This is a genomic window from Nocardia sp. NPDC052566 (genome assembly GCF_044547285.1).
Classification (GTDB): Bacteria; Actinomycetota; Actinomycetes; order Mycobacteriales; family Mycobacteriaceae; genus Nocardia.
The window spans coordinates 284,300-745,672 of record NZ_JBIUAF010000002.1; the positions used below are offsets into that span (position 1 = coordinate 284,300).

Here is a 461,373-nt window from a genome sequence, read left to right on the forward strand (position 1 = left end):
TCGATATCGTCGACGGCGATGACGATCGCCCTTTCCTTGGAAAGTTCGAATAGCTCCCTGTGGACCGTTTCCTTGACATCCCAATCGGTATGTTCCTTGAGTCCGTAGGCCACTCGCTCGCGCACTGCCTGCGGTATCTGATGCGCTTGAAACAATTGCGAAATGATACCCATACGCAATTCTTGCTCGGCTATCGAGCCGGTCGCACGCAGGAGCAGGACATCGCGCAGAATTCTGTTGTCGCAGAAACTGTTCAGTAATGATGTCTTCCCGGACGCCACGTCACCGCTGATGAGTGCGACGCCGCCGCTGCCTTCGCGGGCGCGGTCCAGCAGTATGGATAGTGCTACAAGTTCTCTGTCTCGCTCAACGAGCATCCCCTGTACTCCGATTCCCTACGCTCAGTTGAACGTTTCTCGCCGTGTGGTTGCACTGTCCTCTGGGGAGGTAAGGAGGCTCGGGCATATTATCCGCCATTGTGTAGTATGCTGAAATTCGCGCGCAGGCACCATTGATGCGCATGGTCAACATACTCGATCCGCAAAGGCATTTACAGTCTCCTGGGTCGGGAGAGTGCATCCATTTGGAACTTAGCACCGAGTCTTGCGTGTGGCAAGCCTGCAAATTATCCGGTTCGATCGTGCACGAATGATCGAACGGAATCGATTGTGGACCGTAAACTTTCCATCGGAACACGATCGTGGAATCGTTGGCAACCCCCCGAACGGGGGATTCTAGTCTCGCTCGAAAGTTTACTGATCGATTGCATGACCCGTGCTGTGATCGGGATCACACGTAATTCATTGGCTGGCCGACCCCGTGCTGACTACCTTTGAATATCGGTCAATCGGTAGAACTCGCAAATTCGGCCGCACCGCGGACCTGGGGTTTCGCCGATCCGGCCGGCGGATTGGAGTGGACGTGGACATCGGTGTTCCTGGAGCGCGAGTCGGGCACTGGTCCGATCCGGTGGGGGAGACGGGTTGTACCGTCCTCATAGTCCCGGAGGGCACGATCGCGTCCTGCGAGGTGCGCGGCGGTGCGCCTGCCACCCGCGAACTCTCGGTGCTCGCGCCGGACAAGACCGTCTCGGTGGTGGATGCCGTTGTCCTGACCGGTGGTTCGGCGTTCGGGCTCGCGGTGGCCGACGGTGTCATGCGCTACCTCGAGGAAACCGGCCGCGGGGTACCGACCCCGGGCGGGCGGGTGCCGATCGTGCCGACCTTGGCGCTGTTCGACCTGAGCGCAGGCGATCCCAAAGCGCGTCCGACGGCCGAAAACGGGTACGCCGCAGCCGCGGCGACCACGGGGCCGCAGGCCGTCGACGGCCGGATCGGGGCGGGCACCGGCGCGTACACGGCGCACTGGCGCGGCCCGGAGCAGCGCAAACCCGGCGGCTTGGCATATGCCGAGCGGAGGTTCAACGGGATCGTGGTCGCCGCGCTCGTCGTGGTCAACGCCTTCGGCGACATCGACGACGGCCACAGCGAGATCGCGCTGGACGCGGTCGGATGGTTGAGTCCCCCAGCCGATCTCGCCAATTCCCGGATGCACACGACCATCGGGGTGGTGCTCACCAACGCGCGCATCGACAAGGTCGGCTGCCGGATCGCGGCGGAGGGCGCGCACGACGGCCTCGCCCGCGCGCTCACCCCACCGCACAGCCGATTCGACGGCGACGCGTTCATCGCCCTCGCCACCGGCGAGGTCGACGCGGGCATCGATACCGTTCGTCTGATGGCATTGGCCGCAGTCACCGAAGCGATTCGATCGGTCGCACGATGAGGGCGAAGAAGTCGTTCGGGGTGGCCGGAAATCCCATGCGGCTCACCACAGTAGGCATCGGTTGCTGATTGATCACGTGACGCTCGTTGTAGGCGAACAGCTCCGCGCCGGCGCGGTCGGCCGAGTAGATCGAAACGCTCTTGGTCCAGTGGATCTGCTCGGCGTCGCCGAATCCGTTGCCGCCCTTGCTGTATGGCGGATGCAACGCGGGCTGGAACGCGGTGACCCACCGGCCCCACGTGCTCGGCTGCCCGGCGGGCGCCGGGGTGAGTTCGACAGGGCCGCGCAGACTTTGCGCGAGCGTGCTCTCGGTGTCGATACCGGAATTCCCGACGACGCAGGGGTGCTCCGCGACCGGCCGCTGTATCGTCACCGATTCGCCGTCGAAGCCGACGACGGAGGCGCCACCGTGATCGGCGATCAGCATCTGGAAGGGGTGCACGATCTTCGGCGAACGCGCGAGCGCGGGCAGCAGCCGCTCGGTGAGCAGCGCGACGGCCGCCTCGGCCGATTCGGCGGCCGCGCACGTCAGCGGCAGGTCGCCGTAGGACGGGTATTCGGTGAAGATCCGGCAGTAGACACCGGTCCGGCGATGGAAGGCGAGCCAGGATCCGCCGTCCTCGTCGATGCCGCCGACGATCTCGGCGAACTCGGTGTTGTCAGGGCGGCTGATCAGCCAATGCCGTTGCAGGAGCGCGGGATGGTCGAACCAGTGCGGTCCGTAGGAGTAAGGGTGCTGGACACCGAGTCCGCGCGCCGCCTCGTATCCGTGCGTGCGGTAGGCCGCTTCGTCGCGTGCCTCGATCGCCACGAAGCGCTCGGCGCCGGCATCGATGAGAAACATACAGGTGGACATATTCGCCTGGCCTCCGCTGCTCTTCACTCGTCCATCGAATTCACGCCGAGGGTCACGGCCGCGTTGTCGACCAGCCGGGTATTGCCGACATGGGCCGCGAGCAGCAGCCGCCCCGGCCCCGCTGTGGGCGCCGGGCCCATATCCGGGGCCGTCACCTCGACGTATTCGACCTTCACCCCCTCGGTGGCCGCTAGCACCTCGCGCGCCGCCGCGCACACCGCGTCCGCGCCGCGGCCGCCCGCCCGGCATCCCGCGTTCAGCGCGCGCCACATCGCGACGGCCGTATCCCGTTGCGAGCCGACGAGGTACTGGTTGCGCGAGGACATCGCCAGCCCGTCCGGTTCGCGCACCGTCGGCACGCCGACGACCTCGACATCGAGGAACAGGTCGCGCGCCATCTGGCCGATGAGAACCAGCTGCTGATAGTCCTTCTCGCCGAAGAAGGCCGTCCTCGGCCGGGTGATCCGCAGCAGTTTCGCGACAACGGTCAGTATTCCGCCGAAAAGCGTCGGCCGGGTGGCCCCCTCGCCGACCGATCCGGCCGCGCCGGGTGTGACGACCGTGCGCCAGCCCTCGGGGTACATATCCGCGGCATTCGGTGCGAATACCAGGCGCGCGCCCGTCGCGCGCAACTGCTCGACATCGGAATCGAGGGTGCGCGGATATCGTTCGAAATCCTCACCGGGACCGAACTGGAATGGGTTGACGAAGATGGAGACGATCACCTCGGGATGCCGCTCGAGCGCCTTCTCCACCAACCGCAGGTGACCGGCGTGCAGTGCGCCCATGGTCGGCACGAGCGCGACGTCGCGGCCCGCCGCGCGCAGTGCCTCCGATACGGCCGTCATGGTCGCGGGATCGTGGTGCACGGTCACCGTATCGGGTGCGTAGTTGCCAATGTGCAATATATTCAACGATATTCCTCGCCGTATCCCCGCGTCGTATCCGCAAACGTTGGTCGGCGCCACCGTTCGCACTCCCGAACTCGTTCCAGCCCATACCCCACGGTGCCGGACGAACAGCTCGACAGTACCCGACGCCGATCTGAAAAGCAGCCCCTACACATCCCCCTAAAAGCAAACCCCTAAAACGCGGGGCAACCCCAATCCTACTGTGCCACAAGCATTGCGGCGTCCCACCGGCTCTGTTATCGTCCAATGCAGGCAGCCGGTGCTCAGGGCCGATTCTCGGCAAATTCCTCTCCGGTCATATTCCTGCGAATCTCGGTCATTTCCTGGCGGCCTATCCGGTATGAACTCGCTAGCAGTGTGATCGAGCCGTTCGATGTGGAACCAAGAGGCGGAACCAGTTCGGCGGCAGGGAGTGTGTGACGGGATATGACCGAGCTATCCGAGGCCGACGGCAAAGTTTTTCGCATCGAGGTCGATCCCGGCCTGACGCCCACCGAGATCGAGCACCTGCAGTGGCGGGCGCAGAGCGCGGGCCTGGCCGCCGACTTCTACGCCGTCGCGGTGGCCGATGACGCGGTGTTCGCGGTGCCGTCTCCGCAGGCGTCGCTGTCCAGGCAAATCCTGCTGAACGAGGTGGCTGGCGCACCGCCCATCGAGACGTATCAAATACTCGAGTTCCACGAGCGCGACCTCGGCGCCGATGCGCGCATCGTTTTCTACGAGATGTATCAGAAACGCATCGGGCTCGACGGGATCTACGCGGCGATATCGACCGTGTACGTGCGCCGCGGCGAGCGCTGGCTGATGCTCTACCACCAGCAGACGCCGCTGCGGCGCGGAACAGCGGAGTGAGCGTCGCGTGAACGTCAACCGGGAATTCGATGTCCTGATCCTCGGCTCCGGCCTTTCCGGCAGCACGCTCGCGCTGATCCTGCAGGCCGCGGGTTTGCGCACCTGCCTGATCGACCGCGCGCGCCATCCGCGCTTCGCCATCGGCGAATCCACCATCCCGAACACCTCGAAGACCTACAAGCTCATGAGCATCAAATACGGTGTTCCCGAGCTGGCCGCGCTCTCCTCGTTCGGCAGCCTGATCGACAAGGTCGGCACCACCAACGGGATGAAGGACAACTTCGGTTTCGTCTACCACGAGGCCGACGGCGCGCCCGCGATGCGCGCGCACCAGTTCCCGCTGTCGCAGATCGTGGAGACCGAATCCCACCTGTTCCGTGCGGATGTCGATCACTGGCTCGCGCTGCGTGCGGTGGACTACGGCGCGCAGCTGCTCGAGGGCATCGGGATCCTGGATATCGACATCGACGACGACCGCGGCGTCACCGTCGAATGTGACAACGGCGCAAGGTATTCCGCGCAATACGTGGTCGACGCGAGCGGCCGCGGCTCGCCGCTGGCGCGCAAGCTCGGGCTGCGCACCACCGATCTGCGGACCAGGTCGAAATCGGTGTTCACGCATATGACCGATGTGGCGCCGTTCGACGGCATCACCTCGATCACCGCGCCGAAGCGATGGCACACCGGGACACTGCACCACGTGTTCCCGAACGGCTGGATGTGGGTGATTCCCTTCGACAATCACCCCGGCTCGTCGAGTCCGCTGTGCAGCGTGGGAGTGTGCTGGCGCATCGACGACGGCGACGACGCGCCGTTCGCGGATCCGGCGCACGCGTTCGCGGACTTCCTGACGACCTATCCGGAAATCGGTAAGCAGTTCCAGGACGCGCGCCGCGTCATGGACTGGGTCAGCGCGGGCAGACTGCAATACAACGCGCGCAAGACAACTGGCGACCGCTGGTGCCTGACCTCCAATGCCGCCGGTTTCATCGACCCGCTGTTCTCCCGTGGCATGCAGAACACCGCCGCCGTCACCGACCGCCTGGCCGAGGCGCTCATCAACCAGTTCCACGGCGGCTTCACCCCGAAGACGTTCGACGGCATCGATGCGTTGCAGGACCAGCTGATTCGCGAGAACGACTATCTCGTTGCCAACGCCTACAGCTCGTTCGCCGACTACGATCTCTGGAATGCGTGGTTCCGGGTGTGGCAGGTCAACCAGGTGACCGGGACCATGCGGACCGAACACCGCCTGCGCCAGGTGTCCGGCGCGTGCGGTGGTCCGACGGCGGCCGGTGTGGAAGCGCCGATCGACGGCTTCATCGACGCCTTCTACTCGAAGGCCGACGAGATCATGAACGACTATCGCGCGGGCGGTAGTACCGAGGCGGCGGCCGCGGAGTTCAGGAAGCTGTTCGCCGGTGTGGATTTCATGCCGCCCTCGTTCGGCCTCACCGACCTGTCGCAGCCCTACTTCGACATCGATATGGCGAAGGTGGCGAGCGCGGTGGAGTGGGCGCAGCGGGCCAGGCCGGGCATTCGCGAGCTGTTCCTCGGCGGCCTGCCCGCCGATCTGCGCGCGGCGGACCGGTGAGCGGCGTGCGCGCCTACGAGGGCCGGATCGGCGCCGCGGTGCGCGGTTTCGTGGACGGCCTGCTGCGCTTCGATCGCGCCATCGTGCATTCGCTGAGCGGCCTGGACGCCGAGGAATCGGCGCAACCGATCATCGTCATCCTCCAGGCCTATCAGTCGCTGCTCGGCGGTATGCGCCCGCAGGCGCAGGTGTGTGCCGCCGTGCGGCGGATGGATACCGGCGGGCTCACCGAGCTGGAATCGGCGCACCTCGATGTGGTGCGCGAACTCCTGCACGGCGCCTACGACAGCGCGGGGGAGACCCTGCTGCAGATCTCCAAGCAGTTCCCGGCCGACGAGCTGGCCGTCGCCGCCGGGCACCAGGTCGATTTCCTCCAGGGGGACAACGAGACTCGGCTGCATCGCTTGTCCTCCAGCCCGATGCTGCTCGACCGTGCCGCACCCGGCTATCCCTACCTCCTCGCCATGCTGGCCTTCGCTTACAGCGAGAACCAGGAGCACGGGAAGGCCTACGAGGCGGGCACGCTCGCCCTGTCGCTGGCGCCGCACGACAACCCGTGGGCGGTGCATGCCTGCGCCCATTCGCTCTTCGAAACCAGGGACTACCAAGACGTTTCGCGGCTGCTCTCCTCGACGCAAGGCAACTGGAGCTCGGACGACTGCCTGCTCCGCACCCATTTGAGCTGGCATTTCGCCTTGAACGCCATGGCAACCCACGACGAAGCGGCACTGGCGCGCCTCACCGGCGACCTGACCGCGGTGGTGCGGCAGGAATGTTCGGCCATGCAGTTCTGTGATCTGGTGTCGCTGCTGTGGCGATTGCGCCTCACCGGGCGCGAGGTGGCCGCGGATTTCGACAGCACACTGGACACCGCGATCCGGCTGCAAGGCGTATCGAACTCCGCCTTCGTCGACATGCACATCCTGCTCGCGGTGATCGGCGGCGGCCGCTACGACCTGGCCAGGCAGATGGCCCGCGAGATGTGCGCCGAATCCGCCGACGTCGCACCGCACCTGCGCAGCGTGCGCCGCACCGCGGTGGACGTCGCGGAGAGCTTCCTGCACTACTGCCAGTCCGATCCGGTACAGGCTGTGCGGCAGCTCCTTTCGGTCTACCCGGCACTGATCGCGGTAGGCGGCAGCGAAATCCAGCGCGACCTCGTCCTCGAACTGCTGATCACCTGCGATCTGGACCGAACCGCGGACCCATCCCTGTTCGGCACCGCGGGCCTCGACGCGCGACCGCTGGTCACTCGCCGCATCGCCTGAGCGTCAGAAGGGCAGTGCGGGTACCGATTCGAGCAGTGCCTGAGTGTAGGGGTGCTGTGGGGCATCGAGCACCGTCTCGGTGTCGCCTTCTTCGACCACCTCGCCGTCGCGGAGGACGAGCATGTGGTCGCACAGCTGCTGGACGACGCCGATGTCGTGGGAGACGAGCAGCAGGGTCAGGCCGAATTGGCGTACCAGGTCTCGTAGCAGCTCGATGATCCTGGTGCGCACCGTGGCGTCGAGGGCGGAGAACGGTTCGTCGCCGACGAGGATCTTCGGGTTGGGGGCCAGGGCGCGGGCGATGGCGATGCGCTGGCGCTGGCCGCCGGAGAATTCGTGCGGATACCGCCGTGCCGCATCGGGTTCCAGGCCGACCGCGACGAGCAGCTCCGCCACCCTGGCGTCGTGATCGCCGGGAATGCGCAGGCATTCCAGCGGTTCGGCGATCGAATCGCGCACGAGCATGCGCGGATTGAGCGAGCTCAGCGGATCTTGCAGCACCACTTGGACTTCGCGGCGGAACCAGCGCAGATCCCGGCCGCCGACCGCTCTGTTCTGATACCTGACCTCGCCATGATCGGGCTTTTCGAGCGCGAGCAGCAGCCGAAGCAAAGTGGACTTGCCGGAACCGGATTCGCCGACGATGCCGACATGGCGGCCCGCGTGCACCGTCAGGCTCACGTCGCGCACCGCGTGGCGCAGCTTCGCCGGTTCGAACAGCGAACGGCGCGGGAGCCGGTAGGTGCGGTTCAGCCCGGTGGCCTCGAGTAACGTCACCCGACAACCTCCTCGGTATCGCGGGCGCGGCGGCGGAACGAGCCTGCCCGAGCTTGTTTCAGCAGCTCCCTGGTGTAGGGGTGGTGCGGTGTCCGCGCGATCTCGGCCAGATCGCCCGATTCGACGACGCGCCCGTCACCGAGCACGAGCACCCGCCGGACCAGCTGTGCGAGCACGGCGAGATCGTGGGTGATGAACAGCAGCCCGGTGCCCTGTTCGGCCACCAGATCCTCCAGCAGCGCGAGGATATCCGCCTGCACGGTGACATCGAGCGCGGTGGTCGGCTCGTCGGCGATCAACAGCGCCGGCCGCGACGCCAATGCCATGGCGATGCCGACCCGCTGGCGCTGCCCGCCCGAAAGCTGGTGTGGGAAGGCGCGAATGATGTGTGCGGGATCGGGCAGCCCGACCCGCTCGGCCAGCTCGATGGTCTCGGCACGGGCGGCCTTGCGGCTGTGGCCCAGGTGCAGCCGCAGCGGTTCGGCGATCTGTTTGCCCACGCGCATCAGCGGATTCAGCGCGGACAGCGGCTCCTGGAACACCATGGCCACCCTGACGCCGCGAATCTTCGACATCTCCCGATCGCGGCGGCCGAGCAGTTCGAGGCCGTCGAGCTTGATGCTGCCCTTGGCCCACGCGCCGTCTGGCAGCAATCCGAGAATCGCTGTGGCGGTGAGGGATTTGCCCGAGCCCGACTCGCCGATGAGGCCGAGCCGCTCACCGGCGTCCAGCGTGAAGTCGATCCCGTCCAGCAGGGTCCGCTCGCCGATGCCGACCGTCAGGCCGGTGACTTCCAGTAGCGTCATCGTTTCGGCACCCCGTGTCGCAGCCGCGGGTCGGTGGCGTCGCGCAGTGCGTCACCGAGCAGGTTGAAGCCGAGCACGGTGAGCACGACGGCCAGCCCGGGCCAGATCACCAGCAGCGGCCGCACTCGGATGTAGTTCTGCTGTTCGTGCAGTATGCCGCCCCAGGACGGCGAGGACGGCGAGTTGCCGTAACCGAGGTAGGTCAGCGCCGCGTGGGCGAGTACGGCCAGCGCCATCGCCAGCGACAGCTGCACGATCAGCGTCGGCAGGATGGTCGGCAGCACATGTTTGCGGACGATCCGCGCGGTGGAGGCGCCCGCGGCGCGCGCGGCGAGCACGAAATCGCTGCCGAGCGCCCGCGCCACCTCGGCCCGCTCCACCCGTGCCACCGCGACGCCGTAGGCGATGCCGATGGCGAGCGCCACGGTGGTGAACGAGCCGCCGTATACCGCGGCGAGGATCATCGCGAGCAGCAGCGCGGGAAACGCGATCATGATGTCGATCAGCTGCACTACCACCGCACCGAATCCGTGCGGCGCCAGCTGCGTGCCGAGCGCCAATGTCAGCCCGAGCACACCCGAGATCGCCGCCACCGCGATGGCGACGGTGAAGGTCTGCCACGCACCGGCGAGCAACTGGCTGAACACATCGTGGCCGACCCGGTCGGTGCCGAGCAGGTGCCCGTGCTGGAACGGCAGCAGCCAGGCGCGGCCAGGGTCGGTGCCCTTGGGGTCGTAGGGCGTCCACCAGAGCGACACCAGGCTGGCCAGGATCAGGGTCGCCAGCACGGCCAGCCCGAAAACCCCTGCGGGACGCCGGATCAGCGCGGCGAGCACCACCGAGATCGCCCGCCTGCGGCGGCCCCAGCTGCTCACCGCCGTACTCGCGGTCATACCCGGACCTCCAGCCGCGGATCGATGAGCCGGTGCACGATATCGACGGCGAAGCCGATGACGAGCACCGCGGCCACGATGAGCAACACTTCCCCCTGCACCTTCACCAGATCCCGATTGCCGACGTCGGCGAGCAGCATGCTGCCGACGCCCGGCATGGTGAACACCCGCTCGATCACCACCGCGCCGACGATCGACGTAGCCACCTGCAGACCGAGAATGGCGGTCACCGGCACCGCGGCATTGCGAAAACCGTGCCGCAGCAATGCCTGTGTGCGGGTCAGGCCTTTGGCGCGCGCGGTGCGCAGATAGTCCGAGAACAGCACGCCGAGAATGGCCGAACGGACGAAACGCACCAGCACCGCGCCCTCGGTCAAACCGAGTGCGAGACAGGGCAATACCAGGCTGCGCAGCGCCTCACCCGGTTCGGCCCAGCCGTCGACCGGAAAGCCCTGTGCGGGCAGCCACGGCAGTTGCACCGCGAACAGCAGCACGAGCAGCATGGCCAGCCACAGGCCCGGAATCGCCACGCCCAGTTGAGATACCGCGTTGACCGTGCCGCCGACCCGGCTGCGGTTGCGCAGCGCCGCCCAGGTGCCGAGCGGCACCGCCAAGCAGAGCGCGACCAGCAGCGCGCCGAAAACCAGTGGGCCGGTGACGGTCAGCTTCTGCCCGAGCTCCGCGCCGACCGAGGTGCCGTTCAGCTGCGAATGCCCGAAATCGCCGCGCACGACGCCACCGATCCAGGACAGGTACTGCTCGGGCAGTGACCGGTCCAGGCCGAGATCGGCCCGGATGGCCGCCATCCGTTCGGGTGTCGCGTCGAGACCGCCGATCGTCTCCGCGACATCACCGGGTAGCAACCGCAGCAGCGCGAAGTCGAGCATGCTGGCGACCGCGAGCGCGATCACCAGCAACCCGGCCCGCCGCACCAGGTACCAGAGCACTGCCCCTGGCGTCACTTGGCAACCGCGAGCCTGCTGAGCCGGAATCGGTTACCGGTCTCGTGCTGCGGCACGCCGTAGACGCCCTTGCGGATCACCGTTTGCGCCACACCGTTCATCAGCCAGTCGCACGGGGAATCCTGCGCGATCTGCTTGGCCACCTCGCGCAGCAGCGTGTCGCGCTGTGCGTCGGTCTCCGCGGTCTGCGCCTGCTTGTACTTCTCCTGCACCTGCTTGTTGTCGTAGCCGAAGTAGTAGGTCGGCCTGGTGTAGATGCTCATGTCACGCGCCTCGGCATGGTTGACCACGCTGAGCTGGAAGTCGTGGTTGGTGTACACCTTCGACAACCAGGTCTGGAACTCCAGCTGCCGCACCGTCAGCGTGATGCCGACCGCCTTGAGGTCGGAGACGAGCACATCGCTCTGCGCGGCGGGATGGTGGTTGGGGATGTCCAGGGTGAGCTGCATGCCGTTGCCGAATCCGGCCGCGGCGAGCAGCTTCTTGGCGTTCTCCGGGTTGTAGGCGTCGATGCCGGTCAGGTCCTCGTACCACGGGTCCTGCGGCGGCACCGGGCTGCCGATGACCTGCCCCGCACCGGTGGCCCTGACGAAGTTCGCCTTGTTGATCGCCTGCCTGATGGCATGGCGCACATCGGGATTGGTGAACGGCGCTTGAGTGTTGTTGAACGCCAAGGTGAACTTGTCGGTGCTCGCGCCGCGCAGCACGGTGAACTTGTCGTTGCCCAGGAACTGTTGCAGCAGTGTGGGATCGGTCGCCGCCTCGATATCGGTCTGACCGGTCAGCTGCGCGTTGTTCGCGGAATTGGGTTCGCGGATGATGTGGAACACCACCTTGGCCACCTTGGGCGCCGCGCCCCAGTAGTCATCGGCCCGGGTGAGCGTGATGGTGGAACCGCGATTCCACTGGGTCATCCGGAACGGTCCCGACCCGTTCTCCGCGCCGTCGAGCGTGCTGAAATCGGTGCCCGCCTTGTAGATGATGCCCTGGCGCTGCGCGAGGCTCCACAGCAGCAGCGTGTCCCGGTTCTTCAGCTTGAATTCGACGGTGGTCGGGTTCGGCGCCGTCACCTCGGCCACCGAGGCCAGTTCGGCGGGCCGCAGGCCTTTGCTGCCCGGCGCCAACTGCTGCTGCATCGACCACACCACATCCGCCGAGGTGAGCGGGGCGCCGTCGTGGAATTTCGCGTTCGACACCAGGTGGAAGGTGTAGGTGAGCCCGTCGGGAGACTTCTCCCACGAGGTCGCCAATTCCGGGACGATCTTGTCCTTATCGCTGGTGTCGACGCTGACCAGGCCCTGGTAGACGTTGTCGAGCAGGATCTGATCGAGCGCGACGCCCGCGGCGCTGAAGGTGTTCATGCTGGTGGGTTCCAGCGCGAGCCGCACATTGACGGTGGCGTTCTTGTTCAGTTGATCATCCGGCGGCGTCGGCGCCTGCGTGGTTTGAATGCCTTTGGCCTGCTCACCGCCCGGTGTCTCGGTGCCGGTGCCACAGGCCGCGGCCGTGACCAGTGCGGCCACCGACAGCGCGATGACCAAGGGATTGCCGCGTTTCATACTGCTACCTCCGACTTCGTGCTCCGCTTGGCGACCATCGCCCCTAGCAGCCAAACCACAAGGGACACAGCGGCGATCACCAGCGCGGCCAGGCTGACCGCGCGCCAGCCGTTCGCGCCGTAGAGCGATGCGCCCAATTGGGCGGCGATCGCGCCGCCCGCGAAGCTGGAGACCATGAAGACCGTGTTCACCCGGCTGCGCGCCTGCGGGAACAGGGTGAACACGGTGGTCTGATTCGCGACCTGCACGCCCTGCGCGCCGAGGTTCAGCAGAATGATGCCCGCGATGATCAGGGCCACCTGCGACTGCGCGAAACAGAAGGCGAGCGCGGCAAGCAGCAGGACGCCCAGGTAGATCGGCAGAATAGTGCCCGGTCCGCGCGTGTCGATCAATCGCCCCGCGATCGGCGCACCTGCCGCGCTGATCAGGCCGAACAAGCCGAACAGGCCTGCCGTCGCCACCGAGTACTCGAAGGGTGAGCTGGTCAGGAGGAAGACCAGCGAGGTCCAGATCAGGCTGAACGCACCGAAGGTCAGCACCTGGAGCGCGCACGCCCAGCGCAGGCGAGATTCCTTGGCCAGCAAGGCGAACAGCGAGGCCATGAGCGCCGGGTACGACTGCCGTTCGCGCACCGGTTCGTCGGGCAGTATCCACACGGTGACCGCACCGGCCAGCGCGGTGAGCACCGCGGCGACCAAATACACGTCGCGCCAGCCGAATTGCTGGCCGAGGTTGCCACCGATCACCCGGGAGAGCACGATGCCCGACATCATTCCGGCCTGCACCGCCGAGAGTGCGCGGCCCTGCCGGTCCGGCGGCACCACCTGGGCGATGAACGGAATCAGTACTTGCGGAACGACTGTGAGCAGACCGATCAGCGCGGCCGCGGCGGCCAGGTGTGCCAGGCCGGTGGCCGTCGCGCCGATCACCAGCGCGAGGACGGTGCCGAGCAGCAGTGCGGAGACCAGCCGCCGCCGTCGCACCATGTCGCCGAGCGGGACGAGGAAGAAAAGTCCTGCGGCATAACCGATCTGGCCGCTCGTCGCGACGGCGCCCGCGGCGCCCGGTGTCAGGCCGAAGCTTTCCGCGATCAGCGTGAGCAGCGGCAGCGCGAGGTAGATGTTCGCGACGGTCACCCCGCAGCACACGGCGACGGCGACGACCACCCCGCGACGCTGCGTCGCCCGCGACGGCGTCGGTGATCGGTCCGTAGTCACCACATCAATCACCCTTGCTTTCCGAATTTCTCGGGTCGGCCGGGGTCAAGATTATCCGCCGGATCCCGATGCACACCGGTCGGATGATATTTTTCAGGGGTAATCACAAACCGGGTGGAATGTTTTTCCTAGGGGTTGACACGGTATTCAGGGGTTGACGGCCGGTGCCGAATGCGGTTGCCGCCATAGAGATTCGGGGCTCGGTCGGGCACGGTGATCTGGGGTGCTCCGGTCGGTGGTTAGGGGCTTGTAGGGGTTAACAAGGGGACCCTGTCCATAGAATATTCGATCATGTAATGCGGCCGCGGGCGGATATTTCGGAAATCCGCGCAAGACTTTTTTCGCAGCGATGTCGGCATTGGTTAATTGGGTAGATGGGGTTCAATCGGGTGGATCGGACAAATGGTGAGCCGGATTTCAAAGAACCGATCGCGGTGGTCGGCATCGGATGCCGTTTTCCCGGGGGCGTCCGTGACCTCGACGGACTCGGTCGATTCCTGGAATCCGGCACGACGGTGCGCGAAGAAGTACCCGCGAACCGGTGGGGCCGGGAATTCCATGATCCGCAAGGGCGCGCCGGTACCGCGCTGGTACACGTCGGCGCATTCCTGACCGATATCGATCGATTCGACAGCACCTACTTCGGCGTCTCGCCGCGCGAGGCGCGATTGATCGATCCGCAGCAGCGCCTGCTGCTCGAGGTCGCCTGGGAGGCGATGAGCGATTCGGGCCGCACCCGCGACGCGTGGGCCGGATCGCGCACGGCCGTGTACGTCGGCCTCGTCGCCACGGATTACACACTGCTGCAAGGGAAGACGCAGGGCACCGATGCCGTCGGCGCGCATTACGCCACCGGTGTCGAGGCGAGCTTCACCGCCGGACGCGTCGCGTACGCGTTCGACCTGCACGGCCCGGCCGCGACCATCCACTCCGCGTGCTCCTCGTCCCTGGTCGCGGTGCATCAGGCCTGTAACAGCCTGCGCGCGGGCGATTGTGACGCGGCCATCGCGGGCGGGGTCAGCCTGCTCGTCACCCCAGATCTGAGTGTTTTCATGAGCCGGGTCGGCGCGATCTCGCCGTCGGGTGACTGCAAGCCGTTCGATCAGTCCGCCGACGGCGCGATCCGTGGCGAGGGCTGCGGTGTCGTCGTGCTCAAGCGGCTCTCGGACGCGCTCGCCGACGACGACCGGATCTACGCGGTCATTCGCGGGTCGGCCGTCAACAACGACGGGCGCAGCTTCGGCCTCACCTTCCCGAACGCCGTCGCACAGGCCGACCTGCTCAGCTCGGCACTGCGCCGGGCCGGGCTGCGGGCCGCCGATGTCGACTTCGTCGAAGCACACGGCACCGCAACGCCGCTCGGCGATGTGATGGAACTCCAGACGCTGAGCGAGATCTACGGTGCGGACCGGGATCGGCCGATCCACGTCGGCTCGCACAAGGCGGTCTTCGGGCATATGGACGCCGCAGCCGGAATCGGCGGGCTGCTCAAGACCATCTGGGTGGTGAACTCCGGCCGGACGCCGGGGCAGCCGAACCTGGAAACCCGCAATCCGGCGGTCGATTGGGCCGGCGGCGGCATCACAGTCACCACGGGCAGCGCCGAGCTGGGGGTGACCGATCGGGTCGTGCGCGGCGGTGTCAGCGCCTTCGGCCTCAGCGGCACCAACGCGCACATCATTCTGGAAGCGCCCGTACCGGTTCCGGCCTCGGCCGAGCCGATGACCGCGCCCTATGTGCTGCTCGCCTCGAGCCATCACCGTGCCGCGCTCGCCGAACAGGTCGAGTTGATGAAGCGCGAAATCGCCACGGCCGGAGATGATCTGGCCGACCTGGTGCGTGCCGCGGCGACCCGCCGGACGCACGAGAGCCACCGCTACGCGGCGGTGGCGCTGGACCGCGACGCACTGCTCGCGGCGCTCGACAACCCCGATGATCCGCCGAACGGCGCGTACGCGGGCGTGGCCGAGGAAACACCGGCGCCGATCTTCGTCTTTTCCGGGCAGGGCGGCCAATGGGCGGGCATGGCGATCGAGTTCTACGACGCCGACCCGATCATGCGCGCCACCCTCGACGAGTGCGACGCGATCATCCGGGAGCGCGCCTCCTGGTCCCTGCTCGACGAGCTGCGCCGCGGCAAGGGCGACAGCAGGCTCGATCAGGTCGCGATCGTGCAACCGGCCATCGTCGCCATCCAAATCGGGCTCGCCCGTTGGCTTTCGGCGCGCGGGGTGCGGCCTGCCGCGGTGATCGGGCACAGCCTCGGCGAGATCGCCGCCGCGCATATCGCGGGCGCGCTGACGCTGCCCGACGCGATACGGCTTGTGCTGCACCGCTCTTCGCTGCTGAGCGGTGCCGCCGGCGGTGGGCGGATGACGACGGTCGCCGGTGCACGCGCGGCGATCGAAGCGGTACTCGCCGAGACGGGCTCGCCGGTCTCCGTGGCCAGCGTCAACGGCCCCTCCTCGCTGGTACTGGCGGGGGATCCGGATGATGTCGACGCGATCGAGGCCATCCTGACGGCCAAGGGCTTCCCGTGCAGGCAGCTGCGCTCGACCGGCATCGCGGGCCACAGCCCCGCCGTCCGCCGCATCGCCCCCGAACTCCGTTCCGCCCTGGCCGATCTCGAGCCATCGGCCCCGGCGATCCGCCTGATCTCCACGGTCGACCCGACCATCGACAGCCTCCGCCTGGACGCGGACTACTGGGTACGCAACCTCACCGACCCGGTGTTGTTGTGGCCCGCTGTCGACCGTCTGCTCGCCGAGGACAACCACCCGATCATCGAAATCAGCCCCCACCCGGTGCTGCTGCCTGCGCTGATCGCGGCCACCCGCAAACGTGCACGTCGTTCGCCCGTGGTGACCGTAATGAACAGCAAGGACCCTGGCACTCTCGCTGCCCACAGGGCACTGGCCCACCTCCACGTCATCGGCGTCCCGATCGACTGGACGGCCGTAACCGGGCACCCGGCGCGCTACCGAACCCTGCCGCTGCCCTCGTGGCGCGGCGGCCGATACTGGCTCCCCGGCGTCGAGCGCGGCGTCTATCCCACTGGCCCCCAACAGCTTTCGCCTATCGCCCAAGCGGCTGCGATCGATACCGCGCCCGCGAACGCGACATCTGCGAACTCCGGGTCCGTGCCTGCGAAGCCCCTGGCCGCCGAGCTTGTCAGCGCGGAATCCATTGCGGCTGAACCAGTGGCCGGCGCGCCGGTGGCCGGGCAGCCCACGGCGAGGGAGCTTGTCACAGGCAGGATTGGCAACGCCGAATCCGTCGACGCAGGCACGACATTCGCACTCTCCGAGTCGGTGACCGCTGGGCCGGTGCTCGCTGAGTCTGCGGCCGGTGCGACGGACGAGGCCGGGATCGTTGCGCCGGTGGTTGATGAGTCGGTGCGGCGGCAGCGTGTGAAGGCGGTGCAGGACATCGTCGCAGAGCTGGTGCGGGAGATTCTCGAGCTGGCGGAGAATGACTTCCTGTCGCATCGGCGGGGGCTGTTCGAGCAGGGGGTGGACTCTGCCACCGCGATTCGGTTGCGGCTCCGGTTGATGGAGGAGTTCCGGGTCACCTTGCCCACCACGATCGTGTTCGAGTATCCGACGATTGTCGGTTTGGCCGAACAGGTTTCCGGGCTCGTCGCATTGGCCGTCGACGCGTCGCCGCGGCAAGCGCAGCGCGCCGAGGTGCCCGCCGAGGTGCCCGCCGAGGTGCCCGCCGAGGTGCCCGCCGAGGTGCCCGCCGAGGTGCCCGCCGAGGTGCCCGCCGACGCCAGGGGCATTGCGGTGACCGGTGTGAAGATCACTTCGTCTCGAGAGGGCTCAGCACCTGCGTCGGAATTGGCCGATGTCTCCGCCGCGGTGCCAGTTGCCGATGGGACCGCCGGTGACGGAGCGGTCGCGGTGGCTGGTTCGAGTGGTCCTCTGCCGCAGCCGGATTCGGCGGCGATCCAGGCGCGGGCCGATGTGTACACCGAGTCCGCGGCTCAGCATGCGCACGTCGACGAGGTAGTCGTCGACGACGGAGCCGTCGCGGTGATCGGTGTGAGTTGCCGACTGCCGCAGGCGGATTCGGTGCAGGAATTCTGGAGCATGCTCAGCGAGGGACGGGATGCGGTGAGCGAGCCGCCTGCTGGGCGGCGGGATGATCCGATCTGGGAGCGGGCGGGGGCGTTTCCGGCTCGTGGCGCTTACCTGAGCGATATCGCGGGGTTCGATGCGGCGTTCTTCCGTATCTCGCCGCGCGAGGCGAACTCGCTCGATCCGCAGCAGCGGCTGTTTCTCGAGGTCGCCTGGGAGGCGCTCGACGACGCGGGGGTGCCCGCGCACACGCTGGCGGAGCGGCCGGTCGGCGTTTACGCCGGGCTGTCGATGGCCGACTATCAGCAGTTGCTGGATCGGGATCCGGGCGGCGCCGATCTGTATCACGCGACGGGGACGTCGTTTTCGGCGCTGGCGGGGAGGCTGTCGTACTTCCTCGGGCTGCGTGGACCGAGTATGACCGTGGATACCGCGTGCTCGGCCTCGTTGACCGCGCTGCATCTGGCCTGCCAGGCGGTGCGGACCGGCGATTGCGAGGTGGCGATCGTCGGCGCGGCGAGCACCATCGCGGCGCCGAATCCACAGCTGGCCGCCATGGCGGTGGACGGTGGGCTGGCCCGTGACGGGCGCAGTAAGCCGTTCGACGAGGCGGCCGACGGGTTCGGTTTCGGTGAGGGCGCGGTGGTGATGCTGCTGAAGCCGCTTGCCGCCGCACAGCGCGATGGCGACCGCGTTCACGGGGTGATCCGGGGAACCGCGGTGAATCATGATGGGGCAAGCGGTGGCTTCACCGTGCCGAGCGGGCCCGCGCAGTCCGCTGTCGTCGAGACGGCGCTGAGCAGGGCCGGGTGGGCGCCGAGCGAGGTCGACTATGTGGAGACGCACGGCACCGGTACGCCGCTCGGTGATCCGATCGAGGCGCGTGCGCTCGCCGGATCGCTCGGTTGCGGCCGTGCTACCGGCGATCCGCTGCTGATCGGTTCGGTGAAGGCGAACATCGGGCACCTCGGCGCGGCCGCAGGGCTCGCTGGTCTGCTGAAAGTTCTTCTTGCCCTGCGTCATCAACAGTTGCCGCCGCAGCCGCTCGCCGCGTTGAGCACCCGCATCGACTGGGATCGGTTGCCGGTTTCCGTGGTGACCGAGGCTCGTCCGTGGCCGCGTCGTTCGCGTCCGCGCCGGGCCGGTGTGAGCGCGTTCGGGCTGTCGGGTACCAACGCACACGTCCTCGTCGAAGAGTATGTGCCGTCGAATCCGCAGCCGCTGAGCGCATCTCGCCCGGACGGCCGCCCCTACGTCCTCCCGGTGACCGCCGGCACCAGGTCTGCCCTGCGCGCGGTCGCCGCGAACTTCGCCGAGGTGCTGCGTAAGTCGCCGGAGCAGGTCGACGACGTCGTCTTCACCGCGACCCACCGGCGGTCTTGGCTGGACCACCGGCTCGTGCTGGTCGGCGCGGATGCCGCCGAATTGACCGCTGCCCTCGATGATTTCGCGGCAGGTGGTGTGTCTCATCGGCCGGTCGCGGACGGCTCGGGCGCCGCCGAATCGACCACAACGCCCGCGGACCTCCCGACGGGCAGGTTGTCCGCGGCGGTGCGGGTGGGCCGCGTCGACGCGGGCGAACGGCGCGGACTTGTGCTCACCTACGGCGCCGAGCCGCCCTCGGCCGCCAGCGTGCGCCGCCTCGCCGAGAGCCACGACTACCGACGCGCGTTCGCTACCTGTGCGCGCGAGCTCACCCGATTGACCGGTGCGCCGGTCGAACTCGGCACCGAACCACCGACCGCGCTGCGTGCCGCCTACACCTTCTGCCATCAGGTGGCCGCCACGACCCTGTGGCAGGCTCTCGGCGCGGTGCCGGATGCCGTCGTCGCGCGCACCGGCGGTGCGGTCGCCGCGGCATGGGCGGCGGGGGAGCTGAGCATCGCCGATGCGTTGGGACTACTGGCACTCGACGATGGGGCAACGCGGGCAGGCGGCGGCTGCATCGGGGTGCCCAAAGCCGACGATTCGAGCGATACGCGGAGCATCGGTCGTATTCCGATGCTCGCGGCCGCGGAGGTCGACAGCGCGGACCTGACCATCGATGTCTTCGGTGGAAGCGTCATCTCCGATGAAAGTGCTTCAGGCACACCAGATTCAGTGAATCAGGTGGCACTGGCGGTCGCGAAACTCTTCGCGACCGGCGGACGCCCGACCGCGACGACGGAGCCCACCGGACAATTCCACAGCCTCCCCACCTACCCGTGGGAGCACCAGACCTACTGGTACACAGCCGTTCCCGAGCAACACCGTGCGCAAGCGCATCAACCGGTAGCGCTGAGCCAGCCAGAAGTGCCGAGCCAGTCGGGTGCGCGGAGCGAGGTGGCGGTGCAAGCCCAGCCCGGAGCGCAGGACCAGTCGGTGGCGTCGAGTCAACCGGAAGTGCTGAGCCGATCAGGACTGCCGAGTCGGCCAGGGGTGCTGAGCCAGCTGGGCGTGCCGAGCGAGTCGGGTGTGCCGAGCACGGTGACAAGGCATAGCCATTCGGCGGCAGGGAGCCACGCGGAACCGCTCTCTCGGTCGGATGCGTTGGGGCAGGCCGGGACCAGCGTGGATAACCGCGACGAGGCGGTTGAGTCGCTGGCGCAACGTCTGGCAGCGCTGCCTCAGGTGCAGCGCGACAACGCATTACTCGATCTGGTGTGCGGGGCGGTGGCGTCCGTGCTCCGTTTCCCCGATGCGGCACAGGTCGATCCGGAGCAGCCGTTCCAGGAATTCGGGCTGGACTCCGTCACCGGGATAGAGCTGCGCAACGAGCTGGCCGGGTTGTCCGGTGTGCGGCTCTCACCCGCGGTCATTTTCGATCATCCGACCGCCGCGACGCTCGCCGTATATCTCGGTGAACGTCTTGCGGCGCAAGGAAAGGCAACCCGGCCGGACCGAGATCGCGTGGAGTTCACCCAACTCCGGCGCGAGGTCGAGGTCACGGCGACGACGAACGAGGACGACGAGGAGCGCCTGATCGATTCCCTGGGGATCGAGGATCTGCTGCGGCTCTCGCGCGGCGATCGTTCGCAGGCATGAGCAGGATCTGAGGCTTCGAAAGTATGAGTGTGCATCAAGAAGAGCTGGTTGCTGGGCTGCGCGAGTCGCTGAAGGAGATCGGGCGGCTGCGCAGGCGCAATGCGGAGTTGGAAGGGGCGGCCGCCGAGCCGATCGCGATCGTCGCGATGGCGTGCCGTTTCCCCGGTGGCGTCACCTCGCCCGAGGAGCTGTGGGATCTCGTCGCGGCGGGACGCGATGCCGTCTCGGACTACCCGGACGACCGGGGCTGGCAGGTCGACCTGTTCGACCCCGAGGCGGACGAGCCGAGTAGCTCCTATACCAAAGCGGGCGGATTCATCGAGGGCGCGGGCGATTTCGATCCAGAGCTCTTCGGTATCGCGCCGCGCGAGGCGCTGGCGATGGACCCGCAGCAGCGCCTGCTGCTCGAGACGTCGTGGGAGCTGCTCGAGCGAGCGGGGCTGGACGCGAACGCGATGCGTGGCGCGCCGCTCGGCGTGTATGTCGGCTCGTATCACTCGCAGTACATCCCCGACCTGACCAATGCGCCGGACCGGGTGGCGGGCTACACGCTGAACGGCAATGTCGCCAGCATGCTCGCGGGGCGGATCTCCTACGTCTTCGGCTTCGAGGGTCCCGCCGTCAGCCTGGATACCTCGTGCTCCTCGTCGCTGGTCGCCACCCATCTGGCGATGCAGGCGCTGCGCAACGGCGAGTGTTCCCTCGCCATGGCGGGTGGCGCGACGATCATGGCGCAGCCGACGGCCTTCGTCGAGTTCTCCCGGCAGGGCGGTTTGGCGAAAGACGGCCGGTGCAAGGCTTTTTCGGCGGATGCCGACGGTGCGGGCTGGAGTGAGGGCGTCGGACTGCTACTGCTCGAACGCCTTTCCGACGCGCAACGCAATGGGCACCGGGTGCTCGCGGTGATCCGCGGTTCGGCGACGAATCAGGACGGCGCGACCAACGGCCTCACCGCGCCGAGCGGCCGCGCCCAGGAGCGGGTGATCCGGCAGGCGCTCGCGAGCGCCGGTGTGACCACCGCCGATGTGGACGCGGTGGAGGCGCACGGCACCGGCACCCGGCTGGGTGACCCGATCGAAGCCGAGGCGCTGCTCGCCACCTACGGCAAGAACCGCCCCGCGGACCGACCGCTTCGGCTGGGTTCGGTGAAGTCCAATATCGCGCACGCGCAGGCCGCTTCGGGCATGGGCGGTGTGATGAAGATGGTGATGGCCCTGCGCAACGAGATGCTGCCGAGGACGTTGCACATCGATGAGCCGACACCGTTCGTCGACTGGTCGGGCGGTTCGATCGCGCTGCTGACCGAGCCGGTGCCGTGGCCGAGGTCGGCGCGGGTCCGGCGGGCCGGAATCTCCTCCTTCGGGGCCAGCGGGACGAATGCGCATCTCATTCTGGAGGAAGCGCCCCCGGCAAACCCGGAACCCGTGCACCAGGAGCAGACGGATCTCGGCTGGGTCCTTTCCGCGGCGAGCGAGCGCGGGCTGCGCAGGCAAGCCGAGCAGCTGCGGACATTCGTCGCCGAGCGCGAAGAACTGACACCGGCGGCCATCGCCCGCACGCTGGCCACGCGTGCGGGGCTGCGGCACCGGCTCGCGATTACCGGCACGGATCGCGACGCACTGCTGGCGGGCCTCGACCAATTTGTCGATGGGCCGACCGCCGCGAAGCCGACATCGCTGATCGCCCAGGGGATTACGCGCAGTCGGCCGCGGGTCGCCTTCCTGTTCTCCGGTCAGGGCGCCCAGCGCGCGGGCATGGGACATGAGCTCTATCAGGCCTTTCCAGCTTTCGCCGACGCGCTCGACGCGGCCTGCGCGGAACTGGACCAGCACCTCACGGACATGGGTGAGCTCGAGCCGCACCCGCTGCGCGCGGTGATGTTCGCCGAGCCCGGCACCGCACTCGCCGAGCTGCTCGATCAGACCGTCTACACCCAGCCGGCCCTGTTCGCCTTCCAGGTCGCCCTGTTCCGGCTGCTCGAATCGTGGGGCGTCCGGCCGGACGCACTGCACGGGCATTCGATCGGCGAACTGGCCGCGGCCCATGTCGCCGGCGTGCTCACACTGCCCGACGCGTGCGCACTCGTCGCGCTTCGGGGCAGGCTGATGCAGGCGCTTCCGGAGGGTGGCGCGATGGTGGCGCTGCAAGCCGCCGAGCACGAGGTCGCCGAATCGCTGCGCGGCCACGAGGACGCGGTCGGCATCGCCACGCTCAATGGTCCACGCGCGACGGTCATTTCGGGTGACGTGGCGGCGGTGGAGCGGATCGCCGAGTATTGGTCCGCCCAGGGCAGGCGGACCAAGCGGCTACCGGTATCGCACGCCTTCCACTCGCCACGGATGACGCCGATGCTCGCGGAATTCCGTGCGGCCGCCGACCGGCTGTCCTTCGGCTCGCCGCGAATCCCGCTGGTGTCCAACGTTTCCGGCGCGCTGGCCACGGCCGAGGAGCTGGCCGACGGCGCCTATTGGGCGCGCCACGTGCGCGAGGCGGTGCGATTCGGTGACGGCGTGCGCACCCTGCTCGACGCGGGAGTGAACACCTTCATCGAGCTCGGCCCGACGCCGGTACTGGTGCCCGCCGTGGAGGATTGCCTCGGGGACGACGACTCCGACGACATCGGTGTCCACGCGCTGCTTCGCCGCGGCGCCGCCGAGCCCGTCGCGGTACTGGGCGGTCTCGGCCAGGCATGGGTCCAGGGCGCCGGAATACGCTGGGCCGCGACGGTAGCGGGCCCAGGCGCCGAACTGCCGACCTATGCCTTCGAGCGCCAGCGCTTCTGGCTCGAGGTCGCGCCAGGCGCGACGTTGCCGAAAGCCCCGGCGCTCGAGCGATCGACCACGGAGTCCACCCGAGACGCACTCGCACTACAACTGTTCGAGCGTGACGAGCGCGAACAGCATCGGCTGCTTGCCGAACTCGTGCGCGCCGAGATGGCGGTGGTCCTCGGATACGACAACCACGACGGTATCGACGCCGACCGCCCCTTCGCCGAGGTCGGCTTCGACTCGATGGCCTCGATCGAACTGCGCAACCGGGTCGGTAAGACGACGGGCGTGCGCCTGGCGTCCACCGCGGTTTTCGAACATCCGACCCCGGCCGCCCTCGCCGCCGTCCTGCGCGCCGCGCTGCTGAATGTCGAAACGGCAAGCGCCGAACCGGATGTCGACTACGCGGCCGAGGTGGTGCTCGCCGACGATATCCGGCCCGCCGCCGAGGTCATGAGCATCGTCACCGAACCGGAACACGTCTTCCTCACCGGCGCCACCGGCTTCCTCGGCGCCTTCCTGCTGCGCGATCTCATGCGCTCGACCTCGGCGACGGTGCACTGCCTCGTCCGTGCCGAGGACGAGGCGGGCGCGCTCGACCGGGTGCGTTCGAATATGCGGTGGTACCGGCTCTGGGACGAGGTCGATCCGGCCCGCCTGCGGGTGGTGCTCGGCGATCTCGGCGCGGAACGTCTCGGGCTCGGCGAGGCGGAGTTCGACCGGCTCGCGGGCACCATCGATGCGGCATATCACGCTGCCGCGTCGGTGAATTGGCTGCATTCCTACCGGGAGAGCAAGGCGGCCAACGTGACCGGTACCGAGGAGGTGCTGCGCTTGGCCGCCAGGCACCGCAGCGTGCCGGTCCATTTCGTCTCGACGGTCGGCGTTTTCGCCCGCAGGCCGGGCAACGACGCGCCGTTCAGGGTGGACGATCCGACCGGTCCCGGCGATCGGCTGCCGTTCGGCTATCCACAGAGCAAGTGGGTGGCCGAGCAGATCATCGACATCGCCAGGGAGCGTGGACTTCCGGTCTCCGTCTACCGGGTCGACACTATCTGCGGCGACCAGGTCAACGGCGCCTGCCAGACCCGTGACTTCGTCTGGCTGAGCCTGAAGGGCATGCTGCAGGCGCAGGCGGCACCCGCGAACCTCGCCGGTGCGGTGCACGCCATCCCGGTCGACGTGGTCAGCGCCGCCATCGTCGCGCTGTCCCGCAAGGCGGAGAGCCGGACATTCCACCTGCACAATCCGAACAGCGCGTCGTTCGTCGATTTCGTCGAGCAGCTGCGTGCCTTCGGCTATCCGATCGGCGAGCTGCCGTGGGACGAATGGACCGAGCGGGTGGAGGCCGATCACCAGAACGCGATCAACCCGCTGCTGCACTCGTTCCAGGAGGTGGTCGAGGTGGGCGACTCGTTCTTCCCGACCTTCGATATCAGCGCCACCGAGGAACTGCTCGCGGATACCGGGATCGCCCCGCCGAAGATCACCATGGAGCTGTTCCGCACCTACGTCGACTTCTTCACCAGCGTGGGCTATTTCCCCGCGCTCGAGCTCGATTCGCGACAGGGGTAAGTCATGCCGTCTCCCTCTTTCCTCGCGGCAGTGCGGCGGCACGCGCAGCAGCGTCCAACGGCGCTCGCGCTGATCTCGGATCAACAGAGCGTGACCTATCGCGAATTGTTCTCGCGGGCAACGGCTCTCCGTGTGGAGCTGCACCTCGGCGGTACCGACGTGGTGTGCGTCCGCGCGCACAAATCCGTCACGGCGGTCGCCCTGGTGCTGGCGAACCTGCTGAGCGGGCGTCCGGTGCTGCTCGCCTCGGCCGAGCTCGGCGCGGAGTCGCTGACCGCGCTCGCGACGCGAGCCGGCGCCACTCACATCGTTTCGGTGGCCGAGGACGGCGCGCTCGAGGTCGAGCCGACGGGGGTGGGCATGTCCGACGGTGTGGTCGACGCCGACGTCGGCCTGCTGCTCACCACCTCGGGATCGACCGGGGTGCCGAAGGTGGTGCCGCTGTCCTTCGAGGCGGTGGACCGCTTCATGGAATGGGCCGCAACACGATTCGAGATCGAGTCGGGCGCACGGATTCTCAGCTACGCACCGCTGAACTTCGACCTGTGCCTGCTCGAGCTGTGGGCGACGCTGCGAGCAGGCGCCTGTGCGGTCCTCGTCGATCACGAGCGGGCCGCCGACGGCGCGTATCTGCGCGAGCTGATCACCGCCAACGATGTACACCTGGTCCAGGGCGTGCCGCTGCTGTATCGCCTGCTGCACGACGCGGACGGCGCACCGTGGTCGGCGGACACCAGGCACGTCCTGTTCACCGGCGATGTGCTGCCGGAGAAGCTGCTCGCCGTGCTGCCCGATCTGTTCCCACGCGCCGGGTTGTACAACGTCTACGGCTGCACCGAAACCAACGACAGCTTCCTGCACGAAGTGGACGCACGCGGCGAGCGGACGCCGATTCCGTTGGGGCGGCCCATCTCCGGGGTGCGCGCCTATCTGGCGGGCCAGGACGGCGAGGTGCTGGACGGTCCGGGCACCGGTGAACTGGTGGTGCACACACCGTTCCAGACGCGCGGCTATCTCGACCCGATGGTGGGCGAGGGACGCTTCTTCGTCCGCGCCGACGCGGACGGCCCGCGCACCTACTACCGCAGCGGTGATCTGGTGCGCCGCGATGCCGACGGCACGCTGAACCTCGTCGGCCGCAACGACTTTCAAGTGAAGGTGCGTGGTGTCCGGATCAATGTGCAAGAGGTGGAGGACGTCATCCTCGCCCATCCCGATGTGGCGGAGGCCGCCGTCGTCGCATTACCGGACGAGCTGGCGGGACACCTGCTGTACGCGCTGGTGCGCCGGGCCCCCGGTGTGAAGCTCGGCAGCCTCGCGTTGCGCGCGCACTGTGCCGAGAGGCTGGTGCGCACCGCGATTCCCGCCGAGGTGAAAGTCGTCGATTCCGCGCTGCCCAAGGGGCCGACCGGCAAGGTCGACCGCGGCGCGATCCGCAAGAAGTTCTAACGAGTAAGTGGAAGGTTTGGTCAATGTTCGTGCGCAGTAAGTCGGATGTCCGTGCCGTCGAATGGGGCAACGGGTCGAGCCACCGTCTCCTGGTGGCCGCCGACAATATGGGATTCACGGTGGCGGACACGCTCGTTCGCGCCGGAACGAAATCCCGGCTGCAGTACCGCCGCCACCTCGAGGCGTGCTACTGCATCTCCGGCCACGGCGAGGTGCTCGCGGCCGATGGTTCTGTGGTCTACACGATCGAGCCCGGTGTGCTCTACGCCCTCGATCAGCACGACGCGCACTTCCTGGTCGCCGCACCGCAGGGGGATATGCGGCTGATCAGCATCTTCAACCCGCCGCTCAACGGCGACGAGGTGCACGACCTCGACGGTGACGGCTTCTCGCACTACTAGCGGCGAATCAGGAAGGGGTGCAGCGTGATCCGCTGGACACGGGAGCAGCGCGAGCTGCGCGGCGCACTGCTCGGGATGGAGCAGGCACTCAACGGCGAGGACAAATGGAAGGCCGTCCGCGAGTTGGGCATTTCCGGCCTGCCGTTCGACGATCGCTTCGGCGGACTCGGCCGCGATCTACCCACCACCATGTACGTCCTGGAGGGTCTCGGCTACGTCTGCCGGGACGCGGGTCTGAGCTTCTCGGTGACCACCCACCTGGTGAGCACCGGTGTGCCGCTGCACTTCTTCGGATCGCCGGAACTCCAGGAGCGTTTCCTGCCCGCGGTCTGCGCGGGTGACCGCATCGGCGCGCACGCGATCTCCGAGCCCGAGGCCGGGTCGGACATGCTCGCGATGCGCACGACGGCCAAGGAGGACGGTGACCACCTGATCCTCAACGGCAGCAAGGCATTCGTGAGCAACGGGCCGATCGCGGATCTGTTCGTCGTCTACGCGAAGACGGATCCGAACGCGGGCCCGTTCGGCCTCACCGCCATGGTCGTCGAGCGCGACACCCCCGGCCTGACGGTCGGCAATCCGATCCCGAAGGTCGGGCTCACGTCGTCGCCGCTGGCCGAGCTGTTCTTCGACGACTGCCGGGTACCGCTGGACAACGTTATCGGCACTGTCGGTGCGGGTTTCGCGGTATTCGACCATGTGATGAAGTGGGAGATCGTCTGCTCGTTCATCGTGAATGTCGGTGAGATGCAACGACGTCTGGAGAGCGCCGTCGACTATGCCAAGCGGCGCAAGCAGTTCGGGCAGCCTATCGGCGCGTTCCAGGCGGTGGCGCACCGCATCGTCGACATGCGGATCGCCGTCGACACCGCACGGCGCGCACTGTACGACGCGGCGCTGCGCCTCGACGCGGGTGAGGACTGCACCGTCGACATCGCGATCGCCAAAATCGTTGCCAGCGAGGGCAATCTGAACAGCGCCATCGCGGCGGTGCGCACCTTCGGCGGTTACGGGGTGATGACCGAGTACGGCATCGAGGAGGGTGTGCGCGATGCGCTGGCGGGCACCATCTACTCCGGCACCAGCGATATCCAGCGCAACCGGATCGCCGCCGAGATGGGCCTGTGAACCCCTACGGTCGAGCCCCGATATAGGGGTCATCGGCTGTCGATAGGGGCTGACGAATAAAAATGATCGCATTAGTCTCGGTGACGGGATTCTTTGGACTGGGAGGTCATGATGTTGTCTCCGGACGAGATTTCGGAGCGGATTGTCGCCGACATTCGTGACAAGTATTTGGAAGACGATTCATTGGACGAATTCAGTGCATCGACTCCGCTGATCGAGCTGGGAATTCTGAACTCGCTCAACATGATCAAGCTCCTCGGTTTCATTCGCGATGATATCGGCGTCGCCGTGCCGGCCCGGGAGATCAACGTGAAGAATTTCAAGGATGTGCGCAGTATTACTGCGCTGGTTTGCGGTATCGCAGAGCTTGCCAATTCTGCGAAGTAGGACGAGGAGTACGGGTCGCATGGCGACTGATTTCGATATCGTGGTGGTCGGTGGTGGACCCGGTGGGTCGACCATGGCCGCCTATCTTGCCAAGGCAGGACTTTCTGTCGCGGTACTGGAGAGTGAGAACTTCCCCCGGGAGCACGTAGGGGAGTCGCTCGTACCTGCGACGACCAGGGTCCTGCTCGAAACAGGAGCCATGGCCGAGGTCGAGAAGGCTGATTTTCCCAAGAAGTACGGCGCCGCATGGACTTCCGCCGAGGCGCGGGACGTACCGCGCAACGGGTTCACCGGTTTGTCCTACGACTGGACGGCGCAGGTCAAGTTCAGCGAGCGCCAGCAGCAGGGCGTGGACCGTGAGTACACCTTCCACGTCGACCGCGGCAAGTTCGACCACATCCTGCTGAAGCACGCGGAAAGCCTGGGCGCCAAGGTGTTCCAGGGCGTGCGGGTGCTGAAGGTCGACTTCGAATCCGACGGGGTGACCGTGCACGGGCAGCTCGGCCCTGCGGAGGTCGCCATCACGGCGCGCATGGTCGTCGATGCCTCCGGGCGGCAGACACTGCTCGGCAGGCAGTTTCGTTCGAAGGTGCCCGATCCGGTGTTCGATCAGTACGCGGTGCACACCTGGTTCGAGGATCTCGACCGGGCGGCGCTCGCGGCGAATCCCGATGACATCGACTACATCTTCGTGCACTTCCTGCCGATCGAGGACACCTGGGTCTGGCAGATTCCGATCACCGACCGGATCACCAGCGTCGGCGTCGTCACCCAGAAGCACCGATTCCTCGAAGCCAAGGCGGACCGGGAGGCGTTCTTCTGGCGCTTCGTCGAGACCCGTCCCGAATTGGCCGAGGAGTTGGGGAAAGCGACCAGGCTGCGCCCGTTCAAGGCGGAGGGCGACTACAGCTACGCGATCCAGCAGATCTGCGGCGACCGGTTCGTCATGATCGGCGACGCGGCCAGGTTCGTCGATCCGATCTTCTCCAGCGGTGTCAGCATCGCGCTGAACTCTGCCAGGCTGGCCAGCTACGACATCATCAAAGCCTGTGCGACCGACGACTTCTCGCACGCGGCGTTCGAGCCGTACGAGACGGCGCAGCGCCAAGGCGTCAAGAACTGGTACGAGTTCATCTCGATCTACTACCGCCTGAATATCCTCTTCGCCGCCTTCGTCCAGGATCCGCGTTTCCGCCTCGATGTCCTGCAACTGCTGCAGGGCGACATGTTCGAGGAGGATCCGAAAGCGTTGCGGGAGATGAAGGAGATCGTCGCCGCGGTCGAAGAGGACGCGACCCATCTCTGGTACCCGTACCTGGGAACACTGCGCGCCCCCATGGCGGCGCCCGCGTTCTGAGGGTCGCGGTCATGTGAAAGCTCTAGTGGGAGGCGGTGATTTCCGATGACCCTGGTCGATTACGAACTCGAAACCGAACTCGATACCGACCTGAGGCGATCGATGCTGCGGGCGATGTTGCAGGCCCGCGGTGTCGACGAAGAGGCGACACTGCTGCAGAAACAGGGTGTGGTCGATCTGTGGCTGTCCTGCCGCGGGCAGGAGGCGGCGCAGGTCGCGACGGCGCTCGCCGTCGATCGCGGTGCGATGATCGTGCCGAGCTACCGCGACCACGCGGTGGCGCTCGTGCGCGGCGTGCAGCCGCACGAATTGGTGGCGCAGTGGGCAGGTAAGACCTTCTGCGGCTGGGATCCGCGCGCGGTCAACATGTTTCCGTACACGCTGGTGCTGGCCGCGCAGACGCTGCACGCCGTCGGCTACGCCATCGGCAGGCGGCTGCAGGGTGAACGCGACTACGTCGTCGCGTTCATCGGCGACGGCGCGTCGAGCGAGGGCGATATGTCGGAGGCGCTGAATCTCGCCGCCGTGGAATCCGCGCCGGTGCTGTTCGTCTGCCAGAACAACGGCTGGGCCATCTCCAAGCCGAGCAGCGAGCAGATGGCGACCAGCCTCGCCGAGCGGGCCCGCGGGTTCGGCGTGCGCGCGGTGACCGTCGACGGTCAGGATCCGGAGCACGTCTACCGTGCCGCGACGGCGGCGGTCGACTATATCGAGACCGATCGCGCGCCCTATCTGCTCGAGCTGAAAGTTGCTCGGATGCGCGGTCATTCGACCAATGACGCGCACGAGCTGTATCGCAGTGCCGAGGACATCGCCGACGCCGAGGCCGATGATCCGGTGACGGCGTACGCGCGTGCGCTGACCGAAGACGGTGTGGTGGACGAGGACTGGTTCGCGGCGTTGCGTGCCGAGATCGCCGAGACGCGCAGGCTGCTGGCGAAGTGGTACGAACGGTGACCGCGACGCGGGTGCCCGCCATGGCCGAGGTCATCAATGCCACGCTGGCCGACATGCTCGCCGAGGATCCGCGAATCCTGTTGGCGGGGGAGGATATCGGCCGATTGGGCGGTGTCTTCCGTGTCACGCGCGGACTGCGCGACCGATTCGGTGCCGACCGGGTCCGCGACGCGGTGCTCGCGGAGTCGTCGATCATCGGCAGCGCCATCGGCATGTCGATCGCCGGATTGATCCCCATCTGCGAGATCCAGTTCGACGGCTTTGTCTACCCGGCGACCAACCAGATCGTCACGCAGGCATCGCGCATGGTCGGCCGGTGGAACGGCGATCTGGAACTGCCACTGGTGGTGCGCATTCCGACCGGCGGCGGCGTGCGCGGCGTGGAGCACCACAGCGAATCCAACGAATCGTTGTTCGCGCGGGTGCCCGGCATCTCGGTGGCCTGCCCGTCCACGCCGGAGGATGCGAGCCAGCTGCTGCGGCATTCGATCACGCTGGGGCATCCGGTGGTGTTCTACGAGCCGATCCGCCTCTACTGGCGGCGCAATCTGCCCGCCAGAACCACCGACGTGCCCGCGTCGCCGATGGCGGCGCGGGTGGCGCGCACCGGATCCGACCTCACCGTCGTCACCTTCGGCGCGGTCACCAACGAGGTGCTGACGGCGGCCGAGGCGGTGGCGGGCGAGGTGGATGTCGAGGTGATCGATCTGCGCTGGGTCGCGCCGATCGATACCGCCGCGGTGCTCGAGTCGATCGGGCGCACCGGGCGGCTGCTGATCGTGCACGAGGCGGTCAAATTCGGCGGTATCGGCGCCGAGGTCGCGGCGACCATCGCCGAGGACGGATTCGAATTGTTGCGCACACCGATTCGGCGGCTGGCGCCGGATCGGGTGCACTATCCGCCCGCGGATTTCGAAGAGGGGTATCTGGTCGGCGTCGAGCAGATAGCGCGGGCAATCAGAGGAATGGTGGCATGAGTTCATCGGAAATCGAGGTCGCGGTGCCGAGTTTCGGCCACGGCCTCGACGAGGCGCTGCTCGTCGAATGGAATGTCGACGTCGGGGTCAGGGTCGCGCGCGGCGATGTCGTCGCGACCGTCGAGACGGATAAGGCGAGCGTCGAGGTGGTGGCCGAGCGGGCCGGAATCATCGATGAACGGCTGGCGGCCGAGCGCGCGATCGTGAAGACGGGTGAGCCGCTCTATCGGTTGACCCCAATTGATTGGGAGGAATAATCATGTTGGAGACCGCAACTCGCGTCTCGGAGATCATCGTGGCGAAGCTGCGCGTGCGCACGCCGGACGCCGATACCGATTCGCTGCAGAAGTCCATGGCCGAGCTGGATCTCGATTCGCTCGATATCGTGGAATTGACGCAGACGCTCGAGGTCGAGCTCGAGGTGGAGGCCGATCTGGAGAAGACCTCGAGTTTCGATTATCTGCGCGAGCTGGTCGACTATTTCACGGACCTGGTCGGCGCGAAGTGACCGCGGGCATCGTCGATCTCGCCGCGGCGCGCCCCGGAGAGATCGTCGACAACGGCCATTTCGATTCGATCGGGCTCACCGACGAATGGATCAAGCGGCGCACCGGAATCGCGGCGCGCCACTGGATCGGCGAGAACGACTCGCTGCTCGACACCGCCGCCGAGGTCTGCCGGACCGTCATCGAGCGCACCGAGGATCCGTCCTCGATCGGCGCGCTGGTGCTGGTGACCACCTCGGGCACCGACCGGGTGCCCGGCCTGGCCCAGCGGGTGGCGCAGCGGGCCGGGCTGCCGGAGACGGTGATGGCCTTCGATATGAACGCCGCCTGCTCCGGTTTCGTGTTCGGCCTGATCACCGGGCTTTCGCTGTGCGACGCGGGGCGGCTCGGTTCGGTGCTGCTCTGCAATGCCGAGGCGATGTCGACCATGATCGATAAGACCGACCGCCAGACGGCCGTGCTGTTCGGTGACGGCGTCACCGCGACGCTGCTGGCCGACCGGCCGGAATTCGCGCCGTTCCACGGCGTCGCGGGCGGTGACGGGGGGCGGGCCGATCTCATGCGCGAATTGCCCGGCGGCGGTATCCATTTGGACGGTGTCGCGGTCTACGACCGCGCGGTCCGGCGGATGAGCGAGACGGCGCGGACGCTGTGCGCGGGCGATCCGCCGCCGACCGTGCTGATCGGCCATCAGGCCAACGGACGGATACTCGAGCAGATCCGCACCTTCACCACGGAATTCGGCGTGCCGTTCGTGAACAGGATTGCCGCGTCCGGGAATACGTCGTCGGCGACGATCCCGCTGGCCTTCGCGGACGAGCTCGCCGACGGTGCGCTGCCGGTGAAGGGGCGCCTGGGTGCGGTCGCCTACGGCGCGGGCGAATCGTGGGGCGGCGTCGCGGTGGACTACCAAGTGGATCGGTGATGGGCGATACCGTCCACACCGGTGATCTCGGGGTGATCGATGCCGCGCGGGTCGCCGAATTCCTCCGGATCACCGGTGATCGCCAGTGGATTCATCAACCGCACGAATCCCAGGCCGATTCGCCGTTTCCGGAGCCGGTGGTGCCCGGATTCCTGCTCGTGAGCCTGCTCTCGGCGGTGATCGACGCGGTGTTCGGGCTGGACCGGCCGCATTACGTGATCAACGGCGGACTCGACGCGGTGCGGTTTCCTGCACCGCTCACGATCGGCGGCCGCCTGTCGTACTCGGCCACCCGGACGCCGGGGCGTCCGATGGGCGGGCGGACATTCGTCGAGCTCCGGACCGAGATGTTCGACGCCGAGGCGCGGACGGTGTTCAGCGGGCGCAGCAAGTTGCTGTTGGGTGGACCAGAAAGGTAGCGATGTATTCAACGGACGCATGGGTGCTTCCAGCGGGTTCGGTGGCAGGTGTGTCCGACGGATTCGCGCTGCGGCGCGAACCGTTCGACCTCGGTGCGCTCGGCGACGAGGAGGTGCTCGTCGAGCCGCTGCTCGGGTCGTGGGAGGCCAATATCGATCACGCGCTGGCCAGATCGCCGATCGACGTGTGCAGCAGCAGGCGCGAAAAGAAGGTGGTGCTCGGCAATTTGGGTGTGGTGCGGGTGCTCGAGCCCGGGAGGGCGGTCACCACGCTGCGCGAGGGCGATCTGTGCCTGCTGATGCCGTTCGGCAAATGCGATCGGTACGGATACGCCGAACTCGCCTACGCCTACGACGCGCCGGGCACCATCGGGCTGCTCGCCAAGCGGTCGAAGATTCCGGCGCGGGTGCTGCTGCCGATGCCCGAGGACACACCGTACTCGCTGCGCCAATGGGCCACGTACGGAAGGTATTTCACCGCATGGGACAACTGGCGCAAGGCATTCGGCTGCTGGCGCACCCAGATTCCCGATGACGATCCGGCCGACCATCTCGTCTTCGGCTGGGGCGGTGGCGTTTCCTTCGCCGAACTGCTGCTCGCCAAGGAGGCGGGCTTCAAGGTGGCCATGGCGGTCGGCTCGGACGCGCGGATCGAATTCCTGCGCAAGCACGGTATCGAGCCGGTCGATCGGCGGACGTTTCCCGATCTGGCGGTGCCGGACAAGCGCGATCCGGGGTTCCCGGCGCGGCATCGCGCCTCGATGAGGGAATTCCTCACTCGGATAGGCGAACTCAGCGGCGGTGCGGGCGCGGCGATCATCGTGGACAATATCGGCGCGCCGGTGTTCGCCGCGACGCTGAAGGCCCTAGGGCGGCAGGGGGTGATCGCCACCTGCGGGTGGAAGGCGGGGATGCGGATGACCACCCTGCGCGGCGCCGAATGCATCAGCAGGCATATCCACGTGCACACCCATGTCTGGAATCTCGGTGACTCGCCGCGGATCCGTGACCTCCAGGAAGGCGCGGGCTGGATCCCACCGGAGGACGCGACGGTCGTCTACGACTTCGACGATGTGCCGAACCTCTACGCCGACTACGCCGCCGGGCGCGTCGAGTCCTATTTCCCGCTGTACCAGGTGAATCCGCTCTAGGTATTGCGGCGCACGCCGACCTGTTCCAGGTCGAGCTTGGCGGGGCCGTCGCCGCGCAGCTCGACCCGGACCGGCGTGCCTGTGCTGTGCTCGACGTGCAGTAGCAGCGGATGTCCGTCCTGCAGGTGCTTGTCGCCCCACTGCATCAGGCCGATGACGACGGGCAGCAGGTCACGGCCCATGTCGGTGAGCACGTATTCGTATCGGGTGCGGCTGTCGCCCTCGCGATAGGGCCGCTTGGTGAGCAGGCCCGCCTTGGTCAACCGGCGCAGATGTTCGGCAACGGCCCGGTCGGTGATGCCGATCCGCTCCACGAACGCGCTGAAACGCGTTGTGCCATAGCAGGCTTCACGCAGGATCAGCAGCGTCGACCTGGTGCCGATGACCTCGAGCGCCTTCGCCAGTGAACATTGATCCGGCCGCCACGAGCCGAGGTCGGCCAGCGAGCCTTCCATAACGATTGACATAGAAATGATGGTACCCACTTCTGACTGTAGTGAGGTACAGTCAGCCCAACTTGGCTATACAAATATCAAGTCAGATTGGGAGGGTTGCCGTGACTGAGTCGGTCATCGCGGACACCGGACAGGCGTCCACCACCAGAAACCGAGCGATCATCGTCGTCCTGTGTTCGGCCGCCTTCATGGCCATGCTCGACGTCTTCGTCGTCAACGTGGCCTTCACCGATATCGGCCAGGACTTCTCCGGGTCGTCGCTGGCCGACCTCAGCTGGGTGCTCAACGCCTACACGATCGTCTACGCGGCACTGCTGATTCCGGCGGGACGGCTGGCCGACCGGCACGGCCGCAAAGCCGGATTCCTCGTCGGCCTCACCGTGTTCACGCTGGCCAGCGTCGCGTGCGCGGCGGCGCCCTCGCTGTGGTTCCTCGTCGCGTTCCGCGTACTCCAGGCGGCGGGCGCGGCGGCGCTCACCCCGACCAGCCTCGGGCTGCTGCTCACCTCGCTGCCGCCGGAGAAGCGTGCGGGCGCGGTGAAGGTCTGGGCGACAACGAGTTCCGTCGCCGGTGCGCTCGGCCCCGTCGTCGGCGGCGCGCTGGTGCAGATCTCCTGGCAGTGGGTGTTCCTGATCAACCTGCCGATCGGCGTCGCCGCCCTGGCCGCCGCGTGGCGCATCGTCCCCGATTCGCGTGACGAATCCGTCACCCGCACACCGGATCTGCTCGGCGCCGCGGTGCTCGCCGTCGCGGTCGGCGCCCTCTCGCTCGGTATGGTCAAGGGCAACGAATGGTCGTGGACCGATGCGGTGATCGTCGCCGCCTTCGTGGTCGCCGTGCTCGGGCTCGCGCTGTTCGTGGTGCGGATCTTCACCCACCCCGCGCCGGTCATCAATCCGGCGCTGCTGAAGGTGCCGACCTTCGTCTGGGCCAACATCACCGCGCTGGTGTTCTGCGTCGCCTTCAGCGCGGTCTTCACCAGCGTCGTGCTGTGGCTGGAGAACGTCGCCGACTACAACACGCTCATCACCGGTTTAGCGCTGGTGCCAGGTCCGGCGATGGTGCCGTTCTTCGCCATCGTCGGGCAGAAGCTCGACAAGCTGATCCCCATCAACGCGGTCACCGCCATCGGCAATCTGCTGTTCGCCATCGGCGCGGTGCTGCTCGCCGTCAGCGCGTCCACCGAGGTGAACTACGCGCTGCAGATCCTGCCCGGCTGGGTCATCATCGGCATCGGTATCGGACTCGCGCTGCCGAATATGATCGCCGCGGCGACCGTCGACCTGCCCGCCGCGCAGGCGGCCACCGGCAGTGCGGTGGTCAACACCAGCAGGCAGCTGGGATACGTTCTCGGCCTTGCCATTCTGGTCGTCGTGCTCGGCTCGCTCGATGTCACCCGCGAGCATGCGCTGACGGTCTTCCGGCACGGCTGGTGGGCGATCGCGTTGATCGCCGCGGTGAGCGCGGCGACGGCGCTCGGCATCACCTCACGCACCAACAAGTAGTCGGCTCTGACGCCGGTCTGACTCGGGGCACCCCGAGTTTCAGGCCGGCGTCAGGCATTTTCCACAGACTCTTTCCATGGCACAGATCGATGACACCGATCCGCGGTATCCGAATGTTCTCATCGTCGGGACCGGCCTGGCCGGCCTCGGCATGGCTGTCAACCTGCTCGCCGCGGGTGAGCGCGACTTCGTCGTGCTGGAGAAGGCCGACGGCGTCGGCGGGACCTGGCGCGAGAACACCTATCCCGGCTGCGCCTGCGACGTCATGTCCATGATGTATTCGTATTCGTTCGCGCCCAACACCGGCTGGACCCGGATGTACGCCGGGCAGCCCGAAATCCTCGATTACATCCGGCGCGTCGTCAAGGATTACGAACTCGAGCCCTACATCCGCTTCCGGTCCGAGGCCGTCTCCTACGCGTTCGACGAGGGCACCGACCGCTGGCAGGTGCGCACCGCGGACGGCGACACGTACTACCCCCGCTTCGTTGTCGCCGCGCATGGGGCGCTGCACAATCCGAACATCCCCGACTTCAAGGGCCGGGAGAGCTTCACGGGTCCGGTGTTCCACTCCGCGCAGTGGGACCACTCGGTGGATCTGACCGGCAAGCGGGTCGCGGTGATCGGCACCGGCGCAAGCTCGGCGCAGTTCGTCCCCGAAATCGCGGGCACCGCAGGGCATGTCGAGGTGTTCCAGCGCAACCCGCACTGGGTACTGCCCAAGCCGGACCGCGCGGTCAGCGGCAAGGAGCGCGCGCTGTTCGCGGCCTTCCCCGCGATGATGAAGGTGTACCGCAACATCGCCTTCTGGAGCCATGAGGTGCCGGTGGCGGCCTTCCTGAATCCGCGGCTGCTCCCGGTGGTGAAACTGCTCGCGACGCGCTATCTGCGCAAGGCGGTGCCCGATCCGGAACTGCGCGCGAAGCTCACCCCCGACTACAAGATCGGGTGCAAACGCATCCTGCTGTCCGGCGACTTCTATCCCACGCTGCAGCGGCCCGACGTCAGCCTGGTCACCGACGGCATCGAGGAATTCACCGAGGCCGGGATCCGCACCGAGGACGGTGTGCTGCACGAAGCCGACGTGATCATCCTCGGCACCGGGTTCTCGACCGAAAACCGGTGCGCCAACGAACATATCGTCGGCAAGGGCGGGCTCACCATCCAGGAGGCATGGCAGGACGGCATGGAGTCCTACCTCGGCATGATGGTGGCCGGATTCCCCAACCTGTTCATGATCATGGGCCCGAACTCCGGCGGCGGATCGCAGTCGATCCTGTTCGTCATCGAGGCGCAGGTGCGCTACATCGAACGCTGCCTGCGCATGCTGAAGGCGAAGGGGCGCACCAGGGTCGAGGTCGGCGTCGACGTGCAGCGTGCATTCAACAAACGGCTGCACGCCAAACTCGCCAAGTCGGTGTGGAATTCGGGTGGCTGCCACAGCTGGTTCCTCGATCACACCGGCCGCAACCGCCAGTCGTGGCCGGGCACCGGCACCAGCTACTGGTTCGCCGTGCGCCGCCCGAAAGCCGAAGCGCTGCAACTGACCTCCGCCGGAGCAGGGCGATGACGTCCGGGCTTCCGCGCTCGGTGGTCGTCACCGGTATGGCGGCGATGACCTCCATCGCCGCCGATATCGACATCACCTGGAAGGGCCTGCTCGAAGGGCGCAGCGGCATCGAACTGCTCGACGATCCGTTCTTCGAGGAGCTCGATCTGCCCGTGCGCATCGGCGGCAGGCTCGGCGCCGAGCCGAGCTCACTGGTCACCAGGGTGGAGCGGCGCAGGCTGGCCTACGGCGAACAACTCGCGCTCGCACTAGGCCGCGAGATATGGCATACGGTAGGCAATCCCGATGTCGACCGGGAGCGGCTCGGTGTCGCGATCGGGACCGGACTCGGTGGTGCGGACGCGTACGTGGACGCGAACGATCGGTTGCGCGAGGGCGGGTACCGCAAGGTGTCGCCGTTCGCCGTGCAGATGAGCATGCCCAATGGTCCCGCCGCCACCGTCGGCTTGGAGCTCGGCGCGAAAGCCGGTGTGGTGACCCGGGTTTCCGCGTGCGCCTCCGGTTCCGAGGCCATCGCGACCGCGTGGCAGATGATCGTCATGGGCGATGCCGACGTCGTCGTCACCGGCGGGGTCGAGGGATATATCCACGCGATCCCCACGGCCGCGTTCTCGATCATGCGCGCGATGAGCACGCGCAACGACGACCCCCGCGGCGCCTCACGGCCTTTCGACCGGGACCGCGACGGGTTCGTCTTCGGTGAGGCCGGTGCGCTGCTCGTGCTCGAGAGCGAAGAACACGCCGCCGCACGCGGGGCGCATGTGCACGCCCGCCTGCTCGGTGGTGCGGTCACCTCCGACGGCTATCACCTCGTCGCGCCCGATCCGACCGGTACCCAGGCGGGCAGGGCGATCACCAAGGCCGTGCACCGCGCCGGGCTCAGCGCCGCCGACATCTCGCACATCAACGCGCACGCCACCGGGACACCGCTCGGTGACCTCGCCGAGGCGCGCGCGATCCGGTCCGCCATCGGCGGGCACGCGTCGATCTACGCGCCCAAATCGGCGCTCGGCCACTCCATCGGCGCGGCGGGCGCGCTCGAATCGGTGCTGACCGTGCTGTCCATCGAGAACGAAATCGTGCCGCCGACACTGAATTACGCCACCCCAGATCCGGAGATCGGCGAGCTCGACATCGTCACCGGCGAACCGCGGCGCCAGCGCATCGATTACGCGATCAACAACTCCTTCGGTTTCGGCGGCCACAACGTGGCGCTCGTCTTCGGCAGGCACTGAACGTTTTCGGGAAAGAGGGGCAATGACCAAACACTGCGATGTCGCCGTGGTCGGTGCCGGTGTCGCCGGGCTCGTCGCGGCGCGCGAACTCGTCCGGCGCGGCTATCGCGTACTGGTGACCGAGGCGCGCGATCGAGTCGGCGGACGGCTGCACGGCGTCCCGTTGCCCGGCGGCGGCGAGATCGAAATCGGCGGCCAGTGGCTCGGTCCCGGCCAGGACCGCATCTACGCCCTCGTCGCGGAGCTCGGGCTGTCGACCTTCCGCACCAACGACAAGGGCAGGCGCCTACTGGAATTCGACAAACGGATCGTCGGCTACACGGGGCGGATTCCCCGGCTGAACCCCTTCGTCCTCGCCGATATCGGGCAGGCGCAGCTGCGTCTCGATCTGGCCGCCCGGCGGATCGCGAAAGAGCCGTGGCAGGACAAGGATGCGGCCGCACTGGACCGGCAGAGCTTCGCCGACTGGCTGTATCAGCGGGTGCGGACCCAGGGGGCGCGCGACCTGCTCCGGTTGAGTGTCGAAGCGGTGTTCTCCGCTGAGCCGGAAGAGATTTCGGCGCTGTGGGCGCTGTTCTACTTCGGTTCCGCCGGTGGCGTCGACGCGGTGCTCGAGACCGGCGGTGGGGCACAACAGGATCGGGTGGTCGGTGGTTCGCATCTGGTGCCGCGGGCGCTGGCCGAGGAGCTCGGCGAACGGATCGTGCTGGAGAATCCGGTGACGGCGATCTCGTGGAGCGCGGATTCGGTGCTGCTGCACGGCGCGCACACCGATATCCAGGCCAAGCGGGCCATCGTCGCCGTTCCGCCACCCGTTGGCGCCGCCATCTCGTATGACCCCGTTCTCCCCGCGCGGCGGCGTGAGCTGCTGGCCGGGTTGCCGATGGGGCGGGTCATCAAGTTCAACGCGGTCTACGACGAGCCGTTCTGGCGCAACGAGGGGTTGTCCGGGCAGGCCAACAGCACTACGAGGGCGGCGGGAACGGTGTACGACAACACACCGCCCAGCGGTTCACCCGGTGTCCTCGTCGGATTCCTGGAGGGCCGCCATGCCGACAGAGCCGCCGTGCTGAGCGCCGCCGACCGCCAGCAACTTGTCCTCGATGATCTCGCGGTGTACTTCGGGCCGCGCGTGGCGAAACCGCATACCTACCTCGAATACGACTGGACCGCGGACGAATACGCACGCGGCGGCTACGGCCCGTACGCGGTACCCGGCGTATTGCTGCGCAACGGTCCCGCGCTACGAGAGCCGGTGGGGCCGCTGCACTGGGCCGGTGCGGAGACCGCCGTGAAGTGGGCGGGGTATATCGACGGCGCGGTGGAATCCGGTGTCCGGACCGCCACGGAGGTCTCGTCCGTACTCGGGGAGCTGGAACCAGCTTTGTCGAGCCCCGAGCCCGAATAGGTGCGAGAGCGGTGCGCACTTCTAGGGCTGTCCTTCGAGGTGAGCCCGCCGTTTCGACAGTGGCTGGAGATCAGTATCAGTCGGCCAGCACGATGTTTGCATGATTGCGGTCAGCGAAAGTCCTCGGCGTGGTCTTTTGCCCACTGCGCGAACGTTTGGGCGCGGTGGCCGGTGACCTCCTCGATGGTTGTCGATACCTGCGGGGGTTCGTCCGCTGCTGCTTTCCAGCCGGCCAGAATTGCCTCGGCGACGAACGGTGGTGCGGTCCTTTCCAGGTCCGCGCGTGCCTGGTCGGCCGTGGAAACCTCGACGGTGATGTCACGGCCGATGGCTTCGCCGATGTGGTGGACCTGCTGGCGCATGGACAGTGCCTCGGGGCCGGACACGACGTAAGCGCGGCCGTGGTGGGCCGGTTCGGTCAGTGCCGTCACCGCGAGTGCCGCCATGTCCTTTTCATGGATCGGTGCGGTCCTGGCGTCGGGATACGGGAGGCGGACCGCGCCCTCGTTCCGGATCGAATCCCGCCACCACCACAGCGCGTTCGTGGCGAACATGCCGGGGCGAATGAACGTCCACGCCAAAGTCGATGCCTCGAGGGCGGATTCGACCCGGTGGTGCATCCAGGAGATCGGGTTGGTCATGGGGTCGATCTGGACTACCGCGGCGGAGGAGAGGAGCACAACGTGTTGCACCCCAGCGGATTCGGCCGCCGCCACGAATCCGTCGATCCCCTCGGGCCTGGCATAGAGGAACACCTTCTGCGCACCGTCCAGCGCGGCGGGCAGAGTTTCGGGGCGATCGAGGTCGGCGGTGATCACCTGCGCACCCGCGGGGAACACTGCCGGGTCGGGATTGCGGCTCGTCAAACGAACCTGTGCACCAACAGAATTCAGGGTTTCCGCCACGTGGCGGCCGACGTTTCCACTGGCACCGAATACGACTGTCAACATGGCCGCAGCGTAAGTCGGAAAACTCGCCATTGGTAAGGACCTACCTCTGGGTAAGCTGACGATGTGCCGGTACGCTCGCAGGTCCCGTATCCCGTCGAGCAGGGGACGAGTGACACATTTCACCCGGAATGCTCCTGGCGCGATATCGTCGACCTCACCGCCCGATGGTCCGGCCCGATCCTGCATGCTTTGGAGGAGAAGGCATTACGGTTCTCCGAACTGCAGGGCCGGATCGACGGAGTCAGTGACAAGATGCTGTCGCAAACCCTGCGCGCACTGGTCCGCGACGGACTGGTCACCCGCACCGTAGAGCCCACGATGCCGCCACGTGTGAGCTACGAACTCACCGACCTCGGCCGCGGCCTCGCCGAGTCGCTCCAACCGTTCATGGACTGGATCCGCCGGCACGCGGCCGATGTGCTCGCAGCACGACAGCACCACGACCAACCGGACTGATCGGGCTGTGCGATGATCGAGCACATGACAACCGGAAAGGCCGATGGCCGATAGTCGCGACCTCGCGCTTCACGCAATCCTGCCGGAGCGCTATGCACGATTCGATGTTCTCGCTTCCACGATCGACCACCGTGGCCGACTACTGGCTCTGCTTGTGGATCCTGCCCAGGAGGGTGCGCCTGGGCGGCGGGCGCGGACTCCGCAGATGCCGCGTTACGACGCGATCGTCGTCATCTGCGACAACGAAGATGATCACCAGATATTGCTGCGTGGACTCGATGAATGGTTCTCCGAGATCGATGCCTTCGGTGATGGCGTCATCCTGGGCGCCGCCCGCATGGACGCACGTGAGATTCCGTTGCCCCACAACGTCGTTGCCTTCGGTGACGATGGAGACCGAGTTGGATCCTTCTATGCTGGCGACGGGATCTTGCAGCTGCTGACCGATGCCGGTGGGCGGATCTGGATCAGCTACTTCGACGAAGCCAGCTATGGATTCGCCAAGCCGGATGGCACCTTGGGAGTCAGCTATATGCCAGGCCTGGCTCGCTGGGACGGCATCGGCAGCGACCCTTGGTTCGCGTACAGCGACACCGGCAATCAGGTCGGCTGGTGTGACTGCTACGCGGTCAATGTCGGGCGAACTCTGGTCTACGCCTGTCCCTATGTCGACTTTCCGCTGGTCGAGATCGATGCGAGCGGGGTACGGTCGATCACACCGAATCCGATCACCAGATGTACTGGTCTAGCGGTGTCGAATTCCAGATTCGACTTTTTCGACCACTACCGCCAGAACGACGCGCCGGTGTGGTCGATCCGCAAAGGATTGCGCGAGGGTGGGGTGGTCACCGAGACCGGCAGGGAGATCCTGACTCTGCCCGGTAGCCGGTCGCCGACCGGCTGGGCGCGGGGAAAGATCGGGCGGGACGGCACACTCTGGTTGCACGAGGACGGCAATCCGCGGCAGTGGTATCGATACGAGATCGACAGCTGACGGGATAGCGGAAGGGCGCCGGGCCCCCGCTGGTCTCGGATATGATCATGTCCTCTCACCGGAATGCCCAAGGGCTTTCTAGGGCTTCGGCCTCGCTGACTGGTTTCTCGGCGCCACAGGGCATCGGGGAGGTGGGAGTCGTTTGCGACTCCGGTGAGGTGTGTCTTGATCAATTCCGAATCGTGCCAACGTTTCTCGGCCTCTTCTGGTCGGCGGCGGGTGTATCCCCATGTGCTCGTGATCGGAGCGGGTCTCGGTGGGCTCTGCCTCGTGCAGGGCCTGCGGAGGGCCGGGATCAGTGTCGCTGTCTACGAGCGAGATTCCGCCGCAGGGGTGCGTAGGCAGGGTTACCGGTTGCACATCGATCGACGCGGCAGGGACGCGCTGTCGGTGACCCTGCCGCCGCGGTTGTTCGCGCTCGTAGCGGCTATCGCAGGGCGTCCGGCGGCGAATGTCAACGGTTTCGATCCTGAGCTGCGTTCTACCGGGGTCTTCACCCTGGATGGTCCGGCGCCGAGCGCCGACGGAGGCATCATGCCCGCGCACACCATCATCGATCGTCAGGTGCTGCGTCGAATCCTGCTCAGCGGCCTCGACGACGTCGTGCATTACGGCCATCGCTGCGTCGGGTACGACAGCGATGCGGACGCCGTCACGGCACGGTTCGCTGACGGTAGCATCGCGCGGGGTTCGGTGTTGGTGGCTGCCGATGGCGTCGGGTCGGTGATTCGTGCGCAGCGGCTGCCGCACGCGCGGATCGCCGATTCCCGGACTCGGTTGATCTACGGCCGGGTGCCGTTGACCAGCGAACTGCGGTGTGCGCTACCGCCTGCCATGTTCAGCGTCTTCAATTCTGTTGTCGCTCAGGACCGGCGGTTTCTCGGCATCGCGCCGGTGCAGTATCGCGAAGCGCCGCACACGGCTTCGGCGCGGCTGGCGCCCGAACTGGTGCTCGAGCCGATCGAAGACACCCTCGCCGTGATGTTCGGGCGTCGCCTCGATCGGCTCGGGTTGACCGACCGGGAGCTCCGTGCCGCCTCCGGTCGGGAACTGTGCGAGCTGGTGCTCGAGCAGACCTCCGGTTGGCATCCGCTGGTGACCCGCATCGTCGAGGGATGGACGCCTGCGACCGTCTATCCGATAGCCGTGCGCAGCAGCGTCCCCATCCCGCCGTGGCCGACATCGAACGTGACGTTGCTCGGCGACGCGATCCACGCCATGAGCCCGGCCGCCGGGGCGGGCGCGAATATCGCGCTCCGGGATGCCGCCGCCCTCACCGCCGCACTGACCGAGGTGGTCGCGGGCCGTCCGCTCCTGGACGCGATCCGTGACTACGAGCAGACCATGATCGATGAGGGCTTCCGCATGGTGCGGCTGTCCGCGGCCAACGGGACACGAACACTGGGAGCCGATCCGCTGCCGATCTGAGCCGATGCCACCGTGATTGACTACGGTGGCACCTATCACCGTGCACAGCCGTTGGAAGGCAAGGTAATTGATCAGAGACGCCATCACAGCCTTCTGACACTCTGCTGAGCGCAGTCATATGGCCCTAAGCTACGGCGTGTCACAGGGCCATTCGACTGCGCTCGGCCGTCTGCGGATGGCTGGCGGGTCAGGCGACCAGGGTGGCGGGGAGTTCTCGGTAGCCGTGGAGGTTGACGGTGGCTCGGCGGGGTGGGGTGGTGTCGATTTTGATGTCGGAGAAGCGGTCGTAGAGGGAGCGCAACGCGATCGCGCCTTCGATTCGGGCGAGGTTGGCGCCGAGGCAGGTGTGGATGCCGTTGCCGAAGGAGAGGTGTTCCCTGGCGTTGGCGCGGCGGATGTCGAAGCGGTATGGGTCGGGGAAGACGGTGGGGTCGTGGTTGGCGCCGCCGAGCAGCAGCATGATGACCGTGCCCTTGGCGATATCGTGCCCCTCGACGGTCAAGTCCTCCAACGCCATTCGGGCCGTCACCTGAACCGGGCTGTCGTGCCGCAGGATCTCCTCGATCGCGCCGGGCCACAGCTCCGGATCGGCGCGTAGCAGCTCCAACTGATCAGGATGCTTGTGCAGCAACATGATTCCGTTGCCGAGCAGGTTGACCGTTGTCTCGAAGCCCGCGCCGAGCAACAGTGCGGTATTGGTCAGCAGTTCCCGATGGGTGAGGCCGCCGTCCACGATCAGCTGACTGAGCACGTTGTCCTGCGGCGCTTTCCGCAGCCGGTTGATATGCCCGTCGAAGTACTGCGCGCCCTCGCGCAACCCATCGGCCGCGCCGCGGAACGCGCGCCAACTCGGGCACAGATCGAGCAGCGGCGCACCGCCGACGCCCCATCGGAGCAATCGGGGATGCATCTCCTTGGGCGCGCCGAGGATCGCGCCGATGACCGCGACCGGCAGCTGCGCGCAGAAACTCTCCATCAGATCGGCATTGGGCGAAACCGCCAAAGCGTCGAGCAGCCCATCGGTTTCGGCGATGATCTGATCGCGCAGCTTGCCGATCGCGCGATGGTTGAACGGCTTGGTGACCAGTTTGCGATAGCGGGCGTGGTCCGGCGGATCGACGCGGACCATGGCCGGCGGCTCGACCGGATTGGGCAGGCCCAGTTCGGTTTTGCGCAGCAGCCACTGGACCGGCTTGGAGCGCGCGTCCCGTGGCGGGACGATGGCGCTGAACCGCTTGTGCCGCAGAATGGCCGTCGACAGGCGATGGTCGACGGTGACCGAGAGTCTCTTGCGCCGCACGAGCGGGCCCTGCTCCCGGAGTTCCTCGATGTAGCGGTCGGTATCGGCGCCGCGCTCGGATTCGAGGAGGAACAGCGCCAAGGGGTCTTTGCGGTGCGCCTGCCGAAGGATGAGTGCGCGCGGTAGACCGTAGGATGCGGCCCACCACAGCCATGTTCGCATCTGCACGTCGTTCTCCTAGCTGGGTTGTCCGGAAGTCCATGGTTCATCGGGTTTCTGAAATGGCGATGACTCCGGCGCACCGCTCCGTCAGCCCTATTTCAGGCGAACTGGACATGATGGCGGTCTACGCGCACAGCGATCCGCTGTCGAACCCGCGCGAAAGGCTATGCGATGACCGCACCGTATGAACGACTGCTGGCAACGCCACGGACCGATCCCGTTGCCGAGTCCGACACCTCCGCCGCCAAGGCGGCGAGCGGCTCACCTTTTCCGGCGCTGCAACGCGAGATCAAGGCCGCGGGGCTGATCGATCTGCGTACCCGCTACTACACCGGCAAGATCATGCTGACCATCCTGATGCTCGCCGTCGGCTGGGTCGCGTTCTTCCTGATCGGCTCGTCGTGGTGGCAGCTGCTGGTCGGCGTCTGGCTCGCCTTCTGGTACGTGCAGACCGGCCTGCTCGGCCACGATGTCGGCCACCATCAGGTGGCGCGCACCAAGAAGACCATGGAGTGGCTCGGCTACCTGCACGGCAATCTGCTGCTCGGCGCGAGCTACGAGTGGTGGATCAACCACCACAACCGCCATCACAGCAACCCGAACCACATCCACAAGGACCCGGATCTGGTGCGCCGCAAGGCGATCTTCCTCGCGGAGCAGGCCGATCAGCCGATGTCGCGCGCCCGCGCGTTCATCATCCGGCACCAGGAGAAGATCTTCTTCCCGATGGCGATCCTGGAATCGCTCGGCCTGCGCGTGGTGAGCGCCCGCGCCATCGCGCTGCGCACCGTGCGGCGGCCGGTGCTGGAGGGTTCGATCATCGCACTGCACTTCGTCCTGTACTTCGCCGCGGTGTTCAGCGTGCTCACCATCCCGCAGGCGATCGCGTTCATCGCGGTGCACCACGGGCTGACCGGACTGTACGGCGGCATGATCTTCGCGCCGAATCACAAAGGGATGCCGGTCCGTTCGGAGGAGGAGTCGATGGACTGGATGACGCGCCAGGTGGTGACCGCACGCAATATCCGCGGCAACCCGATCGTCGACTACGTCTACGGCGGGCTCAACTACCAGGTGGAGCATCACCTGTTCCCGTCGATGCCGATGCCGAATCTGGCCAAGGCGGCCCCGATCGTGAAGCGGCACTGCGAGGCGGCGGGGTTGTCGTATCACGAGACATCGATCATCGGCTCCTACACCGAGATCGTGGTCTACCTCTACAAAGTGAGCCGCGAAGCGCGCCCGCGCCTGCTGGCCGGACGTTCGAGATGACGGACTATTTCGCGGGCAGGGTCGCGGTCATCACCGGCGCCGGTTCCGGTATCGGCCGCGCGCTCGCGGTCGACCTCGCCGGGCGCGGCGCGGTGCTCGCCCTCTCCGATATCGACGGTGCAGGCCTGGAACGGACGGCCGCGCTGTGCGAGAAGGGGGAGGGCGCGGTGCTGGCGAGCAGGCTCGATGTCACCGACCGCGCAGCGGTTTTCGAGCACGCCGAGGAGGTCCGCGCCCGGTTCGGCAAGGTCAACCAGGTCTACAACAACGCGGGCATCGCCCGGTACGGCGAGATCGAGCGGGAATCGTTCGAGGCGTTCGAGCGGGTGCTCGAGGTGAACTTCTGGGGCGTGGTCAACGGCACCAAGGCGTTCCTGCCGCACCTGATCGCGTCCGGCGACGGGCACGTCGTCAACGTCTCCAGCCTGTTCGGGCTTGTCGCGTTCCCAGGCCAGAGCGCTTACACGGCCGCGAAATTCGCCGTGCGCGGGTTCACCGAGGCGCTGCGCCAGGAAATGCTCGTCGCCGGACATCCGGTGCGCGTGACCTCCGTGCACCCCGGTGGGATCAAGACCGCGGTGGCGCGCAACGCGACGGTGGTCGACGGCGCGGACCAGCGCTCGTTCGCCGATCTCTTCGACAAGCGCCTGGCGCTGCACAGCCCGGAGATGGCGGCGCGAACCATCGTGGGCGGTGTGCGAAAGCACCACGCGCGCATCGTGATCGGCGCGGAGGCGAGCATGCTCGACCGGTTCGCCCGGCTCACCCCCACCGGGGCGCAGCGACTGGTTGCGCTGCTGTCGCGGTTCGTCGCCGTCGCCCCGTTGCGCGAGCCGGCCGGGTGAGCGATGCCGACTATTCCGCTGCCTGTCGCCCGCGCACTGCTGGTTCCGTACTACCGCTTGACCTTTCACCACCGGATGCCATGGCCGCTACAGCGCGGCCTGCTCGACGCCGGTGCGCGGCTGCTGCCGATGCCGAAGGGTGTGACGATCGATCCGTTGTTTCTCGGCCGGCGGCGCGCGGAGCGAATCACAGTCGGCGCCACGGCGGACGCGGGCGCGGTGCTGTACCTGCACGGCGGCGGATACACCTCCGGGTCGATCCGCAGTCACCGCTCGCTCGCCGCGCATCTGGCGCGGGAGTCGCGCCGTCCGGTCTATCTGCTCGATTACCGTCTCGCGCCGGAACATCCGTATCCGGCCGCCGTGCAGGACACCATCGCGGCGTTCGAGGAGCTGACCGGCGCCATCGGCTACCGCCCCGAATCGATTGCCCTGGGCGGGGATTCGGCGGGCGGCGGCATCGCGCTCGCGGCCACCCAGTCGCTGATCGCCCGGCAGGCGCCGACTCCCGGTGCGCTGGTGCTGCTTTCGCCGTGGACCGATCCCGGGTTCGTACCGCGGCGGCCGCGCGACATGGTCGTCAATATCGCCTGGGGCCTCGCCTGCGCCGCGGCCTACCTCGGTAGCGGCGACCCGGCCGACCCGCGTTACGCGCCCTTGCTCGGCACGCTGTCCGGGCTGCCCAGAACCTACCTGCACATCGGCACCGGGGAAATGCTCTACGAGGAGTGCCGCAGGCTGGTCGAGCGCTTACGGGCCGCCGAAGTCCCGCTGCGCTATGTGGAGAGCCCGGTGCTGTGGCATGCCGCGCAGACGCAGGCGGGCATGGTCAGGGAGGCCGCCGAATCGCTGCGGGATGTCGCGGAGTTCCTTTGCGAAGACCGGCTCCTTTGTGAAGACCGGCTCCTTCGCGAGATCCGGTCCGAACCGAACACAATCGGAGAACACGATGTCGAGAAACATACTGACGCATCCTGATCAGATCGACACGCTGCGGCGCACGGACTACGGTTTCTTCGGCCCGGAGTCGGTCGCGTGGAAGGTGTGGACGCATCCGACGATCCTGCTCGGGCTGCAGCGCGCCGTCGCGCTCCAGTTCCTGAACCCGTATTTCGCCGCCGCGCACGAGGATGCCAAGGGCGTGTACCAGCGCCCGGCGCACTTCTTCGATATGACGCTGTCGTTCCTGCTGAGCGGCATACTCGGGGACAGCCGGACCGCGCTGACCACCTCGGATTTCATCATGGACATCCACACCAGGGTCACCGGGATCGAACCGATCAGCAAGAAGCGCTACAACGCGAACAGCCCTGAGGCGCAACTGTTCACGCATATCGACGGCTGGCAGTCGATGCTGAAGTGCTACGAGGTCTTCGGTCCCGGTGCGTTGCCGGCCGCGGAGGAAACGCAGTACTGGGCCGAATGTGCCGTCGCCGCCGAGCTTTTCACCTGCAAGGCGGAAGACATTCCCCGCAGCAGGGAGGGCGTGCGCGCCTATTACGCGCAGCTGCGGCCGCGGCTGTGCATCTCCGAGCACGCGCTGTCGGGCCTGCGCCAGCAGCTGTACACCTCGGGGCCGTACGCGGATCCGAAGGTGTCGATCATCAGCCGGATCGCCGCACCCGCCACCCTGGCCACCTTCCCGAAATGGATCCGGGTGCTGATCGGGCTCGATCAGCCCGCCGTCGTCGACCGGATCTCGGTGCCGGTGGTCCGCGAGGTCTTCCACGCGGTGGCGCGCTCGCGCCGGGCCAGCTGGACCATGGTCGGCGTCGCCTCGCCGATGGCCGGGCGAATCCTGCGCCAGCACTGGCGATCCGGGGAACCCGCGCGGCCCGAGGTGCTGACCCCCGCGATCGCGCGGCAGGCGAACGGCCGCCCGACCCGGCGCAGCGGCGAGGCGGCGCTGCATGCCACCGACCCGTCCCGGAAGGGGTGACCCGATGGATCACGAGGCGATCATCGTCGGCGCCGGATTCTCCGGCATCGGCGCCGCCCTGCGGCTCGATCGGGCAGGCATCCACGACTACCTGGTGCTCGAGGAGGGTGGCGGCGTCGGCGGTGCGTGGTACTGGAACACCTATCCCGGTATCGCGGTGGACATTCCGTCGTTCAGCTATCAGTTCTCCTTCGAGAAGAACCCCAACTGGTCCCGGGTCTACGCGCCCGGCGCGGAGCTGAAGGACTACGCGGAACACTGCGTCGCGAAATATCGTCTCGCGTCACGGATCCGGCTGAACACCAAGGTGCTCGGCGCGCGCTACGACGATGACCTCGACCTGTGGCGGGTGAACGCGGCGGGGGAGGAGATCACCGCGCGCTACCTGATCTCGGCGACCGGATTGTTGAGCAAGCCGCGCATGCCCGATATCGACGGCATCGGGGACTTCGCGGGCACGGTGATCCACACCGCCCGCTGGGATCACAATGCCGATCTCACCGGCAAGCGGGTGGCGGTCATCGGCACCGGTGCGTCCGGGTTGCAGGTGATCCCCGAAATCGCGGACACGGCAGGGAAGTTGACCGTCTTCCAGCGCACACCGATCTGGTGCCTGCCCAAAATCGATGTGCGACTGCCGGTTCCGCTGCGCTCGCTACTGCGGGTGAAGCCGTTCGCCACGGCCGCCCGGCTCTTCGGTCACGCGATTGCCGAGATCCAGTTCCCGCTGCTGGTGCACTACAACGGTGTCCTGCCGATTTCGACGCTCGGGCAGGCGATTTCGAAGGCACAGCTGCGCTGGCAGGTGCGCGATCCTCGGGTACGCGCCAAGCTGCGGCCCGACTACACCCTCGGCTGCAAACGCCCGAGCATCTCCAACACCTACCTGGCCACGTTCAACCGGCCGAATGTCGCGCTGGAGACCGCACCGATCGAGACGGTCACCGCCCACGGCGTGCGCACCGCCGACGGTGTCTCGCATCCGATCGACATCCTGGTGCTCGCCACCGGTTTCAAGACCTGGGACCCGGAGAACATGCCCGCCTTCCCGGTGCACGGCAGCGACGGTGTCGAGCTCGGCGGCTGGTGGAAGGTGAACCGGCACCAAGCCTACGAGGGTGTCAGCGTGCCGGGCTTCCCGAACTACTTCATGATCTTCGGGCCCTACGGCTACAACGGCACCAGCTACTTCCAGCTCATCGAAACCCAGATGCGCCACATCGTCCGCTGCCTGGCCCGCGCCCGCCGTACCGGCTCGACTCGCATCGAGGTCAAGCCGGAGGCCAACGAGCGCTACTTCCGCACCATGCTGCAACGCCAGGGCAAGCAGGTCTTCCAGCACGGCGACTGCACCGGCGCGCGCTCCTACTACTACGACGCCAACGGCGACATCCCGTTCCGCCCGACGACATCGCTCGAAACAGCCTGGCGCAGCGTCACGTTCGACCTGGACGACTACACCTTCGCCGCACCCGCCTGAGCAGCACACCCTTTGATTCCCGCATACCGCTTCGCAAGGCGATTCGGTGTGCGGGAAGCCGAAGGGTGTGCTGCTGTAGGCGTCAGATGCTGTTGGTCGCGCGGATCAGGCTCCAGATCGCGCGTGGTGTGAGGCTCTTGTAGGCGATGTATTCGGGGATCACCGCGGTGGGGTTCCATTTCAGCTTGTATTCCAGCTGGGTTTTCGCCGGGTAGACGAGTTCGCCCTTGTCCGCGAGCAGGCGGACGATGCGGGAGACCGGCTTGCTCGCGGTCGGCAGTTCATAACTGGGGTCGAGGCTGGTGAAGGGGGTGAAGCCGAAATGCAGCCAGTCGGCGCCGTTGTCCCGGAATTGTTCGATCGCATGGAGATTGATCGCCTCCATGACACCGGGCGGCGCCTCGGGAACGCGGCGGCTCAGATCGTGCAGCCAGCCGCCGTGCGAGCCGTATACGGGCGCGTAGGAGAGATATCCGACGGGAGCGTCGTCGATCGATCCGACGAAGAGCCTGCGATATTTCTGGGCGGGCCCGCCGATCTCACCGATCAGGAATTCCAATTCCTTGACGTGCTTGCCCTTCTCGCGCAGCCAGCGGTGATCGATATCGGCGATCACCTCCGAGTAGCCGTCGGCGAAGGCGGAGGAATAGATCTCGGTGACCTTCAGCCCGGCGCGCTTGGCGCGGGAGATCTTGTTGCGCAGGCTGACGAACTTCTTGCCTTTCAGGCTCATCGTGGCCAGGTCGACGGCGTAGGAGGCGCCTGCCTGGTTGACCCGCATGCCCAGCTCCGCGTAGATCCTGGCGTCGGCCTGCTGCACCTGCACGGCCAGCACGCGGCGGCGTCGCGCGCGCGCCTCGTCGAGGAAGCGCCGCAGCAGGGCGGGCCGGTCGGGTGCGGCGGCGAACGGGCCGCCGAATTGCACCCAGTACTTGCCCACCGCCCGATAGCAGACGAATCCATCGATCTCCGGTGTGGCGAACAACGCATTGCGCTGATTCATGGCCAGAAATGCACTGGGGTTGTCGGTGGAGCGACGCAAAACCTCGACCGCGAGGTCGCAGTCCAATCTTGTTGCCACCTGCGCGGATTTCACGTCCCTGTCCTCCATAACGAAGCAGCGCTAGACCGTGACAAACTTCGCAGACCCCTCTGACGCGGCTCTGACTCGATGGCACGCGCGTATCAGAAGTGCGTCAGTTCGACGGTGGAGACTGTGCCGGTAGCCAAGAAGGTGGGTAGGACTCTATGAAACCGTGGGCAAATGACAACGGCGTGCTGACATACGGCAACTATGTTCAGGGCGAAGACGTCGGCAGCGACAAATGGGTTCACGTCCTGTCGGTGCGTGCCATGCTCGAGGATTCCTTTCAAAGCCTGCGACTCAAGCGCGATCTCGACCGTGGTACCAGGGATCTCGCGACGGTGGAACCGGGGATGGTGGTCGGCCGCGTCGCGGTCGCCGATGAGGACGTCAACCGGCGGGCGCTCGAAGCCGCCGCCGCGGCCGCGATCGAGTGGCGGGCATTCCCGATCGAGGCGAGGCTGGACATCCTCGACCGAGTGCACGCCGCCGTGCGGCAGCAGCGCGATGAGCTGATCAGGATGCTCACGCTGGAAGGGCACCCGCTCGAGCTGGCCAAGTGGGAGTACTCGGGCATGCTCGAGGCGACCGGCCCGGCCGCGCGGGATTTCCTGCGCGAGCAGCTGTGGCGGGAGTACCGCACCGAGGACGGCCGCCGGCGCATTGTGCGCAGGCAGCCCGATGGCGTGGTGTGCGTGAATCCGCCCGCGAACGCGCCGATGTCGAGCGCGCTGCTCGCGGCGTTGAGCATGGCGTCGGGCAACGCGGTGGTGGTGCGCGCGCCGCGCACCGCGCCGATGGGCGTGATGTACGCGATGCGCGAGCTCATCGCACCGCTGCTGGACGACGCGGGTGTGCCGCCGGGCACGCTGAACGTGGTGTGCGGGCATCCCGCGCCGCTGCTGAAGATGTGGCTGGAGTCGCCGCATGTCGACGACATCATGTACTTCGGCAATGTCGAGTCCGGCCTGAAGTTCGAACAAAAGTGCGTCGCGGCGCGCAAGAAGCCGATTCTCGAACTGGCGGGCAATGATTCGGTGCTCGTCTGGGCCGATGCCGACCTCGACCATGCCGCGGACGCGATCGTCGAGGGCTTCTTCGGCTCCGGCCAGCTGTGCATGATCCCGAATCAGGTGCTCGCGCATCCGGCGATCGCCGACGAGCTGATCGAGCGGATGGCGACAAAGGCGCGGGCGATGCGGCCCGGCTATCCGGATACCGAGGGTGTCGTGCTGTCACCGGTGTTGCGGCACGACGGATTTCACGCATTCCTCGACGACGCGGTCACCAAGGGCGCGACGCTGGTCACCGGCGGGCGCGGGATGCATCTGGACGGCACGCCGGGCGATACCGGATTCTTCCTGGAGCCGACGGTGATCCGGGTGGACGGGCTGGCCAAGGCCCGCGAGCTCGACGCCGTGCGCGAGGAGACCTTCTTCCCGCTGATCCCGGTCGTCGTCGCGGACAAGGGCATCGAGAACGCGAAACTGCTCGACGGATTCATCCAGTACATCAACACCAATACCTACGGTCTGCGGAACTCGTTGTGGGCCAAGGACGATGCGGTTATCGATCGCTATGTCACCGAGGTGGTCAACGGCGGCCTGCTGAAGATCAACGAATCGCATATCGCCTTCGCGGCCCCGCTGCCGTCGCACGGCGGTACCGGGGTGACCGGCGGCGTCTTCGGCGAGGCCAACTATCCGGTACTGCGCACCACGCATCTGCAGGGCGTCGCGATCTCCGACGGCAACCGCCCGCCCCGCTATCGCTAGAGGTCAGAGGAGGATCCGATGAGAACACTCGACGATGCGCGCGCGGTGTGCGAGACGCACCTGCCCGGTCTGTACGCCGCGCTGGACGAGGTGCCGCTGCTCGAGCTGGAGCGCCGGGGCAATCCGGGGCTCGAGCTGTTCCGCAAGCACGGCGGTCCCGCCCTGGTCATCCCCAAGGCGTACAGCGGGCTCGGCGCGACGCCGACCGAGGCGGTGCGGGTGATGCGTGCCATCGGCTCGCGCGCACCGTCGCTGTCGGTGGCGACGGCCATGCATCACTTCTCGGTCGCCACCTTGTTCACCCTCGCCGACAGCCTGCGGTCACAGGGCACCGAGTGGGCGATCCTGGAGGGCATCGCGGCCCAGAACCTGTTGGTCGCTTCGGGATTCGCGGAGGGCAGGCCAGGACAGGGCATCCTGTCGCCCGCTGTGCGGGCACAGCGCGCCGAGCGCGGCTATCTCGTCAACGGCGCCAAGAAGCCGTGCAGCATGGCGCATTCGATGGACATGCTCTCGGCGAGCGCGGCGGTGCCGACCGAAGACGGTGGCGTCGAGATGATCCTGCTGCTGATTCCCGGTAAGAGCCAAGGCATTTCGACCCATCCGTTCTGGGCCAGCGATGTGCTCGCCGGTGCGGAGAGCGACGAGGTCAGGCTGGCGGACGTATTCGTCGACGAACGGCTCGCCACCCGTGCCGAAGTCGACGACCAAGGCGTGGTCGACGAGTTGCAGACCGTCGGTTTCATGTGGTTCGAGCTGCTCATCTCGTCCTGCTACCTGGGCATGGCGAGCGGTCTGGTGGAGCGGGCGTTCACGGCGGGCCGCAGCAGCGGGCAGACGCTGGCCGAACTCGGTGTCCGGCTGGAAACCGCCGCGGTGCTGCTGGAATCGGTGGCGCGGCTGCTGGAGGCGGGGGTGAGCGACAACAACGCGCTCGCGACGACATTGATCGCGCGCTACGCCGTCCAGGACGCGGTGAACGACGCGGCGGCCAAGGCGGTCGAGGCGCTCGGTGGCGTCGCGTTCATCTCCGCACCCGAGGTGGCCTATCTGTCCTCGGCGACACGGTGCTTGGCGTTCCATCCGCCGTCGCGTTCGAGCAGCAGTGAGGCACTGGCCCGCAGTCTGGCCGGTGACGTTCTACGACTGAACTGAGAGGCAGGCCATGACGACACAGGATCACGCGATCATCGCCGCTGAGGTGGCGCAGTTGTATCGGGCGCACCTCGGGGTCGGCCGGGCCAGGATCGGCGAAATGGTCGGCGGCCAGGTGGAAGTCGAATCCGAGGGCGCGTGGATCACCACCAGTGACGGCGAAAGGTATTTCAACGCGGGCGGATACGGGGTCTTCATCATGGGCTCCCGCCATCCCCGCGTGCTCGCCGAGGTGGAGCGGCAGCTGCACACCCATCCGGTGGGCAGCCGAATGTTCCTGGAGCCTGCGGCCGCTCGGGCCGCGCAGCTGCTGACTTCGGTGACGCCACCGGGTTTGGACCGGGTGCACTTCAGTGGCTCCGGCGCGGAGGCGACCGAGGCGGCGATCAAGATTGCCCGGCTGTCCGGGCACCATCGCCTCATCTCCATGCACGGCGGATATCACGGCAAGACCATCGGCGCGCTGTCGGTGACCGCGAAAGAGCTGTACCAGAAGCCGTTTCAGCCGCTGCTGCCCGAGGTCACGCACATCCCGTACGACGACACCACCGCGCTGGCCGCCGAATTGGAGCGCTACGGCGAGACCGCATGCGTGATCGTCGAACCCGTGCAGGGCGAGGCCGGGGTGATCATCCCGGCGGGCGGCTACCTGAGCACGGTTCGCGCACTGTGCACCGAATACGGCGCGATGCTCGTGGTCGACGAGATCCAAACGGGCCTCGGCAGACTCGGCGCCTGGTGGGGGTGCGATCAGGAACAGGTGGTGCCCGACATCCTGCTGTCGGGCAAGGCGCTCGGTGGCGGCATCATGCCGGTCGCCGCGACCATCGCGACCAGCGAGTCCTTCGCGCTGCTCGAACGCGATCCGTTCCTGCACACCTCGACGTTCTCCGCCGCGCCGCTGGCCATGGCCGCGGTGAGCGGTGCCATCGCGGCCATCGAAGAAGACGACCTGACCGGCCGCGCCGCGGTGCTCGGCCTCGAGCTCGCCACCGAGATCGAGGCGATCGCGTTCCGGCACTTCGGTTCCCGTGTCCGCGAGGTGCGCGCACGCGGCCTGCTCATCGGCATCGAGCTCACCGAGCCGGGCATGGCGGGCGCACTGCTGATCGACCTGGTGAACAACAACGTGATCGCCAATTTCTCGCTCAACTCGACCACGGTGCTGCGGCTCACCCCGCCCGCCATCATGACCCCCGACGACGTGGAGTTCCTCCTCGACCGGTTCGAACGCGCCGCCAGGACGACCGCCGAATACTTCCTCGAAAGGTGAATCCGCCATGCGAACCGTCACGCTCACCATCGAATCCGCCACCTGCGACGCCGATGAGGCCTACGTGCGCATCAGCAGGTTCGAGCGGTACCCGGACCTGGTCGACGACGTGCGCTCGATCATCGTGCACCAGAGCGAAAGCGGAGTGCTCACCAGCGACTGGGAGGTGTACTTCCGCAACGGCCCGCTGCGCTGGTCGGAGGTGGACTACTTCCAGACCGACCAGCGCCGCATCACCTTCGAGCAGACCGAGGGCGATTTCGAGATGTTCCGCGGCATCTGGGAGGTGGAGCCGACGGGCGCGGGCTGCCGGGTCAAGTTCGAGGTAGTCTTCGATTTCGGCATCCCGAGCCTGGAGGGCGTGCTCGAGCCGATCGCCACCAAGGTGCTCAAGGAAGGGCTCGCCTTCGCGCTGCTGCAGCTGCTCGGCGATGCCGAAGTCGTCGACGATCCAGGCGTCGCGGACGCGCTGACGGCCAAGGCCGCCGCGCTGGCAAGCTGAGAGGTGCCGCTGTGGACCACATCAATCGCTTCGACAGCCGGAATACGCTGTGGCTCATCAGGATCGAGTTCGGGATCGGGCTGGTCGTCGCGCTCGGCCTGTTCGCCTGGCACCTCGGTGAGGTCTACTGGCCTACCGCGGTGCTGCTGTTCGTCTACATCGACGCGATCGGCTACATCCCCGGCCTCATCGCGCACCTGCGCTCGCCCGACGGCGAGGTCCCGCGCGCGTACTACGTCTTCTACAACACCATGCACAGCTTCATCACTCAGGCCGCCGTCATGGCGGTGTGGATCTGGCTGTTCGGATTCGGCTGGGCGCTGCTGGCCATTCCGATCCATTTATGCGGCGACCGTTCGATTTTCGGCAATTTCATGAAGCCGTTCGACGCACCGTTCGAGCCGAAACCGATTCCGGCGTTCGTGGAATTCCAGCGCAGGCTCGGTGAGCGCCGGACCGCGCGCACGAGGACATTGGAGGAATCCCTGTCATGACCGCTGTCGGCGCCGAGCCGGATGTGCAGCACCCCACCGCGACCCTGGCCGCCTGGGCGAGTTCGTTACGCTACCAGGATATTCCGGAGGCAACGGTAGGGTTCGCGAGCAGCCAGGTGATCTCGACCCTCGCCGCGATCCGCGCCTCGCTGGCACATCCGCTCGGCCGCCGGCTGACCACCGCCTTCGGCGCACCGCTGCAGGCGGATCCGAAGCAATCGGCGTATGTCCTTGCCGGACTGGCCAATTGCCTCGACTTCGACGACGTGTCCTATGTCGGGCACCTGTCGGTGTCGTCGGTGACCGCCGCGATCGCCTACTCGGCCGAGTTGCGGCTCACCGGCGCCGACCTGCTCACCGCCGTGATCGCCGGCAACGAATGTGCCGGACGGCTCACGGCTGCAACAATTCTCGGTCCGTTCTTTCGCGGGCAGACCGCTACCCACTGTCATCTGATGGGTGCGGCCGCTGCTGTGCTGCGCGCCCGCGGCGCGGAGGCCGGGGAGTGGATCTCCGCGCTCGGTCTCGCGCTCGGCATGCAGCCGACGCCGCTGCACCGCGCGGTGCTCGGCGGTGAACTGAAGATGCTCACCGCCGGTGCGCCGGTACGTATGGCGCTCGACGCCTGCGACGCGGCGCGCGCCGGGCTGGCGGGCGCGCCGGAAATCCTCGGTGGCGCAGGCGGACTACTCGCGCAGCTGTCCACCATCGAACTACCCGATGCGGTGGTGGCCGGGCTCGGCCGCCGCTGGCACAGCGAGACGCTCACCTTCAAAACCTTTCCGGGCAGCGCGTATTCGATGGCCGCATGGGAATGCGCGCAGCGATTGCACCGCAGGCTCGGCCGCGTCGATCCGGCGGCCGTGCGCAAGGTGACCGTGCACGGCTCGCTACTCACCTGGATGCTCGACCACAAGGTCCGTGAATACCTCTGTGGCGCCGATACTTCGGTGACCGCCGCGACGTTCTCCGTCGGCTACGGCGTCGCCACGCTGCTGCGTACCGGCACGCTGGGACCGGATGATTTCACGCCCGGGGCGCTTGCCGAGGACGCGCGGTGGGAACTGGCCGCCAAGGTCGAGGTCGAACATGATCTCGCCCTGTCGGAGCGGATGGTGCGCGCCACCTCGCCGCTGGGACAGACCATCAGGCAGGCAGGCAGGCGCGCGGCGGCATGGCCTGACCTCGCCGCATGGGCCGGTGACGATATCGTCGCGCGCATCGCCGAACTCGGCCCGCCCGAGGAGACTTTCGAGGCGGCGACCATGGCGATCGGCGCGCGGATGACCGTCGAACTCACCGACGGCAGCGTCCTCGCCGAGGACTGCGAGCAGCCGATCGGCATGTCGGGCCCGGCGACCCGGCGCGACCATCCGGAGATCGTCGGGCGCAAGTTCCTGGCCACCGGCGGCTCGCCCGCCGTGCTCGCCGAGCTGCGGCGGCTGGCGGATCAGGACGGCGAGCGCACGGTCGAGCTGCTGTGCGATGCGCTCAACGATCCGCGGTGAGCCGCTCCGGGATCGGACCCGACAGCGCGATCCGCAGCCGGTCGCCCGGCGCGATGCCGAGTTCGGCGTGATAGAGCAGGTTGGCTTCCCGGAAGGCCTTGCTGGCCTCGGCATAGCGATTCGCCCGGCGCAGCGCGACAATCAGCGATTCCCACAGTTGTTCGTTCAGCGGATCGGCATCGAGAAATCGCCTGGCGTTCAAGATGACTCGCCGATCCTGTCCGGTGTCGAGCCAGGCCGAGAGCAGGATCTCGCGCGCGGTGGCCCGCAGATGGCGCAGCTCCTCGGTCTTACTCGCGACGAACGGTCCGTCGTCGACATCGGCGAGCGCGTCGCCGCGCCACATGGCCAGTGCCTCGGTGAGCATGACCGCGACCACCGACGGCGCGCTCGGGTACAGGGCGAGCGCCTGCTCGACACGATCTTCGAAGATGTAGGCATCGACGGCGCCGCGGTCGATATTGAGCCGGTAGCTGGAATCGACGGATTCCAGAATCCCCGAGTCGACGGACTGCATGCGCAGCCATCGGCGTAACCGGGCGATATGCGCGTGCAGCGAGTTGGACGCGTCGCTCGTTTCGGTCAGCCGAAGTTCTTCGATCAGCTCATCGCGTCGGACCGGCTGTCCCGCGCGTAAGGATAGTACTGCCAATATGCATCGCAGTTTTTGTCCGGTAAGGCAACTCTCCTTGCCATCAACAGCGATGCGCATCGGGCCGAGGATATCGATCTCAGGGGTCGCCACGGCAAATCTCCGCCCGTTCAGTTGTCAGGTGAGAAATTCCACAACCGATCCGATGGGTGCCGTCAGCGTCGACCGTCGCGCCTGTATCAGTAGCGGACAGGCTAGAGTTCTCCTAGCCAATAGGAACGCTATCAAGATCGTGAAGTAGCCGTACACCCGCTCGTTCAGGTAGCCATCGCTCGATCGGGTAGTCGGGTGGTGCGTGGCCGCATGGCGCCGTGTGGTGTAGATGTCACTTGGCGGACTTCTTAGGGGTTGACGTCTCGGAACGGACGGCTTACCCCTAGTAGTAGGGGTCGATCGGCGCGAAACAATCAAAGTCCAAGTTAAAAATACCGACCGGCATGTTCATTATCGTGCGGCCCCGCGCGAGCTGTGGTTTACTGCGAGAGCTACTGCTTGGCCGACGTCAGGGGTGAAATTGATAGAGTCGTCGAAAACCCGAATCAATGTATCAGCAGACTCGGTGAGTAGGGCGACCGGCGCTCCATCCACTATCAGCGACGTCCTCTACCTCATTGCCGCCTATCATTCCGATGTGATCGACGATGCGATAAACAAGAAGCTGAATCAGGCCAAGATCAGCTTTCTGCGCGGGGATATCGACACGTCGCTCGCCGTGGTGGACGAGGTGATTGCCGATCTCGGCGCGAATATCCTGGTCGCCGATTCGATCCGTGGCCTCCGTATATTCCTGGCCTCGCTGATCGACGAGGGTGCGGTCGGTGCGACCGATCTGCTCGGTGATTCGGCGGCCGAGGGCGACGGCGGAATTTCCATGGTTGTCGCGCAATGTGTCATGTCCAGTAATCATTGGTTCCGCGGTGATCTATTGGAAGGGCTGTGGCTGAATCAGCGGGCGATCGAATCCGCGCTCGAATTCAGCCCGACGTGGCAGATGTATGCATCGATGTTACTCGCCAAGAAACTCATCGATATTCATATCTCCGGGCAGGCGCAGAACATCATTTCCGGAATGGACGATCTGATCGGCCGCTCCGGTCTCGAGGTGTGTGCGCCGATACCCGTCGCGTTGCGCGCGAACATACAATTGCAATCCGGCGAATTCGACAAGGCGCTGGAATCGGCCAATACGGTGATGCGGCTCGCGGAGGAGCGGGAGACCACCCTCGCGGTGAAACTCGCGCTTTCGGTCGCGGCGACCGCGTGCGTGCGCCTCGGCGAGACGGCCGCGGCCGCGAGCACGCTGGAGCTGTTCCACACGGTGCAGACCGGGCATGTGCTGTCCGACTCGATCGCGCGGGCCGCCATCGCCGAGACCACCCTGATCGCCGCGGATCACGGCTCGCACGACGCGGTCGAATTCATGCGGGCGAACTGGCAACTGCTCGGCACCGACGCGGGGCACTTCGTCGAGGATGTGCTGCGGCCCGCCTCGCTGATCGCGATCGCGCTCGACGCCGGTGACGCGGAGCTGGCCTCGCAGGTGCTGCGCGCCATCGAGCGGCTGGCACAGCGCAATCCCGGTATGCCCATCCTGCGCACCGCGGTCGACCGTGCCCGAAGAGCCTTCGCGGGCGATGGCACCGTCGCGGCCGCGATCTTCGGCCCGCGCAACGGCATTCGTCCGCTCCCGCGCCGCCAGCCACCCACCGTGGTGCCGCCGTCCGGTATCACCGCGATCCCGTTCGAGGCCGCGCGGCAGGCGCGCGCGGCCGAGGACGCGCTCGCCGCGCGCCGCGCCGAACCGGCGCCGGAGATCGTCTCCGATCTGTCGCTGCTCAGCAGCCGCGAACTCGAGATCGCCAGGCTCGTCGGCCGCGGCATGACGAATCGGCAGGTGGCGACGCGCCTGGGCATCTCGCCGCATACGGTCAACTTCCACCTCAGGAAGATCTTCAAGAAGCTATCGATTTCCACCCGCGTTCAGCTCGGCAGGCTCGTCGCGAAGGCCGATCGCGGCGCTCAGGAACCACAGGAGCCCGCCAAGGACAACTGCGTCACCTACATGCGGTCGGTCACCAGCATTGATTCCGATCCACCTGGACCGAGAAACCTTCGAGCCGAAGGGTATTGGCGCGACGCGTCCGGATAGCACAGGTCAAGGATTTCGGTCCGGTCTGACGCGACTCTGAGATGCGGTCCCGCGCGGTGTCAGTGGCGTTTCAGACCGCCGTGACACTGTTAGCAGCGCTAACGCAGTGGAAGGGTTCCCGGAGTGGCCCAACGGGGGCCGGGTAGCCCGGTCGAGGTAACACTCACGCAGGTTCGAATCCTGCCCCTTCCGCCACGAGGGAAAGCGCAGGGCGGCATGGTCGACGGGGATGTCAGTGCACTGGTGATCGTCAACCCGACGGCGGGCGGTGATCCATCGGGCATCGTCGAAACCCTGAGCAACCGTAAGGGTCTCGCGCTGCGCGTCGTGCAGCCGAGTAGTGCCGCCGACGCCGAGCGGGTTGCCCGCGATATCGACGGCGGCGATCGGCCCGATGTGGTGATCGCCGTCGGCGGCGACGGCACCGCGGGACGGGTGTGCGCGGGGCTCGCCCGCGCGGGGGTGCGGGTACCGCTGCTCGTCGCGCCCGGCGGTACGGGCAATTCGAGCTACCGTGGCCTGTGCGACGATCGCCCGTGGCCTGAAATCGTTGCCGCACTGGCGGATCGGCGGCTGGCGCGCTGTGCCATCGACTTGGCCGCGATCGAGGAGCTCGACCGCACCGTGCTGCTCGGGACGACCACCGGCCTGCTGCCTGCGACCCTCGCTATCGCCAGGGAGCTGCCGGGGTCGGGCCGTGATCTGCTCAGTGCGGCGACGATGGCCGCGCTCGATTCGCACAAGCCCTATCCGGTCCGGGTTTTCGTCGACGAGGTGCTCACCTACGAGGATCACCTGCTCGGCACCTACATCGGCGGTATGCGCCACCGGGGCGGCCGTTTCGAGATGCTGCCGGAATCGCTGCTCGACGACGGCCTGCTCGATATCTGCCTGCTCACCGGCAATTCGGCGCCGCAGTACGCGCGCGGCCGCACGATTCGGGTCGAGCGCACCGATGGCGAGCCGCTGCGCATCGAGTACGACGGCGAGTTGGACTCGCTCGGTGGCTCTTACACGGTGTCCGTTCTCCCCGCCGCGCTGTCCGCACTGGTGCCGACACCGTTGCCGGCGGGGATTCAGGGTTCGGAACTACTCACCACCTGACATTCGGCACTACACGACGGTCAGCGTGCCCGCCTGGTAGTCGTCCCTGACCTCGAACCTGCGGATCTTGCCGCTGGAGGTCAGTGGTATCGATCCCGCGGCGACCAGGACGACATCGTCGAGGCGCAGCCCGTGGTACTCGCCGACGGCGCGGCGAATCGCGGTGGCGATGGCCTCGACGTCGGCCTGGGTCGGTGTCAGGCCGCGCTCCAATTCGCCGACCAGCACGAGCCGGGGGTCGCGCTCGTCGAGGACCTGGAAGACCGCGCAGCGGTCCGGGCGTATTGCCGGATGGCTGTCCATCGCGGTGGCCTCGAGGTCGGTCGGGTAGTGGTTGTATCCGTCGACGATGATGAGATCCTTGCGGCGGCCGGTGACATACAACTGGCCTTCGCTGACGCACCCCAGATCGCCCGTGCGCAGGAAATAGCCGGTGCGGCCGGGGATTTCGACGGAGAACGTGCCGACCGACAGCTCGGGGGCCGCCCAGTACCCGGTGCCGATGCTGCCGCCGCGCAGGCAGATCTCGCCGATCCGCCCGGCGGGTACCGGATCGAGCGTCTCGGAGTCGACGAGGACCAGTTCGTAGCTGTCGTTGAGCGCACCGCTGGCGACCAATTCGCGCCCACCGCTGGCCACCGGCTCGAACCTGCCCTCGCCCAAAGCTTTCGGGTCGACCTGAACCGTGGTGAGTCCGCTGCCGCACGGCCCGCCGGTCACGAAGAGCGTTGCCTCCGCGAGGCCGTAGCAGGGGAACAGCGCGCCCGCGTCGAAGCGGGCGGCGCGGAAGTGCTCGGCGAACGCGGTCATGGTCTCGGTGCGGATGGGCTCGGCGCCGCACAGCGCCACTTTCAGCCGGGAGAGGTCGAATTCGGCCACCTGTTCGGCCGATATCCGCCGGACGGCGAGCCCGAAGGCGAAGTTGGGGGCAACGGTGTGGGTGGCGCCGAAGCGGGACAGCGCGGCGATCCAGCGCTGTGGACGCTGCACGAAGGTCAGCGGTGACATGCCGATCACCGGGCAGTTGCTGTACACGGGCTGGGTGACCATGATCAGCAGGCCCATATCGTGATAGGTGGGCAGCCAGCTCACCCCGATGCTGTCTTCGTCTGCCTCGGCGTGCTCGTGAACCAGGGCGATATTGGTGAGCACGTTGGTGTGGGTGAGCACGACACCCTTGGGCTCACCGGTCGATCCAGACGAGTACTGCAGGTAGGCGATGGTGTCGCCGGTGATCGGTACCGGCTGGTACTGCTCCGCCTCTGCGGCATCGATGCGGTCGGTGGAGATCGGCCGCAGCCCGGAGAACCCGTCGATATGCGCGAGCACGGGAGAGAGCCGCACCTCGATATCGGCGGTGGTGAGCAACAATTCGGCGCCGGAGTTCTGGGTGATCGACGCCAGCCTGGCGAGGCTGGTCTGCAACTTGCTCGGTTGCGGCGGTGCGACCGGTACCGCGATCACGCCCGCGTAGAGGCAGCCGTAGAACGCGGTCACGAAGTCGAGGCCGGGCGCGTAGAGCAGCAGTGCGCGATCGCCGGGGCGGGCGAAGCGGGCGAGGTGGGCCGCCAAGGCTCTGGCCGCATGATCGACCTGTGCGAAAGTCAGTGACGCGGTGGGCTCTTCGCCGTCGACGAGGAAACGGAAGCGCACTTCGTCCGGTGTCGACGCTGCCCGGGAGGTGAGCAGCTCGACGAGAGTGGTCGGTTCGGTCGGGTCGCGGTGGGCGGCCGGGCCGGATCGATCAGGCGATACAGTTGTCATTCTCGTGCTCCTGGTGTGTGGTGGCGGCGAGGCTCATGGGGGCGACATACCCGGCGGGCCGCAGCGTGACGCGGCGCGGGTTCCTGTCGCAGACGAGGGCGCAGGCATACCGGGCGCCCAGGTCGAGACTGTGCACGTTCCTGGTCGGCAGGCGTGCGTCGCCGACGGCCGAGATGACCGGCAGGCCACCGGAATCGGCGCAGAGTTCCAGCGCATCCGGTGCGATCGTCAATCCCGCGCCGAGCCACTTCAGGTAGCTCTCCTTGGCTACCCAGTGCCGCAGGAATCGACGCCGGTCGGTGCCGACCGATGCCGCCTCGCGCGCGGTGAGCACGCGCGCGGTCAGTCCGGCCAGATCCATGGCGGCGTCGACGAATTCGGCGTCGATGCCGACGGATCCGGTTGGCGCGACCGCGACAAGCGCGAGGCCTCGGGTGTGTGTCAGATTGAATGCCACTGTCCGGCAGGTCAATTCCGGTTTGCCGTGGCTGCCGAGCCGGAATGTGAGCTCGGCGGGCGGAGTCCCGGTGTAGGTGGCGAGCACTCGGCGCAGCGTCGCGCGCAGGTGTACGAAATCGGCTGCGGCGCTTGCTGCGTCGAACCGGTCGGCGCGGGCGAGCTCGTCGGCGGCGAGCAGCCGCCGGTCCGCCGGGGCGCAGCCGCCGGTCAGCGGCAACGTCCAGACGTCGACATCGAGCGGGCTCATCGCGGTGGCCCCGTCAGGCAGTCCCTGAGATGGCCGAGCACCTCGTCGCGGTGGGAGGTCACGAAGAAGTGGCCGCCGTCGACCATCCTGATATCGACCGCCCCCGAACTGCATCGGGCCCACTGCTCGAGATCGGTGACGGCGACGTGGGTGTCGGCGCGCCCGGCGAGCACGGTGATCGGTATGTCGAGCGGCGGGCCGGGCCGATGCCCGTAGGACTCGTTGAGCGTCATATCCGCGCGCATCAGCCGCAGCAGGATGCGGCGCCATTCCGCGTCGTCGAGCACCGCCTGCGGTGTGCCGCCGAGCTCGCGAATCAGCTGGAGCAGCAGCGCATCCGAGGACGCGGGGATCGAGGGCAGGCGCGAGGGCCGCTGCGGTGCGCGCCGGGCCGACACGATCAAATGCACAGGGGGACGGCCGAGTTCGGTGAGCGCGCGGGCCAGCTCGTAGGCGACGAGCGCGCCCATGCTGTGCCCGAACAGCGCGAACGGTGCCCGCCACGCGCCGTCCATCGCCGCGAGCAGATCGCCGATCATCGACTCGACCCGGTCATGCGGTTGTTCGCGCATCCGCAGTTCGCGGCCCGGCGGTTGCAGCGGCACCACCTCGATCTCGGGGTGCAGCAGCTTGCGCCACGGCACGAAGGCCGAGGCCCCCGCTCCGGCGTGGGGCAGGCAGTACAGCGTCACGGGCGCGTTGCCGGCCGGTGGGTGCGGCACCCAGCCGCTGCTACGAATCGCGTTGGCGGTCATGATGTTCGCACCGCCTCCATGGTGACGAGGGTGAGATAGGACGGCGGCGGTGGGGCCGGCGTCGGCGGAGCGGCGAGCAGGGTCACTCCGTCTCGCTCGCCGAGCTCCGTGAAGTTGGCGAACCGGTAGGTGATGTACATGATCCGGTTCCGTTCGGTGGGCACGTATTCGGCGATCAGCCGCGCGCCCGCCGCCTGGGCGAGGCGCATCACGTGGTTCAGCAGAACGGTGCCGACCCCGCGCGAGATCACCCGGCACGACATGAGCAGGAGCTTCAGCCGCCACTCCCCGTCGGCGATCTCTACGAGCGCCAGACCGATCTGGCCGTAGGTGCCGTAATTGTCGTCCAGATCCGCCATCAAGAGAAGGTGATCCTCGGATTCGGTGCAGGCGGCCAACTCCTCGGCCGAGTACATGATCCCGGTCGAGTTCAGCTGGTTGGTCCGTACGACAAGTTCCTCGGCGCGGCCGATGTCTTCGCGCCCGGCCGGTCCGATGGTGAACCGCATGCCGAGGGTGGCGAGGAACTGCTCGTTGGTTCCGGCGAACTGTTCCTCGGCCCGCGTCCGCTCGATGCCCGACCGGTACATGTGGCGGCGCCTCCTGGCGTCCGCGGTCACGAATTTCGGCTGGAACTCGGCATGTTCGGGCAGCGTCGCGGCCGCCGTGGCGTCGTAGCAGCGCACCTCGGGATGGGTGAACGCCACCTCGTCGCGCTCCATCGGCTGATCGTCGACGAAGGCGAGTGCGTCGATGCCGATATCGAGGAGTTCGGCGACGGCCGCGATCGAGGCGGACTTGTTCCGCCAGCCGATCTGCGGGTGCAGGAAGTAGTCGGCGATGCCGAGCTCGGTGAGTTTCGCCATGGCGAGGCCGGGATCGTTGCGGCTCGCGATGGAGTGCAGGATGCCGCGTTCGTCCAGTGCGGCAAGCGTTTCGCGGATACCTGGCGCGAGTTCGGTGATCGCGGCGTTCTCCAGCAGGACGCCGTCCCACAGCGTGTGGTCGAGATCCCACACCACACATTTGATGGGCCGCGGATGCTGCGTGGCGGTCTGGTTCATCGGATTCTTCCCACCCTCGTATCGCTCGGTCAATCGATGCGGACGATCCTGGCCTGGTTCAGGCAGGCGTCGTCGGCGATCAGCAGATGCTGCACTTGCGTACTGCCCTCGATGATTTCCATGACCTTGGCGTCGCGCAGGTATCGCCCGACCGGATACCGGTCGGTGCAACCCCGGGCGCCGTGCAACTGCACCGCGTCGTTGGCGGCGGCCACCGCGGCGGTCGCGGCGAACTGCTTGGCGATGCAGGTGGCCATGAGGGTGTCGGGACTGCCCGCGTCCTTGAGTCGCGCGGCCTGCCACACCAGCAGCCTGGCCGCCCTGGTGTTGGTGGCGATCGTCGCGATCAGCTGCTGGACGAGCTGATGCTCGCGCAACAGCCCGCCGCCCTGGCGGCGCGTATTCGCGTAGCTCACACAGGATTCCAGGCATGCCTGCAGAATGCCCACGCAGCCGGCGGCGACGCTGAACCGGCCGATGTCGAGTACGCCCGTTGCGATCGGCAGGCCCATGCCGATGGGCCCGACGAGATCGTCGCCGGTGACCCGGCAGTCCTCGAAAACCAGCTCGGCGAGCTGACTTCCGCGCGTGCCGGTGATCTCGTGCACCGGAATTCGCTGAACGCCAGGTGCGTCGGCGGCGACCAGGAAGGCGGCCGGGCCGGATGCGGTGCGCGCGAAGACAAGCAGCACATCCGCCAGCTGACCGCCGGTGATCCAGAGCTTGTGGCCGTTGATGATCCAGTCGTCGCCGTCGCGTTCGGCGTCGGCTTCCAGTGCGGTGAAATCGCTGCCGGCCGCCGGCTCGGTCAGGCAGAACGCGCCGAGTGCGTTGCCCGCGACCATATCCGCCTTCCAGCGCGCCTTCGCCTTTTCGGTACCCCACCGGTCGAGCGCGTACAGCACCATCGAATGGACGGTCAGCAGGCTGCGCAAAGACGAACAGCCACGGCCGATTTCCTCGTGCAGCTCGGCCAGCGCGGTCATTCCGGTACCGGTGCCGCCCTGTGCCGACGGCAATACCGCGCCCCAGAGCCCGCGTGCCGCGCACGCGGCGAGCACCGCGGGGTCGATGCGGCCGTCTCGGTCGAACTCGCCCGCCCTCGGCGCGACGAATTCGTCGACGAAGCCGCGGATCTCGCGCGGGCCCGCATCCATTACGCCACCTCGGTGGCGCGATCGTCCGGGCCGGTGAGCCTGGCGACCAAGGCGAGCATCGCGTCGACGGTCCGGAAATTGTCCAGGCTCAGTTCGTCGTTCGGGATCCTGGCGCCGACCCGCTGCTCGATGAACATGACCAGTTCCATGGCGAACAGGGAGTTGACGTAGCCGCTGTCGAAGATGTCCTGATCGTCGCGAAGCTGCCCGTCGGGAAATCTCGTGGCGGCGAAGGTACGCAGTTCGGAGCGAGCGTCGGTGAACATGATCTCAATCCTGTTGGTAGGTGAAGAAGCCCTGGCCGGTCTTGCGGCCGTGCAGTCCGGCGTCGACCATCTTTTTCAGCAGGGGAGATGGACGGAATTTGGGATCGGTGTAGAACTCGTGCAGGCCCTCGATGCTGTACAGGATGGTGTCGAGGCCGATCAGGTCCGCCGTCTCCAGCGGCCCCGACGCGTGACCGAAGCACGAGCGGAAGATGTCGTCGATCTCCGCCGCACCCGCGACACCGTCCTGGACCAGGCAGATGGCCTCGTTGACCATCAGCATCAGCACTCGGTTGGAGACGAAGCCCGGCATATCGGTGACGACGATGCCGCGCTTGCCGAGCCCGGTGAGCAGTTCCTGTGCGGTGGCGATGGTTTCGTCGGTGGTGTGCCAGCCGCGGATCACCTCGACGGTGGATTTCATCGGCACCGGATTCATGAAGTGCATGCCGAGCACCAGCTCGGGACGGGTGGTCACCGACGCGATGCGGGTGATCGGGATGCACGAGGTGTTGGCCGCGAGTACCGTCCCGGCCGGGCAGACGCGGTCGAGTTCGGGATAGAGCTCGGCCTTGAGTTGCCAGTTCTCCGTGATGTTCTCGATGACGAACTCCGCCGACCCGAGATCGGCGAGCGCGGTGGTGTAGGTGACGCGCTCGGTCATGTCACCGAACTTCTCGGTGTCGTGCCCGAACAGCCTGCCGGTGCGGTAGTAGCGGTAGACCTCCGCCCGCGCCCGGTCCAGCTGCGTGGTGGAGCGATCGACGAGCACGACGTCGAATCCGTGCGCCGCCAGGTCCTGGGCGAGTCCGGCGCCCATCACGCCGGCACCGACGACCCCGATCTGTTTCATGCGCGCTTGTTCCCTTCGGTGAGCAGAAACTCGGCCATGGCGGCGATGGTCGGCGATTCGAGCAGCGCGATCATCGGGACCACCGTCCTGAACTCGTGCTGGATGGTGTTGATCAGCTGAAGTCCGGCAAGGGAATTGCCGCCGGATTCGAAGAAGTCGTCGTGCGGGCCGACCCGCTCGGTGCCGAGCGCCTCCTGCCACAGCTTGGTGAGCCTGCGGTGGTAGTCCTCCGGCGTGCCGTCGGACGCGGTGCCGGTGCCCGGGTCGCGGTGGCGCAGCGGGTCGGCGCCGGATACCCAGTCCGCGAGGCGATCCGGGAGCCGCCCGGCCGAAACGACCGCGCGCACCGGCCCGTTCACGATGAGCCGGTCCATCGTCGCCAGCGCGTCCGCGGCGTCGAACGAGTAGGTGTCGAGCGTGTCGGCGCCGGTGTGCCCGGTGCCGCGCCAGGTGTCCCAGCACGCGGAGCGCCACGCGGACCCGCCTGGCAGGCCACGCGATTGGACGAACTGATCCTGGAAGGCGTTGGCGGCCGCGTACGCGGTGAAGCCGATACCGCCGAGCACCGCCGACATCGAGGACAGCAGCACCACGAAATCGGGCTGCTCACCGCGCAGCGCTTCGGCCAGCGCGCGGGTGCCGTCGACCTTCGCACGGAAGTGTGGTGCGGCGGTCTCGGGCGTCATGGCGTCGATGGTGGCGAAGGCGTCCGGCGAGAGCACACCGGCGGCGTGGATCACGCCGTCGATGGGGCCGAACCTGGCGCGGGTGTCGGCGATGGCCGTGGCGGCGCTCGCCGGGTCGCCGATATCGCATGGCAGGACGAGCACCTGCGCGCCATCGGCTTCCATGGCCCGGATCGCGGCCAGCTTGTGCTCGTCGAGGTGACGCGGCGGGGTGCGGCCGAGCAGGACCAGTCGCACCTCGGTGGCGGCCGCGGCGAGGTGCGCCGCCGCGCGCAGGCCGATGGTGCCGGTGCCGCCGGTGATGACGTAGACGCCGCGATCGCGCACGTACGGGGTGGTGGATGTTTCGGTGGCGATGCGCCGGAGGCGGCGCACCAGGCGGCGCCGCCCGCGCAGTGCGACGGTGGATGCCGTACCCGGCCAGTGCGTTTCGGTGAGTAGGGCGGTGGCGAGATCGTCGGCCGGTGTGCGGACGTCGAGCGTGCGCACGGCGAGCCCGGGATACTCCTGACCGATCGTCAGGGCGGGACCGGTGAGCGTCGCCTTGCCGGGATGCAGGATGTCCTCGGCATCGACGAGCTGGGCGTGATCGGTGACGACCAGTATCCGGCAGCCGTCGGCGCAGCGGCGGCCGAGCTGCTTTGCCAGCGCGACCAGGCTGTCGTAGCCGCGCGTGCGATATCCGGTATCGGTGCCGATACCGGTATCCGCCGAAGCCTGACCGGTCACCGACCACAGATGAACGACGGTGCGCGGTAACAGATCCCGCTGGCCCAGCGCGTCGAGCAGCCGTGCGTAGTCATCGGGTTCACCGGGGCGGAGGCGATAGCCGTCGTCGGTCGCCTCGAATTCGGTTCCGGGGTGGATGGTTACCGAGTCGGCGCTGTCCAGTGCCTGCGTCAGCAGGCCGGCGAGCTCGCCACCCGGTGTCCCGTGGTCGGCGAAAACCAGATAGGGGCCGTGGCCGGAGGTTCGCGTCGCCGCCTCGGTGACCCAGTGTGGTTCGTAGACCTCGGGACCCGCGCTGTGGATCGGCTCCACCGGACCGGCCTCCGGCCAGAACCGGCGATGTTCGAAGGGATACGTCGGCAGCGACGTCATGGCGCCGCCCGACCCGGCGCGCGACCAATCCACCGGCGCACCGGCGGACCAGATCCGGCCGAGCGTGCGCGCCACCACCAAATCGTCCTGGTCGCGCAGCGTGCTGCCGCGCAGCGTGGGCAGCGCGACGACCTCGCCCGACAACGCTTGGGCGGCAAGACTGCCGAGCTGACCGGAGCCGAGGTCGAGCAACACGCCGCGATCGGCGCCTGCCAGCGCGCGCACACCGTCGGCGAATTGCACTGTGGCGCACATGTGCTCGGCCCAGTAGCGGGGATCGCGCGCCTGCTCGGCGGTGATCCAGTCGCCGGTGACGTTGGAGACGTAGGGGATACGCGGCGCGCGCAGTTCGATGCCGTCGAACAGCGCGATCAGCCTGTCGCGCAACGGGCGGAGCAGCGGCGTGTGCACGGCGCGGGTCGTCTGGATGCGCCGCGAGGCGATGCCGTCGGCGGTCAGCAGTTGTTCGAGATCGCCGATTTCCGCCTCCGGTCCCGCGACCACGACCGTGGTTGGACTGTTCACCGCCGCGAGTGTGCGTGTAGCGGTGAGGTACTCGGCGATCCGGTCGGCGGAGGTCGCGACGGTGAGCATCGCGCTCGGCGCGGAGTCGGCGATGAGCCGCGCGCGCCGGACGACGAGCGGCAGTGCCGCCTCGACGTCGAACACACCGGCCAGGCAGGCGGCGGAGTATTCGCCGAGGCTGTAGCCGAGCAGGCCGGCGGGCTCGATCCCGTAGCGCTGCCACAGCCGCGCCGCCGCGTAGTTGAGCGCGAACACCGACGCGTGTGCCAGTTCGATGCGCGCGAGGAGTTCCGGTACCGGCGCGGCCGCACCGGAGCGCAGTGCCGCGAACGGGTCCGAAACCGCCGGGGCCGCCGCCGGATACAGCGCGGTACGCAGATCGGCGCCGAGTGATTCGGCGGCCGCCGCGGCGCATCGGTCGATCGCGTCCCGGAATTCCGGCACCGAGTCGTACACGTCGCGGCCCATGCCGGGGAAGTGGTCGCCGGTGCCGGGCAGGAGGAAATGCAGGCGGGCAGCGCCGCGCTGCGCTGCCTGAGTGAGCGCTACCTGGGTGATCGGCACCCGTCCGCCGATCTCGTCGAGCGCCGCCGCCGCGTCGGCGGCGCCGCGGAACGCGATCGAGCTTCGGTGCGCCATGGCGTTGCGTCCCGATTGCATGGTGGTGGCGACCGCGGCGGGGTCGGCGTCGGGATGGGCGCGCAGATGGTCGGCGATCGCGCGCGAATAGGTGAGCAGCGCGTCGTCCGAATGTGCGGAGAGGGGAAGCACGTGTGAGCGCTCGGGGCGCTGTGGCGCAAGGCTTTCCGGCTCGCTCGGCGCGGAAAGCACGAGGTGCGCGTTCGTACCCGACCAGCCGAACGAGCTGACGCCCGCGGTCGGCGGGTTGGCGCCGGCGCTCGGCCATTCGATGGTGTCCGCGGGCAACCGCACCGGGCTCTGGTCCCAGGCGATGGCCGGATTCGGCTGCCGCAGGTGCAGATTCGGCGGGATGGCGCGCTCGCGCAGCGCGAGAATGGTCTTGATCAACCCCGCCATGCCCGCGGCGCCGGTCAGGTGGCCGATGTTCGTCTTGACCGCGCCGACGTACAGCGCCCGCCGCGCCGCGCCGAAAACCTCGGTCAGCGCCTTGATTTCGATGGCGTCGCCGAGCTGGGTGCCCGAGCCGTGCGCCTCGACGTAGTCGACGTCCCCGGCGTCGATGCCCGCGCGCCGATGCGCCTGCCTGATCACCGCGACCTGCGCGGCCCTGCTCGGCGCGGTCAATCCGTTGCTGGTGCCGTCCTGGTTCACAGCGGAGCCGCGCAGCACCGCGAGCACCTGGTGTCCGGCCGCGCGCGCGTCGGCGAGCCGTTCGACGACGACCGCGCCGCAGCCCTCACCGAGCAGGAAGCCGTCGGCGGCCGCGTCGAAGGTCTTGCACCGGCCGTCGGGTGCGAGCATCCGCATCTTGCACGCCTGCCGGAAGGTGTCGGGATGCAGGGTCGCGCTCACGCCCGCGACCACCGCGCGATCGCATTCGCCGTCGCGAATGCTGTTCATCGCCAGGTGCAGTGCGACAAGCGACGAGGAGCACGCGGTGTCGACGACCAGGCTCGGCCCGCGCAGATCGAGCAGATAGGACAGCCTGCCCGCCATGACGCTCGGCGCGGTGCCGAGGCCGAGGTACGGATCGTCGAGCTCGCGCTGCCCGCCGCGCTCGGTCAGCACGGTCGCGTACTGATTGCTCGCCATCATGCCGACGAAGACGCCGGTGCGGCTGCCACGCAACTGATCCGCGGCCAGGCCCGCGTCCTCGAGCGCCGACCACGCCACCTCCAGCAGCAGGCGCTGCTGTGGATCCATCCGCACCGCCTCGCGCGGGGAGATGCCGAAGAAGGCCGCGTCGAAACCGGCGATATCGTCGAGGAATCCGCCCCGCGTCGTGTAGGAGGTGCCCGGCCGGTAGGGATCGGGATCGAAGTAGCGGCGGGCGTCCCAGCGATCGAGCGGCACATCGGTGGCCGCGTCGACGCCGGAGATCAGGTTGCGCCAGAACAGGTCCGGCGTCTCGGCCCCGCCGGGGAACCGGCAGGCCATGCCCGCGACGCACAGCGCGGTGTCCTCGTCGTAGCTCGGTGCGGGTTCGTCGAGCACCGGTGCGTCGAGCACGGTCCCGGTCAGTTCCGCACTCAACTGACTTATCGTCGGGAACTCGTAGAGCAGGGTCTCGGACAGCCTCCTGGCGAGCAGTTCCTCCAGCTCACCCGAGAGCCCGACCGCATCGGAGGAGGTCAGGCCGTACTCGGCGAAGCTCAGCGTCCTGTCCACCGCGGCGGGCGCTATTCCGACGATCTGACCGACTTTTTCGGCAAGCCATTCCTCGATCGCCGCCCGGCCGGAAATATCCGCCGCTGCCCGATGTGTATCCACCAATATCGCCCTTCAACTATCAGGCCACGGCCTTGACTATGGAGATGTCGCTACCGCGCGTGATTATTTGTCTGAGGTACGTGTGGCGAGGCATGGGGTGGTATCCCCGTGGCGCGAAACGAATCTAACATCCAGCAATTATTCGTGCAATACGTTTGTCTGCGGCCCTTGCGATTCGATGACATAACAGCAGGTCAACCCCGCTGTTCTAGCCGTTTCAGAATAATTTCAGAGGCGATATATAAAATGCGCATCAGCTGGCGCGGAGAGTTTCGTGTGTGATCAGCGTCACACCTGTTTGATTGGCCCTTCCCCGAGGAGGCAGCTAACTTCGGAGAAGGGGTTTCGGACAGGCGTTGCTTATTCAAGATAACCATAACCGGGGGGCGGAATCGCCCAAAATCGGTCATTTCACATCACCGCGGCTGCGATCTCGGGGAGAAAGCGAAATCCAGTGGAAACTCAGCAGGTCGGCTATCAGGGCAATGGCCTTACCACGACGGTGTCCGAGCTGGCTCGAACGCCCTTCCTGACCACGCTGGACCGGCTACGCGCCGATCCGGAGCTCACCTCGTTCTGGCAGCGCATCTGGGTCGCGCCCGCCACCGCCGCCGAATTCGCCGAGTACGCGGGCCAGCTGCGCGCGTTCGCGGACCGGTCCGGCGGACTGCTCGGGCGCAGCCCCGATTTCCTCGCGGGCATCGTGACCGCGTGGGCCGCGAACGCCGGGCACTTCGGCGAGGGGGCCGACCGGGTGCGCGAGTTCCATCGGGACTGCGCCGCGGCGAATTCGGTGCTGACGCACGCGATCTCCGACATCTCCGAGCGCGGGCGCATTGCCGAGGACCGCGTGCTGCGGGTCGTGCGCCGTGACTCCGAAGGCGTGTATCTGACCGGGTTCAAGCAGTTGGCAACCCTCGCGCCCTACGCCGATGTCCTGCTGATCTACCCGTACCGCCCGCTCACACCCGCCGACGCCGACGCGGCGCTGTGCTTCGCCGTCGCGCCGGACAGTGCGGGCGTGACGGTGCATCAGCGCGCCGGATTCCGCAGGGCGGGTGAGGATCCGGACGAATCCATCGACGCGCTCGACGAGCAGGACGCGATCATCGAGTTCCGCGACGCCTTCATCCCGTATTCGCGGGTGTTCATCGACGGCTCCGTCGAGGCGTGCAACCGGCTGCGTGAGCGTACCGGCATGACCGGGCCCGCCTGGGTGCAGGCGCTGGCAAGGATGGCCGCGAAGGCGCGGATGTATCACACGCTGGCAGAGCGGGTGCTGGAGAGCGGGCAGACCTCGGCCAAGGAACCCGAGGTGATCCTCGCCAAGCTGGCCCGCTTCGCGTCGAGCTGCGAGCGCGATCTCGAACGCGCCATCGAATCGGCGGCCTTCGATCCGCGCTACGGGTTCTGGTCCGCGCAGCGCACGATCCTGTTGCAGGGCATCGGGAATTTCACCGAGCGGATCGAGGGCGCGACGACGCTGCTCGCCCAGATCGCCGGCCTCGACCTGATCTGCCCGAAACCGGGCAGGACCGAGCGGCGCGGACTGCTCGCGGCCGCACCGCAACTGGCGGACTGGACGTTGTTCACCAATCTGGCCGCGGGCGCGTACGGGTTCCGGCAGACCAAATACGAGCTGGCCTTCGTCGGCGACCCCGACCGGCTCGCCGCACACTGAGAGAGGTATCTGACACATGCTCACACGCGAGCGCCTGATCGAAGCCTTGGAGCCGTTCAGCGGATTCGTGCAGTCGGCAGTGCTGTACAACCTGATCGAGCACGGGATTCTGGAACAGGTTGTGGTGGCGGGGATTCCGGTGCGCAAGGCACTGACGGCGGCGGGTATTCCGCCGGAGCGGGTCGAGGCGGTGCGGCTGTTCCTCGATACGGCGGGCTATACCGCCGAGGATCGCGCCACCGACAAACTGGTGCGCATCTGGGAGGCGCGCGGCTGGTATCAGATGATGATCGGCGGCTACGGCAAGACCTTCCTCGGCATCGGCGCCGGTTTCACCGATACCGCGGCGGTGGCGCGCGACGGCAAGATGGTCGGCGTCGGCAGCTGTGAGATCAGCGTGCACGACGCGATTCCGCTCATGTACCGGGTACTCGAGCAGCGCGGCAAGACCTACACCAGCGGCATCGATCTCGGTTGCGGCAGCGGCATTTTCCTGACGACGCTGGCCGAGCGCTATCCCGGGATGCGGCTCACCGGCATCGAGCCGAGCCCCGAGGGCGCCGCCGCCGCGGTGGAATTCGTCGCGGGCTCGCCGCACGCCGATCGCATCGAGATCGCCAACGCCGATGCCATCGGATTCCTCCAGTCCACCGACAAGCACTTCGATTTCGGCATCATCAGCTTCGTCATCCACGAAATCCTGGGCCAGGACGGCGAACCCGGCGTGCGCGCCTTCCTGCGCTCGCTGTTCGACACCAATCCCGGACTCGAACTGCTGGTGATCGATATCGACTACTGCTGGGACGATGCCGCGCGAATGACCGACCGGCACTGTACGAACTACTACAACCACTACTTCCTGCTGCATCCGTTCACCGATCAGCGGCTGGCGCCGAAACAGTACTGGATCGACCTGTACGAGAGCGAGGGGCTCGAGGTCGTCGTCAGCGACGCCGATACCCCTGGTCTCGACGAGACCGGCATCGTGACCGCGATGCTGGTGCGGGCCAAGACCGTTGCCGCCGAGGGCACCGGCGATGACTGACTTCACCGACAGCCAGGCGGTCTCGCGGCTCAGCTCGGGGCCGCGCACCTTCTTCCGGCTCCCGTACCGGCCGGTGGGGGAGCTGACCGCCGAGGACCGCGTCGACGCCGTCATCATGGGCGTGCCGATCGATGGCGCGACGGGCTATCGCAGCGGGGCCAGATTCGGCCCGGAGGCCGTGCGTGCCGCGAGTACCCTCGCCCGATTCGGCAGCAGGGAACGCCGTTTGGTCATCAACGAGGTGCTGTCGGTCGTCGACGGCGGCGACGTGCACGTCGTGCCCGGTTACCACATGCGCACACTCGAGCTGATCGAGCGGGGGGTCGACGCGGTGCACACGGTCGGCGCGCTGCCCATCCTCGTCGGCGGCGACCACAGCCTTGCCATCGCCGAATTGCGCGCGGCCGCACGCCATCACGGGCCGCTGTCGCTGGTCCAGCTCGATGCGCACCGCGATGTGCTCGACGATTACTTCGGCGTCAAGCACTTCCACGGCACGGTGTACCGCAGGGCGGTCGAGGAGGGGCTCATCGACCCGGCGACCAGCATCCAGATCGGTATGCGCGGCAGCGTGCCGAAGGAGGATCTGGCCGAGGACGACCTCGGATTCACCATGATCACCAGCGACGAGGCGGTCGCGCTCGGCTGCACCGAACTCGCGGGGCTCGTCGCGGACCGGGTCGGCGGCACTCCGATCGCGCTCACCTTCGATATCGATTTCGTCGATCCCGCCTACGCGCCGGGCACCGGAACGCCGGAGGTCGGCGGCCCGTCCTCGGCGTTCGCGCTGCGCCTGCTCCGCGAACTCGACCTGCGAAATATTCGCACCGTCTCGCTCGTCGAGATCTCGCCGCCGTACGACACGGCCGACATCACCGCGCATCTGGGCGTCGCGGTGATCTTCGAAATCCTGGCCATGGTGGCCGCATCGAGGAGCGCGCATGCATGACAACAGCACCGATCTGGAGGTCGAGGCCCTCATCGAGGGCGTGAACCTGTCCGACGGGCATCCGCGAATGTCGCTGTCCGCCGGGCAAACCGAGATCGTCGCCGCGTTTCCCGACGTGTTCTGGGAGGCACGCAAGTCACCGGTCGGCGTGGTCGAGCGCGACTCGCGCACCGCGTTTCTCTCCTCGATCGGCCAGTACCGCGCGCTCGCCGACGATATCCACTACCGCAGCTGCTACTCCTCGTCCACCGCCATCGATCTCGTCGGCAAGGCGATCCGCGACGCGGGTAAGTGCGTGACGATGGTCGAGCCGACCTTCGACAACCTGCACGACCTGCTCGCCGGGCACGGCCTGGAATTCCGCTCCGTCGCCGAAACCACCTTGGCGACCGGTGATCTGGAGTCGGTCCCGCCCGCCGACGGCGTGCTGTTCATCGTCACGCCGAACAACCCGACCGGCACCGTGCTCGAGGAGCAGCGGCTGCACCAGATCGCGGCCGCGTGCGCGGAGCGCGGCACGGTGCTCGTCATCGACTCGTGCTTTCGCGCACAGGATCTCCGGGCGCAGTACGACATGTACGCGGTGCTGGAGCACTACGAGCTGAACTGGGTGGTCATCGAGGACACCGGGAAGCTGTGGCCGCTGCAGGAATTGAAGGTCGGGTTCCTGAACTGGAATCGCGCCAATCCGCTGCCGCTGGCACGGATGTACTCCGATCACATGCTGTCGGCCTCACCGTTCATCCTGCGCGTCGTCGAGCTGTTCGCCGAGGACGGGCGCCACGGCGGCTACGACCGGCTGCGCGGCGGGATCCAGCACAACAGGACGCTGGCGCGTGAGCACATCAAACTGACTCCGGCCTACCCGGATTCGCGCATCTCGGTCGATGTGTTCCGGCTGCCCGCGGGCGTGCGGGCGACCGCGCTGTACACGGAGCTGAAGGAGGCGGGTGTGCACGTGCTGCCCGGCGAGCTGTTCTATTGGGAGCGGCCCGAACTCGGCACCGACCTGATTCGCATCTCATTGGCCCGCGATCCGGAATCGGTCATCGTAGGTTGTCAGCATGTCTACCAACAGCTCGAATCGTGGCGACGTGTTGTCATCGGCTGACCGTGCGACGGTGGTGTTGCTCCAGGCCAGGCAGGGGCTGGGCAGCGTCGGCGTCGCCGAGTTCGCCGCCGCCGTCGCGGCCACCGGCGCGGGCCTGCTCGTCCTGCGGACCGGTGAGGTGCCGCTGGTCCGCGACGGCGATGTGGCATTGGACGGGATGTTCGAGGAGCGGATCGCCGAGATCGCCGACTGGTCGTCGCTGATTCCCGCCGCGGCGACGGCGATCGTCACCAACGACGAATACCTGCTCGACGTCGCGCCGCTGCTGTGCGGTGAACGCGGCTTGACCACCACCATTCCGGTATCGCGAGAGCACTACCGGAACAAGGGAATCATGCGGGGGCTGCTCGAATCGGCGGGCATCGCGGTGGCGGAATCGCTCATCGTGACGGCCGAGGGGATCGAAACGGCGGGCGGGTGCACGGGTTTCGGCGACGACGAGCTGGTCGTGGTCAAACCGACCGCCGAGGCGAACCTGCGTGGCATCAGGATCGAGCGGTTCGGCGACGTCGAGGTCGCCGCGCTCGGCGACGGCCTTGTCGAACGGCTGCTGACCGGCCCGCAGTACCACTCCGAGGTGCTGGTGCTGAACGGCGTTGCGACACACCTGTTCTCGGGCCGCTACATCCGCTCGCTGCTCGACCTGACTAAGGGCGGGCCGTCGGGATCGGCGCGCGTCGACGCCGAGACCGAGGAATGGCTTGCCGCCCTCGCCGTCCGTGCCTGCACCGCGCTCGGGCTCGACGGCGCGTTCACGGCGCACGTGGAATACCTGTCCAGCGGTGACGATCCGGCGGACGTCGTGGTCAGCGAGATCTGCGCGCGCGCCTCCGGCGGCGAGGTGCCGTTCCAGTCGCGGGTGATCACCGGCGTCGATCTGGAGCTGCTGAACCTGTCCATCCAGGCCGGGTTCGCCTGGCCGGAGCCGAAGGTCGAGGCCGCGGCGTCGGCGGGCTGGCTGTGGCGGGTCGGGCGGCCGATCGACGGGGCCGAGCGCATCGGCGATCTGGCGGTCGAGGCGAGCTTCGATCGGATCACCCTCGGCGGGCGGGCCAGGGTGCGTGGCGAATCCGCCGATGAGGTCATGGCCGCGCTCGAGGTACTGGCGGGAGCGAACGAGGGGTGATGAATGGCGGATAAGCGAGCGCCCATCGATCGGTCGCGCCGATCGGGCACGCCGGCAACGGGATTCGCGGTGCAGCCGTGGCAGCCGCTGACGCTGCACGAGCCGTGGGAGCTGACACCGGTCACGCCCGGCACGCCGGACGAGATCGATCTGGTGGCGCGGTGGATGGCCGAGCCGCACGTGAAGTTCGCGATGAACAAGGACTGGGGCGGCGACGGCTGGCGCGAGGAGATCGCATTCCAGTTCTCCGACAACAAGACTCGGCCCTTCCTCGTCGGGCAGCACGGACAGCGCGGCGGGTATGTCGAGCTGTACCGTGTCGCACTCGACGTGGTCGCCGACTACTACGACACGCCGGAACGCGATATGGGCATGCACGGCTGCATCGGCGAGGTCGACTATTTCGGGTACGCGCTGCCGTTCTGGGTGGTGATCATCGCGGGCATCTTCGCCACCTATCCGGAATGCACCGGGGTGATCTCGGATCCGACCGCGAGCAACCATCTGGTGCGCACACTCGACCGCAACGTATGCGCGATCGTGGACGGCACCGAGGTCGGCGAGATCGAGCTGCCGCACAAGCGCGCCGCCCTGTTCCGATTCGAGCGGCAGAACTTCTACGCCGCCATGGCTCGACAAGGGGGTGTGGACAGTGTTCTCCGCAAACTCGATGATCACTGACCCACTGCGCTGGTTCCTGCTGCACGGGCCGCTGCGGCTGCTGCCCGCGTCGATGCTCGGCGCGGAGGACGACATCGGCCGCCTGTTCCTGAGACCACCCGAAAAAGGCGCTCCCTACCGGGAGATGCTGACCAAGATCGGCACCGCCGCCGGCATCCACGAGAGCGCGGCGGGGCTGATCATCACCGGATTCGCGGAGAGCGAAGAGATCCTTCGCAGCGGCGACTGGTCCGCGGACCAGCCCGTGGCGATCCCCGCGGCGGCGGGACTGTACCGGTGGCTGACCCGCCGGTCCGTTCCCGTCGCCCTGGACGCGCCCGCCCTGGTGTTCACCGATCCGCCCGAGCACACCCGCCTGCGGAAACTGGTGTTCCCGCTGTTCACCCACCGGGCGGTGCTGAGCTCGAGCGATATCATCGCCGAGCACACCGAGGCGGTGCTCGCGGATCTGGTGGGCCGCACCGATATCGATCTCGTCGAGGACTACGCGCGCAAGATCCCCATCCGTGTGGTCTCGGACTTCCTCGGCTTCCCCGATCTCGGTTTCGAGATGCTCGACGCGCTCGGCGCCAACGGCGCGAAGCTGCTCGACGTCGGCATCACCTTCCCGGAGTATCGGCGCGGCATGAACGCGGCCCGGCGATTCACCGACTTCCTCCTCGATGTCCGCAAGGATCCGGACGTGCTCGGGGACGGGTTCCTGAAGAGCTGTGTGCGCAAGCACCTCGCCGGCGAGCTCACCTTCCCCGAGCTGGTCACGCTGGTCGGCTTCGTCTTCGCGGCGGGCTTCGAGACCACGGTCAGCTTCATCGCGAATTCCATTGTCACCGTGCTGGAACGGGGGCTGGCCGAGGAGGTGCTCACCGACGGGCAGCTGTCCGACGCCTGGTTCGAGGAGCTGCTCAGGTTCGATTCGCCCATCCAGCTGACGCATCGGACCGCACGGGTCGACACCGTGCTCGGCACCCATGCGGTGCGCGCGGGCACCGGGGCGCTGATCTGGGTCGGGGCAACCAATTACGACGCGCGCGCCTACCCGTATCCAGGTGAGCTGAGCGTGGAGAACGTCGCCGAGCGGACCAGCATGAGCTTTTCGACGGGCGTGCACCGCTGCCTCGGCGCCTCGCTCGCCAAGGTGCAGTCCCAGGTCGCGGTAGGCGCGTTCCTCACCGCGTTCCCGGATGCCAGGCTGCGGCCGGGCAGGCAGTGGCGGGACTCGGTGGTGCTGCACGGATATGTCCGCGCGCCGATGACATTGAGCGGAGGCCGGTGATGTGCGCCGTGCGGGTGGACGCCTCGACGCTCTACTGCGTCGGCGCCTCCACCGATCCCGCCGCCGTCGGCGCCGCGCTCGGGGTGCGGGTCGAACGCGCGGTGCCGGGCGCGGCCCTGACCCACAAGATGGTCGCACTCGCCGCGCACGACCTGACCGGTGCCGAGCTCGCCGAAATGACCCGTGCCACCACGCATTCCTGGGTGCATCTGGTGTCCTCCGGATTCGGCTATCCGCACCTGGACACGCTGGCGAAGGCGAACCTGGTGACAAGGAGTGCACGGGCGTACGCCGCGTCGCTGTCGGAGTACGTGGTCACCCGCCACGTAATGCATTGCGCGAGTAAGTCGCCGGGCGATCCGATACCCAAACCCTTCAATCGGCGTGCGGCGCTTGTCGTCGGCTTCGGCGCGTTCGGTCGCACGGTCGCGGGTGCACTCGCCGGACTCGGTGTCACGGTCACCGTGGTCAGGCCGCGCTCGCGGACCGCGCATCCGATCGACTACGCCGCCAAGGCGATACCGATCGAGGAACTGCCGGACGGCCGCGCCGACCTGCTGGTCGTCGCGCTGCCCGGCATGGCCGAACTCACCGGGTTCATCGATGACCGGCTGCTGCGCTGCCTGCGCCCCGACGGGCACGTGATCAACCCGGCGCGGTCCTCGCCGGTGGACTTCGACGCGCTGCTGCGCTGGCTGGCGGCGGGCACCGGCCATCTGAGCGCCGATGTGGAGACAGGGGAGCGGGCGGCGCGGCTTCGCCCGTTCGCCGAACGCGGCCTGGTGACGCTGACACCGCACATCGCGTGGCGGCCGTGGGACGCGGATCCGCTGTACCACCGCGATTGGCTTTCCATCTTCGCCACCGCGAAGCGGATCGCTTCGGCCACACTGGAAACGGCGGTTCGCCTCGACCCACGGGAGATCGCCGTGGACTACCTGATCCCTTGACCCGCACGTCCGGTTTGGAGTCCCGATGCCACTGTGGTTGCTGTCGATCGCCTTCGCCGTCTTCGTCTTCTACACCGACGACTACATGATCGCGGGCGTGCTGCCCGAGATCGCCGACACCTTGAATGTCTCGGAATCCGCGGCGGGACAACTGATCTCGGTCTACTCGCTGGTGCTGGTGATCGGTGCGCCGCTGATCGCCTTCGCCTCGGCGCACCGCAACAGGTTCGTCGTGTTCTCCTGTGCCTCGGCGGTATTCATCGCGGCGAACCTGCTTTCGGCCACCGCCGGATCATTCTGGCTGCTGCTGATCCTGCGCGTGCTCGCGGCCGCGGCCGCGGCGACCTGTGTGCCGTCGATGTTCGCGCTCGTGTCCACCCTGGCGCCGCCGGAGCGGCGCAGCGCCTATATCGGCATCGTGTCCGCGGGCATCGTCGGCGCGCTCGCGCTCGGCGTGCCCATCGGCACGCTCGGTGCGAGCTTCTTCGGCTGGCGTGGCAACTTCGTGCTGTTCGCCGCGCTGAGCGCGGTGTCGACGCTGCTGTTGTTCTGGTGCCGTGCGAGTCTCACGACCAGCGCCGAGCCGGTGTCGGCCCGCGAGAGCCTGGCCGCGCTCTCGCGCAGGCCGGTGCTGATCGTGCTGCTCGGCAATACCGTGCTGATCGGCGGATCGCTGATGATGTTCACCTACTTCGGCCCGTTCGCTGCGGCCTTCGCGGAATCGACGCTGCGCCAACGCGGTGTGCTGTTCGCGGTGGCGGGCGTCGCGGGTCTGGTCGGCTCGGTGATCGGCGGCATCTTCGTGGACAAGAAGGGCGCGTCCAACGGCCTGCGGGTCGGTTTCGGGCTGTTCCTGGCCACCATGATCGCGTTCGCGGCGCTTTCGGCGTTCGCGCCGGTGCCGTGGCTGGTGCTCGTGCCGCTGACCATCGCGTGGGCGCTGTCCATCTACTGGAATGTGCCCGCGGTGCAGACCATGCTGCTCGATCTGGCGCCGGGCTCGGAAACCCAAGTGGTGGCGCTCAATTCGTCGTCGACCTACCTCGGCGTCACGCTCGGCAGCATCGCGGGCGGCGTCGTGCTCTCGCTGTCCGGCCCGTTCGCGATACCGATCAGCGCCGCGATACTCGGCGCGCTCGCATTCCTGATCATCGAGCGCTTCGTCGACCGTTCGACGACCTCGCAGCTCTCCGGAAGGACAACCTCGTGACCGATCGCTATCCACCGGGCCCGCGACTACCCAGGGTGGTGCAGGCCCTGCTGCACACCAAATGGCACGCCTGGTTCATGACCACCCAGGCCAGAAAGTTCGGCGACGTGTTCACCCTGCGGCTGGTGCCGCCGATGCCCGAGCACGTCGTGGTGTTCTCCCGGCCGGAGCACATCAGGGAGATCTTCGCCGCCGATCCGGCGGATCTGCATGCGGGAGAAGGCAATCGGTCGCTGGAGGCGATCATGGGGGAGCATTCGCTGCTGCTGACCGACGAGGCCGAGCACGCGCGCGCCCGCCGCCTGCTGATGCCCGCCTTCACCGGATCCGCGCTCGCCGGCTACCGCGCGCTGGTCGAGGCGATCGCCGAGGCGCACGTCGACACGTGGGCGCCCGGTTCGACGGTCACCACCCTGGACCGGATGGAGGACCTGACACTCGAGGTGATCATGCAGGTCGTCTTCGGGGTCACCGACGAGCGCGGGCGGGCCGAGCTGATGCCGCTACTTCGCCGCATCCTCGATATCAACCCGGTGGTGTTCCTCGGCTTCAAGTGGCCGCGGCTGCAGCGGTTCGGACTGTGGAAGCGGTTCCAGCAGGACAAGGTCGCGCTCGATTCCGTGCTGTACGCCGAAATCGCCAGGCGCCGTGCGCAACCGGAGCAGGACCGGCGCACCGATGTGCTGTCCCGGTTGCTCGCCGTCGGATCCGGTGACGAACCACTCACCGATGCCGAACTACGCGACCAACTTGTCACACTGCTGCTGGCGGGCCACGAGACCACCGCGTCCGCGCTGTCCTGGGCATTGCACGAAATGGCCGCCGCCCCAGCTGTTCAGGAGCGCGCCCGCCAGGCCGCCCACGACGGCGACGACAGGTACCTGGAGGCGGTGCTCAAGGAGGCGATGCGCCGCCGCACCGTCATCGGCGGTGTACCAAGACAACTGACGAGGGATATGACGATCGGCGGCATCCCGCTGCCGCGCGGCACCGTAGTGCACACCTCGATCGTGCTCGCCCATCAAGATCTCGTCAATCATGCTGAGCCGGAGCGCTTCCGGCCCGAGCGATTCCTCGACGGGAGCCTCGCGCCGAACACCTGGCTACCTTTCGGCGGCGGTGTCCGCCGCTGCATCGGCGCGAGCCTTTCGCTGATGGAGGGCACGGTGGTGCTGCGCGAAGTGCTGTCGCGCTACCGGTTCACCGCGGCACAGGGCGAGCGCGGGCGGATCCGCAACATCACCAATGTGCCCGCGCACGGCGCGCGCATGGTGATCACCGCCGCCGCGGCGCCCGCTACGGCCGCCAGGTGATCCGGCCGCCTTGGAACTCCTGCGCCTTGCCGTTCTCGTAGTCGTATTCGTCGCTGGTCGGGAAACCGTAGCTGCCGTTCTCGGCGCCGTGCGCCAGCCACTTGTCCCTGATCGCGCCCCAGACCGGATGCGCGCCGGTGCGGGCGGACCAGTAGATCGCCCCGCTGGGAAAGACGTTGTAGCGGCCGCCCTTGCCCGCGGCGGCCTCGTCGGTGAGCGGGAAGCCGAGCGCACCGTTCTCCCAGCCGTAGGCCGCCCACTTGTCGCGGATCGCGCCGCCGATCTGATGCGCGCCGGTGCCGAGCGACCAGTAGACGGAGCCGCGCTGGAAGTGGTTGAAGGCGCCGGGGTTGTTCGCGGTGCGCTGTTCGCGCGTCACCGGGTACCCGAGCGCGCCGTTCTCCCAGCCGAGTTCGCCCCACTTGTCGCGAATGGCGCCGCCGACCTGGTGCGCGCCGGTATCGGGATGCCAATAGATCGATGAACCACGCTCGAAGGCCTGGAAACGCCCGCCCGCGCCCGCGGGCAGTTCCGGCGTCGCCGGATCACCGAACACGGGGCCGCCACCCGCCTGGTCGTATTCCACTTCGATGGCGCCGCCGACATCGAAGTTCCCGATCGGCCGCGCGGCCGCCACCGCGGGATCGGCGACGGCGATGGCCGCGACGGCGAGCACGGCGGCGCGTAAATATGAAGTCACGAGGTCTCCCAGGGCAGTCGGTGCGCGTGGAACTTCAGATCATCGGATGTATCGGCGCACGCCGCGTGATCGTTAGCGAAACTATTGGTTAACTCGGTCGTTTGACCAGTTTGCCTGCCGGTTTGTTGGCTATGATCCGGCAATCAGTACGCGCCCTCGCCGCCGCCCGATCGGCTGGCACGCCGAGACGGCGCCAACTGTGGTCTCATAGGGGCCGAATATCCCGAAAATCGATCCTCTTTGCCTGGTTCGTGTTTTTCGGTACGACCTGGCGATTTCGACGCGAGAGGAACGTAGTACTCGGATGGATAGGGTTGGGCGCACTGTTCGAGGCCGGTTCCGCCGCAGGGCGAGCGCCCCGCTGTTCGTCCAGCTGCTGACCGCCGCGGTCGAATCCGCGGCAGGCTCGATCGCGATCAGCGACAACCCGACCGGCGAACCCGATGATCGGCGCGAGCTCACCTACTCACAGCTGGACGAGTCCTCGTCGCGGCTGGCGCGGGAACTGATCGACCGCGGCATCGGCCCCGGCGACGTGGTCGCGATCGGGCGCACCAGATCGATCGGCTCGGTGCTCGCCGTCTGGGCCATCGCCAAGGCGGGCGCGGCCTACGTGCCGGTCGACCCCGCCCTGCCGCCGGAGCGCATCGCCTATCTCGTCGCCGACTCCGGCGCCGTACTCGGGCTGACCGATGCCGTGCACCGCGCCCGGTTCGGCAACGGCATCGAGTGGCTCGACCTCGACGATCCCGAACTCCAGGCGCGGATCGCGGCCTGGCCCGCGCACCCCATCTCCTACGTCGACCGCGTGCGCACGCTCACCGAACAGCATCCCGCCTACGTCATCTACACCTCCGGTTCCACCGGCCGCCCGAAGGGCGTCGTGGTGACGCACAGCGGTCTGGCGCAGTTGGTGGCCGCGCAGCGCGAGCGCTACGCGGTGCTCGCCGATTCGCGGGTGCTGCACGTCTGCTCGCCGAACTTCGACGTCTCCGTGCTCGAGCTGCTGCTCGCCTTCAGCTCCGGCGCGACGCTCGTGGTTGCGCCGCCGACGGTGTTCGGCGGCGACGAGCTGGCCGGGCTGCTGCGCCGCGAGCGGGTGACGCACATGCTCATCACCCCTGCGGCGCTGGAATCGGTCGATCCGTCCGGGCTCGACGCGCTGCGGATCGTCGTCGTCGCGGGCGACGCCTTCGGGCCCGCGCTGGTCGAGCGGTGGGCGGCGCCCGGCCGTTCCTTCTACAACGCCTACGGCCCCACCGAGGCCACCGTGCTCGCGACGAGCAGCGCCGAACTGTTGCCTGGACAGCCGATCACCATCGGTGCGGCGCTCGCGGGAATCGGTGCGGTGGTGCTGGATTCGCGATTGCGACCGGTGCCCGCCGAGGTGATCGGCGAGCTGTATCTATCGGGTCCCGCGCTCGCGCAGGGTTATCTGGGCCGCGCGGGAATCACCGCGGATCGGTTCGTGGCCAATCCCTTCGGCGGGGAGGCCACCGGCGTGCGGATGTATCGCACCGGCGATCTGGTGCGCCGCCGCGTCGACGGTACGCTCGAGTACGTCGGCCGCTCGGATTTCCAGGTGAAGATCCGCGGCTTCCGCATCGAGCTCGGCGAGATCGACGCCGCGCTGACGGCGCATCCCGATATCGAATACGCCGCGACGCTCGGCAAGACGGCACCGTCGGGCGCCACGCTGCTGGTTTCGTATGTGCTGCCGCGCAACGGCATTGGTGTCGACACCGCCGAACTCACCGGATTTCTCAGTGCCTCGCTGCCCGGTCACATGGTCCCGTCGGCGATCGTGGTGCTCGACGCGATCCCGTTGACCGCCAACGGAAAACTGGATCGGCAGGCCCTGCCCGAGCCGGTCTTCGCGGCGGCGGCCTCGCGTGCGCCGGTCGGCGCGCTGGAATCCCGGCTCGCCGAACTGTTCGCCCAGGTGCTCGGCATCCAGGTCGGCGCGGACGATTCGTTCTTCGCCGCGGGCGGGGACAGCATCCTGTCGATCCAGCTGGTGTCGCGGGCCCGCGCGGCGGGTATCGCGTTCACCCCCAAGGATGTTTTCGAACATCGCACCGTCGCCGGGCTGGCCCGCGTCGCGGTGACGGGCGCGGATCCGGTGCCCGCGCTGGCCGAGCTGCCGGGTGGTGGTGTCGGCGAGATTCCTTTGACACCGGTGCTTTCCGCTCATCTCGCGGGTGGGCAGGTGTTCGGCCGGTTCACCCAGCAGATGGTGCTCGCGCTGCCCGAGCACATCGACGAGGCGGGTTTGACGGCGGCGCTGACCGCGGTGCTCGACCAGCACGACATGCTGCGCGCGCGGCTGCGGCTCGCCGACGGGCAGTGGCAGCTCACCGCGCTGCCGCCCGGCGCGATCGAGGTGGACGCGCTGCTTACCAGGGTGGACGTGCCCATCGGTGCTCTACTACCTGAAATAGCCGGTGCGGCAATGGATTCCGCGCTGGGCACGCTCGACCCCGCCGCGGCGCGAATGATCGCGTTCACCTGGTTGTCCCGCACCGACGGCAGGGACGCGCTGATCGTCGCCGCGCATCACTCCGTCATCGACGGCGTGTCCTGGCGCATCTTGATCTCGGACCTGATCACCGCGTGGGCACAGCGCGAGGCCGGGCAGCCGATCGCATTGCCCGCCATCGGCACCTCGTTCCGGCGCTGGGCGCACGCGCTGGCCGAGGCGGCGGCCGAGCGCAGCGGTGAGCTGGCGTACTGGCAGCGCGCGCTGAGCGTCGCCGACCCGCTGCTCGGCGCGCGGCCCATCGACCCGGCGATCGACACCGTCGCGACCATGCGGCATTTCACCGTCGCGGTGCCGCCCGAGGTCACCCGTGCCGTCTTGACCGAGCTGCCCGCGCTGTACCGGGGCGGGGTCGACAACGGCCTGCTCGCGGCGCTCGCCCTCGCGGTGCGCGCGTGGCGGGCCAACCGCGGTGTCGAGCTCGCCGCGCTGCGGATCCGGCTGGAGGGGCACGGTCGCGAGGAGCAGGTGGTGCCCGGCGCCGACCTGAACCGCACGGTCGGCTGGTTCACCAGCATGTATCCGGTGGCGCTCGAGCTGTCCGGCATCGACGCCGACGCCGCGTGGAAGGGCGGCGACGCGACCGCCGCGCTGCTCAAGGCGGTGAAGGAACAGCTGATCGCGGTGCCGGACAAGGGCATCGGCTTCGGCATGCTGCGTCATCTCGACGCCGCGACCACGGGTGAACTCGGCGCTGCGCTGGGCCAGATCGGGTTCAACTACCTCGGCCGGGTTTCCACGGGTGACGTGCCCGCTGCGCTCGGGGGCAGCTGGCTGCCGACCGACGAGTGGGGCGCGCCCGCCGCCGAGCAGGATCCGGCGCTGCCCGCGCCCGCCGTGGTGGATATCAACGCGATCGTCACCGACACCGCATCCGGTGCGCGGCTGAGCGCGTCGTTCGCCTATGCGTCCGAGCTGCTCGACGAGAGCGCGGCGCGAGAGCTGGCCGACTACTGGACGGCCGCGCTGGCCGTGCTCGCCGAGCACACTCGCGATCCGGCCGCCGGCGGGCTGACGCCCGCGGATGTGCCGCTGGTGCGGACGACCCAGGGCGAGCTCGACGGCTGGCACCGGGAGCATCCTGGCCTCGTCGATGTGCTGCCGCCCTCGCCGCTCCAGCTCGGATTGCTGTTCCTGCGCCAGCTTTCGGCCGATTCGACCGATCCCTATCTGCTGCAATTGGCGGTGGAGCTGTCCGGTGTGATCGACCTGGATCGGCTGCGGCGGGCCGCGCAGATCCTGATCGACCGGCATGCCATCCTGCGCACCGCGTTCGGCGCGGCGGCCGACGGCACCGCGGTCCAGCTCGTCACCGAGGGCATCGAGGTGCCGTGGCGGGTCGTCGATACCGCGCAGGAGGATCCGGCGGCGCTGCTCACCGCGGAGCAGCGCAGTGGATTCGATCCGGCGCTGGCACCGCTGTTGCGATTCACGGTGTACCGCACCGATTCCGGGCGCACGCATCTGCTGCTGACCGTGCATCACATCCTGCTCGACGGCTGGTCGTTGCCGCTGCTGATGAAGGAACTGCTGATTTCCTATGCGGCGGACGGTGCTTCGGCACTACCACGGGTCCGCCCGTATCGCGACTACCTCGCCTGGCTCGCGCGCTACGACCGCGCCGCCGCGCTGGCGCGCTGGCGCGACGCCCTCGCGGCGCCGACACCGACGAGGCTGGCCGCGGCGCTGCCCGCCGGCGCGCCCGCGACCGGGTACGGCGAGTACACCGGCGATCTGTCGCCCGCCGAGACCTCGGCGCTTGTCGCCTTCGCCGCCGCGCAGGAGGTCACCGTCAATACGGTGGTCCAGGCCGCGTGGGGGCTGGTGCTCGCCTCCTGCACCGGCAGTACCGATCTGGTCTTCGGCGCGGTGGTGTCCGGGCGGCCGCCGCAGCTGGACGGCGTCGACGAGATGGTCGGGCTCTTCGCGAACACCATCCCGGTGCGCGTCCGCTTCGATACCGGCGCAACGGTCCGTCGGCTGCTGAACGAGCTTCAGGCCGAACAGGTTTCGCTGCTCGACGCGCATCATGTCGGGCTGGCCGATATCCAGCGTGCCGCGGGCGCCGGTGAGCTGTTCGACACGCTGCTCGCCTACGAGTCGTATCCGGTCGACGCCGACGGTCTGCGGCAGGCCTACGGCGCCATCGACGGTTTGGAGATCGCGGACCTGCGCGGGGTCAACCTCACCCACTACCCGGTGGCCGTCGAGGTAGCGCTCGGCGCCCGGTTGCGGATCGCCGTGCACCACCGGCGCGACATGATCACCGGGGCCGCCGCGCAGGCGCTGGCGGACCGATTGCGGCTGCTGATCGGCGAATTCGTCGCGGCGCCGGAGCGCACGCCGGCGCAGCTGGACGCGCTGTTCGACGCGCGCGGCGATCTGATCGCCCAGGTGCGGTACTGGCGTGACGCGCTGGCCGGGCTGCCGGACGAGCTGAACCTGCCCGTCGATCGCCCGCGGTCCGCGTCGCCGCGCGCGGCGGCCGAACTCGTCGCGTTCGAGCTCGGCGCGCGCCTGCGGGACCAGGTGGCCGAGCTGGCGCTTGCCCGCGAAACCACGGTATTCACCGTGCTGCACACGGCATTCGCGGTGCTGCTCGCGCGACTGTCCGGTTCCGCCGACATCGCGATCTGCACCGAGCAGTCGCCGAACACGATTGTGCTGCGCACCGCCGTACCGGGAGACGTCAGCTTCGACGAACTGCTGCACCGGGCGAAAGATGTTGCCCGGCAGGGCTTCGCGCGGGCCGATCTGCCCTTCGGCGATCTGGTCGCGCTGCTCGACCCGGCCCGAGTGCACAACCGCCACCCGCTGGCACAGGCGAAGCTGTCGGTCGGGGAGTCGGCGCCCATTCCGGGCGATTTCGATCTGTCACTGCATATTTCGGAGGACGCGGCGCGATTCGCCTTCGCGCCCGAGCTGTTCGACCGGCGCACCGTCGAGGTCTTCGCCGAGCGATTCGTGCGGCTGCTCACCGCCGCGGTGCGTCGGCCCGAGCTGGCGGTCGGCGACCTGCCGCTGCTCGGCGACGGCGAGCTGGCGGTGCTGACCCGGATGGCAGGTGCCGAGGTGACGGCCACCGGGCTGCTGCCCGACCTGCTGACCCGCGGCGTCGCACTCGGCCGCGACCGAATCGCCGTGCGCTACCGTGGCCGGTCGATCAGCTACGGCGAGATCGACGAGCGCAGTTCCCGACTGGCGCGGGTGCTGATCGATCGCGGTGTCGGCCCCGAGGATCTGGTCGCCGTCGCGCTGCCGCGCTCCTACGAGATGGTGCTCGCGGTGCTGGCGATCGCGAAATCCGGTGCGGCGCATGTGCCGATCGATCCGGCGTATCCGGCGGACCGGATGCGCCACATGGTCGCCGACTCGGGTGCGGCGCTCGGCATCACCGGCGCGGAGTACGCGGACGGCCTGCCCGGCGGCACCGACTGGCTGCTGCTCGACGATCCCGCGTGCGACGCGCAGCCGGGCACCCCGGTGACGGACGCGGATCGCCGTGCGCCGCTGCGTATCTCGCATACCGCGTATGTGATCTATACCTCCGGGTCGACCGGCGTGCCGAAGGGTGTCGCGGTGACACACACCGGGCTGCGCGGCCTGGTGGACGAAGCGGTCACCCGCTACCGGCTCGAGCCGCACCACCGGTTCCTGCACATCTGCTCGCCGAGTTTCGATGTGTCGGTACTCGAATGGCTTTCCGCGTTCTCCGTCGGTGCGACGCTGGTCGTCGTTGCGCCCGGCGTGGTCGGCGGCGCCGAGCTCGGCGAGCTGCTGCGCGCCGAAGCGGTCACGCACGTGAGTATTACGCCCGCGGTGCTCGGTACCGTCGATCCCACCGGGCTCGATGCGGTCGAAATGGTCTCCGTCGCAGGCGATGTGACGACACCAGAACTGCTCGGCAGCTGGCAGCCCGGCCGCCGGTACCTCAACGGATACGGGCCGACCGAGGCGACGGTCATCTCGTCGTTCGCGGAATTGACGGTGGGGCAGCGCATTACGATCGGCAGGCCGCTGCGCGGCGTCCGCGCGCTTGTCCTGGACGCGCGGCTGCGTCCGGTGCCGCCGGGCGTCGCCGGTGAGTTGTACCTGGCCGGTGACGGTTTGGCCCGCGGCTACCGCAATCGGTCCGGACTCACCGCGGATCGCTTCATCGCCGATCCGTGGGGCGCGCCGGGCGCGCGGATGTACCGCACCGGTGACGTGGTGCGCTGGTACGCCGTAGCACCCGAGCGGGACGGGAATATCGCTGCGCCGTCGGTGCGATGGCAGCTCGACTACCTCGGCCGTACCGACACCCAGGTCAAGGTGCGCGGCTTCCGCGTCGAACTCGGCGAGATCGACGCGGTGCTCGGCGGGCAGCACGATGTCGGATTCGCGATCACCATGGGCCGCACGTTGCCCTCGGGCGCGACGGCGCTGGTGTCGTATGTACGTCCGGTGCCTGGCCGCGCGATCGACACGGCTCGGCTCACCGACTACGCGGCGGGCATCCTGCCCGCCCACATGGTGCCGTCGGCGATTGTCGTCATCGACGAGGTGCCGCTGACCACCAATGGCAAACTCGATCGAAAAGCCTTGCCGGAACCCGTTTTCGAGACCACGGTCACCCGGGCGCCGCTCGGTCCGGTCGAAGCGCGGCTCGCCGAACTGTTCGCTCAGGTGCTTGGTGTCGCCGACATCGGGGTGCACGATTCGTTCTTCGCGATCGGCGGCGACAGCATCATGTCGATCCAGCTGGTATCGCGGGCCAAGGCGGCAGGCATCGTCTTCACCGCGCGCGACGTCTTCGAGCACAAGACGGTGGCCGGATTGGCGAAGGTCGCGGCCGTCGGCGGCACTGCCGCGCCCGTGGTGCTCGCGGAACTGCCCGGCGGCGGTATCGGCGAGATCGCGCTGACGCCGGTGCTTTCCGAATTCCTGGCCGACGGTTCGTCCGACCGGTTCTCCCAGACCATGGTGCTCGCGCTGCCCGACGGCATCGACCGCGCCGGCCTGGTCGCGACGATAGCCGCCGTACTCGACCGGCACGAGGTGCTGTCCGCTCGGGTGTGGCGGGACGCGCGGCAGTGGCGATTCGAGGCACTGGCCGCGGCCGACGCCGACACACTCGTCGCCGAGATCGACGTGCCCGTTGCGGTCGACGGACCGGAGCTGGCCCGCATCGGCAGCGCCGCTGTGGATTCCGCGCTCGGTGCGCTCGATCCCGCCGGTGCGCGGATGCTCGCCTTCGCGTGGCTGCGCAGGCCGGATGCGCGCGATGTCCTCGTTGTCGCCGCGCATCACTATGTGATCGACGGTGTTTCGTGGCGGATCCTGATTCCCGATCTGGCGCTGGCCTGGGCACAGTACGCGGCCGGACAACCGATCGCGCTGCCGCCGGTCGGCACCTCGTTCCGGCGCTGGGCACACGGTCTGGCCGAGGTGGCCGCCGCACGTAGCGAAGAAGCCGGGTACTGGCGGCGCGTACTGGCCACACCGGATCCGCTGCTCGGCGCGCGCGGGATCGACCACGCCATCGATACCCAAACGACGGCACGGTCTTTCACGATGCAGGTGCCCGTCGAGGTCACCGAGGCGGTGCTGACCACGCTGCCCGCGCGATACCGCGGCGGCGTCAACGACGGACTGCTCGCGGCGCTCGCACTGGCCGTGCGCGCCTGGCGGGCCCGGCGCGGTATCGACGCGCCGGTCACCCGGATCAGGCTCGAGGGCCACGGGCGCGAGGAAACCGTCGTGCCGGGTGCCGATCTGACGCGCACCCTCGGCTGGTTCACCACGGTCTATCCGGTCGCGATCGACCTGTCCGGGCTGGACACCGTCGACAACGCCGCAGGCATCGATGACAACGCCGCAGGCATCGATGACACAGTGCTCGGCGCCGTGCTGAAGTCGGTCAAGGAGCAGCTGATCGCGGTGCCGGACAAGGGCATCGGCTTCGGCATGCTGCGCCATCTCGATCCGGCGACCGCGCCATCGCTCACCGGCGATATCGGGCAGATCGGTTTCAACTATCTGGGCCGCACGGGCGTGCCCGCCGATCTCGCCGACCACAGCTGGCTGCCCACCGCCGACCTGGGTGAGCTCGAGCTCGCACCCGACGATGCCATGCCGCTCAGCGCGGTCATCGATATCAACGCCATCACCACCGACACCGCGGCGGGCGCGCGACTCGACCTGAGCTTCCGGTACGCGAGCGAGATCCTCGACGAGGCGGCGGTGCGGGAGCTGGCCGCCGACTGGTCGGCCGCTCTCGCCGCGATCGCCGACCACGCCACCGGCCCGACGGCGGGCGGTCTCACGCCGTCGGATGTGCCGCTGGTCCATGTCACCCAGGCCGAATTGGATCGGTGGCGGCGCGACTATCCCGCACTGTCCGATGTGCTGCCGCTCTCGCCGCTGCAGGGTTCGCTGCGCGCGCTCATCGAATTGCTCGACGGCTCGGTCGAGGCCTACATCATTCAGCTGGCGGTGCAGCTGTCCGGGGAGCTGGACACCGACCGGCTGCGCCGCGCCGCGCGAACCATGCTCGACCGGCACCCGAATCTGCGCTCCGCCTTCGTTTCCGCGGCCGACGGCAGCGCGGTGCAGCTGATACTCGACGACGTCGAGCCGCCGGTGCGGATCGTCGACGGTGTGGCCGAGGCCGAACTGCCTGCGCTTGTCGCGGCCGAACAGCGCGGCGGCTTCGATCCCGCGGTGGCGCCGCTGCTGCGATTCACGGTGTACCGCACCGATTCTCATCGCAGCCAGCTGGTGCTGACCGGGCATCACATCCTGCTCGACGGTTGGTCGATGCCGCTGCTGATGAAGGAACTGCTCGTGTTGTACGCGACCGGTGGTGACGCCGCGCCGCTGCCGCCGGTCCGCCCGTATCGCGATTATCTGCACTGGCTTTCGCGACAGGACCGCGACGGCGCGGTGCGCGCCTGGTCGGAGCTGCTCGCGGGCGCGCGGGCGACCATGCTCGCGCCCGAGCTGGCCTGGCCCGCGCCCGCGGGCGCCGGATTCGGCCTGTGCGAATTCGAGCTGTCGGCCGAGCGGACCGCGGAGCTGACGGCGTATGCCGCCGCGGCCGAGGTCACTGCGAACACGGTGATCCAGTCGGCGTGGGGCCTGGTGGTCGCCGCCAGTACCGGACGCGACGACGTGCTGTTCGGCGCGACCATCTCGGGCAGGCCTGCCGAACTCGACGGCATCGGCGAGATGATCGGCCTGTTCGTCGACGCCATCCCGGTGCGGATCCGGTTCGACCGCAGCACCACGGTGCGGACCATGGTCGGCGCGCTGCAAGCCGAACAGGCCGCGCTGCTCGACCATCACCACCTCGGCCTCGGCGCCATCCAGCGCGCCACCGGTCAGGGTGAATTGTTCGACACGATGCTGGTTTTCGAGTCCTACCCGGTCGACGTCGATGGCCTGCGACAGGCCAGTGGCGCGCTCGAGGGCCTGCGGATCGACGGGCTGCGCGGCGGCGATTACACGCACTATCCGGTCACCGTGCTCGTCTTCCTCGGCGAGCGCACGCTGGTTCAGGTGAAGTATCGGCTCGATACGGTCGCCGACGCGACGGCGCGGGCCGTGGCCGATCGGTTGCGCCGGGTGCTCGCCGACCTGCTCGCCGCGCCGGAGCGTACGGCGGCCGAGACCGTGCTGCTGCTCGACGCCGAATCCGACGATTCGATTACCAAGGCGCGGTATTGGCGCGCCGAGCTCGCAGGGCTGCCCGACCGGCTCGACCTGCCGGTCGATCGTCCGCGCACCGGATCGGAAGACCGTGGGCGCGTGCGGTTCTCGGTGCCGGAGCAGGTGCACGACGGTCTGCGCGCGCTGGCGCACTCGGCCTGCGTCACCTGGTCCTCGGTGGTGCGCACGGCATTGGCGGCGTTGCTCGCGCGACTATCGGGCTCCGGTGATATCGCCATCGGCGCGGCGGCGGAGGGCGAACGGGCCGAGCTGGTGCTGCGCACCCGTCTCGATCCGGCGACGCGGTTCGGTGACCTGCTGCTCGATGCGCACCGGACGGAGCTGGAAGGCTTCGCGCACGCCGGCATTCCATTCGACGAGCTGGTCGAACTGCTCGGCGTGCGACGGTCGCCGGATCGGCATCCGCTGTTCCAGGTGGCGCTGTCGTTCGAGGGCGCGCCCGCCGGGGGAGCGGAACTGGCGCTTGCCCTCCGTGACGGGACGCACGGCGAAATCGCTTTCGCGCGTGATCGTTTCGACGATGACACGGTGCGGATATTCGCCGAGCGGTTCATCCGGGTGCTCGCGGCGGTCGCGGACCGGCCCGAGATCCGGGTGGACGAGCTGCCGCTGCTGGGCGGCGCGGAGTATCGGCGACTGATCCGGATGGGCGGCGGTATTCCGCCCGCGACCGGACTGCTGCCCGAACTGCTCACGCGCGGAGCCGGTTTCGGGCGGGACCGGATCGCGGTGCGCGCGGCCGGGCGCGAATACGCCTTCGGTGAGCTCGACGAGCTGTCCTCGCGGCTGGCACGGGTGCTGATCGCGCGCGGTGTCGCGCCGGAAACGGTGGTGGCGCTGGCGATGCGGCGCTCCTACGAGATGGTCGCCGCGATCTGGGCGGTGGCCAAGGCCGGTGGCGCGTATCTGCCGGTCGACCCCGGCTATCCGGCGCACCGGATACGGCATATGGTGACCGATTCCGGTGCGGCGGTGGGCATTACCGTCGCCGGGGAGGTGGCCGGACTGGCCGGTGACGTGGATTGGCTGGTACTCGACGATATCGACATGTCCGAGTACTCGGCGGATGCGGTGACCGATGCGGATCGTCTCGCGCCGCTGAGTATCTCGCATCTCGCCTACGTGATCTACACGTCCGGCTCGACGGGTCTGCCCAAGGGCGTCGCCGTCACCCATGCCGGACTCGGCGGGCTCGTCGGCCACTCGGTCGATCTGCTGCGCCTGGAGCCGGAACACCGGATGCTGCACGTGTGTTCGCCGAGCTTCGATCAGTCCCTGGAGGAGATCGCCACCGCCTGCTACACCGGCGCGACCTTGGTGATCGCGCCGCCGGAGCTGCTCGGCGGCGCCGAACTGCATGAGCTGCTGCGCGACGAGCGGGTCACGCACACCATCATCACCCCCGCGCTGCTCGGCACCGTCGATCCGGCGGGCCTGCACGAGCTCGCGGTGGTATCCGCCGGTGGCGAGGCCGTCACGCCCGAGCTGCTCGCCAAGTGGCAGCCGGGCAGGCGTTTCCTCAACGGCTACGGCCCGACCGAGGCGACGATCGGCGCGACCTATACGACACTGCTTGCGGGACAGCGGATCTCGATCGGCCGCCCGGTGCCCGGCGGGTGGGCGCACGTGCTCGACGCCCGGTTGAATCCGGTGCCCGCCGGTGTCACGGGTGAGCTGTATCTGGCGGGTCCGGCACTCGCGCGCGGTTACCACCGGCGCACCGGGGTGAGCGCCGAGCGGTTCGTCGCGAATCCCTGGGGAGCGCCGGGGGAGCGGATGTACCGGACCGGCGATGTCGTCCGCTGGACCGGAGTGCCGGGGGCCGGACCGGTCGGCGGGACGCTGGAGTACCTGGGCCGCACGGACTTCCAGGTGAAGATCCGCGGCTTCCGCATCGAGCTCGGTGAGATCGACGCGGTGCTCGCGGCGCATCCCGCGGTCGACCACGCGATCACCGTCGGACGCGAAAACCCCAGCGGGACCACGGTGCTGGTGTCGTATGTGGTCGGCACGGCGGCCGATCCCGACGAGGTGGTGCGGTGGGCCGCGCAGAACCTGCCGCCGCATATGGTCCCCGCGTCGGTCGTCGTCCTCGACGAACTGCCGCTGACCGCGGTCGGCAAACTCGACCGGAACGCGCTGCCCGCACCGGAATTCGCGATGCGTGCCTACCGCGAACCCGCGACCGAGGCGGAGCGGACCGTCGCCGGGGTCTTCGCCGAGGTACTCGGCCTGGAGCGGATCGGCGCCGACGACGACTTCTTCCGCCTCGGCGGCAATTCGCTGCTCGCGACCCGGGTGACCGCCCGGCTCGGCATGGCGCTCGGCGTCAAGGTGCCCGTGCGTGCGCTGTACGCCGCACCGACCCCCAGTGGCCTCGTCGGGCAGTTGCGGGAGCGCGGCGCCGAAGGAGCGGACGCGTCCTTCGATGTGCTGCTGCCGCTGCGCACCTCCGGCACCGCCGAACCGCTGTTCTGCCTCCATCCGATCGTCGGCATCTCCTGGTCGTTCGCCGGGCTGGCCGCGCATCTCGACCCCGATCGCCCGATCTACGGCCTCCAGTCGCCCGCCCTGAGTTCCGCTGTGCCTCTGCCCGATTCGATCGAGGAGTGGGCGCGTCTCTATATCGAGCGGATTCGGGCGGTGCAACCGGAAGGCCCGTACCACCTGCTCGGCTGGTCGTTCGGCGGCGTGCTCGCGCACGCCATGGCCGTGCGGCTCCAGGACGAGGGCGAAGAGGTGGCGCTACTCGCCGTGCTGGACAGTCACCTGCACAGCGCGGTCATCGATCCCACCGCGACCAGCGTGACGGTGCCGGAACTCCTCGGTGGGCTGCTCGGTGATCAGGCCGCCGCGTTCGGACTGGACGACACCATCGAATTGTCCCAGCTGGCAACCCGATTGAGCGCACTGCCCGAGCCGTTCGCCTCCTTCGGTGCCGCCCGTATCGAGCGAGTCGTCGACGCCGCGGTCGCCTCGTCGGCCCAGATCGCCGCCTATCACCCGCGTCAGTTCGACGGCGATGTTGTCTACTTCACCGCGGCCGACGACGATCCGACCGGCGGCGCGGGTGCCGCGACCTGGACGGCCGCGGTGACCGGCGCCGTGCACAACCATCCGGTGGCCACCACGCACTGGCGGATGACCACCGATGCCGCGCTGCGGCGGATCGCGGCGGTGCTGCACGAGCTCAGGCTCATGGAAGCGGTCAGGCCGCGGTAGCCGGGGCCGGGCCGGTCGGCCGCCAGACCGTGCCGCGGCGTTCGTGCCCGAACAACTGCTCCACCGCGTGCGCGATGCGCGGGCCGAGCTGGCGCTCGACCAGGTAGAGGCCGAGATCGAGTCCGGAGGTGACGCTGCTCGCGGTGATCAGATCGCCGTCGTCGACGATGCGGGCGTCGATCGCCGTGGCGCCGGTGGTGGCGAGCAGGTCGAGCCCGGATCGGTGAGTGGTGGCCGGACGGCCCTTCAGCAGGCCCGTCAGCGCGAGCAGCAGCGAGCCGCCGCATACCGTGGCGACGGTCAGGCCGGGCCGGTCGAGCGCGGTTCTGAGCAGCGCGGGCAGGTCCGTGGCGAGCGCGCGCGTCATGATCGCCTTGATGCCGTCGTCGCGGCCGAAGTCATCCCCCTCCGGTAGACCGGTGGCGCCCGGCAGCACGATCAAATCCGCTCGCTCCGTGGCGAGTCGGCCGGTGGCGTCCAAGGCCACCTCGGCGATCCCGCTCGGTACTCGGCGCGCACCCTCGGCGGTGACCAGCTCCAGCTCCAGGAATCCCTCGGTCATCAGGCGCCCGGCGTGCAGCACCGAATAGGGAGCGATGGTGTCGAGGGGATCGAATCCGTCGAACAACACGAACTGCGCCAGCATCGAGAACTCCTTCGTAGTAGGTGATTCCGACGCTAGGCAGCGCACGCGGACAAGAGAAGTGGCGAGATTGCCAGGCTCCCACGGATTATCGCCAGGTACCGTGGCGTGATGCACACCGTGGCAGTGATCGCCCTCGACGGGGTCGTACCGTTCGATCTGGCCACGCCGATCGAGGTGTTCACCCGAACTCGTTCGGCTGATGGCCGCGCCCCCTACCGCGTCCAGATCTGCAGCGGCACATCGACAGTCGATGCGGGCACGTTCACCATGCAGGCGCCGTGGGGGCTCGAAGCGCTCGCCGAAGCGGACACGATCATCGTGCCCGGCATCGCCGATATCGACCCGCCGATTCCAGCGGAGGTGATCGACGCGCTGCGGGATGCGGCGGCACGCGGCACCCGGATCGCCTCGATCTGCTCGGGCGCCTTCGTCCTGGCCGCCGCCGGACTCCTCGACGGACTGCGCGCCACCACGCACTGGCTCGCGGCCGCGCAACTGGCGCAACGCTATCCGGCGATCGAGGTGGACCCGAACGTCCTCTACATCGACAACGGCCAACTACTCACCTCGGCGGGCGCCGCGGCCGGAATGGACCTGTGCCTGCACCTGATTCGCCGCGACCACGGCTCCGCGGTGGCCGCCGACGCTGCGCGCCTGTCGGTGATGCCGCTGGAACGTGAAGGCGGACAAGCACAATTCATCGTCAACGACCCACCGCCCGCACCGCGCGGTTCGATACTGGAGCCACTCCTGCTGTGGATGGCCGACAACGCCGCACAGGACCTCACCCTCGACGATCTCGCCGCCAAGGCGGGCATGAGCAGCCGCACCCTCAACCGCCGCTTCCGCGAGCACACCGGCACCACCCCCGTCCAATGGCTGCACCGCACCAGAGTCCGCAAGGCGCAGCACCTACTCGAATCCACCACCCACCCGGTCGATTTCATTGCCTCCCAAGTAGGTTTCGGTTCCCCCACCGCCTTCCGTGACCGTTTCAAACGCATAGTCGGCACCACCCCGCAGTCCTACCGAGTGGCTTTCCGCGCCACCGAAGCTACGTCCGACCCGGTGCCGTGATGCCGAGGCCGATGCGTCCGGCCGCCTTATCGGAGGTAGGGGTCGGCGGCGGCGAAGTCCAGGACAGATCGGCCGCCCAGGCCACCGATTGCTATCGGCTAGCGGCGTATCGCCGTACGGACGAGGTCGGCGACGGCTTTGGATCTGCTGTGTGATGGCCAGGCGATGACGGTCGTGACGGCCGGTGCGTCCGGCACGGGCACGATGGCGTACTCGTCGCGCAGCTGGGCTCGCAGCGATTCGGGCATGAGCGCGCAGGCCCGTCCGAGCGTGATCAGCTGGGTCAACTGGGTATGGTCGCGGACCCGCGGGCCGGGCCCGTCGGGATAACTGCCATCCCGTCGGGGCCAGCGTGGCAGTGGCAGGTCCGTCATGGCGTTGACCTCGGCCATCGACATGTGGGGTCGGTCGCCGAGGGGGTGGCCCGCGGGCAGGACCGCGACCTGTTGTTCGGTGTGCAGGTCCTCGGTGTCGAATCCGGCCGTCGAGTCGTAGGGGCGGTGGAGCAGAGCGACGTCGGCACGCCCGGTGCGCAGCAGGCCTTCCGATTCGCCTGGCCCGCACAGCATCACCTCGACCGCGACGGCACCCGGTTCGGCGGCGTAGGCGTCCAGCAGCTTCGACAACAGCTCTCTGGACGCTCCCGCCTTGGTGGCCAGCACCACGCCCGGCCGGTCGGCAGCGGCTCGGCGGGTGCGGCGCTCGGCGGCCTCGACCGCCTCGAGCACCGTCCGGGCCTCCCGCAGCAGCACCGACCCGGCCTCGGTCAAAGTGATTGCGCGAGTGGCGCGGTGCAGTAGAACGACTCCGAGGCGCCGTTCGAGCTGCTGGATCGCCCGCGACAGTGGTGGTTGCGCCATGGCGAGCCGTTGTGCCGCCCGCCCGAAGTGCAACTCCTCGGCGACGGCGACGAAATATCGCATCTCCCGCGTCTCCACCGGGTCATGGTATCCGGCGATGACCACGGCCGATACCCGTGCGGTATTGCCGCCGACCTGATCGGTCTTGGACGCCGCATCCGCGATCGCAGCAGGATCGGCGGTGTGAGTGAACAGACGATCGCGCTGGTGACCGGCGCGAACAAGGGAATCGGATACGAGATCGCCGCCGGTCTGGGCGCGCTCGGCTGGCGAATCGGTGTCGGCGCGCGTGATCGGCAACGCCGCGACACCGCGGTGGCGAAGCTGCGCGCGGCCGGGACCGACGCGTTCGGTGTGCCGCTCGATGTGACCGACGACGAAAGTGTGGCCGCGGCAGCCGAATTGATCGCCGACCAGGCCGGAGGTCTGGACGTCCTGGTCAACAACGCGGCAATCGTCGGCGATCATCCACAGACACCAACCACGGTAGATCCCGCGACCCTGCGCAACGTTGTGGAAACCAACGTGATCGGGGTCATCCGGGTCACCAACGCGATGCTGCCGATGCTGCGCGCCTCGGCCGCACCGCGCATCGTCAACATGTCCAGCAGCGTCGGTTCTCTCACTCTGCAGACCGCGCCCGGTCTGCCCAGTACCGAGGTCGGTTCTTTCGCCATCACCGCGTACATGGCATCGAAGACGTTTCTCAACGCCGTCACGATCCAATACGTCAAAGAGCTGAGCGACACCACTATCTTGATCAACAGCGGTTGCCCGGGTCTCACCGCCACCGACCTCAACGGCTTTCGCGGCGTCCGCACACCGCACCAGGGCGCGGCTATCGCGATTCGCCTCGCGACCCTGCCCGCCGACGGCCCGACCGGCGGATTCTTCGACGACGCGGGAACGGTGCCCTGGTGACGGGCACACCGGTGGCCACCATTCCCGTTCTCGAAGTCAGCCGCGCGTCGCGATCGAGCGGACCGACCTCAGCTGGTGCCGTCCTGCGCCGGATAGTCGATGACGACCACACCGCCGGTGGCGTAGTTGGCGACATCGGCGGCCGCCAGCTGGCCTTGCTGCGATGCCTGTGCCGCGGCCAGGGCGGCGGCGTCGGCAAAGTCGGCTTCGAAGACCGCGAAATACGGCGACTCTCCGTTGTTCGCCGCGACGTCGAAGCTGTAGCGCCACGCAAGCAAGCCGGGCATTTTCGTGGCCAGTGGCAGGTGATTGGCCACGTAGTAGTCGCGGAAGTGGTCAGGGTCGGCGGGCTTGGGATACAGGACTAGCAACCTGTGCATGACTGCCTCCCGGTGTGCGTGAGTGCGGTGTCCAGTTCCGCGGTCGGTGGAATCGTCATATCCGCAGGTTAGGGCTTGATGTGTGGTCGGGGGAAAGACCGGGACGGGATAGACTCAGAACGGATCGTTATCAATCGGCAGGGAGGGCATGTGGCGCCGGATACGGTGAGCCTGCGGTACTTTCTGGTGCTGGCGCAGGAGTTGAACTTCACCCGCGCGGCCGCACGGATCGGTATCGCGCAGCCCGCACTCAGTGCCCGGATGCGCCGATTGGAGGCGGAACTCGGTACGAGCCTGCTGGTTCGTAACACGCGGAGCGTCGAATTGACCACGGCCGGTGCGGCTTTGGCGGAGTCCGCGCCGCCAGCGCTGGCGGCGCTGGACCGGGCGTGGGACACCGCCCGGCGTGCGGGGGCCGGTGAACTGGGCACGCTCCGCATCGGATACAGCCTCAGCACCGGGGCCGAGACGGCTCCGGCACTGGTGGACGAGCTGATTCGCAGCAGTCCGGGACTCGAGGTCGGTGCGGTGCTGATGGCGACGCCGGAGATTTCTTCCGCGGTCGCCGACGGCCGCATCGATGCGGGGATCACCCGCGGTGCACAGCCGGGCCGTGGCGTGCGGCGGTTCCTGCTGCGGCGTCAGCGCGTCGGAGTCCAACTGGCACAACATCATCCGCTGGCCGAACACTCGGAGATCGCGGTCGCCGATGCGGCCGCGTATCCGCTGCGACTGCCCGACCGTGCGGCCAACCCCGTGATCCACGACCAGCTGTCCGCACTGTTCCGCGACATCCGGCCACGTCCGCGATTCCACACGCCCGCAGTCTCTTTCGATATATCTCAGCGCGACCTACGTGACGGGCTCACCCTCGCCCCGGCCGGTGAAGTCGCGATCACGACACAACCGGCCGGTCTCACATGGCGACCGCTGCAGGGCGCACCCACCCTGACGATTCACCTTGTCCTCCCGCGCGAGCAGTCACCACTACACCGCCGCATCCGTACCGTCGCCAAAACCCTTGCACACGAGCTGCGCTGGCTGCCGGACTGACGCGCGGCTCACCGAACCCGGGCGGGCCCGCACGGAGTCGTTACGTCACCCAGCGTTTCATCGCGCAACTCCCGATCGAGCGTAAAAGCGAACTTCGGCTCGGCTATGTCGAGCTCGCGTCCACCATGCTCAACTTGCACATGCCCGACAGAGACGTCGGCGACTGGCCGCCGTGGTCGAGCGTCGGTAGCGCGAGAAATCACCACGGCCGGTTCATCTTCGGCAGTGCCGCGCGGTGGCAGCGGCCGCGCATGAGGGCGACCCGGCTCTTCCGGGAGCGCCCGTTGGCGGTGATGGGCACCGGTGGCCGAGCGCCCTCGAAACCGCGCTGAGACGAGATCGGTGTTATTCGGCGTAGGGCTGGTCGGTTCCCTGGGCGCTGTAGCCGATGCTCCAGACGTAGCCGTCGGGGTCGGCGAAGGTGCCGCCGTATCCGCCCCAGGGCAGTGCGTCTGCGGGCTTGAGGATCGTTGCGCCCGCTTTTTCGGCTTCGGTCATGATCTCGTCGACTCGCGTCTCGCTGCGGACGACGTAGGTCAGTACCAGTCCGCTGAAGCCGCTGCCTTCCGGATCGGTGCCGACCTGTCCGGCCAGGCCCTCGCGGCCGTAGAAGCCGACCGGAGAGGCGCCGTCGGAGGCGAAGAACACCGAGATGCCGAAGTCGTTCTGGATCTTCCAGCCGAGTCCCTCGGTGTAGAACTGCTTGGCGCGCTCCATGTCTCGTACACCGAGCAGGATCGAGCTGACGTGCGCTTTCATGACTTTGACTCCTTGCGTTGTGGATGTAGCGATATTCGTACTGAACGGTCGGTATGTTGCGTGTTTCAGGCCGTAGCTTCCCACACGAACCCATCCGGGTCGGTGAACGGATCGATGCCGCTGTCCATCACGATGCGATGCGATCCGCTGCCCTCCGGGGACATTCCGGCATCCTTCGCTGCGGCTTTGCGCGGGTACATGGCCAGGGTGACCGGCGAACCCGGGTTGGCGAACTCGGCGTACTTGCCGCCGAAGCTCTTCGCGATCGTGAATCCGCGATCGGCATAGAACTGCTTGCTGGCCTTGACATCTACCACGCCGAGCAGCAGCACCAGGTTGTCGATCTCACGGGTGAACGGTCCGACATCCTTCTTGTTGGAGGTGTCGACCTTCCAGATCGTGCCATCCGGTGCCTGCAGGACCGCGCCGTATCCCCACAGGCTCTTCTTCGCCGGTTTGACGATGCTGAACCCGGCCGCGACAGCGGTGGTGACGAGGCTGTCGACGGTGGAGGGCTGCGAGACGACCAGCGACAGCAGGAATCCGCGGAATCCGGTCGACGGTGCCTGCGCGGCGCGGAACCCGATCCGGTCACCCAGCCCGAAGGCGGCGTCGTAGATCGCGGCGGCGGCGTCAGGGTCGGCCACTTCGAGTTCGATGGTGATATCGGTGCTGGTCTTCGTGGTGTTCGTCATGTCAACAACGATAGGAACGGGCCACTCCGATGCCATCCGTGCCGACCACGGAACCCACCACGGAGAACTCACTAGGTGCTGCACCGAACGAAGATGTGCGGCGCTGCGGCTAGTCGGCTGTGATCCGGGCGAGGATTGTTTCGTTGTCTTCGGCATAGAGTTCGCCGCCGACCCTCCAGCTCACGCTGTTGCCGATCGGTGGATGTCCTGGCTGGTCGGTAAATTGCGTTCCATGGAACTCGAGCTACCGCATCCCGATGTGCTGTGGACGCGGCTGGATGGCATGGCCGGGGACTACGCGAATCTCGCTACTGTGTACCGAGATTCGGCTCGTGTACGCGAACAAACCAACACGACGTCGGTGGCGAATCGCGATCGGTGGACCGTCGACGACGGTGCGGGCAACTGGTTCACCCTGATTCGCCTACCTGATGGCCTGGCCATGCTGTTCGGATGGGATGAGTCCAGCGATGTGCGGGCCCATAGCGACGACCCGTGGACGGGAACCCCGAGGTGGGTACAGACCGCGGACAAGACAGTCGACAATCCGCGGATCATCAACAAAGAGCTGGTGTCGTTCGTTCGCTGGTGGGACGGCCGGCGGTGGCAGCGAGTGCAGAAGGACCCAATGCCCGATGATGGACTGTATATGGCATTGCGCGAGCTGGCGGACCCGTGGTTCCCCGCCGATGAACCAGCAATGGACCATGCGGCCGCAGTCGCCGCCGCGCGTGGCTTCGAGCCATCCGAATCGCAGATGCAGTACCGCAAGCTCACGGATCCGGCCGCCGGATTGATCGATCCGGTGCAGACCTTCATCGAAATCGACAGCGACGGTTACGAATCCCGAAAGGTCGAGTACTTCCGCAGCGGTGGTGTCGGGTATGCCGGTGGTTTCACCGAAAGTGCGACAACGCAACTCTGCGACCAGGAACCCGCTGATCCCATCGAGCGGCTCGCCAATCGTACCGGCCTTGTGGCCGAGGAGATTTCGCCCGAGGAGTTCCAGGTCGCATGGCTCATCGCCTCCGGCGCCGAGTGACACGATTCGACGCGATGGACGCTGTGCTCGAAACTGCTCCTTACACAACCGAATGCATCGAATGCGGGTCGCTGATGGAAGCCACGGTCGTCGAGGTGCTCACTGGTGGAACCCACCGGTGGGATCTCGAAGGTGACTGTGGGCTGTGTGGTTGTCGCTGGAACGAATGTGGTTACGAAACACCGCTTGCCGGAATGCGTGCGGCGATCTTGGCCGCGAACGGGCCCACGACTTTGCAACTCGTCGGGGGCGACGTCACGCCCGCAGCAGTAATGCGCGCGCTTCGAACGGTTCGATCCTTGACGGTCGCGGAGGCGCGGGACCTGGCCGAGGTGCTCGGCGGACGGGGGTTGGAAGGGACCCGGGTCGAAATGGAGGTCTTGGCGGTTCCTCTTCGTGCAGTCGGAGCGTCCCTCCGTATCCGGTCCTCCGACACCATGTGAGCTACTCGGTCACCCGGCATGTGCGTGCCCTGCAAGACAAATAGTCCACTCGGGCATTCGAAACTCCGCCACATCGGCATTGGCAATCCCGGCATCGCTCAGAACGTCAAGAGCGCGGTCCGACACCACCAAGAACAGGTCACGGGTGACACCGAAGTCCGATTCACCCCGCCGCCCAACAGGTTTCATCCATCTCCAGGGCGGGAGTTCAGTGTCGATCAGCTCCTCACCTTCGGCGGAGACCGAGACAAGCACGCCGTCGAAGCGTACGCCGGTCAGACCCTCTCGCTCGATACGCTGCGAATGATCCTCGGTGACGAGGAAGTACCCACCAGCTACCCCGGGCTCGATGACATGAAATCGCACCGATGCATCCTAGATTTCATACGCAAGGGACCGTGCGCATCGAAGCACGCTCTTCGCCACTACAGAATGTCCTGCGCGGCAAACGATCTCGCGCTCAACTCGACCGATACGCGGCAGATCGGTGCGTTCGGTCGGCCGCGGCTCGGCCGCTTCTCTCAGCACGGTTAGCGGCATGGGCGTGCAACGCGAATATCGGTACCGCGTCGCTGTGTCGGTGCTACACAATGTCGTTCGTGACGATGTGGGATTACCAACCGAAAAATCTATCCTGGGCCGATGTCGACCCGGCGACCCACACCTTCGACGTCGTCGCGGCGACGGCGCTTGTCAGCTCTCTGCCGCCGCCCCACTATTCGAACCGCGAGCATTGGGTCGTTTCGGTCTCTCGGGCGTTGGGCGAACAGTTCGGCGTCTGGACCTATGGTTGGGCTTGGGGGCGTGACGAGTCGGACTTCGGCGGTGGGCCCGTCTCCGCGTGGTGTTGCGTGGATGATTCGGTAGGTGAGCCGCAGGAGACGGTCGAGCGGACGCTGCGAGCGCTCGTCGAGTGGCGGGCCTGGCTCGAACGGCTCGCCACGCGCTTCGACACGCTGACGCTGCCCGACGGTCCGGCGGAGAAAAGGATCTCGGCGTGGGAGCATGCGGTTCCCGCGCTGGTTAATGAGGTCGTCGCGCAGACCGATGCCGGTGACGCGTGGTATCAGCATGCGGAGCAGGTGCTGGGATGGTTTTTGCAGCGCGCGGGCGTCCCCGCCGATCGGGCCGCTGGGCTGATCGATGAGGCCATCGGCGGACGGTTCCAAAGTTGGATCAGCCCTGCGGAATCGGTCGTGGTGTCGGTTGCCGAAAGATTGGCCGCGGGGCTCGCTGATGCTGGAGCGTGATGATCTGCGGACCTGGCTTGCGATGCGAGCGGCGGTGCCCTGGACCGAGATCGGCGAGCTGGTCGTCTCGCCGGTGACTGGGCGCCGCGACGGTTTCATTTCCTATGTGGACGGCGCAGGCCGGGACTCGTTGCGCACAGCTCGGCTGCGGGTCGCGCTTGCTGCAGCGCGGGCAGATCCGGATCTGACTCTCGACCGGCTCGCGGACTGGCATCGAATTGCTATGGGCGCCAGCCACGCTCAGTCGTTCCGGACAGCCCCCGCTTTCGCCAAAGGCGGCCGGGAACGCTACGGCGTCGATGCGGGTACCGCCGCAGTGTTCGAGAACCACCTGCTCGAGGCCACCGACCCTGCGGTGGCGCTGGCGACTCGCGCGGCCCGCGTCTATTTGGATGTGTGCTTCTTTCACCCGTTTTCCGACGGAAACGCCCGCGCCGCGATGCTGGCGATCTACCACGTGCTCGCTCGCGGCGGGGTGATACTCGACCAGGCCGGGCCGCTTCTCGCGGTGAGCAGGCACGCCGACGACCACACCGTGGCACCAACGCTGGCGCGGCTTGTGGACATGTTGATCGACGCCACCCGGGCTCGCGCGTCCGCGTAGACCGACAGCAAACAAACAGGCGGCTGTATCCGGATATCCTGCGCCACAGTGCCCCCCGCTGCCGGACGCCCTGGGCTGGCCAACGGAGCCACGGGAAGTCCTCGCTGAGGACCGCGGGTCGATCAGGCGTTCCAGGCGATCGAATGGTTGTCGGTGGGGTCTGCCACCATGACCCATATGGCGGCAACCGATCCCCTGACCCCATTTCAGTGGCTCAACGCAGCCGAGAGCCAAGCGGACCCGCTGGGCGAGATCTCCAGCGTCGGCTTCTTCCGAAACCTGGAACCGTCGGAGGTGGTGCGCCGCTGCACCCCCGTGCCGAGAGCCTTCGCCTTGGCGGCGAAGGTCACCGGAGTGTCGTTCACGGCAGACATGCTGGACCGGCCCCTGCTCATCGGACCTATCGCCTACCGATGGTCACCTCCCGACCACACCACCGCTTGACCCGGTGCGCTTGCTGGTACGACCGGTGAAGTCGTAGAACGCATCTCGGTCCGCTCGACATCCACCTCAATGACCATCCGCGCTATGCGGCATGACAGTGCGTTCCCTTCTCAACCGGTCACCTGATCGTTAGGTGCCGCAAGCGCTCGTTCGATGAGGCTCTCAATCAAGGGCCTGCACAGGCTTTTTCGTGCGATATCAGTCCATAGCTAGCTAATTTCATGAACGATGCTGATGTGCAGGACAGGCTCATCGACCGATACGCTGCGGTGGCATGTGTGGCGATCGGCGCTATCTCGGGGGCTGGCGTATCGATGTTGATTCGTGCCCGCAGGTCCAACAGGAGCACCGATGAAAATGACTTGTCTCCTGCCCAGGCCGACCCATCGGCAGACGATCTTGACCGCGAGCAGATCGAGCAGTTGCACCGTGCCACATTAAGTGCGTCAGACTCCTGCTTCGAGCTGAAGAAACTCTGTGCAACGGTGCTGGTGCCAACAGGCACACTGATCGTTCTGCTCAACGATAAGAAGCTCGATGCGTCCGTCTTCGTCGCTGGACTGTTGGTGATCGCCGCCTTCTGGCTCGCAGACGCAGTCGGGTACTACTACCAGAGGAAGCTACGGGTTGCGATGAACTCCATCTGGGTTCGGCGCGCAGCTCGTTGCCCAGAAACCTACAACAACATCCCCTCCGTTTGCCCGGTTGGGCCACTACGCGCAGCGTTCAACTCGTCAATGCTGTACTACTTGATCCTGGCATTGCTAGTTGTCCTCGCCTTCAGCCTCTTTGAGGCAGGTTTGATCGTGTCGGCTCCGGGGATCCACACATGATCGTGTTCGTCAGCTACGCGCGCCGAGACAATGCACAGTCGGACCTACTGCGGATTAGCCAGCAGGTGTCGGAATTTGGTGCACCATACGTAGACGATCTCTACGAGCACGGCGAGACTCCCCGTGGCAGGATCGTTGTTGCAGCCCTACTAGCAGCAGGTTCCTTTGTCGCTGTCCTTACGCCCAACTATTTGCGAACCCCCTGGACGCGAAGCGAATTCGAGGTTGCGGCGTGGCGGGGGATTCCCATCCTCTACTTGGACCCGACAAGCAGCCAGCTTTGCACACGTGGACCGACTGGCGGCCACAAAGACATTCGTGCGACCAGTGGAGCCTGACTCGTTTTCGGAACTTGGCAGGTGTGGCGTTCGTCTCCGGCTTGCGGGTCCAGGACTTCGAGCCAGTGGGATGCACGCTCGTCGGCATTACCGAGCATTCCAATCGAGTGATCGATACTCTGCTTAACCCGGGCATGACCACCGCGCCCGCCGCGAAAACGATCTTCCTGATGCCTGTCACACGCGTCTCCTGACGACTGTGGCCATTATCAGGTGCTTTCCGCGCCGGAAGCTCGAAATCTAGCAGATCCGACGCCGCCACATCCGATCCGCCGCGGTGCCGCCGAACAGCCCGATCCGGCCGTCCTGGAACGATTTTCGAGACCGGCCTGCAAGAGGGGCGGGTGGTGAGATCGGCTGGCCATGGGCATCGGCGGCGGCCGAGGCCCATGGCTGGACGAGCGCTGTGCGGTGGTCGGCTACTCGAGTGGTCCGAAGAAGCCGATGATGCGCTGGATTCGGCCGTCGGGGGTGAATTCGACGAGGTCGAGGCCGTCGGTGGGTGGGGTGCCGTCGGTCGGTGCGGCGCGCCAGGCGAAGCGGGCCAGGTTGTGATGGGTGTCGATGGCGATGGCTGAGAGTCGTTGCAGTGCAGGCGTAGTGCTTCGTTGGTGATTTGGTGCCAGCGGCCAGGGCGGCGGGATCCGGTGGTTCGGCGGTGACGAAGTCGAGCTCAAAACGGTAGGAGAAATCGGTGTACCGCGGCAGTGAGTTGGCGTAGTTGTTCGCCGGCTTCGACCTTGATCGTGGTGGTTGCGGTCCAGGCAGTCTGCTGGCCGGATTGCCGGGTCAATATCCAGTCGAGTCGGATGCGCCGATGCACGTGCTGAGCGTCGATCCGAAGTTCATGGTCAAGGCTTTCCCAGCTTCGAATCCCGTCCCAGCCTGCGAAGTCGTTGACGAGTGAATCCAAGAAATGAGGCAGTGAACGGCCGCCGACCACATCTAGCAGTAGTCCGTTGACAGTGGCGGTCATCCCGTTCGCAGACAGTTCGGCACACATCGCGACGAACGCGTCGTCATGGGGCATGCCGTCGTTGTAGGGCATCGTGCGATGCCACAGACGTACACGACTGCCGAGGTCGCGATCGGATAGCTCGATCGCCTCGTTCCGCTCGATCATCTCCTCGTCGAATTCGCAGATCACCGAGTTGAGGGTAGTCGCGTACGGAATCGGATGATGGTGAGGGCGGACGCGGCTGGATAGCCCTCCGCTGTGCCGAGTCGTACCGATCGGCTCGATGAACCCCGACCCGCGATGACGGCAGAGGTGGTCGAATATTGGTGCTGGCTGGACGATTTCGATCAACACGAACCTCAGGTGCGTCCGTTCCTGTCGGTGACCGCCGTCAGAATGCTCGTACACAGGAAAGAGGTACAGGTTTCGTGAGCTACGACGTCTACGTCTCCTCCAGGAACGGCATCGATTCCATGGGGCGAGACAATGTGCGAGAGATCTTCCACCGCTACGGTTTCGACATCGGAGAGAACGACGAGATCGTATTCCCCGAACCACATGACTCGGAGCTGTACACCGAGATCAGCGGCGTGGGGAAGTGTAAGTTCCTGACGTTCGAGCGCCCTGCGAGCCCCGCGGTATGGAGGGTGATGTTCGACTTGTTGAACGAATGTGGCGCTGTCGCGTTCAACTCGGCTGACGATCACGCTGTCGCATCACCGGAGGCGGCAGTCGCTCTTCGCGCCGAGCTCGAGGCTCAGCTCGAGGGCGAGTGGACCGTGCGGGTTGTGAACAGCTCCAAGGAACTCCACGACGCCATCTGATTCGTGGTCGGATCGACCACCGATCGCCCCCGCCCGCAGTCGGACGCACCGCCGACCCGGGTCGCGTCGGCCGGTGCGGTCAGCGCGACCAGCGGCATTTGAGTGCGTGCTGGGTGTACTTCGGTGCGATGTTCTACCTAGCATTCGACGCGATGGACACTGTGCTCGAAACTGCCGATGTCGGGGGAGCCGAGGGGTGGGTGGATCTGCAGGACCGCGTTGCCCTGGTCTGCCAGCTTGTAGTGATCTGCGTCACGTGATGTCACGGGAATCGGGCACGGGGTGTCTTCAGGCTCGAACATCGAGCAAGGAGAACATCATGAACATCGCACTGTGGATCGTCACCGGGCTGCTGGCTGTCGTCGCGCTCGTCAGCGGCAATATCAAAATGTTCACGCCGAAGCCCGAACTGGCTCAGGCACCGGGCGGGCAGTGGACAGCCACTGCCGGTGCCGGGGTCGTCAAAACCCTTGGGGCTCTGGAGGTTCTGGCCGCTGCCGGATTGATTCTGCCTGCTGTGCTCGACATCGGGCCCACGATGGTCCCTGTCACTGCCGTGTGCTGGTCGATGTTGATGGTTGGGGCGATGATCGTCCACATCCGCGACGGGGAATACAAGGTGATCACGGCGAATGTCGTCTATCTGTTGATGGCGGCCTTCGTGGTGTGGGGCCGGTTCGTGCTCGAACCGTTCGCTGGCTGACCCGGTAGTGTTGCCGGGTATTTGCGGCAAGGCATGAGGAGCGGAATGAGCAGCGCGACGACCAACTCGGCGACCGACACGTTCGTCGCCTACCGCAATCTGCTGTTCACCGTCGCCTACGAGATGCTCGGCTCGGCTGCCGACGCCGAAGACGTACTGCAGGAGACCTGGGTGCGATGGGCGCAGGTCGACATGGAGCAGGTGCAGGATCATCGCGCCTACCTGGTCCGTATCACCACGCGACAGGCGCTGAACCGGCTACGAACCATGAAGCGCCGCAAGGAATCCTACGTCGGTCCCTGGCTTCCGGAACCACTGCTCACCGCACCTGATGTGGCCGAGGACGTCGAGCTTGCGGAGAGTATGTCGATGGCGCTGATGCTCGTGCTGGAGACGTTGTCGCCGACCGAGCGTGCGGTGTTCGTGCTTCGCGAAGTCTTCGACGTCGGCTACGAAGAGATCGCCGCCGCTGTCGACAAGACACCGGTGACGGTTCGCCAGATCGCCCGCCGCGCCCGTCAGCATGTCGAGGCCCGCCGCCCGCGCTCGGTCGTTTCCCCTGATCAGGCGCGAGCGGCTCTGGAATCGTTTCAGATGGCGCTGGAAACCGGTGACCCGCAAGGACTTCTGAACGTGCTCGCCCCGAATGTCGTGCTTCTCACCGACGGCGGCGGCATCAAGACCGCGGCACGGGTGCCGATCATCGGCATCGAGCGGGTGCTGCGGAACCTGCTGGTCGGCTTCGGCAAGATCAGTGCCACGCTCAGCACCGAACCCGCCGTTGTCAACGGCAACCCGGCCCTCGTCCTACGCTGGGACGGCGAAATCGGCATCATGACCTTCCGAATGGACGACACCCGCATCACCGGCCTCTATTTCGTCCGCAACCCGGAAAAGCTGACCCACATCGACTCGCCGACGGCACTCAGCGTGCGGTGAGTACCGGGCTCAACATCCTCAACTCGGCTATTCGAATTCCGCGTGTCAATCAGTGGCCGAGCGGGCGCGAGGACAGGCGGTGGGGGTTCACAATCGAGTTACTGAGCGTTCGGCCCAGACGTTGGGCGCTCCGAGTCACGAACAGCGCATGGGGGAGCTCGACACATGCCAGACTTGATCGTCTATGCCGGACTGGTCCTCAGCATCATCGGTGCGATCATGCTCTGGGTTGCCGTTAGGCTCCGTCGGCAGCGTTCGATGAGCCGACAGCAACGCGCGTCCCGGCTCGTCAAGGGTTTGCGAGCGAGCTCGACCCGGAAGTCCCGGTTCCCGCATGATCCAAATCGCATGGAGCACTGGGCAGGTCCCGAGTAGCCACCCGCCCTCCCGGGGACCGACGGGACGATGTATGACACGCATAGCGATCACCGGGCACCGAGGTCTGCCAGCGCGGACCACCGCACTGGTTGATGCGCAGTTACGCGCTGAGGTCGCGGTGCGCGCCGGTGGGGAGCTGATCGGCATGAGCTGCATTGCGGACGGACCCGACAGCCTGTTCGCACGAGCGGTGCTCGATCTCGGTGGTTGTTTGATCGTTGTCGTACCGGCGCGAAAGTATCGTGACAGCCTGCCCGCTGGGCACTACCCCGTGTATGACGAATTGCGCTCTGCCGCAATGGAGGTGATCGAAATCGATCGGGAAGAGTCCGACTCCGAAGCACATCAGGCGGGCAGCGTGCGCATGCTCGACGACGCCGACGAGTTGATAGCGGTGTGGGACGGAAAACCGGCGCGCGGATATGGTGGTACCGCTGACGTGGTGTCCGTCGCTCGTGAGCGCGGCATACCGGTAACGGTTGTATGGCCGGACGGCGCAAGGCGGGATTGAAATCGAACAGCGCGGCGATGGAAGCCGCGACGACCAGCGCCGGTCACGAGCCGGTTTCCTGATCATTCTGACATGCCGTTTCGAACCATATGTCCGGCACGCCGGTGGCGGCCTCGGCGGCGTTCAGAGCGTCCACGTCGGCCCGCAGTAGTTCGTGTCGGATGGCGCGGGCCACGAATTCGGATTGGTGGCTGGTTCCCGCATGTCGTTTCAGTGGGCCGACCAGGCTGTCAGGGATGGCGAACGTCATCTCCGTGCGCATACAGCCGATCGTATGGCTGGCATGCCTCCAGGTGTGCCGATCGGCCACGGACCGGCTACATGCGATCCGGGGTGGCGATGCCGAGTAGGCCGAGGCCGGTGGACAAGATGCGGGCGGTTAGGTCGGCGAGGGTTAGGCGGGTGGTGCGGGTTGGTTCTTCGGCTTTGAGGATGGGGCAGCGTTCGTAGAAGGCGGTGAATGTGGTGGACAGGGTGTAGAGGTAGTTCGCGAGGCGGTGGAATTCCAGGGTTTCGGCCACTGCGGTGACGACCTCGGGAAATTCCAGGAGTTCGATGGCGAGTGTTCGTTCGGCGGATTCGGTGAGGTGCAACGGGTTTCCGTTGCGGGGCGGGGTGATATCGCCGCGGCGGAAGATCGACTGGATGCGGGCGTGCGCGTATTGCAGATAGGGGGCGGTGTTGCCTTCGAACGCAAGCATTCGGTCGAAATCGAAGCGGTAGTCGCGGTTTCGGTCGGTGGCGAGGTCGGCGTATTTGACCGCGCCGATTCCGACGGCGTGTGCAATCCGCGCGCGGGTCGCCTCGTCGAGGTCCGGGTTCTTGGTCGCGATGGCCGCGGCGGCGCGTTCGACCGCCTCGTCGAGCAGCTCCGAGAGCTTGATGGTGCCGCCCGCGCGGGTGCGCAGCATCTTGCCGTCTGGGCCGAGTACCGACCCGAATCCGATGTGGGTGGCGCGTGCGGGTGCGCTGAGCCAGCCCGCCGCGCATGCGATGGCAAACACCATGGCGAAGTGCTGCTGTTGCGGCAGGCCGACGACATAGAGCAGCCGGGTTGCCTTCAGTGTGCCGACGCGATCGCGCACGGCGGCCAGATCGGTGGCGGCGTAGCCGTATCCGCCGTCGCGCTTGCGCACGATCAGCGGCAGCGGCGCGCCGTCGCGGCCGGTGAATCCCTCGGGGAAGACACATTCGGCGCCGTCGCTGGCGACGAGCAGGCCGAGCCGGTCGAGATCGGCGACCACCCGGTCGAGTTCGCTGTTGTAGCTGCTCTCACCGACGAAATCGGCTTCGATGAGCCGGGATTCGAGCCGTTCGTAGACCGTCATGAAGTATCGCTCGGATTCGGTGACGAGCAGCCGCCACAGCCGCAGCGTCGCTTCGTCACCGCTTTGCAGGAGCACCACCCGGCGGCGGGCGCGGTCCCTGAACTCCTCGGCGGCGTCGAACTTACGGCGCGCCGCGGTGTAGAAGCCGTTCAGGTCGCCGACCGACAGCTCGTCGGCGGCCTCGGCCTCGCCGATATCGAGCAGGTGCTCGATGAGCATGCCGAACGGTGTGCCCCAGTCGCCCAGGTGATTTCGCTTGATGACCCGGTGCCCGAGCCAGTCCAGGGTCCGCACGGCGGCGTCGCCGATGATGGTGCTGCGCAGGTGCCCGACGTGCATTTCCTTGGCGGCGTTGGTCGACGAGTAGTCGATCACCACCGTCTCCGGCTGATCTGTCCGCGGCACACCGAGCCTGGGATCGGCGGTGATCTCGCCGGCCATGCGGCCGAGTACGTCGGGCCGTAGGTTCATGTTGATGAAACCCGGGCCCGAGATCGCCGCGGCGCCGACGAGATCGTCGAGGTCGGCGGCCGCGATGACCCTCGTGGCGATCTCGCGTGGATTCGCGCCGATTCGCTTCGCCAGGCCTAGTGCCGCATTCGACTGGAAGTCGGCGCGCTGCGAGCGCTGGACGACCGGGTCGACGGGTGCGTCGGCCACGGTCTCGAATGCGTGCGAGAGCCGTTCGTGCAGTAGCTGGCTGAGGCTGGCCATGGGCATCGACGCTAGCCGAGGCCCATGGCGGGACGCGCGCTATTTTATGGTCGGTTCGAGTGGTCCGAAGAAGCCGATGATGCGCTGGATTCGGCCGTCGGGGGTGAATTCGACGAGGTCGAGGCCGTCGGTGGGTGGGGTGCCGTCGGTCGGTGCGGCGCGCCAGGCGAAGCGGGCCAGGTTGTGATGGGTGTCGATGGCGCTGGTGCGCAGGATCGCGTCGGTGGGGCGGCGGGTCAGGACGGCGTCGATGTGGGTGAGGAGTTCGTCGATGCCGACGGCGTGGAATGTCGGGTCGGTGTAAGTGGCGCCGTCGGCCCACACCTCGCTGAGTAACTTGCGGCGCTGGGCCGGATCGTGTTCGTTCCATGCCGCGCAGTAGGTGTCGATCACTTGCTCGGTGGCGGAGGCGAATTCAGTCATGGGGCTATTTTCGTCGAGCGGGGTCAGCCGCGGGTCAGCTTGGCGACGGTGTCGACGAGGCGGTCGATGTCCTCGTCGGTGTTGTAGCCGTGCGGCGAGATGCGCAGGCCGCCCGCGCGGGCGGAGACCGCGATGCCCTCGGACTGTAATTGCTTGGCCAGCAAGGGGATCGGCGGACCGTCGACCTGTACCGAGATAATGCCGGAGCGCCCTTCGGTGGAGCGGTCCGACAGGACGGTCGCGCCGAGTGCGGACAGGCCCGAACAGGCCAGATCGCAGAGGCGATCGACATGGGACCAGATCGCCGGAATGCCCGCCGCGAGTAGGAGATCGATCGAGGCGCCGAGTGCCGCGATACCGGTGACATTCGGCATGCCGCCCTCCAATCGCCGTGCGGTGTCGTCGAATACGAGCTCCAGGTTGTCCCAGTCCTCCCGGTGCGCCACCGAATTCCAGCCGGGCTCCAGCGGCCGCAGCAGATCCAGGCGCGCACCGCGGACGTACAGCACGCCGCTGCCCTCGGGACCGAGCAGCCATTTGTGCCCGTCGGCCATCGCGAAATCGACGCCCCAGCGCTCGAGTTCGGCGGGGAGCACGCCGAGTCCCTGGATCACGTCCGCGCACAGCAGCGCGCCGGCTTCGTCGCACGCCCGGCCGAGCGCCGCCAGGTCGACCCGCCAGCCGCGCCCGAACTGCACCCAGCTGGTCACCACCAGCTTCGGCGGCGGCCCGTCGTTGATCCGATCGATGAACGCCTCGACGGTGAGCTTCCCGCCGGGCCCCTCGGGCCGGACCCGGTCGACCAGCACCCCTCGATCGGCGAGCGCGAGCCAGGGGTAGAGCGTCGACGGGAACTCTAGATCGGGCACCACCACCCGGTCGCCCGCCGACCAGTCCAGTCCGTTGGCGATCATGCCGAGCCCGGTGGTGGTGTTCTTGACGAACGCGATATCGGTGGACGGCACGCCCATCAGCCGCGCGGCCGAGGTGCGTACCCGTTCGATCTCGGCACTGTGCGCCGCGTAGGTGAATTCGCCGTCCAGCGACACCTCGGTCGCCCGCCGGTGCATGGCGTTCACCGCGGGCTGCGGCAGTGGGCAGATTCCGGCGTGATTGAGGTAGGCCCACCGCTGTGCGGCCGGAAAGTATTCGCGGGCAAGGGGAGTCGTGGCGCCCATGGCATTCCCTCCAGATCAAGCGGACATTGTGTCCACTTCTAGCTGGCTGAAGACTACGCGTTCGGAGTGGCGCGCGCCACTGAATGGGTTTCGCGGCCTTGCGAGGGTGGTAATCGGAAAGGCGGTGCCGGCTGTTGCTGGACATGAGCTGTGATGAGGTGAGGTATGGGCGCGAGTCTGATGATCGTCGAGGACGGGGCCCGTGCCCGTCCCGATTTGCGGCTCGCGATGGCGGGGGAGGGGTATGAGATCGCGGAGGCGGGCGACGGGGAGGACGCGCTCGACCAGCTGCGGCTGAACGGGCCGCCGGATGTCGTCATGGTGGATCTGGTCCTCGGCGATATGGACGGGTTCAGCTGCATCCGCGAGATCCGCCGCGAGCACGATGTGCCGATCATGGTGGTGACCGACCGCAGCGACACCCACGACGTGGTGGCCGCGCTGGAGGCGGGCGCGGACGACTTCGTCGCCGAACCGTTCGAGATCAAGGAGGTCACCGCGCGGGTGCGGGCGCTGCGCAGGCGCGCCGAGCGGGCGCCGGGACGCGATCCGCGGCGGCAGGTGCTCGACGCCGATCCCGGGCGGGCGCTGGAGCTGGCGCGCGATCGGGGCACGGTGCGCCGCGGCGACGAGGACGTGCATCTGACCCTCACCGAATTCCGGTTGCTGTGTGAGCTGGCCGACGAGGCGGGCCGGGTGGTGAGCCGCGCCGCATTGCTCGACCGTGTCTGGGGTGGCGAGTTCTTCGGCGACGAGCGGATCGTCGACGTGCATGTGCGGCGGCTGCGCAAGAAGATCGAGCGCGATCCGTCGGAGCCGCGGATCGTGGTGACCGTGCGCGGTCTCGGCTACCGGCTCGACCTGCAACAGTAAGACGCTCTGCTACTCGAAGGTGCTCTGCCGGCGGCGGCACCGGCCCGCATTCCGTATGCCCTATTCCCTGACGGGCTCAAACATTTCGTGTCCATGAACACATCGCACCCCTGCTCGGCGCGCTGTTGTCACACGACTGTCATGCTTTCGACCGGATGATCTCAACGTTCATCGGCAAGCCTGGATCCGTCATGCAAAACGAAACAAGCACGACCATCACACCGGTGATCCGGCATCCCGTCGCTTCCGACGGCGCGGCCATGTGGCGAATAGCGCGGGATTCGCGGGTGCTCGATCTGAATTCCAGTTACTCATATTTGTTGTGGTGTCGCGATTTTCGCACCACATCCGTTGTCGCCGAGCTGGCCGGTTCGGTCGCCGGATTCGTCACCGGATACCTGCGGCCCGCGGCCCGCGACACCCTCTTCGTCTGGCAGGTGGCGGTCGATCATCGCTGCCGCGGGCGCGGCATCGGGGTGAACATGCTGGAGCGACTGGTGGACAGCCTTGCCGGACAGGGCATTTCGAAGCTGGAGACGACCGTCTCGCCGGACAACAAGGCATCGATCGCGATGTTCGAATCGCTGGCGCGCCGCCGCGGCGCGCGGATGTCAGGGCATCCGCTGTTCGAATCCACCGACTTTCCCGACCGGCACAGTGCCGAAGATCTCTATCGGATCATGCCGTTGAATCAACAGGAGGTTCGCCGATGACCACCACGGAGACCACTATTTTCGAAGCGCTCGAATCGAATGTGCGCGGATATTGCCGCGCGTGGCCGACCGTATTCGATACGGCCAGTGGTGCGCGCCTGCGTGATATCGATGGCAAGGAATATCTGGATTTCTTCGCCGGCGCCGGCGCGCTGAACTACGGCCACAACAACCCGGTCCTCAAAGAGGCGCTGCTGGAATACATCGCACGCGACGGCATCACGCACGGTCTCGATATGTCCACCGTCGCCAAGCGCGACCTGCTGCACGCCGTACAGGATCTGATCCTGGCGCCGCGCGGCCTGGACTACAAGGTGCAATTCCCCGGGCCGACCGGTGCGAACGCGGTGGAGGCCGCGCTGAAGCTGGCACGCAAGGTCACCGGACGCACCGATATCATCCACTTCACCAACGCTTTTCACGGTATGACGCTCGGCGCGCTCTCGGTCACCGGCAATGCCGCCAAGCGCGCGGGCGCCGGTGTGCCGCTGGTGCATGCGACGCCGATGCCCTATGACGGGTATTTCGATACCGGCGATACCGATATGGCCTGGATCGAGCGGGTGCTCGACGACACCTCCTCGGGTATCGACACCCCGGCCGCGGTGATCGTGGAAAGTGTGCAGGGTGAGGGCGGGGTGAACCTGGCTCGCCCGGAGTGGCTGCGCCATCTCGCCCAATTGTGCTCCGCCCGTGGCATTCTGCTCATCGTCGACGATGTGCAGATGGGCTGCGGCCGCACCGGGCCGTTCTTCTCCTTCGAGTCCGCGGGCATCGTGCCGGATATCGTCACGCTGTCGAAATCGATCGGTGGCTACGGCCTGCCGATGGCGCTGGTGCTGATGAAGCCCGAACTCGACCAGTGGGCGCCGGGTGAGCACAACGGCACCTTCCGCGGCAACAACCCGGCCTTCGTCACCGCGCGGACCGCGCTGGAGCACTACTGGGCCGACAACATGCTCGAGCTGTCCACGCTGCGCAAGGGTGCGCTGGTGCGCGAGGCGCTGCTGCGTATCGATGCCGAGGTCGACGGAATCTCCACGCGCGGACGCGGTTTGGTGCACGGTATCGCCTTCGACGACGCCTCGCTGGCGGGCAAGGTGTGCCAGTGGGCCTTCGAGAACGGCCTACTGCTGGAGACCTCGGGACCGTGCGACGAAGTGGTGAAACTGCTTCCACCGCTGACGATTACCGACGCCGAGCTCATCGAGGGGCTCGACATCCTGACCGCCGCGGTGACCGCCGTCGGAACGGGGGAGTGACATGATCGTGCGCAGCACCGACGAGATCACCGGCACCGAGCGCGATGTCGCCGGCGCCGGCTGGCGAAGCAAGCGCATTGTGCTCGGCGGCGACGGCGTCGGATTCTCCTTCCACGAGACCACGATCGACGCGGGCACCGTGCACGAATTCCACTATCGCCACCACGTGGAGGCGGTGTGGCTGGTGGAAGGCGAAGGGACGCTGACCGATCTCGACAACGGCACCGGCTACGAATTGCGGCCCGGTTCGATGTATCTGCTCGACGGGCATGAACGGCATCGCCTGGAGGTCAGGGCGCGGATGCGCATGATGTGCGTGTTCAACCCGCCGGTCACCGGGCAGGAGGTACACGACGAACACGGGGTCTACCCGCTGGTCGCCGTCGGTAGCTAGGAAGGAGCAAAGCTGAATGTCCGCGCGTGACAAGGTATTCGCCGATGTCGATGAGGTGGTCGGCGACCGATACCCGACGCGCACCGCCGATCGGGCCGCCGCTGTCGAGCGGCCCGATCCCGCGGTGTGGGGCACGGTGGAATCCCCGGCGCTGGCCGGCTTCGACGCCGACGGTTTCGCGATACTCGACGGCCTGCTGAGCCCGGCCGAGGTCGACCGGGTATCCGCCGAAATCGACCGGCTCGCCCGCGATCCCGCGCTGCGCGGGGACGATCGGGTGATCACCGAGAAGTCCGCCGACGAGGTGCGCTCGATCTTCGAGGTGCACCGGCTCAGCCCGCTGATCGCCGATCTGGTGCGCAGGCCCGGAATCGTCGGTCTGGCAAGGCAGGTGCTCGGCTCGGAGGTGTACATCCATCAGAGCCGGGTCAACTACATGCCTGGTTTCCGCGGCACCGGTTTCTACTGGCACTCCGATTTCGAGACCTGGCACGCCGAGGACGGTATGCCCGCACCGCGGGCGGTGAGCCTGTCGATCGCGTTGAGCGACAACCACCCCTATAACGGCAGCCTCATGGTGATCCCGGGGTCGCACCGCACCTTCATCCCGTGCCAGGGCCACACTCCGGCCGAACACTATCGGGAATCGTTGCGCGAGCAGCAGGCCGGTGTGCCAGCGCCCGCCGACATCGCCGACCTCGCGCACCGGCACGGCATCGCCCAATTCACCGGAAATGCCGGTGCGGCACTGCTGTTCGACTCGAACATCATGCACGGCTCGTCGAACAACATCACCCCGTTCCCGCGCTCGAACCTGTTCCTGGTGTTCAACAGCGTCGAGAACACCCTCGTCGAACCGTTCGCGGCCGCGGCGCCCCGCCCCGCCTACATCGCAGGCCGGGACTTCGCGCCCGTGCGCTGACGGTGACGGCGGACGACCCGGGTAGTTCCGGCGGCGCCCGGCGTTACGCAGGGATGCCAATGGCGTCGCCGCGTTTCGACCCGGCGCCACCGGCGCCGGATTTACTCTGAAAAGCGTTGAGAATACTGGCAACAACCTCTTCGGGGTGCATCATGCCGCATGAAATCCAAGGCAAGCCAACCAATGTCGTCGCCCTTTATCCGCAGGCCGATACCAAACCTTTACCGGCCAATGCGCAAATCGATTACGTGGCACGGGTATTCGTTCGCTCGACGAAAGGCGAATGGACGAATCTTCGCATACTGGACGGTACTTCGGCCAAGATCGAAGGGTGGGTGAAGTCGGCGAGCGTCGATGTCGCCGGGCTGAAGACGGTTGCCAGCGACACGGAATTGAAGCAGCTGTTCGAGGTCATGCGCACGCTCACCTTCGTGGCGCCGAGCAAGGCCGTGCTGCCGATCCCGTTCCGCTATCCGAAGGACGGTTGCTACGCCCGCGCGGAGATCATGGCGAAAACTCTGCTCGACCGCGGTTACACGGTCGACAAGGAATTCGCCATCGGCAAAGGCGGATTGACGGTGCGCACCGCGCACGGCGGCGACTCCGCCGACTGGGGCGAGGCACTGCGCGTCGACTGGTGGTATCACGTCGCGCCCGTGGTGTACGCGGCCGATGCCAAACCGCCGACGCCGTACATCCTCGACCCCTCGGTGGCCGACAAGCCGCTGTCGATCGAGCAGTGGCTGGCCACGATGTCCGACGAGGATTTCCCGGGGGAGGTCAAGTACGACAAACTCAGGTCGGATCTGAGGACTTCGGGGGCCTACCCGACCGACCGGACCGTCATGGTGCGTGCCGGCGCGAGCGTCTACGCGCCGCCCAGCGCGACGGACCCGACCGCCAGCGTGCTGTCCGGCACCCAGGATCCCGCCACGAAACTGGCGGAGGTGGCCTCGCTGGTTCCGGCGCACGATGTCGTCGCACTGCTGGATTCGTTCTTCCGCAAGGCTTTCGCGGCGATCGGGGCCGACGGTGGGAAGATGCGCGATGCCAACGTGCCGTACGGGGATTACGGCAAGGATCTCAGCCTGGTGAAGGGCAAAGTGGGGCTGCTCGACAAGGCGTTGCGGCAGTACATCGTCGGGTCGTTCCCCAAGTTCCTCAAGGACTGGAAGGCGACTTTCCGTGACACCGGCATCGAGGGGACCACGAATCAGGTCTTCGATGGGTTGACGGCGACCTGATCCGCGCGAAAGGTCTTGCCCGGCCTCGTGTTCATGATGGGCACGAGGCCGGCGGATCGATATGACGTTTGCTCCGGTAACGATCCGCGAACCGGATCCGATGTCCAGTTCGCCTCCCGGTCGCACGGGAGCGGGGATGCGGTACGGACGTCGGAGCGTCCGGATGGATGTCATATCGATTTCGAGGGAGGACCTTCATGAAGGCGAAGTCACTGGCTGTCGCCGCGCTGGCGGCGGGCATCGCGCTCGCCACGGGCGGGTGCGGCACAACGTCATCCGATCAGGGCGGAGTCAAAACCACGGTCGCGGCGCCCGCTTCGTCGCAGCCGGGTTCGCAGCCGGGTTCGTCGACGGATCAGGGCGATACGCCTGGCCAGCCGACCACCAAGGCGAAACCGACCGCCGGACAGCAGGATACGGCGCAGGCCGGGAGTGGGCACGGTCTGTGCTTCGACGTGAACTCGGAGCTCGCGAAGTCCGCGATCAACCGGTTGACCCCGCCCGCGGGCGGTGCGTGGCGGCTCGACGAGGCGGGCGAGGATCCGATCTCCGCGGGCTGCGACGGTGTGCTGTCGTGGATGAGCGTGGAATCGGGCAACAATCACCCGTATGTCCACGTGCTGTTCTTCACCGGCGGCAAGTATCTCGGCACCGCGACCGCCAAACCCTATGGCTACACCAAGGTGACCGGTAAGACGCGCAATACCGTTTCGGTGCAGTACAAGTGGTTGAAGCCCAAGGATGCGCTGTGCTGTCCCGAAGGCGGACCCAGCGTGGTGACCTTCACCCTGAAGGGCACCACCGTTCAAGCGAACGGGCAGTTCCCGCCGGACAACTGAGGGCGGGATGCGGGTACGGACGGTCGGCTGCCGGTTGCGGTCAGCCGGTCGCCCGGGGCGGAAGTACAACTCCGGTGGTCGAAAATCGGGCTAATCGTGTACTCATCGGACGAATCGTTTACGCTTTAGAGCGTTGTGAAACTCTCTCTGACAGTCGTGCACCTGGTCGCCAGACTGCATGTGGATCTCGGTCGGCTGGCCGCGCAGCTGTGTCGTTGACACACGCGCACCCTTCTTTCGACAGATCCACCGATTGCCTTGGAGTTGTTCCATGTCCGCACCCACCTCGCGTAGCCGTGCCCTCAATCCGGCGCGCTGGTCATTCGGCATCCAGATCCTGCTAGGCCTGGCGGTAGGCATCGCCGCGGGCTTCCTCGCGCGCACCACCGGCGCCGCGTGGCTCACCAGCACGCTGACCCAGGTCGGCGGCATCTTCGTGCAGCTGCTGAAACTCGCGGTGCCGCCGCTGGTGTTCACCGCGGTACTGGTGAGCGTGGCCAGCCTCGGCCAGGTCACCAATGCGGCGCGACTGGCCGGTCGCACGCTGCTGTGGTTCATGGGCACCTCGCTGATCGCGGTCGCGGTCGGCATCGCGCTCGGGCTGGTCACCAATCCGGGGCGCGGCGTCGACCTGACGCTGGACGGTGCGAAAACGCCGGAGGACCACGGCGGTTGGACCGACTTCCTCACCGGCATCATCCCGAAGAACGTGGTCGGCGCCTTCACCAACGGCAATGTGCTGCAACTGGTCTTCCTCGGCGCGGTGCTCGGCGTGGCGGCGCTGAAGCTCGGTGATGCCGCCAAACCCTTTGTCACGCTGGCCGAGTCGGTGCTGCAGCTGGTGCAGAAGGCGCTGTGGTGGGTGATCCGGCTCGCGCCGATCGGCACCGCCGGGCTGATCGGTAAGGCGATTGCCAGCTACGGCTGGAATCTGCTGCAGCCGTTGGCGACCTTCGCGATCGCGGTGTACGCGGGCTGCCTCATCGTGCTCGTCGTGGTGTACCCGATCCTGCTGCGCACGGTCGGCGGGGTGAACCCGATCCGCTTCTACGCCAAGGCATGGCCCGCGATCGAGCTCGCGTTCGTCTCCCGCTCCTCGATCGGCACGATGCCGCTGACCCAGCGGATGGTCACCGAACGGCTCGGTGTCCCAGGCGAATACGCCTCGTTCGCCGTACCCTTCGGCGCCACCACGAAAATGGACGGTTGCGCGGCGGTCTACCCGGCGCTGGCCGGCATCTTCGTCGCCCAGCTCACCGGAACCCACCTGGGCATCCGCGATTACATCCTGATCGCCTTCGTCTCCGTGGTCGGCTCCGCCGCCACCGCGGGCCTCACCGGCGCCATCGTCATGCTGACCCTCACCCTCTCCACCCTCGGCCTCCCCCTGGCCGGCGCGGGCCTCCTCCTCGCCATCGACCCCATCCTCGACATGATCCGCACCGCCACCAACGTCGCAGGCCAAATGGTCGTCCCGGTCCTGGTTTCCCGCCGCGAAGGCATCCTCGACCAAGAAGCCTTCGACCAGCCCGCCGCACCCCTGACCACCGCCACCCCCATCCCGGACCCGGTCCCCGTAGCCGCATAACAACATTCGTCGAGGCAGCCTCGCGCCCGCCGAAAATAAGGAGCCGCTCCAGGTTGGAGTGCTTATTGTGGAGACCGTGAGCGCTGAGCGCCAAGAGCCGACAGGGACTTGGCCGCCCGAGTGGTTCGGCAGTGCCGAGGGAGACGGGACCGCCTACGGAGCGACGAGTGAGGAACTGCTCGGCGACGACTTCGGTTCAGACCCTTAGCCGCCGGAGTCGAATGATGGCCAGGGTCGGGTGCGGCGCATCGTGTGCGTGCACAGCAAGACGAGGTCGATTCCTTCTCGGATGAGATCGGCTTCGGATCGGCCGGACGCTGCTGCGGCCTGCTTCAGACGTGCCGCTTGCTCGGGCTCGAGATATACGGTCGCCTTGGACTTCACAGGACGCAGGGTACGACGTGCCTAGGCCAGTCGCGGCACAAAGGGATCCAGGTCATCGACCTTCCCGGTCCAGTCGAACTCGGCGGTGAGACGCACGATCCGAACGGCACCGTCAACGTCGGCATGCATCGGCACACGCATCGCAGCGCTGTCAGTCGTCGTCCTCTTCGCGATATTCATCGAGTTCGGCCTGGTATTGGCGGCTGACCAGTTCCAGCACGACGATAGCGTCGCTGGCCGTCAATCGGATGACTATCTTCGGCAGGTCCCACCCGAGCATTGCGTCATCACCTGCTTCGCGGCGTGTCGGCGTGCCGAGGGTGTCGGTCAACGCTTGGCCCAGTTCGACAAAGCAGTCATTCACCTCGCGTTCGACGAGGGTGTACGGTGCCTCGGGATCGGCGAGATCGGTGGCGTAGATCGATACCAGATCGATCTGCCGTTTCATCAGATGGACTGGGGCGACGGGACTGTTGACCGCGAAATCGGTACGGATCCAAGGAGATATGTCCTCTCCCTGGACAAGTTCCCACCCCGCCGCCGCACAAAAGGGTTCCAGGTCATTGACCTTCCCGGTCCAGTCGAACTCGGCGGCGAGACGAGCGATCCGAACCGCACCGTCAATATCGGCATGCATGCGTGTAGGTTGCTTTTCTATTCGGGTCGGCCGAGGCGATGGTTAACCAGGCGAATGTGCTTTGTCGCAGTTTATCTGTCGACCTGCCATCTCCTGTTGGTCAGTCTTCGTCTTCGGGTTCAGGTTCGTCCAGCTCGGCCTGATGTTCGCGGCCGACCAGGTCGATATAAACCGCGCGGAGGCTCCTGACCAATTGAATTACGATCTTGGGTAGGTCCCATCGGAGTGTTTCATCGACGTCGATATCGATGTCGTGACGTGTTGGCGCGCCTAATATTTCGGTCAACGCTCGGCTCAGATCGGTGAAGTGCGCTCGCATTTCAGGTTCGACTTCAAGGGGTATGAGGTCGAGGGGTGCGACGTCGGTGACGTAGATCGACAGGTAGTCCATCCGCTGCTTGCGCTGGTGGATGGTGGCGAGGGGTCGGTTCACGGTGAGGTTGGTCTGGATGACGGGGATCTTGCCCTCTTCGTGGAGGATTTCCCATCCGGCTGTGGCGCAGAATGGTTCGACGTCGTCGATCGTGCCGGTCCAGTTGAACTGCGCGGCGAGACGGGCGATACGGATCGCGCCCTCGGTATCGGCATGCATGCGTGTAGGTTACTTTCTGCTCAGAAGGCCGACGATGTCGGAGTCGGAGATTTCGAGAGAGCCTGGTGTCTATAGGAGGTGGGCTCCGTATCCCGCTACCAGGGCGGCTTCTCGGGCGCTGGGTTGCCCGGTGTCTGCTGCTGGGACATTGATATTGACTACGACCGATTCGTCGAGCTTGTTGCTGTTGCCTGGCGCCCACAACAGGGCGAATGTGCTTGTCGCGGCTGGCCTTTCGATCGCGGGCGTGCGCTTGTCACTCCTCGTCTTCGGGGTCAGGCTCGTCGAGTTCGGCCTGGTATTGGCGGCCTACCAAGTCGATATAGACCGCTCCGATCCCTTTCTTTGATCGAATGACGATCTCGCCCAGGTCCCACCGGAGGACGTTGTCGGCGTTGTCATGCGTCGGTCCGCCTAATGTTTCGGTCAACGCTCGGCCCAGATCGGTGAAGTGACCTCGCAACTCAGATTCGATTTCTAGAGGTATGAAATCGGGGGCGGGGGCGTCGGTGACGTAGATCGACAGGTAATTCATCCGCTGCTTGCGCTGGTGGATGGTGGCGAGGGGTCGGTTCACGGTGAGGTTGGTCTGGATGACGGGGATCTTGCCCTCTTCGTGGAGGATTTCCCATCCGGCTGTGGCGCAGAATGGTTCGACGTCGTCGATCGTGCCGGTCCAGTTGAACTGCGCGGCGAGACGGGCGATACGGATCGCGCCCTCGATGTCGGCATGCATGTGCGTAGGCTACTTTCTGCTCTGGTCGGACGAGACGTGAGACCGGCAGTCTAGGTTGGGCGCTCACCACAGATGGGCTCCATATCCCGTCGTCGCGGCAAGTTCTCGAGCGCTGGGCTGCCCCGGATCCGCTGCTGGGATCCGGATATTTACCACGACCGACTCATCGATCTTGTTGCTGTTCCCCCGTGTCCACAGTGGGATCAGGGGCCCGACGACAGCCGGGATGGCGACCGTTGCCCAGCTGTTGAGGTTGTTCAAGCCCGGCGCAGCCAGATCGCCGATCCACGACAAAGGCGTTGAAATGCTCTGGGCGATTGGCGTCGCTGCGACGGGTGATCCGCTGGCGGACGGTTTAGGTTGTGCGAGGGTGAACTCCTTCGCGGTTTGCGGATCGACTGCGTAGGAGGTGATCTTTCCGGTCCCTGGTTCGGTGTGGACCACCATGTAGTCGAAGTCCTGTGTTCCTTCGCGCAATTGCTTCGCCAGGGCGGGATCATATTTCTCCAGTGCTGCCATGGGACCTGACTCCGGGCGCAGGAACTCATCCTGAGCGTAGGGCAGGGTGCCCTGCTCGAAGTCCAGCTTGTTCCCGCCCCCTATATCGACTTGCCGGGTGCTGAAACTGTTCGGTGCCTTGCCGCCCTTGTACTCCAGCAAGACGATGCGTTTGGTGCCGTCCGGTGCCGTGGCGATGGCGACCCGGTCCGCGGTATATCCTCTCGAACCTCGGTATATGATCTCCATCTTGGCGACATTCTCGACGTAGTAGTCGCCGCCGATCTCGCCCCTGGCCTCAGACAGTGCGGTGATTCTCCCCTTCTCTTCAGTGACATCGCCGGCCAGCTGCTCAAGTCTCGCGGTAGCTACATCATTTGGCGCGAGGCGACCGGAAACCTGCAAGTTCTCAACGGTATCGTCGAGCTTCGACCGTGAGAGGTCTTTGATCTCGACGTCTCGCCATGTGCCGTCAGGCATCTTGAGTTTCAGGTCCCGGGATTTGATCAATGCGTCGAGGTCGGATAGATGCCGATCACGGGCTGCCTTCGCGGCGCCCTGCATTGCGTCCAATTCGCCGAGCCTAGATCGCACTTGGGCAGGTAAATCCGTGACGGTGAGGGCATCAATGGATTCGTCCTTGAGCTTTCCGCGCATGACGACGGCGGAGGACGCGCTGTCCCACTCCGGTTTCGGGACCCGATTGCCTGTTTTCGCGTCTTGCCAGAACACGCGACCTAGGCTGTCGATTCTGCGGTCGATACCCGGGGGCACGGTCTTGCCTGGCGGTAGTGGGGGCAACTCGAACTTGGCGGGCACCGCACCGGTTGCCCCCGGCTCTGCCTGTCCACCGCTGCCGTGCTGGCCGGGTCCGCGCTGTGGGATCTGGTTGCGGGGACGCTGTGGCCCGAGTGGAAAGGGATCTAGGCCGGGACCGAGAACTCCGTCGGGCTGAGGTCGGTTCCACGGGTTGTTGCTGGGTCCCCGGGGTGGTGGCACCTTGACCTGCGGCGCGGTGGGAACCGGTATGCCCTCGCGTGTGTTCCATGGCAGTTCATTGGGTTTGGGGTAGTCGAGGATGGCGGGTGTGCCGCCTTCACCGGTGCGGATGCCTGCGCCAGGTGCGACTTCGTAGGGACGGGCGGGGTTGGGGACGTGGAGGGAGTTTCCGGTGTCCCAGGGGTGGTAGAGGGTGCCAGCGCGCTCGGTGTTGAGTGCGGCGCGCTCGGCGTCGGTGAGTGCGGCGAATTCGGCTTCGCTGAGGGCTTTGTTGCCGACCCAGCGGGCGCCTGTGCCGATGCCTTTGCCGAGGTTGGACAGTATGGCGATGTCGGCGCCGGGGACCAGGGTCACCGTGGCCCACGCCGCGCCCCAGGCGGCTCGGCCGAAGTTGCCGGTCTCGAGTCCTTCGGCGAGGTTGGTGAGGCCGGTCATCTCACCGAGGAAGTTGCGGAAGTCGACTTCGTTGAATTTGTGGTTGGGGTTGATGTAGGGGGAGTTGTCGGTGACAGAGGGGCGTCGTGGGTCGGTGCCGTAGAGCTTCGGGGTGCTGCCGAGGGCTTTGGCCTGGTCCGGTGGCAATAGCGGGGTGCTGCTGCGCTCGAGGCGGTCACGGGCCTCGAAGGCGTTGCGCCACACGACGGTCTGCACTTCGTCGGCGGGAACACCAAGGGCCAGTAGCCGGTTGACTTCGGCTTGGCGGGCCGGATCCTCGTGTGCGGAATACTGCAGGCTGGCCGCGAACTGGTCTTCGTCCTGGTTCTGTTTGGTGTAGGCGTGCAGGCCGAGCCGAGTTTGCGCGTCTTTTCGGAGTTGTTCGCTGCGCTTGTCGAGCGGACCTGTGGTGTTGGCCAGCGACAGGTCGTTGACCAACTGGACCGCGTTGTAGCCCGGCCCCGGCAAGACGGTGGTGCCGTCGGCCAGTCTCGGCAGAGCGCCCTGGTTCCAGTGGCTGTTGAGCCGGTTGGCCGCGTCCGCCTTCGCGCGGGCGAGCGTGTCGGCGCTCTCTATGGTTTGCGAGCCCGAGACGGTCTGATTGACCAGCGCGATATCGCGATCGCGTTGCTCGGGACTGTATTTCGAGTCAGTTGCGAAGTAACCGGCCAACTGCTGAGGGGAATAGGCGACATTCGGCTGCGACCGAGAAGGTTTCGCGCCCGGCACGGTGACGGTGGTTTGCTCGCCGGTCAACCCGTTCGCCAACGGTACCGACTCGTTCTGCATGGTCATACCGCTCGGCAGGGTCAGAGTCTGCCCATCCTTGGCCGGACCGCTGTCGACCAGCGCGACCACATCGGGCAAGCTCGCCGGACCTGGCTTCTGTGGCTGCTGAAGTTGGTTGGGCGGCAACAAACCCAGGCCCTGGGCCATCCGTTGCTGCTCAGGAGTCAGCGCCTTGGGCCCGTCCGGCTTCGTCGGCGCAGGTTCCTGTCGTGGCTTGCCTTGACTTTCAGCGATCGACGGTCCGTAGACGGGGTCTCTGGGGGCCACGATGGATACCTCGATCTTTCGTACAGAAAGCCGCCCTGAGGACGGTCGATGACGGAAACAGCAAGTGCCGCACTCGATCCGGAGGAACGAGTGCGGCACTTGGCTTTTCAGGGGTGGGATGGTCGGTGCCAGCAGGCGACAACAGACCCGCGGCATCCGCCGGACAACCAACGGTGTCGCCGCGACACGATCAGCTGGGGCGAGTGTCTGACCGACGCTGACCCGCTAGTCGTTGACCTTGAAGAGGTTTCGGAGGCGCGTCAGACAGGACGCCACAGGGCGAGGGAACGTCCTGGTGCGCGAACCTTCGTGACCTCGGTCTCGGGGAGTGGCCGAGGCCACGAAACAATGACCTCAAAAGTCCTGCAAATGAGGGGAATCCCGGAGATATCGGGATGAGGGCGCACCTCTGGCGCTGCAGAAAGCTTCACCAAGCGTGGCAGCATGTCAAGCCCTGCATACATGAGCTGGCATCTCTGACGGCTTGTAGCCTATCGCCGAGCACTGTGACAGATTGCGAAGAAGTAGTGAACAGCGCTGGTAGAAGGCCTTTTCGGGTTAGCGGTTCAGCGCATGGTTGCAGGGTGCGGCGCGCTTAGGGGCAGAGGTAGGTTTTGGCGGCGGCGCGGATTTCTATTTGGCCCGCGGGGGTGAGGATGCCGTGGTCGGCCAGGTAGCGCTCGGCTTCGGTGCGGCCGTCTTCGGTGGTGAGGTCGGTGCGCTGGCAGATGGTGCGGCCGAGGGAGAGTAGTTCGGTGTCGGCGATCGCGTTGGTGCCGATGGTGTCGGCGTCGGAACGCTGTTTGAGCGCGTCCACGTAGGAGGCGTCGGGGCCGGAGTGGGCAGGCTCGTCGGCGCGGGTGAGGACGAACGCGGCGATCGAGATCCCGGCCAGTGCGGCGACGGCGACGACGGCCAATACGACGATGCGGGTGCTGCTCGGTTTCGCCACCGGTGATCTTCCTCGAGGTCTTTCCCGGAAATGCCCGGATTAGTCGTGACGGTAGCGATGCGATTGCTTTATTGGCAAACCTGAGCGCTAAACGTGTTGTAAGCCACGATTACCTGGAAAGTCCTGGCCGCGTGCGCATCTCGGAGAAGTTGCTGAAAATTCTGGCGACTATGTGACATCGCCGTGCTCGTGGCTGCTGGGCGCATATGGAATTTCTGTCGTCGAATCCGTTGGTAATACGGCGTAAACCGCATCCTCGACCCGGATCGCCTAGTTGGACAGTGTACGAATGTGCGCTAGTCGCCGTTCGGGTGTGGCGACGCCCGCCGGGCTCGAGGTACCTTTCCTGTACGCGTACGAAAAAGAATCAGGAGAGCGATGAGCACCATCGACCTTGCCGAGGCGGGGGAGCGGTCCGCGCCGCCGAGCGTCACGGCATTGCTGCGCCCCTTCGCCCCGGGCTTCGGCGCCGTTGTCCTGCTGCAGGTCATCGGCGCGCTCGCGGGACTGGCGCCGCTGCTCGCGGTCGTCGAACTGGGGCGAACTCTGTTGTCGCCCAGCCCGATCGATCACGGCCACGTCTGGACGGTGGTGCTGATCGGAGCGATCGGGCTACTGGTGCGGCTGGTGTTCACGGCCGCGTCGTCGGGAGTCGGGCACCTGCTCGACGGCCGAGTGCAGCTGTCGTTCCGCAGACAACTGGCCGCGCGGCTGGGCGGCGCGCCGATCGGCTGGTTCTCCCGGCGGCGGACCGGCGAACTGGCCAAGGTGGTCGGGCAGGACGTGAACACCGTGCATCCGCTCATCGCCCACACCCCGGGCGAACTCGTCGCCGCGTTCGTGGTGCCGCTGGTCTCGCTGGGCTACCTGTTCACCGTCGACTGGCGGCTTGCCCTGATCACCATGATCCCGGTGCTGCTCGCGGTCGCGCTGATCCCGCTGATGATGACACCGAAGCGCAACCGCGAACAGGTGGAGCTGGACGCGGCCATGGAGCGGATCTCCAGCGCCGCAGTGGAATTCGTGCAGGGCATCGCGGTGGTCAAGGCGTTCGGCGGCGGTGACCGCGCCCATCGCGAATTCCGCGCGGCCGCCGACGATTTCACCGACAACTTCCTGCGCTGGGCGATGGGTCTTTCCGGACCGGCCGCGGGCCTCGCGCTGGTGCTGTCACCGCCGTTCGTCCTGGTTGTCGTGCTGATCGGCGGCACGGTCCTGATCACGAACGGTTCGATGGCCGCGGTGGACCTGCTGCCGTTTCTGTTGCTCGGGCTCGGTATCACGGCCCCGGTCGCGGCGCTCGGCCACGGCTTCGACGAGGTGCAGGCCGCCAGGCGCGCGGTCGGCCGGATCAGGGAAGTGCTTGCGGTGCGGCCACTTCCGGAACCGGCGCACCCGGTCCCGGCGCACGGGCATCGGGTCGAGCTACGCGACGTTCGCTTCGGCTACGACGCCGAGCACGAGGTGTTGCGCGGAATCGACCTGGTGCTGGAACCGGGCACGATCACCGCGATCGTCGGGCCCTCCGGCAGCGGAAAGTCCACGCTGGTACAGCTTTTGCCGCGCTTCTTCGATCCGGCCAGCGGCGCGGTCCTGCTCGGCGGTGTCGATCTGCGCGAACTCGGCAGCCGCGAGCTCTACCGCAAGGTCGCCTTCGTCTTCCAGGATGTTCGCCTGCTGCGCGCGTCCGTCGCGGACAATATCGCGCTCGCGGTACCGCACGCCGATCTCGGCGATGTGGTCCGGGTGGCCAGGCTCGCGAATATCCACGATCGGATACTCGAGCTGCCGAACGGCTACGAATCGGTGATCGGGGTGGACGCCGAGCTGTCCGGCGGTGAGGCGCAACGGATCTCGATCGCGCGCGCACTGCTCACCGACGCACCCGTGCTCGTCCTCGACGAGGCGAGCGCCTTCGCCGACCCGCAGACCGAGCGGGCGGTGCGTGTCGCGCTGGCGACGCTGTCGGCGGACCGGACGATCCTGCTCATCGCCCACCGCATGGAGACGATCGCGGACGCCGACACCGTCGTCGTCCTGGAGGACGGGGTGATCGTCGAGCGCGGCAGGCCCGCCGAATTACTCACGCACAACGGAAAGTTCGCCGCCTTCTGGCGGTCGCACCGGACACAGGGAGACGAACTCCGATGATTCGCATGCTGTTACAGGTGCTCGGAAGCGAGTACGCAGGGCCGATCCGCCGCACGGTGACACTGATGACTATCACCGCGATCGCCGAAGGGCTGTCCTACGCGCTGCTGGTTCCGGTGCTGCGCGCGCTGTTCGGGACCACACCCGCCGACGCCTGGCCCGCGCTGCTCGCGTTCTGCGCCGCGTTCGCGGTCTACGCGGTGCTGCGCTACCGCAGCGATCTGTCCGGATTCCGGGACGCGGGTGCGGGATTGCGCGGTCTCTACCACCGGTTGGGTGATCACCTGGCCCGATTGCCGATCGGCTGGTACACCGCAGGCCGGGTCGGGGAGGTATCGGTGCTCGGCAGTCAGGGCGTCCTCCAGGCGATGAGCGTGGTCGCGCACCTGATGGCGCCGCTGATCTTCGCCAGCGTGACACCGCTGACGATCGTCGTCGTCATGCTGGCGTACAACTGGCAGCTGGGGTTGGCCGCCCTGGCCGCTGCGCCGATCGTGGCGGCGATTCAGCTGTGGACCGGCCGTGCGATGGCCGCCACCGACGCGGAGCACAGTGTGCGCAACGACGAGGCCGCCGCGCGAGTCATCGAGTATCTCCAGGTCCAGCCGGTGCTGCGGGTCGGTGGCCGCGGCGCCGAACGCTTCGGGCTGCTCGACGACGCGCTGTCCGGACTCCAGCGCGCGGCGCGGCGTTCGACGCTGTCGTCACTGCCCGGCGTGCTGGGCCTCACGCTCACGGTGCAGGCGATCTTCACCGCGCTGCTGGCACTGGGCGCATACCTCGCGATCGGCGGAAGTGTCGGCGCGGCAGAGGTTTTGGCGATCCTGGTGCTGGCAGCACGGTGCGCCGACCCGCTGCTCTCGCTGTCGGATGTCGGCGGCAAACTGCGCGGCGCCCGCGCCGAGCTGGCCAGGCTCGATACGGTGCTGCGCACCCCGCCGCTGCCGGAGCCGAGCGCACCGATCCGCCCGGACCGCCACGACCTCGCGTTCGAATCCGTCGGCTTCCGGCACGGCGATCGCACGGTGCTCGACCACCTGTCACTATCCGTGCCGCAGGGGCAGCGGCTGGCCGTCGTCGGACCGTCGGGTGCGGGCAAGAGCACCCTGCTGCAGTTGCTCGCCCGGTTCTACGACGTGGACGCGGGCGCGGTGCGGATCGGCGGCGTCGATGTGCGCGCGATCAGTACCGAGGTGCTGATGGCGCAGATCGCCATCGTCTTCCAGCACGTCTATCTCTTCGACGGCACGATCGAGGAGAACGTGCGGCTCGGCCGTCCGGATGCCACCGAGGCCGAAGTGCGCGCGGCGGCGAGCGCGGCGCGGCTGGACGAGGTGATCGCGCGGCTGCCCGGCGGTTGGGCGGCGAAGGTCGGCGAGGGTGGCGCGCTGCTGTCGGGTGGTGAGCGCCAACGGGTTTCGATCGCGCGGGCACTGCTGAAGGACGCGCCCATCGTGCTGCTGGACGAGGTGACCTCGGCGCTCGACCCGGTCAACGAGGCGGCCGTCCACGAGGGCGTCGAGCGCCTGATGGCGGGGCGGACCGTGGTGCTGGTGGCGCATCGGCTGCGGACCGTCCGGCGGGCGGATCACATCGTCTTTCTCGACGGCGGCCGGATCGTCGAGCAGGGCAGCCACGACGAACTGCTGCGCCGTGGCGGCCGCTACACCGATTTCTGGCATCTCGCCATGGCGCCGAGCGAATAGCTATCCGTTCGGGCGCCGGCCGGGATCGTCCCGAATCGCGTCGTTGAACTGGGTGATGGTCATCGTGAGGATACGACTCAGCCGCACGCCCGGACCGATTCCCCCGACATAGTAGGCATCCGGATCGCGTTCGAGCACATAGCGGGCCGAGTCGCTGTCGATCGGTTCGCGGCGCACCCCGTCGGCTACCTCGTTGTACCAGTTCAACAGCGGCGCCATACCGGTGCGGTCGCGGAACATGGTGCCGACGATGAATACGACCGCTTTCACCGCGTCCTCGTAGCGGCTGTAGAACGAAGGCTGTCGATCCCCTTCGCGCGGAACGGATTCGGTAACGGTGTACCCGCCGGGCACCGCCGCAATGGAGTATCCGACCTCACCGTACCGACCGACCACGACACTGCCGTCGTTCCAACGGATCGGCATGAACCAACCGAACTCCAGTGCGCGGGAGGAGTATTCGCTCAGCCAGTAGTCCATGGCCTCGGCCAGGAGTACCACTTGACCGTCGGTCACCGACTCTGGACCGCCCGTACCCGGCTGTGTCATTTCAGAAATCCTATCCTTCTCAATTCTGCGAGCACCGGACCGCTGAAAGTCGATGGCGGAATAATGTATACCTGCAATCCGCCGCCGGCCTGCTCGAAGCCCGGTGCCACCCGACCGAGCTGCAGCGTCCAATCCGCGGGTAACGGCACATTCGTTACCTCGTAGCTATGGTAGGGCTCCTGTAGTGAGTTCGGCGGAAGCGCGCGGTCGCCGAATGGGCTGTCCTTCGGCGCCAGGTACCGGCCGAACTCGTTGCCGAATCTGTCGAACTGGGTGCCGGGCGCGGGCCTGTAGTCCGGATCAATGATGATCGGGTCCCCGCTCGGCGCTAGTTCGAACCCGTTCTTTTCCGGATAGTTCCATGCTCCTGGTCTGTCCGGTGCATATTTGGGGGCTGGAACACTTGGGTCCCAGTATTTCCCGGCGAAGTCTTCCGGTGACAGCGTCCCGTACGGCCGGTAGTCGGAGGGGATCACCCCGGGCGGGACCTTCGGGTCGATGAGGTCCGGTCGCGGCTGAGCGTAGGGGGGTAACGCCTTCGTGTCGGGTAGGTCCGACAGCGTATAGCCGCCGGAAGGTTTCCCGGTTCCGCCGAATTTGCCCGGGATCTTGATCGGTATCTTCGACGTCGCGATGCCTACCGTGGCGTCGAAGGTGAGCTCGCCCGCCATTCCCCATGGGTCGGCTGCCCACCGATTCGGGTCGAGTTGCGGGATGGTCTCGTAGAGATCGGCCTGTGGGTTGTACTGGTAGCCCGTTCCGGTGACCGGGTTGTAGGTCGCGGCGGCGTACGCCGATTCCTGGGCGGCGCGGAACGGGTAGGACAGGATTCGGTAGGTGCCATAGCCGAGCCCCTGCCAGGATTCGGCCACACCGTGGCTGCCCAGCCCGAACAGTGATCCGGCGCTGTCGGCGGCCCGTCCCACACCGTCCGCGAATTTCTTCGGGCCCGAACGAGTATCGGTCGGCCCTGCACCGTCGGTGATACGACCCGAGCGGTCGAAACTCTGCCAGGACCCGTCGTTGCCCGTGGTCTTGCCGGAACCGTCGGCGTTCAGCGTGGTGGTGAAGATCGTCCCGTTGACACTGTCGAAGACCACTTTCCCCGTACCGTCGGGATTACGTGTCGTCCAGGTATCGCCCTGTGCGGTTCGGGTCCACTCGTAAGTGGTTCCGTCCGAACGGTATTCGGTATGTCCGATCCACCGGCCTTCCTTGTCGAAGGCGTTCTCCTGAACGATCCCGTCCTCGAGATACCGGTAGGACTGGTGACCGGTCTTGGGATCGCTGGTGACCATGACGGGGTTGTCGTTCCCATCGGTATACACCTCGACCTTGCGGCCGTCTTCCAATGTGCGCCAACCGGTTCCGTCGTTTTTGACTTGACCGGTCACCGTATTGGTGATGCCGCCTTCGCCGTCCGATCCGCCGTTGAGATAGGTGGTGTTGCCCTGGTTGTCGCGCACCGCGCTGTTCCAGTACCCATCGGAACGCTGGTCGCCGTAGACAACACCGGTCTGGTTGCCGTTGCCGTCGTAGGTGGGTGTCGCGGTGTGCTGGTAGTCGGAACTGGCGCCCCATTCATGACTCGGCGTACCCGAGGTCGAGGCGCCCTTGTCGAACGATTGCCCGTACACCGCGGTGTCGGATGTGTCCTTCGACGAGTAGGACGCGGTCCCCGAGCTGTCATCGTTCCAGCGCTGGTAACCGCCCTGGCCGTTTTCGGTGATGCGGGAATTGGTGAGGCCGCCCTTGCCGTCGGGGATGGTCTGGTCGACGGTTTGGGTGCCGTTGCCCATCGGGATGTGGTTGGTGACCGTGCGGCCATCGGGCAGCTGCGTCGTCCAGGTATCCCCCTCTTGGCGTCCGGTCACGTCCGGTTTGCCGAACGGATCGGTATCCGGGTCGGCGAGGATCGGATAGGCGCTGTCGGCGTCCGGCTCGATGTGTTGCACGAGCGTGTCACCATCGGTCTCGTACCAGGTGCGTACCGGGCGGCCTAGCGCGTCATAGGCCCATGGCGCCTTGGTGTGGGACATGATCTGCCCCTCCGCGTCGAGCACGTCGACCGACCCGTCGGGGTTCTTGCGTAGCTGCCCACCCGGCGGGACCTGTTGCGGGAAGCGGTATGTCCGTGGCGCGGCGGGATCGGTCATCAGGATGAAGGTCTGTTCGCCGCCCCATGGCTTGGTGATCGTCAGTTGGTGGGATGCGGCGGCGTTGCGCGGTCGGAATGCGGGTGCGATGAATGCCGCGGCACCGGCCAGCAGCAGCAACGGGATTCGTTGATCGGGGCCGTCGCTGGGCTCGGCAGCCGTGCTGTGGTCTTTGGATTCGGTCGGAGTCGAGGGTGTGGGCACGGTCGTGGTCGGCACCGGCGGAATTGGTGTTGGTGTGTCCGCTGCTTGCGGTGCGAGTGGCGGGGTCTCGGTTGGCTGCGGAGGTGCGGCTGGGATTGGTTGTGGTGCAACTGTTCCCGGCGCCGGCGCGGCTGGGGGCTGGTTGCCCGGCAGGCCTGGTGTCTCGGCGCCGGGGGCCGGGACGATGGGGGTTCCGTTGCCGGGTGCGATGGGCGGCGGTACCAGTGCTCCGGGGCCGATCCCGCCGCCGTTACCCGGTTGGCCGGGGGTTTGTGACGGTAGTGGCGGTGGGGTGGACAGGGTGGGTGGGCCGCCCGGTGGTGGTTGGGGGGTGTCGATGCAGGGCCAGCCGGGGTGCATGGCCTGCCATTGTTCGCAGGGGATGTAGCCCTGGGCGGTGGCGTGCGGTGTGCCGGTGAGCGCGGCGAAACCGAGGCCGAGGCCGGTGGCGGTGATAGCGAGGGTGAGTGCGGTGCGCCTGGTGAGGTGGGGGTTCATCGGCGGTTCCGGCGGGCCTTGGTTTGGTCGCGCAGGGTGTCGATGCCCCACCAGGTGAGTCGTCCGGCGAGGGACATGAAGAGGAAGAAGGCCAGGTAGACCAGGATCGCGCCGTAGTCGTCGGCCCATCCGGGCATCCGGTTGAGGTTCGCGAACGCCACGATCAACAGCAGCAGACCCAGCGCGGTAGCGCCGATCGCGGCGGTGGTCGGGCTGATCGGTTCGGCGGTGGCGGCGTGCTGGGCGGTGCGGTTGGTCGCGGGGGCGGCGGTCTCGTTCATGGTCGTGCCTCTTCTTTCTGAGCCCTGGCATTCACGCCTGCCGGGGCATGCGGGTGCGAGGGATCAGAGCCAGATGGGGTCGCCGTAGACGGTGATGCTGTTGTCCGCGGTCGGGGTCGAGATCGCGGCGGTGGCGAAGGAGCGGATGGTGACCGGGCCTGCGCAGGCGTCGACCTTGATTTCGACTTGGCCCGCGGCGATCGAACCCTGTGACTCGGCTAGGGGTTTGGAACCGAACGGCACGGTGGCGATGGCGCCGGGTTTGAGGGTGGTGGAGATGTTCGGGTTCACCGATGCCTGCCCACCGATGTTCACGCCAGGGAACTGAGAGATCGTGACGCTGGCGTTCGGGCCGATCGAGAATCCCAGACCAAGGGTGAGGCCGTTGGAAACATCGACCGCGCAACCGATCTGGTATCCGAGGGTGATGGTGCCCGCGGTGACCGGCCGACGGCCGCTGCCGGTGATCTCGGCGAGTGCTTCGAGGCTGACGAAACCCTCACGGCTGACCGGGGAACCGGCCAGATTCGGCCAGCGATCCAGGGTCTCACCGGTCTTGGACACCGACAGGGTCCAGCCATCGCGGGTGACGACCTGGCGATACTTGTCGGCGATCGGATCCGCACCCGCCGATCCCGCAGCCCACACACCCATCAGCAACACCGCAGCCAGCATGCCGATACCGGCGGCGATGGTAGGTCGCGTCGTCATCGCGAAGCCCCCCTCCACATCTAGTTAACTTTCAGCAAACATGATGCAGGTTGGCATGCTTCGGAGTCGGGCGCTAGGTGATCGAGACGCTCATCACTCGAGCGCGCCTGATGTGGCGTGCGTCACGTTCATTGTCACGTCGCGCGAAACCCATTCAGGGACTACCTAATTGGCGTGACGGGCGGGGCGGAAGCAGGCCGTTCACCAGTGCCGCCAAACCGGCGCGATGGGTGTCGCGCGTGGTCAGCTCGGTCCAGCGGTCGGCGATGGCGGCGATGGTGGGGAGGTCGGCGCTGCCGAGGTGGGCCAGGGCGTCGTCCTTGGCGAGCGGTCCCTCGGCGCGTGCCTTGCTGCGTTCCTGGTTCGCGCGGATCACGAGACTGCCCACGATGTAATACCACATGCTGCGGTAGACATCGACGGCCTGTTCGGGGGTGCAACCGCATGAAACCGCCGCCGCCATCACCACTTCCACCATCGGCATGGCGGTCGGCACGATGTGCGCGTCGGAGGCGAGCACTTCGATGATCCAGAGCCGTTCGGACAGACCCTCGTAGAGCGTGCACGCCGCTTCGAACAGCCGCTCGCGCGGGTCGTCCGAGAACACGCGGCGCGGAATATGCCGCGCGTGCGCCTCGAGCACGAGCAGCAAGAGCTCGTCCTTGTCGCGCACATGGTGATACAGCGCCATCGGCGTGCTGCCGAGCTCCTTCGCCAGCCGCCGCATCGACAGCCCGTCCGACCCCTCGGCACGCAACACCCGATCGGCGGCCGCGACGATGGCCTCCTGCGACAACCGCGCGGGCCGCCCGACCTTTCCCTTGCGCACCGCATCTCCGGACATCCGACCATCTTCCCCCACGGCAGGCTCACCACGGACGACGTCATCGACGGCAAGGGCTGTCCAGGCAACTCAGCGGGAGTCGTCGAGCGCGCGGTCCAGGGTCAGAGCGGCATCGATGAGGGAGAGGTGGGTGAAGGCCTGGGGGAAGTTGCCGAGTTGTTCGCCGGTGAGGGCTATTTCCTCGGCGTAGAGGCCTAGGTGGTTGGCGTAGGTCAGCATCTTCTCGAAAACCAGTCTGGCCTGGTGGGTGCGGCCCGCTCGGGTGAGCGCGTCGACGTAGTCGAAGGTGCACAGGGAAAAGGTGCCCTCGCTGCCCTGGAGGCCGTCCGGTGCGGCGTCCGGGTCGTAGCGATAGACCAGGCTGTCGGTGACGAGCTCCTCGGTGATCCGGTCCAGCGTGGACAGCCACATCGGGTCGCGCGGTGCGACGAAGCCGACCTTCACCATCCGCAGCAGCGACGCGTCGAGCACCTCGGAGCCGTACTGCTGAACGAAGGCGCGCCGCACCGGATTCCAGCCGCGCTCCCACAGCTGGCCGTAGATCCGGTCCCGATGCCTGCGCCAGTGCTCGATCGGGCCCGGCAGCGCGTGCGCGGTCGCGAGCCGGATGGCGCGATCGAAGGCGACCCAGCTCATCAGCCTGCCGTAGGTGAAATCGGCACGGCCGCCCCGGGTTTCCCAGATACCCTCCTCGGGCTGATCCCAGTGCGCGGACAGCCAATTGAGCACGCTGGTCAGGTCCTGCCAGCCGCGATGGCCGATCCGGATACCGCACTGGTCGGCGCGATAGACGCTGTCGAGCAGTTCGCCGTAGATATCGAGCTGGAGCTGGCCCGCCGCCTCGTTGCCGATGCGCACCGGACCGGAGCCCCAATATCCCTCCCAGTGCGACAGGATCTGCTCGTGCAGGTCGGTCGATCCGTCGACCCGATACATCAGCTGCAGCGGATCGCCTTGTCCCTGACGCTGATCCCGCAGCCAGTGCGCGAAATCCGCGGCCTCCTCGGTGAATCCGAGCGCGAGCAGCGAATGCACCGTGAACGAGGCGTCCCTGATCCAGGTGTAGCGGTAGTCCCAATTCCGTTCGCCGCCGATTTGTTCGGGCAGTCCGGCGGTGGGCGCCGCGACCATGGCGCCGGTCGGCGCGTAGGTCATCAGCTTGAGCGTGATCGCCGAGCGGTACACCATCTCGCGCCAGCGGCCGCGATAGGTGCAGCGGGCCAGCCACGACTGCCAGAAACGCACTGTGCGACCCAGCATTTCGTCGATCTCGGCGGCTCTGATCGCGTGCGGCGGCCCCGGCGCGGCGGATTCGAGAACGATCCCGCGGGATTGCCCGGCGCCCAGCGTGATCGATCCGTACAGGTGCCCGTTCTCGGCGACCTGCACCTGCGCCAGGCGCGCGTCGTCGGGCTCGCGCACCACGTGCAGGGTGAGCGTGAGGTCACCGCTGTCGAAGACCGCGCCGTGCTCGCTCATCCGCGTGGTGTGCGGGCGGCGGCCGTAATCGAAGCGGGGAATGATGTCCAGGTCGAAGGTCATCCGCCCGCGCACGCAGCGCACAATCCGCACGATCCGATGATTGCCGGTGGCGCCGGGTCCGGGGGTGGGCGGCATGAAATCGACGATCTCGCCGGTGCCCTCGGCGGTCATGAAGCGGGTGACGAGCACGGCGGTGTCGGGCAGATACATCTGCTTGCACCGGTAGGGCCGCGAGGTGGGCTGGATGCGGCAGTGCCCGCCGCGGCGCTCGTCGAGCATCGCGCCGAAGACGCTCGGTGCGTCGAAACGCGGGCAGCAGAACCAATCGATGGTGCCGTCGGTGGCCACCAGTGCGGCGGTCTGGAGATCTCCGATCAGCCCGTGTTCGGCGATCGGCGGATAGGTGGTCATGAGCGCCTCCGATCAGGGCAGCATGGTGTTCTTGATCTGGTCGAACTCGTCCTGGGTGATCGCACCCTGATCGAGTAGCTTTCGCGCCGTGGCGATCTGGGTCGCGGTATCGACCTGCGCGACGTTCCTGATGTACTCGTCCTGGGCGACCTGATAGCGCAACGCCTCCGCCGCCCGCCGATCGGACATGGCCGTGCCGTGCACGATCAGATAGATCAGGGCGGTGATGAAGGGCAGGAATATCAAGCAGACAACCCAGAGCGCCTTGAGCCAACCGGAGGTGTCGTGGTCGTGGAACAGGTCCGCGATGATCGCGAACAGCACGATCAGGTAGGCGATGAACAGGAAGCTCAGCAGGATGTAGCCGATCACGTTCCAAAATGACATGGCGCCAACCCTGCCGCCGACGCCCGTGGTTTTCCTCGCCCGCCGCGGATGAGATCACAGCAGTCCGGTGCGCCGGGCGAGCTGCAGCGTGTCGGCACGGGAACTGGTCCCGAGCTTGGCGTAGATGCCGCGCAGGTGTGTCTTCACGGTGTTGACCGAAACCCCTAGGTCCGCCGCGATCTGCTGGGCCGTGCGCCCGGAGGGGAGCCGGTTGAGCACGGTCAGTTCGGTCGCGGTGAGGCGCGGACCGTTCGCGTGGCGCCGCACGCCCGGATGGTGGCGGATGCTGTCGGCCAGGTCGTTGTGCGGTCCGAAGGTGCCGCAGTGGGTGTCGAGCAGTTCGATCGCGCCGGGCAGATCGAGGAACGGCCGCAGTAGGCGATCGGGGGCGGCCTGTGCGAGCGCCGCGTCCAGCGCGGCCCGTGCCATCGGTGGATTGTCCAGTCCGGCATGGGCATTGGCGGAGAGCAGCCAACCGATGGTGGCGTGCGGCGGTGCGGGCGTCGACTGTTCGAGCAACGGGGCGACCAGATCCAATGTGGCCGAGGGACGATCGACGGCAGCCGCCAGTTCGGCCCGCGACAGCGTGACACCGGAGGTGGCGCCCAATGTCGCCTGCGCCTGTTCGAGAAGTAGCCGGACGGTGCGTATTTCGTGTACCTGCAGCAGCGCGTGCACCACGTGCGGTACCAGCAGATCGGTGACCGCAGGCGGTAGCTGCGGAGTACGCAGCAGCTGAGTCGTACTGGCGCGCAATCGGTCCGACACCGAGCGCTTGTCCTCGGCCGCGTCGAAGACAAGCAGGCATTCGATCAACTCGGCGAACCGGTCGCCGGTGGCCAGCGCCGCGCCGTCCGGGCGGTCGACACCGCGCAGGTAGCCGGCGTAGGCCGAAAGTGCCCGCGCCTGAACGGCATCGGCGCAGCCGTCGAGGTGATGTTCGGCCGCGGTGCGCGCGGCGCGGTCGGCCCGCTCCCACAGCACCGAGACCACACCGCGGATACCGGCGACGAGGGCGAGCCTGGTGGTGGCCCGCAGCACGAGGTGGTGATTACCGCAGCCCTCGGCCAGCGCGAGCCCGCGGTGATACTGCTGCTCACCCCGATCGATATCGCCGTCCGCGACGAGCGCCGCCGCCACCTGGATCGCCACATAGGCATCGATATCGGGCTGCCCGGTCAGCGGAATACGTTCTGGCAGCTGGATTTCGAGCAGTCCGGTGCCGGTGGCGAGCGCGGCACCAACGGTGGCCGCGAGCGCGAGCGGGACGACCCATCCGCGCGGCGCGACGCTGCCGTTGCCCGAGGTGCATTCGTACACCAGGTCCAGATGCGCGATGGCCGCGGTGATGTCGTGGTGCTCCAGCGCGTCGACGGCGCGCAGCGACCACAGGTAGGGATCGTCACCGGCAAGCGAGCCCGCCTGCTCGAGCCGCTGGAACAGGGCGGGGCCGTCGCCGTCGAGCACGATGCGCAACGCGGCCGTGCGCAGGAAGCCCGGCAGCTCGGGCCCGGATCCCGCGAGCACGTGCGGCAGCGCGGACATCGGCATATTCGCGGTGAGATACCACTCGGCGGTGTGCCGGTGCACCGTCGCGTGATCGGCCGCGCGCCGCGCCTCGTCGAGCAGGTGGTTGCGCAGCACCGGGTGGTAGCCGAACCAGAGCTCGCCGTCACGCGCACGGTGGACGAGCGGAAAGTTGATGCGCAGCAGGCCGTCCAGGATCTGATGCGCCTCGAGGCCGGTCAGCCTGGCGGCGAGCGCGGCGGTGAACGCGGTGGGCACGCTGGTGTCGACGAGGAATCGGCGGACGTGTTCGGGCAGCCCGGCGAGGAATTCGGTGGTGAGGAAATCGCTGATCTCCCTCGGGTTCCTGGCCAGTGTCGCCAGCGCGGTCGACCGGTCCCGGTGGCTGCTCAGGTGCTGTGCCGCGATGCGGACCAGCGTCGGCCAGCCGTGGGTCAACTCCATGACGGCGGCGAGCTCGTCGTCGGTGAGCTGACAGCCGTGCTGCTCGCAGAGCTGGGTCGTCCTGGTGTCGCTGAACGCGAGATCGGCGAATTCCAGCCGCGTGGTCCGGCCGGGCAGATCCATGGTGTACCAGCGCAGCGGTGGCGCGAAGCGCGCCGACAGGATCGCGGTGACCGACCGGGGCAGCTGGCCGAGCACGTATTCCACGTAGGCGAGCGCGGGCGGGTCGGTGATCAGATGGGCATTGTCGACGACGAGTACCGCGGGACGCTCGGAGTGTGCTGAGTCCTGTTGTGCCGCTGTGCTATTCGTCTGATCACCGAGGCCGGTCAGATCGTCGAGGCAGGCGCGCAGTGCCGGGCGCAAGGTGGTGGCGCCGGCATTGCCCGCCTGCACCGTGAGCCATCGGACGATCGGGTCGTGGCCGGGCCTGCGGCCGCGTTCGGCGAGCCAATCGGCGAGCAGGACGGTCTTCCCGCTGCCCGCGGGCGCGCTGATCAGCAGCGCACGGCCATCGGGTGTGGCCACTGCGGCATCGAGCCGCTGGAAAAGCTCGGGGCGGGCGATCGGAGTGAACGAAAAAGCGGGTATCGCATTCAGTGGCGTTTCCGTATTCATCGGTCTCCTCGATTACGCGGGGATCGGCGGGCGAGCGGAATTCCGGAACCGCGTCGGCAGCGGCTCCGGAATTCGCTGTTCGCTCAGTCGGTGGCGAGCGGGACGAACGGTCCGTAATCGCGCACGTGGCCCGATGTCCATTCCCACAGGGACCAGACGTCGACGGCGACGCCGTGCTGCAGGCACAGCCGCCAGCCGCATTCGGTCTTCTGCCAGATATCGCCGTCCCGATCGCGGTACAGGCCGCGATCCTGCGGCTCGTCGGTGGTGGGGTGGATGGTGAACGGGCACGTCGACGCGGCTTCGGCCGGATCGGGCCGCCGGTGCGCGGCGGGGATGTCGGCCTCGGGTCCTGAGGTCGATGGTGTAGGCATCTGATGCACTCCCGCGATTCGAAGAAATAGGATTCGGCGATTTTCCGATGCCGTACTTTCGCAGTGCTTCCACCGTGCTTTCGCCTCGATTCACGCCGACTTACCGCCGAATTCGATACCTTTTTGTGATTTGTCTCGGGGTGATTCGTGTGGTTGGAATGAAGACACGGAGGTGATCGAATGAATTGGCAGCGAAAGGCCGCGTGCCTCGGTGCGCCGCCAGGGATATTCCACCCGTCGGTGCCGCCGCGCGGTGACCCGAGACAGGCGCTGGCCTACTGCCGCCGGTGCCCGGTGATCGCCGAGTGCGCCGCCGAGGCGCTGCGGACGCGGCGGGGCAGCGGCATAGTCGCGGGCATATGGCTTTGCGGCGACCGTGCGTGGCCGAAGTTATTGCGGGAGATAGTGTTCGGCCACACCGCGCGGAAGCGGTGTGTGAAGTGCTGGCGGATCATCGAATCGGCATCGTCGCCCGGTACGTGTTCGCTGTGCGGGTTTGCCGAGATTCCGGTCTGATTCCACCGATGATGTTGTCCCCCAAGGGGTTTGCTGGGCTGGGTGGACAACTGATCGGTTTGTGAATTCCGTTGCGCGAAGGTAATTTACCGGACGCTCGTACGAATTAATCGGTAGCACTGGATATCTCGACGGTCAGAGGGGCGTCGTGTCATGACGGAACCACAGGTTCAGGTTTTCGGTCCGCTACAGGTATCTCTTGGCGGACGCACCGCCCGCATCGGCGCGGGCCGCCAGCGCGCGATACTCGGCAGGCTCGTGCTGGCGGGCGGCAAGACCATCGGCGCGGACCGGCTGGTCGAAGATGTTTGGGAGGGCGCGCCACCGTCGCATGCGCCCGCCGTACTCCAGGTGCAGATCCATAATCTGCGGCGGGTGCTCGAACCGGCGCGGCGGCCGAGGACGGCCGCGCGCATCCTGGTGTCGGAGAGCAGCGGATACGCGCTGCGCCTCGGCGTCGCGAGCGTGGACGCCTGGCAGTTCGAGGCGCAGATGCGCGATTACGAACAGCGCGTGCACGATCCGGCCGAGCGGCCGCGGCCCGCCGAGCGGTACCGGATTCTCGACGGGGCGCTGAATTGCTGGCACGGAACGGCATTCGAATCCTTTTCGGATGCGCCGTGGGCCGCCGCGGAAGTGGCGCGGCTCACCGATTTACGGGTCGCGGCGATCGAGATGCGGGCCGAGGCGGCATTGGAACTCGGCAGGCTCGGCGAGGTCGTCACCGAGTTGCGGCGACAGGTCGAGGAATATCCCGGGCGCGAGGAAAGTGTGCGGTTGCTGGCCTCGGCGCAGTATCGGCTCGGGCAGCAGGTGGAGGCGCTGGCGACAATACGGCGCACCCGGGAGTTCTTGCGTGCGGAGTTCGGGATAGATCCCGGCCAGCGTTTGACCGAACTCGAATCCGCGATTCTGAATCAGGCCGTCGATCCGAGCCGGGTCGCCGACCTGCCGACGGGGCCGATCGCCATTTCCGCGCCCGGTGCGCCCGCCGTGGAATTCGGTTCGGGGCCGACGTTCTATCCCAGGCAGCGGGCGACGATCGGTGCGGCGGCGGCCGAGGCCAGGACGTCCGGGCTGCGGCTGACCTGGTTGGTCGGCGCGGCGGGCACGGGGAAGACGACGGTGGTGTCGTCGGTGGTGGCGAGCCTGGCCGCCGAGGGCTGGGGCACCGCGGTCGGGCTGTGCCCCGAGGTGGACGGCGCGCCACCGGCCTGGGCGTGGACCGAGATACTCGGCGGGCTCGGCGGCGAGCCGATGCGCGCCGAACCGCCCGCCGCGGCGGTCGATCCGTTCACGATCGCGCGCGAGGTCGCGGCGCGCTGCCGTGATCTCGCCGAAAAGGCGCCGGTGGCAATAGTTCTGGAGGACGCGCACCGTGCCGACGCGGCGACACTGCAGGTGCTGCGGCAGCTGGCGAACTGGCTGCAGTGGGAGCCGGTCCTCATCGTCGTGACCGCGCGCGGGCCCGAGCTCACCCCCGCGCTGCGCGCCGCCGCCGCGGCGCTGGCCGATCGGATGACCGAGCGGATCGAACTGGCGGGGCTCGATCTGGCGGGCACGCGGGCGATCGCGCGGGAGGCTGGGCTGTCCGGCCTGGACCGTGAGGTGGTGCACGCGCTGCACCGGCGCACCGGCGGCAATCCGCTGTTCGTCCGCGAACTGTCCAAAAGGATTGCTATGCACGGTGATTCGCGGACGCTGCCGGAGCACATCCGTGCGGTGCTCGTGGACAGGATCGAACAGCTGCCCACCGCGGTGATCGCCGTGCTGCAGCACATCGCCGTGTGGGGACGGGCGATCGAGCTCGACGCGCTGGCCGGACTGTCCGGCGTCGCCGCGGAGGAACTGGTCGATCTGATCGACACCGCCGTTGCGGCCGGGCTGGTCGGCTTCGATCGGGGCGACCGGGTGGTGCTGGACCAGGCCATGGTGCGCGACGCCGTCTACAACAGCATCCCGCCGCTGCGGCGCGGCCGAATGCATTGGAACACCATGGAATTCCTGGAGCGGGAGATCGATATCGGCGCGAGCGGCCGGATCGGGATGCTGGCGCACCACGCGGCCAACGGTGCGACCAGGGCCACCGCGGCGCAGGCGCTCGGCTATGTATTGGCCGCGGCCGAGGAGAGCGATATCGACCCGGCGCGGACGGGTGCCGTCGAATTATGGCGCACCGCTGTCGAACTCCACGAACTCGCGGGCCGGACGCAGCCCGGCGCCTTGTTCGAGGCCTGCTGCCGATACGCGGGTGCGCTCGCCGGGGTCGGCAGGCATGCCGCGATGCGGGTGGCGCGGCGCCGGGCGCTGCGGCTGGCCATCGAATGCGGCGATCGCGAGCGAATGGTCACGGCACTCACCTGCGGTGTGGCGCCGACGATTTGGGCGGCGGGCGACCACTGCGGCGTCGACGAGCGGTTCCAGCGGGAACTGGATGCGGCACTCGCCGCGGAGCGCGGTCCGCGGCGCGCCAGATTGCTGATCGCGTCGGTCTTCGAGGACGGTGCCGCCGGTGCGGCGAGTTACCGGCGGGCGCGCGAGGCACTCGACCTCGCGCACGGCAGCGGTGACGCGGCGCTGGTGTGCGCCGCGCTCAACGCGGTCGGGTACGTACTGACCGGTGCCGCCGGGCTCGGCGACCGGCGACCGGTCGCCGGCGAACTGCTGCGCGTCGCGCAGGCGGCAGGGCTGCCCGACTATCAGGCGGTCGCGCACTATCTGCGCTTCCGTGCGGCCTGCCGCGATATCGACCTGCCTGCGGCGGCCAGGCATGCCGCGCTCGCGCTCGAGGCGGCGAGCGCCGGTGCGGCAGGGGTGCTTTCGGATGTGCTGCTGGCCTTCGCCGGGGCGACGGAGGTGCTTCGCGGCGACCCCGATGCCGCCGAGCAGGCGTACCAGCGGTTCGAGGCGCGGATGATCGCCTCGGGCACCGCCGAATTGGAGACGGTCTCGCTGGCCGGGCAGCTCACCGTCGGCTGGGCGCGCGCGGATCTCTCGGGCCTGCTCGACCGCCTCACTTCGCTCTACGCCATCGAACCGGATCGCGTCGCGCAGCTGTACGCGGTCGCCCTGCTGCACGCCGGTGACGAGCAGGGCGCCCGTGCGGTATTCGAACGCCACGACACCCTGCCACGCGAATTCCAGCCCCTGATGGCGGCGCTGCGTGCCCACGTCGCCGTGGCCCTCGGCGCCGTCGACGTGGCCACCGGCCTGCTCGCCGCGCTCGCCCCGCACACCGGCACGCTGATCGGATTCGACAGCGGCGCCGCCGTTCTCGGCCCGATGGACGATATCCTCGGCGATCTGGCCGAGGTCACCGGCGACCCGTCGGCCGCCAAACGCTTCCGCGCCCGAGCCGCCACCCTCCGCCGGCGAGTCGACGAAGGACTGTCCGCACTGCGCTCCGGGGCGGACGCCACCGATGCTGTGCGCGTGGGCAATTGACGCCTCAATTCGGTGAGCTCGCCGATTCCGTGTGGTGGATCGGTCGGACCCAGCGCGCCAGCGCAGCACGGAGTGCTTGTCGCTCCGCCGGTTTCGGCTGCGGCGCCGCAGTGGCCCAGGCGACGTAGCCGTCGGGGCGCAGGAGCAGGGCGGTGGGCGATCCGGATTGCGGGTCCGCGGTGACGATATCGACTTCGCCCCGCCACTCGGGCAGCGCTCGCGCGAGCCGATGATCGTCGGTGCGGTCGAGCAGCAGTGGCCGCGCGGTCCTGGTCAGCTCGGCCAGCCGGACCGCGCCGCGCGCAGTGCGCATGGCTATGTCGGGGGCGAAGCGGCCGATCAGCGGATGCGTGAATTCGCCTATGTCGTAACGGATATCGGCGCCCGCGGTGAGCGCGGCGAGGCGTTCGACCGTATCGCGGTCGCGCAGCAGCTCGGTGAACAGTTCACGCAGCGCGGTGACGTCGCCGCCCGGTGCGCTCAGCGCGGATTGCGCTCGGGCATAGGTGATCATGCGGTCGGCGGCCTGCCTGCGTTCGGTCTCGTAGCTGTCGAGCAGTCCGGTCGGTGCGCCGCCGCGCAGGTCGGCGGCCAGCTTCCAGCCGAGGTTGGCCGCGTCCTGCAGGCCGAGGTTGAGCCCGGGGCCGCCGCCCGCGGTGTAGATGTGGGCGGCATCGCCGACCAGGAAGACGCGGCGATCCCGGAATCGGTCCGCGAGGCGGGTGTTGCCGCCGTTCAGTCGGCGTAGTACGTGCGGGCCTGGTCCGGCGGGCGGACCGAGCGGCAGGTCGGCGGCGAGTACCCGGGCGACGCTGGCCCGCAGCTCCGCGATGCTCATCGGCTCCGCAGTGCTCATCGGCCCCGCGGTCTCGGGCTGATCCCACTCGACGCTGCTGATCAGCGGCGGCAGGCCGGGGAACGGCGCGTAGGAGAATCCGCCGCGCTCGGTGCGCAGCGGCAGGAAGGGCTGGACGGTGCCGTAGCCGGGCACGGTCAGCGCGCCCGTCGCCGGGTCGACCCAGCCGGGCGGCACGGTGGCGTGCGCCGCCCGGCTGGTCGTGCGGTCGTAGGTGACGCCGGGGAAGCCGATGCCGGACAGCTTGCGGGTGACGCTGTGCGCTCCGTCCGCGCCGACGAGATATCGGGCGCGCAGCCGGTAGGGGCCGTCCGGGCTCGCGACGTCGACGGTGACCGAGTCCTCGTGCTGTGCCAGGCCGACCACCTCGTGCCCGCGCCGGACATCCGCGCCGAGTTCGACGGCGCGCTCTTCCAGCACCCGCGCGATGTGGTGCTGCGGCGCCGCGAGGCTGTAGACCGGACTCTCGTCGAGCAGGCTCAGATCCAAAGCCATTGCGGCGAACATGAAGTAGGCGGAGTTCGGCCGCGGCGGCGCCGAGTCGCCGCTCAGCCGCTCGTACAGTCCGCGCCGGTCGAGCAGTTGCACCACTTGGCCGAGCAAGCCGTTGGCCTTCGGTTCCTCGCTCGGCGCGCCCAGCCGCTCCAGCACGATCGGCTTGATCCCGGCCAGGCCCAGCTCACAGGCCAGCATCAGCCCGTTCGGTCCACCTCCGCTGATCACGACGTCGACGGTCATGGCGACCTCCTTCCCTCGGTGTGAGCGCCAGATTAAGACAAAAGTTGCGTGCACGCAAAATTGCGTGCACGCATCCGAATGTATGCTGGGACGGTGACGACGCGACGGACCGGGCTACGCGAGCAGAAGAAGCAGGCGACGCGAGAGGCGTTGCGCGAGGCGGCACTTCGGCTTGCGCTGGAGCGCGGCCCGGACAACGTGCGCGTCGACGACATCGCCGAGGCCGCGGGCGTCTCGCCGCGGACCTACAACAACTACTTCTCCAGCCGGGAACAGGCGATCGTCGCCGCCGTCACCACCGAGCGGGAAGCGCGGGTCGCCGAGGCGGTGGCCGCGCGGCGGGACGTGCCGCTTGCCGACGCCGTCATCGACGCGATCGTGGAGCAGTACACCGCACATGGCGAATCCGGTAGCGATGCACTGCTGTTGATCACGACGCATCCGGCGCTGCGTGACGCCTTCGTCCATACCGCCGCGACGATCGAGCAGCCGCTCGCCGACGCGATCGCCGGACGGCTCGGCGAGACCGGCCCGCATACCGCCCGCGTGCTCGCGGCGAGTGTGGCCGCCGCGGTGCGTATCGCGCTCGACAGCTGGCTGCGGCCGACGGTGACCGGTGGGCTGGTGGTGCCGTCCGGTGCGCTGCCCGAGCTGCTCCGTGCCGCGCTCGGGCCGCTCGCCCCCGCGCTCGCCGCCGCCGCGAAACGGTGATGGCGCAAGGCTATTCGGCGATACCGGCGAACGGGTCGGATTCGGCAGGCGGCTGAAAACCGGCCATGAACACGCTTGCACCACTACGCTATTCCCGCCTATGCCGCGCACACGGTAGGGGTGCGGTAGGGGGTGCGAAGTATTGATTTACCGCTTCGGCAGGTGTTAAAACGAGATTGGATCCTGGATCCAATCGAGGAAATCGGTTGGGATACAGGGTAATCCGATCATCTCCGTCGCGACGCCGAGCCGGTCTTCGGTGCGTCGCGGCGCGACCGAAGGGGTACCCCGTGGACATCGATGCCTTTCTGTCCGAGCCGGGACGCAGTGATGCGACCAACGATGTTCGTAAGCTGATCGACAAGCTCGATGTGCAGTACATCTACGTGCAGTTCGTGTCGGTGACCGGCCGGGTCGTCGGTAAGGGCATGCCTGCCGCGAGATGGGAAGAGCTGGCGGCCAAGGGCGTTCAGCTGGTGTACGGATCGGTGTCGAACGTCGCCACCGACCGGCGCGGCCGCTACCTCGGCTACGGTCCCGAGGCGTCGGAGCTGATCGCGGTGCCGGAGCCGGAGACCTTCGCCCAGTTGCCGTGGGACGGGCGGGTCGCGCGGGTGTTCGCCCGGCTGTTCCGCAACCGGGAGGAGGCCGAGAATCCCGGCGCCGCACTGACCTCGGACTGCCGGGGCAACCTGGCCACGCTGCACGCCGACTTCGCGCGGCGCCACGATATGCGGCTGCGGGTCGGCACCGAACCCGAGATGATGTGGCTGCGCCGCAACGCCGACAACGAACTGGTCGGGGTGAGCAAGCCGTACTGCTACCACGTCGACCAGCTCGAGGAGCTGCGCGATATCACCATGCGGGTGCTGACCTACGGCCGCGCACTGGGTTTGGACATGATCCAGGGCGATCACGAGGACGCGCCCGGCCAGCTCGAGCTGAACTGGCGCTACGACGATCCGGTGCGCAACGCCGACCGGCTCATCACCTACCGGCAGATCTGCCGCCAGGTGGCCAGGGAATTCGGGGTGATCGCCTGCTTCATGACCAAGCCGTTCGCCGGGCTGTCGGCGTCGGGCTGCCATCACAATCTGTCGCTCTGGCGCGGTGGCGACGACGAGATCGTCCCGATGGACACCGAGACGATCATGCCCGGCGTGCGCAGCTACCGCGGCGGTGGCGTGAACCTGCTGACCGAGGGCAAGGAGCCGGGCGCGAATCCGCGGCAACTCACCGATACCGGCCGGCGCATGCTGGGCGGCATCGTCACCCACCTGCCCGCGCTCACCGCGCTCGGCGCCTCGACGGTGAACTCCTATCGGCGCCTGCTGGATACGGGACTGTGGGCGCCGGTCGCCGCGGGCTGGGGCTATCAGAACCGCACCTGCGCGGTGCGGGTCTCGGCACCCGATCGCGTCGAATACCGCACGGCCGATTCGATGGTCAACCCGTATCTGATGGCCGCGGGCCTGATCGCCGCGATGGATGACGGCCTGCGCGCCGATCTCGACCCCGGCGCGCCGACCTCGGCGAGCACCTACGACAGCACGCCGGACCCGCGGCGCGGCCTGCCGATGAATCTCGGTGCGGCACTGGCGGCACTCGACCGCGACGAGGTGCTGCGCTCGGCGCTGCCCGGCGATATGTACCGCGTCTACACCGCCCAGAAGACCGATGAATGGGAACGATTTCTGGCAACGACCACCGAGTGGGATTTCGACTTCTATCTCGACTACGTGTCGTAACCCGTTGGGAAGAGGAAACAATGACGTCATCTATCACTACCGCACTCTTCGGCGCGCTACCCCTCGACCGCTTCGACAGCGACCCCGTTGTCTTGCTGCCCGGCACGCCGGTGGCGGAACTGTCCTCGGATATCGCCGCCGGATTGCGGGAAATGGCCGACGATTTCGACGATCTGGTCGACGACCGGTGGCTGAAGACGGAATACGTCTTCCGGCAGCGCCGATTCAGCCTGTTCTCGGCGGACACCGTCGAGCGCCGGGTCGAGCAGCTGGAACACCGTGGGTTCTTCCAGGATTCGGAGCTCAATCCGTATGCGGGCGGATTCGAGCGTAAGTTCGAGCCGCTCGCGGACCGGACGATGCGGAATCCCTTTCTGCACCAACTGATCTGGGATGTGCTCGCGGTGCTGCCCGAGGAGCGCGTGCGCGCGGCCAGGCACTGGGAGATCGGGGTGCACCTGATGCGGATCGTGGCGCTGCCGGGCAAGCCCGGATATCCGGCGCCGGAGGGCATGCACCACGACGGGCACGCCTTCACCTCGATCTCGCTGATCAACCGGGCGAACGTCGCGGGCGGGCGCAGCCATTTCGCCGATCTGGACGGTGTGGTGTACCGCAAGATCGAATTGGAGGCGCCGGTCGACACGGTGGTGTTCGAGGATCCGCGCTGCCTGCACGATGTGACACCGGTGACGGTGGCAGCGGACGCGCCACGCGCCGCCCGTGACGTCTGCGGCTTCTCGCTCAACCCGCTACCGAGCGAGGCCTCGTGACCGAAATGGAAATGGCCACCGCTTCGCTGCCACAGCTGCGCGCGGCGGGCACCCATCTGCTCGTCGATCTCATCGGCGCGAGCAAGCTCGACGATCCCGAACTGGTCGAGCAGGTGCTGCGCGACTGCGTGCGCGCCACCGATGCCACGCTGCTCTATATCTATGTCCATCACTTCGGCGGCGCCGGTGGGGTCACCGGCGTCGCGGTGCTCGCGGAATCGCATATCAGCATTCACAGCTGGCCCGAGCACGATTTCGCCGCCGTCGACATTTTCACCTGCGGTGTCACCGACCCGGAAATGGCGATTCCGGTGCTCGAAGCCAACTTCCGGCCGAAACGCGTGACCGTGCAATGGATCAAGCGCGGTCGCGCGGCATTCGTCCCAGGCGCAAACGCTCAGATTCCCGGATGAAGGAGACAGCAATGACGGACACCGGTAGTCGCCGCGACATCATGCGACACGTATACGAGGGGATCTGGATCGGCGAGCTGTGGAACCACGGCGATCCGGCGGGCGGCCGGGTGCTGTCGGAGCGGTTCTTCGACCATCGCCCGATCGATGCGTTCCCGAACACCAAGCCGGGGCACGTGGCCATGGCGCTGGACTGGCATCAGGCCTTTCCCGACTTCAAGTTCGTCATCGAGGACGTACTCATCGATGGCGACAAGCTCGTCGCCCGATACAACTCCTCGGGCACGCACACCGGCGTGCTGTCCGGTGTCGCGGGGACCGGGCGCGTGGTCACGCTGTCCGGCATCGACATCATGCGCTTCGACGCGGACAACCATCTCGCGGAGTGGTGGCACAACGAAGACATCTACGGTCTGATGCAGCAGATCACGGAGTGAGGCATGGCGACCAACGGCGAGCGCCGATACTTCGAACAACTCGATGCCACCGATCCGCTGCGCGAGATCAGGGCGCTGTTCGATCTGCCCGATGATCGCGTCTTCCTCAACGGCAACTCGCTGGGGCCGCCGCCGCGCGAAACCTGGAATCGGCTGCAGGAGGGCATGCTTCGGTGGCGCGACGATATGAACGCCGCCTGGTGGGATCACCAGTGGCTGCAACTGCCGACGGTAATCGGGGATCGCATCGGCGCACTCATCGGCGCGGCTCCCGGCCAGGTCGTCGTCGGCGACTCCACCTCGGTCAACCTGTTCAAGCTGCTGTGTGGCGCCTTGTACGCGCAATCGGCAGGCGGGCGATCGGTGGTCCTCACCGATCGGGACAACTTCCCGAGCGACCTGTACATCGCCGACGGTGTCGCGCGCTATGTCCACCCGGCGGCGACCGTGCGCCGGGTGCCCGCAGGCGAGATCATCGATCACCTCGGCGATGACGTGGCGGTGGTGCTGCTCAGCCACGTGGATTACCGCACCGGGCACCTGCTTCCGATGCGCCGGATCAACGAGCGGGCGCATGCGGCGGGCGCGCTCGTGCTGTGGGATCTGGCGCACAGTGCGGGCGTCGTTCCCATCGATGTGGACGACGCGGGCACCGATCTGGCGGTCGGCTGCGGCTACAAATTCCTCAACGGCGGGCCGGGTGCGCCCGGGTACATGTATGTCGCCGAGCGGCTGTTGCCCGATTTCGAACAGCCGGTCACCGGCTGGCTCGGGCATACGAGGCCGTTCGACTTCACCGCCGACTATCAGCCCGATCCCGGCATCGCCCGGCTGACCACCGGCTGCCCGCCGCTGCTCAGCCTGCTCGCGCTCGACGAGGGCGTCTCGCTCACGGCGCGAGCCGATCTCGCCGCGGTGCGCGCCAAATCCGTTGCGCTCAGCCGGGAATTCATCGCGCTCGCCGAAACCCGGCTCGCCCGTTTCGGTATCGAGGTGACCGGACCGGTCGACGGCGCGCAGCGCGGCAGCCATGTGTCGTTGCGGTACGAATCGGCCGAGCGTCTCGCGGAAGGGTTGGCGGCCACCGGATTCCATCTCGAGCTGCGGCCGCCGGAGTTGCTGCGCTTCGGGCTCGCACCGCTGCACGTCCGCTACGTCGACCTCTTCGACTGCGTCGCCGCGATGGAGAAGCTGCTCGCCGATGCGGACCATGGCGGACTGCCACGGTGACGGTGCCCTCGGAAACGATCCGGCCGCGCGCCGGGGTCGCCGTGCCGACGGGATCCCGGCGCCGGTGGCTCGCGCTCGCGGTGGTGCTGACGGGTCAGTTCATGGCATCGATGGACACCACCGCGGGCAATATCGCGGCGCCGTCGATCCAGCAGGACCTGAGGGTCGAATCGGGTACCGCCGCACTGGCGGTCGCGGCCTACACGCTGATGTACGCGAGCCTGCTGATCACCGGGGCGCGGCTCGGTTCCGACCGGGGCAGGCGGCGCATGTTCCTGATCGGGATCGCGGTGTTCACGGTGAGCTCCGTCGTCATCGGCCTCGCGCCCGACGCCGTGGTACTGATCGGTGCGCGCGCGGTACAGGGAGCGGGGGCGGCAATGGCTGTGCCGCAAGCGATCTCGTTCATCCAGGTGGATTTCACCGGGACCGCGCGCACCCGCGCCATGGCGGCCTACGGTGCGATGATCTCCTTCGGTGCCACCGCGGGACTCGTCCTCGGCGGCGCGCTGATCAGCTCGGATATCTTCGGGCTCGGCTGGCGGATCGTCTTCCTGCTCAACCTGCCGGTGGGGATCGCGGTGCTGGCCGGTGCGGCCCGGCTGCTGCCCGCGATCGAGGTCGCACCGCGCAGGCTCGACCTGATCGGCGTCGGCGTGCTGACCGCGGGCGCCGCCGCGGTCACCGGTCCGCTCGCGCTCGGCCCCGACACCGGGTGGACCGCGCTCGGCTGGGCGATCGCGGCCTGCGGTGCGGCGACGCTGGCAGCGTTCCTCGTCTGGCAGCGAATCCAACAGGGCCGCAACGGTTCCCCGCTGTTCGACCTGCGCATCATGGCGGTGCCCGGCGTGCGGCCCGGACTGATCGCGCTGCTGTTGTCGGGCACCACCTACACCGGTGTCCTGTTCTGCGTCGCCGCCGACCTCCAGGATCAGCACGGACGCAGTGCGGCAGGGGCCGGACTCGCGCTCGTGCCGTTCGCGATCGGCTTCGGTATCGGCTCGGTGCCGGGATCGCTGGTGCCGCACCGGCGGCATCCGGTGCTGACCATCGCGGGGCTCGGCATGCTCGGCGGCTGCCTGATCGCGCTCGGCGCGCTGAACGACGGTCCGCCGACCTGGGCGGACGCGCTGCTGCTCGCGGGCGCCGGATTCGGCTACGGCGCCTGCTTCACCCCGCTGCTCGGGCTCACGGTGGCGCATGTGCGCCCCGGACAAGTACCGGACGCCACCGGGATCGCGACAACCACGTTCCAATTCAGTTTCGTCCTCGGCGTCGCGGTGTTCGGCAGCATCTATACCTCCGCCGACCTCGCGCACGCACTGGTAATAATGGGTGTACTGGCGTGTGCCGCGATCGTTCCGGCGGCGGCGATTCATCCCATAAATAACTCCGGGAGGCAACTCTCCGACGCATGAGGATGCGTAAATGTTGTCAACCGGAGCGCGGAGTGTTAGAAAATAGCTGGATCATGGATCCGACTGCGAAACACTCCGTACAGAGGTAGGCGGCACCGTTCTAATGAGCGCGCGACACCGGCCGATCATGGCCGTACTGGGGCACATTTCGGTGCCGCAGACACATTCCCGATCGATGATCGAATCGACTCTCTCGGAGGCGATTCTGAACGGGACCATTCGACCGGGAACGTCGTTGCGCCAGGAGGAGCTCGCCGAGGTATTCGGCGTGAGCCGCATGCCGGTGCGCGAGGCGCTGATTCAACTGGAGGCGAAAGGGCTGGTCCGGTTGCGCGCGGGAAAGGGCGCGATCGCGGTGAACATCGATTCCGCGGACATAATGGAAACATATGGCGTCCGCCTCATTATCGAACCCGCCGCGCTGCAATCCTCTATACCGAATCTCACCGATGACGATATCGATGAAATTCGCGGTCACCTGCAGCGTATGAATTTCGAGACCGACCCGCACAAACTGGGCCGTCTGAACACGGAATTCCACCTGTCGCTCTGCGGAAAGGCCACCAACCGCCGCCTGCTGAAACTGGTGAAAGCCGCCCTCGAAGAGGAAGAACAGATCATCAGGCTCCACCTCCCCGCCCTCGGCGCGGGCACCCTCGGCCTGCCCGATCACGATGCCCTCGTCGATGCGGCGGCGGCCCGCGACGTCGCCGCGGCCACCACCATCCTGCACACCCACCTCACCCACGCCGCGGAAGCCCTCCGCACCTACCTCGCCATGCGCGAGGCCGAACCCGCACTCCGGTAACCACCGGGCCTGCGGCACGGACCGTTCGCCGAGCGCAGTCGAATGGCCCTCCGACACGCCGTAGTCGGGGGCCATACGACTGCGCTCGGCGGATCTTGGCAGGTGGGCGGTACTTGTCGGTGGTATGGCTTACCTTTGGGGCCGTCGTGATCGAACGGGAGGGAGAACGATGGTCTCGGATTCGAGCGCAGCGCCGGAGGTACCGGAGTGGGAAAGCGCTTCTGTCGTAAGGGTTTTGCCCGCTGTGGCGGCGCGCAAGCTGAACAAGGTGCCGTTCGTGGAGCTGGCGGAAGGGCGTTTGCAGGGCGTGGTGTCCAGCGGCTCCGATATTTCGCGGGTGTACGTGGCCTCGGTGACGGCGGGGACGCACGGGCTGAGCTGTAGTACGAACAACAATCGGCCCTGTGGCGGGTTGTCGGGGAGCTGGACCTGCAAGCATCTGGACTCGCTCATCGACGAGGCGGTGTTGCAGTACGGGCAGGAGCGGGTGGCCCGGTTCCTTCGGGTCGAGGTGCCCGAGGGCGGGCGAATCGGTTCCGCGCTCAACGGAACTCGCGATCCCGCACCGGCCGCTGCGGTATTCAGCCGATTCCTGCGGCATCTGGCCTACCTGGAGCTGCCTGGCAGCGCGACGCCGATACCGGAGCTGCACTGGTTCCCCGCGGGGGTGGGTCGCTGATGCGTGCGGTGGAATTGGCTGCGCTGCTGGAGAATTCGCCCGACGGCGTAACGGCGGCGACGGAGGCGGTCGCCGGTTTCGATACCGCGTTGATCGACGGGTTCGCGCGGGTGTCCGAGCGGCAGAGCGCGGCGTTGTCGGTGCTGGCCGGAGCCGTGGCGGGCTCGCCGCTGGCCGCGCCGGTCGCCGAGGCGGTCGCGAAGGTGAGCACCGGCGCGATCGGGCCGGATCGGCTGTCGGCACTGGCCGCGGCGCGCGCGGCGCTACTCGGCGCGGTGCACGACGCGCTGCTGGAGCAGGTCGATACGGCGTTGGGGCGCACGCGATCCGAGTGGAGCGGGGCAGCAGGCGATACCGCGCCGAGCCCGCTTGCGGTGGGGTCGCGCGCCTGGCTCGGCGAGCTGGCCATCGCGGGCTGGCGCGGGGTGGACCACGACCTGGTGTCGGCCGCGGATCAGACGGTGGAGGCGCTGCTTGCCGAGCCCGCGCTGCGGCGGCTCGCGGTGCTGCTGGACGGTTTCACCGCCGAGCTGAGCGCCTCGTCGCCGATCGCGACGGCGGATCGGCTGCCGGTGCGGCGGTGGGCCGATCTGTGGACGCGTGCGCTGCTGTTGTCCTGGCGCGGTGCGGAATTCACCGACAACGAGCTGGTGTCCGGACGGCTGCTCATCCTCGGGGTGGACGTGCACGAGCACGGCACCGCCGTGCAGGCGCAGGTGCACGGCGTACTGGAAACCGCGGGCGCACCGGCTCGCCGGGTGCGGGTGTCGGTCGCGGCAGCCAAGGTGGACACCATTGTCGGACCGGCGATCTGGCAGCTGCTCGGCGCGCACCGGCAGCTGCTCACCGCCTTGGCCGAGCATCGGGTGCTCGAGCTCACCGAGATGCCGCTCGCGGCGTCGGGCGATCTGGTGTGGCAGGACGAGCGGGCGAAGGCGGGGGAGGCCGCCGATCCGTTCGTGACCGCGACTGTGCTGCTGCCGCAGGCGCAGGCGCCCGCGGTCGCGCCGCTGGACCGCGATCCGGTGCACATCGCCGAGCCGGTCCTGGTCGAGGGCTATCGGATCGTCGATGGTGCACTGGAATTGGACGGACATCGGCTGACCGTCGAGCTGGACGCGTTGCCGTCGAGCGGACCGCTCACCGCGGTGGCCGTGCGCGGCTCCGGCGCCATGATCGGCCTGCTGCGCTGGGATGCGGGCGGCTGGTCGGTGCGGCCGCTTGCCGTGCAACGCAAGGTCAAGGGCACGCTCACCGCCGTGCACGGCGGAGACTGGGCGCTCGGTCCCACCGATCCGAAAGTTGCCAAGGCACAGGCGAAGTCGGGCGATGCGGTGGCGGTGCTTCGCGAACGAGCCGGACGGTTGCTGCGTAAATGACTACTGCATCACGAAGCGATTCCATGGGGGGTGGCGCTCAGGTGACGGACGGGCGTAATCACGAAACTCGGCGCCAGATCCTGTACTGGCGTCTACTGGCCGGTGTCTTCAGCGCGGATCAGCAACCCGCCCTGGAGTCCGCGAGCGCGGGCATCGTGGCTGATCTCGGACTGCCGCTCGCCGTGCTCGATCCCGGCATATCCATAGACACGGTGGTGCAACGGTTTCCGGAGATGCAGGCGGAGTTCGACGGGCTCGACTTCGCTGAAACCGACACCGAATCCGAAACAGGCACCGACGACTCCGGTCACGCCATCGGTGCGGACGATGTGCGTACCGCCGCACTGGTATCCAAGCTGCTGCTCAACGTCTTCGCCACCGGCTCCGGCGCGGTCAGCGCCGGTCAGCTCTCCGGCTGGCAGTCCGATGCCAACTGGCTGCGCCGCACGCTCGGCCACGAGCAGGCCGGTGCGGTGGGCGGCGTACTCGCCGAGCTGGAATCGGAGATGGTCGGCCGCATGCGATTGCGCGAGGTGCTCGCCGATCCACATCTGGCGGCTCAGCTCACGCCGAGCATGTCGCTGATCGAACAGCTGCTGCGGGACAAGCACAATCTGTCCGGTGTCGCGCTGGCCAACGCCAAATCGCTCATCCGGCGGTACATCGACCAGGTGGCCGAGGTGCTGCGCACCCAGGTGCAGCAGACCAGTGTCGGCACCGTCGACCGTTCGGTGCCGCCCAAGCGCATCCTGCGCAATCTGGATGTGGACCGCACCATCTGGAAGAACCTGCCGAACTGGAATCCGCGGGACGAGCGGCTGTACGTGGATCGGCTGTACTACCGGCAAACCGCCAAGCGCACCGTGCCCGCCCGGATGATCGTGGTGGTCGACCAATCCGGTTCGATGGTCGACTCCATGGTGAACTGCACGATTCTGGCCTCCATCTTCGCCGGGCTGCCCAAGGTCGACGTGCATCTCATCGCCTACGACACCCGCGCACTCGACCTCACCCCGTGGGTGCACGATCCGTTCGAGGTGCTGCTGCGCACCGATCTCGGCGGCGGCAACGACGGCCCGGTCGCCATGGCCATGGCCCAGCCCAAGATCACCGATCCGAAAAACACCGTGCTGGTGTGGATTTCGGATTTCTACGAATTCGATCGTTCGCAGCCGCTGTTCGAGGCGATGGAGTCGGTACACCGCTCGGGGGTGAAGCTCATCCCCGTCGGCTCGGTGAACAGTTCCGGCCACCAGAGCGTCAACCCGTGGTTCCGTGAGCGCTTCAAAAACCTCGGCACCCCGGTCATTTCGGGACGCATCCAGAAGCTCGTGCACGAGCTCAAGAACTTCATCGACTAGGAGAACGACCATGAACGACGTCTTGCGCGCCCCCGCCGAGATCAAGTACGCCGAGGAACTGGATTGGCTGGAGTCCATCGACGACGGTCCCAAGCCGTACTCGTGGCGGCTGAGCCCGAAGATGATCCGCCTGTTCATTCTCGGCTCCGAACGCGCCGACGGCCTCGACCGCGAGGTCGAGCAGAAGTGGTTCGGCGACCGGAGTTTCGTCGAGCGCAGCATCGTCACCCTGGCCTCGGATCGCGGCCTGCTGCTCATCGGCGATCCGGGCACCGGCAAGAGCTGGCTGGCCGAGCTGCTCTCGGCGGCCATCAGCCGCAATTCCACGCTGGTTGTGCAGGGCACCGCGGGCACCACCGAGGATCACATCAAGTACTCGTGGAATATCTCCATGGTCATCGCCAAGGGACAGTCGCGGGAGTCGATGATCCCCTCGCCGATCATGACCGCCATGGAGCAGGGCGTGATCGGGCGTTTCGAGGAGCTCACCCGCTCCACCAGCGATGTGCAGGACGCGCTGATCTCGATCCTGTCCGAGAAGTACGTGTCCATCCCCGAACTCGACGACGACAACGTGGTGTTCGCCCAGCCGGGCTTCTCCATCATCGCCACCGCCAACAGCCGCGATCGCGGCGTGAACGATCTGTCCTCGGCGCTCAAGCGCCGCTTCAACTTCGTGCGCATCCCGATCGTGGCGAACAAGCGCAGCGAGGCCGAGATCGTGCGCTTCCGCACCACGGAACTCCTGCGCCGCCACCAGATCGAACTGGAGCTGCCGCCGACGCTGCTCGACATCCTGCTCGACAGCTTCGCCGATCTGCGCGCCGCCGCGTCGGCGGCCACCAGCGACGACGACAAGCTGGAATCGGCGCTGTCGACGGCCGAGCAGATCGGGGTGCTCGAGGACGCCATCCTGCACAGCCAGTTCTTCGGCGAGCGCGAACTCAAGGCGGAGACACTGGCGGGCTCGCTGGTCGGGTCGCTGGCCCGGCGCACGCCGGAGGATCTCGCCATCCTGAACAAGTACCTGCACGGTGTGGTCGAGCCGCGCAGCAAAGATCAGGGCGGCGCCTGGAATGAGTTCCTGGAGGGCGGCCGGGCGGCGATCGCGAGGCTCTCGTGACCACCTTCACCGCGCTGCGGGATCAACTGCTGGACGCGGCCGCGACTTTCGCGGGCGCGCCCGGCGCGGCGGGCGACATTCTGGCGGGCATGGTCGACGATGTCGACCGGGCGCTGTCGGAGCGGCTGGAAATCTTTCCGGTGTGCCATCATTCGCCCGCCTCCGGGCTGGCCATGGTGCGCAGGCTGCGCGAAAAGCAGCCCGCCGTCATCTATCTGGAGCTGTGCGAGGACCTGCGTCCGCTGCTCGACGAGCTCCGCAACTGCAGGCTGCCGGTGGCGCTGCAGGCCTTCGCCACCGATATCGCCGGTTTCCCGGCCGAATGGGCGCCGCTATCGATCGTCGCGCCGATCACCGAATCCTCGGCGGAGTATCAGGCCATCGCCTACGCACTGGAGACGCCAGGGGTGGAGCTGGTGCTGGTCGATCGCTCGACCGATCACGTATTCCAGTGGGCGCCGAAGGAAAACACCGAATCCGATGCGGCGGGCCCGACCGGCGACGGTCTGCACGGTGACGCGGTCGGCATCGAAATCGGGGATCTGCGGCCACGTTTCGCCGAGCTGGAAGAATATCTGCTGCATCACGGCAAGGTCAGGCACTGGTCGGAGTGGTGGGACCAGTACGTCGAACAGCCGCTGGCCGATGCCGATTACGACACCTACCGCCAGGTCATGGTGATGATCGGCAGCCTGTTCCGCAGGTTGCGGCGCGGTAGCACCACGGAGGACGAGGACCGCGAGCGGTACATGTGGACGCGCATGCGCGAGCACCTGGCCGCCACCGGCGCCGATCCGGCACGCGCGCTGTATGTGTGCGGCGCGGCGCATGCCGCGAGCCGGGTCGAGCAGTTCGGGCTGGCCGGTGCCGTGCCGTTCGAGATCACGCCGCGTTCGGCGACGACGTGGCAGTACGGGCTGATCCCGTCCAGTCATTCGGCCATCGAGGCGCAGTTCGGGCTGGCTGGCGGCGCGGTATCCATCGCCGCGGCCACCTGGGCGAAAGGCTTGCGGCGGAGCAAGATTCAGCCGTTCCAGCTGGCCGGGCAGAAAGGCGCGAAGACCCGCGCCAAGAAGGCGCTCGCCGCGGTCCGCCCGGAACAGGAGGTCACTGACCGGCTCTCCGGCTTCCTGTCCCGGCCGCCGGTGCTCGACCCGCTCGATGAGGCCGAACTCCTGGAATGGTCGGTCGACATCGTCCGGCTCGCCCGGCGCAACGGCTATCTGGCCAGCACCGCCGACGCCATCGCCGTCTTCGAACATTCGATCCTGCTCGCCGGCCTGCGCAATCGGGCGCGGCCGACACCGTACGACTTCCAGGACGCCGCGGTCACCTGCATCGAGAAGGACAAGGTGCCGGGCCGGCGCGATGTGCGGCGGCTGTGCGAGATCCTGCTCGGCGGTGACCGGATCGGGCAGGTCGGCTACGAGGCGCTACCGCCGCTGGCCCGCGACGTGCTCGATCGGTTGCAGCCACTCGGCCTGGATCTGACCAAACGGACACTGCAGCGCGCGCTGCTGGATTTGACGGCGAATCCGGAGCTGCGGCCGTGCTCCGAGCTGCTGTGGCTGCTGCGTAAGTTGTTGCCGCAGGATGCGATTCGACCCATCATGGGGTCGCGCGGGCTCGGCGAATCCTCCATTCAGGAGAGCTGGGATCTCGGGCTCGGCAAGTATCAGCGGTCGCTGGTCGAGCTCGGCTACGAGGGTGTTTCGGTGGAGCAGGTGCTCGAACAGCGCCTGCGCCGGGCGGTGCACGCACCGGACGCCACCGCCGCCGTCGCGCTGAGCGCGGTCGAGGACGCGCTGGTGTATCTGGGCTCGGTCCGGCTCGCCGACGAACTCGGCCGGCGCGCGGTCGAACTGCTCGCCGCCGAGCGCACGGTGGACGACGCGCCCGCCGTCCTGCGGCGAATCAGGGTGCTGCTCAACTATTTCCGCTCCACCGAGGCCGGACTGCCGTCGTGGTGCGGGCGATTCGTGACGGCCGGGTACGCGCACTACTGCACCCTGCTACCCACCGCCTTCACCGACGAGGAGACCGGCCCGGCGCAGGTCGCGGCCATGCTCGGCTTCCTGTTCGGCATGGAGAACCTCGCGCTCTCGCTCGGCTGTGATCACACCCAGCTGGAATTGGCTGTGCTGCAATCACATCCGGAGGCGCCCGCGAAGGTGGCGCTGCTGTGGGCCGCTCGGTTCCAGCTCGGCGCCCTGACCATGGGCGAGCTCAGGCAGCGCTGCGACGACATGCTCGCCAACCCGCTGATCCTGCCGACGGTCCCGCAGTACGTCAGCGGCTTCGTACAAGCCATCGACCCGGCTCCGGCACTGAAACCATTTGTGGTGGAGCTACTCTCGAAAGCCTTCGGCACTCTGCCGGACGCGGTCCTGCTGCCGTGGCTACCGAAACTCATCACCACCCTGCGCGACCAGGCGGGCGATCTGATCCCCGGTCTGGTCCGCGAGGCGGGCCGCACGTTCCCCGGCACCCTCCCCGCCGTGGACGCCTTCGTCCCACCCTGGTCGGCCGAAATCGCCACCCCCGCACCACCGCTGAGCTCGGTCCCCCGGGGCCCGGCTACCGACCTGCTGGCCACCCACCCCGCCGCCTGCGATGCGCTCGCCACCCTGCTCGGCGTCGAGGGCGCCTGGCAGGAAGGGCAGGTGCCCGGCGATCGCGAGGTGGCCGCCCTGCTCGACCGGTACCCGATCACCGCAGCGGCCCTGGCCGCCCAGCTCGGGCAGGCGGTCGTGCCGGGCCGATAACGAAGCCACGGTGCCCCGCCCTCGCCCGTACGAACTCGCCGGGCGAAGGCCACCGTGGCCACATCGCCTTTTCCACCAGCGGGAAATGCGGCCGCGGTCGTTACGGTTCAGCCATCCCGCCGGAGCGGCCCCGCTGATCTCGTACCCGATGTAGTCACAAAGTAGGACGACGGGGCGCGGGTGGGCGGCAGACCATGGTCGGTATCACGGTCTGAACGAAAGGAACTGGTGCTGTGCAGATCTCATCGGATTCCCCGGCTCGTCGACAGGTGCGGTGCTCGCGATGATGGTGACGATCATTCTGATCTGCGAGGCGGCCTTCTGGCTCGTCGCCGGTTCGGGTCTGCTGCTGCGGTATGTCGCGCGGCTGCGGCAGGCGAGTTCTGTGGTGCTCGCGATGGTTCCGCTGATCGACGTGGCGCTGGTGATCGCGGTGGCCATCGATGTGTACCAGGGGGCGGAGGTCACCGGGGTCCATCGGCTCGCCGGGATCTATCTGGGCTGGACGGTGGTCTTCGGCAAGTCGACCGTCGCCTGGCTCGACGGCTGGTTCGCCTATCGGTTCGCCGGCGCGCCGCGGCCGGAGAAACGTCCCAAACACGGGCCGGAGGCCGTGCGGGCCGAGACGAAGTCGTTCGTCAAATGGCTTGGCGCGGCCGCGATCGCGCTCGCGGTGTGTTTCGGGCTTTCGGTGACGGTGGCCGACGCGCAGCAGGCCGAGGCGCTGCGCGGCGTGGTGCAGCCGCTCGCGCTCATCACCGTCATCTGGTTCCTCACCGGTCCGGCGTGGGTAAAAGGCAGTACCGAGGCGCGGCGATAAAGGAATTCGGGTGACTGGTCTGCGAACTCGATCATTCCCTTGTCGATCAACGCATTCCGGAACCTGAGCCCGGTGAGGGGACTACTTCAGGTACCAGGTGACCAGGCGCTCCACCAGGCCGAGGTCGCAGACCGCGTCCGGGACCCGCAGCGCCGATTCCAGGTTGCGCCGGTCGAATTCGATCTTCTCCATCAGGTATTTGCCGGTGTAGGTGAGGCGTTGGGCCACCGCCCGGTCGAGGGTGGTCAGCCCGCGCTCGTCCCAATCCTCGGTGCGCACGGGGGACAGAGTCATGCCGAGTCCGTTGCCGACGAGCCGGATCGTCTCCGCCGCGGACACTCCGGCCCGATCGGTCAGGTTGACGATCCGGGGGAGGTCGTCGACCTCGGCGAGCGCGAGCAGCCACGCCACGCACGTATCGATCGGTACCAGGTTGAGCGTCGCGCCCTCGGCCACCTGTACGGCCGCGGCGCCGCCGGGAAAGTGGTTCGCGACGCGCCGCATCGCCGACATGAAGTTGTAGATGCCGAAATTCGTTGTGGTGTGGGCGGTTCTGGACGAGCCGACCACCTGTCCGAGCCGGAACACGGCGCCGTCGACGCCGTGGTCGCGCACGAAATCGCGGAAGATCAGCTCACCCGCGCACTTGGTCGCCTCGTAGACGGTCCGGAACCGCGAGGCGTCGGTGACGGGCTGCCAGTCCTCCGCGGTGGGCGTATCCGAGATGCCGCCGACGTAGGCGGTGCTGATGAGGAAGAAGCGGGAGCCGGGGCGGCTGTGCTCAGCGAACAGCCGCAATGCGCGCTCGGTCCCTCGGACGTTCACCTCCTCGAGGAGGGCGGGCCGGTTGGGGGACAGGTCGACCGCCGCGGCGAAATGCCAGAAATCGCAAGGCTCCGCGAAGATTTCGGCGGCCACGCCGTCGTCGATCCCCAGCCGGTCCTCGGTCAGTTCGCAGTCGTATGTCTCGAGGTTCGCGGTGTCGGGTGGTGCCTGCCCGTCGTTGACGGTCGCCGCCGCGATCGCGTCCGCTACCCTGGCCGGCGCGCCGCGGGCGAGCGCCTTCACCCGGATGCCGCGCGCGAGCATCTCCCAAATCGTATTGCTGGCAACGTATCCGTTCGCGCCGTCTACGACGGCCACTGTCGAATAACCCATCACACGCTCCAAAGGGTGCTGTCGAAGCGGCCATCGATGGTTTCGGTGAGCCGCCGCAACTCGACGCCGGGATTCCGGGCGGCCGCCAGGCAGATGTCGACGACCGCCGCGCATATGGCGGAAGCCAGCTCGTCGTTCCAAAGCCGCTGTGCGGCATTGAAAGTCATGGCCATGCCCTCCTGGGTGCCCTTGACGGTGAGCATGCCGTCGATCGGGAGCACATTGCCCACCGACGTCCGGTGCAGTGCATAGTCCGCGGTGACGCAGCCGGGACCGAATAGCGCCGAACCGCTCGGGGCCTTGGGAATATTCAACATCTGCACCGGGAAAAGCGCGCTCTCTGGTTCGATCAGCGAAACCGAAAGTTCCGGGCAGATCTCGAGCACCTCGATGAAGGGGTACCACTGGTGCGGATAGGCCATCAGGCAGCTCTGCTTGAACGCGGCGACGAGCTCCGCGAACGACATGCGCGGCGACCAGCGGAACGTGATCAGGAAGGGGTTGAACAGCATGGCCACCGCCTGGTGCAGCCGCGGATCCCGGCGGCCGTGGCCGAAGGTGGGCATGAGGTAGGCCTCGCGACCGCAGAGGTGGCCGACGAGCAGGCCGTAGGCCGCGGCGATCAGCATGAACGGCGTCGCGCGGAGCTTGCCCGCCAGCGCGCGCACCGCGGCGCTTTCCGTTGCCGTCACGCTGCGATCGCCACGGGAGGTGATGGCCCGGTCCTGCCACTGCGCCGCGTATTTGCCCGGCATCCGCAGTATTTCGACCTCACCCAGGTATTCCGGCCAGAAGGCGCGTGCCGCGTCCGCGCGGGGCGATTCCAGCGCGGCCAGCTCGTCGAGGACGATCTGTTCGTAACGTACTTCGGGCGGCGTCGGTGTCGGCGCCGACCCGGCGGCCGCGCGATAGTGCTGCCCGATATCGTTTTTCAGCACCTCCAGCGACCACGCGTCGGCGACGCTGTGATGGACGGTTACCTGAAGCAGTCGCCGCTCGTCCGATTCGTCCTCGAGCAGCAGCACGCGCACCAGCGGTGGCCGCGTGAGATCGAAGGGTGCGTTGTTGTGCGTGACCAGCATCCGTTCGATAGCCAGCTGTTCGGTGGCCCAGCTCCCCGGTGGCGCGCGCTCCACGATCGTCTCGGGCGCCACGCCGGAACCGATGACCTGCTCGGCCATACCGCGCCCGCGGACCAGCGCGGTGCGCAGCGCGTCGTGTCGCTCGATGCTCGCGGCGATGGCGTCGAACAGCCGATTCCGGTCGAGCGGTCCATCGACGGTGAGCCGGAAGGAGATGTTGAATGCCGCCGCCGCACCGCCGGGCCGGATCGATTCCAGGAAGTCCAGCAGATGCTGTCCCGGGGTCAACGGCAGTCTGATCTCGGTCACCGCTGCGCCCTGATCCACGACATCGCCTGCCGCAGCCCGACGACCTCGCCCGCTCGCGCGACGAAGCCGGTGCCGAAGCTACCGTTGTCGATTCGGCCGAGCGCGGCCAGCCGCCGCCGCACCTCGGCCGCCTCCACCGCGCCCGCGCCGCCGTCCTCGAGCCACTGGTCCAGCGGCCGATAGCTGGTGGTCCGGTGGCATTCGACCACGTCGAGCGCGTTGTCGCACAGCAGATCGATGATCTGGTGCTCCGACAGCGTGGACGCGTGCCCCGGATCGCGGACGCGCTGGATCTCCTCGACTCGCTCGTGCGTGTCGCCGGAGAATCCGGTGACGTTGTCCGCGACGATGATGTGCCCGCCCGGCCGCACCACCCGCGCCATTTCGGCGACGGCGAGATCGGGCCGCTTGACGTGATGCAATGCGCGCGTGCACAGCACGAGGTCGAACGCGCCGTCCGCGAACGGCAGTTCCTCGATCAGGGCGACGATCAGCCGCACCGAACCGACGCCGTCGTTGGCGCGCGCCTGTTCGAGCATCGCCGCCGACGAGTCGACGCCGACGATCCGCGTGCACCCGCTCACCTTCGCGGCCACCGCCGCCGCGGCCGCGGTGCCGGTGGCGACATCGAGGACGTGCTCGACCGTGAGCGGGCGGATCATCTCGGCGAGCAGTTCGACATCGAGGCGCCTGCCCTGCCCCTCGGCATAGGACCGGGCGATGGTCGCGAACCTCGACCGGTTCCTGGCGACCTGATCGCGGAAGCCATCTCCGGACACATTCATGAACCGGCCTCCGGAAGTTCGTGCACCACTGGGAAGTTCGTGCACGAATGGTGGGACAACGAGCTCTGATAGTAGCCGAGCCTGAGGTACCGTGTAGTCAACCTGGCGGCAACGGTCCGTTCACCGGACCTCGTCATTCGATGGAGGCAGGTGGTCGATGGGCACTGCCGATGGCCGGGTCGGTACCTTGCTTCTCGACTCGCCTCGCACGATTGCCGGCGTGCGGGCCGCCGAGGTCGTCACCGAGCTGGTGGCCGCCGCGGCGGGCACGGCCGGGCCATCCAGTCGTGCACTGCGCCCACGCGTGATCATGGTGGTAGGCAACGGCTTCGAGCTCCGTAGCTGGTCCGAACCGCTGCTTGCGGCACTGGGATCGTTCCCGCTGCACGTGGTGCGGCAGCCGGGACTGCCGACGCCCGAGTCCGTGGCCCGGCTCGCACACGAGGTGCGGGCCCATCGCGCCGATGTGGTCGTCGCGGTCGGCGGCGGCAGCGTGATGGACACGGGCAAAGCCGCCGCGGCACTGTCCCTCCGCGCCGATCCCACACCGGAGACGGTGGTGCGCGCGTGCGAGGACGAGGCCGAAACCTCCGCCGCGCCACCGATCATCGCGCTGCCGACGACGCCGGGCACCGGCGCCGAAGCGACACCGTTCGCCACGATCTGGCATCGGGAGCACGGTCGCAAGCTTTCCCTGCGCGGGCCCGGCCTGCGGCCGGTGACGGCGGTGCTCGATCCCGATCTGCTCATCGGACTGCCCGAGGCCCACTTCGTCAGCTGCCTGCTGGACACTCTCGCACAGGGTTTGGAGGGCGCGTGGTCGGTCCGCGCGGACGAGCGGTCCGAATGGCTCGGCGCGACCGCGCTCGCCGAATCGGCCGAGTTGCTCGATCGGCGCCAGGTCGGCCTCGGATCGGCGCAGCGCCATGCGGCGCTGCTCGCCGGGCATCTCGCCGGGCGCGCCATCGCCATCGCGGGAACCACCGTGTGCCACGCGATGTCGTACTCGCTGACCCTGCGCCACGGCCTGACGCACGGCCACGCGTGCGGTCTCACGCTGGCGTCGGTGCTGCGCTACAACGCCGGTGTCGGTGACGACTGCGCCGACGCGCGCGGTGCGCCCCGGGTGCGCGACGCCATCGCGCGGGCGGTGCGTGCGGCGGGCGCGGACAGCGTCGAGGCGCTGGCAGGCAGGATCGAGGCGCTCGCGAGATCGCCCGCGCTGCCGCCGATTCCGGATATCCGCCACGACGCGCCGCGGATCGCCGCCGAAGCGCTCACCTACGACCGCGCGGGCAACAACCCGCGCCGAATGACCGTCGACATCCTGACCCGCCTGCTGACCGGGATCACGGAGAGAGATTATGCGCGTTGACAATTACAAGGTCGTGCACTGGCTGAACATCAGGAAGATGACGCCGGGACAGCTGGCCGAAGCCATCGGCTCCGATCCGGAGCAGCTCGGAAAGTTGTTGTCGCCCAGTGTCGATGAGTGGCCGGAGGAGATCGCGGGTGCGGTGGCCAGTGCCTTGCAGGTCACGCCGGAAAATCTCGGCGCGAGCGGCCGCGGCGATCTGACCGTGCTCATCCGCACCGCCGAGCAGCTGCGCGAGACGCGGCGCGCCATCCAGCGCGATGGCATCCACTTCTACAACTACTACACCATGGCGGCGCCGCCGGGCGCGGTCGCTCCGGTCATCCTCGACATCCTCTGTCCCGCGGATCGCGTGCCCGCGTTGAACAACGGTCATCTGGAGCCCGCGATCACCATCAATCTCGGCCCCGGCGATATCCACGGGCGATGGGGTGAAGAACTCGGCGAGGCCACCTGGCAGGTGATCGCGACCAACGCCGGTGCGGACGACTGGATCGTCGGCGACTCCTATGTCGAGCCGTCCTACTGCCCGCACAGCTACTCGCTCGCCGGTGCCGATCCGGCCCGAATCGTCTCCTACACAGGCCAATCCGCGCTGGCCGGGCTGCTGGAGGAGGTCAACGACTGGTCGGATCCCGCCGCGCGGGCGCTGCTGGATTGGCTCGACGCGAGCCCGAGCCCGCGGCAGGTCGCCGCCCAGCTGCTCGCCCGTCGCGGGCACACCATCGGCTCGGCCGCGGTGACCCTCGGCGTGCGCGCGGACGATCTCGTCGCGGCCATCGAGCTCGGCGCCGTCGAGCGATTGCGTGCGCTCGGCACGACGCTCGGCTTCGACTACCGGCTGCTGCTGCCCCCCGCCGCCAGGCACGACGCCGTCGGCAAGACCTTCAAGGACGTCGAAGGCTGTCGTCGCGAGATTCGGGACTTCCGTGGGTATCGGGTCACGTCGCTGGCCAGCGCGCCGCACCTGCCCGATCTCACCGGGCTGTTCCTGCGTGTGGCCGGTGATGGCGGTGAAAGTCTGTGCGAGCCCGCCGAATCGCACTATCTGGTGACCGCCGGGTCACCGACGCTGCGCTGGACCGGTGCCGACGGCCGCGAGGAACAGGCCGAGCTCGCGGTCGACGCGTCGGCCTGGGTGGCGCCGTTCGTGACGCACCGGTGGTCCGGCGACGGCGCGTTGATCAAGCTGGGGTCGGGCCGGCATCTGGGTTATCTCGACCTGTACGAGCTGACCAACACCTACGCCGCGATGGCAACGGTGGGGCGCGGCCGCCGCGACAGCCGCGGCTGGGGATACGACTCGTGAGGCGCGTCGTCTACACCGATCCGGCCTGGGCATTGAACGACCGGGGGCACCCGGATCTCGCGCTCGCCGATATCGAGCGCGCCGCCTTCGGTAATGATATCGAGCTACGGCTCGGGCTGTTCGATGGCCGATATATGGTGCAGGGCAGGGAGTTTCACGAGTACGTGCGCGGCGCCGACGCCGTGGTGATCTATCGCTGCCAGGTCACCCCTGAGCTGCTGGAGGCGATCGGGCCGACCTGCCGGGTCGTCGCCCGCAGCGGTGTCGGCATCGACAACCTGAACGCCCCGCTGCTCGCCGCGGCGGGCATCGCCTCGTTCAACATTCCCGACTACTGCGTCGACGAGGTCAGCACGCATACCCTCGCCATGCTGCTCGCGCTGGAACGCAAGGTCTGTACCCAGGATCGCCTGGTCAAGGCCGACCAGTGGAATATCCACGCGGGCGGGGTGCCGCGGCGGGTCGGCGCGTGTACCGCGGGAATCATCGGATTCGGCCGGATCGGCCGGGCGACCGCGCGCAAACTCCAGGCGTTCTACGGCCGGATCATCGCCTATGACCCCTATGTGTCGGCGGACCTCATGGCGGGCTACGGCGTCACCGCCGCAACGGAATTGACCGAACTGTTCGCTACCGCGGACGCGGTGGTGATCCACGCGGCGCTGACCGCGGAGACCGATCGGCTCGTCGATGCCGCCGCACTGTCCGCGGCCAGACCCGGTGCGCTGCTGGTCAACACGGCCAGGGGGCGGCTGGTCGATCCGGCCGCCGTGCTCGAAGCGCTCGAGGCGGGGCGGCTCGGCGGTTTCGCCTCGGACGTTTTCACGCCGGAGGATCCCAATGCCGATCCGACGGCGCGAAAGTTGGTGCCGCGCGAGGACGTTGTCGTCTCGTCGCATCGCGCGTTCCTCTCGGTGGAGTCCGAACGCAGCTGCCGTCGCCGGATCGCCGAGGGTGTCGCCGGCGTGCTGGCCGGTGGCCCGCCGCCCGCCGAGGGGCGAGTGACCTGATCCGAAGAGAGGCAATGCGCGTGCGAGAGAACCTCCCCGTCCGAACGAGATCATCGGCCGAGCCCGCCGGTGCGCGGCTGCGCGAGCTGCTGGCCGAGCCCGAGCCGTCCTACCTGATGGGCGCGCACGACGGCCTGAGTGCCAGGATCGCGGCCGAGGCCGGATTCGCCGGGATTTGGGCGTCCGGATTATGCATGTCGACCGTGCTCGGCGGCCGCGACAGCGACGAGGTGTCCTGGGGCGAACTGCTCGACCTCGCCGCCAGGGTGGTCGAGGCCGGTGATATTCCCGTCCTCGTCGACGCCGACACCGGCTACGGCAATTTCAATACCGCACGGCGCTTCGCCGCACGGGCCGAGCGCATCGGCGCGGCGGGAATGTGCGTGGAGGACAAGGTCTTTCCCAAGATGAACTCCTACTTCGGCGACCGGCACCCGCTGGCGCCGATCGGCGAGATGTGCGCCAAGGTCGCGGCCTGCCGCGACACGGTCGGCGCCGACTTCGTCATCGTCGCGCGGGTCGAGGCGCTGATCGCGGGCGCCGGAATGGCCGAGGCTCTGCGCCGTGGCGAGGCATACCGGCAGGCGGGCGCCGACGCGATCTTCATCCACTCGCGCAGGCAGACCATCGACGAGATCGCCGCGTTCACTGTCGAATGGGGTGACCGGCTGCCGCTGGTGATCGCGCCGACCACCTATCACACGGTGCCGCGGGAAAGATTCGCCGAACTCGGTATCGGCGCGGTGATCTGGGCCAACCACGCCATGCGTGCGGCGGTGGCGGCGATGCGGCAGGCCTGCCGCGCACTGCGCGCCGACGGCGCGGCCGCCGTGGAGCCGACCATCGCCTCGCTCGCGGAGTTGTTCGCGCTCATGGGTTATCCGGCGCTGGAGGCCGACGAGGCGCACTACGTCGAGCTGGCGAAGAAGTGGGTGGATTCGTGATCGGCGCGGGCGAACTGGTCGGCGGGCTCGTTGCCCGCGGCGTCGTCGACGTCATCGGTGTGCCGTGCTCCTACCTGACCCCGCTGATCAACCGGGTGGCGTCGGGCTCGGCCGCGCGCTATCTCCCGGTGACCCACGAGGGCGAGGCCGTGGCGATCGCCGCCGGCTGCTGGCTGGCCGGTGCGACCGCGTGCGTGATCGGGCAGAACTCCGGCCTCGGCAATATGGTGAATCCGCTGACCTCGCTGACCGATCCGAGTCGCATTCCGGTGCCGCTGATCGTCAGCAGGCGCGGGGAACCGGGATTCCCGGACGAGCCGCAGCACGAGCTGATGGGCGCGATCACCCCGGAACTGCTCGCGCTCATGCGGGTCGGCCACGCGGTGATACCCGCCGACGCCGCCGGGCTCGACGCGTGCCTCGACCGCGGCTGGGCCGAAATGGACCGCGAGCAACGGCCTTTCGCGTTCGTGCTGCGGCACGGCGTGCTGGCCGCCGAAGGGCTCGACGAGCCGCCGTTCGCGGGCTCGCCCATGTCGACGGTCACCGACGCACGCAAGGACCGGGACGCGCCCACCCGCATGGCGGCGCTGGAATGCCTGGTCGGCTCCCTCGACGACGCGGCCGCCGTGGTCTCCACCACGGGGAAGACCAGCCGCGAGCTCTACACGATCGCCGACCGGCCGCAGCACTTCTACCTCGTCGGCGCGATGGGGTCGGCCAGTGCCGTCGGGCTCGGCGTCGCGCGGCACACCCACCGTCCCGTCGTCGTGATCGACGGCGACGGCGCCGCGCTCATGCGGCTCGGCACGCTGGCCACCGTCGGCGCGCACGCCGGGCCCAACCTGGTACATGTGTTGCTGGACAACAGGGTTCACGATTCGACGGGCGGACAGCAGAGCCTGGCGGCGCAGGTCGACTTCCCGGCCCTCGCGCATGCCTGCGGATATGCCCGCGTCCACGACTGTGCCGATCTCGACGAATTCGCCGAGGCGCTCCAGCTCGCACAGGCCGGGTACGGGCCGACGTTCATCTACCTGATGATCCGCCCCGGCTCGATCCCCGAGCTCGGGCGGCCGACGGTGCGTCCGCCGGAGGTGGCGCGGCGGTTCAAGGCCTTCGTGACAGGACCGAATCATGTTTCGTGACGGCGTATTACAGCCCGCCTTCGATCAGTTCGCCGTGCGCAATCCGTGGACCGGGGAGAATATCGACCTCGCCGCCTCCGATACCGCCGCCGAGGTGGACGAGGCGGTGCGCGCGGTGCGCGCCGCCTGGCGACCGCTGCGACCGGACCGGCGGGCGGCGATCCTGCTCGGTGCCGCGCGCCTGATCCGCGAACGCGCCGGGGAACTGGCCGAATTGATCTCGCGGGAATCCGGCGTGTGCATCGCCGAGACCCGCAAGGAGACCGAACGGGCCGCGACCAATCTGGTCGTCGCCGCGACCGAGGCCGAGCGGCTGCGCGGCGAGAGCATTCCGGTGCCAGGACAGGATCGGCTGGCGCTCACCATATTCGAGCCGATCGGGATCGTCGCGGCGATCACGCCGTTCAACCGGCCGCTCAACCAGGTGGTGGTGAAGGTGGCGCCCGCGGTGGCCGCGGGCTGTGCGGTCGTCGTGAAACCTTCGGAGCAGACGCCACTGACGGCGCTTGCCTTCGCCGAGATGCTGATCGAGGCGGGGTTGCCACCCGAGCACCTGGTCGTCACCACGGGTGAGCCCGGGGTCATCGGTCCGGCGCTGGCCGGTCACCCTGACATCGACATGGTCACGTTCACCGGCTCGGTGCGCACGGGACGCGAGGTCGCCGGTATCGCCGCGGGTAAGAAGGTGCTGCTGGAGCTGGGCGGCAACGATCCGCTCATCGTGCTGCCCGACGCCGATCTCGGGCTCGCGGTGCGCCTGGCGGGCCAGGGCGCCTTCGCCACCGCGGGACAATCCTGCCGGGGCATCAAGCGGGTGATCGCCGTCGGTGCGGTGGCCGACGAGCTGGCCGCCGGGCTGGTCGAGGCGGCCGCGGGCAAACGGGCGGGGGATCCGCTCGATCCGGCGACCGATGTCGGGCCGCTCGTCAGCGTGGCGGCGGCGATCACCGTGGAGCGGCGCATCGCCGACGCGGTCTCCGCGGGCGCGAAACTGCTGTACGGCGGGGAGCGGCGGCGCGGTTCGCTCGTCGCGCCCGCGGTGCTCGATCATGTGCCCGCCGACGCGGAGCTGGTGGTCGAGGAGACGTTCGGTCCGGTCGCGCCGGTAATCCGGGTCGCCGATACCGATGAGGCGATCAGGGTCGCCAACGGGACCAGGTACGGATTGCAGGCAGGCGTGGTCACCAGGAATGTGGCCGAGTTCTCCAGGATCGCCGAGGCGCTGCGGGTCGGCGCCGTAAACCTCGATGCCGGACCGCATTTCGATTCGCCGCACATCCCGTTCGGCGGCGTGAAGTCCAGCGGTATCGGCCGCGAGGGCATTCCCTATTCGATCAGGGAGATGAGCACCGTCAAGACGGTCACGCTGCCCTATCCGCTGTAATCCGCTCCGCTAGTGAAGGTTAGGACGAATCCATGACTGCCGAACCCGACGTCAACTCCGCCGCGCTCGACTATCGGGCGCTGTTCCGGCTCGACGGCAAGCGCGCCATCGTGATCGGCGGTGGCAGCGGTATCGGCCGCGAGTCGGCGCTCGCGCTCGGCGCGCTCGGCGCGGAGGTGGTGTGCGCGGATATCGACATCGCGAAGGCCGAGGAGACCGCGGAGCTCACCGGTCCGACCGCCGCGGCCATCCGGCTGGACGTGCTCGATCCCGATGCCATCGAGGTGGCCGCCGCCGCGCTGCCGGAGCTGGACGTGCTGGTCTTCACCACGGGGAGAAACGTCCGCAAGCGCGTCTTCGACTACGCGACAGAAGAATTCGACGCCGTGCTCGGCCTGAACCTGCGCGCGGGCTTTCACATCATCCGCGCCTTCGGCAAGGGGATGGTCGCCAGAGGGGGCGGTTCGATCGTCGGCATGTCGTCCATCCGGGCGATCACCGTGGAACCGGGGCAGGCCGTGTACGCGGCATCGAAGGCGGCACTGGTGCAGCTGATCCGCGGTGCCGCGGCGGAATTCGGCCCGGCCGGGGTCCGGGTGAACGCGGTCGCGCCCGGCGTCGTGCGCACGCCGCTGACCGACTCCATCTTCGAGGTGCCGGAGTGGCGGGCGGCCTATGCGTCCAAGAGCGCGCTCGGGCGGTGGGCGCGGCCGAGCGAAATCGCCGGGGCGGTGGCGTTTCTGGCGTCCGACGCGGCCAGCTTCGTCACCGGGACGATGCTGTGCGTCGACGGCGGCTGGACCGCCGTCGACGGGCGTTACGACCCGCCGTGCTGATCGACCAGCGGCACCGCGTCGTCGACGAAGGAACCCATATCGGGCGCCTCGAAGAGCAGGTTCATCGCGACCTCGACGCCGAACTCCGCGCGCAGCGCGGACATCAGCTCACCGGCGAGCAGCGAATCGCCGCCGAGTTCGTAGAAGTTCGCGGCCGGTTCGGTGTAGGCGGCACCGCACACGCGCCCGACAATGGCCCACACCCGTTGCTCCACAACGCATCTCCTAGTCCGTGCGCCGCAGCTTGCCCGCCGCGGTGCGGCGCACATCGTCGACGATCTCGATCACCCGTGGTGTCTGGGCCCTGGTGAGCTCGTCACGGCAGCTGCGCCGCAGCTCGGCCAGGACCTGCTCCGCATCCGCGTCGTGCAGGCTGACCTGGGCATGGACCACCTCGCCCAGCCGCAGATCGGGCATGGTGCGCACCCGGACATCGCGGACGGCGTCGTGGCGTTCCAGTACCCGCTCGATATCGCGCGGAAAGACCTTCACGCCACCCACATTGATGGCGTCGTCCTTGCGGCCCGCCACGGTCACGTAGCCCGCGCTGTCCATCCACGCGAGATCGCCCACGCTGTAATGCCCGTCCACCTCGGCGAGTTTCGGCCCCGCGCCGATGTACATCGGCTGCCCGGCATGTGCGTCGGTCATGAACAGCTCACCGGTCCTCCCGGCGGCGACCTCCCGATGGGACTCGTCGAGGATCCGGACCGAGCAGTGCCGTGGCCGCCCGACGGACCCGGGATGCTCGAGCCACTCGTCGCCGCGGATGCTGAGCACGCCGATCCGCTCCACGCTGCCGTACTCCTCGTACACCGCGGTCGGCTCGATCAGTTCCAGCCAGCGGCGTTTCACCGCGTCCGGGCAGCGCGCCGCGGTGTGCACGACCAATCGCAGCGAGGAGAACCAGCGGCGATCCATGCCGGACGCCTCGATCAGCGTGCTCATCTGCGCGGGCACGGTCCGCAGTACCTGCACCGCCTCGGACCTGAGCAGCTCCAGGAACAGCTTGGGCGAGGCATTACCGGGGATGACGATGCGATGGCCGAGCGCGAGCCCGTGGTACAGGGCGCCGAAACCCGCGTGGTAGAGCGGAAGTCCGACGATCTGGGTCTGACCGTAGGCCATGCCACGCTCGATGTCCTTGCCGCTCAGCGGTTCCGACGCCGAATACGCCCACGGCCGGTTGCGGAGCAGCAGTTTGGCGACGCCGGTGGTGCCGCCGGACAGCGACACCGAGCGCGGCATGCCGTCCGCCGTCAGCTCGGCGAGGCCGGGAATCGGGGCGTGGCGGTGGTGATACGACGTCAGGTCCAGCTCGTTGCCCTCGACCACCCAGCCGCGCGAATACCGCCCGGTGACAGCGGATTTCGCCGCCGCCGACCATCGGTGGTCCACCGGGACGACGGCCGCGCCGACCGCCCACAGTGCCAATGTCGCGACCACGTGGCCGATGCCGGGCGCGACCGCGACCGCGGCGATATCGCCCGCGTGCAGACCGGTGCGCCGGAACGCTTCGGCCCGCTCGCGCACCCTGGTCACGAGATCACGCCAGGTGATCTCGTGACTGGTGGCGGCGGTGAAGCCGCGGACTTCGACGGCGCGTTCCCGCGGCCGCTCCGCCGCCGTCTGCTCGATCAACGCACAGATCGAGACCTGTTCTGTCATAGGTGTTCTCATCCGTCGGTGCCGACGTATTCGTCGGCGATGGACAGTGTTTCGTCCAGCAGGGCCAGTCCCTCCCTGAGCTCGGCCTCGTCGATGACCAGCGGCGGGCACACCAGAATGATGTTCCAGTGGGTGAGCAGGTACAGGCCCTTGCGGAACGCCTCGGCGGTCAGCCTGGCCATCGGCTCGGCGGCCGCCGTATCGGGGTTATACGGAACGAGCGGCGCTTTGGTTTCCCGATCGGTGACCAGTTCGAGGCCCCAGAAGCAGCCGCTGCCACGGATATCCCCGATCGACGGATGCCGCTCGGCCAGCTCGCGCAGCCCCGCCTCGAGCAGCGGGCCGAGCCGCCGCGCGCGTTCGACGAGCCGCTCCTTCTGGAGTACACCCAGCACGGCGACCGCCGCGGCGCAGGCCACCGGGTGGGCGCTGTAGGTCAGCCCGTACGGGAACATCGTCTCCTGGAGCCAGGGGGAGAGCCGGTCGCTCACGGCCACCGCGGCCAGCGGCAGGTAGCCGGCGGTCAATCCCTTCGCGCAGGTGATCATGTCGGGGACGACGCCCCACCGGTCGCAGGCGAACCAGCTGCCCGTGCGCCCGAATCCGGTCATGACCTCGTCGAGGATCAGCATGATCCCGTGCTCGGTGCACACGTCGCGGATCGCCTGGAGATAACCGTCGGGCGGGACGATCACGCCGTTGATGCCGGTGATGGGTTCGATGATCACGGCGGCCACGTTCTCCGCGCCCTCGTACCGCAGCAGTTCCCGCAGATGCGGTGCGCCCGAGCACACCGGGCACGGTGTCGGATGTCCGGCGGGGCAGCGATATGTGTAGGGGTCGAGCATGCGTACTACGCCGGGCATACCCGGTTCACCGACCCAGCGGCGCGGTTCACCGGTCAGCGTCAGCGCACCCGCCGTACTGCCGTGGTACGAGCGGTATCTGGCGATCACCTTGCTGCGGCCGGTGTAGGCCCGCGCCAGCCGGATGGCGGCCTCGTTCGCCTCGGTGCCGCTGCACGCGAAGAAGAACGAGTTGAGGTCGCCGGGGGTGACCTCGGCCAGGCGATCCGCCAGTTCGTCGACGATATCGACGCTCCACGGACGGCCGATCGATGCCATGGTGGCGACCTGCTTCTGAATCGCCTCCTGCACCTCCGTACGGCCGTGTCCCAGATTGGCATTGACGAGCTGGGAGCCGAAATCCAGATAGGACCGGCCTTCGGCGTCGAAGAACCGGCAGCCGTCACCGCCGACGATGCGCGGCGGCGCCGCCACCCCCTGCCGCGACCACGACTGGATGACCCGTCCTCGAGCTGACGCTGACTCTTCCATTTCGATGAACCTCTCGATTAGATGCGGACCGGGATGGTTCCGCTCTCAGCGAATGGCGACGCGACGTCGGCTGCCCGGATCGAAAGCGACTGCCGCGATGAGGGATAGGACGCAGGCCCAGCCGGCGAGCACGGCGAGGTGTGGCGCGATGTCCACCAGCCCACCACGTTCCGCGAGCACCTGCCGCATGCCGTCCATCGCCCAGTACTGCGGGGTCAGCGGTGCGAGCGGGCGGCACCACGGCGGCATCAGGCGCACCGGAACGACGGCGCCGCCGACGGCGCCCATGCCGAGCACGACGAGCTGGCACAGATTCTGCATGGCCGAGACATTGCGCGTGACCGAAATCAGCGCCAGACCAAGGGCGATCGCGGCCCAGGCGATGGTGAGAACGAGGACGGCGACCGCGAGCGGCGAGCCGTTGATCGTGCCGCCGAACAGCATTCGCCCGATGAGGATCAGCAGCGTCATCTGCGCCGCCGAGAGCACGAAGTAGGGGATCGCGAGCTGGACCGCCATCATCGCCTTGGACAGGCCGCTGGTGCGCACCAGAGCCCATGCGCCCGAAGCATGTTCGCGATAGTGCGAGGTACCCATGAACATCATCACGTAGAAGCCGAACATGATCGTGAAGCCGGGCACGGTCTGTTGTGCCCCAGCGCTTTCGGTGATCCGGGAGAAGGCGTCGCTGAGCAGTGCCTGCATCAGCAGCGGTGCGGCGAACAGGAAGACGAACAGGGTGGGATCCTGGCGCCAGGTGGCGAGTTCTTTCCGGAAGAAGGCCGCGGTAATCGTCATGGCTGCCCGATCGTTCGCAGGAACGCGTTTTCCAGCGAGACCGGGACCGAGCGCACATCCTTGACGGGAAGGTGGCTCGCGCCGAGGACTCGCACGACCGTGGTGACGGTCTCGGCTTGTTCGGTCGCCACGCGAATCCGCCTGTCGCGCACCGTGATCGCCGTGTCGGGTAGCGCATCGCGCAGCAGGGCCGCCACGGCCGCCGCCTCGTCGCTGACGATCTCGCAGTACGGGCTGGCGTAGTCGGCCACAAAGCTTTTCATGTCGGCGGTGACGAGGATCGTGCCGTGATCGAGCACCGCGATCCGATCGCAGAAGGTTTCGGCCTCCTCCAGATGGTGTGTCGTGTAGAGGATGGTCGAGCCTTCGCCGCGCAGTTCCCTGAGCAGGTGGTGGATGGCGTGGCGGGAATCGATGTCGACGCCGGTGCTCGGTTCGTCCAGGACCATCAGCGGCGGCGCATGCATGATGCCCATGCCGATCGTGAGCCTGCGCCGTTCGCCACCCGAGAGTTTCGCGCCGCCGCGGTCGGCGATCGGGCCCAGGCCGAGCCTTTCCATCACCTCGGCCGCTCGCTGTCGCGCGCCGCGGCGCGACATACCGCGCACGATCGCGGCGAAGCGCAGGTTCTGCCGGACGGTCATCGCGAGGTAGACCGTATTGTCCTGGGGCACATAGCCGATGCGTCGTCGTACGCTGCGGCCGTTGCGCCGTACGTCGGTGCCGAACACGCGCACTCGCCCCGCGGTGGGCTCGACGAGTCCGCAGATGATGTCCAGCGCAGTGGATTTCCCGGCGCCGTTGCGGCCGAGCAGCCCGAAGATCTCGCCGCGGCCGATGGCCAGGTCGACTCCGTTCAGGGCTCGGACCGAGCCGTAGGTCTTGCGCAAGCCGTCCACCAGGACCGCCGGTTCGTCGGTTACGTCCATGACGAGGCCTGGTGCCGCGCCACGATCGAGCGGACCTGATCCCGGTGGTGCACCGCTTTCCCGTAGCGCTGGGTCATCAGTACCGCGCCGACCCCGCTGGGAATGTCGTGGACGAAGGAGGTCGCGGCGCGGCCGAGCCAGCCCACGGTGTGCGCGTGCCGATTTCGCGCCGCCCAGGCCGGATGGCTGCTCGGCACGTGGAGTCCGTAGGAGAAGCCGTAGCCGCTGCCGGGAATGTAGTCCGGACCGCTGCCCGCCAGCGCTCCGATCTGATCGACGAACAACTCCCGGGTGATCGGGCCGAATACCGGGATGTGCAGCCTGCCTGCGTGATCGGGCGCGATCGCGCACAGCAGTTTCGCGAAGTCGGCGGCGGTCGAATAGCCGCCCGATCCGGCCGACAGCCATGCCGGTCTTTCCTGGTGCGTCACAAGCCCATTCGGTGTGGCGGGTGCGTCGGGGAACGGGCGGGCGACGCGGTCCAGGTCCGCGGTCCGAACGTGGAAGCCGGTGTTGTGCAAGCCGAGTGGGCGGCAGACCCGGCGAGCGATGATCTCGTCGAGCGGCCGGTGATCGGCCACCTCGAGTACGCGCCCGAGGACATCCATGGCCATGCCGTATTCCCAGACGGTTCCGGGATCGGCGGCAAGTGGCTGCCGCGCCAGTTTGCGCACCGTATCGTCCAGCGTGTGTGGCTCGGGCCGGTGCTCGTACTTCCGTACATCCGCTTCGTCGTAGTACGGCTTGATATTCGGCGAGGTGTGGGAGCCGCCGCCGATGCCTGCGGTCTGCCGCATCAGGTCCTCGAGCACCGGCGGGCGGCTCGGCGGCCGCAGCGCACCGGCCGCTTCGACGCGGAGGTTCGCGAAGTACGGCAGCCACTCGGCGACCGGGTCCGACAGGCGAATGCGGTTCTCCGCCACCATGGTCAGCGTGGCCAGCGCGGTGAGCACCTTCGTCATGGAGTAGATGGGAAAGATGGCGTCGTCCGGCATCGGGTGCGTACCGTCCGGGTCGATCGCGCCGACCGCTCGGAGGTCGATCAGCGACCCCTGTGCCGTGACCGCGATGACCGCGCCGGGAATCCGGCGCGCGTCCACGTCGGCCGATACGGCCTCCAGGAGTTCCGCCATCACGTCCATCGTCGCCTCCCACGACCCGAAGCCGAGGACTTACACCGCCATGTTGTCGATCAGCCGGGTCTTGCCGACCCACGCGGCCGCCACCAGCCGATTGCCCGCGGTGGCCGTACGGACCGGGTCGAGCGTTTCGCTGTCGACCAGTTCCAGGTAGTCGATGCGGTGCAGGCCCGCGCGGGTCAGTTCCTGGCGGCCCTCCGCGAGTACCTCGGCGACCGGCTCGGCGTTCGCGCGCAGGCGCGCGATGAGCTCCGACAGGATGCGGAACAGCGCTGCGGCATCCTGCCTTTCGGCCTCGGCGAGGTAGGCGTTCCTGGAGGAGAGGGCGAGCCCGTCCGGCTCACGCACGGTGGGCACGCCCCGGACCTCGACCGGCAACCCGAGGTCACGGACGACGGCCCGCATCACCACCAACTGCTGAAAATCCTTCTCCCCGAGGTACACCGCGATCGGCCCGAGCAGAATCAATATCTTCGTCATCTCGGTGGTGACACCGGCGAAATGGGTGGGCCTGGTCTCCCCGCACAGCACGGCCGAAAGTCGCGGCACCGCGACCGTCACCTCGAACCCGGGCGGAAACAGCTCCCGCGCCGAAGGCAACCAGGCGATATCCGCCTCCGCCTTCTCGCAGAGCGCCAAATCCCGCTGCTCGTCGCGCGGATACGCCTCGAAGTCCTCGTTCGGCCCGAACTGCAACGGATTCACGAACACCGAGGCCACCACCACGTCGTCGCGTCGTCGCGCCTCCCGCACCAGCGCGAGATGCCCCTCGTGCAGCGCCCCCATAGTGGGCACATAGCCGATGCTCTGTCCCCGCCCCCGGGCCTCCGCCAGCACTCGCCGCAATTCCGCCGTATTCCTGACAACGATCATCGCGTCGATTCCCTCAGCGGTAGCCGCACCCGTAGATGACGGCGATCCTAACAGCCCAACCCGCACCGATCCCCGAATCCGCCCCACCCCGAACACTTTTCGTAATCCACGAGTCCGCCCACCGGACCCTGGCCGCCGGTACCGCGTGAACTCGTTCGCCGAGCGCAGTCGAATGACCCCGCGACACGCCGTATTCGAGGGCCATTCGACTGCGCTCGACGGATCCGGATCGCCGAGATAGTGCGCCGGCAGAATGGCCAGTAGGAAGGTCGGTCAGCGGGTTTCGGGGTGGACGTGGGCGCGGGTGCCGTGGGGGCCGAAGAGGATCAGTAGTTCGACCGTCTTGGTGTCGGCGCTGCCGAGCCAGTGAGGTTGGGAGGTGTCGAATTCGGCGGCCTCGCCCGCGGGCAGGATGAGGTCGCGGTCGCCGAGGAGCAGGCGTAGGCGGCCGTTGAGGACGTAGAGCCATTCGAAACCGTCGTGGGTCTGCGGTGTCGGCTCTGCGGGTTTCTTCTGGGCCGGAATGATCATTTTGAATGCTTGTATGCCGCCCGGGCGGCGGGACAGCGGCACGAAGATCATGCCGGATCGGTGGATCGGTTTCAGGTGGATGCGGGGGTCGCCGGTGCGCGGGGCGCCGACCAGGTCGTCCAGCGGGATGTCGTAGGTGCGGGCGAGGGGGAGTAGCAGTTCCAGGGTGGCCCGGCGCTGGCCGCTCTCCAGCCGGGACAGGGTGCTTTCGGATACGCCGGTGCGCGTCGCGAGGTCGGCGAGGGTGATGCGGCGGTCGCGGCGCAGGGCGCGCAGCCTCGGTCCTACCGCGTCGAGGACGTCTTCGGTTTCGCGGTCCATGTGGCCATCTTGCCGGAACAGCAAGATCGCGTGCCAGATCGCGGTGCGTCCGATGAGACTGGCGGTCCCGACCGAAGGGAGACCACCGTGCCGACCACAACGCGCCGCAAGGACACCTCGCCGCCCCGGACCGGAAACAGCGAGGCCGAAACCCTGCGCGGATTCCTCGACTATCTGCGCGCCTCGATCGCCACGAAGGTCGACGGCGCACCCGAACCGCAGGTGCGCACAGCCGCGGTGCCGTCGGGCACCAACCTGATCGGCCTGCTGAATCATCTGACCTTCGTCGAGCGCTCGATGTTCCTAGGGGACACCGTGTCCGATTGGCAGGCGACCTTCCATGCGGCATCGGCGGACAGTGTGGCCGATGTCGTCGCCCGCTATCGAGACACGGTCGAGCGCGCGAATGTCGTTCTCGACCGGTGCGTCGATCTCGGCGCACCGGTCCCGGGCCGCGCCGCACCAAGTGTCCGCTGGGCGCTCACACACATGATCGAGGAGACCGGCCGCCATGCGGGCCACGCGGACATTCTCCGCGAGCTGATCGACGACACGACCGGGCGGTGACTTCGATCGGCCTGTCCAGGAAGGGAATACATGAGAATCGCAACCATACGGCCGTCGCGCACGCGCACGCAGGCGACCACTGCGCTGGCCCATCTGCGCACGATCGGCACCGCGACCCGCTCGACGCCGATCACCCGCGACCTAGCTCCCTACGCTGCCGCCACCGGACCGTCGCGTATGTGCACGTTGGCGACCGTCGCGCTCACCCTGCTGCTCACGCTCAGCGCTGCGGCGTGCTCGACACCTACCGCCGCCGACCCACCTCCCTACGCGGCCGCCACCCAGGGAGATCCTCAGTTCGACAAGACCTTTCGACACGAGTTCGCCGATATCGACGGCGTCCGTATGCATTATGTGAAGGGCGGCAGCGGCACGCCGGTGGTGCTCATCCACGGCTGGCCGCAGACCTGGTACGGCTGGTGGCCGATCATGCCCGCACTCGCCGAACACCACACCGTCTACGCCCTCGACCTTCCCGGCCTCGGCGACAGCACCGGCGCACCGACCGGCTACGACAAGGCCACCCTCGCGCGGTACGTGCACACCCTGATCGCCGACCGGCTCGGCGTACGTGCCGCTCGCGTCGTCGGCCATGATTTCGGCGCGGCGGTGGCATTCCAGTACGCTGCCCAATTCCCCACCGACACAGCGGGTCTCGGCTATCTCGACCTGCCGCTTCCCGGTCCCGCGATCGACGCGCCGACCTACCGCTCACTGAGCTGGCACATCGCCTTCCACTCCCAGCGCAGGGTCCCCGAAGCGGTCGTCGGCGACAACGTCCGCGACTATCTGGCCCTGTTCTACCCTCAGGTCGCGTTCGGCGGCACAGCTTTCGGTGGCACCTCGGACCGATCCCCGTTCACCGCCGCCGAAATCGACGAATACGCACGCACCTACCGCCGCCCCGAAGCGCTGTCCGGCGGCTTCGAGCTCTACCGCGCACTCGATAGGGATGTCCGCGACACCACAGCGGCGCCACCCACCTCAGTCCCGACCCTGCTCATGACCGCGCAAGGCCAACTCGACCCGATCCGCGCAACCGCCGCCCTCCGCATGACCAATATCGTCCGCGCGGTGGACGTACCGAACGCGGGCCACTGGCTCGTCGAGGAGAACCCTCGGTTCGTCACCGCGGAGCTGTTGCGCTTCTTGGGCGAATGAGCCGTCCCGGCTCTCTGACCGTCCCGGTCTCGCAGCGCGAGCGTATGTGTACACATTTGGGCACACTCTTTATATGCTGATCGAGACGCTTTCAGTGCGTGAGGCACGTGAGCAGCTCCCAGGGGTGCTGGAGCGCTTCCGCAGGGGCGACCGCACGCCGGTCGGTGTGGGTTCTCACCGTAAGACCGAGGCAGTGATGGTACCGGTGGCGGTGTTCGAAGAGCTGACCGCGGAACGTGCGCGTTCGGTGTCGCAGGCATCGGCTTCGGTGCAGGCGGAAGGGCTGGCGCCCAGCCCGGATGCCGAGGCGATCCTCGAACGGTGGACCCGAGGTGAGATCAGCACCACACAGATGCGTGAACTTGTTCGGCGCTTGCATGATGTCAAGTGAGCGCTGACCCGTATCTCGACCCCGGGTCCGGGGTGTTGCGGAACCTGCTGGGAATCGTCGATGCCCAACTCTTACGTCGAGTGGAAGCGGATCTGACATTCGCGGCGTGACTTCCGACTATGTGGAAGAAGCTGTTTCGGTATCCGTAGACAGGAGGCTGGGGTGGTGGAGGCGACGGTGGCTGAGGTAATGGCCGAGCTTGCCGCGCTGGAGGACCCGAAGGCGCGCGCGGTGAACGAGAAGCACGGTGACGATCACGGGGTGAACCTCGGCAAGCTGCGCGTACTCGCCAAGCGGCTGAAAACACAGCAGGATCTCGCGCGCGAGCTCTGGGCGAGCGGGGACACCGCCGCGCGACTGCTGGCCACCCTGATCTGCCGCCCGAAGGCCTTCGAGCGCCAGGAACTGGACGTCATGGTGCGCGCGGCGGGCACACCCAAGGTGCACGACTGGCTCGTCAACTACGTCGTGAAGAAGAACCCGCACGCCGAAGACCTGCGCCTGGCCTGGCTCGCCGACCCGGATCCCGTGGTCGCGAGCGCGGGCTGGGCGTTGACCACCGAGCGCGTGGCGAAGAAACCCGAGGGCCTCGACCTCTCAGGACTGCTCGACGTCATCGAGGCGCGGATGAAAAACGCCCAGGAACGCCTCCAGTGGGCGATGAATCACTGCCTCGCCCAGATCGGCATCGAGCACCCCGAATACCGTGCCCGCGCTGTCGACATCGGCGAGCGCCTCGAGGTACTGAAGGACTACCCGACCCCACCCAACTGCACATCCCCGTTCGCCCCCATCTGGATCGCCGAGATGGTGCGCCGCGGACCCGAAGGCCGACACCGCTAGCGCCGAGTTGGTCACCACGGAGTCGTTGCGCATCTTCGGCGAATGGACGGCTCGGTGGCCGGGAGCAGGAACCGTTCACCGAACAGATGCAGCCAGAGTCGTTCCAGCACATAGCCGTAGCAGTCCGTGCCGGTGGCCGCGGTGTGCATCGCGTGCAGGGCGCGGCTCGGCAGATCGGCGATCAGCTTGTTGCGCACCGCGAAGATCGCGCCATAGGCGAACCGGCCCACAAGGTGTCGTTCCGCCGCCGCCGCGAGATCCGGCAGCCCACACAGGGAGAAGAAGTGGGCCGCGATGTTGGTTCCATCGGGTAGTCCGTGGAGCGCCCGATAGTGGATGCCGGTCCGTGCGGCTCCGTCGTCGGTGAATTGGACCGGATTCCATGTCGCCAACGAGAACAGTTCCGGTCGAACTCGCGGGGAGTCTGCCTCGGTCTCGAGCAATACGGTGGGCGGGATGTTCTCCACCTGTTTCCAGCACCAGGTCAGTGGCTGGATAGCCGCCCAGTCTTCGGGCGTTTCGAGGAGATCGAGAAAGTCCGGGCTGTGTTCGAACGGATCGCCCTGGGAGAACACGGTGAACGCGCCCTGGCCGGGACCATGCTCGATCATGTGCGCGAGGTAGGTTTCCGACTCGCGCCCAGCATTCGGCCGGTCGACGATCGTTGCCGCTCGCGCCCGGAGGGCGGCGGAGCCGATCGGCGCGCCCTTGTTGTAGATGTGGATGCGAAAAGTACTCGGTACCAGCATGATCCAGTCGAGTTCCTCGGTATACCGAGCAATCACGAGATCGTTCACCCACACTCCACACGGTCAGCGGCGTTCGCGCGCGGCGGGCGATGCCGCGTGCGCTAACGATGGCACCGATGCTCGGATACCTCGTGCGGGGCCATCCGATGGTTAACCGCAGGTGTCCGGTTGGTGGTGCGGTTCGCGCTCGGCCGGACGTATCCGCGCCCTCGTGCTTGGGTGTCGGCAGGAGTGGTTGAGCGGGTAGGAGCGGGATGGCGTCGGGTGGGCCTGGTCTGGATCAGACCGATTGGTCTGGTTTGTTGAAGGGCGCGCGGGACGGCAAGTTGACGTTGGGTGTGGATGTCGCGAAGTTGAAGGTATTGATCGATGCGTGTGAGGTATTCGTGGCGGATATCTCGGGGTTGGTGAACGCGGCAGGCAGTGACAGGTTTCCGAAGACCGAGTGGGTGTACGACAATCGTGCGGCCGATGCGCCCGCGACGGCGCGGGAGGTTGTTCCGGCGCGTGTGACGACATTGGGCAGCATGGAGCAGTTGTTCGTGGAGTTCGATCGTAAGCGGACGGTCGAGCTGGTGGATGTTCTGAAGAATCATCAGGCGATTGTCACGGTGATGGCGAATACGTTCACTGCGGCGTGTAAGTCGTATAGTAAGACCGATGGTGACAATGCGGGGATGTTCAGTCCGCGATCGCCGACGGATCATTGGCCGGAGATTTTCAAGCATCATGCGACGCCGACCGCGGATTGGAAGTCGGGGCCGGGGTTGCCGACGACAGCCGGTTCGGGGGTGAGTTTCGATCCGAAGGCGAAGGGCAGTATCGAGAACGCTATCGAAACCGGCTACAACCTGGAGATTCTTGATTTCGCGAACATCGCGGAGATGTTCGTGAAGAACGACGGCAATATCTTCTGGATCGCGGGTGAGTGGCAGGCGCTGGCCGATATTTGGCGAAGTTCGGTGCGCACGTTTGTGAATCAGGTCGAGGGTGTTTTCCGGGCGGGGGCGTGGGAGGGTGTCGGCGCGGATCGTGCGGTGGCGTTTCTGGAGAAGTATTTACAGTCGACGGATACGTTGCAGCGCGGCATGGTTTCGATGTCGAATGTCATCGGTAATACTGCCAACTTCAATTCTTTCATGTGGTCGCGGCTTGCGCACTATTCGTTCATTCATCTGAATGCCGACAAGACGATCAAAGATGTCGATGGCGCGGATGCTGCCGACTATTTATCTCGTCAGCATGCGTTGTGGGACAAGGGTGATTCGGGAACCAATCAGAAGAGTTACGTGGGCGGTATCAAGCAGTTGGCCGGTCTTGTACCGGTATTTACTGATCCGAACAAGCTCGCTGGCTCCGATGGCGGTCTGCCCGGCACGTACAACTATAAGAAGCCTACCGGCGACGACAACGGCAACAAAGACAAGAGCGGTGGCGGTGGGGGAACCGGTGGCGGCGGTGACAAGTCCGGTGGCGGCAAGTCCGGTGGCGCTACGGGCGATGGCGGCAGCAAAGGCGGCGGCGAAGGCGCGGGCAGCGGCGGAGGTAAATCCGGCAAGTCCAGCGGTAAACCTCCCGGCTCCGGTGGCGCACCCCAATCATCGTCTCGCACGCCATCATCCGGGTCGGCCAACGCTGGTCCCGGTGGCGCGACCGGCCCGACCGGCGGTGCGACCGGACCGCTGTCTGCGCTCTCGAAGGCATTGCAGCAGTTGGCATCCGGGATGATGTCCGGTCCGTTGGCCTCCGGCCCGTGGGGCGTCTCCGGGCCGACCGGCGCCTCCGGGCCGTTCGGCTTCGACATCAAGCCGGCTGGCGCGGGCGGCGGTTCGGCGGGTGGTGGGGCGGCGCCGGGCAAACCCGCGAATCCGCTGGAGGACAAACTCTTTCCCCGAGCGGGTGCGACGGGCAACACCACCGAGTCGGTTGCCGCGCGTGCCGGCATCGCCCCGTCGGCGGCCATGCCTTACGGCGGTGGCTATCCGATGGGTGGCGGCATGGGTGGCGCTCCCGGCGGGCAGCAACAGCAGCAGCAACAGCGCAAGCGCGCGGCCTACCTCGACAGCACCGAGCACCTGGAGGAGGCCGTCGGCGAGGACCCACTCTCGGTCCGACCCGTCATCGACCGCTGACCTGCCACCCTCCGAGCCGAAACGTGAGTCCAGCCATGCGTTTTCATGTCGTCAACTTCCCCAATACACAGACCACCAAGCACTATCAGCCGTGCGCCTATACCCAGAAGATCCGGCGTTTCGCCGGGATGATGACGGATCTGGGCCACGAGGTGTTCCTGTACGGCGGCGAGGAGAACGACGCTGCCTGCACCGAATTCGTCACCATCGTGTCGAAGGCGGAGCAGGCCGAATGGTTCGGCGGCAACGATCTGTACCGGGAACTCAACAACCTCACCTGGAATCCCTTCGATCCGCACTGGACCACCACCAACGAGCGTGCCATCACCGAGATCGCCAAGCGCAGGCAGGACCGCGATTTCATCTGTGTGCTCGGCGGCACCTGCCAGCAGCCGATCGCGGAGACCTTCCCGGAGCTGATGACCGTCGAGTTCGGGATCGGCTACAGCGGGGTGTTCGCGAACTATCGGGTGTTCGAGAGCTACGCGTGGATGCACGCCGTCTACGGTTCGCGCACCACGGTGCCGGGCGTGATGAGCGCCCGCGGCCAGTTCTACGATGCGGTGATCCCGAATTACTATGAGGTGCAGGACTTTCCGTTCTCCGAGGAGAAGGACGACTACTTCCTCTTCATGGGCCGCCTTGTCGAGGCGAAAGGGATCCAGATCGCCGTCGACACGTGTCAGCGGCTAGGGGTGAAGCTCGTCGTCGCGGGCGCGGGTGCGACGCCGCCCGCCGAGGTCGCCGAGTACGTCGGCGTGGTCGACCATGTGCGCCGGGGTGAGCTGATGAGCAGGGCCCGTGGGGTTTTCGTGCCCTCGCTGTATCTGGAGCCGTTCGGTGGCGTGCACGCCGAGGCGATGCTCTGCGGGACGCCGGTGATCACCACCGACTGGGGCGTGTTCACCGAGACGGTGCAGCACGGTGTGCACGGGTTTCGCTGCCGCACACTGCGCGACTTCTGCGAGGCCGCCGACGCCGTCGACAAGCTCGACTACCGGGGGATCCGGGATTACGCGGTGTCCAAGTTCTCCACCGAGGTCGTCGCCCCGCAGTACGAGGCGTATTTCGAACGTCTCGGCACCCTCTGGGGCGAGGGCTGGTACGCCGCATGAGGAGGTCACGATGACAGTAGCGATTCGGCAGCGGCCCAGCGCATTCCGGGCTCGTCGGCGACGCAGGAACCTGGTGGTGCTGCGGGCGGGCGACGCCTCGCTGCACGAGCAGTGGCTCGCCGGGCCGATGCCGCGCACCTGGGACCTGGTCGTCAGCTATTTCGGCGACGACCCGCATCGGTTTCGCGCCGACGACGTGCTGCGGCTGGACCGCAAAGGACCCAAATGGCCTGCGCTGCACCATGTGCTGACGGTCGACCTGGCCGATTCTATCGACGACTACGATTACATCTGGCTACCCGACGACGATCTGGCCACCGATACCGCGACCGTCAACGAACTGTTCGAATACGCAGCGCGGTACCGGCTTCCGCTGGCACAGCCCGCGCTCACCGAGGACAGCTACTACACCCACGAGATCACGCTGGTCGATCGCAGGTTCGAGCTCAGGTACACCAATTTCGTCGAGATCATGGCGCCGTGCTTCCGCCAGGACTTCCTGCGCCGCTGCCTGCCGACGTTCGATGCCACGCAGACCGGGTGGGGTCTGGACTTCCACTGGCCGAGATTTGTCGGTGACACCTCATCGATCGCGATCGTCGACGCGGTCACCGTCCGGCATACGCGGCCGGTCGGCGGTCCGAACCTCACGGCGGCGCGTGCGGCAGGGGTGAACCCGTGGACCGAGTACCACGACTATCTGGCGCGGCACGGGATCGACGATCTGCGCACGCGGGTGTACCGGGGCATCGGCGCGGGGCGCCCGCGGCCGGCCGACGACCCGACCGCGATCTGCGTCACCGTCGATCGGCCGCAGTCGTGGCTGCGTGCCTGGTTCGATCACCACGCGGCCCACGCGGATCTCATCATCGTCTATTCCGACGATCCCGCGGTGCGCGCCTTCGCGGCGGGCCGTGAGCACCCGGTACTGGTGTGCGACAACGTTGTTCCCGCGGCCGATCCGGTCGAGCGTGAGGTGGCCAATATTCACGCTGCCGTGGCGACCGCCCGCGCCGCGGGCATGGCATGGCTGCTCCCGCTCGGCCCGCGGGAGCTGTTCCACGACGACGGCAGACGCCGCTGGCAGATCCCAGGGGCGGGCCAGGTCTCCTTCATCGCCCACGAGGCCGTGCCGCGGCCGCATCCGGTCGAGGATCCGTTCCACGAGTGCACCGTATTCCGGGTCAGCGGTCTGTCCCCATTTCTCGACGCGCCCGCGAACCGCAGTGCCGTCCGGCTCGATGCCGAGATCGCCCCGGTCGATAGGCACGGCTTCACCGGATTCACCGCCGCGAGTGGCACCGTCACGGCGCCGATGATCTTGCATTATCCGTACCCGAGCTTCGAGAGCTGGCTGGACCGGGCGGCGGAGGCCGCGAGCAACGGCGGCGCCATGGCGCGCGATTTCGCGCACTTCTCCCGCGACCTGTTGCAGGTGGCGGTGGCGCACGGCCGCCTCGACGGCGCTCGCGCCTGCTTCCTCGCCGAAATCCCCTGTGCGGGAATGGTCGATCGCATGGTGCGCGACGGTGAGTTGATGCGTGTGGTCCCCGGGTTGGTGAACGGACGGTGTACGGACCGGGCCGCGGTTGCCGCACGGCAGGACCGGCCGAATATTCGGTGCTAGAAACGCAGGGCTGAGGCAGTGGAGTCGATGGTAGGAGCGGGATGGCGTCGGGTGGGCCTGGTATCGATCAGACCGAGTGGTCTGGGTTGTTGAAGGGCGCGCGCGACGGCAAGTTGACGTTGGGTGTGGATGTCGCGAAGTTGAAAGAGCTCGTCGAGGCGTGCGAGGTGTTCGTCGCGGATATCTCAGGATTGGTCGATGCGACGGGTAGCGCTAATTTCCCGAAGACCGAGTGGGTGTTCGACAACAGCGTGATCACGGTGGGTGGGGTGGCGGGCAAGTATCCGAATCGTGTGACGACATTGGGCAGTATGGAGCAGTTGTTCGTGGTGTTCGATCGTAAGCGGACGGTCGAGCTGGTGGATGTTCTGAAGAATCATCAGGCGATTGTCACGGTGATGGCGAATACGTTCACTGCGGCGTGTAAGTCGTATAGTAAGACCGATGGTGACAATGCGGGGATGTTCAGTCCGCGATCGCCGACGGATCATTGGCCGGAGATTTTCAAGCATCATGCGACGCCGACCGCGGATTGGAAGTCGGGGCCGGGGTTGCCGACGACGGCCGGTTCGGGGGTGAGTTTCGATCCGAAGGCGAAGGGCAGTATCGAGAACGCTATCGAGACCGGTTACAATCTGGAGATTCTTGATTTCGCGAATATTGCGGAGATGTTCGTGAAGAACGACGGCAATATTTTCTGGATCGCTGGTGAGTGGCAGGCGCTGGCCGACATTTGGCGAAAGTCGGTGCGCACATTCGTCGACAAGGTTGACGGCGTTTTCAAGGCCGGTGCCTGGGAGGGTGTCGGCGCGGATCGTGCGGTCGCGTTCCTGGAGAAATACCTGCAGTCGACGGATACGCTGCAGCGTGGCATGGTTTCGATGTCGAATGTCATCGGCAATACCGCCAATTTCAATTCTTTCATGTGGTCACGCCTGGCGCATTATTCGTTCATCCATTTGAACACCGACGGCACGATCAAAGATGTGGATGGCGCGGATACCGCCGACTATTTGTCTCGTCAGCACACGTTGTGGGACAAGGGGGATTCGGGGACCAATCAGAAGAGTTATGTGGGGGGCATCAAGCAGCTGGCCGGTCTTGTGCCGGAGTTCACCGATCCGAACAAGCTCGCCGGTGCCGGTGGTGATCTACCGGGCACGTACAACTACAAGAAGCCCACCGGCAACGACAACAACGACAAGGGTGGCGGCGACGGTGGCGGCGGGGGAACCGGTGGCGGCGGCAAAGGTGGCGGCAAGTCGGGTGGCGGCACGGGGAGCGGTGAAAGCAAGGGCGGCGGCGAAGGCGCGGGCAGTGGCGGCGGCAAGTCCGGTGGTGGTACCGGCAGCGGTGGCGGCAAAGGCAGTGGTGGCGGTAAAGGCGATGGCGGAACCGGTTCCGGCGGCTCGAATCCCACGGGCAACCCGGGCCAGGGTGGCGGCCCGGCGGGTCCGAGCGGTCCGCTCGGCGGCACCGGGGCGGGTGGTAAGTCCGGCGCGGACATGATGAGCCTGTTTTCCGAAGCGCTGCAACTCATCGCCTCGGCCATCCCGACGCTGGTGCAGCTCGGCAATCAGCTCGCCGCCCAGCTCGGCCCCGCGCTCCAGCAGCTGGCGAAGGCCGTGGAGAACGGCAGCATGACGGTGAAGCAGGCGCTGGACGAGGCGTCGGAGCGGATCGGGCGGCAGGTGCACGACCTCGAGGAGCAGCTGTTCCCGCCGGGGGCGACGGGGCCGGCCGGGGTGTCCTTCGCGCTGTTCCCCGGTGGCGGCGCACCAGAGGTGCGGCTCGAATTCCCCGGCCGGGCCGCGGGCCGCCAGCCGGAGGTCATCCAGGACTTCACGGCCACCAGGTCGACCACCGAGGTGGCAGGCGAAACGGCGACGACCGGGGATCCCGGCAGCACGGTGGAGGAACGACAGTAATGGAACGCACCTGGCGTCTGAGCGGCCTCGAATATCTGGTGCTGCGTGAACGACTCGTCGACCGCTGGCACAACTGGCCGTTCACCTACATCACCGATATCCGCGGCTACTACGACTTTCAGTTCGCCAAGGCGCGGGTCTGGGGTGAACTGCAGGCCGCGTGGGATCCGGAGCTGGCCGACGTGCTGGTCAAGTCGTTGCGTGCCGATATCCGGATGGTCGTTCAAGCCGAGGATCGCAGCGCCGCGCGTCCACTGGACGGGCGAATCGTCATGTCGGGCAAGAAGTTCGGTGACCGTGCGGTGCTGATCCAAGGTTTCGGCTCGAGAACAGCGCAAAGTCAGGACGAACTGGAGATCATCGAATGTGATGCGGCGTCGCTGACCCGCCTGCTGGTGGACAGGCTGCCGCCGATGGCGCCAGGCAGCCTGCCCCGGGTGGAGTTGCTCGAATCCGGCAGGGACGAGGCCGGTTTCGATCATTGGCACGGTCGCAGCTCGCTCTACGACGAGGGCGACCACGACGTGGACGCGCGGTGCAGACAGTGGCAGGCGGCGCCGAAGTCGACCGTCGGCCGGATCTTGATCACCCAGGGCCACTCGAACTTCGGCCCGCGCGGTCAGGTGACGAAATGGCTTGTCTGGGAAGACCATCCGGGTGACGGCCGCTACGTGATCGGCATGGAACCACCCGCCGCCGCGGTCGCGGCCGATGCCGCGGGGCTGTGCGCGCTGATCGACCGGCACTGCGACGAACTGATGCTGGTCAGCGACGACGAGTCCCGGCGCGGTCTGGTCAGGGCAAGCGTCTATGACGGTGGCCGATGAGGGAGCTGCCATGTGAGGGGAGGCATCGTGCACGGTCCGAATGATCGGCTGAAAAGTGAAGTGGCCCAGGTGATCGACGACGTGCACCGGCTCATCACCGGGTTCGCCGAAGCCAAGCGCCTGCACCAGGCGGTGACCGCGTCGGTGACCGCCGAGCGGGAGCGGATCGTCGTGGTGGCGGACGTGTCCGGTGCCGTGACGGAGGTGTATTTCGAGGACGGCATCGAGGATCTCGGCTATCACCAGATCGCCCGCGGCGTCGTCCAGGCCGCGCAGCGGGCGGCCGCCGAGGTGAAAAGCAAAGCCGACGAGATCCTTTCGCCCCAGCGGTCGGCGCTGCTGCGACTGCCGAAGCTGTCGGATCTGGTGGACTGGTTGCCCGACGAGGAGTCGATACCGACGCCGCCTCCGGCGCTGCTGACCCCGCCCGCCGAGCGTGAACCCGTCGCCGATATCGGCGACGGGGCCGACCTCACCGTCCGGCAAGAGCGCAGGGCCCGGCTCTTCGCCACCGCATCCGCCGCGGGGCGCAGGGTGAGTGTCACGGTGAATTCCGACGGCGTGCTGATCGACCTCCAATTCTCCGGCGCCATCGCCGATCTCGACTATGCGGAGATCGCCGACGCCATCGCCGCATCGTCCCGCGCGGCGGTGGCGGCGGTCGCACGTAAGGTCGCCGACCTCTACGCGCCGACCGTCGAGGACGACCGGCCACCCTTCCCCGGACCGGATGCCGTACTGGCAGGCATCGAGCGTCTTCGCGACCAACTGCGGTGAACGGAGAGAGAACACATGGCACCTGAACCGGAAGTTTCCGAGGGCACGCTCTGGGCGAGCCTGCTCGCCTCGTCGAAGGACGGGCATCTGAAACTCGAGCCCGGCACGGCGGAACAGTGCGCCGAGCATGTCGAGAGCATGCTCGAAGTCGTTGTCGGCGTGCAGAACTGGATGAATCAGAACACCGCGGCGGCCAGTCCGGAGATCGCCGCTTCGGTGTCGGGCAGGCTGCTCTGGACGGTGTTCAACCTGAAGTTCGGTACCGAGTTGCGCCAGCGTATCGACCGGCACCGCGAGATCTTGGTCGACATGGGCAACACCTTCGTCACCGCGGGTAAGCGGTATGCCCGCACCGAGGACGAGTCGGCCGCGAGCTTCGAGAACATCTCCTTCACCCCGTCCGGCACACCGCCCAGCGGTGCACCGCCGAAGGGCGTCGTCCCCAGCAGCCCGCGTAAACCCGGCGCGGGGACGAAATACGATTCGTACGGATTCGGCCCCGAGATGGGCCGCCAGCTGGGCTGGGAAATGTTGTACATCATCTGCAATTCGATGAACCCACAGGCGGTCGCCGACGCGGGGGGAGTCTGGTACTGGCTCTCCTCGACCCTGGAGACCGGTTTCACCACGCTGCGCACGACGATCGCGTCGACCTCGGATCGGTGGCAGGGCATCGGCGCGCAGACGGCCATCGCGGCGACGAACGATTACACCACTGCTTCCAAGCAGCTCACCGGCGATATGAAGCTCCTGGGCGACACGCTGGTCTACACCTCGGGCTGGTTGCAGCAGACCAAGCAGAACGCGATGCCGCCGACACCGCAGCCGCCACCGGGGGACAGCATTTCCCAGAACATGGCGAACGAGGTGAACCTGATCCGGTATCAGGAGAACTTCCAGCTCTACTACTCCGACAACTACACGCAGACGACCGCCCGTATCGTGACGCTGCCGACGCCGGATCCGGTGACAACCCCCGGCGTGGACGTCGGCGACAATCCGGCCGGGACACCGATGACCGAGCCGGTGCCGCCGAAAGACGATGAATCGGACGGCGATTCCGGTGAGAAGCCACCCGGCGACGGCGGTGACGGCGAGGGTGGCGGCGAGGGTGGCGGCGGCGAAGGCGGCGGCACCGGCGGCGGCGGATCGGGCGGAGCCAAGCCGCCGCATACCGGCGACCCGGGAACGAAACCGCCGACCACCACCCCGGGGAAAACGCCGAAGCCGCTCGAGGGCATCGGCCCGAATCCGCTGGCGGCGTTGAACAAACCACCCGGCAGCCTGTCCTCCGACCCGTCGAAGAACCCAGGAGTTCTCGCGAGCACGGTGCCGCCGGTCGGCGCGAACACCGGAACTCCGACCATCAAGGGCGGCAGCGGAATCGGCAGCAAGGGCGTGGTCGGCCGCGCGCCCGTTGCCCTCGGCGCTTCGACGAACCAGTTGTTCCCGCGCGCCGTCGTGCCCGCGGAAGCGCGGGTGATCGGCCGGGCCGGACCGGCCGGTGGGCTACCCGGTGCGCCCTACGGCGGCGCACCCGGCCGCCCGAATCCGAACGAGGAGCGGGACAAGAAGCGTTCGGAATACCTGAATTCCACCGACCACCTCGACGAGGCGCTCGGCGAGCACGGGCGCGGCATCCGGCCGGTGCTCGACCGGTGAGCCGCACCTGGCGGCTCACCGATGTGCAGCTGATCGACCTGTGGGACAGCATGTTTCAGGATCGGTTGCCCGCTCCGCTTTTCGCGCTGTACCGCGGCGAGAATGCCGAGGAGTGGGCGCGGTTGCGTGCCGAGGCCAGGGCGGGCATGGCCGATGAGGACGAGGGCGGCCTGCGCGCCGCGCTCACGCGGGTCGCTCACGCCGATGTCCTGGTGTCGGCCAAGGGCTTCGATCCACGGCGTCAGGACCGCCCCGACGGCCTGGTGCGTGTACTCGGTGCGCGGCAGGGTGCGGCGGCGACGCTGATCGGCCAGATGCCCGGCGAAAGTGTTTGGCACAGTGGCGGTTACGTGATCACGGCGGGTCATGCCGATCGGCTCGCCGGTGCGATCGCCGGTGCGTTGCCTGACCGCGCCGCGGGGCGGCTGCCCGATACGCCGCTGGTGACCGCGCCGGGCGAGGAGGGTGCCGACTACTACTACGGCCGGTCGAAGGTGCAGGAAAGCTATTCCGATGTCGACCGGCGCAGCGCGGAATGGCTCGCGATGCGGGCCGAGTTCCTCGGTGTCATCGAAATACGTTTGGGCAGTTCGATCTTCGGACCGCGCGGCATCACCCGCCATTGCATCGAGTGGCGTGATCTGGTGGACGACGGCCGCTACGCCGTCACCGAAACGGCCGGACTCGTCGCAACGGCCGTCGACCGGCCCCGGCTGGCGACCATGATCGCCGCCCACATCACCACCGTGTTGCAGACCCTGGAGGACGAGCGCCGTGCCTGAACAATCCCGAACGTTCCGGTCGGCCGTACACGACAACCCGGTGTACGAAGGCGCCGATCCCGAAGCGGTCGTCGAGCCGGACCCACCCGGATCGACGGCCTTCGAAACCTGTACGACCGGCGAAGCGTCCGTACGCGGCGGCGCGATCGTGGTCACCGCAACGGATTCCGGACTGCCGACCGCGGTCCGTGTCACGCCGGACCAATTGCGCTGCGATCCGCGCGAACTCGCCGACGAGATCCTGCGGCTGTGCCGCCTCGCCGCCGACCGGGCGGGACTGCGCCGTCGCGAATACCTGACCGGTCTCGGCGTCGGTGAGGACGCGCTGAACCTCCTCGGTCTGCCTACGAAGCAGGCGCTCGAGCGGTCCGAACTCGCCGACGAGGCCGAGCACGAATACGAGCCGCGCAGCTGGCTCGAGCAGGACGGCGGCAGATGGTGACCGAATTCGCGGACTTCAACGATTAGGTGAACAACCGACCGCAAGGTGAACAGTAGGACCTGCGCCCCGCGCTGAGATTGCGAAAGGGCATGTGCTCGTTAGATTTCCGGATGAACCGCTCAGGTATCGAGTTCACGGATCAGCCCAGGAGAGTACCGCGATGAATGTTGTCAGTGTGCAGCCGCAGACCTTCCGTCACTATGCCGATATTTCCGAGGGCATGGCCGCGACGGTCGCCGTCGCGGGCGCTGTCGATCAGGCCGCGGTCGTTTCCGCCGCCGTCCCGGTATTCGGACTGATCGGGCAGGACTTCCTGCTCAGTTTCGCCTACGCGCAGGCCAATCACTTCACCGCGGTGGGTGAACTGGTGGCCAACTACGCCGGGACCGCCCATACCGCGCGCGCGGCCGCCCGGTCCTATGAGCTGACCGACCAGACCAGTGCGGAGTCCTTCGTTCCACCCACGTCGGCATGACGGCCCAGAACCTCGCGGCGCCACTGTCTCTCGCGCCGCCACAGTCTGCTGGAGCGCCACTGCCGCCGACCGTGCTCGACGCGATCCGCGAGACGCCGGTCGCACCCCTTCTCGACCGGTCCACCGAGCAGGTGCTCGCGCAGATAGGACTGCCGTCGCTGCCGCAGCTGCCTGCACTGCCGCCGCTACCCGGCCTGCCGCCGTTGCCGACGATCGATCCACTGGCACTGATGAAGCCGGTCACCGACCTGTTCAGCGGTTTCGGGAACGGCGATCTCGGCGCCAACGGCTCGCTCGATCCGAAGACCGTGCTGCGGCAGGTCACGCAATCCATCGGTACCGCACTGCAATTGGCGACGGCGGGTATTCAGCTGTTGCAGTCGATGCAGAGCGCGGGCAGCCGGGCCGCCACCTCGGCCGCGGTGGAGACAGTCGGCAGCTCGACCGCGGTCGCGGGGCAGGCGGCGAACATGAACGCGATCACCGCGGGCGCCGCCGGAACGGTGGCCACCGGATATCTGCAAATGGCCGCGGTGGCAACCAAATTCGCGCTGACCACGGCCGCGCTCGGACCGACCCTGGTGACCCCGGCCGGGCAGGCCGCCATGCTGGCCACGGCGGTCGAAGCGGGCACCGAGGCGATCGCGATCACCGCGCACACCAAGGCGCAGCTGGCCGGGCAGTCCGCCCAGATGAGCAAGGCGGGGACGCCGGTGCAGGTGCGCAAGCCGACTGCTCCGAAGCTCGGCGCCCTGGGCAAGTCACCGCAGGCACTGGCCAAGAATGTGCAGGTGGGCCGACCGGCCCCTGGCTCGGTGCAGACCCCGGGCGGGCTGAAGCCGAGATCCAAGTCCGCCGCCGTGACGAGTTCCACCGACTCGACCAACCAGGTCATCCAGCAATTGGTGCAGCTCGTGCAGCCGCTCATCACGGCGGCGCGCCAGGCCGGCCATGACGTCGCGGTGCCGAAGACGGTCAGGCCGGAGACGGAAGCTGTTGCGCCGGTGCCGATCCCGACCCCGACCCCGACCGGTGGTGTGGCGAGCATCCCGGGCGTGCCAACGGTCGGTATCGCTCCGGTGGCCAGTGCGGCGTCGCCGCTGGGTGGCTGGCAGGCGGAGACCGTCGGCGCCACCATGCCGGGCACGTCATCGGGTCCGACCACGGTGACCACCACCAGATTCGCGGGCGAGATGCTGCCGCCTCTCGCGCCCGGCATGGGTGGGCTCGCCGCCGCGAGTGAGCGGTCGAGACCGGTCGACGGGACCGTGGACGCGATGGTCGATGCCCGCCATGTCGACGAGCTCGTCGGTGGCCCTGCCGCCGAGATCGCCGCTCCGGTCATCGGCGCGGCGCCGCCGAGCCCGGCAGATAACCCATACAGCTTGTAGCAGAGGAGATTTCGATGAGTCAGATCGCATTCGACGGTGAACTCGCCCGCCTGGCGGCGGGCCGCCTCGACACCTTGGCCGACGGTCTGGAGGGCGCGATGCATCGGCGTGGCGACGCGCTCAGCCCGGTCGCGGCGGCGCTGGACCCCGTATCGCGGCAGACCGCGCAGACCATCGGCGCGGTCGGCGGATCGTTCCAGGATTCGTACCGCAGCGGGGTCGGCGAACTGCGCAAGATCGCCGCCAACCTGCGCGCGCACGCCGACCTGACCGCCGTGGCCGACGGCGATGTGGTCGACTCGTTCAAGCCGCTGATGTAGCGCGATGGTCGAGCCACCGCAGGCCGGGTTCACCGGCACGAACTGGGCGGCCGTGCCCGCCGAGCAGTTGGCGCACGAGCTGACCACCGGTCCCGGTGCGGCCCCGATGGCCGACACCGGGTTGGCCTACGCCGAATTCGCCGCCGGACTCGGCGAGGCAGGCACGGAATTTCGCGCCATCCTCTCGGTCGTCGGCGGCGCCTGGGGATCGGATTCCAGCGAGGACGGCCTGGCACAGCTGGCCGGATTGTCGACCTGGTTCGACGTCATCACCGCCGCGGCGACCGGCAACGCCGCGACCGCCGCGCAGCAGGCGGCGTCATACGAGCTGGCGAAGCTCGGTATGCCGCCCGTCGCTGAGCTGGGCGCGGCCGTGCGTTCGGCAGAGGACATGCTGCGCGGCAGCCTGCTCGGCGCGCCGCTGGCCGGGCTGCTCGATCTGGCCGAACGCCAGGTCGATTCGCTGCGCGAGCAAGCCGCCCAGGTGATGCGCTCCTATGAGGCGGCCGGGGAGAAGCTGGCGGTGCCGTGGGAGCAGGCGCTGGCGCCCGCGGTATCGGCGGGCACCAACCTGCTCGCCGAAAAGGCTCGGGGCCATGGCAATTCACCCGCCACGCCGGAGCAGCTCGCACCGACGTCAGTACCGGCCGAGGTCGTGCACGCACCCGCGATGACGGTCGATCTGTCCGCACTGCACGTGGCCCCGCCACCGACGGTGCCGGTCGGCGTCGAGTCGCTGGTGCTCACCCCGCTACCGCAGCCGGGGGCGATCATCGGACCGGTGTCCGCGCCGGGGACGATGCCCGTCACCACGGCCCAGACGGTCACGGCGCCACCGCCGGTCGTGCCGCCCGCCGCGGCGCGGGCCACCTCGCCTGTGCCGCAGACCGGAGCGCGCGCCGGTGCCGCCGATCCGGGCGACATCACCGAACGGATCATTGTCGACGCGGGATTCGCTACCGCGCCAGCGGTATTGGGTGCAGCCCCTGAGGTGCCGGGCGGCACGGCGCACGGCAGGCGCGTGGAGTCCGCTCCGCAGGAGGTGTCGTCATGATGCGCACCAGCGGCGGCTGTGCCGAACCCCTGTGGTGGCGCACCTCATCCGCGAGTTCGAAACAGGACTCGGGTACGGAGGAGCAATGGTGTCGTTGACCACCGATGGTGCGCTCGCCGTCGCCGAAGCGTTGGGCGTGCAGACCCTCCCCGCGGTGCTCGCGCTGCGGTCCCGCCATGCCGACCACGCGGACGCGGCCGTGGCTCGCGAGGCCGCGGTGGCGGCCCTACGCGACCGCGGTGTGCTCGACCACGAAGGGGACGTCCGCGACGACGAACTCGCCACCGCGCTGTTCGCGCTCGCCCGTCCGGAACGCGAACTGGTGCTGCGGATCCGGCGCGGCGCGGAACTACACCGTGTGTGCCTGGTCCGGCGCGGGCTCGACCATGCCGTCGCGGTCCGTCTCGGTGACGAACTCGACATCCGGCCCGTGTGGGGTGACGAGGATCCGGAGCTGCTGGCCCGCCCGCTGCTCGACGCGCTCGGACCGGCGCAACCCGCGGATATCCCGGCCTTTCGCGCCCCCACCGACGAGTTACGCGAGCGACTCGACGAGGCGGGCAGCAGCGCGACGAACGCCGTCTATCAGCTCGGTATGCCGGAGGCTGAGGCGATCTCGCTGGGACTCGCACTGCGACAATGGACTTCGCTCGCCGAGCTGGTCTGTTACGCGCACGCCGACGGTGCCGCCGCGCGTTCGCCCGCCACCGCCGCCGTGTACGACACACCGGCGGGCCGCATCATCGGCGGCGGCAGTATCGCCGCCGACGGACGGGCGTGGACCACCCTCGGCCCCGGCAGCGACCGCAGGCTCGCCCAGGTGATCGCCGCCCAGATCGAGGCGCTGCCGCAGGGCCGCTGGATGCCGTAACACCGATTTCCGATCGTCCGGAGCGATCGCTCCGGCAGTTTCACAGATCCATTCCCTCGAGAGGACATCTCATGGCCGGTGCACTCCACCTTGATTTCCCTACATTCCAGAAATACGCGAACGAATACGCCGCGACGATTCCTCCTATCGACAAGACCGTCGACAAGCTGGGCGACGCGGTGCAAGCCGCGAAGAGTGGCTGGGAAGGCGACGCGAACGCCGCATTCAATCGGTTCGCCGACGAACTTCAGAAAAAAATTCTGGCGGTGAACAAGGATCTGGGCCTGGTTTCCGATGCACTGAACACCGGTGAGAAGAAAGTCGCATCGGCCGAGGACGAGAGCATGTCCGGATTCACCTCGCTGAACACCAACTACCTCTGATCACACCGAATACCACCACCGAGAACGGGATCCGACGACCATGCTGTACAACCCCACGACAATCAACGCGCTGATCGACGACCTGGAACGCTACAGAGGTAATATCACCGCGGAAAAGACCACCGCCGAAGAGGCGGCGAAGAAGCTGCTGAGCCAGGGGTGGCAGAGCGGCGACGCGGGGGCTTCCGCGGCCTTCCAGCAGAAGCACAACACCCTGATGACCGATATGGACGAGCTGCTCGGCGTCCTCGGCCACGGCATCAGCAATGTCCGGGACGCGCTGGCCAAGGCACAGGCCACCGACCAGAACGTCGCCGACGACTTCGTCTGGTAGACAGCTGAAACCGGGAAAGGGGCCCGCCGCGATGGCGACGGGCCCCTTTCTCATGCCGTCGGAACCAGCGCCCGCGTCTCTGTCGCGGTGGCGCCGAGATATTCGAACTCCTCGGGGATGGACACCAGCCGGACGGCCAGGTCATCGCCGGTGGTGCGCAGCACCACTCGGCCAGGGGTGTCGGCGGATTCGATCAGCACCACGTCGGCATCGCATGCCGCGGCCTGGGCTTCTTCCGGCGCGCGGACATAGACGGCGGTGGCCTCCGACACCTGCCCGGTGGCGGTGACGCCGTCGTAGACGATCATCGTGGCGGCGGCCGCATGATGCGAGCCACCCGCCGACGACACCGCGAGCGCCGCAAGGGCGCCGACCTCGCCGACCAGATGTTCCCATGCCTCGGGCCGGACGCTGTGCACGATCACCTTGGCGCCGACCGCCACCGAGCGCAGCACCATCAGCTGGGTGAGCCGCAGCGAGCCGACGATCTCCACCCGCCGGACCGAGGGCCCGAACAGCGGAACCGCCACGCCCGACCCGTCTTCGGTCGCGCCGATCACCTGACCGCACCCGCCGACCGGCACGGTGAACCGGGCCATCGCCGCCGGCGGACCGCTCAGCGCGGCGGACGCATCGAGGTGTCCACCGTCGAGCAGCAATCGCCGCTGGTCGCCCGGCAGCGCGCGCAGCCCGAGATCCTCGGCGGCCGAGCCGGATTCGGTGTCCGTTCCGGTGGTGTCGTGCCGGACCAGTGCGGTCATGGTCACGGTGGTACCGCGGTGGGTCTTCGGTTCCGGCGTCAGCCGCAGCCGGGTGAGCACGGACCTCCCCGGCAGCGTCCAGACCGCCGACAGCACACCCGAGTCGAGCCGGGCCGGTGGAATCACATAGCCGGCCAGCTCGATGCTGTTGTTGCGCAGCACATGCCAGCTCTCGGACCACTGCGCCACCTCGGTGTCGTGCAACGCGGCCGCCTCCGCCGCGGCCAGCTCCTGGGCGGTCAGTACCGCGGCGCGAACCCCACGGGTGGTGAGACGGCTCGCGACGCGGCGGGTGGCGACCAGCGCGGTCCGGATCATGCCCTCCTGGCCGCCGCCCCGATTCTCGATGGCGCCCGCGTTGTCCAGCGGATCGAAGCGCAGCACCAGCCAGACCGAGCGCGACGCCGCGGCGGGCAGCGGGCCGAGCAGCTTCCGATACAGGTCCGCCACATTGTGCGGGCCGTGGGTGCGGCCCCCGAGGGCGAGCACGTCCACGGACGCGAGCCTGATGTCGAACTGGGCGACGCAGCGCGCCACATCGGCAAGGGAGACAACGGAGTTGGAGTGTATGTCGGCGGCGCCGAGCAGGGTCGGCGTCACCGCCGCCCGATCGAGCGCGAGCATGGTGATGAGATGGCCGCCGTCCCAGCGCATTCCGCAGTGGTCGCCACCGGATTCCGGCACCGGCACATCGAACGGGTCGGTGTGCGACGGGGCGGCACCCTCACCGCGATTGCGCAACCACAGCGCGGCGCGCATCGTCAGAATTCGCCAGATGTTCGTCTTCCGCACCCGGGCCGCGCCGAGGACGGAAACGGCGAAACCCGCGCCTGCCACGGCCCACGGCGGTGCGTCGAGCGCGATTGCCGAGGTAGCGGCCGCGGTGCCTGCCGCGGCGCACGGCAAAACGGTGGTCAGCGGCAGCACGTCGAATACCGTGCGCCGCCGTGGTCCTGGTGCCGGAATGACATCCGGATCCGATTGCGTATTTCCGGGAATTTGTTCGGTATTCACTCGGCCCGTCTCCGTTCGGCACAAACCCTGCATTGTGCGTTAGCGTCTCACATGCCAGCCGAAATTGCGTAAGGAGTTGTGGTGCCTGCCCAGTTGACTACCCGCGCGCAGGTGAATGGATATCGATTTCTGCTGCAGCGATACGGGCATGCGATGGTGCGGCGCGATGTGCGAATGTTGCACGATCCCATGCGTATCCAATTCCGGTCGCTGATCACCGGTATCGTGCTCGCGGTATTGTTCACCGCAGGCTGCGCGATATTGTCGTTTCTGCGGCCGCAGGGGCAGGTCGGCGATGCCAAGATCGTGATGGGTTCCGGCAGTGGCGCACTGTACGCGGTGGTGGACGGAACACTGCATCCCGCACTCAATCTCGCGTCGGCGCGGCTCATCACCGGCAGCGGCGAATCGCCGACCTCGGTCAAGGACGGGAAGTTGTCGTCGCTGCCGCGCGGGCCGCTGCTCGGCATTCCCGGCGCACCGGCGGCGCTGCCCGGCCCGGCCGACAGCGCCCGCTCGGAGTGGACGCTGTGCGAGGACGCGACCGCAGGGCTGCGCAGCACGGTGCTGGCCGGTGCGCCGCGGCTCGGCGCGCAGGTGCGCGCGGCGGCGCCGGGTGAGGCAGTGCTCGTCACCAATGACGGTGTGACCTACCTGATCTACGACGGCAAGCACGCGCGGGTGGACAAGAGCAACGAGGCGATCGTATCGGCGCTGCCGCAGCTGCGGGCCCTGCGCCCGCGACCGATCGGGACGGGCCTGCTCAATGCCAGTGTGGCCGTGCCCGATCTCGCGGTGCCGATGATTCCGGGGGCGGGTGCACCGAGCGCGGTGCGCGGTGGCGAGTTCCCCGTCGGCTCGGTGATCAGAGTCCAGGGCGTCGACGGCCCGACCGTGTACGTGGTGCTCGCCGACGGCGTGCAGCAGATCTCGGAGTTCACCGCGCGGGTGCTGCGCACCTCGAATTCGATGGGGCTCACCGCGATTCCGAAGCTCTCGCCGGATGCGATCCGCGGTATCCCGGTGGTCGACAGCTTGCCGGTGCACCAGTTTCCGAGCAGCGATCTGACCGTCGTCTCCGCCGATACCGATCCGGTGGCATGTCTTTCGTGGTCGCGCGGGGACGGTGATCCGGTCGCGCGCCTGCGGGTGCTGCTCGGCGGCAGTCTGCCGCTGGCCGACGGGATCGCGCCGATGACGTTCGTGGCGAGCAAGGGCGCGAGCGCCGCCTACCTTCCGGCCGCCACCGGTGAATTCATTCAGGTGACCGGGATAGAGCCGGACAGCACCCGTCGCGATGCGCTGTTCTACGTCACCGACACCGGGGTCCGGTTCGGTATTCCGGACGTGGCGACGGCCGCCGTGCTCGGGCTGACCAAGCCGAAATCGGCGCCGTGGCAGATCGTCGGTCAGTTGCCGGGTGGGCCGATGCTCGACCGGCAGTCGGCCTTGATCGCCCGAGACATCGTCGCCACCGGGCGATAGCGGTACGAAAGATAAGGAGTGCTGATGCCACGGATTGTGGGCAACTACGCCGATGGTGCGCTGGTGGTCGCGGTCGGCGGCGCCTGCGTGGTCGTCGGGCCGGACGCGGTCGACGATGCGGGCCACTGTCTGACCGCCCCAGCGGAATTGGGGGTGACCCTGGTGAGCGTCGCCGCGGCCGATGCCGGATTCGTTTCCGCCGACGAGCCGATGCCGGACGGGCTGCTTTCGGCGGACCAGATCGCGGCGGTGCTCGACTGGGAGGTCGGGTACGTCGAAGGCGTGCCGGGCGATGACAACCGGCCGGGTCTCAGCGGTGCCGAGGTCGATCTGTATCTGCGGTATCGGCCCGATACCGGTGACGTCTATCCCGACGGCGCCGCCCCTGCCATCGATCGGCTGTTCCCGCTGGACGGCCTTACCATCGATCTGCCCGAACTCGATGCCGAGATGGGCAGTGCGACAGCGGAGTTCGACGGCGATTTCGCCGAGCCGGAGCTGGTGGTCCAGCTGTGCGCGTCGATGGTGCACGTGGATGATTTGAACGGTGCGGAGATCGTCGCCGACGCGGCGACGGATCTGATCGACCGGATCAGCTACGTCGCGCCGGTGGAGGAGTTCTATCCGGCGCTGGCACAGGTGGTTTCGGCGGGAGCGGTGCCCGAGCTCGCGGTCGAACTCGCCGGCGGGTTCACCGAGGAGCAGATCCTGGACTTCCTGGGGCGCCTGGTCGCCGAGCTCGATCGGCGCAGGCCGTGGCCGGAACCCGCACTGGTGCCGGTGGATCCGCAGACCTGGCCGTCGATCGGGTCGAGTGTGCCGATCGGCTGGGTGGACATGGCCATCAGCGATCTGGAGTGGGCGGTCAAGGCGGGCTTCGCCGACGTGGCGGAGGGGGACAACCCGCTGCTGGTGCTGCGGATGCGCGGCGGGCAACTTGTCGCCCTGGTCGGCGACGAGGAACCGAATCCCTTCCGTTTCCTGGTGTTGCTGCCGGATGCGGAAAATCAGCATGACCCGGCGGAGGTAGCCGCCTACTTGGAGCGCTACGCGGGATTGCGCGTGGAATCGGAAGGGTTGGCGGACGCGATGGCGGAGGCGAGGCAGGCATGATCCGGCCGGAGAACCAGCGCGCGGCGGGCGAAGCCGCCGATCTGATCGACGCCGTCGCCGGCGCGCTCGATACGTTGGCCGAGATGCGCGCCGGCCGTGATGCGTTGACCGCGTCGGCGACGGTGGAATACGGCCGTATCACCGTGGTGGTCAACGCCTCCGGCTCCATCGTCCGGACGGTGTACGCCGAGGGCATCGACGAACTCGGCTACGGGCAGATCGCCCGCGCCACCGTGCAGGCCGCGCAGGCGGCGGCCGCGGAGGTCGAGCGGAAGAAGAAGGAACTGCTGGGGCCGCTCGCGGCCATGCGGTTCGGCATGCCTGCGGCGCAGGACCTACCCGAGGAACTCGCCGCTCTGCGCGCCCAACTGCCCGAACCGACCAGGGCATCACTGGAACCACCCGCGGAGCGCGCCGCGGGCAAGCCGCGCGGCGGCAGCAACCGAATCATGGACCGTTGAACAACGCACCGGCCGCGCACGGAAGGAACAGCTCCGATGGATGACGAATTCGCCAGTGCCGTAGTCGAATTCCAGGCGAAGATGGCGCAGGTGGCGCAGATCCAGGCCGAATGCGCACAGCTCGTCGCCACCGGCTGGGCGCAACGCCGCCGCGTCCGCGTGACGGTGAACGCCGACGGCATCGCCATCGACATCACCTTCGGCGCGGGCGTGCGCGACCTGAGCTACGACGAGATCGCGGCCGCCGTCACCGAGGCATCACAACAGGCCGTACGCGAAATCGCGGAAAAGACACAGGAATTGATGGCGCCCATCGCGATCGATCAGACCGAGGCACCTGATCTGGGCAGCATGCTCGGCGCGATCGGTTCGCTCCGCGAGCACCTGCGCTGATGTGCGGGGAGATAGTCACCTGCGCCGTCGCCTGACCGGCTGGCTCATCCGCCGAGCACAGTCAAATGGCCCTTCGACACGCCGCGATTGGGGGCCATTCGACTGCGCTCGACGGATCAGGCATCTCTGGATGCGATGCCCCGCGGGGGAGTCGGGGTCAGCGGGTGAGACCGGCCAGCGCCAGTTGGGACCATGCGCCGGGTATGTCGGTGTCCTCGTTCGTTGTGAAGGCCGCGGCAGCTAGATCGGTTGTCACCGAACCGGATTCGGCGGCAGTGACCAGATCCTCGAGCGCGGAACGGGAGGCTGTGGGGCCGAGCACACCACACATGATGTCGACCGCCGTCGGCGGTGTCCACAGGCCGGGGATCGCCGCGCCGATGGTGGTCGGGGCCGGTGACTGCCCGCTCGACCAGCCCGTGCCGTCCCACCAATAGCAGAACGACAGCTCCGCCGTGAACGCGCGGTGGTTCAGCACCGAGCCGTCGAGCCAGTCCGGGACACCCGCGTAGTACTCCGGGACCTGCGCGCCGTCGTTGTACGCCGCGTCCAGTTCGGGCGCATTCCACACACCGCCGGACAGCACCGCCCGCCCACGGGGGAGCAGGTGCAGCGTCGACCCGCTGCCGTTGGTCCCCTCGAAAACCGCGGTGGCCCCGACGATCCGAGGCCCCCACCCGGTGCCTACCGCCACCGCCGCGGCCGCCACCGTCGCCCACCGCGCCCACACCGTCTGTGCCGCGAGAAACCGGACCGAGGTCGCGGGCGCTCGCTCGAGCCGGGCCCGGTTCAGCACCTGCGGCATGTGCTGCGCACCATCGTCGACACGCAACCGCCCAGCCAGCCACACCGGCAGCCGCTCGCGCGGAAACTCCTCGAGATCCGCTCGATACGCCGCGGTAGGGAGCAGCCGGTCGACCGGAAACGGATCATCGCCGTACCCGAATTCGCAACTGGCCGAACCGGTCCGACCACACACCAGCGTGACCTGCCACCAAGCCCGCGCACCCGCCCGCACCGTCACCATCCGCAACGCCTGAACCAGCTCCACCGCCTCCATCGGCACCTCGATGCCGACAGCCTCGCTATCGACCACAAACACCGCATCCCCCGACACCGCCCCCACCGTCACCGAAAAGCCCACCCGCAACTGCTCCCACCCCGGCGGTCCCGCAGGCAACAGCAGATCAGTAATGGCAGTGACGAGCTTGCTTGCGGACCACCGCATTTCAACGGCATCGTCCTCAGATACAGAACCTTCGACCGCATATCCCTCGGCCGCGTGATCGTCGGCCGCGTGGTCCTCGCTCGCTGCCAGGGGCGCGGCAGCGGAGGTGGGTTCGGATGCCAGTGGCGCCGTGGCGGGTTCGAGTGCGGCAGGCATAGCCGAAGCAGCTGCCGTCCGGGGCGCGAGTACGGGGACAGGTGTGGATGCCGTTGGTGCCGTGGCGGATCCGGGGGCAGTGGTCATGCTCGTAGCGGTAGGTATCGGGGTGGCGATCGCGGGTTCGTTCGTGGACCGGTGCACATCGGTGGTGCCGTGGGCGACTGCTGCCGGTGGTGCGGGAATAGTCGAGTCGGCCGGGTCTGTAGACGCGGTGGGTTCGGTGGTCATGGCCGACGGGGGCGTGAATGGTGTCGACAGGGTCGTGCCGGCGCCGAATTCGGTGGTCAGGGTGAAAGCCAGGTCGGGGCTGGTGAGGTCAGGTTCTTCTGGCGTCGTCGGGGTCGCAGGGTTCTTCGGGGTCGGGTTAGCCGGGATCATTTGGTCCATGGGGCTTTTCGGGTTCGGGTGCTCGTTGCTCATGTGTTCCCCCTGACAGCCAGAAGTCGTAGGCGGGCGGTAGCAGGGCGGTGAACGGGTCCGGCATGCCGTGGGCGAGTGGGAGTTTCCTGGATTTCGGTTTTCCGCTCATGTAGCCGCCGTCCAGCATCGTTCGTTCGGTGCGGATGCTGGTCTCGAAGTCGGCGAGCTGGCGCTCCAGACGGCGCTCGGCCGCACCGGATGCCCGCTCGAGCTCATCGTGGTCGGTTCGCGAGAGCTCGATCTCGGTGCGGCGCTGATCGACCTCGCGCTGTAGTTGCTCCTCGTGGGCGAACGGGTGAGTTGTTGCGAGTCGGCCTGGGTGTGCGGCGCTCGCCGCCGCTGCCGCGCGCCCGGCGTCCTCGAGTTCGGTCATCGCCCTGCGCACATCGGCCATCGCGGTGTTACGGCGACCGATCGCCGCGTCGAGATCGGCGCCGTTCCTGGTGAGCTGCCGGTCGAGGACGGCCAGCCGCGCGGTCTGGTCCTCGATCGCGCGGTCCTGTGTCTTCAGCGTGCTCTCGAGCTCGGTGATCCGTTGCCGCATGGCGGATTGTTGTTCGGGGGAAGCGTTGTCATGATCGGCGCGCGCCTGGTCGAGGTCGCTCTTCGTCGCCGCCCTCGCTGTCTTGGTTTCGGCCAGGGTGTCCCGATGCGTGCCGCGTTGCTCGACGAGATCGTTGAGCCCCCGCCCGACCGCGCGCTTGTATGCCCTGTCGACCTGTATATCCGTGTCCCGCAGCGCGGCGATGCGCACGTCGGCCGCCGCCAGCCTGCTCCGCAGCGTTGTCACCGTCGGATCCTCGGCGTGCGATGCGGGACCGGGACCGTGTTCATTGCCGTTGTGCGAGGCCACATTATCGGCCGCGTCACCGTTCGAAGGCCTGCGTTCGTGCCCGGATCCGCTGGGTGATGCCGGACCGATCTCGGATTCCTCGCCCCGCGCACTCGAGTTCGGCCGTTGGCTCCCCGTCGAGTTGCCGCCGCCGAGGTGCCCGGCAGAGTTCGTGCCGTCGCTGTCCACTTGGCCACGGACCGAAGCGCTCGCCCCACCGTCTTCGGCCGAACTGTGAGGCCCTGCTTCGGAATTCGCGGAGTTGTGGTCGTCGCCGATGTTCGCCTTGCTGTTGGCCGGGCTGCCCTTGGCGTTCTCGTCGACCGAACTGCGCCGTGCCGCTCCGGAATTCGCCGAGTTGTCGGCATCGGGGTGCGGTAGTGGTGGCAATGGTTTGTCGAGATCCGGGGGCGGTCGCGGTGGTGGTGTGGTTGCGGGCACGTCGATTTGGCGGTCGACCGCCTCCAGTCGACTTTGGATATGTGCCCGGGTCGCCGTGTCCGCATCGATGGCCTCGTTGAGCCGTTGCCGGGTCTGGGCAACCCCATCCAGTGCGGCCGGATCGTCGGGTGCTGCCGCCGCGCGATCGCGTGCCCGCACGTTCGCGAGTTCCGCGTCGAGCACCGCCCGCCGCGCATCGGCGAGTTCCTTGATCTGGCTGCGCTGTTCGCTGACGTGCGCGTCGCGGTTCGCGCGACGGTTGACCGGTCCGCTGTCCGGTGTGCGGTCGGCCTCGCGGACCGCCGCACGGTCCTGGGCGCGCGCCGCCTGGTGCCGCTGATCGTCGCGTGCCCGGATTTCCGAGATCAGTTCGCTGGACGACTCGAGCGGTTGGCTGGTAGCCGGGGCGTCGGCGTCCGCACGTACCGAATTGTGCTGTGCCGCACCACCGGCCCTGGTCGCCTCTGGTTCCTGCCCACGCATGCCGATATATCCGCGTGGCGTACCGATCAGCGAGTTGCTCGCCACCGCGCCGATGAGACCGATGGTCGGATTGAAGGTACCGGTGAACCCCATGGCGATGCCGCCGCCGACCAGGGTGGAGACGACCGTCGGCACCGTGCCGGACAGCATGCCGAGCCCGGCGCCCCATACCCCCGCCGTCGGGTCCTTGCCCCTGCTGGTCAAGAACCGGGCGCCGTACTTGCTGAGGTTGGTCGCGACGAGCGCGCCCGCGTACCAGCCGCCGGTCGACGCGGCGACCGACATCCCGAACTGGGTGGCGTCGAAGGAGTCGCGGTGGCCCTTCGAGATCTGGATGCCCTGGATCGTGGCATCGAGCCCGCCGGCCCAGATGAGGTTGTTCACCGCCTTCGAGATGAGGAATTGCACGGTGTCGGCGGGGAGTTCGGCGAGCGTGCGCGCGGTGGTCGCGCGGAATCCGGCGTCGAGGAATGTGCGGAAGAGCCCGGGTGCCGCCTTCGAGGTGAGCGCCGTCGGGTATTTCGCGACCAGCCCGGCGATGCGTCCCGGTTCGTCGGTGAGCCGAGGTAGGTACCTGAGCGTCTTCACCAGGTATTCACCGACGTGCGGGATGTCGCCGAGCGCGGCGAGCGCGCGATTGCTCACCCGGTAGAGCGTGGCGCGGGTGGCGCCGATCGCCGCGGCCTCGACGGCGGGCGCGGTCGGCGGCCAGAGCCATGCGCCCGCGATCTGCGCGGCCAGCATCGTGGTCGCGAAGATGGTCATCAGCTTGGTGGCTTCGAGCGTGGTCGCCGCGTTGCGGGTGGAGCCGCCGACCTGCCGGAAATCCTCGACCAGCCGTTCCACCGAATGGTCGCCCGTCTGGAGCTGGTGCAGCGCCGAGGCGATCCGCGCGCGGCCCGCGCCGGATTCGTAGCCGCTCAGCGCACGGTCCTGCGCCGAGCGGATCACCGGAAGCACCTGCTGCTCCAGGTCCTCGGCGGCGGTCAGCCAGGCTTGGGCCATGGCGAACATACGGTCCTCGTCGCCGTCGGGCCACACCTGGCCGACCACGTAGGTCAGGAAGCGCAGTTCCTCCGGCCAGTGCAGAGACATCGGCGGCCGTCAGAACGCACGGGAACTGCCGAGATCGGCGGCATCGGCGGAGTGCGCGGCCTGAAGCAGTCCGTCGCCGAAATCTTCGACGGTGCCCACCATTTCCCGGCCGCCGCGCAGCAGGTTGCCGCGGGAACTGCGGTAGCCTTTCTCGCCGTCGGCGAACTCCTTGCCGTAGGAATCCCTTCCCCACGTTTCCGCACCGTATGAGCCGACGCTTTCCGACAGGGTGGTGATCGCGGTGTCGAATGCCGCCTTCGCCGTGAGCAATTCCGTGGCGCCGGCGCGCACATTCGCGGGATCGATGATGATTGTTTCCGCCAACGTGCTCGCCTCACCTTCGTCGCGCTCGGGTTCGGCGAAATGCCTACGCCTGCAAGCGGTTCCACAGTAGGTACCACAATCCCGCAGTACCGGCCAGAGATTCGGCGCAAGGTGAACGGCTCATGTCGCGGCGGGAAACGCGTCGGGGAGCTCTCTGGTAACCACCGAGCCGATATAGCGTTCGACGAATCGGCCGACCACGGTCGCGGTGATCGCGCCGGGCCGGGTACGCGCCGAGTTCAGCTGCGCCGTAAGCACTTCCACATCCCGTGCGCCCCGATCGGAGCGCCGGAACTCGCGCACCGCCGTGCGCACGAAGATGTCGGTGAACTGTCGCGCGATGTGATCGCAGTCGGCGCGTAGCTGATCGACCTCGTCGAGCGCGCGATCGGTGCTCATCCCGGCGTCGAGCAGCTGCTCGAAGACCTCGATGAGGGCGGGCTCGGCCGCTCGGTAGGTCGCCGGGTCGACCGGTTCGTACAGCCCGGCCGCCACCGCCCTGGCCAGCCCGTCCGGCGCGCCGCCGAACCGGTCGGCGAGGTCGGCGGCGGTGACGAGTCCGTCCGATGGGGTGTCCTGAGCCCGCGGGGCGGGCGCCGCGGCGACGCCGAGCACGTCGGCGAGATCCTCGCCGCGGTCCCAGGCCTCCAGCAGCCCGCGCACCCCGTTCAGGGTGATGCCGCGCTCGAGCAGCCGCTCGACGATCCGGACCCGGTTGAGGTGCTCTTCGCTGTAGAAGCCGGTGCGTCCCTTCATCTTCGGCGGAGGCAGCAGGCCGCGCTCGTTGTAGTCGCGCAGTGTCCGCACCGTCATCCCCGACCGTTCAGCCAGATCGCTGATCGTCAACTCCGCCTCCATCGCCATGCCTCCAGGAAACCACAGGTGAACAACGCGTCCATCGGACATCAATAGCCCATCATCGGCTCTTGTATGCGCCATCACATGACGGTATGTTCCATCGAACACTGGCATGATTGATGGACAAGAAAGGCCGAATCATGACAACCGTTAGGCCACATGACATTTCGATGACGCAGGAAGGACCGGAAGATGAGGACGCCGGCTATCACAAGGCGTTGCGTCCGCGTCAGCTGCAGATGATCGCCATCGGCGGCGCTATCGGCACCGGTCTTTTCCTGGGTGCGGGCGGCAGGTTGAAGGACGCCGGCGCCGGCCTGTTCATCGTCTACGCGGTCTGCGGCGTCTTCGTCTTCTTCATCCTGCGCGCACTCGGCGAGCTGGTGTTACATCGTCCGTCGTCCGGGTCGTTCGTCTCCTACGCGCGTGAGTTCTACGGGGAGAAACTGGCTTTCGGCGTCGGCTGGATGTACTTCTTCCACTGGTGTATGACCGGCATCGTCGACATCACGGCGATCGCCACCTATGTGCACTATTGGGGCGCGACCAAGGTTATCCCGCAGTGGACGATCGCGCTCGTCGCGCTCGTGATCGTGGTATTGATCAATATGGTGTCGGTGAAATGGTTCGGTGAGATGGAGTTCTGGGCGGCGTTGATCAAGGTGGTCGCGCTGGTCGGCTTCCTGGTCATCGGCATGGTGTTCCTGGCGGGCCGTTTCACCATTCAGGGTTTCGAGACCGGGCCGAGCGTCATCACCAACAGTGGCGGCCTCTTCCCGAACGGTGTGCTGCCGCTGGTGATCACCATTACCGGTGTCGTCTTCGCCTATGCTGCGGTGGAACTCGTCGGCACCGCCGCCGGTGAGGCGGAGCATCCGGAGAAGATCATGCCCCGTGCGATCAATTCCGTGATCGCCCGCATCGCCCTGTTCTACGTGGGCTCGCTGGTGCTGCTCGCCCTCCTGTTGCCCTACAACGCCTTCCAGAAGGGCACCAGCCCGTTCGTGACCTTCTTCGCCAAGCTCGGTGTCGACGGCGCCGGTACGGTGATGAACCTGATCGTGCTCACCGCGGCATTCTCCAGCCTCAACGCGGGCCTGTACTCGACCGGGCGCATCCTGCGCTCGATGTCGGTGAACGGCAGCGCGCCCGCCATCGCGGCGCGCATGTCCAAGAACGGCGTGCCCTACGTCGGTATCCTCGCCACCGCCGTGGTCGCCCTCGCCGGTGTCGGTCTCAACGCGGCCGTCCCTGAGCAGGCCTTCGAGATCGTGCTGAACATGTCCGCGCTCGGCACCATCGCCGCCTGGGCCGCCATCCTGATGTGCCAGCTGAAGCTGTGGCACTGGGCACGCCAAGGCCTGGTCGAGCGGCCCGCGTTCCGCCTGATCGGCGCGCCGTACACGAGCATCGCGGCGCTGGTGTTCCTGGCGGGGGTCGTCGCGGTCATGCTCTTCGGTCCCGATCCGCTGCAGCGCGGCGCGGTCATCGCGATGGGTGTCGTCGTGCTGCCGCTGATGTGCGGCGGCTGGCTGCTGGTCCGCAAGCGCGTCTCGGTCATCGCCGCGCTGCGCGACGGGCATACCGGGCAGTTCCCGGTGCTGGCCGAGCGACCGATGGAACACCGCGGCAACTAGCCATGACGAACGACGCGCAGGGCGGGACAGCGACACGGCCGGGCACACCGGACGTGCCGGTACTCGAGATCCGGGAAGTGCCGGAGGACAAGCGTTTCTGCTGGAAATGCCGGTGCCCGGTCGGCCGCCGCGATGAGTACGGACCCGGCTCGCTGAAAGGGACGTGCGGCAAGTGCGGCGCACCGTTCAGCTTCTGTCCCGCCCTGCGCGAAGGCGACGTGGTCGCCGATCAGTACGAGATCAAGGGCTGCCTCGCCTACGGCGGGGTCGGCTGGGTGTTCCTGGCCAGGGACCGGCGCGTCGGCGGGCGCTGGGTGGTGCTGAAGGGCCTGCAGAATCCGCAGGACCTCGACGCCCATGTGACCGCGCTCGCGGAACGGCAGTTCCTGTCCGAGCTCAGCCATCCCAGCATCGTCGAGATCTACAACTTCGTCACCCATCGCGGCGGTGACGGCGGCGGCGCGGGCTACATCGTCATGGAGTACGTCGGCGGCCGGTCGCTGGACGCGGTACTGGAACAGCAGGCGCCCGAACCGCTTCCGGTCGCCGATGCGATCACCTATGTGCTGGAGATTCTGCCCGCGCTCGGCTACATCCACTCGCTCGGACTCGCCTACAACGACCTCAAACCGGCGAACATCATGCTCGATCAGGAGCAGGTGCGACTGATCGATCTCGGCGCGGTGTCCGCGCTGAACTCCAGCGGCAGCCTGTACGGCACCCCCGGATATCAGGCGCCGGAGGTGACGAAGACCGGGCCGACGGTGGCGTCCGATATCTACACCGTCGGCCGGACGCTCGCCGCGCTCACCCTGCCGGGCCGACCGGCCGACCCGCTACCCGAGGACGCGCCGATCCTGGTGCGCCACCCGGCTTTCGCGAAGCTGGTCGACCGGGCGACCGCCGCGGACCCCGCCCGGCGTTTCCCCTCGGCGGCGGCGCTGGCCGATCAGCTGGGCGGTGTCTTGCGGATGGTGCGCGCCCGCGACGGCGGTGGCGACGATCCGCAGGCCTCGGCCGTCTTCGGACCGTTATCCGGCGACTGGGGCACCGACGATCATTTCACGGCGGGCGATCTCGCGGCCGCGCTGCCGATCCCGCTGGGCGGCGCTGACGATGCGGGCTGGCAGATCGACTGGTACGACGGGATCGCGGCGCTGACCACCGGCAGGCTCGCACGAGCGTACGTGCGGTTCGACGATGTGAGCGCCATGGTGCCCGGCGAACTCGCGCCGCTGCTCGCGCTCGCGGCGACGGCGGAACTGCAAGCGGACACCGTGCCCGATCAACGGCTGCGCGGGCACTGGCACGGGCGCGCCACCGCCCACTACCGCACGGTGTGGCAGACCGATCACACCGTCGTCGCCGCGGCGTTCGGACTGGCCAGACAGCACCTGCGCGGCGGCGACGCGCCGGCGGCGATCGGCCTCGTGCGTCAGGTACGCACTGCGGTGCCGGACAACATCATCGCGCGCCGCACATTCGGTCAACTGCTCGCCGCACTGCCGCTCGCCGAGCTCACCCAGGAACTGCTGGACGAGGCGGCGGCCGGGCTCGCGGCGCTGCCCGCCGAACGGCGCGTGCTGGAACTGCGGGCCATGGTCATGCAGAGCGCGCTCACCTGGTTGCGCGAGGGCGGCGAGCCGAACTCCCGTGCCGACACGATCTTCGGCCATCCCTACACCGAGCGCGGTCTGCGCGACGGACTCGAAGTGGCCCTGCGTCAGGTCGCCCTCGCGACGCCGGACCGGCTGACCCGGTTCGCGGTGGTCGACCGGGCCAACGCCGTGCGCGTCCGCTCCTGGTGGTGAATCCCGATGATGAACAGCAAGAACAACTATGGAGGACTCTGATGTCTGTCGAAACGCGCGTCGAGAAGGACTCGCTCGGCGAGCTGGCCGTGCCCGCCGCCGCGTATTACGGTGTGCACACCGCACGGGCGATGGCGAACTTCCGGGTCACCGGATCCGCGATGAGCACCTATCCCGCGCTGATCGCCGCGCTGGCCACCGTGAAACAAGCCGCGTGCCAGGCCAATCGGGATCTCGGCCTGCTCGACGAGCGCCGTGCCGACGCGATCGTGGCCGCCTGCGCCGAACTGCGCGACGGTGAACTGCTGCACGAGTTTCCGATCGACCTGCTCCAGGGCGGCGCGGGCACCTCGTCGAATATGAACGCCAATGAGGTGATCGCCAACCGGGCACTGGAAATCCTCGGCTTCGAGCGCGGGACCTACGCCGAGCTCGATCCGCTGACCCATGTGAACCTCGGCCAGTCCACCAACGACGTCTACCCGACCGCGATCAAACTGTGCCTGGTGACCCACATTCGGCTCCTGAGCGTGACACTCGGCGGCCTTGTCGACGAGTTCGACCGCAAAGCAGCCGAATTCGCCGACGTGATCAAGATGGGACGCACCCAGCTGCAGGATGCGGTGCCGATGACCCTCGGCCAGGAGTTCGCCGCCTACGCCACCATGGTGCGTGAGGACCGCGCCAGGCTCGCCGAAGGCGCACTGCTGCTGCTGGAATGCCATCTGGGCGGCACCGCCATCGGCACCGGGATCAACGGGCACCCCGACTATCCCGAGCTGGCTTGCCGCTACTTGGCCGAGCTGTCGGGCGAACCGGTGGTTCCGGCACTGGATCCGATCGAGGCGACCCAGGATTGCGGTGCCTTCGTACAGGTTTCGGGCATTCTCAAGCGGGTCGCGGTGAAGCTGTCCAAGATCTGCAACGATCTACGCCTGGTGTCCTCCGGTCCGGTGGCGGGCCTGCGTGAGATCAATCTGCCTGCCGTGCAGGCTGGTTCGTCGATCATGCCGGGCAAGGTGAATCCGGTGATACCGGAGTTGGTCAATCAGGTCGCGTTCGAGGTGGTCGGCAACGACCTGACCGTCACCATGGCGGCCGAGGCGGGACAGTTGCAGCTCAACGCGTTCGAACCGGTGATCGTCTACAGCATGCTGAAATCGCTGACGCACCTGAGCGCCGCGGTCGACACGCTGGCCACCGACTGCATCGCTGGGATCACCGCCAATCGCGGGCATCTCGCCGACGGTGTGCACAACTCGATCGGTGTGGTCACCGCGCTCGCACCGCGCCTCGGCTACAAGGCGTGTGCGCAGGTGGCCGAAAGGGCCCTCGCGACAGGCGAATCGATCGCCGACATCGTCGTTTCCGAAGGCTTGCTGACCAGGGACCAGGTCGATGAGCTGCTCTCGGTTCGCAAGCTGGCGGGATTGCCGCCGATCGGTGACCGCAATACGCCAGACCGGGTAATTTGATGTCCAGGGTTGGACAGATGTCTGAGGTTGGGCGGATGTCCGGGGATGGACAAAGGGCGCGTGATGACACTCGAGATGGACCCACCCGTGCACGCCGCAGGCAAGGCGAGCACGCGCGGTGAGCCTATGCGCCGCGGTGAGCCGATGCGCCTCGGCCACTGGCGGCGTCGCCTTGTACTACTGACCCTGTGCGGCGCCTCGTTCCTGCTCAGCTGGGACACCGCGATGCACAGCATCGCGGTACAGAGCCTGCTGCGGCAGCTGGGGCACCGGCCCGACCTGACGATATCGCTGTGGCTTCCGACGGCACACGCGGTGGCGTACGTCGCGTTCCTGCTGGTCGGCGGTGCGCTCGCCGACCGGCTCGGCGCCAAGCGGGTGATGGTCGGCGGCTATCTGCTGTACTTCGTCGGCGTAGCAATCCATTTGGCGGCTCCGGAGACCCCGATCGCCTTGCTCATCGGGCGAACGATCATGGGCGCGGGCTCTGCCGCCGTCCTGCCCGCGACGCTGGCAATGGTTGTCCTCGTCTACGGCGAAGGCAGCCGCAGGGCGCGGGCTGTGACGGCATGGGCGGGCTGCTCCGCGGCGGGGGTGATGGCGACCCTGCTGATCACCGCGATCGTGCTGAACCAGGTGTATTGGCCGCGCGTGATGGTGGGGGTGGCGGTCGTCAACCTGGTGGTGCTGATCGGGGTGATCGCGCTCGTCCCTTCCGTTCCTGCCGATCCGGCGAGTCCGGTCGACTGGCCCGCTGTTGTCGCCATGACGCTGTCCGGTGGGTTCCTCGCGCTCGCGCTGTACCAGGCGCCCAAGTGGGGTTGGACGTCTCGGGGATTCGTGATCGCGCTGGTCATCGGGGCGGTTCTCGCGATGGTGGCGGCGAGAATTCGGCGCGGTGGTTCGCTGCCGCACGACTGGCTGGTGCGTGCCGAGCCACGGGTGCGGCTGGTCATGCTCGCGCTCGGGACGGCGATCCTGGCGATGTTCGGCATGGTGTTCCTGGTCATCCAGTACCTCCAGGTGCTCGGGGGCCGGGTTCCGGTGGTCGTTGGCATCGCCCTGTTCCTGCCTGCGTGCCTCGCCACCGCGATCGGTGCGAAAGCCGGTGCGGCACTACAGCGCGCGGGATGCGTCGTGGCCGCGGTGATTATCGGTTCGACCGCGATCATGGACGGGCTCGCCATCGGCCTGACCGCGGGTGAGCCGGGCGATCTGCTCCCGCTGGTCGCCATGGTGACGGTGACAAGCCTGGGTTGTGCTCTCGTGCTCGGCATCGCACTGGAAGTGGTGAGCGCGGTGCATTCGGCGTCGCGCACTGGCATTCCGTGGGGTGGGCAGCTGATGCTCGTGCAGCTCAGCGGCCTGCTCGGAGCCGCGATCGTCGGGGGACTCGTCGATCGCGGCTATCAAGCGCGCTTCGTCGTCCCGGCCGATGTGCTGGCCACGGGCGGCGCGGGCATCGGTCGCGATCCGCTCGGCGATGGGGTGCGGGCGGTCGCCATGGCGGCCGATCGGCTCAGTGCGCCGCTGTCGGTCGCCATCCGCAACGCCTTCGTCTCCGGCTATCGGGACGGACTGCTCGCCACGATCGCGGTCGTCGCCGTCGTCGTGGTCGTCATGCTCGTCGCCAGCGTGCTCGCCCGGAAATCGAACGCGGCACCGCGCAACGATCAGCGTTGACGGGCGAATTCTCGGACGCGGTAGCCGAGGGTAGGAACCCTCTTTTCTAACACGCGTCGATCATGGGTGAATGCTGCGTTAAATAATGTTCAAAATCACCGTTCTCGCCGCGCTGCTTTGTGGTGTTTGCCCAGGTGGGCGGGTAATTCCGGGAGATGTCAAGAAACTGACAACTCCTCAATAGTTTCTAAAGATTCTTCACGAGTACTGTGCGATACCAAATCCGTCGAAATTTCACTGATTGCGGTTTGACGAATTAGGAATTGTGCACATAATAATGATCGGAGACTTACCGAAAGGCCGGGATCTGACCATGCGGAATATCGAACACAGAACTGCCGCACATCGCGCCAACGGCCGTGCGAGCACGGCGCGGCGAACCCCGTCGCGCACGTCGGCGGAGGAAGCGCTTGCCCGATTGCGGGCCGAGCGGGCGCAGCTCGAGCAAGGGCGGCTGTTCCGGGAGACGCTGGTAGAGGAAGCCGAGCGGCTGCACGAGGAACTCGGCCTGCTGCATGAGGAGCTGCGTGAGGTTTACCGGCAGCTGAGCGGCCTGCGCAAGCGCTTCCCCAGCCTGCCACCCGCGCCGCGGCTGCCCGCCTACCCGCCACTGGCCGTCGCGCCGCTGCCCGTCGGCGGCCAGCGGCCCGCCGCGCCGCAGGCCACCGCATGACGCAATCGTGACGTAGGCGTGACGTCACAACCGCGTCATCCTGCCCCTGCGGTAACCTCACCTTCCGGTCATAGGGTTGCGGGAAAGGGCCAGGGCGCTGCGTGTTGTGGTGGTTGAGGACGATGCTGGGATGGCCGAGGCCGTCATCGACGGACTGCGCGAACACGGATTCGGTGCTGTCGACCATCTGTCCCACGGGCTCGATCTGCTGACGTCGTACACCGCCTATGACGCGGTCATCCTCGATCTCGGCCTGCCCGATCTGAACGGCTATCTCGTGCTGCGCCAGCTACGCAAGGTCAGCGACATACCCGTTGTCGTGCTCACCGCCGAGGGCGATGAATCCGCCGTCGTGTCCTGCCTGCGGGCGGGCGCGGACGACTACATGGTCAAACCGCCGCGGATCGGCGAGCTCGCCGCGCGGCTCGAATCGATCACCCGGCGCTGGCGGGCCGCCGAACCCGAACAGGCGGTCGTGGTTTCGGGCGACGTCACGGTGAACCTGACGACGCGCTCCATCGAGGTGGCCGGGGAACCGATCTCGTTGACGCAGAAGGAATTCGCCGTCTGCCGGGTGCTGGTCGAGCATGTCGGCGTTCCGGTGGGGCGCGACAAGATCATCACCGAGGTCTGGGGTGCGAGGACGCCGCCGAACTCGCGTTCACTCGATGTTCACATGGGCGCGCTGCGAGCCAAGCTGAACCGGCCGGGGTTGATCGTCACGATCCACGGTTTCGGCTACCGCTGGTCCCGCTGAGAGGACCGCCGCGTGCGCGCTCGGCTGGTAACCGCGTTCACCGCCTTGGCGGCGCTCTGCATGATCTGCTTCGCCGTCGGCATCGGAAACGAGTTGGCCATGAGCCGAACTCGCGGCCTGGTGATCGAGCGGGTGCAGGACGCCAACCGGTTCGGGGTGCTTGCCGCGACCGCACCGCTGAGCCTGTGTGGTGAGGTGCAGAGTTATCGCGACCGCACCAGCAATGGCGTTCTCGTGCTCGGTGCGGACGGCACGGTGCTGTGTGTCCTCGGGATGGATCGCGCCGAACAGCCGGTGCGCGAGGCGATCCGCGCACGCCACTCCCTCGAGATGCCGCGACCGCTGTATCCGTGGAATACCGAGCCGATGCTGATCGCGCAGCCGATCGCGACGACGCCGCAGGCGGGTGGCGTGGTGGTGATCGCGGTCTCGACCTCGGTGACCCGCACCGAGATCGGGGTCAGGTGGGCACAATTGGCCTGCGGCACCGCGACGGCGCTACTGGTGTTCTCCGGGCTGGCACTGATGGTGTCGGGCTGGATCCTGCGCCCGGTGTCGGTGCTGCTGCACGAGGTCGACGTGCTCACCTCGACCCTGCCCGCGGACGTCGTCCCGCCGCGGCGGACACCCATGCGCGAAGGTCCGCCCGAGATCCTGCGGCTGGCGGCCGGTGTCGAATCGGTGACGCGGGCGGTCGCCGCGCTGGCCGCCGCCGAGCGCAGGCATGTGGTCGACACCGCGCATTCACTGCGCAATCCGCTTGCGGCGCTTGCGGTTCGGCTGGAGTCGCTGCAGCCGGTGCTCACCGCGGCCACCTTCGTGAGCGTGGTGAGCGAGGTGGACCGGCTCACCAGGCTGCTCGACGGATTGCTCACCTCCGCGGTCGCCGACGCCCAGGCGGACAAGCAGGCCCGCCCACCCGCCGCCGGGTGTGACGCGGTCGGTGCGGCCGCGGACCGGGTCGGCGCGTGGCGCGACGCCTTCGTCCGCGCGGATATCACGCTGAGCTTCGAGCCGCTGGTCGAGGCCGCGCCGACGCAGGTGCCGAGCAGTGCGCTCGCCCAGATTCTCGATGTGGCGCTGAGTAATTCGGCGCGCTACGCCGGTGCGGGCGCGAGCACAACGGTCACCGTCGACCAGGAGGCGGAGTCGGTCGTGGTGTCGGTCGCCGACACCGGGGCCGGGGTGTCGCCCGACGAGATCGACATGCTCACCACCAGATTCTTCCGTGGCGCGCAGGCCGAGACCGGTGGATCGGGGATCGGACTGCCGATCGCCGCGACACTGGCGGCGCGGCACGGCGGCCTGCTGTTCGTGGAATCGGCGCAGCCGCACGGACTGGTGGTGACGGTGAGCCTGCCCGTCGTCGCCGACCTTACATCTGGGTGAACTGCTGAAGGGACGGTGAACACTCCCGTTCCGGCACGGTGCCGACCGAGCGTGCGCACCACGATGAGTGGCGTGGCGCGCGGGTCCCCCCTCTCCCTCCCGCGTTGCCACCGCGTCGATCCGCGGGCCACGACGGCAAGTCGTGGCCCGCGGGTGCTGAGCGCCCGCCCGCAGGACAACGAGTAAGGAACCGTGATGGCACCGCAGCCGAACAACGGCAACACGGTTCGTGTCGACCCTGAGGCCCTGATCGATAAGGGCAAGAAGCTGTCGGAGCTGCCGAGCGCGCCGAAAGGGCTGTTCGAGATCCTCGCCAAGTTGAACGACAACCTGAACCGCATCGGGGAGCCGTGGGGCGACGACAAAATGGGCAAGTCGTTCGCCGAAGGCAAAGACGGCTACGTGTCGGCCAAGAACTCGGTGGTCGGCAATGCCAGCACCGGCCCCGACGCATCGGGTGCGGTACCCGTCTACGGGCAGTTGCTGGTGAACTACGGCCGCACGCTCGAGGAGGCGGGCAAGGCGTTCGCGGGCGGTGACGACCTCTTCGCCGAGTGGATGCTGAAGAACTACATCGACGAGGATGCCAAGGGCAATCCGGGACCGTACAAGGGTCCGTACAGCTCCGATCCGAACCGCGGCAAGGACGAGAACGACGAGAAGAAGGGGCCGTCGGGACCGCCGCCGCCGTCCGGTGGGGATCAGGGCTCGGGCGGCGGTGGCGGCGGTCCGGAGATCAAGCCGCCCGGCGGCGGCGATACCGGACTCGGTGCGAACGGGGCCGGCCCCGGCACCGGTGGCCCGAATGCCGGTGGGCCGAACACCGGTGACCTCACCGGTACGCCGCCCGCGAAACTCTCGACCGCGGGCGTACCGGGCCCCAATTCGCCATTGACCCTGGGAACCGATCCGGGGCAGGGCAATTCGCGCGATCCGCTCGACGGCACCGGCCTGTCGTCGGGGTTGAAGGACACCGCGCTGAATCCGGGCTTCCCCGGGGGCGTGCCCGGCCTGCTCGGACCGAATGGATACAAGCCTTCGATCGATCCGGTAACCGGTGCGCCACTGGACAAGTCGGGTGGTGGCGCCGCAGGCGGCAAGGGCGGTGGTCCCGGCGCGACGATGGGTAGCCTGTCGCCGCGGTCCACCTCGGCATTCGACGGTGAGAAGCTGGCGGGTAAGAACGCGCAGGCAGGCGCTCCGGCGCGCGCGGGCATGCCGGGCACCGGGATGCCGCCGGGTATGCCGGGCGGGATGCCGCCCGGTGGTCAACAAGGCGCCGGGGGCGACGGCAAGGAGAAGCGGCGCGAGCGGCGCAAGGTCTCGCCACAGGTGGACGAACAGAGCGACACCGCGGATCCGGGCGATCCGTGGCAGCGCTCCGGCTGGCGCACGGGTGATCGGTAGCGGATGTCGGTTCCCGACGCGATCTCCCAATCCGATATCAAGCTGCCGGAGAAACTGCACTGGCTGAGCTTCGTCGCCGGTGGGGAATGGCCCGAGGGCAGTGAGAACGGCATGTTCGCCCTCGCCGACGCCTGGTCCGATGCCGCAGGCGAACTGTCGGAGCTCGTGACCGGCATCGAGGATGCCATCAAAGACGTTCTCGCGGCGTATCCGTCCGCGGCTGAACTGAATTCATCGATGGTGCAGACGCTGAAGCACCTCACCGATGAGTCGGAGAACGCGTCGATGCAGGCGATCGCGACATCGATGACCCAGCTGTCGAAATCGTGCGACAAGGTCGGCTGCGCGATTCAAGAAAACAAGATCATGATCATCGTCGGCCTCGTGCAGCTGCTGTGGGAGATCTTGCTCGCTTGGCTGTCCCCGGCCACCGCGCCCGCCCAGCAGGTGGTGCTGATCCACTGGTATCAGCTGGTTTTCCGATGGCTCAAGCAAACCATGATGCACATGGTGATCGCCGCCCTCAATGCCATGGGACAGCAGGTGATCCTCAATATCCTGCTGCAACTCGGCCAGATGGCGGCCGGGCACAAGGACGGGTTCGATTGGAAAGCGCTCGGCCAGTACGCGCTCGGTGGCGCGCTCGGTGGTGCGTTCGGTTCGCTGTTCGGCAAGATCGGCGGTGATCTGTTCAAATTCGCGGGCGGCAAGATCACCCGCACGGAATTCGACAAACGATGGCAGCAGGTTCTCACCGGCATGGTGCAGGGTGGCGCCGGTGGTGTCGGCGGTATGGTCGGCGGTGGCGTCGCCAACCAGCTCATCAACGGCGGCCCGTTCGAGCTGGATCCGCGCATGCTCGGCGCGGGTGCGGCAGGCGCGGTCACCGGCGGCGGGCGCGGGTTCCGCAACGCCGGTGCCAAGCCGCACATCGATGTGCCGGAGGCGGGGAAGCTGAACTCGGCGCCACCGCCGCATGCCCCCGCGCCGGGTGCGGGAGATGCGACACCGCCCGTCAAACCGCCTACGTCCGAACCGCATTCAGGTGCGGCGCCCGGCGACGGGCAGTCCGGTGCGGCCCCTGGCGCGAAATCGGGATCGACGGACGGACATTCGGCCGACGCCAACGGATCATCGTCGAGTGCGGGCAATTCCGGGGGCCGGTCGGCCGCGCACGAGGGGTCAGGGCGTGGCGCGGACAGCGATGGCCGGTCCAGTGGATCGCAGGGCAACGACGGGGCGTCGAGTTCGAAATCGGCGTCCGACGACGGGCGTTCGGTCAACGGTGACGAATCGTCCTCGGGTGCCGGTGATTCCGGGAGCCGGTCGGCTGTCGGGGACGGCAGCTCCGTGCCGGCGCCGAAGAACGACGGCGCATCGCATCTGTCCACCGATCGTCCGGAATCGTCGAGTGCGCACCAGACCGCGCAGTCGCCGGGTCCGGCGGTCGCGGCCGCGCAGAACGGAGCGGGGCCGAACGGGGCCGGTGCCAACGGAACTGGTGCGAATGGCGCCGGTGCGAACGGAGCAGGGCAGACCGGAGCCGGTGCGAACGGGGCCGCGCAGAGCGGAGCCACGCAGGGTGGTGCCGGGCAGACCGGGGCCGGGCAGAATGCGGCCGGGCACCAGGGAGCAACACCGAAGACGGATGCAGCGGGCTCGGTCAAGCCGGCGGCGCCGACGCCGCATACCGCACAGTCGTCGTCGGCGACCTCGACCCCGGCACGGTCGAGTGCGTCGCCGGGCAACGGCGATCAGGTCCCCGGTGGCGTGCAGGCGAAGCAATCCAGCACCGCCGCACCGCAACCCGGCCACCGCGCGCCGACATCCGATCAGCAGGTCCACGCCACGGCACAGCCGACCAAGGCCGGTGCACCGGATCCACGGACGACCGCGCCGGAACCGGGCGCCAAGCAACCCACCGGCGACGGCAAGACACCGACGGTCAAGGAATCGGCACGCAACGCGCCCGACCCGCGCAGCAGTGCGACGGGCCGTCGAGACGGTGAGCCGAGTTCATCCACCTCGTCGCGCAGCACCCGCGGCGACGGCGACGGCAATTCGTCGACTCCGCCACGGAGCATCCGCCGGGGCGCAGACGAGAGTTCGTCGACCGCATCGCGCAGCGGACGCCAGAGCGGTGACGACGCCGCGTCGACCACATCGGGCAGCACCCGAAACAGCGATGACACTGCGTCTATCGCGTCCAGCGGCACTCGCAGGGGCAGCGATGACGCCGCATCCATCGCGTCGGGCAGCACGCTCCATGGCGACGACGGTGCGACCACTGGCGGGTCGAAGGAGAAGTCGAGTACTCCCGAACCGGGCGACGCCACTCGGTCCGAACCGCGCTGGCGCCGAGTCGATGCCGATCTGCTCGGACCGGTGTGGCCGGGCGGTAAGTCGTTCCTGCGCCAGATCCTCGGCTTCCAGCAGACGATCGAGTTGTTCAAGGGCGGCAAGTCGCCGCACGAGGGCCGCGAGGTCTTCCGTCAGCCCGAGGGCAACGACCTGCCCCTGCGTGACGGGTACGGGCAGAAGAAGCCGCCCGCAGGCGATCACGACGGCGCCGGAGACGGCAAGCCTGCGCGCGGCCACGACAAGCCGCTGTCGCGCGGCATGTACCGGCTCACCGAGCAGGAACGGACCGAACACCTCTTCAAGCCATCGGAAGACGGCCGCTGGAAGAAGGTTTCGGACGGTTCGTCCACTGAGCCGAACAAGCCGAAAGCCGAATCCGACGACTCGTCGAAGCCGGAATCGAAGTCCGGGTCGAAGGCGAAGTCCGAGTCGGAGACCGCGCAGGGCAAGCCCGCACAGGATGTGGTGCCCGAGAAGGGAACCCCGACCATTCAGGTACCGCGCCGCGGCCCGGTGCTCGAGCGCTGGGCCGAACGCGAGGCGCCCGTGATGCGGACCGTGATCGGCGACCACCACGGCCGCTGGTATGTCAGCGACCTGCCGCACGAGGCATTCCACAACGCCGGCGTCTACGTGGCCTTCAAGGCCAAATTCGACAACGGCCGGATGACCGAGGTCTTCGACTGGGCGGGTTCCTACCACCCGGCCCCGGCCCGCGTGAAGCATGCGCTGGAGACGGCGCTCGGCAAGGAGTTCTATGAGAACCTTCAGCATTTCGACCAGCACGGCCGCAAGCACACGCCGGATGAGCAGGAAGGCTGGCCACCGGCCGCCGAACGGACTCCGGACACGAAAAAGCCTGTCGCTGAGGACGACAGCGAGGCCAGGGCCGCCTACGAGAAGGCGGTGGAGGACGATCAGCGGGTTCGCGACAACGTCGACAAGCTCATCGCCGAGTTCGACAAGGTCGGCGAGGGGACGTGGAATGCGTACGAGGCGAAGGCTTTCGAACACGCGGCCGACAAGCGGTATCAGACCGCGAAGGTAGCGGCCGAGGCGCTGCGGGCGCATTACGAAACCCTGGTGGGGCCGGACCGGGACGGTCCGCTGACCAAGCTCAGCGACGCGGGCCTGGCGGATCTGATCAAGAACGGCTCCGACACCGATTCCCGTGTGGCGCTGATGGAATTGATCCGCCGGGGCACCGACGGCGACGTGCCCGGCGGCAAGGTGCTGCGGTGGACGCAGCTCACCACGGAAATGCTGCTGGAGCGCGGCCCGGCCGAGATGGACACCGGTGAGGGCAAAGAACTTACGGTCATCGCGCGGGCGACGCGTGCCGCACTGAAGAACGACATCGTCCACGTGATGACCAGTAGTGATCCGCTGGTCCTGCAGATGCAGCAGCAGTTCCTGAAGCTGGTCGCCGGTGACCGGCACGGCCTCGATATCGAGGTGCGCCGCATGGATTCCGATGCGCCGTTCGAGGAGCCCGCGAAAGGTAAGAAGCTCATCGTCGTCGGCACCGCGCAGGATTACGGCTTCCGCGTGGTCAAAGAAGCGCAGTCGATGATCGACAAGCTGAAGGCGGCGGGCATGCCGGATGCGCGCATAACGGAACTCAAAGCGGCACTGGAAAAGGCGCCGACACTGCGGGAATACCAGAGATTGATGGAGGATGCGGCGAAGGAAGCGGGAGTCGATCCGCGGTTCGAGCCGTTCCGGCGGGGCGAGGTGATCATCGACGAGATGGATGATCAATTGGTCGACGTGCAATCCCAGTACGTGCTGACGCCCTCGAAGAATGCCGATTCCGTAAACGCTGGATTCCTCGAGTACAAGAAGCAGGCCGAGGATACCTGGAACGACTTCCGGAAAGCCGTGGATGAAAAGGTGCTGCGTCCTGAGCACTTCGGTAAGAATCCGGACCAGCAGGGGATATTCGACTCGCGACTGACCTCCGACGGCAGGGCGGAACTGGAGCGGTATCTGGCAGAGCAGGGCAGGACGCTCGCCGATGGGGAAGAGGTGGAATACGCCCACGCCGCGCAGGCGTGGTGGGGCCCCGAGCGCAATTCCGACTATCACGTCAGCGAGACAGGTGACGGGAAACCCGGCAAGATCAAGATCATCTCGTCCGGGACCAACGATCAGCTGATGGACGACCCGGAGAAGCAGAGCTCCAGCAGATGGGCCGGATTCGCCAAGTATCTGGAGCTGAAGGAAGGCCTGGCGGTCACGGCCGATTCGAGTCATTCGATCAGCGTCACCGGGCGACAGCTCTTCAGTGCTTTCGATCGTCTCACCGGCACCTCGGGCACCCTGCTCACGAAATCCGGGGACAACCCGCGCGGCGTCGAGCAGATCCTGCACGAGGAGTACAACACCGGGCCGATAGCGAGGGTGGACCGATTCTTCAATTCGCAACTGAAGCTGTCCGACGCGCAGTATTTCGGCAGTAGGGACGAAAAGTTCGCGACGATGGCCGAGGATATCCTCGACACGGCATTCGTGAAGAACAACGACGGGCCGGCGAAGCAGGAGGGCCGTCCGCAGCTCGTCGTCGCCATGGACAACGCGGATGCCGCGCGCTTGGCCAAGGCGTTGGACACCGCGGCGGCCGCCCGCGGTATCGAGGTCGCATACGACATGGTCGATGTCGCTTGGGTCGACAGGCACAACGACAAGAGCGCGGCGTACCGGAGCCTGACCGAGATCACCGAGGCGGGCGGCGGGCTCGGCAAGATCATCATCGGCAACAAGCTCCTCGGCCGCGGCACCGATATCACCCCGATCAAGGCGGCCATCGAGAACGGCGGACTCCAGGTCAAGATCAGCGGTGGCCCAGCGTATTCGGACCGCGTGAACCATCAGGTCGAGAACCGCACCGCACGCAGCGGCGATCCGACCAAGGGCTGGGCGGACGGCGGCACACCTGGCGAAGCCAAGCACTACATCTCACCCGAGGACTTCCGCAGCCGAGCGCCGCATCAGGGCGTCAAGGTGATCGTGGAGCGGTACCAGACGGCCTCGAACGAGTACAAAGACGCGGCAACGGCACATGAGAAGAGCCCGACGGGCGAGAACAAGGCGCGGCTCGACAAGGCGGGCAGCGACCTGAAAGCGGCCGAGAACGAGCTGCGGAACGAGGCGACACCGCAACAGAAGGCAGCGGTCGAACAGCACATTCTGAGTTCGCGCAGTCCGGGCGTCTACTCCGCGAACGCGCCGCCGCTGACCGGCAGTGTGCCGCAGCTCGACTCGCCGCCGCCGATACCGGCTCCCAGGGCCGCCGCAAGTTCGAGTTCGACCGAGCACGTGGCTGATTCACCGAATGTGGTGGCCGCAGCGCCGTCGGCAGCGCCGCCGAGTAGATCCTCCGGCCGCGACGACAGCATCCCCGACGTCTCCGGGAAGAACCAGGCAGAACTCACCACGTTGTTCGACGCCGCGGTGCGTGCGCCGGACCCTGCCGCGGATACGCCGCCGGTCGTCGCACCACCGGAGATGCCCGCGACATCGGTGCCGTTCCCGACGGCGAGCGTGCTTGTCAGCGACATCAACGGTCACCTGGTGGCACTCGATACCACGGCGTCGTTGCCGATACTGCCGAACGACCAGCCCGGCATCCGGGTTCAGCTGCCGGACAACGAACAGGTTGTGTTCTCGGATGACCTGGTCGAGTTGGCTTTCCAGCGAGCGTCGCAGCCCGATGGTTCAGAAGTGTTGCGGCCGAACCACTCCGGGGTGTTCGTCACCGACAGCGTGGGGGACGCGGTGATGCTGCTGCCCTCCGGGCACGTGCCGGTCCGGCCGGATCCGGTGAACCCGGCGATGATGAGTCTGCGACCGGCTCCAGGGTTCGAGTGGTTATCGATCGATCCTGCCCAGGTCGGCATCGGTGCTCGCAGGGCGACCGGCCCGCTGTACGGCGGTGTCGATGAGATGCCCGTGCCGGACGATGTCCGTCAGGGTGATGCCGCGACCTGCTATCTGCTGTCGAATCTGCTCGCTCTCGCGGCCCGGAATCCCGGCCTGATCAAAGACATGATCACCACGTCCGAGGAGGCCGGTAGACGCCTGTTCCATGTGCGGTTCTTCGATCCGGAGAAGAAGAGCTGGGTCAGCGTCACCGTGGACGACACCTTCTACACCGATGCCGACGGTGCGATGAAGTACGCGGTGCACGATCCGGCGCAACCGTTGTGGCCCGCGGTGATCGAGAAGGCGTTCGCGCTGTTCCGCGGTGGGGACGAGGGATACTCGGGGATCGACCGAGGCCGGTCGGGCGCGGTCGGTGCGATGGTGCGACCGCCGGAGATGCCCGGCCGCGCCGGTCGGGCGCAGTCGACTCGCGCCGTCGACGCGCCTATTTTCGCGCACCCGTTCGAGGTGGACCGGGACACGCTGGGCAGAGCGGTCGGCAAGCCGGGATTCGCCGGGATGGTGCTCGGCTGGGAGCACAAGTTCTTCGAGAGCGGAGCTGGTAAGGGCGCCGCGTCGTGGACCCATCGGGAATTCACCGGCTTCCTGACCGACGAATTGCACGCCGCGACCGATCGCGTGCGCACAGCCGTCACTCAGAAGCAGCTGACGCCGTCGAAGCTGGTGGCGATGGATCGCGACGAGCTGGCGGCGCTCGTGCGAGACCACGCCGGCGATTCACCGGACGGTGCGGTCGATTCGGGGGTGCACACGGTCGACGCGGTGCGGGAGGTGCTGGCCGACTGGGATGGGGCGGATGATCGAACGGCATTCCTGACCCACCTGGGTGCGCAGTGGCAGGCGTCGGGCGGCGAACTCCAGCGGCAACTGGATGCCTGGAAGTCCGGAACCAGGCTGGCCGACACCACGATCGCGGAGTGGCTCGCCCAGCGGATCCGTCGGCTGATCGAGCACGGCGACTCGGTGATCCTCGGTACCGCACAGGAATTCACCCCCGACGGTGCCGAAATCGAGCGGCGGCATTCCTATGCCGTGATCGGCGTCGAGCCCGCCGGTGCGGCGCGGACAACGCCGACCGCGATCGTGGTCGCCGATCCGGGCAACGGTGGCGAGCGCCTGGAGATACCGCTGGCCGAGCTCAACAAGTTCAGCGTGATCAGCTCGGCGGGCGCCGGTGCGCTTTCCGCGTTCGGCCCGCTGTCCGGTGCGCGGCCGCCCGCGGCGGACCTGTTCGGCTTGCCCCGTGGCGAGCAGCGGCTCCTTGCGGCAGCGGACACCACGCAGTTCACACCCCCGCCCGACCTGCCCTCGGAACTGGAGGTGTCCGGCTTCGTAGCGGACCCGCGCAAGCGAGCCGGGCAGACGGTCCAATGGTGGGCCGAGCACGGCAGGCGATGGTGGGATGCGCTGCGCTTCACCGAATTACCGCAAGCCGCGCAGTATCGACTGGCCACGAAGTATCACCGGCTCCGGAAGCTGGACGGCATTCCCGTCGGCGTCCGCGACACGATGAACCGTGCGTACCTCCATGCCGAGCTGGCGCGGTTCCGTGCGACGAGCACGCTGTCGGCCAGCGAGCAGCGGCTGCTTTCCGTTGTGCAGGAGGTGAATTCGCGCCTCGCCGAAGCCGATGCCATCGCCCGGCTTGCGGCGGACCGCTCGGGGATCGCCCCGCCTCGGGTATACCTGCAGCGGTTCGAACCGGCAGCCTTCGGCGGATCCGGTTCGGTGGTGCTCAGTTTCGGCAACACCGACCGCGCCCGGTCGGTGACCTGGCATGTGCCGGAAGCGAATCAGTCGCCGCTGCAACGCGGCCTGATCACCGGCATGGATCTGTACGCGGCGCTCGAACAGCACGGTGCGGGCGCCGAGTCCGCGACAGTTGTGTGGCTGGCGCACGCCGAGGCATTCGATCCGAGTGCGCACGTCCGTGCGAGCCGCTGGCTGTCCGCGCCGCTGACCAGCGGCAGGCAACGGCTTGCCGACGCGCTCACCGGTTTTCGTGCCGCGCGAGACGCCATGGAGATCCAGGGCATAGCGCATCGTCCCGAGCCGATCGAGGTGGTCGACCACCGGTGGGGCACCGCCGCCGAATCCTCCGGTCGGTCGCATGGCCGTCGCACGAACCAGTTGCTGAATGCCGAACTCGCCCAGCCGCGCGCGGAGATCGGTTCGGCGGCGCCCGCACTCGCGATGGCCACCGGCCCGCTGTTCGCCGCCGATGGTCTTCCCCAGGCGTCGGATGTGGTGTGGGACAACGCCGATATCGATAGCGGTAGCCATCACCTCCATGCCGATCTCCTCGACCTGGTCCGGGAACGGCCGGGCTGGGTGCGCCGGATGGTTCGCGAGCGTGCGGACGGCGCCTTCGAGGTCCGCTTCACCCGTCCCGATGGCGGCGTGGTCCGTGTCGCGGTCGACCGCCATTTCCACGTCTACAACGGCCGCATGGCGTACGGGGCACATGTGCCCGGTCAGCCGCTGTGGCCCGCTGTGCTCGAGAAGGCATGGAAGGTACTGCGGGGCACGGAGATCGGCGATGCCGCGGAGGGCGCCGAGATCGGGGCGGTGCTGCGCGGCGGGACGAACGCGGTGGCCGACGAACTCGTCGGGACGCGGACGCTCGGCCCGGCCGCCGCGCTGCGCCCGGCCGGTGAATGGGCGCCCGCGGGCCGGTGGCGCGCCACCCGGGGGACCGAACATCGAACGGCCGCACACCCGATGAAGATGAGCGAGCGCACGCTGGGGCAGTTGATCGGGGATGCCGCTGCCGCGCGAACCATCCTGGAACAGCGCGACGCTTGGCAGGCCCGGCGGCAAGTGTCGCGCAATCTCGATATCTGGGAGCAAGCGCGGGACCTCCTCGCGGATATGCGCCGTGCGGGTTCGGACACCGGGGGGATCCGGCGGTACTTGCAGTCTCCGCGGATTCGCGACGATTCCGCGTTCGCACAGGTGCTGTGGGCGGCCCTGGGTGATCGCGGCTGGCGCTTCGCCGGTCCACTGCGCCGCTTGCGTGCGCACCTGCTCGAATGCGGCCCGGCCGTCTGGTCCGGCTGGGGCGCGGTGTTCGACGCGATGGTCGAGGCCGACGACGCGCAGCAGTTCGCGGCCTGGATGCGGCGCAACGATGTGCACACCGCGAGCGGCCTGCACGCGTTCCTGCGACAGCAGCTGGGTGCCGACCGATTCGAGTTACTCGCCGAACCGTCGCAACCGCTGTGGAACGCGATGTCGGCGTGGGAATCCGATGCGCCACAGGGGGATACGGTCCTGACCCGTTGGGCGGGCACGAATATCCGGACGCTGTTCGAACACAGCTCGACCCTGATTGTCAGCACCAGGCCGGCGTGGATCACGAGCCCCGCCGACACCGGACTGCTCGGTGATTCCCGCTATGAAGTGTCGGACGTACTGATCGACGACGCGTCCGGCGCGGTGACCGCATTGCGGCTGACCGACGAGGCCAGTCGGCAAATCTACGTTCCCGCACGACATTTCAACCAGTTCGTGGTCTTCTCGGCGTACGGGTCGAGCGGGCGGGCCGTGCGGAGCGGCACGTCGGCGCGGGTGCCGGCGGGTGCGGAGACGCCGATTCCGCTCGCCCCGCTCGGCGCGTGGAGTGACGAGCCCGCGTTGGCGCCCACCCGGCACGGCACCCGGATCGTCCACGGATACCCGACGTTGCGGATCGGCAATCGAGTGCTCGAACCCTTCGACGGTGGCATTCTCACGGTCGATACCAGTGTGGCGCCATTCACCGACGCGGCGGGTGAGTGGGTTGTCACCGTGCGTGGCGTCGATATGACCACCTCGATCACCTCAACGCTGCTGACCCAGGCCGGATATCACTGGGATGTGGTGAACGGGCAGTACGCCAGGGCTGTTTCGCTGCGCAGCGGGGCGCAGCTGTTCGAGTATCAGCCGGTTGTCGTCGACCCGTCGACCGAGCGGCCAGGGGAGGTGCTGCTGCACGTCGGGGATCAGCGGCATTGGATCGCCGAAGACGAGGCACGCGATCTCGGTCTCGTCCGTCCCTCCGGCCTCCGGGTCACCGGCGAGCTGACGACGGCGGACGGCGAAGTGGTGACGTTCGAGCAGCACCAGGTTGCCGTCGACCCGTCGACGGGGCGTCCGGGACAGGTGCTGCTGCACGCGGGCGACCGGCAGTTCTGGGTGACCACCGAGCAGGCCGCCCTGGCCGGGCTGCGGCAGCAACGGCAGCTCGTCGGCCCGGTGTTCGGTGCACGCGGTCCGTTGCTCGAAGACCTTGCGCACCTGCCGGATTGGCCCGCGGTCCGGGAGCTGCGCGAGCTGGTCGCGAGGCCGGAAGGCATCGCGAACATGATGCGCTTTGTCGTTGCTGGGAGCGGGAACGTCACGACGGTTCGCGGCGATGTGATCGGTGCGCCCGGCAATCGCATCGACGCCAACGGAAACCTCGTCCACTACGCCACCGGGGACATCCTCTACGACGGCTATGGAAACATCCGCTATCACGCCGACGGCCGCGTCGCCCGCGACGACAGCGACGCAGTGGTTGTCAGCAACGCGAATGTGATCGGCGTCGATGTGTTGCTGACAGTGGACGGCGAGCCGCGCTGGGTACGCGTCGACAGGTCCACCATGCTGCCGGTCGCGCAGCCGGTCGGCGCACCGGTGTGGCCCCTGCTGTTGCTCGAGGCACTTGCCACGGTGCATACGTATGGACAAGATCGCACCGCTCCCGCGAGTACCCCGCGCCGAACCGGTTGGTACGAGGGCTCGGAATTGCTGCCGTCGCCCCTCGCGCTGGAGCGGCCGGTGGCTCCCGGACACGTCCTGCCTGGTCGTGACCCGGCCGAGTTCCGGGCCGGGCCGATAGTCGAGCGGTGGGGAAACGTCGAGGTCCGGTTCACCGAGTTCGTCGAACTCGACGAACATGTCGTGGCTGAGGCGAGCAGAGTGTGGGGGCCCGCGGGTCCACCGACAGCCACCTTGGCCGATGGCGCCTTCCGTCGAGGCGGGGCGGACGAGACGGTGGTGGTGGGAACGCCGGATGCGCCCGCGGCGACCGTGCCGGGATCGCGGCGCCTCTCGATGGTCGCCGGCCGGCGTGACGACGGCTCGGCCGAGGTGACCGGCGACGGCAGTTCGCGACACGCCACCGACTCCATCCCCGAGAACGAATCCGCCAGCGGGCGAGGGGATATCGATACGGCCGATTCGACACGGCAGGCGAACGACTGTGCGTTTCAGGCATTGCTGCGACTCGTCGAGCTCACCGGCAGCACGAGCGTGCGGCCGCCCGCGCGGCCGATCGGCACCGCCGGAATGTCGCGACAGGAACTGGAGCGGGCAGCGGGCGCCGAGTTGCGGCTTTTCGCCGATCACCGCGATATCGCCGATCAGCTGCTCGGTATCGGCGATGGCGCGATAGCGCTCGTCGTCGATACCTACCGCGGCCCGGCCGACGCCGATGGCATCGGCGCGCACGCTTATCTGCTCCGGGTCGAAAACGGCACGGCCGTCGTGATCGATCCCAGTGTGCAAGGCACTCGCGCACCGGTGATCGCCGAAGACCTGGCAGCTACGCACGCCATCATCTACACCGCGCAGGGCGAGCCGATCGAGCACATCGGCACGGTCGCCGGTCGCACCGCCGGCTCCGATGCGCGGACCGACGCGGTACCCCAGGTCGGCATGACCATGCCCCAGCCGATGCCACCGGATTGGCTGCCGGTGCACAGCGAGTCCGACCCGCTGTGCACCGCACTCGCACAGACCTTCGACCTCGACGGTTCGCACGCCATGCGCACCGCGCTCGCCGCTCAGCTCGAAAAGCACTACGACTACTACCGGTCGCGGTTTGCGCTCGGACACCTGCGGCGCAGGCAGCAGGTCGGCGATCCATTGGAGGGGGTGATCGAGCAACTCAACGATCTCACTATCGATTTCGACGACCTGCTTCCGTCCCTCGGCGGCCTCACGACGCGGGAACTGCTGACACTTACGAGCGATAGATTTCGCGCGAATGTCGTTGTGCACGAGCCGGATGGGTCGGTCATCGGTCCGTTGAAGATGCGCTACGACCAGACCATGCGCCTGCGGCGGTCGTCGGAGGGGCACTACGAGATCGGTATGAACGCCGATGGTTCGCTGTGGGCCGAGGTGCGCCCGATCGAGCCTGCGGCGGCACCGGTTCCGGGGGCGATTCCGCCGGAGCGGATTCCGCCGCCGCTCGACCGGGTGCTGGCGTCGCGGCAGATTCCGCTGCTGGACGGCGCGGTGCTCGGCAGGCACTACACCGGCGAGAACCGGCCACTGCGCGACACGACGCTCGATCTGGCCGGTGACAGCGCGATCGATTACCTCAGAACGCTCGGCCTGACCGAATCGGACGTGCTCGACTTCCTGGGGCGGCTCGGCCCGGAGGAATCGACGGTGCGCGATGTGCCGAGCGAGGTCGGTCCGGTGGTGCCTGCCGCGGTCGATGTTCTGGCGATGCTCAACCGGCCCGAATCGACTGTGCGCGAGGTGCTGAGCAGGCTCGGTCTGGCCGATGCGACTGTGCGTGATGTGCTGGGCAGCCTCGGTCTGGCCGACTCGATGGTGTCCGACTCCCTGAGCAAGCTCGGCCTGTCCGAATCCGCTGGGCTCGACGCTCTGTCCAGGCTGGGCTTGGCGGACGCGCCGGTGGTCGACGTCCTGCGCAGGCTCGACCCGGCCGACTCGACCGTGATCGACCGCGGCAGGCTCGAGATCTGGACGCGGACGTTCGATGTACCGACCCACTACATGACTCCGGCGGAACGCGAACAGCATCGGCTGTTCGTCGGTCCGGACGGCAGGTTGTATCAGGCCCGCGACGGTGCTCCGTTCCACGCTCCGCGCACCAGGTTCGTCATGGACGAATTCGGCAACCTGTACGCGGGCGTCACCTCGGTGATGGGCCGCCACTCTTCCTTCCTCGGGGGCGGAACGGTCACTGCCGCAGGCTATCTCGCGGTACATGACGGCTGGCTCATGGTGATGTCCGACCACAGCGGGCATTACAACCCCAGTCCGCAGATGAACGACTATGCCTTCGATGTCCTTCGCCGCCAGGGGCTGAGGACGCCGGGCAATTTTCAGCGCAGGGCAGCCGATCACTCCGCCGCCCTGACGGGTCTGGGTGGTGTTGTCCGCGAACGAGTCGGCGAACTGGAACGGCAACGTGCCGAAGTCGGCAAGCGGCAGCGGTGGCTGAACGCATGGCGCGCAGTGCTGCTCATGCGCGATTACGGTGCGGATACGGAGGAGGTGCGGCAGCAGGCGCAGGTGTACCACCGCTGGCTGGATGAGCAGGAGCGTGATCTCCGCGAATGGGGGCAGTTGCTCGCATCGGGGCGGGTACGCCCGTCGCACAGAGTGGATCTGTGGGCGCATCCGGATCCGGTCGACGAGAACGACCGGATCGTGCCGCCGGACTTCCCCGCCGAGGCCGATGGCGTCGGCAAGCTGGCGGCGTGGTGGCGCGCGCAGGGGCACCGATGGTGGAGTGCGCTGAACTTCTTTGCGCTCTCGCCGGAGTACCAGCGGCGACTGGTCATCGATTTCCCAGGCCTGCGCAATTCCGGCGAGATCCCCGCCGACGTTCGAAACTCGCTCAACCGGGCATACCTGGATGCGGAATTGCGTGCGCTGACGGTGGAGACCGCCTTGACACCGAGGCAGCGGTACGCGGTGGATGCGTCGCACCTGCTCGCCGCCGCCGAACTCGGGTCCAGGCTCGATGCCGTCCGGACGAGCAGCGCGGCTGCGCCGGTGCATCTGCTGACGTTCGATCCGGTCACCCTCGACCGACCGCGCTTGCGCACCGAGGTGCCCGACGGCAGTTTGCGATACCCCGTCGAGATCCCACGGATCGGCGCCTTGCCGACCGCGCGGGAGCTGTTCGGCCGGTCCGCCCGCGCGAGGCGGCAGGCGGTATCGGACCATTCGCCGGTCCGGGCAGCCGACGCGCCGCCGGTCGCCGGGCAGCAGGTCAGGGCCGGGCGGCTCCGGAATCGTGGCGTGGTCGGCGATTTCGTCAACAGGCTCGGACAGGTGCTGCGGCGACGCCGACGGTCGACGAGCCCCGCGGCCAACCGGCCCGCGGGGTGGTGGCGCAGGCGGATCCTGCGCCGCTTCGGCGGGAACGAGCCTGTCCGCGTCGGCAATCCGATCGTTGCCGAAGACCGCGTCCCCACCCCGGTGAGCGAACGGTCACAGTCCCGGCCCGCGACCGTGCCGGATCAGCCGATCGTCGCGCCTGAAGCCGTGCCGGATCAGCCGGTCGTGGCGCCCGGGATCGTGCTCGATGAGCGAGTTGTGGCGCCGACGGTGGATGAGTCGGTGATGGCGCCCGCTGCGGTCGAGTCGCCTGTGGTGTCTGTCGCGGATGAGCCGCTTGTGGTGCCCGCGGTCGAGTCGGTTGCGGTGCCCGTGGCGCCCGAGCCGGTCGTGATGCTCGAGATCGTGGCGGATGAGCAGCTCGTGGTGTCCACGGCGAGTCCGGCCAGCACCGGTGACGCGGTTCCGTCACCGACGTCGAGTGTGCCGGGCGCGGGGGTGATTTCGGCGCGGTCGGAAGATCCGAGCGCGCTGTCGGTTCCGGCCGAGGACGCGGCGCCCGTCGTGCCGGACGCGGGACCGATTCCACTGGCCCCGCCCGGCCCGGTGACCGAGACACCGGCGATCCAGCTGGCGCGGGCGGAGCGGATCCAGCTGCCGGATCCGGATCTGGTCACCGCCGAGGCACAGCCGATGACGCCGTTCCCCGGCGGCGTGCTGAACTTCGCCAACGACGCCGCCTCGCTTCGCGCCGTGGACGGCTTCGACTATCTGCGGGTGACCGGGGCGAACGGGACCGGTTGGGTGTCGCGGATTCAATTGACGGCCAACGGATTCGAGTACGACGAGAGCGCCGGACGGCTGATCCGGTTCGTCAGCGTGCGCGGTCCGGAAGGCTGGGTGCGGCTCGCCGAGCACGAACAGGTCGAGCGCGGGATCACCGGTTTCGCCCGGGGCAGGCAGTGCGTGCAGCTGGAGCGTCCGATCAGCGGTCCGGTGCTGATATTGGTCAGCGAGCTTACGACGCTCGGGTTGCCCCCACTGCGGAGCCTGACCGGTGCGCTGTGGGCCGAGGAGTCCGGCCCGGTGCCCGAGGATCTGGCGCACCTGCCGGAATCGCCTGCGGTGACCCAGCTTCGGCGACTGGCCGCCGAGGACCCGGACCGGATCCGCGCCATGATCCGAGTGGATCTCGATGGTGTGGCCGAGGTGTGGCTGCCGGTGGGCGGCACGCCGCAGTGGGTGCGGGTGGACGGCCGTACCGCGCTGCCCGGCCCGGCGGCGGATTCGTCCTGGACCGGTCACCCGTCCTGGCCCGCGGTGCTGCTCGAGGCGTACACGGCCGTTCGGTCGCAGCCAGAGCCGGACGTGTTGTCCGAGACGGAAAGTCAGGAGGACGACAACCCGACGGTGCTGCACGGCACCGGAGAGGTGGTGCCCCCGTTCAGCACGGCCGAGCTCGCGTTGCCGCCGGTCCGCGTGCGCGACGGTATCCGTTTCACCAGGCTGCCCGCGGACACGCGGGCCCTGTATCGGATCGTCGTCGGCATGGACGGGCTGCTGTACCACGCGGTCGACGGCGCGCTGCTCGACACCACGTGGGATGCGCCGATGGGTTCGGCCGATCGCAACGGCTCCTGGCAGTGGCATCAGGCACCGTCGAACCGGCGCGCGGTGTTCGTAATGGATGTCTTCGGGAACATGTACGCGATCGCCGAAACGCATCAGAACGGTCCCCGGGTCACCCACGCGACGCTGCTGGATGGCGCGCCCGCCGTCGCGGCGGCGGAAATCGAAGTGCGGCACGGTGTTCTGGCGATCTTGGCCGATCGCGGCGGCGAGTACCCGATCACCACCGCCGTCAACGCGGCGGCACTGGACCACCTGGAATGGGGGCCGCGCCAGCTGACGCTGCACCAAGACTTCCGGCAGCTGACACCGATTCCCGACCGTCCGTGGGAGGACGAGGACGCGGAGGAGGTGGTCCCGAACGGCGACGAGGAGTCCGTCGGGCCGTTGCCGAGCGAGGGACCGATTCCGCTGGTCCCCGCGGGCACGCTGACCTACGGCGCCGCGCTGCGGTTCCCACGGGCCGAGCAGATCCAGCTGCCCGACCCGGGTCTGACGACCGACCGGGGTGCACCGATCGTGCCGATCGCGGGCGGTCTGCTCAACCACGTCGATACCCCGGCGGCGCGGCGCACGGTAGACGGTGTCGACTACCTGTGGGTCACCGGGGCGAATGCCGCCGGCTGGGTGCCTGCGACCGCATTGACCGACGCGGGATTCGAAAGCGACGGGGACGCAGGCCGATTCATGCGGCTCGTCACCGTGGCGGGCCCGGACGGCCCCGTGGAGCTGTTCGGGTACGAACGGGTCGAGCGTCTGGGCGCGCTCGCGAATGCTGTTCTACTGCAACGGCATTCCGTAGGAACCCGGGTGCTGGTGAATGCCGACCAGCTCGATCGGCTTGGCCTTCCCCGGTTGACCGAGCTGACCGGTCCCGTGTGGCCCGAAGGAGAAGGCCCGCTGCTCGCGCACCTGGCGCACCTGGCGGATTCTCCGGCGGTCGTGCATCTGCGGGTCCTGGTGACCGACAGTCCTGACTTGATCCGCGACATGATCCGCATCGATGCCGACGGATCGGCCGAGGTCCACCTCATGGTGGAGGGCAGGCCGCGGTGGATCCGGGTGGACGGCTCGACCGCGCTACCCGGTCCGGCACCGGACCTGTCGTGGCACGGTCATTCGATCTGGCCCGCCGTCGTGCTCGAGGCCTACGCGGCCGCGCAGTACGCCGAGAACGCGGCCAGGGACTTCCTGGCCGTGCACGACGTGGAATTCGACGGGACCGGCGCGCGGGAAACACGGCTGCTCCCCACGGCGGATCAGTTCGAGCGGCTGGCAGGCCGGGTCGAGCGGTGGCAGTCGCAGATCGGTTCGGACCACCCCGGCGATCAGGCGGATCCGACTGCGCGGGCAGAGGAGCCGGAGTATCACGTACCGCTGCAGCGGACGGGCGCGGTCGAGACCGATGCCGACGGCGAGACCTGGTTCACGCTCATCGAGAGCGGCACCGGAGAACAGGTGCGGCGGAGCCGGACCTGGTTGACCGACAACCATTACCTGCACTTCGCGGCGCAGGATGTCTTCCATCGCGTCGCGAGTGGGCCGATCGCCCTGGCGCCCACCGTCGAACCGAGCAACGCCGCGGTGTTGCGGGCCAACCATATCCAGGCGGTGGGCATGCCGGATCCGCATCCACTCGAGGGCGCGGTGTGGCGTGACGGCGGTCCGGCGGCGGACGACCTAGCCGGTCTGCCGAATTCGCCCGCGGTGCGGCAACTGCGCGTACTCGCCCACTGGAATCCCGAACTCGTCGCCTCGCGAATGCGGATGAACCTCGACGGCACGGTCGACGTGCACCTGCTGGTGGCCGGGGTGCCGCGGTGGGTGCGGGTGGATCGGATCTCCAACCAGCAGTGGGGTGCCGACCGGCCGATCTGGCCCGCGCTGATGCTGCGCGCGCACGAGGCCGTCGAGTCGGGAACGACTTTCGAGATGTCCGCGCCCGACGATCGGCCTGCTTCGCGGATGGGCGATACCGCGATGCCGGTGCCCGCGCGCACCATCGAAGAGCTCGATGTGGACTCGGTGGCGCCGGACACCGCGCACCGTGACGTGCTGCCGGACCATGAGATCGAACGGCGGCGGCTCGTCGTCGGCCCGGAGGGGCGTCTGTACCGCGCGAGTGACGGCGGCCTGTTCCACACGGGAACCCAGCGCGCCCTCCTCGTCATGGACCGCAACGGCAATCTCTATGCGGAGCCACGGATCGCGGATCCGTATCAGCGAATCACGCACGCGGCGTTGCTCGGTGGCGGGCCCGCCGCGGTAGCCGCGGAGATCGAGGTGTCGGACGGCATCGTGCGGCTGCTCGCCGATCGCGGTGGCGAGTATCCGATCACCGGCCTGATGAACGACAGGGCGATCGGGCAGCTGATGGCCACCAGCGGCCTGCGGTTGTCTCCGGATATCCGGCTGGTGGCCTTCGACGCCGTGAACGCGCGGGAAGTCGACCGGACCGCCGACAGCCTCGGTGCCCGATTCCAGTTCACGGCACCGGATCTGGTCACCGCCGGTGGCGCGCGGATCACCCCGCAACGCGGCGAATACCTGACCCACGCGGACGATCCGGCCATGCGCCGCAGGCACGGCGCGGACGACTGGCTGTGGGTGACCGGCGCCCACGGACGGGGCTGGGTGCGTGCCGATACCTTGCGCGCGCACGGCTACCGGTGGCAGCGGTCGACCGGCCGGTTGCTCCGAACCATGGAGATCACGGGCGTCGATCCGGACGGCGCGCAGCTGCGGATCACCGTGACCGACACCGACCGCATCGTCGTCGACCCGGATCGCGACGTCGCGGATGACGGGACGCCGCGGTTGCGGCTGCATCACGGCGGCATCGAACTGCTGGTGGCCGAGCACGAGGCGAACCAGCTCGGGCTGGTGCGCGCCGCCGAGTTGCAGGGTGACCTGTGGACCGAGCCGGGTCCGCGAGCCCGGGATCTGGACCACCTTCCCAATACCCAGCGGGTTCAGGCGCTGCGGGACGAGGTCGCGGACGCCGCGGACGACATCATGGGCTGGCTGCACGAAAACGCGGACGGCAGTGTCGATGTCAACCTCAACGTCGGATCCCACCCACAGTGGATACGGTTGCGCCGCCGCACCGAGCTGCCCTGGCTGCCCGGCGGCAGCCAACCGATCTGGCCTGCGCTGATTCTGGCGGCGCACACCGTCGGCGAGGCGGAGATCGCCGCGCGGAATATCGCGTCCGCCGCCGCCGAGCCGCCCGTGGACCTTCCGGCGCCCGATTCGCTTGCCGCGCAGCACATCGAGACGCTGTCGATGGGATCCGTCGATGACGGTCCCGCGGTCTGGGGTATCCCGGGGCTGAATCCGCACACTGTCTCCAGCCGCGCCTCGGTGCACTCGTTGCCCGCCGGCGAGGCGCACCCGGATGTCGTAAATCCCTCGCACACAGCTGGATTCGACGATATGGGGTCGTCGCCGTTCTCCCCGGAGGCACTCGGCGAACTGCGTGACCGGCTCGAGCACGGTGGAACCGGGGTGGGTGCGCAGCCACTCGAGATCTTGTCGATGGGATCCGGCGACGGTCCCGCGACCTGGGGTGTCGCCGCGCTGAATCCGCAGGCTGCCGCCAGTGGCGTTTCGGTGCATTCGCTGCCGGTGAGTGAAACGCCATCGGAGGTCGTGAGCCATTCGGGCACAACGGGGTTCGACGATGGTGGTGCGTCGCAGTTCTCCGAGGAAGCGCCGGAGTCCGTGGCGAACCTCGCCCAGACAGCGGACACGACCGGCAACCAACTGCCACGTGGTCCGATTCCCTTGGCCTCGTTCGTGTCGAGGATGCGCGACGATCCGGTGCTGCCGGCGGAAACCCCTGGTCACATCAGCCTGCCGCAGGTCGAGGTGCGTACCGATCGCGGTCAGCTGATATCGCCGTACGACGACGGCACGCTGCGGTTCCAGAACAGCCCGTGGAACCAGTACACCGGCAGCGAGGGAAACAGGTACCGCGTCATCGGCGCGGACAATGCCGGATGGGTCAGGGAACGGGACCTGCGCTCGGCCGGATTCCTGCTGAGCGAGAACGGCCGGTACTTCCGCCGTACCGCCCTGCTGCCCGGAATCAGCGGCGCCGTAGCGGTTTACGACGACGAACCGGTCGAGGTCGACCCGAGCACCGAGCGGCCGGAAGGATACGACGGGATGATGCTCCTGCGTCTTTCCGATCGGGAGGTGTGGGTCCAGGAGGCCGCGGCGGCCGCCCTCGGACTGTATCGCCCGACTCCGCTGCGCGGCCCGCTCTGGACCGAGGCAGGCCCGCAGGCCGCGGATCTGGTGGGGTTGCGGCCCGGGCCCATCAGCGATCAGTTGCGTCTGCTCGCCGAGCACCACGCCCAATTCCTCCGAGATATGTTCCGCGAGAACGCCGACGGCACCGTCGATGTCCGCCTGCTTGTGGACGAGCGGGCTCGCTGGGTCCGGGTCGAGCGTTCCTTCCGCTGGGAGATCGACTGGGCGGACGATCGCCCGATCTGGCCGCTGCTCATCAACGTGGCGACCGAGCAGGCGGACATGCTCACCGAAGAGGCGGCGGTCGAGCGTGACCGGTATCCGGATCCCGCAGTGGCGGACTGGGGTGGCGAGACACGGGTGATCAACGGCGTCGAGCAATTCCGGATCCGTGTTCCCGGCACGGAGCAGACGTTCCTCTGGCTCAGCGAGGCCGACCTCGACCGGCAGATGTGGACACTTGCCCCCGAACAGCTGCGCCTGCACGCGCTGGTGGACTCGGATCAGTTGCTGGAGGCCGGGCCACCGGTCCACTCGAGCGTCCTGTCCGCCGGTCCGCTGTACCTGACGCCACTTCCCGTGGCGGACGGCGATATTGCCCTGGTCGATACCCAGATCGCTGACCTGGGTGACCGGCCTCCCCGCACACTCGATGGTCGTCTCTGGCCGGAGAGCGGCCCGAATGCCAGCCACCTGCGCGTCTTCGACCGGATGCCGGAGGCGGTGGATCCGCGAGCGATCACCCAACTCCGTGAGCTCGTCACCCGCGACCCCGAAGCCGTCCGGGCCATGGTCAGGACCGCGCCGGACGCGCCAGGCGCGGTCGACGTGCGCCTGGTGGTCGACGGCAGGCCACGGTGGGTGCGGGTCGGCCGCACCGGCGACTGGCACGGGAGGGTGAGCGACAGCGACGCGGTGTGGCCGCACATGATTCTCGCGGCTCAGCGTCAGGCGGTCGCCCATCACGCCCTCCTGGCGGCGGCATACGCCGACGAGGCGGGCGCGGCACGAACGTTCGTCTGGACCGGAGGACGGCGACCGATCGGCGACTCCGATGTCGAGGAGTTCCAGGTGCTGCTCCCCGGCCGGACCTCGCCGGTGTGGCTGAGCGTTACCTGGCTGGAGGCCAACAACATTCAACTCCGGTTGGCGGATCCCCCGCCCCAGCCCTACACCGAGGTACCGGACGCCTTGCCGTTGCGCGGTGCGGGAGTCGACGAATCAGACTCCACCGCAAGGGGTTCGGCTACCGACGTAGAGTCGGGGCGCGCCGCAGGAACCTCGCTCAGGCCGGTGCTCGGGCAGATCGGCGGTATTCGCCCGCCCGGAGTGGACAGCGTGTGGGAGTCGCAGCCAGGGGCCGGAAATTGCCTGTGGGAGGCGCTGGCGCGGGCCCTCGGTGTCGACGTCACCGATCGAGCCGCGCACCGGGACTTCCGCGTCGGTGTCGTGCGAAATATGCTGGCGAACCCGGATTTGTCCGTGGGTGAGTTCAAATCCTCGGATTCCTCGAAGGATTCGGACCAGGAACGTCGTGCCGAGTTCGTGCGCCAGCTGACGGAATTGCTGGAGGAGGGGACATGGAACAGCGCCGCCGCTGATCGTCTGTTGCCGTCGGCGGCCGCCGCGCTGGAATTGAATCTGGACGTGTACCACTCGGGCGGCGGCGTGACGCGTCTGCATTTCGGGTCGCCCGAACAGCAGCTGAACACGTTCATGCTGGACCGATCCGACGGCGGCGCACACTATTGGGTTGCGGTGCACAGACACGGTGGCAGGGTCGTGGACACCGTCGACTTCGAGCATGTGCCCGGCGAATCACAGGTCCGGGCAACGCATTCGACCAGAGGCGGTATGGAAGACCTTGCCTGGCTGGATGAGGCGGATGCTGTTCTCGACGAACAGGAGCTGCGGTCTGTCGTCGCTGACCTCGGACCCGAAGACCTTGCCTGGCTGGATGACCTGAACACGGCTATCGATGACGAGGACCTGCTGTCCACGGCGGCCGCGCCCATGCTGCCCGGCTCGAGCCCGGCCGTCACGCCGCAGCAATTCGATCGGATACGCGAAATGCTGGGTGCCGAGCCGATGCCGATCGCACTCGACGCTGCCGAGGCGCGGTTGCGTGAGTCCGGTGTCGGAGTGGTTTTCCAAGACAGTGACGGTACGTTTGTTCGCGCGAACACGGTAGCCGCGAAAACGGCTTTCATACTGAGTATCAAGCTGCCCAGCGGCAAACGCACATCTTCCACGTTCAGCGCACTCGATGAGCGCCGGGGTGTGCGCCAGATCTGGATTCGCCGGGATTACCTGTACCCAGGTGCGGCGGAGTCGCAGTCCGTGACGCTCGTGTCCGAGATTTCCGATTCGATTCCGGTTGTTGTGCGTTCGCAATTCGATCGGATACGCGACTCGCTGGGCGGCGAGCCCGTGCCGATCGCGCTCGAGGCCGCAGCAACTCAGCTGCGCTGGCCCCGTATCAGGATGGTGTACGTCGATCCTACCGGGCGGTTGTTCCGAAGAATGACATTCAGGCGACATGCCGCGAATATCGCAAAGTCCAACCGCGCCATACTGGTTGATTTCGGATACGTCGACGACGGCGGAAAAATCAAGAGCTCGACTGTCACATTCGACTGGTTCTTGAAGGGACTGGCCGAACGCGGGGTCGGCGAGGTGTGGATCGATGGACGTGGCCTGGATCATCGGCTCGCGGTGGATCCGGCGCTGACGCCGCGAGCGGACGTCGGGCAGCGGGCTCGGTTGTCGCGGGAGGACTTGCAGGAGGTTGTGGTCGAGCCTTCTGGGGACTGCTTGTATGAATCGGTTTTGCGTTCGTCCGGTGTGAGTTTGCTGCCGCTGGAGTGGCGGAGTGTCGTCGACTTGCGCCGCGCGGTCCTGAATTGGATGGTGGCGCAGAAGGTTTGGGACAGTGACGAGTACGGACTGCGCGACTGGTCGTATGAGCGGGTGGAGGATGCTTTGCGGCCGGGACAGTGGGCCAACGCTGCCGCCGACATCGCTCCGATAGCGTTGGGAAGTCTGCTTTCCCGGTATGGGATTTCGTTCCAGGTGGTGTCCGGTTCCGAATTCCGGGCCGGTGGGGATGGGTCGCCCGAGTTCATTCGTGAGGGTACGGTTCAGAGCTTCGGGCCGGCGAACGGCGCACGGCTGACGGTCCTGCATGTCGGGCAGGCGCACTACAGCGCGACTGTTTCCGCGTCGGTCGACGAAGGGCGGGCGGCAGCGGACCTCGAGCCGCATATCGATCAGATTCGTGAATTGCTGGGCGGCGAGCCCGTGCCGGTCGCACGTGAGATCGCCGCGGTTCAACTGCGGCGGCCCAATATTCGGATTGTGTACCGAGATACCGCGGGGCAGTTGGTTCGTGCGAAAACATACGAAAGGACCGAGAATAGAAGACATAGAACGGATGTCGGCGTCGTCAGTATCCTGGCGCATACGACCACCATCGTGGACGGCGTTGTCACGTCCCGCGGAAATGCCGTGTTCGACAGCATTATGCGGCGTCTGGCCGCCGCGGGCGTGAGCAAGATCTGGGTGGCCCAGCATGACCTGGGCCCGGGCGCGGCGCGTCTCGGCGTGCGGTCCGAAGTCGTCGAGCGGCCGGACACCCCGGCGGCTCGGGACGAAATAGTCGAGTGGTCCGAGGAATACGGCCAGTGGTTCGACCTGGAGGGCTCGGTCACCGAGGATCCGTCGGTGGCTACGGAAACCGGCGAACTCGGCCAGGTGCAGACTGCCGCGGTGATCGGACCGGATGCGCGAAACCTGCTCAGCACGTTGGGTTCTCGGCGAGAGCCCGATTCGGACGTGGAATCGGGGGTGTCGCCAGGCCCTGAGCGGGGATGGGCGAGTTCGACCAAGCGGCGGCGCGGAACCGCTGGCACGCGGGCGGCGGTGGGAACATCCGCGGTGTCGGCGCGGCATGGTGCCCAGCCCATGGTGGCGCACGCCGCGCCGCAGAGCGCGGCGGTCGCCGTCCCACCGGCCGACCTGCCCCGCGAACCGCTGCCGCCCGCATCGGTGCGGATCGGCCCTGGTCTTGTGGTCACCGACAGCAACGGCACGTACCTCCCGGTGGAGGGGCCGGTGACGGTGGTCGGTCAGCCGTCCATCGATGCGGCCGGGCGTCGGTGGGCCGAGGTCGATTTCGGAATCGGCTATGTCGGCATGGTGCGCCTGGATGTCTTGGAGTACGGCCTGCGGCCGGCCGGGAACGGTTCGAACCAGTGGCATCCTCGGCGCAGCGGCATCGTTCTGGTCACCGATGACGGTGCACTCGATGTCGTCCGGTTCGCCGAGGGGCATTTCGTCGCGGCCCGGCGCGACCCGAACGGTGGGATCGAGGTGCGTGGACAGGGAAACCCGGGCGCTCCATGGCATTTCATACCGGATGTGTTCGTGCGGGGCGGGATGCTCGGCAGCGCCCCCGCCACCGGACCGTTGTTCGGGCCCGCCGGACCGGTTGTCGAGGATGTTCTGCAAGGCGACGTCGGTACTTGTTTCCTGCTGGCGCCACTGGCGGGTTTGGTTCGGGCCTATCCGCACCTGATCGCCGAGATGATCCAGCCGCTGGACGGCGGAGATTACGCCGTGCGGTTCTTCGAACAGGGGCAACCGGTCTGGGTGCGGGTGGATCGCGAGTTCCACATCGACGCGCAGGGAAGGGCGGCCTACGCGGCCTATCGTCCTGGCGGCCCGTTCTGGGTTGCGCTCATCGAGAAGGCCTACGCGGCGCGCTTCGGTGACGGCAACGGATACGCCGGAATCGATCGGGCGAATGAGAGTATCGGTGCTACCCGGCTGATTCCGCCGTGGTTCCTGGACCGAGCGGGTGTCGTCCGTTCCGGCCGGGTGGTCGACGATCCCGGCTTCGCGCACCCGATGTACTTGCGGCCCGATGTACTTGCCGGACTGGTGAGCGAATCCGATACTGTCGCCGCCTCGTTCGCCGCGGCGGTCCATGATCTGCGCGCCGCGTGGCGGACGGCGATCGACGAGCGCTACGAACAGGTCGAACGCGCGCACAAGCTGGTCGTCGGCCTCGATCCGGCGGGCGCGGCAGCAGCCTCCGCGGACCGCTCGAACCTGCTGCGCAGCACCGACCCGCGCGGCGCGGCCGGGTTCGGGCAGTTCCTCGGAGACGTGATGCCCCAGGCGTTCCGTGCCAGGCACGGAACGGACATCGGCGCTGAACGTCTCGCCCGCATGATCGCCGCTCTGACCGGTCATCTCCAGGCGTGGGAGTCCGGTAGACCACTGCTGGACAGGACGATGGCCGTCGATGTCGCCGTTCGGATCGAGGCCGCTCTGGCCGCGGGGGCGGGCGTCACACTGAGCACCCGCGAGCTGAACGGTCATGACCTGCTTCCGTTCAGCGGGCTGATGGAAGGCCACGTGTACACGGTGATCGGAGTGCGTCGCGACGGGAGTGGTCCCACCCACCTGGTGCTGCGCAATCCCATCGGCGGCACGAGCGGGTACACCGACCTCGCCCACCTGAATCAGTTCGAGGATCTCACCGTATTCGGTCCGGGGGCCGAACTGCTGTATGCCGGGGACACGGTTCCCACTCACCGCTTGTTCCCGATTCCCGACTACCGCGAATCCGACTGGGGTTCGGACGAATCCGGTTCGGACAGCGACTGGCTGGGCGGTTCCGACGCGGAGATGGTCGGCGGTTCCGCGTGGCGCAGGCTGACCGGATCGGCGTCGGATCTGGAGGTCACGGCGGCCGAGTCGACCGCGTACGCGATGCCGGGTGCAGAGCACGAGCCGCCGTCGAACATGCGCACCTCGATGCCGCCCGCCGCGGTGACCATTCCGGATTCCTTTGTGGCGGTGAGCGATACCACCGGGCAGGTGCATCGGTGGGAACCGGGTTCACTCGTCACCGTCCGACCTGACGCGGGTAACTCGGCCGAGCTGGAGATTCTCGTCGAGTCGACCGGTGAATGGTTGCCGATCGGCGATTCGGGGCCGCTGAACATCGGGATCGGGAAGGCGAGCGGGCCGCTTTTCGGTGCCGAGGGCGCCGTGCTGCCGAGCCACGTCGAGCAGGGCGCGGTCGGCGACTGTTATCTGCTGTCCTCGCTGGTGGGGCTGGCGGACAAGAATCCGCAGCTGATCAAGGACATGATTCGTGAATCCGTGATCGACGGAGTGCGCCGGTTCGCGGTGCGGTTCACCGATCCACAGCACGGATCGATATGGGTCCAGGTGGACGACACCTTCTACCTGAACTCCCAGGGGCAGATGAAGTACGCCGCACACGACGCATCGCGGCCGCTGTGGCCCGCGGTGATCGAGAAGGCATGGGCGGCCTTCCACGGCCGCGACCGCGGATACCGCGGCATCGCGCTCGGCATGCCGGGTGCCACCGCGGGTCAGCTGCGTCCACCGACAATGCCGGGCAGTGCAGGCCGGGCACAGCCGACGCGCAGCGTCGACGAGCCGATCTTCGCGCATCCCTTCCAGCTCGACCGCGACCTGCTCGCCGACCTGGTGGACAGTCCGGGCTTCGCCCATCTGCTGCTGGATTGGGAGGATCGATTCGAGTCATCCGGTCGCACAGTGGATTTCGCGACATTCGTCGCCGATGAATCGGCGCGTGCGATCTCCGCCGTGCGACAGGCGCTGGATGAGCACGGGCCGTCGAACCTGCTCGACCTGGATCGGCCACGGCTGGCCGAGGTCATCGGCGGCGATGCCCTCGCCCACGCGATCAGAGAAGCCCTCGACGGCTGGGCAGGCCTCGGCGGTGCTGAGTCTTTCGGCACTTTCCTTGCGGCACACTGGGAGAAGCCCCAGCAGCGGCTCCGAGCACACCTGTCGGCCTGGGCTTCGGATACCGAGCTCGCCGACACCACGGTCGCGGTGTGGATCGCGGAACGAATCGGCTATCTGCTCGATCGCGGTGACACCGTTACCCTCTCGACCAGGCAACAGCTCTCGGACACGTCCAGTGCGCTGCGCCGAGGGCACGCCTATTCCGTAGTCCGGGTAGAACATTCAGCGACGGCGGATACGCCGACCGCGATCGTGGTGCGCGACCCCTACGACACAACCACCGAAATCCCCATTCCCCTGGCGAATCTCAACCGATTCCGCGCCATCAACTCCTCGGGCCCCGGCACCATGTTCGCCTTCGGCGCCGCCCCCACCGCGACCCCCGCCGGCCCGGTGACGATCCGGGAGCCGGATGCGGTGGGCGCGCAGGCTGGTACAGCGGCCGCCGATGGCTTCCTGCTCGGTGACCATCTGGTATCCATGCTGTCGAGCGAACAGGACGGACCCGCAACAGCATTCGAGCGCTCGGCGAGGCCGGCGCCCGCGGGCTCGGCGGTCTTGCCGCCTCCGGATCTGGTGGCCACGATGCCGCCGACTCGATTCAAGCTGTCGAGCGACTACGTGATCGTGACCGATGTGAACGGGAGGTTGGACGCGATCGCCTTGACCGCCACGCTCGCCGAGTCCGGGGTGAGCATCGTCGATGGCGCGGAAGTTCGTGAGGTGCGCAGATCCGACGGTACTTCGCTGAGAATGTTCCTCGCTGTGCTCAACAGGGCCTTCGAATACGACCCGGCTCAGCGCAACTGGCGCCCGCGAACCGCCGGGCTGTTCTCTATCGATGACGCTCAGCAGGTCGTTCAGTGGAGCGGTTCCACCGTCCCCATTCAGGTGGATCAGCACGATCCGAGAAGGATCGCCGTGTTGCGACCGGACGGTGGATGGCTTCGAGCCGTCATATCCAGGGGATCGCAGATCGTCATCGGCAGGGCGACCGGTGAGCTGTATCGGAACGGCGGGCCACGACCGGAAGACGTCGAACAGGGCAGCATCGGGAGCTGCTACCTGTTGTCGAATCTGATCGGGTTGGCCGAGCGCAACCCGGACCTGATCCGCGAGATGATCTACGCGCACGATGTCGTACCCGGGCAGAATCGCGCGTTCAGTGTTCGGTTCTACGATCCGGCGAACAACAGCTGGGTCTGGGTCAAGGTGGACGACACCTTCTACCAGGACGCCGCAGGAAACATGATCTACGCGGTGAACAACCCGTCGCGACCGTTGTGGCCCGCGTTGATCGAGAAGGCGTGGGCGGTATTCCGGGGTGCGGAAAGGGGATACGAGGGCGTCGACGGTGGGATGACCGGGTCGGCAGCCGGGCAGTTGCGTCCCCCGCTGATTCCGGGTTTCGCGGATCGCGTCCAACCGACACGCGATGCCGAGACGGCATTGCTCCTCTTCTCGATCGGGGCGGACCGGGAGGCGCTGACCGGCATGGTCGGCGGCAGTGCCGGTCTCGCGCAGCTGATCGCGGGTCGGCCGGGTCGCGCGGCGTCGGCCGAAATACTGTGGGAAGAACTGGAATTCACCGGTCTCGAGGTCGCTGTGAGCCTGGAGGGCGCGAATCTCAGACCTGCGGATCTGCGAACGATGGACTATGCGGAGCTGGTCGCGGTCGTGGGGGATGAGCATGTGGCGGCGGCGCTCATGGATGTGCTGCCGCAGTGGCCATCCGACGACAGCATCGATGACGACTTCGATGCGTTCACCTTGTTCCTGGTGGACCGGTGGCAGGCGTCGGCGACGGACCTGCACACCCGTCTCACAACGTGGGAAGAGGGTGCCGCGCTGACAGATATCACCGAGGCGACGTGGATGGCCGAACGGATCGACTATCTGCTTCGGCGAGGTGACACCGTCGGCATGCGGACGAGTCGGCATGCCGGAGATCCGCTACCGACCGGCGTCGAATTGCTTCGCGCCCACTCCTATTCGGTTGTCCGCGTGGATCGTCCGAACGCGGAGGACGGGAGACGTAGTGCGCCGACGGCGGTGATTGTGCGGAATCCGCACGGCGGCCCCGAGATCTCCGTACCACTGAACCGACTGAATCAGTTCGACATGATCGGCTCGGCGGGACCCGGCACTCTGGCGATCTACGGCCAGAGGGCCGACACCGATGCCGAGGCGGCGAGCACGGCGGCGCATTCTGCCGCGGCCCGCACCGGCGCCGGGCACACAGCCGAACCGGAGCTTGCCGTGCCGCCGCCGATCCCACACGCCACGCGACCCGATGTTTCGTCGTGGGGTGAGACCGTCGCCGAGGCTCCCGCGATTCCGCGCGCGACTCGGCCGGACGTTCCGCCGCGGTCAGAGTTCATTGCGGCTCAGCCTGTTCCGCGCGTGTCGGGACCCTATGGTGCCGGACCAGCGAGGTTTGTCGATGGGGACGCGGGGTTGCCTGAGGGCTGGGAGTCTTTCCGTGCGCAGTTCACGAAGCCGGTCGCGGGTTCCGTGACGGGGTACGACGGGCGGCCGCTGTTCGCGGGTACCGATATTCCGGTATCGGCGCGCAGGACATCGGCCGAGCCGCTGTCGTTCGACGGCCTGCGTCCGGTCGACGGGAAACCCATGGAGCCCGGCGAGGACTACGAACCGATCTCGATCGTCGATCGCGAGAAGTTCCGGATCGTGGTGGGACCGGATGGGCGGTTGTATTCGGCGGACGGAGCGGTGCTCGACACCACATGGGCCGCCGACCGGGGTTCGGGCACGACGCGCGACTTCGAGGCGTCGCAGAGCACCGCGGATCTGCCGGAACTGCGCGCCGTCATGGTGATGGATGTCTACGGCAATATGTACGCGATCACGAAGGAACAGCAGCGTCGGCTCGGCCCCAGCCGGGATTTCACCCACGCGTCGCTGCTCGGCGGTGCACCCGCGGTCGCCGCGGCGGAGATCGAGGTTCGTGCCGGGGTGCTGAAGGTCATGGTCGATTGGGGTGGGGAATACGACTACGACCTCGAGGATTTCGCACTGGCGGACCTGAATGCGGAAGCGCTGGAGTACCTGCGTGCGCAGACCGTGGGGCTGCGGGTCGCCGCGGACTTCGAGCAGCTGAGTTACGACGAAGCGGCCGCCGCGCTCACTCCGGCTCCGGCTCCGGCCCCGGTGGATGCGGCGCGAGCGAGGGAGCGCATTCCGGCGGCGGCCGTGCGAATCCCGAAGGACGCGACGGTCACGTTCGCGGCGGGTGGAACTACCGTGACATTGGCGGGCGGAACTACGGTCGCGATGCGCGTGGACGAGGCCGACCCCGTTCGGGTTTCGGTGCGAGAACCCGGTGACAGCATTCCATCCGTGTGGCACAGGGTCGACCGCAAGGTGCTGGAAGACGCCGGTATCCAGGTGCCGACCTTGAAGCGCGTAGCCGGTCCGCTGTTCGGGCTCGACGATATGCCCCGTGCCTCCGATGTGAAGCAGGGCGGGGCCGGAACGTGCTATCTGCTCGCCGATCTCATCGGCTTGGCGGCCCGGCATCCGGAGTGGGTGCGTCAGATGATCCGTTCCCGCGCGGATGGTGATCTGGAGGTGCGATTCATCGAGCAGGTCGGTGATGGGCGGGTGACGTCGGCGACCGGCGCGGTGGAGTTCACCCAGCCGACCCGGCGTGAGGTATGGGTTCCGGTGGATCGGCGATTCCACGCCTACGGCGGGAACATGGCGTATGCGGCACACGAGGGTGGTCAGCCGTTGTGGCCCGCGCTGATAGAGAAGGCTTGGGCGCTTTATCGCGGTAGGGAGAAGGGATACGCGGGAATCGAGGGTGGGCTTCCCGGCGAGACGGCGCGTGCACTGTGGCCGGCGGATCCGTCCGGCGTGGCAGGACGGACACTGCCGATCCGTGAGGTGGACGACGCCACGTTCGCTCACCCGATGATGCTGAGTCTGGATGCGTTGGCGCAGTTGGCCGGCGATGACCGTGAGGTCGCGCGTGAGTTGCTGGATCTGGATCACGGCTGGCGTGATTACTTGAACAGCTGGGGCAACGGCCGGACGTGGGACAAGGCACTCGCTGAAGAGCGCAGGATCAGGGGACTCGGCCTGGCCGCTGGTGATGCCACATCGAAAATGGCGCAATGGATGATTGCCCATGATCCGCGCACGGCCGACGGTTTTCGAGCGTTCGTGGAGGAGAAGCTGGGCGCCGAGCGCTGCAGGCAACTGGAACCACAGCTGAAGCTCGTCTACGCGGAGATGGCGCGGTGGGAATCCGTTGCGCCGCTCGATGATTCGGTGTCGACGCGATGGGTGGCCGACCGGATAGCGAATCTGCTGCGACGAGGCGACACGGTGACCATGACCACTCGCCTGCTGCCGGACGGTGTGTCTACCCATCCCGACACCCACCTGTCGCCCAATCACGCATACTTCGTGTCGGCCACGGCAGTCGATGAGGACACGGGCCGCGTGACGGAAATACGGCTGATCGACCCGAATGCGTGGCAGCCCGGCCATCGGTTCCGGGCCGGTGTCGTGATTTCGCCGCGGCACCTCAACCAATTCGCCACGGTGACGTCGGCGGGTCCTGGCACTCGGTCGGCATATGGCTGGGACAACATCGCGCCACCGTTCCGTCCGTATGCATCGGCTCCGGAAGGTCGAACAGAGCAAGCTCCGCCTGCCGACGGCCGAACCGGCGTCGACTTCTTCGATCCCACCGCATTCGGCCGATAGTTTTTCGGCGATGATCGAGATCCCGCAGGATCTGCAATGGCTCGGCTGGCTGGTCGGTGTCGACCTGCCCGAAGGTGACGAGGACTTGCTCTTCGCCATCGGAAACGCCTGGAGCGAAGCCGCGAAAGCGATTGCCGCACAGGTCGATCCGCTGACCCAGGCGCGGCGGAAAGCCAGGGGCGCCTACCGGGACGGCGTGGGCGCCGAGACCATCTCGGCGCTGTTCACCGACCTGCTCGACGGCGATGGTTCGCTGGCCACCTTGGCCGCCGACTACGACGAACTCGGCAGTGCCGCTTTCGATTTCGGCACCACCGTGCAGGCGGCGAAGCTGATGATGATCGTCTCCTACGCCATGCTGGCCGTGGAGATCATCTGGGCGTGGCTGTTCCCGCCGACCGCGCCCGCGGTGGAGGCCGCTGCCATCACCGGAACCAGATCGACGCTGCGGCGGGTCGAAGACCTGGTGATCACCCGGATCGAGCAGGTGATCCTGCGGGCCTTCGGCAGTGTCGGGCAGCAGGCGTGGACGAAGCTGGTGGTCAAGAACCTGGCCACCTATGCGGTGAAGGGTGCGGTATCGGGTGGGCAAGCGGTACTGGTGGACGCGGCCGTCCAGGGCGGGCAGCTGGCCGCGGGTACCCGGCGCCATTTCAACGGCAACGAGGCACTGCTCTCGTTCGGCGCATCCTTTGCGGGCGGACTGTTCGGCCGGGCGGCCGCGCACTGGGGTGGCATCGGTTTCGACGCGTCGATCGGCAGGCTCACCCACCGCCTCGGCCGCGCGGCCGATGTGGGCCGAGGCGCGTCGATCGGCGCGTTCGCCGGTGCGGCAGGCACGGTCGGCGGTGCGATGGCCACCGCGATGAACAGCGGCGACTGGCAGAAGGCTTTCACCGCAGGCGGTTTCGCCCTCGGTGCGTCGGGTGGCGGGTTCCGCGGCGCGGTGGCGGGTGGTTCCCGCGGCCTGTTCCATCTGAATCGAGTACCGCGCAGTGCGGCGCGCACCGGCTTCCTCCGGCACTTCCAGGTCGATGCCGAAGGGAACGTGTACGTCCCGGCGAGCCGGGCCGCCGCGGTCAGCGGATCGGTGACGGGCCAGCCCGTTTCGCGCCCCGCGCCGGCCGCACGGCCTTCGGTCGACCCTGCTGTGGAGTCGACGCCGCGGCATCAGCGCAGGCTGCGTGAACTCGATCGCCAGGACGCGGCCGAAATGCGCGAATACCACCGCCAGGTGCGCGCCGCCCAGCCCCAATTGCGTGCTCAGCCTTCCGAATACGCCGAAAACCGGCCAGGGGCTCGCGAGCGCGGCACCTCGGACGGGCCGGATTACGTCGAGAACAGGCCGCGAGCTCGCGCAGTCGGTACCCCGGAGGGGGTGGAATCGACCGACCGGCAGCCGCGGTGGGGTGCCCGCATGTCCGACCGCGCCCACACCATGCAGAACCGGGCCGATGCGGCCCAGCAAACCGCCGACCGCGCGCAGGCAGGCGCCGACACGGTCCAGCGTCGCGCCACCATGCAACAGACAAGGGCGACAACGGAACACAATGCCGCCGAGCAAGCACGGACGAACATCGGACAAGCACAGCGCCTGCTGCGAACTGCCGAGATTCGCCTGGAAACGCTGCGCGCGACCGGCTCCCGGCATGTCGAGCGGGCCGAACTACAGGTCGCCCGCGCCCGCGCAGAGCTCGCGAGCGCCGAGTTCGAACAGACCGCCGCCCGCCTGCGAGCCGACGCACACCAGCGCCGAGCCGACGAATTCCAGTCTCGCGCAGACGAATCGCAACGCAGAGCCGATCTCACCCAACACCGCGCCGACGACCTGCGCATGGTCCGCGTCCATCCCGACGTGATCAACCGCAGAGCCGACGCCGAAGCCAACCCGACGATCCGCCCGATCAGTGACGAGCACACCTGGTGGCAGCGAGCCCTGCTCCGCAGCGAGCAACTGGGCAAGGAATTCGGCACCGGCGGCCCAGGAACCGACCACTACCAGCCCAAGGCCACCGACCTCCGCGCCAAGACCCGCCCCAAACTCGACCGCTACCACCAGCCGACGATTGAACCGTACACCCCGCCACCGGCCCCCGACCCGAGCGTCTGGGAGCCACCGCCCCACTCCGAAACCCCCACGCCGCCAGCGGATCCCGAGCCACCGGAAGCCCCACACCCCAACCCGCCGGATCACCCCGAGCCTCCGGAAGCCCCAACTCCGGACCGATCCCCACAGCCGAATGACCCCCAGAACCCGGATTGCCCGACCTAGTTGCCGCCAGATGGACGTTGATTCGTCGAGCGCAGTCGTATGGCCCTCAATTACGGAGTGTCGCAGGGCCATTCAACTGCGCTCGACGAATGAGTGAAGTTCGGACCTGTGCCTCGTCACATCACCGACATGGTGTCCAACGCGGAGCCGGAGCAGGTGAGTGCCTGGTCCCATCTGATCCTCACCGCCGACAGCCTCGAAGAGATTTTCGGCGTGTACTGACGGTGGTTGATGCCGCAGTGCTGGAGCTGTTGATCGTTCAGTTCGGTTCCCAGGCCAAGTAGGCCGCCATGCCAACTGCCGGTCGCGCTGAAATCTTACTGGTGCAGCTGTTCACGAAGTTTGGATTGCTGCCCTGCCACATTCAGTCGCGCGACTGCTCGAACACCCTTAGTTCGTACAGTGTTTCGGCCCTCGTCGCGCACAATCTCGGCTTCAGTCGCCCGCCCTGACAAGAGTTGAGCTGTGCAGCAAGGGATTGTCGTCGAGTCGGCCACGGATCTGCATTCCGCCGCGGTGGTGATGGACGGTGCGGCCGAGGCTGTTCGGCGGGCGGTGGCAACTCTCGCGGATACCTTGACCCTGCTCGGTGATCCGATCTCGGTGCGACACAGTGGAAGTGGGCAGGCCGAGGCCGCCGTCACCGCGAGCAGCGGTGACAATCCGCCGTGGGGCACCGACTCCTACGGCACATCGTTCGCCATCGGCGATGCGGGCTACGTGAAGCTCAGTGTCGGCCTGTTGCAGGGCGGATTCGATCTGGCGCACACCCTGTCCGCGTTCGCCGACGGAATGGGCCGGGCCGCAGGAGATCTCGCTATCTCCGAAGCGGACGCCACCACAGCTTTCGCCTGAGTGCCCAGTAGAGCCAGACATCGAGCGCAGTCGGATGGCGGTCGGTTACGGCGTGTCGCACCGCCATTCGACTGCGCTCGGGGAGCTGACGCGTCAGCTCGGTGCGGGGAGGTGGCAGATCTGGATGAGGTCGCGACCCCGGGTGCGCGATACCAAAAGTCCACGGCCGGGTGGGTATTGGGCCGGTCGGACGTCACTGAGGAGCACGCCCTCGTCTTTCGGGGTGCTCATCAGGATGCCGTCGACCGACATGTCCTTCATCGGGCCGAGGACCGGATCGTAGAGTGCGCGCGCCGCGCCGCCGGAGCGGCGGGCGATGATCACGTGCAGGCCGATGTCGCGGGCCTGCGGCAGCAGATCCATCAGCGGCAGTAGCGGATTGTTCGAGGCAACCATGTCGTAGTCGTCGACGATCACGTACACCTCCGGCCCCGTCCACCAGCTGCGCTCACGCAGCTGTGCGGGCGTGATGTCGGCGCCGGGCAGCCGTGCCGACACGAATCCCGAGACCTCCTTCAAGGTGGGCACGGAGGTCTGCGCCGACGTGGAGTACCCGGCCAGGTGCGGTCCGTCGATCGCGCCGAGCATGGTGCGGCGATAGTCGACCAGGATCACCCGCGCCTCGTTCGGATGCGAGTTCTCCACGATGCCCTGCGCGATATTGCGCAGCAGCGTGGTCTTGCCGCAGCCGACGTCGGCGAACACCAGCAGGTGCGGCGATTCTTCGAAGTCGAGCACCACCGGCGCCAGCTCGGATTCGCTCAGCCCGATCAGCACCCGCTTGCTGTCCAGGCGCATGTTCAGCTCCCGCGCGGTGGTCAGTACCTGGTCGCGGTCGATTTCGCCGGGCAGCATCCGCACACCGGGCGCCTTCCGCTCGCCGTACAGCTCGGTGAGCTCGGCCTTCGCGGCCGCGACGCCGTCGGCGAGCGTATCCGGGTTCACGTCGGTGTCCAGACGCGGAAGCGCGATCAGCATGTGCAGCTTGTCGGTGGTCATGCCGCGGCCGGGGCGGTTGATCGGAACATTCACCGCCGCACGGCGATCCATCTCCGAGTCCGACGGGTCGCCGAGGCGCAGCTCGATCCTGGTGCCGATCTGATCCTTCACATTGGGCCGGATCTCCGCCCACCGGTTCGCGCCGAGCATGAGGTGGATGCCGTACGACAGCCCACGGGCCGCGAGCGCGAGTACCTGGCCCTCGATCAGGTCGAAGTCCTCCCGGAAGGCGGCCCAGCCGTCGATCACCAGGAATACGTCACCGAACGCGTCGGCGGCGAGCGGATGCGCGGCCCGCTCCTCGGCGGGCAACTGCGCCAATTCGGCCTTGCGCTTACGGAATTCGCGCATGTTCTCCACGCCGAGCTCCAGGAAGCGGGCCTCGCGCCTGCGCAGCAGCACGCTGAGTTCGGCGACGGTGCGCCGCACCCGGTCGCTTTCCAGCCGCCCGGCCGCCGAGCCGACGTGTGGCAGCCCGGTGAGCGCGGCCAGGGTGCCGCCGCCGAAGTCGAGGCAGTAGAACTGCACCTGTTCCGGGGTGTGGGTGGCGGCGGCCGAAAGAATGATGGTGCGCAGCGTGTTCGACTTGCCCGACTGCGGTCCACCGACCACCGCGACATTGCCCTGTGCCCCGGCCAGATCGACCGCGAGCACCTCCCGTTTCTGTTCGTACGGCTTGTCGACGATGCCGATCGGCAGCCACAGATTGCCGTTCTGGTTGACCTCGGAACGCCAATCCTGGTCCGGCAGCAACATATCCACGGTCGGCGAGATATCAAGCGGCGGCAGCCACACCTGATGTGCCGGCCTGCCGTGCCCGGTCAGCCGGTCGACCACCACTTGGAGCAGCGACCGTTCGGGTTCGGTGGTCGGCGCCTGACCGAGCAGCGCGTTGAGATCGGGCAACTCCACCGGGATCGGTTGCTGCTCTTCCGCATTCGGCTCACGCCCCACAACGGTGGCGGCGGTGAACAGATCGACCACCCCCGTCGCGGCCGTCGGGCCGGTCGTCCGCCCCGCGACCGGCGGCTCGTAAGGTCCCGACACATAGGTGGTGTTGAACCGCAACGGATCCGACGAGTCGCTCTTCAAATAGCCTGCACCGGGCTGAGCGGGCAGATGGTAAGCATCGGTGATGCCGAGCACCTGCCGGGATTCACCAGCCGAGAACGTGCGCAGGCCGATCCGATACGACAGGTGCGAGTCGAGACCGCGCAGCCGATTCTCCTCCAATCGCTGCGAAGCCAGCAGCAGATGCACCCGCAGCGAGCGCCCCAGCCGCCCGATCATCACGAACAACTCCGCGAAGTCCGGTTTCTGCGAGAGCAATTCGGAGAACTCGTCGACGATGATGAACAGCGCGGGCAGCGGATCGAGCGCCGCGCCGCCCGCCCTGGCCTTCTCGTACTCGGTGACATTGGCGAAATTGCCCGCCGCCCGCAGCAATTCCTGCCTGCGGGTCAGTTCACCGGCCAGCGCGTCACGCATGCGGTCCACCATCGAGAGTTCTTCCTCGAGGTTGGTGATCACCGCGGAGACGTGCGGCAGCGGATCGAGCCCGAGAAATGTCGCGCCACCCTTGAAGTCGACCAGCACCAGGTTCAGCAAGTCGGGGGAGTGGGTGGTCACCATCGACAGCACCAGCGTGCGCAGGAACTCCGACTTACCAGAACCCGTTGCGCCGATGCACAACCCGTGCGGGCCCATGCCGTTCTCGGCGGATTCCTTGATGTCGATCTCGACCCGGGTGCCATCGGGAGTGGTGCCGATCGGCACCCGCAGCCGCTCGCGGGATGAGCGCGGCCGCCACACCGCGTCCGCGTCGAGCGTCGCCGCGTCGGTGACGCCGAGCATCGCCATCAGCCCAGGATCGACGTTCACGTCGGCGCCGAGATCGACGACCTGCGCGCTGGTGGCGATCCGGTAGCGCGCCATCCCGCGGCCGAAAGTGGCTGCGACATCCAGGCTTACGCGGTCGGGCCCGGCGAAGTTTTCCACCGAACCGCCGGTTCTCGCGCCGATCACCTCCTCCTCGACCACCAGTTGCAGGCCGCGCCGGACCGCGAGACCGGTCTGCGGCGCGGTCAGATCGAGCACGGTCACCGAGTCGAGTCCGGCATCGCTGATGGTGCGCTCGGACCCGCTGACGTATCCGTCGTCGATCACCACCACCAGGTGCAGCCTGCCCGCGGTTGTCGGTGCGTTGCGCAGGAACCGGCCGCGTTCGAGCAGATCTTCCGATAGCGAGGTCTCCAGCTCCGACAGCGATTCGTAGAGCATGCGTGCCGATCCGATCCGGTCGGTGTCGCGTGGATGTTGCAGGTGCGGAAGCCATTTGGCCCAGCTCCATGCCTCGGCGTCCGGATCGGCGGTGACGATCGCGAAGATCATGCTGTCCGGACCGTGAAAGGTGGCCAGCTCCATCAGCATCGACCGGACCAGCGCGCGGCCGTGCTCACGCGGTCCCTCCACGTTCACCGCGGGGAACGCGCGCAACGAGATCGCGGTGGGCAGGCCGTGCACCACCGAGTGCGTGCGGACGAATCGGCGCAGCGCCACGGTTGCCACCGGTTCCAGGTCCTCCAGCGGAACCGTCTCCGGCCGAACCAGTTTGGTGGCGAGGCGATGGCTGCCGACGCCGATCCGGATATGCCCGAAGTCGGGGTCGCTCGGCCTGCGCTCCCACATCCGGCGGGTGCCGATCAGCGCGTGCAGGTCGATCGGATGCGGATGGCTCCAGAACAGGGCCTCGCGCTGGGCGGTGCCGGTGGTGCGGACATCTTTGCGCAGCTGATCGAGATAGCGGAAGTAGTCCTTGCGTTCCTCGTTGAGTTCGGCGGCCTTCTTCCCGCCGCCGCCGGTGCGGCTGGCGAACATGCCGACCATCGACATCAGCATCATCATCGGGAACATCATGGTGAGCGGGTTGCTGAACATGGAACGGCCGCCCATGGTGAACATCAGCCCCATCATGCCGACCATGGCGACCACCATGACCACCGGAAGCAGCCGCTGCCACAGCGGCGCCGGGATCGGCGCGGTGATCTCCGGCGGCGCGTTGAGAATGACCTCGCCACCCGGCGAGCGCGGCGGCGCGATCCTGGCCAGCCGGATGAAACCCTTTGTGCCCATGGGTAATTCCTTCGGTTAGTCGTCGCCCGGCAGGACGAGGGGCCTGCGCTGTTCGCGCCGGAACGGTAGGGAAAGGGCGAGCACGATCGCCAGTAGCGTCAGGCAGCTCACCGCGCCCGCGATGCCGATGCGGCGCGGCCACGGGCTCACGTAGGCCGGCGCCGTCGGGCCCGCGATCGGAATGCCCTGCGCCGGATCACGATCCGAGGCGGGCGGCACCACCGCGGTGAGCGCGGCAGTCGGGTCGATCAGGCCCGTGCCGGTGCGCGCATCGTGGCCGCTGCCCGGAGCATGGGCGGTGCGGGTGACGCGGTCCATCACCTGCTGGGCGGAGAGTTCGGGAAAGCGCGCGCGCACCAGGGCAACCAGCCCCGAGACATACGCGCTCGCGAAGCTGGTCCCGTTCACCGGCGCCACCTGGCCATCCGCCTGCGGAGTGCCGTTCACCAGTCCGGTGCCGCCCGGCGTGCTGTCCAGCGACATCAAGTTGCTGCCTGGCGCCGCGACGGAAACCCAAGGCCCATAGAGGGTGAAGGCCGACGGCGATCCGTCGAGCTCCATCGAAGCCACCGAAAGCACATACGGCGAGAACCATGCCGGCGTCGCGATGGTGTTGACCGCGTTCCATCCGGCGGTGCCGTTCTGTTCCTTGCACGCACCCTGCTGTTGCAGATTGCCCGCCGCCGCGACCACGACGACATTGCGGTCGTACGCGTACCGAAGCGATGCGCCGAGCGCACCGTCCACCGCGTCCGCGCCGGCGGGCCTGCACGAGACCGCGGAGATATTGATGACCGTCGCGCCACTGTCGACCGCGTGCACCACTGCGCTGGCCAGCGTGTCGACGGTGCCGTACCCGCCCGCCGACATCGCGCCAGGATGGTCGGAGCGGTAGCTGTTCTTGGCCTGGTAGGCCAGGCTGGTCTGGCGAATGCTCAGGATCGAGGCCGCGGGCGCGACGCCGGAGAAGCCGTCACCGCCATCGGGCGCGGGCCGACCGGCGATGATGCCTGCCACCAGCGTGCCGTGCCCATCACAGTCGATTGTGCCGTCGGAATCGGAGACGTAGTCGCCACCGGGCCGCACCGACAGCCGCGGATGCGGGGTGACGCCGGTGTCGATCACCGCGACGGTCTGTCCCTCGCCCCGGCTGAACTGCCACGCGCGCTCGAGCCCGAGCGCCTTCTGTACTGCCGGAACTCCTACCGGCGCGGGTCCGGTCCAGATCGGTTGCGAGCACAGCAACCGCTGCTCCGACGGAATCGGCGGCGCCACAGGGGCATTGGTGATCAACGCCCCCGGATCGACCACGGGTGGCGGTACGGCGAGCGCCGCACCGGGTGCGATGGTCGATGCCATCGCCAAAGCGACGAGGCTCAATCGGGCTACCTCACGCATTGCGGGCAATGGCGTAGATATCGAGGATCCAGAAGACGAGCGGCCCGATCACGCAGATCAGGGCGTATTCGAAGATCTCACCCGCCCGCTGCACGACCGGCGACACCTCCATATTCGGCCCGGCCACCCCGATCAGCATGCCGAGCCCCGCGACGAGCAGCAGCGCACCCGCGGCGGGCAGCGCCAGTTCCGGCATCCGCACACCCCACAGCACGGCGGGCACGATCAGGGCGGCGCAGCCACCGGCCACCAGTACCGCCGCCTGCGTCAGATCCGCGAAAGCCCGTCCGCGCCTGGCGAGTACGACACCGACCGCGGCCGCGAGCGCCGCGCACTGCCAGCGATGTTCGGTAGCCGAGGCGACGGTCACGATCGTCGCGAGCACGGTGACCGCGACGATGCCGAAGATCATCCCGGACTGGAAATCGTTGGCCCGCCTCGACCGTTCGTGGAGTCCGGCCGCCGACGGGATCGCGGTCGCGCCGACCGCGCCGATGCCCTCGATGGTCGGACGCGGTTCGTGGTCGCGCGGGTCGATGGCCCCACCCGCGGTCGGCACCGGCGGTACCGGAAGCCGCGCGGCCGCCACCGCGATCCGCGAGGCGAGGGTGATGCCGAGCAGTGCGACGACGATGATCCCGGCCGAGACCTGCAACGGTGCGACATCCCAGATCGTCACCGTGCCCGCGGCGCCGGTGGCGAACGTCGCGACCGTGATGACACCGGTGCACATCGTCGTGCGCACCGGGATCGCCCGCATCGCGATTACCGCGAGCAGCATGGTGGCCGCGCCACCGAGCAACAGGTGTGGCGCGCCGGGGCGGCCGGGCACGAATGCCGCTGCGCCACTTCCCATCAGCAACAGCCCACACAGCGCGAGCGCAGTGGCGGGCGAGGTCGCCGCGTACTTCCTGGCGACAAGCGCGGCGCCGATCAGGATCACCAGGCCGATGCCGAGGCCCGCGGATCCGGCCGCAATGCCCCAGCCGCGCGCCGCGGCGAACAGCAGCAGAAAACACGTGCCGACCACCGCCGCGATCGCGCCCGCCATCCCGGCTCGGCCCGCCGATTCGCCCGACCAGCCGCGGAACGAATCGTCGGTCAGCCGCGCGACCGCGTCGATCACATCGTCGAACAGCGGTGGCGATTCGACCGAATCCACCGCGCGCAGCACGAGCAGGTCGCCGTCGAACACCTCGGCCTCGAGCAGCGTGCGTTCCGGCTCGATCGCGGTCCGACCGGGCTGAGCCAGGGTCCAGTGCTGGGCGGCGAGCGGCCCGTTCTCCTCGTGCTCGGACAGATCGGGATTGCGAGAAGCGATGAGCGCCACCACATCCGGGATGAAATTCGCGATCGCCACGGTGGCGGGCAGCACCACGTCCACCTGAGTGTTGCCGCCGATCACCGAGACACGGCACAGTTGCGGCTCGATCGCCGTGGACTCCATCACGTTCGGGAAATTAACAACGGTGTAGCGCGGGCGCATCCGCCGAGCGGTGAGTTTCCTCAGTCGTAACCCTGGGCGGGCGGCGACGTGCGGTTCTGCGGCACAAGCGGTTTCGCGTGGTGAACCGACGGTGAATGTCACGTGCGCGTGCGCAGGGTGAATCGTGACGGCGCACCGTATTCCGGTTACGTTGCGCCGCATGTCAGCGATTCGTCAAGCGCAGCAGGTCTTCGACGCCGGTGTGCTGTCGTTGGGTTTGATGGTCGACGGCCAGCAGGCCACCAAGAACCTCGAGTACGCCAAGGTGGCCTTCCGCCGGGCCACCGAGCTCGACCCGGACATGTGCGACGCGTGGCTCGGTCGTCTCGCCGCCGGTGATGCGTCCAACGAGGTACTCCGGCAGCTGCACCGCACCTCGACCACCTCGCTGATGCGCGAACAACGCAGGCTCGGGCTGCCCCCGCGCCAGCTGGCAGGCCGCTTCCAGATCGGCCAGTACATCGACTATCCGGTCGCCGGGCTCACCGAGATCTGGATCGCGCACGCCATGCGCCTGCTGGAGGACAAGCAGTTCGACGAGGCAGAGCGGGTACTCGACGAGCTGGACGAGCGCCGCAAGAAAATCACCGACGATCCGGACCGCGACCTGGACGACCGGGTCTGCGCCTATGCCCGCGGCGTCCTGTACTTCACCGCCCAGCTGTGGCCCGACGTGATGGCGGTGCTGGCCGGATCGGCCGAATGGCAGGACCAGTACATGGCCGTCGGCGCGCACGTCATGGTCGGCACCGCGTGCGCACACCTCGGCCTCTTCGGTGAAGCGACTCGCCGCCTCGAACACGCCGAGCGCGGTCCGATCCCGGCGGCCCGCACCGCGGCCATGTTCTGCCGCGGTCTCGCACTCCGCGAACAGGGCAACGAGGACGAGGCGCGTGCACTGTTCGAGACCGTGTACAGCCAGGTCCCCGGTTTCGCTTCGAACGCGCGCGCCATGAACGATCCCACGTTCCGCATCGTCGTCACCACCCGCGAACAGATCGAATCCCGCACCGACCGTTGGGATCCCGGCACCGCACCGTCCCTCGACGAGGCCGCCGAACAGGAACACCAGGACCGCGCCGAGTCGATCCTGGCCACCGCCCGCGCGGAATTACAGGCCCAGATCGGCCTGGAAGCGGTGAAGGTTCAGGTCGCCAAGCTGCAATCCTCGGCGACCATGGCCAAGATCCGCGCAGAGAAGGGGCTCAACAGCATGCCGCGCGGCCAGCATCTCGCCTTCACCGGACCGCCCGGCACCGGCAAGACCACCATCGCCCGCGTGGTCGCCAAGATCTACTGCGGTCTCGGCTTGCTCAAAACCGACAAGGTGGTCGAGACCAAGCGCTCCGATTTCGTCGGCCAGCACCTCGGCTCCACCGCGATCAAATCCAACGCACTGATCGACTCCGCCATGGACGGTGTGCTTTTCGTCGATGAGGCCTACACCCTTATCCAGCAAGGCCTTTCCGGCGGTGACGCCTTCGGTCGCGAGGCGGTGGACACATTGCTGGCCCGCATGGAGAACGACCGCGACCGCCTGGTCGTCATCATCGCGGGCTACGACGGCGAGATCGACCGCTTCCTGGCCAGCAACGACGGCCTGGCCTCCCGCTTCGCCAAACGCGTGAAATTCGACTCCTACTCACCCGACGAACTCCGTGACATCGGCAAATTCATTGCCCGCACCCGCGATTCCTCCCTCTCCGACGAAGCGGTCACCATCCTCCGCGACGCCTGCGCCGACCTCTACGCCGTCGAACGCACGGATCAAAGCGGCCTCCCGCGCCGCGGCGTCGACATCGCGGGCAACGGCCGCTTCATCCGCAACGTCATCGAAAGCGCCGAGGAAGAACGCGAATACCGCCTGGCCACCGACGAATCCCTGGATCCCCACGCCCTTGACGAGGAAACCCTCATGCGCATCGACGCCGACGACATGCGCAAGGCACTCGACAGTGTCCTCGCCACCCTGACCTGATCAGGGGAATACCCACGGAACAGCTGTCCTCCCGCGAACCCATCCCCACCCGGGCGGTGGGCTCGGTACGGCATGGGGTGTAGCCGATCGGCGGAATGCCTATTGGTGGCTGGTGAATTCGGTTCCGGTGACGATGGCGGGGTGGAGGCGGATGATGCGGTCGGTGGGTTCGGACAGCCCCGCGGGGAGGAGTCGGCGGTAGCGTGCGAGGTCGGCGGTGTCGGTGACGGTGTCGGCGACGCCGGTGACCGTGACACACCATCCGCTGCGGGTGTCGCTGCTGATCAGGTCGGCTTCGTAGGTCACGGCCTGTGACTCGGGGGAGAGGCCGGTGCCCGCGTCGCCGCGGATGATGAGCTGTCCGGCGTCGAGGATGTGGTCGGCCGGGTGTATGGCGGGTAAGGCATAGCGGGAGAACACGATTCGGCCGACTCGGATGCTGGCGAGCAACTCCATGGCCACGGTGGTCGGCAACTGCCGGGTTCCCGGTCCTGGGCTCATGGGGTCCTCCGGTCGGGCGGGTCGAGTGGTTCAGTTGTGTCAGCGGCGTGGTCTTCGCACCACGGTGCTCGGTCGCGCGGGCGGGGACGCGGCGACGCGGTCGCGGGCCAGGGCGAGCATGGCCAGTCCGGCGTCACGGGTGAGCATGTCCAGGTCCTCGAGCACGCCGGCGATGGCGTCGCTGGCGGCGCGGAGGTTCTCCGGTGTCGCGGTGGACTGGTCGAAGACCGCCTGGAGGGTGTGCAGTTGCAGCCCGACGTCGAACAGGTGCCGCACGAGCTGATCGCTGGCGGTGGCGAAGGCCGCCTGCGGGCCGGTGAGATCACGTTCGGGATCGAAGGTGTGCGGTGTCCGCGCCTGCCCATCGGCGCTTCCGGCTTGCTCGGGTGTCGCAGTGGACAATTCGGGCCGGTGCGGGGCGAGCAGCGCCGACACCATCGCGCGGCCTATCGGATCGAAGACACCGTTCCCCCCGCCCATGCTTCGTGCGATCGCCTCGCCCGCGAAGTCGCCGTAGAGCCGCAGCAACCGCAGATCCTCGTCCGACGGGCGGTGTGGTTGCCGGAAGTGGGTGGACACCATGGCGACCACGCGACCGGAATAGTCCAGCAGCGGTGTGGACTGCACGCCACGGAAGCCCGCGGACGCACCGATATCGCGGTGCGGTGCGAATCCCGGGTCCGTGGTGACGTCGAAGATCGCCGTCTGCCCGGTTCTGGCCGCGCGGCCGCAGGCGGAGCCGTCGTCGTCGACGACGGCGAAGTATTCGCAGAACTCGGCGTCGAAACCGGCCTCGGTGGTCAGCAGCAACATACCGGTGGCCGGGTCGAGCAGTTGCACGTCCCCGAAATCCGCGCCGGTCAACGCCATCGCGGCCTCGAGCACGCCGGGCAGCAACGCGTCAACGGTGGATCCGTCGCAGAGTCGGGCGGTCATCTGATGCAGGCGGCGCATGGCCTCGGGCCGCTCGCCCGCGAACCGCACCGCGTCGGCGAAGTGCTCGGCGCGCGCTGTCAGGGTCGCGGTGCCGACCGCCGCACGCGGGTCGGCGGCACGATGGGCGGCGCGGACCTGTTCGAGCGCCGCATCCGGATTCCAACCCGATTTCATGGGCCCGCACCTGTTTTCGGCTTCGGAGGGAAGACCGCCACGACCGTCGTCCTGTGTCCGCTATCTATTCCGACCCGCCCTCAGTGGGTGCTTCTGCAGTGTACGTCGCCCGCCGAGCGCGGGACAGGGCTTGGCAGCGGGGGGTAAACAAGCCCGATTCGCACGCGGCGCGTTCCCGACCGGCCGTGGTCAGTGTCGCGTCGGCTGATCGGCCGGATCGAGGTATTCGATACCGGTGATGACATCGGGGTGGATGCGCAGGATCCGGTCCTGCCCGCCGGGCAGCCGCGAACACAGCGCGGCGCGGTAGCGGGCCAGGTCGAACGGATCGGTGACCGGTTCGGCGACGCCGGTGACGATGACGCACCACCCCTGCTGTGTGTCGTGATCGAGGCAATCGGCCTCGTAGGCGACGACCTGCCGGTACGGCGGTACGCCGAGCCCCGCGCCGGTGGCGACGACGATCGCCTCGCCGTCGACGACGTGGTTGACCGGCCGGATCGCGGGTAATGCGTAGCGGGAGAAGACGATCCGGCCGAACCGCACCCTGGCGAGCAACACTATGCACTCGACATCGGTCAACGCGTGCGCGGTCAGGGTCTCGGTCGCTGTCACATCGCCCCTTCGCACCATCGGGCGGTCATCGGATGCGGGTCCGGATCTGCCTATCATCGCGCGATCGCCTTTCGAAAGCCACGAATTCGGCACTCGAGTGACGATCGGATTCCCAAACGTTGCCGTGACAAACCCCGCCCCGCAACAGAACAGGCGCCGAACGCGCCACCCGGTGTGAGCGCAATCGATGGGTTGGCCGGGCGGTCGTGGGTCTGGCAGGATCGGCTTTCGTATGATCGTGAATTCCCAATCCGCCCGCGACAGCCTCGATGGGCTCTCCGTGGGCGACGCGCTCGGCGCTCAGTTCTTCGTACCCGGTCGGTCGCTGGCCGACCTCATCGACGGCCGGCCACCGGCAGCTCCCTGGCCATGGACCGACGACACCGAGATGGCCTGTTCGGTCTATTCGGAAATCCACACCCGCGGCCACATCGACCGTGACGCGCTCGCCTCGGCCTTCGCCGACCGTTGTGAGCCCTATCGCGGCTACGGCGGCGGCACAGTGGTTGTGCTGCACGAGATTCGGGACGGACGTCCCTGGGCCGAGGCCGCGGGCGCCTCGTTCGGCGGGCGTGGTTCCTGGGGGAACGGGGCGGCGATGCGCGCTGCCCCGCTCGGCGCGTACTTCGCCGGGCGCCCGGACGAGGCGGCCGCGCAAGCCGCCATGTCCGCCGAGGTCACGCATAGTCATCCGGAAGCCATCGTCGGCGCCATGCTCGTCGCCGTCGCGGCGAGCCATGCCGCCGCGACCCGCGAAACATCCTGCACCCCAACCGAACTCCTACAAGCGGTCGACCCGTATCTGATCGACGGCCGCACCGCCACCGGCGTCCGCCGAGCTCGTCGGCTACTGGGCCGATCGATAGCCGAAGCAGCCTACGAACTCGGCAACGGCGCCCAAGTCACCGCCCAGGACACCGTCCCCTTCGCCCTCTGGACGGCCGCCACCTTCCTCACCGACTACCCGCGCGCCATCACCGCCTGCATCGAAGCGGGCGGCGACGTGGACACCACCGCCGCCATCGTCGGCGGTATCGTCGCCGCCCACACCGGCCACCGCCATGGCCCGATCAGGGGAATACCCCCGGCGTGGCTGTCCTCCCGCGAACCCCTCCCCACCTGGGCAGAGGCTGATCACGCCTGGGGTGGAGGGGATTTGCGATAGCGGCCCGGGGTGGTGCCGATGAGGGTGGTGAAGGCGGTGATGAAGCTGCTCGGGTTCGACCAACCGCAGGCGTGGGCGACGTGGGTGGTGTCGTGGCCGTCGGCGAGCAGGACGAGTGCGTGGTAGACGCGTAGCTGGGTGCGCCACTCGTAGAAGGTCATGCCGAGTTCGTTGTGGAACAGCCTGCTCAGCGTGCGCGCGCTGGCTCCGATCCGTTGCCCGAGTCCGGCCAGTGCGGTGTTGTCCGCTGGCTGCTCGTACAGAATCCGCGCGATGGCTCGCAACCGGTCATCGCGCGGCTGCGGCAGTTGCAATGGCTGCTCGTCGGCGATGTGGAGTTCATCGACGAGGACTCGACGCAGGCGGGCGTTCGCGGCGCGATCACGGTCGGGTACGTCGCGGTCGTAATTGCGTGGGCCCGTGAGGGTCAGCAGGATTTCGCGGGCGAGGTCGGAGACCAGGAACACGGCGGGACGGTCCGGTACGAGCCGGGCCGGCGATGCGGGCAGGAACAGGATCCGCATCTCGGTGTCGCCGTGCGTGCGGTGGTAGTGCTCGAACCCGGCCGGGGTCCACGCGACCCGATTCGCGGGAACGATCGATGTGCCGCCTTCGGTGTGTACCGAAAGAACGCCACGGGCCGCGTACACCAGGTGTCCCCGCGGATGGGAATGCGCTGAACTCATTCCCCCCGACGGCCACAGATGTACCCCTCCGGACGGCCACAGACGTGACGTCGAGGCAGATCGAGCAGGTTGGCGGCCAACGGGCATAAGTTGGCAATCTACCGGTGGACGGCCACGTCGTGCCCCGGCGACAGTGGACGTCATGCGCGAGAACATGAGTGCGACAATGCGAGCGGCCGTCTGCGTGCGTCCGGGCGGCCCGGAGGCGCTGGAGATCCGCGAGGTGCCGATCCCCGCGGTTCGGGACGGCTGGAGCCTGGTGCGGATACAGGGCGCGGGCTTGAACCGGTCGGAATTGCGTACCCGTCAAGGTTATTCGCCGAGCGTGACGTTCCCGCGGGTACTCGGGATCGAATGCGTGGGCATCGTGGCGGACTCGACCGATCCCGGTATCCCGGAGGGGACGACCGTCGCCGCGGTGATGGGGGAGATGGGACGGCAGTTCGACGGCGGCTACGCCGAGTACGCGTTGCTGCCGAACGCGCTGCTGATGCCGATCACCACCACGCTGCCCTGGGAGGTCCTGGCCGCACTGCCCGAGACGTACTTGACCGCGCGCGGCGCGCTGGGCACGTTGGGGATCGGGCCGGATGCCAAGGGCCGCTTGCTGATCCGTGGCGGCACCGCGTCGGTGGGGATGGCGGCCGCGTCGATCGCGGCCGGCTACGGCGTCGAGATCGCGGCAACGACCCGGCGGCCGGACAAGCTCGGCGCATTGACCGCCGCCGGTGTCGACCACGCCGTGATCGACGACGGTGCGTCGCTCGCGGCGAGCGTGCACGCGCTGTGGCCCGAAGGGCCGGACTACGTGCTGGATCTCATCGGAGCGGACACGCTGGTGGACTCGCTGCGCCTGGTCCGTCGCGGCGGAGGGGTTTGCATGGCGGGCTCGCTCAGCGGCTGGGTCATCCCGGACTTCGAACCGATCGCGATGATCCCGTCCGGAACCACGCTCACCGCCTTCCACAGCGACGACTGCCAAGGCAGCGCGGGCGCCGCCGTGCTGCAGCGGGTCGTCCACGAGGTCGAGACCGGCGTCTACCGGCCCAACCTGGACCGAATCTTCGGCCTTGACGACATCGCCGCCGCCCACCACTACATGGAAAACAACCGGGCCGCCGGAAAACTCGTCGTGGTGCCGTAGCCAGGCATAGCAACCGTCCCTGATTCGGCTACGTCAGCCGCTCAGCCTATTGCATCTACGTATACATCTACTTATAGTTATCTGTTGCCGGCTTCGGAAATCTCTCGAACATGTACTACCGCAAGGGAAATGGTTATGAGTGAAGCTCTCCATGCCGTGACGACGATGCCTGCGGAGCGTCGGCCCGGCTGTCCGTTCGATCCGCCGGCAGAGTTGATCGAGGCTCGTCGGCACGGTCCGATCAGCCGATACACCTTCCCCGGCGGCGAACCGGGCTGGCTGATTACCGGATACGACCTGGTCAGGTCGATCGTGGCCGATTCACGGTTCAGTTCGCGCAGGGAGCTCATGCTGCACCCGACCATCGACTACTCGGGTTTCGAGACCCCGCCCGCACCGCCCGGCGAGTTCCTCCTCATGGACGAGCCACAGCACGGGCGCTATCGGAAACCGCTGGCGGGCAAGTTCACCGCACGGCGCATGCGACTGCTCACCGAGCGTGTCGAGCAGATCACCGCCGACCACCTCGACGCCATGGAAAAGGCCGGGCCGCCAAGCGATTTGCTGACCGCGTTCGCCAGGCCCATCCCCGCCGTGATGATCTGCGAACTGCTGGGTGTGCCTTACGAGGAGCGAGATTCATTCCAGGACAACGTCGAGTCGTTCATGAACGGCGAGACGAGCGACGAGGACCTGATGGCGGCGGTCACCGCGACCTACGACTACCTCACCGGACTGGTGGCCGCCAAGCGCGCGAACCCCACCGACGACATCCTCAGCGACCTCACCGACAGCGATCTGACCGATGAGGAACTGCGCGGGATGGCATTCCTTCTGCTGGCGGCCGGATTCGACACCACCGCGAACATGCTGGCGCTGGGCACCTTTGCGCTGTTGTGCCATCCCGGGCAGCTTGCCGCCCTGCGCGCGGATCCCGCACTCACCGACCAGGCGGTGGAGGAACTGCTGCGATATCTGAGCGTCGCCAAGACCTTCATGAGAACGGCGCTCGAGGATGTCGAGTTGGCCGGACAGACGATCAAGGCCGGGCAGGTGGTCATCGCGTCATACCACACCGCCAATCGCGACCCCGAGCGTTTCACTGATCCCCACACGCTCGATCTGCACAGGTCGTCCGATGGGCATCTGGCCTTCGGCCACGGCACGCATCTGTGCCTGGGAGCGCAACTGGCCCGCGTCGAGATGCGCGTCGCATTCCCCGCGCTGCTCAACAGGTTCCCCAGCCTGCGCCTAGCCGTACCTGCCGAAGAGGTTCCCGTGCGTCCGGAGGCCGCCGATATCTACGGAGTCAAGAGCCTCCCTGTCACCTGGGACGTATGACGCGAGGTCGTCCACGTCCTCGCCTTGCCCGCGCTCAGCGTTCAGGCCACCTGCGGGGTTCGTGGTGTGCGCCTAGCGGGCCGCGGCCTGGACGCTGGCTTCGATGCCCTCCGGGGTGAGGTTGGTGATCGCGCCGTCGCCTATTCGTACGGCCGGGACGCTCGTCAACTTCGCCTCGGTGGCCTTCTTCGTCTGGTTCGCGACGAACGCGCGGTAGCGCCCCGAGGTGACGCAGTCGGTGAGCTGGGTGCTGGCTGTGATACCTGCCCGGCCGGCCAGGTCGATCAGTTCCCGATCGGTCGGGCCGGGGGAGCCTTGGGCGGGTACCCGGTCGAGGACGGCCCGCCGCCACGCGAGCCACTTGGATTTATCGGCTTCGGCGACGCACGCGCTCGCATTGGCCGCGCGGCTCGAGTACTCGGTGGTGGAGTCGCGATCCCGGATCGCGATCACGCGGTAGGCCACCGCGATCTTCTGCTGGTCGAGCAGGCCGGCGATCGCCGGGCCCGACACCGAATCGAAGCTCCGGCACAGCGGGCACTGCATGTCCTCGGTGATCGTCATGACGGGGTCGGTGTCGCCGAAGCGAACCGTGCCGTCGTCGGCCAGTGCGGCCGGACCGGCGACCGCGGCCGCCGCGGCCGCCGCGGTCCGGTCCCGTTCGTTGATCTGCACGACCAGGCCGATGCCTACCGCCGCGATCAAACCGATCAGCAGAACCGCTGTCCACAGACGACCTGCGGTGCTGATTCGGGCCAGTTGATCGGCGCGGGGGATGCGGCTCATTCGAGGCTTGCGCATGGTGGGTATCTCCGCGAATTCCGGGCCCGTCGGGCCGCTCCTGCTCACTCGGATGAGCCTTCCGGCCAAGTTAGCAAACGACTAGCTACTCGGCAATCCATTCAGGCTGTCAACCCCTGCGCAGTAACATTCATGTAAATACTTTCCGCCGTGGGAACCTTCGAGACTGGGCTTCTACCTGCGGATTCGATTCCATTTGGAAAGAATCGGCGTTGACTTAGCAAACTGAGCACCCGACCATTTCCGGCATGAGCAAATATCCAGTTAAAGCGAGTGGGCGGGGGCGATCACCGGCGCTGGCCCGCACGGCCGCCGCGGTCGGCGCGCTGTCCTTCGGCGTCGCCGCCCTGTCGTTCACCGCGGTGGCTCCCGCGACGGCCGAACCGGTACCCGCCGGGTGCCGCGCCGACACCTCGGTCCGCAATCAGCTGACCGTCGAGTGCGAGCCGGGAGGCGGCGTCGGTCAGCACGCCTACATCCGATGCACCGACGCGGTCGGCCTGAAGCACACCCATATCGGTACGCCGATCGGACAGGAGGGAGGGCGCTCGACCGCGATGTGCGGACCCGACGAGGCGGGTCTCACCTGAGTTCGGACACATCGGGGGCAAATCCAGTTTGGGCACGACGATCGAGAGGCTCGAGGCAGTGGAGAACACAGCTGGTTTTCTGCCCGGACAGCGCGTCCGGGCCACCAAAGCGGCCGGGCGGCACCGGCGTAAGACAAAACAGAACAAGCGCGGCTTCTACGCGGCCGCGGCATTCGCTTCCGTCGCTACCGCAACCCTGGTGGCCGCGCCCGCGGGCGCCGCGCCGACCACGGCCGACGTGAGCCCGATCGACGGCGGCGTGCTGCCCCAGCTCGGATCCTTCATCGGCAACCAACTCGCCCCCGGGGCCAGAGCCGATCTCGAGGCGGCGGTCGGTGCGGTCGGCACCGCGACGCCCGATGCGCCGTGGGCGGATCCGATCAGGTCGTTCGAGAGCGGGGTCCGCTCGACGATCCAGCGGGGCGACGACCCCGCACCTGCACCAGCACTAGCACCCGCACCGGTCTCCGGTGTCGCGGATCGGACCGGAACGACACCGGCCGCCGGGATCGCGAGCAACGGCAATACCGGGCGGGCGCCGTCGGCCGTCGAGGAGATGGCGGCGACCGTCACCCAGATCACCGGATCGGGTCTGAACCTGCAGCAGATCGGAGCCTGGGCCGACCAGGTTCCCGAGGGCCCGCTGCGCCAGCCGGTTCAGGACGTGCTCGCCTTCGTCCGCGATGCCACCGAGATGGCCGGTGCCCAGCGCAAGGATTCCCGCGGTACCGCGATCGATACGCTGATCAATCAGGCTCGCGAAGTCTTCGACTTCCCGCGCGACGGCGGCGACCCGACCAAGGCGCTGCGCGAGCTGCTCACCCCCGTAATCGGTGAGAAGGCCACCGAGTGGGCGCCGGTCATCGACCAGATCGCACCCGCGTTGCGCGATGTCGCGGCAGGCGCCGACCTGAAATCGGTGCTCACCGAACGGCTGACGCCGCTGCTGCAATCCGGTCCGCTCGCCGACGCGGTGCGCCCGGTGATCATGCAGTTCGCGCCGGCACTGCGTGAGGTCGCGCCGACGCTGACCGCCGTCTCCGACGGGTCGCAGCCGGTGACCGCGCTGGTCGGCGCGCTGGAGCAGGTGCTGCGGTCGGGCACGCTCGCCGCGTCGCTCGCGCCGTTCGCGGGCTACCTCACGCCGCTGATCAGCGCTGTCGCCGATCCGGGTTCCGCGCTCGGCGCGGCGCTCGCGCCGATTCGCGACAGCGTGCTCCAGGCCGTGCGCGGGCTGCTGCCGTCGCAGACCCGTGATGTCGCGGGACCACTGACGATGCTGCCGTTCGCGTTGCCGCTGGTGCTGCTGGCGGCGCCCGTACTCCTCGCGATACTCGCCGTGCCGGTGATCGGCGCCGTACTGCTCGGCCTGGCCGCGGTCGCGGTGGTCGGCGCGGTGGTGGTTGCCGGGGTCATCGGCGCCGCACTGCTGATCGGCGCGCTGGTGGTCGGTGCGGTGGTGCTCGCCGCCGTGGCGATTCCGGTGCTGATCGTGCTCGCGATCATCGCCATTCCGGTGCTGCTCGTGGTGATTCCGCTGGGATTCCTCGCATTCCAGGTGCTGGCGCCGGTCATTCTGGCCGGGTTGCTGATCACGATCGCCGCGGTCGTCCTCACCACCATCGCGGTCGCGGCCGGTGCGCTGATCGTTGGTGGCCTGTTCACCGCGATCGGGTTCCTGGTGCTGACGGCGGCGGCGGTGCTGATCACCGGCCTGGTGCCGGTGCTCGGCCTGCTGCTCGGGCCGCTGCTTTTCGGCGGCGCGCTGGTGTTCCTGGTGGTGGCGACGCTGTTCACCGCGGCGATGGTCTTCGGTGCGCTGCTCGTCGGCAGCCTGGTCGCCGCCGCGCTGGCGGTGGTCACCGGCCTGCTTTCGCTGTTGACACCCTTCGGCCTGATTTCGCTGCCGATTCTGCTTGCCCTGGCGCTCGTCGGCGGTGGCCTGCTCATCGCGGCGGCCGTGGTCGCGGCGGCGGCGATCGGTCTGCTGTTCATCGCCGGACTGATCGTGCTCGCGGCCGCGGCCGGTTTCACGGTGACATGGCTGATGTTCCTGAGCCTGGTCGCGGCCGCGCTCATGGCCGCGGGCGGGGTGATCATGTGGATCGGTCTCGCCGCGGCGGCGGTCGCGCTCGGTATCGGCGGTTTGATCATGGCCGCCGGTGGCCTGGTCTTCGGCACCATCGCGGCGGCCGCGCTCACCCTCGGACTACCGATCATCGGTCCGCTGCTCGCGCCGCTGTTCTTCCTGGCACTGGTGGCGATCCCCACCGGTCTCGGGCTCATCATGATGGTCGGTGGCCTGCTGCTCGGCACATTTATCACCGCGCTGTGCTCAGGTCTCGTGCTGCTCGGTATCGCCGGATTCGCCGTTGTCACTCTGCTGGCCTCGGTGATCCTGATGGTGGCCATGCCGTATGCCATCCCGCTCATCCTCCTCGCCGATCTCGCGTTCGCCGCGATCGTCGGCGCGGGGCTCGCGATTCTCGCCGCGGCCGCGATCGTCGCCACGCTGAGCGGGCTCGGCATCGTGATGATCGGCGCGTTCGCGGCGGCGATCATCGGCGCCGCGGGTGTGTTCCTCAGCGGATTCGCGCTGACGATCGTCGCGTTCTTCGGCTTCGTCCTGGGCGCACTCTTCCTGATCGTCATCAACCCGCCGCTCGCGCTGCTCGCCGCGCCGGTGATCTTCGGGGTGATGCTGCTCGGCCTGCTGGCGATGATCGGAACTACGGCACTGGCTGGCAGTGTGATCGTCGGCCTGCTCGTCGGCCTCGCCCTCTTCTCGGGAGCCGTATGGGCGGCGATGAACATCGGGCTCGTCGCGGTCATGCTGATCGTCTCGGCGCTGTTCCCGCCGCTGTGGCTGATCACCATTCCGGCCGCCGTCGTGGCGCTGCTGTGGATGGCCTTCTGGATCCCGGTCGTGGTCGGCGCGGCGGTGCTGCTGTTCGCCGCGGTATTCCTCGCGGGCAACGCGATCGCGGCCGTGCTCGCGCTCGCGGCGGTGGTGGCGACCGGCATCGTCGGCGCCATCGGGGTCGTGCTCGCGGCGATCCTGTCGATTCCGTTCCTGATCGTCGGGCCGTTCGCGCCGATTCTGTCGACGGCGCTGATGCCTTTCATCGCGCTGGCGGTGCTCGCCGTGGCGGCGCCGTTCCTCGCGGTGCTGCTCGCGATCGCGGCCCTGGCCGTGGTGTTGCTCGGGGCGGCGGCACTGCTGGTGCCGATCATCGCGGTCGTGCTCGCCGTCGGTTTGATCGCGCTGGGCAAGGGCATCCTGCTGACGCTGACGCTCATCGGGCTCACCATCAGCTTCGCGACGCCGTTCGCGCTCTTGCTGCTCGCGCTACCGGTTTTGGCGCTGGCGGCGATCGGATTGCTTGCGCTGCTTGCCCTTCCGGTACTGGCGCTGGCCGCCCTGCTCGCGCTGCCGCTGCTCGCCCTCGGGGCACTGGCGTTGCTCGGGATCGGTGGGCTGCTCGGGCTCGCTCTCGGTGCGCTGCTCGCGCTGCCGTTGATCGCGCTCGCCGGTCTGGCCGGTCTCGCTCTCGGCGCGTTGCTCGCGCTGCCGTTGATCGCACTGGCGGGTCTGACCGGTCTGGCGCTCGGTGCGCTGCTTGCCTTGCCATTGGCCGCGCTCGCGGGGCTGGCCGGACTCGTGCTGGGTGGTCTGGCTGGTCTGGCGCTCGGTGCGCTGCTCGCGCTGCCGCTGATCGCCCTGGCCGGGCTCGCCGGTCTGGTGCTCGGCTCACTGGCAACGCTGGCGCTGGGTGCATTGCTCGCGCTTCCACTGCTCGCGCTCGGTGCGCTGCTCGCGCTCCCGTTGCTCGCGCTCGCGGCGCTGGGTGGCCTGACGTTGCTGGCGTTGCCGTTCTTGGCGCTGGCCGCGCTGGTCGGTATCCCGTTGGCCATCCTGGGCGCGTTGACGTTGCTGGCCTTGCCTTTCCTTGCGCTGGCCGCGCTGGTCGGTATCCCGTTGGCGATCCTGGGTGCGTTGACGCTGGGCGCGCTGGCGCTCGGTGCGCTGCTCGCGCTCCCGGCACTGGTGTTGGGTCTTCCGTTGGCGGCCCTCGGTATTCCGGCGCTGGTGCTGATCATTCCGTTGCTGATCATCGCCGCCCTGCCCAACGGCGGTCGCGGCACGCACTCGCATTGGATCGCGGTGATTCGAGCGTTCCTCGACCGTAATACCCCGCGCGACAACGGGTTCGGCATGGCACCGGCCGGATCGCAGTTCCTGGACGACATTCCGGACGACCCGACCACCGCCGAGGTGATCGCGGGCCTGCAACGTGCCCTCGGTCCCCGCTCGAACACCGGCGGGCCCGCCACGCCGGAGACCGCGCCGGTCCCGGCCGTGCCGGACAGCGTTCCGGCACCGGCGCCCCGGCCGACCCCGGTCAGCCTGCCCGCCGTCGGCATCGCCGCCGCCGATGGGCTCACGCAGAGCGGTGCGAACCGCCTGATGTCCGTCTCCCTCTGAGAACACCGAAACACGAAGGAATCGACCATGAACGAGCAAGCCACACTGCACCTGGAATACATCTACGGCCCGAATTGGGCGGACGTCGTCGCGATCGTCGAGCGCGCGGCGCAGCTGACGGCCGAGGAGCGCGAGCGGCTCAATGCCGCCGCGGCCAAGGCCGCCGAGTCCAACCTGCAGAATCTGCAGAACGCGGCCTCGGCCGCGGGCGGCCTGTCCGGTCTGCTGTCCGGCCTCGGGCAGGGGCTCGGCCAGCAGGGCCAGGCGCAACCATTGCAGATCGCCACCAAGGTGGCCAAGGAATTCGGTCGCTCACGTAATGCGCAGATCGCCACTTCGGTAGCGGGCCAGGCGCTTTCGCCGGGCGCAGGCGCGGGCGACTTCGGCGGCATTCTCCAGTCGCTCGGCTCGATCGGTGCGGTAACCGTTGTCGCACAGTCGGTTACGGCCGCCGTGCTCGGCGATCTGATCGGCCGGGGTGAGTTCACCCAGCAGGTGTACGACGAGCTGATGCGACCGTGGCAGGAGAGCCTGCAGGCCTGATCGATCCGACCGCGGGGCGGCTCGCACGCAGCGAGCGGGCCGCCCCGCGGTGGCCGAATTCCGCACGAGCTAAGGACTTTCGACAATGAGCAGCATCAACCAGGCCGGTCAGTTCCCGGTCGCGGACCCGGCGGCGCCGTTCGCCGATATGGCGGCATTGCGCTCCGCTCCGGTGAGTTTCGGGTATTACCAGGAGGATGTCGCGCGGCGGCAGGCCGCGGTCGAGCACAACCGGGCGGTACGCAAAGGCCCCATCGGCTGGTGGAATCGGCATCCGGCCTTGTGCACGGGGGTGAGTTTCGTGGTCGCGTGCAATCTGGGCTTGCTTCCGCTGGTGCAGAGCGCGGTGCTCACGGTGCTCCGAAATGCCTTTTGAGTTCAGCCGCAGGCGGTTTCGGGCGAAGCGGTTCCTGTTCGCCCTGCTCGCGTTGACGGGGCTCGTAGTGGTCGCCGGTTGCGATTCGACCGGCGGTGGCGCCCGCACGGCCGCTACGCGCGATGTCGATGCCGCGGACTGCACGGCGGGCGCGAAAGCCACCAGCAGTCTGCAGCCGGTGTTGCAACGGCTCAGCGACAGCCTGACCGCGGTCGGCCCGGCCGCCGAACGCAACGATCTCGACGACGTGCTCGCGCAGCTCGACGGCGGTCGTGAGGCCGCCGACCGAATCAGTGGAACGCTCGGCGCCGCGGCAACCGGCATGACGGCGTCACCGATACAGGTCGAATTCCGCAGCGCGTCCACCGCGGGCGCCGGTCTACGCGACCTGCTGACAGAGGTGCGCGGCACGCTGGCCAGTGGCAGGGGGAACGGTGATCAGACCCCGCCGCTGCAGAGTTCGGTAACGGCATTCAACACCTCGATCGAGCGGCTGTCCTTGGCCTGCTCCACATATTTCTCCGCGTCCACGGTGGAACCGCCGACCATTACACCCAGCAGAACCCCGAGATAGTCACGCGCCGCGATCCCCAGGTCCTGCTGCCGAAAAGAGAGGGAGCTCAGCAATGTTGGAGTACCACGCGCCGCGCGGTATGGATTCGCCACCGGTGATCAGATCACGCCGCGGGCCGATCGCACCACCGCCGCGAAGGCGCCCGATCGTGCGCATCGTCGCCTGGGTTCTCGGCAGGTTCCTTGCCGTGCCACCGCGCCCGGCCACCGGTGCTGGTCTCCGGTGACCGAGGTCGAGGAGTGCAGTCGAACACTGAGTGGCCGGTTGCGGGAGATGCGATGTGCCGCCGGGTTCAGCGCGACCGCGCTCGCCGCCGTCTGTGGTTGGCAGATCAGCAAGATCAGCAAGATCGAGCACGGCAGGCAGGACCCCACCGAGGACGATATTCGGCGCTGGTGCGAACACTGCGGCGCCGAGTTCGCCGCGACGGACCTGATCGCCACGCTGCGCCGTCTGACTGCGGCACGCATGCAATGGCGGCGGATGAACTCGGCGCGCCGGAGCAGGCACCTGGATGACGTCGAATCGAACGCGAGCCTGATTCGTTGCTACGCACCGGATTTGATCCCGTGCCTACTCCAGACCCCCGCCTACGCGACCGTCGCGTTGACCGAGGATCCCGGCACGCCGAGCAGATACGGCGATGTGCGCGCTGCCGTCGCGGCGCGCGTCAACCATCAGCAGAACCTGCGCTACGGTGTGCGCCGATTCCGGTTCCTCATCGCCGAGCAAGCCCTGTACACCAGTGTCGGAACCGACGATCTGATGCTCGCTCAGCTGCGCAGGCTGATCGACCTGATGTCCGTGCAACGGCTGATGCTCGGCATCATTCCGCGCACCGCGGGATTGCGCTGCAGCGCGAACAACTTCGTCATCTTCAACCGGAGGCTGGTGCGGGTGGAGACGATCACGGCGCGCCTGTCGATCAACCGTCCCGACGAAATCGCGCAGTACGAGTACATGTTTCAGCTGCTGGGCGACCAGGCGGTATACGGCATGCAAGCGCAGCGCCTCATCGTGTCCGCGGCGATCGTTCGCGCGGATCAGCGCGGGCACAGGTCGACATCGGCGTAGGACACTGTCGGATCGGTCGAACCGGGCCGCTCCGAACCGACCTGGGCGGTGCCGCACAACTGATCCGCCACGGCCGCCGGATCGGTGATCCATCGTTCGGACGCCAGATCGGTGACCCCGAACAGTCGTTTGTCGTCGGTCCTGTCGAAGTGCACGAACCACCGTCCGCCGACATCCGAGGAGATCGAACGGCCGAGGGGCGTTGGCCGCGCCGGATCGCCGACATCCCACAGCCGGACCGACTGGTCGACAGCCGCCGTGGCGAGGCGGCGGCCGGTGTGGTCGAGCGACAGATCGGTGATCGACGCGGTGCGCACGGTCGCTTCGTTGGTCCAGTCGCCTTGCTTGCGCAGGTTCCAGGTTCGGAGGGTACCGTCGTCGCCGCCGCTGAACAGGCGCCTGCCGTCGTTCGCGAAAACGAGTGTGGTGATCGGGCCTTCGTGACCGGTCAACCGGGCACGCAGCGCCGGCCGATCGCGATCGGCGATATCCCAGAGATAGATCGCGGCATCGCCGGAGCCGGTGGCGACGGTCTTGCCGTCGCGCGATACCGCGAGCGCCCGGAACGAGCGCTGCGTCTGCGCGGACGCGGTGCCGAGTGGCCGTGGCGCTGCCGGGTCGCCGACATCCCACAGGCGTATCGAATAGTCGTCGTCACCGGTGACGAGTATCTTCCCGTCCGGCGTGAACCCGGTGGCGGTGAAGTACTTGGTCCGGGTCAGGAGCGGAGTGCCGAAGGGGACCGGTCGGTTGGGGTCGGCGAGATCCCAGAGTTGCAGGCTGCCGCCCTCGGTATCGGTGGCCGCGAGTGCTGTGCCGTCCGGCCGAATCTCCACTCGCACACCGTGATACGGCGATGTCACGGCCTGTGCGTCGCCGGCCGGCGTGACCCGGTCCTGCTCGACGAGCCACACCCGGAAATATCCGTCACTGCCCGCGCTGACCAAGCGTGACCCCGCGTCGTCGAGCTCCACCGAGGTGAACGGCGCCTCGGTGGTCACCGGAATATCCGCGGGTGGCCGGGTCCAGATGTGGATCCTGCCGTCACCACCCGCGGAGATGAGCCGCACATTCGCTGTCACGCCCAGGCTCGATATCGCGCCACGATTGCCGCCGATCGGGCGGCCGATCGGTGTGAAACCCGTGGGGGTCAGCTGCCACAGCAGTACGGTCCCGTCGGCGCCGCCCGAAGCCATCAGGCCGAGTGGGCCGAACAGCAGTGCGTCGACGGCGGCGGTGTGCATGGTTCGGGGAGTGCCGAATTCGCGCGGAGCCGCGCGATCGGCCAGTGACCACAGGCGCACCGACCCGTTCTCCGCGCCGATCGCGAGCCGGTCGCCCTCGCCGAACGCGACCGCGCGCACCGCGCTGTTCGCCGTGGTCAACGGCGCACCGATCGGATGCAACCGCTCGGGATCGGTGAAATCCCAGACCCGGACGGTGCGGTCGTCGCTGCCACTGGCGAGCAACGTGCCGTCGGCGCTGGTCGCCAGGCTGCGGATCGCGTCGGCGTGCGCGGACACCTTCTCCCGCAGCCTCGGTGCCGCGGGATCGCCGACATCCACCAGCGACAGTTCACCGTTCTCGCCCGCGACGGCGAGCAGGCGACCGCTGGCCGCGAACGCGACCGCCATTGCCGGTGTCCCGATGTCGAGCAGGCCGAGCGCTCGCGGCCGGGCCGGATCCCGAATGTCCCAGAGCCGAACCGTTCCGTCGTATCCCGCGCTGACGAGCAGTCCGCCGTCCGGCCCGAAGGCGACCGAGGTCACCGCGCGTCGATGTCCCGCGAGGCCGTCGCCGAGCGCGGAGGTCCGGTCTTCGCCGCTGATCGACCAGAGACGGACCTGTGCGTCGTCGCCCGCGCTGGCCAGCAGCCGCTTGGCCGGGTAGTAGGCGAAGCCGTTGATCCGCCCCGCGTGCCGCTGGGCGGAGTCATCGATGACGGGGTAGGCCTGGGTGGCGAGCAGGCGGGCCTGTGCTTCCGGATCGTTCGGTCGAATTCGATAGGCCGCCAAGGCCATTCGCGCCGACTCGGTCGGATCGAAACTCGCTATCCGGCGTGATTCGTTGATCAGGGCGGCGACCTCGGCGTCGGTGCGCTCATGGGAGATCAGGCGATACTGCGAGATCGCCACGGTGGCCGCGAGCAGCGCGACGACCGTGAGCAGAATCGCCGATATACGCAAAGTCCTTCGCCGCGAAGACAATACGCCTTCGCGGCGCTGCGATCGCGCGACGAAGTCCCTGGCCGTCCTGTTGACCGAACCGCCGTTGCCGGTCACCACCTCGACGGCTTCGAGGCGTTTGGCGTCGTACAGCAGATCATCCGGTTTGCCCTGGCCGAGCCAGACGCGCGCATCCTCTTCGATGCGGTGCCGCGCGGGCCCGAATTCCTTTTCCTCCTCGACCCATTCGGCCATGCGCGGCCACACGCGGGGCACGGAGTCGTGCAGCAGCTCGATGTCGCCGTCGTGCACCAGCACGATTCGCGCGTCGACGAGGCGGGCGATCACCTGCTCCGTCATGGCGGGATCGGTGGATTCGTCGATGACGAGCCGGTGCGACAGGCGATTTCGGGTCACCGAGCGCGGACCGATGATGATCAGTGTCATCAGCACCGCGCGCGCGAAACCCTGCTCCACGGACGTGAGCTCGGACCAGGCGTGTTCGGCCGTCGCCGCGACGGAACCCGCCATCTCACCCGCCTTGCGATACGCCTCCAGCGTCAGCGTGCGACCGCGTCGGCGCGACCAGGTCGCGTCGAGCACATGGGACAGCAGCGGCAGCAGCGCGGCTTTACCGTCGCCGGAAGTCGCGGCGTCGAGGTCGCGCAGCACGATGTCGACAAGCGCGGGCTCCACTTTCAGGCCGCAGGCCTGTGCGGGACGGACGATCGCGTCGCGCAGCTCCGCCTCGGTCATCGCACCGACGATCACCGACGCCTGCCGCATCGCCTCGGCCAGGAGCGGGTACTGGATGACATCGTTGAAGAAGTCGGAGCGGATCGCCATCACGGCGGTGATCGCGCGCTCGGCGTCCGGTGCGGTGACGCGTCGAAGCTCCGCGAGGAAGGCCTGGCGAGCGGGCTCCGCGCACCGGGTGAACAACTCCTCGCCCTGGTCGATCAGCAGGAGCGCATCGCCGTCCGCGCCGACCTTGCCCACCGCGGTGCCCAGCGCGGTGACCGGGTCATTTCCCGGAGTCATCAGCACCGGCGTGTGCGCCTCGGGATTCGCCTGCAACCCCGCGGCGAGCAGCGAGGACTTGCCCGCGCCCGAGACGCCGATCACCAGCACCAGCCGCTGCGGTTCACCGTCCTCCTCCACCGCGGTGATGGCGTCCACGATCGCTTCGCGGGCGCTGTCGCGTCCGAAAAAGAGGTCGGAGTCCTCGGCGCGATACGGTGAAAGTCCCCGGTACGGTGGATGATCCGGTTCCCGGACGGTGTCGGCCCGCTTGGCCTGATCGTTCTTCGCCTGCTGCCAGTCGGCCTGCCAGCGCCGCAGATCGAACAGGGTTCGGTCGATGTGCTCGGGCTGCGGCCGCTTCCTCGCATCGTCGATCAGGACGGCGAGGGTCGGCAGCACATACTCGAACGCACCGGGTAGGCGACTGCCACGGCGCCAATCGCTGATCCGCTGGATGGTCACCGGGCCGGTCCCCGGTGATGTGCGCGTATTCGCCCGCCGCGCAACCGATTTGACCGGCGGCGAACCGGCGATCTCGAACAGCGCGGTCAACCGCTCGGCAAATCGCTGACGCGCACCCGCTACTGCCACGCACACTCCCGGACCACTCGACGACAGATTGTCACTGCAACTCTCGTTAGGCGAACCAGGGCTGAACGTAACACTTGGCGCGGTTCAGCAAATCTCCGGCATTTCCGAAGCTCGCGGACGATTCCTACTTGGCGGGCGGGTGGAATGGTGCGTTGATGGTGCTGAAGTACTGGATCGCGGCGCCGATGGCGACCGGGGCGGTGATGAAGATCTGACCCGCGAGGGTGCCGAGCGCGCCGAGGGCGGCGGCGCCGACGAGGCAGCCCACCACGGCCGCCGGTAGGAACGGGCCGAACAAGCCCGCGACGGTGCCCGCGACCACCGTCGCCGACGCGACACCGCCGAGTACGCAGCCGACCGCGCCGCCGCCGATCCCGCCGACCAGCGCGCCGACGGTCGCACCCATTCCGATGGTGCTTGTCATCCGGTTCCACGCGGCCTGTTCCCGGTCGAACTCGGTCTTCCACGGCGCGGTGTCCTCGTACGGCATGCTGACCGGGCGATACTCGGCCTGCGCCATATCCAGCTGCGGCGTCAGGGTCGCGGTCCGGCCGGAGACCGCCGCGGCGATCGGGAACTCGAAATCGTCGACCCGGAACCGCAGCGGCGTGCCCGCGACAACGGTGCCATCCGCCGCCTCGATCTTCAGCGCGTCATCCTCGATCACCAGCGCACCGGAATCGATGGTGATGATCGACCGGCTATCGGTAGCGCGCGCCGTGAAGCCGATAGCCGCGTCCGCAGGCTCGGCGGCGTGCGCCGTGCCCGCGCTGATCACGCCGACCACCAAAGCCGAACCGAGCACAAGTCTCATGACGTTCACGTGCCTGCCCTCCATCAGATCTACTCCGGTCGAGCTTCGGGACGGCCAAACTGTAGATCCTGTCCCCGGGTTGTTCGAGCGCGCCGAGCAAACCTCAGACTTCGAACCAGGTGCCGTATCGCGCCCCACTCTGCTGGCCGGAGCTATTCGACTGCGGGAGCGCCACTTTCACCTCATCCGAGGCCGGCACACGCAGTACCGAGTTTGCTCGATCAGATGTTTCGGCGCTGTTCCGGACAGAGACTTACCCCTCCTGAAGACTGATCTCGAGGCCGTCCGGAAGATCCGGCACGAATCCGGCCGGCTCGGTCTCCGGCAAGGTGTGCGGTGTGGATTTGTCATGTCGTGGCCGGTCCCGGCCAGCGCGATGAAAAGCGTGTCTGCGGTTTCGTGATCGTCGTTAGGCTCGAATCGGCCGGATACCGGGTGATCTGGAAGGTGGGGCCGATGCGGGTTGTGGTTGCGGGGGCGAGCGGGGTCATCGGTCGTCCATTGGTCTCGGCCGTGCGGGAGGCAGGTCACGAGGTGATCGGTCTGGTGCACAGCCGTCGCGGTGGCGAGGCCGCGCGGTCCGCGGGCGCGACGCAGGTGGTGGTCGTGGACGTCCTCGACAGGGAGGCGCTGCTGGGTGCGGTCGGCGGGATGCGCGCGGAGGTCGTGGTACATGAGCTGACCGGATATCGGAATGCTCCGCCGACCCGATATCGGGGTGCGGGTGTTCGCCGCACCAACCTGCTTCGGACGACCGGCACCACACATCTGCTCGACCTTGCCGCGCGGGTCGGTGCCAAGCGTTTCGTGACGCAATCGCTGATACTCGGATATGGCCTCATCAACCATGGGACGGCTCCGATCACCGAGGACCGGCCATTCGGTGTGCTGCGCGGTCATCCATCGGACCCGTCGATCTCGGCGATCAAGCAGGCCGAGGAATTGGCTTTTGCCGCACCGGATCTGGACGCGATCGCGTTGCGGTACGGCATCTTCTACGGGGCCGAAGCCTCCGCTGTGTTCATCGCGATGCTTCGCCGGATGATGCTGCCGCTGCCCCGTGAGGGGACAGGCCAGGTCGGGTGGGTGCATCTCGATGACGCGGTTCGCGCGACGGTCGCGGCGATCGAACACGGCCGCCCCGGACGCGCCTACAACATCGTCGACGACGAACCGGTGGCCTGGGATGTGATGTTGGCGGCGATGGCGGCTGCCGCCGGCGCCCGGCGTCCGGTGCGATTGCCCTCGTGGCTCATCAGATCGGGCGCACCGTTCGCGGCCACGCAGATGCTCGATATGTCGATGCGGGTAGCCAACTCGTCAGCGCGAGAAGACCTCGGCTGGCGACCCGCGATCCCGTCGTATCGGGAAGGCCTCGGCCGTCCCGATGCGGTCGCCGAGTAGCCGGCAACCGTCGCGAGGGCTTCGATGCCGTCGAGGATGTAGTCGAGCCCTTGGCGAAGTGACGTCCCAGTTGCTATCGATCATGTACCGCTGCTCGGCGAGCGTCGGGTAGAGATCGCGTTGGGCGAGCAGTTGCTCGGCCGCGGCAATCGACGCGCTGGAGCGACGGATTGTCGAACATAGGTTCGAGGTGGCATGCTGTGGTCATGCGTGGCGGTGATCATGGTGGTTGGGCCGACGTGTTGCGGTCATGGGGCGATCTGGAGCGGGTGCGAGCGTGTCTGGACGCGGGTGCCGACCCCGATGTCGTCCTGTATGACCTGACGCGACCGTTGGACATGGCTGCCGGGTGGGGATCGACGGAAGTGGTGGCGGAATTGGCGGCGCGGGTGCGTGATGTCGACGCGATGGCGTTGGGCCGCACCGCATTGTGGCGTGCGGTGTACAACAACCGCCCCGACAATGCCCGCGCCCTACTGGCCGCAGGTGCTGATCCGTCGCGACCGATGATGGCGGGCTGGTCGCCGGGAAGGCTGAGCTTGGCCGGTCCGCATCCGTTGATCGCCGGCGCGTTGTCGGCCTCGGAACAAGCTGTGGTCGAGGAAGCGCACCACCTGACCGCGGCACTGGGCAGACTCCAGTACGAGGGGATGAGCCTCGTGTGCGTCGCGGGCATCGACGTCGCCGAGGCCGTCCGCCGCTTGGATGCCGAGGTCGTCCCAGCGGACTCGGTGACCCCGGACGACATGGCGACCTGGCCCATGTCGTCCAACACCGAGTTGACGATGTGGGCGACCGACGTGCCAGGCGGCTGTGTGATCGCCCAGCCCTGGAGCTACATCGCCTCGATGCCCGGCATCTCGACCCGCCTTTCTCCTGGCACGAAGTGCTACGGGATGTACGCCAACCCCAAGGGCGGTGACCAGGGCAGCACCAGTCTCGACGGTGCCCTCACGGGTTCCGACCTCGGCATCGCCATGGACCCGTTCGAGGGCGATGCCGAGGACGTCCTCACCTCGTACCTGTATCGGCACAACACGATCGCGTACTGCTGCGCGTGGGCGGGGTTGCGTCCCGGCGACGCGCGCGCCTTCGTCGGACCGCCGGATATGTGGCTCCGTCTACCCGACGTCGACTACTGACACCGGCCCCTTCGGCTGACGGCCCGGACAGGGCTTGCGCGACAGGCTGTTCCCGTATCACGCACCGAGCAGGTTGCCGGCTCGGCCCAGCAAACATCTCGCCTGTCTCACGTGCGCTGCGGCCGCGGGCGAGGAGGCACTCGCACACGCACAGATGGCGTCGATGACAGGACTGCGTGCTGCGAGGCGCCTCTACGCCTCGAACACCCGAACGTGACATATACGCCACGAATCTGTGCGAGAGAGGGTTGTCGGTCGGCTTGCCGCGGACTTCTTCGTGTTGTTGAAACGCGTTGTTGGGGGTGCCAGATTCGATTGCTGGTGCGGATGGTGTCGGTCGCCGTGTCGGGCGACCGGAATCGTGTTGATTGATGAGGAGTGGCGGGGTTCTCGGGTGAGTGCTGTGCTCTAGTGGTGTGGGAGGGTGCTCGGCACCACCGGGCGGGTGACGGGTACCACGGTGAGCAGTTGCTCCAATCCGTGGAAGTCGTCGGGGTTCGTGGTGAACAAGGGGAGTTGTTCTGCGACAGCGATGGCGGCGATCATCAGGTCGGCGATCCGGCGGCGGGGTTTGCGTCCGGCACTGATCACGCTGGCGCATACCCGGCCGTAGATGCGGGCGGCCTCGGTGTCGAAGGGGATCGGATCGAATTCGTTTTCGGCGCGCTGCAGCACGTCCAGGCGGCGGGCGCGCTCGACGTGCTCGTCGTAGGAGTCCTGTTCGTCGTTGCGGCGTACTTCATGTGGCCCGGCCGACAGTTCGGCCAGGGTAATCGCGCTGATCGCCATCGCCTCGGGCAGTTCCTCCGGGTCGATCCAGCGGCGCAGGATCATGATGTTGGTGTCGAGCAGGCCCTGTGCGTAGTCAGCGGGCATACGGGTCATCCGCGTTGTGATCGGTGGTGGCGTCCTGGTCGGCGCGGAAGGCATCGATCGAGATGTCCGGAGCGCTGCGGGACATCGCCGTGAACTCGGCGCGAGAGACGAATCGCCGGCGTCGGCGTAGCGGGATCAGCTCACCGATCTGGTGTCCATCGCGGGTGACGGTGAAGGACTTCCCCTGCTGGACCGCATCCATGATCTCCTTGGATCGATTGCGCAGGTCACGCTGGGTGATCTCGGGCTGTGCGGACATAGCCCACATTCTAGGCTGGTGTGCTACCTGGTGCCACGGTACGCCGCAATCGGGCTCGCCCCCATCTCTGCAGGCTGCGAGCTGATTCGTGCACGCAGGGTAAGCGTTGTCGGCCTCGGGCGTATCTATTGGAGCGACTGGCAGTCGTACCGCGCTTGACCTGTGCGTAATGGATTTTGTTCTGGCCAGATTTGTCACTGGACGCGGTGTAGTCGCTCGGTTTGCTGCGACTTCTCCGAATGTGTTGCTATGGCGGCAGATTCGACTGTAACGAAGATGGTGCCGGTCGCCCGTGTCGGGCGAGAGTGTGGTGTGTCGTAGCCAGCGGGTGGTGAGGTGTCGGGTTGCGACCCAGGGTAGATGGGTGCCGAGGCGGGGCCAGAGTTGGTCGTATCGACGGCGAGTGATGGGTTTGCCGTTGCGGTAGCGCAGAAGTTGACCGTCGGGCGGGCTGTGGCGTTGTTCTGCGTGGTGCAGCAGATGGTTCATGAGGGTGGGTGAGATGGGTTGCCAGCGGTCGATGCCGTTCTTCTCACGCAGCAGGATCAGGCAGTTGTGCGGGTCGAGGTCGCAGGGGCGCAGGTTCAGTGCGCCGCCGCGTCGGCATGCGGTTTCGATGTGTAGTCGCGGGAGCAGGGTGTCGAGTTCGCGGTCGTTACCGGTGAGGGAGGCGACGTGGCAGATCTCGGCCAGTTGTGGTGAGGGGATGGCTTGGTGGTGTGAGGTGGGCCGGGCAACAGACCCTGGCATGAAATGTATACGGGGACTGGTTGATTCACCTAGCAACCGGCCGTGCTCGGTCAGCCCTCTCAGTGCGGGACCGATGCCGACGGCGGGGCCGTCATGATCCGGTCGATCACAGCGAGGAGCACCGCCGACAGCACGAAGGTCAGGTGCATCGCGATCGGCCACAGGTAGGTTCCCCCGTGCGCGGTGGGATCGGGGTCCTGACTGATGCCGATGAACGTCTTGAGCAGGTGGATCGACGAGATGCCGATAATGGACATCGCCAGTTTCACCTTCAGCACGTTGGCGTTGACGTGGGCCAGCCACTCCGGGTGGTCCGGGTGGTCATCGATCCGCAGCCTGGACACGAAGGTTTCGTAGCCGCCGACAATCACCATGATCAACAGGTTGGAGATCATGACGACGTCGATCAGGCCGAGGACCGAGAGCATGATGGTGGACTCGGTCATGCCGCCTTCACCGAATACTCCGAGTACCAGATGCCACAGCTCGCGCAGAAACTGCAACACGTAGATCGCTTGGGCGACAACGAGTCCGACGTAGAGTGGTAATTGAAGCCAACGGCTGGAAAACATCAGGTAGCCGAGCCGTTGTCTTTGTAGTTCGGTGGCGGGTAATTCCTGAGAGCGTGTGCGTAAATCCATGATTTGCCGACCATACTGCCGGGTTTGGTGTCGTGGGCCAGTGCGGTTGCCATCGATTATCGGACGATGACGAGATCCTTACCCCCCTTGGATACCGTTCAGTATGTGCAGGAAAAAGGGACAAGGAAGAGTCGCCGCGGCGGTGCGCTGTGGTGCGCGCTGTCGGTTGTAGGGCTGATCGTGCTGCTCGCGGCGAGCCTGTCGATGTACGCGCTTGGACGAACGCGGTCGGAGACTGTGCATGCATTCGGCGCCCTCGATACCGTGGACCGGGTCGATCTCAATGTCTGGATCGGCAAGCTGGATCCGAGTATTCAGACAGCCACCGTGGAGCTGGCGGCAATGCCGCAGGGGAGATTCGCGGACGAGTCCGGGGCCTTCAAGTCCGATACTGTGCTCTACGCTTCGGGTTTGAAGGCCGAGCCGATCAAATTCAAAGCGGGCGAGCCGATTTCAGCGGTCGAGGTCAAGGTGCCGATGACCGGCATGTTCACCGACTACCCGTTCGACCGCTATAAGGCGGTGCTCTCCTTCGGTATGTCCAGCGGTGACGCCTCGATCCCGTTGTCCGCGAGCGTTACCAGCGGCGATACCTTCTTCGCTATCGATGAGAGGCTGCGGGCGGGGAGCGACGAGGCTCCGCACAGTATCGATCTGTCGATGGACGCGCGACGCTCCACCCCGTCGCTGGTGTTCGCGCTTTTCGTCATGCTGCTGATGCTCGGTCTGGCACTGGCTGCCGCGATCGCGTGCTTCTATGTGCTCAACGGTCGCCGCGGACTGCTGTTTCCGGCCTGTTCGATGATGGGTGCCCTGTTGTTCGCGCTGGTGCCGCTGCGCAACGCGGTGTCGGGTGGGCCGCCGATCGGCTCCATCATCGACTTCAGTGCATTCTTTCTCGCGGAAGGCATCATCTCGTTCGCGCTGGTTGCCTCGGTCGTGATCGGCTACCGGGTCGAGATCGCGAAGGAACGAGCCGAAAGGCAAAGCGGCGCCGAGACCCCGCAAGAGCCGGTTAGCGCAGTCGTTGGAGTCGAATCACGCCAGCCCGTAGCGTCAGCGCCGCGGCCATAAATGTTGATGCGATAGCCGTCGGGGTGGCGGCTTGCCTGCCGCCCCGTCAGCCTGTGATGCAGCGTGGTCACGGTTATGGCCTCGGCGCAGCTCCGGAGATGCTTGGTTCGGGGGCCAATCCGTGGGCTCGACGTTCCCGGGCTTGATCGACAGGTCTGCGTCCCAGTCGAAGACCGGCGCCCGGTCCCAGCGAAGAGGCTCGGCGAACGTCACTGCGCCCGTTCCGAAGTCCGCTCCGGCGAAGGTACCTCCCGCGAACGCGGCCCGCTCGAAACTGGCGTCGCCGGAAAACGTGGCGAATGGGAACCAGCCGTCTTCAGCAAACGCCGCGTCGCGGAATGTGACGTCGTCAGCGAACGTCGTGTCCTCGAACCTGGCTTCGCCGCAGAACTTCACTCCATCAAAGAGGGCTTTGTCGACGAACATCGCCCTCGTGAACCGCGCATCACCGGTGAACGTCGCGTCCTCGAACCCGACGCGGCCGACGAATATCGCTCCTGCGAATCGGGCATCGCAACAGAATGTGGCGCCGTCGAACTCCGTGTGGCAGAAGAACGTCGCGTCCTCGAACTCGGCCTCGCCGGAGAATTTCGCTCCCGCGAAGCCGGCGTGGCCGAGGAATTTCGCGCCGTTGAAGTTGACGTCCACGAGGTGGGCATCGCGGAGATCGAAGGTGTTGCGGGACCAACTGTGTTCAGCTTCGGGACGGACGTGTGCGGCGATAACACTGGTGATCGTCGCTCGGACTTCTCGGTCGCTCTGCCGGTTGTCGAATTGCTCTTCCGCTTTCCCGATGTCCTCGTACCCGTTGCCTCGCGGGGTGGTGATGACGAGGCTCGTTCGCCCGTTGTCACCATGGTCGGGGCCGTGAGGTCTTCGGAGGTAGCCGCACAGTATGTCGATAGATTGCTGGCGACGCGGTGCCGACGATACATCGGCGAGACCGGCCATGGCGTACACCCCGGCGATCCGCACTGCAGCGTCGGCAGCGCCGATCTGGGCGGCGGCCGCGGCGAAGCGTTCCACGAACCGGCCTTGTTCGAGATTGCGCTGACGCCGGTATACAACGACCAGAGCCACTACACCGCCGACGCCACCAGCCACGGTGAACGCCAGCCTTGCCGCCTCAACCGAGGTCTCTCCGGTTTTGGGGTGAAAGGTGCTGAACAAGATCCACGCGGCGACCGTGACAACGGCCCCTGCGATCGGCACCGCCAAACCTACGGCCGTGGACAACCGTATTCTGCTCAACCACCGCGCCAACACCCCGGACCTCTCCCGAATTCGTGCACCCGTGATGCGTATCGACGCGATCACCCGATGATTCTTTCCCACAGTGACACCGGTCGTCGCATACACCCACCATTCGCACCGCGACATGCACGGCGCCAACATCCGATGACCGGTGTCCTGGTCTTTCCCAATGGATTGGAACCCGCTACGCCACGAGCTTCGGAGGTCGGTGCGGGCGGGTCGGTTATCTACTCGAGGATCGCGCGGCCGATCTCGGTGAGTTCTTCGACGCGTTGGATCGGGTGGCCGACGGTGGCGCCGGGATTGTCCAATAATGCCATTGCCGAGTCGCTGGCCGCCTGCCGATCGTGCTGCGAACAAGCACATCGGCAATATCTTCCCCGAACTCGATCTCTCCCCGTCGGATACGTATCATCGCCGAACACTGGCGTACCGTGCCTCACAGGACGAAGGCTTCCATCAGAGCTGCGGCTTCGCTCGGCCCTTCGACCAGCGAGTAAGCGATGGCCCCGACGACAACGATCACGAACAATATGGTCGCGATGATGCCCAGGATGTAGCCGATCTGTACGTTGGTCCGGCCGCCGATACGACCCCCCGAAGCATCGATTTCCTTCAGCGCACCCTTGCCCATTACCCAGGCGAACGGTCCAAAGATAGGCAGTAGAACAATGCTCAGAATGCCGAGTACCAGAATGGTGGTGGTCTTCGGGTGGTCCTGCTGTTGTGTATTCGTCACATGTAAAACCATAGGGTCGCGACGATAAATGGCCGTCATAGAACTGATAATCGGAGAATCAGGGTTGAATAACCGCGACCCCGTCGAGTATCTGCTTATGCACGGCTGCGGCTGGGGCCCGGCTGCCCATTCAGAACAGTGCCGTTCCGGATTTTCGGCGCCGGTCGGACTGTTCGGCAGCTGCCTCGGCTGGATGAGCTTCACGGTGCAGGATTTCTCGGTTCCGAGCGGACAGCGAATGTCGATATGGTCGGTGACCCAGGTGAAGTCCCGCTTCGCGATGGAACTCCGCCAACTGCGCGACGCAGGGATCGGATCGTTCACGGGTGTGACCGTTGATCCCTCGGTGATGGACATGAGAACACCCCTAGAAGTGGTAGCGGGCGGATTCTAGGGGTGTTCTCTTATTTGTGCTGTTTACTTACTTCTGGACCCTCAGATGTGGTTGCAGCAGCTTGCCCCAGGAGGCGGCGTTGGTGGCGGCTTCGAACTCGCATTTCTCTGCCCGCGCCTGCGGTAACTGGCCCGGTTGGTCGCCGACCAGCGCCGCCGCATGCTTGGCGGGGTTAGCGCCATACACCCAGCATGTGTAATTCAGGGCGCGTTGCGCGTTCACGGGGTGCTCGTCGTACCAGGCGATCTGTTTTATGTCGGTATCGTGCGAGGCCTCGATATGATAGTGCAATGCCACGTTGGCGAGGAGTACGCCGTCTGGTTCGAGCTCGGTCAACATGTAAGCGGACAGGCGATCTGCTGCATCTTCGGCGTTACCTGCGACCGGAAGATCGTAGAGTTGATGTAGGGCGTGCGCTAATTCGTGATAATACGCATCCAATACCAGCGACTCGAGATACGTCTCGAGCTTGTCCGCGCCGTCGTTCGGGAACCACTTCTTGTAGTCCTGCTCCGATTTGGCCAGCAGCTCGTAGCACAGCGACATCTCACTCTTGCCATCCCAGTACGCGTTGGCTACCCCGCATTCCTTCGTGACGAAGGAAATATTGATCGGAAAGACTAATTCTCGATTCACGTACTCCGTTTCGCGGTCGATGAGGCTTTTGGCCTTCAATTCGTTGAGATATTTCTGATGTTCGGGTTTGGTCGGGTTTTCGTAGCGGACAGTAATCTTGTTGCTGTTCGCCGCGGGTGGTGCGGCGTCCTTGGCTGCTTTTGTTTTGCCGCATCCGGTGAGTAGTAGAGCGGCACATGCTACCGCTACGACGACAGTGATTGTTTTACGCACCCTGGATTCCTCCCATGCTTCAGGTGCCCGACCGTGCTGACGTTGAGATGAGCGGTATCTTTGTCTCGTCACAGATGAAACTCGCCCCCCAGTACGTGTGGATTGTACGTGTCGGTGAATGTGTTTTAAGTAGTCTTGATCGCGTCTATGCTGTGTTTCTTCTTGCATGCGAACATGCTCGTGCGATGAGGGTTTACTTTTCGATAGTGGGCTCCGATCGCCGATGAGGCTTGCTTTCCGGGAATGGAGGGAGAAAGCTCCCAGGGCTCGATGAGGGGAGAGTCCTGGGAGCCCTCCTATAAGGGTTAGCCACATCTTGCGAGTCCGGGGAGGGGGTTACCTCACATCGCAAGCTGATTCGGCGGCCAACCGAGACCAACCGTAACCGGTATATCGGGGGACTGGCAATCGATGGCTATCATTATTTGATCATGGGTTGGCGCAGATAGTTCGCGCGTTGGATTGGGTAGTGCGGCCTCAGCGGAATTGTCCGGACGCTCTTCGATTTATTGGGCCGCGGTTATCGGATGCACCTCGAGGCTGCAGGCCACGATCGGGGCCGGGACGGAAAGTACCCAGGCTCCCTGTGGTGGAGTGACCTCTAGCGTCCGATAAACCCGGCACTGGTCACCCTTCGCGTCGCGAGTGGTCGATTCCACAATAGCCTGCGCACGGGCTCCGCCGCCTACTTGGACAGTCGTAACCGCCTCGCCGGAAACCGGATTCGCACGCAACTTCGGCGCACCGAGCGTTCCGACAGTCGGATATCCGGTCAACGTGCACGCGGGTTGATCGGAAATCAAAGAGAAGGTCAGGACCAGTGCTTGATAGTGGTTCAACTGTTTCGCGACGACCATGATGTCCTGATCCCTGCAGGGTGTCAACCCCGTGGTTTCGGCGGACGCTTGCGGCGCCGCCAACTGTATGGAAAGAACAGCGGCCGCCAGCGTGAAGGTGAGATTCTTGAACATGGCGAGAACGGTATTTTTCGCACTATTAGAAAACCATGATTGATGCGTCAACCGACTGGTTGGTTTGCTCGGAATGAGACCAATATAGAAATCGCGGTGCGGCATCACCGCATCTGATGACATTCGCAGAGCCCGGCAACCCATGCTGCTGCGCAATATCTCCCTTGGGCGCATAGAGAACGCAACGGCCGTGGTGGCGGGTAGTCGCGGGAGTTTGCGAGGGGAGTGGAGCTCCTCGACCTGAGTATGGGTGAGCAGTTGGTGATCGACGGCGATATCTCCGACGTTCCGGTCGTGGACGCCGTAGTAGGCGTCGGCCGGGACTGTCGGCCCTTCGATCGACTCGCGCTCGATCCGGGCGTGGCTGCTCATAACACTCTCCGTGGCATTCGGTACCGCAGCACTTGACAAGCGCTGGTGACTCGCCCACTCTAGGTCACCAGTACTCAGAATCCAATATATTGGAGATCACGGAAAAATGATGGCCTGGAGCACGGGGATCCGCCGAGGGTCGGGCGTCTCAGATCACCGCGTCGGTGGTGGAGGCGGTCTTCCCGACTGTGCGATGTCGGTGCTGGTGCACCCGCCGCCAACGTCGACGGCGCTTCGATCGACAGGTTCGCGGTGGTGTATGCCGGGCTGGCGATCGTCCTCGGAGTGCTGTTTCCGCTGATCGCCGCCGTGTGCGGGGTGGCCATCGACGGTGAACTGCGCACCTCGTATCAACCCGTTTGAATCACACTGGGATAGGGCTTACGTGAATGGGCACGCAGGAACACATCATCGGAATACTCGGTGGGATGGGACCGGCCGCAACCGCCGACTTCTACACCAAACTGGTCTCGCTGACCCCTGGGAGCATCGATCAGGAGCATCCGAAGGTTGTGATCTGGGCCGATCCCACCGTCCCGGACCGCACTCTCGCGCTGACCGAGAACGGCCCCGATCCCACTCCATGGCTGTTGCGTGGTGCAGAGGTCTTGCGTGCGGCCGGGGCAACTTTGCTCGCGATCCCCTGCAACACCGCGCACGCCTTCCTGCCGCCTATCGCCTCGCAGCTGGGTATGCCGCTGGTGCACATGATCGATCAGGTCGCGCGGCATATCAGTGAGATGTCGCCGACGGTGTGCACCGTTGGGCTGCTGGCCACCTCCGGAACCGTCCGTGCGCAGTTGTACGAGCAGTGGCTGTCGCGTTATGGCATAGACGTCCTCGCACCGAGCCCGGACGTGCAATCGAACCATGTGATGCCGGCAATCCGTGCGGTCAAAGGCGGGGATCGTGGATCCGGGGTAACCGATCGGCTGGCGGCGGCGGCGAACCATCTGGTGACACGCGGTGCGCAGTTGGTCGTGGCCGGATGCACGGAAATTCCCCTCGGTCTGCCCGCGGCCGCTGCGCCCTGTCCGGTGATCGATCCGGCGACCGTTCTGGTGCGTGCGCTGCTGGCGCAAACCTCCTTGGGTGACAGCCGTGTCCAGTGAACGCAGTGAGATGGTCCCTCGCGGGTTCCGACCATCCGATGTGCAGAGTACTGTATCTAATATGTTACTTGAAGGTAGGCCAATTGAGCGGACCAGGATGAGTGACGTTGCATTCGACCGTATTCGCGTTGCGATTGTGACCGGAGAGCTTGCGCCTGGCACGAAGATCAAAGACAGCGAACTCGCCGAGTATCTCGGCCTGAGCAGGACTCCGGTTCGCGAGGCGCTCGCCCGTCTAGTGGAGACGGGTTTGGTCGAGTCCAAACCCGCCGCATACACACGTATCACCCCCCTCAACCGCAATGACGTCGAGACCACCCTCGCCGTTATCCAAGCGCTCGACCATCTCGCTGTCACCTCCGCGGTTCCGAACTTGACCGACGCGATGATCGAAACAATGCGCGCAGCCAACAAAGACTTCGCCGACGCCGTCCGGAAAGAAGACATCACCGCCGCGCTCAAGGCCGACGACAGGTTGCACGGCGTCATCGTCGATGCCGCCGCCAATCCGTTGCTCAAACGGCTGATCCACCAAGTGCACCCCCAGATTCACCGAATCTACTACCGAAAGTTCTCGAGCCTGCTCGGCGGCCAAGACACCATCGACCACCATGACACGCTGATCGAACTGTGCGCGGCCGGTAACAGCGAGGACGCGGCGAAGCTGTCCGCCAGGCATCAGCGTTACCTCGGTGGCCTTATCGGCGAGTTGTTCGACGCCGACGAGTTCGGCACCACGGCATAACGCCGCCTTAGATAGCGTGAAGTTCTATTGATGCGCGTGGCTGACGTGGCGTCCCAGTCATAAACAATGTCGGTCAACTCGACGCGTCGATGTGAAGGGAAAGATGAACCGTTCCTGGCGCAACATTCGTGCCTCGATGTACTGGTCGGCTTCGACTACGGAGCGCACGCCGTATGGCGACGTCATCAGGGCACGCATGTACTCGGGCGACCGCAACATCGCTGGTGCCGCACCCAAGCCTGGCAGGAGCGCGGATATCGTGCACTTGGTAGCGCATTGAGGGCTGCTCGTGCAGCGTGTCTAATGATGGCCGAGTCCTGCGGTGAACGCGGTGAACAGGTCGCGCCCGTCTTGCCAGATACCGAGGTTGCTGGCGGAATTGATGTGGCCGAGACCGTGAATGGCGGTGTGGTTCAGTCGCCACCCGGCCGCCAGGGCAGATGCTGTGGCTGGGGTGCAGTAGGGGTCGTCGTCACTCGACACCACCACACCGGGCAGCCGCAGCGGCAGGGTTGTGGTCGGCGCGAATCCGCGTGCGGCCGTGGGGAAGTTCGCGCAGCCGCTGTCCGGGGGTGCGACGAGAAATACGCCGATCACCGCTTCACTGCGGGGGCTGCGGCGGATCAGCCATTCGGCGACTGCCAGGCAGCCGAGGCTGTGCGCGACCATCACGGTCTCCCGAGAATCGTTGGCGTCGACGGCGCGGTCGAGCGCATCGAGCCAGTTCTCGAGATCGGGCTCGGTCCACGATGCGGGAGCGATTCGTGATGCCGCAGTGCCCCATTCGGTTTGCCAGTGGCTCTGCCAGTGATCGGCGTCGGAGTCGTCGATGCCGGGAACGATCAATCGGTGCACTATCGTTGCCTTTCATTCCCCGGGTCGGGGTGGGGCGGGCGTTTCGATCGACAACTCTGTGTGATTCATCGGTCGCTGTCACGGCAGACTGATGAATGGAAGGCAGATGAGCGCACACACCATGGTTCCATTGGATGCGACCGACCGGGCGATCCTTGGACTGCTGCAAACCGAGGCCCGCCTGGGGGTCACCGAAATCGGTCGCCGGGTCAATCTGTCCCAGCCCGCGGCCTCGGCCCGGATCAAACGCCTCGAACAATCCGGTGTCATCACCGGCTACCGCGCCGTGGTCGACCCGGCCGCACTGGGATTGAATCTGCACGCTGTCATCCGGCTACGCACCACCCATGCCCACCTAGCCGCCGCCCTGGCCCATTTCGCGGAAGTCCCGGAGATCACGACCGTCTACCGGCTGACCGGAGAGGACTGCTTCTTCATCGACGTGTTCGCCGTCAGTTCTGAGCGTCTCGAGCAGATTGTCGACGCTGTCGCCCGGTACGGTCCAGTCACAACCTCCTTGGTCCTGCGGACCTACGAAACCAAACCTGTATCACCACGGCCGGATACCCCGAACCTCCTCTAGCGCGGCACCCGGCATACGCACTCAATTGCCGCTGACCGGGCTGGCCGAACCAATTGGCCAGCCCAGGGTGTCCGGCAGCGTGAGGCCCGATTGCTTCGTGCGGTTGCCCGCACCGTTCGTGTCACCGCTTCGAGTTCGGTCTTCGATGGCTCATTCAGATGTCTTGGGCCCCATTCGGATTCGAGGCGTTTGAAGTGTGTGTTGTAGGTGCGCAGCGTGCCTCTGCTCAAGGTTGTCCGCACCGTCGGGATCACCTCGGCGAACGTCGGTGCGACGGCACAGACATCAACCAGGTCGGCGGGGGAGATGCCCATCTGCGCCAGCAGCAACCGCGCGGCGGCAATAGTGTCCGCGGTCGCGGTATTCGATGACATAGGAGAATTGGTCATCGCCGTCACCGCTCCAGCAACCGTAGAGTGACATCGAACAGCTCGTCCATCGCGGCAGGCGGATGGATGGCAAGCCGATTCCTGGACCGGCGACCGATGAGCAGCACACGGTCTCCGATGAACAGGCCGACGCGGCGCCGGACGCGGTAGGGGATCCGGAAGAACTCGTCTCTGGTCACGACGGCGACGCCGTCGGGCGCCGGGCCGAGGACGAGGATCCCGTGCTTGTCGCAGCGCATGTCCAGGCGAGTCTCTGGCATCCACCCGAGCCGAGCGAGCAGCTGCCGGTCCAGGATGCGACCGGCCCTCTCCGATGGTCGATATCCCGTAGACGACGTCATCGCTGGCGGTCCGCACCGGGACGGGATGGGAGATAGGGCCGTGGATCAACTCCTGAAGGGAGCTTGAGGCGGAACGATGACTCCGATCACCGCGGCCACCTCCGCCCCTGGAGCGAGGGACCACCCGGCGGCGTCGAATCCGGCGCAGGCGCCGGAAGTTTTCGCAAGGGAGTCGGTATCGCCACAGCTAACCTCTGTGTGTTCGAGTGCACTCGAACACCGGTCCGTCAGATGTGGCGCATACGCCACGAATGTGTGCGCGAGAGGGGACTTGAACCCCTACGTCCGTGGACACCAGAACCTAAATCTGGCGCGTCTGCCAATTTCGCCACTCGCGCTTGATGGTACGACCGTCCAAACTCTACCGGGCTTAACCGACATCGCGAAGCACCGGGCGGGCGTGGCGTACTCGCCAGTAACCCTACCAGGGATTATAACGATTTGATAACTGGCAACATGAGGAGAGCTCATGTTTCTTACGCGTTGGTAACCGAGTGGACCAGCGCGTTCAAACATGAGGAGGGGTCATGTTTCTGGTCATTCTGGTACGCACGTACGTAAATACTCGAGGGTAGCGGTTCGACTGGGGGGCAAACGTGAGGCTTTCCTCATGATTTTGTGCCATCCTCGCCGGTATCGGCCCATAGGGCTGAGGAGCGCCTGCGCCCCGGAGGGAGCGGCGTGTCCCCGCAGGGCATGTCGCCAGGAGAAGGAAGTCGAAGCGTCTTGACGATCAACGAGAGCACCGAAGCCGGTACCGGACGTAGCGCGAAGGTGGTTGGGGCCCAAGGCAGTGGGGTGCGTTCGCCGCTCTTGGATCGTTTGCTGAACGGAACGCCGTATGCGCTCGCGTTCGGCGGCCAGGGTGCGCAGTGGCTGGGTGAGCTGGAAGAGATCGGGCGCGACAGTGCGCTGGAGCCGGAGCTGACCGCGCTGGTCAACGAGGCGGCCGCGCTGCTGGAACCCGTTGCGGCGCAATTGCTGGTGGTCCGACCGGTCGGTTTCGATCCGATCGGGTGGATGCTGGAACAAGAACTTGTCGACACCGAACAGGGGGAGACCTCTGCCGCGCCCTCGGCGCAGGTGCTGCGCTCCGCCGCCGTGTCGATGCCCGGCGTGCTGCTGACCCAGATCGCGGCGATGCGGGCGCTGCGGTTGCAGGGTCTCGATACGACGAAGAACGCACCGGCCGCCGTGATCGGCCATTCCCAGGGCCGCCTGGCCGCGACCGCGGTCGAAGCCGCGGGGCGGCGCGATGCCGAGCTGCTGGCCATCGCTCAATTGATCGGCGCCGCAGCCGGTTTGGTTGCGCGTCGGCGTGGCCTGATGCCGGTGGGCGAGCGCTCGCCGATGGTCGCCGTATCGAACGTCGATCCCGAGCGGCTGCGCGCCGTTGTCGCCGAGGTGTCGGTGGGCGTTGATCCCGCTGCCGCGGCGGTGGTTTCGATCCGCAACGGCCGCAGGCGCGCGGTATTGTCCGGCGCGCCAGCACAATTGGAGCGCGTGCGTCAGCACTGCGCTCAGCTGCACGACGCGCAGACCCGCGAGCGCGACGCGAAGGTGCGCGGCGGCGCGGTATTCGCCCCCGTCTTCGAGGACGTCGCCGTCGATGTGGCGTTCCATCATCCGGCGCTGGCCGATACCGTCGATCTGGTGTCCGGCTGGGCCGCGCAGTGCGGTATCGATGCGGCGCTCGCCGGCGCGCTCGCGCAGGAGATCCTGGTCGACCCGATCGACTGGGTCGAGATCGTCGACGGCACCATCGCCGCGGGCGCGCAATGGATTCTGGACCTCGGCCCCGGTGATCTGCTGAGCCGCCTCACGGCGGGCTCGCTCAAGGGTTCGGGCGTCGGCATCGTCGCGGCCGCCACCCGGGCGGGGCAGCGCAGCCTGCTGACCCCCGGCGCCGCCCCCGAGGTGGCCGCGCCGTGGACGGCGTTCGCGCCGCGCCCGGTCCGCCTGCCGAACGGCCGGATCGTGGTGGAGACGGCGTTCACCAAGCTGACGGGTCGCTCGCCGATCCTGCTCGCCGGTATGACGCCGACCACCGTCGACGCGAAAATCGTTGCGGCGGCCGCGAACGCGGGCCACTGGGCGGAGCTGGCCGGCGGCGGCCAGGTGACCGAGCAGATCTTCGCCGACCGGGTGGCCGAGCTGAAGACGCTGCTGCACCCGGGCCGCGAGGTGCAGTTCAACTCGCTGTTCCTCGACCCGTACCTGTGGAAGCTGCAGCTGGGCGGCAAGCGCCTGGTGCAGCGCGCGCGGACCGCGGGCGCGCCGTTCGACGGCGTTATCGTCACGGCGGGCATTCCGGAGCTGGAGGAGGCCGTCGCGCTGATCGAGGAGCTGACCGAGGTCGGCATCTCGCACGTGGCGTTCAAACCGGGCACGGTGGCCCAGATCCGCGCGGTGCTGCGCATCGCGGACGCGGTGCCGGACTACCCGGTGATCATGCACATCGAAGGCGGCCGGGCCGGCGGGCACCACTCCTGGGAAGACCTGGACGACCTGCTGCTCGAGACCTACGCCGAACTGCGCAACCGCGCCAATGTGGTGGTCTGCGTCGGCGGCGGCATCGGGACCCCCGAGCGCGCGACCGAATACCTCACCGGTGAGTGGGCGACCCCGCACGGCTACCCGGTGATGCCGCTGGACGGCGTGCTGGTCGGCACCGCCGCCATGGCGACGCTCGAGGCCACCACCGCGCCCGAGGTGAAGCAGTTGCTCGTCGACACCCCCGGCACCCCCGACTGGGTCGGCGCGGGCACCGCGAACGGCGGAATGGCCTCGGGCCGTAGCCAATTGGGCGCCGACATCCACGAGATCGACAACGCCGCCTCGCGCACCGGCCGCCTGCTCGACGAGGTCGCCGGTGACGCCGATGCGGTCGCCGCGCGGCGCGCGGAGATCATCGAGGCGCTGAACGCCACCGCCAAGCCGTATTTCGGCGACCTGGTCACCATGACCTACCTGGACTGGCTCGAGCGCTATGTGGAGCTCGCTGTCGGCCTGGAACGCCGCAAGGATTTCGACTGCGGCAGCGATCTCGGCGACGCCTTCCTCGACGCCACCCGCTCGGTGTGGCTCGACATCACCTGGCGCGACCGCTTCGCGGAGATGATGCGCCGCACCGAATCCCGGCTCAACCCGGCCGACCGCGGCGAGATCGCCACGCTGTTCGCCACCGACGAGGCTTTCGAGAACCCGGTCGAGGCGCTCTGCGCGCTGAAGGAGCAGTACCCGGCGGCCGCGCAGACCCTGCTGCACCCGGCGGACGTGCCGTTCTTCGTCGCGCTCTGCAAGACCCCCGGCAAGCCGGTGAACTTCGTGCCCGTCGTCGACGGCGATGTGCGCCGCTGGTGGCGCTCGGATTCGCTGTGGCAGGCCCATGATCCGCGCTACTCGGCCGATCAGGTGTGCGTCATCCCCGGCACGGTGGCCGTCGCCGGCATCACCCGGGTCGACGAGCCCGTCGGTGAGCTGCTCGACCGCTTCGAACAGGACGCCGCCTACTCGCTGGTGCGTGCGGGCGTGGTGCCGGTCGCGATCGACGCGCGCCGCGCCGCGGGCGTGACCACCGGACCGATCGACGCGGTGCTCGCCGCGCCGGACGTCGACTGGGCCGGGCGCACCACCATCAATCCGGTGCACCGCCTCGGCGAGCTGGCCGAGTGGACGGTCGACGGCAAGGGCGCGGTGCACCCGCCGAGCGGTGCGACCCTGGTCGAAACCCAGGGTCCCGAGGCCGATCACGCCTATGTCGAGCTGACCGTTCCGCTGTTGAGCGGCAACGTCGTTCGCATCCGGATCACCGTCCCGGTGTCCACCTACAACGGCGGCGCGCCGGTGATCAGCGAGGCCGACGCCGACGTCGCGATGTCCGCGCTGCTCGCGGTGGCCGCCGGGCAGGCGCTGCCCGAGGTGAAGGGCAGGATCGCCCACCTGAACATCGCCTGGACGCCGGATCTGAGCGCCGACCACGCCGGAGTCACCGGCTCGGGTCTGCCGTCGACACTGAGCACGCTCGGCCGCACCGTGCCCGACGTGCTGGTCGGCGCCTGCTGGCCCGCCGTGTTCGCGGTGCTCGGCGCGGCGCGCAGTGCGCAGGGCCAGAGCGTCATCGAGGGCATGCTCGACCTCGTCCACCTCGATCACCAGATCGAGCTGGCGGGTGAACTTCCCACCGGGGCAAGCGTTCTCGCGGTCCGCGCGGAGGCGGGGGAGACCCTCGACACCGATCTCGGCCGCGTCGTCGAGGTGCGCGTGCGGATCAGCGGCATGCTCGACCGGCCGGAAACCGGGATGTCGATGCCGACCGTCGCCACGCTCACCGAGCGCTTCGCCATCCGCGGCCGCAACGGCGCGGGCGAGCTGACCGATCCGCCGCGCGCGGCCGGTTCGGTCGCGCCGACGGCCACCGACACCCCGCGCCGCCGCCGTCGCGACGTCACGATGACCGCGCCGCGCACCATGAACGCCTTCGCCGCGGTGTCCGGTGATCACAACCCGATCCACACCAGCGACAACGCCGCCAAGCTCGCCGGGCTCGGCAGCCCGATCGTGCACGGCATGTGGCTCTCGGCCGCCGCGCAGCACGCGGTGTCCGCGGTGGATCCCGAAAGCTCCGTCCCCGCACGGACATTGACCGCGTGGACCACCCGGTTCCTCGGCATGGTCCGCCCGGGTGCGCAGGTCGATGTGCGGGTCGAGCGGATCGCCGTCGACGCGGGCAGCGAGATCGTCGAGGTGTCCTGCAGGGTCGGTGGCGACCTGGTGATGACGGCGACCGGCCGCACCGCCGCGCCGAAGACCGTGTACGCCTTCCCCGGTCAGGGCATCCAGCGCAAGGGCATGGGCCTGGACGCGCGGACCCGCTCCAAGGCCGCCAAGGAGATCTGGGATCGCGCCGACAAGCACACCCGCCAGGCGCTCGGCTTCTCCATCCTGGCCGTGGTGCGCGACAACCCCACCTACCTCAAGGCGCGCGGCGTCGAGCACCGGCACCCGGACGGCGTGCTGCACCTGACCCAGTTCACCCAGGTCGCGATGGCGACCCTCGGCGTCGCCCAGATCGCCGAGCTGCGTGAGGCGGGCGCCTTCGTCGAGGGCGCCATGCTGGCCGGGCATTCGGTCGGCGAGTACAACGCGCTGGCCGCCGTGGCCGGTGTGCTGCCGCTGGAGGCCGTGCTCGAGGTCGTGTTCCAGCGCGGCTCCGCCATGCACGAGCTGGTGCCGCGGGATGACAAGGGCCGCAGCGACTACCGGATGGCCGCCATCCGGCCCTCGCAGATCGGCCTGCCCGACGACGAGGTCGTCGACTTCGTCAACGGCGTCGGCGCCCGGGTCGGCGAGTTCCTCGAGGTCGTGAACCTGAACCTGCGCGGCTCGCAGTACGCGATCGCGGGCACGGTCGCCGGGCTGGAGGCGCTGGAGACCGAAATCGACCGCCGCCGTGCCGAATACGGTGGCAAGCGTGCCTTCATCCTGGTGCCCGGCATCGATGTGCCGTTCCATTCGACGGTGCTGCGCAAGGGCGTTCCGGAGTTCCGGCACAAGCTCGAGCAGCTGCTGCCCGAGGATCTGCACCCGGAAGTCCTTGTCGGCCGCTACATTCCGAACCTGGTGCCGAGGCCGTTCTCGCTGGAGCGGGCGTTCGTGCAGGAGATCGCCGATCTCGTGCCGTCCGAACCGCTGCAGGCGGTGCTCGCCGACTTCGACGACTGGGCCGCGCGCCCGACGGAACTGTGCCGGGTGGTGCTGATCGAGCTGCTCGCCTGGCAGTTCGCCAGCCCGGTGCGCTGGATCGAGACCCAGGATCTGCTGTTCACCGACGCCGCGCACGGCGGCCTCGGCGTCGAGCGGTTCATCGAAATCGGTTTGGGTGCGACGCCGACCGTGGCGAACCTGGCCAGCCAGACGTTGAAGCTGCCCGCGTTCGGCACCGCCACCGTCGAGGTGCTCAACATCGAGCGCGAGGCCGCGGTCGTCTACTCGACCGACACCGATCCCGCGCACGCCGACGAGCCCATCGACGAGCCGACGGTCGAAACCCCCGCCGCCGCAGCGGCACCCGCGGTCGCACCGGTCGCCCCATCCGCCCCCACCGGCGGTCCACGCCCGGACGACATCTCCTTCACCGCCGCCGACGCCACCCGCGTGCTCATCGCGCTGTGGACCAAGCTGCGGCTGGACCAGATCGGCCCGGTCGATACCATCGAGGGCCTGTGCGACGGCGTCTCCTCGCGGCGTAACCAGCTGCTCGTCGACCTCGGCTCCGAGCTCTCACTCGGCGCCATCGACGGCGCGGCCGACGCCGATATGGGTGCGCTGTCCGCGACGGTCGAGCGCCTGGCCCGCACCTACAAGCCGTTCGGCTCCGTGCTCTCCGATGCCATCGGCGATCACCTGCGCAAGGTGTTCGGCCCGTCGGGCAAGCGCCCCGCGGCCATCGCCGAGCGGGTGAAGAAGGTGTGGGAGCTCGGCGACGGCTGGGCCAACCACGTGACTGCCGAGGTCTCGCTCGGCACCCGCGAGGGCGCCAGCGTGCGCGGCGGTGATCTCGGCGGGCTGGTCTCCGGCGCGCTGGGCGACGGCGCCTCGGTCGACGCCGCCATCGACGCCGCGGTGCAGTCGGTCGCGGCGCGGCGCGGTATCGCGGTGTCGCTGCCCTCGGCGGGCGGCGGCAACGGCGCCACCGTCGACGCGGCCGCGCTCGGCGAGTTCACCGAGCAGATCACCGGTCGCGACGGCGTGCTCGCCACCGCGGCGCGGGTGGTGCTCGAACAGCTCGGCCTCGCCGAGAAGGTGTCCGCGCCGGAGGCGAGCGAGGATTCGCTGGTCGATCTGGTCTCGGCCGAATTGGGTTCGGACTGGCCGCGTTTGGTCGCGCCCGCGTTCGACGCGCGCAAGGCCGTGCTGATCGACGACCGCTGGGCCACCGCCCGCGAGGATCTGGCCCGCCTGTGGCTCGGCGACGACGCCGAGACCGCGGAGCTGCCGGTCACCGGATATCTCGGCGCGGGCGAAGCCGTTGCCGCGCAGGCGAACTGGTGGCGGGAGCGGGCCAAGCACGAGGCGCGCTCGGTGCTGGCCGGTGTCTTCGCGCGGATCGCCGAGGCGGCGCTGAGCGATGAAGAACCGGGCCAGTGGTCCTCCGATATCGCCGTGATCACCGGCGCCAGTAAGGGTTCCATCGCGGCGTCGGTCACCGGGCGGCTGCTCGGCGGCGGCGCGACCGTGGTCGTCACCACCTCCGGGCTCAACGACGAGCGGCTCGGCTTCTACCGGAAGCTGTACCGCGAGAACGCCCGCCACGGCGCGGCCCTGTGGGTCGTCCCCGCGAACATGGCGTCCTACCAGGATGTCGACGCCGTTATCGACTGGGTCGGCAGCGAGCAGGTCGACAACGCGGGCGGCGCGAAGGTCAAGACCAAGGACGCGATGACGCCGACCCTGCTGTTGCCGTTCGCGGCGCCGCGGGTGGCGGGCGATCTCGCCGACGCGGGCGCACGCGCCGAAATGGAGATGCGGGTACTGCTCTGGTCGGTCGAGCGGCTGATCGGCGGCCTGTCCAAGATCGGCGCCGACCACGACGTCGATGCGAAACTGCATGTGGTGCTGCCGGGTTCGCCCAACCGCGGCATGTTCGGCGGCGACGGCGCCTACGGCGAATCCAAGGCGGCGCTCGACGCGGTCGTCGCCAAGTGGCGGGCCGAGAAATCGTGGTCGACCCGGGTCACCCTGGTGCACGCGCTGATCGGCTGGGTGCGCGGCACCGGGCTGATGGGCCACAACGATCCGATGGTCGCCGCGGTCGAAAAGGCCGGTGTGCACACCTGGTCCACCCTCGAGATGGCCGACGAGCTGCTCAAGTGGTGCACCCTGCGCGCCCGTCAGGTGACCGCGGGCGGCCCGCAGCAGATCGACCTCACCGGCGGACTCGCGCGCGCCAAGCTCGACCTGCCCGCGCTGGCCAAGCAGGCGGCCGAGGCCGCGGATGCCGAGGCCGACGAGACCGAAACGGGCGCGACCATTTCCGCGCTGCCCGCGCCGCCGACCATGACCTCGGCGCTGCCGGTGCCCGAATGGGGCAGTGTCACCGCCGATCTCGCCGACATGGTGGTCATCGTCGGTGCCGGCGAACTCGGCCCGTACGGTTCGGCGCGCACCCGGTTCGAGATGGAGGTCGACGACAAGCTCTCCGCCGCGGGCGTTCTGGAGCTCGCCTGGACCACCGGCCTGGTGCAGTGGGAGAACGACCCCAAGCCCGGCTGGTACGACACCGAATCCGGTGACTACGTACCGGAATCCGAGCTGGCCGAGCGCTATCACGACACCGTGGTCGCCCGCTGCGGCGTGCGCCGCTACGGCGACGACGGCGCCATGACCGACAACACCGCGCCGCTGATGACGTCGGTATTCCTCGATCAGGACCTGTCGTTCACCGTCGGCAGCGAGGCCGAGGCGCGGGCCTTCCACGCCGCCAACCCGGAGCAGACGATCATCACCCCGGTCGCCGATTCCGGTGGGGGCGGTGGGGCGGGAGCTGGCACAGATTGGACCGTGACGCGCAAGGCGGGCACCGAGATTCGGGTGCCGCGCCGGGCCAAGCTGTCGCGCACCGTCGGCGGCCAGATCCCCACCGGCTGGGATCCGACCATCTGGGGCATCTCGGCCGATATGGCCGCCTCGGTGGATCGGGTGGCGCTGTGGAACATCGTCTGCACCGTCGACGCGTTCATCAGCTCCGGGTTCAGCCCGGCCGAACTGATGAGCTGGGTGCACCCCTCGCTGGTGGCCAATACCCAGGGCACCGGCATGGGCGGCATGTCCTCGATGCGCTCGCTCTACATCGACAACCTGCTCGGTGAGCCGCGGCCGAACGACATTCTGCAGGAGGCGCTGCCGAATGTGGCGCTGGCACACGTTGTTCAGTCCTACGTGGGCAGCTACGGCGCGATGGTACACCCGGTGGCGGCCTGCGCCACCGCGGCGGTCTCGGTCGAGGAGGGCGTCGACAAGATCCGGCTCGGCAAGGCCGAACTGGTGGTCGCCGGCGGCTACGACGATCTCGGCATCGAGGGCATCGTCGGCTTCGGTGACATGTCGGCCACCGCGGACTCGGCGGCCATGAGCGCCAAGGGCATCAGCGACCGGTACTTCTCCCGCGCCAACGACCGCCGTCGCGGCGGCTTCGTGGAATCGCAGGGTGGCGGCACCGTGCTGCTCGCCCGCGGTGACGTGGCGCTGGAGATGGGCCTGCCGGTGCTCGGCGTGCTCGCCTTCGCGCAGTCCTTCGCCGACGGCGTGCACACCTCCATCCCGGCGCCCGGCCTCGGCGCGCTCGGCGCGGGCCGTGGCGGGCGCGAATCCCGGTTCGCCGCCGAACTGCGCAAGCTCGGTGTCGGCCCCGATGACATCGCGGTCATCTCCAAGCACGACACCTCCACCGCCGCCAACGATCCCAACGAGTCGGAGCTGCACGAGCGCCTCGCAGGCGCGCTGGGCCGCACGGACGGCAACCCGCTGTTCGTCGTCTCGCAGAAGAGCCTCACCGGGCACGCCAAGGGCGGCGCCGCGGCGTTCCAGCTGATCGGCCTGTGCCAGGTGCTGGAACAGGGCGTGATTCCGCCGAACCGGAGCCTGGACTGCGTCGACGACAAGATGCGGGCCTACCCGCACCTGGTGTGGGCGCGCGAACCCCTGCGGTTCGGAGATCGGTTGCCGCTCAAGGCCGGTCTGCTCACCTCGCTCGGCTTCGGGCACGTCTCCGGTCTGGTCGCGCTGGTCCATCCGCAGGCCTTCCTCGAGGCGATCGACCCGCAGCGGCGCGAGGAGTACCAGCGCAGGGCACAGCAGCGTCAGCTTGCCGGACGGCAGCGTTTCGTCGAGGCCATGTGCGGCGGCGCGCCGCTGTACGAGCGCCCCGCCGATCGCCGCCTCGGTGGAGATGGCACGCCCGCCAAGCAGATTCGGCAACTGGAGGCCGACGTGCTGCTCTCGCCCGACGCACGGCTGGCGGGCAACGGCGCCTACCGCGCCGACGGATGGGGTTGCGGCGCAAGCGCGCAAGACAGGTCGTAGGCTCCCGCCCTATGACGATCCTCGGTATCGGCTTGGACTTGGTGACCATCTCCGAGTTCGCCGAACAGTTGCAACGGGCCGGAACCACCATGCTCCGGGAGAGTTTCACCGCGGGTGAGCGGCGCTACTGCCAGGGCAAGGGAACCGACCCCGCGCGCAGCTACGCGGCGCGGTGGGCGGCGAAGGAGGCGGTGCTCAAGGCGTGGGCATCGTCTCGGTTCGCCCGCAGCCCGCAGATCGGGGACAACCCGTATCCGCTGATCGAGGTGGTCAACGACGCGTGGGGCAGGCCGAGCATCAAGCTGCACGGCCTTGCCGCCGAATTCCTGCCCCGCGCAAGGGTTCACCTGTCGCTGACGCACGATGGCGACACCGCCGCCGCGATGGTGGTGCTGGAAGATCCAGGCGAGCTCGCGGATCTCATCGCAGGCCGCGAAGCGACCAAGTGATTCGTAAGGTCGCCAAGTGATTTCGTAAGAACATGGGTAACTCGTCGGGGACCGGCTGACTCAGCCACGGCAATACCGCCGGTCGCCGACGCTACCTGTGCGGCATCTCGGTCCGGCTCGAATACGCGGAGTGGCGGACAAGCATTACTGCGCCGATTTGCCGCTGGAGCGCGATTCCTTCTCCGCGACAAGCAGATACGCGACCATCAGCCGCTTCAGCTCGGCGACCGCCTCGGCGTTGCTCTGCTCGTCCTGCACCGAGAAGTTCAGCATCGAGTACACGACGTGGACCAGCACCTCGGCCATCATGGTGCGCCGCACCCGCGGCGTCCGAGGCGTGAGCGGGCGCAGCATCTGCGACACCACCTCGGCGAATTCCTTCTCGTGGATCGCGCCGGTGGCCCGCGTGGACGGGGTGGACTGCATGGCGAGCCACACCTCGCGGCGCGACGGGTCGGTCATCCACAGATTGGCCAGGTGGTCGACGAACTGGTTCATGTGGCGCAGCCAGTCCAGCGACGGGATCTCGCCGTGGAAATCGGCCAGCTCCTGGGAGACGGCCACCAGGTCCTGCCGGTTCAGCTCGCAGACGATGACGTACTTGTTGGCGAAGAACTGGTAGAGCGTGCCGATCGGCACTTCGGCGCGTGCCGCGACCTCTTCACAGGTGAACGATTCGAACCCGACCTCGACGAGCAGTTCCCGCGACGATTGCAGCAGCGCGTCGAACTTGCGCTTGCTCCGTTCCTGCGTCGGCCTGCGCCGGGGCATGAGCTCCTGCGGGTCGTCCTGCAACTCCAACGCAGGGTCCAGACGTTGCTTGGACCTGGCCTCTGCGCGTACTTCCACGCATCAAGGCTAACCGTCCGGACACGCGGACGACACGCGCACGTCTTCTGCGTGTCCGCGCTTGTCACTTTTCACGACCCATCCACATCGAATATGGCGCCGAACACATAACCGAATCCGTGTCCTCGGTGACGCGCGTTTCGAGCAGGGGAATCCCATCGGAGCTAACAGCGCCCGGACGGGCACATCCGTCCGTCCGTCGCGCGGAAAGGGCGTGATCCGTGATTGCTCGATCTGTGGTGACTCTCGGTATTTCCACCGAACGCGGCGCCGTGCATGCGGTAGCGCTCGCCGATTCCGGCGAGCGGCTACCGGAGCGCGTGCTGCTCCATCGGGTGGCGAAGACGCGCGGCGACACCAAGGCGGATGTGGCGGCGGCGGTCGAGACGGCGATGGATGAACTAGCCGCCGAGATCGGCCCGGATCGGGAGATCGGGGGCGCCGCGGTCGCGTACCGCGATGCCGCCGAGCGCCGGGCCATCGTGACCAAGCTCGCGTCCGGGCCGTGGCATACCGCCTCGCTGGTGTCGGCCAAGTCCGCGCATCTGCATGTCGCCGGGATGATGACCTGGCTGGACGAATTCGACGATCTGCTGATCTGCGAGGTCGTCCCGGGGCATCAGGCCTTCACCCTCGTCGATCGGGGCAGGCGGCGGGTTCTCGCCGCGATCGGGCAGGCGGGCGGCGCCACGGCGGAGGCGATGGGCGCCGCCGTCACCGCGGCGTGGGACCAGTTCGAGGCGGCCGCGGTGCGACCGGATGCGGTGGTGCTGATCGGTTCCGCCGCACGCGAGCCCGCGGTGCTCGCCGCGGTGGACGGATTCGGCGCGCCGGTGATCCCGTGCAAGATCGCGGCGTCCGCGCCAGCGGTCGGTGCGGCGCTGTCGGCGATGGCCGAGGTGGACGGTCACGTCGAGCCCGCCGAGCGGTTGCGGCGTGGCCGTGGCGTCGCGGCGTTGTTCGCGGCGGCGAGCGTGCTCGCGGGCGGGCTCGTCGTCGGCGGGGTCTACGTGACGAGCGCGTCGTCGCGATCGACCTCGGGTGTGATCGCCGATGCGAAGGTGACCGCCGACTCCAAGGAGGTCGGCGTGATCGAGACCTCCGGCGGGCCGGTGCACGGCAAGACCGACGTGGTGGTGCCGGACGGTCCGGTGGTCGGCGGGCACGGGCCCGCGCCGCTGCCCGTCGCGGAACCGATCGTGGTCGACACGGTGGAACCACCAGGGCCGCAACGGGTCGTCCAGAGATGGGGCAGCAACACGCCGCAACCCCTGCCGCTGCTGCCCGCCGAGCCGCCCAGGGAGCCGGAGCAGGCGGCCGCACCGATGACCACCGGATCCGGCATTCCGTCGGCCACCACGAAGGTGGGCGCACCGAACGGGTCGATGCTGTTCCCGGGGGAGGGTCCGCCGCCCCCGGCGTTCACCCCCGAGTCCTACCACTGGTGGGACAACCACTTCAGATTGATGTTGCAGTGGGCGGCACAGCAGATCATGCAGACCTGATCCACTGAATCCGCCGACGGCCCGGCTCCCGAGGGGAGCCGGGCCTTTCGCTGTTCTGACCGTGGCGTTGACAGCGAGCGGGTTTCAGGTCATGCGATAGCATTCGGGTGGTTTCGAGCTTGGGGAGGGCCGGTGCTGAAGGCCGATATCGATGAATTGGGCAAGTTGGTGACCGTGCTCGACGATGTCGGCCGCGAGATCGACAAACTCGACGTCCGCAGTGTGTCCGATCACTTCGATGATGCCATGGCCGGGACCGAGGTCGGGGCAGCGTGCAGGCAGTTGGGCGAGTTCACCGAAGGCGCCTACTGGCGAGTGACCAACCGTTTGCAGGGGATCGCGAACGCCATCACCACCACCGTGTCGAACCTGCAGGCCACCGATGAGGACTTCGCGCAGGCTATGCATCGGTTCGATGTGCACAGGCTGGAAGGCCAGTGACGATAACCAGAACCCAGGTCGACAGCTGGAAGATCAGCAAGCTGTACGACCTGGCCACCAAGATCGATACCGAGAATCAGCTATTCCTCGATCAGTTGGACAGAACGAAGAAAGTCTTCAGCGACGCCCAGGCCTACTGGGCGGGTATGGCACACGACGCCGCCTACGACCGGGTAGCCCAGGACTATGATCAGGGCTACAAACTCTTCCTCGAGGTACGCGACGCACCGGCTGTGCTGCGTCAGGTCGCGTCCTCGCTCGACGCGGACCGAACCGTCCTGCTCGGCAAGGTCGCCGACGCGACCGCACCCCAAGGCCCCGCCTTGACGGTCGACGACAATTGGAAGGTCTCGGGTTCCGATGCCGAGCAGGTTCGTACCCATCAGGGCTTGATCGACACGGCGTACCGCGCGCTCGAGGCGAGCGCCAAGCTCGCCGTCAGCACCGTGGCCGAGCACGCCGAATACATCCGTGCCGCAGGCGATCTCCTCGGATCGGGGCTCGACGTCTCCGCCGACCGCACCGCGGCTGCCAGCACCCGGCTCGCCGCCGAAGATGGCGCCGCACTCGCCGACGCGCTCCGCCGCGGTGATTACACCGCGGCCGCCGCCGTCATGGCGCACCAGCCCAAAGGGTTGACCGCCCAGGAGATTCAGGACATCGCCGCGGGCAAGAACGTCCCGGGGGTGCCCGCCGACGTACAGCAGTACTACCGGGATTTCAACAAAGCCTTCTACAACGACCCGGGCAATACCGGCAACTACAAGAAGTGGATGGAGAACGCCGAAAAGCGAGGCGTGTCACCGGCGACCATCGTGGATATCGCCCGCACACATGGCATCACCCCGGAAGACTTCAAGGTCCTCGATGGTATGAAGCCGGTCACCGACGACAACGGTAAAACCTATTTCTTGATACCGGACGGCACCAGTGGAAACGACGTGAAAAAGGCGGTGCTCATGACCTACATCCTCAATGCGGGCACCGATTATGATGCAGCGGGCCGAGCGGCGGGCGGTGTCAATGATTTCCGTGAAACACCGTATTCGAGTGCCGAGATACAGCGGATCATCGACCGGCAGAATAAAAACCCCTGGAGCTACAACGAAGACGTCGCATTTGTGAACGGTAACGGTGGACGACTTGCCACCACGCCCAACGGTATGATCATGGGCCTAGGCGGCAACTGGTTGCAAGATTTGTACAGCCAGAAGGGGGGCACCACCTATGGTGACATCTTCATGTTCAACATCGACAACGTCGCCGACCCCGCCGACCAGCTACGCAAGATCGTCGAATCCGGAACAACGTGGTTCGAAAACGATAAGGGGCCATACAAAGGTAACCTGGACCTGGATCGTCTGCTACACCATGAGGAACGGCACTCCCGACAGTGGGCGGACAAGGGGTATTTCGGCATGATTTGGGCTGCGGTAACCGACGGTGACGGCATCGAGAAGGACGCCGGCCTGCGCGACGGGGGATACAAATGATGCGCCGCATCGCAATCCTCGTGGCGGTAGCCGCATTGCTGACTTCCTGCGGTATCTTCAGCCAATACGAACAGGACCGGAGTCCGGGGCTGCCGAGGGCATTGGGCGCGCGTGTCACAGCGGGTGAATTGAGAATCTGGATGGGGGCGCGGTGTTTCGGCAGTACTCACTTGACATTCTTGTTCCACCCGAGCGAGACCTCTGTCCTGCTGGTTGCCGATAATGGCGACGAAACCGAATTCGAATATGTGACACTCGGTTTGAATCCCGGCTGGACGATCTCGAAGCCGCTCCCCGCAGGCTTCGATTGGACGAAGGAGAAAAGGTTCACCTTCTCCGGTTCTGGTCAGGGAGGACATTCGGATATCGAAACCATCATGAAGGACTCCGCCGCACACCCGGACGACACGTACTGGTTCGAGGACGTGGGCTGGCTGAACCCTGTTGATCTTGCCGCGAAAGACGGTAAGACTTTCCTAGCTGCCTGCAGTCCCAACCCCAAACCTTGACAGCACAATCCACAGCGGCCGGTATCGAGTCGGCGTAGTGCCGAGCGGGCCTCGATCTTTCACAACGAAGGTGGGTGTGCCGCACGGGGGGCCGGGCTGTTCCCGGGGGAGGGCCCGCCGCCCCCGGCGTTCACCTCCGAGCCCTAGACCGAAAGGTCGCGGCGCAGCTTCGCGACGTGACCCGTCGCGCGCACGTTGTACTGGGCGACCTCGATCTTGCCCTGTTCGTCCACCAGGAAGGTGGAGCGGATGACGCCGACCACGGTCTTGCCGTACATCGTCTTCTCGCCGAACGCGCCCCACGCGGTCAGCACGGTGCGGTCCGGATCCGACAGCAGCGGGAAGGTGAGCCGCTCGGCGTCGCGGAACTTGGCCAGCTTCGCCGGCTTGTCGGGGGAGATGCCGACTACCTCGATGCCCGCGCCTTCCAGTTCGGCGAGGCTGTCGCGGAAATCGCAGGCCTGCTTGGTGCAGCCGGGGGTGCTCGCGGCGGGGTAGAAGTAGACGATCACCTTGCGGCCGCGGTAGTCGGCGAGCGAGACGTCCTTGCCGTCCGCGTCGGGCAGGGTGAAATCGGGGGCGGGGTCGCCGGGGGCGAGTCGGTTGTCGGTCACGTCCTGCACGGTAATCGAAGGCTCGGACATCGCGCGGCCGGACGCGATGACGCTGTACGGACCGACAGATCGGTCAGGCGCGGGCGCCGGTCGCACTGTGCGGACGCATAGCCCGGATGGCCGGTCCGGCGGGCGGATAGACTCGTCCGCGAGCTGAGGGTGACACAACAGGAGGCCGGAACGTGGCAAGGGATACCGAGCGGATCGAGCGGGAGATCGAGGCCGCGCGCACTCGGCTGGCGAGCACGCTCGACGAGATCGCGGTGCGCGCCGATCCGCAGCGGATCGCGGACGACACCAAGAGCATGGTGCTCGCGAAGCTGAACGAGCCCAAGGTGAAGTACAGCCTGATCGGCGCGGGCGTGGTGGTCGTCGGGCTGGTGCTGATCAAGATCTTCCGCTGAGCGGGCAGAGACACGAAAACCCGGTGTGGCATTGCCGCACCGGGTGTTTCGTTGTGGAGCGAGTATCAGACCGTCGGGCAGGCGAAGCCATCGCCGTCCGGGTCCAGATGCGGCGCGTAGCCGGGTTCCCCGCGAAACAGCGGAGCCCGTCCGGCGCGAATGGCCTCATCGCAGTTGGCGAAGGCGCCACCGGCGGAACCGGTCTGCGACAGGCCCGCCGAGCCGGTCGCGGCGGAGCCGGTGTCCACGGCGGACGAACCGGTTCCCGCGGAACCGGAGGGAGCGGGGCCTGCTAGGGCGGTGGGAGCCGCGAGGAGCGTGAGCCCCGCGGCGGCGGCACTGACGGCGAGCCGGCGAACGTTCATATATTCCTCTGTTATGTGCTGCGGTGGAGTGCGTCCAGAGTGTGACGCCGCATCACACTGTTGTGACGGCTCGCCGACTTGTCAACCGCGCCTACCGAGATTAGGGGATTGCCACAGCCCGCCTCGCCCGCCGTTTCCTGCGCGTTTACGGCCATTCGCGCGGATTGCACAGATTGCCCTATCCGCGAACGAAAAAGGCCCCCAGCGCGGACGCTGGGGGCCTTTTCGGTTGTCGTGTCAGCGGTTGTCGCCCGCGTTGCCGGCCTTCCAGGTCTGCCACGGGATGTTCCAGTCGCCCAAACCGTCTGTGCCGGAGAGGGTTCCGCCCACCGTGTTCTTGACGATGGTGATGTCGCCGCGCTTGGCGTTCTGGAATACCCACTGCGCGTTGGCCGGGCTCAGATTGAGGCAGCCGTGGCTGGTGTTCGAGTAGCCCTGCTGGCCGACCGACCACGGTGCGGAATGGAAGAAGATGCCGCTGTAGGAGATTCGGGTCGCGAAATCGACCGGCGTCTTGTAACCGTCCGGCGCGTTCACCGCGACGCCGTAGGTCGAGGAATCCATGATGATCTTCTCGTGCCGGTCGCTCACGATGTAGATGCCGTTGTCGGTGGGCGTGCTGTTCTTCCCCATCGAGGTCGGCATGGTCCGGACGACCTGACCGTTCTGCTCGACCGTCACCTGCTTGGTGTTGTCGTCCGCGGTGAAGATCGTCGCGTCGCCGATGGTGAAGAACGAGTGGATGTTGTCCTGGCCGAACAGGCCGTTGCCGAGGTCACGCCCGTACACGTTCACATCGATGGTGACCTTGGTCCCCGGCGCCCAGAAATGCTCTGGCCGCCAACGGACCTCGCGGTTGTTCACCCAGTAGAACGCGCCCTCCACCTTGGGCTCGGTGGTGATTTTGATCGCATCCTGCGCGGCCTTGCGATCGGGGATGTTCTCGTCGAACTGCACCGCCACCGGCTGGCCGATGCCGACCACCTCGCCCTCGCCGGGCAGCAGGTACGGCTTGGTCTGGCTGTCCGGTGAGCTGGTGGTGAAGTTCAGCGTCATCGAGCTCGCGCCGCCGAGGCCGATCGCGTCGGCGCGCAGCTTGTAGGCCTTGCCGTAGCCGAGTACCTCGGTGGTCTCCCAGGAGCGGCCGTCGGCGGCCAGCTTGCCGCTCACCGCCTTGTCCTGTGCGTTGACCAGCGTCACGTTGGTGAACTTGCCGTCCTCGACCTTGAACACCATCGGCACACCCGGCGAAACCCCCATCGCGCCGTCCTTCACCGGCGCCATCAGCTTCGGCTTGATGAGCTCGGTGAGTGGGTTCCGGTCGATGGCGACCTGCGAGGTGTCCTTGGAGTCCGAGGACGAACATCCGGAGATCGCGAGCGCTAGGACAGCGAACACGACTAAAGGTCCGGCGAACTTTCGTTTCGACCGCTGCCTACCCTGACCAACGCTCATTCCAACCCCGTTTCAAGTCTCGGCACTCCAGAACGCGCCGATGGCTTCGGATCCGACCGATCTACAAGCTCAACCCACCGTGCCGACGGGGATCGGTCGAGACCACGCCTGCCATTCTGCCAGCCGATCCGGTCCGATCCAACGCGAACACTGCTCCGACGCAGCGAGTTCCAATCGGATAGATCACCGCCGACCCCCTCCGTGTTAACACCCGTCGACACCCCCGCCGTTCGCCCAGGTCAGGGCGCGATTTCACTTCTGCACCCTTCGCCTGTTACTGTTTGTCCCGCACCGGAACGAGGAACACCGAGCGCCGGGGCACGCGCCATTAGCTCAATTGGCAGAGCAGCTGACTCTTAATCAGCGGGTTCGGGGTTCGAGTCCCTGATGGCGCACCATATGACCGTTACTAGAAACATGGCCCGAAAAAACGGCGCAAGCCAGGGCTGTGACCAGCCTCACACACTCGCCACCCGACCGGGTGGCGAGTTGCGTTTCTGGCAGATGAGCTCGTAGGAATCCTTCAACCACTCCTGCTGCTGTCACTTCGTCATGGCCCCGCTCCAGTGCCGCATAACCCGCTTGTATGGCATGCAGCTCAGCGATCACCGGCTGGAACTCATGACCTGTCACCTTCTCCTCGAAAACGTAGAGCCGCTTGAAGATCGCTTGGTTCAGCTGTAGCCGCACCTTGTCACTGGCCCCCTTGTAGAGACGGTATGGGTCGCGAAGCAGCTCCAAGCAAGCGGTCAGGAACTCAGCACTTGCGGATAGATCTAGCTGCACCTTGCCCAGCTCCGCCTGCACCACCTCCCGCTCTCGGGCAATTTCGGTCAACCGTGAGCGGATCTTGGCCTGAGGCAGCTCGCCGTCGGCAGCCAGCTCAATCAGGTTGGTTTCCTTGGTCTCCAGGTCCTTGAGACGGTCCTGCAGTTGCTTCCGGTAGAGCCGGTGCGTCACTTCCGTCTCGTTCAGCATCGCCTCCAGGGCCAACTGCATGGCAGCGATGAACTCCGGCGAGAAGGCGATCGTTTTGTAGTACTCCACCACCGCCTCGTCGACCCGGTCGGCGTTCAGGTGGGGTGAGCGGCACCCAGCGTTCTTTTGGTTGCCGATGCAGAAGAAGTACCAGTAGTCCCCTCCGTGCCGACCGGGTGTGCGCTGGATGATCATGCGCCGGACGATCTCATCGTTCCGGCACCGGCCGCAGAACAGCGTGCCGCAGCGCGGCGTGAAGTGAACGTCTCCCGCTGGCTGGAGGCGTCAGGCGTACCCGCCGTACAGGTTGTTCCGGTGGTCGCCCAGCCGGTGGACGTTGATGGCCGAGCAGTCACCTTCTGGCGCGAGCTCCCGCCGCACCACCACGGCACCCCGACGCAGGTCGCCGCGCTCCTGAAGCAACTGCATCGCCTGCCGCCGCCGGCAGATTTTGATCTCGGCGAAGTTGCGCCGTTTGTGCGACTGGAGGAGCGGATCGAGACCGCGCGCAGCCTGGGTGACGAGGATCGGCAATGGCTGCGCGCACGCCTCGCCGAGCTACAGCAACGGTGGAAGGAACTGCCGGAAGGCTTGCCGCAGTGCGTCATCCACGGAGATGCCTGGGTTGGCAATGTGGCTGCCATGGACGACGGGGAGGCTGCGCTGCTCGATCTGGAACGCACCTCGGTCGGGCCGCCTGAGTGGGATTTGGTGCATACGGCGATCAAGTGGGGATCGTTCAACTGGATCACCGAGGCGCAGTACGTCGAGTTCTGCGAGGTGTACGGGCACGACGTCACTCGGTGGGCAGGCTTCGAACTGCTCCGCGATATCCGGGAGTTCCGGATGACCACGATGGCGGTGCAGGCGGCATCGACGAACCCAGCGTTCGAGGTGCAGGCTCGGCACCGATTGGCTTGTATCCGAGGCGATTACGGGAAGCGGCCGTGGTCGGGGTGGAAGGCGTTGGAGTAACGGCGATGCGCAGACTCCGCAAAGCTGCTGCCTGCCTACAGATGTCGGTGGTTCGGTGTAGCGTCACCTCCCTGTGGCGATAACTGATCGGGATCGGAAGCAGCTCTGGGGTCTCGCGGCGGCAAAGTGCGCAATCTGCCGACACACGCTCGTGGAGCCCGCCAAGGCTGAGGAGGACCGCGATGCCCTCATCGGCGAAGAGGCGCACATTGTCGCGCAATCACCTGGTGGCCCACGCGCTGGCGTACCCCTCAAGGTTGGCGTCGACAGTTACGAAAACCTGATTCTGCTTTGCCGAAATCACCATCGCGTCGTGGACGAGCAGACCGCCAAGTACACCGTCGAGGTCCTGACGGCATTAAAGACGAAGCACGAGAAGTGGGTTCATTCGCGGCTTCACACGGTGCAAACCTACGCTGGACCGACCCGGGTGGTACTGAAGGATCCCGAACGGCCCGTGGTGCTCCCGAGAATTACCACAGGGAAGCAAGCGTGGAACGTTGTTCATAAGTCTCATGGCTACATGCTTGAGAGTCCGGACGAGGATGAGGCTTCCGAAGGAGCCTGCGACAGTGCGGATGTGTTCCTGACTACTGCGCGAGATTGGGGAGAAGTTAGCCTTGAGGTGGAGGATCAAGGGCGCACCGGTATTCGCGAGGCCGAGCGCTCTATGCGCGGACTGCTGGATGAACTCACTAGCCATGATTTGGTCGCCTTCGGCGCACCTGTGGACATGGTTCTCAGAGGTGGCGGAGGGCCGGACAGCGATTGGAAGACTGCGGTTATCGTTGTGCGACCCAAAGAAGCTGTGGGCGATATTGACTCACTGATCGTCATTTTCGGCGATCTGATGGATCTCCCCTCTTTCGAACCTGAATCGGCAGGCGAACCTCAGGCGGAAATGGGCTAGCAGGTCGCGAAATTTCAGTGGCAGAAGACGATTCCAATCGGTAGCGTGTCCATCCAACCAGAAATTGCAGGAACGTGTTTGGGAACCACGGTTGCCGACGAGTCGAAGGATCGCGATGGAATACCCTGATGGCGTCAACGTGCTTGAGCACGGAATCGTCGTACCAAGTAGTGAGGACATCTCCTCCGGCAGCGTCATCGCAACGACGCGCCTTCCAATCTACTCGGGCTTCACCCTCACAGCTGTCGCCCTCGATGGATCCTCCCTCAATGAGCGAACACTGGGAATCGCCCAGATCGACCGTGCTCACACGATTTCAGATTTCTATGAAGAGTACGACCTTCGCTACTCGCTTCATTCGACGCTGTATCACCTGAATCAGCTGATAACTCTCTACACTGGTGGCTGTCAGCTCTTCGAGGAAACCTATCCACACTCCAAGGATGCAGCACAGGGAAACGTCTCCGATCCTCGCATATTCTACGAGATCGACGCACTGCTCGGCTCGGCGCGAAGAGTGTACGAAGTAATTCGGAAGGTCCTGTGGAAGCACCACGGTTCGGGGTCGTCTGGCCGATGGAGATCGATCAGGACGGCGGTGAAATCGCCATTGCTTCCAGCAGAATTCGCGAAAACCCTTGAGAACAGCTGGGATACCCACGGCGAGACTCTTGCCGACTATCGCGACTGCGTCGCGCATTACGATCCACTGACCAATGGCCAAACGACGTGCTGGATGGATCGCTTCGACGGAAGGTGGGGTACGACAGTGAAGCTCCCCGCAAATCCGTCGGAAAAGAGTCGTTTGCGATTCGATTTCGAGTCCGGACCGGATGCCCTTCAATACTGTCACATGATTGCTGCGCACCTCGTAGAGCTCAGCGAGGAAGTGACTGCGCTACCGGCCGTAGCCAAACACCTCAGGGGCACAGAGACCGAAGAGTAGCGTCCCGTGGAGGGCGTTTCTGCCAGTCAGCCACTTCCGGCTCCACCGTTGTCTGTTGAACAACACGAAATCCATTGCCGTACCAAGTAACTCAGCTTGTTGTACGACTGCTGTCCGTTCGTGTCCGATCGCTCATCTGAGCACCCGACTCGTCGCTCGAACGGACGATTGAGCCCAATTCCCGCTCGTCATCAACTGAAGGCGGCTCCACCCGAGCCAGTGCCCCGCGAGGCGGACCAGCTCGATGTCCCCCATCGACTGGCCGCCCGCGGTTGGCCGTCGTCGGTGTCCTGCGGCCGTAACCGTAAGCGCAATCAGCGTTTACCGGCCGCTCGCACCGAGGAGGAGCGATGTCCGAACCGTCGAGCAAGGAAATCACCCTTGCCATCCGAATCGACACCGCCCGGCACGCCCAGCTGACCTGGATCGCCGAACTGCGCGGCAGCAACCTCAAGCAGGAATGTTTCAAGGCGGTTGACGCGTACATCGAAGCCGCGAAACAGGATCCGGAGCTGATTGCCAAGGCCGAGGCCGCCCGTGCGGCGATCGAAGCCGAAGCACGGGCTAGGCAGGAGGCTATCGCCAACCTGTTCACCGGGACCCCGCCGCCACCACCTCCTCAAGAGGACGAAGTGGAGGTCAGCGAGGCAGAGACCCCGGAGGAAAAGTCCGACAGCGGACGCCGACCCCGGCAACGTCGCGGTACGCAGACCGGCGAGTAGCTGGTTGGACAACTGAGCGGCGCTAAACGCCCCGCTCACACGGCCGGCGGGTAGCGAATCGAGGATCCATCCTCTGCGCTATCCGACCGGCCAACTATCAAAGCTAATTTCCCGAGAGGAGATGACCATGAGCGAGAAATACCGTAAGCCACAACCTGATTCAGGCGGGGCGCCTCACGAACGGACTGCGTCGACGCCAACCGAATCCGACAGCAACCACGAGCAACAGCTCATCGGGGAAGTCGGCGAGGCGATGCTGCAAACGATCTACGACGCGGTCGAGCATCCTGTCGATGAGATTCAGCCAGCAGTCGCCGAGCTGGCATTGGCGCTCGTCCAGGTAACGCATTCGTTCGACCTCAACGCCGACACTGGCAAGCAGGCGCTCGCGATGCGAGCCCGCTACGTCACCGACAGGATTGTCGCGCTGGTACGGGCCTACGACGAACTGACCACCAGCGACTTGCAAGGAGCCGTCGACGCCCTGGCCCTACTACTGGTGCGAAACGTGCTGCCAATCGATGAAGCTGGGCAGACCGAAGGTGGTGATCATGAATGAGCGATGCCCAAATAGCAACGCACGCAACGAACACCAGACCGACGACAAATCGGCATCGCCCGAGGTCGAATCGGCCCGCGAGCAGGAGCCGCAGCTCAACCCTCGCATCTACGTCACCCGCGGTCTGCCGCTACGGGCCGAACTCACCGACGGAGCCTGGTTCAACATGGCCCGCGATCCGATCACCATCCGCGCCGAGCTGTACAGCGTCTTCGCCGAGGAGGAAACCTACGACCGTGAGGGACTCTATATCTGGGATCATCAGGACTTCGCCGGCTTCGGCGTGACGACCGGTGCGATCGGGCTCGAAGGGGTTCACAGCATCGAACTGCTGTCGCAGGTAGCACGTGGCGTTGCCGAGTACGGTCCAGCCTTCGCTGCGTGGGCCGACGCCCATGAGGACGATCCGCATCTGTTCGACCGGTTTGCCTCGGCCTATCAAGGCCACTACGACAGTATGGCCGCATACGTTCGGCAGCTGTTCAAGCCGCTTCGCATTGAAGAACTGCTGGCCCAGGCCGCGCCTGAGGGGCTCCAGAACTATGTCCTCCTGGATTACGAGGGTATCGGTGAGGAGATGCTGCAGGAAGGTGATGTCGTCGCATACCCGGCCAACCATGGTGGGGTATGGATTTTCGATGAGCAACCGTAAACCCACCCTGCGGAGCTCCGCAGCGCGTCTGTCGTGGCGCCCTCACCACATCAGGCCAAAACTAGGCGTCCAATATTGCAAGAACTGTTTTATGCGTACACCTGTGCGGCATTGCATTGATCCAGAGCGGGACCAGATACCGACGTGACCGTAGTGGCTCCGGAAGGAAATCCCCCATCTCCTGCCGCGACAGCTCTACGAGCTCCTGCCATGACTGAGTTGCATTCGGAAAGATATCTAGTACGTGACCTCGCTCGCCGATATTCCACAAGAGCAAGTCGTTAGCACTGTCAGCTATAACTTCTTGGTTGGAGATATAGCTAATGAGGAGCCAGTGGTGTTCGAGAAGATCCCGTAGACCACACCGAGCCGCCAGCAGGATTGCGGCCCACAAGCAATGGGCTCGATTCTGAAAGCTCTCGGTTATCGTTTCCTTATCCAACCCAATCAGCCATTCAGCTGTCTGCTGAATTGAATAGTACGGGCTGGGGATACCGGGGCCTTCGTCCGCATAGGTGGACAGTAGACCGTTGATCAGACCAACAACCTCAGCTGCAGAAGCTTGCTCCTGCTCCGACCGGAGCAAAGACGCAATATAGTTGTACAACATAGGCACGGAGGCTTCGCCGACAATAGCCTTATAGCCCGATAGTTGTGCAAATTTATCAGCGAGCTCCACGGGACAATTTGGTGTAACACCGCGGATCCCACAGTAGTTCAGGTACGCAGATATATGGCCGAGAAGTTCAGTGCAGCGGAGCTTGTGTGTGAGCACGCCTTCCGAGAAGAATCCGTACGCGGATTCTACAAAATTTCCCGAGTCTGCAACCATCTCATCGATGAGTGCACCGTATACGACCTCTATCTCGTTCAGAATGGTGGACTCAAGCGACGCGATACGCTGATCCGAAACGTCCCACCTGTGAGCAAAATGAAGGACGGTAACTAGTGTCAATACCCACGCGTTAACTATCTCAACATAGTTCTCGGCTAGATACTTGTTCGCAAGAAGGTAGCTACAAAGAACGCCCGTCGCCTGCAGCGCTTCGATCTTCTTCTGCTTCGACTTTACCGCCGAATACGAGTCGAGCCAATTTTCCAGAAATAGTTTGAACTCCCCTCTGTTTAAGGTGCTGTCACCATTCCGGCAGTACATATTGAGAAAGAGATTGAGGTCTTGAGGGTCAGCCGGGAAAAATGCTCCGTAGCCATCGACGAAGCGTCGGACAAGTTCTTCCTTGTCAATTGTCTCGACAGGCATATGCCGAGCTTGGCGCTGCCTTTTCGAGTAGTCGGAAATGACCTGCGGTACGGTACCTCTGAATTCCCCATTCGTAACCAGATAGCATTTCCACTTCTTCGGCGGCTTAGCGAAAGATGAATGAACTGGCGGCAGCTGCGTCAGGTCATTCACCTGACCGTTGATCTTAGCCCATTCGCTCACATTGATATTGCCACACTTAAGCTGAAAGCAGCAGATCTCACCCTTGCGGTTTATAGCAATTACATCTTTTCCTTGCTCGTTGAGGCCACCTTGGGCACGCAGCACCGTATACCTCTCTTTGATTAGGAGTTGAACGAAGGGAGTCGTGAAGCTGAGTTCCTTGCAGCTAGTCAACCAGTTTTCGACGAGCCTGTTCTGCATCATACTCCCCTCTCTTCTGCGCAAGAATTTCGTTCAATCGCTGCTTGGCATCCTCGTCATTATTCGCTTCCTCAAGCAAAGCTCGATATTTCTCCGCCATGCTCGGATGTATGACAATGGTTGGCATCTGCGGGTTGCCAAACTTGTCAAACGCTATGCTTATCTTGCTGATGGTTTCCAAAAATAGATCGACCGTTAACGGCTTGCCGCTAGCATCTATTACGTTACCTGTCTCTTCGGTAACCTGGTCCAACACTTTGTAGCTATGCTGCGCCTGCTGTGCGCCAAACTCCTTGGCCTTCTCTTCCAGAAGGGCGCGCACGTCCTCCACGGTCATTGCGGCCATTTCCTCGTGTGATATAGCGAACTCAACTGAGCCCGCTTCATAGGCCATATCCCGGAGGTCTTCTTGGTTGTCGAGCGTGTTGTGAACAAGCTTCCGACCTTCGTGCACGGAAAATCTGCGCACATCCCTAAATGGCCCAAGCTCCTCACGAGCCTTCTGCTCGAAGAACTTCAGTAGCATCTTTTCTACTTCGCTCTTAAGTTCGGGATACCGGGGAAATGCCACGACCGCAACCTCCAATCTTCTCCACGCGCAACGCTATGCATACTTTTACTATAAAACAAAGCCCGCTAATTGGACCCTAGGACTTGGCCCGCGTTGTCACATCCTAGGGATTGAGCGTCCGAAAGAAGCTGAGTACCTGATACCGGATAACATCGAATGGGTTCTTGCCATCGTCAACGAGGCGCGCCATTTCGATCAGGTCTTCGTCACTCAGAAATGCGATCAGCTTCCCTTCCTTGACCCAAGCTCGCCGTCGTGCAGCCAAACCTGAATCGTTAGGTCCTTTTCTTGAAACCAAGAGCCCGAACATCCTGAACGCCTTGGACCAAAGGTAGTCTGCAAGTTGATTGACTTGATTCTGACTTACTTCGTCATTGTAGTTTTTGAACTCGGCAACGACGAAATATGTTTGGTAGTCCGCTCGGATCTGCGCCCACGACGATCCTGTTTCTGGAATGTCAAAGATGGCATCCATGATGTCCAAACCATCTTCGGTACGGGTCTGAATCGTGGGCGGATCCAGGTGCTGCACAAATATCTCAGTCAATGACTGCGCTGCCAGCTTTTCAAAAATTGTCCAGCCCGGCTTGCCGAGGGGAACCGATGCAAGTCGTTCAGTAACTTTACGCTCGAATGTCAGTTCAGCTGAACCCTCGGGCTCAGTAAATAGATCGGATAGATCTCGCGCCTCTGCCCGTTTCTCGATCAGCTCAGCAATATCAGGATGGCGATCGAGTAGCACATGCAGATCTGGTCGACCCCACCACCTGATCTTATTCTCATCGAGCAGGTGTTGAGAGCTGCTCCCAATCTCTTGGGAAGCGACGTAGAAAACTCCGTACTCAGGGGACTGAAGACGAAGGCGAGTCGCTACGTCGGCAACATGACGTGCAACCTGGACGGATGCTGCCCTCTTGGCGTACTGCTTAATGATGACGACAGCAGGCGCTCCATCTGGCGCCGTCCCGATGGCGTCGACGCCCCCATCTCCTCCACTACGCCGATCCGGAACCGACAGCTCGAATCCCTCACGCCGAAGCAACAGAACCGCAAGCGCCTCGAAGGTCTGCCAATCGAGAGCATCAAGATCAAGCAACGCTTCCTCCCATAGTGCTGCCAGCGACCGCTGGGCCAAGCATCGACAGCCTATGCCGTCATCCACCCCTTGCATCGGCACCGCGCGGCGAAGTGGTTCACCGCCACAGCGACATTCGGCATTATCGCCTTGCCACCGGCTCCCGCATCCTCACCCCTCGCCGCAGAAGCGCTAACCGCACCGTGCTGGAATCTGCTCCCAAACTCGCTCCGACTTGCTTGAGCGTCAGCCCCTCTGCGTACAGCTGGGCTGCCCGATCGATCTGCTCTTCCTTCAGCCCCCGCTGCCGCATCGGCACGCCCATCTGGCGCAGATGCCTACTGGCCGTTTGACGCTGGATTGAGTACTTCTCGGCCAGCTCGTACACCGTCATCCCGAGGAGGTAGTCCCGTGCCAGCTCCGTCTTCTCCGCTTCTGACAACTTCCGCATGTGTGCGGGCGGGCTCACTTCGGGGCGATCGACGCCCTGCTCAACCTCAGCCTGTGCCTCCACCAACAGGGCGGAAAGCGCCGGACCAGCGGTAGCGAGATTGGAGTGGTGCCTCAGGAAGCGCACATTTTCTCTGCTCATGAGCAGAACAACCGTGTTACGTGCCGTAGTGCACTGGAACACTCTTCGGGTAGCTCTTCTGCCAGTGGGCTCTATTCATCAGGCTTGGTCGGCGCTGTGCCGCCGGTCATTCCTCTTTCATCCCACGGGTCCGGCCGGGCACCGGCGGACAGGCTGCGGGTCGTGGGGTGGGCGGTGCCGTTGGTGGTGTGGCCGTCGCGCTGACCGCCGCCGGACGCGAGCGATACCGGCAACGGCAGCGGAAACTGAACACGGTGCCACTTCGAACCGGCACTCGCCTACGGGCGCATGGCCTCGTCCACGAGGGCTTGCACGATGTCGTCGATGTCCGGACTCGACTCGGCCGGAACCTGATTCAGGATGATCGTCACGGCGCGGTCGCGAGTCGCGCCCCCGGCGGTGTAGAAGCCGGGGATGCTGCCACCGTGACCCCACGTCTGGACACCGGACGCGGTGACGCGGCCGAACAAACCGGATCCCACCTGGGCGGGCGAGTCCGGGTCGGCGACGGTGCGCTGCATCTGCGCGAGCTGATCCAGCGGAACGACCGTGCCCGCCAATAGGGCGATGAAGAAGTGATTCAGATCGCGGCCGGTGGAGATCATCGCACCGTCGGGCAGGCCGCCATTGGGGTCGATATCGGTGATATCGACACGGCCCCCGCCGGATTCGAAGTAGGCGTGCGGGTGCGGACCACGAAATACCTTTTCGATCGGATAGCGCGGCCAGTAGGTGTCGCGCAGCCCCAGCGGGTCGATGATCCGGCGCGTCACCTCGACATCGATCGCACTATCGGTCACCTTCTCGACCAGCTGCCCGGCCAAGAGGTAGTTGGTGTTGGAATACTCGAAACCGGCACCGGGAGCCTGCGCCGCCGGCTGATCGAGACCGAGTCGAATCAGATCCCCGATCGAGTGCTGCCGCGTGAGCGCCTCGACGGAATCGAGATTCACTCTGTTGAGGTAATCCGGAATCCCGCTGGTGTGCTGCAACAGATTCCGCACAGATATCCGATTCCCGTCACCGCCAGGTCCGCTGACGACACCGGGAAGATAGCGCTCCACCGGAGCGTCGAGCTCCACCCGGCCTTCCGCGACCAATTGAAACACGACCGAAGCGACGAAGGTCTTGGTATTGCTCGCGATCCGCGCCTGTGCGCCATCGGGAAAGGCGGCTCCGGTCACTAGATCGGCCACACCACTGGTGATCTGGACATGACGGCCGTCACGGCTGAGCACCAACTGCGCTCCGGGAACCGCAGCTTCGCGCACAAGCTGATCCAGCAGCGTCCGCAGTCGCGTCGACGAGTCCGACGTGCGTCGACACACCCTCCGATCCCGGCGGCCAGCACCAACACCACCACTAGAGCGACTGGCCACCTCGATCTCACAATGCCACCGCGCACGGTGCTGCTCCTCATCCCACGAGCCGACTGACTGCGCTTTGCCGACGCCAGCCGGGGGTTTCGCGCCTCTCGGTGTGCTTTTCGCTATCAAAGCTAGGAAAGCTGTTCCGGCGCACGCGTGAACGATCGCGTCACTCCGGTTGAACGTCCGCGCCACGACCCCGCCAGGGATTGTTCGAGCGGGCGAACTCGACGGGTGTCTGGCCGTAGCGTTTCTTGAAGGCGCGAATGAAGTGGCTGCTGTCGGAGAATTGCCAGTGCGCGGCGATTTCGGAGACCGTCGGCCGTCGGCGCGAGGCGGTCAGGTCCTGCCGAGCCTGTTCCAAGCGGCGGTTGCGGATATAGGTCGTCACCGACTCACCCGCCGCGGTGAACGCTCGTTGCAGAGTTCGCGCGGAGACATGAAGGTCACGGGCCAGCATCGCCGGGCCCAGGTCGGGGTCGGTGAGGTGGCGGTCCGCCAGTACCTTCGCCGCCTGGACGAGTGCGGGCCTGAGTCCGGGCTCGCTATCGTCGAACCGACCCGCCACCACCGCCTTGGCCAGCTCGATCAGAGCGCCGTGTGCCGCGTGCACGCCGGCCGGGCCGAGGTCGGCCACGGTGGTGTGAATCATGTTCGTATGCGCCGCGAGCAGGCGCATTTCGGCCGAGACCGCCGATTCGGTGATGCTGCGGTTTCGCAGCCGCGGCTCGAGCATCGCGGAGGACAGCGTGAGAATCTGCACCGTGGTGTCCGGCGCCGCTCCGAAATGCGATGGCGGTCCGTGCCGCAGCAGGAACTGCCCGGCGCTCACGGTGTATTCGGCGCGATGGGGCGAGTCGCTCAGCATCCAGGTGCCGCGCCGCACCACGTAGATGCGCACCTGATCGTCATAGCCGAGCGGCGTGCCACCCGTGCGAATGAGACTCGCGCTGTCGAGGTCGGTGATCGCCGCGTCGAGCACCTTCGCCACGCGGCTTCTGACCCGGAAATCACCGATCGTGCCGACGCTGAAGGTCGGTAGCGGGAACCCATCGCCGACCTGCGTCTGCCACCCGCGCCGGAACACGTCGAAACCACGCGATCCCGCGCCAGGAACGGTGGAATCCAGCGAGAACCCACCGCGCGCGTCGACGACCTCCGCTGCCGTGTTGTTCATCGTCGACCGATCTACTCCGCGTTCGATTCCGGATCCGCCCACGCCCGTGTGCTCGGCGGGCGGGATCGAGTCTAGCGACGCGGGTGTTCGGGGGAGGCCGGTCACATCCGGGCCCGCGGTGTCGAATGTTCCATTCGTTTGGCGCGCTTGTTCAAGCCCGCGCCGTATCATGCTCGACCCGTCGACCGGACCGGACGCCGTGGCCCGGTTCACCGATGATCTGGAGCAGGCGCTGGATGAAGGTTTCGAATCGGCCTGGCTGCCACACATGTTCGGGATGGATGCGCTGACCGCGCTCGCCGTGGCCGGTCGCCACACCGACGGCACCATCCTGTGGATGACCGGGCCCAAAGCCATCCGCTCACATATCGTGCCGATCCTGTCGGAAGCGGCAACCGCGGCCGGACGGTCTGCACCGCGCGTGATCTGCGTGCTCCCGGTCTGCGTCACCGCCGACGCCGACGCGGCGCGCGAAGCCGCGGCCAGGGCATTCGAGTTCTACGGCACCCTGCCGAACTACCGCGCCATGATGGACCGCGAAGCCGTTGCCGGGCCTGGCGATCTGGCGGTCGTCGGCACGGAGGAGCAGGTGGGGGCACGGATTCGTGAGATCGTCGAGTCGGGCGCGACCGAATTCGTCGGCATGCTGTACACCGGAGGCGAATCCGCGCCGCGGACCCGCACGCTGCTTGCGGACCTGGCCGGTGCGGGCGTGCCGTCGAACAGTTGAGGAGGAATGCACATGAGTGAATACCGGTCCTATGTCGACGAGTCCGAGGAGAGCGCGGTCCGCTTCGATCGCGGTGCGCGAATACTGAAGCAGGTCAACGATGTCGAGACCGAGCGTCTGCTCGCTGCCTTCTCGGATGTGGCGCCTAATCTGGGCCGGTACATCGTCGAGTTCGCCTACGGGGATATCTACAGTCGCCCGGAGCTGGATCCGAGTCGCCGGGAACTGGTCATTCTCGGCGCGTTGACCGCGATGGGACGTGACGCCGAGGTGGAGATCCATCTGCATTCGGCATTGAATGTCGGCCTGACGCCCACGGAAATCGTCGAGGCCCTGGTGCAGGTGCTGCCGTATGCGGGATTCCCGCCTGTGCAGACAGCGGTCATGATCGCCCGCAAGGTTTTCGCCGAGCGCGGGCTGCTGTCCTCCGAGCCGCCGGGAGACTCCCGGCCGTGACGGGGTCTACGTTGTCGAACATTGTGCTTGCCAGGGGGTGAGGTCGAGGTTTGGGTAGCGGAGGGCTGTTCCGTTCAGCGTGACCTCGTCGGAAACAGCGAGTCGAGCTCGCGCACAGCCGATTCCAGCTCGGCAGGGGGAACGAAACCGGGCAGGATGACGAATCCGCCGGTCCGCCAAGCCTTTGCCGCGTCGCTGAGATCCATACCATCAGGACTCGAGGGGCTGCCGTCGGAGACAACTCCTTTATCGATAGCAGGCCTCAGACGTGCGCGAGCTCGGAACCGGATACGGGTGCATGCCCGCCCGCCGCCCGCCGGTGCGGTCGGCAGGTCATCTGTCGCTAACGTGGTTCGGTGACAGCGCGATTCGACCATTCGGTCGCGAGCAGGGCCGGTTGGATCGATTCGGCTTCGCCCCCGCCGAGGACATATAGCGCGGTGGCGCCGCTCAGCAGGATTCCGGCGCCGATCAGAATGGTGGTGATGAAATGCTTCATTGTTCAGCTCCTCGGCTCGCAGGATTCGGCAGAGAAGAAAACGAGCTATGTCGCGGATACGTAGTTCGCCAGCCGGCCCGCGCATCAGGCGGGCGGCTGCGCCAATGATGAAGAGCGGCTTAGCCGTTGCATCGGCAGCATTGCCGGTCAATCGAACGGTAGACCGCCATGGATTCGTCGAACAAGACGAAAGTGTGTGATGGCACACCCCCGCTCGGGTAGTGGCGCGGACCACGTTTCGGAAGGTCGGGGAGCGCGAGCCGGGTGCGCGCGGTGCCGAAGCCGGTGTGCGGCCATCTCGCGACCGAACGCCGCCTCGAGCAGTCCGGCATGCCGAAATCGTTGCACCGGTTGCCTATTCGAGGCCAAGGCCAGGAATCGTTCTACAGGCGCCGACAAATCCTTCGCACGAACCATCAGCACCCTCTTGATCGCGGATCCTCGCGCCGGTCCGATCCGTGTCTTGGCTGGGCGAGTAATTCGGCTGCGCCCAAAAGTATTTCGTGCGCGGGTGCGGATCCGGCCCGATTTCACGGCACTCCGGCCGGAATGAAGTCGCCGCCGAGCTCTCGTCCGGGAATGTTCGTGGCAACGCTCGACATGACCGTCTCGCATTTACTCGCAGTTCGGGAACCGGCTCGGACTGCGGGGCGAACAGCGATGATGATCTCCTCTCGGCGGTAATCGCTCAGGCACCACCGGTCACAATCCGGACGCCGATAAGTCCACTCGGTAGCCGAAATTCGGATTGTTAGCCGAAAACTTCTGTGACCTGCGGCACATCTGGTTTAGGGGCAAACCTCCTGCATGGCTCGCGTGTCTCGGGAGATGCACCTGGCCTCCCAAGATCATCGGCACCGTTCGTTCACTATTCGTTCAGGCTCTGTTAACCCATCGTGACCATTCTGCAATCAGGTCACGAAGCGACCTGAAGTTTGGTTTGACGGAAGAGTTCGAACCTTCCGTCTGATACTTCCCCGTCGAGGACGAGGAGTTCCGTGCGACGCCACGGCCGGGCCCGCCATCGGGCACCGCGCAGACGTAACGCGTCGCGTTCCACGGGGACCTAGGAGTCCCCGACAACCAAACCCCCACAACCGCATATCGCGTGACAGATCGGCGAGCGCCTCGCGGCGCCCGTCGTGGATCAGTGCGGCCTCGTGCCGTCCTGCCCGAAACCAACCGATCAAGGAACCGATTTCGTAATGCCTGACAGACGCTTCTTCTCCCTCAGCCGTGCCTCGCTCCGCGAAGGCGTCACCGCCGTCGTCGCCGCGGCCGGTGTGATCGCCATCGGCGCCTCCTCCGCGGTATCGATGGCCGACGACAGCGTCCCGTCCCGCATCACCATGGTCGCCGAGCAGGCGCCCGCGCCCGCCCCCGCGCCGGTGCTGCCCGCGTTGCCCGCCCTGCCGTTCCCCATCCCCGCGCCGATGCCGTCCCCCGCGCCCGTCTACCCGGACAACCTGGACGGCTGGATCCGCCAGGCGCTCGACGTCATGCGGGTACACAACATCCCGGGCAGCTACGACGGCATCCACCGCAACATCATGCGTGAGTCCACGGGGAACCCCCGCGCCATCAACCTGTGGGACTCCAATGCCGCTGCGGGCATCCCGTCCAAGGGCCTGCTGCAGGTGATCGACCCGACCTTCCAGGCGTACCACATCGAGGGCACCGCCTGGGATATCTACGATCCGGTCGCCAATATCGTGGCCGCCTGCAATTACGCGGCGCACAACTACGGCTCGATGGACAACGTCAATTCGGCGTACTAGCGTTCATCGGCCATGGCCGACTACGCGCACGGCGATTTCGCCACCCGCAGCCGGGCCGAGAAGGCCCGGCGTCTGGCCGCGTTCATCTGGGATCGCGGCATCACCGGCGCGGAGCTGACCGCGATGCCCGCCGCGCAGCGCCGCAAGCTGGCGCGGGCCGCGGACACGAATCCGCCGAGCACCGACGAAACCTGGGTCGCGGTGGCGCGACTGCTGGAGGAGAAGGATGCCTGGGCGGCCAGGCATCCCGATCATCCGGCGGCGCGCCGCGCCCACGGTGGCGACAAGCTGATGTGGGTGAAGCCGCCGATCAAGCCTTGGTCTTGACGTCGAGCGCGGTCGACCGCTCGGCCTCGGGCACCACTTTGTCCGCCAGCGAACGGATCGCCTTCGCCTCGGCCGGGGTCAGCGAGTCGATGAAGATATCGCGGACCAGCTCGACGTGATGCGGCGCCGCGCGTTCCAGCGCCGCCCGCCCTGCCGCGGTGAGCTCGACCAAGATGCCGCGTGCGTCGTCCGCGACCGGCCTCCGGTCGATCAGCCCGCGAGTCGCCATGCGCGACAAGTGCTTCGACAATCTGCTCTTCTCCCAGCAGACCTCGGCGGCGAGATCCTTGGCCCGCAGGCAGTCGTCCGGCGCCGCCGACAGCGCGACGAGCAGCTCGTAATCGGCACTCGACAGCCCGTCGCGCGCCAGTCCCGCCGCGATCGCGGCATCGAGCCGCTGCCGTAGTCGAACAAACGCCTGCCACGTCATCTGCTCGTCGTCGCTCAACCATCGGACCATGGGAACAGAGTCTACCCGCACTTAGTTGACATGGAAACTAGTGCGGCGGGAGGGTCGCGCTCGGGCCTCGCCATCGGACCTGGAGCGCAGCATAATCGGAGGGTGTCCGACACCACAGGGTCCGGCCGTGGTGCGGTCGTCGTTCGGCTCCTGCTCGCGGGTCCGCTCGGTATCGCGGCATGGCTGCTGTTGCGATGGTGGGCATATGTGGCGCATGAGATCCGCTGGGACTGCGACAGCGGGGGATGCGGGACGAACGATCCACGTGCGCTCTTGCTGATCGGCGGAATCGCCGCCGGAGCGGCGCTGGTGGTGGTGCTCTGGTGGATCGTGCGAGTCGTCGGCTTCGGACTCGCGGTCGCCCTCTGCTCGTTCGCGATGGTGCGCGGCTGGCGTGCGGCCGACGGTGGTGCGGCCGGGGCGAACGCCGACGCGATCACGCTCTGGTCGAGCGTCGGTTTGGCAGGCATCTGCCTGCTGGCGCTGGCGCTGGCTTTCGAACTCGCGGCGACCGGCACGGTGGCGCGACTGTGCGGGCAGCTGTCGGCGCCCGCGCGGCTGAGTGATTTCGAGCCGGCGAAGGGGTTGCGTGGCGGCGGTACCGGGCTCATGACGTTCACCGATCGGGACGGACAGGTGCACAGCAGGCGCCTGCGCGCCGACCCGACCTGGTTCCATCTGCCGGTGCGGGCGATCTACCCTCGCGCGGACCCGTCGCGCTCCCGCCTGGCGGCGCCCTGGTACCGGCCATGGGAGAGCGCGACGGACGACTCCGGCGTGACCGGTAAGGCGGAGCTGGTGCAGCAACTCGAGCGGTTGGCCGCGCTGCACCGTGCCGGCGACCTGAGCGACGCCGAATACGAGCGCGCGAAAGCGAAGCTGCTCGGCAGCGCGCCGCAGACGTGACCGGCTACCGGAACGCACACGATCGCTGCCGAGGTAACTCAGTGCCGCACAGTGTCATTCGCTTGTTCGCGCGATGCGGAACAGGTTTTCGGCTTCGGTGATCGCTTGGCGTAGGACCTCGGGTTCCGGTCGGAGGGTGGCGATGATGGCGTCGATATCGCGGAGGCCCGCTCGGCGGAGCAGGCGTTTTTCGTTGGTTACCCATTCGCCGCGGGCGGCGAGGACCGCGTGCGCGGTGTGCATCGCCGCGGTGGCCAGCGCGCCCGCGACCTCGGTGGCCTGACCACGGGTGGCGAAGGCGTCCTCGGCGTAGCGCAGGGTCAGGGTCGCGCGCTCGTCCCAGACCGCCGGGGCGGCCGCGCGGAGCGGCTCCGGGTAGTCAGGGCGGGGGAGGGTGCCGTGCAGGACCTGGTTGATCGCGAGTTCGGCGAGCAGCAGGTAGCTGGGGATGCCCGCGAGGTGGAACATCAGGGGTTCCCAGTGGAAGCGGCCCTGCCCGGCCTCGGCGAGTTCGTGCTCGACCGTGTCGAGGTCGCGGTAGTGGATGTCGACGGCGCGGCCGTCGACGGTGAGCCAGGCGCCGCCGTTGAAGACGCCGCCGCCCCAGTCGCCGAGCTCGGAGACTTCGCCGGGCCAGCCGATCGCGCGCAGGTCGGCCGGGGCGAAATCGCCCCGGTAGTAGAGGGCGAAATCCCAATCGCTGTCCGGGGTGCTGGTGCCTTCGGCTCGCGAGCCACCGAGGGTGACCGCGTGCACGGCAGGCAGGGCGGCCAGGCGGTCGGTGACATGGGTGCGGAACAGAGCGTCGGTCATGGAGTGTCCAATGGTCGAAGTGGATCGGCGGTGGGTGGCAACGCCGACACGCCGCTGGAGCCGGAGCTCATACAGCGGTGGCGGCAGGTGCGCTGTGCATCGCGTCGTCACTTCACGAAGATGATCGTACCGAATCTCGCGGCCGCCCAACGGTCCACGACGGGCGCCAGACCGGCTCGGGAAGCGGTGTGAGACTTGCGAAATGGTCGATGATCGGCCGAAGTCCCGGGTGGGGGTTCGTGGTGGGGAGCATGAGCGAGAGCGGGTAGGCGAGCGTCGGATTCACGATCGGGATGCGGCGCAGGTCGTGGTTGGTCGGCCAGATGTAGCGGTCGCGCGCGCCGACGAGGGTGGCCATATCGGCGGAATCCGCGAGGGTGTCGAGGAGTACCTCGTTGCCGAAATTCGGCCCGGCCGCGTCGATCCGGAGGTCGAAGGCGGTGGTGAGCTGATCGTAGAATTCCGACCACTCGCTGCCCGGGGCGATGCCGGGCACCCAGATTCGCAGCTTGCGCAGCTGATGTGGTGTCACCGTGCGTGCGGCGGCAAGCGGATGCCGCGGTCCGACAAGGAGTTCCAGCGGGGAGTCGAACGCGTGGATCATCCGCACGTCGTGCGGCAGCGTGGCCGGATCGGTGACGCTGCGGAACGAGGCGTCCACATCGCCCGCTCGGACGGCGGCGGCCGCCACGTGCGGGTTGTCGACCTTGAGCGTCACCACGTCGAGCGCGGTTTCGGGATGCGATCGCCAATAGTCGTGCAGGACAACGGCTTGCGCGCTGCGCAGGCCGAGCACATCGATCCGCAGTGCCCGCGCGCCCGGCCGGACCGCGGCGACCGCGCGATCGACGCCCGCGACGATCGATCGCGCGTGGGGGAGCAATGCCTGACCGTCGAGCGTCAGCTCGACCCCGCGGGCGGTGCGGGTGAACAGGCGGACCGCGAGCTCACGCTCCAGCGCGGCGATCCGCTTCGAGACCGCCTGCTGCGTCACGCCCAACTCGTCGGCCGCGTGCTGCAACTGGCCGAGCTCGGCCGCCCGGACGAACGATCGCACTGCCTCGGTATCCATGGGGCCAGCCTATGTGCGCACAACTGATCGTTGTGGCTCGCCGATGGGTGGTTGTTTGATTCCGATGTCGGGTAGCCGATGTGATTCATGGGCCCAAACATTGGTTGTCGCAAAGGAGTCAGATGCGCGGGTCCTCTTTCGGTTGGCTGTGGTCGGCTTACGCCGTCAGCACCTACGGCACCTGGCTCGCCTTCGGCGCGTTCCCCTTGCTCGCGGTGCGCGTGCTGCACTCGTCGGCATTCGCGGTGTCGTTTCTGGAGGCGGCCGGGCTCGCCGCCGCGGCGATCGTCGCGCTACCGCTCGGGCCGTGGGTCGAGCACCGGTCCAAACGTCCGGTGATGATCGCGATGGACCTGGTCCGGTGCGTCGCGATGGTGAGTATTCCGGCCGCGTATGTGCTCGGCGTGCTGTCCTACGTCCAGGTGCTCGTCGTCTCGGTCCTGTCCGGAACCGCGAGCATCGCCTTCGCCGCCGCATCCGGCGCGTACCTGAAATATCTCGTCCCCAGTGCTCAACTCCTCACCGCGAATGGAAGATTCGAGGGCACTAGCTGGGTGGCGACCGCGGCCGGACCGCCACTCGGCGGCGCGCTCATCGGGCTGCTCGGTCCGGTCGTCACCATCATGGCCGACGCGGTCAGCTACCTCCTCTCCGCGCTCGCGGTGCTGCGCATCCGCGGCGGCGACGTCGCGACACCCCGCGACCCGGCCGCCGGGATGCGCGGAGCCGACCTGCTCGTCGGCTGGCGGGTCATTCTGCACGACCCGGCACTGCGCTGCCTGTTCCTCAACTCGATGCTGGTCAACGGCCTGATCATGGCCGCGGCACCGCTCCTGGCCGTCCTCCTGCTCGGCGAATATCAGTTCCCGGCTTGGCAATACGGTCTCGCCTTCGGCCTCCCGGCACTCGGCGGCTTCGTCGGCGCCCGCCTCGCCGCCCGCCTCGTTCATCGCTACGGCCGCTACCGGGTCATGACCGTCTCCGGTTGGCTCCGGTCACTGTTCCCACTCGGACTCGCGTTCGTCCACCCCGGTATCACCGGACTGCTCACCGTGATCACCGTCGAGGCCATGTTGATCACCTGCATGGGCATCTTCAACCCGATCTCCGCAACCGAACGCCTGCAACGGATTCCGGCGGATCACGCCGCCCGGGTCGGCAACGCGTGGAGCATCAGCAGCAAACTCGCCCAGGCCACCGCCATGGTGCTCGGGGGTCTCCTCGCCACTGTCACCAGCCCGCTGACCGCCATCGCCATCTCAGGCATCCTCCTGCTCGCCACCCCGCTCCTGCTGCCCGATCGGGCTCATTGGTCCCACCGTGAATCCGTTCATACGGCCGAAAATTCCTCGGCCGCATGACCTCCTGGCTATGCCGAGAGCGAGGCGATGGCCAGGGTCGGCGAAACCGCCTCGCCGCACTACCTACGTGCGTTCTCGACCAGTAGAGCTAGCCGGTCGCACCCCAGTAGATCGAGAAGTCGCGAAGGATGGTGGCCTCCGCCGTCTGCTCGGCCTCGGTCATGGTTGGCGCCCAGTGTTGCCCGAGGAGGCGGGGGCCGGAGCTGTCCCCTTTCGTGACGGACCAGTCGTAGCCGCCGGACACACGATTGATTTCCACTGCGGCGGAGTAGTTTTCGGCAATGTACAGCTTCGAGGCATTGCCTTCCCATCGCTTCCAGTCGGCCTTGTACGTCAGTTGCATTGTGTCTCCTTGTGATTGGTTGGGTGGCATCGCGCGACGAGGGCCGGTCAGCAGTAGGCCGGTAGTAAAAACCCACGGACAACTCACATGAAAGAGCTTGTCAGGGACAGAATCTCAGCACGATTCCGGATGAAGGCGCACGAATGGCGCTGGCAACAGCGTCACCGAAGGAGCCCGCACTTGTCAACTGGGCCTTCGGGTCCTGCGCCGGCGAGTGTGTATTTCAGGTATGTGCTACTCGGCAGTTGCCGCACGGGCTGCACGGTGGGCGATGGTGGATGTTCGGGCCGACGGCGATCATCGTCTTGCCGTCATCGGGCCCGCCGCGACCTGGATGCCATGGAAGGTTTGGTCGGCGATGACGTAGGCGCCGTTCGCTGAGGGTCTGTTCAGCATGAATGATGTTTCGAAGGGACAAGCCTCAGGAGTTCCGTCCCAGACGAGTTTTCCAGTCACCCGAATATGCGCGGAGGCATCGGTGTCCGCTCGAACGTCGATCGTGTCGACGGTGTATCCGGCCCCTGGGCAGCCGATGCGGTTCCACCGGCGCGCCTCGCGCCGGCAGCGCCGACGCTGGAACCTGACGTTACGTCAGGAGCAAGCCGGAACTTCCCGCTCGATCACGCGACAACAGCGCTGCGCCGATGAATTCTTGGTGGATCCGTCGTCGATACCTCTGGATGCATCGGCAGTGGTGGATCGGGACAGAAGCAAGAGATCCGGGAGGCGCAGTGAGTGGTATCAGAGTATTGGTGGCGGGGGCGAGTATCGCGGGGCCCGCGCTGGCTCATTGGCTGCGCCGGCGTGGGGCCGAGGTGACTGTGGTGGAGCGGGCACCCGAGTTGCGCCCGGGTGGGCAGGCGGTGGACGCGCGCGGGGTGACCAAGGAGGTCATCCGGCGGATGGGGCTGGACCCGGCGGTGCGCGCGGCCTGCACCCAGACCATCGGCGCGCACAGCGTGGACGCGGACGGCACCGTGCTCGAGACCTTCCGCGTGGACGACGACGGCGGCGACGGGTTCATCGCGGAGATCGAGATCCTGCGCGGGGACCTGTCCCAGGTGCTCTACGACGACACCCGCGACGGTGTCGAATACCTCTTCGGTGACCGGATCGCCGAACTCACCCAGGATGCCGACGGGGTCGATGTGGTCTTCGCGGGCGGTGACCGGCGGCGTTTCGAGCTGGTGATCGGGGCGGACGGGGTGCATTCGGCGTTGCGCGCCATGGTTTTCGGGCCGTACGAGCGGTTCGTCCGCCACCTCGGGCACATGCTGGCCTACTACAGCGTGCCCAATGAGTTCGGCCTGGACAAGTGGCTGATCGAGTACCAGGAGTCCGGACGCTCGGCGGGCCTGCGGCCGATCCAGGACGCCACCCGGGCCATGGCCATGTTCTCCTTCCCCGCGGCCGACCTCGACGTCGACTACCGCGACATCGCGGCCCAGAAGCGGCTGCTGCGTGAGCGGATGGCCGGCTTCGGCTGGTTGACCTCGCCCATCCTCGCGCACCTCGACGACACCCCCGACTTCTACCTCGACCAGGTCGCCCAGGTGGTGATGGACCGCTGGTCGAACGGGCGGGTCGGGCTGCTCGGGGACGCGGCGTTCAGCTCGTCCCCGATGTCCGGGCAGGGCACCGGGCTCGCCCTGGTCGGCGCCTACGTGCTGGCCGGAGAGCTGGCCGCCGCCGGGTGGGACCCGGAGGCCGGATTCGCACGCTACGAGGCCCGGATGCGCTCGTTCGTCGAGGCCAACCAGGAGATCGCCCAACTGAACGCCCGCAGCCGCGAGGTCACCGGACCGGAAGAGCCGGGCCCCGATTTCACCGGCGCGTGGTTCGCCGAGCTGGTCGAACGCGCGATCAACGGCGTCGACCTGCCCGACTACGCGGGGGTGCCGGACTCCGGGGCCGCCGAAATTCACAGCACCGCAACGGATCCGGTCTCCGACTGACCGGACCGGTGCGCGAGCTGGACTATGTGGGGTGAATGCGGTCCGCGCCGATGGCTATGCCGACGAGGGTGCACGGCTCGGTGCCGTGGTTGTGCCAGGCGTGGCGGGTGCCGTTCTGGATGACCACGTCGCCTGCTCGCAGGGTTCGCTGTTCGCCGCCGTCCAGTTCCAGGGTGACCTCGCCCGAGACGATCAGGACGTAGTCGATGGTGTCGGTGGTGTGCATGCCCCCGGTGTCGGGCTCTTGGACGGCTGTCACGCCGGGCATCTGGCGTTCCAGCTCTGCCACGGCCGCGGCCACATCGAGGTCCGGAGGTGGGACCAGTTCGCCGGGCGGGATCGTGTTGATCATGAAACGGGATCCGTCGCGGGGTGGGAACCACGCCTTGGCGCTGTCGGGTGAACCGTCGTCCGGGAAGGTGGGGTGCTCGTCGCGGCCCCATAACCAGTAGGCGGCGAAGCCGGGCATGAGCTCGGTGGTGATGGCCTCGACATCGCTGTCGTCGACCACACGGGACTTGCCCGCGGCGTCGTGCCCGGTGACAACTCGGCGAATCTTCTTGTGCTCCATCAGATTGCTCCTTGCTACGCACGGATACTGATGCGGACTCCGCGGCCATGGGCCGCGGTTCTTCTGTTCCACCTCCGACACTAGTAGGCACGCCCCGATTTCGGGGCGAGCGAATCCGAGCCTCCGAATCTCATTGTGGCGGTACGGTACTGGCGGCCCGGATACAGTGGCCGGATGGAACGGGACATGCGGTCGCTTCATGCCTCGTCGTTCGGTGCGGAGGCGGTTGCCTACGCCGAGCATCGACCGGATTACGCGCCTGCCGCGGTGCGCTGGGCGCTGGAGCCCGCGCCCGGCCTTCGGGTGCTGGATCTCGGGGCCGGAACCGGCAAGTTGACCGGCACGCTGATCGCGCTGGGCGCGGACGTCATCGCGGTCGAGCCCGACCCGGCGATGCTGATCGAGCTGCGCCGCGCGCTGCCCGATATCCGTGCGCTGCCGGGGAGTGCCGAGGCGATTCCGCTGCCGGACGGTTCCGTCGATGCCGTACTGGCGGGCAACGCGATGCATTGGTTCGACATGGCCGTCGCGGGGGCCGAGATAGCCAGGGTCCTCGCACCCGGCGGCATCCTGGCCGGACTGTGGAACGTCATGGACGACCGGGTCGACTGGATTGCCGGACTGGAGCGGATCGGCGGAAGAGCGGCCATCGGCCCGCGTGACACGTTCAGCAGTTGGCGCGCCGCGACGGCTGGCCTGCACCTGCCCGCTGCCGGGCTGACCGCCCGGTTCGGCTTGCCGGAACAAGCCGAGTTCCCGCACGGACAGCGCCGCACCGCCGACTCCCTCGTGGCGACAATCGGCACGCGCGCTGGGGTTTTGGTCATGCCCGAACCGGAACGAGCGGCCACCCTCGGCCGGATCCGTGCGTTCCTCTCGAGCGAATCGGCCACCGCCAGTGGCGAATTCACCCTCCCGATGCTGACAGGAGTCCTGCGCGTCCGGCAGCTGTGACAGCTAGGGCGCGGCGTGCGCGGCGATCTGGCGGGGCGTCAGTACGCGGGTGTCCGCCCCGGATGCCGCGACGGTGATCATGGCGCGGCCGATCTCGCGATTGTCGTTGAACGCGTTGGGCGCCAGCCGCTTGAACAGCGGGATCAACGGTCCCGTGATCGCATAGGCGGTCCGATAGAGCCGCGTCTTGGAGACCACGCCGTCCATCGGCTGGACGAATCCGGGCCGGAACATGTACGCCTGGAAGGGAAGTGTGAGCAGATCGTTCTCGGTCTTCCCCTTCACCCGCCGCCACATCGTCCTGCTTCGCTCGGTGCCGTCGGTGCCCTGTCCGGAGACGAAGACGAACGTCAGCTCGGGATTCGCGGCCGCGAGCGGGCGAGCGACTCGCATGGTCAGGTCATAGGTGATCCGCCGGTAGTCCTCCTCCTTCATGCCGACCGAGGAGACGCCGAGGCAGAAGAAGCAGGCGTCGAACTCCGGCAGCTCACCGGCGACCGCGGACAGATCGGCCGGATCGGGCTGGATCAGCTCGCGCAGCTTGGGGTGCTCGATGCCCAGCGGGCTGCGCCCGACGGCGAGGACCTGCGCTACCCGCTCGTCGCGGAGGCACTCGCCGAGAACGCCCTGCCCGATCATGCCGGTCGCGCCGAAGAGGATTACCTTCATGCGAAGGATCTTGCCCCACCGCAAGGCTGATCGAGGGGATCTGCCGCCCTTAAGGTGGACCGATGGCATCGGTCAAAAAGGTTCAGGTCACTTTCGACTGCGCGGAACCCGAGCGCGTCGCACGATTCTGGTGCGAGGTGCTGGGGTACGAGCAGCAGGGTTCGGCAGCTATCGATCCCTCTGGTGTCGGCCCGCGCCTGTACTTCCAGCGCGTTCCCGAAGGGAAGGTCGTCAAGAATCGGGTGCATCTCGATGTGCGGGTCGGCACCGGCCTCGTCGGTGCAGAGCGCGTGGCCACACTCGAGGCGGAATGCACGCGACTGGTCGCCCTCGGCGCGGTACGCGTGCAGCTACTGCTTGCCGACGAGGTCAATGAATCGTGCCTGGTGATGCAGGACATCGAGGGCAACGAGTTCTGTCTCGACTGATCTCCCGCGTCACGCCGACCGATCGCGGAGGGCTTCGGTCAGCTGCTGTATCTCCTTCTGCATCGCCCGCTGGGTCTCCGTGGTGAACTGGCGTGTTTCCATCGCGAGGACGGCCTGTGCCTGCGTTTCGGTGAAGTCGAATCGGGCGATCAAGCTCGCGGTGGCGTCCTGCTGGGACGGTGCGGTGGCGATGAGTTCGATCAGATCACTCCGCCGGTCGATGGCGCTGATCATCGCGGTCAGCGCCGAGATCCGCTCGGTGATGTGGTCTTTCAGTTCCTGCGCTTCTTTGCGGAGTTTCTGCCTGGTGTCTGTGGTGAATTGACGTACTTCCATGCGGAGGACCGCTCGGGCTTGGCTTTCGGTGAAGCCGAACCGTGTGACCAATCCGGTGGCGGCGTCGTGTTCGGATCCTGCGGCCGCGACGAGTTCGACTACGTCGCCGCGATGATCGATAGCGTCGATCATCGCGGCCGCCCACGCGATCCGTTCCGTCGCCGACTCTTTGCCCTGCCCGGACAGCAGCTGAATGACCTGCTGCCGCACCCGATTCAGATCGGCGCCGAGCTTGACGAGCACCTGCGCCGCCACGCCCTCGCCCTCGCGGATGAGGCCGAGCAGGATGTGCTCCGAGCCGATGTAGTTGTGGCTGAGCTGCATCGCCTCGCGCAGGCTCAGCTCCAGCACCTTCTTGGCGCGCGGGGTGAACGGGATGTGGCCGGACGGAGCCTGCTGGCCCTGGCCGATGATCTCCTCCACCTGACCGCGCACGGCCTCCAGCGAAATGCCGAGCGCCTCCAGCGATTTGGCCGCGACACCCTCGCCCTCGTGAATCAGGCCGAGCAGGATGTGCTCGGTGCCGATGTAGTTGTGGTTGAGCATCCTGGCCTCTTCTTGGGCCAGGACAACGATGCGTCTCCCGCGGTCGCTGAATCTTTCGAACATTGTTCTCCCCTCGACCGCGCAAAACCGCCGGTCCGCTGTTATCGACGAAACATGATGCGGCAACCGTGCATACGGCAACCCCCGATAGTCATTATCGCCGCGAAACCATGCGATCGCATGATCTTCGGCAAGCGAGACCGGATGACCGCACCGGCGGCGGCGCGATCAGTGTGGGTGGTCAGGGTGGTAGGGCTCGGTGGCGTACTTGGCCATGATCTCGGCGAGCGCCTGTGGGGTCGCGCCGTCGGGGCCGAGGTCGGCCATGTCGTGGAAGTAGCCGATGAACAGGTCTGGCGTGGTGGTGAACAGGAAGCTGGCCTCGGCGTCGGCATCGGGGTTGGCGAAGCTGTGCGGGAGGCCGATCGGCACGGTGACGAGGGTGCCGGGCATAGCGGTGAGGGTGTCGTCGCCCGTGCCGAAGGTCACCACACCGGAGAGCACGAAGAAGGATTCTTCGTGCTTTCGGTGTACGTGTTCTGGCACGCCGTGAGATCCGGGCTTCAGGTGCACCAGGGCCAGGCCGAGCCGTCGCCGGGTGTGGGTGCCGTCTTCCAAGATGTGTACGCGCAGGCCATCGACCTCTAGATCCAGCTCTTCGCCGCCACCGGGCGGTACGACATTGATCGACATGCCACTCGCCTCGCTCTCCTGTTCGCCTATCTGCTTCGTCTCGACCGACTTGTCTGGTTCGCGGTCATCGTTTTCGGCCGTATGCCCAGCGGTCCATGATCGGCTTGTCGACCCGGTGATAGAGCGCGGCTGCGAAGATGATCGACAGCACGAGGGATGCGACGAGGAACACCAGGGAGCCAACCGGTGAGACGCTCTTTCCGCGGATTACGAGCGACAGGACGGCCATGGTGGGATATTGCGCCAGGTAGAAGGCGAAGGATATGTCGCCGAGCCAAATACCGAGCCGACCGCTGGCAAATCCCGTGATGCCGTTCATATTTCGGACGGCCACGGTAGCGATCAGCGCCGCCAGCGGCGGAACCATGATCAGCGATGTCTTGAATGTTTCCGGGACAACAGAGGTGAGGGTGAGTGCGTAGCAGAGCACGCACGCCAGGAGAGGCCATGTGACGCTGATGTTCTTCCACATTCCCGACATGACCAGCCGGGCGAACATCACACCGACGAAGAATTCGAGCAGGCGAGTGGGCGGGAACATGTACGACAGCCAGAACTGGCTCACCGATCCTCGGGCGGCGTACATACCCGCGAATCCGCTGCCGCCGGGGACGAACATGTAAATGGCGACCTGAATCCCGATGAGTGCGGCCATCAGAATGGCGATCGTCCACCAGACGTATTTGCCTTCGATCTTCTTGATCAAGGGGTACGCCAGCGGAAACGTCGCGTAGAAGAGCATCTCCGAGCAGAGGCTCCAGGACGGGAAGTTGAGTTGCAACAACGTCGACCATGTCGGTGACCAGTCTTTGATGAGTAGGAAGTTGGGTAGGTACGAAATCAGCGCCGACACCGGAACGGCGAGAACGGGAATCATCACCGCAGCGGTGATCAAGTGAGACGGGAAGATCTTGAGCACCCGCCGCCGGTAGAACGCCCGACTGGTGTCGCCGTCCCGTGACGCCCAGGCAATGATGAATCCGGACAGGACGAAGAAGAACGCGACCCCGTGTTCTCCGAGCGGTCCCAAAAGCGTCTCCAGCAGGTGGCTCTGGTGATGAAAATCCCGTGCGACCTGGCCCATGCCGTGCGATACGAATACCGCGAACGCCGCGTACCATCTCAATCCGGTCAGCGAGGAAAGGGACTGAAGCCCACCTTTTTTGGTTCTTACCGGGGTGTACCGGATCATCGTGGTATCGACCGCGGTCATCGACCGCCTCCGGGGTCGCTGTCGGCCGAGCCCTGCGGCGATGCCTTGTTGGGGAGTAAGACGACGACGATGAGCCCGCCGATGAGGAAGATTCCAGCACTCCACCAGAAGGTGGCGGTGTAGCTGTCGATCCTGGACTGCACTTTCGCGGTCGCGCTCGACAAGGACCGAGTTGCTGCCGTTGCCGCGACCGCATTCAACAGCACCGTGCCGATCGAGCCGCCCACCTGCTGCATTGTGTTCACCATCGCCGAGGCCACACCGGAGTCCGCGGCGTCGACTCCCGAGGTCGCATTCTGTATCGCCACCGAGAACGCCACGCCCATGCCGATGCCGAGTAGCAGCAGGCCGGGCAGCACATGGCCGGTGTAGCTGGTGTGCGTCCCGATCCCGGTCAGCAGCATCATTCCTACCGCGGCACTGAGGAACCCACCGCCCATCGTGGCTTTGAGGCCGATCCGCGGCAGCACCAGGGTTGGTGTCAGAGTGGCGGTCGACGTCATCGCGGCCACCATCGGCAGGAACGCGACACCGGTCAGCAGCGGCGAGTAGCCGCACACCAACTGCAGGTAGTAGGTCAGGAACAGAAACAGCGCGAATCCGCCGACCCCGGTGACGAACATCGACAGGTACGCGCCGGCACGGGTGCGGTCGTGCAGGATTCGCAACGGCAGCAGCGGATGCGACACCGTACGCTCCACCAGGACGAATGCGGCCAGCAACACCACGGAGGCGATCAGGAATCCGATGGTGACCGGGTCGGACCAGCCGTGGGATTCGGCGCGAGAGAACCCGTAGACGATGCCGAACAGTGCCGCGGTCACCGTCACGGCGCCGGGAAGGTCGAGAGGCTGGCTGCGTTGTGGCATCGCACGGCCCAGCGCCAGCGCCGCGCCGATCACCGCGACAGCGGCAAAAATCAGGTTCACGTAGAACACCCAGCGCCAGGACGCGAACTCGGTAAGCGTTCCGCCCAGCAGCAGACCGAACGCGCTGCCCGCACCCGCGACGGCACCGTAGACACCGAATGCCTTTGCCCGCTCCGCTTTGTCGGTGAAGATCACCGACAGCAACGACAGCGCCGCGGGTGAGAGCAAGGCGCCGAAGACGCCCTGTACCACCCGAGCGCTCACCATCGTCCCGAAATTCTGTGACATACCGCCGACCACGGATGCCGCCGCGAACCCGACCAGCCCCGTGATGAAGATGACCCGACGGCTGAACATGTCGCCGAACCGGCCCCCGAGCAACAGCAGACTGCCGAACGCCAGCGAGTAGCCGGTGATCACCCACTGCCGACTCGAATCGGAGAATCCGAGATCCCTTTGCGCATCCGGCAGCGCGATATTCACGACCGTCGCGTCGAGCACGACCATCAATTGAGCGAGGGCCAGCACTGCCAGCGCCCACCAGCGCCTGTTGTAGCGGTCCACGGTCGCGGCGGTGCGGTGGACTGTGGCGGGTGCTTCGTGTCCCACTGTCGTCGTCATGGCTCACCTTCGCTGAATTGGTATCGCTCTTCGGCTATTTCCTTACGGGTCCTGTGACGAGCGCTGCGAAGACCCACAGCGTTTCTGGACATTTGCGTTCTGGCGCGGCTAGCGCCGGCGCTCACACAACCCTGATCGCAGGTACATGAATGCCAGACTATGAAAATTTGCCAGATATGGCAAGATTTCCAGTTGTGGCAAACACCTCACTGGGGTCGCCGACGCTCCGGGCGTCGCGACCTTCGTTGCCGGGTGTGCTGCCGGTGAGGGGGTGGTATGCCGATGGGCTGTAGGGCCGGGATGGGCTGCCTATGCTTCGGGTATCCCGGCTCGCAGTTGGGCGAGGGCTTCGAGGACGACGTCGACCGGTGCGGCAGCGCCGGTACGGCCGCTGTTCCACACCCTGTGCCCGGATTTGAGTGCGCCCTGCAGGGCGGTCGCCAACAGGTTCGGATACAGATCGACCTCGGCGTCGGTTCCGGTCCGCGCCGCGATCACCTCGGCGATCTCGCGCTCGAACTCCATATCCCAGGCGAAGTAGTGCGGCAGCAACGACGAGCGTGACCCTATGAGGTGGATCGCCGACGCGACCTGTCTGGTCGCATTTGCGTCGCCCATCGATTCCCTGATCGCGTTCTGCATCGCGGCCCAGATCGGCTCATCGGCCGGACGGTCGCGCAGCAGCGGAATGAGCGATTCGGTCCGTCGGCGGACCGAATGGACAACCGCCTCTTCCTTGCTGGTGAAGTAGTTGCGGAACGTGCGTGGTGACACACCCGCGGCCTCGGCGATCGCGTCCGTGGTGACCGCGTCGGGTCCGAGTTCGAGAACCAATCGCGCCGCGGCCTCGGCAAGGGCGATGCGAGTCGCTTCCTTTTTACGCTCGCGCAACCCCGCCTGTGTCGCCATGGCATCAGGTTACGAAATCGTGCCTATCCCGGCAAGTTTGCTGGGCCTGGAAGAGTTGGGGCAAACGTTCGACGTACGCTCCAGCCCCGGGCCGGGAGCAAGTCGTCTACCACGCCGAGGCCGATTCCCCGAGCAGCGAAGCGCTCACCCTGCTCGGCTCGCTGGCGGCCACCGCCCGCTGACCGTTGCGTCCGAATCGCGGTGAGCGCAACCGGTTTCCGGAGTCGTGTGCCTCGCTAACGTCTGGGAGTTGGACGTTGAGGCGAGGAGTGGGCGTGACTATCGAGTTGGCCAGTGGTGTCGGTACGGCGGTGCATCCGCTCGACGACCCGGTGCGGGCGTCGCTGCGTGGGGAGCATCGGCGGTTCGCTGGTTGGGTGGGGCGGGTCGGGCGGTACGACCCGGATGTCGCGCGGTTCGTCGGGCATCCGCCGGTGCTGGACGAGCAGGATTGGGCCGATCTGGCCGCGCTGCTCGGGCCGGGCGGTGTCACCGGGCTGCGTGGTTCCGGTCATGTGCCACCGGAGGGGTGGACGGTGGTGGACGCAATCGGGTCGGTGCAGATGGACGGGAGTGCGCTGCGCGTGGCCGACGACCCGGAATTCGAGGTGCTCACCGCCGCGGACGTGCCGGAGATTCTGGAACTGATCGCTCGCACCGAACCGGGGCCCTATGCGCCCCGAACCATCGAGATGGGTACCTACCTGGGGCTGCGGGTGGACGGCAGATTGGTGGCGATGGCGGGGGAGCGGCTGCATCCGCCGGGGTGGACCGAGATCAGCGCCGTCTGCACCGACGCCGAATTCCGGGGCCGTGGCATCGCCACCCGGCTGATCCGCGCGGTCGGCGCGGGCATCCGGGCCCGTGGGGAGCGCCCGTTCCTGCATGCCGTCGCCCACAACACCACGGCGATCAGCCTCTACGAAACTCTGGGCTTCACCCTGCGCAAGCGCGGGCAATTGACCATCGTGCAGGCACCGGGCTGATCCGACGGTCAGGTCGATGGGCGGAGGTTGTCCAGGATCAGGCCGAGGGTGAACGTGAAGCGATCGGTGCCGGTGCCTGAGGTGAGTTCGGTGGCGTAGCGGCGGGTTTGGGGGAAGGTGTCGGCGGGGAGGGCGGTGAAGCGGCGGACCAGCTCGTCGCGGCTGAGGACCCATTCCTGGTCTGGGTTCTTGCGGCGTTGCCGGACCAGTGACTGTTCCAGGGCGTAGGCGCTGACGTAGAGGGACATCGCATCCAATGTCCATGCGGCGGTTCGGGGTTCGATTCCGCCCGCGAGCAGGATCGCGAACGATCCCTCCCGGACTCGCAGTGCCTCGAGGTTGGTGGGGACCATGGCCAGTGCGGCGCGCGAGACCCCGGGGTATTTCAGATATTGGTCGCGGATCTGGCCGAACACGTCGAGGAGTTGATCGCGCCAGGTGGCCGGATCCGGTTCGGGCAGCACGATTTCGGCGCTGAGCCTGCCGACCAGGAGATCGTCGATGTCGTCCTTGTTGACGATGTGCGCATACAGCGATGACGGCCCGGTGCCGAGTACCGCGGCGACCCGGCGGATGGTCAGCGCGTCGTACCCCTCGGTGGCGACGACCTCCAGTGCGGCGTCGGTGATCCGAGTGACCGTGATGGGTTCCTTTCGGGGCGAGGACGCCGCGGTGTCGTCGGCGGATCGGGCGTGACGAGCCGCTCGTCGCTGTCGGGGGGCTGCGGGCATGCCGGCAACTATAGCTTGACGCGAACTTAGTTCCTCAAGTAGAACAATGTTCGTTACATTAGAACTTAGTTCGTACGGAGGTGTGTGATGCGAGTTTCCGTGATCGGAGCCGGTCTCGGCGGCCTGTGCCTGGCGCAGGGCCTGCGCGGAGCCGGGATCGAGGCCAAGGTGTTCGAGCGGGATGCGGAGATCACCGCGCGGTTCCAGGGCTACCGGCTGATGCTGAACCCGGTGGGTTTCGACGCGCTGCGCGGCTGTCTGCCGCGGCGCTGGCACCCGCTGCTGGACGCCGTCGTCGGCGACGCCCACGGCGAGCGCCTGATCCTGGACCCGCGGCTCAACCGGATCGGTGAGCTCGAACCCGGCCGCGACGCCATCGTTGTCGACCGCGACGTACTCCGTCACCTGCTGCTCACCGGCCTGACGGTGCACACCGGCGCCGCGCTGACCGGCTACGACGTGCTGGCCGACGGCCGGGTCGAAGCCAGGTTCGCCGGCCGCGACCCGGCCGTCGCGGACCTGCTCGTCGGCGCCGACGGCGTCAACTCCGCGGTCCGATCGGTCCTGTCCCCGCGGACCATCCCGACCGACACCGGCGTCCGGTTCGTCATCGGCCGCACGCCGCTGACCGAGCAGTTCACCGGCCTGTCCCGTGCCTTCGGGTCGAAGATCGCCGGAGACGGCGTGAGTCTCCTGCTCGGCGCGATGCGTTTCCGCACCCCACCGAGGGAGGCCGCCGAGGCGCTGGCCCCCGAGGTGACCCTGCCCGACATCCACGACTACGTGCGCTGGGCCATGATCCTGCCCCCGAACGGCTCACTCGGCACCGAAACCCCGCAGGAGGCCGCGCTGTCGAGAATGCCCGGCTGGCACCCGGACCTGTGCGCCTTGATCGAGCAGTCCGACCCCGACAACAGCACCCTGCTCTCCATCCGAGTGGTCGAACCCGGGCAACGCTGGACCCCCGGTCCGGTCACCCTGCTCGGCGATGCCATCCATGCCACCTCGCCGACCGGCGGCAACGGCGCCAACACCGCACTGCGCGACGCCGACCTCCTCCGCCGCGCCCTCACGACAACCCCCACCCTCGTCGACGCGGTCGACGACTACGAACGCCACATGTTCGACTACGGTGCCGAAGCCGTCCGCCTCAGCCTCGGCGCCCTCCCCGCCTACACCCCCCAGAACCAGCAGTGACTGTCGGCTCCGATCAACTCAGCGGTTGCCGGTGGGCCCCTGCGGCCTATATTGAGATCGGCGAGCCGTTGGCGCTTGCGGTTTTCGTTACGGCACAGAGGTTTTGATGGACGCGAGGTACTCGATACGGTGGGCCGCGGAGCACGGGTTGCCGCGGCTGGGGTTTCTCGCGCTGCGTGGCATGGGTGACCCGTTCGCGCGGCTGATGAGCGGGGACGAGGGCTACGATGACCCGTACTCGCTGATCGATCAGCTGCGCGGCGACGGTGGGGTGCGGGTCACGCGCGCCGGTTACGTCGCCTTCGACTATGAGCTGTGCCGGGAAATCCTGCGCGACAGACGATTCGGCGTGCGGCTGCCGATCGATTCGGCCGTGCCCTTCCCGTTGCGCCGCTACGCCGAACGAGTTGTGGTGCCGCCCAACCCGATCGAAGCGCCATCCATGTTCGCGCAGGACCCGCCGGAGCACGGACGCCTGCGTAAACCCGTCGCCTCCGCCTTCACCCCGCGCGCCGTCGCCCGCCTGGGTGATCGGGTCCGCGAAGTCACCACGGAGCTGCTCGACGCGATGGCCGTGCGCGAATCCGTGGACCTGATCGCGGATTTCGCCGCGCAGGTGCCGATCGCTGTCATCGCGGAAATCATGGGTTTCCCGGCGGCCGATCGCCAGCTGTTCCTGCGCTGGGGGGAAATGACCGCTCCGCTGCTGGATGTTGGAATTTCCTGGCGGACCCACCACCGCGCCATGGCCGCGACCGAGGCGATGCGGGATTACCTCGCCGCCCACATCGAGAAGCTGCGCCGCGAACCCGGGGACGACATCTTCAGCCTGCTGGTCTCCACCAGCGACCTGACCACCGTCGAATTGATGGCCAGCGCCAACGTTCTGATGGGCGCGGGTTTCGAGACCACCATGAACCTGATCGGCAACGCGGTCCCGCTGCTGTTGTCCCACTCCGATCAACTCGACCTGCTGCGCGCCGAGCCCGAGCGCTGGCCGGTCGCGATCGAGGAACTGCTGCGCTTCGACCCGTCGGTCCAGATGACCGCCCGTCGCGTCCTGGAGCCGGTGGAATTCGACGGCGGCGTTCCCCTCGAGCCGGGAAAGTCACTCATCGTCTCCCTGGCCGGCGCCAACCGCGATCCCGTCAAATTCCCCGATCCGCACCGCTTCGACGTCACCCGCTCCAACGCCAAGGAACACCTCTCCTTCGGCACCGGCATCCACGCGTGCATCGGCGCGAGCCTGGCACGACTGGAGGTCCTGCATGCCTTGCCCGCCCTCTTCGAACGCTTCCCCGACATTCGCCTCGACGGCGAGCCGGCCCGCCGCCGTCTGTCCACTCTGCGCGGTTACTCACACATGCCCGCTCGGCTGAAGTCCCGTTGACTACCGGGTGGTAAGTTTCGCTGCATTACCTCCGCTGGAACAAGATTGAGGCAGTACCGGGGTTCGCCCCGCGGCTCGGGAGTTGGTCCTTGAATACTGAAGCGATTGTGCTGGATCCGACGGGCGCCGATGTTCAGGCCGAGAACGAGCGGATACGCCTGCGCGGGCCGGTCTCGTTGGTGGGGTTGCCCGGTGGGGTATCGGCGTGGTCGGTCACCGATGCCGCGGTGCTGAAAGAACTTCTCGCCGATCCCCGAGTGTCCAAGGATCCACGCCGACACTGGACGGCCTATAAGAAGGGCGAGATCGATCAGCGGTGGCCGTTGCACCCGTGGGTGATAGCGGAGAATATGTTCACCGCTTACGGCGACCAGCACCGCCGCCTCCGCAAACTCGTCGCCCCGGCGTTCACCAATCGCCGCACCACCCTGATGCGCCCGGGGATCGAGGCCATCGTCGATGGACTGCTGAAACGGCTGGATGCCATTCCGGCGGGTGAAGTCGTCGACTTGCGGCCCACCTACGCGTACCCGGTGCCGATTCAGGTTATCGGTGAATTGCTCGGCGTACCAAAGCATTTGGACGCCAAGATCAATGCGTGTGTCGACGGGTTCTTCGACACTTCCCTCACGCCGGCGCAGGCGAAGGCCAATGTCCTCAAAATGGTATCGCTCATGGGGCAATTGATCTTCTACCGGCGCGGCCACCCCGGCGACGACATCACCAGTGCGCTGATCTCGGCCGTCGACGAGGACTCCGACCGGCTGACGCAAAAGGAAGTGATCGACACCCTGATCCTGGTGATCAATGCCGGTCACGAGACCACGGTCAACCTGCTCGACCAGGCGATCGTCGCTTTGCTGACCAATACGGAACAGCGGGCCGACGTACTCGCCGGGCGGGTGCCGTGGTCGGAGGTGATCGAGGAAGCGCTGCGATACCAGCCGCCGATCACGCATCTGCCCCTGCGATACGCGGTCGAGGATATCGAGGTCGCCGGTGTTCGGATCGCCGCGGGTGAGGCGATCCTCGCCTCCTACGGGGCCGCGAGCCGGGACCCGGGGATTCACGGTGACACCGCTGGGGATTTCGACGTGCACCGGGAAAACAAGGAGCACATCGCCTTCGGGCACGGTGCGCACCATTGTCTCGGTGCGCCACTGGCCCGGCTCGAGGCGGCGATCGCACTCCCGGCCTTGTTCGAGCGGTTTCCGAATATGCGACTGGCGGTGGACCCCGCCGAACTCCGGCCGCTGGGCAGCTTCGTCTCCAACGGTCACCAGTCGGTTCCCGTCCTGCTGTAGACGCGGTAATCGCCCTGCCCGCAATGAGATTCACCGATTCGCCGAGAGGTCCCATGGGAAACGCCAGCTGGTTGCGTAGCTTGTCCGCCGGATCGGAGGATGGCGCCCATACGCTGATCTGCTTTCCGCACGCCGGCGGATCGGCCATTTCCTTCGGGCCGCTGGCCAGAACGCTGGGATCGCAATTCCGGGTGCTCGGTGTGCAATACCCAGGGCGCCAGGATCGCAGGCACGAACCGTTACTCGGCAGTGTCGCCGACTTGGTCGAGGGTGTGCTGCCGGAAATTCGCGAACTGATTCCGCAGACCGCGGGCTACTCGCTGTTCGGCCACAGTATGGGTGCGGCGGTGGCGTTCGAGACCTGCCGTCGTCTCGAACACGACCAGGCGATGTCGCCGGCCACGTTGTTCGTATCGGGCCGAATCCCACCGGCACGGAAGGACTCTCACTCCGTGCACCGGTACAGCGATCAGGAACTGATCCGGCACCTGCTCGACTTCGGCGGCACTCCCGCGGCGCTGCTGGAGGATCCCGATTTTCGATCGATCATTCTTTCGGTCACGAGAGGTGACTACCGTGTGATCGAAACCTACACGTGCGCGCCGGGCGCCGCGGTCGAGTGTCCGCTCGTGGCGCTGGCCGGCGATCGTGATCCCGTCACCAGCGGTGCCGACCTGAAAGAGTGGCAGACGCATACCACCGGGCCTTTTACGCAGACGTCGTTTCCGGGCGGCCACTTCTACATCGATGCCAACTCACGCGGTGTGGCCGAACTGATCATTGAAGAGTCTCAGCGCGATCAGAGAGAGTGCAACCATGGCTGAAACCGCCGGACCCATTTCGAATGTTTCGGATACCGCCCACTGGGTGGCCGCGTATCGCGCCATCGAATCCGCCCGTTCCGATGCGCTCTTTCACGACCCGCTCGCGGAGCGGCTCGCCGGCGAAACCGGTAAGGCCATCGTCACGGATGAAAAACGGAGCGCGCTGGCGGGCTGGCCCTTGGTCACGAGGACCAGAGTCATCGATGATCTGATCGCCGAAACCCTCGCCGAGGGCTGCGATCTGGTCATCAATATGGCGGCGGGTTTGGATGCGCGGCCGTATCGCCTGGATCTGCCCGCCGATCTCCGCTGGATCGAAGTCGACTTCCCGGATTTGATCGCCGAGAAGAACCGTCTTCTCGACAGCGAGACCCCCCGCTGCGTTCTCACCCGCGCCGCGGTGGATCTCGCGGATCCGACAGCGCGTGACGAATTTCTGGACAAGGCGCTCGAGGGTGCGAAGAAGGCGCTCATCCTGACCGAAGGGCTGGTGTACTACCTGTCCGAGGACGAGGTCTCGGGATTGGCCTCGGCACTGGCTCGGCCCGAAATCGCCTGGTGGATCATGGATGTGAACAACAAGCCCGTGGTCGACCGGTTCAACCGGGTGAACCGGAAGCTGCTCGAGAATTCACCCTGGAAATTCGGGCCGCTCGAACCGCTGCGATTCTTCGCCGACGCGGGCTGGACGGCGGACGAGGTCGTCGGATTGTTCCGCATGGCAGCCCGATTCCGCCGTTTACCGCCGCTGCTGTGGTCGCTCGCTTTCACACCCGTCGGTCCCCGGATGCCTTTGGGAGCCAAGCGGATACCGTGGTATGCGGCGGTTCGGCTCACCTACACCGGCGCATGATCGGCGGCCGGGAGGGCGTTCGCCCTCCCGGCCGCATCGTCACTCCAGCCCTTCGAGCCAATCGTCGACCGCCGCGGCGACCTGATCCGATCCCTCGTGCAGCATGGCGAAGTGGTTGGCATCCACCTGGACCACGCGATGGCTGTCGTCCCACGGCTGGGCTTGCCACGCCATGAAGTCCTCGGGGACTCCGGGGATCCGCTGTGCGCACTGCAGGAACAGGGTGGGCGCGGCGATTTTACCGGGCACGATGCCGCGGAGGACCTGAATGTACTGGCCCATAGCGGTCAACCGGGCGGGGTCGAAGCGATCGAAGGCGGCCTCGTTGGTCACCATGTTCTCGGCGACCGGCTTGAGAATCCACTCACTCGCATCGCCCTCGGCTACCCGGTAGCTGTCCACCAGCACCACTCCCGCCGGCACGGGTCCGCCGAGAGCTTCGAGTTGTTCGGCGACGCTGTAGGCCAGGACCCCGCCGGAGGAGTACCCGAACAGAACGAACGGCTTGCCCTCGGCGGCGTCGAGGATGGGCTGGAGCAACGCCTTGGTGGCCGCGGCATAGTCGGTGGGTAGCGGCTGGCCCGCGTGGGATCCCATCGGCGCGAGGCCGACCACGTCGCGGGCTGTCCGGAGTTTGCTGGCCATTCGGGCGTATTGGCGCACACCGCCCGCCGCCATCGGCGGGGCGATGCAGATGATGCGCGGCGTGGCGGCGCCGTCGGTCAATCGGATGATCTCCGGCTCGACGTCCAGTTCATCTTTGACGGTGAACTGGTCACGTATCTGTGCCGCCAGGTGCAGGAGCAGGAAGGCGACCGAGAACTGCTCCCGCCCCACCGCGGTGCGGAACATTCCGTACAGCGAGTCGTCGGCGACCCCCTCCTGCCGGTCTCGTTCGGCGGCCGCGCTGATCGCGCTCGCGAGGGCGCCCGCGCCTTCCGCCAATCTTTCGTTCAGTTGTTTCGCGAGAATCTGGGGTGTCGGAAAGTCGAAGACCAGGGTGCCGGGCAACTGCACGCCCGTAGCGTCGCGCAGTGCGTTGCGGAATTCGACCGCGGTGAGCGAGTCGAAACCCATTTCGCCGAACACATTGTCGACCGCGATGAGGTCGACATCCGCATAGCCGAGCGTCGCGGCGGCCTGCTTGCGCACGAACTCCACGAGTAGCGGAAGCCGCTCCTCGGACGGCAGGCCGACCAGCTCCAGCAGCGGTGACGCCGTTTCGCGCGGTGCCGATATCGGTACCAGCCCGCGGACCAGGGCGGGTACGTGCTCGGCTCGCGTGCGGAGCACGGCGCGGTCGACAGGCAGCGCGACCAGCTGGGCCACGCCTGCGGTCACGGCGGCATCGAACAGCGCCAGTCCGTCGGATTCGGACAGCGCCGGAAAGCCCTGTCGCCGCATCCGTTCGAAATCCTCGTCCGACAGTTCCGCGCCCAGACCACTCGATCGTTCCCACAGGCCGTAATCGATCGAGGTGGCCGTCCACCCGGCCGCCCGGCGGTAGGTGGCGAGGGCATCGAGGTACACGTTGGCCGCCGCGTAATTGGCCTGCCCGGCGGCCAGCACCAACCCACCGGCGGAGGACACCAGAACGAACAGCGACAGCGGCAGGTCGCTGGTGAGTTCGTGCAGATGCCACGCGGCGTCGGCCTTGGGCGCGAACACGGCGTCGATGCGATGGCTCGTCATCGATTCGATCAGGCCGGTGTCGGCGACGCCCGCCGCGTGCACGACACCCGTCAGCGGATGCTCGGACCCGATCTCGTCGAGCAGTGCTTTCAGCGCGTCTCGATCGGAGACGTCGCAGGCGGCGACAGTCACCTGTGCGCCGAGTTCGGTCAACTGGGCGCACAATTCGTCGGCGCCGGGAGCTTGCGGCCCCCGCCGGGACGTCAGCACCAGCCGCCGCGCACCGTATTCGGTAACCAGGTGCCGTGCGAACAGCGCACCCAGCCCACCGGTGCCGCCGGTGATCAGCACGGTGCCGGTGTCCAACGGCTCGACCGGTTCGCGGTTCGCCTCGGTGAGCTGATGCTGAACCAGCCGCGGCACCAGGAGATTCGCGCCGCGCAGCGCGCCCTCCGGCTCCGCCGCCATGGCCGCGGCGGCGGTGGCGACGGCGGCCGGATCGTGGTCGGCCGAACCATCGAGGTCCAACAGTTGCAACCGGTGCGGATGTTCGGCCTGGGCCGCGCGCACCAAACCCCAGACCGGCGCCTGCGCCGGGCGCACCTGCTCCCACTCGCTGGTGTGTACCGCGTCCCTGGTCAGGATCACCAGGCGGGACTCGGCGAATCGAGGGTCCGCCAACCACTGGTGAACAGTCGCCAGCACGCCGTGCAACGCCGCGCGGGCGGCGTGCGACGACGCGTCGCCGGTGTCGGCGCAATGGAGCAGTACGAGCTCGGGGACGACAGCTTCGTCGGCCGCGTCGAGTGCTTCGACCAGCGTCGTGAGGTCGGGATAGCCGGGTACTTCCGCCGAACTCGGCGCGCCGATGACCGCTGTGCGCGCCGGGGCTGCCGAACCGGTGGCGACCGACGTCGCGGCGATCCAATCCACCGTGAACAAGGCATCGGCCACCCGGTCCGCGCGCAGTCGGTCCGCGGATACCTGACGGGTGTCCAGCGAGGCGACCGACAACACCGGGCTGCCGGTGCCGTCGGCCAGCCACAGCGTGAAACGGTTGTCGTGCACCCGGATTCGGACCCGGGCGGCGCTGCATCCGGCCGCGTGCAGTGCGACGCCACGCCAGCTGAACGGCAGTGCGGGCGCGTCGAGGCCGCCATTGCGCAGTCGATCCACGATGAGGGCATGCATCGCCGCATCGAACAGTGCGGGGTGCAGGCCATACCCTTCGGCGGCCGCCGCATCCGGCAGGGCCACCTCGGCGAACAGCTCGTGACCATCGGTGCCGTGCCCGCCGCGTCGCCACATTGCCCGCATGCCTTGGAAATAGGGGCCGTAGCCGTACCCGGCATCCAGCAGTTCGGTGTACGCGTCGGCGACGTCGATCGCCTCGGCGTCGGCCGGGGGCCAGACGGCGAGATCGAAATCGGGCCGGACGTCCTCGGCGGTGAGGTCACCCTCGGCATGCAACGTCCATGCGACGGCATCCGGTTGGCGCGAGTGAATCGTGATGCGCCGTCGGCCGGAATCATTCGCCGCGCCGACCACCACCTGTACCGAAACTCCGTCGCGGGCGGGCAGTGTCAACGGTGCGTGCAGGATCAGCTCGTCCACTCTCGGATGACCGATCAATCCGCCCACATGGGTCGCCAACTCGACGAAACCGGTTCCCGGCAGCAGTGCCGTACCGAGCACGCTGTGATCGGCCAACCATCCGACCGAGTCCACCGACCATCGGCCGACGAAGCTCACCGCACCCGAATCGGGCTGCGGGACAACCGCTCCCAGTAGGGGGTGGGAGATCGGATCCAATCCCGCGGCATCGGCGCCGGTGGCTGCCGCGCCCAGCCACGTCGTCGACAGATACTGCTTCGCATCGAGCCAGAACCGCTCGCGTTGAAACGCGTAGGTGGGCAGGTCGATCGGTTGCGCGCCGGGATAGAACGCGGGCCAATCCACCTCGGCGCCCGACACGAACAACGTCGCGACCGCGGCCGTCGCCGTAGCGGTCGAGGCCTCGTCACGGCGCGCCACCGCGACCGCGACGGTGCCTTCGGCGTCCACGCTGCCGAGCACCATCGGCGTGAGGACCGCATCCGGCCCGACCTCGGCGAAGCGCACCACACCCGCGTCCGTCATCGTGGTCACCGCGTCGGCGAACCGCACCGTGGCGCGGACCTGACGCACCCAGTACGCCGGGTCCGACATCTCATCGGTGACCCGGGCGCCGGTCACCGTCGATACCAGCGGAATGGCAGGCCGGGCGAAGCTCAAACCCTCGAGCACCGAGGCGAACTCCGTCGACATCGGTTCCATCAGTCCGGAATGGAACGCGTGCGACACCCGCAAACGGCTTGTCCGCCAGGACTTCTCGGCGAACACCTCGGCCAGCGCGTCGACTTCGGTCGCGACGCCGGAGACCACCACCGAGGTGGGGCTGTTCACCGCCGCGATCGATACGCCGTCGGTCAGCAGCGGGGCCACGGCGGATTCCGGCGCTCCCACCGCGACCATCGCTCCACCCGCGGGGAGCGCTTGCATCAACCGGCCGCGCGCGGCCACCAATGTGCAGGCGTCCGAGAGCGACAGCACTCCGGCGATGTGCGCGGCGGCGATTTCGCCGATCGAGTGGCCCGCCACCAGGCCGGGGCGCAGACCCCACGCCTCGAGCAGGCGATACAGTGCGACCTCGAAGGCGAACAGTCCGGCTTGCGCGAAGACCGTCTGGTTGATCAGGTCCGTCGTGGTCAGCGCATCGTCGAGCGAAATCGGCTGGTCGAGAAGCGGATTCAGCTCCGCGACGACCTCGTCGAAGGCCGCCGCGAAAACCGGGTGGGTACGCAGCCGCTCGGCCATACCGGCCCACTGCGCGCCCTGACCCGAGAAGACGAACCCCGTCGCACCCGAAACCACGCGACCCGACACCACACCGGGTATGGCGTCTCCGCGACCCAAGGCCTCGACACCCGACAGCAGTTCGTCGCGATCGGCACCGAGGACCACCGCTCGATGGCCGAGCGTGGCGCGGGTTGCGGCGAGGGAGTATCCGACATCGTGTGCTGCGACGGCGTTTTCGCGGCTGGACTGCTGAAAGATATGCGACCCCAAGCGCACGGCCTGCTCGCCGAGCGCCCGGGAGCCGGCGGCGGACAGCACCCAGGGCATGACCGCCCCGACGGGCTCGGCCGGGGGCGTCACGGCGGCGGGAGCCTCTTCGCGGGTGGCGGGAGCCTGTTCGAGGATGACGTGTGCGTTGGTGCCGCTGATGCCGAATGACGACACGCCCGCGCGGCGTGGGCGATCGAGCGGCGGCCACGGCACCGGTTCGGTCAGCAGCCGCACTTCGCCCGCGGACCAGTCGACCTTGGTCGACGGCCGGTCCACGTGCAGCGTGCGCGGCAGTGTTCCGTGCCGCATCGCCATCACCATCTTGATCACGCCGCCCACGCCCGCGGCGGCCTGTGCGTGTCCGATGTTCGACTTCAGCGACCCGAGCCACAGCGGCCGTTCCGGCCCGTGCGCGCGGCCATAGGTGCCCAGCAAGGCCTGCGCCTCGATCGGATCGCCCAAAGTCGTTCCGGTGCCGTGTCCTTCGACCGCGTCGACGTCGGCGGCGGAGATTCCGGCATTGGCCAGCGCCTGCTCGATGACCCGCCGCTGCGCGGGGCCGTTGGGCGCGGTCAGCCCATTGGAGGCGCCGTCGGAGTTCACCGCCGAACCGGCAACCACGGCGAGAATTCGGTGGCCGTTGCGTTGCGCGTCGGACAGTCGCTCCAGCACCAGCACACCGGCGCCCTCCGCCCAGCCGACGCCGTCGGCGCTGTCGGAGAACGACTTGCATCGGCCGTCGATGGCCAGTCCGCGTTGCCTGCTGAACTCCACCAACGTATCCGGGCCCGCCATCACGGTCACACCGCCCGCCAGCGCCAACTCGCACTCGCCGGAGCGCAGTGCGGCGGCCGCCGAATGGATGGCCACCAGCGAGGACGAGCACGCGGTGTCGACGGTGACCGACGGTCCCTGGAGTCCGAAGGTATAGGAGACCCGGCCCGACGCCAGCGATCCCGCGTTCGCGTTGGCCGGGTAGTCGTGGTACATCATGCCGACCCATACGCCGGTTGCGCTGCCGCGCAGGGTCGCCGGGTCGATTCCGGCGCGTTCGAATGCCTCCCAGGAGGTTTCGAGCAGGAGGAACTGCTGCGGATCCATGGTGGCCGCTTCGTTCGGGCTGATGCCGAAGAACGCGGGATCGAAATCGCCCGCGGTGTGCAGGAATCCGCCCGAGCGGGTGTGGGAGCGGTTGGGTTGCGCACCGGTGGGGTCGTAGATGCGTGCGATATCCCAGCCGCGGTTGGCGGGGAGGTCGGTGGTGGCGTCGACGCCGCCTGCGACCAGTCGCCACAGGTCGTCCGGTGACTCGACGCCGCCGGGGTATCGGCAGGCCATTCCCACGATCGCGATCGGCTCACGCAGGGCCGCGTCGAGCTGGCGATTGCGCGCCCGCAATCGATCGGTTTCCTTCAGTGAGGCCCGGAGCGCAGCGGTGAGTTTTGCGGTGCCTTCAGGCGTTTCGGCGTTCGTCATATCGCTGTCAGTCCTCGGAGTTGTAAGCCAGATTGATCAAGTCGTCGATGTCGAGTTCGTCGATGGACTCGTCCGCACCGTGTTCTGCTGTCTCGATGTGCGCTGCTGTCTCGATGTGCGCCGCTGTCGCGCCGGGGCGTTCCTGCCCGTGCGCGAGTCGCACGAGCGCCTCCAGCAGTCCGGCTTCGCGGAGCTGGGTCAGCGAAATCGTCTGGAGCGCACTGCGAATCTCGTCTTCCGACGCATCTTCCGACGCGTCGTGGTGGTGGTTGCCGGTGAACTCCTCGGCCAGGTATTCGGCCAGCACCTCCGGTGACGGGTAGTCGAAGACCAGCGTCGCGGGCAAGGGCAGGCCGGTGGCGGCTTTGAGGGCGTTGCGGAATTCGATGGCGGTGATCGAATCGAAGCCCAGCTCGTTGAAGGCCCGGTCGGCCGCGATGGCCTTCGCGTTCCGATGCCCCAGCACCGCGGCCACCTGGTCGCGAACCAGATCGCTGAGCACGCCGAGGCGTTCGCCCTCGGGTGTGCCGGCCAGCCGGGCGCGCAGTGCGGCCGGGGCTGCCGATACCGGGCGAGCGGGGACGAGCCCGGACAGCAGGGCCGTCGCGAACCCCGCGTCGCGGAGCCCCGCTCTGTCGAGCCTGGCGAGAACGGGTGCCGCCGTGTCGATTTCGGCGGCGGCGTCGAACAGCGCCAAGCCGTGCTCCGCCGTCAGCGGCAGCATCCCCGAACGGGCCATGCGGCGCCGGTCGAGGTCGCCGAGCTCGGCGCCCATGCCGCCGTCGCCGCTCCACAGCCCCCACGCGAGGGACTGGGCGCGGCGTCCGGATGCCCGGCGGTGCGTCGCCACCGCGTCCAGGCAGGCATTGGCCGCGGCATAGTTGCCCTGCCCGGGACTGCCGAGTGCTCCGGCCGCCGAGCTGAACAGTACGAACGCCTTCAGCGGCAGCTCGGCGGTCAGCTCGTGCAGGTGCAGGGCCGCATCGACCTTGGGCCGCAACACCGTATCCATCCGGGCTGGGGTCAGCGCGGCGACGGCGCCGTCGTCGAGCACACCGGCCGCGTGGAACACGCCGGTGAGCGGACGGCTCGCGGGGATGGCGGCCAGTACCTCGGCGAGCGCGGCACGATCGGCGACATCGCAGGCGGCGAAGTCGATGTCGGCACCACCACCGCGTAGCTCGGCCGCCAGCTCGGCGGCGCCGGGCGCCGACTCGCCACGCCGGCTCAGCAGCAGCAGGTGCCGGACACCGCGGGTGTGCACCAGGTGCCGGGCGAACAATCCGCCCAGGAAGCCACTGGCGCCCGTGATGAGCACGGTCTCGTCCGGACCGAAGGCGACGCTCGGGGCCGACGTGGTCGTCGCCGCGACCAGTCGCGCGCTGTGCACTCGCCCGCCGCGCACGGCCACCTGCGGTTCCCCGGAGGACAGGATCCCGCCCAACGGCCCGTCGACGTCGGAATCGGTGTCCACCAAGACGATTCGACCCGTGCCCTCCGCCTGGGCCGACCGAACCAGGCCAGCCACCGCGGCACCGGCGAGGTTCGTAATGTCCTCCCCGGCAATGGAAACCGCGCCGCTGGTCCGAATCACCAGCGCCGCCCGGCTGGATCGGGGATCGGCGATCCAGGTCTGAAGCACCTGCAGCACAGCGTGAGTCGCGGTGCGAACGGCGTCAGGATCATTCCCGACCGGGACGTCCAGCACCACCGCGGCCGGAACCTCATCCGCCGCCGTGGTGCTGGCCGGGGCTGGAAACGCTTCCGCCGCGACCGGTTCCAGCGATCCCGCCGCCGTCTCGGCATCGAGATCCGCCCACGACACCGTACGGATCTCGCTGTCGGACACCGGCATCGGTGTCCAGTCGACCTGGTACAGCGCGTTGCCGACCGTAGAGGTAAGCGCCGCGAGCCGCGCGGCATCGATCGGCCGGGCGGCCAGTCGGCGCACCGTCGCCACCGGAGCGCCGGTCGGATCCGTGAGATCCACCCGCACCGTGCGGTCGCCGAGGCGGGTCGCGCGAACGCGCAAGGCGTCGGCTCCCGTCGCGTGCACGGTGACCCCGGACCATTCGAACGGCAACGCCGGTCCGGACTCGCCGCCGCGCTCCGAGTCGCCGATGAGCAGGGCGTGCAGGGCGGAGTCGAGCAGCGCGGGATGGAGTCCGTAGTCCGCGGCTTCCCGTGGGTCGGGCAGCGCGACCTCGGCGAACACCTCGTCGCCGCGCTGCCATGCCGCCCGCAAACCCTGGAAGGCGGGCCCGTACTCGTACCCACCGGCGAGCAGGTCGTCGTACACCCCGGCGACCGGCAGCGGCTGCGCTCCGATCGGCGGCCATGCGGTGAGGTCGGCGGCCTCCCGGTGTTCTTCGGGATAGGCAGCCGCGTCACGGGCGGTCAGCGCGCCTTCGGCATGCAGCGTCCACGACGATCCCTGGCCGCTGTCGCCTTCGGGGCAGGAGTAGATCCGCACCGTGCGCCGACCCGTCTCGTCCTCGGCGCCGACGACACCGCGCACCGCGACCCCGCCCGCTTCCGGCAGTACCAGCGGCGCGTGCAGGACGAAGTCCGCCAGCGTCGAAAGGCTCACCTGGCCACCGGCCCACAGGGCGAGTTCGACCAGACCGGCTCCCGGGAACAGCACGGTGCCGAGCACGCCGTGATCGGCCAGCCAGGGGTGCGTCTGGATCGACAGGCGGCCGGTCAGGATCACACCGCCGGTGTCAGGTTGGGCGATCACCGTGGGAACCAGCGGGTGTCCGGTGGTGGCGAGGCCCATCGAGCGGGCATCACCCTTACCGGTGGATCCCTCGGGCATCCAATACCGGTGACGCTGGAAGGCGTAGGTGGGCAGGGGGATTCGCCGGGCTCCGGTGCCGTCGTACCACGCGGCCCAGTCGAGGTCGGCGCCCGAGACGAACAGTCCGGCCGCGCCATGGGACACCGACACGGCGTCGGCTTTGCCGCGACGTGCCAGCGGCACCACCGTGGCGGCCGGGTGCTCACCGTCGAGGGTTTGGACGATCATCGGGGTCAATACCGCGTCGGGGCCGATCTCGGCGAACCTGGATACACCCGAATCCACCATCGCGGCAACAGCATCCGCGAACCGCACCGTCGCCCGAACCTGACCGGCCCAGTACGACGGAGCACACATCTCGTCGCCGACCCGCGTACCCGTCACCGTCGACACCACGGCGATACTCGGTCGCTCGAACGTCACATTCTCGATCGCCGCGGTGAATTCGGCCAGCATCGGTTCCATCAATGCCGAATGGAACGCATGCGATACCCGCAAACGATTAGTCCGCCAGCCCTTCTCGGCGCACACGTCGGCAACGGCCACGACCGCGTCCGCGGCACCGGCGATCACCACCGACGACGGACCGTTCACCGCCGCCACCGACACCTCGCCCGACAGCAACGGCAGCACATCGCCTTCGGCGGCACCGATCGCGACCATCGCCCCACCGGCGGGCAGGGCTTGCATCAACCGGCCCCGCGCGGCCACCAGCACACACGCGTCGGTCAGCGACAACACTCCGGCCACATGTGCCGCGGCGACCTCACCGATGGAGTGACCGGCCACCACATCGGCACGCAGACCCCAGGATTCGAGCAGCCGGAACAGCGCAACCTCGAACGCGAACAACCCCGCCTGCGCGAACACCGTCCGGTCGGCGAGTTCCTCGGACGTCAACGCCGCCGCCAGCGAAACCGGCTGTGCCAGCCTTGGACTCAGTTCGTCCACGATGGCGTCGAAATGGTCCGCGAACACCGGATACGCCTTGCGCAACTCGGTCGCCATCCCAGCCCACTGCGCGCCCTGCCCCGAGAACACCAGCGCCGTCGAGCCCGCGACCGCGCGACCCGACACCACACCGGGTGCGTCCGTCCCCGCCGCCACCGCGTGCACGCCCGCGGTCAGGCCCGCGTGGCCCTCGGCCAGCACGACGGCCCGATGGGTGAACACGCTGCGCGTCGACGCCAGCGAGAAGCCGACATCGATCGGATCATGCTCTGCTACAGGCGATGTCAGAACATCAACCTGCGCGGACAGTCGGGTCGCCTGGCCGACAAGGGCCGCGCCACTGCGCGCCGAAAGCACCCACGGCAGCAGTCCGCCCGCCGGAATCGCCCGCGCCGGGGGCTGTGCCGCCGCGGGTTCGGGCAGCGGAGCCTGTTCGATGATGACGTGCGCATTGGTACCGCTGATACCGAACGATGACACGCCCGCACGCCGCGCCCGGCCGGCCTCCGGCCACGGCACCGCCTCGGTCAGCAACCGCACGTGGCCCTCGGTCCAGTCGACCTTGGTGCTGGGGTGCTCCGCATGCAGCGTCCGCGGCAGCAGCCCGTGCCGCATCGCCATCACCATCTTGATCACACCGCCCACACCCGCCGCGGCCTGAGCGTGACCGATATTCGACTTCAGCGACCCCAACCACAGCGGACGGTCCGCAGCGCGCTCCTGTCCGTAAGTGGCAAGCAGCGCTTGGGCTTCGATCGGATCGCCCAGCGTCGTTCCGGTGCCGTGCGCCTCCACCGCGTCGACGTCGACCGGTGCGAGACCGGCATTGGCCAGGGCCTGGCGGATCACCCGCCGCTGCGACGGACCGTTGGGCGCGGCAAGACCATTCGACGCGCCGTCCTGGTTCACCGCCGAACCGGCGATGACCGCGAGGACCTCATGCCCATTGCGGCGCGCGTCCGACAACCGCTCCAGCACCAGTACGCCGACACCTTCGGCCCAGCCCACCCCATCGGCACTGTCGGAGAACGACTTACACCGCCCGTCCGGCGACAATCCGCGCTGGCGACCGAATTCGAGGAACATATCCGGCGTCCCCATGACCGCGGCACCGCCCGCCAGCGCCAGATCGCACTCGCCCGAGCGCAAGGACTGCCCGGCCAGATGCATGGCCACCAGCGACGACGAGCACGCCGTATCCACGGTGACCGACGGCCCCTCCAGGCCGAACGCATACGACACCCGGCCCGAGACCAGGCTGCCCGCCGAGCCGCTTCCGGTACCGGTGGCCCGGGCGTAGTCGTGATACATCAGACCGGTGAATACGCCGGTCGAGCTGCCACGCAGCGCCGCGGGATCCAGGCCTGCGCGTTCGAAGGCCTCCCAGGAGACCTCGAGCAGTAGCCGCTGCTGTGGGTCCATCATCGTGGCCTCGTTCGGGCTGATCCCGAAGAAGTCGGCATCGAATTCCGCTGCGGAGTACAGGAATCCACCGCTGCGCGTATAGGTCTTGCCCGCCTTGCCCGGTTCGGGATCGTAGATGCCCTCGAGGTCCCAGCCGCGATCCACCGGCATGTCCCCGGTGGTGTCGCCGCCTTCGACGACCAGTTGCCACAGGTCGTCCGGCGACGCGACCCCGCCCGGATAGCGGCAGGCCATCGCTACCACGGCGATCGGCTCGTCGTCGGCCCGGCTGTGTCTCCGAACAGCGCGGCGCACCGCCCGCTCCTCGACAGCGGCAGTGCCGAGGAGTTGTGCGCCGATGAATTCGGCGACGGCCTGCGGGGTCGGGTAATCGAAGATCAGCGTGGCCGGGAGTGGCAGCCCGGTCGCGGTGTTGAGTTGGTTACGGAACTCGATGGCGCTCAACGAGTCGAACCCGAGCTGCTGGAAGGCCTGCTGCGGTGCGACGGCCGCACTGGAGGCGTGGCCGAGGATCCCGGCCGCCACGGTGCGGACGAAATCGACCAGCGCACCGTCGCGATCGGCTGCCGGGAGGTCCGCCAGCCGTTGCAGTAGCGCCTGACCCGCCGGGGTCCGCTCGCGCCGACGCGCCGGTGCCGGGACGAGTCCACGGACCAGGGGTGGGATCTGCTCGCCCCGGGTGCGCAGCACCGCCGGATCGATGCGCAACGCCACCGTTTGCGGATTCTCGGCGGCTACCGCCGCGTCGAACAGTGCCAGACCCTCGGACTCGGTCAGCGGGGGGAAGCCCTGCCTGCGCATCCGGTCGAAGTCGGCCTCGGACAGCTCCGCACCGAGCCCGCTCGACCGCTCCCACATGCCGTAGTCGAGAGCGGTCGCGGGCAATCCCATGGCGTGCCGATGCGCGGCGAGGGCGTCCAGGAAGACGTTCGCCGCGGCATAATTCGCCTGGCCCGCGGCCAGCACCAACCCGCCGGCGGAGGACAACAGCACGAACAACGACAGCGACTTGTCACGCGTGAGCTCGTGCAGATGCCACGCGGCATCCACCTTGGGGCGGAACACGGTGTCGATGCGATCCGCCGACATCGATGCGATCACACCGTTATCGGCGATTCCCGCCGCGTGCACCACACCCACCAGCGGATGCTCCCCGGCGATGTCCGCCAGCAGAGCCGTCAACGCCGACCGATCCGACACGTCGCACGCCGCAACGGTGACCTCGGCACCGAGCTCGGCCAGTTCGTCGCGCAATGCGACGGCACCGGGCGCGTGCAGGCCGCGCCGGGACGTCAAAAGGAGTTGGCGCACACCGTATTCGGTCACCAGATGGCGGGCGATCACCGCACCGAGACCGCCGGTGCCACCGGTCACCAGCACCGTGCCGGGCTCGAGCGGCCCGGCACTCGTGCCCGGTGTCCGGCGGGTCAACCGCGGCACGAGCACGGCCGAGCCGCGCAACGCGGCCTCGGGTTCCCCGGCCAGGACCGCCAAGGTGTCCGCGGCGACAGCGCCGCCACCCTGCTCCACATCCAGTAGCTGGAATCGACCGGGATATTCGGCCTGCGCGGCACGCAGCAGACCCCATACCGGCGCTTGGTCCAGGCCGGGGATTTCCGAATCATCCACCGCCACGGCGTGTTCGGTGAGTACCACCAAACGGGAAGTGGCGAAGCGAGTTTCGGTCACCCACCGCTGCACGGTGTCGAGCACGCCGCGCAGCACCTGCCGCGCCGCGTCTGTCGGCGAGCCGTCGTGGCGCGGGCATGCGAGCAGCACGAGATCGGGAACGACCGGATCCGTGGCCTCGTCCAGATCGGTGGTCAAGGCCGCGAGGTCGCGGTAATGCCGCATCGACCCGGTATCGCCGCGGTCGGCACCGAGAATCGCGATGCGGTCCGGTTCGGCACTGTCCGACGACAACGGCGCCGCAACCCATTCCACGGCGAACAAGGCGTCCGGCACCCGGTCGGTTCTCAGGCGTTCGACCGGCACCGGCCGAGAAACCAACGCGCCCACCGATACGACGGGTCGACCCTGCTCGTCGGCGATCTGTACGGCGAAGTCGTCGCCGACGGGAACACTGCGTACCCGCACGGTGGCAGCTCCTGCCGAGTGCAGCACCACCCGGTTCCAGGCGAACGGCAACACCGCCGTACCGGCCTTGCGGCCGTGCAGGATCCCGGCGTGCAGGGCCGCGTCGAACAGCGCAGGATGGATCCCGAAACCGTCGGCGTCCTGTGGATCCGGCAGCGCGACCTCGGCGAACAGTTCATCGCCGCGTCGCCACGCCGCCCGCAGCCCCTGAAAGAACGGACCGTACCCGTATCCGAGTGCGAGCAGATCGTCATAGGCGCCGTCGACGTCCAGCGGCTGCGCGCCGACCGGAGGCCAGGTGGCCAACTCGAAATCGGCGGCCACGTCCTGGTATCGAGCAGCGTCCATGGCGAGGACGCCCTCGGCGTGCAGCAGCCACGGACCCTCGGCCGCCTGCCGGGAATGCACGCGCAGCCGTCGACGACCGGCGTCGTCCGCGTCGGCCACCACGACCTGCACCGCGACGCTGCCCGCTGCCGGCAGGGTCAGTGGGGTGTGCAGGACGAGTTCGTCGACGACGGCGCAGCCGAGCAGGCCGCCGACGTGGGCGGCCAGCTCGACGAATCCGGTACCCGGCAGCAGCACCGTGCCGTGCACGCTGTGGTCGGCCAGCCATTCCACCGAGTCCAGGGACCACCGGCCGGTGAAGCTCACCTGACCCGAATCCGGATGCGGCACAACAGCACCCAGCAGCGGATGGTCCACCGTCTCGAGCCCGGCGTCGGTCACCCCGCCCAGCTCGGTACCCAGCCACGACTGCGCGAGCAGCTTCCTGGCATCGAGCCAATACCTCTCGTACTGGAAGGCATAGGTGGGCAGGTCGATTCGCCGCGCGGAGGTACCGGCATAGAACTCGGCCCAGTCCACGTCGGCGCCGGACACGAACAATCCGGCCAGTCCGGTCAGTAGGGTGGTGGTATCGGCACGGTCTCGCCGTACCAGCGCCACCGCGCCCTCCGCGATCTGCGCGACCATCGGGGTCAGTACCGCGTCGGGACCGATCTCGGCAAACCTGGACACACCCGAATCCACCATCGCGGCAACGGCATCGGCGAACCGCACCGTATCGCGGACCTGACCCACCCAGTACCGCGGATCGGTCATCTCGCCGGTGACGGCCGCACCGGTCACGGTCGACACCAGTGGAATCATCGGCTCGGCGAAGGTCAAACCCTCGATCGCCGAGGCGAATTCGGCGAGCATGGGCTCCATCAGCGCCGAGTGGAAGGCATGCGAGACTCGCAAACGATGGGTGCGCCAACCACGTTCGACGCATGCCTCGGCCACGGCGAGGACCTTGTCCTCGATACCGGAGAGCACCACCGACGACGGTCCGTTCACCGCCGCGACCGCGATCCCGGCGGCGTCCGCACCCTCAGCACTGACATTGTCGAGTAGCGCACGCACTTCGGCCTCTGAGGCGGCCACCGCCACCATCGCACCCCCCGTGGGCAGCGCCTGCATCAACCGACCACGGGCGGCGACCAGCACACAGGCGTCTGCCTGCGACAGCACTCCGGCCACGTGCGCGGCGGCGACCTCACCAATCGAATGGCCTGCCAGCACATCTGGGCGTACACCCCAGGATGCGAGCAGCCGGAACATCGCCACCTCGAATGCGAACAGACCGGCCTGCGCGAACACCGTCTGATCGACCAGATCCTTCGACGACAGTGCTTCTGTCAGCGAAACCGACTGTCGCAGTAGCGGATCCAACTCGGCGACGATCGCATCGAAGTGCTCGGCGAACACCGGATACGCCCGACGCACCTCGCTCGCCATCCCGGCCCACTGCGCACCCTGACCGGAGAACACCAGCCCGGTCGAACCCGGCACCACGCGACCGGACACCACACCCGCGGACTGCGCGCCCTCGGCGAGCGCCCGTGTCCCCGACAGCAGCGCACTCCGGTTGTCCCCGAGGACAATTGCGCGGTGCTCGAAGACGCCGCGCGTGGAGGTCAGCGAGAAGCCGGCATCCGCCGGATCCAGATCGTGCTCGACCACGGCCGACACCAGCCGTCCGGCCTGATCGGCAAGCGCCGCACCGCCGCGCGCCGAGAGCACCCACGGCAGCACCTCCGCGACCCGGACGGCCTCGCCCGCGTCCGAGGTCCGAACCGGTTGCGCCGCCGCCGCTTCGATGACGACGTGCGCATTGGTGCCGCTGATACCGAAGGACGACACCCCGGCGCGCCGCGGGCGATCCACCTCCGGCCACGCCACCGGCTCGGTCAGCAATTCGACGTGCCCCGCGGACCAATCCACCTTGCTCGACGGCCGATCCACATGCAGCGTCCGCGGCAGTACCCCGTGCCGCATCGCCAGCACCATCTTGATGACGCCACCCACACCCGCCGCGGCCTGCGCGTGCCCGATGTTGGATTTCAACGACCCCAGCCACAACGGCCGGTCCGCGGCGCGCTCCTGACCGTAGGTGTCCAGCAGTGCCTGGGCCTCGATCGGATCACCCAGGGTGGTACCGGTGCCGTGCGCCTCCACCGCGTCGACGTCGCTCGGCGCGAGCCGCGCATTCGCGAGCGCCTGCCGGATCACCCGCCGCTGCGATGGACCGTTCGGCGCCGTCAGGCCATTCGACGCACCATCTTGATTCACCGCCGAACCGGCGATCACCGCGAGCACTTCGTGCCCGTTGCGCCGGGCGTCGGACAATCGCTCCAGCACCAGCACACCGGCGCCCTCGGACCACGCCACACCGTCGGCGGCGTCGGCGAACGACTTGCTCCGGCCGTCCGGGGCCAACCCCCGCTGGCGGCTGAATTCCACGAAGACCTCCGGTGTCGCCATCACGGCCACACCGCCCGCCAGGGCCAGGTCGGACTCGCCCGACCGCAGGGACTGCCCGGCCAGATGCATGGCCACCAGCGACGACGAACACGCCGTGTCCACGGTGACCGACGGCCCTTCCAGCCCGAGCACATACGAAACTCGGCCGGAGGCAATGGATCCCGAATTCGCATTGGCCGGGTAGTCGTGATACATCATGCCCGCGAATACTCCGGTGGCACTGCCCCGCAGCGCGGCCGGATCGATGCCTGCCCGTTCGAGGGCCTCCCACGAGGTCTCGAGCAGCAGGAACTGCTGCGGATCCATCGACGCCGCTTCATTGGGGCTGATCCCGAAGAACGCCGCATCGAATTCGCCTGCGGAGTGCAGGAATCCACCTGCGCGGGTGTAGGTGGTGTGCGGCCGCTCGCCGGTGGGATCGTAGATCCGCTCGGTATCCCACCCGCGATTACCCGGGAACTCGGAGGTCGCGTCGACGCCGTCGAAGACCAGGGTCCAGAGGTCTTCGGGCGAGGTGACGCCACCTGGGTACCGGCACGCCATCCCGACGATCGCGATCGGTTCGTCGGCAACGACTTTCGCGGTGACCGCGCTCTTCCTGGTTTCAGCCTTCGCGGTGCCGGTCAACTCGTCGGCCAGGTGCTCGGCGAGCGCCTGCGGGGTGGGGTAGTCGAAGATGACGGCGGCGGGAAGCGATAGTCCGGTGGCGGTTTTCAGACGATTACGCAGTTCGACGGCGCTCAGGGAGTCGAAACCCAGGTCTTGGAACGTGCGACCGGGCTCGATCGCGGACACACCGTCGTTGCCGCGCACGGCCGCGATATGGGTGCGCACGGCATCGAAGACCAGCTGCCGCTTCCGCTCGCCGTCTGGTCCCGAAAGCCGTTGCCGCAGACCGGAAACCGGCGACGATATCACCGCACGGCGGGCCGCGGGCGCCAGTTCCCGCAGCACGGCGGGTAGCGGCCCGGCTTCGGATCGCACACGGAGCGCGGCGGTGTCGAGGGTCGCGATCACCGTGTACGGCGCGTTCCGTCGCAGTGCCGCGGCCCAACCGCGCAGCGCCTGCTCGTCGGTGAGCGCGGCGAATCCGCTCCGGCTCATCCGCGCCACGTCGGACTCCTGGAGGTGCGCGGTCATGCCGCGCGACCGGGCCCACGGACCCCACGCCAGCGAGTGACCGGCGAGCCCGCGGGCGCGGCGATGGGCCACCAGCGCGTCGAGGAAGGTGTTCGCGGCCGCGTAATTGCCCTGCCCGGGGCCACCGAGGGTGCCCGAGACCGACGAGAACACCACGAACGCAGCGAGATTCAAGTCCGCGGTCGCTTCGTGCAGATACCAGGCGGCGTCGGCCTTCGGCGCAAGCACCGCATGCATCCGCTGCGGGGTCAATGACGCGATGGTCCCGTCGTCGAGCACACCCGCGGCATGGATGACACCGGTCAGGGGCCGCTCGACCGGTACCCCGGTGATCAGCTCGGCTACCGCTGCGGCGTCCGCGACGTCACAGGCCACGACCGTCACCCGGGCGCCCAGCTGCTCCAGTTCGGCGCACAGGGCTGCCGCCCCCTCGGCCCGCGGGCCGCTGCGGCTGGCCAGCAGCAACGACCGCACGCCGTGCTCGACCACCACGTGCCGGGCCAGCACCGCGCCCAAACCGCCGGTGCCGCCGGTGATCAACACGGTCCCCGCGCCGAACGCGGCTATCTCGTCGCCGCTGTTCGTGCGTCTATCCGCGGGTCGGACAAGGCGAGCGGTGTGGGCGACGCCGCCGCGCACGACCACCTGCGGTTCGCCCACCGCAACGACGGCGGACGCGAGTCGCTCGTCGATGCCGGTGTCGGTGTCCACCAGGATAATTCGGCCCGGCTCCTCGGCCTGGGCGGCACGCACCAAGCCCCACGCCGCCGCACCGGGGAGGTCGGCGAGCCCCTCATCGGGCAGGGCGACCGCGCCGCGGGTGGCGATCAGCAGCGTGCTCGCCGCGAACTGTTCCCGGGCCGACCAGTCCTGCAATACCGTGAGGATGCGTGCGATTTCGTCATGGGTGGCGCGCACTACACCGGTGCCGTCGGTGTCGTTCCACCCGGCACCGGCCTCGAGGAGAACCACCGGAGGTATCCGCGCGGCTTCATCCAGCCTGTCCCAGCGCCCGACCTCGACATCGATCGCGGGCTGCCCGGCCGTGGCCGGTGACCACACCAGCTCCAGGACCGGGTCGGCCACGCCACCCGACGTGGCCGCGACGAGCTGCTCGAGCGGCATCGGCCGGGCCGTAACCGATCCCGACAGGACCGGTTGCCCGTATTCGTCGGCCACCCGCACCGACACCGATGATCCGGCCGGGGTCAGCCGCACCCGCAGCACCGCGGCTTCCGAGGCGTGCAGTTCCAGCGAGTCCAACGCGAACGGCAGTGCGACCTGCCCGGCCGTGACCGTGAACGGCGACTCCGGTTGTCCCGCATCGCCTTCGAACGCACCGACCAGGTACCCGGCGTGCAAGGCGGCGTCCAGCAGTGCCGGATGGATTGCGAAACCCTCGACGCGCACCCCGGTGTCCGCATCGGCGGCGATCTCGGCGAACACCTCATCGCCGCGCCGCCACAGCGCCCGCACACCCTGAAAGGCCGGTCCGTAGTCGTAGCCACGGGCGAACAAGCTCGAATACGCTGCGGTGACCTCGATTTCGGTCGCCGCGGGCGGCGGCCACGCCTCGGTCGCGGGTTCGGGGGCGCCGTCGGCGACGGTCAGCGCGCCTCGCGCATGCAGCACCCACTCGTCGTCATCGTCGTGTGCGCCACGGGAATACACGGCAACCGGCCGTTGCCCCTGCTCGGGCCCGCCGACGACGACCTGGATCTGCACGCCGCCCGCCGGGGGCAGCAGCAGCGGAGCCTGCAGGGTCAGCTCCTCGATCACCGGGCAGCCGACCTCGATTCCGGCCCGCAGGACCAGCTCCGCGAAACCGGTTCCCGGAAACAGTGCCGCGCCGCCGATCACGTGATCGGCAAGCCACGGCTGGGCCGCCTGCGACAACCGCCCGGTCAGCAAGACCTCGCCCGACTCCGGTGCCGACAGCACCGCGCCAAGAAGCGGATGCTGGACCGCACCCAAACCTGCGGCTTCGACCCCGGCGTTACCTCCGACCGGGTCGACCCAATAGCGGCGACGCTGGAACGCGTAGGTGGGCAACGGGACCCGCGCGACCGGGCGTCCGGTGAACAGTGCCGTCCACGCGACATCGGCGCCGACGGCATGCGCGTGCGCGAGGCAGGTCACGAACTGCTCGACCTCGGCCCGCCCGCGGCGGGCTCCGGCCAGCAGCGCCGCCTGTGCTTCGACAGTCTCCGGCAGACACTGCCGGGTCATCGCGGTCAGTACCGCGTCGGGGCCGATCTCGAGGAATCGGCGGATGCCCGAAGCCACCAGGGTGTCCACGCCGTGAGCGAACCGAACGGCCTCGCGTACCTGCCGGACCCAGTAGGCGGGCTCGAGAATCTCAGCTCCGGCCATCCCGCCGGAAAGGCCCGATACCAGTGGCATGTTCGGGCGGTGGTAGGTCAACGATCCTGCGACGGTGGCGAATTCGGCCAGCATCGGATCCATCAGGTGGGAATGGAACGCATGCGACACCCGCAGCCGCGAAGTCTGCCAGCCGCGCTCGGCGCACCGCTGCGCGAGTGCGGCCACTGCCTCCTCGTCGCCCGAGATGACCACGGCGACCGGCGAATTCACGGCGGCGACCGCCAATCGCTCCGCCTCGTCGGCGAGCAGCGGGGAGACCTCGCCCTCACCGGCCGCTATCGCGAGCATCGCGCCCCCGGCGGGCAGCCGCCCCATAAGGCGTCCGCGCGCCGCGACAAGGCGGCACGCGTCCGGCAGCGACCACACACCGGCGAGGTACGCGGCGGCCAGCTCGCCGATCGAATGCCCGATCAGCGCGTCCGGCGTCACTCCGAAGGATTCGAGGAGCCGATACAGCGCGACTTCGTACGCGAACAGCGCGGGCTGGGTGAACTCGGTTCGATGCAGCGTCTCCGCATCGCCGGAGCCGTCGCCGACGGCTCGGCCGGTGAACATCAGCTGCCGCAGCGAAGTGCCGAGCAGCGGGTCGAACTGCGCGCAGATCTCGTCCAGCGCGGCCGCGAACACCGGAAACGCCTCGTACAGTTCGCGACCCATACCCGCCCGCTGGGCACCCTGTCCGGTGCACAGGAAGGCGGTCTTGCGCGTCACCGCTCGGCCCGTGGCGACATCGCTCGCCGATCCGTGTTCGGCGAGTTCCGCCAGTCCGGCGAGCATGGTGTCCCGGTCGCTTGCCACCACCGCGGCCCGCCACTCCAATCGGGCGCGGCCGGTGACCAGTGAATAGCCGATATCGCCGACGGTCAGGCCGGGACGTTCGCGCACCCACTCCAGCAGTTTGGCCGCCTGCGCGCGCACACCGTCCTCGGTCTTCGCGGAGAGCGGCAACGCGGTGATCTCGGAGGCGACCGGTGCGATCTCGGGGACGACCGGGGCGGCACCCGCACCAGAATCGTTCGCCGGAGCGGCCGTGGGCTCCACCGGGGCGGGCGCCTCCTCCAAGATCACGTGAGCATTGGTGCCGCTGGCGCCGAAGGACGACACACCGGCACGCCGCACCCGGTCGCCCGCTGCCCACGGCTCGGCCGAGGTCAGCAGTCGCACGGTGCCAGCGGACCAGTCCACGTGTGGTGTCGGGGCATCGACATGCAGTGTCGCGGGCAGTGTTTCGTGCCGCATCGCCTGCACCATCTTGATCACGCCACCGACGCCTGCCGCGGCGGAGGTGTGTCCGATGTTCGATTTGAGCGATCCGATCCACAACGGATCGCCGACGCGATCGCGACCGTAGGTGGCGATCAGCGCCCGCGCCTCGATGGGGTCGCCGAGCTGAGTACCGGTGCCGTGCGCCTCGACCGCGTCGATATCGGCGGGGGTCAGACCGGCATCGGCGAGTGCCTGCGCGATCACCTTTTCCTGCGAGGGGCCGTTCGGTGCGGTCAGGCGACTGCTGGTCCCGTCCTGGTTCACCGCGCTGCCACGCACCACCGCGAGGACGGGGTGGCCGTGGCGGCGCGCGTCCGACAGCCGCTCGACCACGAGCATGCCGAGACCATCGGAGAATCCGGTCCCGTTGGCCGCTGCCCCGAACGCCCGGCATCGGCCGTCCGGGGACAGCGCGCGTTGCCGCGCGAAGCTGATGAGCTGGGCGGGATCCGACATCACGGTGACACCGCCGACCAGGGCGAGCGACGTCTCGCCCTGACGCAGCGCCTGGCAGGCGAGATGCAGGGCGACAAGCGACGACGAGCACGCGGTGTCCACCGACAGCGCCGGACCCTTGAAACCGAGGCTGAACGACACCCGCCCGGACAGGATGCTGGCCGAAACACCCGGGTGGGCATTGCCTTCGGATTCGGCGCTGTGGCCGGGCGCACCGACGCGGCGGCCGTAGTCGAAGTGCATCACGCCCGCGTAGACACCGGTATCGCTGTCCCGCAGCGATTCCGGATCGATGCCCGCGTTTTCCAAAGCCTCCCAGGACGCTTCGAGGAACAGCCGCTGCTGCGGATCCATCGCCTCCGCCGTGCGGGGTCCGATGCCGAAGAATCCGGCATCGAAATCGCCTGCCGCGTCGAGGAATCCACCCTCCCGGGCGTATACGGTCCCTGGCACGTCCGGGTCGGTGTCGAACAGCCGCTCGAGATCCCAGCCGCGGTCGGTGGGGAACGGGCCGATCGCGTCGGTTCCGGAGGCGACCAATTCCCACAGCCGGTCCGGAGTGTCGACGCCGCCCGGGTACCGGCAGCTCATGCCGACGATCGCGAGTGGCTCCCCGGCCTGCTCCTCCAACTGCTGGATTCGCTTGTTGGCCGTGCGAAGATCCCCGGTGACCTTCCGCAGATACCGGCTGAGGCGTTCCTCGTTGCTGCCGCTCGGATTGCTCATGCTGGGCCGAACTCCTCGTCGATCAGGGTAAAAAGTTCATCGTCGGAATGGGACTCGAGGTCCTCGTAGCCCGCGAGGTCCTTGTAGACGCTGTCGGACCACGCGTCGCCCAGATGGGCGTGCAGACGGTCGGTGATGCCCCGCAATGCCGCGATGGTCTCGTCGGTGTTGCCGCCGTCGGCGATGATCCGCTCGATCATGGCCTCGAGCTGTGCGACATCGGGTGGCACCGCCGCGGCCGGCGGTGGGGGTGCGGCCGCCGCCGCGGGCGCCTCCGCCAGGGCCTGCTCCAGCAGGTAGCCCGCCAGATCTCGCGCGGTGGGGTAGTCGAACACCAGGGTCGAGGGCAGCGAGAGCCCCGCCACCTTCGACAGCCGGTTGCGGAACTCCACGCCGCCGAGGGAATCGAAGCCCAGTTCGTCGAAGCCGCGATCGGGACCGATGTCGTCGAGTGACTCGTAACCCAGCACCGTGGCCGCGTGTTCGCGCACCAGGTCGAGGACGACGCCGCGACGCTTCGCTTCCGCCACCCCGTGCAGCCGCTCCCCGAGCGAGGGTCCGTCACTCACCCTCGTGGCCGTTCGGCCGCCCGCGCGAACGAATCCGCGCAGCACCGCCGGAACCGCCCCGGTGTGTGCTTCGACGCGCAGCTTGTCGGTGTCGAGATGCAGCAGCGCGGGCACGGGCTCCGACGTGGTCAGTGCCGCGTCGAACAACCGCAGGCCGTCTTCGTGGTCCAGTGGCGTCAGGCCGAGCCGGTCCAATCGGCTCATGGCCGTGCGGTCCAAGGTGCCGGTCATGCCGAGGTCCTGTCGCCACGGACCCCAGGCGAGCGCGAGTCCAGGCAGCCCTTCGGCCCGGCGGCGCAGCGCGAGTGCGTCCAGGAAGCCGTTGGCGGCAACGTAATTCGCCTGTCCGGCCGAACCGATCATGCCGGCGATCGAGGAGAACATGACGAATGCCGACAGGTTCATCTCCCGGGTGAGCTCGTGCAGGTGCCACGCCGCCTCGGCCTTCGGAGCGAACACCTGGTCGATCCGGTCGGTCGTGAGGCCGTCGAAGGTGCCGTCCGCGAGCACACCGGCCGTGTGCACGACGCCGGTGAGCTGGTGCTCGTCCGGCAGGTCCGCCAGCAGTTCCGCCATGGCGTCGCGGTCGGTGACATCGCAGGCGGCGATGCGCACGTGTGCGCCGTATTCGGACAGTTCCGCGGCGAGTTCCGGCGCGCCGTAGGCACGTTCACCGCGCCGCGAGACCAGCAGCAGCCGATCGACACCGTGCGCGGTGACCAGGTGCCGGGCCAGCAGTGCACCCAATCCGCCGGTTCCGCCCGTGATCAGAACGGTTCCGGTACCGAATGAAATCGGTTCACCCGCGGCGGATGTCAGCGGCTCCAGCCGCGGCGCCAGGACGCTGTCGCCCCGTACCGCCACCTGTGGCTCGCCTACCGCGATGGCTGCTCGTATCAGGTCGGCCGAAAGATGGTGCATGCCAACGGATCGGTCCACGTCGAGCAGTACGATGCGATCCGGATATTCGGCCTGAGCGCTGCGGATCATCCCCGCGACGGCGGCCGCCGCCGGATCGGGTCGCGAATCGGGCACCGTCGCCGCGTCTTCGGTCACGACAGCCAGCCGCGACTGCCCGAACCGTTCGTCGGACAGCCAGCCCCGGACCAGATCCCACGCGGCATGGACACGAGCACGCGCGGACCGCCGCGAGGCATCCTGTGATCCGGCGGCTTCGAGCCAGACCACGACGTCCGGAACGGTCGGGGTGGCGGCCAGCGCCGCCAGATCCGGATACCGCTCCTCGATTCCGGTCACGTCCGCCGCTCCGAGCACGGCCGCGCTTCCGATCGGGGCGAGCGCGTCCGGCACTTCGACTGCCGCCCAGCGCAACCCGTACCGGCCCGCGCCTCCTCCCGACAGCGTGGCGCGGAACTGGTCGACGTCGTAGGAACGCATGACGACCTCGTCGATGGACACCACCGGGTTGCCTGCCTGGTCAACGGCCACCACGGCGATCGCCTCACTGTTGCGCCGTACCGCCATCACCCGCATCGAGGTGACCGGGGAAGTCGTGTGGAATTGCGTTGCACCCCAGCGGAACAGGAGTTTGCCCTCGGCGGGGTTGGGGTCGAGATCCGACCAGATCAAACTGACGAGCCCGGCGTGCATCACCATGTCGAACAGGCCGGGATGCAGTTGGAACCCGTCGCCAGGCACCTCCGGGTTCAGGGTGATCTCGGAGAACGACGTGTCACCGTCGTGCCAGGCGGTGTCGATTCCGCGGAACGAAGGGCCGTACGCCAGTCCGGCGACCCGCGTCGCATGCTCCGGAATCCAGTCGGTATCAACCGGTTCGGCGCCGACCGGCGGCCATGGCGTACTGCGCAGCATCTCCATCAGGCCGAAGTCGATCAGCTGCCGCCCACTCAGGACGCCGCTGGCATTGCGCGCCCACTCGCCGTCGGGGAGGCGGTAGTGGAACGTGAAGGACCGACGTCCCGCGGTATCCGGTTCCCGCACCAGCACTTGGAGTTCGACCTCGCCGTCCGCCGGCGGCAGGATCGGCCGTTCGAGGATGAGTTCGTCGACGACGTCGCAGCCGATGCGCCGACCGGCGACCAGCAGCATCTCCATGAGCGCGGCACTCGGGACGACCACCACACCGTAGGTGGTGTGGTCGGTGATCCACGGGTGAGTGCGCAGCGAGAATCGACCCGTGAACATCCACTCGTCCCGATCGGCCACCCGCACCACGTCGGTGAGCATGGGGTGTTCCGATGCCTCGGAACGCCGCTGTCCGAGGCCGGGCTCGAGCCAATAGCGCTGGTGCTGGAAAGCGTAGGTGGGCAGGGTGATTCGTGATGCCGGGCGATCGCCGAACAACGGCGTCCAGTCGACGGTCACTCCCGCGGTGTGTGCCTGGGCGAGCAGCGTCACGAATTGCTCGACCTCGTCGTGGTCCCGGCGTGCCGCCGCCGCGACCACCGCACGCGACTCGATATCGCTGGGCAGGCTCTGCCGGGTCATCGCCGCCAGGACGGCGTCCGGCCCGATTTCGAGGAAGCGGCGCACGCCCGCGGTCACCAGCGTCTGTATGCCGGGTGCGTAACGCACCGCGGCGCGCACCTGCGCCACCCAGTAGTCCGGTTTCAGGATCTCGTCACCGGCGATCTCGCCGGAGATATTGGATACCAAGGGAATCCGCGGGGCGTGGAAGGTGGCCGCGGCGGCGGCGATCTCGAACTCGCCCAGCATGGGCTCCATCAGGTGCGAATGGAAGGCGTGCGACACCCGCAGCCGGTTCGTCCTGCGGCCCCGCTCGGTGAACTGCCGGTCGAGGGTGTCGACGGCGTCGGCGTCACCGGAGATGACCACGGCGGCAGGTGCGTTCACCGCGGCGATCGAAATCCGTGCACGGTACTCGGCGATCGCGGCGACGACTTCGCCCTCGGATGCGGCGACCGCGAGCATCGCACCGCCCTCGGGCAGCGCCTCCATCAGGCGGCCGCGCGCCGCCACCAGCGCGCAGGCGTCCTCCAGTGACCAGACCCCGGCCAGGTACGCCGCGGTCAGCTCGCCGATCGAATGGCCCACCAGGACATCGGGTGTCACGCCGAAGGACGCCAGCAGCCGGTACAGCGCCACCTCGAACGCGAACAGCGCGGGCTGAGTGAAGCGGGTGCGATCGAGATTCGCCGCTTGTCCGGTGAACATCGTTTGCCGCAGCGAACATTCGAGCAGCGGATCGAACCGCGCGCACACCTCGTCGAGCGCGGCGGCGAACACGGGGAAGGCCGCGGCGAGTCCCGCGCCCATCCCGGCCCGCTGCGCGCCCTGGCCGGTGCACAGGAAGGCGGTCTTCCCGGTGCCCACGGTGCCGGAAACGACTCCGGCAGTGGCGGATCCGGCAGCCAATTGCGCGAGCCGGGCGAGCAGTTCGTCGCGATCGGCGCCCAGGACCGCCGCCCGCGCCTCGTGCTGGGCGCGGGTGGTGGCGAGCGCGTGCGCGACCCGTGTCGGATCGGTGTCGGGGTGGTCGATCAGCCACCGCTGGAGTTTCGCCGCCTGCGCCCGAAGGGCGGTGTCGTTCTTGGCCGACACCAGCAAGGGCACCGTACCGAGCGGGTGGCTACCGTCTTCCGCCGGAATCACAAGGCGGGGTGCCTCTTCGAGGATGGCGTGTGCGTTGGTGCCGCTGACACCGAACGACGACACTCCCACGCGACGCGGCCGGTCACCGGCGGGCCACGGGTGCGGCTCGGTCAGCAGCGCGACGTCTGCGGCGGACCAGTCCACGTGCGGGCTCGGTTCGTCGGCATGCAGTGTCTTGGGCAGGGTTTCGTGCCGCAGCGCCTGCACCATCTTGATGACGCCGCCGACACCCGCGGCGGCGACGGTGTGGCCGATATTCGACTTGAGCGAGCCGATCCGCAGCGGGCGCCCCGCGCGACCCCGACCGTAGACCGCCATCAGCGCCTGCGCCTCGATCGGATCACCCAGTGCGGTGCCGGTGCCGTGCGCTTCGACCGCGTCGATATCCGACGGCGACAGCCCGGCATTCGCCAGCGCCGCGGTGATCACGCGTTCCTGGGACGGACCGTTCGGCGCGGTCAGGCCGTTGCTCGCCCCGTCGGAGTTGATGGCCGTGCCCCGTACGAGGGCAAGGACGTTGTGCCCCAGGCGTTTCGCGTCGGAGAGCAGCTCGAGCACCAGCACCCCGGCGCCCTCGGAGAAGGCGACGCCATCGGCCGCCGCGGAGAACGCCTTGCATCGGCCGTCCGGCGACAGTCCGCGCTGCCGCGCGAAATCGACGGACAGATACGGGCTGGCCGCGACCGTCACGCCGCTCGCAAGCACGAGGGAGCTCTCCCCATTGCGCAGCGCCTGGGCGGCCAGGTGCAGCGAGACCAGCGAGGAGGAGCAGGCGGTGTCCACGGTGAGCGTCGGACCCTCCAACCCCAGCGCGTACGCCACCCGCCCCGACATCACGCTGCTCGTGGTGCCGGTGAGCCGATAGCCCTCCAGGTCACCGCCCACCAGGTCGACGTAACCGGATGCGCCCGCGCCGACGAACACCCCGGTGTCGGTGCCCCGCAACGAGTGGGGGTCGATACCGGCGTCTTCCAGGGCCTCCCAGGAGGTTTCGAGGAGCAGGCGCTGCTGCGGGTCCATCGCGGACGCCTCGCGGGGACCGATCCCGAAGAATCCCGGATCGAAATCACCCGCGCTGTCGAGGAATCCGGCGCGCCGCGCGTAGACGGTCCCGGGCTTGTCCGGATTCGCGTCGAACAGTCGCTCCAGATCCCAGCCTCGATCGGTCGGGAAATCGCCGGTCGCGTCGATCCCGGCGGCAACGAGATCCCATAGCTCATCGGGTGATCGGACGCCGCCGGGAAACCGGCAGGCCATGCCGACGATGGCGATCGGCTCGTCGGCCCGAACGCGGCGTACCGCCTGCTTGACGGGTTCGCCCGCCGTCGGCTCGACGCGGGACAGCACCAGCTTCGCCACCGCCGCCGGGGTCGGGTGATCGAACACCAGCGTCGACGGCAGTGGCAGACCGGTGGCCTTCCCCAGCCGGTTGCGGAACTCCACGCCGCCGAGCGAATCGAAACCGATCTCGTCGAAACGCTGATCCGACCGGATATCGGCCGCGGAGTCGTGACCCAGTACCGCCGCGGCTGCGGACAGCACGGTCTCCAGCACCACTTCGCCGCGCCGTCCTGCCGGTATTTCGGCCAGGCGGGCACCGAGCGTCCCGGCCGCCGCGACGGCGGTCGGCGTGGCGGCACGCGCCCGGCGGGGGAGGAATCCGCGCAGCACCTCGGGCACCTCGGACTCGTCACCGGTGCGCAGCGCACCGGCATCGAACCGGATCGGCGACAGTCGCGCCGTGCCGTGCGCGAGTGCTTCGTCGAACAGGCGCACACCCTCGGCGTCGGCGAGTGGGCTCAGCCCCAGCCGTTCCCAGCGCGCCAGCGCACCACGATCCAGTCCGCCGGTCATACCGCTGGTCTGGTTCCACGGACCCCACGCCAACGAGGTCGCCGCGAGACCGGCGTCGCGGCGGCGCTGGGCCATGGCGTCCAGTGCGGCGTTGGCCGCGGCGTAGTTCGCCTGGCCCGAGGTGCCGAGGACGGCCGCGATCGAGGAGAACACGACGAATGCCCGGACATCTCTGCCCCTGGTCAGTTCGTCCAAATGCCAAGCGCCGTCGACCTTCGGCGCGAGTACGCGGTCGATGTGCGCGTCGGTCAGCGCGGCGACCGTTCCGTCATCGAGCACGCCCGCGGTGTGCACCACCGCGATCGGGGTGTCACCGGAACCGATGTCGTCGAGCAGGGCGCGCACCGCATCGCGATCGGCGACATCGCACGCGACGACCCGGGCCCGCGCCCCCAGCCGGGCCAATTCCGCCACCAGGTCGGCGGCTCCCGCCGCACCCGGGCCACTGCGTGAGGCCAGCACCAGTTCGCGCACACCGTATTCGGCGGCCAGGTGCCGGGCGAACAGCGCACCGAGGCCGCCGGTGCCGCCGGTGATCAGCACGGTCGCCCCGTCGAAGGTCCGGCCACCGGGTTCCGTTGCGGCACCGGATACTTCGGCGACGCGCCGCAGCCTGGGCACCAGAACACGATTGCCGCGCACGGCGACCTGCGGTGCACCCGTAGCCAGCGCGGCGGCGATCCGTTCGGGACCGAGCGCCTGAGTAAAAGCCCCACCCGTGCCGGAATGGCTTAGGGAACTTTCCGCCCGGCGCGTAGCGGGTGCGGCGGGGTCCTCGTCGATCAGGACGAAACGATCGGGATTCTCCGACTGCGCGCTGCGCAGCAGCCCCCATACTGCGGCCGCCGCCGGATCGAGGGCTTCCCCCGGCACTCCGGCCCCACCCGAAGTCACTACAACCAGCCGGGTGTCGGCCAATCGGGGCTGTGCGAGCCACGAGCGCAGTAGCGCCAGGGTCGAGTGCACCCGCGCGCGTATCACGTAGGGCTCGTCGGAATCCTCTGCGGCCGAGGATGAATCGGCACGCCACACCACTGCTCGAGGCAGGTCGGCGGCGGCCGCGAGACCGGCTACCGACGAGTATCGCGTATCGAAATCCATTGCCGTGTCCGGGGAGTCCGCATCGGCGAGCAGTGAGAGGGTGGGCGCGGACCCGGCGAGGGCCGCGCGGGGGGTCGAATCCTCCTCCCAGCGCACCTCGTACAGCGCGGCATCGTCGGCCGACAGTGCACCGCGGAATTCCTGGACGTCGTAGGGTCGCATCGCCACTGCGTCGACCGAGACCACGGGATTGCCGTCCGGGTCGACCGCGGCGACCGCCACAGCTTCCGCACCCTGGGCGACCGCAATGACCCGCAGTGCGGACACCCCGGCGGACCTGGTGCTCGCAGTCGGCGCGGAGTGGAACCGAGCCCCGGCCCAGCGGAAGAGCAGTTTGCCGGTGTTCGGATCGGGGTTGCCGTCACGCCAGATCAGGCGGGAGAAGGCGGCGTGCATGACCATGTCGAGCAGCGCGGGATGCAGGGCGTAGCGTACCGAATTCGCCGTGGTGGCAGTGAGGTCCGCGTTCAGGGCGATCTCGGAGAAGACGGCGTCGTCGCGCTCCCACACCTGCTGGACCCCGAGGAACGCCGGACCGTATTCGAGCCCCGCGTCCTGTGCGATCTGCGCGGGCAGTCCGGCACTGTCGAGGTGTTCCGCGTCGGCGGGCGGCCACGATTCGGTCCGCAACCGGGCGAGCACTTCCGGCTCGCGTCCGGCGGATGTCGCGAGCGAACCCGTCGCGTTGTGGGTCCATTCCTCGGAGGCCGATGTGCGGAAATAGAATTCGAACGGTCGATGGCCGTTGGCATCGGGGGCCTGCACCAGCACCTGGAGTTCGATCTCATCGCCGGGGGTGGGCACGATCGGTGCTTGCAGCGTGAGCTCTTCGACTGCCTCGCAACCGATTCGGCCACCGGCGACCAGCAGGAACTCGATGAGTGTGGCGCTGGGCAAGACCACGACGCCGTACGACATGTGGTCGGCGATCCACGGATGCGTCGCCACCGACAGCCGACCGGTGAAGAGCCACTCGTCCGAACCGGCCAAGCCGAGAACTCCGGTGAGGATCGGATGGTCCGACAGGTCCGCGACCGCACCGTGGTCGGGATTCAGCCAGTAGCGGCGACGCTGAAAGGCGTACTTGGGCAGGCTGACCGGAGCCGCACCATGCTCGGCGAAGGTCGAGCGCCAATCGACGCGCGCGCCCGTGACCTGAAGCTGCGCCAAGGCCGCGACGAACTGCCCGGCTTCTTCGGAGGACCGTCGCGCGAGGGCCACTGTCGCCGGGGCAGCCGCGAGATCGGTGTTCTCACCCAGGCATTCGCGGGTCATGGCGGTCAGCACCGCATCGGGGCCGACTTCGACGAAGCGGCGGACCCCGTCGGCGCGCAGGGTGTCGATCGCGGGCGCGAAGCGCACGGTGGCGCGGACCTGCTGCACCCAGTACTCGGGATCGGTCACCGCGTCACCGGCCGGTTCGCCGGTGACGGTCGAGACGATCGGCAGGTTGGGTGCGTGGTAGGTGAGTTTCTCTGCGACCGTGCGGAACTTGTCGAGCATCGGAGTCATCAGCGCCGAATGGAAGGCATGGCTCACCCGCAGCCGCTTGGTCTGGATGCCCGCCGCGGTGAGTGCGCGCTCCAGGCTCTCGATCGCCTCGGTATCGCCGGACAGAACCGTCGAGGTGGGACCGTTCGCCGCGGCCACCGAGACCCGATCCGACACTGCCGCGACGAGTTCGGAGGCGCGCGCCCCATCGACCGCCACGGCGAGCATCGCGCCGCCTTCGGGCAGTGCGCCCATCAGGCGACCGCGGGCCGCCACGAGCGCGCAGGCGTGCGGCAGCGAAAGCACGCCGGCGACATGTGCCGCCGCCAACTCGCCGATCGAGTGACCGACCAGCACATCCGGTGTGACACCGAAGGATTCCAGCAGCCGGAACAGTGCCACTTCGAAGGCGAACAGCGCGGGCTGAGTCCATTCGGTGCGGTCGAGCAAGCCGTCGGAGTCGGTGAACGTCACCTCACGCAGCGACCGTCCGAGTACCCGATCCAGCACCGCGCACACCTCGTCCAGTGCGGTGGCGAAGGCCGGGTATGCGCTGTAGAGACCCGCGCCCATTCCGACGCGTTGTGCACCCTGACCGGTGAACAAGAACGCGGTGGTTCCGGAATCAGCCTTCGCCGCAACCGTATTCGGCCCGTCCGCGGCGAGATCCGCCAAACCGCCGAGCACCTCGGCGCGGTCGCGCCCGGTGACCGCGCCGCGCCAATCGAGCAGCGCCCGCGAGCTCACCAGGGCACGCGCCACCTCGTGCACATCGACGTCGGGGCGCTCGGTCAGCCACTGCCGCAACCGATCCGCTTGCGCACGCAGCGCGACTTCGGATTTGGCCGATACCACGAGCGCGACGCTGTGCGCACCCGCCCCGTCGGCTCCGCCTCCTGCCGTCCCCCGGTCGGCCGAAACGTGGGGCGAGGCATCCGCTTCGGTCGCAGCCGCCGCCACGGCGGGGGCTTCCTCGAGAATGAGGTGCGCATTGGTGCCACTGGCGCCGAAGGAGGACACGCCCGCCCGGCGCACCCGTTCCCCCTGCGGCCACGGGTGATCGTCCTGAAGCAGGCGGACAGTCCCGGCGGACCAATCCACGTGCGGCGTGGGCTCATCCACGTGCAGCGTTTTCGGCAGCACGCCGTGGCGCATGGCCTGCACCATCTTGATCACGCCGCCGACACCCGCGGCGGCCGAGGTGTGACCGATATTGGATTTCAGCGAGCCCAGCCGCAACGGCTCAGCAGTGTTTTTCCCGCCCCCCTGCCCTTCGGGCCCGCCCCCCTGGCGGCCCGCGCCGTATACGCCGATGAGCGCCTGCGCCTCGATCGGATCGCCGAGCATCGTGCCCGTCCCGTGTGCCTCGACCGCATCGACGTCGGCGGGATCCAGTCCGGCGTTGGCCAGTGCCTGGGCGATGACCCGCTCCTGCGACGGGCCGTTCGGCGCGGTGAGGCCGTTGCTCGCACCGTCCTGATTGACCGCGCTGCCGCGAATGACCGCGAGCACGGTGTGGCCCGCGCGCTGGGCGTCCGAGAGTCGTTCCAGCACCAGCATTCCGAGCCCCTCGGAGAAGCCGGTGCCGTCGGCGGCGGCCGCGAAGGCCTTGCACCGGGCGTTGCTGGACAATGCCCGCTGCCGGGCGAAAGCGATCAACAGCGACGGGTCCGACATCACGGTGACGCCACCGGCCAGAGCAACGTCCGTATCGCCGGAACGCAAAGCCTGGCAGGCCAGATGGATGGCCACCAGCGAGGACGAGCACGCGGTATCGACCGCGATCGCCGGGCCGGTGAAGCCGAAGGTGTAGGCGATCCGTCCAGCCAGGACGCTGTTCGAAACACCCAGGTAGGCATGGCCTTCGGTCTCCGCGCCGATGGTGGCCGAACCGATGCGCGGGCCGTAGTGCTGATGGATGACACCGGCGAAGACACCGGTTTCGCTGCCCCGTAGTGACGTCGGGTCGATTCCCGCGTCCTCGAGCGCTTCCCAGGCGGCCTCCAGCATGAGCCGCTGCTGCGGGTCCATCGCGGCCGCCTCGCGGGGGCCGATGCCGAAGAAGGCGGCATCGAAATCGCCGATGCCGTCGAGGAATCCACCGTCGCGTGTGTAGATGGTGCCCGGCGCATCGGGGTCCGGGTCGAACAGCCGATCGAGGTCCCAGCCGCGATCGGTCGGATAGCCGCCGATAGCGTCGACGCCGTCCGCGGTCAGCTGCCACAGCTGTTCGGGGGAGCGCACGCCGCCCGGGTACCGGCACGCCATACCGACAATGGCGATCGGTTCCCGCATGCGATCGGTGACCGTGCGCAACTGCTGCTTGGTCTCGTACAGCTCCTTGGCGGTCTTCTTGAGGTACCGGCGCAGTTCGTCGTCGTCAGCCATTGGTGAAACTCCTGGTCTATCAGCTCAGAGGCTGTCGATGAAATTGAAAAGCTCGTCGTCGTCGGCGGATTCGAGATCGCCCGCACCATTCACTCCCGGTGAGGGCAGTGGGCTGCGATCGGCCGCTACGTCCTCGAGCTTGCGTAGTAGCGCGGACAACTTCTCGGCCAGGTCGGAACGCTCCGACGAGGTCAATTCCGCTGCGGCGAAACTTCTGGTGAGCGAGTCGACGTCGGCGGCGAGCGCTCGCGCGGCCGCGTCGGCGGGCACCAACTGCCGGCGGAGGAACTCGGCCAGGGCCGCCGGGGTCGGGTGATCGAACATCGCGGTGGCCGACAACTGCACTCCGGCAGCGGATTTCAACCTGTTGCGGAATTCCATCACCCCGAGCGAGTCGAACCCGATCGCGCTGAACGGTCTATCCGGCTCCAAGGCGTCGGTACCGGTGTGCCCGAGCACGGCCGCGGCGTGCACGGCGATCACGCCGAGCAAGACACGCTTCTGCTCCTCGGCCGAACGACCGAGCAGGCGGGTGACCAGCTGGCCGGAATCGGCGGCGGCCTCGGCCGTCGCCGGTTCAGGTACCGGCCCGCGCCGCGCCACCGGCTTGGACAGTGCCCGCATGATCGGGCGGACACCGGCCGGATCGCCGAGCGCGTCGCGGTCTATGCGGACCGCCACGGAGGTGGGACGGCCGGTGGTCGTCGCCGCGTCGAAAAGGTCCATGCCCTCGTCCGCATTCAGCGGTAGCAAGCCTTCTCGTCGCAGCCGCGCCAGATCGGCTTCGGTCAGATCGCCGGTCATACCGCTGCTCTGCCGCCATGGCCCCCAGGCGATGGAGGTAGCGGGGAGTCCCTCGGCGTGCCGCTGGTGCGCCAGTGCGTCGAGGAAGGTGTTGGCGGCGGCGTAGTTGGCCTGGCCCGCCGTACCGAGCACCCCCGCGATCGAGGAGTACAGGACGAAGGCCGAGAGGTCCATGCCCGCCGTGGCTTCGTGCAGATTCCAGGCGGCGTCGACCTTGGGGCGCAGGACCCGGGTGATCTGCTCGTCGGTCATGGTGGCGAGCAGGCCGTCGGCCAGCACACCCGCCGCGTGCACGACCGCGATCAGCGGATGCTGGGCCGGAATAGCGGCGAGCAGCCGGTCGAGCGCCGCCCGATCGGCCGCGTCGCACGCGACGACGTCCACGTGCGCGCCGAGCGCGGTGAGTTCGGCGACCGTCTCCGCCGCACCGGGCGTCTCCGCGCCGCGTCGACTCGCGAGCACGAGCCTGCGCACACCGTGGGCGGTGATGAGGTGGCGGGCGGCCACCACACCCAAACCGCCGGTGCCGCCGGTGATCAGCACGGTCCCATCGGCGCGCAGCGGGGTCGGGACGGTCAGCACGTTCTTGCCGACGCCCCGGGCCTGGCTGAGGTATCGGAAGGCATCGGGCGCGCGCCGTAGATCCCATGCGGTGATCGGATACGGCCGCAGCTCGCCGCGGTCGAACAGTTCCACGAGGGCTGCGAGAATCTCCCGCAGCCGCTCGGGTCCCGCTTCCATCAGCATGAAACTGGCGTAGCGCACGCCGGGGTGCGTCGCGCCGACCTCGACCGGGTCGCGACGGTCGATCATCCCCATCTCGACGAATCGGCCGCCGCGGGGGAGCAGGCGCAGCGAGGCGTCCACGAATTCGCCTGCCAGCGAATCGAGCACGATATCCACGCCCCCGCCGCCGGTGCGCTCCAGGAATTTCCGTTCGAAATCCAGGGTTCGGGAATCGGCGATATCCGAATCGTCGAAACCCATGTCGCGCAGTACGTTCCACTTGGGTGTGCTCGCCGTGGCCAGGACGCGCAGCCCCAGGTGCCTGGCGAGTTGCACCGCCGCCATGCCGACGCCGCCGGTCGCCGCGTGCAGCAGCAGCGTCTCACCGGACCGCGCGTCGGCGAGGTCGACCAGACCGTAGTAGGCGGTCGCGTACACGATCGGAACAGCGGCGGCCTGTGCGAACGACCAGCCCCGTGGCATCGGTGCGAGCAGTCGACGGTCCACCACGACCACCGAGCCCATACCGGGGGTGAAGCCGAAAACGCGGTCACCGACGGCGAATTCGGTGACGTCGGCCGCGACTTCGAGCACGACGCCCGCGCCCTCGCCGCCGATGCGGCCGAGCGGATCCGGATAGGTGCCCAACGCCATGAGCACATCCCGGAAGTTCAGGCCCACCGCCCGCATACTTACCCGGACCTGGCCCGGCGCGAGAGTGGTTGTCGTGCCTGCGGTTTCGTTGATGAACACCGTGTCGAGCCCGAAGTTCTCCGCGGCCAGGGTGCCCTGGTCACGGAGGGTCAGCGCCCAGGCCGCACCGTCGGGGGCGGTCAGCGCGCCGGAGTCGCGGGTGACTCGCGGGACGTACACCGTCGAACCCCGCACGGCCAGCTGGGATTCGCCGGCGATCGCCGCAGCCGACGCCACCCCCGCGCGAGGGGAAAGGTCCTCGCCGACGTCCACAAGCCTGATCCGGTCCGGATTCTCGCTCTGTGCGGTGCGGAGCAGGCCCCACACCGCGGCGCCCGCCGGATCGATGCGCTCGCCGACCTCGGCCGCGACCGCCCGGCGGGTGACCACCACGACGGGATCGTCACCCTCCAGCAGCCGCCGCACTCGCGCGGCGGCGTCGATGACCGCCCCGCGCACCGCATCGGGGAGGCTGAGCGGCTGGGCAGCAGTTCCGTTCGTCATCCCGGCCGAGAGCAAGCCGGAATGACGGAGCGGACTTTCGCGCGGGCGCACAGGCCCGTTCGTCGGTGCGATGCGGACGATCGCATGCCTGCGACCGCCGATCGTGGCGATCTCGTAGTCCGCGTCGGATGCGGTGTCGTCCCAGACGACATCCACTGTGCCGCCGTCCGATTGCGGCGCGGCCACCCAGTCGACGTGGTAACCGAGGCGGTCGCGCTCGGATTCGGTGAGCGCGCCCGTCGCGACGGCGCGCAGGGTCAGTGCCCCCACCTCACCTACGGGCATGCCTGCCTGGTCGGTGAAGGTCATGGAGATTCGATCGGTGCCGGAGTCGGAAACCTTGGCATGCACCCGGAGCGCGTTCGATCCGGTGCGACGCAGGTCGACGTGCTCCCAGGAGAACGGCACGGCGACCGAACCATTCGACGGCGCGGGAATCAGCCCACCCATCAGGATCGCGTGCAGCGCAGCATCCAGGAGGGCGGGGTGCATCCCGAACTCCCCGGCCTGGTCGCGGACCGAATCCGGCAGTGCGATCTCGGCGAACGCCTCACCGGTACGCGTCCACAACGACCGCACACCTCGGAAGGCGGGTCCGTATCGGTAGCCGCGTTCCGCCAGTGCCGCGTAGCCGTCGTCGACGGCGATCGCCGCGGCGTCCGCGGGCGGCCACTCGTGCGAGCCACCCGGATTCGACGGTGTGAACGCGTCGTCGGTGAGGGTCGCGGTGGCGTGGCGCACCCACTGTGATTCGCCGTCGGGTCCGGCGTTCTCGATTCGCGAATAGAACTGTGCCGTAACGCTGTTCGAGTCGTCGGAGGCATCCGCCACCAGGCGCAGCTGAACCCCCGCGTCCGCCGGTATCGGCAGCGGCGCCTCGATCACCAGTTCGGCAAGCCGCGGCCGCCCGGTGACCGCACCGGCATGGAGCGCGAGCTCTGCCAGGGCGGCGCCTGGCAACAGCACCGTGCCCGCGACCGCGTGGTCTTCGAGCCAGGGATGCGTGCTTCGCGACAGCCGGCCGGTGAACACCACCTGCTCCGAGCCCGGTACCCGGACGATCGCGCCGAGCAGCGGATGGTCGGCATCTTCCAGCCCCGAACGCCGGACATCGTTCGCCACCACGGGCCGGGCCCAATAGCGCTGGCGCTGGAATGCGTAGGTGGGCAGTGCGACACGGACAGCGGGCTGGTCGTGACCCTGCGACCAGTCGACGGGGATACCGGCGGCATCCGCCCGCGCCAATGCGGTCACGAACGCGGTCGGCTCGTCCATCGACCGTCGCGATGCCGCCACCGCAAGGGATTTCGGCTCAACCTCGGGGTGCTGCGCCAAACAGGCCGACGTCATGGCGGTGAGCACCGCATCCGGGCCGACCTCGATGAACTTCCGCACACCGCTTTCGATCAGGGTGTCCACGCCCGGCGCGAAACGCACACAGCCACGCACCTGCGCCATCCAATACTCCGGGTCGCGGACGGCGTCGCCCGCCTCGGTGCCGGTGACGTTCGAAACGATCGGCAGCAGCGGCTGCCGATAGCTCAATCCCTCGGCGACAGTGCGGAATTCGGCCAGCATCGGATCCATTCGCGCCGAATGGAACGCATGGCTGACCCGGAGCCGGCTCGTCCGGACAGCGCGCTGCTCGAACAGCCGGTCGACCTCGGCGATGGCGTCCTCATCGCCCGAGAGCACCACCGCGGCAGGCCCATTGACCGCCGCGATCGACAGCCGATCCGAATAGTCGGCCACCACCGCGACCGCCTCCTCCTCGGAGACGGCCACCGCGAGCATGGCGCCGCCTTCGGGCAGGCCACCCATCAACCGTCCGCGCGCCGCCACTAGGGCGCACGCGTCAGACAATGACCACACGCCCGCGACATACGCCGCGGCGAGCTCACCGATGGAATGCCCGGCAACCACGTCCGGTACGACGCCGAAGGACTCCAGCAGCCGGAACAGCGCCACTTCGAAGGCGAACAGCGCGGGCTGCGTGAATTCCGTTCGGTTCAGCCCGCTTTCGGGCGCGTCGAACATCACCGCGCGCAGCGATCCGCCGAGACGGCCGTCGAATTCGGCGCACACTTCGTCGAGGGCGCTCGCGAACGCCGGGTAGTCGCGGTAGAGCCCGGCACCCATGCCGCGGCGCTGCGCACCCTGCCCGGTGAAAAGGAACGCCACGCGCCCCGGTGTCGCCGTGCCCGCGACGGCGGTCGTGGTGGCCTGCCCGGCGGCGAGGGCCGCCAATCCGGCGAGTAGTTCGGCACGGTCGCGGCCGATGGCCCCGCCGCGCCAGTCCAGTCGCGCCCGGGTGCCGACCAGGGCCGAGGCGACATCCCGCGCGGCGAGGGCCGGGCGTTCGATCATCCACTGCCGCAACCGATCCGCCTGCTCGCGCAGCGCCGCCTCGGACCGCCCCGAGATCATCAGGGCGGCGACGTCCGGATTCGCCGGGGCGAGGGCGGGTTCGGCCGCGGCCGCGGGTGGCTCCTCGAGGATGACGTGTGCGTTCGTCCCGCTGATGCCGAACGACGAGACACCGGCGCGGCGTAGCCGGTCACCGCTGGGCCACGGCTCGGCGTCGGTGAGCACTCGCACGGCGCCCGATGACCAATCGACATGCGGGGAAAGCTCTTCCGCGTGCAGCGTGCGCGGCAGCACGCGATGGTGCATGGCCTGCACCATCTTGATGATTCCGCCGACGCCCGCGGCCGCTTGCGCATGCCCGATATTGGATTTGAGCGAGCCGATCCGCAGGGGTTCCCGGTCGCCGCGAGCCTGTCCATAGGTGGCGATCAGCGCTTGCGCCTCGATCGGGTCGCCCAGGGTGGTTCCGGTGCCGTGCGCCTCGACGGCGTCCACCTCGGCGGGTGTCACACCGGCGTCGGCCAGCGCCTCGACGATCACCCGCTCCTGAGCCGGTCCGTTGGGCGCGGTCAGACCATTGCTGGCACCGTCCTGATTGACCGCGCTGCCACGCACGACCGCGAGCACGGTGTGGCCGAGTCGCTGTGCGTCCGAGAGCCGTTCGACGACCAGCACGGCCGCACCCTCCGACCACGCCACGCCGTCGGCGGCCGCGGAGAACGATTTGCAGCGCCCGTCCGAGGCGAGACCGCGCTGCCGGGAGAAGTCGAGGAAGACCGTGGGCGTGGCCATGACCGTGGCCCCGCCGACCAGGGCCAGGGAACTTTCCCCCTGCCGCAGCGCGCGGCACGCCAGATGCAGCGCCACCAGTGAGGACGAGCACGCGGTGTCCACCGTCAGCGCGGGGCCTTCCAGGCCGAGGGCGTAGCCGATACGCCCCGAGACCACGCTGCCCAGCGATCCGGTCAGCGCGTAACCCTCGACCTCCGGACCCGCGTTGCGGGTCAACGATTCGTAGTCCTGGTACATCACGCCCGAATAGACACCGGTGTCGCTGCCGCGCAAGGAGATCGGGTCGATTCCCGCGTGTTCGAGTGCCTCCCAGGACACTTCGAGCAGCAACCGCTGCTGCGGATCCATGGCGACAGCCTCGCGGGGACCGATGCCGAAGAAGCCCGCGTCGAAATCGGCGGCGCCGGTGAGGAATCCGCCGCGACCCGAATAGGTGGTACCCGGGTTGTCGGGGTCCGGGTCGATCAGCCGGTCCAGCTCCCAGCCGCGGTCGGCGGGGAAGTCGCTGGTGGCGTCCGTTCCCGTGACAACCAGATCCCATAGTGCGTCGGGGGATTCGACACCACCCGGGTAGCGGCAGGCCATGCCGACGATCGCGATCGGCTCATCGGTGCGTGCGGGGCTCGACGCCACCGGCTCGACCGCTCGGGCCGCCGTCGGCGCGACTCTCGACTGGACCAGCTTCGCCACCGCCGCGGGCGTCGGATAGTCGAAGACCAGTGTCGAGGGCAGCGAGAGACCGGTCGCCTTACCGAGCCGATTACGGAGATCCACTCCGCCCAGCGAATCGAAACCCAGTTCCCGGAACGGTTTCCCGGCATCGATCGAGTCACCGGAATCGTGTCCGAGTACCGCGGCGACCTGGGCGAGCACCGTCTCGAGGATCAGGTCGGCACTGCGGTCCGAACCTGCCTCGGCCAGCCGCGCGGCCAACGTAGTGCCGGAGGAATATGCTGTCCCGGCCGCCGCACCACCGGATTTCGCGACGTCGGCGGGGCGGCGTCCGTACCCACGCAGTACCGCCGGCAGTGCGCGACTGTCGGATTCGCGACGCAGTGCGGTGGCATCGAAACGAAGCGGAACCAGGCGCGCATCTCGATGCGTGAGCGCGGCACCGAACAGGCGCAAGCCCTCGGTGCGTTCGATCTGTCCGAGTCCGAGGCGATCCCATCGCGCGACGGCGACGTGGTCCAGGTCGCCGGTCATGCCGCCCGCCTCGCCCCACGGCCCCCACGCCAAGGAGGTCGCGGCCAGCCCGGCAGCGCGCCGCCGTTCGGCCAGCGCGTCCAGGAAGCTGTTCGCGGCGGCGTAGTTGCCCTGCCCGGCCGAACCGATCACTCCCGCGACCGAGGAGAACAGCACGAATGCGGAGAGGTCGACACCCTCGGTCGCTTCGTGCAGATGCCACGCGCCCGCGACCTTCGGCGCCAATACCCGGTCGACCTGCTCGGTCGTCAGGGAACCGATGGTGCCGTCGTCGAGGACACCCGCGGCGTGTATCACCGCGCTCAGATCGGCGGTCCCCTCGGTACCGATCAGACCGCTCACCAGCTGTCGCACCGATGCACGGTCGGCGATGTCGCAGGCGATGATCCGAGCCCGGGTACCCAGGCTCGCCAATTCTTCGACCAGAGCCGCCGCACCGGGAGCGTCGGGGCCGCGGCGGGAGGTCAATACCAGGTGCCGGACACCGTATTCGGTCACGAGCTGCCTGGCGAACAACGCGCCCAATCCGCCTGTCCCGCCGGTGATCAGCACCGTTCCGGTGCCGAACGGGGTGGCGTCGACCTCGGCGTCGGCGGTCTGGGCGCGAACCAAGCGCGGTACGAGCACATCGGCACCGCGAATCGCGACCTGCGGTTCATCGGTCCGCATGACGGCGGCGAGCGCTTCGGCATCCAGCGGTGCCGCCGGGTCCTCGTCGACGAGGACGAAACGATCCGGATTCTCCGACTGCGCGGTGCGCACCACACCCCACACCGCTGCCGCGATGAGATCGGGGGTTTCGTCGGCGACCCCCACTCCGCCGGTGGTGATGACGACCAGCCGTGCATCCGCTAGCCGTTCGTCGCGCAGCCACGAATTCAGCAGGGCGAGCGTGTCGTTCACGGCCCGCCGGGTCATCGAAGGGATATCGGCCGGTTCGCCGCTCGGGACCGCCGGACGGTATGCCACCGTGGTCGGAATCCGCTCCGCCTCGGCGATCGCCGCCACCGAGGCGTACGACTCGTCGATGCCGGGCACCGTGGTATCGGCCAGCGCCGCGGGCGATACCGGGTCGCCGATGACCTCGCTGCCCGCGCGCTCCCAGCGCACCCGATACAGATCGGCCGTGTTCTCGGACAGCCCCTCGAAGAACCGTCGCACGTCATACGGGCGCATGACGACGGCATCCACCGAAATAACCGGCTGGCCAACGGAATCGACCGCGGCAACGGAGATGGTCTCCGGCCCCGTCGCGACGGCGGCGACTCGGAGCGAGGTCAGCTGCGCCGATCGTTCGGCCGGCGGCCGGTGGAATCGCGCACCGCCCCAGCGGAACAACAACTTCCCCGAGCCCGGCTCGTGATCCAGTTCGCGCCACAGCAATTCGGCGAGTCCGGCGTGCACCGTCATATCCAGCAGCGTGGGGTGCAGACCGAACGCGCGGGCCGCGTCACCCGCCTCGGTGCGCAGGGAGATCTCGGAGAAGACGGCGTCCCCCCGTCGCCATACGGCGCGGACGCCGCCGAACGCCGGGCCGTATTCGAGCCCGGAGCCCTGTGTCATCAGGCTCGGAATCCGTGTCGCGTCGAGTGCTTCCGCTGCGGCGGGCGGCCACGCCTGGTCCAGCCACCGCAATGCCGCCGGGTCACCCGAATGTTGTTGTGCGAGTGCGCCGGTCGCATTCAGCACCCACGGCGCATCCGCGGACTTCCGGAAGTGGAGGTCGAAAGGCCTGCGCCCGGACTCAGGAGCCCGAACAGCGACCTGGAGCTCGATCTCATCGTCGTCGGCGGGCACGATCGGAACCTGCAACGTGAGCTCATCGAGCACATCGCAGTCGATCCGCATGCCCGCGATGAGCAGGAATTCCACCAGGACCGCACTCGGGACGACCACGACGCCGTGTGCCGCATGGTCGGTGATCCACGGGTGTTCGCGCATGGACAGCCGGCCGGTGAACAACCATTCATCGGTGCCCGCGATACCGACGACACCGGTCAGAATCGGGTGATCATCGGACCTGCCTGCGGTGGGACTCGGGCGCAGCCAGAATCGTTGATGTTGGAATGCATAGGTCGGCAACGAGATTCGTTGATCGGAGGCGGGCAGCAGGGTCCGCCAGTCGACCGGTCCACCGGCGACATGGAGCTGCGCCAAGGCGGAGAGCAGCTGCGGTACTTGATCATTCGACCGCCGCGAGGTGGCCACGACCGAGGCCGACGCCTCGATGGCCGGGTCGGTCGCCAGGTACCGGTTGATCGCCGGGCCGAGAATGACATCCGGACCCACTTCGACGAATCGGCGCACTCCGCTCGCGAGCAGGGTGGCGATCGCGGGTGCGAAGCGGACGGTGTCTCGCACCTGCCGCACCCAGTATTCGGGGGTGGCGACGGTCTCGCCCGGGAGGTCTGCGGTGACGGTGGAAACGATGGGCACCCGGGGCGGGTGGTAGGTGAGGCTCTCCGCGATCTTTCGGAATTCCGCCAGCATCGGATCCATTCGCGCCGAATGGAAAGCGTGGCTGACGCGCAGTCGCGTGGCCTGAATTCCCTCGGCGGCCAGCTCTCGTTCGACGGCGTCGATCGCGTCGGAGTCACCGGAAAGTACCGTCGCGGCCGGGGCATTGACCGCGGCCAGTGAGAGACGGCCATCGTGTCCGGCGATGATGGCGTCGGCTCGAGCCTCGTCGACGGCGACGGCGAGCATTGCCCCGCCCTCGGGAAGTTCGCCCATCAACCGGCCTCGGGCCGCCACGAGTGCGCAGGCGTCGGGCAGCGACAGCACCCCGGCCACGTGTGCGGCCGACAGTTCGCCGATGGAGTGGCCCGCGAGGACGTCCGGTGCCGTTCCGAACGATTCCAGCAGCCGGTACAGCGCGACTTCGAAGGCGAAGAGCGCGGGTTGCGTCCATTCGGTGCGATCGAGCACGCCGGTGGCATCGGTGAACATCACGTCGCGCAGTGTTCTTCCCACCCCCGTGCCCTTCGGGCCCGCCCCCCTTGCCCATCCGAGGAGCGGGTCCAGGTGTGCGCACACCTCGTCCAGCGCGGTCGCGAAGGCCGGGAAGGCGGTATAGAGGTCGGCGCCCATGCCGACTCGCTGGGCACCCTGTCCGGTGAACAGAAACGCGGTCTGGCCCGCGACGAGGGTTCCGGTGACGATGTCGGTTCCGATGTCGGCACCGACGCCGACATCGGCGAGGGCGCGCAACCGTTCGAGCAGCTCGTCCCGGTCGCGTCCGAACACCACCGCACGCGAATCGAGGTGCGCCCGTGTCGAAGTCAGCGCACCGGCAACCTCGGCGACATCCAGCTGCGGACGTTCCGACAACCACGTGCGCAAGCGGGCGGCCTGCGCGCGCAGAGACGCCTCGCTCTGACCGGAGACGACCAGCGGCACCGCGCTCTCGTTCGGGAGATCCGAGCCGCTGCGCGGAGTGTCCGATGCCGCCGTGTCCGATGTCGCCGCGTCGTCGGGCGCTTCCTCGAGGATCACATGGGCGTTCGTTCCGCTGATCCCGAACGACGACACCCCCGCTCGACGCGGCCGATCCCCGCGCTCCCACGGTTCGGCCTCGGTCAGCAGCCGGACCGCACCCGCATGCCAATCCACATGGGGGGACGGCGTTTCCGCGTGCAGTGTGCGCGGCAGTCGTCGATGCCGCATCGATTGGACGGTCTTGATCACACCGGCGACGCCGGCGGCGGCGACGGTATGGCCGATATTCGATTTGAGCGAACCGATACGCAGGGGTTCGCGGTCGCCGCGAGCCTGTCCGTAGACGGCGATCAGCGCCTGTGCCTCGATCGGGTCGCCCAGTCTCGTACCGGTGCCGTGCGCCTCGACGGCGTCCACCTCGGCCGCCGATATTCCGGCGTCGGCGAGGGCCTGTTCGATCACGCGTTGCTGCGACGGCCCATTGGGTGCGGTGAGCCCATTGCTCGCACCGTCCTGGTTGACCGCGCTACCACGCACTACCGCCAGTACGTGGTGTCCGAGTCGTCGAGCATCGGAGAGCCGCTCCAAAACGAGCACCCCCGATCCCTCGGACCAGCCGACACCGTCGGCGGCGGCGGAAAAAGCCTTGCAGCGGCCGTCGCGCGACAGCCCCCGCTGCCGGGCGAAATCGACAAACAGATCGGGGGTCGCGGCGATGGTCACGCCTCCGGCGAGAACCAGAGAGCTCTCGCCCCTGCGCAATGCCTGGCACGCCGAGTGCAGCGCCACCAGCGAGGAGGAGCACGCGGTGTCCACCGTCACCGCCGGACCCTCCAGGCCGAGGACGTAGGCGAGCCGCCCCGAGATGACGCTGTGTGAGGTGCCGGTCAGCCGGAAGCCCTCCAGCTCACCGGTGACGAGACCGGAATACCCTGACGCGCAGGCTCCTACGAACACACCGGTATCACTGCCGCGCAGTGTGGTCGGGTCGATTCCGGCGTCTTCGAGCGCTTCCCATGCGGTTTCGAGGAACACCCGCTGCTGCGGGTCCATCGCCAGCGCCTCACGCGGGCTGATCCCGAAGAAGCCGGGGTCGAAATCACCTGCGCCGCTGAGGAACCCACCCCGGCGCGTATAGACGGTACCCGCCTTGTCGGCGTCGGGATCGTAGAGGCGATCGAGATCCCACCCGCGATCGGCGGGGAAATCACCGATCGCGTCGCGTCCCGCCGCGACCAGGTCCCACAGCTCCTCGGCGGAGGAGATACCGCCCGGGAACCGCGCACCCATGCCGACGATCGCGATCGGCTCGTCCGATGAGGTTCGCCGCGCGACCCGGCCGCGCTTCGCACCGGCCGCGGTGGCGCGCGCTCTCAGCAGGTCGGCCACCGAGGTGGCGGTGGGGTGATCGAAGATGAGCGAGGGCGGCAATTCCACACCCGTCGCCCGGGCCAGGCGCTTTTGCAGTTCCACGCCACTGAGCGAGTCGAACCCGAGATCGGTGAACGGCAGGTCGCCGCGAATCGACTCGGCCGATTCGTATCCGAGGACCGCGGCGGCCTGCTCGCGGACCACGGCGAGAACCGCGGCGCGGTGCTGATATTCGGGCATCGCTCGCAGGTTCTGCGCCAAGATGCCGTCGGACGGTGTGCGATGTTCGGTGTCGTCACCGGCATTGTGCGTCCGGTCCGCAGGGGCGGGCGTTACCGGCGGCGACTCGACGGCCGCGAGGCCTGTGGCGTTCTCCCGGCGACGAAATGCATATGGCGGCAGATCGACTCGGACACCTGATGTGCCCCACGCGGTCGAATCCACCGGCAGTCCAGCGCAATACGCGTGCAGCAGCGACTCCCGGAGCTGCCGACTGCCGTTCGGTAGCGGCTCAACGGCGTTCGCGGCGGTGGTCCCGCCGGTCGTATCGTCGGCGGCCTCACTCGGCGCGAGGGCATTCGAACCACCGCCCTGCTCGGCGAGCGCTCCGAGCGCGGTGCGGATCTGCTCGCGGCTCGACGCGAAAAAGCCTGTACGCCAAGGCATGTGAGCGCGGGCGGTGAGTAGCGAATGCGCTACATCGGCAGGGGCGAGTTCCGGGTGGCGCTCCAACCAGTCGCGGAGCCGAGTCGCTTGCGCGCGCAGGCCGACCTCATCGCGCGCGGAGAGCACGATCGGTACCTCGTCGGCGTCTTCGGGCTCGAAGGCTGTCGCACTGTCCGCGATCGGAGCCTCGTCGAGGATCAGGTGAACGTTCGAACCACCCATGCCGAACGCGGAGACGCCCGCCCGCCGAATGGTGGTCGCAGCCCACCGTTCCGGTGCGCTGACCACCCGCAAGCGCAGGTCATCCAGGGGAATCGCCGGATTGGGCCGTTCGAAGTTGAGGCTGGCCACGAGTTCGCGGTGCCGCAGGCAGAGCGCGGTCTTGATGAGGCCGATGATCCCGGCAGCACCCTCCAGATGGCCGACATTCGTCTTGACCGACCCCACCGCCAGCGGCGCGTTCGGCTCGCGATCGGCGCCATAGGTCGCGCCGAGTGCGGCGGCCTCGACCGGATCGCCCGCCGGCGTTCCCGTGCCGTGCAACTCGACGTACTGCACGGAATCGGCGGGCACATCGGCCGCCGCGAGCGCGGAGCGAATCGCGGCGACCTGCGCTTCGCGACTCGGTGCACTCAACACCCGCCGCTCATTGCCGGTGTTGACCGCACTGCCACGGATTACGGCGTGAATCCGGTCGCCATCGTCGATTGCCTGTGCCAGCGGCTTCAGAACAATCACGCCACCGCCCTCGCCGCGCACGAATCCGTCCGCGCGCGCGTCGAAGGTGTAGCACCGCCCCTGTGCCGAGTGCGCACCGAAGTGTTCGATCCGTTCGCCACTGGTCGGCGAGAGGATCAGATTGACGCCACCGGCCAACGCGATATCGGTTTCGCCCGCCCGCAGGCTCTCGCACGCCAGGTGTACCGCGACGAGTGAGGAGGCCTGAGCGCTGTCGACCAAGAGGCTGGGGCCGGTGAAGCCGAAATAGTTGGAAACCCGGTTGGCGATGATTCCGCGCGTCGCGCCCCACAGGGAGTGGCGCGTGATGCCGGGCCCCTCGGCGGCCGTGACCAGTTCCGCGAAGTCACCGCTGGTGCAACCGAGAAATACTCCGCCCCGGCGCGATTCGCGTGCCGCATCTGCCAGCCCCGCATCTTCGAGTGCCTCCCAGCTCAGCTCCAACGCGAGCAACTGCTGTGGATCGATCGATCGGGCCTCATGGGGGGCGATGCCGAAGAACTCCGCGTCGAAATCGCTCACGGAATCGAGGAAACTCGCGCGTTCGCTGAGATTCGCGCGCGCCGCCGGGGCGGCGGCGACGGTGGCGCGTCCCGCGCCGAGTAGCCGCCAGAAATCGTCGAGATCAGCAACTCCCGGCAGCCGGCACGCCATTCCTACGACAGCTACGGGGAAATCTGATCGGGTCACCACTCGAGAACCTTCCTTACGACGAGCACACGCCTGCGCACTGCGGCACCGCGCAGGTGTGAAATATCTACTACACCAAGAGCTTTAGAGATTGCTCGAGGTTGCCTGACCGGGGAGATGCCGAAGAAGCCGGGATCGAATCCCCAGGAGTCGCAGGTCGGAAGGGCTGCGCTTGGTGTACATGCGGTCCGGCGTCCGCTTGTCAGGATCGTAGTGACGCCGATAGTTCCATCGCTCCGCTGAGATATTCCCAGCGGTGGCAAGGTCAGACACAGAGTCTCCTCGGTAACTCGAATCCCCCCGAGAAGTGATGTGCGGGATCGCACCCCGCGGATTTGCTACGACGTGATGCCCCACATCGATTCGCGCGCAATGACATTCAAGTCCAGTCCGGTGTGGCTCATCGCTATCACGCCGCGCCGCACGGCGACCGGCAACCTCCACCAGCTGATCAACACCTGCACCCTAACCCTGCCTTGCCTCGCCCGACCTGCCCGTCGGACCGTCCATCGAGCCCACGCTGGACCGTAACTTGAATCGACTACTAGCCGGTAGCTTACCTGGGAGTAGACATGGACGCCTGTCTAGTTTTGTGCAGTATCACATTTCGGCTCGCCATTGATTTGCGACAGATCATCACCTATGGTGCCGTCTCGGCGGCCGTTGCCGACACTGGCGCCACTGTCATGGGCCGACCCGGGCCCTCGCCGCGGGGGTCGACTTCGTCGCCGGTGCCGGTGCGGAAGTGGCCGACCGTGACCCGGGGCCGTGGCCAGGTCGCGACGCCCGAATCGACCACGTGCGGCTTCTGCCGAGCCGAGGGTGGTGCCTCGGGCGGGGAGTCGGTGGACGAGGAAGACGGCTTCGAGCAGGCGGTAATGCGGAAGAGGCCCCGGTCCGTGTGGACCGGGGCCTCTTCTTCGGGGTGACCGACGGGACTCGAACCCGCGACAGCCAGGATCACAACCTGGTGCTCTACCAACTGAACTACGGTCACCATCGCCGGTAACTACCGGCGCGCTAGATACTAGCGTGAAATCCCTTCCGGTTCCTAATCGGTTTCCGTCACGCCGTTGACCTGGGCGGATTCGACCGGGGTCGCCATGGCGGTGACCTCGGCGGCGACCGCCGCGATCTCGGCCGTGGAGGGGCCGGGGGCGGGGACGAAGGCGGTGCGCCGGTAGTACTCGAGCTCGCGGATCGACTCCTTGATATCGGCGAGCGCGCGGTGGGTGAGGCCCTTCTCCGGCTGGCCGAAGTAGATGCGGGGGTACCAGCGGCGGCACAGCTCCTTGATCGAGCTGACGTCGATCATCCGGTAGTGCAGGTGGGTGTCCAGCGCGGGCATGTCGCGGGCGATGAAGCCGCGGTCGGTTGCGATGGAGTTGCCCGCGAGCGGCACAGTGCCCGGTGTCGGGACGTATTCGCGGATGTAGTCGAGTACCTGCTGCTCGGCTTCGGCCATGGTCACGGTGGACCGGCGGACCTCGTCGGTGAGGCCGGAACGCGCGTGCATATCGGCGACCACCGACGGCATGGCGGCCAGCGCCGCGTCGTCGGCATGGATCACGATGTCCACGCCCTCACCCATGATGTTGAGGTCGCTGTCGGTTACGAGTGCGGCCACCTCGATCAGCTTGTCGCTGTCCAGGCGCAGGCCCGTCATCTCGCAATCCATCCACACCACAAATTTGTCGGACACCGCGCCAACACTAGTCAGGCCCGGTGGCGCCTGCTCCGACAGCCTCGGCGATAGAGTTGCCAGCAGATTCCTGGCAAGCGTTTCGGTAGGACAGCGGTACTTGCGTTCGAGCAGTCACAGTCAGACCACACGGAGGACGCGCGATGACCACCCCCGAGGACAAGGCAGCAAAGGCGGCTGCGGCCCGTAAGGCCGCTGAGGAGGCGGCGCGAGTCGCGGCGGAGGCGGCCGCTGCCGCCGAGGCGCTGGAGGCGGAAGCCGCCGACCAGCAGGCGCAGAGCAGCGAGCCCGAAAAGCCTTCGAAGGCTTCGAAGGACGCCGACACCGGTTCGAACATGGCGCAGGAGATCGCGGCGGGCTACGCCTTCGACGGCGCGGCACTCGAACTCGGCACCATCCTGATCGACGGCACCATCGATCCGACCGCGCGCGTGCGGATTCCGATGCGCACGATGAACCGGCACGGCCTCGTCGCCGGTGCGACCGGCACGGGTAAGACGAAGACGTTGCAGGGCATCGCCGAACAGCTGTCCCGCGCCGGTGTTCCCGTGGTGCTCGCCGATATCAAGGGCGACCTGTCCGGGCTGAGCCAGCCGGGGCAGTCGAACGAGAAGATCACCGCGCGGGCCGCCGAAACCGGTGACGCCGACTGGACGCCGTCGGGTTTCCCGACCGAGTTCGTCTCGCTCGGCACCAAGGGCATCGGCGTGCCGATCCGCGCGACCATCACCGCGTTCGGTCCGGTGCTGCTCAGTAAAGTGCTCGGACTCAACGAGACTCAGGAATCCACGCTCGGCCTGATCTTCCACTGGGCGGACAAGAACGGGCTCGCGCTGCTGGATCTGAAGGATATCCGCGCGGTCATCACGCATCTGACGAGCCCGGAGGGCAAAGAGGATCTCAAGGGCATCGGCGGCGTGTCCGCGGCGACCGCGGGCGTCATCCTGCGCGCCCTGGTGAATCTGGAGGCCGACGGCGGCGACACGTTCTTCGGTGAGCCGGAGCTGGATCCGCCGGATCTGCTGCGCGTGGTCGGCGGACAGGGCGTGATCACCCTGTTCGAGCTCGGCGCGCAGGCGGCGCGGCCCGCGATGTTCTCCACCTTCCTGATGTGGGTGCTCGCCGATCTGTTCCAGACGCTGCCCGAGGTCGGCGATATCGATAAACCGAAGCTGGTCTTCATCTTCGACGAGGCGCATCTGCTGTTCGCCGATGCGTCGAAGGCGTTCCTGGATCAGGTGGAGCAGACCGTCAAGCTGATCCGGTCGAAGGGCGTCGGTGTGTTCTTCTGCACGCAGCTGCCGACCGATATCCCGAATGCCGTGCTGTCCCAACTGGGTGCGCGCATCCAGCACGCGCTGCGCGCCTTCACCCCCGACGATCAGAAGGCGCTGTCCAAGACGGTGCGCACCTATCCGAAGACTCCCGCCTACGACCTGGAGAAGGCGCTCACCTCGCTCGGCACCGGTGAGGCGATCGTCACGGTGCTTTCGGAGCGTGGCGCGCCGACTCCGGTGGCGTGGACCAGGATTCAGCCGCCGCGTTCGCTGATGGACACCATCGGCGACGATGCGATCAAGTCGCGTGCGCTGTCGAGCGCGCTCTACAGCAAGTACGGGCAGACGATCGACCGCGAGTCGGCCTACGAGATCCTGGCCGCGAAAATGGCCGCGGCATCGGAGAGCCCGGAGGTGCCGGCGACGCCTGGCCGCTCCACCAAGCAGGTGGAGGAGGAGTCGACCGCCGAGCGCATCATGAAAAACCCCGCGGTGAAAAGCTTCCTGCGCTCCGCGGCGACCGCCGCCGGTCGCGAGATCAGCCGCAGCATCTTCGGTACCCGTAAGCGGTGAACACCGCGCCCCGGCGCACGCCGGGGACCCAGTAGCGGGAATCCGGGCATCTGGGCGCTACTGGATCCCGGCATTCGCCGGGGCGAGGTGCGGATCAGCTGGCGTCTCGATCGAGCAGGCCGGGATCGCGGGCGACCAGCTGCTGGAAGCGGCCGTCGCGGACCGCGACAACGGGGGTGCGCACCATGTCCCGCTGGTAGGCGCCGGTGCACGGCGCCGCGAGCAGATCGCCGACGTGCAGGTCGGCGGGCAGGTGCACGCCGGTGGCGAGGATGTCGTCACCGGCGCGGCCCGCGATGGTCGCGGTGAGCGCCGACCCGGTCGTGAGCCGGTTCGCGACGACCAGCCCCGAGCGGTAATCCGTGGTGCCGCATCGTGATCCGCTGTCGACGACGACGGAGGCGAACCCGCCGTCGTGATGTTTGACCGAGAGCACCCGGTACAGCGTGACCCCGGCGCGCGCCACGATCCCGCGGCCGGGTTCCAGCGCGACGTTCGGGCGCGGGAAGCGCCACCGCGCGCACGCGGCATCGAGCGCGTCCTCGACGATGGCGGCGAGTTCGGTCAGGTTCATCTCGGCATCGCCGGCCCGATAGGCGATGGCGTGCCCGCCGCCGAGGTCGAGATCGGTGAGTATCACGTCGTGATCGGCCCTGACCTCGGCCATCACCGTGACCATCCGGCGGATCGCCTCACCGTAGTGGTCGGGGTTGTAGATCTGCGCACCGAGCGCGCAATGAAAGCCGATCAGTTCGAGTCCTGGCAGGCTCAGCACGCGTTCGACGGCGGCGGTCGCCTCCGCGCCGAGTGTGAACCCGAGGGATTCGTCCTGATGCCCGTGCACATCGATCTGCGGTGCCAGGTGCAGCAGCACCCGCTGGCGCCGGGTGGCGATCGTCGCGAGCAGCGTGATCTCGGTGAACGAGCTGAGCGTGATCCGCCCGACGCCATGCGCCACCGCCGCCTCGACGGCGGCGGCGGAACCGTTGCCGTGCATGATGATTCGCGCCGGATCGATACCGGCGACGAGCGCGGCGGACAGCTCATCCGGTGTGCCGACGGCGACCGAAAGTCCTTCCTCGGCAACCCAACCGGCCACCGCGCCCAGCGGCAGCGCCGACTCGCAGTAGCCGATCTCGGCCTCGTGGAAGGTCTTTCGATAGGCGCGGCAGCGTGCCCTGATCTCCGGCTCGTCCAGCACCCGCACCGGCGTGCCGAACCGGTCGGCGAGCTCGGTCAGCGCGACGCCGCCGAGCAGCAGCCTGCCGTCGTCGTCGTAGTGGGCGTCGCGGGGCCAGACCACCGAGTCGAGGCGTTCGGCCGCCTGCGATCGTGGCGCGGAGAAAAAGTCCAATAACGTCACGTGTGTCTCCTGAATCTCCCCGCTCGCTCCGTCGCGCGCGGTACCTGTCTTCAGGACTACGCGGTGGAAGCGGGCGCGAAGCGCTGCTTAGCGCAACTTTGATCTCTGCCGATCGGTTATTTACGAAACGCTGACGTACCCCGCGCCACTGTCGACGCGGGGTACGTCGCACGGGTTCACCAGCCGATATCGCGGCTGAGCAGATCGGCTGTCGTCTCCCTGCGCACCAGCTCACGGCACTGGCCGTGCCGTACGGCGACGATCGGCGGTCGTCCGACGCTGTTGTAGGCCGAGGCCAGGCTGTGGTGGTAGGCGCCGGTGCACGGCATCGCGAGCACCTCACCCGGGCGCAGGTCGATGGGCAGCTGCACATCGGTGGCCAGGATGTCGCCCGACTCGCAGAAGCGGCCCGCGACGTTCACGGTCATCTGCATGCCGGTCGGATGCCGGTTCGCGACGACGACGCTGTACTGCGCGCCGTACAGCGCGACGCGCGGGTTGTCGCTCATGCCGCCGTCGACGGTGACATAGGTGTGCCCGCCGTCGATGTGCTTGACCCCGAGCACCCGGTACAGGGTGACGCCTGCGCGCGCGACGATGGCACGGCCCGGTTCCAGCGCGATGCTCGGGCGCGGGAAATGCCAGCGGGCACAGGCGGAGTCGAGCGCGTCCTCGATGATCGCGGACAGGTCGGTCAGGTTCATCGCCGGGTCGCCGCCGCGGTAGGCGACCGCGTGCCCGCCGCCGAGGTCGAGATCGGTGAGGATCACCCCGTGTTCGACGCGGACCCGCGCCATTTCGGCAATCATCCGGCGCACCGCCTCGCCGTAGTAGTCGGGGTCGTTGATCTGCGAGCCGAGGTGGCAGTGGAAGCCGACCAGTTTCAGCCGCGGCTGGCGCAGGATCCGCGCCACCGCCTCGGTGGCGGCCTCGCTGTCGATGGGGAAGCCGAACTTCTGGTCGGTGACGCCGGTGCGCACGGCCGGATGCCCGTGCACGTCGATGCCGGGGGTCAGGCGGAGCAGGACCTTCTGTTCGCGGGTGGCCAGCGCGGAGAGCAGGGTGATCTCGGCGAGCGAGTCGACGACGATGCGCCCGATCCCGGCGGCCAGCGCGGCCTCGAGTTCGTCGAAGGATTTGCCGTTGCCGTGCATGATGATCCGCTTCGGATCGACGCCGGCGGACAGCGCGATGGCGAGCTCACCGCCGGAGCAGACGTCGACGGACAGCCCTTCCTGGGTGACCCAGTCGGCGACGGCGCGGATCATGAGCGCCTTGGCCGCGTAGATGATCTCGGCCTCCGGAAAGGCCTTGCGGTAGGCGCGGCAGCGCTCACGCACTTCGTCCTCGTCGAGGACGTAGGTCGGAGTCCCGTACTGGTCGGCGATATCGGCGAGCGCGACCCCGCCGATGGTGATGCGGCCCGCGTCGTCGTAGTGCGTTTCGCGAGGCCAGACCGCCGAGTCGAGGCGCGAGGGCATTCCCGACCGTAAAGACGGGAAGATTTCGAGCAGCGTCACGGTGTCTCCTGTGTCGCCCCCGCTTTTTCCTATTGCGGGGCCGAGATTAGGACTACGCCTATTTCAGCTGGTCAGAAGGCTGCGTTACGCGTACTTAACAGAGCTGGGCGCCATCTTGACGGGTTGCTGACGCACCAGTGACCGTCGTCTCGGCCTCAGCCGCCGAGCTTCTTGTAGAAGGCGCCCGCGATCGGCGCGGTGAACGCGCGCGGTCCGTACTGGCCTGCGACGCTCATCCCCTTGCTGATCAGACCGGGGACGACGCGCATCTTGTTGCGGGCGAGCGCGTCGATGGACAGCTTGGCCGCGTGCTCCGAGGACACCCACATGAAATCGGGCACCATGCGATCCACGATCGACTGATCGGCCGGATCGGGCGTCTCGGTGCGCACCGGGCCCGGCGCGAGCAGCGTGACGTGCACGCCGGACCCCTTCAGTTCGCCGCGCAGCGATTCGGAGAAGGTGTTCGCGAACGCCTTGCTCGCCGCGTAGGTGGTGTTGTTCGGGATCGGCATGTTCCCGGCGGCCGACCCGCTGATCAGGATGCCGCCGCCACCCCTGGCGATCATGCCCGGCAGCACCGCGAGGGTGAGATCGTGCACCGCGACGGCGTTGAGCTCCATCTGGGCGCGCTCATAGGCCAGGTCCAGTTCGGCGACCGCACCGAAGGTCGCGATGCCCGCGTTGTTGCAGAGGATCGCGATATCCCGCCCGGCCAGCTCCTCGACGAGGACGCCGCGCTTGTCGCGATCGGACAGGTCGACGGCGCGCACCTCGGCGGTGATGCCGTGGGCCAGCGTGAGCCGCTGTGCGAGTTCGGTGAGCACCTCACCGCGCCGGGCGACCAGGATCAGCGAATACCCGCGCGCGGCCAGATCGGCGGCCAGGGCGGTTCCGATACCGGAGGAGGCTCCGGTGACGACGGCACGGTTCTCGGCGGTGGGGGCAGGCAAACTCACGGTGCGAGCCTAATGGGCGCTGCCGGTGACAAGGGGGCTGGCTACACCACCGGCTCGGCGGTCAGCACTATCGGCGCGCCGGGCGAGTCTCGATACGCTGGATCGGACCTGTTCCGGCGAGAGGGGGGTGCTTTGCCGCGCAAGATGATTCGACCTTCCTGCCTGATATTCGCGCTGGCCGTCGGCACCGCGACGGTGGCGGGCTGTGATTCGCCCGATCCGGCCACCCTCTCGCCACCGTCGACCACCGCGCTCGCGCCCGGCGTCTCGGCGGCACTGGAGGTGCTGGTGACCGGCGACCGGGTGCCGGGCGCGCAGGCGGTGATCACCGACCGCGATCGGCGCCAGGTCCTCGCCCGCGGTGTCGGCGATATCGCGTCGGGCGCGCCGTTCGCCGAGGACGCCAGGGTCCGGATCGGCAGCAACACCAAGACTTTCGTCGCGACGGTCGCGCTGCAACTGGTCGGTGAGGGCAAGTGGGAACTGGACGCGCCGATCGAGCGCTATCTACCGAATATCGTGCGCGGCAATGGGATCGACGGGAATCGGATCACCGTCCGCAACCTGCTGCAGCACACGAGCGGCCTGCCGGACTACACGAGCGAGCCGGATTTCGCCAACGAGGACACGCGCTTTCAGCAGCGCGACCCCGCGGACATGGTGCGTGGCGTCCTGTCCAGGCAGCCCGCGCGATTCGAGCCCGGCGTGCGGTGGGAGTACAGCAATACGAACTATCTGCTGGTCGGTATGGCGATCGAGCGGGTCACCGGGCATGCGGTGGGGGAGGAGGTCACCCACCGGATCATCGAACCGCTCGGGCTGCGCGCGACCTCGTATCCGCGGCTCGGCGACGCCGAGGTGCCGGATCCGCACCCGCTCGGCTACCTCGGCATCGACGGGCGGGACGTGGAGTTCACCCGCTTGGATCCGTCGGTGGCGGGTGCGGCGGGCGCGATGATCTCTACCGGCGCCGAGCTGAATCAGTTCTTCCTCGCGCTGGTCGGCGGCCGCTTGCTCGCGCCAGCGCAGCTGGCCGAGATGCAGCGGACCGTGCCCGCCGAGGAGATGGGGCCGGGGTTCCAGTACGGCCTCGGGCTTGCCCGCATGCCATCCTCCTGCGGGAGGCAGGTGTGGGGACACGGTGGCAGCATCTTCGGCTACCGCACGCGCGGTGGCGCTACGCCCGACGGCCGCGCGGCTACCGTCACCGTCAACCAGCATCCGAGCGTCGATCAGGTCAAGACCGACATGCTGAAAGCCGTTGACGTCGCGCTCTGTTCGCCGAGCTGATACGACAGCGGGCCCGACCGTGGTCGAGCCCGCTGTGTGCTGTTCGATGATCAGAGGCGAGCGGCCAGGCGCGTCCCCTGGTCGATGGCGCGCTTGGCGTCGAGTTCGGAGGCGAGCTCCGCGCCGCCGATCAGGTGCAGGCTGACGCCCGCGGCCCGCAGCGGCTCCTCCAGCTCGCGCACCGACTCTTGGCCCGCGCAGATGATCACGTTGTCGACCGGGATCAGCTGCGGCCGTTGGCGTTTCTCGCCGAAGCTGATGTGCAGGCCGTTGTCGTCGATGCGCTCGTAGTTGACGCCGCCGACATGCTCGACGCCCTTGGCCTTCAGCGCGGCGCGGTGCACCCAGCCGGAGGTCTTGCCGAGGTCCTTGCCGAACGGGGTCGACTTACGTTGCAGCAGAACGACTTCGCGTGCGGCGGGGGAGGGCTTGGGCGTGGTGAGCTGACCGGGGGCCTGCTCGTCGTCGGCGTCGACGCCCCACTCTTCCTTCCACTCGTCGAGCTTGAGCGTGGGATGCCCTTCGACGGTGAGGTATTCGCTCACGTCGTAACCGATACCGCCCGCACCGATCACCGCGACGCGCTTGCCGACCGGCTTGCCCTCGCGCACCAGTTCGGCATAGGACAGCACCATCGGGTGCTCGATGCCGGGGATGTTCGGCATGCGCGGGCGCACACCGGTCGCCAGGATCACCTCGTCGTAGCGCGCGGCGATCAGCTCCTCGGCATTCACCCGCTTGTTCAGATGCAGTGTGACGCCGGTGATTTCGATCATCCGCGTGTAGTACCGGATGGATTCGTCGAACTCTTCCTTGCCCGGGATGCGGCGGGCGATGTCGAACTGGCCGCCGATCTTGTCGTCGGCCTCGAAAAGGTCGACCCGGTGGCCGCGTTCGGCCAGGTTGATCGCCGCCGACAGCCCGGCGGGGCCCGCGCCGACCACCGCGACCCGCTTGGTCCGCCGGGTCGGCAGCAGCTTCAGCTCGGTCTCGTGCGCCGCGCGCGGGTTCAGCAGGCAGGAGACGGTCTTGTGCTGGAAGGCGTGATCGAGGCAGGCCTGGTTGCAGGCGATGCAGGTGTTGATCTCGTCGGTGCGGTCCTGCTTGGCCTTGTTCACCCACTCCGGATCGGTGAGGAACGGCCGGGCCAGCGAAACCAGCTGGGCGTCACCGCGAGTCAGGATCTCCTCGGCGATCTCGGGCATGTTGATCCGGTTCGACGCGCATACCGGGATGCTTACCTGCTTGGTGATCTTCGCGGTGAATTCGACGAAGGCCGCGCGCGGCACCGAGGTCACGATGGTCGGCACCCGCGCCTCGTGCCAGCCGATATCGGTGTTGAGTATGTCGACGCCCGCGGCTTCGAGTTCCTTGGCCAGCGCGACGATTTCGTCGAACGTCTGGCCCTTCTCCACCAGCTCGGCCATGGACAGCCGGAACACGATGATGAAGTTCGGCCCGACCTCGGCGCGGGTGCGGCGCACGATCTCCACCGCGAACCGGCGCCGGTTCTCCGGCGAGCCGCCCCACCTGTCCGTGCGCTTGTTGGTGCGCGGCGCGAGGAACTGGTTGACCAGATAACCCTCGCCGCCCATGATTTCGCAGCCGTCGTAGCCGGCGAGCTTGGCCAGCTTGGCGCAGCGGGCGAAGTCGTCGATGGTCTGCTCGACACCCTTGCCCGACAGCTTGCGCGGCCGGAACGGGTTGATCGGCGCCTTGATCGACGAGGCCGAAACACTGCCGGGCACATAGGAATAGCGGCCGGCGTGCAGGATCTGGATGGCGATCTTGCCACCCTCCTTGTGCACGGCCTTGGTGATCGCCCGGTGCCGGTAGGCCTCGGTCTTGTTGGTGAGCTTGCCGCCGAACGGCAGCAGCCAGCCGGTGCGGTTGGGCGCGTAGCCGCCGGTGATGATCAGGCCGACGCCGCCGCGCGCGCGTTCGGCGAAGTAAGCGGCGAGTTTATTGGTGTCCCAGGCCCGGTCCTCGAGACCGGTGTGCATCGACCCCATGATCACGCGGTTGCGCAGGGTGGTGTGGCCGAGATCCAGCGGCTCGAACAGGTGGGGGAAAGAACTCATCGGCGAGTCTCACTTTCTCCGTCATCCGCGCGCGGGGCTGGCGTGCGCGGGGCGAGTGCTTGCAGTACTTCGTCGCACCATTCGGTGAACCCGGCCTCCACGCGGACGCCCGCGCGCAGGACCAGGTACTGGTGCAGTGCGGTGCCGGAGAGCTGATCCGGCACCGGGAAATCCTTCTTCTCGATGAGGCGGTACACCTCGAGTCGCTGGGCGTGCTGATCGCGATGGCGGGTGACCTCGGCGCGCAGCGCGTCGATATCGCCGTAGGCCGCGGCGCGGATCTTCACGCCGAGTTCGATGCGCGGTATCTCGGAATCGGTGGGTTCGGCGATCCAGCGGGCCAGTTCGGCGCGGCCCGCCTCGCTCACGGAGTAGACCTTCTTGTCCGGGCGGCCGTCCTGTGCCACGGATTCGCTACTGAGCCAGCCGGATTCCTCCATGCGCTTGAGTACGCGGTAGATCTGCTGGTGGGTGGCGCTCCAGAAGAAGCCGATGGACTTGTCGAAGCGGCGGGCCAGCTCGTAGCCAGAGCCGGCCCGCTCGGTCAGCGAAACCAGCAGCGCATGCTCGAGGGCCATGCGGTCAGAGTAGCCGTGACACCCAGTACTATGCAACTGAGTGCATAACACCGCGCGCACCCGCTGATTTCCGCACACCCAATCGCCTGCGAATCGGTATGCGGAAATCGAGAGGTGTGCGTTTTGGGCCGCTTATGCTGCGCGGATGAGCGAGGTGGACGCCGAAGAGGTGATCGGGCAGGCGGCCGGGCGTCGGCACGTGGTGGCGTGGGGGTTCTGGGACTGGGGGTCGTCCGCGTTCAACGCCGTGATCCTGACGTTCGTGTTCTCGGTGTATCTCACCGACAAGGTCGGCGACGATCTGCCGGGCGGTGTCTCTGCGAGTTCCTGGCTCGGCTGGGCGCTCGGCATCGCCGGGCTGGTCATCGCGCTGACCGCGCCGATCTTCGGGCAGTGGTCCGACGCGACCGCGAAACGCAAACGCTCGCTGGCGGTCCTGACCGGCCTGGTCGTATCGGCCATGGCGGGCATGTTTTTCGTGCACGACGACTATCGCGATCTGTGGCTCGGCCTGGTGCTGCTCGCGCTCGGCTCGACGTTCTTCGAACTCGCCGCCGGTGTGCCGTACAACGCCATGCTGCGGCAGGTGTCCACCCCCGTCAATGTCGGCAGGGTGTCCGGATTCGGCTGGGCCATGGGCTATTTCGGCGGCATCATCCTGTTGCTGATCAGCTACTTCGGCTTCATCGCGGGCAAGGGCGACCATCGCGGCCTGCTCGGTGTGCCCACCGACGACGGGCTGAACATCCGGCTCGTCGCCATCCTCGCCGCGGTCTGGTTCGCGGCCTTCGCGTTGCCGGTGCTGTTCGTTGTGCCGGAATTGCCGCGCACCGGAGCCGATCCCGGCGCCGCGACCGCGGGCTTCTTCGGCTCCTATCGCGTGCTGTGGCGCGATCTGCGCGAGCTGTGGGCCGTCGATCGGCGCACCGTCGTCTACCTGCTCGCCAGCGCGGTCTTCCGTGACGGGCTGGCCGGGGTGTTCACCTTCGGTGCGGTCCTCGCCGTCCGGGTGTACGGCATCGCCGATGACGATGTGCTGCTGTTCGGTATCGCCGCGAATGTCGTTGCGGCACTGGGTGCGATCGGTGCGGGACGGTTCGACGACCGGATCGGTCCGAAGATCGTCATCGTGGTCTCGCTCGCCGCGATGATCGTCTGCGGTATCGCGCTACTGGTGGTCTCCGGCCCGGTCATGTTCTGGGTCTTCGGTCTGCTGCTGACCATCTTCGTCGGCCCTGCGCAGGCGTCGGCCCGATCCTTCCTGGTCCGGCTGGCGCCGCCGGGTCGCGAGGGCCAGATGTTCGGCCTCTACACCACCACCGGCCGGGCCGCGACCTTCCTCGCCCCAACCCTTTTCGCCTTCTTTGTCTGGGCATTCGACGCCGAACGCGCGGGCATCGTCGGCATCATCCTTGTCCTCGCCGTCGGCCTGGCCGCCCTGCTGCCCGTCCGCCCGCCCGCGCGGGACTCGGTCGCTTAGCGGTCTTGCGAGGGCTGCCGGGGCGGCGCCGCGAACCAGCCGCGGCGCCGCGTGATCGCTACTTCTTGGCGCTTCCCGAATTGATGAGGTCCTGCAACGGGTTTGCCGCCGAGACCTCGACCTGTCGATTGAGAACCTCCTCGGCAGGGAGGTAGGTGTTTTCGCCGAAAAGGTAGATCTGTACCCGGTGGCTCCCTGGTTTGACCCCGGTGATGACGGCTGTCGGGTTTTCCCTGGTGGGCAGAACCTGCTGGAGAGCGCCGTCGATCAGGACGTTTGCGGTCCATGGCTTGTCTTCCCGCACCGAGATGGTGATCTTCTCCGGACCGCCGACGGCCTCCGCGGAGGCGGCGGCCGATGCGGTTCCCGGCACGGTCAGGGCGATCATCGTCGCGGCAAGTCCGGACGCCGCGGCAGCAAACTTGAAAGTGCGCATAGTTCCCTTCCTCGGGGGAGCGGGGCGTCGCTCCGCGGCTCACCGTATAGGGGAGGGATGATCCTGCCATGCCATGAATTGCATGGGGGTCAGCGGTCTTTGGACGGCCACCACGCGCCCATGCCGAGGGCGATGAGCCGTATTTGGTGCACGGTGCGGTCGATGATGGATCGGGCGTCGCGCGGGGCTGCCGAGATGTAGGCGGCGATGCCGTCGGTCACGGTGCCGACGAGCAGGTCGGCGGCGATCTCCAGTTCCGTTGGGCTCCATGCGTCCAGCGCGCGCAGGCGGGACAGATCGGCCACCAGTTCGCGCACGATCAGCTGCAGTTCCATGGCGATCGCCTGCCGCAGTGCCGCGGAGCCGCCGTGGCGTTCGCGGGTCAGGAAGCCGAACAGTTCGCGCTTGGGCTCGACCTGTTCGAAGACGAAGCGGACCGTCGCCGCCAGGCTCGTCTCGTTGTTGCGGCGGACCTCGCGCAACGCCAACCGCAGCGCGGTGACGCCCTCGTCCACCAGGGTGGCGCCGAGGTCGTCCAGCGAGTCGAAGTGGCGGTAGAAGGCGGTGGGCACGATGCCCGCCGACCGTGCGATCTCGCGCAGGCTCAGCGCGGCGAAACCGCGCTCGGCGGCCAGCCCCAAGGTGCCGTCCAACAGTGCCTGCCGGGTGCGTTCCTTGCGCTCCCCTCGGGTTTCCGCCTGTTCAGTCATCACGGTGAGCATACATCCGTTCACCATTCGTCAGTCCCCATCATTGTTGCTCGCGTCACATCTCTTGCCGGTTGACACTGCACCCGGTCCATCGGTCACACTAGTTGAGTGTACAGACGTGCACTGAAATTGGAATCGTCGCTCGGCGGACGAGCAGAGGCACGGAGAACCGCATGATGGATCTCATCGACCTGGTGCAGACCCTGACCAGCCCGCACCCACTCGACCGGTACCTGGAACTCGTCCGCCCGACGCTGACGGCACGGCGGCTGCGCGCCGAGGTGGTCCATGTGCGCCGCTCGGCGCCGGGTTCGGTGACGCTGACCCTGCGGCCCACCCGGCAGTGGCGCGGGCACGCGGCGGGTCAGTACGTGCAGCTCGGCGTCGTCGTCGACGGGGTCAGGCACACCCGCTGCTATTCACCGGTCAATCCGGAAGCCCGGCGCGACAGGCACATTCAGCTCACCGTCAAGGCGCATCCCGGCGGGCTGGTGTCGCAGTACCTGTACCAGCACGCCGCGCCGGGGCTGGTGGTCGACCTGGCGCCCGCGGCGGGTGTGTTCCGGCTGCCCGAACCGCGTCCGGAGCGCGTGCTGCTGATCAGCGGCGGCAGCGGCATCACGCCGGTGCTCTCGATGCTGCGCACCCTCGCCGACGAGGGCTATCCCGGCGAGCTCACCTTCCTGCACTACGCGAAATCGCCGGTGCACGTACCGCATCGCGCCGAACTGGAGTCGATCGCGGACACGCACAAGAACTTTCGCGTCGAGCTCCGCTATCCGCGCCGTGCCGCCGAAACGGTGGCGCAGGACCGCGCGCCGGGCTGCGCGGAGGTCAGCGGCGGTGGCTACTTCGACTATGACGAGCTGGAGCGGGTGGCGCCGTGGTTCGCCGACGCGCACACCTACGTCTGCGGTCCGCAGGCGCTGATGGACGCGGTGCGCAAGGTTTTCGAGGCCGAGCAGCTCGAAGATCGGCTGCACACCGAGGAATTCACCCTTTCGGTGGCGCCGGTCGACACGAGCGAGGTGCACGGCACGGTGAACTTCTCGGCCAGTGGCGTCAGCGCCGCCAACAGCGGCGCGAGCCTGCTGGAACAGGCCGAATCCGCCGGGCTCAGCCCGGCATACGGCTGCCGGATGGGTATCTGCTTCTCCTGCACCGCGGTCCGGCGCACGGGCTGCACCCGCAACCTGCGCACCGGGGAAACCGGCAGCGATCCGGACCAGCCCATCCAGCTGTGCATCAACGCCCCGGTCGGCACCGTCGACATCGATATCTGACAACGCAAGGGGAACAACCGATGACAATCCTGACCGAAACCAAGGACGGGCCGCTGGTCCTGAGCCCCGACCAGGTCGAGGAGCTCGGCAAGGCGCTCGACGAACTGCGCGCACGCATCGTCGCCGATCTCGGCGAGCGCGACCGCGAATACATCTACTCGATCATCAAGGCGCAGCGCGGTTTCGAGATCGCGGGCCGCGGCCTGCTGTATCTGGGCTTCCTGCCGCCGTTCTGGCTGGCAGGCGTCGCCGCGCTGAGCCTGTCCAAGATCCTGGACAACATGGAGATCGGCCACAACGTCATGCACGGCCAGTACGACTGGATGCGTGAGCCGGACCTGAATTCCCGTGAGTTCGAATGGGATACGGTCTGCCCGGCCGATCAGTGGAAGCATTCACACAACTACATGCACCACACTTTCACCAATATCCACGGCCGTGACCGCGATATCGGCTACGGCCTGCTGCGCATCGACGAGGCGCAGCAGTGGAATCCGCTCTACCTCGGCAACCCGGTCTACGCCTTCTTCCTGATGCTGCTGTTCGAGTGGGGCGTGATGGCGCACGACCTCGAGTTCGAGAACATCGTGGCGGGCAAGCGCAAGTGGTCCGATCTGAAGCCGCTCCTCAAGGGGCAGTGGCGCAAGGCGGGACGCCAGGTGCTCAAGGACTACCTGGTCTTCCCGGTGCTGAGCGGGCCGCTGTTCTTCTCGACGCTGGCCGGGAACATCACCGCCAACCTGGTGCGCAACGTGTGGGCCTACACCATCATCTTCTGCGGCCACTTCCCTTCCGGCGTACAGACGTTCACCGAAGAGGAGACCGCCGAGGAGACGCGCGGCGAGTGGTACGTGCGCCAGATGCTCGGCTCGGCCAACATCGACGGCAGCAGGCTGTTCCACATCATGTCCGGAAATCTGTCGCATCAGATCGAACATCACCTGTTCCCCGATCTGCCCGCGAATCGCTATCCGGAGATCGCGCCCGAGGTCGAGGCATTGTGTGAAAAATACGGCTTGCCCTACAACACCGGCCCGTTGCGTGCGCAGATCGGCTCGGTATGGGCGAAAATCTTCCGGCTCGCGCTGCCGCCTCGTCTCGTCAAGAAGGACACCACTCCCGGTGTTATCGTGATGCGACAGCGGAAGGCTACCGAAGTGGGCGTGTGAATGATCGGGAAATTCGAAAGCAACAAGGATTTGATTCAGGAATTGACATCGTCCGGTGCGCGGCATGTCGGAAATATCGCGAACATCATCACCGGCACCGTCGCGGAGGTCACCAGGGAGATCGGTGAGTGGATCACCGACGCCATCGAGATGAACGAGGCCGCCGCGGCCGCGCGCAAGGATGCGGCGGCGCAGCGTGACTCCGGGATCGATGACGACGTGATCGACGACGACGCACCGGTATCGGCCGCTACGTCCTATGTCGAGGCCGAAGTGATCGAACCCGAGGTGGTCGAGCCGGAGGCCGACCGGCCGCGGTGATCACCACACCGGCAGCCTGCGCCGGTGCTCGGTCACGTCGATGATCAGGTCCCGATAGCCGTCGGCCAGTTCGGCCAGTTTGCTCCACTGCCGATGGACCTCCCCGTTCTGTTGCGGCTCGACATCCAAAACCTGTTGGGCCGCAATCCATTTCGCCGCCATTCGATCGATGACCGCGCCGAGCGTCTCGGTATGCAGCGAGGCGCCGGTGCGGTGCACGACATTGGCGGCGACCCAATCGTCGATGCTGCCAACCAGTTTCGCCCGATGCCCGTCGATATCCTCGACCAGCTGACTGCACGCGGCGACCCGCCCGCTCGATGCGGTGGGGTCGTGCGCGGCCTGTAGTGCGTGTTGTCGGCGCTCATGGCATTCGACGAGCTCGCGTGCCGCGGCGAGCACCCGGTGCTTGCGGCGGTTCGACTCGACCGGTTCACGGAATGCGCGAAGCAGCGCCGATGGTGGTGGCAGCTCGCCGGCGCCGATACGGTCTTGCGCGTATTCGGTTGGCATGGTGCGTACCCCTGCGTTAATGGACTCGATTCTGGATGCGCCAGGGCCGAGGGGGATTTCGGGGAGGGGCACCCCTCGGCTCCGGCGCAGTCCCGCGCCCGGAGCGTCACCCCCACAAGTCCACCAGCACGGCAAAGAAACCGGGAAATCCGCGACGATGCGATGAGGAAGACGGCCCGAGAAATCGGGACCTTTTCAGGAAAGCGCGGGTATCGGAGTCGCGCAATAGTATGGTGTACGAAAGTATAAGCTGCCTGGAAATCGTTATGATCCGTTACGGATCGGTCACATGGCGCGTCGCTTCGGGGGCGGTTCGGCGCATGCGCAGCAATCGGTTCGGCGAGGCGCCTGCGTGCGATCGCGCGATGGGCTAACCTCGATATTCGTGCCCGCCTACGTGTCATCGCCCGAGCTGCGGTTCGGGTTCATGTTCGCGCTGGAAGACCCCGAGCGAATCGCGGAGGTCGTGCGCACACTCATGGTCAGGAAGACCGTTTCGGTGTTTCGGCTCGCCAGGCTGTCCGACGACGACGGCCCGCCGGAGCGCTACGTGGTGAACTGGGCCGCGCTGCCGCAGATCTCGATCACCACCGAGGCGCCGACGCCGGATCAGTTGTACGCCGACCGCACCATGCTGGTGAACGCCTTCCTCGGCGCGGACGGCGAGGTGAGCCTGTACTCGGCGCAGGGGACCGCGCCGAGCTGACCGCGAGGTCCGTTTTCCCCAGTTGGGGGGCTGGCGATTTCGCCGATGTGCCCAGTTGCGGAATGCGCAACGATTTCTCCACGTCTTACGCACTCGTGTTCGACGTAGCCATGGAGGATCGAAAATGTTCCCACGTGTCCTACGTGTGGTGGCGGGACTGGCGACCGTGACCGCGCTCATCTCGGCCGGCCCGCTGCAAGCCACCGCGTCCCCGGAGGTCTCCGCTACACCACAGCCGCCCGCGGCGGCGCAACAGTCCGCGGCCGCCGACCGCGTCCCCGTGGTCTTCGTTCACGGCTACAAGGGCGGTGCCTGGAATTTCGACGAGATGCGGGCCGATTTCCGCAACGACGGCTGGCCCGCCGACCGCCTCTTCGCGATCGACTACAGCATCTTCCAGTCCAACAGGGACATCGCCGGAATCCTGGAGAAGTACGTCGACGATGTGCTGCGGCGCACCGGTGCGTCCAAGGTCGATATCGTGGCCCACTCGATGGGCAGTTTGAACTCCCGGTGGTACATCAAGTACCTCAGCGGTGCGAGCAAGGTGCGCTCGTGGCTTTCACTCGGTGGTCCGAACCACGGCACCAAGGTGGCGAAAGTCTGTGGCTGGGGCGTCATCTCGTGCGAGGAGATGGAGGAGGGCAGCCAGTTCCTCGGCGAGCTCAACGCAGGCGACGAGACACCGGGCAGCGTGCGGTACGCGACCTACTGGTCCTCCTGCGACCTGATCATCGTCCCGAATCGGAGCGTGCTGGTGGAGGGGGCGCAGAACAACTACGTCGGCTGCGTCGACCATCTCGGGCTTGTCTGGAACGATGACGTGTCCAGGCAGGTCAGAGGCTTTCTCAAGCAGGGAGCGACGTCCTGACCGGAGGTCGATTCGTTGGCGTGTCGGTACCGTAACGTGCCGTCCGGTCATGTCCGGTTTGGGAGAATCGGGGAGTTCACAGCGGTTTGTCGCTCGACTCGAAGGCACCTGAAGGAGCGTCGATCATGCAACCCGACAACCCCGGATATCCGGTCCGCATACGTGGCGATCTCGACCCCGCGCTCTCGCGGTGGTTATGGCTGGTCAAATGGATACTGGCGATTCCGCACGTCATCGTGCTGTTCTTCCTGCACATCGCCTACGCCGTCGTCACGGTGATCGCGTTCTTCGCGATCCTGTTCACCGGAAAGTATCCGCGGGCCCTGTTCGATTTCAGCGTCGGCGTGCTGCGCTGGACGTGGCGGGTGAGCTTCTACGCCTATTCGGCGCTCGGCACCGACAAGTACCCGCCGTTCAGCCTGGCGGCGAGCGCGGACTATCCCGCCGATCTGGAGGTCGACTATCCGGAGCGGCTGCACCGCGGTCTGGTGCTGGTCAAGTGGTGGCTGCTCGCCATTCCGCACTACCTGATCGTCGGCGTCTTCTTCAGCACCGGCATGGCCTGGGCCACCGGGCGGATGAACGAGGAGGCCGGTGACGGGGAGTGGCACTACTGGATGTCGGCCTACTCCTTCCCGCTGATCGCGGCGCTGCTGGTGGTCGCGCTGATCGCGCTGTTGTTCACCGGGCGGTATCTGCCCGGCCTGTACGACTTCGTGGTCGGTGTGAACCGGTGGCGGTTCCGCGTACGGGCCTACGCCTCGCTGATGACCGACGCGTATCCGCCGTTCCGGCTCGACCAGGGTGCGCGCGAACCCGAAAACACCTGAGTAGAAACGGAATCGACACCCGATCCGCCCGTTGACCGCCGAGTCAGCGGGCGGATTGGTATATCCGGCGCACCACATCCTCGATGCTCGGTTCCTCGATCGACAGGTCCCGCACCTCGGCGCGATCGGTGACCGCGGCGAGCAGCTGTGCGGCGGTGGTGTTCTCGGCGTTGAACGCCAGCCGCTGGCGCATGCCGCCCGCCTCGCTGGCCATGAGTTCGGCGCCGGGGAGATCACACAGGTCGGCGGTCGGCCCGGCCAGATCGACGACGAGCACCCGGCGTGCGCCCACCGTATTGCCCAGCCCGGTCAGCGATCCGTCGTAGACCAGCTTGCCGTGATCGACCACGAGCACTCGCTCGCAAAGCCTTTCGATATCGCCCATGTCGTGGGTGGTGAGCAGCAGCGTGGTGCCGCGTTCGGTGCGCTCGGCGCGCAGGAATTCGCGCAGCCGCTGCTTGGACAGCACATCGAGGCCGATGGTCGGCTCGTCCAGGATGACCAGTTCGGGGGAGTGCAGCAGCGCGGCCGCGACCTCGGCGCGCATCCGCTGGCCGAGGGACAGCTGGCGGACCGGGGTGTAGAGGGTGTCGGCCATCTCGAGCTGTTCGATCAGCTCGTGCATGCGTTTGCGTGCCGTGTCCGGATGGAGCCGGTGGATGGCGGCCAATATCGAAAACGATTCGCGCAGTGGCAGATCCCACCAGAGCTGGGAGCGCTGTCCGAACACCACGCCGATCCGCGCGGCCAGTTCGCGGCGCTGGCGTACCGGTTCGAGCCCGCAGGTGCGCACGGTGCCCGAGGTCGGCACCAGGATGCCGGTGAGCATCTTGATGGTGGTCGATTTGCCCGCGCCGTTGGCCCCGATATAGCCGACGGCGGCGCCGCGGTCGATGCGGAAGGACATCCGGTCGACCGCGGTGAGTTTCTCGCGTCGGCGGCGCCAGCGGCGCGGGTCCTTGCGGTAGAGGATGAATTCCCTTGTCAGGTCCTGGATGTCGATGATCACGCTAACCGCCGCCTCCTTGGTAGTGCCTGGTGCCGATCCGCCACAGCCCCATCGCGACGAACCACACCCACCCGGCGGCGACCGGGATCAGCCAGGCCAGCCAGGACGGCAGCAGCGGCGGACCCGGCAGGTCCAGCAGGGCGATGGTCGGCAGGTAGGCGGTGAACGAGACCGGAATCGCGAAGCCGAACAGCAACTTCAGCGGCGTCGGGAACACCGACGCGGGTTGCATCGCGGCGAACGACCCGCCGTAGGTGAAGCTGTTGGTCAGCTCGGAACCCTCGATCAGGAAGAACTGCAGGCCCGCCGCGCAGACGAAGACGCCGCCGAACAGCGCGATCCCGCCGACCAGGGTGAGGATCAGCAGCGCCGATGGCGCAGGCCCCCAGTGGATGTCGTTGCGCCACAGGCCGAGTCCGAGTATCGCGATGGCCACCGCGGCGCGGGCGAAGCGGCGCAGCGAGATATCGCTGGTGATGAGTTGCAGTAGCAGTGGCTGGGGGCGCAGGTGGTAGGCGTCGAGCTGGCCGAGCCGGATCAGCGCGGGCAGCGTGTCGAGATGGCCGAAAAGTACCTGGGCGAGCGCGAAACCGGTGTTGCTGAGCCCGAAGAGCAGCAGCGCCCCGTTCAGGTCGAGCCCGCCGAGCACCCCGACCTTGTCGAAAATGACCCACACCTCCGCGAATTCGACGAGGCCGATCAGGAACGCGCTGAAAACCTCACTGGCGAAGGACAATCGGTACATCCGCTGCGCGCGGATGCGCGACCGGAGCACCGCCGCGTAGGGGGTGAACCAGGTTCCGGCCGGTAGCGGCACCCCGGGATCAGCCACCCTGCACCTCCAGCCTGCGTCGCCCGGCGGCCAGCAGCAGCCTGCCCGTCACGCCCATCGCGAGCACCCAGAACACCTGGGTACCCACCACCGCCACCGCTTCCGTCTCGCCGATCCGGCCGGACAGCACATCGATCGGCGACTGCAGGATGGACGGGAACGGCGTGGCGTGTGCGATGGTGCGCAGCCAGCCGGGGAACATGTGGACCGGGACGAACAGGCCAGCGAGGAAGGTGCCGCAGATCTGGTACAGCACCCGCAGGCCGCGGGTCTCCACCACCCAGAAGCCGGTGAGCGCGACGGCGAACAGGGACAGGAACGAGATCGTCACCGCGAGCAGGATGCTCAGCAGCCCGAGCACATACGGTCCCGCCGTGGTCGGCATGGCCAGCCCGAAGGTCAGGACACCGACCAGCACGCTCGGCACCCCGCGCGGCAGGAAGGTGCAGGCCGCGCGCCCGAGATCGGCGGCGAGATAACCGAATTGAACATCCACCGGGCGCAGGAAGTCGATCGCGACGTCGCCGTTCTTGACCCGGTCCACCAATTCCAGCGGTGGGCCCATGAACTGGGTCGCCCCGAGCAAACCTTGGGAAAGCCAGACATAGGCGCCGATGGTGCCTTCGTCGTAACCGCCGAATCCGCCGGACGCGCGCACCGCCGCAAGCATCACCGCGGCGCGGACGAATCCGAAGACGCAGTTGGTGAACAGCCCGGCGAACATGGCCAGTTTGTACTGGGATTGGCGCCGGAAACCCGCGATGGCGAGCTGGACGTACACCGCGACGGGACCGGGTACGTGCCACTGCGCCGTCAGTCTGCCGTCCCCCTCCACACTGCCGCGCACAAAGAGTCAAGCCTAGTGGGCGGCGTCGGCGTCGAGAAGGGGTCGACCGCGATTCACGCCGAAAAATCCCCCCGAACCACCGGTTCGGTTCCGCCTGAGCCGGTACTCTTTGCCGGGAGTTAGCTAGATGTTGCTCGATGGTCGCACCAGAAGCCAGCACTCCGACAGGAAGCGTGGGCATCATGCGCATTCGAATAGGCATCGCCGCGGTCGCCGTCACGGCCGCATCGCTGGTCGGGGGCGCGGTGGCGAACGCCGCGACACCCCTTTCGGTCCCCGAGCTCGGGGCCGTCGGCTATTGGCTGACCCCCGACGAGACGGCCGCGCTGGCCAAGAGCGCGATTCCGGATGTCGTCGACCGTCTCGTCCCTGCCGACCGAACCAGGGTCGGGCTCGCGGACGGCTCCCGGCTCGGCGCGCCGGGCAATGTCACCTTCGCCAGCAACGCCCAGGTGCTCGGCGAGGTGGCCGAGCATCCGGGCGGCACCGCGGCGGTGCTGCTCGCCAACCCGTTCAACCGGGTCGATCCGGGCGCGATGGTGATCATCGTGCAGGTGTGGGAGCCCGCGCCCGCCGTCGAGGAGAGCGACTGAGGTTGTCTACGAGGCGATTTCGGCCTTGAGGTGGCGGTGCAGGCCCTTGCGTTCGTAGAGGGTCGTCGCGCCGTACCCGAGGGCAAGGGCGAGCAGCAAGCCGAAGCCCATCATCGTCCAAGCCCGGTTCAGTCCCGCGTCACCGGCGGCGTCGAAGTACAGGATCGCGCGGACGCCGTCGGTGAGCTGGCGCATGGGTTCGAACGAGCTGATGGCGCGGTAGAACCCGGGCACCGTCTCGAGCGGAATCGTGCCGCCGGAGGAGGGGATCGCCAGCGCGATGAAGACGAAGGTGGTGACCAGGATGCCCGGGGTGCCGAAGGTGGCGAGCACCGAGAGGCAGCTGATGCCGACCACGACGATCGCGCAGTAGGAGAAGGTGAACAACAGGGGCAGGTGTCCCGCGTCCATGCCGAGCACCGTCACGCAGGCCAGCATCACCAGCGCCGCCATCGGAACAGCCAGCCCCGCCAGCAACCCCCATGCGGTGAACAGGGTGTGGCGCCGGTCGATCGGCGCGGTCGGCCGGTGGCTGCGCCACGGGCCGAAATCGCTCGGGCCGAAGCCGAGTCCGGAATCGACGAGGCCGTGCAGCACGTTCGCGCCGATGAACCCGCACATCACCAGCAGCAGCATGTAGAAGAACGCGGTCATGCCGAGGCCGCTGTTGCCGCTGAGCGCGTGGCCGACGTCGGTGCGGACCGCGATGGGGTCGGCGAGCAGGAATTGCTGCGCGCCGGTGGTTGCCGGCTGGTGCGCGGCGGTCTGTGCCGTGAGGCGGGCGCCGAGCTGGGTCGAGGCGCTGTGCGCGGCCTGCTGGGCGACGCTCGTCGCCATCGACGATGCGAGGCTGCCCGCGGCGGGGTTGGTCAGCACCGTCACCGTCGGCCGCTGTGCGCCCGGCTGTGCCGGGCCGCCGAGCGCGAGCACCGATGCGGTGAAGTTCTCCGGGACGACCAGTGCGCCGTAGAGCTTGCCCTTGGCCATCTCGTCCCTGGCCTGCTGTTCGGTGAGCTGCTTCCAGGCCACCTTGCCGTCGGTGGACGCGCCCGCGATGCCCGCGGTGAGCTGCTGCCCGAAGTCGATCTGCCCGGCTCCGGTATCCGCGTTCACCAAACCGACGGGCAGCTCGCGCATCGCCTGCTGCGGATTGACGATCGCGCCCATGTAGGTGAGCGAGAGGAAGAAGGAGAAGAGGCTGAGGATGACCGCCGCCGGGATCCACATCTTGCGCGAGCGCAGGACCTGCCCGGCCGTGACCCGAGCCTGTTTTTCGTCTGTCATAGCCAACTTCCGATTATTGGATACTTCCACTATCCAACATAGGATAGTGGAAGTATCCAACATGGGCCACTTGGTCTTCGACACACCACCGCGGAGGTTCGGGACGTGAAGCTGTCGGAACTCAGCGAACAATCGGGCGTGCCGATCGCGAGCATCAAGTTCTATCGGCGCGAAAACCTGCTGCCGCCAGGGCGTTCGCTCGGCGCGACCACCGCGGACTACGACGAGAGCCACGTCCGCAGGCTCAAACTGATCCGGGCGATGACCCGATTCGGCGGCCTCTCCGTCGCCGCGGTCCGTGACGTGCTCGCGGCGCTGGAGGAACCGCACAGCCCCGTGGAGGTGCTCGGCATCGTCGACTACGCCATCCCCGCCGATCTGCCCGAAGATGCCGAGACGACCGACGGCGGCCCCAGTTGGGCCGCCGACCTGATCGAGCGGATGGGCTGGGACGTCTCCGACCACTCGCCGCACCGCGCGGCCCTCGACGCCAGGATGCGCGCCCTGCACCGCCTCGGCATGGACTGGGATATCGAGGAATTGCTGCCCTACGCGCGCCTCGCCGAACAGGTCGCGCACCTCGACGCGGCCCGCATCGAGCTCCCCGCCGACCCCGAAATCCTGGCCGAACGCGTCGTGGTCTTCAGCACCCTGTTCGGTCCGGTCATGCCGCTGCTGCGGCGGTTCGCCCACGAAAACCAGGCACGCGGGCGCATCGCCGATGTGTAACGGCCCGCGACCCGATCTCGGATACATCCCATGTAACCCCGACGGATCGGAGCTCCACTGTGAAAACCTCGGCTCGAGCAGTAGCGATGTGCCTGGCGGCTCCCGTTGTGGCAGTGGCACTGACCGGGATCACCGCCGGAACCGCCGCGGCCGCCGACCCCGGCTGCGAAGGCGTCATGAACGCCGGCTGGGCATACAACGGCGCGTGTAAGGGCGGCGAGGGCACCTACCGCCTCGAAATCGATTGCATCGGCTACAACGTCGCGCCGTTCGCCCTCGGTCAATACACCATCCGCAAAGACCTGCCCGTCGGCCAGGCGGGCACCGTCGGTTGCCTCGGCCCGAACTGGTCCAGTGCGGGCTGGGGAGTTGGCGGCCGCATCTTCCGCCTCTGATCCGGAACTCGGATCAATCGCGAATCACGATCGGTCCGGTGACGAACATGTGTTGGACTCATTGATCACTGTCGAGTGAGACTGGCTGCGCGTGAAAAACGCAGCAGCACAACAAGACAGGAACAATGACATGAAGCGAGCCTTCGGGATCTCGGCCGCGCTCGTTTGCCTCGGGATGCTGGTGCCCGCGTGCCAGTCGGCGGCCGGAGATCCGGTGTTGCCCACAGCGATCGAGCTGCCCGCTGGGTTTCGGCCGGAGGGGATCGCGATCGGGTCGGAGCCCGTGGCCTATATCGGGTCGATGGCGGACGGGTCCATTTATCGCGCGGATCTGAAGACCGGGCAGGGGGCCGTATTCAGCCGAGGGCCGGGTACGCAAGCCCTCGGACTCCAGCTCGACAACCGCGGCCGGTTGTTCGTCGCGGGCGGCACCGGAGGTGATGCCCGCGTCATCGATACCCATACGGGCGACGTGCTGGCGAAATACCAATTCGCCACGCCGCCGGACACATTCGTCAACGACATCGTGTTCACTCCGGCGGGTGCGTGGTTCACCGACTCGCGCGCACCGGTGCTGTACCACCTACCAATCGGCCCCGATGGCACTCTGCCGCAACCCGATGCGGTGGTACGCCGCCCACTGACCGGCGATATCGCCTACGTCCCAGAAGCTTTCAACGCCAACGGAATCGTCCGCACCCCCGACGGCGCGGCCCTGATCATCGTGCAGTCGGTTACCGGTCGACTGTTCCGCGTCGACCCGGCAACAGGTGTGGCGCGGCAGATCGACCTCGGCACCGAATCGGTCCCCGAGGGCGACGGCCTGTTCCTGCGAGACAACACTTTGTATGTCGTGCAGAACCGCCGCAACGCGATCGCGGTGATCACCCTCGACCCCGCGGGCACAAAGGGCAAAGTCGAACGGCGCGTAACCGATTCACGCTTCGACGTACCCGCCACCATCGCGGCCTACGAAAACCGCCTCTACCTCCCCAACGCCCGCTTCGACACCCCACCGGAGCCGACCACGCCGTACAACGCCGTTGCGATCGAGCTGCCTCGCTGAACGTCTCAGGGGAAACATCAACCTGTGGCATACTGCCACGAGCGGCAGTGACTTCTGATCAGCCGGGCTGCGGTGTTGACGTGGGCCCCGGAATCGTCGCCTTCCGTGTGTGATTCATCGCGAGCGAATCGGATGCTCGCTGGATGTTCCCAATCGCTGGACGCGTCGTCCGTCTCCCGAGGTTGTCGCATCTGGGCGGACGGTCCTGACCTTCGGTCATGCCACAGGATGGAGTGAAAGACTATGAGTACCAACAGAATTACCGATGGTGCCGAGCGGGTGCTCATCGAGAACATGCTCGATCGCAACCGGGAAGCGCTGATCGCTACCGTGCGCGGTCTGTCCGAGGTGGATGCTCGGCGGCGACTCGTGGCATCGCTGACGACACCGATTTCGGTGATCAAGCATGCCGCTGCTGCGGAACGGATTTGGTTTCAACGGTTCTGGGCGGGGCTCGACGAATCCGAATGCGACGGGTATTCGAACCGGGACGAGGGGACATTCGCTGTGTCGGACGACGAGTCGGTGGCCGACGTGATCGCCGAGTTCGAGCGCGCCAGTCGGCGATCACGGGAGATCGCTGCCCGCTTCGACCTCGACGCCACCTTGGACATTCCCCGCGAAGGAACGGTCAGCATGCGATGGACCCTGCTCGCCATGATCGAAGAATTCGCCAGGCACGCGGGTCACGGCGACATCCTCCGCGAACAGATCGATAAGCCCACACTCTGAGCGCGTGGTTCAGAGACTTTCGGCGGCCAGGCCGATGCCGAATCCGACCAGGGCCGTGCCGGTGATCGCGTCCAGCGCCGCGCGGACCCGGGGTCGCCGGATCCAGCGGCGCGCCCGGTCGATCATCGCCACGATGACCAGCTGCCAAGCCAGGCCGAGTACTCCCACCGTGTAGGCCAGCACCAGAGCGGCCTGTGTCGAGGCGTGACCGTCCTGCAGAAACTGTGGCAGCACGGACAGATACAGCGCCATGACCTTGGGGTTGGTCACATTGGACAGGAAACCCTGCCGCCACCACCGGAATGCGCGCCCGGACAGGTCGACGCCAGGATCGCCGTCGGCGGTGTCGAGGCCGAACGTGCCGCTTGCGCGGCGGGCCGAGCGGAATGCCTGAATGCCCAGCCAGCACAGGTAGACGGCGCCGATGATGCGGAGGGCATCGAACACCGGCTGCGATCGCGTGATCAACGCACCGACCCCGAGGGCGGCGGCCGTGCCTTGGATGAGGTTGCCCACGGCGATACCAGCAGCCGTGCTCACCCCACCACGCCGCCCGCCGACGAGCGAATTCTTCAGGATCACCGCGGTATCCGGACCCGGCGCCAACACGAGCAACACGACGAAGACGAGATACGTCCCATAATTAGCCCAAGTCACGGTCCCACCGTAGGCACAGCGGCATCCTGGCTCAACCGCACCGATCAGCGCCGACGAACCGTCACCGGTAAGAGCGGAGACGCCCCCGCGACTCCGCTCCCGCCGATGCTGCCACGTGTGCGGCAGGTTTCAGCGTCGGAGATGTGAAGCGAACAGCTGACCCGTCCCGCCCCGTCCCTCCCGACTGGTCTTTAGCCGAAGATAGCATCGCGCACCGGGATTCGAGTCGATGTGGGCGAATCGTGGTCTGGCGTAGGGGCGTGATCGCCGGGACGGATCGGGACCGACTCGGTCGGCCTCGGCAGTACTCAGTCGCCGGTTAAGTCATCCATGCAGTCATTCGACTGATTCGTAGCAGGTGCCCCGGTTCGTAATTTCGTACCCATGACATCGACCTTCACCACCACGGACGGCGCCGAGATCTTCTTCAAGGACTGGGGCGACGGACAGCCGGTCCTCTTCAGCCACGGCTGGCCGCTCAACGCGGACGCCTGGGACGAGCAGGCTCGCTTGGTCGCCGAGAACGGCTTCCGCGCCATCGCCCACGACCGCCGCGGCCACGGCCGATCCAGCCAGACCTGGGACGGCAATCACATGGACCGCTACGCCGACGATCTCGCCGAACTCATCGAGACACTGGACCTGCGCGACGTCGTCCTCGTCGGACATTCCACCGGCGGCGGTGAGGTCGCCCGCTACCTCGGCCGCCACGGCAGCGCCCGGGTCGCCAAGGCCGTGCTGCTCGGCGCGGTGCCGCCGGTGATGGTCGAGTCCGACAGCAATCCGGAGGGCACGCCGAGGGAGGTCTTCGACGGAATCCGCGCCGGCGTAGACGCCGACCGCTCGCAGTTCTACTGGGATCTGAGCGAATCCTTCTACGGCTTCAACCGGCCGGGCGCGACGACTTCGGAGGGTGCGCGCCGCGCATTCTGGCGAATGGGTATGCAGGCCGGGCTGCGCGCTGCCTACGAGTGCATCGCCCAGTTCTCCGAGACGGATTTCACCGAGGACCTGCGGCGCATCGACATCCCGGTACTCGTCGCCCACGGCGGCGACGACCAGATCGTTCCCCTGCACGACTCGGCGGTGAAATCGGCCGAGCTGATCAAGGATTCGACCCTTCGCGTCTACTCCGGCGCACCGCACGGCCTCTACGGTGCGTTCCGCACCGACTTCGAGGCCGACCTGCTCGCCTTCCTGAAGCACTGAACATTCACTGCCCCACCACCTTTCGATACATAGAGGAAAAGCCATGCGTTTCACCAAGTCCGTCAAGCTCGCCGCCGTCGCCCTCGGCCTCACCGCGACCATCGCCAGCGCGGGCTGCGCGGCAGCCGAACCCGCTCCCGCCCCCGCCAAACCGACCATCGTGCTCGTGCACGGCGCCTTCGCCGAATCCAGCAGCTGGAACGGCGTGCTCGGCAAGCTCAACCAGCAAGGGCTGACCAGTATCGCCGCGGGTAATCCGCTGCGCAGCCTGTCGGGTGACGCCGACGCGGTCCGCAGTGTGGTGGCCTCCATCCCAGGGCCCGTCATTTTGGTCGGGCATTCCTATGGCGGCCAAGTGATTTCGCAGATCCACGATCCGAAGGTCAAGGCGCTGGTCTATGTGGCGGCGTTCGCGCCGGAGCAGGGGGAGACCATCGGTGAGCTCTCGGGCAAGTTCCCGGGCGGCACGCTCGGCGAGACGCTGAACAAGGTCGCACTGCCCGACGGCAGCACCGATCTGTACATCCAGCCCGGCAAGTTCCGGCACCAGTTCGCCGCCGACGTCCCGGAAGCCCAGGCCGCCCTCGATGCGGAGACTCAGCGCCCGCTCAATGATCGTGCGCTGAACGACAAGTCGGGTGCGCCGAATTGGAAGACGGTGCCGTCCTGGTTCGTCTTCCCCGAGGCGGACCTCAACATCCCGGTCGCCGCGCACCGCTTCATGGCCGAGCGCGCCGGCTCGAAGGAGACCGTCGAAATCCCCGGCGCCTCACACGCATTGACGGTCTCGCAGCCCGATGCGGTGGCGAAGGTCATCGCCGACGCCGTCAAGGCCGTCGCCTGACGCGCGAACCGGTACCGCTGTCGTTCTTCTGCGTCGGTATCGTCGTCGCGGACCTGGACCAGGCGGTCTCGCGGGCCACCGACGGGCTCGGTGTCGAATTCACCGAGCCCGCAACGGTGTTCGGGCTGACCACCGCGCTGTCGCGTACGGCGCCGCCCTACTATCAGCTGATCCAGGCAACCGGCGACGGCCTGTTCGCCACCCCCGGCACCGGACAACCCCGGTATTACGGGTGCTGGGACGAGGATACGAACCGTCGCCTCGTCCAGCTGACGGCGCGCGGTGCGGTGATCGACGCTGTGCTGCGCGCACCGCTGGCCGCCGCGCCTTCGGCCATCATCACCGGGCCCGATCGGGCCGGTGGCCGGATCGCGTTCATCGCCGCGCGGCACCGGCCCGCCATCGAGACCTGGGCCGAGTCGGGAACGCTACCGGCGTAGCGCCGATTCCGCGATAACGGAGCGTCCGCACTGGTAGACACGAAGTATGGACAGCTGCATTCTGGTCGAGCAGAAAGATGGCATCGGATATCTCACGCTCAATCGTCCCGAACAGCGAAATCCGCTGTCGGTCACGATGATGACGGAGCTTACCGAGGCGCTGCGGGCGTTCGGCGCCGACGGCGCCGTGGCCACCGTGGTGATCAGGGCCGAGGGCAAGGTGTTCTCGGCGGGACATGATCTGAGCGAGTTGGTCGATCGGACGCTCGACGACGAGCGGGCGATCTTCGGGGTGTGCACCGAGCTGATGGAGACGATCCAGCGGATACCGCAGCCGGTGCTCGCGTCGGTGCAGGGGCCCGCGGTCGCCGCGGGCTGTCAGCTGGTCGCGACCTGTGATCTCGCGGTGGCCGCGCCGCGGGCGGTATTCGGTACGCCCGGCGTGAAGATCGGCCTGTTCTGCTCGACGCCGATGGTCGCGGTGAGCCGGGCGATCGGCCGCAAGCGGGCCATGCAGCTACTGCTCACCGGCGCGACCATCGACGCGGAAACGGCCGCCGACTGGGGGCTGATCAACGAGGTGGTCGCCGCCGACGCGCTGGCCGAGCGCACCGCGGAACTGGCCGCGGCCATCGCGAACGCGAGCTCGTCCACGCTGCGCATCGGCAAGCAGGCCTTCTATCAGCAGATCGATCTGCCCCAGGCCGCGGCCTACGAGCAGATGGGTGAGGTCATGGCGACCAACGCCATGACCTGTGACGCACAGGAGGGTATGCACGCGTTCCTGGAGAAGCGGCCGCCGGTGTGGCAGGGGCGTTAGTTGTGGAACTGTCCCTTGGGCAGCCTGCGGCGCGCGGTATCGGGCCAGCCTTTGTCGCTGATCTGTAGCGTCCAGCCCTCGGGTGGTTGGGTGAAGTCCATCCACCGGTCGTGGCCCAGCCACAGCGACCACATCTCCTCGTCCGGGAAATCACCCAACCGGACATGCAATGTTTGCCGTGGTGTCCGCCCGATCATCCAGCTGCTGTCGTCGGCGTCCTCGGTGAACACCACGATCGCGCCGAGCGCTTCTTCGAGATCGGTGATCTCGCTGGAACGATTGACCATGTACGTGCCCCCTCTCAGTCCTCGAAATTCACGCTACGCACAACCTTGTCGATCAGGCTGCCATACCGCGACCGGTCCGCTTCCGCGGTAGTACCGGTGGCCTGCAACAGATAACCGACATCGGCGCGCTGATACACCGCGTACTGGGTCACCGTGTACAGCGACTGCTCACCGGACTGATACAGCCCCGCCTGAACCGACCAGCCCGAGTGCCGATTCGCCGCGGGCCACACCTGCGCCTGCTCCTCACGCCACCCCGGCAACCGGCGCGCATCGACGAAGGCGTGCTCGACCAGATCCGCCAAATCCACACCATTGTTCACGATGACCCGCGTCAACACGACAACGACATTGCTCCGGAACCCGCTCTGCTCCGCCGATTTCAACCCGTACACCCGCAGATATCCCGAGCTCTCACCCGAAAGCTCTTCCCACGCATCGGGATCGAGCTCGATCACGACCGCGCCGGGGATCGAGCGCGGGTTGGTCACCCGATGGCTGCTGATCGCGACCGACCCGAGCGCCTCATAGATCGTGCCATTGCTCAAGAGAACCACCCACCGATCGTCTTACCCACCGAACTGCCCGCGATACCACCGACGACACCACCGACCACGCCACCCACACCGGCACCGATAGGCCCACCGAACGCACCGATAGTAGCGCCGACCTCCGCGCCAGCCACCATACCGCCCACCGCACCCACACCCTTACCGACCGCCTCGGGCACCGTCTCGTTACCCGCCTTCACCTGGTTATAGCCGTCGTAGACCTCATAAGCCGCCGCCAACGGAATCGCCGCTTTACCCGCGATCCGCAAGGCTTTACTGCCCGCACCCTCGGCCACCGCGCCCGGCTCGACGGCACTCGCAGGCGGTTTGACGCCGGATCTGGCCTGTACCTCCTTCGGATCGGGCAGCTTCGGATTCTTCTCGTCGACCCCGAGGCCCTCGTTGACGGACCCGCGGCTCTTGGACGAGGAGTCGATGACGTCTTGCAGCGCTTGCTCGCGGGTCAGGCCCTTCTTGGCCATCTTGTCTTCGATCAACTTCTCCAGCGGGCGGTTCTTCTCGTTCTTGGTGAGCTCCTCGGCGGCAGCCCGGTTCGACATGAGATCACGGGTGTGCTGACGGAACTCGTTGCGGATCTCGCTGGCGATCTTGGCCCGCTCTTCCAGCGGCAGGCCGGCTTTCTCGAGCTGTTTGTTGAGCTCGCCCAGACGCCGTTCGGCCTCGAGGTAGTAGTTGCGCGCCTCGACATCGGTCAGTGAGCCGGGCGGATATTCCGGCAGCCCCAGCGATTTGAGGCCGTAGACGGCGGCGTAGGTCGGATCGTGGTTCTGCTTGGCCACCTCGTCCGCGCTCATCTCGCCGTCGGCGCCCTTGATCGCCGCCGCGAGATCGGCATCCGCCATCTGGGCATTGATCAGCAGCTGGTTGACGTCGAGCTGCAGTGCCTGCCGCTTCGCTTCGAACTTCTCGAGTTGTTCGGTGGTGTAGGGGCCCTGGATGATTCGGACGACCTTGCCGTCCCCGCCGATGCGGAACCCTTCCTTGCTCGCCTCGCCACGCAACCCGGTCAGCTTCGATTTGATCGTCGAGACCTCATCGGCCGCGGTCTTGGCCGCCTTCGCGATGGCCGCGACATGCGTTCCGTGCGAATCGAAGTCGACCCGGGTCTTACCGATCGACCGCTTCGCGGCGGCCGAGGCCTCACCGTCCCACGACTCGAACGCCTGCAGGCTACCCAGATTCGTCGAGCGGTCATCGCAGTGCTCGGCATGCGACGAGCACACCTGGAACACCTTCTCGATGTCGGCGACATTCCATTTGTCGATGTCGTCGATGTCGATCATAGGTTCAGCAGCCCCGGTCCCGGGTCGAGCCGATCGAAGTCCGTCTCGGAATCGAGTTCGCCGCCTTTGTATTCGACCACACCCCCTGCCATGTGCGTCGAATGATCATCCATGCGACCGGTGAGATGCGCGGCGCGGCCACGCATCTTCTCCAGCGCACTGGCCAGCTCGGTCGCCGAGCTGCCGACCCAGCCGGAGGCCGCGGTGGAGATCTCGGAATGCCCTGAGTCGAACAGTGCGGTGCTGTCGGTACTGGCGCCCGACAGGAATTTCGCGGAAAGACCTAGATCGGTGAAATCCACGATCGGATAGTCCGTCATCGAATACCCCCGCATTCGGATACGAGTTGCCACATAAGTATTCGAACGTTATTCACCGCGTCAATGGGCGTCAATCCCCCGGACGGGGGGTTGCGCAATGCGGGAGGGCCGATCCGCACTCGACGGACCGGCCCGATTCCCTTGTCTAAGAGGTGGTTTCGATGGCCGCGATGATGCGCGGGCGCAGCTCCGCGGCACCGATGACGGCGTCGACCGAACCGACCTCGACCGCGCGCCGGATGCTGTGCACGCGATCGAATTCGGTGGCCACATCGGCGACCTTCTCCGTGCGGACCGAGCCGCGCAGCTCGTCGAGCTCCGCGGTCAGCGCGGCACGATCGGCGCCGGAGGCGGCCGCGACGCGCGCCTCCATCTCCCGCACGCGCGGATCGGCCGTGGTGCGCGCGTCCACGTCCGCGGCGAAGACCACCGCGGCCGCCGGTGCGCCACCGAGCACCGAGGCGAACGAACCCTCGACCGCGAGCACGGTCATCGACGGGTTCAGCGCCTTGGAGAACACCACGAACGCGCCACCGTGGTAGCGCGAGAGCACGCAGAACACAATGGGCCCACGGAAGTTCACGATCGCGCGGCCGATCTCGGCGCCGTACTCCAGTTGCAGCTTGCGCAGCGATTCGGGTGAGCCGTCGAAGCCGGACAGGTTGGCGAGCACCACGAGCGGCCGGTTACCGCTCGCCGCGTTGATCGCCCGCGCGGCCTTCTTCGACGACTGCGGGAACAGCGTGCCCGCCGTGTAGGTGTCGGGGCCGTCGGTGGGCGGGAAGCCGCGGCGCGGCACCGAGCGCGACTCGATGCCCAACGCGCACACCGGAATACCACCGAGGTGCAGGTCCTGCACCACCGCCGTTTCGGCGTCGGCCATCCCCGCCCAGCGTTCCAGCACCGGATGGTCCTGGTCGGACAGTGCCCGCATGACCGTCCTGATGTCGAACGGCTTCTTGCGATCCGGGTTGGCCGTGGCGGAGAAGATCTCGCCGACGGTGGTGAAGTCGCTGTCCGCCACCGCATGGGGGTAGCCGCACACGTCGCGGTCGATCGGGTCGGTCGTCGGCACGCGGCGCGGCCCCGGCTCACCGGGCGCGACGTAGGTGTGGTCGTAGTGCGAGGTCAGCACCTCGCGCGCGGCGAGCAGGTTCGGCGCCCAGTACTGCGCCTGACCGTTGGGGCCCATTACCCGTTCGAAGCCGCCGATGCCGAAGTTGTCCTCGGCCGAGACACCGCCGGAGAAGTCGAGCGCGCGCTTGCCGGTGAGCACCATGGTGGAATCCGGCGTCATCACCAGGATGCCCTTGGTGTGCATGAGCATCGTCGCCTCGGCGTTCCAATACGGCTGCGCGCCGACGTTGATGCCGGCGACCACGATGTTGATTTCACCACCGAGCTGGGTGAATTCGATGATCCGCTTGAGCACCGCGGCCACCCAGTCCATGTTCTCGGTGCCCGACTCCATGGAGACCCTGGCGCCCGAGGACAGCGCCCACCACTCCAGCGGCACCTGCATCCGCTCGGCCAGATCCAGTGCGGCGTTGACCCGGCGGCACTCCGGTTCCGACAGCGCGCCAAGGGATTTGGTCGGATCGCCGAGCAGCACGACCCTGGTGACGCCCTCCGGATGCCGCTGGGTCCGCGTGGTCACCACACCGGCGACGATCGCCGCGGTATTGCGCCCCTTCGGCCGGTCGACCGGGACGAGCGTATGCGTGTCGTCGAGATCGTATTCGGTGAAATCGCCCAGCTGACCGGTCAATTCGTAGGGGTACACGGTGTTGCGGCTGCTGGCGCGCAGCACCTTCAGCCGGTAGTTGTCCAGCGGCTCGATCGGCTCCTGCGAGGGCGCACCGATGACGAGTTCGGTGCCGCCGGTGGCGTCGAAGCCGACCCGCAGGGCGATCTTGTCCAGCCGCTCGGTCTTCGGATTGCGCTGGCGCGCGATGAACAGGATCTCCTCCAACCCGGCGCCGACCGCCGTCGGCAGCACCCGCTTGGCGATCTTGTTCAGTTCCGCGCGGGTGATATTGCTCGGCGGCCACACGTAGACCACGATCCGGTTGGTGCTGAAGCGCTTTGCCATCGGGCGCTGCGCCTGTGCGCGACGGATGGAGTCCAGGCAGGTGGCCAGGGTGTTCTCCACGGTGGGCAGCGCGATCAGCCTGCCGTCGTGGTCGCGCAGCTCGATCAGGTCGCGCACCTGCGCGAACGCGACGAGGCGATCGTCGGACGGATTCTCCCTCGCCGCGGCGCGGAAGAGGTAGATCTCCTCGTCGTCGGAGGACGGCAGCCTGGTCAGATCGAAATTGCTCAGCCGCTCCATGTGCATGCGCTGGGCGATGAACGGGTGCAGGCCGCGGATCAGGCGCTCCTCGACGATCCCGGCGTCCGAGCGGCGGAAGGTGAAGTGGTGGTGCATCACCGCGCGCCTGCTGCCCGCGACCGCGATGGTGAGCCTGCCGATCTGGTCCGGCAGCGGGCCCGCGGCGACGACCTCGCGCAGCGCGGCCGCCATCGCGTCGAAACCCTCCGGCTGTTGCTCCCAGTTGAGGTAGATGTCGGCGTCGACGGCATGCTCGCCGCTGGCCTGCGCGGCGAGCCCGCGCAGTGCGCTGCCGAGCGCGTCGAAGCTGACCGCGGCCGAAACCACGTGCGCGCCATCGCGTTCGGCGAAGACGAAGGTGCAGCCCTCGGCCTCGGCGGTGCGGACGCCGGTGAGGCCCTTGTTGCCGTAGTACCGCCGGGTGAGCACCTCGAGCATCACCGCGTTGTTCAGGTTGCGGCGGGCGAGCCGCTGACCGAGGACGCGCACCAAAGGCTCGGTGCTGCGCACCATTTCGGCGATCCGGTCGACGCGATCCGGTGCGTCCGGGAAGCTGTCGAGGTGGCGCAGGTGCGTGCGGACGTCGGCGTAGACGCGGGCACGGGTGCGGCGCAGCAGCGGCTGGCCGAACCAGGCGAACACCACGCCGCGCGCGAGGTCGGCGACCACGGGGAAGCGCAGCTGGGTGGCCGCGATCAGCCGCTCCAGCGCGAGACCGACCGGCTCGCGCGAGGTGGCGTCGGGCATCGGCTCGCGCAGCCACGCGCGCAGCAGCGCGACGAGCACCGCGGCATTGGCCGAGGAACGCTGCTGGGCCAGGAAGATGCGGAAGACCGCGGCCTCGAGTTCGGGGGAGCGGTCCAGCTCGGCAATGCCGTAATGCCGCAGTGCCCTGGCGAGTTTCGTCTGGAACGAGGTGGGCAGCCCGGCCCGCTCGACATCGAGGCTCTGCAGATAGATGTGGAAATACTCACGGGCACTGTGGATGTAGCCGCTGCCGCCGTCGTCGTCGGCGGGCCGGTTGTGGCTCAGCTCGGCCAGATCGGTGAAGACGCCGACGAGTTCGATCTCCTCGGCCAGCTGCCGGTGGCCCGCCTGATTCGCCTCCTGCCGTGCGGCGAGGTAGTCGTCGAGCGCCCGGCGCTCGTCCTGCGGGTCGACATCGAAGCCGAGCAGCAGGCTGCGCAGATTGTTCCTGCCGCGCTTCGTGCGCTCCGGCGCCGGCAGGCCGACTGGCCCGCTCGGCAGGTCGAGCTCGACCGGCTGCGCGCTCGGAAGCTGTTCGGCCGCATCGTCTTCGGTGGCGATCGGCTCCAGCCGCATGAGCGGCGCTCCGGTGTCGACCTGGGTGCCGACGGAGACGGCGCACTCCTTCAGCCGCGCCGCGAACGGTGCGCGCAGCACCGTCTCCATCTTCATGCTCTCCAGCACGATCAGCGGCGCGCCCGCCTCGACCTCGTCGCCGACCTTCAGCGGTGTCGCGACGACGAGCGCGGGCGCGGGCGCGCGGACCACGCCGCCGTCGTCGCGGCTGATCCGGTGGGTCACGCCGTCCACCTCGACCAGGTGGACCGGGCCGTAGGTGCTGGTGACCAAGCGGTATCGGGTGCCGTTGACCACGATCTGCCCGGTGTTCCGGTCGAAGCGGGCGAGTTCGATATCGGCGGTGCGCAGGTCGTCGCCCGCCTCGATGGCGACACGGAACCGGTGCGCGCCGACCCGCGCGACGCGCACGCGGTAGGTGACGCCGCGCAGTTCGAGATCGAGCGGCCTGCCGCTGTGGTGCTGCACCTGCGGACGTCCGCCGGACGCCGTCGTCAGCAGCCGCTGCCGCTCGCCGCTTTCGGTCTCCTCGTAGGTCTCGATGGCGGCGGCGGCCAGCGCGACGGCCGAATGCCGGTGCGTGACGAGCCTGCCCTCGGCGCGCACCCGGTCGACCCAGCCGGTGTCCGCGCTGGCGTCGATGACCTCGGGCTGGTCGAGCAGATCGAGGACGAAGCTCTTGTTGGTCGCGCCGCCCTCGATGATGACCGTGGTCTGCGCCATCGCCTGGCGCAGCCTGCCGAGCGCCTCGTCGCGGTCGCGGCCGTAGGCGATGATCTTCGCGATCATCGAGTCGAAATCGGCGGCGATGGTGTCGCCCGCGCTCACGCCGGTGTCGACCCGGATGCCGGGGCCCGCGGGCAGGTCGAGCCGCGCGATGCGGCCCGGCGCCGGCGCGAAATCGCGGTCGGGGTCTTCGGCGTTGAGCCTGGCTTCGATGGCGTGGCCGCGCTCGACCGGCTGTACGCCGTCGAGGCGTCCGCCGGATGCCACCAGCAGCTGCGCCTTGACCAGGTCGAAGCCGGTGGTGGACTCGGTGATCGGATGTTCCACCTGGAGGCGGGTGTTGACCTCCAGGAAGGCGAACTGCTTGTCGCCGGGGTGGTAGAGGAATTCGACGGTCGCCGCGCCGCGGTAGCCGACGGCGAGCGCGAGCCGTTCGGCCGACGCCTTGAGCTCGCCCGCCTGCTCGGCGCTGAGCACCGGCGACGCGGACTCCTCGATGATCTTCTGATTGCGCCGCTGCACCGAGCAGTCGCGGACGCCGAGCGCCCACGCGGTGCCCTGACCGTCGGCGATCACCTGGACCTCGACATGCCTGGCGCCGGTGACCAGGCGCTCGAGGAAGACGACGCCGCTGCCGAACGCACGCGCGGCCTCCTGGCTGGTGCGTTCGTAGGCGTCGGTCAGCTCGGCCGCGTTGGTGATCACGCGGATACCGCGCCCGCCGCCGCCCGCGGTCGCCTTGAGCATCAGCGGGTAGCCGATCTCGGAAGCGGCGGCGAGCGCGGCGTCCAGCGACTCCACCGCGCCACGGCTCCACGGCGCGACCGGCACGCCGACCTCTTCGGCGATCAGCTTCGCGCCGATCTTGTCACCGAGTTGGCGCATGGCCTCGGCGCTCGGCCCGACGAAGGTGACGCCGATCTCCGCGCACAGCTCCGCGAACGCCGGATCCTCGGCGACGAAACCCCAACCGACCCAGGCGGCATCGGCCTCGGTTTCCAGCAGCGCGCGCTCGAGCACCTTCAGGTCGAGGTACGGGCGCGCCGACGCGGGACCGAGGTTGTACGCGATATCGGCCTGGCGCACGAATGTGGCGGTGCTGTCCACATCGGTATACAGCGCGACGGTCTCGATCGGTGTCGCAGTCTCCGCCGCCAACGCCCTGACGGCGTGGATGAGCCGCATCGCGGCCTCACCCCGGTTGACGATTGCGATGCGTTTGAACACTCGACAGCCCTTCTCCTAGCTTGTGGCCCACAGATTCGCGCGTCATGCCGACTCGATCTGTGTATACGCGTTGCACACGACCTCGGTTCGCTCGCCGGTGCACGCCGCCCACCGCGCAGTGGGACCGAAGATATGTACTACCACCCCGCGGGATGTCCCGCCTCACAATCCCCCGCTGGTGAGGATTAGCTCACTTTTCTCGCGGCGGGCAGCAGCGCCGTCAGCGCGGTGGACAGGTGGGCGCGGGCATCGTCGGTAGTGAGCTCGCCGGACAGCCAGCGGGCGGACAGGCCGTCGGTGAGCGCGGTGACGATGAGGCCCATCGCGTCCGCGTCCACGGTGCTCGCGAGGTCGCCCGATGCCTGCGCCAGCCGGATCGCGTCGGCGATCTCCGCGTCCCACTGCCGCGAGGTTCTGGCCAGCGGCGCGCGCAGCGGCTGCTCGAACACCGCCGACGCGCGCAGCTCGTGCCAGACCAGCGCGTTCTCGAACACCTCGGGATCATCCTGGATGTCGGCGAGCGCGTGCAGGTGCAGCCGCTCCAGCGGGGAATCGGATCCCTCACTGGCCGTACCGGATTCGCGGGCGCGATCGTTGATGTAGGTCAGCGCGGCGGCGAGCAGCCCGTCGCGATCCTTGAAGTAGTAGTAGAGCAGGCCGGGGGAGACGCCTGCGACCTCGGCGACATCGTGCACGCGCAGCCCGCGAACGCCGCGCTCGGCGATCGCCTTCGTGCTCGCTTGCAGGATCGCTTCACGTCGGCTTGCCATGCACTCGCTCCAGTCGGTCGGCTCCCACTCCCCGATCCAACCTAGCTCGAGTGACGTGTCACCCGAGCGCGCTCGGCTGCTGCTGGGTGATGCAGTGGATGCCGCCGCCGCGGGCGAAGAACTCCCTGGCGTCGACCGTGCGCACCTGCCTGCCCGGGTAGACCTCGGCGAGGATGCCGCGTGCCCGGTCGTCGCCGGGATCGCCGAAGCCGCAGGCGATTACGCCGTCGTTGACGACGAGATGATTGATGTAGCTGTAGTCCACCCAGCCCTCGCGGTCCCGGAGTGCCCGCGGCGCCGGGACTTCCACGATGTCCCAGGATCGGCCGTCCGCGTCGTGCGTATCCGGCAGTAGCCGCAGCAACTCCTGTGTGACCGCGTGATCCGGGTGTGCCGCATCGTTTTGCGCGTGGACGAGCAGCACCCCCGGTGCGGGAATCGTGGCGACGATGTCGACATGTCCACGGGTGCCGTGCCGTTCGCTGTCCCTGGTCAGGCCGCGCGGCAGCCAGATGACGTGCCTGGCGCCGATGGTGCGCGCCAATTCGGCCTCGACCGCGGCCTTGTCGAGCCCGGGGTTGCGCATCGGATCGAGTTGCACCGTCTCGGTGACGAGTACGGTGCCGAGCCCGTCGACGTGGATGCCGCCGCCCTCGTTGACCAGTGCCGAGCCGATCACTTCGGCGCCCGCGGCAAGGCCTGCGGTCGCGCCGATCTCGGTGTCGCGCTCCCAGTTCGCCCAGTCCTGCTGGCCCCAGCCGTTGAACACCCAATCGACGGCGCCGAGCCTGCCGTCCTCGGTATCGAGGACGAACGTCGGGCCGATGTCGCGCATCCACGCGTCGTCCAGCGGCGCCTCCAGCACATCGACCATGTCCGACAGGTACTTTCGCGCCGCCTGCCGATCACGGGGATCGACAACCATGGTTACCGGCTCGAATTCGAGGATCTCGTGGGCGACCCGCGCCCATGCCTCGCGTGCCTCGTGCGCGGAGGCGGCGGTGGCGAATACGCTCGCGCCGAGCGGTGGGAACGCCATCCACACCCGATCCTGCGGCGCCGTCTCCGACGGCATCACCCAGCTCATGCCGTGTCCATTCGGCATGAGCGGGGGCCCTGCGTGGTTACGCTTCGCTGCCGCCTCCGGGCCTGACCCGCTCATGCCGTGTCCATTTGGCATGAGCGGGGGCCCTGCGTGGTTACGCTTCGCTGCCGCCTCCGGGCCTGACCCGCTCATGCCGTGTCCATTTGGCATGAGCGGGGGCCCTGCGTGGTTACGCTTCGCTGCCGCCTCCGGGCCTGACCCGCTCATGCCGTCTCGCTCTCGAGTGCGGCGGTCAGGCGGCCGTAGGTATCCGGACGGCGCGTGGCCGGAAATGGGAACAGCCCCAGCCAATCTCGGCGCTGATCCAGATCGAGATCGGCGACCAGGACCGCGGCACGGTCGCGCGGCGCCTGAACGAGTACCCGCCCGTAGGGGTCGGAGATGAACGACGACCCGTAGAACCGGACGCTGCCCTCGTCGCCGAAACGGTTCGGCACGACCATGAATGTGCCCGCGGTGATGCCGTTTCCGACGATGACGTGCTGCCACAGCGGCTGGGTGTCGAAGTCGGGGAACGATGGCTCGGATCCGATCGCGGTGGGGTACACCAGGATTTCCGCACCGCCGAGCGAATAGATGCGCGCGACCTCGGGAAACCACTGATCCCAGCAGGTCGGCATTCCGATTGCGGCGCCGTCGAGTTCGGCGGGCCGGTAGACCGGATACGCGTCGTCGGCGGGGCCGGGGCGGAAGTAGGTGTCCTCGTAGTAGCCGTCGCTGATCGGGATGTGCAGCTTCCTGGTCCGGCCGATCAGCTCACCGGCGGGCGATACCAGGATGGCGGTGTTGAAGCCGAGTCCGTCTGTGCCCGTAGCTCGTTCGTAGAGCGAGGCATGCACCGCGACGCCGTGCCGCCGCGCCGCGGCCGCCGCGAAGGCGAATGTCGGTCCGGTCGTGAGGTCTTCGGCGGTGGCGCCGGGGTTCTCCCCGGCCCGGATGTCGGCGGGGTAGCGGGAGAGGGTGAGTTCCGGGAGGAACACCGCACGCGCGCCCTCGGCGGCGGCCAGGCCGATGCCGTCGAGCAGCGCGGCGCGCAGTGCCTCGGAATCGGGCAGCCATTGATGCTGAACCAGTCCGATGCGAATCGGCGTGCGGTCGCTGGTCTCGGTGCGCGCGTGGGACACCGGGGGTGTGTACGCGGTCGATACCACGAAGGTCGGGTCGCTCATGGCTACCTGCTTTCTGTGTTCGTAAACTGAATATTCAGTCAAACCCGTAGCCGGAAGTGGCCTGGGGTGCGGGCAAGGGGGCGGGGGAGGCGGCCGAAACGCGGGACGCCGCAAGGTAAACCGCGGCCGCGACGAGGCCGGAACCGATCACGCTGATATCGATACCGCCCGCGATCTGCGAGATCGGACCGGCGTAGAGCGTGGTGTGGATCGCCAGCAGCCCGACGATCGCGCCGGCGCCCCAGGCCAGTACGGCGGCGAAATGCCAACCGCCCGTGTACCAGTAGCGGCCGCCCTTGCGTCCCTGGGCGAATGCTTGCAGATCCACGACGTCGTAGCCGCGCACGCGCCGCCGCATCGCGCCGATCACCATGATCACGGCCCACGGGGTGACCACGGCATTCAGGATCACCGATATCGCGCTCACCGAATCGACCGCGTCGAAGACGAATACGCCGACGTAGAGCAGTGCGATGGCCAGCGCGGCGGTCATCATGGTGGTCTGGACGCGCTTCAGGCTCGGGAACACGCCCTCGAGGTCGAGGCCGCTCCCGTAGATGCACAGGACGCCCTGGCCGAGGCCGCCGAGGATCGAGATCACGACGATGGCGAAGGTGAACCACAGCGGCGCGGCGGCCACGAGATCCGTTGTGTAGGAACCGGTGTTGCCGGTGAACGTCGACGCGGTGAACGCGCCGAACGTCGCAGGGATCGTGCCGCCGAGGTACAGGCCGATGCCGAGCGCGCCCGCGATACGACGATCGCCGAATTGCCGGTGCGAGACCCGCCGGGTGTAGTCCCCGATGGTGGTCGCATAGGAGATCGGGCCCGATGCGGAGATCACCACGGCCAGGATCCAGGTCTGTACGAACCCGTCGAGCGCGTACTGGCCGGGGACCGCGCCCGCGTCGGCGTCGAAGTGCCCGGCGAACGCGAACACTCCGGCGAGCATCAGTACGCCGACCACCGGGACGATGATCTTTTGCGCCGCGACGATGGTGGCATGCCCGTAGAGCGCGATCGCGACCATCGCGGCGCCGATGGTGCCGTAGGCGAGGGCGCGCACCCAGCCCGCGTCGGGTGTGCCGAGGAGGCGAGCGCTCGCCGCGACCAGTGCGTCGCCACTGGTCCACACGGTGATCGCGCCGAAAACCAGCGCGGTCGCGAGTGCGAGCCCGGAGCCGATGAACCGGCCGCGAATGCCGAATTCGGCGCTGCTGGCGACGGTCATATTCGTACCGGTGCGCGGTCCGATGATCGCGGTCGGTATCACCACCGCGACGCCGATCAGGCCGCCGACCAATAGCGCGGGTAGCGCCTGCCAGAACGATAGTCCGAGTTGGATCGCCAGCCAGCCGTAAATCACGGCGGTCCAAGTGAATCCGCTACCCAGGAATACCGCGGCCACATTCCACGGCGACGAATCGCGCGCCGCTTCCGGAAGATATTCGACGCCTGCTTGTTCGATGCGACCGACGCGGTCACTCGTCAGGTCCACATGTTCCTTCATGCTGTGACGGTAATCTCAACTGAATATTCAGTCAAGACTTGGGAGCTGGCTTTTTCCGGTCGAAACACTGTTGTCACACAACGGATTACGCGCGGGTTGCCGAAGAATCGGCCCGATGTGTGATCGCGCCCTCGGTGACAGTCACCGCTATTGGCGCGCCGGCCAATTCATCGGGTGGGGCGAGGAGCGGGTCGACGGTGAACGCGGTGAGATCGGCGCGGTAGCCGAGCGCAACCCGCCCCGCCGAATCCGCCCGGCCCGCGGCGCGCGCGGCATGGGTGGTGTAGCCCTCCAATGCCATTGCCGCGGTGAGTGATTGGGCCGGCGAAACGGGATCGACGTCTTCCCGGCCCGCGGGACGGCGCAGCTGTGCATCGGCGAGGATGGCGCGGGCGTCGTAGGGGCCGATCGGCCAGTCCGAGCCGAGGGCGACGGTCGCGCCGGAATCGCGCAGATCGCGCGTGCGGAAGCCGCGGTTCGCGCGCTCGTCGCCGAGCCGCGACGACCAGTTGTCGGTGTGGTCGGCGCGGGTGAAGTGGCTACAGTGCGTCGGCTGCATGCTGGCCACCACACCGTATTCGCGGAACTTGCTGACCAGTTCGTTCGGAATGGTCTCGATGTGCTCGATCCGATGCCTTGCGGTGGTGGGCGCGGCATCCTTCAAGGTCTCCAGCGCGTAGCGGACGCCGGCGTCGCCGATCGCGTGCGTCACGGTCGGCACGCCGCGAGAAGCCAAGTAGTGCACGGCTTCTCGATACTGTGCGGGCTCCGGCCAGAACGGGACGGTCGATTGGCCGAGCGTATCCGGCTCGTCGAGCCATGCCGTGCCGCCGTCGATGGTGCCGTCGATGACGAACTTGACGCCGTCGACCCGCCACCGGCGCCCGCCGCGTCGCTGGAGATCGACGATGTGGTCGAGTCCGGCGCGTCCGGTGCCCGGATGGCAGCGCGGCGCGAAGCGCAGCTGGATCGGCAACTCGATCTCCTCGGCCAGCCCGGTGATCACCTCCTCGCTGTCGCCGTCGAAGTCCATGACATTCGCGGCGGTGAGGCCGGTTTCGGCCATCCCGCGCAGTATGTCGGCGACGCGATGCCTGCGCCTGCTCATCGGCGCCACCGGGACCACCGCGAGCACCAGATCCATCGCCGCCGGTTCGAGCAGGTGACCGGTCGGCCGACCGGCGCTGTCGCAGACGATGCGCGCGCCCTGATCGAATTCGCGATGGCCCGTCACACCGGCCAGCCGCAGGGCCGCCGGGCTCACCAGCGCCGAATGACCGTCGTTCAGGCTGAGATACACCGGGATGGACTCGCCGAGGGCTTCGATCAGCGGTTCGTAGGTGATCGGCGACGTGCCGAAGGTATTCGGGTCCAGCCCCCAGCCGCGGATCCAGCCCATGTCGGGCGCGACGCCGTCGGCGCGCAGCGCCTGGATCAGCTCGCCGACAGTCGATGCCGCCGACAGATCGACGCCCTCGGTCATATCCGCGCCGACCAGCGGGTGTGAATGCCCATCGACCAGTCCGGGGGTGACGGTCGCGGTACCGAGGTCGATGACCTCGGTACCGGAGCCGCGCCAGTCCCGCACATCGGTCCTGTCGCCGACGCCGATGATGACGCCGTCCTTGATCGCGACGGACTGTGCGTGCGGCCGGGCCGGATCGAGCGTATGGATCCGCCCGGCGACCAGAATCAGATCGGCGCCTTCGACGATCTTGCCCATGCGGGTCGTCCTTTCGGGTCAGGCGATCAGATGAGTTTCCATGCGCCGGTAAGTGTTTCGCGCAGGATCTGTTCCATTTCGTCGAATTGGGCCTGATCGCAGATCAGCGGCGGCGCGAGCTGGATGACCGGTTCGGCGCGGTCGTCGGCGCGGCAGTGCAGGCCCGCCTCGAACAGCGATTTCGAGACATAGCCCTTGAGGATGCGGGTGGCGTCCTCGTCGGTGAAGCGTTCCTTGGTCGCGCGGTCCTTGACCAGTTCTACCGCGTAGAAGTAGCCCGCGCCGCGCACCTCGCCGACGATGGGCAGGTCGGTGAGCTTGTCCAGGGTGGACTTGAAGCGGGACTCGTTGGCGAGCACGTGCTCGTAGATGCCGTCGCGCTCCATGATGTCGAGGTTGGCCATGGCCACCGCGCAGGCGACGGGATGGCCGCCGTAGGTGGAGCCGTGCATGAAGGTGCCGCCGTGGCGGAACGGTTCCATCAGCCGGTCGCTGACGAGCACCGCGCCGAGCGCGGCGTAGCCGGAGGTGAGTCCCTTCGCGGTGGTGAGGATATCGGGCTGGTAGCCGAAACGCTTTGCGCCGAAATCGTATCCGAGGCGGCCGAAGGCGCAGATCACCTCGTCGGAGACGAGCAGCACATCGTGGCGGTCGCAGATCTCGCGCACCCGCTGGAAGTAGCCGGGCGGCGGCACGAAACAGCCGCCGGTGTTCTGCACCGGTTCGAGGAACACCGCCGCGACGGTTTCGGGGCCCTCGAAGAGGATGGCCTCCTCGATGCGGTCGGCGGCCCAGCGGCCGTACGCGTCGTAATCGTCGGTGTGCTCGGTGGCACGGAAGAAGTTGGTGTTCGGCACCCGCATGGTGCTCGGCACCAGCGGCTCGAAATCGGCCTTGGCGCCGGGGATTCCGGTGATCGACAGCGCGCCCATCGAGGTGCCGTGATAGGCCATCGAGCGGCTGATCACCTTGTGCTTGGTCGGCTTGCCGGTGAGCTTGAAGTACTGGCGCGCGAGTTTCCATGCGGTCTCGACGGATTCGCCGCCGCTCACGGTGAAGAACACCCGGTTGAGGTCGCCGGGCGCGGCGGTGGCCAGGCGCTCGGCGAGTTCGATCGCCCGCGGATGCGCGTAACCCCACAGCGGGAAGTAGGCGAGTTCGCGGGTCTGGCGGGCGGCGGCCTCGGCGAGTTCCTCGCGGCCGTGGCCGACCTGTACCGCGAACAGGCCGGCCAGCCCGTCGAGGTAGCGCTTGCCGTTGGCGTCCCAGATGTAGGCGCCCTCGCCGCGCACGATCACCGGGGTGTCGGCGCCGGTGTCCTCGGTGTGCTGGGTGAAGTGCATCCAGAGGTGGTCGCGGACGACGCGTGCTGCGTCACTGGGGGCGGCGGCGGGCAGATCGGCGGTAGCGGTCATGGTTTCGGTTATCCCACATCACATGGGGGCTCGCAACTAAATCAGTTGCTAAGTCGTGACGATGCGACAGATATAGATCAACAGCGCGCCTCGAACTACGGATTTCGTTGTGAAGTCAGCGCGCGCCCCATTGGTAGGTCTGCTTGCGCAGCTTGAGGTAGATCATGATCTCCGCGTGCCGCACACCGGGCAGCGTGCGCAGCCGGTTCGACACCAGATCGAGCAGGGCCGCGTCGTCGGCGCAAACCGCCTCGCACAGCACGTCGTAGCGGCCCGCGCACTCGACCACGTAGCTGATCTCGTCCATCTCGGTGAGCGCGTCGGCCACCGGCTGCAGTGGTCCGTCGACCGTGATCGCGATCATCGCCTGCCGAAACAGGCCGACCTGCAACGGATCCGAGACGGCGACGATCTGGATGACGCCGGTGTCGGACAGCTTCTGCACCCGCTGGCGCACCGCGGCCTCGGACAGGCCGACCGCCTTGCCGATGGTCGCGTAGGCGCGGCGCCCGTCCTCCTGGAGCTGGGCGATGATCTTCTTGGAGATGTCGTCCAGCACCGGCGCCGTCCTGCTGGATTCTTGGTCGCTCACGGTCGGCATCCTTCCCGACCGCGTTGGCGCCGACAAGCATCGTCTCCCGTGTCGAGGCCACCGATGCGGTGCGCGGGTGGGTGGCTACAACGAAATCCGTCGAATTTCACGAGCCGCGCGCGAGGATGGCGAGCAGCAACTCCGCGCGCACCCTGGCGTTGTCGAGATCGCAGGCGAGCAGGGTCTGCGCCGTGGCGATCCGCTTGCGCACGGTGTGCCGGTGCACGCCGAGCACGGCGGCGGCCGACTCCCATTGCCCGTTCGACTCCAGGAAGGCGTGCAGCGAGCGAAGCAGGCCGGTGCCGTGGCTGCGGTCGTGGTCGAGGATCGGGGTGAGCAAGGTGGCGGCCATCGCGTCGAGCACCTGCCGGGTGGCGTCGAACGACAGCAGCGAACGACCGGTCATCGCATCGAATTCCGCTGGGGTGCCGCCATGTTCGGCGATGGAGGCGGCGAGCGTCGCGTTGGCCGCCGCCGTGCCGAGATCGCGCAGCGGATGGGCGCCGCTGAGGCCGATCCGGGTGAGTCTTCGTGCCGCGGTGTCGATATCGATCGCGAGGCGGCGGGCGAATGCCACGCCGTCGGCGGCGGGCAGCACGACGAGTGCCCCGCGGTCCGTCGCGTGCAGGAACAGGGCATGCCCGGCCCGAATCACCGCCCTTTCCAAGGCGATTCGGATATCGGAGACCGTCGCGGCGTCGCCTTCGGCGACCAGCACGCGGATCCGGCCCTGCGCGTCGGCGGCGGCCGCCAGCTGTGCCCAGGCCGGGGCGAGGTCGGTCTCGGCGCTCAACAGCAATCCGAGCGCCTGGCCGTTGAGCAGATGCTGTGCGGCCTGCAGCCGGACCGGTTTCTCGAAGTCGAGGGCCAGCAGCGAATTCGCGTGCCCGAGCAGTATCTGATCCACTCCGCTGAGCGGTGCCGGGCTCACGACCACCAGTTGTCCGTACGACCGGCGGCCGACGCCGATGCGCTGATGCGTGATCGATGCGCCCGACACGTCGGTCCGGACACTGCTCGCCGAATCGGCCGGGTCCGTGGCGAGGGCCGACCGGACCGCGCGCAGCAGCGCGTCCGGTGGTGCGTCCGGATGGCATTCGGACACGGCGCCCGCCGGATCGACGATCAGCACCGTCGCCGAGAGCGAGACGGCCAGTTCGCGGACGATCGCATGCGCGCCGGCCTTGACCAGTGCCCTGGTCATCCGCGGCTGGGCACGCGACGCGCGCAGCAGTGCGTCGTACTGGAGTTCGGCGACCCGGGCGGTGACCTTCTTGACCACGGCCGCGAACGGCGTCGGCAGCGGCACCTCGATCAGCGGGATCCCGATGGCGTCGGCCGCGTCGATCAGATCCGCGGGCACCTCGGCGTGCGTCAGCCCGGTGCCGAATCCGACCGCCGCCACGCCCCGTTCGTCGAATCCGCGCAGGTATGCCATGCGCTCGGCGGCGGTCTGCGGCAGTCGCATCCCGGTGGTGAGCACCAGTTCACCGCGGGACAGCCAGGGAAAGGGATCCTCCAGCTCGGTGGTGAGCACGAGATCGACCGCACGGCCGACGCCCGCGGCGCCGCCGCGGAGCCGGAGCGCGAGATCCGATTGGGACAACACCCAGCTAATCGGTACAACCATCGACCGCAGTGTACAGAATGGCGAACGGTCCATGAATTGTTCGCCATTTCGGCAGGAAGCGAACCAATGTGTCTCAGGGCACACTGATCTCAGGGCGAACCCGTAGACCGCGCCCGAGAGATGGACGGTGAGCAATGTCGTTGCCTGTGCTGGACAACTACATCGACGGCGAATTCGTAGCGTCATCCGCCACGGAATCACTCGACCTGGTGAATCCGGTGGACGAGACCGTCGTCGGGCGGGCGCCGATATCCACCAGGGCCGACATCGATGCCGCCATGGCCGCCGCCGCCCGCGCGTTCGAATCCTGGGGCCGGACCACACCGAGCGCGCGCCAGGCCGCGTTGCTGAAGCTCGCCGACGCCATCGAGGCGCACAGCGACGAACTAGTGGCGGCCCAGTGCCGCAACACCGGTCAGCCGAAGGCGATGATCGCCGCCGAGGAGATCGCGGTGAGCGCGGACCAGATCCGGTTCTTCGCCGGCGCGGCCCGGCTGCTGGAGGGGCGGGCCGCCGGTGAGTACATGGACGGTTTCACCTCGTATGTGCGGCGCGAGCCGATCGGCGTTGTCGGGCAGGTGACGCCGTGGAACTACCCGTTCATGATGGCGATCTGGAAGATCGGGCCCGCGCTCGCGGCGGGCAACACGATCGTGCTCAAGCCGAGCGACACCACGCCGGAGAGCACGCTGGTGCTGGCCAGGTTGACGAAAGGCATTCTGCCGGACGGGGTTTTCAACGTCGTGCTCGGTGACGCGAGCACCGGCGCCGAACTGGTGAACCATCCGACGCCGGGCCTGGTTTCGATCACCGGTTCGGTGCGTGCCGGTATCGCGGTGGCCGCGACCGCCGCGCAGCAGCTCA

Annotated in this window: 339 protein-coding genes, 4 tRNA genes and 2 pseudogenes (2 of these 345 only partly in view); 198 read left to right on the forward strand and 147 right to left on the reverse strand. The window is 67.4% G+C overall.

The window, feature by feature from the left end:
• A protein-coding gene (locus ACIG5A_RS08695) for an AAA family ATPase (RefSeq protein ID WP_397239381.1) crosses the window boundary here: on the reverse strand, positions 1–377 show its 5' end (the start). Its footprint begins 2,338 nt before the window's first position; 377 of the gene's 2,715 nt are visible here — the first part of the coding sequence; the start codon lies at positions 375–377; its stop codon lies beyond the left edge, outside the window.
• Positions 378–921: 544 nt separating this feature from the next.
• On the opposite strand from ACIG5A_RS08695, the gene ACIG5A_RS08700 reads away from it, so the two are divergent.
• The gene (locus ACIG5A_RS08700; RefSeq protein ID WP_397239383.1) at positions 922–1,785 is read left to right on the forward strand and encodes a P1 family peptidase; all 864 of its coding nucleotides are present in this window, start codon (positions 922–924) and stop codon (positions 1,783–1,785) included.
• On the opposite strand, the gene ACIG5A_RS08705 is transcribed toward ACIG5A_RS08700, so the two are convergent.
• Positions 1,754–2,668, reverse strand: coding sequence for a hypothetical protein (locus tag ACIG5A_RS08705; protein ID WP_397239385.1), 915 nt, complete (start codon positions 2,666–2,668; stop codon positions 1,754–1,756). The genes ACIG5A_RS08700 and ACIG5A_RS08705 overlap by 32 nt on opposite strands.
• The gene (gene panC / locus ACIG5A_RS08710; RefSeq protein ID WP_397239387.1) at positions 2,665–3,555 is read right to left on the reverse strand and encodes a pantoate--beta-alanine ligase; all 891 of its coding nucleotides are present in this window, start codon (positions 3,553–3,555) and stop codon (positions 2,665–2,667) included. Before panC (ACIG5A_RS08710) ends, ACIG5A_RS08705 begins: the two co-directional genes overlap by 4 nt.
• A gap of 423 nt (positions 3,556–3,978) precedes the next feature.
• Between panC (ACIG5A_RS08710) and ACIG5A_RS08715 the strand changes: the two genes are divergently transcribed.
• From ACIG5A_RS08715 to ACIG5A_RS08725, 3 genes are read left to right on the forward strand one after another with little or no spacing between them, the layout of a single operon-like run.
• The gene (locus ACIG5A_RS08715; protein WP_397239389.1) at positions 3,979–4,404 is read left to right on the forward strand and encodes a hypothetical protein; all 426 of its coding nucleotides are present in this window, start codon (positions 3,979–3,981) and stop codon (positions 4,402–4,404) included.
• 7 nt (positions 4,405–4,411) lie between these two features.
• Positions 4,412–5,998, forward strand: coding sequence for an NAD(P)/FAD-dependent oxidoreductase (locus ACIG5A_RS08720; RefSeq protein WP_397239391.1), 1,587 nt, complete (start codon positions 4,412–4,414; stop codon positions 5,996–5,998).
• Entirely contained in the window at positions 5,995–7,266 is a 1,272-nt protein-coding gene (locus ACIG5A_RS08725; RefSeq protein WP_397239393.1) for a hypothetical protein, read from the forward strand. The genes ACIG5A_RS08720 and ACIG5A_RS08725 overlap by 4 nt, the downstream gene beginning before the upstream one ends.
• A gap of 3 nt (positions 7,267–7,269) precedes the next feature.
• Here the strand turns inward: ACIG5A_RS08725 and ACIG5A_RS08730 are convergent, their stop codons facing one another.
• The 6 genes from ACIG5A_RS08730 to ACIG5A_RS08755 are packed head-to-tail and all read right to left on the reverse strand — an operon-like array spanning position 7,270 to position 13,480.
• Positions 7,270–8,043 carry an ABC transporter ATP-binding protein gene (locus ACIG5A_RS08730; RefSeq protein ID WP_397239395.1) on the reverse strand — a complete coding sequence of 258 codons (774 nt, stop codon included), beginning with the start codon at positions 8,041–8,043 and terminating at the stop codon, positions 7,270–7,272.
• The gene (locus ACIG5A_RS08735) at positions 8,040–8,849 is read right to left on the reverse strand and encodes an ATP-binding cassette domain-containing protein (protein ID WP_397239397.1); all 810 of its coding nucleotides are present in this window, start codon (positions 8,847–8,849) and stop codon (positions 8,040–8,042) included. Before ACIG5A_RS08735 ends, ACIG5A_RS08730 begins: the two co-directional genes overlap by 4 nt.
• Positions 8,846–9,742: an ABC transporter permease gene (locus ACIG5A_RS08740; RefSeq protein WP_397239399.1), complete on the reverse strand. Its 897-nt coding sequence runs from the start codon at positions 9,740–9,742 to the stop codon at positions 8,846–8,848. Before ACIG5A_RS08740 ends, ACIG5A_RS08735 begins: the two co-directional genes overlap by 4 nt.
• Complete coding sequence (locus tag ACIG5A_RS08745) at positions 9,739–10,704, reverse strand: ABC transporter permease (protein ID WP_397239401.1); 966 nt, start codon at positions 10,702–10,704, stop codon at positions 9,739–9,741. Before ACIG5A_RS08745 ends, ACIG5A_RS08740 begins: the two co-directional genes overlap by 4 nt.
• On the reverse strand, positions 10,701–12,263 hold the full coding sequence (locus ACIG5A_RS08750) for an ABC transporter substrate-binding protein (protein WP_397239403.1): 1,563 nt from the start codon (positions 12,261–12,263) through the stop codon (positions 10,701–10,703). The genes ACIG5A_RS08745 and ACIG5A_RS08750 overlap by 4 nt, the downstream gene beginning before the upstream one ends.
• A complete protein-coding gene (locus ACIG5A_RS08755; protein ID WP_397239405.1) occupies positions 12,260–13,480 on the reverse strand; it encodes an MFS transporter in 1,221 nt (406 codons plus the stop codon). Before ACIG5A_RS08755 ends, ACIG5A_RS08750 begins: the two co-directional genes overlap by 4 nt.
• A gap of 389 nt (positions 13,481–13,869) precedes the next feature.
• On the opposite strand from ACIG5A_RS08755, the gene ACIG5A_RS08760 reads away from it, so the two are divergent.
• From ACIG5A_RS08760 to ACIG5A_RS08825, 14 genes are all read left to right on the forward strand, one after another.
• Positions 13,870–20,583, forward strand: coding sequence for a beta-ketoacyl synthase N-terminal-like domain-containing protein (locus ACIG5A_RS08760; protein WP_397239407.1), 6,714 nt, complete (start codon positions 13,870–13,872; stop codon positions 20,581–20,583).
• A 23-nt stretch (positions 20,584–20,606) separates the two neighbouring features.
• The gene (locus ACIG5A_RS08765) at positions 20,607–24,926 is read left to right on the forward strand and encodes a type I polyketide synthase (RefSeq protein WP_397239409.1); all 4,320 of its coding nucleotides are present in this window, start codon (positions 20,607–20,609) and stop codon (positions 24,924–24,926) included.
• Positions 24,927–24,929: 3 nt separating this feature from the next.
• A complete protein-coding gene (locus ACIG5A_RS08770) occupies positions 24,930–26,375 on the forward strand; it encodes an AMP-binding protein (protein WP_397239411.1) in 1,446 nt (481 codons plus the stop codon).
• A gap of 23 nt (positions 26,376–26,398) precedes the next feature.
• Positions 26,399–26,776 (forward strand): ectoine synthase, encoded by a 378-nt coding sequence (locus ACIG5A_RS08775; RefSeq protein ID WP_397239413.1) that lies wholly within the window; start codon positions 26,399–26,401, stop codon positions 26,774–26,776.
• A 24-nt stretch (positions 26,777–26,800) separates the two neighbouring features.
• Positions 26,801–27,904: an acyl-CoA dehydrogenase family protein gene (locus tag ACIG5A_RS08780; protein ID WP_397239415.1), complete on the forward strand. Its 1,104-nt coding sequence runs from the start codon at positions 26,801–26,803 to the stop codon at positions 27,902–27,904.
• Positions 27,905–28,012: 108 nt separating this feature from the next.
• Positions 28,013–28,291 (forward strand): phosphopantetheine-binding protein, encoded by a 279-nt coding sequence (locus tag ACIG5A_RS08785; RefSeq protein WP_397239417.1) that lies wholly within the window; start codon positions 28,013–28,015, stop codon positions 28,289–28,291.
• 19 nt (positions 28,292–28,310) lie between these two features.
• Positions 28,311–29,648, forward strand: coding sequence for an NAD(P)/FAD-dependent oxidoreductase (locus ACIG5A_RS08790; protein ID WP_397239419.1), 1,338 nt, complete (start codon positions 28,311–28,313; stop codon positions 29,646–29,648).
• A 45-nt stretch (positions 29,649–29,693) separates the two neighbouring features.
• Positions 29,694–30,605, forward strand: a complete 912-nt coding sequence (locus ACIG5A_RS08795; protein ID WP_397239421.1) for a thiamine pyrophosphate-dependent dehydrogenase E1 component subunit alpha — start codon at positions 29,694–29,696, stop codon at positions 30,603–30,605.
• Entirely contained in the window at positions 30,602–31,582 is a 981-nt protein-coding gene (locus tag ACIG5A_RS08800) for an alpha-ketoacid dehydrogenase subunit beta (protein WP_397239423.1), read from the forward strand. The genes ACIG5A_RS08795 and ACIG5A_RS08800 overlap by 4 nt, the downstream gene beginning before the upstream one ends.
• On the forward strand, positions 31,579–31,839 hold the full coding sequence (locus ACIG5A_RS08805) for a lipoyl domain-containing protein (protein WP_397239425.1): 261 nt from the start codon (positions 31,579–31,581) through the stop codon (positions 31,837–31,839). The genes ACIG5A_RS08800 and ACIG5A_RS08805 overlap by 4 nt, the downstream gene beginning before the upstream one ends.
• A gap of 2 nt (positions 31,840–31,841) precedes the next feature.
• The gene (locus tag ACIG5A_RS08810) at positions 31,842–32,090 is read left to right on the forward strand and encodes a phosphopantetheine-binding protein (RefSeq protein WP_397239427.1); all 249 of its coding nucleotides are present in this window, start codon (positions 31,842–31,844) and stop codon (positions 32,088–32,090) included.
• Positions 32,087–33,013, forward strand: coding sequence for a 3-oxoacyl-ACP synthase III family protein (locus ACIG5A_RS08815; protein WP_397239429.1), 927 nt, complete (start codon positions 32,087–32,089; stop codon positions 33,011–33,013). Before ACIG5A_RS08810 ends, ACIG5A_RS08815 begins: the two co-directional genes overlap by 4 nt.
• Positions 33,013–33,432, forward strand: a complete 420-nt coding sequence (locus ACIG5A_RS08820; RefSeq protein ID WP_397239431.1) for a MaoC family dehydratase — start codon at positions 33,013–33,015, stop codon at positions 33,430–33,432. Before ACIG5A_RS08815 ends, ACIG5A_RS08820 begins: the two co-directional genes overlap by 1 nt.
• A gap of 50 nt (positions 33,433–33,482) precedes the next feature.
• The gene (locus ACIG5A_RS08825; RefSeq protein ID WP_397239433.1) at positions 33,483–34,583 is read left to right on the forward strand and encodes a zinc-binding dehydrogenase; all 1,101 of its coding nucleotides are present in this window, start codon (positions 33,483–33,485) and stop codon (positions 34,581–34,583) included.
• On the opposite strand, the gene ACIG5A_RS08830 is transcribed toward ACIG5A_RS08825, so the two are convergent.
• Positions 34,580–35,050 carry a winged helix-turn-helix transcriptional regulator gene (locus ACIG5A_RS08830; RefSeq protein WP_397239435.1) on the reverse strand — a complete coding sequence of 157 codons (471 nt, stop codon included), beginning with the start codon at positions 35,048–35,050 and terminating at the stop codon, positions 34,580–34,582. The two genes, ACIG5A_RS08825 and ACIG5A_RS08830, sit on opposite strands and share 4 nt — an antisense overlap.
• 89 nt (positions 35,051–35,139) lie before the next feature.
• Here ACIG5A_RS08830 and ACIG5A_RS08835 point away from each other — a divergent pair, with 89 nt between their 5' ends.
• The 4 genes from ACIG5A_RS08835 (at position 35,140) to ACIG5A_RS08850 (ending at position 40,756) form a co-directional block, all read left to right on the forward strand.
• Positions 35,140–36,543, forward strand: a complete 1,404-nt coding sequence (locus ACIG5A_RS08835; protein ID WP_397239437.1) for an MFS transporter — start codon at positions 35,140–35,142, stop codon at positions 36,541–36,543.
• 76 nt (positions 36,544–36,619) lie between these two features.
• Positions 36,620–38,113 carry a flavin-containing monooxygenase gene (locus ACIG5A_RS08840; protein WP_397239439.1) on the forward strand — a complete coding sequence of 498 codons (1,494 nt, stop codon included), beginning with the start codon at positions 36,620–36,622 and terminating at the stop codon, positions 38,111–38,113.
• Entirely contained in the window at positions 38,110–39,348 is a 1,239-nt protein-coding gene (locus ACIG5A_RS08845) for a KasA/KasB family beta-ketoacyl-ACP synthase (RefSeq protein ID WP_397239441.1), read from the forward strand. Before ACIG5A_RS08840 ends, ACIG5A_RS08845 begins: the two co-directional genes overlap by 4 nt.
• A gap of 22 nt (positions 39,349–39,370) precedes the next feature.
• Positions 39,371–40,756 (forward strand): flavin monoamine oxidase family protein, encoded by a 1,386-nt coding sequence (locus tag ACIG5A_RS08850; protein ID WP_397239443.1) that lies wholly within the window; start codon positions 39,371–39,373, stop codon positions 40,754–40,756.
• A 110-nt stretch (positions 40,757–40,866) separates the two neighbouring features.
• Here ACIG5A_RS08850 and ACIG5A_RS08855 read toward each other — a convergent pair whose 3' ends face one another.
• Positions 40,867–41,706 (reverse strand): NAD(P)H-binding protein, encoded by an 840-nt coding sequence (locus tag ACIG5A_RS08855; protein WP_397239445.1) that lies wholly within the window; start codon positions 41,704–41,706, stop codon positions 40,867–40,869.
• Between the two features lie 63 nt (positions 41,707–41,769).
• Between ACIG5A_RS08855 and ACIG5A_RS08860 the strand changes: the two genes are divergently transcribed.
• The 3 genes from ACIG5A_RS08860 to ACIG5A_RS08870 all read left to right on the forward strand — a co-directional run bounded on the left by ACIG5A_RS08860 (position 41,770) and on the right by ACIG5A_RS08870 (position 44,584).
• Complete coding sequence (locus ACIG5A_RS08860; protein ID WP_397239447.1) at positions 41,770–42,162, forward strand: winged helix-turn-helix transcriptional regulator; 393 nt, start codon at positions 41,770–41,772, stop codon at positions 42,160–42,162.
• Between the two features lie 205 nt (positions 42,163–42,367).
• A complete protein-coding gene (locus tag ACIG5A_RS08865; protein ID WP_397239449.1) occupies positions 42,368–43,156 on the forward strand; it encodes a hypothetical protein in 789 nt (262 codons plus the stop codon).
• A gap of 237 nt (positions 43,157–43,393) precedes the next feature.
• Entirely contained in the window at positions 43,394–44,584 is a 1,191-nt protein-coding gene (locus ACIG5A_RS08870) for an FAD-dependent oxidoreductase (RefSeq protein WP_397239451.1), read from the forward strand.
• Between the two features lie 187 nt (positions 44,585–44,771).
• Here the strand turns inward: ACIG5A_RS08870 and ACIG5A_RS08875 are convergent, their stop codons facing one another.
• Positions 44,772–46,046 carry a cytochrome P450 gene (locus ACIG5A_RS08875; protein WP_397240579.1) on the reverse strand — a complete coding sequence of 425 codons (1,275 nt, stop codon included), beginning with the start codon at positions 46,044–46,046 and terminating at the stop codon, positions 44,772–44,774.
• A gap of 171 nt (positions 46,047–46,217) precedes the next feature.
• On the opposite strand from ACIG5A_RS08875, the gene ACIG5A_RS08880 reads away from it, so the two are divergent.
• From ACIG5A_RS08880 to ACIG5A_RS08900, 5 genes are read left to right on the forward strand one after another with little or no spacing between them, the layout of a single operon-like run.
• Entirely contained in the window at positions 46,218–47,318 is a 1,101-nt protein-coding gene (locus ACIG5A_RS08880; RefSeq protein ID WP_397239453.1) for a fatty acid desaturase family protein, read from the forward strand.
• Positions 47,315–48,163, forward strand: coding sequence for an SDR family NAD(P)-dependent oxidoreductase (locus tag ACIG5A_RS08885; protein WP_397239455.1), 849 nt, complete (start codon positions 47,315–47,317; stop codon positions 48,161–48,163). The genes ACIG5A_RS08880 and ACIG5A_RS08885 overlap by 4 nt, the downstream gene beginning before the upstream one ends.
• 3 nt (positions 48,164–48,166) lie before the next feature.
• A complete protein-coding gene (locus ACIG5A_RS08890; protein WP_397239457.1) occupies positions 48,167–49,141 on the forward strand; it encodes an alpha/beta hydrolase in 975 nt (324 codons plus the stop codon).
• Positions 49,113–50,102, forward strand: a complete 990-nt coding sequence (locus ACIG5A_RS08895; RefSeq protein ID WP_397239459.1) for an oxygenase MpaB family protein — start codon at positions 49,113–49,115, stop codon at positions 50,100–50,102. The genes ACIG5A_RS08890 and ACIG5A_RS08895 overlap by 29 nt, the downstream gene beginning before the upstream one ends.
• A gap of 4 nt (positions 50,103–50,106) precedes the next feature.
• Positions 50,107–51,582 carry a flavin-containing monooxygenase gene (locus tag ACIG5A_RS08900; RefSeq protein ID WP_397239461.1) on the forward strand — a complete coding sequence of 492 codons (1,476 nt, stop codon included), beginning with the start codon at positions 50,107–50,109 and terminating at the stop codon, positions 51,580–51,582.
• Between the two features lie 82 nt (positions 51,583–51,664).
• Here the strand turns inward: ACIG5A_RS08900 and ACIG5A_RS08905 are convergent, their stop codons facing one another.
• Positions 51,665–52,693: a bifunctional lysylphosphatidylglycerol flippase/synthetase MprF gene (locus tag ACIG5A_RS08905; RefSeq protein WP_397239463.1), complete on the reverse strand. Its 1,029-nt coding sequence runs from the start codon at positions 52,691–52,693 to the stop codon at positions 51,665–51,667.
• Positions 52,694–52,830: 137 nt separating this feature from the next.
• Here ACIG5A_RS08905 and ACIG5A_RS08910 point away from each other — a divergent pair, with 137 nt between their 5' ends.
• From ACIG5A_RS08910 to ACIG5A_RS08935, 6 genes are read left to right on the forward strand one after another with little or no spacing between them, the layout of a single operon-like run.
• Positions 52,831–54,441 carry an aldehyde dehydrogenase family protein gene (locus ACIG5A_RS08910; protein WP_397239465.1) on the forward strand — a complete coding sequence of 537 codons (1,611 nt, stop codon included), beginning with the start codon at positions 52,831–52,833 and terminating at the stop codon, positions 54,439–54,441.
• An 18-nt stretch (positions 54,442–54,459) separates the two neighbouring features.
• Positions 54,460–55,596, forward strand: coding sequence for an acyl-CoA dehydrogenase (locus ACIG5A_RS08915; protein ID WP_397239467.1), 1,137 nt, complete (start codon positions 54,460–54,462; stop codon positions 55,594–55,596).
• Between the two features lie 10 nt (positions 55,597–55,606).
• Positions 55,607–56,869 carry an aspartate aminotransferase family protein gene (locus tag ACIG5A_RS08920; protein WP_397239469.1) on the forward strand — a complete coding sequence of 421 codons (1,263 nt, stop codon included), beginning with the start codon at positions 55,607–55,609 and terminating at the stop codon, positions 56,867–56,869.
• Between the two features lie 7 nt (positions 56,870–56,876).
• Positions 56,877–57,371: a type II toxin-antitoxin system RatA family toxin gene (locus ACIG5A_RS08925; RefSeq protein WP_397239471.1), complete on the forward strand. Its 495-nt coding sequence runs from the start codon at positions 56,877–56,879 to the stop codon at positions 57,369–57,371.
• A gap of 11 nt (positions 57,372–57,382) precedes the next feature.
• Positions 57,383–57,865 carry a hypothetical protein gene (locus ACIG5A_RS08930; protein WP_397239473.1) on the forward strand — a complete coding sequence of 161 codons (483 nt, stop codon included), beginning with the start codon at positions 57,383–57,385 and terminating at the stop codon, positions 57,863–57,865.
• Positions 57,862–59,373 (forward strand): MmgE/PrpD family protein, encoded by a 1,512-nt coding sequence (locus ACIG5A_RS08935; RefSeq protein ID WP_397239475.1) that lies wholly within the window; start codon positions 57,862–57,864, stop codon positions 59,371–59,373. Before ACIG5A_RS08930 ends, ACIG5A_RS08935 begins: the two co-directional genes overlap by 4 nt.
• Here ACIG5A_RS08935 and ACIG5A_RS08940 read toward each other — a convergent pair.
• Positions 59,357–60,118, reverse strand: a complete 762-nt coding sequence (locus ACIG5A_RS08940; RefSeq protein ID WP_397239477.1) for a BTAD domain-containing putative transcriptional regulator — start codon at positions 60,116–60,118, stop codon at positions 59,357–59,359. The two genes, ACIG5A_RS08935 and ACIG5A_RS08940, sit on opposite strands and share 17 nt — an antisense overlap.
• Positions 60,119–60,656: 538 nt before the next feature.
• On the opposite strand from ACIG5A_RS08940, the gene ACIG5A_RS08945 reads away from it, so the two are divergent.
• The 3 genes from ACIG5A_RS08945 to ACIG5A_RS08955 all read left to right on the forward strand — a co-directional run bounded on the left by ACIG5A_RS08945 (position 60,657) and on the right by ACIG5A_RS08955 (position 63,278).
• Complete coding sequence (locus ACIG5A_RS08945; protein ID WP_397239479.1) at positions 60,657–62,174, forward strand: LuxR C-terminal-related transcriptional regulator; 1,518 nt, start codon at positions 60,657–60,659, stop codon at positions 62,172–62,174.
• Positions 62,175–62,282: 108 nt separating this feature from the next.
• A tRNA-Leu gene (locus ACIG5A_RS08950) sits at positions 62,283–62,369 on the forward strand.
• A 21-nt stretch (positions 62,370–62,390) separates the two neighbouring features.
• Positions 62,391–63,278 (forward strand): diacylglycerol/lipid kinase family protein, encoded by an 888-nt coding sequence (locus tag ACIG5A_RS08955; RefSeq protein ID WP_397239481.1) that lies wholly within the window; start codon positions 62,391–62,393, stop codon positions 63,276–63,278.
• 9 nt (positions 63,279–63,287) lie between these two features.
• Here ACIG5A_RS08955 and ACIG5A_RS08960 read toward each other — a convergent pair whose 3' ends face one another.
• The 8 genes from ACIG5A_RS08960 to ACIG5A_RS08995 are packed head-to-tail and all read right to left on the reverse strand — an operon-like array spanning position 63,288 to position 74,567.
• Positions 63,288–65,042, reverse strand: a complete 1,755-nt coding sequence (locus ACIG5A_RS08960) for a fatty acyl-AMP ligase (protein ID WP_397239483.1) — start codon at positions 65,040–65,042, stop codon at positions 63,288–63,290.
• Positions 65,023–65,748, reverse strand: coding sequence for a 4'-phosphopantetheinyl transferase family protein (locus ACIG5A_RS08965; RefSeq protein ID WP_397239485.1), 726 nt, complete (start codon positions 65,746–65,748; stop codon positions 65,023–65,025). The genes ACIG5A_RS08960 and ACIG5A_RS08965 overlap by 20 nt, the downstream gene beginning before the upstream one ends.
• Positions 65,745–66,503, reverse strand: a complete 759-nt coding sequence (locus tag ACIG5A_RS08970) for a thioesterase II family protein (RefSeq protein WP_397239487.1) — start codon at positions 66,501–66,503, stop codon at positions 65,745–65,747. The genes ACIG5A_RS08965 and ACIG5A_RS08970 overlap by 4 nt, the downstream gene beginning before the upstream one ends.
• Positions 66,500–67,567 carry an HAD-IIIC family phosphatase gene (locus ACIG5A_RS08975; protein ID WP_397239489.1) on the reverse strand — a complete coding sequence of 356 codons (1,068 nt, stop codon included), beginning with the start codon at positions 67,565–67,567 and terminating at the stop codon, positions 66,500–66,502. Before ACIG5A_RS08975 ends, ACIG5A_RS08970 begins: the two co-directional genes overlap by 4 nt.
• A 29-nt stretch (positions 67,568–67,596) precedes the next feature.
• Positions 67,597–68,724: an acyl-CoA dehydrogenase family protein gene (locus tag ACIG5A_RS08980; protein WP_397239491.1), complete on the reverse strand. Its 1,128-nt coding sequence runs from the start codon at positions 68,722–68,724 to the stop codon at positions 67,597–67,599.
• Positions 68,724–68,990 (reverse strand): acyl carrier protein, encoded by a 267-nt coding sequence (locus tag ACIG5A_RS08985; RefSeq protein ID WP_397239493.1) that lies wholly within the window; start codon positions 68,988–68,990, stop codon positions 68,724–68,726. The genes ACIG5A_RS08980 and ACIG5A_RS08985 overlap by 1 nt, the downstream gene beginning before the upstream one ends.
• Before the next feature lie 4 nt (positions 68,991–68,994).
• Positions 68,995–69,843 carry a 3-hydroxyacyl-CoA dehydrogenase family protein gene (locus ACIG5A_RS08990; protein ID WP_397239495.1) on the reverse strand — a complete coding sequence of 283 codons (849 nt, stop codon included), beginning with the start codon at positions 69,841–69,843 and terminating at the stop codon, positions 68,995–68,997.
• Positions 69,840–74,567 (reverse strand): SDR family NAD(P)-dependent oxidoreductase, encoded by a 4,728-nt coding sequence (locus ACIG5A_RS08995; RefSeq protein WP_397239497.1) that lies wholly within the window; start codon positions 74,565–74,567, stop codon positions 69,840–69,842. The genes ACIG5A_RS08990 and ACIG5A_RS08995 overlap by 4 nt, the downstream gene beginning before the upstream one ends.
• 454 nt (positions 74,568–75,021) lie before the next feature.
• On the opposite strand from ACIG5A_RS08995, the gene ACIG5A_RS09000 reads away from it, so the two are divergent.
• The 10 genes from ACIG5A_RS09000 to ACIG5A_RS09045 are packed head-to-tail and all read left to right on the forward strand — an operon-like array spanning position 75,022 to position 85,906.
• Entirely contained in the window at positions 75,022–76,248 is a 1,227-nt protein-coding gene (locus tag ACIG5A_RS09000; RefSeq protein WP_397239499.1) for a 4-hydroxyphenylacetate 3-hydroxylase N-terminal domain-containing protein, read from the forward strand.
• A gap of 16 nt (positions 76,249–76,264) precedes the next feature.
• On the forward strand, positions 76,265–77,293 hold the full coding sequence (locus tag ACIG5A_RS09005) for a methyltransferase (protein WP_397239501.1): 1,029 nt from the start codon (positions 76,265–76,267) through the stop codon (positions 77,291–77,293).
• On the forward strand, positions 77,286–78,242 hold the full coding sequence (locus tag ACIG5A_RS09010) for an arginase family protein (RefSeq protein ID WP_397239503.1): 957 nt from the start codon (positions 77,286–77,288) through the stop codon (positions 78,240–78,242). Before ACIG5A_RS09005 ends, ACIG5A_RS09010 begins: the two co-directional genes overlap by 8 nt.
• The gene (locus tag ACIG5A_RS09015) at positions 78,235–79,353 is read left to right on the forward strand and encodes a pyridoxal phosphate-dependent aminotransferase (protein ID WP_397239505.1); all 1,119 of its coding nucleotides are present in this window, start codon (positions 78,235–78,237) and stop codon (positions 79,351–79,353) included. The genes ACIG5A_RS09010 and ACIG5A_RS09015 overlap by 8 nt, the downstream gene beginning before the upstream one ends.
• On the forward strand, positions 79,307–80,479 hold the full coding sequence (locus ACIG5A_RS09020) for an acetyl-CoA carboxylase biotin carboxylase subunit family protein (RefSeq protein WP_397239507.1): 1,173 nt from the start codon (positions 79,307–79,309) through the stop codon (positions 80,477–80,479). Before ACIG5A_RS09015 ends, ACIG5A_RS09020 begins: the two co-directional genes overlap by 47 nt.
• A gap of 3 nt (positions 80,480–80,482) precedes the next feature.
• Positions 80,483–81,160 (forward strand): GNAT family N-acetyltransferase, encoded by a 678-nt coding sequence (locus ACIG5A_RS09025; RefSeq protein ID WP_397239509.1) that lies wholly within the window; start codon positions 80,483–80,485, stop codon positions 81,158–81,160.
• Positions 81,150–82,433: a cytochrome P450 gene (locus ACIG5A_RS09030; RefSeq protein ID WP_397239511.1), complete on the forward strand. Its 1,284-nt coding sequence runs from the start codon at positions 81,150–81,152 to the stop codon at positions 82,431–82,433. Before ACIG5A_RS09025 ends, ACIG5A_RS09030 begins: the two co-directional genes overlap by 11 nt.
• Positions 82,433–83,383, forward strand: a complete 951-nt coding sequence (locus ACIG5A_RS09035) for an NAD(P)-dependent oxidoreductase (protein WP_397239513.1) — start codon at positions 82,433–82,435, stop codon at positions 83,381–83,383. Before ACIG5A_RS09030 ends, ACIG5A_RS09035 begins: the two co-directional genes overlap by 1 nt.
• A 25-nt stretch (positions 83,384–83,408) precedes the next feature.
• Positions 83,409–84,593 carry an MFS transporter gene (locus ACIG5A_RS09040; RefSeq protein WP_397239515.1) on the forward strand — a complete coding sequence of 395 codons (1,185 nt, stop codon included), beginning with the start codon at positions 83,409–83,411 and terminating at the stop codon, positions 84,591–84,593.
• Positions 84,590–85,906, forward strand: coding sequence for a cytochrome P450 (locus ACIG5A_RS09045; RefSeq protein WP_397239517.1), 1,317 nt, complete (start codon positions 84,590–84,592; stop codon positions 85,904–85,906). The genes ACIG5A_RS09040 and ACIG5A_RS09045 overlap by 4 nt, the downstream gene beginning before the upstream one ends.
• Here ACIG5A_RS09045 and ACIG5A_RS09050 read toward each other — a convergent pair.
• A complete protein-coding gene (locus ACIG5A_RS09050; protein WP_397239519.1) occupies positions 85,890–86,606 on the reverse strand; it encodes an LGFP repeat-containing protein in 717 nt (238 codons plus the stop codon). The two genes, ACIG5A_RS09045 and ACIG5A_RS09050, sit on opposite strands and share 17 nt — an antisense overlap.
• 304 nt (positions 86,607–86,910) lie before the next feature.
• Between ACIG5A_RS09050 and ACIG5A_RS09055 the strand changes: the two genes are divergently transcribed.
• Positions 86,911–100,077 carry an amino acid adenylation domain-containing protein gene (locus ACIG5A_RS09055; RefSeq protein ID WP_397239521.1) on the forward strand — a complete coding sequence of 4,389 codons (13,167 nt, stop codon included), beginning with the start codon at positions 86,911–86,913 and terminating at the stop codon, positions 100,075–100,077.
• Here ACIG5A_RS09055 and ACIG5A_RS09060 read toward each other — a convergent pair.
• Positions 100,064–100,723 (reverse strand): DJ-1/PfpI family protein, encoded by a 660-nt coding sequence (locus ACIG5A_RS09060; RefSeq protein WP_397239523.1) that lies wholly within the window; start codon positions 100,721–100,723, stop codon positions 100,064–100,066. The two genes, ACIG5A_RS09055 and ACIG5A_RS09060, sit on opposite strands and share 14 nt — an antisense overlap.
• 108 nt (positions 100,724–100,831) lie before the next feature.
• Between ACIG5A_RS09060 and ACIG5A_RS09065 the strand changes: the two genes are divergently transcribed.
• Positions 100,832–101,800 (forward strand): GlxA family transcriptional regulator, encoded by a 969-nt coding sequence (locus ACIG5A_RS09065; RefSeq protein ID WP_397239525.1) that lies wholly within the window; start codon positions 100,832–100,834, stop codon positions 101,798–101,800.
• Positions 101,801–101,898: 98 nt separating this feature from the next.
• Here the strand turns inward: ACIG5A_RS09065 and ACIG5A_RS09070 are convergent, their stop codons facing one another.
• On the reverse strand, positions 101,899–102,738 hold the full coding sequence (locus ACIG5A_RS09070) for a LysR family transcriptional regulator (protein ID WP_397239527.1): 840 nt from the start codon (positions 102,736–102,738) through the stop codon (positions 101,899–101,901).
• A 105-nt stretch (positions 102,739–102,843) separates the two neighbouring features.
• Here ACIG5A_RS09070 and ACIG5A_RS09075 point away from each other — a divergent pair, with 105 nt between their 5' ends.
• Positions 102,844–103,581 (forward strand): SDR family oxidoreductase, encoded by a 738-nt coding sequence (locus ACIG5A_RS09075; protein ID WP_397239529.1) that lies wholly within the window; start codon positions 102,844–102,846, stop codon positions 103,579–103,581.
• A gap of 68 nt (positions 103,582–103,649) precedes the next feature.
• On the opposite strand, the gene ACIG5A_RS09080 is transcribed toward ACIG5A_RS09075, so the two are convergent.
• Entirely contained in the window at positions 103,650–103,961 is a 312-nt protein-coding gene (locus ACIG5A_RS09080) for an EthD family reductase (protein WP_397239531.1), read from the reverse strand.
• Positions 103,962–104,111: 150 nt separating this feature from the next.
• Between ACIG5A_RS09080 and ACIG5A_RS09085 the strand changes: the two genes are divergently transcribed.
• A complete protein-coding gene (locus ACIG5A_RS09085) occupies positions 104,112–105,014 on the forward strand; it encodes a LysR substrate-binding domain-containing protein (RefSeq protein WP_397239533.1) in 903 nt (300 codons plus the stop codon).
• A gap of 345 nt (positions 105,015–105,359) precedes the next feature.
• Here ACIG5A_RS09085 and ACIG5A_RS09090 read toward each other — a convergent pair whose 3' ends face one another.
• Together ACIG5A_RS09090 and ACIG5A_RS09095 are read right to left on the reverse strand one after the other, a co-directional pair.
• Entirely contained in the window at positions 105,360–105,773 is a 414-nt protein-coding gene (locus tag ACIG5A_RS09090; protein ID WP_397239535.1) for a VOC family protein, read from the reverse strand.
• Between the two features lie 65 nt (positions 105,774–105,838).
• Complete coding sequence (locus ACIG5A_RS09095) at positions 105,839–106,468, reverse strand: glyoxalase (RefSeq protein ID WP_397239537.1); 630 nt, start codon at positions 106,466–106,468, stop codon at positions 105,839–105,841.
• Between the two features lie 232 nt (positions 106,469–106,700).
• Here ACIG5A_RS09095 and ACIG5A_RS09100 point away from each other — a divergent pair, with 232 nt between their 5' ends.
• Positions 106,701–107,510, forward strand: coding sequence for a DUF6881 domain-containing protein (locus ACIG5A_RS09100; protein ID WP_397239539.1), 810 nt, complete (start codon positions 106,701–106,703; stop codon positions 107,508–107,510).
• 14 nt (positions 107,511–107,524) lie between these two features.
• Positions 107,525–107,953, forward strand: coding sequence for a hypothetical protein (locus ACIG5A_RS09105; RefSeq protein ID WP_397239541.1), 429 nt, complete (start codon positions 107,525–107,527; stop codon positions 107,951–107,953).
• 9 nt (positions 107,954–107,962) lie between these two features.
• On the opposite strand, the gene ACIG5A_RS09110 is transcribed toward ACIG5A_RS09105, so the two are convergent.
• Positions 107,963–108,319 (reverse strand): hypothetical protein, encoded by a 357-nt coding sequence (locus ACIG5A_RS09110; protein ID WP_397239543.1) that lies wholly within the window; start codon positions 108,317–108,319, stop codon positions 107,963–107,965.
• A gap of 233 nt (positions 108,320–108,552) precedes the next feature.
• Between ACIG5A_RS09110 and ACIG5A_RS09115 the strand changes: the two genes are divergently transcribed.
• From ACIG5A_RS09115 to ACIG5A_RS09140, 6 genes are all read left to right on the forward strand, one after another.
• The gene (locus ACIG5A_RS09115; protein WP_397239545.1) at positions 108,553–109,203 is read left to right on the forward strand and encodes a hypothetical protein; all 651 of its coding nucleotides are present in this window, start codon (positions 108,553–108,555) and stop codon (positions 109,201–109,203) included.
• The gene (locus tag ACIG5A_RS09120) at positions 109,190–109,807 is read left to right on the forward strand and encodes a Fic family protein (RefSeq protein ID WP_397239547.1); all 618 of its coding nucleotides are present in this window, start codon (positions 109,190–109,192) and stop codon (positions 109,805–109,807) included. The genes ACIG5A_RS09115 and ACIG5A_RS09120 overlap by 14 nt, the downstream gene beginning before the upstream one ends.
• A 177-nt stretch (positions 109,808–109,984) precedes the next feature.
• The gene (locus ACIG5A_RS09125; protein ID WP_397239549.1) at positions 109,985–110,251 is read left to right on the forward strand and encodes a hypothetical protein; all 267 of its coding nucleotides are present in this window, start codon (positions 109,985–109,987) and stop codon (positions 110,249–110,251) included.
• Between the two features lie 221 nt (positions 110,252–110,472).
• The gene (locus tag ACIG5A_RS09130) at positions 110,473–111,084 is read left to right on the forward strand and encodes a hypothetical protein (RefSeq protein WP_397239551.1); all 612 of its coding nucleotides are present in this window, start codon (positions 110,473–110,475) and stop codon (positions 111,082–111,084) included.
• Positions 111,081–111,422: a TIR domain-containing protein gene (locus ACIG5A_RS09135; RefSeq protein ID WP_397239553.1), complete on the forward strand. Its 342-nt coding sequence runs from the start codon at positions 111,081–111,083 to the stop codon at positions 111,420–111,422. Before ACIG5A_RS09130 ends, ACIG5A_RS09135 begins: the two co-directional genes overlap by 4 nt.
• Positions 111,423–111,445: 23 nt before the next feature.
• Positions 111,446–111,616: a hypothetical protein gene (locus ACIG5A_RS09140; protein WP_397239555.1), complete on the forward strand. Its 171-nt coding sequence runs from the start codon at positions 111,446–111,448 to the stop codon at positions 111,614–111,616.
• Positions 111,617–111,841: 225 nt separating this feature from the next.
• Here the strand turns inward: ACIG5A_RS09140 and ACIG5A_RS09145 are convergent, their stop codons facing one another.
• Positions 111,842–112,099, reverse strand: coding sequence for a hypothetical protein (locus ACIG5A_RS09145; RefSeq protein WP_397239557.1), 258 nt, complete (start codon positions 112,097–112,099; stop codon positions 111,842–111,844).
• Complete coding sequence (locus ACIG5A_RS09150; RefSeq protein WP_397239559.1) at positions 112,096–112,569, reverse strand: DUF6228 family protein; 474 nt, start codon at positions 112,567–112,569, stop codon at positions 112,096–112,098. The genes ACIG5A_RS09145 and ACIG5A_RS09150 overlap by 4 nt, the downstream gene beginning before the upstream one ends.
• Positions 112,570–112,808: 239 nt before the next feature.
• Here ACIG5A_RS09150 and ACIG5A_RS09155 point away from each other — a divergent pair, with 239 nt between their 5' ends.
• The 4 genes from ACIG5A_RS09155 (at position 112,809) to ACIG5A_RS09170 (ending at position 115,735) form a co-directional block, all read left to right on the forward strand.
• Positions 112,809–113,204: a hypothetical protein gene (locus ACIG5A_RS09155; RefSeq protein ID WP_397239561.1), complete on the forward strand. Its 396-nt coding sequence runs from the start codon at positions 112,809–112,811 to the stop codon at positions 113,202–113,204.
• 319 nt (positions 113,205–113,523) lie between these two features.
• Entirely contained in the window at positions 113,524–113,907 is a 384-nt protein-coding gene (locus tag ACIG5A_RS09160) for a DoxX family protein (protein ID WP_397239563.1), read from the forward strand.
• A 45-nt stretch (positions 113,908–113,952) separates the two neighbouring features.
• Positions 113,953–114,846: an RNA polymerase sigma-70 factor gene (locus ACIG5A_RS09165; RefSeq protein ID WP_397239565.1), complete on the forward strand. Its 894-nt coding sequence runs from the start codon at positions 113,953–113,955 to the stop codon at positions 114,844–114,846.
• A 496-nt stretch (positions 114,847–115,342) separates the two neighbouring features.
• Positions 115,343–115,735, forward strand: a complete 393-nt coding sequence (locus tag ACIG5A_RS09170) for a hypothetical protein (protein WP_397239567.1) — start codon at positions 115,343–115,345, stop codon at positions 115,733–115,735.
• Between the two features lie 43 nt (positions 115,736–115,778).
• Here ACIG5A_RS09170 and ACIG5A_RS09175 read toward each other — a convergent pair whose 3' ends face one another.
• From ACIG5A_RS09175 to ACIG5A_RS09190, 4 genes are read right to left on the reverse strand one after another with little or no spacing between them, the layout of a single operon-like run.
• Positions 115,779–115,997, reverse strand: coding sequence for a hypothetical protein (locus tag ACIG5A_RS09175; protein ID WP_397239569.1), 219 nt, complete (start codon positions 115,995–115,997; stop codon positions 115,779–115,781).
• 55 nt (positions 115,998–116,052) lie between these two features.
• Positions 116,053–117,777 carry an arginine--tRNA ligase gene (argS, locus tag ACIG5A_RS09180; protein ID WP_397239571.1) on the reverse strand — a complete coding sequence of 575 codons (1,725 nt, stop codon included), beginning with the start codon at positions 117,775–117,777 and terminating at the stop codon, positions 116,053–116,055.
• A gap of 39 nt (positions 117,778–117,816) precedes the next feature.
• Positions 117,817–118,200, reverse strand: coding sequence for a nuclear transport factor 2 family protein (locus ACIG5A_RS09185; protein ID WP_397239573.1), 384 nt, complete (start codon positions 118,198–118,200; stop codon positions 117,817–117,819).
• 23 nt (positions 118,201–118,223) lie between these two features.
• Entirely contained in the window at positions 118,224–119,378 is a 1,155-nt protein-coding gene (locus ACIG5A_RS09190) for an aminotransferase class V-fold PLP-dependent enzyme (protein WP_397239575.1), read from the reverse strand.
• Positions 119,379–119,543: 165 nt separating this feature from the next.
• On the opposite strand from ACIG5A_RS09190, the gene ACIG5A_RS09195 reads away from it, so the two are divergent.
• The 8 genes from ACIG5A_RS09195 (at position 119,544) to ACIG5A_RS09230 (ending at position 127,213) form a co-directional block, all read left to right on the forward strand.
• Entirely contained in the window at positions 119,544–120,251 is a 708-nt protein-coding gene (locus tag ACIG5A_RS09195) for a winged helix-turn-helix domain-containing protein (protein WP_397239577.1), read from the forward strand.
• A 191-nt stretch (positions 120,252–120,442) separates the two neighbouring features.
• Positions 120,443–120,964, forward strand: a complete 522-nt coding sequence (gene ectA / locus ACIG5A_RS09200; protein WP_397239579.1) for a diaminobutyrate acetyltransferase — start codon at positions 120,443–120,445, stop codon at positions 120,962–120,964.
• Complete coding sequence (ectB, locus tag ACIG5A_RS09205) at positions 120,961–122,226, forward strand: diaminobutyrate--2-oxoglutarate transaminase (protein WP_397239581.1); 1,266 nt, start codon at positions 120,961–120,963, stop codon at positions 122,224–122,226. The genes ectA and ectB overlap by 4 nt, the downstream gene beginning before the upstream one ends.
• Position 122,227: 1 nt before the next feature.
• Entirely contained in the window at positions 122,228–122,620 is a 393-nt protein-coding gene (locus ACIG5A_RS09210; RefSeq protein ID WP_397239583.1) for an ectoine synthase, read from the forward strand.
• 16 nt (positions 122,621–122,636) lie between these two features.
• On the forward strand, positions 122,637–123,542 hold the full coding sequence (thpD, locus tag ACIG5A_RS09215) for an ectoine hydroxylase (protein ID WP_397239585.1): 906 nt from the start codon (positions 122,637–122,639) through the stop codon (positions 123,540–123,542).
• 152 nt (positions 123,543–123,694) lie between these two features.
• A complete protein-coding gene (locus ACIG5A_RS09220) occupies positions 123,695–124,786 on the forward strand; it encodes a protein-glutamine glutaminase family protein (protein WP_397239587.1) in 1,092 nt (363 codons plus the stop codon).
• A 197-nt stretch (positions 124,787–124,983) separates the two neighbouring features.
• Positions 124,984–125,625: an LppP/LprE family lipoprotein gene (locus ACIG5A_RS09225; protein ID WP_397239589.1), complete on the forward strand. Its 642-nt coding sequence runs from the start codon at positions 124,984–124,986 to the stop codon at positions 125,623–125,625.
• 271 nt (positions 125,626–125,896) lie between these two features.
• Positions 125,897–127,213: a dicarboxylate/amino acid:cation symporter gene (locus ACIG5A_RS09230; protein ID WP_397239591.1), complete on the forward strand. Its 1,317-nt coding sequence runs from the start codon at positions 125,897–125,899 to the stop codon at positions 127,211–127,213.
• Positions 127,214–127,417: 204 nt separating this feature from the next.
• Here the strand turns inward: ACIG5A_RS09230 and ACIG5A_RS09235 are convergent, their stop codons facing one another.
• From ACIG5A_RS09235 to ACIG5A_RS09260, 6 genes are all read right to left on the reverse strand, one after another.
• Positions 127,418–127,597 carry a ribbon-helix-helix domain-containing protein gene (locus tag ACIG5A_RS09235; RefSeq protein ID WP_397239593.1) on the reverse strand — a complete coding sequence of 60 codons (180 nt, stop codon included), beginning with the start codon at positions 127,595–127,597 and terminating at the stop codon, positions 127,418–127,420.
• A 151-nt stretch (positions 127,598–127,748) separates the two neighbouring features.
• Positions 127,749–128,234 carry a DUF6301 family protein gene (locus ACIG5A_RS09240; RefSeq protein ID WP_397239595.1) on the reverse strand — a complete coding sequence of 162 codons (486 nt, stop codon included), beginning with the start codon at positions 128,232–128,234 and terminating at the stop codon, positions 127,749–127,751.
• Between the two features lie 100 nt (positions 128,235–128,334).
• A complete protein-coding gene (locus ACIG5A_RS09245) occupies positions 128,335–128,826 on the reverse strand; it encodes a DUF6301 family protein (RefSeq protein ID WP_397239597.1) in 492 nt (163 codons plus the stop codon).
• Between the two features lie 256 nt (positions 128,827–129,082).
• The gene (locus tag ACIG5A_RS09250) at positions 129,083–129,562 is read right to left on the reverse strand and encodes a DUF6301 family protein (protein WP_397239599.1); all 480 of its coding nucleotides are present in this window, start codon (positions 129,560–129,562) and stop codon (positions 129,083–129,085) included.
• Positions 129,563–129,625: 63 nt separating this feature from the next.
• Complete coding sequence (locus ACIG5A_RS09255; protein ID WP_397239601.1) at positions 129,626–132,550, reverse strand: hypothetical protein; 2,925 nt, start codon at positions 132,548–132,550, stop codon at positions 129,626–129,628.
• Positions 132,551–133,145: 595 nt separating this feature from the next.
• Entirely contained in the window at positions 133,146–133,502 is a 357-nt protein-coding gene (locus ACIG5A_RS09260) for a hypothetical protein (protein ID WP_397239603.1), read from the reverse strand.
• A 2-nt stretch (positions 133,503–133,504) separates the two neighbouring features.
• Here ACIG5A_RS09260 and ACIG5A_RS09265 point away from each other — a divergent pair, with 2 nt between their 5' ends.
• The 3 genes from ACIG5A_RS09265 to ACIG5A_RS09275 all read left to right on the forward strand — a co-directional run bounded on the left by ACIG5A_RS09265 (position 133,505) and on the right by ACIG5A_RS09275 (position 137,359).
• Positions 133,505–133,678 carry a hypothetical protein gene (locus tag ACIG5A_RS09265; RefSeq protein ID WP_397239605.1) on the forward strand — a complete coding sequence of 58 codons (174 nt, stop codon included), beginning with the start codon at positions 133,505–133,507 and terminating at the stop codon, positions 133,676–133,678.
• Between the two features lie 202 nt (positions 133,679–133,880).
• Positions 133,881–135,653 (forward strand): ABC transporter ATP-binding protein, encoded by a 1,773-nt coding sequence (locus tag ACIG5A_RS09270; RefSeq protein ID WP_397239607.1) that lies wholly within the window; start codon positions 133,881–133,883, stop codon positions 135,651–135,653.
• A gap of 65 nt (positions 135,654–135,718) precedes the next feature.
• The gene (locus ACIG5A_RS09275) at positions 135,719–137,359 is read left to right on the forward strand and encodes an ABC transporter ATP-binding protein (protein WP_397239609.1); all 1,641 of its coding nucleotides are present in this window, start codon (positions 135,719–135,721) and stop codon (positions 137,357–137,359) included.
• Here ACIG5A_RS09275 and ACIG5A_RS09280 read toward each other — a convergent pair whose 3' ends face one another.
• From ACIG5A_RS09280 to ACIG5A_RS09320, 9 genes are all read right to left on the reverse strand, one after another.
• The gene (locus tag ACIG5A_RS09280; protein ID WP_397239611.1) at positions 137,360–137,908 is read right to left on the reverse strand and encodes a hypothetical protein; all 549 of its coding nucleotides are present in this window, start codon (positions 137,906–137,908) and stop codon (positions 137,360–137,362) included. It lies immediately after the preceding gene.
• Positions 137,905–140,766 (reverse strand): glycohydrolase toxin TNT-related protein, encoded by a 2,862-nt coding sequence (locus ACIG5A_RS09285; RefSeq protein ID WP_397239613.1) that lies wholly within the window; start codon positions 140,764–140,766, stop codon positions 137,905–137,907. The genes ACIG5A_RS09280 and ACIG5A_RS09285 overlap by 4 nt, the downstream gene beginning before the upstream one ends.
• Positions 140,763–141,047 (reverse strand): hypothetical protein, encoded by a 285-nt coding sequence (locus tag ACIG5A_RS09290; protein WP_397239615.1) that lies wholly within the window; start codon positions 141,045–141,047, stop codon positions 140,763–140,765. Before ACIG5A_RS09290 ends, ACIG5A_RS09285 begins: the two co-directional genes overlap by 4 nt.
• 63 nt (positions 141,048–141,110) lie before the next feature.
• Positions 141,111–141,758 (reverse strand): MspA family porin, encoded by a 648-nt coding sequence (locus tag ACIG5A_RS09295; protein WP_397239617.1) that lies wholly within the window; start codon positions 141,756–141,758, stop codon positions 141,111–141,113.
• Between the two features lie 154 nt (positions 141,759–141,912).
• On the reverse strand, positions 141,913–142,602 hold the full coding sequence (locus ACIG5A_RS09300) for a TetR/AcrR family transcriptional regulator (RefSeq protein WP_397239619.1): 690 nt from the start codon (positions 142,600–142,602) through the stop codon (positions 141,913–141,915).
• 69 nt (positions 142,603–142,671) lie between these two features.
• On the reverse strand, positions 142,672–144,495 hold the full coding sequence (locus ACIG5A_RS09305) for a glycoside hydrolase family 15 protein (protein ID WP_397239621.1): 1,824 nt from the start codon (positions 144,493–144,495) through the stop codon (positions 142,672–142,674).
• Between the two features lie 12 nt (positions 144,496–144,507).
• Positions 144,508–144,882 carry an SHOCT domain-containing protein gene (locus ACIG5A_RS09310; protein ID WP_397239623.1) on the reverse strand — a complete coding sequence of 125 codons (375 nt, stop codon included), beginning with the start codon at positions 144,880–144,882 and terminating at the stop codon, positions 144,508–144,510.
• A 54-nt stretch (positions 144,883–144,936) separates the two neighbouring features.
• A complete protein-coding gene (locus tag ACIG5A_RS09315; RefSeq protein ID WP_397239625.1) occupies positions 144,937–147,471 on the reverse strand; it encodes a LuxR C-terminal-related transcriptional regulator in 2,535 nt (844 codons plus the stop codon).
• Positions 147,472–147,554: 83 nt separating this feature from the next.
• Positions 147,555–147,845, reverse strand: coding sequence for a hypothetical protein (locus ACIG5A_RS09320; RefSeq protein ID WP_397239627.1), 291 nt, complete (start codon positions 147,843–147,845; stop codon positions 147,555–147,557).
• A 180-nt stretch (positions 147,846–148,025) separates the two neighbouring features.
• Between ACIG5A_RS09320 and ACIG5A_RS09325 the strand changes: the two genes are divergently transcribed.
• Positions 148,026–148,361, forward strand: coding sequence for a WhiB family transcriptional regulator (locus ACIG5A_RS09325; protein WP_397239629.1), 336 nt, complete (start codon positions 148,026–148,028; stop codon positions 148,359–148,361).
• 153 nt (positions 148,362–148,514) lie between these two features.
• Positions 148,515–151,805 carry a BTAD domain-containing putative transcriptional regulator gene (locus ACIG5A_RS09330; RefSeq protein ID WP_397239631.1) on the forward strand — a complete coding sequence of 1,097 codons (3,291 nt, stop codon included), beginning with the start codon at positions 148,515–148,517 and terminating at the stop codon, positions 151,803–151,805.
• Between the two features lie 4 nt (positions 151,806–151,809).
• Here the strand turns inward: ACIG5A_RS09330 and ACIG5A_RS09335 are convergent, their stop codons facing one another.
• A complete protein-coding gene (locus ACIG5A_RS09335) occupies positions 151,810–153,399 on the reverse strand; it encodes an FAD-dependent monooxygenase (protein ID WP_397239633.1) in 1,590 nt (529 codons plus the stop codon).
• 93 nt (positions 153,400–153,492) lie between these two features.
• Between ACIG5A_RS09335 and ACIG5A_RS09340 the strand changes: the two genes are divergently transcribed.
• From ACIG5A_RS09340 to ACIG5A_RS09405, 14 genes are all read left to right on the forward strand, one after another.
• Positions 153,493–154,110: a TetR/AcrR family transcriptional regulator gene (locus tag ACIG5A_RS09340; RefSeq protein ID WP_397239635.1), complete on the forward strand. Its 618-nt coding sequence runs from the start codon at positions 153,493–153,495 to the stop codon at positions 154,108–154,110.
• A 290-nt stretch (positions 154,111–154,400) separates the two neighbouring features.
• Positions 154,401–155,858: a glutamine synthetase family protein gene (locus ACIG5A_RS09345; RefSeq protein WP_397239637.1), complete on the forward strand. Its 1,458-nt coding sequence runs from the start codon at positions 154,401–154,403 to the stop codon at positions 155,856–155,858.
• A gap of 20 nt (positions 155,859–155,878) precedes the next feature.
• On the forward strand, positions 155,879–156,631 hold the full coding sequence (locus ACIG5A_RS09350) for a 2OG-Fe dioxygenase family protein (RefSeq protein WP_397239639.1): 753 nt from the start codon (positions 155,879–155,881) through the stop codon (positions 156,629–156,631).
• Between the two features lie 5 nt (positions 156,632–156,636).
• Positions 156,637–157,044 (forward strand): adenosylmethionine decarboxylase, encoded by a 408-nt coding sequence (gene speD, locus ACIG5A_RS09355; protein ID WP_397240580.1) that lies wholly within the window; start codon positions 156,637–156,639, stop codon positions 157,042–157,044.
• A gap of 11 nt (positions 157,045–157,055) precedes the next feature.
• Complete coding sequence (locus tag ACIG5A_RS09360; protein ID WP_397239641.1) at positions 157,056–157,481, forward strand: ester cyclase; 426 nt, start codon at positions 157,056–157,058, stop codon at positions 157,479–157,481.
• 3 nt (positions 157,482–157,484) lie between these two features.
• Positions 157,485–158,711: a kynureninase gene (locus ACIG5A_RS09365; RefSeq protein WP_397239643.1), complete on the forward strand. Its 1,227-nt coding sequence runs from the start codon at positions 157,485–157,487 to the stop codon at positions 158,709–158,711.
• Positions 158,708–160,129: an MFS transporter gene (locus ACIG5A_RS09370; RefSeq protein ID WP_397239645.1), complete on the forward strand. Its 1,422-nt coding sequence runs from the start codon at positions 158,708–158,710 to the stop codon at positions 160,127–160,129. Before ACIG5A_RS09365 ends, ACIG5A_RS09370 begins: the two co-directional genes overlap by 4 nt.
• A 175-nt stretch (positions 160,130–160,304) precedes the next feature.
• A complete protein-coding gene (locus ACIG5A_RS09375) occupies positions 160,305–160,937 on the forward strand; it encodes a GntR family transcriptional regulator (protein ID WP_397239647.1) in 633 nt (210 codons plus the stop codon).
• A 244-nt stretch (positions 160,938–161,181) separates the two neighbouring features.
• Entirely contained in the window at positions 161,182–161,616 is a 435-nt protein-coding gene (locus ACIG5A_RS09380) for a hypothetical protein (RefSeq protein ID WP_397239649.1), read from the forward strand.
• A complete protein-coding gene (locus tag ACIG5A_RS09385) occupies positions 161,616–162,995 on the forward strand; it encodes a hypothetical protein (RefSeq protein WP_397239651.1) in 1,380 nt (459 codons plus the stop codon). The genes ACIG5A_RS09380 and ACIG5A_RS09385 overlap by 1 nt, the downstream gene beginning before the upstream one ends.
• A 41-nt stretch (positions 162,996–163,036) precedes the next feature.
• Positions 163,037–164,356, forward strand: a complete 1,320-nt coding sequence (locus tag ACIG5A_RS09390) for a VWA domain-containing protein (protein WP_397239653.1) — start codon at positions 163,037–163,039, stop codon at positions 164,354–164,356.
• A 10-nt stretch (positions 164,357–164,366) separates the two neighbouring features.
• On the forward strand, positions 164,367–165,479 hold the full coding sequence (locus ACIG5A_RS09395) for an AAA family ATPase (protein WP_397239655.1): 1,113 nt from the start codon (positions 164,367–164,369) through the stop codon (positions 165,477–165,479).
• Complete coding sequence (locus tag ACIG5A_RS09400) at positions 165,476–168,244, forward strand: DUF5682 family protein (RefSeq protein ID WP_397239657.1); 2,769 nt, start codon at positions 165,476–165,478, stop codon at positions 168,242–168,244. Before ACIG5A_RS09395 ends, ACIG5A_RS09400 begins: the two co-directional genes overlap by 4 nt.
• A gap of 283 nt (positions 168,245–168,527) precedes the next feature.
• Positions 168,528–169,064: a hypothetical protein gene (locus ACIG5A_RS09405; protein ID WP_397239659.1), complete on the forward strand. Its 537-nt coding sequence runs from the start codon at positions 168,528–168,530 to the stop codon at positions 169,062–169,064.
• An 81-nt stretch (positions 169,065–169,145) separates the two neighbouring features.
• Here the strand turns inward: ACIG5A_RS09405 and ACIG5A_RS09410 are convergent, their stop codons facing one another.
• From ACIG5A_RS09410 to ACIG5A_RS09420, 3 genes are read right to left on the reverse strand one after another with little or no spacing between them, the layout of a single operon-like run.
• Positions 169,146–170,222: an SDR family oxidoreductase gene (locus ACIG5A_RS09410; RefSeq protein WP_397239661.1), complete on the reverse strand. Its 1,077-nt coding sequence runs from the start codon at positions 170,220–170,222 to the stop codon at positions 169,146–169,148.
• A complete protein-coding gene (locus ACIG5A_RS09415; RefSeq protein WP_397239663.1) occupies positions 170,222–171,613 on the reverse strand; it encodes a condensation domain-containing protein in 1,392 nt (463 codons plus the stop codon). The genes ACIG5A_RS09410 and ACIG5A_RS09415 overlap by 1 nt, the downstream gene beginning before the upstream one ends.
• Positions 171,610–172,398, reverse strand: a complete 789-nt coding sequence (locus tag ACIG5A_RS09420) for a class I SAM-dependent methyltransferase (protein WP_397239665.1) — start codon at positions 172,396–172,398, stop codon at positions 171,610–171,612. Before ACIG5A_RS09420 ends, ACIG5A_RS09415 begins: the two co-directional genes overlap by 4 nt.
• Positions 172,399–172,555: 157 nt before the next feature.
• On the opposite strand from ACIG5A_RS09420, the gene ACIG5A_RS09425 reads away from it, so the two are divergent.
• From ACIG5A_RS09425 to ACIG5A_RS09455, 7 genes are read left to right on the forward strand one after another with little or no spacing between them, the layout of a single operon-like run.
• Positions 172,556–173,773: an iron-containing alcohol dehydrogenase gene (locus ACIG5A_RS09425; protein ID WP_397239667.1), complete on the forward strand. Its 1,218-nt coding sequence runs from the start codon at positions 172,556–172,558 to the stop codon at positions 173,771–173,773.
• Positions 173,763–175,082 carry a histidine kinase gene (locus tag ACIG5A_RS09430; protein WP_397239670.1) on the forward strand — a complete coding sequence of 440 codons (1,320 nt, stop codon included), beginning with the start codon at positions 173,763–173,765 and terminating at the stop codon, positions 175,080–175,082. Before ACIG5A_RS09425 ends, ACIG5A_RS09430 begins: the two co-directional genes overlap by 11 nt.
• Entirely contained in the window at positions 175,079–176,092 is a 1,014-nt protein-coding gene (locus tag ACIG5A_RS09435) for a C-terminal binding protein (protein WP_397239672.1), read from the forward strand. Before ACIG5A_RS09430 ends, ACIG5A_RS09435 begins: the two co-directional genes overlap by 4 nt.
• Before the next feature lie 14 nt (positions 176,093–176,106).
• The gene (locus ACIG5A_RS09440; RefSeq protein ID WP_397239674.1) at positions 176,107–177,036 is read left to right on the forward strand and encodes an isocitrate lyase/phosphoenolpyruvate mutase family protein; all 930 of its coding nucleotides are present in this window, start codon (positions 176,107–176,109) and stop codon (positions 177,034–177,036) included.
• Entirely contained in the window at positions 177,021–178,184 is a 1,164-nt protein-coding gene (aepY, locus tag ACIG5A_RS09445) for a phosphonopyruvate decarboxylase (protein ID WP_397239676.1), read from the forward strand. The genes ACIG5A_RS09440 and aepY overlap by 16 nt, the downstream gene beginning before the upstream one ends.
• On the forward strand, positions 178,174–179,568 hold the full coding sequence (locus ACIG5A_RS09450; RefSeq protein WP_397239678.1) for an aldehyde dehydrogenase family protein: 1,395 nt from the start codon (positions 178,174–178,176) through the stop codon (positions 179,566–179,568). The genes aepY and ACIG5A_RS09450 overlap by 11 nt, the downstream gene beginning before the upstream one ends.
• Positions 179,569–179,600: 32 nt before the next feature.
• Positions 179,601–180,404 (forward strand): SDR family NAD(P)-dependent oxidoreductase, encoded by an 804-nt coding sequence (locus ACIG5A_RS09455; protein WP_397239680.1) that lies wholly within the window; start codon positions 179,601–179,603, stop codon positions 180,402–180,404.
• Here the strand turns inward: ACIG5A_RS09455 and ACIG5A_RS09460 are convergent.
• The 8 genes from ACIG5A_RS09460 to ACIG5A_RS09495 form a co-directional block, all read right to left on the reverse strand.
• On the reverse strand, positions 180,386–180,619 hold the full coding sequence (locus ACIG5A_RS09460) for an acyl carrier protein (protein ID WP_397239682.1): 234 nt from the start codon (positions 180,617–180,619) through the stop codon (positions 180,386–180,388). The genes ACIG5A_RS09455 and ACIG5A_RS09460 overlap by 19 nt on opposite strands.
• A 10-nt stretch (positions 180,620–180,629) precedes the next feature.
• A complete protein-coding gene (locus ACIG5A_RS09465) occupies positions 180,630–182,072 on the reverse strand; it encodes a class I adenylate-forming enzyme family protein (protein ID WP_397239684.1) in 1,443 nt (480 codons plus the stop codon).
• Between the two features lie 8 nt (positions 182,073–182,080).
• The gene (locus ACIG5A_RS09470) at positions 182,081–183,409 is read right to left on the reverse strand and encodes an aminotransferase class III-fold pyridoxal phosphate-dependent enzyme (RefSeq protein ID WP_397239686.1); all 1,329 of its coding nucleotides are present in this window, start codon (positions 183,407–183,409) and stop codon (positions 182,081–182,083) included.
• 45 nt (positions 183,410–183,454) lie between these two features.
• Complete coding sequence (locus ACIG5A_RS09475; protein WP_397239688.1) at positions 183,455–184,207, reverse strand: ABC transporter permease; 753 nt, start codon at positions 184,205–184,207, stop codon at positions 183,455–183,457.
• On the reverse strand, positions 184,204–185,136 hold the full coding sequence (locus tag ACIG5A_RS09480; RefSeq protein WP_397239690.1) for an ABC transporter ATP-binding protein: 933 nt from the start codon (positions 185,134–185,136) through the stop codon (positions 184,204–184,206). The genes ACIG5A_RS09475 and ACIG5A_RS09480 overlap by 4 nt, the downstream gene beginning before the upstream one ends.
• Positions 185,127–186,278, reverse strand: coding sequence for a serine hydrolase domain-containing protein (locus ACIG5A_RS09485; RefSeq protein WP_397239692.1), 1,152 nt, complete (start codon positions 186,276–186,278; stop codon positions 185,127–185,129). Before ACIG5A_RS09485 ends, ACIG5A_RS09480 begins: the two co-directional genes overlap by 10 nt.
• A 30-nt stretch (positions 186,279–186,308) precedes the next feature.
• Positions 186,309–187,148: a pantoate--beta-alanine ligase gene (panC, locus tag ACIG5A_RS09490; RefSeq protein WP_397239694.1), complete on the reverse strand. Its 840-nt coding sequence runs from the start codon at positions 187,146–187,148 to the stop codon at positions 186,309–186,311.
• Positions 187,149–187,421: 273 nt separating this feature from the next.
• Positions 187,422–188,000 (reverse strand): helix-turn-helix domain-containing protein, encoded by a 579-nt coding sequence (locus ACIG5A_RS09495; protein ID WP_397239696.1) that lies wholly within the window; start codon positions 187,998–188,000, stop codon positions 187,422–187,424.
• 87 nt (positions 188,001–188,087) lie between these two features.
• Here ACIG5A_RS09495 and ACIG5A_RS09500 point away from each other — a divergent pair, with 87 nt between their 5' ends.
• From ACIG5A_RS09500 to ACIG5A_RS09515, 4 genes are all read left to right on the forward strand, one after another.
• Entirely contained in the window at positions 188,088–188,567 is a 480-nt protein-coding gene (locus ACIG5A_RS09500) for a DinB family protein (protein ID WP_397239698.1), read from the forward strand.
• Positions 188,568–188,597: 30 nt separating this feature from the next.
• Positions 188,598–189,728 (forward strand): alpha/beta fold hydrolase, encoded by a 1,131-nt coding sequence (locus ACIG5A_RS09505; protein ID WP_397239700.1) that lies wholly within the window; start codon positions 188,598–188,600, stop codon positions 189,726–189,728.
• 73 nt (positions 189,729–189,801) lie between these two features.
• The gene (locus ACIG5A_RS09510) at positions 189,802–190,119 is read left to right on the forward strand and encodes an antitoxin VbhA family protein (protein ID WP_397239702.1); all 318 of its coding nucleotides are present in this window, start codon (positions 189,802–189,804) and stop codon (positions 190,117–190,119) included.
• 189 nt (positions 190,120–190,308) lie between these two features.
• Positions 190,309–190,962 (forward strand): DNA alkylation repair protein, encoded by a 654-nt coding sequence (locus ACIG5A_RS09515; RefSeq protein ID WP_397240581.1) that lies wholly within the window; start codon positions 190,309–190,311, stop codon positions 190,960–190,962.
• Between the two features lie 11 nt (positions 190,963–190,973).
• Here the strand turns inward: ACIG5A_RS09515 and ACIG5A_RS09520 are convergent, their stop codons facing one another.
• Positions 190,974–191,759, reverse strand: a complete 786-nt coding sequence (locus tag ACIG5A_RS09520) for a hypothetical protein (protein WP_397239704.1) — start codon at positions 191,757–191,759, stop codon at positions 190,974–190,976.
• Positions 191,760–191,965: 206 nt separating this feature from the next.
• Between ACIG5A_RS09520 and ACIG5A_RS09525 the strand changes: the two genes are divergently transcribed.
• The 16 genes from ACIG5A_RS09525 (at position 191,966) to ACIG5A_RS09600 (ending at position 207,831) form a co-directional block, all read left to right on the forward strand.
• Positions 191,966–193,843 carry a hypothetical protein gene (locus ACIG5A_RS09525; protein ID WP_397239706.1) on the forward strand — a complete coding sequence of 626 codons (1,878 nt, stop codon included), beginning with the start codon at positions 191,966–191,968 and terminating at the stop codon, positions 193,841–193,843.
• 35 nt (positions 193,844–193,878) lie between these two features.
• Positions 193,879–194,958, forward strand: coding sequence for a glycosyltransferase (locus ACIG5A_RS09530; RefSeq protein WP_397239708.1), 1,080 nt, complete (start codon positions 193,879–193,881; stop codon positions 194,956–194,958).
• A gap of 10 nt (positions 194,959–194,968) precedes the next feature.
• Positions 194,969–196,585 carry a DUF707 domain-containing protein gene (locus ACIG5A_RS09535; protein WP_397239710.1) on the forward strand — a complete coding sequence of 539 codons (1,617 nt, stop codon included), beginning with the start codon at positions 194,969–194,971 and terminating at the stop codon, positions 196,583–196,585.
• A gap of 41 nt (positions 196,586–196,626) precedes the next feature.
• Positions 196,627–198,513, forward strand: coding sequence for a hypothetical protein (locus tag ACIG5A_RS09540; protein WP_397239712.1), 1,887 nt, complete (start codon positions 196,627–196,629; stop codon positions 198,511–198,513).
• Complete coding sequence (locus tag ACIG5A_RS09545) at positions 198,513–199,340, forward strand: ESX secretion-associated protein EspG (protein WP_397239713.1); 828 nt, start codon at positions 198,513–198,515, stop codon at positions 199,338–199,340. Before ACIG5A_RS09540 ends, ACIG5A_RS09545 begins: the two co-directional genes overlap by 1 nt.
• Positions 199,341–199,367: 27 nt before the next feature.
• Entirely contained in the window at positions 199,368–200,117 is a 750-nt protein-coding gene (locus ACIG5A_RS09550) for a YbaB/EbfC family nucleoid-associated protein (protein WP_397239714.1), read from the forward strand.
• 15 nt (positions 200,118–200,132) lie between these two features.
• Positions 200,133–201,779, forward strand: a complete 1,647-nt coding sequence (locus ACIG5A_RS09555; RefSeq protein WP_397239715.1) for a hypothetical protein — start codon at positions 200,133–200,135, stop codon at positions 201,777–201,779.
• Complete coding sequence (locus tag ACIG5A_RS09560; protein WP_397239716.1) at positions 201,776–202,561, forward strand: ESX secretion-associated protein EspG; 786 nt, start codon at positions 201,776–201,778, stop codon at positions 202,559–202,561. Before ACIG5A_RS09555 ends, ACIG5A_RS09560 begins: the two co-directional genes overlap by 4 nt.
• A complete protein-coding gene (locus ACIG5A_RS09565; RefSeq protein ID WP_397239717.1) occupies positions 202,554–203,003 on the forward strand; it encodes a hypothetical protein in 450 nt (149 codons plus the stop codon). The genes ACIG5A_RS09560 and ACIG5A_RS09565 overlap by 8 nt, the downstream gene beginning before the upstream one ends.
• A 160-nt stretch (positions 203,004–203,163) precedes the next feature.
• Positions 203,164–203,478 (forward strand): type VII secretion target, encoded by a 315-nt coding sequence (locus ACIG5A_RS09570; RefSeq protein ID WP_397239718.1) that lies wholly within the window; start codon positions 203,164–203,166, stop codon positions 203,476–203,478.
• Positions 203,475–204,869, forward strand: coding sequence for a hypothetical protein (locus tag ACIG5A_RS09575; RefSeq protein WP_397239719.1), 1,395 nt, complete (start codon positions 203,475–203,477; stop codon positions 204,867–204,869). Before ACIG5A_RS09570 ends, ACIG5A_RS09575 begins: the two co-directional genes overlap by 4 nt.
• 14 nt (positions 204,870–204,883) lie before the next feature.
• A complete protein-coding gene (locus tag ACIG5A_RS09580; protein WP_397239720.1) occupies positions 204,884–205,189 on the forward strand; it encodes a PE domain-containing protein in 306 nt (101 codons plus the stop codon).
• A gap of 4 nt (positions 205,190–205,193) precedes the next feature.
• Positions 205,194–206,243, forward strand: coding sequence for a PPE domain-containing protein (locus ACIG5A_RS09585; protein WP_397239721.1), 1,050 nt, complete (start codon positions 205,194–205,196; stop codon positions 206,241–206,243).
• 85 nt (positions 206,244–206,328) lie between these two features.
• Positions 206,329–207,114: an ESX secretion-associated protein EspG gene (locus ACIG5A_RS09590; protein WP_397239722.1), complete on the forward strand. Its 786-nt coding sequence runs from the start codon at positions 206,329–206,331 to the stop codon at positions 207,112–207,114.
• Between the two features lie 71 nt (positions 207,115–207,185).
• Positions 207,186–207,497 carry a WXG100 family type VII secretion target gene (locus tag ACIG5A_RS09595; protein ID WP_397239723.1) on the forward strand — a complete coding sequence of 104 codons (312 nt, stop codon included), beginning with the start codon at positions 207,186–207,188 and terminating at the stop codon, positions 207,495–207,497.
• 40 nt (positions 207,498–207,537) lie between these two features.
• Entirely contained in the window at positions 207,538–207,831 is a 294-nt protein-coding gene (locus ACIG5A_RS09600; RefSeq protein ID WP_397239724.1) for a hypothetical protein, read from the forward strand.
• Positions 207,832–207,881: 50 nt separating this feature from the next.
• Here ACIG5A_RS09600 and eccE read toward each other — a convergent pair whose 3' ends face one another.
• Positions 207,882–209,606 (reverse strand): type VII secretion protein EccE, encoded by a 1,725-nt coding sequence (gene eccE / locus ACIG5A_RS09605; protein WP_397239725.1) that lies wholly within the window; start codon positions 209,604–209,606, stop codon positions 207,882–207,884.
• A gap of 81 nt (positions 209,607–209,687) precedes the next feature.
• On the opposite strand from eccE, the gene eccB reads away from it, so the two are divergent.
• Genes eccB through ACIG5A_RS09625 form a run of 4 tightly spaced genes read left to right on the forward strand, consistent with a single transcriptional unit; the run spans position 209,688 to position 213,058 of the window.
• Positions 209,688–211,091, forward strand: coding sequence for a type VII secretion protein EccB (gene eccB / locus ACIG5A_RS09610; protein WP_397239726.1), 1,404 nt, complete (start codon positions 209,688–209,690; stop codon positions 211,089–211,091).
• A 24-nt stretch (positions 211,092–211,115) separates the two neighbouring features.
• Complete coding sequence (locus ACIG5A_RS09615) at positions 211,116–212,204, forward strand: hypothetical protein (protein WP_397239727.1); 1,089 nt, start codon at positions 211,116–211,118, stop codon at positions 212,202–212,204.
• The gene (locus ACIG5A_RS09620; protein WP_397239728.1) at positions 212,201–212,665 is read left to right on the forward strand and encodes a YbaB/EbfC family DNA-binding protein; all 465 of its coding nucleotides are present in this window, start codon (positions 212,201–212,203) and stop codon (positions 212,663–212,665) included. Before ACIG5A_RS09615 ends, ACIG5A_RS09620 begins: the two co-directional genes overlap by 4 nt.
• 36 nt (positions 212,666–212,701) lie before the next feature.
• Positions 212,702–213,058, forward strand: a complete 357-nt coding sequence (locus ACIG5A_RS09625) for a YbaB/EbfC family nucleoid-associated protein (RefSeq protein ID WP_397239729.1) — start codon at positions 212,702–212,704, stop codon at positions 213,056–213,058.
• 157 nt (positions 213,059–213,215) lie between these two features.
• Here the strand turns inward: ACIG5A_RS09625 and ACIG5A_RS09630 are convergent, their stop codons facing one another.
• The 4 genes from ACIG5A_RS09630 to ACIG5A_RS09645 form a co-directional block, all read right to left on the reverse strand.
• A complete protein-coding gene (locus ACIG5A_RS09630) occupies positions 213,216–214,286 on the reverse strand; it encodes a hypothetical protein (RefSeq protein ID WP_397239730.1) in 1,071 nt (356 codons plus the stop codon).
• A 523-nt stretch (positions 214,287–214,809) separates the two neighbouring features.
• A complete protein-coding gene (locus ACIG5A_RS09635) occupies positions 214,810–217,716 on the reverse strand; it encodes a hypothetical protein (RefSeq protein ID WP_397239731.1) in 2,907 nt (968 codons plus the stop codon).
• Between the two features lie 9 nt (positions 217,717–217,725).
• Positions 217,726–218,040: a hypothetical protein gene (locus ACIG5A_RS09640; RefSeq protein ID WP_397239732.1), complete on the reverse strand. Its 315-nt coding sequence runs from the start codon at positions 218,038–218,040 to the stop codon at positions 217,726–217,728.
• Positions 218,041–218,160: 120 nt separating this feature from the next.
• Positions 218,161–218,904: a MerR family transcriptional regulator gene (locus ACIG5A_RS09645; RefSeq protein ID WP_397239733.1), complete on the reverse strand. Its 744-nt coding sequence runs from the start codon at positions 218,902–218,904 to the stop codon at positions 218,161–218,163.
• 134 nt (positions 218,905–219,038) lie between these two features.
• On the opposite strand from ACIG5A_RS09645, the gene ACIG5A_RS09650 reads away from it, so the two are divergent.
• From ACIG5A_RS09650 to ACIG5A_RS09700, 11 genes are all read left to right on the forward strand, one after another.
• Positions 219,039–220,535, forward strand: coding sequence for an amino acid permease (locus ACIG5A_RS09650; RefSeq protein WP_397239734.1), 1,497 nt, complete (start codon positions 219,039–219,041; stop codon positions 220,533–220,535).
• 2 nt (positions 220,536–220,537) lie between these two features.
• Complete coding sequence (locus ACIG5A_RS09655) at positions 220,538–222,346, forward strand: tetratricopeptide repeat protein (protein ID WP_397239735.1); 1,809 nt, start codon at positions 220,538–220,540, stop codon at positions 222,344–222,346.
• A gap of 41 nt (positions 222,347–222,387) precedes the next feature.
• Entirely contained in the window at positions 222,388–223,821 is a 1,434-nt protein-coding gene (locus tag ACIG5A_RS09660) for an aspartate ammonia-lyase (RefSeq protein ID WP_397239736.1), read from the forward strand.
• 63 nt (positions 223,822–223,884) lie between these two features.
• Positions 223,885–225,504 carry an MFS transporter gene (locus ACIG5A_RS09665; protein ID WP_397239737.1) on the forward strand — a complete coding sequence of 540 codons (1,620 nt, stop codon included), beginning with the start codon at positions 223,885–223,887 and terminating at the stop codon, positions 225,502–225,504.
• 313 nt (positions 225,505–225,817) lie between these two features.
• Positions 225,818–226,177: a hypothetical protein gene (locus ACIG5A_RS09670; RefSeq protein WP_397239738.1), complete on the forward strand. Its 360-nt coding sequence runs from the start codon at positions 225,818–225,820 to the stop codon at positions 226,175–226,177.
• A gap of 97 nt (positions 226,178–226,274) precedes the next feature.
• Positions 226,275–226,934 (forward strand): response regulator transcription factor, encoded by a 660-nt coding sequence (locus ACIG5A_RS09675; RefSeq protein WP_397240582.1) that lies wholly within the window; start codon positions 226,275–226,277, stop codon positions 226,932–226,934.
• A gap of 12 nt (positions 226,935–226,946) precedes the next feature.
• Positions 226,947–228,323 carry a sensor histidine kinase gene (locus tag ACIG5A_RS09680; protein WP_397239739.1) on the forward strand — a complete coding sequence of 459 codons (1,377 nt, stop codon included), beginning with the start codon at positions 226,947–226,949 and terminating at the stop codon, positions 228,321–228,323.
• Positions 228,324–228,518: 195 nt separating this feature from the next.
• Positions 228,519–229,730 carry a hypothetical protein gene (locus ACIG5A_RS09685; RefSeq protein WP_397239740.1) on the forward strand — a complete coding sequence of 404 codons (1,212 nt, stop codon included), beginning with the start codon at positions 228,519–228,521 and terminating at the stop codon, positions 229,728–229,730.
• 3 nt (positions 229,731–229,733) lie between these two features.
• Positions 229,734–261,545 carry a C2 family cysteine protease gene (locus tag ACIG5A_RS09690; protein WP_397239741.1) on the forward strand — a complete coding sequence of 10,604 codons (31,812 nt, stop codon included), beginning with the start codon at positions 229,734–229,736 and terminating at the stop codon, positions 261,543–261,545.
• A 10-nt stretch (positions 261,546–261,555) separates the two neighbouring features.
• Positions 261,556–263,817 (forward strand): hypothetical protein, encoded by a 2,262-nt coding sequence (locus tag ACIG5A_RS09695; protein ID WP_397239742.1) that lies wholly within the window; start codon positions 261,556–261,558, stop codon positions 263,815–263,817.
• A gap of 465 nt (positions 263,818–264,282) precedes the next feature.
• Complete coding sequence (locus tag ACIG5A_RS09700) at positions 264,283–264,672, forward strand: hypothetical protein (protein ID WP_397239743.1); 390 nt, start codon at positions 264,283–264,285, stop codon at positions 264,670–264,672.
• Between the two features lie 93 nt (positions 264,673–264,765).
• Here the strand turns inward: ACIG5A_RS09700 and eccCa are convergent, their stop codons facing one another.
• From eccCa to eccD, 3 genes are read right to left on the reverse strand one after another with little or no spacing between them, the layout of a single operon-like run.
• Complete coding sequence (gene eccCa, locus ACIG5A_RS09705; RefSeq protein WP_397239744.1) at positions 264,766–268,803, reverse strand: type VII secretion protein EccCa; 4,038 nt, start codon at positions 268,801–268,803, stop codon at positions 264,766–264,768.
• A 15-nt stretch (positions 268,804–268,818) separates the two neighbouring features.
• Positions 268,819–270,201: a type VII secretion-associated serine protease mycosin gene (gene mycP, locus ACIG5A_RS09710; protein WP_397239745.1), complete on the reverse strand. Its 1,383-nt coding sequence runs from the start codon at positions 270,199–270,201 to the stop codon at positions 268,819–268,821.
• Positions 270,194–271,648: a type VII secretion integral membrane protein EccD gene (gene eccD, locus ACIG5A_RS09715; RefSeq protein ID WP_397240583.1), complete on the reverse strand. Its 1,455-nt coding sequence runs from the start codon at positions 271,646–271,648 to the stop codon at positions 270,194–270,196. Before eccD ends, mycP begins: the two co-directional genes overlap by 8 nt.
• Positions 271,649–271,847: 199 nt before the next feature.
• On the opposite strand from eccD, the gene eccA reads away from it, so the two are divergent.
• The gene (eccA, locus tag ACIG5A_RS09720; RefSeq protein ID WP_397239746.1) at positions 271,848–273,665 is read left to right on the forward strand and encodes a type VII secretion AAA-ATPase EccA; all 1,818 of its coding nucleotides are present in this window, start codon (positions 271,848–271,850) and stop codon (positions 273,663–273,665) included.
• A gap of 99 nt (positions 273,666–273,764) precedes the next feature.
• On the opposite strand, the gene ACIG5A_RS09725 is transcribed toward eccA, so the two are convergent.
• The 3 genes from ACIG5A_RS09725 to ACIG5A_RS09735 form a co-directional block, all read right to left on the reverse strand.
• Complete coding sequence (locus ACIG5A_RS09725; RefSeq protein ID WP_397239747.1) at positions 273,765–274,166, reverse strand: pyridoxamine 5'-phosphate oxidase family protein; 402 nt, start codon at positions 274,164–274,166, stop codon at positions 273,765–273,767.
• A 39-nt stretch (positions 274,167–274,205) separates the two neighbouring features.
• Positions 274,206–275,276 (reverse strand): GAF domain-containing protein, encoded by a 1,071-nt coding sequence (locus ACIG5A_RS09730; protein WP_397239748.1) that lies wholly within the window; start codon positions 275,274–275,276, stop codon positions 274,206–274,208.
• Positions 275,277–275,465: 189 nt separating this feature from the next.
• Entirely contained in the window at positions 275,466–275,891 is a 426-nt protein-coding gene (locus ACIG5A_RS09735; RefSeq protein ID WP_397239749.1) for a pyridoxamine 5'-phosphate oxidase family protein, read from the reverse strand.
• Between the two features lie 232 nt (positions 275,892–276,123).
• Between ACIG5A_RS09735 and ACIG5A_RS09740 the strand changes: the two genes are divergently transcribed.
• Positions 276,124–277,056: an ADP-ribosylglycohydrolase family protein gene (locus ACIG5A_RS09740; protein ID WP_397239750.1), complete on the forward strand. Its 933-nt coding sequence runs from the start codon at positions 276,124–276,126 to the stop codon at positions 277,054–277,056.
• Here the strand turns inward: ACIG5A_RS09740 and ACIG5A_RS09745 are convergent.
• A complete protein-coding gene (locus tag ACIG5A_RS09745; protein ID WP_397239751.1) occupies positions 277,026–277,898 on the reverse strand; it encodes an AraC family transcriptional regulator in 873 nt (290 codons plus the stop codon). The genes ACIG5A_RS09740 and ACIG5A_RS09745 overlap by 31 nt on opposite strands.
• On the opposite strand from ACIG5A_RS09745, the gene ACIG5A_RS09750 reads away from it, so the two are divergent.
• Both ACIG5A_RS09750 and ACIG5A_RS09755 read left to right on the forward strand, forming a co-directional pair.
• On the forward strand, positions 277,885–278,886 hold the full coding sequence (locus tag ACIG5A_RS09750) for a zinc-binding dehydrogenase (protein ID WP_397239752.1): 1,002 nt from the start codon (positions 277,885–277,887) through the stop codon (positions 278,884–278,886). The genes ACIG5A_RS09745 and ACIG5A_RS09750 overlap by 14 nt on opposite strands.
• A 135-nt stretch (positions 278,887–279,021) precedes the next feature.
• Complete coding sequence (locus ACIG5A_RS09755; RefSeq protein ID WP_397239753.1) at positions 279,022–280,227, forward strand: cytochrome P450; 1,206 nt, start codon at positions 279,022–279,024, stop codon at positions 280,225–280,227.
• A gap of 72 nt (positions 280,228–280,299) precedes the next feature.
• Here the strand turns inward: ACIG5A_RS09755 and ACIG5A_RS09760 are convergent, their stop codons facing one another.
• Complete coding sequence (locus ACIG5A_RS09760) at positions 280,300–281,076, reverse strand: DsbA family protein (RefSeq protein WP_397239755.1); 777 nt, start codon at positions 281,074–281,076, stop codon at positions 280,300–280,302.
• Positions 281,077–281,276: 200 nt separating this feature from the next.
• On the opposite strand from ACIG5A_RS09760, the gene ACIG5A_RS09765 reads away from it, so the two are divergent.
• From ACIG5A_RS09765 to ACIG5A_RS09790, 6 genes are all read left to right on the forward strand, one after another.
• Positions 281,277–281,618, forward strand: a complete 342-nt coding sequence (locus tag ACIG5A_RS09765) for a hypothetical protein (RefSeq protein WP_397239756.1) — start codon at positions 281,277–281,279, stop codon at positions 281,616–281,618.
• Between the two features lie 58 nt (positions 281,619–281,676).
• On the forward strand, positions 281,677–286,104 hold the full coding sequence (locus ACIG5A_RS09770) for an MnhB domain-containing protein (RefSeq protein ID WP_397239757.1): 4,428 nt from the start codon (positions 281,677–281,679) through the stop codon (positions 286,102–286,104).
• 27 nt (positions 286,105–286,131) lie between these two features.
• Positions 286,132–286,647, forward strand: a complete 516-nt coding sequence (locus tag ACIG5A_RS09775) for a hypothetical protein (protein WP_397239758.1) — start codon at positions 286,132–286,134, stop codon at positions 286,645–286,647.
• A gap of 85 nt (positions 286,648–286,732) precedes the next feature.
• Positions 286,733–287,023: a hypothetical protein gene (locus ACIG5A_RS09780; RefSeq protein WP_397239759.1), complete on the forward strand. Its 291-nt coding sequence runs from the start codon at positions 286,733–286,735 to the stop codon at positions 287,021–287,023.
• Positions 287,013–287,597, forward strand: a complete 585-nt coding sequence (locus tag ACIG5A_RS09785; protein ID WP_397239760.1) for a hypothetical protein — start codon at positions 287,013–287,015, stop codon at positions 287,595–287,597. The genes ACIG5A_RS09780 and ACIG5A_RS09785 overlap by 11 nt, the downstream gene beginning before the upstream one ends.
• Positions 287,598–287,861: 264 nt before the next feature.
• Positions 287,862–288,671, forward strand: coding sequence for a helix-turn-helix domain-containing protein (locus tag ACIG5A_RS09790; protein WP_397239761.1), 810 nt, complete (start codon positions 287,862–287,864; stop codon positions 288,669–288,671).
• Here the strand turns inward: ACIG5A_RS09790 and ACIG5A_RS09795 are convergent.
• The gene (locus tag ACIG5A_RS09795) at positions 288,641–292,450 is read right to left on the reverse strand and encodes a hypothetical protein (RefSeq protein ID WP_397239762.1); all 3,810 of its coding nucleotides are present in this window, start codon (positions 292,448–292,450) and stop codon (positions 288,641–288,643) included. The two genes, ACIG5A_RS09790 and ACIG5A_RS09795, sit on opposite strands and share 31 nt — an antisense overlap.
• Positions 292,451–292,574: 124 nt before the next feature.
• Positions 292,575–293,264: a hypothetical protein gene (locus ACIG5A_RS09800; RefSeq protein WP_397240584.1), complete on the reverse strand. Its 690-nt coding sequence runs from the start codon at positions 293,262–293,264 to the stop codon at positions 292,575–292,577.
• A gap of 456 nt (positions 293,265–293,720) precedes the next feature.
• Between ACIG5A_RS09800 and ACIG5A_RS09805 the strand changes: the two genes are divergently transcribed.
• Both ACIG5A_RS09805 and ACIG5A_RS09810 read left to right on the forward strand, forming a co-directional pair.
• A complete protein-coding gene (locus ACIG5A_RS09805; RefSeq protein WP_397239763.1) occupies positions 293,721–294,668 on the forward strand; it encodes an NAD-dependent epimerase/dehydratase family protein in 948 nt (315 codons plus the stop codon).
• A gap of 206 nt (positions 294,669–294,874) precedes the next feature.
• Complete coding sequence (locus ACIG5A_RS09810; RefSeq protein ID WP_397239764.1) at positions 294,875–295,810, forward strand: ankyrin repeat domain-containing protein; 936 nt, start codon at positions 294,875–294,877, stop codon at positions 295,808–295,810.
• A gap of 408 nt (positions 295,811–296,218) precedes the next feature.
• Here the strand turns inward: ACIG5A_RS09810 and ACIG5A_RS09815 are convergent, their stop codons facing one another.
• The 3 genes from ACIG5A_RS09815 to ACIG5A_RS09825 all read right to left on the reverse strand — a co-directional run bounded on the left by ACIG5A_RS09815 (position 296,219) and on the right by ACIG5A_RS09825 (position 298,336).
• On the reverse strand, positions 296,219–296,686 hold the full coding sequence (locus ACIG5A_RS09815) for a type II toxin-antitoxin system VapC family toxin (protein ID WP_397239765.1): 468 nt from the start codon (positions 296,684–296,686) through the stop codon (positions 296,219–296,221).
• A complete protein-coding gene (locus ACIG5A_RS09820; RefSeq protein WP_397239766.1) occupies positions 296,676–296,945 on the reverse strand; it encodes a type II toxin-antitoxin system Phd/YefM family antitoxin in 270 nt (89 codons plus the stop codon). Before ACIG5A_RS09820 ends, ACIG5A_RS09815 begins: the two co-directional genes overlap by 11 nt.
• An 809-nt stretch (positions 296,946–297,754) precedes the next feature.
• The gene (locus tag ACIG5A_RS09825; protein WP_397239767.1) at positions 297,755–298,336 is read right to left on the reverse strand and encodes a TIGR00645 family protein; all 582 of its coding nucleotides are present in this window, start codon (positions 298,334–298,336) and stop codon (positions 297,755–297,757) included.
• 87 nt (positions 298,337–298,423) lie between these two features.
• Here ACIG5A_RS09825 and ACIG5A_RS09830 point away from each other — a divergent pair, with 87 nt between their 5' ends.
• On the forward strand, positions 298,424–299,410 hold the full coding sequence (locus ACIG5A_RS09830) for a DUF4436 family protein (protein WP_397239768.1): 987 nt from the start codon (positions 298,424–298,426) through the stop codon (positions 299,408–299,410).
• Here the strand turns inward: ACIG5A_RS09830 and ACIG5A_RS09835 are convergent.
• From ACIG5A_RS09835 to ACIG5A_RS09850, 4 genes are all read right to left on the reverse strand, one after another.
• Complete coding sequence (locus ACIG5A_RS09835) at positions 299,393–300,622, reverse strand: pentapeptide repeat-containing protein (protein WP_397239769.1); 1,230 nt, start codon at positions 300,620–300,622, stop codon at positions 299,393–299,395. The two genes, ACIG5A_RS09830 and ACIG5A_RS09835, sit on opposite strands and share 18 nt — an antisense overlap.
• A 481-nt stretch (positions 300,623–301,103) precedes the next feature.
• A complete protein-coding gene (locus tag ACIG5A_RS09840) occupies positions 301,104–301,760 on the reverse strand; it encodes a hypothetical protein (RefSeq protein WP_397239770.1) in 657 nt (218 codons plus the stop codon).
• Positions 301,761–301,824: 64 nt separating this feature from the next.
• Positions 301,825–302,646, reverse strand: coding sequence for a DUF4344 domain-containing metallopeptidase (locus ACIG5A_RS09845; RefSeq protein ID WP_397239771.1), 822 nt, complete (start codon positions 302,644–302,646; stop codon positions 301,825–301,827).
• A 506-nt stretch (positions 302,647–303,152) separates the two neighbouring features.
• Positions 303,153–303,989 carry a DUF4232 domain-containing protein gene (locus ACIG5A_RS09850; protein ID WP_397239772.1) on the reverse strand — a complete coding sequence of 279 codons (837 nt, stop codon included), beginning with the start codon at positions 303,987–303,989 and terminating at the stop codon, positions 303,153–303,155.
• Between the two features lie 389 nt (positions 303,990–304,378).
• Between ACIG5A_RS09850 and ACIG5A_RS09855 the strand changes: the two genes are divergently transcribed.
• Together ACIG5A_RS09855 and ACIG5A_RS09860 are read left to right on the forward strand one after the other, a co-directional pair.
• The gene (locus tag ACIG5A_RS09855; protein ID WP_397239773.1) at positions 304,379–305,101 is read left to right on the forward strand and encodes an aspartate/glutamate racemase family protein; all 723 of its coding nucleotides are present in this window, start codon (positions 304,379–304,381) and stop codon (positions 305,099–305,101) included.
• Positions 305,102–305,162: 61 nt separating this feature from the next.
• Positions 305,163–305,846 carry a GntR family transcriptional regulator gene (locus tag ACIG5A_RS09860; protein WP_397239774.1) on the forward strand — a complete coding sequence of 228 codons (684 nt, stop codon included), beginning with the start codon at positions 305,163–305,165 and terminating at the stop codon, positions 305,844–305,846.
• 57 nt (positions 305,847–305,903) lie between these two features.
• Here ACIG5A_RS09860 and ACIG5A_RS09865 read toward each other — a convergent pair whose 3' ends face one another.
• A complete protein-coding gene (locus tag ACIG5A_RS09865; RefSeq protein WP_397239775.1) occupies positions 305,904–306,065 on the reverse strand; it encodes a hypothetical protein in 162 nt (53 codons plus the stop codon).
• 81 nt (positions 306,066–306,146) lie between these two features.
• Entirely contained in the window at positions 306,147–306,692 is a 546-nt protein-coding gene (locus tag ACIG5A_RS09870; RefSeq protein ID WP_397239776.1) for an RBBP9/YdeN family alpha/beta hydrolase, read from the reverse strand.
• A 115-nt stretch (positions 306,693–306,807) separates the two neighbouring features.
• Here ACIG5A_RS09870 and ACIG5A_RS09875 point away from each other — a divergent pair, with 115 nt between their 5' ends.
• Positions 306,808–307,284, forward strand: a complete 477-nt coding sequence (locus ACIG5A_RS09875) for an Lrp/AsnC family transcriptional regulator (RefSeq protein ID WP_397239777.1) — start codon at positions 306,808–306,810, stop codon at positions 307,282–307,284.
• Between the two features lie 394 nt (positions 307,285–307,678).
• Here the strand turns inward: ACIG5A_RS09875 and ACIG5A_RS09880 are convergent, their stop codons facing one another.
• Both ACIG5A_RS09880 and ACIG5A_RS09885 read right to left on the reverse strand, forming a co-directional pair.
• Positions 307,679–307,933, reverse strand: coding sequence for a hypothetical protein (locus ACIG5A_RS09880; protein WP_397239778.1), 255 nt, complete (start codon positions 307,931–307,933; stop codon positions 307,679–307,681).
• A gap of 337 nt (positions 307,934–308,270) precedes the next feature.
• Positions 308,271–308,352: transfer RNA gene (locus tag ACIG5A_RS09885), tRNA-Leu, on the reverse strand.
• 388 nt (positions 308,353–308,740) lie between these two features.
• Between ACIG5A_RS09885 and ACIG5A_RS09890 the strand changes: the two genes are divergently transcribed.
• A complete protein-coding gene (locus tag ACIG5A_RS09890; protein ID WP_397239779.1) occupies positions 308,741–318,097 on the forward strand; it encodes a fatty acid synthase subunit beta domain-containing protein in 9,357 nt (3,118 codons plus the stop codon).
• Between the two features lie 11 nt (positions 318,098–318,108).
• Positions 318,109–318,546, forward strand: a complete 438-nt coding sequence (locus ACIG5A_RS09895) for a holo-ACP synthase (protein WP_397239780.1) — start codon at positions 318,109–318,111, stop codon at positions 318,544–318,546.
• Between the two features lie 144 nt (positions 318,547–318,690).
• Here ACIG5A_RS09895 and ACIG5A_RS09900 read toward each other — a convergent pair whose 3' ends face one another.
• Positions 318,691–319,317 carry a TetR family transcriptional regulator gene (locus ACIG5A_RS09900; RefSeq protein ID WP_397240585.1) on the reverse strand — a complete coding sequence of 209 codons (627 nt, stop codon included), beginning with the start codon at positions 319,315–319,317 and terminating at the stop codon, positions 318,691–318,693.
• A gap of 299 nt (positions 319,318–319,616) precedes the next feature.
• Here ACIG5A_RS09900 and ACIG5A_RS09905 point away from each other — a divergent pair, with 299 nt between their 5' ends.
• The 4 genes from ACIG5A_RS09905 (at position 319,617) to ACIG5A_RS09920 (ending at position 323,343) form a co-directional block, all read left to right on the forward strand.
• On the forward strand, positions 319,617–320,900 hold the full coding sequence (locus ACIG5A_RS09905; RefSeq protein WP_397239781.1) for a hypothetical protein: 1,284 nt from the start codon (positions 319,617–319,619) through the stop codon (positions 320,898–320,900).
• Between the two features lie 132 nt (positions 320,901–321,032).
• Entirely contained in the window at positions 321,033–321,341 is a 309-nt protein-coding gene (locus ACIG5A_RS09910; RefSeq protein ID WP_397239782.1) for a hypothetical protein, read from the forward strand.
• Positions 321,338–322,834, forward strand: coding sequence for an ESX-1 secretion-associated protein (locus tag ACIG5A_RS09915; RefSeq protein ID WP_397239783.1), 1,497 nt, complete (start codon positions 321,338–321,340; stop codon positions 322,832–322,834). Before ACIG5A_RS09910 ends, ACIG5A_RS09915 begins: the two co-directional genes overlap by 4 nt.
• Positions 322,831–323,343, forward strand: coding sequence for a hypothetical protein (locus ACIG5A_RS09920; RefSeq protein WP_397239784.1), 513 nt, complete (start codon positions 322,831–322,833; stop codon positions 323,341–323,343). Before ACIG5A_RS09915 ends, ACIG5A_RS09920 begins: the two co-directional genes overlap by 4 nt.
• A 143-nt stretch (positions 323,344–323,486) precedes the next feature.
• On the opposite strand, the gene bcp is transcribed toward ACIG5A_RS09920, so the two are convergent.
• Complete coding sequence (gene bcp / locus ACIG5A_RS09925) at positions 323,487–323,957, reverse strand: thioredoxin-dependent thiol peroxidase (protein WP_397239785.1); 471 nt, start codon at positions 323,955–323,957, stop codon at positions 323,487–323,489.
• 182 nt (positions 323,958–324,139) lie between these two features.
• Between bcp and ACIG5A_RS09930 the strand changes: the two genes are divergently transcribed.
• On the forward strand, positions 324,140–324,361 hold the full coding sequence (locus ACIG5A_RS09930) for a DUF3618 domain-containing protein (RefSeq protein WP_397239786.1): 222 nt from the start codon (positions 324,140–324,142) through the stop codon (positions 324,359–324,361).
• A gap of 65 nt (positions 324,362–324,426) precedes the next feature.
• On the opposite strand, the gene ACIG5A_RS09935 is transcribed toward ACIG5A_RS09930, so the two are convergent.
• Both ACIG5A_RS09935 and ACIG5A_RS09940 read right to left on the reverse strand, forming a co-directional pair.
• Positions 324,427–324,726, reverse strand: a complete 300-nt coding sequence (locus ACIG5A_RS09935) for an excalibur calcium-binding domain-containing protein (protein ID WP_397239787.1) — start codon at positions 324,724–324,726, stop codon at positions 324,427–324,429.
• Positions 324,727–324,963: 237 nt separating this feature from the next.
• Complete coding sequence (locus ACIG5A_RS09940; RefSeq protein ID WP_397239788.1) at positions 324,964–326,181, reverse strand: Ig-like domain-containing protein; 1,218 nt, start codon at positions 326,179–326,181, stop codon at positions 324,964–324,966.
• Positions 326,182–326,503: 322 nt separating this feature from the next.
• On the opposite strand from ACIG5A_RS09940, the gene ACIG5A_RS09945 reads away from it, so the two are divergent.
• Positions 326,504–326,579: transfer RNA gene (locus ACIG5A_RS09945), tRNA-Lys, on the forward strand.
• Here the strand turns inward: ACIG5A_RS09945 and ACIG5A_RS09950 are convergent.
• Positions 326,542–327,354, reverse strand: coding sequence for a zinc ribbon domain-containing protein (locus ACIG5A_RS09950; RefSeq protein ID WP_397240586.1), 813 nt, complete (start codon positions 327,352–327,354; stop codon positions 326,542–326,544). The two genes, ACIG5A_RS09945 and ACIG5A_RS09950, sit on opposite strands and share 38 nt — an antisense overlap.
• Between ACIG5A_RS09950 and ACIG5A_RS09955 the strand changes: the two genes are divergently transcribed.
• The 6 genes from ACIG5A_RS09955 (at position 327,325) to ACIG5A_RS09980 (ending at position 331,923) form a co-directional block, all read left to right on the forward strand.
• Complete coding sequence (locus ACIG5A_RS09955; RefSeq protein ID WP_397239789.1) at positions 327,325–328,134, forward strand: phosphotransferase family protein; 810 nt, start codon at positions 327,325–327,327, stop codon at positions 328,132–328,134. The two genes, ACIG5A_RS09950 and ACIG5A_RS09955, sit on opposite strands and share 30 nt — an antisense overlap.
• A 73-nt stretch (positions 328,135–328,207) precedes the next feature.
• The gene (locus ACIG5A_RS09960; RefSeq protein WP_397239790.1) at positions 328,208–329,044 is read left to right on the forward strand and encodes an HNH endonuclease; all 837 of its coding nucleotides are present in this window, start codon (positions 328,208–328,210) and stop codon (positions 329,042–329,044) included.
• A 115-nt stretch (positions 329,045–329,159) separates the two neighbouring features.
• Complete coding sequence (locus ACIG5A_RS09965; RefSeq protein WP_397239791.1) at positions 329,160–329,990, forward strand: hypothetical protein; 831 nt, start codon at positions 329,160–329,162, stop codon at positions 329,988–329,990.
• A 350-nt stretch (positions 329,991–330,340) separates the two neighbouring features.
• A complete protein-coding gene (locus tag ACIG5A_RS09970) occupies positions 330,341–330,712 on the forward strand; it encodes a hypothetical protein (protein WP_397239792.1) in 372 nt (123 codons plus the stop codon).
• 127 nt (positions 330,713–330,839) lie between these two features.
• Positions 330,840–331,271: a hypothetical protein gene (locus ACIG5A_RS09975; RefSeq protein ID WP_397239793.1), complete on the forward strand. Its 432-nt coding sequence runs from the start codon at positions 330,840–330,842 to the stop codon at positions 331,269–331,271.
• Complete coding sequence (locus tag ACIG5A_RS09980; protein WP_397239794.1) at positions 331,264–331,923, forward strand: antirestriction protein ArdA; 660 nt, start codon at positions 331,264–331,266, stop codon at positions 331,921–331,923. Before ACIG5A_RS09975 ends, ACIG5A_RS09980 begins: the two co-directional genes overlap by 8 nt.
• Before the next feature lie 61 nt (positions 331,924–331,984).
• Here ACIG5A_RS09980 and ACIG5A_RS09985 read toward each other — a convergent pair whose 3' ends face one another.
• The 6 genes from ACIG5A_RS09985 to ACIG5A_RS10010 form a co-directional block, all read right to left on the reverse strand.
• The gene (locus ACIG5A_RS09985; RefSeq protein ID WP_397239795.1) at positions 331,985–333,571 is read right to left on the reverse strand and encodes a hypothetical protein; all 1,587 of its coding nucleotides are present in this window, start codon (positions 333,569–333,571) and stop codon (positions 331,985–331,987) included.
• Complete coding sequence (locus tag ACIG5A_RS09990) at positions 333,534–334,139, reverse strand: hypothetical protein (protein WP_397239796.1); 606 nt, start codon at positions 334,137–334,139, stop codon at positions 333,534–333,536. The genes ACIG5A_RS09985 and ACIG5A_RS09990 overlap by 38 nt, the downstream gene beginning before the upstream one ends.
• A 103-nt stretch (positions 334,140–334,242) precedes the next feature.
• The gene (locus ACIG5A_RS09995; protein WP_397239797.1) at positions 334,243–335,274 is read right to left on the reverse strand and encodes a restriction endonuclease; all 1,032 of its coding nucleotides are present in this window, start codon (positions 335,272–335,274) and stop codon (positions 334,243–334,245) included.
• An 82-nt stretch (positions 335,275–335,356) separates the two neighbouring features.
• Positions 335,357–335,806: a hypothetical protein gene (locus ACIG5A_RS10000; RefSeq protein WP_397239798.1), complete on the reverse strand. Its 450-nt coding sequence runs from the start codon at positions 335,804–335,806 to the stop codon at positions 335,357–335,359.
• Between the two features lie 278 nt (positions 335,807–336,084).
• A complete protein-coding gene (locus ACIG5A_RS10005) occupies positions 336,085–337,368 on the reverse strand; it encodes a serine hydrolase domain-containing protein (protein ID WP_397239799.1) in 1,284 nt (427 codons plus the stop codon).
• Positions 337,343–338,350, reverse strand: a complete 1,008-nt coding sequence (locus ACIG5A_RS10010) for a helix-turn-helix domain-containing protein (protein ID WP_397239800.1) — start codon at positions 338,348–338,350, stop codon at positions 337,343–337,345. The genes ACIG5A_RS10005 and ACIG5A_RS10010 overlap by 26 nt, the downstream gene beginning before the upstream one ends.
• Before the next feature lie 169 nt (positions 338,351–338,519).
• On the opposite strand from ACIG5A_RS10010, the gene ACIG5A_RS10015 reads away from it, so the two are divergent.
• Positions 338,520–339,080 (forward strand): LLM class flavin-dependent oxidoreductase, encoded by a 561-nt coding sequence (locus tag ACIG5A_RS10015; protein WP_397239801.1) that lies wholly within the window; start codon positions 338,520–338,522, stop codon positions 339,078–339,080.
• A 12-nt stretch (positions 339,081–339,092) separates the two neighbouring features.
• Positions 339,093–339,536 (forward strand): carboxymuconolactone decarboxylase family protein, encoded by a 444-nt coding sequence (locus tag ACIG5A_RS10020; protein WP_397239802.1) that lies wholly within the window; start codon positions 339,093–339,095, stop codon positions 339,534–339,536.
• Between the two features lie 74 nt (positions 339,537–339,610).
• On the opposite strand, the gene ACIG5A_RS10025 is transcribed toward ACIG5A_RS10020, so the two are convergent.
• Positions 339,611–339,742, reverse strand: a complete 132-nt coding sequence (locus ACIG5A_RS10025) for a hypothetical protein (protein WP_397239803.1) — start codon at positions 339,740–339,742, stop codon at positions 339,611–339,613.
• A 137-nt stretch (positions 339,743–339,879) separates the two neighbouring features.
• The gene (locus ACIG5A_RS10030; protein ID WP_397239804.1) at positions 339,880–340,035 is read right to left on the reverse strand and encodes a hypothetical protein; all 156 of its coding nucleotides are present in this window, start codon (positions 340,033–340,035) and stop codon (positions 339,880–339,882) included.
• Between the two features lie 1,205 nt (positions 340,036–341,240).
• On the opposite strand from ACIG5A_RS10030, the gene ACIG5A_RS10035 reads away from it, so the two are divergent.
• Both ACIG5A_RS10035 and ACIG5A_RS10040 read left to right on the forward strand, forming a co-directional pair.
• Entirely contained in the window at positions 341,241–341,813 is a 573-nt protein-coding gene (locus ACIG5A_RS10035; RefSeq protein WP_397239805.1) for a transglycosylase SLT domain-containing protein, read from the forward strand.
• Positions 341,814–341,825: 12 nt separating this feature from the next.
• Positions 341,826–342,140 carry a hypothetical protein gene (locus ACIG5A_RS10040; protein WP_397239806.1) on the forward strand — a complete coding sequence of 105 codons (315 nt, stop codon included), beginning with the start codon at positions 341,826–341,828 and terminating at the stop codon, positions 342,138–342,140.
• On the opposite strand, the gene ACIG5A_RS10045 is transcribed toward ACIG5A_RS10040, so the two are convergent.
• On the reverse strand, positions 342,124–342,600 hold the full coding sequence (locus tag ACIG5A_RS10045) for a MarR family winged helix-turn-helix transcriptional regulator (protein ID WP_397239807.1): 477 nt from the start codon (positions 342,598–342,600) through the stop codon (positions 342,124–342,126). The two genes, ACIG5A_RS10040 and ACIG5A_RS10045, sit on opposite strands and share 17 nt — an antisense overlap.
• Before the next feature lie 102 nt (positions 342,601–342,702).
• Between ACIG5A_RS10045 and ACIG5A_RS10050 the strand changes: the two genes are divergently transcribed.
• Positions 342,703–343,506: an SHOCT domain-containing protein gene (locus tag ACIG5A_RS10050; RefSeq protein ID WP_397239808.1), complete on the forward strand. Its 804-nt coding sequence runs from the start codon at positions 342,703–342,705 to the stop codon at positions 343,504–343,506.
• Positions 343,507–343,560: 54 nt separating this feature from the next.
• Here ACIG5A_RS10050 and ACIG5A_RS10055 read toward each other — a convergent pair whose 3' ends face one another.
• Both ACIG5A_RS10055 and ACIG5A_RS10060 read right to left on the reverse strand, forming a co-directional pair.
• Positions 343,561–344,319, reverse strand: coding sequence for a nucleotidyltransferase domain-containing protein (locus ACIG5A_RS10055; RefSeq protein WP_397239809.1), 759 nt, complete (start codon positions 344,317–344,319; stop codon positions 343,561–343,563).
• Between the two features lie 112 nt (positions 344,320–344,431).
• Entirely contained in the window at positions 344,432–345,391 is a 960-nt protein-coding gene (locus ACIG5A_RS10060; RefSeq protein WP_397239810.1) for a LysR family transcriptional regulator, read from the reverse strand.
• A gap of 122 nt (positions 345,392–345,513) precedes the next feature.
• On the opposite strand from ACIG5A_RS10060, the gene ACIG5A_RS10065 reads away from it, so the two are divergent.
• Entirely contained in the window at positions 345,514–346,752 is a 1,239-nt protein-coding gene (locus tag ACIG5A_RS10065; RefSeq protein WP_397239811.1) for an MFS transporter, read from the forward strand.
• A gap of 88 nt (positions 346,753–346,840) precedes the next feature.
• On the opposite strand, the gene ACIG5A_RS10070 is transcribed toward ACIG5A_RS10065, so the two are convergent.
• Both ACIG5A_RS10070 and ACIG5A_RS10075 read right to left on the reverse strand, forming a co-directional pair.
• Entirely contained in the window at positions 346,841–347,095 is a 255-nt protein-coding gene (locus ACIG5A_RS10070) for a hypothetical protein (RefSeq protein WP_397239812.1), read from the reverse strand.
• 297 nt (positions 347,096–347,392) lie between these two features.
• Positions 347,393–347,629, reverse strand: a complete 237-nt coding sequence (locus ACIG5A_RS10075; protein ID WP_397240587.1) for a ketosteroid isomerase family protein — start codon at positions 347,627–347,629, stop codon at positions 347,393–347,395.
• Positions 347,630–347,826: 197 nt separating this feature from the next.
• On the opposite strand from ACIG5A_RS10075, the gene ACIG5A_RS10080 reads away from it, so the two are divergent.
• Positions 347,827–349,050 (forward strand): FAD-dependent monooxygenase, encoded by a 1,224-nt coding sequence (locus ACIG5A_RS10080; RefSeq protein WP_397239813.1) that lies wholly within the window; start codon positions 347,827–347,829, stop codon positions 349,048–349,050.
• A 22-nt stretch (positions 349,051–349,072) separates the two neighbouring features.
• On the opposite strand, the gene ACIG5A_RS10085 is transcribed toward ACIG5A_RS10080, so the two are convergent.
• Positions 349,073–349,621 (reverse strand): cupin domain-containing protein, encoded by a 549-nt coding sequence (locus ACIG5A_RS10085; RefSeq protein WP_397239814.1) that lies wholly within the window; start codon positions 349,619–349,621, stop codon positions 349,073–349,075.
• Between the two features lie 186 nt (positions 349,622–349,807).
• On the opposite strand from ACIG5A_RS10085, the gene ACIG5A_RS10090 reads away from it, so the two are divergent.
• On the forward strand, positions 349,808–350,575 hold the full coding sequence (locus ACIG5A_RS10090; protein ID WP_397239815.1) for a class I SAM-dependent methyltransferase: 768 nt from the start codon (positions 349,808–349,810) through the stop codon (positions 350,573–350,575).
• Positions 350,576–350,578: 3 nt separating this feature from the next.
• Here the strand turns inward: ACIG5A_RS10090 and ACIG5A_RS10095 are convergent, their stop codons facing one another.
• Positions 350,579–351,244, reverse strand: a complete 666-nt coding sequence (locus tag ACIG5A_RS10095) for an epimerase (RefSeq protein WP_397239816.1) — start codon at positions 351,242–351,244, stop codon at positions 350,579–350,581.
• A gap of 62 nt (positions 351,245–351,306) precedes the next feature.
• Here ACIG5A_RS10095 and ACIG5A_RS10100 point away from each other — a divergent pair, with 62 nt between their 5' ends.
• Positions 351,307–351,672 (forward strand): VOC family protein, encoded by a 366-nt coding sequence (locus ACIG5A_RS10100; RefSeq protein ID WP_397239817.1) that lies wholly within the window; start codon positions 351,307–351,309, stop codon positions 351,670–351,672.
• Positions 351,673–352,167: 495 nt separating this feature from the next.
• Here the strand turns inward: ACIG5A_RS10100 and ACIG5A_RS10105 are convergent.
• The 5 genes and pseudogenes from ACIG5A_RS10105 to ACIG5A_RS10125 form a co-directional block, all read right to left on the reverse strand.
• A pseudogene (locus tag ACIG5A_RS10105) lies at positions 352,168–352,617 on the reverse strand (Clp protease N-terminal domain-containing protein); the annotation flags it as partial.
• Positions 352,618–352,782: 165 nt separating this feature from the next.
• The gene (locus tag ACIG5A_RS10110; protein ID WP_397239818.1) at positions 352,783–353,247 is read right to left on the reverse strand and encodes a cupin domain-containing protein; all 465 of its coding nucleotides are present in this window, start codon (positions 353,245–353,247) and stop codon (positions 352,783–352,785) included.
• A 64-nt stretch (positions 353,248–353,311) separates the two neighbouring features.
• Positions 353,312–354,460, reverse strand: a complete 1,149-nt coding sequence (locus ACIG5A_RS10115; protein ID WP_397239819.1) for an acyltransferase family protein — start codon at positions 354,458–354,460, stop codon at positions 353,312–353,314.
• Positions 354,457–355,950 (reverse strand): MFS transporter, encoded by a 1,494-nt coding sequence (locus ACIG5A_RS10120; RefSeq protein ID WP_397239820.1) that lies wholly within the window; start codon positions 355,948–355,950, stop codon positions 354,457–354,459. Before ACIG5A_RS10120 ends, ACIG5A_RS10115 begins: the two co-directional genes overlap by 4 nt.
• A gap of 309 nt (positions 355,951–356,259) precedes the next feature.
• Complete coding sequence (locus tag ACIG5A_RS10125) at positions 356,260–356,859, reverse strand: TetR/AcrR family transcriptional regulator (protein WP_397239821.1); 600 nt, start codon at positions 356,857–356,859, stop codon at positions 356,260–356,262.
• 275 nt (positions 356,860–357,134) lie between these two features.
• Here ACIG5A_RS10125 and ACIG5A_RS10130 point away from each other — a divergent pair, with 275 nt between their 5' ends.
• On the forward strand, positions 357,135–357,845 hold the full coding sequence (locus tag ACIG5A_RS10130; RefSeq protein WP_397239822.1) for a GNAT family N-acetyltransferase: 711 nt from the start codon (positions 357,135–357,137) through the stop codon (positions 357,843–357,845).
• An 8-nt stretch (positions 357,846–357,853) separates the two neighbouring features.
• On the opposite strand, the gene ACIG5A_RS10135 is transcribed toward ACIG5A_RS10130, so the two are convergent.
• Positions 357,854–358,576 carry a TetR/AcrR family transcriptional regulator gene (locus tag ACIG5A_RS10135; protein ID WP_397239823.1) on the reverse strand — a complete coding sequence of 241 codons (723 nt, stop codon included), beginning with the start codon at positions 358,574–358,576 and terminating at the stop codon, positions 357,854–357,856.
• Positions 358,577–358,663: 87 nt separating this feature from the next.
• Between ACIG5A_RS10135 and ACIG5A_RS10140 the strand changes: the two genes are divergently transcribed.
• The 5 genes from ACIG5A_RS10140 to ACIG5A_RS10160 all read left to right on the forward strand — a co-directional run bounded on the left by ACIG5A_RS10140 (position 358,664) and on the right by ACIG5A_RS10160 (position 364,144).
• On the forward strand, positions 358,664–359,773 hold the full coding sequence (locus tag ACIG5A_RS10140; RefSeq protein ID WP_397239824.1) for an FAD-dependent oxidoreductase: 1,110 nt from the start codon (positions 358,664–358,666) through the stop codon (positions 359,771–359,773).
• 106 nt (positions 359,774–359,879) lie between these two features.
• Positions 359,880–361,163 carry a cytochrome P450 gene (locus ACIG5A_RS10145; protein ID WP_397239825.1) on the forward strand — a complete coding sequence of 428 codons (1,284 nt, stop codon included), beginning with the start codon at positions 359,880–359,882 and terminating at the stop codon, positions 361,161–361,163.
• 89 nt (positions 361,164–361,252) lie between these two features.
• Entirely contained in the window at positions 361,253–362,467 is a 1,215-nt protein-coding gene (locus ACIG5A_RS10150; RefSeq protein ID WP_397239826.1) for a cytochrome P450, read from the forward strand.
• A gap of 53 nt (positions 362,468–362,520) precedes the next feature.
• The gene (locus tag ACIG5A_RS10155) at positions 362,521–363,291 is read left to right on the forward strand and encodes a thioesterase II family protein (RefSeq protein ID WP_397239827.1); all 771 of its coding nucleotides are present in this window, start codon (positions 362,521–362,523) and stop codon (positions 363,289–363,291) included.
• On the forward strand, positions 363,284–364,144 hold the full coding sequence (locus ACIG5A_RS10160; RefSeq protein WP_397239828.1) for a class I SAM-dependent methyltransferase: 861 nt from the start codon (positions 363,284–363,286) through the stop codon (positions 364,142–364,144). The genes ACIG5A_RS10155 and ACIG5A_RS10160 overlap by 8 nt, the downstream gene beginning before the upstream one ends.
• A gap of 39 nt (positions 364,145–364,183) precedes the next feature.
• Here ACIG5A_RS10160 and ACIG5A_RS10165 read toward each other — a convergent pair whose 3' ends face one another.
• From ACIG5A_RS10165 to orn, 6 genes and pseudogenes are all read right to left on the reverse strand, one after another.
• The gene (locus ACIG5A_RS10165) at positions 364,184–370,360 is read right to left on the reverse strand and encodes a type I polyketide synthase (RefSeq protein WP_397239829.1); all 6,177 of its coding nucleotides are present in this window, start codon (positions 370,358–370,360) and stop codon (positions 364,184–364,186) included.
• Positions 370,361–370,367: 7 nt separating this feature from the next.
• Positions 370,368–386,414 carry a type I polyketide synthase gene (locus ACIG5A_RS10170; RefSeq protein WP_397239830.1) on the reverse strand — a complete coding sequence of 5,349 codons (16,047 nt, stop codon included), beginning with the start codon at positions 386,412–386,414 and terminating at the stop codon, positions 370,368–370,370.
• Positions 386,411–397,411 (reverse strand): annotated as a pseudogene (locus tag ACIG5A_RS10175) (type I polyketide synthase); the annotation flags it as partial. The pseudogene ACIG5A_RS10175 and the gene ACIG5A_RS10170, both read right to left, overlap by 4 nt.
• 24 nt (positions 397,412–397,435) lie before the next feature.
• The gene (locus ACIG5A_RS10180; protein WP_397239831.1) at positions 397,436–411,406 is read right to left on the reverse strand and encodes an SDR family NAD(P)-dependent oxidoreductase; all 13,971 of its coding nucleotides are present in this window, start codon (positions 411,404–411,406) and stop codon (positions 397,436–397,438) included.
• A 924-nt stretch (positions 411,407–412,330) separates the two neighbouring features.
• Positions 412,331–412,403 (reverse strand) — tRNA-His (locus ACIG5A_RS10185).
• A 54-nt stretch (positions 412,404–412,457) separates the two neighbouring features.
• Positions 412,458–413,108: an oligoribonuclease gene (gene orn / locus ACIG5A_RS10190; protein WP_397239832.1), complete on the reverse strand. Its 651-nt coding sequence runs from the start codon at positions 413,106–413,108 to the stop codon at positions 412,458–412,460.
• Between the two features lie 143 nt (positions 413,109–413,251).
• Between orn and ACIG5A_RS10195 the strand changes: the two genes are divergently transcribed.
• Complete coding sequence (locus ACIG5A_RS10195) at positions 413,252–414,958, forward strand: helicase HerA-like domain-containing protein (protein WP_397239833.1); 1,707 nt, start codon at positions 413,252–413,254, stop codon at positions 414,956–414,958.
• 94 nt (positions 414,959–415,052) lie between these two features.
• Here the strand turns inward: ACIG5A_RS10195 and ACIG5A_RS10200 are convergent, their stop codons facing one another.
• The 3 genes from ACIG5A_RS10200 to cmrA form a co-directional block, all read right to left on the reverse strand.
• On the reverse strand, positions 415,053–416,321 hold the full coding sequence (locus ACIG5A_RS10200; RefSeq protein ID WP_397239834.1) for a diaminopimelate decarboxylase family protein: 1,269 nt from the start codon (positions 416,319–416,321) through the stop codon (positions 415,053–415,055).
• A 176-nt stretch (positions 416,322–416,497) separates the two neighbouring features.
• A complete protein-coding gene (lysA, locus tag ACIG5A_RS10205; RefSeq protein ID WP_397239835.1) occupies positions 416,498–417,841 on the reverse strand; it encodes a diaminopimelate decarboxylase in 1,344 nt (447 codons plus the stop codon).
• 155 nt (positions 417,842–417,996) lie between these two features.
• Positions 417,997–418,800: a mycolate reductase gene (cmrA, locus tag ACIG5A_RS10210; RefSeq protein WP_397239836.1), complete on the reverse strand. Its 804-nt coding sequence runs from the start codon at positions 418,798–418,800 to the stop codon at positions 417,997–417,999.
• Positions 418,801–418,944: 144 nt separating this feature from the next.
• Here cmrA and ACIG5A_RS10215 point away from each other — a divergent pair, with 144 nt between their 5' ends.
• Positions 418,945–420,090 carry a serine hydrolase domain-containing protein gene (locus ACIG5A_RS10215; protein ID WP_397239837.1) on the forward strand — a complete coding sequence of 382 codons (1,146 nt, stop codon included), beginning with the start codon at positions 418,945–418,947 and terminating at the stop codon, positions 420,088–420,090.
• A 50-nt stretch (positions 420,091–420,140) separates the two neighbouring features.
• Here the strand turns inward: ACIG5A_RS10215 and ACIG5A_RS10220 are convergent, their stop codons facing one another.
• Together ACIG5A_RS10220 and ACIG5A_RS10225 are read right to left on the reverse strand one after the other, a co-directional pair.
• A complete protein-coding gene (locus tag ACIG5A_RS10220) occupies positions 420,141–422,171 on the reverse strand; it encodes an FAD-dependent oxidoreductase (protein ID WP_397239838.1) in 2,031 nt (676 codons plus the stop codon).
• A complete protein-coding gene (locus ACIG5A_RS10225; RefSeq protein WP_397239839.1) occupies positions 422,168–422,749 on the reverse strand; it encodes a PadR family transcriptional regulator in 582 nt (193 codons plus the stop codon). Before ACIG5A_RS10225 ends, ACIG5A_RS10220 begins: the two co-directional genes overlap by 4 nt.
• A gap of 145 nt (positions 422,750–422,894) precedes the next feature.
• Here ACIG5A_RS10225 and ACIG5A_RS10230 point away from each other — a divergent pair, with 145 nt between their 5' ends.
• The gene (locus ACIG5A_RS10230; protein ID WP_397239840.1) at positions 422,895–424,229 is read left to right on the forward strand and encodes an MFS transporter; all 1,335 of its coding nucleotides are present in this window, start codon (positions 422,895–422,897) and stop codon (positions 424,227–424,229) included.
• Positions 424,230–424,287: 58 nt separating this feature from the next.
• On the opposite strand, the gene ACIG5A_RS10235 is transcribed toward ACIG5A_RS10230, so the two are convergent.
• Together ACIG5A_RS10235 and ACIG5A_RS10240 are read right to left on the reverse strand one after the other, a co-directional pair.
• Entirely contained in the window at positions 424,288–424,665 is a 378-nt protein-coding gene (locus tag ACIG5A_RS10235) for a hypothetical protein (protein WP_397239841.1), read from the reverse strand.
• 89 nt (positions 424,666–424,754) lie between these two features.
• Positions 424,755–425,375, reverse strand: coding sequence for a TetR family transcriptional regulator (locus ACIG5A_RS10240; RefSeq protein ID WP_397239842.1), 621 nt, complete (start codon positions 425,373–425,375; stop codon positions 424,755–424,757).
• Between the two features lie 173 nt (positions 425,376–425,548).
• Between ACIG5A_RS10240 and ACIG5A_RS10245 the strand changes: the two genes are divergently transcribed.
• From ACIG5A_RS10245 to ACIG5A_RS10255, 3 genes are read left to right on the forward strand one after another with little or no spacing between them, the layout of a single operon-like run.
• Positions 425,549–426,658: a ferredoxin reductase gene (locus tag ACIG5A_RS10245; protein WP_397239843.1), complete on the forward strand. Its 1,110-nt coding sequence runs from the start codon at positions 425,549–425,551 to the stop codon at positions 426,656–426,658.
• A 20-nt stretch (positions 426,659–426,678) separates the two neighbouring features.
• The gene (locus tag ACIG5A_RS10250; RefSeq protein ID WP_397239844.1) at positions 426,679–427,827 is read left to right on the forward strand and encodes a fatty acid desaturase family protein; all 1,149 of its coding nucleotides are present in this window, start codon (positions 426,679–426,681) and stop codon (positions 427,825–427,827) included.
• Positions 427,828–428,148 (forward strand): hypothetical protein, encoded by a 321-nt coding sequence (locus ACIG5A_RS10255; protein WP_397239845.1) that lies wholly within the window; start codon positions 427,828–427,830, stop codon positions 428,146–428,148.
• On the opposite strand, the gene ACIG5A_RS10260 is transcribed toward ACIG5A_RS10255, so the two are convergent.
• Positions 428,149–428,733 (reverse strand): DUF4254 domain-containing protein, encoded by a 585-nt coding sequence (locus ACIG5A_RS10260; protein WP_397239846.1) that lies wholly within the window; start codon positions 428,731–428,733, stop codon positions 428,149–428,151.
• Between the two features lie 313 nt (positions 428,734–429,046).
• Here ACIG5A_RS10260 and ACIG5A_RS10265 point away from each other — a divergent pair, with 313 nt between their 5' ends.
• The 3 genes from ACIG5A_RS10265 to ACIG5A_RS10275 all read left to right on the forward strand — a co-directional run bounded on the left by ACIG5A_RS10265 (position 429,047) and on the right by ACIG5A_RS10275 (position 431,068).
• Positions 429,047–429,367, forward strand: coding sequence for a hypothetical protein (locus ACIG5A_RS10265; RefSeq protein WP_397239847.1), 321 nt, complete (start codon positions 429,047–429,049; stop codon positions 429,365–429,367).
• Positions 429,368–429,491: 124 nt separating this feature from the next.
• Positions 429,492–430,238: an esterase/lipase family protein gene (locus ACIG5A_RS10270; RefSeq protein WP_397239848.1), complete on the forward strand. Its 747-nt coding sequence runs from the start codon at positions 429,492–429,494 to the stop codon at positions 430,236–430,238.
• A gap of 125 nt (positions 430,239–430,363) precedes the next feature.
• Positions 430,364–431,068 (forward strand): DUF4389 domain-containing protein, encoded by a 705-nt coding sequence (locus ACIG5A_RS10275; RefSeq protein WP_397239849.1) that lies wholly within the window; start codon positions 430,364–430,366, stop codon positions 431,066–431,068.
• A gap of 43 nt (positions 431,069–431,111) precedes the next feature.
• Here ACIG5A_RS10275 and ACIG5A_RS10280 read toward each other — a convergent pair whose 3' ends face one another.
• From ACIG5A_RS10280 to ACIG5A_RS10290, 3 genes are all read right to left on the reverse strand, one after another.
• The gene (locus tag ACIG5A_RS10280) at positions 431,112–431,975 is read right to left on the reverse strand and encodes an ATP-binding cassette domain-containing protein (protein ID WP_397240588.1); all 864 of its coding nucleotides are present in this window, start codon (positions 431,973–431,975) and stop codon (positions 431,112–431,114) included.
• Positions 431,976–432,078: 103 nt separating this feature from the next.
• Complete coding sequence (locus ACIG5A_RS10285; RefSeq protein ID WP_397239850.1) at positions 432,079–432,909, reverse strand: ABC transporter permease; 831 nt, start codon at positions 432,907–432,909, stop codon at positions 432,079–432,081.
• A complete protein-coding gene (locus tag ACIG5A_RS10290) occupies positions 432,902–433,756 on the reverse strand; it encodes an ABC transporter permease (protein ID WP_397239851.1) in 855 nt (284 codons plus the stop codon). The genes ACIG5A_RS10285 and ACIG5A_RS10290 overlap by 8 nt, the downstream gene beginning before the upstream one ends.
• 182 nt (positions 433,757–433,938) lie before the next feature.
• Here ACIG5A_RS10290 and ACIG5A_RS10295 point away from each other — a divergent pair, with 182 nt between their 5' ends.
• Positions 433,939–434,349, forward strand: coding sequence for a hypothetical protein (locus ACIG5A_RS10295; RefSeq protein WP_397239852.1), 411 nt, complete (start codon positions 433,939–433,941; stop codon positions 434,347–434,349).
• A 6-nt stretch (positions 434,350–434,355) separates the two neighbouring features.
• Here the strand turns inward: ACIG5A_RS10295 and ACIG5A_RS10300 are convergent, their stop codons facing one another.
• On the reverse strand, positions 434,356–435,633 hold the full coding sequence (locus ACIG5A_RS10300; protein ID WP_397239853.1) for a YhgE/Pip domain-containing protein: 1,278 nt from the start codon (positions 435,631–435,633) through the stop codon (positions 434,356–434,358).
• A gap of 105 nt (positions 435,634–435,738) precedes the next feature.
• Here ACIG5A_RS10300 and ACIG5A_RS10305 point away from each other — a divergent pair, with 105 nt between their 5' ends.
• The 4 genes from ACIG5A_RS10305 to ACIG5A_RS10320 all read left to right on the forward strand — a co-directional run bounded on the left by ACIG5A_RS10305 (position 435,739) and on the right by ACIG5A_RS10320 (position 438,555).
• Positions 435,739–436,362 (forward strand): MerR family transcriptional regulator, encoded by a 624-nt coding sequence (locus tag ACIG5A_RS10305; protein WP_397239854.1) that lies wholly within the window; start codon positions 435,739–435,741, stop codon positions 436,360–436,362.
• Between the two features lie 113 nt (positions 436,363–436,475).
• Positions 436,476–436,757, forward strand: coding sequence for a hypothetical protein (locus ACIG5A_RS10310; protein WP_397239855.1), 282 nt, complete (start codon positions 436,476–436,478; stop codon positions 436,755–436,757).
• 130 nt (positions 436,758–436,887) lie between these two features.
• Positions 436,888–437,823 (forward strand): SMP-30/gluconolactonase/LRE family protein, encoded by a 936-nt coding sequence (locus ACIG5A_RS10315; protein ID WP_397239856.1) that lies wholly within the window; start codon positions 436,888–436,890, stop codon positions 437,821–437,823.
• A gap of 243 nt (positions 437,824–438,066) precedes the next feature.
• Positions 438,067–438,555, forward strand: coding sequence for a DinB family protein (locus tag ACIG5A_RS10320; RefSeq protein WP_397239857.1), 489 nt, complete (start codon positions 438,067–438,069; stop codon positions 438,553–438,555).
• Positions 438,556–438,564: 9 nt separating this feature from the next.
• On the opposite strand, the gene ACIG5A_RS10325 is transcribed toward ACIG5A_RS10320, so the two are convergent.
• Positions 438,565–439,212: a LysE family translocator gene (locus ACIG5A_RS10325; RefSeq protein ID WP_397239858.1), complete on the reverse strand. Its 648-nt coding sequence runs from the start codon at positions 439,210–439,212 to the stop codon at positions 438,565–438,567.
• 384 nt (positions 439,213–439,596) lie between these two features.
• Here ACIG5A_RS10325 and ACIG5A_RS10330 point away from each other — a divergent pair, with 384 nt between their 5' ends.
• From ACIG5A_RS10330 to ACIG5A_RS10345, 4 genes are all read left to right on the forward strand, one after another.
• Positions 439,597–440,421, forward strand: coding sequence for an alpha/beta fold hydrolase (locus tag ACIG5A_RS10330; RefSeq protein WP_397239859.1), 825 nt, complete (start codon positions 439,597–439,599; stop codon positions 440,419–440,421).
• 43 nt (positions 440,422–440,464) lie between these two features.
• The gene (locus tag ACIG5A_RS10335; RefSeq protein ID WP_397239860.1) at positions 440,465–441,265 is read left to right on the forward strand and encodes an alpha/beta fold hydrolase; all 801 of its coding nucleotides are present in this window, start codon (positions 440,465–440,467) and stop codon (positions 441,263–441,265) included.
• A gap of 116 nt (positions 441,266–441,381) precedes the next feature.
• Entirely contained in the window at positions 441,382–441,705 is a 324-nt protein-coding gene (locus ACIG5A_RS10340; protein WP_397239861.1) for a hypothetical protein, read from the forward strand.
• A 46-nt stretch (positions 441,706–441,751) separates the two neighbouring features.
• Positions 441,752–442,525: an enoyl-CoA hydratase gene (locus ACIG5A_RS10345; RefSeq protein WP_397239862.1), complete on the forward strand. Its 774-nt coding sequence runs from the start codon at positions 441,752–441,754 to the stop codon at positions 442,523–442,525.
• On the opposite strand, the gene ACIG5A_RS10350 is transcribed toward ACIG5A_RS10345, so the two are convergent.
• The 13 genes from ACIG5A_RS10350 to ACIG5A_RS10410 form a co-directional block, all read right to left on the reverse strand.
• Positions 442,522–442,812 (reverse strand): hypothetical protein, encoded by a 291-nt coding sequence (locus tag ACIG5A_RS10350; RefSeq protein WP_397239863.1) that lies wholly within the window; start codon positions 442,810–442,812, stop codon positions 442,522–442,524. The genes ACIG5A_RS10345 and ACIG5A_RS10350 overlap by 4 nt on opposite strands.
• A 14-nt stretch (positions 442,813–442,826) precedes the next feature.
• Positions 442,827–443,369, reverse strand: coding sequence for an LpqN/LpqT family lipoprotein (locus tag ACIG5A_RS10355; RefSeq protein WP_397239864.1), 543 nt, complete (start codon positions 443,367–443,369; stop codon positions 442,827–442,829).
• Positions 443,357–444,667 (reverse strand): phage head morphogenesis protein, encoded by a 1,311-nt coding sequence (locus ACIG5A_RS10360; protein ID WP_397239865.1) that lies wholly within the window; start codon positions 444,665–444,667, stop codon positions 443,357–443,359. The genes ACIG5A_RS10355 and ACIG5A_RS10360 overlap by 13 nt, the downstream gene beginning before the upstream one ends.
• Positions 444,664–444,987 (reverse strand): WXG100 family type VII secretion target, encoded by a 324-nt coding sequence (locus tag ACIG5A_RS10365; RefSeq protein WP_397239866.1) that lies wholly within the window; start codon positions 444,985–444,987, stop codon positions 444,664–444,666. Before ACIG5A_RS10365 ends, ACIG5A_RS10360 begins: the two co-directional genes overlap by 4 nt.
• A gap of 145 nt (positions 444,988–445,132) precedes the next feature.
• Positions 445,133–450,595 carry a carboxyl transferase domain-containing protein gene (locus ACIG5A_RS10370; RefSeq protein WP_397239867.1) on the reverse strand — a complete coding sequence of 1,821 codons (5,463 nt, stop codon included), beginning with the start codon at positions 450,593–450,595 and terminating at the stop codon, positions 445,133–445,135.
• A gap of 185 nt (positions 450,596–450,780) precedes the next feature.
• Positions 450,781–451,365, reverse strand: a complete 585-nt coding sequence (locus tag ACIG5A_RS10375; protein ID WP_397239868.1) for a TetR/AcrR family transcriptional regulator — start codon at positions 451,363–451,365, stop codon at positions 450,781–450,783.
• Positions 451,366–451,423: 58 nt separating this feature from the next.
• Positions 451,424–452,452: an agmatine/peptidylarginine deiminase gene (locus tag ACIG5A_RS10380; protein ID WP_397239869.1), complete on the reverse strand. Its 1,029-nt coding sequence runs from the start codon at positions 452,450–452,452 to the stop codon at positions 451,424–451,426.
• Between the two features lie 221 nt (positions 452,453–452,673).
• Positions 452,674–453,639, reverse strand: a complete 966-nt coding sequence (locus ACIG5A_RS10385; protein ID WP_397239870.1) for a nitrilase-related carbon-nitrogen hydrolase — start codon at positions 453,637–453,639, stop codon at positions 452,674–452,676.
• Between the two features lie 34 nt (positions 453,640–453,673).
• Complete coding sequence (locus ACIG5A_RS10390; protein ID WP_397239871.1) at positions 453,674–455,149, reverse strand: purine-cytosine permease family protein; 1,476 nt, start codon at positions 455,147–455,149, stop codon at positions 453,674–453,676.
• A gap of 85 nt (positions 455,150–455,234) precedes the next feature.
• On the reverse strand, positions 455,235–456,872 hold the full coding sequence (locus ACIG5A_RS10395; RefSeq protein WP_397239872.1) for an amidohydrolase: 1,638 nt from the start codon (positions 456,870–456,872) through the stop codon (positions 455,235–455,237).
• Between the two features lie 26 nt (positions 456,873–456,898).
• Positions 456,899–458,287: an aspartate aminotransferase family protein gene (locus ACIG5A_RS10400; RefSeq protein WP_397239873.1), complete on the reverse strand. Its 1,389-nt coding sequence runs from the start codon at positions 458,285–458,287 to the stop codon at positions 456,899–456,901.
• A 115-nt stretch (positions 458,288–458,402) separates the two neighbouring features.
• Positions 458,403–458,888: an Lrp/AsnC family transcriptional regulator gene (locus ACIG5A_RS10405; RefSeq protein ID WP_397239874.1), complete on the reverse strand. Its 486-nt coding sequence runs from the start codon at positions 458,886–458,888 to the stop codon at positions 458,403–458,405.
• A gap of 97 nt (positions 458,889–458,985) precedes the next feature.
• Entirely contained in the window at positions 458,986–460,509 is a 1,524-nt protein-coding gene (locus tag ACIG5A_RS10410) for a PucR family transcriptional regulator (RefSeq protein WP_397239875.1), read from the reverse strand.
• Between the two features lie 134 nt (positions 460,510–460,643).
• Between ACIG5A_RS10410 and ACIG5A_RS10415 the strand changes: the two genes are divergently transcribed.
• A protein-coding gene (locus ACIG5A_RS10415) for a gamma-aminobutyraldehyde dehydrogenase (protein WP_397239876.1) crosses the window boundary here: on the forward strand, positions 460,644–461,373 show its 5' portion. 701 nt of this gene lie beyond the right edge of the window; 730 of the gene's 1,431 nt are visible here — the first part of the coding sequence; its start codon is at positions 460,644–460,646; its stop codon lies beyond the right edge, outside the window.

Bases quoted from the DNA above. Each gene is read 5' to 3' on its own strand.
- ACIG5A_RS08715 (WP_397239389.1), top strand. From the start codon at position 3,979: ATGACCGAGCTATCCGAGGCCGACGGCAAAGTTTTTCGCATCGAGGTC.
- ACIG5A_RS08735 (WP_397239397.1), bottom strand. From the start codon at position 8,849: ATGACGCTACTGGAAGTCACCGGCCTGACGGTCGGCATCGGCGAGCGG.
- ACIG5A_RS08740 (WP_397239399.1), bottom strand. From the start codon at position 9,742: ATGACCGCGAGTACGGCGGTGAGCAGCTGGGGCCGCCGCAGGCGGGCG.
- ACIG5A_RS08750 (WP_397239403.1), bottom strand. From the start codon at position 12,263: ATGAAACGCGGCAATCCCTTGGTCATCGCGCTGTCGGTGGCCGCACTG.
- ACIG5A_RS08765 (WP_397239409.1), top strand. From the start codon at position 20,607: ATGAGTGTGCATCAAGAAGAGCTGGTTGCTGGGCTGCGCGAGTCGCTG.
- ACIG5A_RS08770 (WP_397239411.1), top strand. From the start codon at position 24,930: ATGCCGTCTCCCTCTTTCCTCGCGGCAGTGCGGCGGCACGCGCAGCAG.
- ACIG5A_RS08775 (WP_397239413.1), top strand. From the start codon at position 26,399: ATGTTCGTGCGCAGTAAGTCGGATGTCCGTGCCGTCGAATGGGGCAAC.
- ACIG5A_RS08785 (WP_397239417.1), top strand. From the start codon at position 28,013: ATGATGTTGTCTCCGGACGAGATTTCGGAGCGGATTGTCGCCGACATT.
- ACIG5A_RS08790 (WP_397239419.1), top strand. From the start codon at position 28,311: ATGGCGACTGATTTCGATATCGTGGTGGTCGGTGGTGGACCCGGTGGG.
- ACIG5A_RS08795 (WP_397239421.1), top strand. From the start codon at position 29,694: ATGACCCTGGTCGATTACGAACTCGAAACCGAACTCGATACCGACCTG.
- ACIG5A_RS08805 (WP_397239425.1), top strand. From the start codon at position 31,579: ATGAGTTCATCGGAAATCGAGGTCGCGGTGCCGAGTTTCGGCCACGGC.
- ACIG5A_RS08810 (WP_397239427.1), top strand. From the start codon at position 31,842: ATGTTGGAGACCGCAACTCGCGTCTCGGAGATCATCGTGGCGAAGCTG.
- ACIG5A_RS08820 (WP_397239431.1), top strand. From the start codon at position 33,013: ATGGGCGATACCGTCCACACCGGTGATCTCGGGGTGATCGATGCCGCG.
- ACIG5A_RS08830 (WP_397239435.1), bottom strand. From the start codon at position 35,050: ATGTCAATCGTTATGGAAGGCTCGCTGGCCGACCTCGGCTCGTGGCGG.
- ACIG5A_RS08840 (WP_397239439.1), top strand. From the start codon at position 36,620: ATGGCACAGATCGATGACACCGATCCGCGGTATCCGAATGTTCTCATC.
- ACIG5A_RS08845 (WP_397239441.1), top strand. From the start codon at position 38,110: ATGACGTCCGGGCTTCCGCGCTCGGTGGTCGTCACCGGTATGGCGGCG.
- ACIG5A_RS08850 (WP_397239443.1), top strand. From the start codon at position 39,371: ATGACCAAACACTGCGATGTCGCCGTGGTCGGTGCCGGTGTCGCCGGG.
- ACIG5A_RS08855 (WP_397239445.1), bottom strand. From the start codon at position 41,706: ATGTTGACAGTCGTATTCGGTGCCAGTGGAAACGTCGGCCGCCACGTG.
- ACIG5A_RS08865 (WP_397239449.1), top strand. From the start codon at position 42,368: ATGCCGCGTTACGACGCGATCGTCGTCATCTGCGACAACGAAGATGAT.
- ACIG5A_RS08875 (WP_397240579.1), bottom strand. From the start codon at position 46,046: ATGCGAACATGGCTGTGGTGGGCCGCATCCTACGGTCTACCGCGCGCA.
- ACIG5A_RS08880 (WP_397239453.1), top strand. From the start codon at position 46,218: ATGACCGCACCGTATGAACGACTGCTGGCAACGCCACGGACCGATCCC.
- ACIG5A_RS08885 (WP_397239455.1), top strand. From the start codon at position 47,315: ATGACGGACTATTTCGCGGGCAGGGTCGCGGTCATCACCGGCGCCGGT.
- ACIG5A_RS08890 (WP_397239457.1), top strand. From the start codon at position 48,167: ATGCCGACTATTCCGCTGCCTGTCGCCCGCGCACTGCTGGTTCCGTAC.
- ACIG5A_RS08895 (WP_397239459.1), top strand. From the start codon at position 49,113: ATGTCGAGAAACATACTGACGCATCCTGATCAGATCGACACGCTGCGG.
- ACIG5A_RS08900 (WP_397239461.1), top strand. From the start codon at position 50,107: ATGGATCACGAGGCGATCATCGTCGGCGCCGGATTCTCCGGCATCGGC.
- ACIG5A_RS08905 (WP_397239463.1), bottom strand. From the start codon at position 52,693: ATGGAGGACAGGGACGTGAAATCCGCGCAGGTGGCAACAAGATTGGAC.
- ACIG5A_RS08910 (WP_397239465.1), top strand. From the start codon at position 52,831: ATGAAACCGTGGGCAAATGACAACGGCGTGCTGACATACGGCAACTAT.
- ACIG5A_RS08915 (WP_397239467.1), top strand. From the start codon at position 54,460: ATGAGAACACTCGACGATGCGCGCGCGGTGTGCGAGACGCACCTGCCC.
- ACIG5A_RS08920 (WP_397239469.1), top strand. From the start codon at position 55,607: ATGACGACACAGGATCACGCGATCATCGCCGCTGAGGTGGCGCAGTTG.
- ACIG5A_RS08925 (WP_397239471.1), top strand. From the start codon at position 56,877: ATGCGAACCGTCACGCTCACCATCGAATCCGCCACCTGCGACGCCGAT.
- ACIG5A_RS08935 (WP_397239475.1), top strand. From the start codon at position 57,862: ATGACCGCTGTCGGCGCCGAGCCGGATGTGCAGCACCCCACCGCGACC.
- ACIG5A_RS08955 (WP_397239481.1), top strand. From the start codon at position 62,391: ATGGTCGACGGGGATGTCAGTGCACTGGTGATCGTCAACCCGACGGCG.
- ACIG5A_RS08960 (WP_397239483.1), bottom strand. From the start codon at position 65,042: ATGACAACTGTATCGCCTGATCGATCCGGCCCGGCCGCCCACCGCGAC.
- ACIG5A_RS08965 (WP_397239485.1), bottom strand. From the start codon at position 65,748: ATGAGCCCGCTCGATGTCGACGTCTGGACGTTGCCGCTGACCGGCGGC.
- ACIG5A_RS08970 (WP_397239487.1), bottom strand. From the start codon at position 66,503: ATGACCGCCAACGCGATTCGTAGCAGCGGCTGGGTGCCGCACCCACCG.
- ACIG5A_RS08975 (WP_397239489.1), bottom strand. From the start codon at position 67,567: ATGAACCAGACCGCCACGCAGCATCCGCGGCCCATCAAATGTGTGGTG.
- ACIG5A_RS08980 (WP_397239491.1), bottom strand. From the start codon at position 68,724: ATGGATGCGGGCCCGCGCGAGATCCGCGGCTTCGTCGACGAATTCGTC.
- ACIG5A_RS08985 (WP_397239493.1), bottom strand. From the start codon at position 68,990: ATGTTCACCGACGCTCGCTCCGAACTGCGTACCTTCGCCGCCACGAGA.
- ACIG5A_RS08990 (WP_397239495.1), bottom strand. From the start codon at position 69,843: ATGAAACAGATCGGGGTCGTCGGTGCCGGCGTGATGGGCGCCGGACTC.
- ACIG5A_RS09005 (WP_397239501.1), top strand. From the start codon at position 76,265: ATGCTCACACGCGAGCGCCTGATCGAAGCCTTGGAGCCGTTCAGCGGA.
- ACIG5A_RS09010 (WP_397239503.1), top strand. From the start codon at position 77,286: ATGACTGACTTCACCGACAGCCAGGCGGTCTCGCGGCTCAGCTCGGGG.
- ACIG5A_RS09015 (WP_397239505.1), top strand. From the start codon at position 78,235: ATGCATGACAACAGCACCGATCTGGAGGTCGAGGCCCTCATCGAGGGC.
- ACIG5A_RS09020 (WP_397239507.1), top strand. From the start codon at position 79,307: ATGTCTACCAACAGCTCGAATCGTGGCGACGTGTTGTCATCGGCTGAC.
- ACIG5A_RS09025 (WP_397239509.1), top strand. From the start codon at position 80,483: ATGGCGGATAAGCGAGCGCCCATCGATCGGTCGCGCCGATCGGGCACG.
- ACIG5A_RS09030 (WP_397239511.1), top strand. From the start codon at position 81,150: ATGATCACTGACCCACTGCGCTGGTTCCTGCTGCACGGGCCGCTGCGG.
- ACIG5A_RS09035 (WP_397239513.1), top strand. From the start codon at position 82,433: ATGTGCGCCGTGCGGGTGGACGCCTCGACGCTCTACTGCGTCGGCGCC.
- ACIG5A_RS09040 (WP_397239515.1), top strand. From the start codon at position 83,409: ATGCCACTGTGGTTGCTGTCGATCGCCTTCGCCGTCTTCGTCTTCTAC.
- ACIG5A_RS09055 (WP_397239521.1), top strand. From the start codon at position 86,911: ATGGATAGGGTTGGGCGCACTGTTCGAGGCCGGTTCCGCCGCAGGGCG.
- ACIG5A_RS09060 (WP_397239523.1), bottom strand. From the start codon at position 100,723: ATGCTGGCGCAGTTCGTGTTGTTCGACGGATTCGATCCCCTCGACACC.
- ACIG5A_RS09065 (WP_397239525.1), top strand. From the start codon at position 100,832: ATGCACACCGTGGCAGTGATCGCCCTCGACGGGGTCGTACCGTTCGAT.
- ACIG5A_RS09080 (WP_397239531.1), bottom strand. From the start codon at position 103,961: ATGCACAGGTTGCTAGTCCTGTATCCCAAGCCCGCCGACCCTGACCAC.
- ACIG5A_RS09090 (WP_397239535.1), bottom strand. From the start codon at position 105,773: ATGAAAGCGCACGTCAGCTCGATCCTGCTCGGTGTACGAGACATGGAG.
- ACIG5A_RS09095 (WP_397239537.1), bottom strand. From the start codon at position 106,468: ATGACGAACACCACGAAGACCAGCACCGATATCACCATCGAACTCGAA.
- ACIG5A_RS09100 (WP_397239539.1), top strand. From the start codon at position 106,701: ATGGAACTCGAGCTACCGCATCCCGATGTGCTGTGGACGCGGCTGGAT.
- ACIG5A_RS09105 (WP_397239541.1), top strand. From the start codon at position 107,525: ATGGACGCTGTGCTCGAAACTGCTCCTTACACAACCGAATGCATCGAA.
- ACIG5A_RS09120 (WP_397239547.1), top strand. From the start codon at position 109,190: ATGCTGGAGCGTGATGATCTGCGGACCTGGCTTGCGATGCGAGCGGCG.
- ACIG5A_RS09125 (WP_397239549.1), top strand. From the start codon at position 109,985: ATGGCGGCAACCGATCCCCTGACCCCATTTCAGTGGCTCAACGCAGCC.
- ACIG5A_RS09130 (WP_397239551.1), top strand. From the start codon at position 110,473: ATGAACGATGCTGATGTGCAGGACAGGCTCATCGACCGATACGCTGCG.
- ACIG5A_RS09135 (WP_397239553.1), top strand. From the start codon at position 111,081: ATGATCGTGTTCGTCAGCTACGCGCGCCGAGACAATGCACAGTCGGAC.
- ACIG5A_RS09160 (WP_397239563.1), top strand. From the start codon at position 113,524: ATGAACATCGCACTGTGGATCGTCACCGGGCTGCTGGCTGTCGTCGCG.
- ACIG5A_RS09165 (WP_397239565.1), top strand. From the start codon at position 113,953: ATGAGCAGCGCGACGACCAACTCGGCGACCGACACGTTCGTCGCCTAC.
- ACIG5A_RS09175 (WP_397239569.1), bottom strand. From the start codon at position 115,997: ATGCGCACGGAGATGACGTTCGCCATCCCTGACAGCCTGGTCGGCCCA.
- argS (WP_397239571.1), bottom strand. From the start codon at position 117,777: ATGGCCAGCCTCAGCCAGCTACTGCACGAACGGCTCTCGCACGCATTC.
- ACIG5A_RS09185 (WP_397239573.1), bottom strand. From the start codon at position 118,200: ATGACTGAATTCGCCTCCGCCACCGAGCAAGTGATCGACACCTACTGC.
- ACIG5A_RS09190 (WP_397239575.1), bottom strand. From the start codon at position 119,378: ATGGGCGCCACGACTCCCCTTGCCCGCGAATACTTTCCGGCCGCACAG.
- ACIG5A_RS09195 (WP_397239577.1), top strand. From the start codon at position 119,544: ATGGGCGCGAGTCTGATGATCGTCGAGGACGGGGCCCGTGCCCGTCCC.
- ectA (WP_397239579.1), top strand. From the start codon at position 120,443: ATGCAAAACGAAACAAGCACGACCATCACACCGGTGATCCGGCATCCC.
- ectB (WP_397239581.1), top strand. From the start codon at position 120,961: ATGACCACCACGGAGACCACTATTTTCGAAGCGCTCGAATCGAATGTG.
- ACIG5A_RS09210 (WP_397239583.1), top strand. From the start codon at position 122,228: ATGATCGTGCGCAGCACCGACGAGATCACCGGCACCGAGCGCGATGTC.
- thpD (WP_397239585.1), top strand. From the start codon at position 122,637: ATGTCCGCGCGTGACAAGGTATTCGCCGATGTCGATGAGGTGGTCGGC.
- ACIG5A_RS09220 (WP_397239587.1), top strand. From the start codon at position 123,695: ATGCCGCATGAAATCCAAGGCAAGCCAACCAATGTCGTCGCCCTTTAT.
- ACIG5A_RS09225 (WP_397239589.1), top strand. From the start codon at position 124,984: ATGAAGGCGAAGTCACTGGCTGTCGCCGCGCTGGCGGCGGGCATCGCG.
- ACIG5A_RS09230 (WP_397239591.1), top strand. From the start codon at position 125,897: ATGTCCGCACCCACCTCGCGTAGCCGTGCCCTCAATCCGGCGCGCTGG.
- ACIG5A_RS09240 (WP_397239595.1), bottom strand. From the start codon at position 128,234: ATGCATGCCGATATTGACGGTGCGGTTCGGATCGCTCGTCTCGCCGCC.
- ACIG5A_RS09245 (WP_397239597.1), bottom strand. From the start codon at position 128,826: ATGCATGCCGATACCGAGGGCGCGATCCGTATCGCCCGTCTCGCCGCG.
- ACIG5A_RS09250 (WP_397239599.1), bottom strand. From the start codon at position 129,562: ATGCATGCCGACATCGAGGGCGCGATCCGTATCGCCCGTCTCGCCGCG.
- ACIG5A_RS09270 (WP_397239607.1), top strand. From the start codon at position 133,881: ATGAGCACCATCGACCTTGCCGAGGCGGGGGAGCGGTCCGCGCCGCCG.
- ACIG5A_RS09275 (WP_397239609.1), top strand. From the start codon at position 135,719: ATGACTATCACCGCGATCGCCGAAGGGCTGTCCTACGCGCTGCTGGTT.
- ACIG5A_RS09280 (WP_397239611.1), bottom strand. From the start codon at position 137,908: ATGACACAGCCGGGTACGGGCGGTCCAGAGTCGGTGACCGACGGTCAA.
- ACIG5A_RS09285 (WP_397239613.1), bottom strand. From the start codon at position 140,766: ATGAACCCCCACCTCACCAGGCGCACCGCACTCACCCTCGCTATCACC.
- ACIG5A_RS09290 (WP_397239615.1), bottom strand. From the start codon at position 141,047: ATGAACGAGACCGCCGCCCCCGCGACCAACCGCACCGCCCAGCACGCC.
- ACIG5A_RS09295 (WP_397239617.1), bottom strand. From the start codon at position 141,758: ATGACGACGCGACCTACCATCGCCGCCGGTATCGGCATGCTGGCTGCG.
- ACIG5A_RS09300 (WP_397239619.1), bottom strand. From the start codon at position 142,602: ATGTCCGGAGATGCGGTGCGCAAGGGAAAGGTCGGGCGGCCCGCGCGG.
- ACIG5A_RS09305 (WP_397239621.1), bottom strand. From the start codon at position 144,495: ATGACCACCTATCCGCCGATCGCCGAACACGGGCTGATCGGAGATCTC.
- ACIG5A_RS09310 (WP_397239623.1), bottom strand. From the start codon at position 144,882: ATGTCATTTTGGAACGTGATCGGCTACATCCTGCTGAGCTTCCTGTTC.
- ACIG5A_RS09315 (WP_397239625.1), bottom strand. From the start codon at position 147,471: ATGAATACGGAAACGCCACTGAATGCGATACCCGCTTTTTCGTTCACT.
- ACIG5A_RS09320 (WP_397239627.1), bottom strand. From the start codon at position 147,845: ATGCCTACACCATCGACCTCAGGACCCGAGGCCGACATCCCCGCCGCG.
- ACIG5A_RS09325 (WP_397239629.1), top strand. From the start codon at position 148,026: ATGAATTGGCAGCGAAAGGCCGCGTGCCTCGGTGCGCCGCCAGGGATA.
- ACIG5A_RS09330 (WP_397239631.1), top strand. From the start codon at position 148,515: ATGACGGAACCACAGGTTCAGGTTTTCGGTCCGCTACAGGTATCTCTT.
- ACIG5A_RS09335 (WP_397239633.1), bottom strand. From the start codon at position 153,399: ATGACCGTCGACGTCGTGATCAGCGGAGGTGGACCGAACGGGCTGATG.
- ACIG5A_RS09350 (WP_397239639.1), top strand. From the start codon at position 155,879: ATGACGTCATCTATCACTACCGCACTCTTCGGCGCGCTACCCCTCGAC.
- speD (WP_397240580.1), top strand. From the start codon at position 156,637: ATGGAAATGGCCACCGCTTCGCTGCCACAGCTGCGCGCGGCGGGCACC.
- ACIG5A_RS09360 (WP_397239641.1), top strand. From the start codon at position 157,056: ATGACGGACACCGGTAGTCGCCGCGACATCATGCGACACGTATACGAG.
- ACIG5A_RS09365 (WP_397239643.1), top strand. From the start codon at position 157,485: ATGGCGACCAACGGCGAGCGCCGATACTTCGAACAACTCGATGCCACC.
- ACIG5A_RS09375 (WP_397239647.1), top strand. From the start codon at position 160,305: ATGATCGAATCGACTCTCTCGGAGGCGATTCTGAACGGGACCATTCGA.
- ACIG5A_RS09385 (WP_397239651.1), top strand. From the start codon at position 161,616: ATGCGTGCGGTGGAATTGGCTGCGCTGCTGGAGAATTCGCCCGACGGC.
- ACIG5A_RS09395 (WP_397239655.1), top strand. From the start codon at position 164,367: ATGAACGACGTCTTGCGCGCCCCCGCCGAGATCAAGTACGCCGAGGAA.
- ACIG5A_RS09405 (WP_397239659.1), top strand. From the start codon at position 168,528: ATGATGGTGACGATCATTCTGATCTGCGAGGCGGCCTTCTGGCTCGTC.
- ACIG5A_RS09410 (WP_397239661.1), bottom strand. From the start codon at position 170,222: ATGGGTTATTCGACAGTGGCCGTCGTAGACGGCGCGAACGGATACGTT.
- ACIG5A_RS09420 (WP_397239665.1), bottom strand. From the start codon at position 172,398: ATGAATGTGTCCGGAGATGGCTTCCGCGATCAGGTCGCCAGGAACCGG.
- ACIG5A_RS09425 (WP_397239667.1), top strand. From the start codon at position 172,556: ATGGGCACTGCCGATGGCCGGGTCGGTACCTTGCTTCTCGACTCGCCT.
- ACIG5A_RS09430 (WP_397239670.1), top strand. From the start codon at position 173,763: ATGCGCGTTGACAATTACAAGGTCGTGCACTGGCTGAACATCAGGAAG.
- ACIG5A_RS09440 (WP_397239674.1), top strand. From the start codon at position 176,107: ATGCGCGTGCGAGAGAACCTCCCCGTCCGAACGAGATCATCGGCCGAG.
- ACIG5A_RS09450 (WP_397239678.1), top strand. From the start codon at position 178,174: ATGTTTCGTGACGGCGTATTACAGCCCGCCTTCGATCAGTTCGCCGTG.
- ACIG5A_RS09455 (WP_397239680.1), top strand. From the start codon at position 179,601: ATGACTGCCGAACCCGACGTCAACTCCGCCGCGCTCGACTATCGGGCG.
- ACIG5A_RS09465 (WP_397239684.1), bottom strand. From the start codon at position 182,072: ATGACAGAACAGGTCTCGATCTGTGCGTTGATCGAGCAGACGGCGGCG.
- ACIG5A_RS09470 (WP_397239686.1), bottom strand. From the start codon at position 183,409: ATGGAAGAGTCAGCGTCAGCTCGAGGACGGGTCATCCAGTCGTGGTCG.
- ACIG5A_RS09475 (WP_397239688.1), bottom strand. From the start codon at position 184,207: ATGACGATTACCGCGGCCTTCTTCCGGAAAGAACTCGCCACCTGGCGC.
- ACIG5A_RS09480 (WP_397239690.1), bottom strand. From the start codon at position 185,136: ATGGACGTAACCGACGAACCGGCGGTCCTGGTGGACGGCTTGCGCAAG.
- ACIG5A_RS09485 (WP_397239692.1), bottom strand. From the start codon at position 186,278: ATGGACGTGATGGCGGAACTCCTGGAGGCCGTATCGGCCGACGTGGAC.
- panC (WP_397239694.1), bottom strand. From the start codon at position 187,148: ATGATCGTTGTCAGGAATACGGCGGAATTGCGGCGAGTGCTGGCGGAG.
- ACIG5A_RS09495 (WP_397239696.1), bottom strand. From the start codon at position 188,000: ATGGACCGCGAAACCGAAGACGTCCTCGACGCGGTAGGACCGAGGCTG.
- ACIG5A_RS09505 (WP_397239700.1), top strand. From the start codon at position 188,598: ATGAGAATCGCAACCATACGGCCGTCGCGCACGCGCACGCAGGCGACC.
- ACIG5A_RS09510 (WP_397239702.1), top strand. From the start codon at position 189,802: ATGCTGATCGAGACGCTTTCAGTGCGTGAGGCACGTGAGCAGCTCCCA.
- ACIG5A_RS09515 (WP_397240581.1), top strand. From the start codon at position 190,309: ATGGCCGAGCTTGCCGCGCTGGAGGACCCGAAGGCGCGCGCGGTGAAC.
- ACIG5A_RS09525 (WP_397239706.1), top strand. From the start codon at position 191,966: ATGGCGTCGGGTGGGCCTGGTCTGGATCAGACCGATTGGTCTGGTTTG.
- ACIG5A_RS09530 (WP_397239708.1), top strand. From the start codon at position 193,879: ATGCGTTTTCATGTCGTCAACTTCCCCAATACACAGACCACCAAGCAC.
- ACIG5A_RS09535 (WP_397239710.1), top strand. From the start codon at position 194,969: ATGACAGTAGCGATTCGGCAGCGGCCCAGCGCATTCCGGGCTCGTCGG.
- ACIG5A_RS09540 (WP_397239712.1), top strand. From the start codon at position 196,627: ATGGCGTCGGGTGGGCCTGGTATCGATCAGACCGAGTGGTCTGGGTTG.
- ACIG5A_RS09545 (WP_397239713.1), top strand. From the start codon at position 198,513: ATGGAACGCACCTGGCGTCTGAGCGGCCTCGAATATCTGGTGCTGCGT.
- ACIG5A_RS09555 (WP_397239715.1), top strand. From the start codon at position 200,133: ATGGCACCTGAACCGGAAGTTTCCGAGGGCACGCTCTGGGCGAGCCTG.
- ACIG5A_RS09570 (WP_397239718.1), top strand. From the start codon at position 203,164: ATGAATGTTGTCAGTGTGCAGCCGCAGACCTTCCGTCACTATGCCGAT.
- ACIG5A_RS09575 (WP_397239719.1), top strand. From the start codon at position 203,475: ATGACGGCCCAGAACCTCGCGGCGCCACTGTCTCTCGCGCCGCCACAG.
- ACIG5A_RS09580 (WP_397239720.1), top strand. From the start codon at position 204,884: ATGAGTCAGATCGCATTCGACGGTGAACTCGCCCGCCTGGCGGCGGGC.
- ACIG5A_RS09585 (WP_397239721.1), top strand. From the start codon at position 205,194: ATGGTCGAGCCACCGCAGGCCGGGTTCACCGGCACGAACTGGGCGGCC.
- ACIG5A_RS09590 (WP_397239722.1), top strand. From the start codon at position 206,329: ATGGTGTCGTTGACCACCGATGGTGCGCTCGCCGTCGCCGAAGCGTTG.
- ACIG5A_RS09595 (WP_397239723.1), top strand. From the start codon at position 207,186: ATGGCCGGTGCACTCCACCTTGATTTCCCTACATTCCAGAAATACGCG.
- ACIG5A_RS09600 (WP_397239724.1), top strand. From the start codon at position 207,538: ATGCTGTACAACCCCACGACAATCAACGCGCTGATCGACGACCTGGAA.
- ACIG5A_RS09615 (WP_397239727.1), top strand. From the start codon at position 211,116: ATGCCACGGATTGTGGGCAACTACGCCGATGGTGCGCTGGTGGTCGCG.
- ACIG5A_RS09620 (WP_397239728.1), top strand. From the start codon at position 212,201: ATGATCCGGCCGGAGAACCAGCGCGCGGCGGGCGAAGCCGCCGATCTG.
- ACIG5A_RS09625 (WP_397239729.1), top strand. From the start codon at position 212,702: ATGGATGACGAATTCGCCAGTGCCGTAGTCGAATTCCAGGCGAAGATG.
- ACIG5A_RS09630 (WP_397239730.1), bottom strand. From the start codon at position 214,286: ATGCGGTGGTCCGCAAGCAAGCTCGTCACTGCCATTACTGATCTGCTG.
- ACIG5A_RS09635 (WP_397239731.1), bottom strand. From the start codon at position 217,716: ATGTCTCTGCACTGGCCGGAGGAACTGCGCTTCCTGACCTACGTGGTC.
- ACIG5A_RS09645 (WP_397239733.1), bottom strand. From the start codon at position 218,904: ATGGCGATGGAGGCGGAGTTGACGATCAGCGATCTGGCTGAACGGTCG.
- ACIG5A_RS09650 (WP_397239734.1), top strand. From the start codon at position 219,039: ATGACAACCGTTAGGCCACATGACATTTCGATGACGCAGGAAGGACCG.
- ACIG5A_RS09655 (WP_397239735.1), top strand. From the start codon at position 220,538: ATGACGAACGACGCGCAGGGCGGGACAGCGACACGGCCGGGCACACCG.
- ACIG5A_RS09660 (WP_397239736.1), top strand. From the start codon at position 222,388: ATGTCTGTCGAAACGCGCGTCGAGAAGGACTCGCTCGGCGAGCTGGCC.
- ACIG5A_RS09665 (WP_397239737.1), top strand. From the start codon at position 223,885: ATGACACTCGAGATGGACCCACCCGTGCACGCCGCAGGCAAGGCGAGC.
- ACIG5A_RS09670 (WP_397239738.1), top strand. From the start codon at position 225,818: ATGCGGAATATCGAACACAGAACTGCCGCACATCGCGCCAACGGCCGT.
- ACIG5A_RS09685 (WP_397239740.1), top strand. From the start codon at position 228,519: ATGGCACCGCAGCCGAACAACGGCAACACGGTTCGTGTCGACCCTGAG.
- ACIG5A_RS09690 (WP_397239741.1), top strand. From the start codon at position 229,734: ATGTCGGTTCCCGACGCGATCTCCCAATCCGATATCAAGCTGCCGGAG.
- ACIG5A_RS09695 (WP_397239742.1), top strand. From the start codon at position 261,556: ATGATCGAGATCCCGCAGGATCTGCAATGGCTCGGCTGGCTGGTCGGT.
- eccCa (WP_397239744.1), bottom strand. From the start codon at position 268,803: ATGGGCACAAAGGGTTTCATCCGGCTGGCCAGGATCGCGCCGCCGCGC.
- mycP (WP_397239745.1), bottom strand. From the start codon at position 270,201: ATGCGTGAGGTAGCCCGATTGAGCCTCGTCGCTTTGGCGATGGCATCG.
- eccD (WP_397240583.1), bottom strand. From the start codon at position 271,648: ATGGAGTCCACGGCGATCGAGCCGCAACTGTGCCGTGTCTCGGTGATC.
- eccA (WP_397239746.1), top strand. From the start codon at position 271,848: ATGTCAGCGATTCGTCAAGCGCAGCAGGTCTTCGACGCCGGTGTGCTG.
- ACIG5A_RS09725 (WP_397239747.1), bottom strand. From the start codon at position 274,166: ATGAGCCCAGGACCGGGAACCCGGCAGTTGCCGACCACCGTGGCCATG.
- ACIG5A_RS09730 (WP_397239748.1), bottom strand. From the start codon at position 275,276: ATGAAATCGGGTTGGAATCCGGATGCGGCGCTCGAACAGGTCCGCGCC.
- ACIG5A_RS09740 (WP_397239750.1), top strand. From the start codon at position 276,124: ATGATCGTGAATTCCCAATCCGCCCGCGACAGCCTCGATGGGCTCTCC.
- ACIG5A_RS09750 (WP_397239752.1), top strand. From the start codon at position 277,885: ATGCGCGAGAACATGAGTGCGACAATGCGAGCGGCCGTCTGCGTGCGT.
- ACIG5A_RS09745 (WP_397239751.1), bottom strand. From the start codon at position 277,898: ATGTTCTCGCGCATGACGTCCACTGTCGCCGGGGCACGACGTGGCCGT.
- ACIG5A_RS09755 (WP_397239753.1), top strand. From the start codon at position 279,022: ATGAGTGAAGCTCTCCATGCCGTGACGACGATGCCTGCGGAGCGTCGG.
- ACIG5A_RS09765 (WP_397239756.1), top strand. From the start codon at position 281,277: ATGAGCAAATATCCAGTTAAAGCGAGTGGGCGGGGGCGATCACCGGCG.
- ACIG5A_RS09775 (WP_397239758.1), top strand. From the start codon at position 286,132: ATGAACGAGCAAGCCACACTGCACCTGGAATACATCTACGGCCCGAAT.
- ACIG5A_RS09780 (WP_397239759.1), top strand. From the start codon at position 286,733: ATGAGCAGCATCAACCAGGCCGGTCAGTTCCCGGTCGCGGACCCGGCG.
- ACIG5A_RS09785 (WP_397239760.1), top strand. From the start codon at position 287,013: ATGCCTTTTGAGTTCAGCCGCAGGCGGTTTCGGGCGAAGCGGTTCCTG.
- ACIG5A_RS09800 (WP_397240584.1), bottom strand. From the start codon at position 293,264: ATGAGACTTGTGCTCGGTTCGGCTTTGGTGGTCGGCGTGATCAGCGCG.
- ACIG5A_RS09805 (WP_397239763.1), top strand. From the start codon at position 293,721: ATGCGGGTTGTGGTTGCGGGGGCGAGCGGGGTCATCGGTCGTCCATTG.
- ACIG5A_RS09810 (WP_397239764.1), top strand. From the start codon at position 294,875: ATGCGTGGCGGTGATCATGGTGGTTGGGCCGACGTGTTGCGGTCATGG.
- ACIG5A_RS09815 (WP_397239765.1), bottom strand. From the start codon at position 296,686: ATGCCCGCTGACTACGCACAGGGCCTGCTCGACACCAACATCATGATC.
- ACIG5A_RS09820 (WP_397239766.1), bottom strand. From the start codon at position 296,945: ATGTCCGCACAGCCCGAGATCACCCAGCGTGACCTGCGCAATCGATCC.
- ACIG5A_RS09825 (WP_397239767.1), bottom strand. From the start codon at position 298,336: ATGGATTTACGCACACGCTCTCAGGAATTACCCGCCACCGAACTACAA.
- ACIG5A_RS09840 (WP_397239770.1), bottom strand. From the start codon at position 301,760: ATGTCCATCACCGAGGGATCAACGGTCACACCCGTGAACGATCCGATC.
- ACIG5A_RS09850 (WP_397239772.1), bottom strand. From the start codon at position 303,989: ATGAGCAGCCACGCCCGGATCGAGCGCGAGTCGATCGAAGGGCCGACA.
- ACIG5A_RS09855 (WP_397239773.1), top strand. From the start codon at position 304,379: ATGGGCACGCAGGAACACATCATCGGAATACTCGGTGGGATGGGACCG.
- ACIG5A_RS09860 (WP_397239774.1), top strand. From the start codon at position 305,163: ATGTTACTTGAAGGTAGGCCAATTGAGCGGACCAGGATGAGTGACGTT.
- ACIG5A_RS09865 (WP_397239775.1), bottom strand. From the start codon at position 306,065: ATGTTGCGGTCGCCCGAGTACATGCGTGCCCTGATGACGTCGCCATAC.
- ACIG5A_RS09875 (WP_397239777.1), top strand. From the start codon at position 306,808: ATGAGCGCACACACCATGGTTCCATTGGATGCGACCGACCGGGCGATC.
- ACIG5A_RS09880 (WP_397239778.1), bottom strand. From the start codon at position 307,933: ATGCCAGAGACTCGCCTGGACATGCGCTGCGACAAGCACGGGATCCTC.
- ACIG5A_RS09895 (WP_397239780.1), top strand. From the start codon at position 318,109: ATGACGATCCTCGGTATCGGCTTGGACTTGGTGACCATCTCCGAGTTC.
- ACIG5A_RS09900 (WP_397240585.1), bottom strand. From the start codon at position 319,317: ATGCCCCGGCGCAGGCCGACGCAGGAACGGAGCAAGCGCAAGTTCGAC.
- ACIG5A_RS09920 (WP_397239784.1), top strand. From the start codon at position 322,831: ATGATGCGCCGCATCGCAATCCTCGTGGCGGTAGCCGCATTGCTGACT.
- ACIG5A_RS09935 (WP_397239787.1), bottom strand. From the start codon at position 324,726: ATGAACGTTCGCCGGCTCGCCGTCAGTGCCGCCGCCGCGGGGCTCACG.
- ACIG5A_RS09940 (WP_397239788.1), bottom strand. From the start codon at position 326,181: ATGAGCGTTGGTCAGGGTAGGCAGCGGTCGAAACGAAAGTTCGCCGGA.
- ACIG5A_RS09950 (WP_397240586.1), bottom strand. From the start codon at position 327,354: ATGATCATCCAGCGCACACCCGGTCGGCACGGAGGGGACTACTGGTAC.
- ACIG5A_RS09965 (WP_397239791.1), top strand. From the start codon at position 329,160: ATGGAATACCCTGATGGCGTCAACGTGCTTGAGCACGGAATCGTCGTA.
- ACIG5A_RS09970 (WP_397239792.1), top strand. From the start codon at position 330,341: ATGTCCGAACCGTCGAGCAAGGAAATCACCCTTGCCATCCGAATCGAC.
- ACIG5A_RS09975 (WP_397239793.1), top strand. From the start codon at position 330,840: ATGAGCGAGAAATACCGTAAGCCACAACCTGATTCAGGCGGGGCGCCT.
- ACIG5A_RS09980 (WP_397239794.1), top strand. From the start codon at position 331,264: ATGAATGAGCGATGCCCAAATAGCAACGCACGCAACGAACACCAGACC.
- ACIG5A_RS09985 (WP_397239795.1), bottom strand. From the start codon at position 333,571: ATGATGCAGAACAGGCTCGTCGAAAACTGGTTGACTAGCTGCAAGGAA.
- ACIG5A_RS10000 (WP_397239798.1), bottom strand. From the start codon at position 335,806: ATGAGCAGAGAAAATGTGCGCTTCCTGAGGCACCACTCCAATCTCGCT.
- ACIG5A_RS10010 (WP_397239800.1), bottom strand. From the start codon at position 338,350: ATGAACAACACGGCAGCGGAGGTCGTCGACGCGCGCGGTGGGTTCTCG.
- ACIG5A_RS10015 (WP_397239801.1), top strand. From the start codon at position 338,520: ATGCTCGACCCGTCGACCGGACCGGACGCCGTGGCCCGGTTCACCGAT.
- ACIG5A_RS10020 (WP_397239802.1), top strand. From the start codon at position 339,093: ATGAGTGAATACCGGTCCTATGTCGACGAGTCCGAGGAGAGCGCGGTC.
- ACIG5A_RS10025 (WP_397239803.1), bottom strand. From the start codon at position 339,742: ATGGATCTCAGCGACGCGGCAAAGGCTTGGCGGACCGGCGGATTCGTC.
- ACIG5A_RS10030 (WP_397239804.1), bottom strand. From the start codon at position 340,035: ATGAAGCATTTCATCACCACCATTCTGATCGGCGCCGGAATCCTGCTG.
- ACIG5A_RS10035 (WP_397239805.1), top strand. From the start codon at position 341,241: ATGCCTGACAGACGCTTCTTCTCCCTCAGCCGTGCCTCGCTCCGCGAA.
- ACIG5A_RS10040 (WP_397239806.1), top strand. From the start codon at position 341,826: ATGGCCGACTACGCGCACGGCGATTTCGCCACCCGCAGCCGGGCCGAG.
- ACIG5A_RS10045 (WP_397239807.1), bottom strand. From the start codon at position 342,600: ATGGTCCGATGGTTGAGCGACGACGAGCAGATGACGTGGCAGGCGTTT.
- ACIG5A_RS10055 (WP_397239809.1), bottom strand. From the start codon at position 344,319: ATGACCGACGCTCTGTTCCGCACCCATGTCACCGACCGCCTGGCCGCC.
- ACIG5A_RS10060 (WP_397239810.1), bottom strand. From the start codon at position 345,391: ATGGATACCGAGGCAGTGCGATCGTTCGTCCGGGCGGCCGAGCTCGGC.
- ACIG5A_RS10065 (WP_397239811.1), top strand. From the start codon at position 345,514: ATGCGCGGGTCCTCTTTCGGTTGGCTGTGGTCGGCTTACGCCGTCAGC.
- ACIG5A_RS10070 (WP_397239812.1), bottom strand. From the start codon at position 347,095: ATGCAACTGACGTACAAGGCCGACTGGAAGCGATGGGAAGGCAATGCC.
- ACIG5A_RS10085 (WP_397239814.1), bottom strand. From the start codon at position 349,621: ATGGAGCACAAGAAGATTCGCCGAGTTGTCACCGGGCACGACGCCGCG.
- ACIG5A_RS10090 (WP_397239815.1), top strand. From the start codon at position 349,808: ATGCGGTCGCTTCATGCCTCGTCGTTCGGTGCGGAGGCGGTTGCCTAC.
- ACIG5A_RS10095 (WP_397239816.1), bottom strand. From the start codon at position 351,244: ATGAAGGTAATCCTCTTCGGCGCGACCGGCATGATCGGGCAGGGCGTT.
- ACIG5A_RS10100 (WP_397239817.1), top strand. From the start codon at position 351,307: ATGGCATCGGTCAAAAAGGTTCAGGTCACTTTCGACTGCGCGGAACCC.
- ACIG5A_RS10110 (WP_397239818.1), bottom strand. From the start codon at position 353,247: ATGTCGATCAATGTCGTACCGCCCGGTGGCGGCGAAGAGCTGGATCTA.
- ACIG5A_RS10115 (WP_397239819.1), bottom strand. From the start codon at position 354,460: ATGACCGCGGTCGATACCACGATGATCCGGTACACCCCGGTAAGAACC.
- ACIG5A_RS10120 (WP_397239820.1), bottom strand. From the start codon at position 355,950: ATGACGACGACAGTGGGACACGAAGCACCCGCCACAGTCCACCGCACC.
- ACIG5A_RS10125 (WP_397239821.1), bottom strand. From the start codon at position 356,859: ATGGCGACACAGGCGGGGTTGCGCGAGCGTAAAAAGGAAGCGACTCGC.
- ACIG5A_RS10135 (WP_397239823.1), bottom strand. From the start codon at position 358,576: ATGCCCGCAGCCCCCCGACAGCGACGAGCGGCTCGTCACGCCCGATCC.
- ACIG5A_RS10140 (WP_397239824.1), top strand. From the start codon at position 358,664: ATGCGAGTTTCCGTGATCGGAGCCGGTCTCGGCGGCCTGTGCCTGGCG.
- ACIG5A_RS10145 (WP_397239825.1), top strand. From the start codon at position 359,880: ATGGACGCGAGGTACTCGATACGGTGGGCCGCGGAGCACGGGTTGCCG.
- ACIG5A_RS10155 (WP_397239827.1), top strand. From the start codon at position 362,521: ATGGGAAACGCCAGCTGGTTGCGTAGCTTGTCCGCCGGATCGGAGGAT.
- ACIG5A_RS10160 (WP_397239828.1), top strand. From the start codon at position 363,284: ATGGCTGAAACCGCCGGACCCATTTCGAATGTTTCGGATACCGCCCAC.
- ACIG5A_RS10165 (WP_397239829.1), bottom strand. From the start codon at position 370,360: ATGACGAACGCCGAAACGCCTGAAGGCACCGCAAAACTCACCGCTGCG.
- ACIG5A_RS10170 (WP_397239830.1), bottom strand. From the start codon at position 386,414: ATGAGCAATCCGAGCGGCAGCAACGAGGAACGCCTCAGCCGGTATCTG.
- ACIG5A_RS10195 (WP_397239833.1), top strand. From the start codon at position 413,252: ATGACCACCCCCGAGGACAAGGCAGCAAAGGCGGCTGCGGCCCGTAAG.
- ACIG5A_RS10215 (WP_397239837.1), top strand. From the start codon at position 418,945: ATGATTCGACCTTCCTGCCTGATATTCGCGCTGGCCGTCGGCACCGCG.
- ACIG5A_RS10220 (WP_397239838.1), bottom strand. From the start codon at position 422,171: ATGAGTTCTTTCCCCCACCTGTTCGAGCCGCTGGATCTCGGCCACACC.
- ACIG5A_RS10225 (WP_397239839.1), bottom strand. From the start codon at position 422,749: ATGGCCCTCGAGCATGCGCTGCTGGTTTCGCTGACCGAGCGGGCCGGC.
- ACIG5A_RS10230 (WP_397239840.1), top strand. From the start codon at position 422,895: ATGAGCGAGGTGGACGCCGAAGAGGTGATCGGGCAGGCGGCCGGGCGT.
- ACIG5A_RS10235 (WP_397239841.1), bottom strand. From the start codon at position 424,665: ATGCGCACTTTCAAGTTTGCTGCCGCGGCGTCCGGACTTGCCGCGACG.
- ACIG5A_RS10240 (WP_397239842.1), bottom strand. From the start codon at position 425,375: ATGACTGAACAGGCGGAAACCCGAGGGGAGCGCAAGGAACGCACCCGG.
- ACIG5A_RS10245 (WP_397239843.1), top strand. From the start codon at position 425,549: ATGATGGATCTCATCGACCTGGTGCAGACCCTGACCAGCCCGCACCCA.
- ACIG5A_RS10250 (WP_397239844.1), top strand. From the start codon at position 426,679: ATGACAATCCTGACCGAAACCAAGGACGGGCCGCTGGTCCTGAGCCCC.
- ACIG5A_RS10255 (WP_397239845.1), top strand. From the start codon at position 427,828: ATGATCGGGAAATTCGAAAGCAACAAGGATTTGATTCAGGAATTGACA.
- ACIG5A_RS10270 (WP_397239848.1), top strand. From the start codon at position 429,492: ATGTTCCCACGTGTCCTACGTGTGGTGGCGGGACTGGCGACCGTGACC.
- ACIG5A_RS10275 (WP_397239849.1), top strand. From the start codon at position 430,364: ATGCAACCCGACAACCCCGGATATCCGGTCCGCATACGTGGCGATCTC.
- ACIG5A_RS10280 (WP_397240588.1), bottom strand. From the start codon at position 431,975: ATGTCCTTCCGCATCGACCGCGGCGCCGCCGTCGGCTATATCGGGGCC.
- ACIG5A_RS10295 (WP_397239852.1), top strand. From the start codon at position 433,939: ATGCGCATTCGAATAGGCATCGCCGCGGTCGCCGTCACGGCCGCATCG.
- ACIG5A_RS10300 (WP_397239853.1), bottom strand. From the start codon at position 435,633: ATGACAGACGAAAAACAGGCTCGGGTCACGGCCGGGCAGGTCCTGCGC.
- ACIG5A_RS10315 (WP_397239856.1), top strand. From the start codon at position 436,888: ATGAAGCGAGCCTTCGGGATCTCGGCCGCGCTCGTTTGCCTCGGGATG.
- ACIG5A_RS10320 (WP_397239857.1), top strand. From the start codon at position 438,067: ATGAGTACCAACAGAATTACCGATGGTGCCGAGCGGGTGCTCATCGAG.
- ACIG5A_RS10330 (WP_397239859.1), top strand. From the start codon at position 439,597: ATGACATCGACCTTCACCACCACGGACGGCGCCGAGATCTTCTTCAAG.
- ACIG5A_RS10335 (WP_397239860.1), top strand. From the start codon at position 440,465: ATGCGTTTCACCAAGTCCGTCAAGCTCGCCGCCGTCGCCCTCGGCCTC.
- ACIG5A_RS10345 (WP_397239862.1), top strand. From the start codon at position 441,752: ATGGACAGCTGCATTCTGGTCGAGCAGAAAGATGGCATCGGATATCTC.
- ACIG5A_RS10350 (WP_397239863.1), bottom strand. From the start codon at position 442,812: ATGGTCAATCGTTCCAGCGAGATCACCGATCTCGAAGAAGCGCTCGGC.
- ACIG5A_RS10360 (WP_397239865.1), bottom strand. From the start codon at position 444,667: ATGATCGACATCGACGACATCGACAAATGGAATGTCGCCGACATCGAG.
- ACIG5A_RS10365 (WP_397239866.1), bottom strand. From the start codon at position 444,987: ATGACGGACTATCCGATCGTGGATTTCACCGATCTAGGTCTTTCCGCG.
- ACIG5A_RS10375 (WP_397239868.1), bottom strand. From the start codon at position 451,365: ATGGCAAGCCGACGTGAAGCGATCCTGCAAGCGAGCACGAAGGCGATC.
- ACIG5A_RS10380 (WP_397239869.1), bottom strand. From the start codon at position 452,452: ATGAGCTGGGTGATGCCGTCGGAGACGGCGCCGCAGGATCGGGTGTGG.
- ACIG5A_RS10385 (WP_397239870.1), bottom strand. From the start codon at position 453,639: ATGAGCGACCCGACCTTCGTGGTATCGACCGCGTACACACCCCCGGTG.
- ACIG5A_RS10390 (WP_397239871.1), bottom strand. From the start codon at position 455,149: ATGAAGGAACATGTGGACCTGACGAGTGACCGCGTCGGTCGCATCGAA.
- ACIG5A_RS10395 (WP_397239872.1), bottom strand. From the start codon at position 456,872: ATGGGCAAGATCGTCGAAGGCGCCGATCTGATTCTGGTCGCCGGGCGG.
- ACIG5A_RS10400 (WP_397239873.1), bottom strand. From the start codon at position 458,287: ATGACCGCTACCGCCGATCTGCCCGCCGCCGCCCCCAGTGACGCAGCA.
- ACIG5A_RS10405 (WP_397239874.1), bottom strand. From the start codon at position 458,888: ATGCCGACCGTGAGCGACCAAGAATCCAGCAGGACGGCGCCGGTGCTG.
- ACIG5A_RS10410 (WP_397239875.1), bottom strand. From the start codon at position 460,509: ATGGTTGTACCGATTAGCTGGGTGTTGTCCCAATCGGATCTCGCGCTC.